At 62.1% G+C, this 456180-nt stretch carries 412 protein-coding genes, 5 tRNA genes and 6 pseudogenes (2 of these 423 only partly in view); 222 read left to right on the top strand and 201 right to left on the bottom strand.

Annotated features, from left to right (window positions below; genetic code table 11):
* Together NIBR502773_RS04835 and NIBR502773_RS04830 are read left to right on the top strand one after the other, a co-directional pair.
* Positions 1-1143, top strand: the 3' portion of a protein-coding gene (locus tag NIBR502773_RS04835; protein WP_065940263.1) for a TonB-dependent siderophore receptor. The gene continues 1083 nt to the left of window position 1, outside the view; the window shows 1143 of its 2226 coding nt (coding positions 1084-2226); the start codon falls outside the window, past its left edge; its stop codon occupies positions 1141-1143.
* Entirely contained in the window at positions 1143-2006 is an 864-nt protein-coding gene (locus tag NIBR502773_RS04830; RefSeq protein WP_065940262.1) for an alpha/beta hydrolase, read from the top strand. The genes NIBR502773_RS04835 and NIBR502773_RS04830 overlap by 1 nt, the downstream gene beginning before the upstream one ends.
* A gap of 6 nt (positions 2007-2012) precedes the next feature.
* On the opposite strand, the gene NIBR502773_RS04825 is transcribed toward NIBR502773_RS04830, so the two are convergent.
* The 9 genes from NIBR502773_RS04825 to NIBR502773_RS04785 form a co-directional block, all read right to left on the bottom strand.
* The gene (locus NIBR502773_RS04825) at positions 2013-4526 is read right to left on the bottom strand and encodes a fimbria/pilus outer membrane usher protein (protein WP_141155517.1); all 2514 of its coding nucleotides are present in this window, start codon (positions 4524-4526) and stop codon (positions 2013-2015) included.
* Between the two features lie 85 nt (positions 4527-4611).
* On the bottom strand, positions 4612-5352 hold the full coding sequence (locus NIBR502773_RS04820; protein WP_141155516.1) for a molecular chaperone: 741 nt from the start codon (positions 5350-5352) through the stop codon (positions 4612-4614).
* 77 nt (positions 5353-5429) lie between these two features.
* Entirely contained in the window at positions 5430-6035 is a 606-nt protein-coding gene (locus NIBR502773_RS04815) for a fimbrial protein (protein WP_065940259.1), read from the bottom strand.
* A 196-nt stretch (positions 6036-6231) separates the two neighbouring features.
* Complete coding sequence (locus tag NIBR502773_RS04810) at positions 6232-6879, bottom strand: response regulator (protein ID WP_065940258.1); 648 nt, start codon at positions 6877-6879, stop codon at positions 6232-6234.
* Positions 6880-6902: 23 nt separating this feature from the next.
* On the bottom strand, positions 6903-10076 hold the full coding sequence (locus NIBR502773_RS04805; protein WP_141155515.1) for a hybrid sensor histidine kinase/response regulator: 3174 nt from the start codon (positions 10074-10076) through the stop codon (positions 6903-6905).
* A gap of 83 nt (positions 10077-10159) precedes the next feature.
* Entirely contained in the window at positions 10160-11353 is a 1194-nt protein-coding gene (locus tag NIBR502773_RS04800) for an EAL domain-containing protein (RefSeq protein ID WP_027607483.1), read from the bottom strand.
* Positions 11340-14138, bottom strand: coding sequence for an ATP-binding protein (locus NIBR502773_RS04795; RefSeq protein ID WP_115487003.1), 2799 nt, complete (start codon positions 14136-14138; stop codon positions 11340-11342). Before NIBR502773_RS04795 ends, NIBR502773_RS04800 begins: the two co-directional genes overlap by 14 nt.
* A 57-nt stretch (positions 14139-14195) precedes the next feature.
* Complete coding sequence (locus NIBR502773_RS04790) at positions 14196-15179, bottom strand: fimbrial protein (protein WP_027607485.1); 984 nt, start codon at positions 15177-15179, stop codon at positions 14196-14198.
* A 23-nt stretch (positions 15180-15202) separates the two neighbouring features.
* On the bottom strand, positions 15203-15889 hold the full coding sequence (locus NIBR502773_RS04785) for a molecular chaperone (RefSeq protein ID WP_227451420.1): 687 nt from the start codon (positions 15887-15889) through the stop codon (positions 15203-15205).
* A gap of 203 nt (positions 15890-16092) precedes the next feature.
* Here NIBR502773_RS04785 and NIBR502773_RS04780 point away from each other — a divergent pair, with 203 nt between their 5' ends.
* The gene (locus NIBR502773_RS04780; protein WP_115487005.1) at positions 16093-16629 is read left to right on the top strand and encodes a chemotaxis protein CheY; all 537 of its coding nucleotides are present in this window, start codon (positions 16093-16095) and stop codon (positions 16627-16629) included.
* A gap of 10 nt (positions 16630-16639) precedes the next feature.
* Here NIBR502773_RS04780 and NIBR502773_RS04775 read toward each other — a convergent pair whose 3' ends face one another.
* The 3 genes from NIBR502773_RS04775 to NIBR502773_RS04765 form a co-directional block, all read right to left on the bottom strand.
* Complete coding sequence (locus NIBR502773_RS04775) at positions 16640-17971, bottom strand: OprD family porin (protein ID WP_115487006.1); 1332 nt, start codon at positions 17969-17971, stop codon at positions 16640-16642.
* 63 nt (positions 17972-18034) lie between these two features.
* On the bottom strand, positions 18035-19585 hold the full coding sequence (locus NIBR502773_RS04770) for an MFS transporter (RefSeq protein WP_141155514.1): 1551 nt from the start codon (positions 19583-19585) through the stop codon (positions 18035-18037).
* 9 nt (positions 19586-19594) lie between these two features.
* Complete coding sequence (locus NIBR502773_RS04765; protein ID WP_141155513.1) at positions 19595-20803, bottom strand: aspartate transaminase; 1209 nt, start codon at positions 20801-20803, stop codon at positions 19595-19597.
* Between the two features lie 379 nt (positions 20804-21182).
* Here NIBR502773_RS04765 and nac point away from each other — a divergent pair, with 379 nt between their 5' ends.
* From nac to NIBR502773_RS04705, 12 genes are all read left to right on the top strand, one after another.
* Entirely contained in the window at positions 21183-22088 is a 906-nt protein-coding gene (gene nac, locus NIBR502773_RS04760; RefSeq protein ID WP_027608096.1) for a nitrogen assimilation transcriptional regulator NAC, read from the top strand.
* 114 nt (positions 22089-22202) lie between these two features.
* Positions 22203-22616: an acetyl-CoA carboxylase biotin carboxyl carrier protein subunit gene (locus NIBR502773_RS04755; protein WP_115487009.1), complete on the top strand. Its 414-nt coding sequence runs from the start codon at positions 22203-22205 to the stop codon at positions 22614-22616.
* A gap of 33 nt (positions 22617-22649) precedes the next feature.
* Positions 22650-24002 (top strand): acetyl-CoA carboxylase biotin carboxylase subunit, encoded by a 1353-nt coding sequence (accC, locus tag NIBR502773_RS04750; protein WP_141155512.1) that lies wholly within the window; start codon positions 22650-22652, stop codon positions 24000-24002.
* Positions 23999-24655 carry a 5-oxoprolinase subunit PxpB gene (gene pxpB / locus NIBR502773_RS04745; protein WP_027608099.1) on the top strand — a complete coding sequence of 219 codons (657 nt, stop codon included), beginning with the start codon at positions 23999-24001 and terminating at the stop codon, positions 24653-24655. Before accC ends, pxpB begins: the two co-directional genes overlap by 4 nt.
* The gene (locus NIBR502773_RS04740) at positions 24652-25626 is read left to right on the top strand and encodes a biotin-dependent carboxyltransferase family protein (protein ID WP_141155511.1); all 975 of its coding nucleotides are present in this window, start codon (positions 24652-24654) and stop codon (positions 25624-25626) included. The genes pxpB and NIBR502773_RS04740 overlap by 4 nt, the downstream gene beginning before the upstream one ends.
* Positions 25623-26015, top strand: a complete 393-nt coding sequence (locus NIBR502773_RS04735; protein ID WP_141155510.1) for a hypothetical protein — start codon at positions 25623-25625, stop codon at positions 26013-26015. The genes NIBR502773_RS04740 and NIBR502773_RS04735 overlap by 4 nt, the downstream gene beginning before the upstream one ends.
* Positions 26012-26785 carry a LamB/YcsF family protein gene (locus NIBR502773_RS04730; RefSeq protein WP_141155509.1) on the top strand — a complete coding sequence of 258 codons (774 nt, stop codon included), beginning with the start codon at positions 26012-26014 and terminating at the stop codon, positions 26783-26785. Before NIBR502773_RS04735 ends, NIBR502773_RS04730 begins: the two co-directional genes overlap by 4 nt.
* Positions 26786-26878: 93 nt before the next feature.
* Positions 26879-27631 (top strand): SDR family oxidoreductase, encoded by a 753-nt coding sequence (locus tag NIBR502773_RS04725; protein WP_141155508.1) that lies wholly within the window; start codon positions 26879-26881, stop codon positions 27629-27631.
* A gap of 109 nt (positions 27632-27740) precedes the next feature.
* Positions 27741-28442 carry an amino acid ABC transporter permease gene (locus NIBR502773_RS04720; RefSeq protein WP_027608104.1) on the top strand — a complete coding sequence of 234 codons (702 nt, stop codon included), beginning with the start codon at positions 27741-27743 and terminating at the stop codon, positions 28440-28442.
* Positions 28443-28448: 6 nt separating this feature from the next.
* Positions 28449-29192 carry an amino acid ABC transporter permease gene (locus NIBR502773_RS04715; protein WP_141155507.1) on the top strand — a complete coding sequence of 248 codons (744 nt, stop codon included), beginning with the start codon at positions 28449-28451 and terminating at the stop codon, positions 29190-29192.
* Positions 29193-29215: 23 nt separating this feature from the next.
* Complete coding sequence (locus NIBR502773_RS04710; protein ID WP_177414165.1) at positions 29216-29944, top strand: amino acid ABC transporter ATP-binding protein; 729 nt, start codon at positions 29216-29218, stop codon at positions 29942-29944.
* A gap of 59 nt (positions 29945-30003) precedes the next feature.
* A complete protein-coding gene (locus NIBR502773_RS04705) occupies positions 30004-30837 on the top strand; it encodes an ABC transporter substrate-binding protein (protein WP_115487017.1) in 834 nt (277 codons plus the stop codon).
* A 54-nt stretch (positions 30838-30891) separates the two neighbouring features.
* Here NIBR502773_RS04705 and NIBR502773_RS04700 read toward each other — a convergent pair whose 3' ends face one another.
* Together NIBR502773_RS04700 and NIBR502773_RS04695 are read right to left on the bottom strand one after the other, a co-directional pair.
* Positions 30892-32100, bottom strand: a complete 1209-nt coding sequence (locus NIBR502773_RS04700) for a DUF1835 domain-containing protein (RefSeq protein ID WP_115487018.1) — start codon at positions 32098-32100, stop codon at positions 30892-30894.
* Between the two features lie 309 nt (positions 32101-32409).
* A complete protein-coding gene (locus NIBR502773_RS04695) occupies positions 32410-33486 on the bottom strand; it encodes an aldo/keto reductase (protein ID WP_027606138.1) in 1077 nt (358 codons plus the stop codon).
* A gap of 131 nt (positions 33487-33617) precedes the next feature.
* On the opposite strand from NIBR502773_RS04695, the gene NIBR502773_RS04690 reads away from it, so the two are divergent.
* Positions 33618-34295: an ATP-binding cassette domain-containing protein gene (locus NIBR502773_RS04690; RefSeq protein ID WP_141155506.1), complete on the top strand. Its 678-nt coding sequence runs from the start codon at positions 33618-33620 to the stop codon at positions 34293-34295.
* Entirely contained in the window at positions 34292-35083 is a 792-nt protein-coding gene (gene fetB / locus NIBR502773_RS04685) for an iron export ABC transporter permease subunit FetB (protein ID WP_141155505.1), read from the top strand. The genes NIBR502773_RS04690 and fetB overlap by 4 nt, the downstream gene beginning before the upstream one ends.
* A gap of 414 nt (positions 35084-35497) precedes the next feature.
* Here fetB and NIBR502773_RS04675 read toward each other — a convergent pair whose 3' ends face one another.
* Together NIBR502773_RS04675 and NIBR502773_RS04670 are read right to left on the bottom strand one after the other, a co-directional pair.
* Positions 35498-36550, bottom strand: a complete 1053-nt coding sequence (locus tag NIBR502773_RS04675) for an L-idonate 5-dehydrogenase (protein ID WP_141155504.1) — start codon at positions 36548-36550, stop codon at positions 35498-35500.
* A 14-nt stretch (positions 36551-36564) separates the two neighbouring features.
* Positions 36565-37337 (bottom strand): annotated as a pseudogene (locus tag NIBR502773_RS04670) (SDR family oxidoreductase).
* A 135-nt stretch (positions 37338-37472) separates the two neighbouring features.
* Between NIBR502773_RS04670 and NIBR502773_RS04665 the strand changes: the two are divergent.
* The 6 genes from NIBR502773_RS04665 (at position 37473) to NIBR502773_RS04640 (ending at position 42635) form a co-directional block, all read left to right on the top strand.
* On the top strand, positions 37473-38345 hold the full coding sequence (locus NIBR502773_RS04665) for a LysR family transcriptional regulator (protein WP_141157821.1): 873 nt from the start codon (positions 37473-37475) through the stop codon (positions 38343-38345).
* A gap of 104 nt (positions 38346-38449) precedes the next feature.
* Positions 38450-39082, top strand: coding sequence for a glutathione S-transferase family protein (locus NIBR502773_RS04660; protein WP_065926978.1), 633 nt, complete (start codon positions 38450-38452; stop codon positions 39080-39082).
* Between the two features lie 18 nt (positions 39083-39100).
* A complete protein-coding gene (locus tag NIBR502773_RS04655) occupies positions 39101-40021 on the top strand; it encodes a LysR family transcriptional regulator (protein ID WP_141155503.1) in 921 nt (306 codons plus the stop codon).
* Positions 40021-40905 (top strand): LysR family transcriptional regulator, encoded by an 885-nt coding sequence (locus NIBR502773_RS04650; protein ID WP_141155502.1) that lies wholly within the window; start codon positions 40021-40023, stop codon positions 40903-40905. Before NIBR502773_RS04655 ends, NIBR502773_RS04650 begins: the two co-directional genes overlap by 1 nt.
* Positions 40906-40984: 79 nt before the next feature.
* Positions 40985-41917 carry a pyridoxamine 5'-phosphate oxidase family protein gene (locus NIBR502773_RS04645; RefSeq protein ID WP_141155501.1) on the top strand — a complete coding sequence of 311 codons (933 nt, stop codon included), beginning with the start codon at positions 40985-40987 and terminating at the stop codon, positions 41915-41917.
* Positions 41918-42230: 313 nt separating this feature from the next.
* Positions 42231-42635 (top strand): RidA family protein, encoded by a 405-nt coding sequence (locus NIBR502773_RS04640; RefSeq protein WP_141155500.1) that lies wholly within the window; start codon positions 42231-42233, stop codon positions 42633-42635.
* Between the two features lie 57 nt (positions 42636-42692).
* Here the strand turns inward: NIBR502773_RS04640 and NIBR502773_RS04635 are convergent, their stop codons facing one another.
* On the bottom strand, positions 42693-44114 hold the full coding sequence (locus tag NIBR502773_RS04635; RefSeq protein ID WP_141155499.1) for an efflux transporter outer membrane subunit: 1422 nt from the start codon (positions 44112-44114) through the stop codon (positions 42693-42695).
* Positions 44114-44908 carry a helix-turn-helix transcriptional regulator gene (locus NIBR502773_RS04630; RefSeq protein ID WP_141155498.1) on the bottom strand — a complete coding sequence of 265 codons (795 nt, stop codon included), beginning with the start codon at positions 44906-44908 and terminating at the stop codon, positions 44114-44116. The genes NIBR502773_RS04635 and NIBR502773_RS04630 overlap by 1 nt, the downstream gene beginning before the upstream one ends.
* Positions 44909-45397: 489 nt before the next feature.
* Between NIBR502773_RS04630 and NIBR502773_RS04625 the strand changes: the two genes are divergently transcribed.
* From NIBR502773_RS04625 to NIBR502773_RS04595, 7 genes are all read left to right on the top strand, one after another.
* The gene (locus tag NIBR502773_RS04625) at positions 45398-51661 is read left to right on the top strand and encodes a non-ribosomal peptide synthetase (protein WP_141155497.1); all 6264 of its coding nucleotides are present in this window, start codon (positions 45398-45400) and stop codon (positions 51659-51661) included.
* A 604-nt stretch (positions 51662-52265) separates the two neighbouring features.
* Positions 52266-52466, top strand: coding sequence for a hypothetical protein (locus NIBR502773_RS04620; protein ID WP_141155496.1), 201 nt, complete (start codon positions 52266-52268; stop codon positions 52464-52466).
* 67 nt (positions 52467-52533) lie between these two features.
* Complete coding sequence (locus tag NIBR502773_RS04615) at positions 52534-53391, top strand: McbB family protein (protein WP_141155495.1); 858 nt, start codon at positions 52534-52536, stop codon at positions 53389-53391.
* A complete protein-coding gene (locus NIBR502773_RS04610) occupies positions 53388-54194 on the top strand; it encodes a SagB/ThcOx family dehydrogenase (protein WP_141155494.1) in 807 nt (268 codons plus the stop codon). Before NIBR502773_RS04615 ends, NIBR502773_RS04610 begins: the two co-directional genes overlap by 4 nt.
* On the top strand, positions 54181-55383 hold the full coding sequence (locus NIBR502773_RS04605) for a YcaO-like family protein (protein WP_141155493.1): 1203 nt from the start codon (positions 54181-54183) through the stop codon (positions 55381-55383). Before NIBR502773_RS04610 ends, NIBR502773_RS04605 begins: the two co-directional genes overlap by 14 nt.
* 8 nt (positions 55384-55391) lie before the next feature.
* A complete protein-coding gene (locus NIBR502773_RS04600; RefSeq protein ID WP_141155492.1) occupies positions 55392-56135 on the top strand; it encodes an ABC transporter permease in 744 nt (247 codons plus the stop codon).
* The gene (locus NIBR502773_RS04595) at positions 56135-56848 is read left to right on the top strand and encodes an AAA family ATPase (protein ID WP_141155491.1); all 714 of its coding nucleotides are present in this window, start codon (positions 56135-56137) and stop codon (positions 56846-56848) included. Before NIBR502773_RS04600 ends, NIBR502773_RS04595 begins: the two co-directional genes overlap by 1 nt.
* Before the next feature lie 18 nt (positions 56849-56866).
* Here NIBR502773_RS04595 and NIBR502773_RS04590 read toward each other — a convergent pair whose 3' ends face one another.
* From NIBR502773_RS04590 to NIBR502773_RS04580, 3 genes are all read right to left on the bottom strand, one after another.
* Positions 56867-58387 carry a glycosyltransferase family 39 protein gene (locus NIBR502773_RS04590; protein ID WP_141155490.1) on the bottom strand — a complete coding sequence of 507 codons (1521 nt, stop codon included), beginning with the start codon at positions 58385-58387 and terminating at the stop codon, positions 56867-56869.
* Positions 58387-60042: a lipid IV(A) 4-amino-4-deoxy-L-arabinosyltransferase gene (arnT, locus tag NIBR502773_RS04585; RefSeq protein ID WP_141155489.1), complete on the bottom strand. Its 1656-nt coding sequence runs from the start codon at positions 60040-60042 to the stop codon at positions 58387-58389. The genes NIBR502773_RS04590 and arnT overlap by 1 nt, the downstream gene beginning before the upstream one ends.
* A 187-nt stretch (positions 60043-60229) precedes the next feature.
* On the bottom strand, positions 60230-60904 hold the full coding sequence (locus NIBR502773_RS04580; protein WP_141155488.1) for a histidine phosphatase family protein: 675 nt from the start codon (positions 60902-60904) through the stop codon (positions 60230-60232).
* Between the two features lie 274 nt (positions 60905-61178).
* Here NIBR502773_RS04580 and NIBR502773_RS04575 point away from each other — a divergent pair, with 274 nt between their 5' ends.
* The 6 genes from NIBR502773_RS04575 to NIBR502773_RS04550 all read left to right on the top strand — a co-directional run bounded on the left by NIBR502773_RS04575 (position 61179) and on the right by NIBR502773_RS04550 (position 68500).
* Entirely contained in the window at positions 61179-61838 is a 660-nt protein-coding gene (locus NIBR502773_RS04575; RefSeq protein ID WP_065940224.1) for an ABC transporter ATP-binding protein, read from the top strand.
* Entirely contained in the window at positions 61835-64297 is a 2463-nt protein-coding gene (locus tag NIBR502773_RS04570; RefSeq protein ID WP_141155487.1) for an FtsX-like permease family protein, read from the top strand. The genes NIBR502773_RS04575 and NIBR502773_RS04570 overlap by 4 nt, the downstream gene beginning before the upstream one ends.
* A complete protein-coding gene (locus NIBR502773_RS04565) occupies positions 64287-65348 on the top strand; it encodes a lipocalin-like domain-containing protein (protein ID WP_141155486.1) in 1062 nt (353 codons plus the stop codon). The genes NIBR502773_RS04570 and NIBR502773_RS04565 overlap by 11 nt, the downstream gene beginning before the upstream one ends.
* 137 nt (positions 65349-65485) lie before the next feature.
* Positions 65486-66481 (top strand): hypothetical protein, encoded by a 996-nt coding sequence (locus NIBR502773_RS04560; protein WP_141155485.1) that lies wholly within the window; start codon positions 65486-65488, stop codon positions 66479-66481.
* Positions 66482-66483: 2 nt separating this feature from the next.
* On the top strand, positions 66484-66840 hold the full coding sequence (locus NIBR502773_RS04555; protein ID WP_141155484.1) for a hypothetical protein: 357 nt from the start codon (positions 66484-66486) through the stop codon (positions 66838-66840).
* A 148-nt stretch (positions 66841-66988) separates the two neighbouring features.
* Complete coding sequence (locus NIBR502773_RS04550) at positions 66989-68500, top strand: hypothetical protein (RefSeq protein ID WP_141155483.1); 1512 nt, start codon at positions 66989-66991, stop codon at positions 68498-68500.
* A 60-nt stretch (positions 68501-68560) separates the two neighbouring features.
* On the opposite strand, the gene NIBR502773_RS04545 is transcribed toward NIBR502773_RS04550, so the two are convergent.
* The 15 genes from NIBR502773_RS04545 to NIBR502773_RS04475 all read right to left on the bottom strand — a co-directional run bounded on the left by NIBR502773_RS04545 (position 68561) and on the right by NIBR502773_RS04475 (position 85059).
* The gene (locus NIBR502773_RS04545) at positions 68561-69658 is read right to left on the bottom strand and encodes an SMP-30/gluconolactonase/LRE family protein (RefSeq protein WP_065948440.1); all 1098 of its coding nucleotides are present in this window, start codon (positions 69656-69658) and stop codon (positions 68561-68563) included.
* On the bottom strand, positions 69655-70332 hold the full coding sequence (locus tag NIBR502773_RS04540; protein ID WP_027606158.1) for a sterol desaturase family protein: 678 nt from the start codon (positions 70330-70332) through the stop codon (positions 69655-69657). The genes NIBR502773_RS04545 and NIBR502773_RS04540 overlap by 4 nt, the downstream gene beginning before the upstream one ends.
* Before the next feature lie 89 nt (positions 70333-70421).
* On the bottom strand, positions 70422-71285 hold the full coding sequence (locus NIBR502773_RS04535) for a LysR family transcriptional regulator (RefSeq protein WP_027606159.1): 864 nt from the start codon (positions 71283-71285) through the stop codon (positions 70422-70424).
* A 100-nt stretch (positions 71286-71385) separates the two neighbouring features.
* Complete coding sequence (locus NIBR502773_RS04530) at positions 71386-72792, bottom strand: amidase (RefSeq protein WP_141155482.1); 1407 nt, start codon at positions 72790-72792, stop codon at positions 71386-71388.
* Positions 72789-74057 (bottom strand): Zn-dependent hydrolase, encoded by a 1269-nt coding sequence (locus NIBR502773_RS04525; RefSeq protein WP_141155481.1) that lies wholly within the window; start codon positions 74055-74057, stop codon positions 72789-72791. The genes NIBR502773_RS04530 and NIBR502773_RS04525 overlap by 4 nt, the downstream gene beginning before the upstream one ends.
* A gap of 13 nt (positions 74058-74070) precedes the next feature.
* Positions 74071-74766, bottom strand: coding sequence for an ABC transporter ATP-binding protein (locus tag NIBR502773_RS04520; protein WP_065940214.1), 696 nt, complete (start codon positions 74764-74766; stop codon positions 74071-74073).
* Positions 74766-75515: an ABC transporter ATP-binding protein gene (locus NIBR502773_RS04515; protein WP_027606164.1), complete on the bottom strand. Its 750-nt coding sequence runs from the start codon at positions 75513-75515 to the stop codon at positions 74766-74768. Before NIBR502773_RS04515 ends, NIBR502773_RS04520 begins: the two co-directional genes overlap by 1 nt.
* Positions 75512-76522, bottom strand: a complete 1011-nt coding sequence (locus tag NIBR502773_RS04510) for a branched-chain amino acid ABC transporter permease (RefSeq protein WP_141155480.1) — start codon at positions 76520-76522, stop codon at positions 75512-75514. The genes NIBR502773_RS04515 and NIBR502773_RS04510 overlap by 4 nt, the downstream gene beginning before the upstream one ends.
* Position 76523: 1 nt before the next feature.
* Entirely contained in the window at positions 76524-77384 is an 861-nt protein-coding gene (locus NIBR502773_RS04505; protein WP_065923782.1) for a branched-chain amino acid ABC transporter permease, read from the bottom strand.
* Positions 77385-77451: 67 nt separating this feature from the next.
* Positions 77452-78654 (bottom strand): ABC transporter substrate-binding protein, encoded by a 1203-nt coding sequence (locus tag NIBR502773_RS04500; RefSeq protein WP_141155479.1) that lies wholly within the window; start codon positions 78652-78654, stop codon positions 77452-77454.
* A gap of 123 nt (positions 78655-78777) precedes the next feature.
* On the bottom strand, positions 78778-79548 hold the full coding sequence (locus tag NIBR502773_RS04495; protein ID WP_115487043.1) for a FadR/GntR family transcriptional regulator: 771 nt from the start codon (positions 79546-79548) through the stop codon (positions 78778-78780).
* 107 nt (positions 79549-79655) lie between these two features.
* Positions 79656-80405, bottom strand: coding sequence for an alpha/beta fold hydrolase (locus NIBR502773_RS04490; RefSeq protein ID WP_141155478.1), 750 nt, complete (start codon positions 80403-80405; stop codon positions 79656-79658).
* Between the two features lie 107 nt (positions 80406-80512).
* On the bottom strand, positions 80513-81925 hold the full coding sequence (locus tag NIBR502773_RS04485) for an efflux transporter outer membrane subunit (RefSeq protein ID WP_115487045.1): 1413 nt from the start codon (positions 81923-81925) through the stop codon (positions 80513-80515).
* Positions 81918-83888 carry a MacB family efflux pump subunit gene (locus NIBR502773_RS04480; RefSeq protein WP_141155477.1) on the bottom strand — a complete coding sequence of 657 codons (1971 nt, stop codon included), beginning with the start codon at positions 83886-83888 and terminating at the stop codon, positions 81918-81920. The genes NIBR502773_RS04485 and NIBR502773_RS04480 overlap by 8 nt, the downstream gene beginning before the upstream one ends.
* A gap of 1 nt (position 83889) precedes the next feature.
* Complete coding sequence (locus tag NIBR502773_RS04475; RefSeq protein WP_115487047.1) at positions 83890-85059, bottom strand: efflux RND transporter periplasmic adaptor subunit; 1170 nt, start codon at positions 85057-85059, stop codon at positions 83890-83892.
* A gap of 346 nt (positions 85060-85405) precedes the next feature.
* Between NIBR502773_RS04475 and NIBR502773_RS04470 the strand changes: the two genes are divergently transcribed.
* From NIBR502773_RS04470 to NIBR502773_RS04455, 4 genes are all read left to right on the top strand, one after another.
* Positions 85406-85888, top strand: coding sequence for a sigma-70 family RNA polymerase sigma factor (locus NIBR502773_RS04470; RefSeq protein ID WP_065923789.1), 483 nt, complete (start codon positions 85406-85408; stop codon positions 85886-85888).
* Between the two features lie 119 nt (positions 85889-86007).
* Positions 86008-87345 carry a lysine N(6)-hydroxylase/L-ornithine N(5)-oxygenase family protein gene (locus tag NIBR502773_RS04465; protein ID WP_115487049.1) on the top strand — a complete coding sequence of 446 codons (1338 nt, stop codon included), beginning with the start codon at positions 86008-86010 and terminating at the stop codon, positions 87343-87345.
* 66 nt (positions 87346-87411) lie between these two features.
* Positions 87412-88632, top strand: coding sequence for a putative DNA modification/repair radical SAM protein (locus tag NIBR502773_RS04460; RefSeq protein WP_027606175.1), 1221 nt, complete (start codon positions 87412-87414; stop codon positions 88630-88632).
* Positions 88629-89462, top strand: coding sequence for a TIGR03915 family putative DNA repair protein (locus NIBR502773_RS04455; RefSeq protein WP_141155476.1), 834 nt, complete (start codon positions 88629-88631; stop codon positions 89460-89462). The genes NIBR502773_RS04460 and NIBR502773_RS04455 overlap by 4 nt, the downstream gene beginning before the upstream one ends.
* A gap of 52 nt (positions 89463-89514) precedes the next feature.
* Here the strand turns inward: NIBR502773_RS04455 and NIBR502773_RS04450 are convergent, their stop codons facing one another.
* From NIBR502773_RS04450 to ctlX, 7 genes are all read right to left on the bottom strand, one after another.
* Entirely contained in the window at positions 89515-90012 is a 498-nt protein-coding gene (locus NIBR502773_RS04450; RefSeq protein ID WP_092485644.1) for an Lrp/AsnC family transcriptional regulator, read from the bottom strand.
* Between the two features lie 5 nt (positions 90013-90017).
* A complete protein-coding gene (locus NIBR502773_RS04445; protein WP_065940203.1) occupies positions 90018-90848 on the bottom strand; it encodes an ABC transporter ATP-binding protein in 831 nt (276 codons plus the stop codon).
* 3 nt (positions 90849-90851) lie between these two features.
* Entirely contained in the window at positions 90852-91565 is a 714-nt protein-coding gene (locus tag NIBR502773_RS04440; protein ID WP_141155475.1) for an ABC transporter permease, read from the bottom strand.
* Positions 91562-92263 carry an ABC transporter permease gene (locus tag NIBR502773_RS04435; RefSeq protein WP_141155474.1) on the bottom strand — a complete coding sequence of 234 codons (702 nt, stop codon included), beginning with the start codon at positions 92261-92263 and terminating at the stop codon, positions 91562-91564. Before NIBR502773_RS04435 ends, NIBR502773_RS04440 begins: the two co-directional genes overlap by 4 nt.
* Before the next feature lie 138 nt (positions 92264-92401).
* Positions 92402-93181: an ABC transporter substrate-binding protein gene (locus tag NIBR502773_RS04430; protein ID WP_141155473.1), complete on the bottom strand. Its 780-nt coding sequence runs from the start codon at positions 93179-93181 to the stop codon at positions 92402-92404.
* 257 nt (positions 93182-93438) lie between these two features.
* Complete coding sequence (locus NIBR502773_RS04425) at positions 93439-94485, bottom strand: ornithine cyclodeaminase (RefSeq protein ID WP_065923795.1); 1047 nt, start codon at positions 94483-94485, stop codon at positions 93439-93441.
* 11 nt (positions 94486-94496) lie between these two features.
* Positions 94497-95423 carry a citrulline utilization hydrolase CtlX gene (ctlX, locus tag NIBR502773_RS04420; RefSeq protein WP_141155472.1) on the bottom strand — a complete coding sequence of 309 codons (927 nt, stop codon included), beginning with the start codon at positions 95421-95423 and terminating at the stop codon, positions 94497-94499.
* 287 nt (positions 95424-95710) lie between these two features.
* On the opposite strand from ctlX, the gene NIBR502773_RS04415 reads away from it, so the two are divergent.
* Complete coding sequence (locus tag NIBR502773_RS04415; protein WP_141155471.1) at positions 95711-96604, top strand: GNAT family acetyltransferase; 894 nt, start codon at positions 95711-95713, stop codon at positions 96602-96604.
* Positions 96605-96670: 66 nt separating this feature from the next.
* On the opposite strand, the gene NIBR502773_RS04410 is transcribed toward NIBR502773_RS04415, so the two are convergent.
* From NIBR502773_RS04410 to NIBR502773_RS04390, 5 genes are all read right to left on the bottom strand, one after another.
* Positions 96671-97690, bottom strand: a complete 1020-nt coding sequence (locus NIBR502773_RS04410) for a branched-chain amino acid aminotransferase (RefSeq protein WP_027606184.1) — start codon at positions 97688-97690, stop codon at positions 96671-96673.
* Positions 97691-97793: 103 nt separating this feature from the next.
* Complete coding sequence (gene lpdA / locus NIBR502773_RS04405; protein WP_141155470.1) at positions 97794-99173, bottom strand: dihydrolipoyl dehydrogenase; 1380 nt, start codon at positions 99171-99173, stop codon at positions 97794-97796.
* Between the two features lie 4 nt (positions 99174-99177).
* The gene (locus NIBR502773_RS04400; protein ID WP_115487055.1) at positions 99178-100434 is read right to left on the bottom strand and encodes a dihydrolipoamide acetyltransferase family protein; all 1257 of its coding nucleotides are present in this window, start codon (positions 100432-100434) and stop codon (positions 99178-99180) included.
* Entirely contained in the window at positions 100435-101493 is a 1059-nt protein-coding gene (locus NIBR502773_RS04395; RefSeq protein ID WP_065884833.1) for an alpha-ketoacid dehydrogenase subunit beta, read from the bottom strand.
* Between the two features lies 1 nt (position 101494).
* Positions 101495-102730, bottom strand: a complete 1236-nt coding sequence (locus NIBR502773_RS04390) for a 3-methyl-2-oxobutanoate dehydrogenase (2-methylpropanoyl-transferring) subunit alpha (RefSeq protein WP_141155469.1) — start codon at positions 102728-102730, stop codon at positions 101495-101497.
* 195 nt (positions 102731-102925) lie between these two features.
* On the opposite strand from NIBR502773_RS04390, the gene NIBR502773_RS04385 reads away from it, so the two are divergent.
* Both NIBR502773_RS04385 and NIBR502773_RS04380 read left to right on the top strand, forming a co-directional pair.
* Positions 102926-103408 carry an Lrp/AsnC family transcriptional regulator gene (locus NIBR502773_RS04385; RefSeq protein ID WP_027606189.1) on the top strand — a complete coding sequence of 161 codons (483 nt, stop codon included), beginning with the start codon at positions 102926-102928 and terminating at the stop codon, positions 103406-103408.
* Positions 103409-103585: 177 nt separating this feature from the next.
* The gene (locus NIBR502773_RS04380; protein ID WP_141155468.1) at positions 103586-105211 is read left to right on the top strand and encodes a methyl-accepting chemotaxis protein; all 1626 of its coding nucleotides are present in this window, start codon (positions 103586-103588) and stop codon (positions 105209-105211) included.
* 58 nt (positions 105212-105269) lie between these two features.
* On the opposite strand, the gene NIBR502773_RS04375 is transcribed toward NIBR502773_RS04380, so the two are convergent.
* Positions 105270-106133, bottom strand: a complete 864-nt coding sequence (locus NIBR502773_RS04375; RefSeq protein WP_141155467.1) for an MBL fold metallo-hydrolase — start codon at positions 106131-106133, stop codon at positions 105270-105272.
* A 94-nt stretch (positions 106134-106227) separates the two neighbouring features.
* On the opposite strand from NIBR502773_RS04375, the gene NIBR502773_RS04370 reads away from it, so the two are divergent.
* The 5 genes from NIBR502773_RS04370 to NIBR502773_RS04350 all read left to right on the top strand — a co-directional run bounded on the left by NIBR502773_RS04370 (position 106228) and on the right by NIBR502773_RS04350 (position 111832).
* Complete coding sequence (locus tag NIBR502773_RS04370; protein ID WP_017527038.1) at positions 106228-106563, top strand: helix-turn-helix transcriptional regulator; 336 nt, start codon at positions 106228-106230, stop codon at positions 106561-106563.
* Between the two features lie 51 nt (positions 106564-106614).
* Complete coding sequence (locus NIBR502773_RS04365) at positions 106615-107859, top strand: FAD/NAD(P)-binding oxidoreductase (RefSeq protein ID WP_141155466.1); 1245 nt, start codon at positions 106615-106617, stop codon at positions 107857-107859.
* Positions 107860-108666, top strand: a complete 807-nt coding sequence (locus NIBR502773_RS04360; protein WP_141155465.1) for a sulfite exporter TauE/SafE family protein — start codon at positions 107860-107862, stop codon at positions 108664-108666.
* Between the two features lie 138 nt (positions 108667-108804).
* Positions 108805-109950 (top strand): nitric oxide-sensing protein NosP, encoded by a 1146-nt coding sequence (gene nosP, locus NIBR502773_RS04355; protein ID WP_115487060.1) that lies wholly within the window; start codon positions 108805-108807, stop codon positions 109948-109950.
* Positions 109892-111832 (top strand): NahK/ErcS family hybrid sensor histidine kinase/response regulator, encoded by a 1941-nt coding sequence (locus NIBR502773_RS04350; RefSeq protein WP_141155464.1) that lies wholly within the window; start codon positions 109892-109894, stop codon positions 111830-111832. The genes nosP and NIBR502773_RS04350 overlap by 59 nt, the downstream gene beginning before the upstream one ends.
* 83 nt (positions 111833-111915) lie before the next feature.
* Here the strand turns inward: NIBR502773_RS04350 and NIBR502773_RS04345 are convergent, their stop codons facing one another.
* From NIBR502773_RS04345 to NIBR502773_RS04320, 6 genes are all read right to left on the bottom strand, one after another.
* Complete coding sequence (locus NIBR502773_RS04345) at positions 111916-112581, bottom strand: response regulator transcription factor (RefSeq protein WP_010209341.1); 666 nt, start codon at positions 112579-112581, stop codon at positions 111916-111918.
* A 15-nt stretch (positions 112582-112596) separates the two neighbouring features.
* Positions 112597-113145, bottom strand: coding sequence for a PQQ-dependent catabolism-associated CXXCW motif protein (locus NIBR502773_RS04340; protein ID WP_141155463.1), 549 nt, complete (start codon positions 113143-113145; stop codon positions 112597-112599).
* A gap of 107 nt (positions 113146-113252) precedes the next feature.
* Positions 113253-114044, bottom strand: coding sequence for an ABC transporter permease (locus NIBR502773_RS04335; RefSeq protein WP_141155462.1), 792 nt, complete (start codon positions 114042-114044; stop codon positions 113253-113255).
* The gene (locus NIBR502773_RS04330; protein WP_141155461.1) at positions 114041-114781 is read right to left on the bottom strand and encodes an ABC transporter ATP-binding protein; all 741 of its coding nucleotides are present in this window, start codon (positions 114779-114781) and stop codon (positions 114041-114043) included. The genes NIBR502773_RS04335 and NIBR502773_RS04330 overlap by 4 nt, the downstream gene beginning before the upstream one ends.
* Positions 114778-115737, bottom strand: coding sequence for a YVTN family beta-propeller repeat protein (locus NIBR502773_RS04325; protein ID WP_141155460.1), 960 nt, complete (start codon positions 115735-115737; stop codon positions 114778-114780). Before NIBR502773_RS04325 ends, NIBR502773_RS04330 begins: the two co-directional genes overlap by 4 nt.
* A gap of 30 nt (positions 115738-115767) precedes the next feature.
* Positions 115768-116940, bottom strand: coding sequence for an ABC transporter substrate-binding protein (locus tag NIBR502773_RS04320; RefSeq protein WP_141155459.1), 1173 nt, complete (start codon positions 116938-116940; stop codon positions 115768-115770).
* 168 nt (positions 116941-117108) lie between these two features.
* Here NIBR502773_RS04320 and NIBR502773_RS04315 point away from each other — a divergent pair, with 168 nt between their 5' ends.
* Both NIBR502773_RS04315 and NIBR502773_RS04310 read left to right on the top strand, forming a co-directional pair.
* Entirely contained in the window at positions 117109-118371 is a 1263-nt protein-coding gene (locus NIBR502773_RS04315) for a sensor histidine kinase (RefSeq protein ID WP_141157820.1), read from the top strand.
* The gene (locus NIBR502773_RS04310) at positions 118368-118994 is read left to right on the top strand and encodes a response regulator transcription factor (protein WP_141155458.1); all 627 of its coding nucleotides are present in this window, start codon (positions 118368-118370) and stop codon (positions 118992-118994) included. The genes NIBR502773_RS04315 and NIBR502773_RS04310 overlap by 4 nt, the downstream gene beginning before the upstream one ends.
* A gap of 18 nt (positions 118995-119012) precedes the next feature.
* Here the strand turns inward: NIBR502773_RS04310 and NIBR502773_RS04305 are convergent, their stop codons facing one another.
* Both NIBR502773_RS04305 and exaA read right to left on the bottom strand, forming a co-directional pair.
* Entirely contained in the window at positions 119013-119660 is a 648-nt protein-coding gene (locus NIBR502773_RS04305) for a pentapeptide repeat-containing protein (protein ID WP_141155457.1), read from the bottom strand.
* Positions 119661-119795: 135 nt separating this feature from the next.
* Positions 119796-121688, bottom strand: coding sequence for a quinoprotein ethanol dehydrogenase (gene exaA / locus NIBR502773_RS04300; protein WP_141155456.1), 1893 nt, complete (start codon positions 121686-121688; stop codon positions 119796-119798).
* A gap of 255 nt (positions 121689-121943) precedes the next feature.
* Here exaA and pedF point away from each other — a divergent pair, with 255 nt between their 5' ends.
* From pedF to NIBR502773_RS04220, 16 genes and pseudogenes are all read left to right on the top strand, one after another.
* A complete protein-coding gene (gene pedF, locus NIBR502773_RS04295) occupies positions 121944-122405 on the top strand; it encodes a cytochrome c-550 PedF (RefSeq protein WP_027606205.1) in 462 nt (153 codons plus the stop codon).
* Between the two features lie 3 nt (positions 122406-122408).
* Positions 122409-123284, top strand: coding sequence for an ABC transporter substrate-binding protein (locus NIBR502773_RS04290; protein WP_141155455.1), 876 nt, complete (start codon positions 122409-122411; stop codon positions 123282-123284).
* A gap of 9 nt (positions 123285-123293) precedes the next feature.
* A complete protein-coding gene (locus NIBR502773_RS04285) occupies positions 123294-124043 on the top strand; it encodes a quinoprotein dehydrogenase-associated SoxYZ-like carrier (protein ID WP_141155454.1) in 750 nt (249 codons plus the stop codon).
* A gap of 16 nt (positions 124044-124059) precedes the next feature.
* Positions 124060-124992 (top strand): quinoprotein relay system zinc metallohydrolase 1, encoded by a 933-nt coding sequence (locus NIBR502773_RS04280; protein ID WP_141155453.1) that lies wholly within the window; start codon positions 124060-124062, stop codon positions 124990-124992.
* 126 nt (positions 124993-125118) lie between these two features.
* Positions 125119-126894, top strand: a complete 1776-nt coding sequence (locus tag NIBR502773_RS04275) for a PQQ-dependent methanol/ethanol family dehydrogenase (RefSeq protein WP_141155452.1) — start codon at positions 125119-125121, stop codon at positions 126892-126894.
* Positions 126895-127015: 121 nt separating this feature from the next.
* Positions 127016-128536 (top strand): aldehyde dehydrogenase family protein, encoded by a 1521-nt coding sequence (locus NIBR502773_RS04270; RefSeq protein ID WP_141155451.1) that lies wholly within the window; start codon positions 127016-127018, stop codon positions 128534-128536.
* Between the two features lie 307 nt (positions 128537-128843).
* On the top strand, positions 128844-129806 hold the full coding sequence (locus tag NIBR502773_RS04260) for a transposase (protein WP_141155450.1): 963 nt from the start codon (positions 128844-128846) through the stop codon (positions 129804-129806).
* Between the two features lie 138 nt (positions 129807-129944).
* Positions 129945-130016, top strand: a complete 72-nt coding sequence (gene pqqA / locus NIBR502773_RS04255; protein ID WP_010209364.1) for a pyrroloquinoline quinone precursor peptide PqqA — start codon at positions 129945-129947, stop codon at positions 130014-130016.
* Between the two features lie 141 nt (positions 130017-130157).
* Positions 130158-134308: pseudogene (locus NIBR502773_RS04250) on the top strand (RHS repeat-associated core domain-containing protein); the annotation flags it as partial.
* A gap of 43 nt (positions 134309-134351) precedes the next feature.
* On the top strand, positions 134352-134795 hold the full coding sequence (locus NIBR502773_RS04245; RefSeq protein ID WP_141155449.1) for a hypothetical protein: 444 nt from the start codon (positions 134352-134354) through the stop codon (positions 134793-134795).
* Between the two features lie 126 nt (positions 134796-134921).
* The gene (locus NIBR502773_RS04240; protein ID WP_141155448.1) at positions 134922-135362 is read left to right on the top strand and encodes a hypothetical protein; all 441 of its coding nucleotides are present in this window, start codon (positions 134922-134924) and stop codon (positions 135360-135362) included.
* A gap of 429 nt (positions 135363-135791) precedes the next feature.
* The gene (locus NIBR502773_RS04235) at positions 135792-136232 is read left to right on the top strand and encodes a hypothetical protein (protein WP_177414143.1); all 441 of its coding nucleotides are present in this window, start codon (positions 135792-135794) and stop codon (positions 136230-136232) included.
* Positions 136233-136341: 109 nt separating this feature from the next.
* Positions 136342-136486: pseudogene (locus NIBR502773_RS31225) on the top strand (RHS repeat-associated core domain-containing protein); the annotation flags it as partial.
* A 134-nt stretch (positions 136487-136620) separates the two neighbouring features.
* A complete protein-coding gene (ercA, locus tag NIBR502773_RS04230; protein WP_065926995.1) occupies positions 136621-137784 on the top strand; it encodes an alcohol dehydrogenase-like regulatory protein ErcA in 1164 nt (387 codons plus the stop codon).
* Positions 137768-139138, top strand: a complete 1371-nt coding sequence (locus NIBR502773_RS04225) for a hybrid sensor histidine kinase/response regulator (protein WP_141155447.1) — start codon at positions 137768-137770, stop codon at positions 139136-139138. The genes ercA and NIBR502773_RS04225 overlap by 17 nt, the downstream gene beginning before the upstream one ends.
* Before the next feature lie 78 nt (positions 139139-139216).
* Positions 139217-140695 carry a DASS family sodium-coupled anion symporter gene (locus NIBR502773_RS04220; RefSeq protein WP_115487075.1) on the top strand — a complete coding sequence of 493 codons (1479 nt, stop codon included), beginning with the start codon at positions 139217-139219 and terminating at the stop codon, positions 140693-140695.
* A gap of 146 nt (positions 140696-140841) precedes the next feature.
* Here the strand turns inward: NIBR502773_RS04220 and NIBR502773_RS04215 are convergent, their stop codons facing one another.
* The gene (locus NIBR502773_RS04215) at positions 140842-141840 is read right to left on the bottom strand and encodes an NADP-dependent oxidoreductase (protein ID WP_141155446.1); all 999 of its coding nucleotides are present in this window, start codon (positions 141838-141840) and stop codon (positions 140842-140844) included.
* A 29-nt stretch (positions 141841-141869) separates the two neighbouring features.
* Positions 141870-142658: an SDR family oxidoreductase gene (locus NIBR502773_RS04210; protein ID WP_115487077.1), complete on the bottom strand. Its 789-nt coding sequence runs from the start codon at positions 142656-142658 to the stop codon at positions 141870-141872.
* 178 nt (positions 142659-142836) lie between these two features.
* Between NIBR502773_RS04210 and NIBR502773_RS04205 the strand changes: the two genes are divergently transcribed.
* The 3 genes from NIBR502773_RS04205 (at position 142837) to NIBR502773_RS04195 (ending at position 146338) form a co-directional block, all read left to right on the top strand.
* Positions 142837-143424, top strand: coding sequence for a TetR/AcrR family transcriptional regulator (locus NIBR502773_RS04205; protein WP_065926999.1), 588 nt, complete (start codon positions 142837-142839; stop codon positions 143422-143424).
* Between the two features lie 116 nt (positions 143425-143540).
* Positions 143541-145196 (top strand): MFS transporter, encoded by a 1656-nt coding sequence (locus NIBR502773_RS04200; RefSeq protein ID WP_141155445.1) that lies wholly within the window; start codon positions 143541-143543, stop codon positions 145194-145196.
* Entirely contained in the window at positions 145193-146338 is a 1146-nt protein-coding gene (locus tag NIBR502773_RS04195; RefSeq protein ID WP_141155444.1) for an HlyD family secretion protein, read from the top strand. The genes NIBR502773_RS04200 and NIBR502773_RS04195 overlap by 4 nt, the downstream gene beginning before the upstream one ends.
* A gap of 111 nt (positions 146339-146449) precedes the next feature.
* Here the strand turns inward: NIBR502773_RS04195 and NIBR502773_RS04190 are convergent, their stop codons facing one another.
* From NIBR502773_RS04190 to copC, 9 genes are all read right to left on the bottom strand, one after another.
* Positions 146450-147307, bottom strand: coding sequence for an aldose 1-epimerase (locus tag NIBR502773_RS04190; protein WP_141155443.1), 858 nt, complete (start codon positions 147305-147307; stop codon positions 146450-146452).
* On the bottom strand, positions 147307-148587 hold the full coding sequence (locus NIBR502773_RS04185; RefSeq protein WP_027606219.1) for a TRAP transporter large permease: 1281 nt from the start codon (positions 148585-148587) through the stop codon (positions 147307-147309). Before NIBR502773_RS04185 ends, NIBR502773_RS04190 begins: the two co-directional genes overlap by 1 nt.
* A 1-nt stretch (position 148588) precedes the next feature.
* Positions 148589-149116 carry a TRAP transporter small permease gene (locus NIBR502773_RS04180; protein WP_115487080.1) on the bottom strand — a complete coding sequence of 176 codons (528 nt, stop codon included), beginning with the start codon at positions 149114-149116 and terminating at the stop codon, positions 148589-148591.
* Positions 149117-149182: 66 nt separating this feature from the next.
* Positions 149183-150145, bottom strand: coding sequence for a TRAP transporter substrate-binding protein (locus NIBR502773_RS04175; RefSeq protein WP_053138521.1), 963 nt, complete (start codon positions 150143-150145; stop codon positions 149183-149185).
* Between the two features lie 51 nt (positions 150146-150196).
* Positions 150197-151072, bottom strand: coding sequence for an SMP-30/gluconolactonase/LRE family protein (locus tag NIBR502773_RS04170; protein WP_141155442.1), 876 nt, complete (start codon positions 151070-151072; stop codon positions 150197-150199).
* Positions 151073-151102: 30 nt separating this feature from the next.
* Positions 151103-151921: an NAD(P)-dependent oxidoreductase gene (locus NIBR502773_RS04165; protein ID WP_141155441.1), complete on the bottom strand. Its 819-nt coding sequence runs from the start codon at positions 151919-151921 to the stop codon at positions 151103-151105.
* Between the two features lie 223 nt (positions 151922-152144).
* On the bottom strand, positions 152145-153395 hold the full coding sequence (locus NIBR502773_RS04160; protein ID WP_141155440.1) for an OprD family porin: 1251 nt from the start codon (positions 153393-153395) through the stop codon (positions 152145-152147).
* 191 nt (positions 153396-153586) lie between these two features.
* Positions 153587-154444, bottom strand: coding sequence for a copper homeostasis membrane protein CopD (copD, locus tag NIBR502773_RS04155; RefSeq protein ID WP_141155439.1), 858 nt, complete (start codon positions 154442-154444; stop codon positions 153587-153589).
* Positions 154445-154447: 3 nt separating this feature from the next.
* Entirely contained in the window at positions 154448-154813 is a 366-nt protein-coding gene (gene copC, locus NIBR502773_RS04150; protein WP_141155438.1) for a copper homeostasis periplasmic binding protein CopC, read from the bottom strand.
* A gap of 115 nt (positions 154814-154928) precedes the next feature.
* Here copC and NIBR502773_RS04145 point away from each other — a divergent pair, with 115 nt between their 5' ends.
* Positions 154929-155549, top strand: a complete 621-nt coding sequence (locus NIBR502773_RS04145) for a TetR/AcrR family transcriptional regulator (RefSeq protein ID WP_141155437.1) — start codon at positions 154929-154931, stop codon at positions 155547-155549.
* A 95-nt stretch (positions 155550-155644) separates the two neighbouring features.
* Here NIBR502773_RS04145 and preA read toward each other — a convergent pair whose 3' ends face one another.
* The 3 genes from preA to hydA form a co-directional block, all read right to left on the bottom strand.
* Positions 155645-156919 carry an NAD-dependent dihydropyrimidine dehydrogenase subunit PreA gene (gene preA, locus NIBR502773_RS04140; protein ID WP_065927011.1) on the bottom strand — a complete coding sequence of 425 codons (1275 nt, stop codon included), beginning with the start codon at positions 156917-156919 and terminating at the stop codon, positions 155645-155647.
* Positions 156919-158286 (bottom strand): NAD(P)-dependent oxidoreductase, encoded by a 1368-nt coding sequence (locus NIBR502773_RS04135; protein ID WP_141155436.1) that lies wholly within the window; start codon positions 158284-158286, stop codon positions 156919-156921. The genes preA and NIBR502773_RS04135 overlap by 1 nt, the downstream gene beginning before the upstream one ends.
* A gap of 161 nt (positions 158287-158447) precedes the next feature.
* Positions 158448-159887 carry a dihydropyrimidinase gene (hydA, locus tag NIBR502773_RS04130; RefSeq protein WP_141155435.1) on the bottom strand — a complete coding sequence of 480 codons (1440 nt, stop codon included), beginning with the start codon at positions 159885-159887 and terminating at the stop codon, positions 158448-158450.
* Positions 159888-160478: 591 nt separating this feature from the next.
* Here hydA and NIBR502773_RS04125 point away from each other — a divergent pair.
* Together NIBR502773_RS04125 and NIBR502773_RS04120 are read left to right on the top strand one after the other, a co-directional pair.
* Entirely contained in the window at positions 160479-161960 is a 1482-nt protein-coding gene (locus NIBR502773_RS04125; protein ID WP_141155434.1) for an NCS1 family nucleobase:cation symporter-1, read from the top strand.
* 25 nt (positions 161961-161985) lie between these two features.
* Entirely contained in the window at positions 161986-163269 is a 1284-nt protein-coding gene (locus tag NIBR502773_RS04120) for a Zn-dependent hydrolase (protein WP_141155433.1), read from the top strand.
* A gap of 120 nt (positions 163270-163389) precedes the next feature.
* On the opposite strand, the gene NIBR502773_RS04115 is transcribed toward NIBR502773_RS04120, so the two are convergent.
* The 4 genes from NIBR502773_RS04115 to NIBR502773_RS04100 form a co-directional block, all read right to left on the bottom strand.
* Positions 163390-163848 carry a transposase gene (locus NIBR502773_RS04115; protein WP_141155432.1) on the bottom strand — a complete coding sequence of 153 codons (459 nt, stop codon included), beginning with the start codon at positions 163846-163848 and terminating at the stop codon, positions 163390-163392.
* Between the two features lie 249 nt (positions 163849-164097).
* Positions 164098-165516 carry an efflux transporter outer membrane subunit gene (locus NIBR502773_RS04110; protein WP_141155431.1) on the bottom strand — a complete coding sequence of 473 codons (1419 nt, stop codon included), beginning with the start codon at positions 165514-165516 and terminating at the stop codon, positions 164098-164100.
* Positions 165500-166669 (bottom strand): efflux RND transporter periplasmic adaptor subunit, encoded by a 1170-nt coding sequence (locus NIBR502773_RS04105; RefSeq protein ID WP_141155430.1) that lies wholly within the window; start codon positions 166667-166669, stop codon positions 165500-165502. Before NIBR502773_RS04105 ends, NIBR502773_RS04110 begins: the two co-directional genes overlap by 17 nt.
* On the bottom strand, positions 166659-169880 hold the full coding sequence (locus NIBR502773_RS04100) for an efflux RND transporter permease subunit (RefSeq protein WP_141155429.1): 3222 nt from the start codon (positions 169878-169880) through the stop codon (positions 166659-166661). The genes NIBR502773_RS04105 and NIBR502773_RS04100 overlap by 11 nt, the downstream gene beginning before the upstream one ends.
* A gap of 207 nt (positions 169881-170087) precedes the next feature.
* On the opposite strand from NIBR502773_RS04100, the gene NIBR502773_RS04095 reads away from it, so the two are divergent.
* Entirely contained in the window at positions 170088-170498 is a 411-nt protein-coding gene (locus NIBR502773_RS04095) for a hypothetical protein (protein ID WP_141155428.1), read from the top strand.
* On the opposite strand, the gene NIBR502773_RS30610 is transcribed toward NIBR502773_RS04095, so the two are convergent.
* On the bottom strand, positions 170495-170656 hold the full coding sequence (locus NIBR502773_RS30610; protein ID WP_166655314.1) for a hypothetical protein: 162 nt from the start codon (positions 170654-170656) through the stop codon (positions 170495-170497). The two genes, NIBR502773_RS04095 and NIBR502773_RS30610, sit on opposite strands and share 4 nt — an antisense overlap.
* 212 nt (positions 170657-170868) lie before the next feature.
* Here NIBR502773_RS30610 and NIBR502773_RS04090 point away from each other — a divergent pair, with 212 nt between their 5' ends.
* The gene (locus tag NIBR502773_RS04090) at positions 170869-171531 is read left to right on the top strand and encodes a peptidase C39 family protein (protein WP_141155427.1); all 663 of its coding nucleotides are present in this window, start codon (positions 170869-170871) and stop codon (positions 171529-171531) included.
* Positions 171532-171574: 43 nt separating this feature from the next.
* Here NIBR502773_RS04090 and pbpG read toward each other — a convergent pair whose 3' ends face one another.
* A complete protein-coding gene (pbpG, locus tag NIBR502773_RS04085) occupies positions 171575-172498 on the bottom strand; it encodes a D-alanyl-D-alanine endopeptidase (RefSeq protein ID WP_092354602.1) in 924 nt (307 codons plus the stop codon).
* Between the two features lie 207 nt (positions 172499-172705).
* Positions 172706-173560, bottom strand: coding sequence for a bifunctional methylenetetrahydrofolate dehydrogenase/methenyltetrahydrofolate cyclohydrolase FolD (folD, locus tag NIBR502773_RS04080; protein ID WP_027606241.1), 855 nt, complete (start codon positions 173558-173560; stop codon positions 172706-172708).
* A gap of 275 nt (positions 173561-173835) precedes the next feature.
* On the opposite strand from folD, the gene NIBR502773_RS04075 reads away from it, so the two are divergent.
* The 10 genes from NIBR502773_RS04075 to NIBR502773_RS04030 all read left to right on the top strand — a co-directional run bounded on the left by NIBR502773_RS04075 (position 173836) and on the right by NIBR502773_RS04030 (position 183230).
* Positions 173836-173912 (top strand) — tRNA-Arg (locus NIBR502773_RS04075).
* A gap of 32 nt (positions 173913-173944) precedes the next feature.
* A tRNA-His gene (locus NIBR502773_RS04070) sits at positions 173945-174020 on the top strand.
* A 56-nt stretch (positions 174021-174076) separates the two neighbouring features.
* Positions 174077-174161: transfer RNA gene (locus NIBR502773_RS04065), tRNA-Leu, on the top strand.
* A gap of 77 nt (positions 174162-174238) precedes the next feature.
* Positions 174239-174314: transfer RNA gene (locus NIBR502773_RS04060), tRNA-His, on the top strand.
* A gap of 397 nt (positions 174315-174711) precedes the next feature.
* Entirely contained in the window at positions 174712-176022 is a 1311-nt protein-coding gene (gene tig, locus NIBR502773_RS04055; RefSeq protein WP_027606242.1) for a trigger factor, read from the top strand.
* Positions 176023-176113: 91 nt separating this feature from the next.
* Entirely contained in the window at positions 176114-176749 is a 636-nt protein-coding gene (gene clpP / locus NIBR502773_RS04050) for an ATP-dependent Clp endopeptidase proteolytic subunit ClpP (protein WP_003174822.1), read from the top strand.
* 112 nt (positions 176750-176861) lie between these two features.
* Positions 176862-178145 (top strand): ATP-dependent Clp protease ATP-binding subunit ClpX, encoded by a 1284-nt coding sequence (clpX, locus tag NIBR502773_RS04045; RefSeq protein WP_003238279.1) that lies wholly within the window; start codon positions 176862-176864, stop codon positions 178143-178145.
* 162 nt (positions 178146-178307) lie between these two features.
* Positions 178308-180704, top strand: coding sequence for an endopeptidase La (lon, locus tag NIBR502773_RS04040; protein WP_065940151.1), 2397 nt, complete (start codon positions 178308-178310; stop codon positions 180702-180704).
* A gap of 149 nt (positions 180705-180853) precedes the next feature.
* A complete protein-coding gene (locus NIBR502773_RS04035; RefSeq protein ID WP_003174819.1) occupies positions 180854-181126 on the top strand; it encodes an HU family DNA-binding protein in 273 nt (90 codons plus the stop codon).
* Between the two features lie 229 nt (positions 181127-181355).
* Positions 181356-183230: a SurA N-terminal domain-containing protein gene (locus tag NIBR502773_RS04030; RefSeq protein WP_092488865.1), complete on the top strand. Its 1875-nt coding sequence runs from the start codon at positions 181356-181358 to the stop codon at positions 183228-183230.
* A gap of 157 nt (positions 183231-183387) precedes the next feature.
* Here NIBR502773_RS04030 and NIBR502773_RS30605 read toward each other — a convergent pair whose 3' ends face one another.
* Together NIBR502773_RS30605 and NIBR502773_RS04015 are read right to left on the bottom strand one after the other, a co-directional pair.
* Complete coding sequence (locus tag NIBR502773_RS30605; RefSeq protein ID WP_168208995.1) at positions 183388-188787, bottom strand: hypothetical protein; 5400 nt, start codon at positions 188785-188787, stop codon at positions 183388-183390.
* A gap of 248 nt (positions 188788-189035) precedes the next feature.
* Positions 189036-190265 (bottom strand): MFS transporter, encoded by a 1230-nt coding sequence (locus tag NIBR502773_RS04015; RefSeq protein ID WP_141155426.1) that lies wholly within the window; start codon positions 190263-190265, stop codon positions 189036-189038.
* A 118-nt stretch (positions 190266-190383) separates the two neighbouring features.
* Between NIBR502773_RS04015 and NIBR502773_RS04010 the strand changes: the two genes are divergently transcribed.
* Together NIBR502773_RS04010 and NIBR502773_RS04005 are read left to right on the top strand one after the other, a co-directional pair.
* The gene (locus NIBR502773_RS04010; protein WP_141155425.1) at positions 190384-191280 is read left to right on the top strand and encodes a LysR family transcriptional regulator; all 897 of its coding nucleotides are present in this window, start codon (positions 190384-190386) and stop codon (positions 191278-191280) included.
* 89 nt (positions 191281-191369) lie between these two features.
* Positions 191370-192152: a DUF2242 domain-containing protein gene (locus tag NIBR502773_RS04005; RefSeq protein ID WP_141155424.1), complete on the top strand. Its 783-nt coding sequence runs from the start codon at positions 191370-191372 to the stop codon at positions 192150-192152.
* A 1-nt stretch (position 192153) separates the two neighbouring features.
* Here NIBR502773_RS04005 and aceE read toward each other — a convergent pair whose 3' ends face one another.
* Positions 192154-194814 (bottom strand): pyruvate dehydrogenase (acetyl-transferring), homodimeric type, encoded by a 2661-nt coding sequence (aceE, locus tag NIBR502773_RS04000; protein ID WP_141155423.1) that lies wholly within the window; start codon positions 194812-194814, stop codon positions 192154-192156.
* Positions 194815-194959: 145 nt separating this feature from the next.
* Between aceE and NIBR502773_RS03995 the strand changes: the two genes are divergently transcribed.
* Both NIBR502773_RS03995 and NIBR502773_RS30815 read left to right on the top strand, forming a co-directional pair.
* A complete protein-coding gene (locus NIBR502773_RS03995) occupies positions 194960-195436 on the top strand; it encodes a MarR family winged helix-turn-helix transcriptional regulator (protein WP_115488528.1) in 477 nt (158 codons plus the stop codon).
* A 341-nt stretch (positions 195437-195777) separates the two neighbouring features.
* Complete coding sequence (locus tag NIBR502773_RS30815) at positions 195778-195900, top strand: hypothetical protein (RefSeq protein WP_257228138.1); 123 nt, start codon at positions 195778-195780, stop codon at positions 195898-195900.
* A gap of 8 nt (positions 195901-195908) precedes the next feature.
* Here NIBR502773_RS30815 and NIBR502773_RS03990 read toward each other — a convergent pair whose 3' ends face one another.
* Together NIBR502773_RS03990 and NIBR502773_RS03985 are read right to left on the bottom strand one after the other, a co-directional pair.
* Positions 195909-196943: an AraC family transcriptional regulator gene (locus tag NIBR502773_RS03990; protein WP_141155422.1), complete on the bottom strand. Its 1035-nt coding sequence runs from the start codon at positions 196941-196943 to the stop codon at positions 195909-195911.
* A gap of 4 nt (positions 196944-196947) precedes the next feature.
* A complete protein-coding gene (locus NIBR502773_RS03985) occupies positions 196948-198078 on the bottom strand; it encodes a carbon-nitrogen hydrolase family protein (protein WP_141155421.1) in 1131 nt (376 codons plus the stop codon).
* A 211-nt stretch (positions 198079-198289) separates the two neighbouring features.
* On the opposite strand from NIBR502773_RS03985, the gene NIBR502773_RS03980 reads away from it, so the two are divergent.
* Together NIBR502773_RS03980 and NIBR502773_RS03975 are read left to right on the top strand one after the other, a co-directional pair.
* The gene (locus NIBR502773_RS03980) at positions 198290-200329 is read left to right on the top strand and encodes an NADPH-dependent 2,4-dienoyl-CoA reductase (RefSeq protein WP_141155420.1); all 2040 of its coding nucleotides are present in this window, start codon (positions 198290-198292) and stop codon (positions 200327-200329) included.
* 57 nt (positions 200330-200386) lie between these two features.
* The gene (locus tag NIBR502773_RS03975; RefSeq protein WP_141155419.1) at positions 200387-201277 is read left to right on the top strand and encodes a 1-aminocyclopropane-1-carboxylate deaminase/D-cysteine desulfhydrase; all 891 of its coding nucleotides are present in this window, start codon (positions 200387-200389) and stop codon (positions 201275-201277) included.
* Here NIBR502773_RS03975 and NIBR502773_RS03970 read toward each other — a convergent pair.
* The 3 genes from NIBR502773_RS03970 to NIBR502773_RS03960 all read right to left on the bottom strand — a co-directional run bounded on the left by NIBR502773_RS03970 (position 201267) and on the right by NIBR502773_RS03960 (position 203902).
* Positions 201267-201824, bottom strand: a complete 558-nt coding sequence (locus tag NIBR502773_RS03970) for a cytochrome b (protein WP_092357678.1) — start codon at positions 201822-201824, stop codon at positions 201267-201269. The two genes, NIBR502773_RS03975 and NIBR502773_RS03970, sit on opposite strands and share 11 nt — an antisense overlap.
* Before the next feature lie 113 nt (positions 201825-201937).
* Positions 201938-202765 (bottom strand): phosphonoacetaldehyde hydrolase, encoded by an 828-nt coding sequence (phnX, locus tag NIBR502773_RS03965; protein WP_065940133.1) that lies wholly within the window; start codon positions 202763-202765, stop codon positions 201938-201940.
* A 27-nt stretch (positions 202766-202792) separates the two neighbouring features.
* Positions 202793-203902 carry a 2-aminoethylphosphonate--pyruvate transaminase gene (locus NIBR502773_RS03960; protein WP_141155418.1) on the bottom strand — a complete coding sequence of 370 codons (1110 nt, stop codon included), beginning with the start codon at positions 203900-203902 and terminating at the stop codon, positions 202793-202795.
* 113 nt (positions 203903-204015) lie between these two features.
* On the opposite strand from NIBR502773_RS03960, the gene NIBR502773_RS03955 reads away from it, so the two are divergent.
* Positions 204016-204876 carry a LysR substrate-binding domain-containing protein gene (locus NIBR502773_RS03955; RefSeq protein ID WP_141155417.1) on the top strand — a complete coding sequence of 287 codons (861 nt, stop codon included), beginning with the start codon at positions 204016-204018 and terminating at the stop codon, positions 204874-204876.
* Here the strand turns inward: NIBR502773_RS03955 and NIBR502773_RS03950 are convergent.
* Positions 204846-205742, bottom strand: a complete 897-nt coding sequence (locus tag NIBR502773_RS03950) for a LysR substrate-binding domain-containing protein (RefSeq protein WP_141155416.1) — start codon at positions 205740-205742, stop codon at positions 204846-204848. The genes NIBR502773_RS03955 and NIBR502773_RS03950 overlap by 31 nt on opposite strands.
* 257 nt (positions 205743-205999) lie before the next feature.
* Here NIBR502773_RS03950 and NIBR502773_RS03945 point away from each other — a divergent pair, with 257 nt between their 5' ends.
* On the top strand, positions 206000-207325 hold the full coding sequence (locus NIBR502773_RS03945) for an MFS transporter (protein ID WP_141155415.1): 1326 nt from the start codon (positions 206000-206002) through the stop codon (positions 207323-207325).
* A 109-nt stretch (positions 207326-207434) separates the two neighbouring features.
* The gene (locus NIBR502773_RS03940) at positions 207435-208142 is read left to right on the top strand and encodes a YebC/PmpR family DNA-binding transcriptional regulator (protein ID WP_115488513.1); all 708 of its coding nucleotides are present in this window, start codon (positions 207435-207437) and stop codon (positions 208140-208142) included.
* Between the two features lie 76 nt (positions 208143-208218).
* On the opposite strand, the pseudogene NIBR502773_RS03935 reads toward NIBR502773_RS03940, so the two are convergent.
* From NIBR502773_RS03935 to NIBR502773_RS03920, 4 genes and pseudogenes are all read right to left on the bottom strand, one after another.
* A pseudogene (locus NIBR502773_RS03935) lies at positions 208219-209522 on the bottom strand (protein kinase).
* Between the two features lie 39 nt (positions 209523-209561).
* A complete protein-coding gene (gene zapE, locus NIBR502773_RS03930; RefSeq protein ID WP_141155414.1) occupies positions 209562-210656 on the bottom strand; it encodes a cell division protein ZapE in 1095 nt (364 codons plus the stop codon).
* A 62-nt stretch (positions 210657-210718) separates the two neighbouring features.
* Complete coding sequence (locus tag NIBR502773_RS03925; RefSeq protein WP_141155413.1) at positions 210719-211456, bottom strand: anti-sigma factor; 738 nt, start codon at positions 211454-211456, stop codon at positions 210719-210721.
* The gene (locus tag NIBR502773_RS03920) at positions 211453-211959 is read right to left on the bottom strand and encodes an RNA polymerase sigma factor (protein WP_027606262.1); all 507 of its coding nucleotides are present in this window, start codon (positions 211957-211959) and stop codon (positions 211453-211455) included. Before NIBR502773_RS03920 ends, NIBR502773_RS03925 begins: the two co-directional genes overlap by 4 nt.
* A gap of 169 nt (positions 211960-212128) precedes the next feature.
* Between NIBR502773_RS03920 and NIBR502773_RS03915 the strand changes: the two genes are divergently transcribed.
* Positions 212129-213211 carry a catalase family peroxidase gene (locus NIBR502773_RS03915; protein ID WP_141155412.1) on the top strand — a complete coding sequence of 361 codons (1083 nt, stop codon included), beginning with the start codon at positions 212129-212131 and terminating at the stop codon, positions 213209-213211.
* On the top strand, positions 213208-213747 hold the full coding sequence (locus tag NIBR502773_RS03910; protein WP_065940125.1) for a cytochrome b: 540 nt from the start codon (positions 213208-213210) through the stop codon (positions 213745-213747). The genes NIBR502773_RS03915 and NIBR502773_RS03910 overlap by 4 nt, the downstream gene beginning before the upstream one ends.
* Positions 213748-213765: 18 nt before the next feature.
* Here the strand turns inward: NIBR502773_RS03910 and NIBR502773_RS03905 are convergent, their stop codons facing one another.
* Positions 213766-214917, bottom strand: a complete 1152-nt coding sequence (locus NIBR502773_RS03905; RefSeq protein WP_065940124.1) for a M14-type cytosolic carboxypeptidase — start codon at positions 214915-214917, stop codon at positions 213766-213768.
* A 463-nt stretch (positions 214918-215380) separates the two neighbouring features.
* Positions 215381-215731 (bottom strand): DUF6124 family protein, encoded by a 351-nt coding sequence (locus NIBR502773_RS03900; RefSeq protein WP_141155411.1) that lies wholly within the window; start codon positions 215729-215731, stop codon positions 215381-215383.
* A gap of 131 nt (positions 215732-215862) precedes the next feature.
* Here NIBR502773_RS03900 and NIBR502773_RS03895 point away from each other — a divergent pair, with 131 nt between their 5' ends.
* Positions 215863-216498: a LexA family transcriptional regulator gene (locus NIBR502773_RS03895; protein ID WP_141155410.1), complete on the top strand. Its 636-nt coding sequence runs from the start codon at positions 215863-215865 to the stop codon at positions 216496-216498.
* Here the strand turns inward: NIBR502773_RS03895 and NIBR502773_RS03890 are convergent.
* The 4 genes from NIBR502773_RS03890 to NIBR502773_RS03875 all read right to left on the bottom strand — a co-directional run bounded on the left by NIBR502773_RS03890 (position 216495) and on the right by NIBR502773_RS03875 (position 222139).
* Positions 216495-218420 carry an acetyl/propionyl/methylcrotonyl-CoA carboxylase subunit alpha gene (locus NIBR502773_RS03890; RefSeq protein WP_141155409.1) on the bottom strand — a complete coding sequence of 642 codons (1926 nt, stop codon included), beginning with the start codon at positions 218418-218420 and terminating at the stop codon, positions 216495-216497. The genes NIBR502773_RS03895 and NIBR502773_RS03890 overlap by 4 nt on opposite strands.
* A complete protein-coding gene (locus NIBR502773_RS03885) occupies positions 218417-219223 on the bottom strand; it encodes a gamma-carboxygeranoyl-CoA hydratase (RefSeq protein ID WP_115488505.1) in 807 nt (268 codons plus the stop codon). Before NIBR502773_RS03885 ends, NIBR502773_RS03890 begins: the two co-directional genes overlap by 4 nt.
* A 133-nt stretch (positions 219224-219356) precedes the next feature.
* Complete coding sequence (locus NIBR502773_RS03880; protein ID WP_141155408.1) at positions 219357-220964, bottom strand: carboxyl transferase domain-containing protein; 1608 nt, start codon at positions 220962-220964, stop codon at positions 219357-219359.
* A gap of 11 nt (positions 220965-220975) precedes the next feature.
* Positions 220976-222139 carry an isovaleryl-CoA dehydrogenase gene (locus NIBR502773_RS03875; RefSeq protein ID WP_065924121.1) on the bottom strand — a complete coding sequence of 388 codons (1164 nt, stop codon included), beginning with the start codon at positions 222137-222139 and terminating at the stop codon, positions 220976-220978.
* A gap of 151 nt (positions 222140-222290) precedes the next feature.
* Between NIBR502773_RS03875 and NIBR502773_RS03870 the strand changes: the two genes are divergently transcribed.
* Entirely contained in the window at positions 222291-223928 is a 1638-nt protein-coding gene (locus NIBR502773_RS03870) for an AMP-binding protein (protein ID WP_141155407.1), read from the top strand.
* A 542-nt stretch (positions 223929-224470) separates the two neighbouring features.
* On the opposite strand, the gene NIBR502773_RS03865 is transcribed toward NIBR502773_RS03870, so the two are convergent.
* From NIBR502773_RS03865 to NIBR502773_RS03855, 3 genes are all read right to left on the bottom strand, one after another.
* Positions 224471-225370, bottom strand: a complete 900-nt coding sequence (locus NIBR502773_RS03865; RefSeq protein WP_098479155.1) for a hydroxymethylglutaryl-CoA lyase — start codon at positions 225368-225370, stop codon at positions 224471-224473.
* 16 nt (positions 225371-225386) lie between these two features.
* Positions 225387-225779 carry a MerR family DNA-binding transcriptional regulator gene (locus tag NIBR502773_RS03860; protein ID WP_027606274.1) on the bottom strand — a complete coding sequence of 131 codons (393 nt, stop codon included), beginning with the start codon at positions 225777-225779 and terminating at the stop codon, positions 225387-225389.
* A 115-nt stretch (positions 225780-225894) separates the two neighbouring features.
* Entirely contained in the window at positions 225895-226830 is a 936-nt protein-coding gene (locus tag NIBR502773_RS03855) for a LysR family transcriptional regulator (RefSeq protein WP_027606275.1), read from the bottom strand.
* 166 nt (positions 226831-226996) lie between these two features.
* On the opposite strand from NIBR502773_RS03855, the gene NIBR502773_RS03850 reads away from it, so the two are divergent.
* Positions 226997-228226, top strand: coding sequence for an acyl-CoA dehydrogenase (locus NIBR502773_RS03850; RefSeq protein WP_141155406.1), 1230 nt, complete (start codon positions 226997-226999; stop codon positions 228224-228226).
* A 69-nt stretch (positions 228227-228295) separates the two neighbouring features.
* Here NIBR502773_RS03850 and NIBR502773_RS03845 read toward each other — a convergent pair whose 3' ends face one another.
* Both NIBR502773_RS03845 and xthA read right to left on the bottom strand, forming a co-directional pair.
* Positions 228296-229630, bottom strand: a complete 1335-nt coding sequence (locus NIBR502773_RS03845) for a substrate-binding domain-containing protein (RefSeq protein ID WP_141155405.1) — start codon at positions 229628-229630, stop codon at positions 228296-228298.
* A gap of 149 nt (positions 229631-229779) precedes the next feature.
* Positions 229780-230592, bottom strand: a complete 813-nt coding sequence (gene xthA, locus NIBR502773_RS03840) for an exodeoxyribonuclease III (RefSeq protein WP_027606278.1) — start codon at positions 230590-230592, stop codon at positions 229780-229782.
* A gap of 168 nt (positions 230593-230760) precedes the next feature.
* Here xthA and NIBR502773_RS03835 point away from each other — a divergent pair, with 168 nt between their 5' ends.
* From NIBR502773_RS03835 to NIBR502773_RS03805, 7 genes are all read left to right on the top strand, one after another.
* Entirely contained in the window at positions 230761-231405 is a 645-nt protein-coding gene (locus NIBR502773_RS03835; protein WP_027606279.1) for an N-acetyltransferase, read from the top strand.
* Between the two features lie 64 nt (positions 231406-231469).
* Entirely contained in the window at positions 231470-233197 is a 1728-nt protein-coding gene (locus NIBR502773_RS03830; RefSeq protein ID WP_141155404.1) for an autotransporter assembly complex family protein, read from the top strand.
* Positions 233197-236868 carry a translocation/assembly module TamB domain-containing protein gene (locus NIBR502773_RS03825; RefSeq protein WP_141155403.1) on the top strand — a complete coding sequence of 1224 codons (3672 nt, stop codon included), beginning with the start codon at positions 233197-233199 and terminating at the stop codon, positions 236866-236868. Before NIBR502773_RS03830 ends, NIBR502773_RS03825 begins: the two co-directional genes overlap by 1 nt.
* Positions 236869-237073: 205 nt before the next feature.
* A complete protein-coding gene (locus NIBR502773_RS03820) occupies positions 237074-237547 on the top strand; it encodes a MarR family winged helix-turn-helix transcriptional regulator (RefSeq protein ID WP_141155402.1) in 474 nt (157 codons plus the stop codon).
* The gene (locus NIBR502773_RS03815) at positions 237544-238995 is read left to right on the top strand and encodes an efflux transporter outer membrane subunit (RefSeq protein WP_141155401.1); all 1452 of its coding nucleotides are present in this window, start codon (positions 237544-237546) and stop codon (positions 238993-238995) included. The genes NIBR502773_RS03820 and NIBR502773_RS03815 overlap by 4 nt, the downstream gene beginning before the upstream one ends.
* A gap of 15 nt (positions 238996-239010) precedes the next feature.
* Complete coding sequence (locus NIBR502773_RS03810; protein ID WP_065927031.1) at positions 239011-240210, top strand: efflux RND transporter periplasmic adaptor subunit; 1200 nt, start codon at positions 239011-239013, stop codon at positions 240208-240210.
* Positions 240210-241739, top strand: a complete 1530-nt coding sequence (locus NIBR502773_RS03805) for a DHA2 family efflux MFS transporter permease subunit (RefSeq protein ID WP_092357648.1) — start codon at positions 240210-240212, stop codon at positions 241737-241739. Before NIBR502773_RS03810 ends, NIBR502773_RS03805 begins: the two co-directional genes overlap by 1 nt.
* A 94-nt stretch (positions 241740-241833) precedes the next feature.
* Here NIBR502773_RS03805 and lpxH read toward each other — a convergent pair whose 3' ends face one another.
* Both lpxH and NIBR502773_RS03795 read right to left on the bottom strand, forming a co-directional pair.
* Positions 241834-242583: a UDP-2,3-diacylglucosamine diphosphatase gene (gene lpxH / locus NIBR502773_RS03800; protein WP_115488495.1), complete on the bottom strand. Its 750-nt coding sequence runs from the start codon at positions 242581-242583 to the stop codon at positions 241834-241836.
* Complete coding sequence (locus tag NIBR502773_RS03795; RefSeq protein ID WP_027606287.1) at positions 242580-243083, bottom strand: peptidylprolyl isomerase; 504 nt, start codon at positions 243081-243083, stop codon at positions 242580-242582. The genes lpxH and NIBR502773_RS03795 overlap by 4 nt, the downstream gene beginning before the upstream one ends.
* Positions 243084-243332: 249 nt before the next feature.
* On the opposite strand from NIBR502773_RS03795, the gene NIBR502773_RS03790 reads away from it, so the two are divergent.
* Together NIBR502773_RS03790 and cysS are read left to right on the top strand one after the other, a co-directional pair.
* Positions 243333-245033: a glutamine--tRNA ligase/YqeY domain fusion protein gene (locus NIBR502773_RS03790; RefSeq protein ID WP_115488494.1), complete on the top strand. Its 1701-nt coding sequence runs from the start codon at positions 243333-243335 to the stop codon at positions 245031-245033.
* Between the two features lie 19 nt (positions 245034-245052).
* Positions 245053-246441 carry a cysteine--tRNA ligase gene (cysS, locus tag NIBR502773_RS03785; protein ID WP_141155400.1) on the top strand — a complete coding sequence of 463 codons (1389 nt, stop codon included), beginning with the start codon at positions 245053-245055 and terminating at the stop codon, positions 246439-246441.
* Positions 246442-246830: 389 nt separating this feature from the next.
* Here the strand turns inward: cysS and NIBR502773_RS03780 are convergent, their stop codons facing one another.
* The 7 genes from NIBR502773_RS03780 to NIBR502773_RS03750 all read right to left on the bottom strand — a co-directional run bounded on the left by NIBR502773_RS03780 (position 246831) and on the right by NIBR502773_RS03750 (position 253924).
* Positions 246831-247169 carry a Na+/H+ antiporter subunit G gene (locus NIBR502773_RS03780; RefSeq protein WP_141155399.1) on the bottom strand — a complete coding sequence of 113 codons (339 nt, stop codon included), beginning with the start codon at positions 247167-247169 and terminating at the stop codon, positions 246831-246833.
* Positions 247166-247444, bottom strand: coding sequence for a K+/H+ antiporter subunit F (locus tag NIBR502773_RS03775; RefSeq protein WP_005789171.1), 279 nt, complete (start codon positions 247442-247444; stop codon positions 247166-247168). Before NIBR502773_RS03775 ends, NIBR502773_RS03780 begins: the two co-directional genes overlap by 4 nt.
* The gene (locus NIBR502773_RS03770; RefSeq protein ID WP_141155398.1) at positions 247441-247929 is read right to left on the bottom strand and encodes a Na+/H+ antiporter subunit E; all 489 of its coding nucleotides are present in this window, start codon (positions 247927-247929) and stop codon (positions 247441-247443) included. The genes NIBR502773_RS03775 and NIBR502773_RS03770 overlap by 4 nt, the downstream gene beginning before the upstream one ends.
* Positions 247926-249608 carry a monovalent cation/H+ antiporter subunit D gene (locus tag NIBR502773_RS03765; RefSeq protein WP_141155397.1) on the bottom strand — a complete coding sequence of 561 codons (1683 nt, stop codon included), beginning with the start codon at positions 249606-249608 and terminating at the stop codon, positions 247926-247928. The genes NIBR502773_RS03770 and NIBR502773_RS03765 overlap by 4 nt, the downstream gene beginning before the upstream one ends.
* Entirely contained in the window at positions 249605-249949 is a 345-nt protein-coding gene (locus NIBR502773_RS03760; RefSeq protein WP_003192163.1) for a Na+/H+ antiporter subunit C, read from the bottom strand. Before NIBR502773_RS03760 ends, NIBR502773_RS03765 begins: the two co-directional genes overlap by 4 nt.
* Complete coding sequence (locus tag NIBR502773_RS03755; protein ID WP_141155396.1) at positions 249949-252870, bottom strand: monovalent cation/H+ antiporter subunit A; 2922 nt, start codon at positions 252868-252870, stop codon at positions 249949-249951. Before NIBR502773_RS03755 ends, NIBR502773_RS03760 begins: the two co-directional genes overlap by 1 nt.
* 124 nt (positions 252871-252994) lie before the next feature.
* The gene (locus tag NIBR502773_RS03750) at positions 252995-253924 is read right to left on the bottom strand and encodes a DMT family transporter (protein ID WP_027606294.1); all 930 of its coding nucleotides are present in this window, start codon (positions 253922-253924) and stop codon (positions 252995-252997) included.
* Between the two features lie 92 nt (positions 253925-254016).
* Here NIBR502773_RS03750 and NIBR502773_RS03745 point away from each other — a divergent pair, with 92 nt between their 5' ends.
* From NIBR502773_RS03745 to NIBR502773_RS03695, 11 genes are all read left to right on the top strand, one after another.
* Entirely contained in the window at positions 254017-254580 is a 564-nt protein-coding gene (locus NIBR502773_RS03745; protein WP_108572662.1) for a helix-turn-helix domain-containing protein, read from the top strand.
* Between the two features lie 154 nt (positions 254581-254734).
* Positions 254735-255931: an SfnB family sulfur acquisition oxidoreductase gene (locus NIBR502773_RS03740; RefSeq protein ID WP_141155395.1), complete on the top strand. Its 1197-nt coding sequence runs from the start codon at positions 254735-254737 to the stop codon at positions 255929-255931.
* A gap of 11 nt (positions 255932-255942) precedes the next feature.
* Entirely contained in the window at positions 255943-256269 is a 327-nt protein-coding gene (locus NIBR502773_RS03735) for an acyl-CoA dehydrogenase (RefSeq protein ID WP_027606297.1), read from the top strand.
* Positions 256269-257702: an LLM class flavin-dependent oxidoreductase gene (locus NIBR502773_RS03730; RefSeq protein WP_141155394.1), complete on the top strand. Its 1434-nt coding sequence runs from the start codon at positions 256269-256271 to the stop codon at positions 257700-257702. The genes NIBR502773_RS03735 and NIBR502773_RS03730 overlap by 1 nt, the downstream gene beginning before the upstream one ends.
* Before the next feature lie 111 nt (positions 257703-257813).
* Positions 257814-258662 carry an AMP-binding protein gene (locus NIBR502773_RS03725; protein ID WP_141155393.1) on the top strand — a complete coding sequence of 283 codons (849 nt, stop codon included), beginning with the start codon at positions 257814-257816 and terminating at the stop codon, positions 258660-258662.
* Positions 258659-259429 carry an ABC transporter ATP-binding protein gene (locus NIBR502773_RS03720; RefSeq protein ID WP_141155392.1) on the top strand — a complete coding sequence of 257 codons (771 nt, stop codon included), beginning with the start codon at positions 258659-258661 and terminating at the stop codon, positions 259427-259429. Before NIBR502773_RS03725 ends, NIBR502773_RS03720 begins: the two co-directional genes overlap by 4 nt.
* Complete coding sequence (locus NIBR502773_RS03715; RefSeq protein WP_027606301.1) at positions 259429-260310, top strand: branched-chain amino acid ABC transporter permease; 882 nt, start codon at positions 259429-259431, stop codon at positions 260308-260310. The genes NIBR502773_RS03720 and NIBR502773_RS03715 overlap by 1 nt, the downstream gene beginning before the upstream one ends.
* Before the next feature lie 4 nt (positions 260311-260314).
* Complete coding sequence (locus NIBR502773_RS03710) at positions 260315-261364, top strand: branched-chain amino acid ABC transporter permease (RefSeq protein WP_141155391.1); 1050 nt, start codon at positions 260315-260317, stop codon at positions 261362-261364.
* Between the two features lie 17 nt (positions 261365-261381).
* The gene (locus tag NIBR502773_RS03705; protein ID WP_065940088.1) at positions 261382-262722 is read left to right on the top strand and encodes an ABC transporter substrate-binding protein; all 1341 of its coding nucleotides are present in this window, start codon (positions 261382-261384) and stop codon (positions 262720-262722) included.
* Between the two features lie 3 nt (positions 262723-262725).
* Positions 262726-263493: an ABC transporter ATP-binding protein gene (locus tag NIBR502773_RS03700; protein ID WP_027606304.1), complete on the top strand. Its 768-nt coding sequence runs from the start codon at positions 262726-262728 to the stop codon at positions 263491-263493.
* Positions 263494-263505: 12 nt separating this feature from the next.
* The gene (locus NIBR502773_RS03695; protein WP_141155390.1) at positions 263506-264900 is read left to right on the top strand and encodes an FAD/NAD(P)-binding protein; all 1395 of its coding nucleotides are present in this window, start codon (positions 263506-263508) and stop codon (positions 264898-264900) included.
* Positions 264901-264976: 76 nt separating this feature from the next.
* On the opposite strand, the gene NIBR502773_RS03690 is transcribed toward NIBR502773_RS03695, so the two are convergent.
* From NIBR502773_RS03690 to NIBR502773_RS03675, 4 genes are read right to left on the bottom strand one after another with little or no spacing between them, the layout of a single operon-like run.
* Positions 264977-266221, bottom strand: coding sequence for an efflux RND transporter periplasmic adaptor subunit (locus NIBR502773_RS03690; protein WP_141155389.1), 1245 nt, complete (start codon positions 266219-266221; stop codon positions 264977-264979).
* On the bottom strand, positions 266211-267689 hold the full coding sequence (locus NIBR502773_RS03685) for a TolC family protein (protein ID WP_115488478.1): 1479 nt from the start codon (positions 267687-267689) through the stop codon (positions 266211-266213). The genes NIBR502773_RS03690 and NIBR502773_RS03685 overlap by 11 nt, the downstream gene beginning before the upstream one ends.
* Positions 267682-268881: an ABC transporter permease gene (locus tag NIBR502773_RS03680; RefSeq protein ID WP_115488477.1), complete on the bottom strand. Its 1200-nt coding sequence runs from the start codon at positions 268879-268881 to the stop codon at positions 267682-267684. The genes NIBR502773_RS03685 and NIBR502773_RS03680 overlap by 8 nt, the downstream gene beginning before the upstream one ends.
* A complete protein-coding gene (locus NIBR502773_RS03675; protein ID WP_141155388.1) occupies positions 268878-269582 on the bottom strand; it encodes an ABC transporter ATP-binding protein in 705 nt (234 codons plus the stop codon). The genes NIBR502773_RS03680 and NIBR502773_RS03675 overlap by 4 nt, the downstream gene beginning before the upstream one ends.
* Before the next feature lie 362 nt (positions 269583-269944).
* On the opposite strand from NIBR502773_RS03675, the gene NIBR502773_RS03670 reads away from it, so the two are divergent.
* Both NIBR502773_RS03670 and NIBR502773_RS03665 read left to right on the top strand, forming a co-directional pair.
* Positions 269945-270697 (top strand): TetR/AcrR family transcriptional regulator, encoded by a 753-nt coding sequence (locus NIBR502773_RS03670; protein WP_115488476.1) that lies wholly within the window; start codon positions 269945-269947, stop codon positions 270695-270697.
* Positions 270698-270997: 300 nt separating this feature from the next.
* The gene (locus tag NIBR502773_RS03665) at positions 270998-275458 is read left to right on the top strand and encodes a YncE family protein (RefSeq protein WP_141155387.1); all 4461 of its coding nucleotides are present in this window, start codon (positions 270998-271000) and stop codon (positions 275456-275458) included.
* A gap of 65 nt (positions 275459-275523) precedes the next feature.
* Here the strand turns inward: NIBR502773_RS03665 and NIBR502773_RS03660 are convergent, their stop codons facing one another.
* Together NIBR502773_RS03660 and NIBR502773_RS03655 are read right to left on the bottom strand one after the other, a co-directional pair.
* On the bottom strand, positions 275524-276585 hold the full coding sequence (locus NIBR502773_RS03660) for an FUSC family protein (protein WP_141155386.1): 1062 nt from the start codon (positions 276583-276585) through the stop codon (positions 275524-275526).
* A 91-nt stretch (positions 276586-276676) separates the two neighbouring features.
* A complete protein-coding gene (locus tag NIBR502773_RS03655; RefSeq protein WP_141155385.1) occupies positions 276677-278293 on the bottom strand; it encodes an NADP-dependent glyceraldehyde-3-phosphate dehydrogenase in 1617 nt (538 codons plus the stop codon).
* A gap of 151 nt (positions 278294-278444) precedes the next feature.
* Between NIBR502773_RS03655 and NIBR502773_RS03650 the strand changes: the two genes are divergently transcribed.
* The 3 genes from NIBR502773_RS03650 (at position 278445) to NIBR502773_RS03640 (ending at position 281985) form a co-directional block, all read left to right on the top strand.
* Positions 278445-279308, top strand: a complete 864-nt coding sequence (locus tag NIBR502773_RS03650; RefSeq protein ID WP_141155384.1) for a Dyp-type peroxidase — start codon at positions 278445-278447, stop codon at positions 279306-279308.
* A gap of 118 nt (positions 279309-279426) precedes the next feature.
* Complete coding sequence (locus NIBR502773_RS03645; RefSeq protein WP_141155383.1) at positions 279427-280794, top strand: MFS transporter; 1368 nt, start codon at positions 279427-279429, stop codon at positions 280792-280794.
* A gap of 57 nt (positions 280795-280851) precedes the next feature.
* Complete coding sequence (locus NIBR502773_RS03640) at positions 280852-281985, top strand: MFS transporter (RefSeq protein ID WP_065940077.1); 1134 nt, start codon at positions 280852-280854, stop codon at positions 281983-281985.
* 1 nt (position 281986) lies between these two features.
* Here the strand turns inward: NIBR502773_RS03640 and NIBR502773_RS03635 are convergent, their stop codons facing one another.
* A complete protein-coding gene (locus NIBR502773_RS03635; protein ID WP_141155382.1) occupies positions 281987-282508 on the bottom strand; it encodes a DUF3087 domain-containing protein in 522 nt (173 codons plus the stop codon).
* 134 nt (positions 282509-282642) lie between these two features.
* On the opposite strand from NIBR502773_RS03635, the gene NIBR502773_RS03630 reads away from it, so the two are divergent.
* Both NIBR502773_RS03630 and NIBR502773_RS03625 read left to right on the top strand, forming a co-directional pair.
* Positions 282643-282822 (top strand): hypothetical protein, encoded by a 180-nt coding sequence (locus tag NIBR502773_RS03630; protein WP_141155381.1) that lies wholly within the window; start codon positions 282643-282645, stop codon positions 282820-282822.
* A 12-nt stretch (positions 282823-282834) separates the two neighbouring features.
* Positions 282835-283035: a DUF6021 family protein gene (locus NIBR502773_RS03625; RefSeq protein WP_065940074.1), complete on the top strand. Its 201-nt coding sequence runs from the start codon at positions 282835-282837 to the stop codon at positions 283033-283035.
* Between the two features lie 32 nt (positions 283036-283067).
* Here the strand turns inward: NIBR502773_RS03625 and NIBR502773_RS03620 are convergent, their stop codons facing one another.
* Positions 283068-283304: a DUF6555 family protein gene (locus NIBR502773_RS03620; RefSeq protein WP_027606320.1), complete on the bottom strand. Its 237-nt coding sequence runs from the start codon at positions 283302-283304 to the stop codon at positions 283068-283070.
* A 120-nt stretch (positions 283305-283424) separates the two neighbouring features.
* Here NIBR502773_RS03620 and NIBR502773_RS03615 point away from each other — a divergent pair, with 120 nt between their 5' ends.
* Both NIBR502773_RS03615 and NIBR502773_RS03610 read left to right on the top strand, forming a co-directional pair.
* Entirely contained in the window at positions 283425-284264 is an 840-nt protein-coding gene (locus tag NIBR502773_RS03615) for an arylamine N-acetyltransferase (protein WP_141155380.1), read from the top strand.
* Positions 284265-284386: 122 nt separating this feature from the next.
* Positions 284387-285139: an outer membrane beta-barrel protein gene (locus NIBR502773_RS03610; protein WP_141155379.1), complete on the top strand. Its 753-nt coding sequence runs from the start codon at positions 284387-284389 to the stop codon at positions 285137-285139.
* Positions 285140-285265: 126 nt separating this feature from the next.
* On the opposite strand, the gene nuoN is transcribed toward NIBR502773_RS03610, so the two are convergent.
* The 22 genes from nuoN to NIBR502773_RS03500 all read right to left on the bottom strand — a co-directional run bounded on the left by nuoN (position 285266) and on the right by NIBR502773_RS03500 (position 311280).
* The gene (gene nuoN, locus NIBR502773_RS03605; RefSeq protein WP_115488810.1) at positions 285266-286729 is read right to left on the bottom strand and encodes an NADH-quinone oxidoreductase subunit NuoN; all 1464 of its coding nucleotides are present in this window, start codon (positions 286727-286729) and stop codon (positions 285266-285268) included.
* A gap of 7 nt (positions 286730-286736) precedes the next feature.
* On the bottom strand, positions 286737-288269 hold the full coding sequence (gene nuoM, locus NIBR502773_RS03600) for an NADH-quinone oxidoreductase subunit M (protein ID WP_017527174.1): 1533 nt from the start codon (positions 288267-288269) through the stop codon (positions 286737-286739).
* A 39-nt stretch (positions 288270-288308) separates the two neighbouring features.
* The gene (gene nuoL / locus NIBR502773_RS03595) at positions 288309-290162 is read right to left on the bottom strand and encodes an NADH-quinone oxidoreductase subunit L (protein WP_065927062.1); all 1854 of its coding nucleotides are present in this window, start codon (positions 290160-290162) and stop codon (positions 288309-288311) included.
* Positions 290159-290467: an NADH-quinone oxidoreductase subunit NuoK gene (gene nuoK / locus NIBR502773_RS03590; RefSeq protein ID WP_003174727.1), complete on the bottom strand. Its 309-nt coding sequence runs from the start codon at positions 290465-290467 to the stop codon at positions 290159-290161. The genes nuoL and nuoK overlap by 4 nt, the downstream gene beginning before the upstream one ends.
* A 2-nt stretch (positions 290468-290469) precedes the next feature.
* A complete protein-coding gene (gene nuoJ, locus NIBR502773_RS03585) occupies positions 290470-290973 on the bottom strand; it encodes an NADH-quinone oxidoreductase subunit J (RefSeq protein WP_003174726.1) in 504 nt (167 codons plus the stop codon).
* Positions 290974-290982: 9 nt separating this feature from the next.
* Complete coding sequence (gene nuoI / locus NIBR502773_RS03580; protein WP_003174725.1) at positions 290983-291531, bottom strand: NADH-quinone oxidoreductase subunit NuoI; 549 nt, start codon at positions 291529-291531, stop codon at positions 290983-290985.
* An 11-nt stretch (positions 291532-291542) separates the two neighbouring features.
* On the bottom strand, positions 291543-292550 hold the full coding sequence (gene nuoH, locus NIBR502773_RS03575; protein WP_017137518.1) for an NADH-quinone oxidoreductase subunit NuoH: 1008 nt from the start codon (positions 292548-292550) through the stop codon (positions 291543-291545).
* Positions 292547-295261 carry an NADH-quinone oxidoreductase subunit NuoG gene (gene nuoG / locus NIBR502773_RS03570; protein WP_141155378.1) on the bottom strand — a complete coding sequence of 905 codons (2715 nt, stop codon included), beginning with the start codon at positions 295259-295261 and terminating at the stop codon, positions 292547-292549. The genes nuoH and nuoG overlap by 4 nt, the downstream gene beginning before the upstream one ends.
* A 135-nt stretch (positions 295262-295396) precedes the next feature.
* On the bottom strand, positions 295397-296752 hold the full coding sequence (gene nuoF, locus NIBR502773_RS03565; protein WP_115488812.1) for an NADH-quinone oxidoreductase subunit NuoF: 1356 nt from the start codon (positions 296750-296752) through the stop codon (positions 295397-295399).
* Positions 296749-297246: an NADH-quinone oxidoreductase subunit NuoE gene (gene nuoE, locus NIBR502773_RS03560; protein ID WP_010566874.1), complete on the bottom strand. Its 498-nt coding sequence runs from the start codon at positions 297244-297246 to the stop codon at positions 296749-296751. Before nuoE ends, nuoF begins: the two co-directional genes overlap by 4 nt.
* A gap of 2 nt (positions 297247-297248) precedes the next feature.
* A complete protein-coding gene (gene nuoC, locus NIBR502773_RS03555; RefSeq protein WP_092488806.1) occupies positions 297249-299033 on the bottom strand; it encodes an NADH-quinone oxidoreductase subunit C/D in 1785 nt (594 codons plus the stop codon).
* Positions 299034-299105: 72 nt separating this feature from the next.
* Complete coding sequence (locus NIBR502773_RS03550; RefSeq protein ID WP_003174719.1) at positions 299106-299780, bottom strand: NADH-quinone oxidoreductase subunit B family protein; 675 nt, start codon at positions 299778-299780, stop codon at positions 299106-299108.
* A gap of 10 nt (positions 299781-299790) precedes the next feature.
* On the bottom strand, positions 299791-300204 hold the full coding sequence (locus NIBR502773_RS03545) for an NADH-quinone oxidoreductase subunit A (protein WP_003219575.1): 414 nt from the start codon (positions 300202-300204) through the stop codon (positions 299791-299793).
* Between the two features lie 595 nt (positions 300205-300799).
* Positions 300800-302125 carry an isocitrate lyase gene (gene aceA, locus NIBR502773_RS03540; RefSeq protein WP_003219577.1) on the bottom strand — a complete coding sequence of 442 codons (1326 nt, stop codon included), beginning with the start codon at positions 302123-302125 and terminating at the stop codon, positions 300800-300802.
* 493 nt (positions 302126-302618) lie between these two features.
* The gene (locus NIBR502773_RS03535; protein ID WP_141155377.1) at positions 302619-303356 is read right to left on the bottom strand and encodes a secretin N-terminal domain-containing protein; all 738 of its coding nucleotides are present in this window, start codon (positions 303354-303356) and stop codon (positions 302619-302621) included.
* Between the two features lie 126 nt (positions 303357-303482).
* Positions 303483-303905: a GNAT family N-acetyltransferase gene (locus NIBR502773_RS03530; RefSeq protein WP_065927066.1), complete on the bottom strand. Its 423-nt coding sequence runs from the start codon at positions 303903-303905 to the stop codon at positions 303483-303485.
* Entirely contained in the window at positions 303898-305064 is a 1167-nt protein-coding gene (locus NIBR502773_RS03525) for a cupin domain-containing protein (protein ID WP_141155376.1), read from the bottom strand. The genes NIBR502773_RS03530 and NIBR502773_RS03525 overlap by 8 nt, the downstream gene beginning before the upstream one ends.
* Positions 305065-305147: 83 nt before the next feature.
* Positions 305148-306518, bottom strand: coding sequence for an adenylosuccinate lyase (gene purB / locus NIBR502773_RS03520; RefSeq protein WP_027606330.1), 1371 nt, complete (start codon positions 306516-306518; stop codon positions 305148-305150).
* Positions 306519-306643: 125 nt separating this feature from the next.
* Positions 306644-307267 carry a high frequency lysogenization protein HflD gene (gene hflD / locus NIBR502773_RS03515; protein ID WP_027606331.1) on the bottom strand — a complete coding sequence of 208 codons (624 nt, stop codon included), beginning with the start codon at positions 307265-307267 and terminating at the stop codon, positions 306644-306646.
* Positions 307264-308388: a tRNA 2-thiouridine(34) synthase MnmA gene (gene mnmA, locus NIBR502773_RS03510; RefSeq protein WP_141155375.1), complete on the bottom strand. Its 1125-nt coding sequence runs from the start codon at positions 308386-308388 to the stop codon at positions 307264-307266. The genes hflD and mnmA overlap by 4 nt, the downstream gene beginning before the upstream one ends.
* A 59-nt stretch (positions 308389-308447) precedes the next feature.
* Entirely contained in the window at positions 308448-308894 is a 447-nt protein-coding gene (locus NIBR502773_RS03505; RefSeq protein ID WP_065927069.1) for an NUDIX hydrolase, read from the bottom strand.
* 160 nt (positions 308895-309054) lie between these two features.
* Positions 309055-311280 (bottom strand): NADP-dependent isocitrate dehydrogenase, encoded by a 2226-nt coding sequence (locus NIBR502773_RS03500; RefSeq protein ID WP_141155374.1) that lies wholly within the window; start codon positions 311278-311280, stop codon positions 309055-309057.
* A 493-nt stretch (positions 311281-311773) separates the two neighbouring features.
* Between NIBR502773_RS03500 and icd the strand changes: the two genes are divergently transcribed.
* Positions 311774-313030, top strand: coding sequence for an NADP-dependent isocitrate dehydrogenase (gene icd, locus NIBR502773_RS03495; RefSeq protein ID WP_027606337.1), 1257 nt, complete (start codon positions 311774-311776; stop codon positions 313028-313030).
* 68 nt (positions 313031-313098) lie between these two features.
* On the opposite strand, the gene cspD is transcribed toward icd, so the two are convergent.
* Complete coding sequence (gene cspD, locus NIBR502773_RS03490; protein ID WP_065940421.1) at positions 313099-313407, bottom strand: cold shock domain-containing protein CspD; 309 nt, start codon at positions 313405-313407, stop codon at positions 313099-313101.
* A gap of 224 nt (positions 313408-313631) precedes the next feature.
* Between cspD and clpS the strand changes: the two genes are divergently transcribed.
* Positions 313632-314000: an ATP-dependent Clp protease adapter ClpS gene (clpS, locus tag NIBR502773_RS03485; protein WP_010567912.1), complete on the top strand. Its 369-nt coding sequence runs from the start codon at positions 313632-313634 to the stop codon at positions 313998-314000.
* 29 nt (positions 314001-314029) lie between these two features.
* A complete protein-coding gene (gene clpA / locus NIBR502773_RS03480) occupies positions 314030-316300 on the top strand; it encodes an ATP-dependent Clp protease ATP-binding subunit ClpA (RefSeq protein ID WP_027606339.1) in 2271 nt (756 codons plus the stop codon).
* A 163-nt stretch (positions 316301-316463) separates the two neighbouring features.
* Here clpA and infA read toward each other — a convergent pair whose 3' ends face one another.
* From infA to aat, 3 genes are all read right to left on the bottom strand, one after another.
* Complete coding sequence (gene infA, locus NIBR502773_RS03475; protein WP_002553999.1) at positions 316464-316682, bottom strand: translation initiation factor IF-1; 219 nt, start codon at positions 316680-316682, stop codon at positions 316464-316466.
* 100 nt (positions 316683-316782) lie between these two features.
* The gene (locus NIBR502773_RS03470; RefSeq protein WP_053128509.1) at positions 316783-317490 is read right to left on the bottom strand and encodes an arginyltransferase; all 708 of its coding nucleotides are present in this window, start codon (positions 317488-317490) and stop codon (positions 316783-316785) included.
* A 55-nt stretch (positions 317491-317545) separates the two neighbouring features.
* Positions 317546-318226 (bottom strand): leucyl/phenylalanyl-tRNA--protein transferase, encoded by a 681-nt coding sequence (aat, locus tag NIBR502773_RS03465; RefSeq protein WP_065940066.1) that lies wholly within the window; start codon positions 318224-318226, stop codon positions 317546-317548.
* 498 nt (positions 318227-318724) lie between these two features.
* Here aat and NIBR502773_RS03455 point away from each other — a divergent pair, with 498 nt between their 5' ends.
* Genes NIBR502773_RS03455 through cysG form a run of 6 tightly spaced genes read left to right on the top strand, consistent with a single transcriptional unit; the run spans position 318725 to position 326227 of the window.
* The gene (locus NIBR502773_RS03455) at positions 318725-321133 is read left to right on the top strand and encodes a DNA translocase FtsK (protein ID WP_141155373.1); all 2409 of its coding nucleotides are present in this window, start codon (positions 318725-318727) and stop codon (positions 321131-321133) included.
* A 54-nt stretch (positions 321134-321187) separates the two neighbouring features.
* Complete coding sequence (lolA, locus tag NIBR502773_RS03450) at positions 321188-321811, top strand: outer membrane lipoprotein chaperone LolA (RefSeq protein ID WP_016975527.1); 624 nt, start codon at positions 321188-321190, stop codon at positions 321809-321811.
* 27 nt (positions 321812-321838) lie between these two features.
* The gene (locus NIBR502773_RS03445) at positions 321839-323161 is read left to right on the top strand and encodes a replication-associated recombination protein A (RefSeq protein ID WP_141155372.1); all 1323 of its coding nucleotides are present in this window, start codon (positions 321839-321841) and stop codon (positions 323159-323161) included.
* Positions 323161-323535, top strand: a complete 375-nt coding sequence (crcB, locus tag NIBR502773_RS03440) for a fluoride efflux transporter CrcB (protein ID WP_065948349.1) — start codon at positions 323161-323163, stop codon at positions 323533-323535. The genes NIBR502773_RS03445 and crcB overlap by 1 nt, the downstream gene beginning before the upstream one ends.
* A 16-nt stretch (positions 323536-323551) precedes the next feature.
* Complete coding sequence (gene serS, locus NIBR502773_RS03435) at positions 323552-324832, top strand: serine--tRNA ligase (protein ID WP_115488819.1); 1281 nt, start codon at positions 323552-323554, stop codon at positions 324830-324832.
* Entirely contained in the window at positions 324833-326227 is a 1395-nt protein-coding gene (cysG, locus tag NIBR502773_RS03430; protein WP_074847172.1) for a siroheme synthase CysG, read from the top strand. It begins immediately after the preceding gene.
* 50 nt (positions 326228-326277) lie between these two features.
* Here cysG and NIBR502773_RS03425 read toward each other — a convergent pair whose 3' ends face one another.
* The 6 genes from NIBR502773_RS03425 to tusD form a co-directional block, all read right to left on the bottom strand.
* A complete protein-coding gene (locus tag NIBR502773_RS03425; RefSeq protein WP_141155371.1) occupies positions 326278-327273 on the bottom strand; it encodes a glutathione S-transferase family protein in 996 nt (331 codons plus the stop codon).
* 88 nt (positions 327274-327361) lie between these two features.
* Positions 327362-328363 (bottom strand): glycosyl transferase family protein, encoded by a 1002-nt coding sequence (locus tag NIBR502773_RS03420; RefSeq protein ID WP_141155370.1) that lies wholly within the window; start codon positions 328361-328363, stop codon positions 327362-327364.
* Entirely contained in the window at positions 328360-328695 is a 336-nt protein-coding gene (locus NIBR502773_RS03415; protein ID WP_115488822.1) for a TusE/DsrC/DsvC family sulfur relay protein, read from the bottom strand. The genes NIBR502773_RS03420 and NIBR502773_RS03415 overlap by 4 nt, the downstream gene beginning before the upstream one ends.
* A complete protein-coding gene (tusB, locus tag NIBR502773_RS03410; RefSeq protein ID WP_141155369.1) occupies positions 328692-328970 on the bottom strand; it encodes a sulfurtransferase complex subunit TusB in 279 nt (92 codons plus the stop codon). The genes NIBR502773_RS03415 and tusB overlap by 4 nt, the downstream gene beginning before the upstream one ends.
* Positions 328970-329320, bottom strand: coding sequence for a sulfurtransferase complex subunit TusC (gene tusC / locus NIBR502773_RS03405; protein ID WP_027606352.1), 351 nt, complete (start codon positions 329318-329320; stop codon positions 328970-328972). Before tusC ends, tusB begins: the two co-directional genes overlap by 1 nt.
* A 1-nt stretch (position 329321) precedes the next feature.
* A complete protein-coding gene (gene tusD / locus NIBR502773_RS03400; RefSeq protein ID WP_141155368.1) occupies positions 329322-329714 on the bottom strand; it encodes a sulfurtransferase complex subunit TusD in 393 nt (130 codons plus the stop codon).
* 157 nt (positions 329715-329871) lie between these two features.
* On the opposite strand from tusD, the gene NIBR502773_RS03395 reads away from it, so the two are divergent.
* Positions 329872-331047, top strand: coding sequence for a CaiB/BaiF CoA-transferase family protein (locus NIBR502773_RS03395; protein ID WP_115488824.1), 1176 nt, complete (start codon positions 329872-329874; stop codon positions 331045-331047).
* Positions 331048-331143: 96 nt separating this feature from the next.
* Here NIBR502773_RS03395 and NIBR502773_RS03390 read toward each other — a convergent pair whose 3' ends face one another.
* Together NIBR502773_RS03390 and NIBR502773_RS03385 are read right to left on the bottom strand one after the other, a co-directional pair.
* Positions 331144-331638 (bottom strand): SprT family zinc-dependent metalloprotease, encoded by a 495-nt coding sequence (locus NIBR502773_RS03390; RefSeq protein WP_027606355.1) that lies wholly within the window; start codon positions 331636-331638, stop codon positions 331144-331146.
* Between the two features lie 129 nt (positions 331639-331767).
* Positions 331768-332370 carry a Yip1 family protein gene (locus tag NIBR502773_RS03385; RefSeq protein WP_027606356.1) on the bottom strand — a complete coding sequence of 201 codons (603 nt, stop codon included), beginning with the start codon at positions 332368-332370 and terminating at the stop codon, positions 331768-331770.
* A 264-nt stretch (positions 332371-332634) separates the two neighbouring features.
* On the opposite strand from NIBR502773_RS03385, the gene ttcA reads away from it, so the two are divergent.
* Positions 332635-333459 (top strand): tRNA 2-thiocytidine(32) synthetase TtcA, encoded by an 825-nt coding sequence (ttcA, locus tag NIBR502773_RS03380; RefSeq protein WP_115488825.1) that lies wholly within the window; start codon positions 332635-332637, stop codon positions 333457-333459.
* 80 nt (positions 333460-333539) lie between these two features.
* Complete coding sequence (locus tag NIBR502773_RS03375; RefSeq protein ID WP_027606358.1) at positions 333540-334211, top strand: DNA-3-methyladenine glycosylase I; 672 nt, start codon at positions 333540-333542, stop codon at positions 334209-334211.
* A gap of 7 nt (positions 334212-334218) precedes the next feature.
* Here the strand turns inward: NIBR502773_RS03375 and NIBR502773_RS03370 are convergent, their stop codons facing one another.
* From NIBR502773_RS03370 to arsC, 3 genes are read right to left on the bottom strand one after another with little or no spacing between them, the layout of a single operon-like run.
* Positions 334219-334626 (bottom strand): DUF2069 domain-containing protein, encoded by a 408-nt coding sequence (locus NIBR502773_RS03370; RefSeq protein WP_065940056.1) that lies wholly within the window; start codon positions 334624-334626, stop codon positions 334219-334221.
* Positions 334610-335224 (bottom strand): NAD(P)H:quinone oxidoreductase, encoded by a 615-nt coding sequence (gene wrbA / locus NIBR502773_RS03365; RefSeq protein ID WP_027606360.1) that lies wholly within the window; start codon positions 335222-335224, stop codon positions 334610-334612. Before wrbA ends, NIBR502773_RS03370 begins: the two co-directional genes overlap by 17 nt.
* The gene (gene arsC / locus NIBR502773_RS03360; RefSeq protein WP_141155367.1) at positions 335221-335574 is read right to left on the bottom strand and encodes an arsenate reductase (glutaredoxin); all 354 of its coding nucleotides are present in this window, start codon (positions 335572-335574) and stop codon (positions 335221-335223) included. The genes wrbA and arsC overlap by 4 nt, the downstream gene beginning before the upstream one ends.
* A gap of 115 nt (positions 335575-335689) precedes the next feature.
* Between arsC and NIBR502773_RS03355 the strand changes: the two genes are divergently transcribed.
* Positions 335690-336151, top strand: coding sequence for a TlpA disulfide reductase family protein (locus tag NIBR502773_RS03355; RefSeq protein WP_032889653.1), 462 nt, complete (start codon positions 335690-335692; stop codon positions 336149-336151).
* A 140-nt stretch (positions 336152-336291) separates the two neighbouring features.
* Here the strand turns inward: NIBR502773_RS03355 and NIBR502773_RS03350 are convergent, their stop codons facing one another.
* The 4 genes from NIBR502773_RS03350 to NIBR502773_RS03335 form a co-directional block, all read right to left on the bottom strand.
* Positions 336292-336696: an META domain-containing protein gene (locus NIBR502773_RS03350; RefSeq protein ID WP_141155366.1), complete on the bottom strand. Its 405-nt coding sequence runs from the start codon at positions 336694-336696 to the stop codon at positions 336292-336294.
* Positions 336693-337133 (bottom strand): hypothetical protein, encoded by a 441-nt coding sequence (locus NIBR502773_RS03345; RefSeq protein ID WP_027607327.1) that lies wholly within the window; start codon positions 337131-337133, stop codon positions 336693-336695. Before NIBR502773_RS03345 ends, NIBR502773_RS03350 begins: the two co-directional genes overlap by 4 nt.
* A 71-nt stretch (positions 337134-337204) precedes the next feature.
* Positions 337205-338194, bottom strand: coding sequence for a 2-hydroxyacid dehydrogenase (locus tag NIBR502773_RS03340; RefSeq protein WP_141155365.1), 990 nt, complete (start codon positions 338192-338194; stop codon positions 337205-337207).
* 23 nt (positions 338195-338217) lie between these two features.
* On the bottom strand, positions 338218-340971 hold the full coding sequence (locus NIBR502773_RS03335; RefSeq protein WP_065940051.1) for a response regulator: 2754 nt from the start codon (positions 340969-340971) through the stop codon (positions 338218-338220).
* Positions 340972-341176: 205 nt separating this feature from the next.
* Here NIBR502773_RS03335 and NIBR502773_RS03330 point away from each other — a divergent pair, with 205 nt between their 5' ends.
* Complete coding sequence (locus tag NIBR502773_RS03330; RefSeq protein ID WP_141155364.1) at positions 341177-341905, top strand: response regulator transcription factor; 729 nt, start codon at positions 341177-341179, stop codon at positions 341903-341905.
* The gene (locus NIBR502773_RS03325) at positions 341895-343262 is read left to right on the top strand and encodes a sensor histidine kinase (RefSeq protein WP_141155363.1); all 1368 of its coding nucleotides are present in this window, start codon (positions 341895-341897) and stop codon (positions 343260-343262) included. The genes NIBR502773_RS03330 and NIBR502773_RS03325 overlap by 11 nt, the downstream gene beginning before the upstream one ends.
* 3 nt (positions 343263-343265) lie before the next feature.
* Here the strand turns inward: NIBR502773_RS03325 and NIBR502773_RS03320 are convergent, their stop codons facing one another.
* Entirely contained in the window at positions 343266-343781 is a 516-nt protein-coding gene (locus NIBR502773_RS03320) for a DUF2062 domain-containing protein (protein WP_065940048.1), read from the bottom strand.
* 135 nt (positions 343782-343916) lie between these two features.
* Here NIBR502773_RS03320 and NIBR502773_RS03315 point away from each other — a divergent pair, with 135 nt between their 5' ends.
* From NIBR502773_RS03315 to murB, 8 genes are all read left to right on the top strand, one after another.
* A complete protein-coding gene (locus NIBR502773_RS03315) occupies positions 343917-346142 on the top strand; it encodes a ComEC/Rec2 family competence protein (protein ID WP_227451608.1) in 2226 nt (741 codons plus the stop codon).
* A gap of 109 nt (positions 346143-346251) precedes the next feature.
* The gene (locus NIBR502773_RS03310; protein ID WP_065940046.1) at positions 346252-346887 is read left to right on the top strand and encodes a MotA/TolQ/ExbB proton channel family protein; all 636 of its coding nucleotides are present in this window, start codon (positions 346252-346254) and stop codon (positions 346885-346887) included.
* On the top strand, positions 346884-347312 hold the full coding sequence (locus NIBR502773_RS03305; RefSeq protein ID WP_027607319.1) for a biopolymer transporter ExbD: 429 nt from the start codon (positions 346884-346886) through the stop codon (positions 347310-347312). Before NIBR502773_RS03310 ends, NIBR502773_RS03305 begins: the two co-directional genes overlap by 4 nt.
* The gene (lpxK, locus tag NIBR502773_RS03300) at positions 347312-348322 is read left to right on the top strand and encodes a tetraacyldisaccharide 4'-kinase (RefSeq protein WP_027607318.1); all 1011 of its coding nucleotides are present in this window, start codon (positions 347312-347314) and stop codon (positions 348320-348322) included. The genes NIBR502773_RS03305 and lpxK overlap by 1 nt, the downstream gene beginning before the upstream one ends.
* A gap of 23 nt (positions 348323-348345) precedes the next feature.
* The gene (locus tag NIBR502773_RS03295; RefSeq protein WP_003174668.1) at positions 348346-348531 is read left to right on the top strand and encodes a Trm112 family protein; all 186 of its coding nucleotides are present in this window, start codon (positions 348346-348348) and stop codon (positions 348529-348531) included.
* Entirely contained in the window at positions 348528-349292 is a 765-nt protein-coding gene (gene kdsB / locus NIBR502773_RS03290; RefSeq protein WP_065927093.1) for a 3-deoxy-manno-octulosonate cytidylyltransferase, read from the top strand. The genes NIBR502773_RS03295 and kdsB overlap by 4 nt, the downstream gene beginning before the upstream one ends.
* Entirely contained in the window at positions 349292-349756 is a 465-nt protein-coding gene (locus tag NIBR502773_RS03285; protein WP_115488830.1) for a low molecular weight protein-tyrosine-phosphatase, read from the top strand. Before kdsB ends, NIBR502773_RS03285 begins: the two co-directional genes overlap by 1 nt.
* Positions 349753-350772 carry a UDP-N-acetylmuramate dehydrogenase gene (murB, locus tag NIBR502773_RS03280; RefSeq protein ID WP_115488831.1) on the top strand — a complete coding sequence of 340 codons (1020 nt, stop codon included), beginning with the start codon at positions 349753-349755 and terminating at the stop codon, positions 350770-350772. The genes NIBR502773_RS03285 and murB overlap by 4 nt, the downstream gene beginning before the upstream one ends.
* A gap of 63 nt (positions 350773-350835) precedes the next feature.
* On the opposite strand, the gene NIBR502773_RS03275 is transcribed toward murB, so the two are convergent.
* The gene (locus NIBR502773_RS03275) at positions 350836-351507 is read right to left on the bottom strand and encodes a Bax inhibitor-1/YccA family protein (RefSeq protein ID WP_115488832.1); all 672 of its coding nucleotides are present in this window, start codon (positions 351505-351507) and stop codon (positions 350836-350838) included.
* A 152-nt stretch (positions 351508-351659) separates the two neighbouring features.
* Between NIBR502773_RS03275 and NIBR502773_RS03270 the strand changes: the two genes are divergently transcribed.
* The 8 genes from NIBR502773_RS03270 (at position 351660) to NIBR502773_RS03230 (ending at position 357141) form a co-directional block, all read left to right on the top strand.
* Positions 351660-351750: transfer RNA gene (locus NIBR502773_RS03270), tRNA-Ser, on the top strand.
* A gap of 296 nt (positions 351751-352046) precedes the next feature.
* Positions 352047-352610 carry a hypothetical protein gene (locus tag NIBR502773_RS30810; protein WP_257228137.1) on the top strand — a complete coding sequence of 188 codons (564 nt, stop codon included), beginning with the start codon at positions 352047-352049 and terminating at the stop codon, positions 352608-352610.
* Between the two features lie 342 nt (positions 352611-352952).
* On the top strand, positions 352953-353849 hold the full coding sequence (locus tag NIBR502773_RS03260) for a hypothetical protein (protein ID WP_141155362.1): 897 nt from the start codon (positions 352953-352955) through the stop codon (positions 353847-353849).
* A 30-nt stretch (positions 353850-353879) separates the two neighbouring features.
* Positions 353880-354164 (top strand): hypothetical protein, encoded by a 285-nt coding sequence (locus NIBR502773_RS03255; RefSeq protein WP_027607310.1) that lies wholly within the window; start codon positions 353880-353882, stop codon positions 354162-354164.
* Between the two features lie 101 nt (positions 354165-354265).
* Positions 354266-354898: a hypothetical protein gene (locus NIBR502773_RS03250; protein WP_141155361.1), complete on the top strand. Its 633-nt coding sequence runs from the start codon at positions 354266-354268 to the stop codon at positions 354896-354898.
* 501 nt (positions 354899-355399) lie between these two features.
* Complete coding sequence (locus NIBR502773_RS03240; protein WP_115488836.1) at positions 355400-356149, top strand: hypothetical protein; 750 nt, start codon at positions 355400-355402, stop codon at positions 356147-356149.
* A gap of 169 nt (positions 356150-356318) precedes the next feature.
* Entirely contained in the window at positions 356319-356705 is a 387-nt protein-coding gene (locus NIBR502773_RS03235; protein ID WP_083236513.1) for a GAF domain-containing protein, read from the top strand.
* Between the two features lie 166 nt (positions 356706-356871).
* Positions 356872-357141 carry a hypothetical protein gene (locus NIBR502773_RS03230; RefSeq protein WP_065941792.1) on the top strand — a complete coding sequence of 90 codons (270 nt, stop codon included), beginning with the start codon at positions 356872-356874 and terminating at the stop codon, positions 357139-357141.
* Between the two features lie 253 nt (positions 357142-357394).
* Here NIBR502773_RS03230 and NIBR502773_RS30705 read toward each other — a convergent pair whose 3' ends face one another.
* The 3 genes from NIBR502773_RS30705 to NIBR502773_RS30600 all read right to left on the bottom strand — a co-directional run bounded on the left by NIBR502773_RS30705 (position 357395) and on the right by NIBR502773_RS30600 (position 358756).
* Positions 357395-357901: a hypothetical protein gene (locus NIBR502773_RS30705; protein ID WP_174562737.1), complete on the bottom strand. Its 507-nt coding sequence runs from the start codon at positions 357899-357901 to the stop codon at positions 357395-357397.
* Positions 357902-357966: 65 nt separating this feature from the next.
* Positions 357967-358593, bottom strand: coding sequence for a helix-turn-helix domain-containing protein (locus NIBR502773_RS03220; protein WP_065941794.1), 627 nt, complete (start codon positions 358591-358593; stop codon positions 357967-357969).
* A gap of 4 nt (positions 358594-358597) precedes the next feature.
* Positions 358598-358756: a hypothetical protein gene (locus NIBR502773_RS30600; RefSeq protein ID WP_162844266.1), complete on the bottom strand. Its 159-nt coding sequence runs from the start codon at positions 358754-358756 to the stop codon at positions 358598-358600.
* Between the two features lie 240 nt (positions 358757-358996).
* On the opposite strand from NIBR502773_RS30600, the gene NIBR502773_RS03215 reads away from it, so the two are divergent.
* The 3 genes from NIBR502773_RS03215 to NIBR502773_RS03205 all read left to right on the top strand — a co-directional run bounded on the left by NIBR502773_RS03215 (position 358997) and on the right by NIBR502773_RS03205 (position 362707).
* The gene (locus NIBR502773_RS03215; protein ID WP_141155359.1) at positions 358997-361114 is read left to right on the top strand and encodes a TonB-dependent receptor domain-containing protein; all 2118 of its coding nucleotides are present in this window, start codon (positions 358997-358999) and stop codon (positions 361112-361114) included.
* Between the two features lie 121 nt (positions 361115-361235).
* On the top strand, positions 361236-361778 hold the full coding sequence (locus NIBR502773_RS03210; protein ID WP_141155358.1) for a sigma-70 family RNA polymerase sigma factor: 543 nt from the start codon (positions 361236-361238) through the stop codon (positions 361776-361778).
* A complete protein-coding gene (locus NIBR502773_RS03205; RefSeq protein WP_141155357.1) occupies positions 361775-362707 on the top strand; it encodes a FecR family protein in 933 nt (310 codons plus the stop codon). The genes NIBR502773_RS03210 and NIBR502773_RS03205 overlap by 4 nt, the downstream gene beginning before the upstream one ends.
* Here NIBR502773_RS03205 and NIBR502773_RS03200 read toward each other — a convergent pair.
* The gene (locus tag NIBR502773_RS03200; protein ID WP_141155356.1) at positions 362704-364521 is read right to left on the bottom strand and encodes a sigma-54-dependent Fis family transcriptional regulator; all 1818 of its coding nucleotides are present in this window, start codon (positions 364519-364521) and stop codon (positions 362704-362706) included. The two genes, NIBR502773_RS03205 and NIBR502773_RS03200, sit on opposite strands and share 4 nt — an antisense overlap.
* 263 nt (positions 364522-364784) lie before the next feature.
* Here NIBR502773_RS03200 and NIBR502773_RS03195 point away from each other — a divergent pair, with 263 nt between their 5' ends.
* The 17 genes from NIBR502773_RS03195 (at position 364785) to NIBR502773_RS03115 (ending at position 382531) form a co-directional block, all read left to right on the top strand.
* Positions 364785-365879 (top strand): ABC transporter ATP-binding protein, encoded by a 1095-nt coding sequence (locus tag NIBR502773_RS03195; RefSeq protein ID WP_027607299.1) that lies wholly within the window; start codon positions 364785-364787, stop codon positions 365877-365879.
* Positions 365879-366976 carry an ABC transporter ATP-binding protein gene (locus NIBR502773_RS03190; protein ID WP_141155355.1) on the top strand — a complete coding sequence of 366 codons (1098 nt, stop codon included), beginning with the start codon at positions 365879-365881 and terminating at the stop codon, positions 366974-366976. Before NIBR502773_RS03195 ends, NIBR502773_RS03190 begins: the two co-directional genes overlap by 1 nt.
* Positions 366973-367839 (top strand): carbohydrate ABC transporter permease, encoded by an 867-nt coding sequence (locus tag NIBR502773_RS03185; RefSeq protein WP_025858174.1) that lies wholly within the window; start codon positions 366973-366975, stop codon positions 367837-367839. The genes NIBR502773_RS03190 and NIBR502773_RS03185 overlap by 4 nt, the downstream gene beginning before the upstream one ends.
* A gap of 10 nt (positions 367840-367849) precedes the next feature.
* Positions 367850-368650, top strand: a complete 801-nt coding sequence (locus tag NIBR502773_RS03180; protein ID WP_003174634.1) for a carbohydrate ABC transporter permease — start codon at positions 367850-367852, stop codon at positions 368648-368650.
* Positions 368651-368660: 10 nt separating this feature from the next.
* A complete protein-coding gene (locus NIBR502773_RS03175) occupies positions 368661-368933 on the top strand; it encodes a DUF2160 domain-containing protein (RefSeq protein ID WP_027607297.1) in 273 nt (90 codons plus the stop codon).
* 32 nt (positions 368934-368965) lie between these two features.
* Positions 368966-370708: an ABC transporter substrate-binding protein gene (locus NIBR502773_RS03170; protein WP_027607296.1), complete on the top strand. Its 1743-nt coding sequence runs from the start codon at positions 368966-368968 to the stop codon at positions 370706-370708.
* Positions 370709-371371: 663 nt separating this feature from the next.
* The gene (locus NIBR502773_RS03165) at positions 371372-372580 is read left to right on the top strand and encodes a methyl-accepting chemotaxis protein (RefSeq protein ID WP_141155354.1); all 1209 of its coding nucleotides are present in this window, start codon (positions 371372-371374) and stop codon (positions 372578-372580) included.
* A 9-nt stretch (positions 372581-372589) separates the two neighbouring features.
* Entirely contained in the window at positions 372590-372958 is a 369-nt protein-coding gene (locus NIBR502773_RS03160; protein ID WP_065873103.1) for a response regulator, read from the top strand.
* 22 nt (positions 372959-372980) lie between these two features.
* A complete protein-coding gene (locus NIBR502773_RS03155) occupies positions 372981-373268 on the top strand; it encodes a lipid asymmetry maintenance protein MlaB (RefSeq protein ID WP_141155353.1) in 288 nt (95 codons plus the stop codon).
* A 41-nt stretch (positions 373269-373309) separates the two neighbouring features.
* Positions 373310-375346, top strand: coding sequence for a chemotaxis protein CheA (locus NIBR502773_RS03150; protein WP_141155352.1), 2037 nt, complete (start codon positions 373310-373312; stop codon positions 375344-375346).
* Between the two features lie 29 nt (positions 375347-375375).
* A complete protein-coding gene (locus NIBR502773_RS03145; RefSeq protein WP_141155351.1) occupies positions 375376-377034 on the top strand; it encodes a methyl-accepting chemotaxis protein in 1659 nt (552 codons plus the stop codon).
* Between the two features lie 36 nt (positions 377035-377070).
* Positions 377071-377610: a chemotaxis protein CheW gene (locus tag NIBR502773_RS03140; protein WP_027607290.1), complete on the top strand. Its 540-nt coding sequence runs from the start codon at positions 377071-377073 to the stop codon at positions 377608-377610.
* Between the two features lie 9 nt (positions 377611-377619).
* Complete coding sequence (locus NIBR502773_RS03135; RefSeq protein ID WP_115489146.1) at positions 377620-378429, top strand: protein-glutamate O-methyltransferase CheR; 810 nt, start codon at positions 377620-377622, stop codon at positions 378427-378429.
* On the top strand, positions 378426-378956 hold the full coding sequence (gene cheD / locus NIBR502773_RS03130; RefSeq protein WP_098479190.1) for a chemoreceptor glutamine deamidase CheD: 531 nt from the start codon (positions 378426-378428) through the stop codon (positions 378954-378956). The genes NIBR502773_RS03135 and cheD overlap by 4 nt, the downstream gene beginning before the upstream one ends.
* Positions 378919-380001 carry a chemotaxis response regulator protein-glutamate methylesterase gene (locus NIBR502773_RS03125; protein WP_065948072.1) on the top strand — a complete coding sequence of 361 codons (1083 nt, stop codon included), beginning with the start codon at positions 378919-378921 and terminating at the stop codon, positions 379999-380001. The genes cheD and NIBR502773_RS03125 overlap by 38 nt, the downstream gene beginning before the upstream one ends.
* 200 nt (positions 380002-380201) lie before the next feature.
* Entirely contained in the window at positions 380202-381575 is a 1374-nt protein-coding gene (locus NIBR502773_RS03120; RefSeq protein WP_141155350.1) for an iron-containing redox enzyme family protein, read from the top strand.
* 11 nt (positions 381576-381586) lie between these two features.
* Complete coding sequence (locus tag NIBR502773_RS03115) at positions 381587-382531, top strand: class I SAM-dependent methyltransferase (protein WP_141155349.1); 945 nt, start codon at positions 381587-381589, stop codon at positions 382529-382531.
* Positions 382532-382540: 9 nt separating this feature from the next.
* Here NIBR502773_RS03115 and NIBR502773_RS03110 read toward each other — a convergent pair whose 3' ends face one another.
* Positions 382541-382972, bottom strand: a complete 432-nt coding sequence (locus NIBR502773_RS03110) for a hypothetical protein (RefSeq protein ID WP_141155348.1) — start codon at positions 382970-382972, stop codon at positions 382541-382543.
* Between the two features lie 165 nt (positions 382973-383137).
* Here NIBR502773_RS03110 and NIBR502773_RS03105 point away from each other — a divergent pair, with 165 nt between their 5' ends.
* Complete coding sequence (locus NIBR502773_RS03105; RefSeq protein WP_141155347.1) at positions 383138-384151, top strand: ABC transporter substrate-binding protein; 1014 nt, start codon at positions 383138-383140, stop codon at positions 384149-384151.
* A gap of 39 nt (positions 384152-384190) precedes the next feature.
* Here the strand turns inward: NIBR502773_RS03105 and NIBR502773_RS03100 are convergent, their stop codons facing one another.
* Entirely contained in the window at positions 384191-385087 is an 897-nt protein-coding gene (locus tag NIBR502773_RS03100; protein ID WP_065948075.1) for a LysR substrate-binding domain-containing protein, read from the bottom strand.
* Between the two features lie 172 nt (positions 385088-385259).
* Between NIBR502773_RS03100 and NIBR502773_RS03095 the strand changes: the two genes are divergently transcribed.
* The 7 genes from NIBR502773_RS03095 to NIBR502773_RS03065 all read left to right on the top strand — a co-directional run bounded on the left by NIBR502773_RS03095 (position 385260) and on the right by NIBR502773_RS03065 (position 391759).
* Positions 385260-386207 carry a branched-chain amino acid ABC transporter permease gene (locus NIBR502773_RS03095; protein WP_141155346.1) on the top strand — a complete coding sequence of 316 codons (948 nt, stop codon included), beginning with the start codon at positions 385260-385262 and terminating at the stop codon, positions 386205-386207.
* Positions 386204-387289: an ABC transporter ATP-binding protein gene (locus NIBR502773_RS03090; RefSeq protein ID WP_141155345.1), complete on the top strand. Its 1086-nt coding sequence runs from the start codon at positions 386204-386206 to the stop codon at positions 387287-387289. The genes NIBR502773_RS03095 and NIBR502773_RS03090 overlap by 4 nt, the downstream gene beginning before the upstream one ends.
* On the top strand, positions 387286-388059 hold the full coding sequence (locus NIBR502773_RS03085; RefSeq protein WP_141155344.1) for an ABC transporter ATP-binding protein: 774 nt from the start codon (positions 387286-387288) through the stop codon (positions 388057-388059). The genes NIBR502773_RS03090 and NIBR502773_RS03085 overlap by 4 nt, the downstream gene beginning before the upstream one ends.
* Positions 388052-388768 carry an ABC transporter ATP-binding protein gene (locus NIBR502773_RS03080; RefSeq protein ID WP_027607278.1) on the top strand — a complete coding sequence of 239 codons (717 nt, stop codon included), beginning with the start codon at positions 388052-388054 and terminating at the stop codon, positions 388766-388768. Before NIBR502773_RS03085 ends, NIBR502773_RS03080 begins: the two co-directional genes overlap by 8 nt.
* A gap of 80 nt (positions 388769-388848) precedes the next feature.
* Positions 388849-389988: a branched-chain amino acid ABC transporter substrate-binding protein gene (locus NIBR502773_RS03075; RefSeq protein WP_115488599.1), complete on the top strand. Its 1140-nt coding sequence runs from the start codon at positions 388849-388851 to the stop codon at positions 389986-389988.
* A gap of 60 nt (positions 389989-390048) precedes the next feature.
* Positions 390049-390531 (top strand): L-2-amino-thiazoline-4-carboxylic acid hydrolase, encoded by a 483-nt coding sequence (locus NIBR502773_RS03070; RefSeq protein ID WP_027607276.1) that lies wholly within the window; start codon positions 390049-390051, stop codon positions 390529-390531.
* Entirely contained in the window at positions 390524-391759 is a 1236-nt protein-coding gene (locus NIBR502773_RS03065) for a Zn-dependent hydrolase (RefSeq protein ID WP_027607275.1), read from the top strand. The genes NIBR502773_RS03070 and NIBR502773_RS03065 overlap by 8 nt, the downstream gene beginning before the upstream one ends.
* Positions 391760-391861: 102 nt before the next feature.
* On the opposite strand, the gene NIBR502773_RS03060 is transcribed toward NIBR502773_RS03065, so the two are convergent.
* Positions 391862-392650: a helix-turn-helix domain-containing protein gene (locus NIBR502773_RS03060; protein ID WP_065948083.1), complete on the bottom strand. Its 789-nt coding sequence runs from the start codon at positions 392648-392650 to the stop codon at positions 391862-391864.
* Between the two features lie 85 nt (positions 392651-392735).
* Here NIBR502773_RS03060 and NIBR502773_RS03055 point away from each other — a divergent pair, with 85 nt between their 5' ends.
* From NIBR502773_RS03055 to aqpZ, 4 genes and pseudogenes are all read left to right on the top strand, one after another.
* The gene (locus tag NIBR502773_RS03055) at positions 392736-393734 is read left to right on the top strand and encodes a bile acid:sodium symporter family protein (RefSeq protein ID WP_027607273.1); all 999 of its coding nucleotides are present in this window, start codon (positions 392736-392738) and stop codon (positions 393732-393734) included.
* 85 nt (positions 393735-393819) lie between these two features.
* Positions 393820-394182, top strand: a complete 363-nt coding sequence (locus NIBR502773_RS03050) for a hypothetical protein (RefSeq protein WP_065948084.1) — start codon at positions 393820-393822, stop codon at positions 394180-394182.
* A 123-nt stretch (positions 394183-394305) separates the two neighbouring features.
* The gene (locus NIBR502773_RS03045; RefSeq protein WP_092488744.1) at positions 394306-395490 is read left to right on the top strand and encodes a sugar transporter; all 1185 of its coding nucleotides are present in this window, start codon (positions 394306-394308) and stop codon (positions 395488-395490) included.
* 116 nt (positions 395491-395606) lie between these two features.
* Positions 395607-396313, top strand: a pseudogene (gene aqpZ / locus NIBR502773_RS03040) (aquaporin Z).
* Between the two features lie 8 nt (positions 396314-396321).
* On the opposite strand, the gene NIBR502773_RS03035 reads toward aqpZ, so the two are convergent.
* The 9 genes and pseudogenes from NIBR502773_RS03035 to NIBR502773_RS02995 all read right to left on the bottom strand — a co-directional run bounded on the left by NIBR502773_RS03035 (position 396322) and on the right by NIBR502773_RS02995 (position 405834).
* Complete coding sequence (locus NIBR502773_RS03035; RefSeq protein WP_141155343.1) at positions 396322-397521, bottom strand: NAD(P)/FAD-dependent oxidoreductase; 1200 nt, start codon at positions 397519-397521, stop codon at positions 396322-396324.
* Positions 397522-397647: 126 nt separating this feature from the next.
* Positions 397648-398643, bottom strand: coding sequence for a GlxA family transcriptional regulator (locus tag NIBR502773_RS03030; RefSeq protein WP_074847094.1), 996 nt, complete (start codon positions 398641-398643; stop codon positions 397648-397650).
* Entirely contained in the window at positions 398640-399563 is a 924-nt protein-coding gene (tal, locus tag NIBR502773_RS03025) for a transaldolase (protein ID WP_065941825.1), read from the bottom strand. Before tal ends, NIBR502773_RS03030 begins: the two co-directional genes overlap by 4 nt.
* A gap of 22 nt (positions 399564-399585) precedes the next feature.
* The gene (locus NIBR502773_RS03020; protein ID WP_027607267.1) at positions 399586-400539 is read right to left on the bottom strand and encodes a sugar-binding transcriptional regulator; all 954 of its coding nucleotides are present in this window, start codon (positions 400537-400539) and stop codon (positions 399586-399588) included.
* Positions 400540-400584: 45 nt separating this feature from the next.
* On the bottom strand, positions 400585-401385 hold the full coding sequence (locus NIBR502773_RS03015) for an SDR family oxidoreductase (protein WP_027607266.1): 801 nt from the start codon (positions 401383-401385) through the stop codon (positions 400585-400587).
* A gap of 11 nt (positions 401386-401396) precedes the next feature.
* Complete coding sequence (locus NIBR502773_RS03010; protein WP_141155342.1) at positions 401397-402161, bottom strand: SDR family oxidoreductase; 765 nt, start codon at positions 402159-402161, stop codon at positions 401397-401399.
* Between the two features lie 156 nt (positions 402162-402317).
* On the bottom strand, positions 402318-403829 hold the full coding sequence (locus tag NIBR502773_RS03005; protein WP_141155341.1) for a sugar ABC transporter ATP-binding protein: 1512 nt from the start codon (positions 403827-403829) through the stop codon (positions 402318-402320).
* A 15-nt stretch (positions 403830-403844) separates the two neighbouring features.
* Positions 403845-404776: pseudogene (locus NIBR502773_RS03000) on the bottom strand (sugar ABC transporter substrate-binding protein).
* Between the two features lie 50 nt (positions 404777-404826).
* Entirely contained in the window at positions 404827-405834 is a 1008-nt protein-coding gene (locus NIBR502773_RS02995; protein ID WP_027607262.1) for an ABC transporter permease, read from the bottom strand.
* 361 nt (positions 405835-406195) lie between these two features.
* On the opposite strand from NIBR502773_RS02995, the gene NIBR502773_RS02990 reads away from it, so the two are divergent.
* From NIBR502773_RS02990 to NIBR502773_RS02980, 3 genes are read left to right on the top strand one after another with little or no spacing between them, the layout of a single operon-like run.
* The gene (locus tag NIBR502773_RS02990; RefSeq protein ID WP_065941830.1) at positions 406196-407032 is read left to right on the top strand and encodes a transketolase; all 837 of its coding nucleotides are present in this window, start codon (positions 406196-406198) and stop codon (positions 407030-407032) included.
* Positions 407022-407954, top strand: coding sequence for a transketolase family protein (locus NIBR502773_RS02985; protein ID WP_141155340.1), 933 nt, complete (start codon positions 407022-407024; stop codon positions 407952-407954). The genes NIBR502773_RS02990 and NIBR502773_RS02985 overlap by 11 nt, the downstream gene beginning before the upstream one ends.
* A gap of 5 nt (positions 407955-407959) precedes the next feature.
* Positions 407960-409435, top strand: a complete 1476-nt coding sequence (locus NIBR502773_RS02980; protein WP_141155339.1) for an FGGY family carbohydrate kinase — start codon at positions 407960-407962, stop codon at positions 409433-409435.
* Positions 409436-409786: 351 nt separating this feature from the next.
* Here NIBR502773_RS02980 and NIBR502773_RS02975 read toward each other — a convergent pair whose 3' ends face one another.
* A complete protein-coding gene (locus NIBR502773_RS02975) occupies positions 409787-410731 on the bottom strand; it encodes an aliphatic sulfonate ABC transporter substrate-binding protein (RefSeq protein ID WP_065941833.1) in 945 nt (314 codons plus the stop codon).
* A 235-nt stretch (positions 410732-410966) separates the two neighbouring features.
* Here NIBR502773_RS02975 and NIBR502773_RS02970 point away from each other — a divergent pair, with 235 nt between their 5' ends.
* From NIBR502773_RS02970 to NIBR502773_RS02960, 3 genes are read left to right on the top strand one after another with little or no spacing between them, the layout of a single operon-like run.
* A complete protein-coding gene (locus NIBR502773_RS02970; protein ID WP_115488612.1) occupies positions 410967-412025 on the top strand; it encodes an ABC transporter substrate-binding protein in 1059 nt (352 codons plus the stop codon).
* Complete coding sequence (locus tag NIBR502773_RS02965) at positions 412012-413001, top strand: ABC transporter permease (RefSeq protein ID WP_141155338.1); 990 nt, start codon at positions 412012-412014, stop codon at positions 412999-413001. Before NIBR502773_RS02970 ends, NIBR502773_RS02965 begins: the two co-directional genes overlap by 14 nt.
* The gene (locus NIBR502773_RS02960) at positions 412995-413783 is read left to right on the top strand and encodes an ABC transporter ATP-binding protein (protein WP_065941835.1); all 789 of its coding nucleotides are present in this window, start codon (positions 412995-412997) and stop codon (positions 413781-413783) included. Before NIBR502773_RS02965 ends, NIBR502773_RS02960 begins: the two co-directional genes overlap by 7 nt.
* Here NIBR502773_RS02960 and NIBR502773_RS02955 read toward each other — a convergent pair whose 3' ends face one another.
* Positions 413784-414632, bottom strand: coding sequence for a helix-turn-helix domain-containing protein (locus NIBR502773_RS02955; RefSeq protein WP_115488616.1), 849 nt, complete (start codon positions 414630-414632; stop codon positions 413784-413786).
* 110 nt (positions 414633-414742) lie between these two features.
* Here NIBR502773_RS02955 and NIBR502773_RS02950 point away from each other — a divergent pair, with 110 nt between their 5' ends.
* Positions 414743-415153: a hypothetical protein gene (locus tag NIBR502773_RS02950; RefSeq protein ID WP_098479205.1), complete on the top strand. Its 411-nt coding sequence runs from the start codon at positions 414743-414745 to the stop codon at positions 415151-415153.
* Between the two features lie 75 nt (positions 415154-415228).
* Here the strand turns inward: NIBR502773_RS02950 and NIBR502773_RS02945 are convergent, their stop codons facing one another.
* Positions 415229-415564: a hypothetical protein gene (locus tag NIBR502773_RS02945; protein WP_032889532.1), complete on the bottom strand. Its 336-nt coding sequence runs from the start codon at positions 415562-415564 to the stop codon at positions 415229-415231.
* 90 nt (positions 415565-415654) lie between these two features.
* Here NIBR502773_RS02945 and NIBR502773_RS02940 point away from each other — a divergent pair, with 90 nt between their 5' ends.
* The 4 genes from NIBR502773_RS02940 (at position 415655) to glsB (ending at position 417819) form a co-directional block, all read left to right on the top strand.
* On the top strand, positions 415655-415999 hold the full coding sequence (locus tag NIBR502773_RS02940; RefSeq protein WP_141155337.1) for a hypothetical protein: 345 nt from the start codon (positions 415655-415657) through the stop codon (positions 415997-415999).
* A gap of 59 nt (positions 416000-416058) precedes the next feature.
* Positions 416059-416454 carry a hypothetical protein gene (locus NIBR502773_RS02935; RefSeq protein ID WP_141155336.1) on the top strand — a complete coding sequence of 132 codons (396 nt, stop codon included), beginning with the start codon at positions 416059-416061 and terminating at the stop codon, positions 416452-416454.
* Positions 416444-416830, top strand: a complete 387-nt coding sequence (locus NIBR502773_RS02930) for a hypothetical protein (protein ID WP_141155335.1) — start codon at positions 416444-416446, stop codon at positions 416828-416830. The genes NIBR502773_RS02935 and NIBR502773_RS02930 overlap by 11 nt, the downstream gene beginning before the upstream one ends.
* Positions 416831-416910: 80 nt before the next feature.
* Positions 416911-417819 (top strand): glutaminase B, encoded by a 909-nt coding sequence (gene glsB / locus NIBR502773_RS02925; RefSeq protein ID WP_027607252.1) that lies wholly within the window; start codon positions 416911-416913, stop codon positions 417817-417819.
* Between the two features lie 37 nt (positions 417820-417856).
* On the opposite strand, the gene NIBR502773_RS02920 is transcribed toward glsB, so the two are convergent.
* The 6 genes from NIBR502773_RS02920 to NIBR502773_RS02895 all read right to left on the bottom strand — a co-directional run bounded on the left by NIBR502773_RS02920 (position 417857) and on the right by NIBR502773_RS02895 (position 422990).
* On the bottom strand, positions 417857-418096 hold the full coding sequence (locus tag NIBR502773_RS02920) for a DUF6124 family protein (protein WP_065948099.1): 240 nt from the start codon (positions 418094-418096) through the stop codon (positions 417857-417859).
* 535 nt (positions 418097-418631) lie between these two features.
* Positions 418632-419396 carry a methanethiol S-methyltransferase gene (mddA, locus tag NIBR502773_RS02915; RefSeq protein ID WP_373682378.1) on the bottom strand — a complete coding sequence of 255 codons (765 nt, stop codon included), beginning with the start codon at positions 419394-419396 and terminating at the stop codon, positions 418632-418634.
* Between the two features lie 132 nt (positions 419397-419528).
* Positions 419529-420797 (bottom strand): FAD-binding oxidoreductase, encoded by a 1269-nt coding sequence (locus tag NIBR502773_RS02910; protein ID WP_141155333.1) that lies wholly within the window; start codon positions 420795-420797, stop codon positions 419529-419531.
* The gene (locus NIBR502773_RS02905; RefSeq protein ID WP_027607248.1) at positions 420794-421546 is read right to left on the bottom strand and encodes an amino acid ABC transporter ATP-binding protein; all 753 of its coding nucleotides are present in this window, start codon (positions 421544-421546) and stop codon (positions 420794-420796) included. The genes NIBR502773_RS02910 and NIBR502773_RS02905 overlap by 4 nt, the downstream gene beginning before the upstream one ends.
* Positions 421543-422211, bottom strand: a complete 669-nt coding sequence (gene ehuD, locus NIBR502773_RS02900; RefSeq protein WP_027607247.1) for an ectoine/hydroxyectoine ABC transporter permease subunit EhuD — start codon at positions 422209-422211, stop codon at positions 421543-421545. The genes NIBR502773_RS02905 and ehuD overlap by 4 nt, the downstream gene beginning before the upstream one ends.
* The gene (locus tag NIBR502773_RS02895) at positions 422208-422990 is read right to left on the bottom strand and encodes an ABC transporter substrate-binding protein (RefSeq protein WP_027607246.1); all 783 of its coding nucleotides are present in this window, start codon (positions 422988-422990) and stop codon (positions 422208-422210) included. Before NIBR502773_RS02895 ends, ehuD begins: the two co-directional genes overlap by 4 nt.
* Before the next feature lie 215 nt (positions 422991-423205).
* On the opposite strand from NIBR502773_RS02895, the gene NIBR502773_RS02890 reads away from it, so the two are divergent.
* Positions 423206-423985, top strand: coding sequence for an IclR family transcriptional regulator (locus NIBR502773_RS02890; RefSeq protein WP_141155332.1), 780 nt, complete (start codon positions 423206-423208; stop codon positions 423983-423985).
* 131 nt (positions 423986-424116) lie between these two features.
* On the opposite strand, the gene NIBR502773_RS02885 is transcribed toward NIBR502773_RS02890, so the two are convergent.
* Together NIBR502773_RS02885 and NIBR502773_RS02880 are read right to left on the bottom strand one after the other, a co-directional pair.
* Positions 424117-425361 (bottom strand): saccharopine dehydrogenase family protein, encoded by a 1245-nt coding sequence (locus tag NIBR502773_RS02885; protein WP_141155331.1) that lies wholly within the window; start codon positions 425359-425361, stop codon positions 424117-424119.
* Between the two features lie 28 nt (positions 425362-425389).
* Positions 425390-426487 carry a carboxynorspermidine decarboxylase gene (locus NIBR502773_RS02880; RefSeq protein ID WP_141155330.1) on the bottom strand — a complete coding sequence of 366 codons (1098 nt, stop codon included), beginning with the start codon at positions 426485-426487 and terminating at the stop codon, positions 425390-425392.
* A gap of 267 nt (positions 426488-426754) precedes the next feature.
* Between NIBR502773_RS02880 and NIBR502773_RS02875 the strand changes: the two genes are divergently transcribed.
* The 7 genes from NIBR502773_RS02875 to NIBR502773_RS02845 all read left to right on the top strand — a co-directional run bounded on the left by NIBR502773_RS02875 (position 426755) and on the right by NIBR502773_RS02845 (position 433714).
* Positions 426755-427774, top strand: a complete 1020-nt coding sequence (locus NIBR502773_RS02875; protein ID WP_141155329.1) for a LacI family DNA-binding transcriptional regulator — start codon at positions 426755-426757, stop codon at positions 427772-427774.
* Positions 427758-428762, top strand: a complete 1005-nt coding sequence (locus tag NIBR502773_RS02870) for an ABC transporter substrate-binding protein (protein WP_065941842.1) — start codon at positions 427758-427760, stop codon at positions 428760-428762. The genes NIBR502773_RS02875 and NIBR502773_RS02870 overlap by 17 nt, the downstream gene beginning before the upstream one ends.
* A complete protein-coding gene (locus NIBR502773_RS02865) occupies positions 428763-429581 on the top strand; it encodes an iron ABC transporter permease (protein ID WP_141155328.1) in 819 nt (272 codons plus the stop codon).
* Positions 429578-430372 carry an ABC transporter permease gene (locus NIBR502773_RS02860; RefSeq protein ID WP_065924597.1) on the top strand — a complete coding sequence of 265 codons (795 nt, stop codon included), beginning with the start codon at positions 429578-429580 and terminating at the stop codon, positions 430370-430372. Before NIBR502773_RS02865 ends, NIBR502773_RS02860 begins: the two co-directional genes overlap by 4 nt.
* Positions 430369-431400, top strand: a complete 1032-nt coding sequence (locus NIBR502773_RS02855) for an ABC transporter ATP-binding protein (RefSeq protein ID WP_141155327.1) — start codon at positions 430369-430371, stop codon at positions 431398-431400. Before NIBR502773_RS02860 ends, NIBR502773_RS02855 begins: the two co-directional genes overlap by 4 nt.
* A gap of 10 nt (positions 431401-431410) precedes the next feature.
* Entirely contained in the window at positions 431411-432244 is an 834-nt protein-coding gene (locus tag NIBR502773_RS02850; RefSeq protein ID WP_115486313.1) for a phosphodiesterase, read from the top strand.
* A gap of 150 nt (positions 432245-432394) precedes the next feature.
* Positions 432395-433714, top strand: a complete 1320-nt coding sequence (locus NIBR502773_RS02845) for an OprD family porin (protein ID WP_141155326.1) — start codon at positions 432395-432397, stop codon at positions 433712-433714.
* Between the two features lie 86 nt (positions 433715-433800).
* On the opposite strand, the gene NIBR502773_RS02840 is transcribed toward NIBR502773_RS02845, so the two are convergent.
* A complete protein-coding gene (locus NIBR502773_RS02840) occupies positions 433801-435444 on the bottom strand; it encodes a sensor domain-containing diguanylate cyclase (RefSeq protein WP_141155325.1) in 1644 nt (547 codons plus the stop codon).
* Between the two features lie 193 nt (positions 435445-435637).
* Here NIBR502773_RS02840 and metE point away from each other — a divergent pair, with 193 nt between their 5' ends.
* Complete coding sequence (metE, locus tag NIBR502773_RS02835) at positions 435638-437926, top strand: 5-methyltetrahydropteroyltriglutamate--homocysteine S-methyltransferase (RefSeq protein WP_141155324.1); 2289 nt, start codon at positions 435638-435640, stop codon at positions 437924-437926.
* Positions 437927-437997: 71 nt separating this feature from the next.
* Here metE and NIBR502773_RS02830 read toward each other — a convergent pair whose 3' ends face one another.
* The gene (locus NIBR502773_RS02830) at positions 437998-439152 is read right to left on the bottom strand and encodes a DUF1624 domain-containing protein (protein WP_141155323.1); all 1155 of its coding nucleotides are present in this window, start codon (positions 439150-439152) and stop codon (positions 437998-438000) included.
* Between the two features lie 120 nt (positions 439153-439272).
* Between NIBR502773_RS02830 and NIBR502773_RS02825 the strand changes: the two genes are divergently transcribed.
* From NIBR502773_RS02825 to NIBR502773_RS02805, 5 genes are all read left to right on the top strand, one after another.
* Positions 439273-439809: a DUF924 family protein gene (locus NIBR502773_RS02825; protein ID WP_115488940.1), complete on the top strand. Its 537-nt coding sequence runs from the start codon at positions 439273-439275 to the stop codon at positions 439807-439809.
* Positions 439810-439905: 96 nt separating this feature from the next.
* Positions 439906-440538, top strand: a complete 633-nt coding sequence (gene yfcF / locus NIBR502773_RS02820; protein WP_141155322.1) for a glutathione transferase — start codon at positions 439906-439908, stop codon at positions 440536-440538.
* A gap of 111 nt (positions 440539-440649) precedes the next feature.
* On the top strand, positions 440650-441381 hold the full coding sequence (locus NIBR502773_RS02815) for a GntR family transcriptional regulator (RefSeq protein ID WP_141155321.1): 732 nt from the start codon (positions 440650-440652) through the stop codon (positions 441379-441381).
* A gap of 97 nt (positions 441382-441478) precedes the next feature.
* A complete protein-coding gene (locus tag NIBR502773_RS02810) occupies positions 441479-442759 on the top strand; it encodes an MFS transporter (protein WP_141155320.1) in 1281 nt (426 codons plus the stop codon).
* Between the two features lie 28 nt (positions 442760-442787).
* Positions 442788-443627, top strand: coding sequence for an amidohydrolase (locus NIBR502773_RS02805; protein WP_141155319.1), 840 nt, complete (start codon positions 442788-442790; stop codon positions 443625-443627).
* Here NIBR502773_RS02805 and NIBR502773_RS02800 read toward each other — a convergent pair.
* Positions 443604-443867, bottom strand: a complete 264-nt coding sequence (locus tag NIBR502773_RS02800; RefSeq protein WP_141155318.1) for a hypothetical protein — start codon at positions 443865-443867, stop codon at positions 443604-443606. The genes NIBR502773_RS02805 and NIBR502773_RS02800 overlap by 24 nt on opposite strands.
* A 132-nt stretch (positions 443868-443999) precedes the next feature.
* On the opposite strand from NIBR502773_RS02800, the gene NIBR502773_RS02795 reads away from it, so the two are divergent.
* Together NIBR502773_RS02795 and NIBR502773_RS02790 are read left to right on the top strand one after the other, a co-directional pair.
* Complete coding sequence (locus NIBR502773_RS02795; RefSeq protein ID WP_141155317.1) at positions 444000-444644, top strand: ATPase; 645 nt, start codon at positions 444000-444002, stop codon at positions 444642-444644.
* 34 nt (positions 444645-444678) lie between these two features.
* Positions 444679-445011 (top strand): hypothetical protein, encoded by a 333-nt coding sequence (locus NIBR502773_RS02790; protein ID WP_141155316.1) that lies wholly within the window; start codon positions 444679-444681, stop codon positions 445009-445011.
* A gap of 50 nt (positions 445012-445061) precedes the next feature.
* Here the strand turns inward: NIBR502773_RS02790 and NIBR502773_RS02785 are convergent, their stop codons facing one another.
* The gene (locus tag NIBR502773_RS02785) at positions 445062-445808 is read right to left on the bottom strand and encodes a creatininase family protein (protein ID WP_141155315.1); all 747 of its coding nucleotides are present in this window, start codon (positions 445806-445808) and stop codon (positions 445062-445064) included.
* 30 nt (positions 445809-445838) lie between these two features.
* Positions 445839-446552 (bottom strand): murein L,D-transpeptidase catalytic domain family protein, encoded by a 714-nt coding sequence (locus NIBR502773_RS02780; protein ID WP_065941854.1) that lies wholly within the window; start codon positions 446550-446552, stop codon positions 445839-445841.
* Positions 446553-446591: 39 nt separating this feature from the next.
* Here NIBR502773_RS02780 and NIBR502773_RS02775 point away from each other — a divergent pair, with 39 nt between their 5' ends.
* Positions 446592-448193: a murein L,D-transpeptidase gene (locus NIBR502773_RS02775; RefSeq protein ID WP_141155314.1), complete on the top strand. Its 1602-nt coding sequence runs from the start codon at positions 446592-446594 to the stop codon at positions 448191-448193.
* Here the strand turns inward: NIBR502773_RS02775 and NIBR502773_RS02770 are convergent.
* On the bottom strand, positions 448190-448693 hold the full coding sequence (locus NIBR502773_RS02770) for an AAA family ATPase (RefSeq protein ID WP_141155313.1): 504 nt from the start codon (positions 448691-448693) through the stop codon (positions 448190-448192). The genes NIBR502773_RS02775 and NIBR502773_RS02770 overlap by 4 nt on opposite strands.
* 74 nt (positions 448694-448767) lie before the next feature.
* On the opposite strand from NIBR502773_RS02770, the gene dapF reads away from it, so the two are divergent.
* Entirely contained in the window at positions 448768-449571 is an 804-nt protein-coding gene (gene dapF, locus NIBR502773_RS02765) for a diaminopimelate epimerase (protein WP_141155312.1), read from the top strand.
* On the opposite strand, the gene NIBR502773_RS02760 is transcribed toward dapF, so the two are convergent.
* Entirely contained in the window at positions 449559-450701 is a 1143-nt protein-coding gene (locus NIBR502773_RS02760; RefSeq protein ID WP_141155311.1) for a PAS domain-containing sensor histidine kinase, read from the bottom strand. The two genes, dapF and NIBR502773_RS02760, sit on opposite strands and share 13 nt — an antisense overlap.
* Positions 450691-451506 carry an alpha/beta fold hydrolase gene (locus NIBR502773_RS02755; protein ID WP_065941858.1) on the bottom strand — a complete coding sequence of 272 codons (816 nt, stop codon included), beginning with the start codon at positions 451504-451506 and terminating at the stop codon, positions 450691-450693. Before NIBR502773_RS02755 ends, NIBR502773_RS02760 begins: the two co-directional genes overlap by 11 nt.
* 128 nt (positions 451507-451634) lie before the next feature.
* Between NIBR502773_RS02755 and NIBR502773_RS02750 the strand changes: the two genes are divergently transcribed.
* The gene (locus NIBR502773_RS02750; RefSeq protein ID WP_141155310.1) at positions 451635-452840 is read left to right on the top strand and encodes a YgcG family protein; all 1206 of its coding nucleotides are present in this window, start codon (positions 451635-451637) and stop codon (positions 452838-452840) included.
* A gap of 59 nt (positions 452841-452899) precedes the next feature.
* Here NIBR502773_RS02750 and NIBR502773_RS02745 read toward each other — a convergent pair whose 3' ends face one another.
* Both NIBR502773_RS02745 and NIBR502773_RS02740 read right to left on the bottom strand, forming a co-directional pair.
* On the bottom strand, positions 452900-453325 hold the full coding sequence (locus NIBR502773_RS02745) for a GNAT family N-acetyltransferase (RefSeq protein ID WP_141155309.1): 426 nt from the start codon (positions 453323-453325) through the stop codon (positions 452900-452902).
* An 18-nt stretch (positions 453326-453343) separates the two neighbouring features.
* Positions 453344-453835, bottom strand: a complete 492-nt coding sequence (locus NIBR502773_RS02740; protein ID WP_141155308.1) for a GNAT family N-acetyltransferase — start codon at positions 453833-453835, stop codon at positions 453344-453346.
* Between the two features lie 483 nt (positions 453836-454318).
* Between NIBR502773_RS02740 and NIBR502773_RS02735 the strand changes: the two genes are divergently transcribed.
* Complete coding sequence (locus tag NIBR502773_RS02735; RefSeq protein WP_141155307.1) at positions 454319-454789, top strand: GNAT family N-acetyltransferase; 471 nt, start codon at positions 454319-454321, stop codon at positions 454787-454789.
* Here the strand turns inward: NIBR502773_RS02735 and NIBR502773_RS02730 are convergent.
* On the bottom strand, positions 454783-455268 hold the full coding sequence (locus NIBR502773_RS02730; protein ID WP_141155306.1) for an HIT family protein: 486 nt from the start codon (positions 455266-455268) through the stop codon (positions 454783-454785). The two genes, NIBR502773_RS02735 and NIBR502773_RS02730, sit on opposite strands and share 7 nt — an antisense overlap.
* A 140-nt stretch (positions 455269-455408) precedes the next feature.
* On the opposite strand from NIBR502773_RS02730, the gene NIBR502773_RS02725 reads away from it, so the two are divergent.
* Positions 455409-455738 carry a DHCW motif cupin fold protein gene (locus tag NIBR502773_RS02725; RefSeq protein WP_092357344.1) on the top strand — a complete coding sequence of 110 codons (330 nt, stop codon included), beginning with the start codon at positions 455409-455411 and terminating at the stop codon, positions 455736-455738.
* A 70-nt stretch (positions 455739-455808) separates the two neighbouring features.
* On the opposite strand, the gene NIBR502773_RS02720 is transcribed toward NIBR502773_RS02725, so the two are convergent.
* Positions 455809-456180, bottom strand: the 3' portion of a protein-coding gene (locus NIBR502773_RS02720; RefSeq protein WP_141155305.1) for a copper chaperone PCu(A)C. Its footprint extends 96 nt past the window's final position; 372 of the gene's 468 nt are visible here — the last part of the coding sequence; the start codon falls outside the window, past its right edge; it ends in the stop codon at positions 455809-455811.

The following is a 456180-nucleotide window of genomic DNA, read 5'->3' as shown; positions in this document are numbered from 1 at the left end:
CGCGACCTGACCGCCCACGGCGAGGTCAACCTGCCGCTGCACGCCGGTTTCGAACAGGTGCTGACCCTGGGCACCGAGTGGGTCGAGTCGCGGCTCGACGACCCGAGCGCCAACACCCAGACCACCACTGCCGGCGGCAGTGTCGCAGGGCTGACCAGCACCAACCGCAGCAGTACCTCGTCGTCACGCATCTTCTCGGTGTTCGCCGAAGACAATATCGAGCTGCGCCCCGGTACGCGCCTGACGCCGGGCCTGCGCCTGGACCACCACGACATTGTCGGCGACAACTGGAGCCCCTCGCTGAACCTGTCCCAGGTGCTCACCGACACGCTGACCTTGAAGGCCGGCATTGCCCGTTCGTACAAGGCGCCGAACCTCTACCAGCTCAACCCCAACTACCTGCTGTACAGCAATGGCCAGGGTTGCTATGGCTCGACCAAGAGCTGCTACCTGCAAGGCAATGCCGATCTCGAGGCCGAAACCAGCGTCAACAAGGAGCTGGGGATCGAGTACCGCAATACTGCCGGGGTGGTCGCCGGCCTGACGTATTTTCGCAACGACTACAAGAACAAGATCGAGTCCGGCCTGACGCCGGTGGGCACCGCTTCGGGCGGTTCGGGCACCACGGCCAACGCCAATATCTTCCAATGGGAAAACGTCCCCAAGGCACTGGTTGAAGGGCTCGAAGGCAACCTCACGTTGCCGTTGGCCGAGTCGCTGACCTGGACCAACAACTTCACCTACATGCTGCAATCGAAAAACAAACAGACCGGCGATGTGCTCTCGGTCACGCCCAAGTACACCCTCAACTCCATGCTCGATTGGCAAGCCACCGAGGCTCTGTCCCTGCAGGCCAGCGTGGCCTGGTACGGCAAGCAGACCCCAAAAAAGTACGATTACCACGGCAACCGTGTTACCGGCACCGGCAACAATCAACTGTCGCCCTATGCCATTGCCGGTGTGAGCGGCACCTACGCCATCAGCCAGCATCTGAGCGTTACCGCTGGCGTCGATAACGTTTTCGACAAACGCCTGTGGCGCGAGGGCAACGCCCAGGGGGTGAACAACATCGAAGGCGCGGGGGCGGCGACCTATAACCAGTCCGGCCGCACCCTGTACACCAGTCTGACGGCGTCGTTCTGATGGGGCGCGCGATCTTCCTTGCCTTGCTTGTCGCCCAGGGCGCCCATGCCAGGCCGGCACCGGACCAGTTGATGGACGCGCCGGTATTGCGCGAAGCCAGCGCCTACCGTTTCAGCACCCTGGAACTGGACTCCGCCGATGGTGCGCGGCACTACCGCATCTGGCTGGGGCAACCGCCCAAGGTCAGTGCCGCCAACCCTGTGGCGTACCTGTTGGATGGCAACGCGGCGATGGCGGCATTGGATACCGAGCTGTTGAATCGCCTGTCCCACCACCCCACGCCACCGGTGCTGGTGGCGGTGGGGTACGCCACGCCACTGCGTATCGAACGCAATGCCCGCACCTTCGATTACACACCGCAGGTGGGCGAAGGCATGCAACGCGACCCACTGACGAATGTGCCCAGCGGTGGGGCCGATCAGTTCCTCGACCTGCTCACCCGGCAGATCCGGCCCTTGATCAACCAGCGCCTCGCCGTGCAGCCTGCGCGCCAAGTGCTGTGGGGGCATTCCTATGGTGGGCTGCTGGTGCTGCACACCCTGCTGACACGCCCGCAGGCCTTTGATGAGTATGCCGCCGCCAGCCCCTCGCTGTGGTGGAACAGTGGGGTGATCGAGGCCGAAGGGCTGGGCTTGCAACAACGGCTGCAGGGCCGGCGGCCGAGGCTGTTGCTGATGCGTGGCGACGCAGAACCCGCCGGTCCGACGAGGTCGGCCACGCCGCAGGATGATGCCGCGGCCAAGCGATTGCTGGTCAGGCTGCAAAGTGTCGAGGGGCTGACTACCCGCTACCAGACCTTTCCCGGCCTTGGCCATGGCCCGATGTTACCCGCGTCGTTGCGCTATACCCTCGAACACCTGTAGGCGTCATCAATCGGGTTGGCACACCAACGGCTGTCGCTCGTAGTTCAACGCCTTGTTCTGTGGCGCCAGCACATAGCTCGCACGGCAACGCTGTTCGCCCCACTTGATGGTCAGGGTGCCCCGGTCCTGCTCAACCAGCGCCAGGGCATTGCCGTTCGGGTCGGCAATTGCCAGTTGCTTGCCGTTGGCATCTTCCAATGAGGCACCAAACGACAGCGGCTTTCGTTGCGCATCAAACAACTCGAACAACACTCGCCGTCCGGTGGTGCCACTGTAATGCGCGACGACCACGGCCCCCCGGCGCGGTACCAGTTGCTGGGTGGCGTTGGTGATCTCCACGTTGCCCCCCAGGTCGCGGGTGTCGAGGCTGATCCAGTTCACCCGATAAGGTTGCGCCGTCGGGATCACCGCATAGCCGTTGGATCCGGTTTCCACACCGCTGTAACTGCTGATCTTCGCCCCGGAGATGCCCGGCACTTGAGCCAGCGCGAAGGTCTCGCTGACCGTTTGCCCCAGGTTGATACCGCCGGCATGGGCCACCACCGAACCTGCGAGGTTGACGTTCTGCGAGGTGTAGCCCTGGCCCTGGCTGTAGCCGAGGCTGACGTCGGCCACGGCGGTACGGCTGTTGATATTCACCGAGCCGGAATCGCCGCTGGTATCGCTGTGGCCCGCCTGCACCGAATAGAACGTGTCGCTGGTGTCGGCGACATAGCCGTTGATCCCCGCCTGGGTGGTGGTGTCGCCGTGTTGCCGGCTGGTGGTGACAAAGGCGCGTGGCGCGCGCGCCTGGCTGCCCAGCGGGAATGAGACGGACAGGTTCAACTGCGTGTCGCTGCTGGGTTCGCCCCAGGTGACAATCTGCTTGGTGCGCGTCACGCCCAGGTTGTAGCTCAGGTCGCCCCAGTGGCTGGTGTAGCCGGCGGAAAAACTCTGCGAGCCGCCGCGATTCCAGTAGCGCTGGTCGCTGGCATTCACGTACAGGCTGCCGAACGCACTGTTGCGTCCCAGGCTCTGGTTGATGGTCAGGTCGGTGCGGGTTTTTGAATGCCCGGTGCGAACGCGCACGTCTTCGCTGAGGTCCTCCACGTGGTCGGTGAGGGTGCGGTAGCCCTCGGTGGAGTAGCGGTAGGCGGCCAGGGTGAAGTTGGTGTCGGTGCCGGCGAAGGTCTTGGCATATAGCGCACGCACGCTGCTGCCCTGGGTGGTTTGCCCGCGTGCCTTGCTGGACGAGTGGGTGGCGTCCAGGGAGAACGCGCCCAGCGAGGTGTTCTTGCCGGCGCCGACCGACACGGCGTTGTAGTCCTCGCTGGCCTGCAAACCGACGATGCCGCTGAGGTTGCTGGTCAAGCCGTACGCCAGCGTGCCACTGAGAAAACGCGGGGTCGCCAGGCCGTCGGCGTTGCTCTTGAAGGTACCCGCCGAAACGCTGTATTTGACTTGGCCTTCACGCACCATGATCGGCAGGCTGGAGAACGCCTGCATCGTCACGCGGCGGCTGCCGTCAGCTTCGATCACGGTGATTTGCAGGTCGCCGTTGGAGCCGCTGGGGTAGATGTCGTTGATCTCGAACGGCCCTGGCGCGACGTTGGCGGTGTAGAGGATGTAGTCGTTCTGGCGAATTTCCACGGTCGCGTTGGTTTGCGCCACACCCCGGATCACGGGCGCATAGCCGCGTTCGCTGTCGGCGCGCATGCCTTCATCGGAGGCCAGTTTCAGGCCGCGATAGCGCACGCTGTCAAACAGGTCGGTGTCGGAGAAAATTTCACCGGCGCTGAACTGACCCTTGATCGCCGTCACATCATGCTGCAGGTAGGTGCGGTTGCTGGTGTAGGTGTTCGAGCGCCCGGTACCGCCACTCAGGTTCGATTCGTTGCGCAGACGCCAGGAGCCGAGGTTGATGCCGTTGCGCAGGCCGAGGTTATTGGCGATGCGGGTGTCGTAGTCGCCCGCAGTACGACTGCTGTTGAGCTGGTAGTTGATGAAGGCGGCGGGGACGCCTTCGTCCCACAGCTGCGGGTCGACATAGCCGCGCAAGCCACGTTGCATGGCCACTTGCGGAATGCTCGCCAGCAGGCGCAGGCGGCTGCTGTCATAGCGCACGTTGGCCTCTTCGATTATCTCGGCCAGGGAGTAGCAGTCCTGCGGGTGCTGCGGGTCGAGTTTGCCCTCGGCCTGCAAGCGGGCCAGGTCGATGCCCAATTGCTTGAGCAGGTCGAGGTTCAGGCAGGCTTCGACCCGACCGTTGTGGGGGGTGCGCTTGAAGTCGATATCGCGCCGGCCCACCAGCACCTCGTTGCTGTACAGGTCGACGCGGTAATTGCCCGGCAACACGCTGTTCGCGGAGAGCAACTGCTGCAGGTCTACGGTGGACTGTGCACCTTGCAGGAACGTGGTGTTGAAGCGCTCCGCAGGCTCATCGGCCATTGCCCAGGCCGGCAGGCTGGCGGCCATCGCGAGCGACAGTGTCTTCAACGTCAGTGCGCCGTGCGCGGGCCTGTTGCTGGAAAAAAAAGACATGCGAAGACCTGTGACATCCCGGGTTGGCGAACAGGCGGGCACGCAAACACGCACGCGAGGTGAGCCTGTGGATTAGAAAAGGGGCTTAGGGTTTGCGGCGTGATTCCGTGGCGTGCGCGGGGGCGGCAGCACCGACGGCCAGGTGCGCGGTGTACGCGTTCTGGGCACCGTAGTCATTGATGCTGGAAAACGACAACTGCACCGGCCCGCTGGCGGGCGTGGCGCCGAGGGGAAACTGTTTCTCCTCGCCGGGCGCGATCATGGTGGAGTCGCTGGCCAGTTGCGCCTGCACTTTGATGTCGGCCATGGACACGTGGTAGAGCGTCGGGTTTTTCACCCGCAGCAGGGTCTGCGCGCCATGTCTGGCCAGGCGCCACTCGAGCTGCGCTGGGGCCTGCAACGCACTGCCTGCGAGGCCGGCAGGGCGGTAGAAAATCTTGATGCGTTGGCGGATCGCCAGTTGCAGGGTGTTCTCGGCCTCGCTGGCCTTGGGGATCTCCTGCACGTTGAGCCACACCACCGACTCGCGGTCCGTGGGCATGCCGGCGCCCTCATACAGGATGCGCAGCAGTTGCTGTTCCTTGGCGAACACCCGCGCCAATGGCGGGGTGACGGCAAACGGTGCGCGGCTGCCGCTGGCATCGTTCATGTCGACCCAGGATTGCACCAACACGTCCTGGTTACCGTTGCGCACGGTGATATTGGCTTCCCTGTGGTCGCCATCGAATACGATACGGGTGGCATTCAGTGAAATGCTGGCGGCGGCCTGGGTAGCCATAAGCATGCCCAGCAGCACCAGGCTCATGGCGATAGAACGAGGCGGCATGAGGGGTATCCGGTGTCATCAAAAAGGGAATGGCGAGGCCGCATGGCCTCGCGCGTTCGGTGCACGGGGCGCCGGGGTTATTCGTATTGCAGGATGAACGGCAGGGTTGCATCACCGCGACCGGCGGTGGACGCACCGGCGGCACCGGTGGTGACGTAGGCCGCCGCGAAGCTCAGGGTGGCGTCGCCGCCTTCAGTGCCTTGACCGTGCATGGTGCTTTCGATGCGTGCGGTGGCTGGCGAGCTCAGATCGATCAGCGTGCCTTTGCTGTCCAGGAGGGCGATACCGACGTTTTGCGCGGTGGCCGAACCCGGGTTCAGGGCCAGTACGTTCTTGCCGGTCACCAGGCCCGAACCGCCGTTGTTGGCGTCAAAGATCATCGCCACCTTGGTGCCCTGGTTGCAGTTGACGTTCAGGTTGAAGTCTTTGGCGGTAACGCGACCTGCGGTTGGGTTTTCCGCGGTGCCCATGTCCTTGATCGAGACGTTGCCCATGTCGACCGAGATGGTGCGGTCGGAGTTGGCGCCGTCCACCGAGCAGGCGTCGTTGTTGATCACGCCGGTGAAGGTGATTTTGCCGCTGCCGCCCAGGGTAGGAGTAGGCGCTGCCGTATCGTCGGCGAACGCACTGCCGGATGCGGCGATAATGGCCGAGGCGATAACAGCCAGGGAAAACTTCTTCATGATGATGTCCGTTAGTGTTAGTTGGAGAATGTAAGTACTGAATTGCCAGGAAAGAGTAAAAGGCGAGATCGTTAACCAGAATAAGACGATTCTTATAAGTCGAAACTCAGGCGCGCTGCTTACGCGTCAAGAACAGGCGGGGAGTCTGAAAATAAAGGGCGAAGCCATTGTCGACGAATGGCTTGCGAGTGGTTCTTTAGTTGAAAATGTTACGCGCCAGGCAATAAGCGAGCAGGTCTTGGTCGCTGTTAACTTCAAGTTTGCGCATGGCCGATATCTTTTGTGCGCTGATGGTTTTTGAACTTCGGTTCTGGCTGCGTGCAATATCACTGACACTCATGCCGGAGATAAACAAGCGCAGGATCTCGAACTCTTTGGGCGACAAGCTGGTAAAGCGCTCGTCGAAGTCGGTGAGGGTTTCGATCACTGATGTCTTGGGCGGTTCCAGGCTGCGATAGGCGCTCTGTTGGGCAATGGCCTGGAGTGCCAGTTGAATCTCGGTGTGCAACTGGCTTTTCTGGATGATGCCGACCACACCCAGCTCTTGCAGGCGGGTGAGAATCAGGTGGTTGGAAATCATCGTGAGGATCAGGACCTGCACCTGTGGGAAATGCCGTTTCAGGTATTCCACCAACTTCAGGCCATCGCCGTAGGGCGAGTCGCCCGGCATGTTGTAGTCGGTGATCACGATGTCGGCGCCCTGGCACTGCAGCAAATCGATCAGCCCGGCCGAACACACGGCCTCGCCGACCACTCGAAAGCGCGTGTCGCGTTCCACCAGCTCGCGAACGCCCAGCAACACGATCGGGTGATCGTCCGCGATTACCACGTTGAATTTTTTCATAAGGGGCCGTCCGTAGTGCCGGTTCAAGTGAGTGAAGAGTGCCCGGGCTGGAGAGTTTCCAGGACGGCCGACAGTCGCTGCATGACCGCTTTCACCTTGAGCGTAAGGGCAGTGTCGAGGCTGCCACGGTTAAGTGCGCTTTCCAGTTCGATGCAGGCGTGGGCCAGGTCGAGCGCCTGGACGGCACCCAGGGCGCCGGCCAGCGAATGCAGGCGTTGGCCAAGACCGTGGGCGTCGCGCTGGGCCAGGGCGGCGTCGATACCTTGCAAGTCCTGCTCCACGCTGCTGATGAACAGCGGGCGCATCTTCTCCGATAACTGCACGCTGTCATTGAATGACGCGGTGGCTGGCGCAACCGGCGGCTTGACCTTGCACAGCTTGATCAACTGGCCACGCAAGGTTTGCAGGCTCAAGGGCTTGACGATCCAGGCGTTCATGCCCACCGCCAGGCAGCGCACGCCTTCCTCGCGCATCGCATTGGCGGTCACGCCGATGATCGGCAACTGCGGGTCGTGCTCGCGCAGGGCCCTGGCCAGGTCATAGCCATTCATCAACGGCATATTCACGTCGGTCAGCACCAGGTCAAAGGCGTGCGGTTGCCACAAGTGCAGGGCCTGCTCGCCATTGGCGGCCAAGGACACCGAGCAACCGAGTGCTTCCAGCTGTTCCTTGATAATCGCCTGGTTGACCGGGTTGTCCTCGGCCACCAGGATATGCAACCCCAACTGCCCGGCACTTTGCAGGCGCGTCGCAGGCGGTTGCTCATGCTTGCCGTGTTGTGCCAGCGAGACCGTGGCGGCGATGGCACGTACATCGTACATATCCACCCTCCAACCCTGGGCCGTGTGCAGCGGCGGGCTGTGCGCACCTGGCAGGCACAGCACGCGCTGGCCGACCCAGGGCCGCGCGGGGTCGCTGGCGAACAGGTCCACCAGCACCGCGTGGCGGTTGTCCTGTTCCTGGGTGGGCGCCGCCAGCGCCGCCGCAATGCCCAGGCGGTTGAGCCAGTCACTCATTGACTGTGCCAGCTCGCGCACCGGTGCCTGCACATACACCGGCGTCGGGCTGGGCTCGATCAGCGGCAGGTTGGTCAAGGCACCGCCACACAGCGGCAGGCGCATTTTCAATGTGAAGCTGCTGCCCAGGCCCGGCTCGCTGACCACCCTGATCTCGCCGTCCATCATCTGCGCCAGCCACCGGCAGATCGGTAATCCCAGCCCGGCGCCGCCTTCGCTGGCGGTGTCCGGTGCCTGGTAAAACAGATCGAACAGCTTGGCCTGCTGCGCCTCGGGGATGCCCACGCCGGAGTCGGTGACTTGCCATTCCAGGTCAACGTGGTTGGCGTCCTGTGCCGTGACCCGGGCGCGGATCACCACGCGGCCGATGTCGGTGAACTTGATGGCGTTGCTCACCAGGTTATTGAGAATCTGGCGAATCCGCATCGGATCGCCCATGACGCAGTCCGGCAGTTGCGGGTCTATGCAGCTGTAGAGCTGCAAACCCTTGCGCTGGGCGAAGGCGGCGTAGGTGTGCAGGGTGTCTTCGAGCATGTCCAGCGGGCAGAAATCCACGGCTTCTATCGCCATTTGCCCGGATTCGATTTTCGACACATCGAGCACATCGCTGATCAGTTGGAACAGCGTGCCGGATGAGCGCTGGATGGTCTGCAGGTAGGTTTTCTGGTGCGGGTCCAGGTCTGTCAGCCCGAGCAGTTCAAGGGTACCGAGCACGCCATACAGCGGTGTGCGGATTTCATGGCTCATGGTTGCCAGGAACAGGGTCTTGGCCTCGTTGGCCGCATCGGCGGCGCGGCGGGCGTCTTCCAGGGCCTGGGCGTCATCGATATGACGGGTGATGTCGTTGAACGCATACAGGCGCACGTCTTCGGCCTGGTAGCGGGTCGACACGAAGCCGATCTGCAGGTGCCGGCCTTCGATCTCCAGGTGCGTCTCGCCGCTCTCGGCGCCCTCAGGTGTACCGGCCATGGCCGCTACCAGGCGTGCGGTGCCCGGCCATTGCTGGGCGCGCTGGTTTTCGATAAGCACCTTGCCGTCGCTGCGGCGCACCACGCATAGGCCGGTGGGTGCGGTGTCGATGATCACGCGGCTGAACGCCACGCTTTCGGCAATGCGCTCGTGGGCCAGGCGCGCCGGGTTGATTACCTGGCGCCGATACCAGCGGCTGCCGCCCCAGCCGAGGGTGATCAGGCCGCCGAGAAACAACGCCAGGCTGCTCAGCGGCCACAGCGCAGAGTGGAAGAAGTGCGCGTAGTTCAGGCCATAGACCGCGCTCCAGGGCCGGTCACCGGCCTGGGTCATCTTGAATTCGAAGCCATCGGCGTTGAAGTGCACGCCATCGCTGAGCGATGCGTCGATGTCGGGCCCGGCCAGCCGCTGGCCGTCGGGGCCCATCAACGTGAGGCGATCGAATGCCGAGTGATCCAGGGCGCGCTGTACATCGTCGACCCGCGACAGGTCGAGCAAGGTGCCGACTACCGCCTGTTCCTGACCGCCAAGTGGCAGGCCGATATACGCCAGCAAATGTTCGGCGGCGGGACCGGCTTGCCAATACACACGGTTTTGTTCCAGGGGCTGGGGCGTCTGCTCCAGGCGTTGTTGCACTGCGTTGACCAGCGCCACCAGGTTGCCCGTGTCCTCTGTGCTTTCGCGGCGTTGGTAGCCCACGGACGGCACGGTAATGGTGTAGTTCGCCTGACGATTGAACAGGAAGGTTTGTGGTGCCTCGTAGGGCGAGGAGGACCAGAAGGCGCTGTAGTAGCTGGTCAGGTGGGCGCCCAGCGCGAAAATCTGCGGCCGGGCAGCGACATTGACCTGTTGCTCATCGAACTTGGCGCTGAAGGGCACCGAAAACGAATACTTCTGGCCTTCGTACAGCGTGCGGTGGTTGTCGACCATGCGGCTTTTCAGGCTGACCTGCACATGGGTGGCACGCAACAGTTCGGCCTGGATGCCCGGGTGGGTCAGGCTCTTGAGATAGGACTCCTGCTCCTGCAGGTTTTCCATCAGCCGCGCGAAGTGAAAGCGCGTGGCGCCGTAGCGGGTTTCGATCCCGCGTTGCAGTGACCAGTAGTTGGTCAGGACCAGCAGCAACGCGATGCCAATCAGCACCATCAGGCCTTTGTTCAGGCGCAATGAGCTGCGGGTGAAAGCTTCGAGGATCGCGTTGTTGTGCTTCATCAAGGGTTTCCGCGGGCGCAGGATAAATCGGCACTGGATGGAGCTTACTCCTTAATACGGGGTAAATAATCCGGGGCCGGCTGCTAGTGAGATGTCGCAGGGCCATCATTGTTCAGTAGTTGTTGAAATTGGTCCGGCGACACCGCGTGGGAGATCAGAAAACCTTGCACCTGGTTGCAGTCGATCTTGCGCAGGAGCGCCAGTTGCTGGGGCGTCTCCACCCCTTCGGCGACCACGGTCAGGCCGAGTTTGCGGCCCAGCGCGATGATACTCGCCAACGCCTGGGCAATGCCTTCGTTGTCATGGCTGCCCTGGACCAGCGCCTGGTCGATCTTGAGTTCGGTAAACGGCGTGGACACCAGGTTCAGGTACGAGCTGTAGCCCTTGCCGAAATCATCCTGGGACAGCCCGAACCCCTTGATGCGCAGGCGGCAGGCACCGGCATAGAAGTTACTGATGTCCTGCGGCACCGAGCACTCCATCAACTCGAAGCAGATCATCCCCGGGATGCCATCGTGGTGCAGCACGAACTCCAGCAAACGGTCCGCCAGGTCGTGGCTGTTGAGCAGGTGGGTGGGCAGGTTGATCGACACCGGGATTTCATAGCCACGCTGGCGCCAGTGTTCCTGGGCGTGGATCGCCTGCTTGAGCACCAGCCACAGTAGTCGTTCCTCCAGTTCGAAGGCCTTGATCGCCGGCAGGAAGGCACCCGGCAGCATCACGCCTTGCTCGGGGTGCATCCAGCGCACCAACGCTTCGGCGGCGACGATACGGCCGTTGGCCAGGGATTTTTTCGGTTGGAACCAGGCCTGGAACTGGCCGGCGCTCATGGCCTGGATCAGGCTGTGACGGTCGATGTCCACGTGCTCGGGCATTGCGGGGGAGGGCTTGCACACCCTGTTCCTGAGTTGTTCCACCAGGCTGCGCAATGCATCGGCGGCAACCGGTTTCGAGATCAGCCCGATCACCTCCACATCGAGGTTTTTTGCCACCAGGCTGGCCGCCATCAACATGCGTCGCGACGCAGCGCTCATGATCGCCAGCGCCGGCTTGCAGCGCAGGCTGGCCAGGCACTGGATAAACTGCACGCCGTCCATGCCGGGCATCAGCAGGTCGGTCAGTACCAGGTCGAAATCCCGCTGGCGCAGCTGCTCCAGCGCTTCTTTGCCATCCGCGGCGGTTTCGAGCATGAACTCCCCCAACTCACTGAGCAGGTGCTGCAGGTAGATGTGCTGCAGGGGATGATCCTCAACAATCAAAATACTAAGGGGCTTCATGGGTGATCCGTGCATAAGGCGCCAGGGAGTTGAATAGAGCCCGCAACGCAAAGGGTTTGACCAGGCAGTGGTTCATGCCGGCGGCCAGGCACAGGTCGGCCTCGCCGCGCATGGCGTTGGCGGTGGCCCCGATAATCGGCAACGGGCAGCCCTGGCGGCGCAGTTCGCGCGCCAATTCATAGCCGTTGATATGGGGCATGTTCACGTCCGTCAACACCACGTCGAAGTTGCCGGCGGTGTACAGCTGCAACGCTTCCTGACCATCGGCCGCCAGCTCCACGGTACAGCCGAGCTCTTCGAGTTGGTCACGCAGTATCAGCTGGTTGATGATGTTGTCCTCGGCCACCAGCAGGTGCAGGTTGAGTTTATTCAGGTCACGCTGGCGCGTGTGCTCATCGGCGCGGGCCACCCACAGCCCTTGCGCCTGGCTGACGGCCTGATGAATAGCGCCCAGGTGGTTGAGGTTGACGTGCCAGGCACCGGCGTCGGCCTCCAGGGTCGTGCAGGCGTTGCTGCTGACGTGAATCACCGGGCCCGGCCACTCGGGCACCAGCAACGGGTCGATGCTGCCGGGGTGCACTTGCAGCAGCAGATGATTGTCCGCCAGGGTCGGCAGGCCGGTCTGGGCCCTGGCGCCCCAGCGACGCAGCCAGCCACTGACCGAGTTGGCCAACTCCGGAATCGGCGAGGCCACGTAGATTGTCTCGGCCAATAGGGGGGGCATGGGCGGGGTGGGAGCCTCTTCCAGCGGCAGGATCAGACTGAAACTGCTACCCAGGCCGAGTTCGCTGACCATGCGGATATTGCCGTTCATCAACTCCGTCAGGCGTTGGCAGATCGGCAGGCCCAGGCCGGTGCCGGCGACCACATTGGTGTTGCCTTCACTCTGGTAGAACGGTTCGAAAATCATCGCCTGGTCTTCCTGAGCGATGCCTTTGCCGGTGTCCGAGACTTGCCACAACAGGCTGGAACGCTCGCCGTCGCGGCCCAGTACTTTGACCCGCAGCACCACGCGCCCGTAGTCGGTGAACTTCACCGCGTTGTTGAGCAGGTTGTTGAGTATCTGACGGATGCGCGTCACGTCGCCGATCAAGCGTTCCGGCAGCGTGGGATCAAAGCAGGCGTACAGTTGCAGGCCCTTGCCCTGGGCGGCTGCGGCGTAGCCCTGGATGATTTCGTGGACCAGGTCCAGGGGCGAGAATTCGCTCAACTCCAGGGCCAGTTGCCCGGCCTCGATCTTCGACACATCCAGCACGTCGCAGATCAACTGCAGCAGCGTCGAGGAGGAGCCTTCGATGGCATGCAGGTAGTCCTTCTGCTGGGCGTCCAGTTGCGTGCGCGCCAGCAATTCCAGGGTGCCGAGCACGCCATACAACGGTGTGCGGATTTCATGGCTCATGGTTGCCAGGAACAGGGTTTTGGCGGCGTTGGCGGCATCCGCCGATTGACGTGCTTCTTCCAGCGCCGCCTCGACTTGCTTGCGTGCGCTGATATCGCTGAACGCGCAAAACAGCACGTCCTCGCCGCGATAGCGGGTGGGGGCGCTGCTCAGGTACAGGTGGCGGCCGTCGATGGTTTCGAAGTAGTCACTGTGTTCGCTCGGTTCGCAGGCAAAGGCCTGCTCGATCCAGCCGGCGCGCAACGCCTCACGCTCCGGGCCGTGGCCCAGCCACTGTTGGGCCAGGGTGTTTTCCAGCACCACCTGGCCATCGGTGCGGCGCAGCACGCAGAGGGCAACGGGCGCGGTCTGGATCACGTCGCGGCCGAACGCCTCGCTTTCGATCAAGGCCTGGATGCGATGGATCGAAGGGATGATGAAGCGCTGGTCGACGCGGCGCATCACCAGCCAGATCAACGTCAGGCTGAACAGGCAGAACAGCAGCGAGCCGAGCAACTGTTTCCACAGGCCGGTGACCACCGCGCGCAGGTCGATGGAGTACATCAGTTGCCAGTCTGAGGACTTCAGATGCTTGCGGATCACCAGGTGGTCGGGCAGGAAACCACTGCCGACAAACCCGAAAAAATTGTCTTCCCTGGGCTTGAGGCGTTGCTGGCTCAGCTGTGAGTCGTGACTGTTGGTGAAGACCAGCATGCCCTGGGAGTTGAGCATCATGAATTCGCCGGCGCTCTGGTCGCTGAGGGTCTGGGACACTTCGCGGCTTTCCATTTCCAGGCCCAGCCAGCCGGAGCGAGGGTCGCGCTCATCCAGGCGAATGAAGATGTAGAGGTGCGAGTGCTGCTCGGTCTTGTCGCTGAGCCACAGCTCCTTGAGTGTGCCCGGGTCGCTGTTTTGCAGGGCCTTGAGGCGGTTGAGCATGCATTTGGAAATCGGCAGCACCTGCGCAGTGGAGTCGTACAGCCGCGTCACCTGTGGGGTCGGGCCGGTGTTCACGTAGAGCAGGTTGACCTGCTTGGCCTTGAGGTAATCGCGCATGCGCGTGGTCAGCCAGATGCTCCACTGGTTGCCTGGCGTGTCACCCAGTTGCAGGTGTTGTTCCTCCTCCGAGGGTGGATAGATCCTTGCCTGCTTGCGCACCGCGGACAGGCTGAGGCTTTCGAGCAGGGCCTCGCGGTTGGTGAAAAAAGTGTGGGCTTCGGCGATGGCGCTGCTCATGTAGCCGCGGCGCTGGGAGATGTCGTTGTTGAACGTCGACAGTAGAAAGGTATAGACCCCGCTCAGGATGCCGATCAGCAGTACGGTCGCAAAAATACGAAGCAGCCTTCTGGCTGCTTCGGGTCGGGAGAGGACGGGGTTGATCTGGAGCAGATAACTTTTCAATCGCATCGACGCACTTTAAACAGCACGGTGCACCGGGGGTATAAGACGATCCTTAAAACAGGCCTACTTGTAGTACATATCCACCACCACGGCGGCGTCGAAGGCACCCGGGATCGGTAAGGTGCGCCATTTCAGGTCGGCGCGGAATTCATCGTGGCTCTGGCCCAGCCCCATCAACTCTTGCAGCGTGAACCAGTTATTGAACGGCAATTGCTGTTGGCTCTCGGCGCGGGACAGCGCGATGCCCACCGAGCTGTTGTTATCCGGCACCAGCAAGCCATTGATCACACTGCCGCCCCCCGCCGTGCTGGCGAAGCGTGCGCTGATGGTGTAGGGCGTGTCGCAGCCCTTGCGCAGGTTCAGGCTGAAGTTGGCGCTGCTGGCCACTTCACCGATGGCAGCCTTGCGCGACGGTGTTGGGAAGTTGACCACGCTGGGGGTGATGGTCAACTCGGGGGTACAGGGCACGAAGCGGATATCGTTCATGCCGGTGACCACGTAGTTGAAATTGCTGTTGGGCCGCGAGTTGAGCCCGCGCACGCCGTCGAGCTGGAATACCCGGTAGGAGGTCAACGTACTGGCTTGCCCGCTGGGTGGCGTGGGGTCGTATTTCTCGATGAACACGCTGAAGTTGAGGGTAAAGCGCGCCTTGTCCCAGCCGACGCAATTGGCCAAGTTGCAGCCTCGATCGGAATAGAAGCCGGTACCGACCTTGCCGGTGCTTTGGGTAATCGGCTGGTTGTTGTAGCGAATGCCCACGCGAATACCCGTGCCGATACTCACGCCGGCCGGGTTGACGTAGAAATACACTTCTTCGCGGCCATGGCCGTAGTCGTCCTTGCAGATTACATCGGTCGAGCGCGGGCCCGACTCCCAGATGATGGTGCCGTTGGGCGCATCGGCGGCCACCGCCAGTGCAGTACCCAGTGCCTCCTGGGTGATGATCGAGTTGGTGCCGTCCTCACGGCAGGCCAGCGCGTGGCTGGTAGCCGGCAGGACCGCACAGGCCCACAGCAGCATCGGTAAGCAGTGTTTGGTGAGTGACATGGGGGCAGATACTCCGCGATCTATCACTTGAGCGCCGCGCTATGGCGGGCCTGCAAGCCGATATCGGTGATTTCGGTGAAGTGAAGGGAAGTGCCTTTGGCCAGACGTCTCGGTGCGGTGAGGGTTTTGCTCTCATGGGGTTTGAGCAGCAGGTAATCGCTGAGCGCCAGGCTGTCGGTCTGTACATTGACCAGCGACAGGTGAAACGCGCTGGGGTTACTGACGGTGATGGTCGGCCCGTCGTCGCTGCGCCATGACAATTGCCGCACCGCCTCGGCCGAGCCACCCTTGAGCGCGGGCGGCCGATAGAACAGCTTGAGCCGTTGGCGTATTGCGAACTGCACGCTGTTGGCGTCTTGCGCCTTGAGCGGAATTTCCATGACGTTGAGCCAGAACAACGACTCGCGATCGGCGGGCAAGCCTTCCCCGGCATACAGGATGCGCAGCCGGTGATGTTCCCCGGCGCCCAGTCGCACCAGCGGTTCAGGGGTGGCAAACGGCACGGGGCCTGCGGCTGAATCGTCCTCGCCGGTGACCCAGGTTTGCACCACGACGTCACGCGGTGCCTGATTGACCACGCTGATACTGGCGGCCTTGTCCTGGCCGAAGTAGATCAGGCGCGTGCCTTCGATCTTCAACGCAGCACGGGCGGGTGGCGGTGCGAGAGCCAGCAGCGCACAGGCCAGCATCGCCATTCTGAGTAGAAACATGAGCACAATTGAAATCCATGGGAGCGTGGGGACGCAGTCCATGGTAGGGAGAGGTGCGCACGGGGGCTTTCAGGCGATTCTTAAAAGTGTGCCGGTGTACCGGCTTAGCGTTTCAGAATCGCCTTAAAGTCAGGTTTGCCGCCCGACGGTTAACGTAGCGGCGTTGAATGATCGACGCTGATGCCCAACTGTCAGGTTTACCTATGTCCAATAAAGCGTTACGCCTTCTGATTGCCGATGCAGACCTTCTGCAACGGATCAAGATCGAGAAAATGCTCAACCAGATGGGCTATCACCGTATCGCCCCGATTGGTTCGTTCGACGAACTGCTGGCGTTGACGCGTTCCCCCGGCGTGGCATTCGACCTGTTGATCATCAACATGGCGCTGGTGCATACACGGGAGGTGAACCTGTTGAAGTACTGCCATGACAACCCGCTGATCCGCCACACACTGGCGTATGACGGCCAATGTGCGCAGAGTTCAATGGTGTCGGTGTCGGTAAGCCAGACCTTGCATTTGTCGCTGTCGCAATCGCCGGACTTCAACTCGCTGCGCCGTTGCATGGAGATGGTCGATCCCTTGCACACGCCACAGTCACTGGAGCGCCCGACGCTGCGCGCAGTAGACACGGAGCGCATGGCGCCCCGGGGCAGTAAGGGTTCAATAGGCACGCGTGCGTTTTGCCCCGGCGACCCGGCGGTGGTCGCGTGTGCGATCGGGTTGTCGCCCAAGCGCTAGGGGGCTGGCGTTACAAAATGCTCAACGGGTAACTGATGATCACCCTATGCTCATCGCTGTCACGCTGGGTGGTGACTTCGGTGCGCAATGAGGCATGGCGCAAGGCGATGCTCAGGTTCTTCAGCGGGCCTTGCTGGAACACATAGCTCACCGTCAGGTTGCGTTCCCACTCGCTTTTGTCGCCCGTGGGAGTGCGGATGTTCGAGCCGCTTTCGTACATGCCCACAAAGCTCAGGCCTGGCACGCCGACCGTGGCGAAGTCATAGCCGTAACGCACCTGCCAGGTGGTTTCCCCGGCGCGCTGGAATTTGCCGATCATCGACTCGGTCATGAAGTAGGCCGTGGAACCGTCCCCCTGGTTCAGCCACACCGCATCGCTGTCGCCGCTGACCTGTTGCAGGCCGGCGGCAATCGTATGGCCGTCGACCAGGTAAGTGAACAGGGCGCTGCTCAGGCGGCTGTCGACCTTGCCCTTGGTCACGCCGTCGCCGTAGTAGCCGAAGGTGTAGAACGCCGGGTCGTTGCCGTTGGCACCGTCGGAGCGGTTATCGAAGTGGCGCAGGTCGGTGCGCAGGGTGCCCGGGCCGATCTGCCAGTCGTACTTGAGGCCCAGGAAGTTCTGCTTGTAGAAGTCCTGCAGGTTGCCGTAGTAGTACTGCAACGTCAGGTCTTTGGTGGGTTTGTAGTCGACGCCACCGTAGTAGAACTTGTTGACGAACTCACCGCTGACCGCGTTGTTGGCGCCCGGGATCGACATGCCCATCTGGTTGCTCGAACCACGGCCTTTCACGTGTTCCAGCTGGCCGAGGGTGAAGGTGAAATGGTCCAGGTCCTTGGACTGCACCTGTCCGCCGTTGAAGGTCTGTTGCAGCATGCGGTCGGTGGACATCACCACCGGCAGCATCGGCACCAGGGTCCCGTATTTCAGCTCGGTCCGGGCAAAGCGCGCCTTGGCGGTCAGGCCCAGGCTGCCGAACTCGTCCACCGCGCGACCATCGTGATCGGTGGGGAACACGTTGCCGTTGAATGCGGTGCTTTGCGGGTTGTAGTGACGGCCCTTGCCGGAGTCCAGGCGCACACCGAACATACCGATGGCGTCGAGTCCGAAGCCCACCGTGCCCTGGGTGAAACCCGACTCGAAGTTGGCGATAAAGCCCTGGCCCCATTCCTGGGTGTAGTTGGGGTCGGCGGCGCCGCTGCGGTTGTCGGCGTTACTGAAGAAGTTGCGGGCCAGCACGTTGAGCTTGCTGTCTTCCACCAGGCCGGCGGCGTAGCCCTGTTGGGCGATCAGCAGGCCACAAAGACCGGCGAGTACTGTTGGTGCGCGATTGAAAAGCTCCATCGGTGTCATCCCCATGTGTGTTTGGTTTTTTTGAGGGCAGTCAAAAGCGGCAGTGAAGGTTTTCTATTTGTTTTCAGGAGCAGGTTTTTCAGGAGCAACGGTGACCGGCACGACATGCAGTCGCACCGGCGGCAAGCGGTACAGGATGAACAGCGCCAACACGCCGATCCCGGCGCACAGCAACAGGCCTACGCCCACGGACTGCGCCAGGGCATCCCGGGCCAGGTTCAGCCACGGCGAAGCGTCGAGGTTGGCATGCAACAGCGTTTGCGGATCGGCGTACGCGGCAATGCCCTCGGCGTGATTCGCGGCGAGAAACACCCGCTGCACATTGGCGCTGTACAGCAGGTTGACCAGCACCCCCATGCCCGCAGTGCCGAGCAGCCCGCCGACCAGGCGCAGGGACTGGGTCAGCGCTGTGGCAATCCCCAGGAACTGCCGTTCGGCCAGGGTCTGGGTGAAGACCGTGAGGTTGAGCAGGATAAATCCCAGCCCCAGGCCGGCCAGCAGGATCAAACCGAGCAGCAGGTTGAACGCGGCCCCGCGCCCGACCACCGCCAGGCCCAGGCACGCCAGCAGCAGTGCGACAAAGCCTGCCAGCGGCAAATGGTTGGGGTTGCGCAAACGGGTCACGATGCGGCTGTTGACGATGGCCCCCAGGGTGATGCTCAACGCCAGCGGCGTGATCAACAGGCCGGCGTCCTGGGGCGAGTAGCCGTAGGCGCCTTGCAGCAACAGCGGCAGGTAGAACAACAGCGAAAACATGATCGCGCCGGCCGCCACCGACAGTACGAACAACCATCGCAGGCTCGGCAAACTGAACAGCGCCGCCGGCAACAGCGCATGGGGGCAACGCCGCTCCCAATGCCACAGCGCGCTGATCGCGGCCATGCAGCCCAGGCCCAGGGCGGCGCTCAACGCCAGGCTCGAATGCCCCAGCCACTCCACAAATAGCTGCAGGCTGCCCAGGGCCAGAGCGATCAATAGCGCGCCGGGCCAGTCCAGGCGAATGCCGCTGCGCTGCTGCGGGCGGTACCAGGGCAGAAAGCGCCAGGCGATCAACAGCGCCAGGCACCCCAGGGGCAGGTTGAGGTAGAACACCGAGCGCCAGCCAAAGGCGCCGGTCAGGTAACCCCCCAGGCCCGGGCCGATGGCATTGACCACGCTGAACAGCGCACTCAAGAGCATTTGCCAGCGCAGGCGTTGACGGGTATCGGGAAACAGTTCGGGAATGCAGGCGAACGTGGTGCCGATCAGCATGCCGCCGCCCACGCCTTGCAAGGCGCGCCCGATCACCAGTACCCGCATGTCATCGGCCACGGCACAGGCCAGGGAGGCCAGGGTGAAAATCAACGTGGCGGCGAGCACGAACGGCTTGCGCCCGTAGTAATCCCCCAGCCGCCCGAAAATCGGAATGGTGACGATGGACGCCAACAGGTAGCCGGTGGCCACCCACGCGTAGAGTTCAAAGCCATCGAGCTCGGCGACGATGCTCGGCAAGGCGTTGCCGATCACCGTCTGGTCGAGTGCCGAGAGCATCAGCACCAGGGAGATGCCGAGCATGGCCAGCAAGGCTTGCTGGAAACTCAAGGGCGGGTGGGCTGCCACGGTCATGGTCGGCCCTCAGCGCAACGCGGTGACGGCGGTGGCGATGCGTGCACAGCCCTGGTCGAGAGTAGCGATCGCGGTGGCGATCGACATACGGAAAAACGGCGCCAGGCCATACGCCGTGCCCGCCACCACCGCCACGCCCTGGCTTTCCAGCAGGTACATCACGACGTCGCTGTCGGTGTGCAGCACCTTGCCCTCGGGCGTGGTTTTACCCAGCAGGCCAGCGCAATTCACATACAGGTAGAACGCACCATCGGGCTTGCGGCAACTGAGGCCGGGAATGGCATTGAGCAGCTCCAGGCAGCGGTCGCGGCGTTGCTGGTAGACCAACACGCTTTGCTTGACGAAGCTCTGGTCGCCGTTGAGCGCTTCCACCGCCGCTGCCTGGCTGATCGAGCAGGCGTTGCTGGTGGACTGCGATTGCAGGGTGGCCATGGCGCCGATCAGGTCGGCGGGGCCGGCGGCGTAACCGATGCGCCAGCCGGTCATGGCGTAGGTCTTGGACACGCCGTTGACCACCAGACTGCGCCCGCTCAAGGCCGGCTCGATGGCGAGGATATGCGGGTTGTCCAGGCCGTCGAAACGGATGTGCTCGTAGATGTCATCGGTCATCAGCAGCACATGGGGATAGTCCAGCAGCACATCGGCCAGGGCGCGCAATTCGCTGTGGCTGTAGCTGGCGCCGGTGGGGTTGCTGGGGGAGTTGAGCAGCAGCCAGCGGGTACGCGGGGTGATCGCCGCGCGCAGCTGGCCTGGGGTCAGCTTGAAGCCGTTGTGTTCCGGGCAGGCGAGGGTTACGGGCTCGCCTTCGCAGGCCAGCACCATGTCCGGGTACGACACCCAGTACGGCGCCGGGATCAGCACCTCATCGCCGGCGCCGAGGGTGGCGGCGAAGGCGTTGAAGATCGCGCTTTTGGCGCCGCTGGTCACCAGCACCTGCTGGGCGGTGTAGATCAGGGCGTTTTCCCGTGCCAGCTTGTCGACGATAGCCTGGCGCAGCTCCGGGGTCCCGGCGTTCTGGGTGTAGCGGGTTTCACCGCGCTCGATGGCGGCACTGGCGGCCTGGCGAATGTTGGGTGGCGTATCGAAATCCGGCTCGCCCACCACCAGGTTGATGATGGACTGGCCCTGGCGACGCAGCTCGTTGGCGCGGTCGGACGCGGCGCTGCTGGGCGATGGTTTGATGCGTTGCACACGGGCGGCGATGCGGGAGGCAGTCACGGGCGTTCCTCGTTGATGGCGTTGACAGGGGCCACAGTACGAGGCGCGGGGAAGGGCGCCATAAGATGAGTTCGTTCTGGTTTGATAGGCAGTGCTTATGGCTGGGGTTGCACTGTTGCGGTGCGTCCAGTCCTGGCTGCTCCGGGCGGGTGCCTTGGATGGAGGATCAGGGGCACCCATAGCAAAGCCTTATGGCTGGTTATACGGATGGCCTGTCTTTTGCAAACCTGCCAGGTGTACGCAAAACCAAATGTGGGAGGGGGCTTGCTCCCGATAGCAGTGTGTCAGTCACAGATGCGTCAACTGACACTGCCCCATCGGGAGCAAGCCCCCTCCCACATTTAAGGCATCACTTGTCCATTACATGAGCATCGCCATTTTGAACCTGCGCCGCCTGAAGTATTTCGTGAAACTGGTCGACATCGGCAGCATGACCCAGGCCGCCGATGTACTGCATGTGGCGCAACCGGCGTTGAGCCAACAACTGGCAACCCTGGAAGCCGAGCTGCAACAGCAGCTGTTGATTCGCACCAAGCGCGGCGTCACGCCGACCGAGGCGGGCAAGGTGTTGTATGGGCATGCGCAGATTATTTTGCGTCAGTGCGAGCAGGCCCAGAGCGATATCAATGCCACCGGCCAGGCGTTGTCCGGGCAGGTATCGGTGGGGCTGGCGCCGGGTACTGCGGCGTCGGCGCTGTCGTTGCCGTTGCTGCGCACCGTGCGTGAGCGCCACCCTGGCATCCTGCTGTACCTCAATGAAAACTTCGGTACCACCTTGAGCGAGCTGATCATGAACGGCCGCATGGACATGGCTGTGCTGTATGGCGGGCGCGAGGTGCATGGCCTGAGTTTTGTCTCGCTGTTGCGCGAGCCGCTGTACCTGGTGAGTGCCGACCCGGCGATTGCCACGCGTGAAGAAGTGCCCCTGGCCGAACTGGCCGACATGGACATGCTGCTGCCGCGTCCCTACAACGTGATGCGTCGGCTGGTGGACGAAGCCTTCCTGCGCATCGGCCTGAGTGCGCGGGTGGTGGCCGAAATTGAATCCTCGACCACGCTGACCGCCGCCGTGGCCGACCATTTCGGCTCGACCATCCTGCCGGAGTCGTCGGCGCGGGTGATGGTGGCGGCCACTTCGGTGCACATGTGCCGCATCGTCGAACCCGAGGTGGAGGCGCCGCTGGCGCTGTGCCTGTCGGGGCATTTGCCGTTGTCGGTGCCGGCCCAGGCGGTCAAGGCGATCCTGCTGGAGCTGGTGGCGAAGATGCGTGGCAGCCTGATTTGAGCGGTCATAAGGTCGGCTTATCACCCCAAAGCCAAAGCGTCTTGGCCGCTTTTCGAGGGGCTCGGTAGATTGGGCCCATCCACTCAAGACACGCTCGACAGGCAGGGACCATACATGGATTCAGCACGTATCAAGGGGTTGATGGATTTGCTGGCCGAATCCGATCTGCTGGAACTGAGCCTGACCGAAGGCGACAGCACGCTGCGGCTGTTCAAGCAGGCAGGTCAGGTGATCACCAGCGCGGCACCGACCGTGACTTCAGCGCCAACACCCGCCGCCGCCGTGGCCAGCGCCGCCGTGGAGATCAAGGCCAGCCTCTATGGCGTCCTGCACCTGACGCCCGCCGTCGGTGAGGCGCCGTTCGTCAGCGTGGGCCAAGCGATCGAAGCCGGTCAGACCGTGGCGGTGATCGAGGCGATGAAGATGTTCCACCCGGTCAAGGCCAAGGTTGCCGGCAAGTTGGTTGAGATTCTTGCCCAGGCCGGCGTCGAAGTCGAAGCGGGCCAGGCCCTGTTCCGTCTCGGTTGACCCCCACGCGTATTCGTTATTCAGGTGAATTCAATGTTCGACAAAGTGCTGATCGCCAACCGTGGCGAAATCGCCCTGCGCATTCAGCGTGCCTGCCACGGCCTGGGTATCAAGACCGTGGCGGTGCACTCCGAAGCGGACCGTCATGCGCAGTATGTGCAAAACGCCGATGAGTCGCTGTGCATCGGCCCGGCCGCACCGGGCCTGAGCTACTTGAACCAGACGGCGCTGCTGTTTGCTGCCAGGGTCAGTGGTGCCCAGGCGATCCACCCCGGTTACGGGTTCCTGTCGGAAAACGCCGGGTTTGCCGAGCGCATCGAAGCGGCCGGGTTGACCTTTATCGGGCCGAGCGCCGCATGCATTCGCACCATGGGCGACAAGGTGGCAGCCAAGCGCGCCATGCGTGAAGCCGGTGTGCCGTGCGTGCCGGGGCCGGATTCGAGCATGCCGAGCGACGACGCGAGCATCCTCGCCATCGCCGCCGACATCGGTTACCCGGTGATCGTCAAGGCGGCCGGTGGTGGCGGTGGCCGCGGCATGCGCGTGGTGCAGGCAGAGGCCGAGTTGTTGGCGGCCATCGGTCTCACTCGCGAAGAAGCGCGGTTGGCGTTCGGCAACCCTGAACTGTACATCGAGAAATTCCTCGGCCACCCCCGGCACGTGGAAATCCAGGTGCTGTGTGATGCCCATGGCCATGCGATCTGGCTTGGCTGCCGCGACTGCTCCCTGCAACGCCGCCACCAGAAAGTCCTGGAAGAAGCGCCGGCGCCGGGCATCGATCCCGCGCTGATCGCCACGGTCGGCGAACGCTGCGCCGAGGCCTGCCGCCGCATCGGCTATCGCGGCGTGGGCACTTTCGAGTTTCTGTATGAGGACGGCGAGTTCTTCTTCATCGAGATGAACACGCGCCTGCAAGTGGAGCATCCGGTCACCGAGATGACCACCGGCATCGACATCGTCCAGCAGCAACTGCGCATGGCCCGCGGTGAAGTGCTCAGCGTGCGCCAGGAGGACGTTCAACTGAACGGCCACTCCCTGGAGTGCCGCATCAACGCCGAGGACCCGCTGACGTTTATGCCGACCCCCGGCCTGATCCAGCGTTGGGAAGTGCCCGGCGGCTTTGGTGTGCGGGTCGATTCCCATGTCACCACCGGCTACCGCGTGCCGCCGTACTACGACTCGATGGTGGCCAAGGTCATCACCCACGGCGCCACGCGCGAAGACGCCATGGCGCGCATGCGCCTGGCCCTGAGCGAGATGGTCGTGGAGGGCATCAGCACCAACATTCCGTTGCACCGCGAGATTCTGGATGACCCGGCGTTCTGCGCCGGCGGCGTCGATATTCATCACCTGGAGCGCTGGTTGCAGCAAAGGAGTCCGATATGAACACCGCCCCTGTCATCAGCCTGCTGGGCTCCAGCGCCTTGCTCTTCGAGGCGCCGGGCGAACTGGACCTGGCCCCGCAGCAGCGCATCTGGCGCCTGGCCCTGCAAGCCGGCGAATGGCCCGAGATCCACGAAGCCGTGCCCGGCATGAACAACCTGATGCTCACCTTCCTCACGCCGCCCCGTGAACTGAACGGCCTGTGCCAGCGCCTGCTGGAAGCCTGGGAACAGAGCCAGCCGCTGCCCCTGGAGGGGCGCATCGTCGAATTGCCGGTGGTGTACGGCGGCGAATTCGGCCCGCATATGGCGGACGTGATCGCCCACACCGGGTTGGATATCGAGACCATCGCCAACCTGCACTGCGAACCGCTGTACCCGGTGTACGCCCTGGGCAGCCATCCCGGTTATTGCTACCTCGGCGGCATGGACCCGCGCCTGGCCACACCACGGCGCCAGGTGCCGGTGCTGACTATCGGGGCGGGCTCGGTGTCCATCGGCGGGGTGCAGACCGGGGTGTCCGCCTCGGCCGGCCCCAGCGGCTGGAACACCATCGGCCGCACTGAAATGGCGTTTTTCGACCCCGCCCAAACCCCGCCCGCGATCTTGCGGCCGGGTGATTTCCTGCGCTTGCGCATCGAGAGGATCATTCGATGATCGAGATTTTATCGGCCACCGCCCTGGCCACCGTGCAGGACTTCGGCCGCTTCGGCAGCCTGGGTTATGGCGTGGGCACATCGGGCGCCATGGACCACCTGGCCCTGGCCTTGGGCAACCTGTTGCTGGGCAATCCCGAAGACGCCGCCGCGATTGAAATACCGCTGTTCCCGTTCGAGGTACGGCTGCTGCAGGACTGTGCCTTCGCGGTGACCGGCGCCGCTTGCGACGCCACCCTGGACGGCCAGCCCTTGCCACCGAACTGGGTGTGCCAGGGCCGCGAAGGCCAGGTCTTGAGCCTGGGCTATCCGACGTCTGGCAGCCGTGCCTATCTGTGTTTGGCGGGCGGGGTGGATGTGCCGTCGGTGCTGGGTTCGCGCAGCACTCAATTGCGCGGCGAGTTCGGTGGCCTCGACGGCCGCGCCCTGCAACAGGGTGATCGGCTGGGGGCAATGCGCCCCGGTATCAGCCCGTTGCCGCTGGATGTTGGGGTGTTGGCGCCAGGCCTGGCGCTGCCGTTGCAGGTTGATGGGGTGCCTGCGATGCGCGTGTTGCCCGCCGCCGAATACGAGCGCTTCCAGGAGGCTTCCCGCGCGGCGTTCTGGGCCGGTGAATGGAAGATCACCACCCAGAGCAATCGCTACGGCTACCGAATGGAAGGCCAGCCCCTGCTGCCCATTGCACCGATGGAAATTCGCTCCCACGGCATCGTGCCGGGGGTGATCCAGGTGCCCCACGGCGGCCAGCCCATCATCCAGATGCGCGACGCCCAGCCCAGCGGCGGCTACCCCAAGTTCGGCAGTGTGATCGAGGCCGACCTGTGGCGCCTGGGCCAGGCGCCCATCGGCGGCAAGGTGCGCTTTATCGAGTGCAGCTACCTGGAGGCCGTCGAGGCCCTGGAAACCAATCGCGCGTATCTGCGTGAAGTCAGCCGCCTGCTGGAACTGCACCGTGAAGGAGTGAAAGCATGACCCTTGAGGAAATTCGCCAATTGGCGCTGTGGCTCAAGGAGCACCACCTGGCCGGTGCCGAAATGAGCCGCCCCGGTGTGCACCTGACGCTTAAGCGCGACGCCTCTGCCGCTGCTGTTGCGGCGCCTGCCGTTGCCGTGGTTGAAGACCAGGTGCTGCGCACCACCGGCCTGGGGCGCTTGCTGCTGACCCATCCCCAACTGGATCAAGCGTTCGTGGCGGTGGGCGATCAGCTCAGCGCCGGGCAACTGGTCGCGCTGCTGCAAGTGGGTGAGTTGCTGTTGCCCTTGCGCGCGCCCCGCGCCGCACGGGTCGTCGATGTGCGCGTGCCGTGCGGCACCACCGTCGGCTACGGCGAAGCCTTCCTTGGTGTGGAGTACCCCGCATGAAGATTGATTTGAACGCCGACCTCGGCGAAGGCTTCGGCCCGTGGCGCATGGGCGAGGATGAGGCGCTGATGCACCTGATTTCATCGGCCAATGTCGCCTGCGGTTTCCATGCCGGCGACCCGCTGATCATGGACAACACGGTGCGCCTGGCCAAGGCCGGTGGCATCGACCTGGGGGCGCATGTGGGCTTCCCGGACCTGATGGGCTTTGGCCGTCGGCAGATGAACATCGAGATCAAGGAACTCGCCACCCATGTGATCTACCAGCTCGGCGCGCTCGCCGGGATCGCGGCGGTCAACGGCCATCCCATGACCCACATGAGCTTCCACGGCGCCTTGGGCAATATGGCCGCCGCCGATGCGGCGCTGGCGGAGCCGTTGGTGCGGGCGGTGGCGGCGTTTGACCCGACGCTGATCATCAGCTCTTCGAGCAGCCGCGCCATCGAGGGCGCGGCCGAGAAGTGCGGCCTGCGCGTCGCCACCACGTTTCTCGCCGACCGCGCCTATGACGACGATTGCCTGCTGGTGCCGCGCAAGGTCGACGGTTCGGTGATCAAGGCGCCGGCAGCGGTGCTGCGCCGGGTGCGGCAGTTGCTGGAGGAGGGCACCGTGACCGCCCTCAGCGGCAAGGTGCTGAGGGTGCCGGCCCATTCGATCCTGTTGCATGGCGACACCCCCGGCGCGGTCGAACTGGCGCGCACCATTCGCGCCGAAATCGAGCAACTGGGCGGCCGCATCACGCCGATTTCCCAGCTGCTGGCCGTGTCATAAGCAGGCCTTATCGCCACACAACCATTGCGTCTTGGTCCAGCGCCCGAAGGCTGGATAGAGTCGAACCATAACCCGTAGCACAAGGACCACCCCATGCCATTTTCCGACTACAAAACCGCGCTGGTCACCGGAGCTTCCTCCGGCATCGGCGCCGCCGTTGTCGAGCGCCTGTGCCAGGAAGGCGTGCAGGTGCATGCCCTGGCTCGCAGTGCCGACAAGTTGCAGGAACTGGCGGCCAGGACCGGCTGCATCGCCCACGCCATCGATGTCACCGACCTTGCCGGGCTGACCAGACTGTTCGCCGAAAACACCTTCGACATCCTGGTCAACAACGCCGGCGTCGACAAGCCCGGCTCCCTGCTCAAGGCCGACGCCGACGGCATCGACCTGCTGATCGACGTCAACCTGCGCGCCGTGCTGCACCTTGCACGGCTGGCGCTGCCGGGCATGGTCGAGCGCGACTGCGGGCACATCATCAACATCAGTTCGATCGCGGCGGCCTACAACTTTGGCGGCAACTCCACCTACCACGCGACCAAGGCCGCCGTGAGCATGCTTTCGCGCCAGTTGCGCATCGATGCGTTCGGCAAACGCGTGCGTGTCACCGAGATCTGCCCTGGCCGGGTCGCCACGGATATTTTTGCCCACGTGCACGGCGATTCCGAAGCCACCTACAAGCGCTTCGTCGAGGGCTTTGAATTGCCCCAGGCCGAGGACATCGCCAATGCCATCGCCTTCGCGATTGCCGCGCCGATTGCGGTCAACATCGGGCACATGGAAATCACCCCGACCTTGCAGGTACCGGGCGGGCTTTCCACCGCGCGGCCCCAGGACTACCAGGGCTGAATCCGAGCCCCGGCAAAAGAACGGATCGATCCGTCAGCGCTGCATTCCGCCACGGCCACGCCGGGTGATTTTGATTTCTGCCCTAGCCCAATGCCGATAGGGATTGACCATGAAGCAAGACTTCGATTTGGCCGCGATTCTGCAAGGCGAGTACGCCGAGCTGATCGTCAAGGGCATCGAAATGACCTTGCAGCTGGCGCTGTTCGCCTGGCTGCTGGCGATGCTGCTGGCGCTGACACTGGTCACGGTGCGCCTGACCGGTAACACGCTGGCCGACCGCCTGGTGGCGGGGTATGTGTCGTACCACCGCAATGTGCCGACCCTGGTGCAACTGATGCTGTGGTACTTCGGCGTGCCGACGCTGCTTGGCGAGTCCACGCAACTGTGGCTGGCCAACCACAACACCGAATACCTGTTCTCGGTGATCGCCCTGGGCCTGTGCCAGGCCGCGTATTTCTGTGAAGACATGCGCAGCGGCCTGCGCGCCATTCCCGCCGGGCAGACCGAAGCGTCCAGGGCCCTGGGCCTGGGCTACGTGCGTTCGATGCGCTACGTGATCCTGCCCCAGGGCGTGCGCAACTGCCTGCCGTCGCTGATCAACCACACCGTGCTGCTGTTCAAGAACACCAGCCTGGCGATGGCGATCGGCGTGATGGAGCTGACCTACGCCAGCCGCGAAGTGGAGAACTACACGTTCCGCACCTTTGAGTCGTACCTGGTGGCCACGGTTTTCTACCTGGTGTTTTCACTGCTGCTGATGGGCGCCGGGGCGTTGCTCGCCCGCCACTTCAGCAAAGCCCTGGCGAGGTAGACCGCGATGTTCGATATGTTTTCAATCGTGCAGCAGAACTGGACGCTGTTCCTGATCGGCCAATACCCCCACGGTCCTCTGGGCGGCCTGGCGAGTACCCTGATCCTGGCGGCGCTGGCGTTGCTGCTGGCGTTCCCGTTCGGCCTGCTGCTGGCCTTGGCGCGGGTGTCGCCGTGGAAGGGGTTGTACTGGGTCGCGACAGGGTGGGTCTACGTGCTGCGTGGCATCCCGTTGCTGATGGTGATCTTCTGGACCTACTTCCTGGTGCCGTTGCTGATCGGCCATAACATCACCGGCTTCATGACCATGCTCTGCACCCTGGTGATCTACCAGAGCGCCTACCTGTGCGAAATCATTCGCGGCGGCATCCAGGCGCTGCCGGCCGGGCAGTACGAGGCGTCCCGCGCCCTGGGCCTGGGCTATGTGCGCACCACGGTCTGGGTGGTCCTGCCCCAGGCGCTGTACAACGCGCTGCCGAGCCTGATCAGCCAGTTCATCTCGATCATCAAGGAAACCTCCCTGGGCTACGTGATCAACGTGCAGGAAGTGACCTTCGCCGCCAACCAGGTCAACAACCAGCTGCTGACCAAGCCGTTCCAGGTGTTTTTCATCCTGGCGATCATCTACTACCTGCTGTGTTTCGGCCTGACCCGCCTGGCCGGTTGGGTGGAGCAACGCATTGCCCGCAAGCGCCTGGGCGATGGCGGGCAAACCGTGGCGGGCGGTCCGTTGCTGACCACCGATAATTGAAGAGGGCTGCGCTCATGCATCCAATGATCATGTTTTCGAAAATCAATAAATGGTACGGCGAGTACCAGGCGCTCACCGACATCACCGCCGAGGTGCAACCCGGTGAAGTGGTGGTGTTGTGCGGCCCGTCGGGCTCGGGCAAGTCGACCCTGATCCGCACGGTCAACCGCCTGGAAGACATCCAGGCCGGCCAGATCCTGTTCGACGGGCAGGACGTGCACGGCACCGACGCGCAGATCAACCGCCTGCGCAGCCGCGTGGGGTTTGTGTTCCAGAGCTTCAACCTGTTCCCGCACCTGTCGGTGCTGGAAAACATCACGCTGGCGCCGAACAAGCTGCGCAACCTCAAGGGCGCCGCTGCCAAACAGAAGGCCATGGAATTGCTCGACCGCGTCGGCCTGGCCCATAAGGCCGGTGCTTACCCGGCGCAGTTGTCCGGCGGCCAACAGCAGCGCGTGGCGATTGCCCGGGCATTGGCGATGGAACCGCCGGTGATGCTGTTCGACGAGCCCACCAGCGCCCTCGACCCGGAAATGGTCGGTGAAGTGCTGAGCGTGATGAAGAGCCTGGCCAAGGACGGCATGACCATGATGTGCGTGACCCACGAGATGAACTTCGCCCGTGAAGTGGCCGACACCATCTGGTTTATGGACGCGGGGCAGATTCTGGAAAAGAGCAGTCCCGATGCGTTCTTCACCCAGCCTTCGCACCCGCGAGCGCAACGTTTTATCGCCGACCTGCGGGCCCATTGAGCTGCGGCGGCTTTGCTCCCTCTGCCATTTTTGCTGGTCCAACTTTCTGGAGATTTCCCATGGGTATGAAGCATCTGTTTACCGCACTGGCATTGGGGCCACTGGCGATTGCCGTCGCACAGGCCGACCAGTTGAGCGACATCCTGGCCAAGCAGTCCCTGAGTTGCGGCGTCTACGCCGACGTGCCGCCATTCTCCGCGCCGGACCCGAAAACCCGCGAGCTGGTGGGCATGGACGTGGACCTGTGCAAAGCCCTGGCCAAGACCATGGGCGTGGCCCTGGAACTCAAGCCGCTGTCGGTTGAAGCGCGGATTCCCGAAGTGAAAATGGGCCGCGTCGACGTGATCTTCGCCAACCTGGCCTACACCAAGACCCGCGCCGAACAGATCCAGTTCAGCGACCCGTACTACATCGCCAAGGAAACCCTGGTGGTGCGCGCGGCGAATGCCGACCAGCCGAAAAGCTTCTTCAAGGAAAAGCGCATCAGCTCCACCAAGGGCTCCACCTCCGAGCAGTCGATACGCCTTGCCGGGGCCACCCCGGTGACTTTCCAGGACACCGGCTCGGCCTACATGGCGTTGCAACAGAACAAGGTGGTGGGCCTGGTGACCAACACCATGACCGCGCTGAAACTGGTCAACCAGGCCAAGGCCAGTGGTGTCGAACTGGCCCTGGCCAAGGAGCCGATGGCCCTGGAACCCATTGGCGCCGGCATGCGCCGCGATGAGCCGGCGTTTCTGGCCAAGGTCAACGAGTCGTTGATGGCGATGGAGAAGGCCGGGGAGATCGATGCGATCTGGGATCGCTGGATAGGCCCGAACACCGAATACAAGATGGTCCGCGAGGACAAGGTGCAGAGCTTGAGCGCCTTGAAGTTCGAGCCGTTGCCGTAAGCGCCGGCGGTTGTAAAAAAGCCCGCCGTGGGTGATGCACGGCGGGCTGTTTTTTTACTGTGTTCTGTACTGGGGGCGCAGGGCCTCATCAATCATCCAGTGCGGTTGGCCGGGCCTGATGCATGTACCGCCCACCCAGCGTTCGTGGCTGGCATGGTCGAGCCAGTACGCCTGTCCGTTGAGCATGCTATGGCCCAATGGGGTCAGCGACAACGTTCGGCGGGGCCAGTCCAGATGCGTCTCGGTTTCCATCAGCAACGGCTGCTCGCCATCGATCAACGGCCGCAACAGCGCATGAAACATCATGTCCCCCAGGAACGGCAACGGGTCGCGCCTGGCCATCAGCTCGGCGAACACACGGCCAAACGGCAGCGGCCCGGCTTCGGCGAGGTAGGTCAGGGCCAGGCGTTCGGTCAGCGACAGGCCGTCCTGGGTGCCCGGCAATTCCTGCAACTGACGCAACAGCGCCGGCGCCAGCAAGGGCAGGGCGGGGTGTTGGCCATGGGCAAGCTCGGCCAGCCGGGTCGGTGAGCTGTCGCAATAGGCCGACCAGGCCTGTTTGGCCAGGTACACGGCATCGTCACCGATGAGGCGCCGCTGTGGCCATAGCCACGCCAATACATCCGGCGCCAGTTGGCCGATGCCGATAAAACGCTCGACACCGGGAATACGATCCACCTCGATCAGCTCCAGCTTGGGCGGTGCCTGCTCCAGGCCGGCCAGGGCACGGATCAGGAACAACTGGTCATAGGCATCCGCCTCGCACCACAGCACGCTGTGCGCGGCACTGGCCAAGGTTTCCAGCTGATCGTATTCATCGTCGACGCGGCGCGTGATGTCCGCTAAGGGCAGCGCAAAGGCCTGGCTGATGAACGCGCTGCGCAGGGCGCGGAATTCTGCGGCGGGGACGTCGCGCACCGGGCCCATGCACAGCGGGTCGGTGAGCATCTGGAAGCGGCCCTTGAACCCGGCCACCTGAAGGCTGTGGGCAATGTCATTGCCGCAGCGCCAGTGGGTGGTGCGCGCTTCGTCGCTGGCGGCAAAGTCGGGATGGCGGGCGGCGAAGTCAATGGCGTCGACATGGGCCTTGAGTTTGGGCCAACTGCTGAAGCCCAGTTGCCTGGCGATCTGCCATTGGGCTTGGGACAGGGTGGCGCCGGGGTCCTGGGCTTTCAGCTGGCGCAACAGTTCCTTGGCGCGCTTGCGCTGCTGCTCAAGGTTGAGACGGCCATCGGTGTTGGAGGATACAGGGCGTTGCGACATACGATCTCCTTGCACAAACCTTTTCCGCTTTAAGGTTGGGAGTCGTAGAAATGAGGTAGAGCTTCATTGTCCTGGGCGCAGCCCTTTCCGCGGAAGGTGGCGTAGAGAGCGCCAGGCGGAAAATATAGGCATTGCGGCGTTTGATTGCAAATCGGACTTGGGATCGAGGCCGTACTCCTTTTTTGGGGGGACGGGATTAAATGTGGGAGGGGGATTTGCCCTCATGCCAGTCAGTGAAGACGTAGAAAGGGGCAAAAGTAACCTGTGGCGAGGGAACAAGCTCCCTCGCCACAGGTACGCTGTCCTGGATTATTTGTCCTTGCGTGCATCCATGGTTTTCTGGTGCTCGGCCAGGAACGGCTGTTCTGCCGGATCGAAGCGATCAATCCCGGCAGTAAAACGATGCCAGTACGGATACAACGGTTGGCGCCGTGTCACCGCTTCAATACGCGAGAACTGTTCATCGGTGAGTTTCAATTCTGTGGCCGCCAGGTTGTCACGCAGATGCGCTTCCGTGCGGGCGCCGACGATCAGCGAGGTAATTCCCGGACGGTCCTTGAGCCAGGCCAGGCAGGTGCGCGCCACCGACACGCCCTGTTCATCGCCCACGGCGGCGAGGGTCTCGATGATGTCCAGCGCACGTTCCTGGTCATGCACGTAGGGTTCGGGCCAGCCGCTGCCCTGGCGGGTATTGGCCGGTGGCTGCTGCCCGCGCCGGGTGGAACCGGTCAGCAGGCCTTCGCCCATCGGCCCCCACACCAGCGTCCCCACGTGCTGGTCCAGGGCCAGGGGCAGTAACTCGTACTCGGCCTCGCGGGATTCCGGGGTGTAGTAGATCTGCTGGGTGATGGGCTTGAGCATGCCGTGCAATTCGGCCTTGCCGAGGGTTTTCATCATCTGCCAGGCGGTGAAGTTGCTGGTGCCAAAGTAGCGGATCTTGCCTGAGCCAACCAACAGCCGCAGGGCTTCGAGGGTTTCCTCGATGGGGGTCATGCCGTCCCAATTGTGCAATTGGTAGAGGTCGATATGGTCGGTGCCCAGGCGCTTCAAGCTCGCTTCGCACGCACGAATCAGGTGGTAGCGCGACGAGCCTGAGTTGTTCGGGTTGTTGTCCACGGGGCTACGGCCCTTGGTGGCCAGCAGGATATCGTTGCGCTTGTCGCCCAAGGCTTTGCCGACCACTTCTTCGGCCAGTCCGTGGGAGTAGAGGTCGGCGGTGTCGACCATATTCACCCCGGCGTCGAACGCGATATCGAACATGCGCCTGGCCTGGGGCACGTCTACCGATCCGCATTTTTCAAACTCGGCGCGACCGCCAAAGGGCACGGTGCCGAGGATGATTTCGGATACCAGCAGGCCCGAATGGCCCAGTTGTCGGTATTGCATGTCGTCTCCTACTTAACGTTGAACCTGAAGTTCTGAACGACGTGGGTGGCGATAGTTTGAATTTTTTCATGAAAACTTCCCGCGCCTGCCGCACCATTGTGCCCAACAGGTTTAAGAGGAACACCGCGTCCATGAGCGCACTGATCGAAACCCGCGCCCTCACGCGCATGGACGAACACCGGCAGGTGCCGTTGCTGCAGCCCACGGATTTCACCTTGCACCGCGCCGACCGCGTGTCGATCACCGGCGCTTCCGGTTCCGGCAAAAGCGTATTGCTGCGGGCATTGGCGCTGCTGGATGCACCCACCAGCGGGCAGGTCCTGTGGAACGGCCAGCCGATTGCCAATGCCGAGATTCCCCATTACCGCAGCCATATCAGCTACCTCTCCCAACGCCCCGCGCTGCTCGAAGGCACGGTGGAGGACAACCTGCGCTTTCCCTTCAGCCTCAAGACCCTGCGCCAGCGCCGCTTCGACCCGCAAGCGGTGACCGCGTTGCTGGGGCATGCCGGCAAGGCAGCGACTTTTTTGACCAAGAGCGCATTGGACCTCTCGGGCGGCGAGGCCCAGGTGGTCTCGCTGATCCGCACCCTGCAACTCAACCCCGAGGTGCTGCTGCTGGACGAACCCACCTCCGCCCTCGACCCCACCTCATCCCGCGATGTGGAAGCGTTGATCAGCGCCTGGTTTGCCGGTGATAACGCCCGCGCTTATATCTGGGTGTCCCACGACCTCGATCAGGCGCGGCGCATGAGCGACATCCACTGGCAGATGAGTGCCGGCGTGTTGAGCGAGGCGACCCAGCCATGAACTATCAAAACCTCACCGCCCTGGACCTGGGCATCGCCGCTTCGCTGATCCTGGTCAACGGTGCGCTCTCCCTGCTGCTGCGCCTGGGCCTGGGCCGCCAGTTGCTGTGGGCGGCGGTACGTACCGTGGTGCAATTGTTGGCCATCGGTTACCTGCTGGGCTGGGTGTTCGCGTTCGCCTACTGGTATGTGGTGCTGCCGTTGATGGGCGCAATGACCCTGATCGCCGGGCTGTCGGCGGCGGGGCGTGGGCGCAGGACGTACCGTGGGCAAAGGGTCGACAGCATCCTGTCGGTGTGGGGCAGTTCGTGGCTGGTGACGGCAGTGGGTTTATTTGCGGTGATCCGCATCCACCCGTGGTACGAGCCGCAGTACGCGATCCCGATCCTCGGCATGATCCTCGGTAATACCCTGACCGGCGTGTCCCTGGGGATCGAACGCATGACCCAGGAACTGACCTCGGGGCGCAACACCATCGAGATGATCCTGGCCCTCGGCGGCTCACGCTGGGAGGCGGCGCAGGAAGCGATCCGCCAGGCGGTACGCGCGGGGATGATCCCGACCCTGAACCAGATGACCGTGGTCGGCATTGTCAGCCTGCCCGGCATGATGACCGGCCAGGTGCTGGCGGGGGAAAGCCCGCTGGACGCGGTGCGCTATCAGATCGTGATCATGTTCCTGATTGCCGCGTCGTCGGCGTTGGGCACGGTGGTGGCGGTGTTGCTGACCTATCGGCGGTTGTTTTCCAGGAGCCACCGGTTTTTGCGTGAGCGCTTGCAAGAGCGCTAAGCGTTCATTTGGCGAAGGGGTTTTCTGTGGTGAGGGAGGCCCCACCCCGTCTTCGGCGCCGCGCTGTCGCGCAGCAAACTGGGACCTCTGTGGCGAGCGGGCTTGTCGAATCGTCGCACCGCCCGCGTTGGGGGGCGAAGCGCCCCTGATGAAGACAAATGTGGTGTATCAGACACTCCTCTGCGCCTGGTTTTGGGGCTGCTGCGCAGCCCAACGCGGGACAAGCCCGCTCACCACAAGAATGCGCTCGCCTGAAATTATTTATGCAGGGCTCAAGACTTCAGTGTGAAACTTTCACCCTTTAAAATCAGTGAGTTATTTTAAGTTTGATAAGAGCTGGGGCCGCTTCGCGTCCCAACGGGAGCAAGCGCCCTCACCACAAGAATTTTGCTGACCGGAGGGCTCGTCACAGGTTCAAGGCTGATCCACCACGCCAAAATCCAGCACCACCTTCATCGCCTGGGTCTTGTCCGCCGCCAATTCAAACGCCTGCACCGCCTGTTCGAACGGCACCGTGTGGGAGATCACCGGGCGCACGTCGATGACCTGGCGATTGAGCAGGTCCACCGCCTGGGCAAACTCGCTGTGGAAGCGGAAGGTGCCGCGCAGGTCGATCTCGCGGCTGACCAGCAGGTTCAGCGGCAGCGACACCTCACCGCCCAAGCCGACCGTGACCAGCACGCCGCGTGGGGCGATGCAGTCCAGGCCGTTACGCAGGGCCTGGGCGCTGCCAGAGACTTCGAACATCACCTCGAAGTAACCCTTCTCGGCGGTGTAGCGTTTGAGCGCGTCGATGCCGTCGGCAATGTTGTGGGTGCGCGTGGCGCCCATTTTTTCCGCGCAGGCCAGGGCGCTGGCGGACAGGTCCACCGCGACGATTTCAGCCGCACCGGCGGCGCGCAGGCCGGCGATCAGCAGGTTGCCGATGGGGCCGCAACCGGTCACCAGCACGCGCTTGCCGAATACTGCGCCGGCCCGCTGAATTGCATGCAACCCCACCGACAGCGGTTCGGCCAGTGCACCTTCGGCGAGGCTGACATGATCGGCCAAAAGATGTGCCTGATGCGTCTCGATCACCAGGCTCTGGCGGAACGCGCCCTGGATATGCGGGAAGGGCATCGCGCTGCCGTAGAAGCGCATGTCCAGGCAGTGGTTGGGCAGGCCTTGATGGCAATAACGGCAAGTACCGCACGGGCGCGACGGCGATACGGCAATGCGTTGGCCGACCTTGAACCGGCCGGCGTCGGAGCCCACGGCGTCGATCACTGCCGAGACTTCGTGGCCGAGCACCATCGGCTCGCGCAGGCGCACGGTGCCGAAGCCGCCGTGCTGGTAGTAGTGCAAGTCCGAGCCGCAGATGCCGCCACGGGCGATGCGCACGCGCAGTTGCTCGGGGCCCAGGCTATGGGGTTCGTCCTGGGGGCTGACCCGCAGGTCTTTTGAGGCGTGGCAGACAATGGCGTGCATAAGGTTCTCCAGGGTTACAGCGATGCGGTGATGCCACCGTCGACATAGAGGATATGACCGTTGACGAAACTCGCGGCATCGCTGGCCAGGAACACCGCCGCACCGGCCAGTTCGGCGACGTCGCCCCAGCGTCGGCTGGGCGTGCGCTGCACCAGCCAGTCGCTGAATTCGGGGTTGGCCACCAGGTTGGCGTTCAACTCGGTCTTGAAGTAGCCGGGGCCGATACCGTTGACTGTCAGCCCGTGGGGCCCCAGTCGATGGCCATGCCCTTGGTGAGCATCTTCAACGCACCTTTGCTCGCTGCATACGGCGCGATGCCCGGGCGGCCCAATTCACTTTGCACCGAACAGATATTGATGATGCGCCCACGCTTGCGCGGGATCATCGCCCGTGCCACGGCCTGGCCCACCAGGAAGGCGCTGTCGAGGTTGGTGCTGATCAGTTCGCGCCAATGCTGCTCGCTGTAGTCTTCCAACGGCCCACGGCGCTGCATGCCGGCGTTGTTGACCAGGATATCCAAGGGCCCGAGGCGTTCCTCGATAGCGGCCACACCGGCCTGGATCGCCGCGCTGTCGGTGACGTCGAAGGCCTCGGTGTGCACCTCCAGGCCCTCGAGGGTCAGCAGCGCGGCGGCGTCGCGCAGGGTGCTGCGGTTACGCCCGTTGAGCACCACCCGCGCACCGGCCTGGGCCAGGCCTCGGGCGATGGCCAGGCCGATACCGGCACTGGAACCGGTGACCAGCGCCAGTCGGCCATCGAGGCGAAAGGTGTCTAGAACGCTTTGCATGGGCAGGTTTCTCCGGGCGCGCTTGTGATAATCAAAACAATGGCTGATGGGCTTAACTTCACTCCGGTATAGGGCGCAGGTCCAATGTTCATTTATGATCGGCTGATCAATATCCGTGATAACCGGGGAGGCTCGATGGAACTCAAGCACTTGCGCGCCTTTGTGGTACTGGCACAGGAGCTGCATTTCGGCCGGGCGGCGGCGCAGTTGTCGATTGTGCAACCGGCCCTGAGCATGCAGATCAAGCTGCTCGAAACTGGCCTGGGCGTACGCCTGCTGGACCGCAATCGCCACTCGGTGACCTTGACCGATGCCGGTCGGGTGTTCCTGCCCGAAGCCCAGGCGACCCTGCACCAGGCCGCGCGGGCGGCGGAGGCGGCGCGGGCGTCCAACCGGGGGGAAATCGGCCGGGTGCGCCTGGGCTTTGTGTCGTCGGTATTGCCGCACCTGTTACCCGCGTTGATCCGCACGGTGCATCAGCGCTACCCGCGGATCGAGCTGGAACTCAAGGACATGCCCGGCCCCGATCAAGCCGCCGCGCTGAAGAATGATCGCTTGGATTTCGGCCTGATGCGCCTGCCCGCCGCCTACCCCGGGGTGCAAACCCGCGTGGTGCTGCGCGAGCCGTTCTGCGTGGCCCTGCCGATGGATCATCCGCTGGCCGCCCAGGCGTCGATCCAGCCCGGCGACCTGCTCGACGTGCCGGTGTACATCCTCGCGCGGCGCTATGCGCCGGGGTTCTACGACGAATTTATCCAGGTCGTGGGCGTCCCTTTGCAGATCGCGTCCGAACTGGGCGAGTTCACCACCATGCTCGCGCTGGTCTGCGCCGGCTTGGGCGTCGGCGTACTGCCGCAGCAGGCCGCGCGGGCGTTGCCGGCCAATTGCGTGTCGCGGCCACTGGCGTTGGGGGCGTTCCAGGCGCGTACGGGGTTGGCCTGGACCACGTTGGACAGTGCGGTGAAGACCACGCTGTTTGCGTTGATCGTCGAACTGTTTGGCGAGTGATTGTTTCACCCGCTGAAATGCTGGATTGTAAAAGCTGGTGATTCCAGTGGTCGGCGCAGCGGTGGAACATGCCGGTGTCAAAACTCCACCCTTTGGAGCCTTACATGTCCCAGCCTGCGATCAAACTCTATGGTTTCCCTCTGTCCGGCCATTCCCATCGGGCCGAGCTGATGCTGTCCCTGCTGGGGTTGCCCAGCGAGTTCATCCTGGTGGACCTCAAGCAAGGCGCGCATAAAAGCGCTGACTTCACTGCGACCATCAACCGTTTCGGCCAGGTCCCGGCGATTGACGACAACGGCACCGTACTGGCGGACTCCAACGCGATCCTGGTCTACCTCGCCACGAAATACGGCAAGGGCCAATGGTTGCCAAGCGACCCGGTGGGGCAGGCGCGCGTACAGCGCTGGCTGTCGGCGGCCGCCGGCCAGTTGCACGCCGGGCCCGCCACCGCACGGCTGGCCGTGGTGTTCGGTGCCGATGTGGATGCGGCGGCGGCGATCAGCCGTGCCCATGGCTTGTTGGCACTGGTGGAGCAGCAACTGAGCGAAACCCGCTTCCTGGCGGGGGAGCAGGCGAGCATCGCCGATATTGCGTTCTACACCTACGTGGCCCATGCGCCGGAAGGCAATGTGTCGCTGGCCGACTACCCTAAGGTGCGCGCCTGGCTTGCCAGCATCGAGGCCTTGCCGGGATTTGTGGGCATGCCGCGTACGGCGGTAGGGTTGCAATCACATTAACGTTGCTGAGGCGCATCGATGGACCGATTTCACGAAATGCAGGTGTTCCTGGCGGTGGTCGAGGAGGAGGGCTTTGCCGCCGCAGCGCGCCGCCTGAACACCTCGCCCCCCAGCGTGACCCGGGCCATCGCCGCCATGGAAGCGCGCATCGGCACCCAGCTGCTGGCGCGCACCACCCGCAGCCTGCACCTGACCGAGGCCGGCCAGCGTTACCTCGAAGATTGCCGGCGCATCCTCGCCGAGCTGGACGAAGCCGAAGAAGCGGCGGCGGGCAGTTATTCGATCCCCTGCGGCCACCTCACGGTGACCGCACCGGTACTGTTTGGCGAGCTGTATGTGGCGCCGGTGCTGGGCGAGTACCTCGACCGTTTTCCGCTGGTGAATATCAATGCCTTGCTGGTGGATCGGGTGGTCAACCTGACCGACGAGGGTATCGATGTGGCTGTGCGCATCGGCCATCTGCATGAGCCGGGGCAACAGGCGATCAAGGTGGGCGAGGTACGCCGGGTGGTCTGCGCCTCGCCCGGCTATCTCGACCAGCACGGCCGCCCCCTGCACCCCGGGCAGTTGGGTGCGGCGCAGGTCGTCGGCCTGTCCTCCAGCCGATTGGTGAGTGAGTGGGCGTTTGTCGACGCCGGCCAGCCGTTGACGGTGCCCATCGAACCGCGCCTGGTGGTCTCGGCGAACAACGCAGCGATCAACCTGGCGCGCCTGGGCTGGGGGTTGACGCGGGTGCTGTCCTATCAGGTCGCGGCGGCGGTGGCGGCCGGTGAGCTGGAAATTGTCCTCGAGGACTTCGAGCCGGCCCCGTTGCCGATCCAGGTGGTGTTCCAGAAAAGCGCGCGCGTGCCGGCCAAGATCCACACCTTTGTGGATTTCCTCAGCCATCGCCTGGGCCAGGACACGGCCTTGAATCCGGCGATGAAGCGGCGCGGTTGATGGAGCGTTATCGCGATATGCAGCTGTTTGCCGCGCTGGCCGAGCAACCGAGCCTGGCCTCGGCCGCACGTGCAGCCCAGGTCTCGGCGCCTACATTGATGCGTGCGATCGCCCGCTTGGAAGCACGCCTGCGCGTACCGTTGCTGCAACGCAGCACGCGGGGTGTCAGCCTTACCGACACGGGCATTGTCTACATGGCCGACTGCGTGCGGCTGCTGGCCGCCGTGGACGCCGCCGAAGCCTCGGCCAAGGGCTTGCATGTACAGGTCCAGGGCAATCTACGGGTGTTCATGCCGTTGCTGTTCAGCCGCTATGTGATGGCGCCGCTGTTGGCCAGCTACATGGATCGTTACCCTGCGGTGCAGCTCACCGCCCACTACCACGACTATTACCCCAATCTGCACGAAGAGGGGCTGGACGTGGCGATCCTGGTCGGCGAGTTGCCCAGTTCCTCACTGATCGCGCGGCCGGTCGGGTACGTGCGGCAGATCCTCTGCGCCAGTCCCGCTTACCTCGCGGCGCACGGCGAACCCCGACACCCGGACGACCTCAAGCGGCATCGCCTGATCGCCACTGCCGACCCGGTGCATTGGGCGTTCCAGGGTTGCCAGCTCAAGGCCCGCGCGCGGCTGAGTTGCGCCACGGTGCAAGGCACGATCAATGCGGCGGTGCAGGGCGCGGGGCTGGTGCGTTGCTTGAGCTATCCGCTGCATGAGCATCTGCTCAACGGCCAGTTATGCCGTGTCCTGCAGGGCTATGAGCCAGCGCCCCTGCCGGTGCATGTGGTGTACGGCGAGGGGCGCCATGGGCCGATGCGTGTGCGCAGTTTTGTCGATCATTGCGTGGCGGCGTTGCGTGAGCATCCGGCATTTCAGTTGGCGTAACAGTGGATTGCCTGGGCTGGGTATTCTGCGTTTGGCTGGCGGGGCGCAGCATGGAGGCAACCCACTGGAGGTGATCACCATGAACCCTATTGAACAATCCCCCTGGCATGCCGGCGAACGGCAGTTACAAGCAGCGGTCGGCGTGGCCGAGCGCATGGCGGTGGTCGGGCCCAAGGTGATACGCGATCACCTGCCGGAGCAGCATCGGGATTTCTATCCGCTGTTGCCCTACCTGGTGCTTGGCGTGGTGGATGAGCAGGGGATTCCCTGGGCGACCCTGATTGAAGGCGCGCCGGGGTTCGTCCACTCTCCCAACCCTTATACGTTGCAGATTGACAGCCTGCCCTCTGCCAGCGACCCGGCCCGCGCCGCCTTGCACAAGGGCGCTGCCGTGGGCCTGCTGGGTATCGACCTCAACACCCGGCGCCGCAACCGCATGAATGGGCATATCGGCACGTTCGATCACGAGGGCCTGTCGGTCGACGTGGTGCAGACCTACGGCAATTGCCCCAAATACATCCAGCTGCGGCCGGTCGATGGGATTGCGCGTAAACCCGGCACCCGGGTCGAGCGTCTTGGCGGCCTGGACGCCGCAGCCGAAAGCATGATCCGCAACGCTGACACCTTCTTCGTCGCCAGCTACGTGGAGGTCGACGGCGAACGCTCGGTGGACGTCTCCCATCGCGGCGGCAATACCGGCTTCGTGCGCGTGGAGGACGACGTGCTGACCATCCCGGACTTTGCCGGCAACCTGTTCTTCAACACCCTGGGCAACCTGGCGGCCAACCCGGTGGCGGGGCTGCTGTTTATCGACTTTGAAACGGGGGATGTGCTGCAGATCGCCGGGCATACCTCGTTGATCCTCGACGGCCCTGAAGTCGCCCGCTTCGAGGGCGCGCAGCGGCTCTGGACGGTGACCGTGGACCACGTGGTCCGCCGCCCGGCGGCGTTGGCGTTGCGCTGGCAGTTCGCGGAGTTTTCGCCGTTCAGCCTGGCGATGGGCGGTTGGTAGCGTCAGCGTATTTATCACGGCCTGTTGAAGAGCAAATGGGGGAACTCCCTCTGTGGTGAGGGGGCTTGTCCCGCGTTGGGCTGCGCAGCGGCCCTAATCACTTCCACATGATGGGAGTTCGGGCTTCCACACCCGTTCTCTGAATGTGCAGCGACTCGCGAAGGGGGGCGGCGAGGTTGATCAGACGCAACCCGAAAGCTGCGTAAGAGCGGTCCGATGGACCTGCTCATCTTCATCACCCAAAGTCCTCTCCTGGAGACGTAAGACTTTTAACGTTAGCCTTGCACTCCTACCGACAACAAGGACTCGTCACATGCAACCCAAGGTCATCAATCCCAAGAGCGTATTCAACTCCTTGCAATACGGCTTCAGCCAAGCCATCGAAGTGCCTGATGGCCGGCGTATTCTGCTTTCCGGCCAGGTAGGTGTGGATGCCCAGGAGCGTACGGTCGGTCCAGGCATTGCCGAGCAAACCGATACGGCGTTGGACAATATCGAAAAAATCCTGGCGGAGGTCGAGGGGGGCTTGTCCCACGTGGTAATGCTGCGGCTGTATATCGTCGAGTCCGCACGTGATCAGCAGGAACTCATCGCCCAGGCGCTGCGTGAGCGCTTCCCCCACAACCCGCCGCCGTCGTCCTGGATTATTGTCAGTGGGCTTTCGTTGCCGGAGTGGTTGATCGAAATCGAGGCAGAGGCGGTGATTGCGCTGAAATAAGCGCCTCACCTCACGGGGCCGTGGCGAGCGAGCTCGCCACGGAACGAGCAAACCGGCTTACCACGATGCCAGCGCGGGCATTTGTGCCCAGGCACCACCCAGTGCGGTATACAAATTCACCTCCGCCACCAGTTGCGCCAGCCGGTCCACGATCAGCGCCTGTTGCGCACTGAACAGCGAGCGCTGGGCATCGAGGAAGGTGAGGTTGCTGTCCACCCCGCTGCGGTAGCGGTGCTGGGCCAGGTCGTAATACGCCTGGTTGGCGGCGACGAAGTCGCGTTGGGCGTTGAGCTGGTCGGTAAACGTCTGGCGTGCGGCCAGGCCGTCGGCGACTTCCTGGAAGGCCGTCTGGATGGACTTTTCATACTGGGCGACGCTGATGTCTTTTTGCAGTTTCGCGTAGTCCAGGCTGGCGCGCAGGCTGCCGGCGTTGAAGATCGGCAGGCTGATCTGCGGCTGGAAGGTCCAGGTGCCGGTGCCGCCCTTGAACAGGTCCGACAGTTCGGTGCTGGTGCTGCCGGCATTGGCGGTAAGGCTGACTGACGGGAAAAACGCCGCGCGCGCCGCGCCGATGTTGGCGTTGGCGGCGCGCAGTTGGTACTCGGCCTGGAGGATATCCGGGCGGCGTTGCAGCAGGGCCGATGGCAAGCCGGCCGGTAGCCGCGCCACCAGGTCGTCAGCCAACGGGCGCGCTGGCAGGCTTTGATCCACCGGGCCGCCCACCAGCAGGGTGAGATTGTTGAGGTCCTGGGCCACCTGGCGTGCATAGCGGGCCACGCTGGCGCGGGTACTTTCGACGCTGGTGCGCGCCTGCACCACGTCCAGGGCCGAGGCTTTGCCGGCGGTTTTGCTGCGGCGGGTCAGGTGCAGGCTGTGGTCGTTGGCGGCCAGGGTCTGTTGGGCCAGGGCCAGCAGTTCCTGGTCGGCGCGCCAGGTCAGGTAGGCGTTGGCGACGTTGGCCACCAGGCTCAGTTGCGCGCTGCGCCGGGCCTCTTCCGTGCCGAGGTAGGTGAGCATCGCCTGTTCACTGAGGCTGCGCACGCGGCCAAACAGGTCCAGCTCATACGCGCTGAGCCCCAGGGTGGCGGAGTAACTGGAGGTGATCGCGGACTTGCCCGTGCCGGTGACATCCCCCGGCAGCTTCTGGCGTTTGCCGGCGCCCGTGGCGGACACCGCCGGGAACAGGTCGGCCCGCTGGATGCGGTACTGCGCCTGGAACGCTTCGACATTCAGCGCAGCCACCCGCAGGTCGCGGTTATTGACCAGGGCATCGCGAATCATCTGTTGCAGCGCCGGGTCGTGGAACTGCTGCTGCCAGTCCGACGCCGGATCGCTGTTGCCGGCCTGGGCGAGGCGGTAGACCCCACTCTGGGGATACTGCGCGGGCATTGGCGCCTCGGGCCGCTGGTACTCGGGGATCAGCGAGCAGCCCCCGAGCATGCAGGCCATACCGATGCTGGCGACGGTGCGTGTGTCCATCAGGCCCCCACCATCCATTTAGCCAAGCCATGCCGGCCACTCACGCCCAGCTTGGCGGCGGCGCGCTTGAGGTAGGTTTCGATGGAGCTGTTTTTCACGCTGAGTTTTTCCGCGATCTGCGGCACAGTGCCGCCGGTCAACAGGCCGAGGCACACTTCCTGTTCGCGGGCCGAAAGGCTGATCTCGCCGAGGGACAGGCGCTTGTGGAACTCGCGCTGCAAGCGTGATTGCTCAAGCAGCGTATGGGCCGGCTCCGCCTGGGCATGTGGCGCATGGCGCAGGACGTGCGCGTGGCGCTCGATCAGCGGCAACAGGGTGTCCGACAGGCACTTGAGAAACGATAACTCGGCCAGGGAAAAACCGCGCTGGGTCGGCGGTCGGTAGCATGAAATCACGCAGCGCCGGTTGCCCTGGCGTGACACCAGATTGCACTGGTGCGAGGTACCCCGAGGATGGGCGCTGTCGGGTTTGGCATTCATCTGGATCAGCAGCGGGTCTTGCATGCCGAGCATTTCCCGCAGCAGCGGGTGGTCATCCGGCGGGCGCAGGGCCAGGGGCGGCGGCAGGTCCTGTTTTTGGCCAGCACTGCCCAGGAGTTTGATATCGAGTACGCGGTCGCGCGGCTCGTCGAGGGTCCATTCACTGAGGTCCACCAGGTGGATCGGCACCCATTTGCAGACCAGGTGCAACATGTGGGCGGCGAATTCCTCATGGCCGCTGTGTGCAATCAGCTCGCCCATTTCGGCGTAGAAATTCGGGCTCTGCGTGTTACCCGTGCTGCGTTTCAAACTCATAGCCATCTCATCCTTGATGTCGAAAACCGTCAACGAACTCCCTGGGCCTGTGGGGGGCGATTCGTTCCTCATGAACGAGAGTCGGCACTCTAGATTTCATTTGGCCAGGGGATCTGTCCTACGTATGTAGCGGAAACGAGGGACACAACCTGCCATAAAAACAACGTCATTAATTCGACGTTTCTGAGAGGTGATTCCGCCTACGAAAAGCGATGTAAAATATTTATTAGTTTGTAAGCTATTGATATTTAAAATAAATATTCATTAATGAGGGGGCGTCTGAAAAGCTGGTAGCGAGTAGATGTAGCCAATTTCCTACAGGGCTTTAATCGTTTCAGCAATGAACCTTCAGCCAACCCGGATCCATCCGTTTGGGTGTCCGGGTTTAGGGTGACAGACAGCTCGCGACCTCCAATGCTCAAATCCGGCAATTTCGCCGTAAAGGGGCTCCCCGCGCGGCCAGTGCCTGATACCCATGAGAAGGATCTTATGCAGCATTTTCCCAGCCTGCCGGCCAGCTTTCCCCTCACCGCGGCCCAACAGGACATCTGGCTCGACCAACTGCGGGCGGGCGATTCGCCGCTGTATAACATCGGCGGTTACGTCGACTTCGAAGGCCCGGTGGACCGTGAATTGATTCAGCGTGCTGTCGAGCAGTTGGTGGTCAGGCACGATGCGCTGCGCACCCAGTTGCACAGTGACGCCGACGGCTTGCCTCGACAAACCTTTGCCCCTGGGTTGTCGACGCAAGTGGCACTGCACGATTTCAGCGCGCTGCCCGACCCCGAGGCCGCGAGCCAGGCCTTGATGCACGCGCAGATGGCCCGGCCTTATCAGATGGAGGGCGCGCCGCTGTTCCGTTTCTTCCTGGTCAAACTCGACGACAACCACTACCGCCTCGGCACCCAGGCCCATCATGTGATCCTCGACGGCTGGGGCTTTGGCCAGATGCTGCAATCCCTGGCGCACCTGTACACCGCGCTGGAGCAAGGCCGGCCACCGGAGCCGCCGGCACCGTCCTATGTCGAATTCATCGACGCCGACCAGCGCTATCACGCCTCGGCACGCTTCGCCCGCGACCGCGCCTATTGGTTGGACAGATACCCGGTTTTACCGGAGCCGCTGCTCACGCCCCGGCACAACGCCAAGGCCGGCAGCAACACCCTGGTGCAAGGCTTTCCGATGGCCTTGCTCACCCGCATGGAACAGGTGGGCAATCGTTACCAGGCCTCGGCGTTTCATGTGCTGCTGGCGGCGCTGTATGTGTATTTCACCCGCACCGCCCAGCGTCAGGATTGGGTGCTGGGCCTGCCGATACTCAACCGCTCCAACGCGCGGTTTCGGGCGACTGTGGGGCTGTTTGCCCAGGTCAGTGCCGTGCAGTTGCAGTTCGATGAACAGTTGCCGTTCGGTGCCTTGGTGCGCGGGGTGCGCGACCGGCTCAAGGAGGATATGCGCCACCAGCGTTTCCCCTTGAGCGAGATGAACCGTGAACTGGGCTTGCACCGTTCGCAGCGCGGCCAACTCTTTGACGTGTCGGTGTCCTTCGAGCAGGACGACCATGAGCTGCGCTACGGCGCCACCCAGGCCCGTGCGATCAAAGTCTCCAACCTCCACGAACCGCTGCCATTGGCCATCCACCTGCGCAGTAACCGTCACCAGGGCACCGCGTGCCTGCATTGCGTGTACAACGAGGCATACTTCCAGCACGACGAAGTGCGCGCATTGGCGCAGCGGCTGAGCGGATTGCTGGAGCAGGGGCTGGAGAATAGCGCGTTGCAGATTGGCGCGTTCTCCCTGGTCACGCCTGCCGAACAGGCCCAGTTGCAACGGTGGAACGCTACCGTCCAGCCCAGCGCGCAGCCACACACCCTGCACGGGCGGATCGAAGCCCAGGCACTACGCACGCCGGATGCGGTCGCTGCGATTTACCAGAATCGCCAGCTGACTTACGCCCAGCTCAACCAGCAGGCCAATGCCCTGGCCCATCAACTGATCGCGCACGGTGTTCGCCCGGATGATCGCGTGGCTGTACTGGCCCGGCGCGGGTTGGAGACCCTGGCAGGGCTGCTGGGGATTCTCAAGTCCGGCGCCTGCTATGTGCCGATCGACCCGGCCCATCCCGCCGAACGCTTGAACTACCTGCTGCAGGACAGCGCGCCGGTGGCGGTGTTGACCCAGCAGGCGCTGTTGCCACGCCTGCCGGCGTTGGCGATACCGGTGATTGCGCTGGATCGGCCGGTTGTTCGCCCTGGCAGCAACCCTGGCGTGAGGGTCGAACCGTCGAACCTCGCCTACGTGATTTACACCTCCGGCTCCACCGGCTTGCCTAAAGGTGTGATGGTCGAGCACCACAGCGTCGTCAACCTGGTGGATTGGCACTGCCAGGCCTTTAACCTGCACGCGGGCAGCCATACCGCCAGCGTTGCCGGATTTGGCTTTGACGCGATGGCCTGGGAGGTCTGGCCGGCGTTATGCGTGGGCGCGACCTTGCATCTGCCACCGGCTCACGACGGCGCGGAAGACATTGATGCGCTGCTCGGTTGGTGGCGCGAGCAGCCGTTGGATGTGTGCTTCCTGCCGACGCCCGTGGCCGAATACGCCTTCAGCCAGGACCTGGTCCACCCCACCCTGCATACCTTGCTGATCGGCGGTGACCGTCTGCGCAGCTTCACCCGTGCGCAACCCTTTGCGGTGATCAACAACTACGGCCCCACCGAAGCCACGGTAGTCGCCACCTCCGGCCGCGTCGACGTGGGCCGGCCGTTGCACATCGGCGCGCCCGTCGCAAATACCACGGTGTACCTGTTGGATGCGCAGCAACGGCCGGTGCCCATCGGCGTGGTGGGGGAGGTGTACGTCGGCGGCAAAGGCGTGGCACGGGGTTACCTGAACCGTCCGGACCTGAGCGCCGAACGCTTTCTCGACAACCCCTTCGCGCCGGGGCGCATGTACCGCACCGGCGACCTGGCGCGCTGGTTGCCCGAGGGCCAGCTTGAGTACCTGGGCCGCAATGATGACCAGGTCAAAATCCGTGGCGTGCGCATCGAATTGGGTGAAATCGAAGCCGCCCTGGCCACCCACCCGGATGTTCAGGAGGCCGTGGTGCTGTCTCGCCAGGGGCAATTGTTCGCCTGGTTCATTCCACGCCAGGCCGTGGCCATCGAGACCCTGCGCACCCATCTGCAAGCCTCGTTGCCCGACTACATGTTGCCAGCGGCGTACATGCCACTGCAGGCGTGGCCCCTGACTGCCAACGGCAAGCTCGACCGCAAGGCCCTGCCGGCGCCGACCCAGGCGGCGTTCGTGACGCGCGTGTTCGAAGCGCCGCGAGAGGGGGCGGAAACGCTGCTGGCGCAGATCTGGGCCGAGCTGTTGCAGGTGGAGCAGGTGGGGCGCCACGATCATTTCTTCGAACTGGGCGGGCATTCCTTATTGGCGGTGCACCTGGTGCAGCGCATGCGCCAGGCCGGCTTGCACGCAGATGTGCAGGTGCTGTTCGGCCAGCCGACACTGGCGGCCCTGGCCGCGGTGAGTACCGGCAGCGACATAGATGTGCCGGCCAATCGCATACCGGCGCAGTGCAGCCATATCACCCCGGACCTGCTGGCCCTGGCCGAGCTGGATCAGGCCGGTATTGATCGCATCGTTGCCGACATTCCCGGCGGTGCGGCCAATGTGCAGGAGATCTACCCCCTGGCGCCGTTGCAGGAAGGCTTGCTCTACCACCATCTCACCGACGACCACGACCCGTACCAGCAACAGGCGCTGTTCAGCTTCGAACAGCGCGAGCAACTGGACGCCTTTGCCCATGCCCTGCAACAGGTGATCGACCGCCACGACATCCTGCGCACCAGCCTGGCCTGGGAGGCACTGGAGCAGCCGATGCAGGTGGTGTGGCGCGAGGCGCGCCTGCCCGTGCTTCCCTGGAACGAAGGCGCTGCGCCGCTGGATCTGCGCCAGGCACCGTTGATGGCGCTGGAGTATGCCGAAGAACCCACGCGATGGGTCGCCCGGCTGCGCTTTCATCACCTGGTGAACGACGCGACGTCGACCACGATTCTGATGCAGGAAATCCGCGCTCATCTGCTCGGCCAACAGGGGCAATTACCGGTGCCGGTGCCTTACCGCAATGCGCTGGCGCAGTCTCGTTCAACGACGCGTCAGGCCGCCCACGAGGCGTTCTTTCGCGAGCAGTTGGGGGATGTCGACGAGCCGACCCTGGCCTTCGGCGTGCAAGCGCGCCAGGCCAACCGGGCGGACACCGAAGAAGCGGTCCGCACCCTGGACGCCGCCCTCACGCTGCGCCTGCGTGCCCAGGCGCGTGGCGCGGGCGTCAGCGCCGCCAGCCTGTTTCACCTGGCCTGGGCCCAGGTCCTCAGTCGCGTGGCGGGCCGCGATGACGGGGTGTTCGGCACCGTCCTGCTCGGCCGTTTGCAGGCCGGCGAGGGCGCCGACCGCGCCTTGGGCATGTTCATCAACACCCTGCCACTGCGCCTGCACCTGGCCGGACGCAACGTGACCGATGCGCTGCGCGACACCCATGCCCGTCTCAGCGCGTTGCTCGCCCATGAGCAGGCGTCGCTGGCTTTGGCGCAGCGCTGCTGCAGCGTGGCGCCGCTGTTCAACAGCCTGTTGAATTACCGGCACACCGACGCCGAGCGTGACTTCACCCTGGTGCCGGGCATTGCTCTGGTCAGCGCCGAAGACGTCCTCAGTTATCCGTTGATGCTCACCGTGGACGACAGCCCCGGTGCTTTTCAGCTCAAGGCCAAGGCCCCGCGCAAGGTAGGCGCCGAGCGCGTGCTGGACTACCTGGAAACCACCCTGGTCAACCTGGCGGATGCGTTGGAAAACGCCCCGCACATGCCGTTGCGTGAGGTGCAGGTGCTGCCCGCCAGCGAACTGCACACCTTGCTGCAGGCTTTCAACGCCACTGCAATTGATTACCCCGCAAGCCTCACCGTCCAGGCGCTCTTTGAGGCCCAGGCGCGGCGCGTTCCCAATGGCGTGGCCGTGCAGGCCGGGGCGTTGCAGCTGACTTACCGGGAACTGAACGAGCGCGCCAACCGGCTGGCCTACCACCTGCGCGAACGCGGTGTGCAGCCGGACGCTCGCGTGGCGCTGTGCGTCGAACGCGGCCTGGACCTGGTGGTGGGATTGTTGGCCATCCTCAAGGCGGGCGGCGCCTATGTGCCGTTGGACCCCGGCTACCCCCGCGAACGCCTCGCGTACATGCTTCAGGACAGCCAACCTGTCGCGCTGCTGGTTCACGCGGCCACCCGCGACTTGCCGGGGGAGGTGGCAATTCCGGTGATCGACTTCGACCACTGCGCCTGGCATCACGCGCCGGATGGCAACCCGTCGGTGCCGGGGCTGACCGTCGCCAACCTGGCCTACGTGATGTACACCTCCGGCTCCACCGGCAGGCCCAAAGGCGTGATGATTGAGCATCGTGGCCTGGGCAACCTCATGCACTGGGGCTCTCGGCTATTCTCCAACGCCGAGGGCGGTGCGTTGTTGCAACGGGCGCCGTTCAGCTTCGACGGCTCGGTCTGGGAGCTGTTCTGGCCGCTCGCCAGCGGCATGCGCCTGGTTCTTGCACGGCCTGATGGGCATCGCGAGCCGGCTTACCTGGCGCAAGTGATTCGCGAGCAGCAGATCAGCGTGATCAAATTCGTACCGGCGATGTTGCAGCAGTTCCTCGAACTGCCAGAGTCCGCCCTGTGCACCTGCCTCACCGACGTGCTGTGCGGCGGCGGCGAACTCACCGAGGCCCTGGCCCGTGGCGTGCAGGCGCGCTTGCCCAAGGTGCGCCTGCATAACGTCTACGGCCCCACTGAAGCCACGGTGGACAGCAGCGCCTGGACCCTGGAACCGGGCGCACCGGTGCCCGCGTTGCAACTGCCGATCGGCCGGGCGATCAACAACACGCGCCTGTATGTGTTGGACGAACACGATGCGCCGGTGCCCATGGGCGTCAGCGGCCAGCTGCATATCGGCGGTGTCGGCGTGGCCCGGGGCTATCTGGGATTGCCGCAGATGACGGCCGAGCGCTTTATCGACAGCCCGTTCGTGGCCGGTGACCGGCTGTATCGCACGGGGGATCTGGTGCGCTATCTGCCGGACGGCAACCTGGAGTTCCTCGGGCGCAACGACTTCCAGGTCAAATTGCGCGGCGTGCGCCTGGAACTGGGAGAAATTGAATCGCGCCTGCTCGCGCATCCGGCCTTGCGTGAAGTGGCGGTGCTGATTCGCGATGAGCGTCTGCTCGCGTACTTCACCCTTCGCGGCCCGGCGCCGAGCCTGGAAGACCTGCGTGCTCACGTGCTGGAGCAGTTGCCGGAATACATGGTGCCGGCAGCCTTCGTGCAGTTGGAGGTGTTGCCCCTCAACCCCGCCGGCAAACTCGACCGCAAGGCATTGCCGGAGCCGGGGCTGGCAGCAGTGCTGAGCCGTGGCTACGAAGCGCCGGTCGGCGAAGTGGAAGCATTGATGGCCGGTATTTGGGCTGAGGTCTTGAGGCTGGAACGGGTAGGGCGCCACGACCACTTCTTCGAATTGGGCGGGCATTCCCTGCTGGCGGTGAACCTGGTGGCGCGAATGCGCAAGGCCGGGCTGGAGGTGGACGCGCGAAGCGTGTTCAGCCACCCGACGTTGGCCCAACTGGCCGTGCGCACGGTGGCGCAGGTGCAGCGGGTGGACGTGCTGCAGACGGTGATTCCGCAACTTGGTCGTCGGCGTCGGATTTAACGTCCGGCCCTTTGCCTGCTAACTCAAAAGCGCTTCGCTATGCGATTTAGCTGTGTGATTAGTTATTAACCAATACTATTCATTGGGTAGCTACTTCATTACTGGCCGGGATTAATCAACGCCCTTGCGCACTGTAATGAGCGACCATGCGCATCCGCTGGCCACCCCAGATGAAGCCTGCACGTCTCGCTTCTGGAGCGTCTCATCGTATGAAGTTCAAAGAAAAGTCGACACCAAGCGCAATTTGCAGAGTTAGCTTGACCAGTGGGTAAAACTGACACCATTGGTCGGATTTTTTTCTGCAGTTTTGGGATGTGCATTTCATATCTAAAGTTGCTAATTAGTTAGGCGTTGTTTAAATGTGTAGGGTAGCAGTAGGTAATGTGTTGATTTTAATATAGTTGGTTATGTTGCTGATTTGATGGGTAGCGTTTAGTTTTTAATTCGGTTCTGATAGTTGTGAGTGAAATTTCCTAATTTGAATGGTTAATATTCCTACATCGACATTTTGAAAAAGTTGAAATTTTTTTTGAGCCGACTAAGTTTTACTTGTCACTTGTGTGAGTGGCTCAATTCAATCAATGATGTGATTTAGGAGTCAAAAATGAAAAATGACGAGTTTGGAGAGTTGGTTTTAAGTTTTGAGAATGAGCATGGATTCAATCCCTATGCAGGTAATGCTGGTGCGTCTGGAAGCCAAGGTGGATGTGGTGGCAGTGGAGGTTGTGGAGGAGGTGGCGGATGTAATGGAGGTAGTGGCGGCTGCGCTAATGGGATAGTGGAACTGCCAATCGCCGATGAATAGTTTCAATAATTACCCACATGACGAGGCTTTCTGGTCTTAGCCGGAAAGCCTTCCGGGGGACAGCACTATGAATATAATAGTACCTGATTATCAGATCTTGAATTTCGAAACGGAAAGTCTAGTTATATCTGATCTGGGGATGTCAAAAGTGCACTCACAACCTCTGCTGAGCGCAATTCGGCAGATTAAGTTATCGAATTTAATTACTAGGGAGGAGTTGGAAGAGGTGCTTTCGGAAAATGGCTTGAATGTAAAAGATGCATTTGAGTTCTTGGAAAGAATCATTCCTCTTAAGGTGGTTGACGAAATATATTTTGAAAAGACGATAATTGTACATGACTGGGAGGGCAAATCTTATATTGAGTCGATTTTTAGGAACGAACTGTCTGGAGCAGTGGAGTTTCAAAGGTTTTCAGATGATGTGGTGGAACTAGCAAGAGATAGCAGGTGTTTTATAGTGCTTTTGTGCGATTTCTATGATTACGAAAATATAAAGAAACTGTATTTTGATTTGGTGAAAATCTCTCCAAAAAGTGCTGTTAGCGTTTGCTGGCGAATAGGCGCTCTATTTTGCATAGGACAACCATATATTGCAGAGATAGGAAACCCCTGTCATTTTTGTATGGTTGATAGACTTATTAATAATGAGTCTGTAATGCCCGCAAAAAGCAGATGGACAAGTATTTTAGCATTTTGTAAAAATAAGCATGTCAGTGTTCCCTCTAAACCTCTAAGTCTATATCAGGAGATGATCGTAATTGGCGCTATCGTTAGACAAGTCAAATTTTTTGTCGAGGCTGATGGTGGGCATAAATTCCAAGATGACGTTCTCCATACCTCGTACGTTCAGCTAAGCGACGGAAAAATTTTTGAGGAGGCTAATTCACACTGGTATATGTGTGATTGCTTAGGGGCAGACTCATGAAAAATATTCCGCACGATTATTATCTAAGGTTTGTAGATACTTCGGTATATGAGGATGTGCTTGATTTTCATAGTAAGGGGAATTTTGTATTTCATAAGGCGTTTGAGACACGCACGGGTTTGCATTGTTTGAGTGAAGAGTACTTAAAGCAGTTAACTGGAAATGAACTGACTCTATATCCAGATATGGACTTGACAACCGATTTGGAGTTGTCTGATGAGGAGAGGGGTAGGTGGCTGTATCGAAATGAGTCATGTGAACGATTTTTACCTTCATCTTTAGATTTTTCAGATGTTAAAAAATTAATGTTTCCATTACTTTCGAGGTGTAGAGGGACTTATAAAAGAGGATATCCAAGCGGTGGAGCACTTTACCCGGCTGAAATTTTCCTTTGCTCGCTTACCAAGGAAAACTCTACTTGGCCAGGTGTCGGAACGATTCTGCATTTGCTTCCTGTATCTAGGAAATTTGAAATAATGCAGTTGGAGGTTGATGTCGAAAAGCTGAAGGCTGCTTTGCTATCCTCGCCTAACGATATTGGTGATCCTAGTCTGGCAATTATATACGTCGCGTATATGCCTAAGAACTTATTCAAATATCGATATCGTGGGTACCGAATGGCACTCATGGAAATTGGCTCAATCTATATGCTCGTGGAGCTCCAAGCCAAATCTCTTGGGCTGGCCTGCCGGCTCTGGTCTGCGTATACGGACTCGATGCTTTGTAAAGTTCTAGGTGTTAACCCGGCTTTGTTCTTTCCTATGTGCGTTCATTTTATAGGTAAGCAACATGAAAATGATTAACTCGATGCAGAAGCCTGATCTCCCGGAAACATTGCTGTTTCAGCCCGCAGGCTTACTCGCTTTGCCTAACGCTGCAGAAGTATCAGACGTTTTATCGGTAAACGGGTCAGGTGTGGGAGGGGGGGCGAACTCAATCAAGACTGCCTTGGGGGAGTATTTTGAGCGTCGCCATTTTTACAGAGAGATTCTTTCAAAAAAAACAGGGGTGCTTGGTGAGTTTCTAACAGACACGGAAGTCGCTAGTTTTATTGGCGCATTTCGTCAAACGGCATCCAGTCGTATTTCTATCGAGGCTTTGGAAACGCATAGATTTACCCTCACTCAAGTAGTGAGAACTTTAGATCTTTCCACCTGTTTCATTCCGACGATCTGTATTTCACTTTCGTCGCACGGTCTTCAAAATGATAATTTTATTTACCCCCGAAGAGATACTTGCGGGTGCAGCTTTCACTGGCGTGCAGATTTCGCATTCTTAGGCGCTGTGAAGGAGTATCTTGAGCGTCAGTTTCTTTTAAAATTTTGGTTGACAAAGAGATGCCGTTCACGTCTTTGCCTTATACGAATAGCAGAGCTCTTGGTGCATGGAAATGTAAAACATCTATATGATTTACTTGCCGCTTCAGGTGAGGTCGCCGTTTTCGATATTTCAGATTCTACGTTCCCAGGAGTTTGTATATTAGTCGTGTATGGACGAAGCAAGGATCGCCATCATGTAAAATATTGCGCGGGGATGTCCTATGCGCCGAGCATGGCGGAAGCTTTGGTGAAATCAATACTTGAGCTTTGGCAAACTTATCGATTTATTAACTTATTCGAATCGACTGATGCTGATCCGAACAAAGTTGAGGATGATTATCTTAGGTATTTTTTAGATTGCAATTCATATGAGACATATCAGGAGGTCAGCGATGTTCTCGTTTCTGGTGGCGATAAAGAAGAGAGAGGGGCGGTGGATTTTACATTGCTCACGTTACTGTCTCTATTGAATGATCAAGGTGTTGCAGGTTATTTGTATTCAAGGCAGTCAAAGGTCAATGGCGTCGCCGGTGTTTTCTGTAAATATGTTTCGCCTGATCTTTTTTTACATATGGATAGCTCGCAAAATATAAATGGAGTTAATAAGTACTCTAAGCGTTTTGCTGCTGAAATACTCCCATCTCGAATGGGTAAAATGGTTCCGTTTCCATGAGGTGATTGATGAGTTATTATCTAGTGCTCAAACCATTCAAGCTCGCGGTACTTTTCATCAAGGAACAATTGAAGGAGCCTGTTGCCCTTTTTTGGATTGTGATTTCTCCAGTGGTGACTTTCTACTTAATACTCTATGCAAGGGCGCCGAGCACTGCAGAGTCCGTCAGTTACGTCGCTAGTACCTCATGGTTTTATGCGTTTGTGTCCTCAAGTGTAGCTTTGTTTGGTCTGGCGTTTTACATCGTCGGGCGCAGGGAAAGTGGATTTTTGCGTTCATTTGTCTATACGCGCCGTACAAAATCTATCTTTCTTCTCGGGCAGTTTTTGGCGTATTCTGTAATAGCTATAGTTTACTCTTCAGTTTTTTATACTTTTACTCGACTCTATTTTGGCGGGATGGAGTGGTTTGAATTAGCGACGGTCATTGGTAGGTTCTATGTGTGTTTTCTTCTGTTTTCCACGTTGTCGCTTTTGCTGACACTCATTCCCATGGGATTTCAGAATACGAATACTGTCTTTTCGATCCTGTCCTTCCTGATGTTGGCATTAGGAATAGTTAGCGTAAACTCGCCTCACTCTTTGCCAGGGGGGGTGACGCTCTTTAACCCGATGTGGTGGGCGAACCAGATTATGTTAGAGGGGGTGATAGCGTCCTCGCGAGTCGTTAGGGTGGTGGTGGCTTCATTCTGCTTATCGTTGTGGGTGACTTATCGATTTTTATTGATTAATCCAGTCTGGAGTCGTTACTGATGAAGCAGCTTTTGGTGAAGTCTCTTGATGTCAGATATGCGAATCACATCTTGTTCGACAAGGCATCCATCAAGGTTGAAGCGGGTTTTATTTCAGGGCTATTGGGGCCTAATGGTTCTGGGAAAACGACGTTTTTTGATGTGATTTGTTTGCTGAAGAAAATGCATGGCGGTGAAATATATAATTCATTTTCCAAGCTGCTTTATCTTTCGCAAATAATCGCGACGCCACCTGTACTTCGCATGTTCGATATCTTTAATATGATGATGCTTTTTTGTGCAGATTCCTTAGTAACTCAACGGGATGCGTTACGAAAAATCGAACGGTGGAGCCCTGGCGTGGCCGAACGTTATTGCGACATCTGGCAGAAAAAATCTTCCTTATGCAGTTATGGAGAAAAACGTTGGTTTTTCACGTTGTCGCTACTCTCCGTTAACGCTGATCTGGTGATATTGGATGAGCCTACTGCGGGTGTAGATCCCGAGTTTCGTTACCATATTTGGAGGTGCCTAGAGGGGGCTGCAGCCGAGGGGGTTGCTGTACTTGTTTCTTCGCATAATGTCGATGAAATCGTCAGTCACTGCGACGATTTTTATATGCTAAGTCAGCGGCGCTTCAATCATTTCACTGACGCCAAAGGCTTCATGCGTGCGTATGGCGCTAACAGTTTGGATGAGGCCTTCATTCATGCGGCCGGGTTGCCAACGGGCTAAGCAGTCATTTTCGTATCGCTATTTACCCATTGGGATAAACGCCACACTGCCCTCTTCACGCGGGTGAAACAGCCGTTCGCCATTGTCCGGCTGGGTGGTGATCCGCTGATGGTCGGCACCCAGATAGGCCAGCGGCGTCGGATCATCCTTGGAAAACTGCGCGACGATGATCGTACGGTGCGGGTCGAAGGCCTGGCCGCTGGTTTTTTCCAGCCAGGCCATCAGCGCGGCGCTGTCGCCCTGGCGGGGGAAGTCCTGGGTTTCGGCGATGTAGTAGAACGGCTTGCCGCCATTTTGCAGGTACATCGGCAGTTTGTTATCGACCTCTACCAGCACCATTTGCCATTGATTCCAGGGCGCGGTTTTGCGCGCTTGGGCTTGCACATCGTCGGCGAAGCGGGTCACGCCGCCATTGCTGTTGGACCAGGGATAGGCCACGCCCAGGATCAACAGCATGAGTGCGGCCGCGATACCCAAACCCTTCTGCCAGCGCGGCCAGCTGGCGGGCTGTTTCAACACGCGCTCACTCACCCACCACGCCGCCAGCAACTGGGCAAATGGCACCAGCGGCAGCACGTAGTAGCTGCGCCGGCTACCGCTGGCGGTAAAGAACACAAACAGCAGGCCCAGGCCCCACACCAGCCAGCGCACGTTCGGTGGGGTGTGACGCCAGTGCCGCATGGCCAGCCACAGGCCCAGCAGCCAGCACGGGGCCCAGGGCAGGGTGTAGGCGGGCAGGTAGATCAGGTAGGTGTAGATCGGCCCCATATGGTCGAACGGGTCGAAGAACCGCACCACGTTTTCCCGGAACACCAACGCCAGGCCGCTCGCGCCATAGGTCGGTGCGCCGTAGCAGTGCGACAGCACAAATGGCACGGCATACATCGCTGCGGCGATCAGCACGGCCAGCACCAGGCGCAGGTTGAGGTGGCGCTTGTAGCGCTGTTCGCCGAGCAGGTGCGGCAGCAGCACCAGGCCGGGCAGCACGAAGCCGATCAGGCCTTTGAACAAGGACGTCAGGGCCAGCAACAGGAAAAATACCGTGTAGCGCCACAGCCGTGTGTCGTCGGGGCCGCGCCAATACCAGGCGACGGCCGCCAGCACGCCGCACACGGTGAGCACATCCGCCGTGGCCACGCGGGCCCAGAACAGGAAGTAGAACGTGGTGGCGAGCATCCAGCCGGCGATCAGCCCGGTGCCCTTGCGGAACAGGCGTTCGCCGATCAGGTACACCAGCCACACACTCAACCACGCGCCGATCACCGATGGCAGGCGCAACGACCAGGGGCCGAGGCCCCCCATCAGGTGGGCCGCGCCGGTGATCAGCCAGTAGGAGGGCAGGGGTTTGTCGTAATAGGGCACGCCCTTGAGGTACGGGTCGAAATAATCGCCGCTTTGCAGCATCTGCAAGGCGATATTCGCCCAGCGGGTTTCCGGGCCCCACAGGTCACGCGCGCCCAGGCCGGTGAGCAGCAGCAGGGCCGAGACGCCGAGCAACAGCAGCAGGGCGCCGCGTTCGGTCTTGAAATAACCGGGCATCATGGCGCCTGCGGGTAGAGGATAAGTTCCAGGTAACCCTTGTAATAGCGTTTGCCTCCGGGCGGCAATTGCCCGGCCTCGCGCATTTCACTGGTGCTGTTGACCCGCAGCAGCACGCCGACCGAGCCGTGCTGGCGCGCCTCTTTGAGCCAGCCCTGAACCTGTTCCAGCTCCACTTTGCGTGTGACCGCACCGGCGTACCGCAAGCCGTAGCGCAACTCGCCTTCGGTGTCATACAGCGCCACGTCGGGTCTTTGCAGACGCCAGGCCAGGGCGCTGGCGCTCCCCAGTTCGTTGCTCAGCAGCGCGTGGGTGTGCTGCAGCTCATCCAGGTGTTCCAGCACAAATTGGTCGGGCATTTCGTTATCGGCGATGTAGGCCGGCATGCTCGACGGCAACAGCACCACCAGCAGGCCGATGCCCAGGGCCGGCATCGCCCACAGCGTCAGCGGCCGCACGCTTTGCAGCAGGTTGGTGAGGATCCAGCCCAGTAGCACGATAAACGCCAGGGACAGGCTGAACATCTCGGCATGGCTGTTGCTGTACAGCGGCCGGGCGATTTGCAGGTAGATCAGCCCGACCATGGCGGCCATGCCGATCACGAAGTTGAGCAGGCCATTGAGGCGCAGGGTGCGGGTTTTGCCCTGGCTGACCAGCTCGCTCAGGGTATGCCCCGTCAGCAACGCCAGGGGCAGCAGGCACGGCATGATGTAGGTCGGCAGCTTGCCGTTGCTCAGGCTGAACAAGCCCAGGGGCAGCAGCAACCACAGGGCCAGGAAGGCGATTGCCGGTTGGCGCTTTTCTTTCCAGGCCTGGTACAGGGTGTTGGGCAGCAGCCCGGCCCACGGCAGGCAAGCCACCGCCATGATCGGCAGGAAGAACCACCAGGGCCGCACGTGCTGCGCGTTATCGGCGCTGAAGCGGCGGATGTGTTCATTCCAGAAAAAGAAGCGCCAGAAATCCGGTTCCTGAGTGTGGATCGCCAGCACCCAGGGCAAACACACCAGCACAGCCACGCCGATGGCCAGCGGGCCATACCGCAGCAACTCGCCCAGGCGGCGCTGCCAGAGCATATAGGGCACGGCAATCAGCACCGGCAGCGCCCACGCCAGGAAACCCTTGGTCATGAACCCCATGGCACAGGCAAATCCCAACACGGCCCAGGCGCCCAGACGGCTGCGCAGGGTGCTGCTGTCGAGGGCAAACCACAGCGCCACCAGGCTCAGGTTGACCCACAAGGTGAATTGCGGATCGAGATTGGAATACCCCGCTTGCCCGGCCACCAGGCCAAAGCTCAGGTAGAGCAGGGCGCAGGCGAAACTTTTGCGCGGGTCGTTCCACAGGCGACGGGCGATCAGGTAAGCGAGCAGCACACTCAAGCCGGTGGTCAGGGCCGAGGCGATGCGCACGCCGAACAGGTTCTGGCCAAACACGGCCTGGCCCAGGGCGATCAGCCAGTAGCCGGCGGACGGTTTTTCGAAATAGCGGATGCCCATGAAGTGCGGCGCCACCCAGTTGCCGCTCAGGAGCATCTCCTGGCTGATCTGGGCGTAGCGGGTTTCATCCGGTATCCACAAACCGTGCAGGCCCAGTGGCAACAGATAAAACGCGACGAAGGCCAGCAAGAGTACCGGCAGGGGTTTCAGGCGAGTCATGAAAACGTCGCTCCTTGACGTCTGATGGTGGTTTTTTCAACTAATGAAGTAATGGCGAAAGTCGTCACAGCGGTCACTAAATAACAGGAAATAGTCATAACGACCTTAATTAAGGACGCAACTAAACATGCCAGAACAGGGCTGTCTTTTTGCTGAACATAAGCCGTAGCGGCGGGAAGGGAATGACTTAGATTTGTTTAAGCGCGGCAGGCCAGTCCTGGTTTTTCATGATGCCCAGGGCCTTGAACTTGCCGTTGGCCAGCACCTGCACGAACAGCGCGCTGCCGTACTCGGAAAACGTGGCGTGGGGGAAGCCCAGGGCGGTTTCAAAGTCGGCGATGCAACCGCTGTGGGTGACGAATACGAGGTTGCGTCCAGCCTGTTTGTGGCTGAGCAGTTCTTCGCCCATGGCCTTGCCGCAGACGGCTTGTTCGCTGGAGGTCATGTCGGTTTTGCCGAACATGAAACGCGAGGTCTGGGCCGTGCGAATGGCGGGGCTTGAGAGTACGTCGGTGCCGTCCATGCCCAGAGATTTAAAGGCTTTTCCCAGGTTTTCGGCGTGGTGGCTGCCGTTGATCGTCACGCCTTCCACCGGGCCCAGGCATGGGTTGCTCGAACGGTCGCAGCGCTCTTCATGACGCACCAGTACGATCAAGTCGCCGTCGCGCCACAGCGGCAGCACCTGGGAGGTCAGCAGGCGGTTGCCGACGCCAAGGTCCCGCGGGGAAGTCGGCCAGAACAGCGCGCAAGTGAGCAGCACGGCGAGCACGGCAAGTCCGAGCCAAAGCGGTTTGAGGCGCTTGAAAAAGGCTCGGCGCGAGCGTGGTTTAATCAGGGTAAGGTCAACCACTACATTCACCATGGTCACTATCGGCTGTGTTGTATTAATTAGGCGCAACTTGTCGGCAAGTGCCCGAAGTGAAGCGCGAGGCTGTCACAGGGTGGCTGTCTTTTCGCTGAACATGCTGCGGTTAGAAGTTGCCAGGCGTGACAACTAAAAAGTTGCCGACGAGTGACGCATGGCCGGCAATTTAAAGTGTGGTGGGTGGGCGGCCGGTGAAAAGCATGTGAAAAATTTGCGTGGCCTTGATCCTCAGCCGTTATTCTCGATTGCCAGCCATCCGATGAGTGCTCCCATGTTGCAGGTGCAAGGTGTCTTCAAAAGCTACGCCACCCCCCAAGGCCCGTTGGCGGTGTTGGCGGGGGTCGACTTGCACCTGGGCGCGCGCAGCAGCCTGGCGTTGATGGGTGAGTCCGGCAGCGGCAAGAGCACGCTGCTGCACTTGGTTGCCGGGCTTGATCGGGTGGACGGCGGCAGCATCCTGGTAGGTGAGCAGCGCCTTGACCGCATGAGCGAGGCGCAACTGGCCCACTGGCGGCGTACCGAAATCGGCCTGGTGTTCCAGCAGTTCAACCTGATCGGCAGCTTGCGCGTCGACGACAACCTGGCGTTCCAGGCCCGCCTGGCGGGGCGTTTTGATCCGCAGTGGCAGGCGCAATTGGTCGAACGCCTGGGCCTGGGGGACTTGCTCAAGCGTTACCCGGAACAACTCTCGGGCGGCCAGCAGCAACGGGTGGCGGTGGGGCGGGCGTTGGCCTCGCGCCCGGGTTTGCTGTTGGCCGACGAGCCCACCGGCAACCTCGACGAAGCCACCAGCGATGAGGTCCTGCAACTGCTGTTGGACCTGCTGCGCGACAGTCCCACCAGCCTGTTGATGGTCACCCACAGCCCACGCATCGCCGCCCGCCTGGACCGGCAAGTGGTGCTGCATCATGGACAGGTCATGCCGACGTGAGGGTGTTTTACTGGACCTTGCGTGCCTTGCTCAGCCATTGGCGACGGCATCCGGTGCAGTTCTTCAGCGTGCTCACCGGCCTGTGGCTGGCCACCGCGCTGCTGACCGGGGTGCAGGCCCTCAACAGCCAGGCCCGCGACAGTTACGCGCGCGCCAGCCAATTGATCGGCGGCGAACCCCAGGCCAGCCTCAGTGCGCCGGACGCTGCCAGTTTCCCGCAAACGCTGTTTGCCCAACTGCGTCGCGCCGGGTGGCCGGTGTCGCCGGTGGTGCAGGGGCGGCTGCAACTCAAGGGGCATGAGGACGTGCGCCTGCAGTTGATGGGCATTGAACCGCTGTCGTTGCCCGGCAGCGGCGCAGTGGCGGGGCAGCGCCTGAGCCAGGCGCAGATGCTGGCCTTCTTTGAACCGCCGGGGCGTACCTGGATTGCACCGCACACCTTGCAGGCCCTGGGACTGCGCGAGGGCCAGCAACCGCTCACGCTGAATGGGCAGCGCCTGCCGCCATTGCAAGTCCAGGCGGATATGGCGCCCGGCCTGTTGCTCACCGATATCGGGTTTGCCCAGGCGCTGCTGGAGATGCCCGGCCAGCTCTCACGCCTGCTGGTGGACAAGGCCTTCGCCGCTCGCCATCCCACACCGCCCGCCGGGCTGCAGCTCAAGCAGGGCGAGGAGAATAACCTCGCGCGGCTGACCGAGAGCTTTCACCTGAACCTTGATGCGCTGGGCTTCCTGTCGTTTGTGGTGGGGCTGTTTATCGTGCATGCGGCCATCGGCCTGGCCCTGGAGCAGCGGCGCGGGTTGTTGCGCACATTGCGCGCCTGTGGGGTGAGTGCGCGGATGTTGATCCTCGGCCTGGGGGTGGAGCTGGGGGCCTTGTCGCTGCTGGGGGGTGTGCTCGGCGTCGCCAGCGGTTACCTGCTGGCCAGCCTGTTGCTGCCGGATGTGGCCGCCAGCCTGCGCGGCCTGTATGGCGCCGAGGTACCGGGCCAATTGAGCTTGAGTCCCTGGTGGTGGGCGGCAGGGTTGGGCTTGAGCCTGCTCGGCGCCTTGCTTGCCGGCGCCAGCAGCCTGTGGCGCGCGGCGCGTTTGCCGTTGCTGGCGCTGGCCAACGCCCAGGCCTGGCACGAGGCCCATGGACGCTGGTTGCGGCGTCAGGGCTGGGTCGCGGCTACGGCCTTGCTGATCGCGTTGTTGGCGTTATGGCTGGGCGACAGCCTGGCGGCGGGCTTTGTGTTGATGGCGGCCTTGCTGCTCGGCGCCGCCCTGGGGTTGCCGGTCGTGCTCAATGAGCTGTTGAAGGCCGTATTGGGGCGCAGCCGTTCGGTCCTCGGCCAATGGTTCCTGGCTGACTGTCGCCAACAATTGCCGGCCCTGAGCCTGGCGTTGATGGCGCTGCTGTTGGCCCTGGCCGCGAATATCGGCGCGGGCTCCATGACCTCGGGCTTTCGCCACACCTTCAATAACTGGCTGGAGCAACGCCTTACCGCCGAGCTGTACCTCAACCCGCAAAACCCGGCCCAGGCAGAGCAACTCAGCGCCTGGCTGGCGCAGCAACCGTTGGTGCACACCGTGTTGCCCACCTGGCAGGTCGCGGTGCAATTGCAGGGCTGGCCGGCGGATCTGTTTGGCGTGGTCGACGACCCGACCTATCGCCAGCACTGGCCGTTGCTGGAAGCGGCGAGGGCGCCGTGGGACCAGTTGCAGCAAGGCGATACCCTGATGCTCAGCGAACAGCTGGCGCGGCTGCTGGGGGTTACGCTGGGTGATACGGTGAGCATTCCCACGCCCCAGGGGGTGTGGTCGCCCACCGTAGTGGGGGTGTACGCCGATTACGGCAACCCCAAGGGCCACGTGCTGGTCAATTCCCGGCACCTGCTGGCCCACTGGCCGACACTGACGCCGGCGCGATTCAACCTGCGGGTGTTGCCAGAAAACGTGGCGCCGCTGGTGGGTGAAGTGCAGCGCGCCTTTGCCCTGGAAGACAGCCGTATCGTCGATCAACAGCAACTCAAGGGCTGGTCGAGCCAGGTGTTCGAGCGCACCTTCGCCGCCACCGCCGCGCTCAACAGCCTGACCCTGGGCGTGGCCGGAGTGGCGCTGTTTATCAGCCTGCTGACCCAGAGCCAGAGCCGCCTCGGTCAACTCGCCCCGCTGTGGGCATTGGGGGTGATGCGCAGGCAATTGATGCTGCTGAACCTGGGGCAAACCTGGCTGCTGGCGGTGCTCACGCTGCTGCTGGCCTTGCCCCTGGGGCTGTTGCTGGCGTGGTGCCTGGATGCGGTGATCAATGTGCAGGCCTTTGGCTGGCGCCTGCCGTTGCAAGTGTTCCCGTGGCAGCTCGCACAATTGCTGGGGCTGGCGATGTTGGCCACGTTGTTGGCGTCGGCTTGGCCCCTATGGCAGCTGTACCGCAGCCGTCCGGCGGATTTGTTGAGGACGTTTGCCCATGAAGATTAGGGCGTTGATGTGTGCGTTATTACTGCTGGCGGCCTGCGACAAAGTCCCCGCGCCCCAGGAAAGCTTCGCCGGCCTGGGCAGTGATGCGGCCGACTTTGCCCAGGTGCTGCCCGGCAAAGTCTTCAGCTTTCCCGAGGACCATGGCCCCCACGATGGCTTTCGGATCGAGTGGTGGTACGTCACCGCCAACCTCAAGGACGCCCAGGGCAATGTGTTCGGCGTGCAATGGACGCTGTTTCGCAACGCCCTCAAGGCCGGGCCGACGCAAGCGGGCTGGCACGACTCGACCGTATGGCTCGGCCACGCCGCCGTCACCTCCGCCACCCGCCACTACGCCGCCGAACGCTTCGCCCGCGGCGGCGTCGGCCAGGCCGGGGCGCAGGCAGCGCCGTTCAACGCCTGGATCGACGATTGGAATTTCGCCAGCCAGCCCGGCGCCGCGAGCGCGTTGGCGGACATGCAACTCAAGGCCAGCGGGGCGCAATTTGCCTACGACCTGCGCCTGACTTCCAGCCGGCCATTGGTGCTGCAAGGCGACCATGGCTACAGCCGCAAATCCGATCAGGGCCAGGCGTCGTACTACTACAGCCAGCCCTTTTTTACCGCCGAGGGCAGCGTCAGCATCGACGGCCAGACGTATCAGGTCAGCGGCCCTGCGTGGCTCGACCGCGAATGGAGCAGCCAACCGCTGACCGCCAGCCAGACCGGCTGGGACTGGTTCTCCCTGCACCTGGACCGTGGCGAGCAACTGATGCTGTTTCGGGTGCGGCAAACCGACGGCGCGTCCTACCTGACCGGCACCTGGATCGACCGCGAAGGCCACACCCAGACCCTGCACAACGCCGACATCCAACTGGCACCGCTGGACACCACGGCGATCGACGGTCGCCAGATTCCCACACGCTGGTCGCTGAAGATTCCCGGCAAGCAGCTGGATATCACCACCCAGGCTGTCAACCCCAAGGCCTGGATGAACCTGAGTATTCCGTACTGGGAAGGGCCGGTACGGTTTGAGGGTGGGGTGGGGTACCTGGAGATGACCGGATATTAGGGTTGTTTCTGTAGGTGCTGTTTCTTCTTTAAGTAGGCAACTTCCCAAATGCAATTCAGACCACCTGCGCTTGTTTTCGGGGCGTAGGTGCTTGCTTATATTTCGACGCCATCTTCTTTGCATCTCGGATGTAGGGCATGGCGCAGAGCTATATCAACGACCGCGCAACGGACTACACCAGTTTGAAATCCCGCCTGATGGGGGGCGCCCCGAGCCGACAACGCTCCGATCATTTTGATGTGTTGAATCGGCACCTGCGGCCCGGCCTGGTCGCGCCGGGGCAACTGGTGATTATTCCCGATCCCTACAGCGTGAGCTGTTCGAGCGAGGAAGCCTGGTTGATGCGTCATGCTGAAGAGGTTCGGCGCAACCTGGAAATGAATACTTCGGCGGGCAGGGAGTTGCTCGGCAACTATGACTTGCTGCAGAGCTTCATGGCCTACGGTTCTATTGGGATCGGCAGCGCGACATCGGCCTGGTCACGGCATCTGGAGGAGGTGGCGCAGACCCTGGAGGACATCGAGCGGTTGCATCAGCGCTTGAAGGACGGTGCGTTGGACCGGGATGGCTTTATCAAACAGCGCCAGGCGTTGTTCCGGCGCCTGGATCTGCAACTGCAAGGCGCGGCACGGTTCGGCACGGGGTTGCAGGGCAATGAGTCGTTGAAGAAGGTGCTGGGGATTTCGACCAAAAGCTATCTGCATAAAGGCGAGATTGCGGGGTATGCACAGCGCATGCGCGAGATTGCGCAGATGTCCAAGTGGCTGGGTAACGGGACTTTCATTGGGATCGCGCTGGACGTGGGCGTGACGGGGATGGAGATCAAGGAGGCGTGTGTGACGGGACGGGAGGCGCAGTGCAGGAGGGCGAAGTATGTGGAGACGGGGAGGTTGGTGGGGGGAGTGGCTGGGGCTGCTGGAGCTGGGGGATTAGGCGCTGAACTGACTCGTCGCGCATGCACCATTTTTTTAGGTGTGGCGACTAGGGGAAGTGGCGCACTCACCTGTGGAGTTATCGGTGGGGCTGCGGGAGGGTATATAGGCGGCAGTAAAGGCGGCGATGCTGGGGCGTTCCTGGGCGGAAGGATCATAGAGATTGATGGTGATTTGATATTTCATCCAGAAGGCGCTTAACGATGTCGTTTTTTCTCGTCTACACCCTTGTGATGATCATTGGAACGTTCGTTGTTTTGGGCCTGATTCTATATGCCGGGCATACAAAGCTCGACGAGCTGGAAAGTTATTTCAGTGAAAACGCGGAGGTTCGTAAATATTGGCAACGCTGGGAACGAAACCAGCAGCTCAATCGGGGTAATCGCATGGCGCTGTTGATTGACATCCTTCGCACACCAAAACGCTCCGTGAAAGACGGTCTTGTGACCGAGGTAGAGCTAGCCGCCATCCCCCTTGCCCTCAAGCGTTGGGCCGTATGGCCTTATCGGCTTGTGATGTTTTGGGCTGTCAGTTGGGGCTTTTGGGGTACTTGGCTCTAAAGGAAGCCAGCTTTTTCCTAAACGTATTTTTCCTTAAAGCCACATTTTCCTGAAAAATACTGTACATCCATCCAGTCTTATCCTACATTCCATCCCAGGTGACCGGATGTCACCTGACCTTCAGTTTTTAACTATGGATGGATAAAAAATGAAATCGAAAAAAGCCTTTATGCTCGGTGCGGCCATGGCGGCCACCTGCTTTGTCTCGGCCTTTGCCCTCGCTGAACAATACCCTCACCTGGCTGCGCAAGCGGCGCCTCCTGCGGTCAAGCAAGGGTTGAAAAACGCTGCGAAGATCAAGGCCAACAAGGCGACGGCTGCCCTCAAGCAGCAATTGCTGGCGGGTGCCCAGCAGAAGAAAACCCTGTTTGCCCCCAAGGCGAAGGCTGACTCGGTGGTGGAAGACAACACTGCGCCGGCCAGGGTGACCAAGCTGCAGAAAACCACGGCCCAGTCGGCGCCTGCCGTACAGGCTGCGCTGGTCCAGGGCTGTGAGCAGACGCTGGACATCAACTCGCTCTACACGATCGATGGGGTGCAAACCGGCGACCTGCTGTGCTACCACTTCAACCTGCCGCAGAAGGCGCGGATCAATGTTCTGCTGGTCAACCAGACCGCAGGCACCGACATGTCGTTGTCGCTGTTCCAGGACGATGGCCAGGGCAATCCGCTGCCCCTGGGCACCTCCAATAACCCCGGCACGGGCGATGAAAGCCTTGGCGGCGTGGTGCCGGCCGGTGATTACTACTGGTTCATGGAAGCCAACGCTGCGGTCCAGGGCTCGAGCTTTCAGTTCGGTGTGGCGGTCGATACCAACCTTGATGCGTTCGAACCCAATGACACCCCGGACACGGCTTTCCAACTGCCGGACACCCTCAACTACATCAACGGCAACGCCGACAGCCTGGATGATGTCGATTACTTCGATTTCACCGCCGTCCGTGGCCAGAGTGTGGGTATTGCGCTGACGGCCGATGCGACCAGTGGCAGCACGCGCAACAAGTGGATCCTCGAGCGTTTCGATGGCGCCCAGTGGGTCACCGTGGGGGCCAACGTCGTGTCGACCTCGATCCCGAGCCCGGGTGTCGGTGGCGTGGTCAAGGTGCGTGTGCGGCCGAACCAGCACCCGAACGAGCCGTGGAGCGCGACCGGCAAGTACAACTTGTCGTTCGGTTCCAACCCGCGGGTCAACAGCCCGGATGTGAAGGGCGAGGCGAACGTGTTGCGCATTCCGTATTCGGCTTCCGGCGTGGGCTACGGCTACATGACCACCCAAGCCTATCGCGACCTGACCTGGACCATGGGCCTGTCGGACAGCACCGGTGCACCGTTGGTGGGCCTGCACCCGATCGTCTATCTCGACCAGCGGATCGACCCGGCCAACGGCGATATCGTCTACAAGGCGTATTCGGCGGCGACCGACAGTGCGGGCCAAGCGGCGGGCACGATCAACGTGGGCACCTGCTTCGGTGATTTCCAGACCACCTTTGTCGATTACGCCCAGGGCTACAACAACACCTGGCGTACCGACTTCAACTACGGCGTGTGGCGCATGGAAGTACTGGAATACCCGGGTATCGGCGTCGGTGGTGACAACACCGAGTTCGTCAGCTTCGGCCACCTGTGCAAACAGACCTTGCTGAGCAGCACCAAGAGCTGAACATGAGTGACCCGTAGTACCCAGGGCATACAGGCCAGGCGCCTGTATGCCCTGTTTGCGTTATTGCGCCAACGCCAGCTTCAACGGCAAGCGCGCCATGCTCGTATTCTTCAATGAGCCCAGGTACAGCCAGTCGCCATATTCCCGGGCCGTGGTGATGGGCGAGTAATTGCCGGCGCTGCCATCCTGCAAATTGGCGATGACCTTGCCATCGGTATCCAGCCCCAGCACGAAGGCTTTGCGCTCAATGGGCTTGGGCACCACCATCAGCGCACGCACCATCACCTTGCGCAGCAAGGGGTAGCCGGCAAAGCTGTCCAGCAGCGGGTTGCGTGGTGAGTACAGTGCCACCCAGAAACGGTCCTGGCCGTTGAAACTGAGGTTGTCCGGCAGGCCGGGCAGGTTGTCGATAAACAAGTCGTGGTTGCCCGCACGTTCGCCCTTGAGCCAGTAGCGGCTGATGCGATACGCCCCGGTTTCATTGACCAGCAGGTAATTTTCATCGGGGCCGAGGGCCACGCCGTTGGCGAATTGCAGTTGGTCCAGCAACACCTCGGTGGTGCCGTTGCGAAAGTCATAGCGCAGCAGGCGACCATCGCCGCCATGCTCGATCACCGCCTCGCCATCCTGGCCATAACCCCAGCGGCTCGAAGCATCGCTGAAGTACGCATAGCGCCCGCCGGCATCGATGGTCACGTCATTGGTAAAGCCAAAGGGGACGCCATTGGCGCTGGCGCTCAGGACGGTCAGTTGGCGCTGGGGATCCAGCGCGAGCAAGCCCTTGACCCCGTCTGCAATGATCAAGCGCCCGTCCGGGTGCAGCGCCATGCCCAGCGGCCGACCACCGGTGTTGGCCAGCACTTCCAGAGTGGGGCTGTCGGGCGACGTGCGGATGATGCGGCCGTCATGCAGCCCGCTGATCAGAAGCCCCTGGGCATCGAGCAGCAAGGCCTCGGGGCCGGCGATGCCCTGGGCGCCGATTTTCTGCACAGCCTTGAGGCGTTGGTTGTCGGCATAGGCGCCTTCCTTCATCGATGGCGCCTTGGGTGGAGCCCAGTTCACCGGTTGCACTTTGGTCGGCATCAACAGCAGGAAAGCGATCACCGCCAGCAGCAGCACAAACAGCAGATGACGCATTTTCTTTCGACGGGTACTCATGACGATTCCTGGTTGTCGTTGGGGTTCGGTTCCCAGTACAGGGTGCCGAACAGGTAATCCATCAGCGGGAGGACGATATTGAAATTGCGCCCCTGCATCAGCTCGCGGCGGTGATGCAGGGCGTGCAGTCGGTGCATCTGGCGAATCCACGGCAGGCGCGCCAGCGGGTGGTCGGCGGGCAAGTGCTCGCAGGCGTGGAACACTTCGTAGAGCAGGTAACCGAGGATCATGCTTCCGGCGAACAGCCCGGCGACATTGGCGTTCAGGTGCTGGAGCAACCACCAGGCGGGGAGGGTGATGACCAGGCTGTGCAGCACGATCAGCCACGCCGGAAAGAGAATGACGCGCCAGTCTCGCGGGCTGTCGTAGGTCATGTGGCCGGGGGTAAAGAAGCTGTGGTGATCACCGGTGTGGCGCGCATAGAACAGGCGGGCCAAGGCGTGCTTGTGGTGGCCGAGGTGGCGATGCACCAAGTAGATACAGAGGTTGAAGAACACCAGGGTCAGCGGCACGGTCAGCCACTCGAACGGCGTAACTCGGTGGGTGGAGGCCCCGGCCAGGCCGATGCAGCACACGCCATAGCCGAGCACAAAGCCGGCGTGCAGCCAGGGGTTGTAATGGGGGCTGACCTCGGCGCGGTAGCGGCTGCGAAACGTCTCGGTGGGGTGGACCATGGCGGGCTGCTCAGGTTTTTTTGTTGGAGACTGAGCTTAGTTGGTACACGGGAATCTGCGAGTTTTGCGTGCTGCGCCGGGGAAGGGATTCAGATCAACGGGTCCCAGCGCTGCGACCAGTCACTCTCGGCCTTGACCACTTCACGCAGCAGCCCCAGGGCCTGTTGCAACACCGCCGAATCCCGTGCCCGCGAGTACACCAGGAACGTCGGGAAGCTGAATTCAGGGGCCTTGGGCACGCGCTGCATCACGCCGCTGTCCAGGTAGCTCTGTACCACCCGCGTGCGGAAATACCCGGCGCCGCCATTCTCGAGGATGTACTGCAACGCCAGCGGCCCGAGGTTGAAACTCACCGCCGCGCGAGCCCTGTCGGGCAGGGCCGCGTCGTGCTGCTGGCGGAAACCCGGGCCCCAATCGATGTAGACGTACGGGGCCGGTTTGCTCGTCAATTGCACCAGGATCAGTTTTTCTTCCAGCACCTGCTCCACCTGCAACCCCGGCCAGTATTGCGGCTGGAACACCAGCGCCGCATCGAGTACGCCGAGCTCCAGCTGCCGCAGCAGGTATTCACCTTCACGCACTTCGGTGCGCAGGGCATGCCCGGGGATCTGTTCGCGCAGGGCCCGGGCCCAACCGAGCATCAGCGGGTTGCACAGGCTGACTTCACCGCCGATATGCAGCACATTGCGATAGCCATCGGGCAGAGGCAGGTCGCGCCGCGCGGCTTCCCAGGTTTGCAGCAACTGGTTGGCGTACACCACAAACGCCTCGCCGTCGGCGGTCAGGCGAGCACCGGCACGGTTGCGCACGAACAGCGTACTGCCCAGTTGGCTTTCCAGGTTTTTAACGCGTGCGGTGATGGCGGTCTGGGTGACGTGCAGTTTCTCGGCGGCGGCGGCCAGGCTGCCGCAGCGGGTGATTTCCAGGAAAGTGCGTGCCAGTTCGATGTCCATGAAGCCCCCAGGGATGAATGGGGGACATTGTAGAGGCAGGGGATTGGAGTGCGCTCAGAAAATGTGGGAGAGGCTCGCACCGCCCCTCCCACATTTGGATCTACGGTGTTGGGGTGATCGGTGTCTGTAAGTGCCGGGTCGGAAACGCTTTGGCATACACCCGGCACACTCGCAACACCTGCTCATCGGCAAACCGCGCGCCCACCACATGCAACCCCACCGGCAAGCCATTCGCCGCCAAGCCGCACGGCACCGACGCCGCCGGCTGCTGGGTGAGGTTGAAGGGGTAGGTGAACGGCGTCCACTCGGTCCATTCCTGCATGCCGGAACCGGGCGGTACGTTGTGCCCGGCCTCGAACGCGGTGATCGGCATCATCGGCGAGACCAGCACGTCGTAATGCTCGTGGAACGCCGCCATACGGGCCACCAGCGCGGCGCGGGCTTCGAGGGCTGCGTTGAAGTCATCCAGGCTCAGTTGCTCGCCACGCTGGGCAATGCGCAGCAGGCCAGGGTCCAGCAGTTGTTTCTGTGCGTCGCTCATGGACCCGGTCAGGCGTGCCGCGCCCGCCGCCCACAAGGTGCTGAACACCTCCAGCGGGTCGCTGAAACCGGGGTCGATCTGCTCGACATGGGCGCCCAACTGCACCAAGCCCTCGACCGCCTGGGCAACCACCTTGGCCACCTGCGGGTCGACATCCACGTAGCCAAACGTGGGGCTGTAGGCCACGCGCAGGCCGTTCAAATCCGTCTGCGGCGTGAGCCATGGAGTGGTCCTTGGCGCGCCGATCAGGCCATCCCGCGCATCCGGCTGTGCCACGGCCTGCAGCATCAGCACGCTGTCTTCCACGGTGCGGGTCATCGGCCCCAGGTGCGAAAGGATGGTCATCGAACTGGCCGGCCACTGCGGCACATAGCCGAACGTCGGCTTGATCCCGAAGGTGCCGGTAAACGCGCAGGGGATGCGGATCGAGCCGCCGGCATCGCTGCCCTGGTGCAGCACGCCCAGGTTCAGCGCCGCTGCCGCCCCCGCGCCACCGGACGAACCGCCCGCCGTGGTGCGGGTGTCCCACGGGTTGCGCGTGATGCCGTACAGCGGGTTATCGGTGACGCCTTTCCAGCCGAACTCCGGGGTGGTGGTCTTGCCCAGCAGCACCGCGCCGGCCTTGCGCATAAAGGCCGGGAAGGGCGCGTCGACGTCCCACGGTCCCTCGGCCGACGAGGTGCGCGAGCCCTTGCGGGTGGGCATGCCGAGCGTCAGCGTGAGGTCCTTGATCGAGGCGGGCACGCCATCCAGGGCACCGCAGGGCTCCCCCTTCAACCAGCGTTGCTCCGACGCCCGCGCGGCGTGCAGTGCGCCCTCGGGGTCCACATGGCAGTAGGCGTTGATCACCGGGTTGTGGCGTTCGATGCGCAGCAGCGCATCTTCGGCGACGTCCACCGGCGATAAGGTCTTGTTACGGAAATGCTCCAGCAGTTGCACCGCTGTCAGTTGGCCCATCTCACTCATGCCCTGTCTCCCTGTGCCGCGCTGACCATGGCGCGCAACAACACGGCGCAACCGGCCGCCAGGTCATCCGGCGCGGCGTTTTCGATTTCGTTATGGCTGATGCCGCCTTCGCACGGCACAAAGATCATCCCGGCCGGGCCCAGTTCTGCGACGAAAATCGCGTCATGCCCGGCGCCGCTGACGATGTCCATATGGCTCAAGCCCAAGGCGCCCGCCGCATCGCGCACGGCGTTGACGCAGGCCGGGTGGAAGTCCAGCGGCGGGAAATCGGCGGTGGGCGTCAGTTCGAAGATCAACCCGTGCCGGGCTGCTGTGGCTTCGATCACGCCGCGCACTTCATCGACCATGGCCTGCAGCTTGTCGGCATGCAGGTGGCGCAGGTCGAGGGTCATGTGCACCTGGCCGGGAATCACATTGCGCGAACCCGGATGCAGGCTCAGGCAGCCGACCGTGCCGCAGGCGTGAGGTTGCTGCTGATGGGCGATACGGTTGACCGCGCTGACCACCTCGGCGGCGCCGACCAGGGCGTCCTTGCGCAGGTGCATGGGCGTCGGGCCGGCGTGGGCTTCGACGCCGGTGAGGGTCAGGTCGAACCACTTCTGGCCCAGGCAGCCCATGACCACGCCAATGGTGGTGGCCTGGTCTTCCAGCACCGGGCCTTGCTCGATATGCGCTTCGAAATACGCGCCGACCGAGTGGCCCAACACCGCACGCGAACCGGCATAGCCGATGCGCTGCAATTCAGCGCCCACCGACAGGCCCTGGTCGTCGCGTTTGTCGAGGGTATCCTGCAAGTCGAACTTACCGGCAAACACTCCGGAACCCATCATGCACGGCGGGAAGCGCGAGCCTTCTTCGTTGGTCCATACCACCACTTCGAGCGGCGCCTGGGTCTCGATGTTCAAATCGTTGAGGGTGCGGATCACTTCCAGCCCGGCCATCACCCCGTAGCAGCCGTCGAACTTGCCGCCGGTGGGTTGGGTGTCGATGTGGCTGCCGGTCATCACCGGGGGCAGGGCGGGATTACGCCCAGGGCGACGGGCGAAGATATTGCCGATGGCATCGACACTGACGCTGCACCCGGCGGCCTCGCACCACTGCACAAACAGGTCACGGGCCTGGCGGTCCAGGTCGGTGAGGGCCAGGCGGCACACGCCGCCCTTGACCGTGGCGCCCAGTTGCGCCAGGTCCATCAGCGATTGCCACAGGCGGTCGCGGTTGATCAGCGGGGCGTTGCCCTGGAGTGGTTGCGCAAAACTGTTCATCTGCAATCTCCCGTCAGGCGCTCAGCGCCAGGTAGCGGTTCTTGATGGTCGGGTCGGCGCGGAAGGCGGCGGCGCTGCCCTCGTAGACCACGCGGCCCTGTTCGAGGACGTAATGGCGGTCGGCGAGCTTGTCGCAGACCATCAGGTTCTGTTCCACCAGCAGCACCGGCAGGCCGTCGTCCTTGACCTTGCGCAGGATTTTCACCAGTTCGTCGACGATCACCGGAGCGAGGCCTTCGGTGGGTTCGTCGAGGATCAGCAGCTGCGGATCGTTGAGCAGGGCGCGGGCGATGGCGAGCATCTGTTGCTCGCCGCCGGAGAGCGCATGGCCGGCGTTCCTGCGCCGCTCCTTGAGGCGCGGGAACATGCCGTACACGTCTTCCAGCTGCCAGCGGCTGGTCTTGCGCACGGCGATGCGCAGGTTTTCCTCGACGGTCAGCAGGCGGAAGATCCCGCGATTTTCCGGCACCAGCGCCAGGCCCTGGCGCGCGATTTCAAAGATTTTCTGCCCCACCAGCGCCTGGCCGTTGAAGTGGATCTGGCCCTGGCGCGGGCAGATGATGCCGAGGATGCTGCGCAGGGTGGTGGTCTTGCCGGCACCGTTGCGCCCGAGCAGGGTCACCAGTTCGCCGGGGTTGACCCTCAGCGACACGCCTTCGAGCACGTGGCTCTTGTCGTAGTAGGAATGGATGTTGTCAACGATCAGCATCAGGCAGCCTCCCCAAGATAAGCACTGCGCACGCGTTCATCGGCACGCACGAACTCCGGCGTGCCTTCCACCAGGATCTGCCCGTGGCTCATCACCGTGATGCGTTGGCTGATGGACATGACGATGCTCATGTTGTGTTCGATCAACAGCACCGTGTGGTCGCGGCCGAGGTCGCTGATCAACTGGGTCATGATCGGGATGTCATCGATGCCCATGCCCGAGGTGGGTTCGTCGAGCATCAACAGTTTGGGCTTGGAGCAGATCGACATGCCCACCTCCAGCACCCGTTGCTGGCCGTGGGACAACTCGCCGGCCAGGGTCTCGGCGCGGGCGCTGAGTTGCAGGCGTTCGAGCACCTGGTCGGCCATCTCCAGGTGTTCGCGCTTGCTGTCCACACGGCGCCAGAAGTTCAACGCACGTGCACCGTCGCGGCCCTGGGCGGCGAGGCGCAGGTTTTCGCGCACGCTGAGGTTCTGGAACAGGCTGGTGAGCTGGAACGAGCGCGCCATGCCCAGGCCGACGCGGCCGTGGGCCGGCTTGCGCATCAGGTTCCTGCCGTCGAAATGAATCGCCCCGGCTGTGGCCTGGCGTTCACCGGTCAGGCAGTGGAACAGGCTGGTCTTGCCCGCGCCGTTGGGGCCGATGATGGTGTGGATGGTGCCGGCTTCGACCTTGAGGTTCACGCCGTTCACTGCACGGAACGCGCCATAGGCCAGTTCCAGGTCCTGGGTTTCCAACAGGATGCTCATAGCCCTTCCTCCTTGGCGACGACGGCGGCCTTGCGACGGCCGCGCACGCGCTCGAACAACGCGGCCAGGCCGCCCCACAAACCGCCGCGCATGAAGATCACCACCAGGATCAGGATCACCCCCAGCAGCATCAGCCAACGGGGCCACAGGTCGGAGAGAAAATCCCCCAGCAGCACGATGGACCCGGCGCCCAGCAACGAACCGAACAGCGAGCCGGTGCCGCCGATAATGGTCATGATCAGGATGTTCTCGGACATCGCCAGGTCGATATTCGACAGCGGCACAAAGTGCAGCAGCATGGCGTACAGCGCCCCGGCAATCCCGGTGACTGCGCCGGACAGCACGAACACCAGGATCTTGAAGTGCCGCGTGTCGTAGCCGATGGCCGAGGCGCGGGTTTCGTTTTCGCGGATCGCCATCAACGTGCTGCCGAACGGCGAGGCGATCACCCGGCGTGCGCCGATAAAGATCAGCAAAAACAGCACCGCGACAAAGCCATAGAACGCACGGGCGTCGGCCAGGGACAACAGCACGGTGTCACCCAGGCGAATCTCGGGGCGCGGTACGCTGAGCAAGCCGTTGTCGCCGCCGGTCCAGTCGCTCAAGGTGTAGGCGACGAAGTAGGCCATCTGGCTGAAGGCCAATGTGAGCATCACGAAGTAAATGCCGGTGCGCCGGATCGCCAGGGCGCCGACCAGCAAGGCCAGGAAGCCACCGGCGATGGCTGCACCCAGCAGCGCGGCGAACAACCCCAGTTGCAGGTGGATCATCAGCAGCGCCGCGCAGTAGGCGCCGGCACCAAAGAAGATGCCTTGGCCGAACGACAGCAGCCCGGTGTAGCCCAGCAACAGGTTGCAGGCCAGGGCTGCCATGGCAAAGATCAGGATCTCGCTGGCCAGGGTCGCCGAGGGCAATAGCACGGGCAGGCCGATCAGCACCGCCACGACCCACAGCAACATGGTGCGCGATTGGGTTTTGGCAAACGGCAGGGGATTTTTCTCGCTCATGTCAGGCTCTCCCAAACAGGCCGTAAGGACGCACCAGAATCACCACGGCCATGGCGCCGTAGATCATCAGGCTCGCGCCTTGGGGCCAGAGTGTGGTCATCAGGCTTTGCACCACGCCCACCAGCAAACCGCCGACCAGCGCACCGCTGAACGAGCCCATGCCGCCGATCACCACCACCACGAAGGCGATGCCGAGAATCTCCGGGCCAACGAACGGCTGCGCACCACGCAACGGCGCGAACAGCACGCCGGCCATGCCGGCCAGGCCCACGCCGAGGGCGAAGGTCATGGAGAACAGACGGAAGATATTCGTGCCGAGCAGCGACACGGTCTCGGTGCTTTCACTGCCGGCGCGCACCAGGGCACCGAAGCGCGTGCGTTCCAGCAGCAGCCACAGGCCCAGGCCCACCAGCCCGGAAAACACGATGAGGAACAGGCGGTAGTAGGGGTAGACGAAATCACCCACCACCAGCACGCCGCGCAGCAGTTCCGGCACGGCGACGCTTTTGCCCACCGGGCCCCAGATCATCACGCTGGCTTCCTGGATGATCAGTGCGATGCCCAGGGTGACCAGGATCTGGAACATGTGCGGCAAGTGATAGATCCGCTGGATCAACAGCCGCTCGATCACCCAGGCCAACGCGGCCACCACGAGCGGCGCAATCAACAGCGCCAGCCAGAAGTTGCCGGTGAGGCTCACGGCGGTGTAGCAGATGTAGGCGCCCAGCAGGAAGAACGCGCCGTGGGCGAAGTTGACGAAGTTGAGCAGGCCGAAAATGATCGTCAGCCCGACCGCGATCAGGAAGTAGATCATTCCCAACCCAAGGCCGTTGAGTATCTGGAACAGGTAAAGATTAAGCATGCAGAAACCCTCGAACAGGTGGCCGCCCGGGCGGCCCTGCCGTGTACAACGGTGGTGTTTTAGCGGATCAGGCGAGCGTGCAGCCCGTGGCTTCCACCGGCGGGAAGGACTGGCCGGCGCTGAGCACCTTGGCCAGGTCATCCTTGTCGGCCATCTCGCTGGCGGCCTTGCCGACCAGCAGGTAGTAGTCCTTGATCACCTGGTGGTCGCCTGCGCGGATCGACTCCTTGCCGGTGGGGCCTTCGAAACTCAGGCCCTGCATGGCCTTGGCCACGGTCGGCCCGTCGAAGCTGCCGGTGGCGATGATGGTGTCGAGCATGACTTTGGTGCTGATGTAGTCGGCGGCCAACGGGTAGGTGGGGTTGATGCCGTACTTGGCCTGGGTCAGCTTGACCAGTTCGCGGTTGAGCGGGGTGTCGACCTGATGCCAGTACTGCGCGCCGAGGTACACACCGTCGAGGATATCGCTGCCCAGTTCCTGGAACTGGTCGAGGCCGGCGGACCACACCAGCAGCACTTTCATGCGCTCCTTGATGCCGAAGTTCACCGCCTGGCGCAGGGTGTTGGACGACTGGCTGCCAAAGTTGAGCAATACCAGCACATCCGGCTTGGTGGAAATGGCATTGGTCAGGTAGCCGGAAAATTCCTGCTCCTGCAGCGAGTGGTAGCTGTTGCCGACATGCTCCAGGCCATGTTCCTTGAGCACGTTTCTGGCGCCTTCGAGCAGCGCTTCGCCGAACACATATTGCGGCGTGATGGTGTACCAGCGCTTGGCATCCGGCAGCAGCTTGATCAGCGGCACCATGGTTTCGCGGATGGCACCGTAGGTGGGCACCGACCAGCGGAACGTGGCGTGGTTGCAGTCTTTGCCGGTGACTTCATCGGCACCCACCGGGGTCATGAACACGCCGCCGACCTTGTCGACTTCCTTGGCCACCGCGAGTGCCGACGACGACAGCGTGCAGCCCTGGAAGAACCGCGCGCCGTCCTGCTGGATCGCTTCCTGCACCTTGCGCACGGCCTTGCCGGCATTGCCCTCGGTGTCGATGACCTTGTAGTTCAAGGGGCGCCCAAGTAGCTCGGTGTGTTGTGCCACCGCCAGGCGCGAACCCATGTCGGCAAACTTGCCATAGCTGGCAAAGGCGCCGGACATGGACTTGAGGCCGTAAAAGGTAAAGGGCTCGGCGGCGAATGCCGAACGCACGCTCAGCGGAAGGCTGAGGGCGGCGGCCGCGGTAAGACTGGCTTTCAATAACGTACGACGCTGCATGGGGTGACTCCCTGGTTTAGTTATTGGCAGGAGTAGCAAGGGCGATACGGTGGAGCAGGGCCTGTGGGCAGGCCTGTTATTGGGATAACGCAGTGAATGCAGTCAACTGTGGGCGGGGTGTTTTCAGTGGTTGTGGTCGAACTCCAGTAGAAAGTGCGGGCTGACCTGGCCTTCCAGCGCGGTCATATGGTGTTCGGCATCGCACATATGTTCGTGCATCAGGCTGCGTACCGCGCCTTCATCCCCGGCGCGAAAGGCGCTCAGCAGTTGCTTGTGATAGTCGAGATTGGCGGCGTCGAACTGCTTGCGCTTGGGCTTGTAGGCTTTTTTCAACACCACCAGGTCGCGCAGCAGGTCGTTGAGAAATTGCGCCATAAAGCTCAGCAACGGGTTGGGGCAGGCCTTGGCCAGCAGGTTGTGGAACTCCAGTTCCGCCAGGCGTTGCTCGCGCTGGCCGGCTTCGCTGTCTTCGGGGGCGCTGCAAAAATCCACGTTGTCCTGCAATGCCCGGTAGTCGTCCTCACTCAGGCGCCCGAGCACCGACACCGCCAGTTCCACTTCGATGACCTTGCGCAACTGGTACACCTGCTCGCCGTCCAGGTGCTGGAAGTGCAGGTAGTTACGCAGCGCGCGGCTGGCGGGTTCGGTGCCGGCCTGGTTCAGGTAGGCACCGCCGCTGGGGCCGGTGCGCGTACTCACCAGCCCCTCGACCTCCAGGGCCTTGAGCGCTTCACGGGCCGAGCCCTTGGAGCACTGGAAGCTTTCCATCAGCTCACGCTCGGTGGGCAGGCGGTCGCCGGGCTTCAAGGCGTCGGTGACGATGGAGCGCTTGACCGACTCGACAATCACGTCGGACAGCTTCTGGCGTTTACGGCGTAGCGGGCGAGTCAGCATGGGTTCGATTTATCGTATTAATGCGGATAAATAGCACTTAATAACGATTGCGACGGAGCGTCAACGCAGGGTGTCGTTTTCGGCGGTAAGAGGTCGTAAACGACGCGCTACTCCCAATTGCCCGAATCCAGGCAGCGTGTGGACGGGGGCGGTTGCCTGCCATAGGCCAGGAAGTCGCCGACCCATCGGTTGATGCAGCCGCTGGCTGCCGTCTGAGCGGGCTCCTTGAGGCGTAGCTGCTCGACCAGGGGCGCAGCCTTTTCTCCGTATGGAGCATTGACCAGCACCATGCGCGCGACGCGTTCCGGATACAGCACCCCGTAGTGGTTGCCCAGCCGCGTGGCGTCAGCATTGCCCAGGTAAAGCAGCTGTGCATCGCCCAGCTGGGCACGTACGAACTCCATGTCCCGTGCGGCGTGTTCGACGCTTTTGTCGTGCTTGAGGTCGCGGTGGCTGAGTTCGATGACGTCATAGTAATTGAGCAGCCTGCGGTAAGCCTGAGTGGAGTAGTCGCCCCAGCGGCTGGCCAACTGAATGGCGAAGGTGCCGCCGGTGTTGCTTCTCGAGGCGTTGCCGGCCTGGGCAAAGACCAGGCCGGCGCGGTTCAGCGGCTCGCGGGCGCCAACACGGGTGAGGTAGAGACGGATGCTGCCTTGACGCGGCGCAGCGTAATTGCGCGGTACGGTCACAATGCCGCACTGGGTGCGCGAGAGTACCTCGGGGTCCAGGCCCTCAACGTGGGGCAGCGGGCAGTCCAGCAACCAGTCGATGGCGGTGGGCTTGATCAGGGGCTCGGCATGGCCAAGGCTCGCCAGCAGCCAGAGACAGGCGCACGCCAATGAGTTTGCAGCAGTCATCGAGAGGTCCTGGTCAGCCGTGGGATGGCGGCTGTTTTACCAAGGACCTGGGGTCGAAGAATGTAGGTTGAGAAAACGGATTGCGTACGAAATCAGAGTTTTGTTTATCAGATATCAGTCTTCCAGCCGCCACCCAATGCTTTGTACAAGGCGATGCTGGCCTGCAGGCGTGACAGTCGCAATTGCACGTTCAAGTCCTGGGCGGCATACAGGGTGCGCTGGGTTTCCAGTACCGTCAGCAAGTCTTCGGCACCCGCCTGGTAGCGGCTTTCGGCGATCTGGAAGGCGGTTTGGGCCTGTTGCAGTTCTTGGGTTTGCCAGTGGCGTTGCTGGTCCAGGCGCGTGATGCTGCTGAGGGCTTTTTCCACATCGGCAAAGCCGTTGATGATCGCGCCGCGGTAGGTTTGTAACAGCTCATCCTGGCGCGCGCGGGCCTTGTCGCGCTCGGCGCTTAAACGGCCGTTGTTGAAGATCGGCCCGACCAGGCCGGCCGTCAGCGTGTAGTAGGGGCTGCGCAGGACGTCCACGGCCTTGTAGGCATCGGAGCCGAGCGTGGCGCCGAGGGTCAGGGCCGGCAGCATGGCGGCGCGGGCCACGGTGACGTCCGCCTGGGCGGCTGCCAGTTCGGCCTCGGCCTTGGCAATGTCCGGCCGGCGGCTGAGCAACTGGCTGGGCAGGCCGGCGCCGATGGTTGGCCAGGTCAGGTCCTGGAAGGGTTCGGCGCCCAGGTCCAGGGCCTGGACCGGCTGGCCGAGGAGGGCGGCCAGGGTGATCTGGGATTCTTCGGCCAGTTGTTGAATCAACGGCAGCTGGCGTTGCTGGCTGGCCACCAGGCTGTTCTGCTGGGCCAGTTCCAGGGCCGTGGCGGAGCCTGCGTCGTAACGGGTCTGCACCAGGTCGAGGACGTTGCGCGCATTGGCCAGGTTCAACTCGGCGATCTGCTGGCGTTGGCGGGCCGCGAGGGTTTGCGCATAACGGTCGGCGACGCTGCTGAGCAAGGTCAGCTCCACGGTGGCCTGGTCGAACTCGCTGGCGCGCAGGCTGTGCAGGGCACTGTCACGGGCGGCGGCGCGGCCGCCCCAGAAATCCACTTCGTAGCTGGCGGTGAGGTTGGCGCCGAAATTGTTCACGGCGTCATCGCTTTGTGAGGCGTCAAGGTCCGGCCCGCCCGTGCCGTGCAACAACTTCTGGTGGCTGGCGGCAAGGTTGAATTTCACCTCGGGCAGCAGTGGCGCCCCGGCAATCACCGCCGCGGCCTGGGCCTGGCGCACGCGGGCCATGGCAGCGGCCACGTCGAAGCTGTCACGGCGGGCCTGGTCGACCAGGCGGTCCAACTGCGGGCTGCCGAACTGCGTCCACCAGCGCTGGTTGGTGGCCTGGGCGGCGTCGCGTTCGGCGAACTGCCAGGCGGCCGGCGGCGCAATAGCGCTGTCCACGGCGGGCGGGTCACCGGCGCAGGCCGTGAGCAGCAGGCACAGGCCAAGTGCGGGCAGGTACGGGGGGATGGATCGTTTATTCACTGGTCAACGCCTTAACCGGATCGAGCCGGGCAGCTTTACGGGCCGGCATGAAGCCGAATACGACGCCGGTGACCAGTGCGCAACCGAATGCGCCAAGCACCGCCACCAGGGAAAACTGCACCGCCACCTTGGCCAGCACCAGCACGCCACCCACCAGCAGGGCCAGGGCAATGCCGCACAGGCCACCGACCACTGACAGCATCACCGCCTCGGTCAGGAACTGGCGCAGGATGTCGCGCTGGCGCGCGCCGGTGGCCATGCGGATGCCGATCTCGCGGGTGCGTTCGCGCACGGTCATCAGCATGATGTTCATCACGCCAATGCCGCCCACCAGCAGGGAAATCGCGGCAATCGAGCCGAGCATCAGCGACAGGGTGTTCTGGGTGCGCGCCTCGGCCTGGATCATCGCCGCGTTGTTGGTCAGCTCGTAGTCGCGCTTGCCGTTGTGCAGCTTTTGCATCAACTGATCGATGGCCACTTCGGCCTCGTGGACCTTGCGCGCATCGGCGGCGGCAATCACCACGTATTCGGGGTTGTAGCTGCCGAACAGGCGCACGCTGGCGGCGGTGTAGGGGATGGCGATACGGTCATCACTGTCTTTGTTGCCGGAGCTGGCGCCTTTCTCCGCCAGCACGCCGATCACCTGGAACGGTACGTTTTCGATCAGGATGTACTGGCCGATCGGGTCGACCTCACCCTTGAACAGCTTTTCCCGCACGCGATGGCCGATCACGGCCACGGTGGCGGCCGCACGCTCGTCGGCCGCCGTGAAGTAACTGCCCTCGACCACCGGCCAATTGAAAATATCCGGAAAATTGGTGTCATTGCCGCCCACATAGGCCATGTAGTCGACGTTGCCATAGCGCACGCCGGCTTCGGTGCCGTTGACCGGCATGATGCGCTTTATCTGGGGCAGCGCCGCCAGCGCCGCGACGTCGTTGAGGGTGACGATACCCAGCGGCGTGCGCGGGTTGGGCGATGAGCCGCTGAGGTAGAGGATGTTGGAGCCGAACGCGCCCATCTGCGCCATGACCTGGCGTTTGCTGCCTTCGCCCACGGCCAGCATCACCACCACCGAGGCCACGCCGATGATGATCCCCAGCAGGGTCAGCGCGGTGCGAAAACGGTTGATCCACATCACCCGCCAGGCGGCCTGGACCGCGTCCAGCAGTTCGGCCTTCCAGGCGCCATTGTGTTCGGCGCCGTCGGCCAGGCGCTGGCGCAGGTCCACGGCTTGCAACGCGCCGCTGTTGGCCGGTAGGGGAGCGGCGCCGTCATCGGCCGAGTCACTGATGATCAGGCCATCGCGAATCTCGATGATGCGGTTGGCCCGCGCCGCGACTTCACGGTCGTGGGTGATCAGGATCACCACATGGCCCTGGCTGGCCAGTTCGTCCAGCAGGGTCATTACCTCGGCACCGCTGTGGCTGTCGAGGGCACCGGTGGGTTCATCGGCAAGGATGATGTGCCCGCCGTTCATCAGCGCCCGAGCGATCGAGACGCGCTGTTGCTGGCCGCCGGACAGCTGGTGCGGACGATTGCCGGTGCGCTCGGCCAGACCCAGGCGCGTGAGCAGGGCGTGGGCGCGGGCATGGCGTTCGGCGGCGCTGATGCCGGCGTAGATCGCCGGCATCTCGACGTTCTCCTGGGCCGAACCCGAGGGGATCAAATGGTAGCCCTGGAACACAAAGCCGAACGCCTCGCGGCGCAGCCAGGCCAATTCGTCGCTGTCCAGGTGGGCGACGTTTTCCCCCGCGAACAGGTACTCGCCTGTGCTTGGGCGGTCGAGGCAACCGAGGATATTCATCAACGTGGACTTGCCGGAACCGGAAGCCCCTACGATGGCGACGAATTCCCCGGCATGGATCGACAGGTCGATGCCGCGCAACACGTCGACCTGCGGGCTGTCGCCACCGCCGTAGGATTTGCGGATGTTCTTGAGTTCGATCAGGGGCGTGGTCACCTCAACCCCCGTTGCCGTCGGCCGGGCCGATCAGCAGGTGATCGCCTTCGTGCAGGCCATCGAGCACTTCGACCCGCAAGCGATCGCTGATGCCCAGGCGCACTTCACGTTCTTCGATGCGGCCGTTGGTGGCGACCACGCGGGCGATTTGCTTATCGGCACTTGAGGTGCCCAGCAGAGCGGCCACCGGTGCGGTGAGGACATCCTTGACCTGGCTGGCGACGAAAAATACCTGGGCGGTCATTTCGGCCATCAACGCGTTGTCGCTGTTGTCCACGTCCAGCAGCACGGTGTACAGCACCACGCGCCCGCTGCCGCTTTTGCTGGAACTGTTGGGGCTGCCGCTGCCCTGGGTTTCATTCAGCGGCTTGGGCGGGATCGGCAGGATCTGCCGCACGGTACTGGTCCAGCGCCGGCTGCCGCCGCTGAGGGTGGTGAAGTAGGCGGTCATGCCCGGTTTGACGTGGCCGATGTCGGCTTCCGAGACTTCCGCCCACACGGTCATCGGCGACAACTTGGCGATCCGCAGGATCAGCGGCGTCTGCTGCTGGGCATTGAGGGTCTGGCCGACGCGCGCGTCCACCGCGACCACGGTGCCGGTCATCGGTGCGTAGATGCGCGTATAGCCCAGCTCCGCTTCATCGCTGCGCAGGCTGGCCTGGGCCTGGAGAATCTGCGCCTGGAACATGTCCATCCGGGCCTGGGTGGCGCTCAGTTCGGCCTTGGCGGTTTGCACGTCTTCCTCGCGGGTGGCGTTGCCGGCGGCCAGGCGTTGCTGGCGCTGGTATTTCTGGCGGGCGAGGGCGTGCTGGGCCTTTTGCTCCTGCAACTGGGCCTTGAGGTTTTCGATGGCGTAGCGGCTGGCATCGAGCTTGGCTTTTTGCGTCGAGGGGTCGATCTCCACCAGCAATTGGCCCTCCTGCACCTGGTCGCCCGCTTCAACGTGGATCTTGCGAATCTGCCCGGACGCCTGGGCGCCCACGTCGACATACCGGCGCGGTTGCAGGGTGCCCAGGGCGGTGACGCTGTTTTCGATAGTGCCGCGGGTGACGGTGACGGTGGTCAGGTTGTCACGCCCCGGCGGCAACACCTGCCAGGCGGCGACGGCGATGATGGGAATCAGGCACGCGATAGCGAGCAAGGCGCGTCGGGCGGGTCGAGGGCGTTTCATGCTTAGGTTCCAGCCGGGAAAGTTCGGAGCGCAGTTGCGCAGAGCTGACAGTTAAACGAGAGAATTGGCCGAGGATTTAGGCTGTTACATAAGTGGTTACAGGTCTTGTGGAGAAAAAAAACGGCCTGTAGGTGCAAGTCTTGTTTAAAAGTAGATGAGAATTACTATAAATTGCACCTATCCAAACTGCCATTACTGAATGGCCTGTATTTGTGTAGGAGCGAGCTTGCTCGCGAAGAGCTCAAGGACGCCGCGTTCACTCTGGTTTTCCGCGTTATCGTTGACGTACTTCGCGAGCAAGCTCGCTCCTACAGGACCTAATGCCGCCACCCGGCGGCCGGGAGTCATGTTGGAAAACTACTATCGCGAGCTGGTGTGTTTCCTCAACGCCAAGCTGGGCAACCGTCAGGTGGCCGAGGATGTGGTGCATGACGCTTATGTCCGGGTGCTGGAACGTTCCAGCGAGACGCCCATCGAACAGCCGCGTGCCTTTTTGTATCGCACCGCGCTGAACCTGGTGATCGACGGCCACCGGCGCAACGCCCTGCGCCAGGTCGAACCCCTGGAGGTACTCGACAGCGAGGAGCGCTTTGCCGCGTGTTCGCCCCATGCCACTCATGACTACGGCCAACGCCTGGCCTTGCTCGAGCGCGCCCTGGCCGAGCTGCCGGCGGCCTGTCGCGACAGCTTCCTGCTGCGCAAACTCGAGGGCCTGAGCCACCTGCAAATCGCCGAGCGCCTGGGTATTTCCCGCACCCTGGTGGAAAAACACATCGTTAACGCCATGAAGCACTGCCGGGTGCGGATGCGCGAGTGGGACGCGCACTGATCACCGATCGGTTAAATTTTTTTTCACTGTCCTCGTTTCCTATCAACACATGACCTGTTGTGCAGGTCTCGAAGGTATTCCCGCCCCACCGCCAAGGGGCTTATCCAGAGGACACTGGAATGACACAGGCAATTGCTTCGCCCGCGGTTCACGACCTGATCGGTATCGGTTTTGGCCCTTCGAACCTGGCGCTGGCCATCGCCCTGCAGGAGCGCGAAAAGGCCCAGGGCAAACTGGACGTACTGTTTCTCGACAAACAGGCCGATTACCGCTGGCACGGCAATACCCTGGTGACCCAGAGCGAATTGCAGATTTCGTTCCTCAAGGACCTGGTGACCCTGCGCAACCCCACCAGCCCGTACTCCTTCGTCAATTACCTGAAAACCCACGGCCGGCTGGTGGACTTCATCAACCTGGGCACCTTCTACCCGTGCCGCATGGAGTTCAACGATTACCTGCGCTGGGTCGCGGGGCAGTTCCAGGCCCAGGCCCGCTACGGCGAGGAAGTACTGGCCATCGAGCCGATCCTGCACCAGCAACAGGTCGAGGCATTGCGCGTGATCTCCCGCGATACCCTGGGCGAGCAGCATGTGCGCACCACCCGTTCGGTGGTGGTCAGCGCCGGCGGCACACCGCGCATTCCCGAAACCTTCAAGGCCTTCAAGGGCGACAGCCGGGTGTTCCACCATTCCCAGTACCTGGAGCGCATGGCCGCCCAGCCTTGCGTGGACGGCAAGGCGATGCGCATCGCCATCATCGGCGGTGGCCAGAGCGCGGCCGAAGCCTTTATCGACCTGAACGACAGCTTCCCATCGGTACAGGTCGACATGATCCTGCGCGGTTCGGCGCTCAAGCCTGCCGATGACAGCCCGTTCGTCAACGAAGTGTTCTCGCCGGCTTTCACCGACCTGGTGTTCCAGCAAGTCGGTGCCGAGCGCGAGCGCCTGGTCGCCGAGTACCAGAACACCAACTATTCGGTGGTCGACCTCGACCTGATCGAGCGCATCTACGGGATTTTCTACCGCCAGAAAGTTTCCGGCATCGCCCGCCAGGCCTTCCGCACCATGACCGTGGTCGAGAAGGCCACCCCCGGCCCCCTGGGCATCGAACTGGCTCTGCGCAACAACGCCAGCGGCGAAACCAGCGTCAACCATTACGACGCGGTGATCCTCGCCACCGGCTACGAGCGCGAGACCCACCGCGCATTGCTGGCGCCGCTGGAGGAGTACCTGGGTGATTTTGAAGTGGCGCGCGACTACCGCATCGTCACCGACGAGCGCTGCAAGGCCGGCATCTACATCCAGGGCTTCAGCCAGGCCAGCCATGGCTTGAGCGATACGTTGCTGTCGGTACTGCCGATTCGCGCGGATGAGATTGCGGCGTCGCTGTTTGAAAATGACCGTAGCCGTGGCAAGGGGCGTTCGGTACAGGATCTGCTCCTCGCCACCGCCAGCTGACAGGCTGCACTTGTGACACGGGGGGCTGGCTGATACTGTACAAAAAACCAGTATCGGTAAGCCCCCATGCAGTTGATCGAAAAACTCAGCATCCTCGCCGATGCCGCCAAGTACGACGCCTCCTGCGCCAGCAGCGGCGCGCCCAAGCGCAGCTCGGAAGGCAAGGCGGGGCTGGGCTCCACCGATGGCATGGGCATCTGCCACAGCTACACGCCGGACGGTCGCTGCGTATCCTTGCTCAAGGTGTTGCTCACCAACTTCTGTCTCTACGACTGCCAATACTGCGTCAACCGCCGCTCCAGCGACGTGCCCCGTGCACGCTTCAGCCCGGAGGAGGTGGTCACCCTGACCCTGGATTTCTACAAGCGCAACTGCGTCAGCGGGCTGTTCCTCAGTTCCGGCATCATTCGTTCGGCCGACTACACCATGGAGCAATTGGTGCGGGTGGCCAAGCTGCTGCGCGAAGAGCATGACTTTCGCGGTTACATCCACCTCAAGACCATCCCCGAAGCCGACCCGGCGCTGATTGCCGAGGCCGGGCGCTACGCCGATCGCCTCAGCGTGAATATCGAACTGCCCACCGATGCCAGCCTGCAAACCCTGGCGCCGGAAAAGCAGATCGTCTCGATCAAGCAGGCCATGCAGACCATCTACACCGGCGAGCAGACGGTCCTGAACGAACCCCGCGCACCGCGTTTCGCCCCGGCCGGGCAGAGCACCCAGATGATCGTCGGCGCCGACGAGACCGACGACAGCACCATCCTCCACAGTGCCGAGGCGCTGTATGGCAACTTCAAGCTGCGCCGCGTGTATTACTCGGCCTTCAGCCCCATCCCCAACAGCCCGAAAAGCGTGCCCCTGGCCGCGCCGCCATTGATGCGCGAGCATCGCTTGTACCAGGCGGATTTCCTGCTGCGCAGCTACGGCTTCAGTGCCAACGAATTGTTCGAAGGCCCCGGCCACCTGGCCCTGGATATCGACCCCAAGCTGGCCTGGGCCCTGGAGCACCGCGAGGTATTCCCCCTGGACCTGAATCGTGCCGAGCCGACCTTGATCGCCCGCATCCCGGGCATCGGCCTGCGCACCACCCAGCGCCTGGTGGACCTGCGCCGCGAACGCAAGATCCGCTTTGAAGACCTGGCACGCATGCGCTGTGTACTGGCCAAGGCCAAGCCGTTTTTCATCACCAGTGACTACCACCCGCAACAGGCGGACAGCACCAGCGTGCTGCTGCGCGAACAACTGCGTGACCGCCCGCAGCCGCAGCAGATGGGGTTGTGGGGATGATCAGCCTGGAATGCGACAACCTTTTCAGCACCTGGCGCGAACAGGCGCGCTGGCTGCTCAGTCATCAGGTCGACCCCAGCCAGGTCAGTTGGGGCGAGGTACAGGCGGCGGACCTGTTTGCCACCGATGAGCCGATCCCCGAAGGCTTGGGTCCGTTCCAGGCGCGAATTCCCAAGGCGCTGCTGGAGCTGTTGGCGTCAGCCGCCTGTTACCACGGCGACCAGCGTTGGAGCCTGTTGTACGAAGTGCTCTGGCGCGTCAGCCATGGCGACCGCACCGCGATGCTGGCGGGGGATAAACTCGGCACTGAGCTGCAGCGGCGCATCAAGCAGGTGAGTCGCGAGGCCCATCACCTGCATGCGTTTGTGCGCTTTATCGCCTTGCCGGCAGAAGCAGGGCCCGAGTTGCCGGAGTACGTGGCCTGGCATGAACCGGCCCATGACATCCTCAAATCGGCCAGCCAGCATTTTGTCGGGCGCATGGGGCGCCATCGCTGGATGATCGCCACGCCGTTGGATGGGGTTTATTACGATGGCGAACAGCTGATTCATCAACGCCAATGCCCTGAGGCCTGGCAGCAGCTGGCGCAGAACGTCGAGGATCCCCACAGTGCGATGTGGCTGACGTACTACAGCCATATCTTCAACCCGGCGCGGTTGAACCCCAAGGTGATGGAAGGGCACTTGCCGAGTCGGTTCTGGAAGAATCTGCCGGAGGGCAGGTTGATCCCGGGGTTGATCAGCGAGGCGCGTACGGGGAAGCAGAAGGATGGGCAGGCGAAGATGATTGGCACCAAGCTCGGCAAGCGTATTTCAAGCGGGCGCGGTTAAAAATCTGGGAGGGGCAAACCCCTCCCAGATTGAATTTCCAGTGTTTGAGGATCTAGGCCAGTTCGATGGCGGTATTTTTCACCACCGCCAACTCCGGATGCGCCACCAACTTATCGATGTGCAGCTCATCATTGTTCAGCCAGATCTCCGATACCACCCGGTAGTGCTCCATATCCCGGCAGCGCATGCGCAGGCTGTAGTCGAACGGCCCGCTGATCAACTGGCATTCGAACACCTGGGGGCACGCCTTCATACAGGCTTCGAAAGCCTTTTGCGCCGAGCGCCCGCTCTGGTTGGACAAGGCCACCAGCACCAGCAGCGACAGCCCGGGCGAGACCATCTGCACATCGATGATCGCGCCGTACCCGCGAATCACCCCGCGTCGCTCCAGCTTGCGCACCCGCTCCAGGCAGGGCCTGGGGGTGAGGTGCACCAATGACGAGAGCTTTTCATAGGTGATACGCCCCTGGTGGCGCAGCACGTCGATGATCGCCTCATCGATGCGATCCAGCGCAGGGGAGGTATGGGGTCCGTTGGCCTTGGTATCCATGGGTTTCACTTCAAACGGTTGGAAAGAAATTGCTGCAAGCGCTCGCTGTTGGGGTGGTCGAGGATCTCGGCGCCGCCTTGTTCCTCGACTCGGCCTTGATGCAGGAACAGCACTTGGCTGGACACCTGGCGGGCAAAGCCCATTTCGTGGGTGACCATCAGCATGGTACGACCTTCCTCAGCTAACGTCTGTATGACTTTGAGGACTTCTCCTACAAGTTCGGGGTCGAGGGCGGAGGTGGGCTCATCGAACAGAATGATTTCCGGCTCCATCGCCAGGGCCCGCGCGATGGCCACGCGCTGTTGCTGGCCGCCGGACAGGAACGCGGGGTACTGATCGGCCACGCGGCCCGGCAGGCCGACCTTGTCGAGGTACATGCGCGCGCGTTTTTCCGCTTCGGCGGCACTTACCCCCAGCACCCGGCGCGGGGCCATGGTGATGTTTTCCAGCACGGTCATGTGGCTCCACAGGTTGAAGTGCTGGAACACCATGGCCAGGCGCGTGCGCAGGTTCTGCAATTGTTCCTGGTGCGGCGCACGGGCGCCGGCGCGGCCCTGGCGCATTTCGATGCTGATGCCGTCCAGGGTGATGACGCCGGCGTCCGGCTGTTCGAGAAAGTTGATGCAGCGCAGCATGGTGCTTTTGCCCGAGCCGCTGGCGCCGATCAGGCTGATTACGTCGCCATTGCGGGCGTTGAGGGACACGCCCTTGAGCACTTCGTGTTCGCCGTAGCGTTTATGGATGCCTTCGACCTGCAGCTTGACGGCAGCAGTTGCCGCCTGGGTAACGGGTACATCGACAGGATAAGTGGCCAGGGCCTGCGCGGACTGATTCATGGGTTAGCCTCGGGTAGGAACAAGAAAACGCATCCAGCGACGTTCGGCCAGTCGGAACAGGCCCACCAGTGCAAAGGACAGCAGCATGTAGAGCAGGGCGGCGATGCCGAAGGCCTGGAACGTCAGGAACGTCTCGGCATTGGCATCGCGCGCCACCTTGAGGATGTCGGCGACGGTGGCGGTAAACGCCAGCGACGTGGCGTGCAGCATCAGGATCATTTCATTGCTGTAGGCCGGCAGCGCGCGGCGCAGTGCGGCAGGCACCACCACAAACAGGTTGAGGCGCCAGCCGTGCAGGCCATAGGCGCGGGCCGCTTCGAGTTCGCCGTGGGGAATGTTGCGGATCGCCCCGGCGAAGATTTCTACGGTGTAGGCGCAGGTATTGAGCACAAAGGCCAGCAGGGTGCAGTTGAGGGCATTGCGGAAAAACTGGTTGAGCAGGGCGTTGTCCTGCACCACCTCCAGGCTGTACAGCCCGGTGTAGCAGATCAACAGTTGGATATACAACGGCGTGCCGCGGAACAGGTAGGTGTAGACCTCCACCGGCCAGCGCAGCCAGAAGTGTTCCGACACGCGGGCCAGCGCCAGGGGGATCGAGAGGAAAAACCCCAGCACCACCGAGATAATGAACAGCCACAAGGTCATGGCAACGCCGGACAACCCGGTGTCATCGCTGAACAGGTAGGCCAGGCCGTATTGCTGGAACAGTTCGATCATCGCGCCATCCCCTTGATGCCGAGGTTATAGCGCCGTTCGAGGCGCTTGAAGATGCGGTTGGAGAGGGTGGTGATCACCAGGTACACCAGGCCTGCGAGGATCAGGAAGTACAACGGCTCGTTGGTGGTCTTGCCGGCGTTCTGCGCAGCCTTGACCAGGTCCGACAGGCCGATGATCGACACCAGCGCCGTAGACTTGAGCAGCACCAGCCAATTATTGCCCAGGCCCGGCAGGGCAAAGCGCATCAACTGCGGGAACAGCACCAGGTGAAAACGCTGCCAGCGGCTCAGGCCGTAGGCGGTGGCGGCTTCGAGTTGGCCGACCGGCACACTGAGGATCGCACCGCGAAAGTTCTCGGTGAAATACGCGCCGTAGATAAACCCCAGGGTGATGACCCCGGCGGTAAACGGGTCGATTTCAAAGTAGTCCCAGCCGAACACTTCGCTCAGGTCGTTGAGCCACAGTTGCAGGCTGTAGAAAATCAGCAGGATCAGCACCAGGTCCGGCACGCTGCGGATCAGCGTGGTGTACAGCGTGGCCGGCACCCGCAGCCATTGGGCGCTGGACAGTTTGGCGCCGGCGGCGATCAGGCCCAGGGCGAGGCTCAGGGCCAGCGCCAGGAACGCCAGCTTGACCGTCATCCAGGCACCCTGGGCGAGCATCGGGCCGTAGCCTTGCAGGTTGAGGAGTTCGTTCATGGGGAAATCTCTAAAGGGCGCAGACATACCCCTGTGGGAGGGGGCTTGCTCCCGATGAGGGGCGTGCCAGTCGACACCTGTATTGACTGACCCATCGCTATCGGGAGCAAGCCCCTTCCCACAAGGGATTGTGTTGGCTTATTCGTTGTAGATGTCTTGATCGCCGAAGTATTTCTTCTGGATCTGTGCGTAGGTGCCATCGGCCTGGACGGCGGCGATGCCTTTGTTGATCAGCGCACGCAAGTCCTGGTCGTTCTTGCGCAGGCCCATGGCGATGTCCAGGGGCAGGGTCGGGTCCTTGAAGGCCGGGCCGGTCTTGAAGTCGGCGCCTTCAGGCTTGGACAGGAAGTTGAGCTGGGCTTCGAGCTTGTCGGTCAGGGTAGCGTCGAGACGGCCGTTCTGCAGGTCGGCGTAGTTCTGCTCCTGGGACTGGTACGCCTTGATCTGCGCGCCCAGTTTGGCCAGGTGCGCGCGGGCATAGGCTTCCTGCAACGAACCTTGCAGCACGCCGACCTGTTTGCCTTTCAACGATTCCGGGGTGTCGCCGAAGTCGGCATTTTTGCGCGTGATCACCGACGTGGGGCTGAGGAACAGGCGGTCGGTGAAGTCGATGACTCTCGCGCGCGCCGGGGTCACGGCCATGGACGACATGATCGCGTCGAACTTGCGCGCGCGCAGGGCCGGGATCATGCCGTCGAATTCGTTGTGCACCCAAGTGCATTTGACCTCGAGCTTGGCGCAGATGGCATTGCCCAACTCGATATCGAAGCCTTGCAGGCTACCGTCGGCGGCCACGGATTCAAACGGGGGGTACTCGGGGAATACGCCGAAGCGGATTTCTTTCCAATCCTGGGCGTGGGCGGCGCCGGCGCACAGTGGCAACAGCAACGCAGCGAAGAGTGATCGCAATGGAGTCATATGTCGGTCCCTATATTTTGTAATTGATGTCAGGGCAGTAGAAAGGGTGCAGCGTGCATGCATTCGGTGACTCTTTGGTCGGGCTCAGAATGCTTCATGGTGGTGCGTTTTTTGTGTCGTTTACCCGGTGCTCAAAGCGCAAATTGCGCTGTTAAAACACGCAATGCAGCGGAATCGGCTGTGGCACCCGCTGAATCGGCTTTTCAGCCCTGGAAATCCGACCTGCCCATGGCGCAAAGGGGCAGGCCAGAGCGGTCTCAGGCGCGCTTTTTATGCTGTGCTCGAGGCTGTTGGGCCAGGCGCGCGAACAAGTCCTTGGGGTCGGCCAGGTCCGGCACCAGTTCCAGTTCGCTGCCGACATCCAGGGCCTTGGCCACGTCCAGCACATAGCGCAGGGCCGAGTAGTCTTCGATGGCAAAGCCCACCGAGTCGAACAGGGTGACCTGGCGCTCATGCTCGCGGCCGGCGACCTGGCCGTTGATGACCTGCCACAACTCGGTCACCGGCGAGTCTTCCGGCATGTGCTGGATTTCACCTTCGATGCGGCTTTGCGGTTCGTACTCGACGATTACACGGGCGCGCTCGACGATGCGGCGGTCCAGCTCGGTCTTGCCCGGGCAGTCGCCGCCCACGGCGTTGAGGTGCATGCCGGGCTCGATCATGTCGTCGGTGAGGATGGTCGCGTAGGCCTTGTCGGCGGTGACGGTGGTGACGATGTCCGCGCCCTTGACCGCTTCGGCCACGCTGCCGGCCAGGATCACCTTGATTGCCGGGAACGCCTTGAGGTTGGCTGCCAGCTTGGCGGTGGCCTTGGCGTCGATGTCGAACAGGCGGATCTCGTTGATGCCGAGCATGGCGTGGAAGGCCAGGGCCTGGAATTCGCTCTGGGAGCCGTTGCCGATCAACGCCATGCTGCGGCTGTTGGCGCGGGCCAGGTAGCGGGCCACCAGGGCCGACGTGGCGGCGGTACGAATGGCAGTGGTCAGGGTCATTTCCGCCAGCAGCACCGGTTTGCCGGTGTCGACGTCGCCCAGTGCACCAAAGGCCATTACGGTGAGCATGCCGGCCAAGGTGTTCTTCGGGTGGCCGTTGACGTACTTGAAGGCGTACAGCGAGGCGTCGGACACCGGCATCAACTCGATCACGCCATCCGGCGAGTGGTTGGCCAGGCGTGCGCATTTTTCAAAATCCTGCCAGCGCAGGTAGTCGGCGCGGATGTACTCGGCCATCTCAGTGATGCAGGTGTGCAGGCCCTTTTGCGAAACCAGATAGCTGAGGTCGTTGACGTCGATATAGCGGGTCATGGCAAGACTCCTTATTGAAATGAGGGACGGGCTGGCAGGTGCACTTCTGCCAGCATGCAGCGGGCACTGCCGCCGCCGATGCGTTCGATGTTGTCGATGTTCACCACCACCGGCCGGGTGTGGCGCTCCACATGCCGGCGCTGCGCCGGTTGCAGCGCGCCCCAGGCACTGGCAGACATCACCAGCAGCGGCTGGCCGTCGCGGTCGTGGACTTCGAGCATGTTGCCGGCGAAGGCTTCGAGCTGGTCGAAGTCGAGGCCGAGGATGTCTTTGCCGGTGTCGCGCAGCGAGCGTTCCAGGGCCTGGCGTTCGTCGGCGTCGGGCAACGCTTGCAGGCACACCACCGAAAGGTCGCGGCCGACGCTCATCATCACGTTGCTGTGGTAGATCGGTGCGTGGTGGCGGTCGACGGCGTGGAAGACGCAGAGCCGGTAGTCGAGGCGTTCGGCAAACTGGCGCAGCGCGTCGTGGTGGGTGCGCCCGGAGTGACAGGCGTAGCTGATGCGGTGCTGACGGTCGAGGACCATGCTGCCGGTGCCTTCGAGGAAGATGTTCTGTTGTTCGAGGTGGCTGAGGTCGATGGTGTCCTTGATCGCAAAGCGCTGCTCCAGCACTTGCAGCACGCCTTTGTTGCGCTCCAGTCGGCGGTTCTGGCCTTCCATCGGGTACAGCACCAGGCTGCCGTCGGCGTGGCTGCTCCACCAGTTGTTGGGGAAGATCGAGTCGGGTGTGTGGGGCGCCGGAGTGTCTTGCACCACCAGCACTTCCACGCCGTGCCAGCGCAGGGTGTCGACATAGCCGTCGAACTCTTCCAGCGCTTTCTGCTGTGCACTGAGCGGGTCGAGGGGCGGGCGTTGGAAACGGTTGTTGATCGCGGTATCCGGGTTGAAGGCAAAGCGCGCCGGGCGAATCATCAGGACGGTGTTGGTGGTTTGCATGGGGGCACGAATCCATGGGGTTGAGCAGTGGGGCTATTTTGTTCGCTGTGGCAGGGGAATCCCGGCTGAAACCAAGGGGCGGCCCAGCCGGGAAAGCTGAAAAGGGGGGTGAGGCAGCCGAATCGGCTGTTGGAGCTGGAGCGCGGTCAAAATGTGAGAGGGGGCTTGCCCCCGATTGCGGTATATCAGTCACTCAATCCATCAACTGGCACACCGCCATCGGGAGCAAGCCCCCTCCCACATTGGTACAGTGGCGACTGTAATAACGCCGTCAGCCAGGAGGAGTCATGTCTACCGTCGTACGTCTTGCCCAATCCGAGGATGCCGAAGGGATCAGCCAGGTCATCCTGGCGGCCTTGCACAGCAGCAATGCGCGGGACTATCCGGCGGATGTGATTGCCCGGGTGGCCAGCAACTTCACCCCGGACGCGGTGCTCGACCTGCTCAAGCGCCGTGTGGTGCTGGTGGCGGTCCAGGACCGGGTGATCGTCGCCACGGCGGCCCTGGATGCCAATGTGGTGCGCTCGGTGTTCGTCAATCCGGCGCTGCAAGGGCAGGGCATTGGCCGGTTGCTGATGATTGAAATCGAACTGCGCGCGCGGGAAGCGGGGGTGACGACGCTGAGTGTGCCGTCCTCGCTGACCGCCGAGCCGTTCTACACCAGGCTGGGTTTTCACACGGTACGTGACGTCTACCACGGCAATGAGCGCACGTTGGTAATGGAAAAGGCGCTGTTGTCGCGCCATCCCATCGGTCCATATCGCGACCGCCAGCACCGTGGGCAAGTGGTGGCGTTATGGCAGGAGGCGTTTGGGTATGACACGGCGCATAACCTGCCGACCCTGGCGATCGATAAGAAACTGGCGGTCAATGACGGGCTGTTTTTTGTGGCGACGGACAAAAAGACTGTCATCGGAACGGTGCTTGCCGGCTACGACGGTCATCGCGGCTGGCTGTACTCGGTGGCCGTGCACCCTGGCTATCGGCGTCATGGCCTCGGTTCCTCGCTGGTGCGGCATGCGGAACAGGCCCTGACGGCCCTGGGCTGCATGAAGATCAACCTGCAGATCACCGGTGGCAATGAGGCGGTGGTGGGGTTCTATGAGGCGCTGGGGTATGGGGTGGAGCCGAGGATCAGCATGGGCAAGAAGATTGCCGAGAATATCCCGAAGGATTCTTGAATACACTGGAGAGCAAATGTGGGAGGGGGCTTGCCACCTCCCACAGGGTTTTGCGGCGTTACTGGCTTAGACTTTTACGATCCAACCCGCTGGCGCTTCGACGTCGCCGGTCTGCACGCCGGTCAGCTCTTTGTAGAGCTTCTGGGTGATCGGGCCGACTTCGGTCTCGCTGTGGAACACATGCAACTGGCCGTTGTACTGGATACCGCCGATCGGCGAGATCACTGCCGCAGTCCCGCAGGCACCGGCTTCCTTGAACTGATCCAGCTTGTCGATAAATACCTCGCCTTCGACCACTTCCAGGCCCAGGCGGGTCTGGGCCAGTTCGATCAGCGACAGGCGGGTGATGCCTGGCAGCACCGAAGGTGACTTCGGTGTGATGAACTTGTTGTCGTGGGTGATCCCGAAGAAGTTGGCCGAGCCGACTTCTTCGATTTTCGAGTGGGTCATCGGGTCCAGGTAGATCGCGTCGGCGAAACCGGATTTCTTCGCTTCCGAGCCCGGCATCAGGCTGGCGGCGTAGTTGCCACCGACCTTGGCGGCACCGGTGCCCTGTGGGGCGGCGCGGTCGAAGGTGGAGATCTGGAAGTTGTGGGGCACCAGGCCGCCCTTGAAGTAGGCGCCGACCGGGATGCAGAACACCGAGAAGATGAACTCCGGCGCGGTGCGCACGCCGATGTTGTCACCGGTGCCGATCACGAACGGGCGCAGGTACAGCGCGCCGCCGCTGCCGTAGGGCGGGATGAACCGCTCGTTGGCCTTGACCACTTGCTTGCACGCGTCGATGAACGCGTCGGTCGGGACGTGGGGCATCAGCAGGCGGGCGCAGCTGCGCTGCATGCGCGCGGCGTTCTGGTCCGGGCGGAACAGGTTGATCGAGCCGTCCTTGCAGCGGTAGGCCTTGAGGCCTTCGAAGCACTGCTGGCCGTAGTGCAGGGCGGTAGAGCCCTCGCTGATGTGCAGCACGTTGTCGTCGGTCAGGGTGCCGGTTTGCCATTCGCCGTTTTTCCAGACCTGGAGAAACCGCTTGTCGGTCTTGATGTAGTCAAAACCCAGCTTGTCCCAATTGATGCTTTCGTTACCCATGACACCCTCTATCTTTGGTCAAGTCGGTTTTTTTCTGAATGGGCGCAACAATACTTCATTCCCGGGCCCGTTCGCATCCCCTGTAGCGCCCTCGCCACAAACGCTATAGGTGCAAGGCGTGGCCCAGGGCCCGCAGCGCAGCTTCCTGCACCGCCTCGCCAAGCGTCGGATGGGCGTGGATAGTGCCGGCCACGTCTTCCAGGCGTGCGCCCATTTCCAGGCTCAGGCCGAAGGCGGTGGACAGCTCGGACACGCCGGCGCCGACCGCTTGCCAGCCGACAATCAGGTGATTGTCGCGGCGTGCCACCACCCGTACGAAGCCGGTTTTCGACTCCAGGGTCATTGCACGGCCGTTGGCGGCGAACGGGAAACTCGACACGATGCAGTCCAGGCCGGCGGCCTTGGCTTCATCGGGCGTCTTGCCGACCACCACCAGTTCCGGGTCGGTAAAGCACACCGCCGGGATCGCCGCCGGGTTGAATTCGCGGGATTGACCGCTGATCAGTTCGGCGACCATTTCGCCCTGGGCCATGGCGCGGTGCGCCAGCATCGGCTCGCCGCTAAGGTCGCCGATGGCATACACGTTGCGCATGCTGGTCTGGCAGCGGCTGTCGATCTTGATCGCCGCGCCGTTCATCTCCAGGTTCAGCGCCTCAAGGTTCCAACCCTGGGTGTTGGGTTTGCGACCAACGGCAACCAGCACCTGATCGGTTGTCAGCGCCAGGATGTCGCCATTCGGGTCGCATACTTGCAGGCTGCCATCGGCAAAACCCGTGACGCTGTGCTTGAGGTACAGCTTCACGCCCAATTGCTTGAGGGATTCGTTCACCGGTTGCGTCAGCTCGGCGTCGTAGGCTGGCAGGATGCGGTCCTGGGCCTCGACCACACTCACGTCGGCGCCGAGCTTGCGATACGCAATCCCCAGCTCCAGGCCGATGTAGCCGCCGCCCACCACAATCAGGCGCTTGGGCACGCGGGTCGGCGCCAGGGCTTCGGTGGACGAGATGATCGGCCCGCCGATCGGCAGCATCGGCAGGTTGACGCTTGTCGAACCGGTGGCCAGCAGCAGGTGTTCGCACTGGATGCGCTGGTCGCCGACGTCGACGGTCTTGCCGTCCACCACCTTGGCCCAGCCGTGGATCACCTGCACTTTGTGCTTTTTAAGCAGTGCGGCGACACCGGTGGTCAAGCGGTCGACAATGCCGTCTTTCCATTCCACGCTTTTGCGGATGTCCAGGGTCGGCACGTCCACCTCGATTCCCAACCGGGAACCCTGGCTGTGGTGCACGGTTTGCTGGAACTGCTCGGCCACGTGAATCAAGGCCTTGGACGGAATGCAGCCGATGTTCAGGCAGGTGCCGCCCAACGCCTGGCCTTCCACCAGGATGGTCGGGATGCCCAGCTGGCCGGCACGAATGGCGGCCACATAACCGCCAGGGCCGCCGCCGATAATCAGCAGCGTGGTATGCAATGTCTGGGTCATGCCCTTACTCCAGGAACAGGCTGGCGGGTTGTTCGAGCAGGCCGCGAATGGCCTGGATGAATTGCGCCGCGTCCATGCCATCGACCACGCGGTGATCGAAGGAGCTGGAGAGGTTCATCATCTTGCGGATCACGATCTGGCCCTTGATCACCATTGGCCGCTCGACGATGCGGTTGACGCCGACGATGGCCACCTCCGGCAGGTTCAGCACCGGGGTGCTGACGATGCCGCCCAGGGCGCCCAGGCTGGTCAGGGTAATGCTCGAACCGGACAGCTCATCGCGGCTGGCCTTGCCATTGCGTGCAGCAGTGGCCAAGCGCGCGATTTCCTCGGCGTTGCCCCACAGGCTGCGGGCTTCGGCGTGACGCACCACCGGCACCATCAGGCCCACGTCGCTCTGGGTGGCGACGCCCACATGCACTGCGCCGAGGCGGGTGATGACCTGGGCTTCGTCGTCGTAGCGCGCGTTGATCTGCGGGAAATCCCGCAGCGCCACGACCATGGCGCGCACGATAAACGGCAGCAACGTCAGCTTGCCGCGCGTGGCGCCGTGCTTGTCGTTGAGGTGCACGCGCAGCTCGTCGAGGGCGGTGACGTCGATCTCTTCCACATAGCTGAAATGCGCGGCACGCCGGGTGGCGTCCTGCATGCGCTGGGCGATCTTGCGGCGCATGCCGATCACCGGGATCTGTTCTTCGTCGTTGCGTTCGGCGTAAGGGTTGGCGGCCATCGAAGTTTTTGACGCCCCTTGTTGCAGGTAGGCCTCGAGGTCTTCGTGCAGGATCCGCCCGGCCGGGCCGGAGCCCTGTACCAGACGCAGTTGAATCCCGGCATCCAGCGCGTGCTTGCGCACGGCGGGGGAAGCCAGGGGGCGTTCGTCGGCATCGCGGGCCACGGGGGACTGTGCGGCTGCCACCGGTGCAGGCTTGCTTTCGACCACCGGTGCCGGCTTGGCCTCGACAACGGCAGCCGCTTTCACCGGCTCCGCCGCCACCGGCACGTCTTTGGCGTTACCCGCACCTTCCACTTCAATGCTGATCAGAATACTGCCCACCGCCATCACTTCACCCGGCTCGCCGCCGAGGGCAATCACCTTGCCATGGACCGGCGAGGGAATGTCCACCATCGCCTTGTCGGTCATCACATCCGCCAGCACCTGGTCTTCGACGACCATGTCGCCGACCTTCACATGCCACTGCGACAATTCAACTTCCGCGATGCCTTCGCCAATGTCCGGCATCTTGATAACGTGCGTGCCCATTCAGACCTCCATGACCCGTTTCAACGCCGCGCCCACTCGGGACGGGCCTGGGAAATACGCCCACTCCTGCGCGTGCGGGTAGGGGGTGTCCCAACCGGTGACGCGTTCGATCGGCGCTTCCAGGTGGTGGAAGCAATGCTCCTGCACCAGCGCCACCAACTCGGCACCAAAGCCGCAGGTACGGGTGGCTTCGTGCACCACCACGCAACGGCCGGTCTTTTTCACGGACTTGACGATGGTGTCCAGGTCCAGCGGCCACAGGCTGCGCAGGTCGATGACTTCGGCGTCGATGCCGGTTTCTTCGGCGGCGACCTGCGACACATACACCGTGGTGCCGTAGGTCAGCACAGTGACGGCCGAGCCCGGACGCACGATGGCGGCCACGTCCAGCGGCACCGTGTAGTAACCGTCCGGCACCTGGGCTTGCGGGTGTTTCGACCACGGCGTTACGGGGCGGTCGTGGTGGCCGTCGAACGGGCCGTTGTACAGGCGTTTGGGCTCAAGGAAGATCACCGGGTCATCGTTTTCGATGGAGGCAATCAGCAGGCCCTTGGCGTCATAGGGGTTGGACGGCATCACCGTACGCAGGCCGCAGACCTGGGTGAACACCGCTTCGATGCTCTGGCTGTGGGTCTGGCCGCCGTAGATGCCGCCGCCGCAGGGCATGCGCATGGTCAGCGGTGCGGTGAACTGGCCGGCCGAGCGATAACGCAGGCGCGCCGCTTCGGAGATGATCTGGTCGGTGGCGGGGTAGACGTAGTCGGCGAACTGGATCTCGGCCACCGGGCGCAGGCCGTAGGCACCCATGCCCACGGCCACGCCGATAATGCCGCTTTCGGAGATCGGTGCGTCGAACACCCGCGAGCTGCCGTACTTGGTCTGCAAGCCTTCGGTGCAGCGGAATACACCGCCGAAGTAACCGACGTCCTGGCCGAACACCACCACGTTGTCATCACGTTCAAGCATCACATCCATGGCCGAGCGCAGGGCCTGGATCATGGTCATGGTGGTGGTGGTCATGGCGGTTTCCAATTCGATGCTGTTGTTGTGATCGTTCATGTCAGATCCCCAACTCCTGACGCTGGCGCTTCAAGTGCTCCGGCATCTCTTTATAGACGTCTTCGAACATGGTCGCGGCGCTTGGGATCTGGCCACCGGCCAGGGTGCCGTACTGTTCGGCCTGTTTCTGCGCGGCGATCACCTCGACTTCCAGTTCGGCACTGACCGCCGCGTGCTCCTCTTCGGACCACTGGCCAATCCTGATCAGGTGCTGCTTGAGGCGGGCAATCGGGTCGCCCAGCGGGAAGTGGCTCCAGTCGTCGGCGGGGCGGTATTTGGACGGATCGTCCGAGGTGGAGTGCGGGCCGGCGCGGTAGGTGACCCATTCGATCAGGCTCGGTCCGAGGTTGCGGCGCGCACGCTCGGCGGCCCAGGCGGAGGCGGCGTACACCGCGATAAAGTCGTTGCCGTCCACGCGCAGGGAGGCGATGCCGCAGCCGACGCCGCGTCCGGCGAAGGTGGTGGCTTCACCACCGGCGATGGCCTGGAAGGTGGAGATGGCCCACTGGTTGTTGACCACGTTGAGAATCACCGGCGCGCGGTACACGTGGGCAAAGGTGAGGGCGGTGTGGAAGTCGGATTCGGCGGTGGCGCCGTCACCGATCCAGGCCGAGGCGATCTTGGTATCGCCCTTGATCGCCGAGGCCATGCCCCAGCCCACACCCTGTACGAATTGGGTGGCGAGGTTGCCGGAAATGGTGAAGAAGCCTGCGTCCTTGACCGAATACATGATCGGCAACTGGCGGCCTTTGAGCGGGTCGCGCTCGTTGGACAGCAGTTGGCAGATCAGGTCCACCAGCGGCACGTCGCGGGCCATCAGGATGCTTTGCTGGCGGTAGGTGGGGAAGCACATGTCGTCGATGTTCAAGGCCAGGGCCTGGGCGCTGCCGATGGCTTCTTCGCCAAGGCTCTGCATGTAGAACGACATTTTTTTCTGACGCTGGGCGACCACCATGCGGTTGTCGAAGATCCGCGTCTTGAGCATGGCACGCATGCCTTTGCGCAGGACTTCAACGGGAACCCCTTCGGCCCATGGCCCCAAGGCCTGGCCCTGGTCGTCGAGCACGCGGATCAGGCCCTTGGCCAGGTCGGCGGTGTCGGCGGGTTCTACGTCGATGGCGGGTTTGCGCACCAGGCCGGCGTCGGTCAGGCGCAGGTAGGTAAAGTCGGTCTTGCAGCCTGGACGGCCCGAGGGTTCGGGCACGTGCAGGCGAAGGGGTTCGTACTGCTGGGTCATGGCTTTCTACGCTCTATCTTGTGAATTTCTTGTAGTGGGCGCGCTAGCTGACAGTCCGTCTTCGGGTAGAAGAAATCTTGTCCTACAACAATCATAGGCGTGGCGTAGAAGAATATTTATCTGTGTTTCATTGCGCCCGCGATCATTTGCGGATAAAAAACCTGCATAAACATAATAAACAGGTGATTTTGTCTCATGCGCAAACTGGACCGTACCGATATCGGCATTCTCAACGCCCTGCAGGAGAATGCGCGGATCACCAACGCCGACCTGGCCCGCTCGGTCAACCTGTCGCCCACACCCTGTTTCAACCGGGTCAAGGCCATGGAAGAACTGGGCTTGATTCGCGAACAGGTCACCCTGCTCGACGCCGATCTGCTGGGGTTGCACGTGAATGTGTTCATTCATGTGAGCCTGGAAAAACAGAACGAGTTGGCGTTGCAGCAGTTCGAAGGCGCGATTTCCGACCGGCCCGAGGTGATGGAGTGCTACTTGATGGCCGGCGACCCGGACTATTTGATCCGGGTCTTGGTGCCGACGATCCAGTCGCTGGAGCGTTTCATGATGGACTTCCTGACCAAGGTGCCGGGGGTGGCGAATATTCGCTCCAGCTTTGCCCTCAAACAAGTGCGCTACAAGACGGCGCTGCCATTGCCGCCGGGTGGATTAATGGTTTGATCCCAATAGGAGGCTGCACCGCTGATCCTGATAGTTAGCCAAGTAATAATCAGGGCGGGCTTTTTATTTTTAGTTAATGAAAAATTGCATCAGCGGTCACGTATTTTTCACACGCATTTCAACACATTGGCCCCATCAGGCCGTGAAGTTCGCGGCCCAGGAAAGGGGTAAGCCGCGATGTCCATGAGAGCCTTGAAGTTGAACTTCCGTACCACACTGTGTTTTGGCCTGGTGTGCCTTTTGCTGCTGATACAAGGCGCAATGACCCTGATAAAAGTCGATAAGGTCTATTCGTCGACGGTTGAAATCGAAACTAACTGGCTCCCCAGTATTCGGTTGGCCGGTGAAATAGATTCGGCGTTTTATAAACTTCGTCTCGATCTACGTCGTTATGCCATGGATATCAGCCGCCAGGATCCGGCCTCCCTGGAAAAACTCAAGGCGACCCGTACCGAAGCCCTCGATATTGCCGAACGCTATGGGCCGTTAGTCTCAGGCCCCGAAGAGCAAGCCAAGTACAACGAAGCATTAGCCAGCATCAAGAACTACAGCCAGAAGATGGATGAGTTCCTCGCACAAGCCTCCACCTTGTCCGCTGAACAGATGTCGACCTACCTGCGCGAAGTCAACGGGCCGATTGCCCTGGATGTGCAGCGTTCCATCAGCGAGTTGATCGCATTGAATGAACGGGGCTCCAAGGCGGCGGTGCAGGTGGCTTCCAGCGAATATGACGCGGCGCGTCTGTTCACCTGGATATTGATGGCCGCCTCCTTGCTGATCACCGTCGTGGTAGCAAGCCTGTTTACCCGCAGCATCATTACTCCTGTGCGTGAATTGCTGGTATCGACCGGCAAGATTGCCGACGGCGATCTGCGCGTGGCGATTGCCATCAATGGCAATGACGAGTTGACCGCGTTGCAACGGTCTACCGCGTCCATGCAAATGAACCTGAAAAGTACCTTGCAGCACATCTCCGAGGCGTCCGGGCAATTGGCTTCGGCGGCGGAGGAGATGAGCGCCATCACCCGCGAGTCCAGTGCCGGTATTGAACGCCAAAGCATGGAAACCGATCAGGCCGCCACGGCGGTTAACCAAATGACGGCAGCAGTTGAAGAAGTGGCGCGCAATGCGGTGTCGGCGTCCCAGTCCACCCAGGACTCCCAACGCTCGGCCAAAGTGGGGCAGGAGCGTGTGACGCAAACCATCGCCTCCATCGAGAAACTCAGCGCCACGGTGCAGCAGACCGGCGTCGAAGTCGAAGGGCTCGCCAAGCAGGCCCAGGATATTGCCCGGGTGGTTGAAGTGATCCGCTCGATTGCCGAGCAAACCAACCTGCTGGCCTTGAACGCGGCCATTGAAGCTGCCAGGGCAGGGGAGCAGGGCCGGGGCTTTGCGGTGGTGGCCGACGAAGTGCGGGCACTGGCCCACAGAACGCAGACCTCGACCCAGGAAATCGAGCAGATGATCGCGAAAATCCAGACGTGCTCCAGTGAAGCGGTGTCGTCCATGGCCCTCAACCGCAACGAAGCGGTGGACTCCTTGAAGATCGCCCATGAAGCGGGCCTGGCAATTACTCAGATCACCGAAGCCATTACCGATATCAATGACCGTAATCTGTTGATCGCCACGGCCTCCGAGGAACAGGCCCACGTGGCCCGTTCGGTGGACCAGAACCTGATCAGCATCCGTGATCTTTCCATCCAGAGTTCTTCGGCGGCCGGCCAGACCTCGATTGCCAGCCAGGAACTGTCGAGGCTGGCGGTGGACCTCAAGCAGATCGTGTCGAAATTTGCCGTAGCCTGATCACACCTGTGCAGCACCCCCGGAGCATGGAATGGCATGGACGCCAGGCAGGACGGCTTTAGAGCTGGTTCAACGGAATCTTCAAGTACACCACCCCGTTCTCCTCCGCTGGCGGCATATGACCGGCCCGCACATTCACCTGGATCGCCGGCAACAACAGCGTGGGCATCCCCAGCCCGGCATCGCGTTGGGTGCGCATGGCCACGAACGCCGCTTCATCCACCCCGTCATGCACATGGATATTGCCCGCGCGCTGCTCCGCCACGCTGGTCAGGCATTTGGCCTCGCGGCCTTCGGGCGGGTAGTCATGGCACACGTACAGTTGGGTATCGGGGGCAAAGGCCAAGAGCTTGCGCATCGACGCATACAACTGGCGTGCATCGCCGCCGGGGAAGTCGCAGCGGGCGGTGCCGACATCGGGCATGAACAGGGTGTCGCCCACCAGGATCAAGCGGTCGTCGATCAGGTAGGCCATGTCCGCCGGGGTATGCCCGGGCACGTGCAGGGCCTGGGCCTTGATGTTGCCGATGCGGAAGATTTCATCCGGCGCGAACAGGTGGTCGAACTGCGAGCCGTCGACGCGAAATTCCGGCTCCAGGTTGAAAAGATGCTTGAACACGTCCTGCACCTTGCTGATGCTCTGGCCGATGGCGATCTTGCCGCCCAGGGTCCGGCGCAGGTACGGCGCGGCCGACAGGTGGTCGGCATGGGCGTGGGTTTCCAGCAGCCATTGCACCTGCAAGTCGTGCTCACGCACAAAGGCGATGACCTTGTCGGCCTGGGCGGTGTCGGTGCGCCCGGAGGCCGGGTCATAGTTGAGCACCGAATCAACGATGGCACACGGGCCGCCGTCCGCTTCATAGACGACATAGGTGTAGGTCGACGACGCCTCGTCCAGAAAGGAATGAATCAACGCTGACATGACGGCTGCCCCTGATGTTGAAAAAAGTGATTACAATCACTTTACATTTACACATAATGTTTTGAGCTTAAGTGACGCAAAGGACCCGAGGCAAATGGAATCTACTCTGAGTGAAGGCGAAGTCGCCCAGTTGCGCGCGTCGGCATCCAAGGCCTGTGCCTTGCTCAAGGCCCTGGCCAATGAGGATCGCCTGTTGATCCTGTGCCAGCTGACCCAGGGCGAACGCAACGTCGGCGAGCTGGAAACCATGACCGGCGTACGCCAGCCCACGCTGTCGCAGCAGTTGGGCATCCTGCGTGACGAAGGGCTGGTCGCCACCCGTCGCGAAGGCAAGTACATCTTCTACGGGCTGGCCAGCCATGAAGTGATCCAAGTGATGAAGACACTGTCCGGCCTTTACTGCGGCGCGGTGATAAAAAGCTGGGCGTGACGCCATACGGCAGCGACCCTTGTGTGCATTGACGATAAAAGGCAATAGACCATGACCGACCAACACTGGGAGCCAACCATCAGTGGCGATATCGTCGTCATCGGCGGCGGTTCGGCAGGCATCGGCCTGCTGGCCAGCCTGCTCAAGCGCGACCCCGACCTCAACATCACCCTGATCGAACCCAGCGACCATCACTGCTACCAGCCGGCCTGGACCCTGGTCGGCGGCGGCGCCTATGACCTGGAAAAGACCCGACGCCCCCTGGCCGACGTGCTGCCCAATGGCGTCACCTGGGTGCAGGCCGCCGTTACCGAGCTGCTGCCGGACGAGCACACCCTGGTGCTCGACAGCGGCCAGAGGGTGACCTGGAACCACCTGATCGTCTGCCCCGGCCTGCGCCTGGCCTGGGAGAAGGTCGAAGGCCTGAAAGAGACCCTGGGCCAGCACGGCGTCACCTCCAATTACAGCTACGAAAGCGCCGCCTACACCTGGCAACTGGTGCAGCAACTCAAGGGCGGCAAGGCGATCTTTACCCAGCCGGCCATGCCGATCAAATGCGCGGGCGCGCCGCAAAAGGCCATGTACCTGTCCTGCGATCACTGGCTCAGGCAGGGCGACCTCAAGCACATCGACGTCGAATTCAACCTGGCCGGCGCGGCGCTGTTCGGCGTGGCGACCTTTGTGCCGCCGTTGATGAAGTACGTGGAGAAGTACCACGCGCGCCTGGCGTTCAACGCCAACCTGGTCAAGGTCGACGGCCCGGCGCGCAAGGCCTGGTTCGAGGTGAAGGACGCCGAGGGCAACGTCACCGTCGAGGAAAAATCCTTCGACCTGTTGCACGTGGTGCCGCCGCAAGTTGCGCCGGATTTCATTCGCCACAGCCCGTTGGCCGACGCCGCCGGCTGGTGCGAGGTGAACCCCCACAGCCTGCAACACCTGCGCTACCCGCACATCTTCGGCCTGGGCGATGTGTGCGGCACCACCAATGCCAAGACCGCCGCCGCCGTGCGCAAGCAAATCGTGGTGGTCGCCGAAAACCTGCTGGCCCTGCGCAAACAGGCACCGCTGCCGCTCAAGTACGACGGCTATGGCTCGTGCCCACTGACGGTGGAGAAGGGCAAGGTGGTACTGGCCGAGTTCGGCTACGGCGGCAAGCTGCTGCCGACCTTTCCCCTCGATCCGACCCGGGCACGCCGTTCGATGTGGTTCCTCAAGGCGACCTGGCTGCCGTGGTTCTACTGGAACGGCATGCTCAAGGGCCGCGAGTGGCTGACCCGTCTGAGCAAGGTGGACTGAATGCTGCTGGCGAGCGTTTTAGGCGTGTTGATGGGCCTGGTCATGGGCCTGACCGGCGCGGGCGGCGGCATCCTCGGGGTGCCGGCGCTGGTGCTGGGGTTGGGCTTGACGATGACCCAGGCTGCGCCGGTGTCGTTGCTTGCGGTGGGGGCGGCAGCAGCCGTCGGGGCGATTGACGGCTTGCGCCACGGCCTGGTGCGTTACCGCGCCGCGCTGTTGATCGCCTTGCTCGGCGCGCTGTTTTCGCCGCTGGGGGTGTTTCTCGCCCACCAGTTGCCGGAGCCGGTGCTGATGGGCCTGTTCAGCGCCTTGATGGTGCTGGTGGCCTGGCGCATGTTGCAGCGCGAAAAGATTGAGGCCGGGCCGAGTGACCATGGCGCGGCGTCCTGGGGCCAGAAGAACTGCATGCTCAACCAGCAGACCGGGCGCCTGGCCTGGACCGCCAAATGCAGCGCCACCCTGGCCGCACTGGGCGCGGTGACGGGGGCAGTCTCGGGGTTGCTCGGGGTGGGCGGCGGCTTTTTGATCGTGCCGGCGTTCAAGCAACTCACCGACGTGCAGATGCGCGGCATCGTCGCCACGTCGCTGATGGTGATCAGCCTGATTTCGCTGATCGGCGTGGCTGGCGCGTTCCATGCCGGCGTGCGCATCGAACCCGTGGGCTGGGTGTTCATCGCGGCGAGCATCGTCGGCATGCTGATCGGCCGGCGCCTGTGCTCGATGATCCCCGCCCGCACCTTGCAGGTGGGGTTTGCCAGCCTGTGTGTGGTGGTTGCAGCTGGAATGCTTGGGAACGCTTTGCTGTGAATTTGAAATGCAGTCCAACAGTTGAATCTCCCTTGTTTTTGAGCGATTCATCCCATCGCATCCCCCCACCCAGTACCCAAGTAGCATAGGTCCCGCCCCCGCCCTTCGTACACTCATGCTTCAGAGGGGGAGGCAACGATGCACAACAGTGAAGGCGTAGTCAGTGCCATGTCCCAGGCCACCGATGCCGGGCAGGCCGCCGAGGAGTTGGCGCGGCAACTGTTGCATCCGTACCTGGGCTTCGTGCTGTTTTTCTGCTCGGCGTCCTACGACCTGCAGGCCCTGGGCCGCGCCCTGCAGGAGTGTTTCGGCAACGTGCGCGTGGTGGGCTGCACCAGCGCCGGCGAGATAACGCCCCAGGGCTATGGCCGCAATTGCATTACGGCGATGGGCTTCAACCACGCGCACTTTTCCATCGCCACGGAGCTGATCGACCAGGTGGAACACTTCAGCCTGATCGACGCCCAGCAGATGGTCGAACGTCTGGTCGGCGGTTGCCGCAGCAATACCCTGGCACCGATCAAGGGCAACACCTTCGCCCTGACCCTGCTCGATGGCCTGTCCAGCCGCGAGGAAGTGGTGCTCGCCGCCCTCAGCGCGGCGCTCGGCGACATTCCGCATTTCGGCGGTTCGGCCGGCGACGACAACTTCCTCACCCACACCCACGTGTACTTCAACGGCGCCTTCCACAGCGGCGCGGCGGTGGTGGTGCTGGTCAATACCTGGCTGGATTTCGAGGTGTTCACCACCCACCACATCCTGCCGCGCAGTGAAAAGCTGGTGGTGACCGGCGCCGACAGCCCGTCGCGCCGGGTCTTCGAGCTTAACGCCGAACCCGCCGCCGAAGAGTACGCGCGGCATATCGGCGTGGCTGTGGCCGACCTCGACCACCGCGTCTTCGCGGCGCACCCGTTGGCGGTGCGCATCCACGACCAGTACTACGTGCGCGCGATCCAGCAAGTGCACGACGACCTCAGCCTGAGTTTCTACTGCGCGGTGGAAAACGGCATCGTCCTTACCGTGATGAAGCCCGGACCGATCCTGCCAAACCTGCAAACCCTGTTCGACGGCCTGCAAGCGCGCCTTGGCGACCTGCTGTTGACCATCGGCTGCGACTGCTTCCTGCGCCGCCTGGAGTTGGAAGACTCAGGCAATCTGGAACAGATCGGCGGTTTCCTGCGCGACCAGCGGGTGATGGGTTTCAACACCTACGGAGAACAGTTCAATGGCATGCATATCAACCAGACCTTCACCGGGGTCGCCATTGCCCGAGGCCGGCGCTGAACTGCTCGCCCAGGTTGCCCAGCTGCAGCAGGACAACCACAAGCTGGCACGGATCAACGCGGCGCTGATCGAGCGCATCGAGTCCGGCATGGCCCAGGGCAATAACCCTTACACCACCTTCCAGCATTCGGTGGTGCTGGCCGAGCAAGTGCGCGAACGCACCGACGCGCTGAACCAGGCGATGGCCGAACTCAAGGCCAGCAACCACTTGCTGATCAACGCCCGGCTGCGCGCCGAAACCCTGCGCGGCGAACAGGCGGCGGCGCAAAAGGCCCAGGAAAGCGAACGCTGGATTCGCCTGATCACCGATAACGTCCCGGCCCTGATCGGCTACCTGAATGCCGACCTGGTCTATGAGTTCACCAACAAAGTCTATGAAGAATGGTATTGCTGGCCGCGCGGCATGATGCTCGGCCAGAGCCTGCGCGAAGTCCACAGCGAACAACATTGCCAGCGCCTGGACGCCTACGTCGCCCGTGCCCTGGCCGGGGAGAGTGTGACCTTCGAGTTCGCCGAGACCAATATCAATAACCAGGAGCGCTACATGCTGCGCTCCTATGTGCCGAATATGCTGGCCAGCGGCGAAGTGGTGGGGATCTTCGTGCTGATCCGCGACATCACCGAACGCCGCCGCACCGCCGAAGCCCTGCACCAGGCCTATCAGCACCTGGAGCAGCGCGTGGCCCAGCGCACCTCGGAACTCACCGCGCTTAACGACCAGTTGTTGCAGGAGATCGACGAGCGCCGGCGCATGGAGGCGCGCCTGCGCGAAGCCAAGCTCGAGGCCGAGCAGGCCAACCTGTCTAAAACCAAATTCCTCGCCGCCGTCAGCCATGACCTGCTGCAACCTTTGAATGCGGCGCGCCTGTTCACCAGCGCACTGCTGGAGCGGCCCAGCGAAACCCTGGTGCGCAACGTGAGCAATTCCTTGGAAGACGTGGAAAACCTGCTGGGCACCCTGGTGGATATTTCCAAGCTGGATGCCGGGGTGATCAAGGCCGACATCGCGCCGTTTGCCCTGAGCGAATTGCTGGATAACCTGGCCGCCGAGTACACCGAATTGGCCCGCAGCGAGGGCCTGGAATTGCATTTTGTCGGTTGTTCGGCGCTGGTGCGCAGCGATATCCAGTTGCTGGCGCGGATTCTGCGCAACCTGCTGAGTAACGCGCTTCGCTACACCTACAAGGGGCGTGTGGTGCTGGGCTGTCGCCGCCAGCATCAGCGTTTGTCGATCCAAGTGTGGGACAGCGGCATGGGCATCGCCGAGGAGCGGTTGGAGGAGATTTTCCAGGAATTCAAGCGCGGCGATGTGCAGCGGCCCGACCAGGACCGTGGGCTGGGCCTGGGGCTGGCGATCGTGGAAAAGATCGCCGGGATCCTGGGGCATCGCATCAGCGTCAGGTCCTGGCCGGGCAAGGGCTCGATGTTCTCGGTGGAGGTGCCGTTGAGCGCCACGGCGCCCAAGTCGCTGCCAATGCTGGCCATGAGCGAACCGATGCTCGAACGCCTGCAAGGCGCACGGGTGTGGGTGCTGGATAACGACGCGGCGATCTGCGCGGGCATGCGCACCTTACTGGAAGGCTGGGGCTGCCAGGTGATCACCGCGTTGTCCGAGCAGGACCTGGCACGGCAGGTGGACAACTACCATGCCGAAGCCGACTTGCTGATCGCCGACTACCACCTCGACGACGACCAGAACGGCGTCGACGCCGTCGCCCGCATCAATGGACGCCGCGGCCGCGCGATCCCGGCGCTGATGATCACCGCCAACTACAGCAATGAGCTGAAACAGCAGATCCGCGAGTTGGGACACACCTTGATGCACAAGCCGGTACGGCCGATGAAACTCAAGACCGCCATGAGCCACCTGCTCGGCAAATGAACGGCGAAATACCCACAAGTGGAGATCAAAATGTGGGAGGGGCAAGCCCCCTCCCACCTTTGATTTGTGTTGTGTCAGATGGGTCAGCGGCGCAGGTACGAGCCGAAATCGATATCCCCGGCACTGAGGATCGCCTGCACCCGGTTATGCACATTCAACTTGCGCAGGATCGCCGACACATGGGCCTTCACCGTGGTCTCGGCAATCTCCAGGGTGTAGGCGATCTGCTTGTTCGACTCGCCCTTGGTCATGCGCTCCAGCACCAGCAACTGCTTGCGCGTCAGGGCTTGCAGCAGTTCGGGGGCGAAGCCGGGGTTTTCGTTGAGGCGCCGGTGGGTGCCGGGCTTCTGGGTGCGGATGATGTCCGGCGGCAGGTACACGTTGCCGTTGAGAATCTGCTGGATCGCCTCGGTCATTTGCAGGCGCGGCGAGGATTTGGTGATAAAGCCCACGGCGCCGTAGGTGATGGCTTGCAGCACGACCTGCTTGTCCTGCTCGGCCGAGACGATCACCACCGGAATGGTCGGCGCCTCGTTGCGCAGGTTGATCAGGCCATTGAGGCCATGCATGCCGGGCATGTTCAGGTCGAGCAAGATCAGGTCGAGGTCGTCGTGTTCCTGGGTCAATGCCAGGGCGCTGTCGAGGTCGGCGGTTTCCATCACTTCGCTGCCGGGGAAGCCGTCGCTGATGACGTTATGGATCGCTTCGCGAAACAGTGGGTGATCGTCGGCAATCAGGATTTTGTACATGGCCGTTCACCTTTCTTATTGTGAGGTTTGAAATGGCTCGGGTTGGGCGACCGTTACCGGCAGCTTCGCCGCTTCCCAGGCATCCAGGCCGTCGCGATACCAGTACACAGAGGTATAGCCGAGGTTGGCGGCACGTTTTACCGCGTTCCAACTCAGCCAGCAATCGGAGCGGCAATAGAAGACCAGCGGTCGCTTGAGGTCGCCGCCGCTGTAGGCATACAAGTGGCGCACGAAATAGCTTTGCCACTCCGGCGTCAGGTCGCCGTCGCCGGTATTGGCCAGCCAGTGGCTGCCGGGCAGGTTGGCGTGGGGCTGGTCTTCGATGAAGCGGCCTTGCAGCCATTGGCGGCGGTACACGTCGATCAGCACTGGTGCCGGGCTTTGATCGAGCAGGGTTTGCAGGGCCGCGGTGTCGACAATCGTGGCGCCTGGCAGGTGGTCGGGCGTGGGGCTGCGGTACAGGCTGATGCGGTAGCCCTCGGCGGAAAACAGCGGGGTGTCGGCCTGGACGTTGGCGACGAACAGGCACAGCAGCGCCAATAGAGGCAGTCGGGCAGGCAGCATGGCAGGACAATCCTTATCGTTATGCGCGCATTACACGTGAGTCCCGAGCCCTTGGGAATGCGACGATAGACAGGAAAACCAGTACCAAAGTAGTAGTTTTGCCGCCTTCAGCCCTTTTTGCGCAACGCCGCATGCTGGGGATTGAAGGTCAGCACCGCCAACACTGCGAACAGCACGGTCAAACCCAGGCACACCGCCAGGGCCAGGCCGGCGAAGCGTTGGTACAGGGCAAAGCGCACCAGCTCCACGGCGTGGGTAAACGGGTTGACCGCGCACAGCCAGTACAGCCATTCACTGGAGTCGCGCATCTTCCACAACGGGTACAGCGCCGACGACAGGAAAAACAGCGGGAAGATCACGAAGTTCATCACCCCGGCAAAGTTCTCCAGCTGGCGAATCGCATTCGACAGCAGCAAGCCCAGGGCACTCAACATCAAGGCCACCAGCAGCAACGCCGGCAGGGCGACGACCAGCCCTATGGCCGGCGGTTGCACGCCGTACACCCAGGCGATCGCCAGGAACCCATACACCTGCAACAGCGAAATCAGCGCGGTGGCCAACAGCTTGCTGCACAGCAAAAACGTGCGCGGCAACGGGCTGGTCAGCAGCACGCGCATGCTGCCCATCTCGCGGTCGTAGACCATCGACAGCGAGCCCTGCATGCCGTTGAACAGCAGGATCATGCAGGCCAGCCCCGGGACGATGTAGACCTCGTAGGGGATATAGGTGTCGTAGGGTTCGATCACCGAGATGCCCAACGCCGCACGGAACCCGGCGGCGAATACCAGCAGCCACAGTAACGGGCGCACCAGCGCACTGAGAAACCGCGTGCGCTGCAACACAAAGCGCAGCCACTCGCGCAGCACGATGCCGCGCAGGCATTGCCAGTAAGCGTTCATGCCGCCGCTCCCGTCGTGGTGGGGCGGGTCAAGCGCGCGAACACGCTGCCCAGGTCGCCGCCTTGTTGCTCGATCAAGGCAGCGACTTGCCCACTGGCCACCAGGCGGCCCTGGTGCAGGATCATCAAGGCATCGTCGGCCTGTACTTCGTCGAGCAGGTGGGTGGTCCACAGCACGCTGATGCCGTGTTCGCGGCACAGGCTGCGCACGTGCTGGTTCAGGGCCAGGCGGCTGGCCGGGTCGAGGCCGACGCTGGCTTCATCCAACAGCAGCAGGCGCGGCTCATGCAGCAATGCGCGGGCGATTTCCACGCGGCGGCGGTGCCCGCCGTTGAGTTCGCGGACTTTTTCCCGGCGCCGTTCGGTGAGGGCCTGGCGGGCCAGTTCGGCGGCGACGCGCAGGTCGGTCTGGCGCCGCGACAAACCATGCAACGCAGCGTGGTAACGCAGGTTTTGTTCCACGCTCAAATCCAGGTCCAGGGTGCTTTGCTGGAACACCACACCCAGTTGTGTAAGGGCCGCGCGCGGCGCATCGCGTAGGGAATGACCGCCCACGCGAATGTCGCCGGCTTGCAGGTCATAGAGCCGAGTGAGCAGGGCGATCAAGGTGGATTTGCCGGCGCCATTGGGCCCCAGCAGCGCCGCAAAGCGCCCTGGCGCCAGGCTGAAACTTACCTCGCACAAAGCCTGCCGTGCGCCGTAGGCGAAGCTCAGGTCGCGCACCTCCAGGGCGTTCATGGCGTGACCACCACGCCCCACGGATAACGCCCGACCTTCACCGACTTGATCACCTTGAGGTTGTCCACATCGATTACCGACACATCGCCGCTCACGCCATTGGTGGCCAGCAACTGTTTCTCGTCCGGGGTAAATGCCATCTGCCACACGCGGCGGCCCACCAACAAGTAGTCGAGGACCTCGAAGGTCTTGGCGTCGATCACGGCCACATGGTTGGCCGGGCCGAGGGCGACAAAGCCGTACTTGCCGTCGGCGCTGAGCTTGATGCCGACCGGCTGGACTTTGTCCGGGTGCACGCCCTTGATCTTGAAGGTCAGGGTCTTGAGGATCGCGCGGCTGGCCACGTCGAGGATGGTCACGGTGCCGCCGATTTCCGCCGAGGCCCACAGCTGCGAGCCATCGTGGTTGAACTCGACGAAGCGCGGGCGCTGGTCCACCAGGGTGCTGCCGGCCAGGGTCTGGGTGCTGGTGTCGATCCAGTGCAGCATGTTGGTGGTTTCGCTGGTGTTCACCGCCCACTTGCCATCCGGGCTCACGGCCATGCCTTCGGGCTCGACGCCGACGTTGATCTGGCCGAGCACCTTGGAGGTCTCGGTGTCGATCACGGTGACCAGCGCATCGTCTTCGTTGGATACGTACAGCCAGCGGTTATTGGGGTGCAGGGCGAACTGCTCGGGGTCTTTGCCGGAGGGCAGTTCCTTGATGATCCTGCGCGTGGCCACGTCCATCACCTGGACGCGGTCCGAGTCGCTGGCGCAGATGTACAGCAGCTTGTTGTCATGGGACAGCAGCAAGCCTCGCGGGCGCTGGCCGACCTTGAGGGTGTCGGTGACTTGCAGGGTCTGCATGTCGATCAGGCTCAGGCTGTTGTCTTTCTCGTTGGAGACCCAGGCGGTACTGGCCACGGCGTGCCCGGCGGCAAGCAGCAGGGCGCATGGGAGCAGGGTGCGGCGCATGGCGGATTCCTTATTATTGTGGGTAGGCGATCAAGGGAAGCGGCAGGTCACCTCGGGTTTGTCATAGCCCAGGCTGTCCATTTCGTTGGTGGGGTGCAGGAAACCGTCCTGGGGCGAGGTGCTGACCAGCGCGCGGGGCTGCACGAGGGGAATCGGCTGGCGCAGTTGGCCGTTCCAGGGGCGGTAACTGAGCTTGCGGCCCTTGAACCCGTCCAGGGGCAGTTGCTCGCTGATTTCCACTTGGCGGATCGCCATGGGCTCGACCTGGCGCAACTTGCTCACTGCACTGGCGACGCTGCGCACGGCCATCCAGGCGGCGAAGTCGCGGTCGTTCATCCAACGCCCGGCCAGGGCCTCGAAGCGTTTCTGCAATTGGGCGGCGCCGTAGGTCTCGACGGTTTTGTGCCAGCCGGTGGGCGTCAGGCCCTGGGTGCCGGCGACGGGGCGCGGGTACCAGGTCTGGTAGGGCACGTACTCGCCGAAGTCGCCGCGCTCGTCGGCCACCAGCACCACGTCGTATTCGGCGGTCTGGGTGAACAGCGGCATATCCGCCTGGGCGCTGCGGCGCTGGTCGTTATCGAAACGCCAGGCCTTTTCCGCCACCAGCTGCACGCCGAAGCGTTTGGCGGCGCGACGCAGGGCGGCGGCGTAGGCCTGGTCATCCTCGGTGGGGCCGACGATCAACAGCGCTTTTTGCCATTTGCGCACTACCAGGAACTGCGCCAGGGCATCGGCGAGCATCGCGCGGCTGGGCAGCGTATGCAGCACGTTGCCCAGGCAGTCGCTGCTGCGCAGGCTGTCATCCGGGCTGCCAGCATTGAACAGCAGGCTGTCGGGCAACGCCGCGCTGAGTTGGCGCAGGCTGGCAACGGGCGTGTTCACCACGAACAGGCGCAAGCCCTGGGCATGCTGGGCCTGGGCGGCGGCGAGCAGGGCGTCTGGGGTGTCTACCGTGGCGCTGGTCAGGCTGTAGCGCTGGTTGAGAAAGGCGCCAGTGCTGTTGCTGTCGATGATCGCCAGTTCAGCGCCACGCTGCCCGGCATCGGCGGGCTCGGGAATCACATTCGACAGCAGCGGGCCCGGATCGGGCCGATAACCCAGGTAGCCGATCTGCACCTGCAAGGGTGCTTCGGCGGCCTGGCCGGTGGCGGCCCAGGCGATCGCCAGCAGGCAGATCACGGCGTAGGGGGCGAGCTGGCGCATAGGGCACTCCATGACAGGTAGCGCCAGCATAGGAACCCTGAACGTCGCTGCAAATATGCAGAAAGTAGCGCTGGGGCAGTACCAAGGTAGTAGCCCCGGGCGTGCCGTGGGGTTTTAGCATGGAGCACCACGGGCTCTATCCACAGGAGTGACACCAGCATGCGCGTCTTGTCGGCCTTGTGGCGCATCAACCTATGGGTGTGCGGCTTTTTCGCCCTGGTGACCTGCGCCTGCACCGCGCTGTTGCTGCACCAGGCCCTGGCCGATGTGGGGCGCGAGCTGCAATCGGCCGAAGCGGTGGTGCACTACCTGAGCGAAACCGCCGCGCGCGATCCGGCCAGCCTGCAACCCCACCTCACCGCGAGTTTGCGCCATGTTCGCGTGCACTGGGTGGCGAGCGGCGACACCGTGCAAGCGCCGGACGCGGACGGGCTGGACGCCTGGCTCGGGCGCCTGTTGTTTGCCGAGGCGCGGCGCAGTGCCCAGGTGCTGGACTTGCCGGACGGCCGGCGTGTGTCCATCGCTGTCGACCCACGGGATGAAATCGACGAGGTCTGGGACTCCCTGCAACAATTGTTGGGCCTGTGCGCACTGGCTCTGGCCCTGAGCCTGTTGACCATCCGCTGGGCGGTGCGCCGGGGCATGGGCGTGCTGGATGAATTGCTGCGCGCACTGCAACAGGTGTGCGCCGGCCAGCTCAATGTGCGCCTGCGCAGCCAAGGCGCGCCGGAAGCACGCCAACTGGCGCTGCACTTCAACCGCATGACCGACGCCCTGGAGCAGGCGCGCACCGATAACACCCGGCTTACCCAGACCCTGCTGGCGGTGCAGGAGCAGGAGCGCACCCACCTGGCCCAGACCCTGCACGATGACCTCGGCCAATACCTGGCCGGTATTCGCGCCCAGGCCTGCCTGTTGCGCCTGGCCACCGACCAGCCGCACCTGCTGGCGCCCACGGTGGCGCAACTCGAGGATCACTGCGAGCACTTGCAGCAAGGCTTCCGGGCACTGGTCCACGATCTTTATCCGGTGGCCCTGCAACACCTGCCGATGGCCGAGGCGTTTGCGCTGCTGGTCACCCAGTGGCAGGCCAGCCACGGCATTCCCTGCCACCTGCAGGTCAGCACCGACCTGCCGCTGTTGCCCGGCGCCAGCAAGACTCATCTGTACCGCCTGCTCCAGGAAGCCCTGACCAACATCCTGCGGCATGCCGACGCCAGCCAGGTGCACGTGCGCCTGCAACATCGCGGTTCGCGCCTGCGCCTGTGGGTGCGTGATAACGGTCGCGGTGCAGACACGCCCCAGCGGCCCGGCGTGGGCCTGTATTCAATGGCCGAACGCGCCCGTTGCCTGGGCGGCGAATTGAAGATCATCAGCCACCCCGGCGCCGGTTGGGCGTTGGCGTTGAACATGCCGTTGGAGGCCTCATGAATATTCTATTGGTGGATGACCACGCGGTGGTGCGCCAGGGCTATGCCAGCCTGTTGCGCGCGCTGCTGCCGGCCGTTGGAGTGCGCGAGGCGGCCAGTGGCGAAGAGGCGTTGAGCCGGGTCCAGGAAGCGCTGCCGCACCTAGTGATCATGGACTTCGGCCTGCCGGGCATCAGCGGCCTGGAAACCACCCGGCGCCTGCGCCAGCGCCTGCCGCACCTGCGCGTGCTGTTTTTCAGCATGCACGACGAGTTGCCCCTGGTGCGCCAGGCCCTGGAGGCGGGCGCCTCGGGCTACCTGACCAAAACCTCGGCACCCGAGGTGTTGATCGAAGCGGTGCGGCGCATCCTCGACGGCCACGCCTATATCGAACAGGCCCTGGCCACCGAACTGGCCTATACGCCCGGTGATCAACGTTTGCAGGGCATGACCCCGCGCGAGCTGGAAATCTTCCTGATGCTGGCCAAGGGCACGCCGACCCGAGCGATTGCCGACCAGCTGAATATCAGCAGCAAGACCGTGTCCAATCACCTGACCTTGCTCAAGAGCAAATTGCAGGTGAGTTCCCATGCCGAGCTGGTGCACCTGGGGATCGACATGGGGGTCGTGCGGGTGGTTGGATAACAGCGTATGCGCGGGGGGCTAGCGATCCCAGGTGGTGGGGCAGTCGATGCAGCCTTCCATATTGGCATCCTGGAAGTTCGCGTAGTGCTGGCGGCTGCCGGTGAGGGTGGCCTGTTCCAGGTTGCTCTCGCCGAACTTGGCTTCCTGCAGGTTGGCATCGCTGAGGTCGGCCCCTTGCAGGTCGGCCTTGCTCAACCAGGTCATTTCCAGGTCGGCCGCACGCAGGTTGGCCTTGTGCATTTTCGCCCCGGACAACCGCGCAAATTGCAGGTAGGCCGCGCTGAGGTTGGCGTTTTCGAACTGCGCACCCTGGGCGAACAGGCCCCAACCCTGGATCGCCATCAACGTGGCGCCGCTGAAGTCGGCCAGGCGCAGGTTGGCCTGTTGCAGGCTGGCGCGGGTCAGGTTGGCGCCTTGCAGTCGGGCTTTTTCCAGATTGGCCAGGTCGAGGTTGGCATGGCGCAGATCCGCCTCGCGCAGGTCGGCGCCGGCCAGGTTCATCTTGCTCAAGTCCTGGTTGCGCAGGTTGGCGCCCTTGAGGTTGGCGCCGGGGCATTGGCTGTGTGCGGCGATGGTGCAGCCGTTGATGATCAGCGGCGCATCGTCGCCGTCGTCGGCGTGGGCCACGGGCAGGCAGAGCAGGAGTAACAAGGGCAGGTAGTTCATCGTGCGACCTCTGGGGATCCTGTGGTGAGCGGGCTTGTTGTGGTGAGGGCCTTGCTGTGGTGAGCGGGGCAAGCCCGCTCACCACAAGGGAAGAAGCCGCTTGCTGCAAAAAGCGGCCCGGCATTCTCGCGGGGGTTATTTTTGCGCGGTCTTCTGATCCCAGCTCGGGATCTTGAACACCCAGAACGACCCGCCTTGTGCCACCGGCTTGGTCAGCTCGGCCATGTCGCCGCCCCACAACGGCACCGCGCCGCCGTAGCCGACGGTGACGCCGACATACTGCTCGCCATCCTGCTCCCAGGTGATCGGCGGCGAGACGATGCCGCTGCCGGTCTGGAACTTCCACAGCTCCTTGCCGGTTTTCGCGTCGAAGGCCTTGAAGAAACCGTCGCCTGTACCGGTAAACACCAGGTTGCCCTTGGTCGCCAATACGCCGGCCCACAGTGGCAAGGCTTCCTTGTGCTCCCACACCACCTTGCCGGTAGTCGGGTTCATTGCCCGCAGGGTGCCGACGTGGTCGTCATACATGCGCTTGATGCGAAAACCCATGCCCAGGTACGCCGAGCCTTTCTTGTAGTTGACCTCTTCGGTCCAGTATTCCTCTTTCCACTGGTTGCCTGGGATGTAGAACAGGCCGGTGTCCTGGCTGTAGGCCATGGGGTTCCAGTTCTTGCCCCCCAGGAACGGCGGCGAGACCTCCACCGGCTTGCCTTTGGTTTCACCCGGCAAGGGCTTGGCCGGACGCTGGCCTTCGTTCTCCACCGGACGCCCGGTCTTCAGGTCGATATGGCTCGCCCAGGTGATGTTGTCGACGAACGGGAAGGCGTTCTGCAGCTTGCCGCTGTTGCGGTCCACCACATAGAAAAAGCCGTTGCGGTCAGCGTGGCCGGTGGCCTTGACCACCTTGCCGTCCTTGTCCTTGTAGTCGAACAGCACCAGCTCGTTGTTGCCGGAGAAGTCCCAGGCGTCGTTGGGGGTGTGCTGGTAGAACCACTTCACTTCGCCGGTGCTCGGGTCGACGCCGACCTGGCCCGAGGTGTAGAGGCTGTCGAAATCGTGGGGGTTGCCGTCCTTGGCGGTGCGCGCCCAGGTGTTCCACGGGCCGGGGTTACCGGCGCCGACGATGATCGTGTTGGTCTCGGCATCGAAGCTCGCGCTCTGCCAAGGGGCGCCGCCGCCGTGGCTCCAGGCCTCGACCTTGCCGGTTGCGGTGGTCGGGTCATCCGGCCATGAAGGTGCCTTGACGTCGCCGGTGGTGGTGCTGTCCTTGCCGTTGAGGCGGCCCATATGGCCTTCCACGAACGGGCGCATCCACACTTCTTCCCCGGTGTCCGGGTCGCGGGCAAACAACTGGCCGACCACGCCGAATTCATCGCCGGAGCTGCCGTGGATCAGTAGCACCTTGCCGCTGACCTTGTCTTTGATCAGCACCGGGGCGCCGGTCATGGTGTAGCCGGCGGCGTGGTCGCCGAACTTCTTGTTCCACACCACTTTGCCGGTGTGCTTGTCGAGGGCGATCAGGCGCGCGTCGAGGGTGCCGAAGTAGATCTTGTCGCCGAAGATCGCCGCACCGCGGTTGACCACATCGCAGCATGGGCGAATGTTGTCGGGCAGGCGGTGGTTGTAGGTCCACAGGCGCTTGCCGGTCTTGGCGTCGAGGGCGAACACCCGGGAATAGGAGCCGGTGACGTAGACCACGCCGTCGCTGACGATGGCCTGGGATTCCTGGCCGCGTTGCTTCTCATCGCCAAAGGAATAGGACCAGGCCGGGGTGAGCTTGAACACGTTCTTGTCGTTGACCTGGGCCAGCGGGCTCCAGCGCTGGGCGTTGGTGCCCATGCCGTATTGCAGCACGTCCTGGGTGGTCAGGTGGTCGTTGGCGATGTCTTCCCAGGTGACATTGTGCGTCGGCTTGGCGGGTTCGGCGGCCGCGAACGTTACGGCACTGAGGGACAGGCTGCCCACCAGCACGAAGGCTTGCACGGCAAGGCTTAAAGGTGAGCGGGCGGGTAGCGATCTTATTGTCATGGTTGCAGTTCCCAGTGGAGGTTTTGGCCTGCACAGGGTGGAACGCCGGGGCGCCGGGCGGATACGGAAAAACTCCCGCTGTGGCCGGGAAGACTTCCCGAGGCGCCGCTGTTTTAGGCGTGCCCCACAAGCCCTACTACCAAGGGAGGAGAGGGCGGCCACCAAAGCAGCATACGGCCCATGCCCCGGGGTTTCTAAGATGGTTGCCATAGCCTCTGCAATGAGGTTTTGCGTGCAATCCTGAGGGCAAAAATAATGACAACAAAACACAATGCCTTGCTCGTCGCCGGGCTGTTGGTCGGTGTGATCGCCGGGGGCTCCGCCTGGGCCCATGGCAACGTGGTCCCGCAAGCGGTGGAAACCAAGGGCCTGACCTCGATCAAGGACGCCGGCGTGCCGGTCAACGAAGACGGCTGGGCGGCGGTCAACCCATACCGCACCTCGCCTGAACACGACCGCGCCGTGGAAATCGGCTCGTCCGCCTACAACCAGAACTGCGCCGCCTGCCACGGCCTGGAAGCCAAGTCCGGCGGCATCGCCCCCGACCTGCGCATGCTCGATGTGGGCGAAGCCGGTGATGAGTGGTTCGTCGAGCGCGTGCGCCATGGCGCGGTGCGTGACGGCCGCGTGTACATGCCGAAAATGGCCGACTACCTGAGCCAGGAAGCCTTGTGGGCCGTGCGCACCTACTTGGACAGCGTGCACGTCGAGGAGTAAGCCATGCGCCTGTTCGCTTATGTGCTTGGCCTGGCCCTGCTGTGTTGCCAGCCGGCACAGGCGCAGGTGCGCAGCTATGACCAGATGATCGCCGCCGGCGAAATCAACGTGGCGGTGTACAAGGACTTTGCCCCCTACAGTTTCGAAGACGGCGCCACCGCGCGCGGGGTCGACGTGGAACTGGCCCAGGCCCTGGCCACGGCCCTGGGGGTACGGCTCACGTTGATCTGGACGCCGGCCGGCGAGAAGCTCGACGATGACCTGCGCGACTACATCTGGCGCGGCAGCCCGTTGCACAACCAGCAACTGGCCGACCTGATGATGCGCGCGCCCTACGACCGCGATTACGCACAAAAGCGCAACGACCAGGGCGAACTGGAAAACGGCCATGTGGTGATGTTCGGGCCGTACCAGAACGAACAATGGCAGGTGGCCTACGATCGTCGGCGCCTGGACACGGTCGCCAGCGTGGCGGTGTTCGAGCAGCACCCGATTGGCGTCGAAGTCGACAGTGTGCCGTCGTTCTACCTCACCTCGGTGTTCAACGGCATGCTCGCCGCCAAGACCCATCACTACCCCGACGTACCCCAGGCCTTTGCGGCGATGAAAGCCGGTGAGGTCGATGCGGTGATGGCGATGCGCGGCGAAGTCGATTGGCAGGTGCATGAAGCCCACGACCCGCAACTGGCCCTGGCCGAAAACGCCTACCCGAACATGGGCAAGCAACGCTGGGAGATCGGCATGGCGGTGCACGAGAGCAATCGCCAGTTGGCCTACGCGGTGGAAGAGGCGCTGGAAGGCCTGATCCGCGACGGCGCGGTGCAAGCCATCTATGCCCGTTACGGCCTGCAGTACGAAGTCCCCGAGATGTATCAATAGGAGCAGGCGATGAACTGGCGACTGAGCTGCATCCTGGCCTGCTGGCTGCCGCTGGCGGCGCACGCCGTGGAGGTCGATCCGGTGCCGTCGGTGATGTGGGCCTTCTATCACAAGCAGTTCCTGGCGCAGGCGCCGTTTGTGTTCGACGACCGAGTCAAGCTGCTCGCGCCGCCGTTCGCCGAAGATGCGCGCCAGGTGCCGCTGGAAATCGATGCTCGAGCCTTCAGCGGCCATGTGGTGAAGATCCTCGCCTGGGCCGAGCTCAACCCGTTGCCGAAAATCGTCGACTTCCAGCCCAAGGCCGGCGTGCTGCCGTGGCTGTCGCTGCGGATTCGTATCGAGCAGGCCACGCCGTTGCGGGCGGCGGTGCTCACCGATGACGGCCTGTGGCATGTGGGTTCGACCCTGATCGACGCGGCCGGTGGCGGCTGCACCGCGCCCAGCGTGGTACGCACCCAGCCGGGCTGGGAAGAGCACATCGGCGAAGTGCTCGGCGGCCGTTATCCGCGTGGCGAGTTCAGCCGCGTACGTGTGCAGGTGGCGCACCCGATGGACAACGGCATGGTCAGCGGCATCCCCGAGTTTTTTATCAACCATGCGCAACTGCGCGGCCAGGACGGCCAGGTGCTGGCTGATCTTGAGCTGTTCCCGGCGGTCAGCGAAAACCCCAACCTGGCCTTTGATATCGCCGCGCCGGGGCCCACCCGCCTGGTGCTGCGCGACAACAGCGGCAATGAGTTCGACGCGGCCATCCCCTGACCAGAAGGAGCGCGGCATGCGCTGGATTCTATTGTTATGCCTGGGCCTGAGCCTGCCCGCCCTGGCGGACCTCGACTACGCCCTCAAGCCCCGGCTGATCGCCGACGACACCTGGCTGCTCGAAGGCAGCACCGACAATTTTGCCAAGGCCAACGGCGGCAATATCGTCAACACCGCCTTCATCGTCACCGAGGCCGGCGTGGTGGTGATCGACACCGGACCGTCGCGGCGCTACGGCGAAGCCATGCGCGAGGCCATCGCCCGTGTCACCCCCAAGCCGGTGATCCAGGTGCTGATTACCCACCATCACCCCGACCATGCGCTGGGCAACCAGGCCTTCAAGGACGTGCCCATCGGCGCCCTGGCCGAGACCACGCGCCTGCTGCATGAGCAAGGCGACGGCATGGCGGAAAACCTCTACCGCATGGTCGGCGACTGGATGCGCGGCACCGAGGTGGTGTTGCCCACCCAGGTGCTGCAGCCCGGTGTGCTGAGCGTCGGCCGCCATGACCTGCGCCTGCTCGCGCTCAGCGGTCACACCGGCGCCGACCTGGCGATCTTCGACCAGAGCACCGGCGTGCTGTTTGCCGGCGACCTGGTGTTTTACCAGCGCGCGCTCACCACCCCCAACAGCCCGGGGCTGGCGGTGTGGCTGGCTGACCTCGGCACCCTGCAAGCCTTGCCCTGGACCCTGATCGTGCCCGGCCATGGCCCGGTGGCCAGCGACGCGCAACCCTTTACGCAGATGCGCGACTACCTGACCTGGCTCGATCAACTTTTGCATGACGGCGCCGCCCAGGGCAGCGACATGGCCGAGATGATCCGCAGCCCAATCCCCGCACGCTTCGCGGCGATCAGCCTGAGCCGCTATGAACTGATCCGCAGCGTCAGCCACCTGTACCCGCGGTACGAGCGCGAACAGATGCAACGCGTGGATTCGCCGCGCTGACCCGCTACTAAGGAACTAGCAAACTCGATACTGCGGTCAATTGTGACAACGGCCCCTGCGCCCAAGAATCTGCACCAGACCGGGAAAATTTCCCGGGTATAACAAAAAACCGCAGAGGTAGCCGTCATGACCCAACCCGCACGTCGCCAACCCTTCGCCTTGAGTGTGTTGCTCGGTGCCATCCTGTTATCCGGCCAGGCCATGGCCTCGGTCAGCGATGAGGACATCCTCCAGGACCCGAAAAACCCCGGGCAGATCGTCACCAACGGCCTGGGCGTGCAGGGCCAGCGCTACAGCCCCCTCGATACCCTGAACGTCGACAACGTCAAGGACCTGCGCCCGGTCTGGGCGTTTTCCTTTGGCGGCGAGAAGCAGCGTGGGCAACAGGCGCAGCCGATGATCAAGGACGGGGTGATGTACCTCACCGGTTCCTACTCGCGGGTGTTCGCGGTGGATGCGCGCACCGGCAAGAAGCTCTGGCAGTACGATGCGCGTCTGCCCGATGACATCCGCCCGTGCTGTGACGTGATCAACCGTGGCGTGGCGCTGTACGGCGACCTGGTGTTCTTCGGCACCCTCGACGCCAAGCTGGTGGCGCTGAACAAAGACACCGGCAAAGTGGTGTGGAGCAAGCAGGTCGCCGACCACAAGGAAGGCTACTCGATCAGCGCCGCGCCCCTGGTGGTCAACGGTAAGCTGATCACCGGCGTGGCCGGTGGCGAATTCGGCGTGGTCGGCAAGATCCAGGCCTATGACCCGAAAAACGGCGAGCTGCTGTGGAGCCGCCCGACGGTCGAAGGTCATATGGGTTATGTCTACAAGGACGGCAAAGCCGTGGAAAACGGCATCTCCGGCGGCGAAGCGGGCAAGACCTGGCCGGGGGACCTGTGGAAAACCGGCGGCGCCGCACCGTGGCTGGGCGGCTACTACGACCCGGAAACCAACCTGCTGCTGTTCGGCACCGGCAACCCGGCGCCATGGAACTCGCACCTGCGTCCCGGCGACAACCTCTACTCGTCCTCGCGCCTGGCGCTGAACCCGGACGACGGCACCATCAAGTGGCACTTCCAGAGCACGCCCCACGACGGCTGGGACTATGACGGCGTCAACGAGCTGATCTCCTTCAACTACACCGAAGGCGGCAAGGAAATCAAAGCGGCAGCCACCGCCGACCGCAACGGCTTCTTCTATGTACTCGACCGCACCAACGGCAAGTTCATCCGTGGCTTCCCGTTTGTCGACAAGATCACCTGGGCCAGCGGCCTGGATAAGGACGGTCGACCGATCTACAACGAAGCCAGCCGCCCAGGCGCGCCGGGCAGCGAAACCAAGGGCACCTCGGTGTTTGTCGCGCCGGCGTTCCTCGGTGCGAAGAACTGGATGCCGATGGCCTATAACCGCGACACCGGGCTGTTCTATGTGCCGTCCAACGAGTGGGGCATGGACATCTGGAACGAAGGCATCGCCTACAAGAAGGGCGCGGCGTTCCTTGGCGCCGGCTTCACCATCAAGCCGCTGAACGAAGACTACATCGGCGTACTGCGCGCCATCGACCCGAAGACCGGCAAGGAAGTCTGGCGCCACAAGAACTTCGCGCCGCTGTGGGGCGGGGTGCTGACCACCAAGGGCAACCTGGTGTTCACCGGCACGCCGGAAGGCTTCCTGCAGGCGTTCAACGCCAAGACCGGCGAGAAGGTCTGGGAATTCCAGACCGGCTCCGGCGTGCTCGGCTCGCCTGTGACCTGGGAAATGGACGGCGAACAGTACGTCTCGGTGCTCTCCGGCTGGGGCGGCGCCGTGCCGTTGTGGGGCGGTGAAGTGGCCAAGCGCATCAAGGACTTCAACCAGGGCGGCATGCTCTGGACCTTCAAGCTGCCCAAAGAGCTGGTCGCCAAGCACTGAAACTACGACCAAATGACAAGTGCCCCCCTGCCAACGGCGCATTCGCCCGCCAGCGGGGGCTCTTTACTATCGGGTCATCGCCTGTTGACCGACAGGCCCGGACCCAGACAGAGGCTTTAACATGATCTACGCACAACCTGGCACCCCTGGCGCCATCGTCAGCTTCAAGCAGCGCTACGGCAATTACATCGGCGGCGAGTTCGTCGCCCCGCTCAGTGGTGAGTACTTCACCAACACCTCGCCGGTGACCGGTGAAGTGATCGCCGAATTCCCGCGCTCCAACGCCGCCGATATCGACAAGGCCCTTGACGCTGCCCATGCCGCCGCCGACGCCTGGGGCAAGACTTCGCCCCAGGATCGCTCCCTGGTGCTGCTGAAAATCGCCGACCGTATCGAGCAGCACCTCGAAGTGCTGGCCGTGACCGAAAGCTGGGACAACGGCAAGGCCGTGCGCGAAACCCTCAACGCCGACGTGCCCCTGGCCGCCGACCACTTCCGCTACTTCGCCGGCTGCATCCGCGCCCAGGAAGGCGGCGCCGCCGAGATCAACGAACACACCGCGGCCTATCACTTCCATGAGCCATTGGGCGTGGTCGGGCAGATCATTCCGTGGAACTTCCCGCTGCTGATGGCCGCCTGGAAGCTCGCCCCGGCCCTGGCCGCCGGTAACTGCATCGTGCTCAAGCCGGCCGAGCAGACGCCGCTGTCGATCATGGTGTTTGCCGAGTTGATCAATGACCTGCTGCCACCGGGCGTGCTGAATATCGTCCAGGGCTTTGGCCGCGAAGCCGGGGAGGCGCTGGCCACCAGCAAGCGCATCGCCAAGATCGCCTTTACCGGCTCGACCCCAATCGGTGCGCACATCATGCATGCGGCCGCCGAGAACCTCATTCCCTCCACCGTGGAACTGGGCGGCAAGTCGCCGAACATCTTCTTCGAAGACATCATGCAGGCTGAGCCGCAGTTCATCGAAAAAGCCGCCGAAGGCTTGGTGCTGGCGTTCTTCAACCAGGGCGAAGTGTGCACCTGCCCGTCGCGGGCGCTGGTGCAGGCGTCGATCTACGACGACTTCATGAAAGTGGTGATGAAGAAAATCGTCAAGATCAAGCGCGGCAACCCGCTGGACACCGAGACCATGGTCGGCGCCCAGGCGTCCGAGCAGCAATACGACAAGATCCTCTCCTACCTCAAGATCGCCCAGGAAGAGGGCGCCGAACTGCTCACCGGCGGCGCGGCCGAGCGCCTGGAGGGCGACCTGTCCAGCGGTTACTACATCCAGCCGACCCTGCTCAAGGGCCACAACAAGATGCGCGTGTTCCAGGAAGAAATCTTCGGCCCGGTGGTGGGTATCACCACCTTCAAGGACGAAGCCGAAGCCCTGGCGATTGCCAACGACAGCGAATTCGGCCTCGGCGCCGGGCTGTGGACCCGCGACATCAACCGCGCCTACCGCATGGGCCGGGCGATCAAGGCCGGCCGCGTGTGGACCAACTGTTATCACCTGTACCCGGCGCATGCGGCGTTTGGCGGCTACAAGAAATCGGGCGTGGGGCGTGAGAACCACAAGATGATGCTCGATCACTACCAGCAGACCAAGAATTTGCTGGTGAGCTACGACATCAATCCATTGGGTTTCTTCTAACCCTCTGACTGCAATGCGGTCCCCTGTGGGAGGGGGCTTGCTCCCGATGGCGGTGGGTCAGTCAATATTTATGGCACTGACATGCCGCTATCGGGAGCAAGCCCCCTTGTATGTTTAGACTTGAAGGGGTGGGTGGGACTAAAAGCCCGATTCTGACTCTAACCAGTACAGACCGTGGGAGACTTCGTCCCACCCCTTCTACCCAAAAGCGCCAATAAGGAATTCATCGGCAAGGCCGACGATAGAGACAAGTCAGCGCAACGGTAGACCCCAACAAGCTCTTAAACCCTAGCTCCGAGGATTCGTCATGACAATCCTTACTTCGCAAACGGTCGTGGGTGTTGATGTGGCCAAGGCTGAGGTGCTCGTCTATCGTGCCGATCTGCAAACCACACAAGCCATCCCCAATAATCGAACAGCACTCAAACGCTGGCTCAAGACGCTGCCCGCCCAAAGTGGCATTGCCGTCGAGGCCACCAATATTTACCACTTGGACACGGTTGAGTTGGCCCATGAGTTGGGTCATCAGGTCTACGTCGTGGACGGTTATCGCTTGAGTCATTACCGTCGCGGTGTCGGCCAACGAGCTAAAAATGATCCGTGCGATGCTCGTCTTCTAGCTCGGTACCTGGCGCATGAACAGGGTGGATTACGCGCTTGGAGCCCGCCACCCAAGGCTTACAAGGCCCTGCAAAGTCTGCTTCATCGACGGGCAGCACTGATCAAGGCGCGCGTCAGTCTGGCTCAGAGCTGGGCCGATGAGCCGCGCCTGGAAGAGGAGCTGAAATGTCTGATGGAGACGTTTAAGCACTCGGATTTGGCCATTCAAAAAAAGCTGCGCGACCTGAGCAAAGAGGCTGGAGTCGCCGAAAATATTGAGCGTTGCAAGGCCATTGAAGGCGTCGGAGTACTGACGGCAACCGGATTTGCGACGGCTTTTTTGCGTGGCGAGTTTAAGGATAGCAATGCCTTCATCGCTTTTTTGGGCATGGACTTGAGGGTCGATGACTCGGGAAAAAAGACGGGGAGTCGCAGTCTGACCAAGAAAGGGGATCCGGAAATACGGCGTCTGGCCCACAACTCGGCCATGGCTGCCTGTCGTTCAGCGACCTGGAAACCATTTTATGAAGGGTACCTGGCCAGAGGATTCAAGAAGACTCAGGCCTTGGTAATTCTTGCCCGAAAACTCGCACGGGTGGCGTTCGCCCTGATGAAAAACCAGAGCGAATACCAACCGAATCGGCCGTTGCAGGGTTGTCCTGCAACATAGAATCTCCCACATTTTGCTCCCTGTACATTCGCGACTAATGCAGTGCGGCATTTACTTCGAAAGTAGCATTCGCACCCCCATCCCCCATGCATTAATGCCCTTACCGGAATCTTCCGGCACAACAAGAGGACTCTCCCCATGTGGACCAAACCCGCCTTCACCGACCTGCGTATCGGCTTCGAAGTGACCATGTACTTCGCCAGCCGCTGATCCATCTCCGGCCAGCCTCGCGCTGGCCGGTGCTCAACTGGTCTTTGGGATCAGTCCTACAATTCCCTCGGAAAGTCTCACCTGAGCAAGGACACAATCGCGTGATTTGATCCTGGTCTTTTCAGACACGGATCGTTACGCATGACTGACACGCTGTGGGCCGCCCGCGAGGGTGACGCGCTTCTGCACAGTTCAATGCTCGCCGACGTGTTAGGCGGCGTCCTGGAGATTGCCGCCAACGTGGCCGTGACGGCCTTGGCGACAGCCGCTGTTGTTGCCGCAGCCGGCTTCACCGTGGCAACGGGCGGCATCGGCTGCGTTGTATTGGGCGCCGTCGTGGGGGTGGTGGTCGGCGTCGGCATGAGCCAGACCGGTGCGGATAAAGGCCTCTCACGATTATGTGAGTCTTTTGCCAATGCGCTGTTCCCTCCGGTCATCGACGCCTTCATCAGCAGCGGTTCGCCCAACGTCTTCATCAGCGGGAAACCTGCCGCGCGGGCGGCCGGCAAACTCTCGGATGTCATCGCGGCGCCAAGTGGTGAGCCGTCTTATCTGGATATCGCCGAAGGCTTTTTCTCTCAGCTATGGTGCCCTACGGTGGCCGCCCCGGTGGCCGCCGCTGTGCCTTGTCCTGCCGATAAGGTCGACTGCAATAAACACCCGCCAATGCCGGAGCAATACCTGGCGGAGGGCTCCAGCCGGGTCTTTATCAATGGTCAGCCCGCCGTGCGCAGTGGGGATCGGAGCACCTGCGAAGCCAAGGTCGGGAACGTACAGATTTCGCCGAATGTGATCATCGGTGGCGCGCCCTTGGTGGTGCGTGAGATTCGCAGCGGCAAGACACCGGGCGTGGGGTTGGCGGTGACGGCGTTGCTGACGTTGCGCGGCGGTGGCGCGAAGTTCTTCAGCAAGTTGCCGTGCATGGCGGTGGGCGGGATGGTGTCGTGGGGCAGCAGCCAGGTAAGTAATGCGGTGACTGCGGCGGTCGCGGGTTCGCCCAACCCGGTGCACAGCGCCACGGGCGCGAAGATCCTCGACGGTGAAGACGACCTGGACTTTGCTTTGCCAGGACTGCTGCCGATCGAGTGGCAGCGCTATTACTGCAGTAGAGATGAACGTCGTGACGGTCTGTTCGGCGCCAGTTGGAGCGTGGTTTATGAAGCCCGCGTCGACATTGGCGTGCATCCCGAAGGTGGTGAACGATTGGTCTACACCGATGAGCAGGCTCGCCAGATCGACATGGGCGTGATCCCGCTGGGTGGTGCGGTGTTCAGCGCCGGAGAGGGGTTGAGCGTGCGGCGCCATAGCAACGGCCAGTTGCTGATTGAAAGTGTCGACGGGCGCTATCGGTTGTTCAAACCAACGCCAGGCAATCCGTCGCACCTGCGTCTGAGCCAGTTGGGGGATCGCAATGACAACCGTATCCTCCTCGATTATGACGCCCAAGGCCGCCTGAGCCAGTTACGCGATCCCTTCACCGATGTGCGAATCGAACTGGGCTACAGCCAGCAATGGTCCGGTCGGGTCGAGCAGATTGAACGCCTGTTCCCTGATCACAGCCGCGAAATCCTTGCCAGCTATGGCTATGACGATGATGGCAACCTGGCTGAAGTTCGCGACGCTGCCGGGCATGTACAGCGCCGTTTCGCCTACGACAACGGCCAGCGCATAGTCGAGCACCAACGGCCCACCGGGCTACGTTGTTTTTACCAATGGGCGTGTGTGGAGGGCGCGGAATGGCGTGTAGTCCGACACTGGACCGACGAGGGCGACGACTACCAGTTCGACTATGACCTACACGCCGGAACCACGCGGATTACCGATGGCTTGCAGCGGGTCAGCATCCGCAGATGGAACCCGCAGTACCAGATCACCGCGTATACCGACAGCCTCGGTCAAACCTGGCAGTTTGAATGGAATGACGAGCGCCAGTTGCTCGGTGCCACCGATCCTCAGGGCGGTCGGTGGACGTTGGGTTACGACGCCTCCGGCAACCTGTGCGAGACGCAAGATCCGTTGGGGCGCGCTGAATCCACGGTGTGGCTGGCGCATTGGTCGCTGCCGCTGGTGGAGACCGATGCCGCCGGCCAAGCCTGGCAGTATCAATACGACCCGCGTGGCAACTGTGTCAGCGAAACCGATCCGCTGGGGCAGGTCACCCGCTATCGCTATGACGGGTTTGGCCAAGTGGTAGAAATCATCGACGCCGCAGAAAAGCGCAAAACCCTGCGTTGGAACGAAACCGGGCAGTTGATTGAGTACGTCGATTGTTCGGGCTATCCCACGCGCTTCGAGTACGACCGTCGGGGCCACTTGCATGTCGTGATCGATGCGGGGGTGAGCGGCAGCGCTATCAACACGACAGCCAGGGCCGCCTGCTGCAAACCGAAAGGCCCTATGGGCATATCGAGCATTATCTGCGCGACACCAGCGGCCAGTTGATCGCCTACACCGATGCAGCCGGCCAGATCACCCGCTACCAATACGACCGCCGTGGGCAGGTCCGCCAGCGCGTCGATGCCCAAGGCCGACAGATCGAATTGCGCCACGACGCCTACGGTCGCCTGCAAACCCTGACCAATGAAAACGGTGAGCGCTACCGCTTTGCCTGGGACCACGGTGACCGCCTTGCGCAGCAGCAAGACCTCGATGGTAGTGGCCGACGTTATGCCTACGATGCGCTGGATAACCTGGCTGCTGTCGAATATGTGCCTTCGAATGATGCGCCTTCTATCGTGCATCGCCTGGAGCGCGATGCAGCCGGGCGCTTGCGGGCGAAAGTGACCGATGATGGTCGCACCGACTACACCTACGATTTAGTCGACCAACTCACCGCCGTCAGCTTCACCGGCAACGACCAGACCACCCAGACCTTGGCCTTCGTCTACGATCCACTTGGCCAACTGCTCACCGAACACAGCGCTGCCGGCAGCCTGAACCACCACTACGACGAACTCGGCAACCTGATCCAGACGCAACTGCCCGACGGTCGCTGGCTCAATCGCCTGTACTACGGCAGCGGCCACCTGCACCAGCTCAACCTCGACGGCCACGTCATCAGCGACTTCGAACGCGACCGCCTGCACCGCGAAGTGCTGCGCACTCAAGGGCAGATCACCACCCGCAGCGAGTTCGACCGCTGCGGCCGATTACGCTCGCGTAAACGTAGCCCAACAGGCCAACCCCGGCAGCTGCCGCCCTCCCAACAAAAAACCTTCGAATACGACCCGGCCGACAACCTGATCGGCCGCCTGGAAGAGAGCCGACGCCAACTGCTGCACTACGATGCGACCGGTCGGATTATCGCTACTCAGGACAACACGCAAGGTCAGCAGGAAACCTTCGCCTACGATGCGGCCGCCAACTTGCTGGATGGGCCCCAGCCTGGCGCCGGATTAGTGAGGCACAACCAGTTGTTGACCTATCAGGACAAGCGCTACCGCTACGACGGCTTTGGTCGGCTGATCGAAAAACGTAGCACCCTCAGAGGCTTGCAACGCTTCGCCTACGACGCTGAACACCGCCTGATCGAAGTGCATAGCCAGAAAAGCGGGCGAGAAACGCGGGTAAAAATGCGCTATGACCCACTCGGCCGACGTATCAGTAAAACCGAATACGACAGCCACGGTTATCGGCAGGGCGAAACCCGCTTCGACTGGGACGGCCTGCGCCTGTTGCAGGAACATCGGTATAGCCAGACCAGCCTCTACCTCTATGAAGACGACGGCTACGCGCCGCTTGCCCGAGTCGACGGAAAGGGCGAACACCAGCGCGTGCGCTATTACCACAACGATCTGAATGGGCTGCCGGAACAGCTGACGGAAGCCGACGGAAACAACGTGTGGCACGCGACTTATCGGGTGTGGGGCAACACGCTGGAGGAGGTGCGCGAGCCTTACTACATTGAAGAACAGAACCTGCGGTTTCAGGGGCAGTATCTGGATCGAGAGACGGGGCTGCACTACAACACGTTTCGGTTTTATGACCCGGATGCGGGGCGGTTTACGACGCCGGATCCGATTGGGTTGGCTGGGGGGCTGAATCTCTATCAATATGGGCCTAACCCGATAGGGTGGGTGGACCCAAAGGGCCTGAGTTGCATACACGCCGAGAGGGCAAGGCGGCTTAGATATAAAAAAACCAATGAGCGGTCGCACGGCCAGCCGGTATATTTGAACAGCAAGGCCCCGATCAAGCTTAAGTACATTACTCCAGACGTAGATAAACATAACGGCGGCTTTTGGAAAGCAGCCGACAGCGTCAAAAATTTGGGTTCTAAGAGGACTCGGTCGGGCACCTTTGACGAAAATCTCAATCGGGTAGGTGATTAGAACGATGAAATATTCTTACCGGATAACGAAGTACGATCCCCTGGGTAACGAGTGCTTAAATAGCGAGTGGACGAGCTTCTTTGACATTGGAAAAAGCGTGTCGGAAGAAGAGTACCTACTCACCGAAACTAACTATGTAGAAACGGTCATTGCAATTTGCCAATGCTTGGGTGTTTCAGTGTTGATAATTAGCAATCTTGAAATTAATTCAGAGGGTGAACCTTACACGGAAGGGCAGAGCATTGAGGTCGATCGACTAGCTCCAGTCCTCAAAGCTATTTTGAGAGAAAAAATCTGGTGCAAGCTGAAATCTGCCAGCTGTGAATTTCACTTTGGCTATGACTATTACATGTATCTAATCTCGGAAACTGACGCAGCTCTCTGCTTTCCAAAGGAAAAAAGCAAGCTTTTCTTTGAGACGTTTCTATCACCTTATCTTAATAGTTAGACCTGACGTGAATGTCATTGCGCCCAATGAACTACTGAATACCGATTGACCAACGCTACGTCGTCGGGTCGTCGTGGCGCTTGTCGATATCCTCCTCGTAGTAAATAGATACTGAGGACGTTACCTATGAAAGACCTATCTGAAGAAATTCCAGATCTAGATGCGCAAATTTCTTCCATCGTAGAAGGTGGAAACAAGCTGGACGAAGAGGGCAAAAAAACTCAGGCGCTTGCTGCTTATATTCAAGCGTGGGAGCTACTCCCAGAGCCAAAATTGGGCTGGAAGCTATTGGCCGGATGGATTGCGGGCTCGCTTTACAACTTCTACTTTGATAACGGTGATTTCAAAAAATCTAAGTATTGGGCTCAAGCTGCACTCGCTGGCAGAAGTTCCCAACGGAATACCGGGCCATTGATGGATTTGGGTATGGTTTGTCTCGAACTTTACGAGGAGGACGAGGCTTTTCAACATTTTGATGTGGCTTATTCCATCGGGAAAGAAAGAGCTTTCAAAGAAAGGCCAAAAAAATACCTGAATTTTTATTTGATTAAGAAAAATAAGAAATGAATAGACGATTCAAATGTTTTCAACTCTGTTGCGACTGCTTTTCAAAAAACAGTGAGTTTATTACAGCTAACGTGAGTCATTTGGAGCGCGGATGGCTTTAAAGCCTTGAATGGCCGATGGTGTTCATTGGGCAGCTCGACATCAGTGATGTTGAGTCATGACTACGCTCAGGCATACCTGTTTTTTGATGAAGAGAAAAAGACCTTTCATGCCATTACTCAAGTATGTTGATCTTTCGTTCTGGCGCCATTCTACAACCCGATCACGCAACTTAGCTGGATAATTCGATGACCCCGACAAAGACTAAGCTTTACCGCTACCACCGTCTCCGCCGAATGATCGACAGCCAGAACAGAGAGTGAGAAACGCTCATGACCCGCTCAACGATATGTTCCAAGCCACCCGAAACTAATACTCAGAGGAGGGAACATGAGTGAGTTGACTGATTTTCACGTTTTCTGGGGCGCGGCTATGGCTGTTGCTGAAAAAAAATCCGCCTCGATGGAGGCCGATGGGGCCGAGGATTTCGCCCAACGGCTTTACGATGAATACGTTGAGCAGGGCGCGCCAAAGAATAAAAGGAAATGGCTAGCTGAACGGTTGGAAAATGAATTTCTCTGTTTAAAAGAGAGCCCCGTATGGGTGGGGGAGCCGGCATGGTTGTACCATCAGGGTCAACCTATGGTTTTTTACATCAATTTTCAGTTTTACTTTCAGCACAGCACATCAAAGAAAAAATCTCTCTTGGCGATACCGTCTACGTGTTTGGCGCAAAACATCGTCTCAAAAGGCCGGCAGAGGATACTTGGACTGATATATATCGCACCGTCGTTCAAACGTTTGAGGGCGAAACTACAGTGGAAATTCTAGCGTAGGCTGTATTGAAAAGCGCTAGCCAAAGAAGACCAAGGGGAAGAATAACGGGGACAGCTTTTATTAAAATATTTTTAATTCAAATAGATCTGTCTCCTCTATGCCATGGGGCAACACGCTGGAGGAGGTGCGCGAGCCGTACTACATTGAAGAACAGAACCTGTGGTTTCAGGGGCAGTATCTGGATCGGAAGACGGGGCTGCACTACAACACGTTTCGGTTTTTATGTTCCGGATGTGGGGCGGTTTACGAAGACGACGTCTATGTTGGCGTTCGCACAAGCGCGATGGTCGTATTGGGAATGACCCTTTGGTCTGATTGCATTCGCTCCCGAATGGGTTAGTGTGAAGCGCATCTCCCAAAAATAATAACAACAGGCTTTCCAATGAGCCCCAATCTGAGCCTCCTGCGTAAATTCGTCTCGCCTGAAATCATCTTCGGTGCCGGCTGCCGGCACAACGTCGGTAACTACGCCAAGACCTTTGGTGCGCGCAAGGTCCTGGTGGTCAGCGACCCCGGTGTGATCGCCGCCGGATGGGTCGCCGATGTGGAAGCCAGCCTGCAGGCCATCGGCATCGACTACTGCCTGTACAGCGCCGTGTCGCCCAACCCGCGCGTCGAGGAAGTGATGCTCGGTGCCGAGGTATACCGGGAAAACCATTGCGACGTGATCGTGGCGATCGGCGGCGGCAGCCCCATGGACTGCGGCAAGGCCATCGGCATTGTGGTCGCCCATGGGCGCTGCATCCTCGAGTTCGAAGGCGTGGACACCATCCGTGTGCCGAGCCCGCCGCTGATCCTGATCCCCACCACCGCCGGCACCTCGGCGGATGTCTCGCAGTTCGTGATCATTTCCAACCAGCAGGAACGCATGAAGTTCTCCATCGTCAGCAAGGCGGTGGTGCCGGATGTGTCGCTGATCGACCCGGAAACCACGGCGAGCATGGACCCGTTCCTGTCCGCCTGTACCGGTATCGACGCGCTGGTGCATGCGATCGAGGCGTTCGTGTCCACCGGCCACGGCCCGCTGACCGACCCCCATGCGCTGGAAGCCATGCGCCTGATCAACGGCAACCTGGTGCAGATGATCGCCAACCCCGGTGACATTGCCCTGCGCGAGAAGATCATGCTCGGCAGCATGCAGGCGGGGTTGGCGTTCTCCAATGCGATCCTCGGCGCGGTGCATGCCATGTCCCACAGCCTCGGCGGGTTTCTCGACCTGCCCCATGGCTTGTGCAACGCGGTCCTGGTGGAACACGTGGTGGCGTTCAACTACAACTCGGCGCCGGAGCGTTTCAAGGTGATTGCCGAGACCTTCGGCATCGATTGCCGTGGCCTCAACCACCGACAGATCTGTGGGCGCCTGGTGGAACACCTGATTGCCCTGAAACACGCCATCGGCTTCCATGAAACCCTCGGCCTGCATGGCGTGCGCGTGGCGGACATTCCGTTCCTGTCCCAGCATGCGATGCACGACCCGTGCATCCTCACCAACCCGCGCGAGTCCAGCCAGCGTGATGTCGAGGTGGTGTATGGCGAAGCGCTCTGACGACCAGCAACAGGCCCTCGCCGGTCTGTTGGGCCTGGGCAATCACTCGGCGCGCAAGAGCCACTACCCGGAACTCACCGCGCGTCTCGACGAGCTGGAGGCCGAGCGCAACCGCTATATCCGTCTCAACGATGAGCTGGAGCAGCGCGTGGCGGCGCGCACCGATGAACTGCTGGAAGCCAACCGCAACCTGCAACAGCAGATCGCCCAGCGCGAGCAGGTCGAGCAAGAGCTGCGTGACGCCCGCGATGCCGCCGAGGCCGCCAACCGCAGCAAGGACAAATACCTCGCCGCCGCCAGCCATGACCTGTTGCAGCCACTCAACGCCGCGCGACTGCTGGTCTCCACCCTGCGCGAGCGCAACCTGCCCAGCGTCGAACAGGTGCTGGTGGAACGTACGCACCAGGCCCTGGAAGGCGCCGAGGATTTGCTCACCGACCTGCTGGATATCTCGCGGCTCGACCAGGCGGCGGTCAAGCCCGATGTGGCGCTGTATCGCCTGGATGAGCTGTTTGCGCCGCTGGTCTCGGAGTTCCAGTCGGTGGCGCTGGCGGCCGGGCTGAACCTGCGCGCGCGTACCGGCCATTATGCGATTCGCACCGACCTGCGCCTGGTGACGCGGATCCTGCGTAACTTCCTCAGCAACGCCTGCCGCTACACCGACGAGGGCTGCATCTTGCTCGGCGCGCGCCGCCGTGGCGATCGCCTGCGCCTGGAAGTGTGGGACACCGGGCGCGGCATCGCGGCCGACCGCCTCGACGCGATCTTCCTCGAGTTCAACCAGCTCGACGTCGGCCGTGCCTCGGACCGCAAAGGCGTAGGGCTGGGCCTGGCGATTGTCGAGCGCATCGCCGAGATCCTCGGCTACCCGGTGGCAGTCCGTTCGTGGCCCGGGCGCGGTTCGATGTTCAGTATCGAGGTGCCCATCAGCGAAGAGATGCCCCTGGCGATCAGCCAACTGCCGGCGCAACCGAGCACGGGCAACCCGCTGCCGGGAAGGCGCCTGCTGGTAATCGACAACGAGGTGAGCATCCTCGACAGCATGCGTGCGCTGCTGGCGCAGTGGGGCTGCGAGGTGATCACCGCCACCGACCAGGCCGGGGCGTTGCTGGCGTTGCAGGGCAGGGCGCCGGAGCTGATCCTCGCCGACTACCACCTTGACCATGGGGTGGTGGGTTGTGCGGTGGTCAAGCACCTGCGCGAGCATTTCGCGCAGAACATCCCCGCCGTGATCATCACCGCCGACCGCACCGACCAGTGCCGCCGCGCGCTGCGCCGCCTGGACGCGCCGTTGCTGAACAAACCGCTCAAGCCCGGCAAGTTGCGGGCGGTGTTGAGCCAGTTATTGACCTAGGGTTGATACCCGTCAACACCTGTTGCGGCGCTTTGCCCCATGCTGCGGGCTCTGATTCAGCGCCCGACGGAGCCCGCCATGAACGCCCCCGCAACAACCGCAGCCTCATTCAAGTTGCCCCCGGGCCTGGTGATTGGCGTACTGGTGATGGTCGGCGTGCTGCTGTTGCCGCTGCCCGCCGACCTGCCGGTGGCCGGGCAGCGCATGCTGGCGATCCTCGCGTTTGCCGTGGTGGTGTGGATCACCGAGGCGGTGTCCTATGAAGCCAGCGCGATCATGATCACCTCGCTCATGGCGTTTTTGCTCGGCACCGCGCCGTCGCTGCAAGACCCCACGCACCTGATCGGCTCCAGCCCGGCCATCAGCATGGCGCTTACCGGCTTTTCCAACCCGGCACTGGCCCTGGTGGCGGGCGCATTGTTCATCGCGGCGGCCATGACCCACACCGGCCTGGACCGGCGTATCGCCCTGGTGACCCTGACCCGCGTCGGCACCAGCACGCGGGGCATTCTGCTGGGGGCAATTGCGGTGACCATCCTGCTCAGCCTCGTGGTGCCCAGCGCCACGGCGCGCAGTGCCTGTGTGGTGCCGATCATGATGGGCGTGGTTGCTGCGTTCGGCGTGGACAAACGCTCCAACATCGCCGCCGGCCTGATGATCGTGGTGGCCCAGGGCACCAGCATCTGGAACGTCGGCATCCAGACCGCCGCCGCGCAAAACCTGCTGACCGTGGGCTTTATGGACAAGATGCTCGGCCAGCGCGTGTCGTGGATCGACTGGCTGATCGCCGGCGCGCCGTGGGCGGTGATCATGTCGGCGGTGTTGCTGTTCCTGGTGATCAAGCTGCTGCCGCCGGAAACCGACAGCATCCCCGGTGGCAAGGAGGCCGTGGCCCAGTCCCTGGTGGACATCGGCCCGATGACCGGCCCGCAGAAACGCTTGCTGACGGTGTCGGTGCTGCTGCTGTTGGCGTGGGCCACGGAAGGGCGCCTGCACCCGTTCGACACCACCTCGACCACCTACGCCGGGTTGGTGTTCCTGCTGCTGCCGGGCATCGGGGTGATGACCTGGAAGGATGTGCAATCGCGCATCCCGTGGGGCACGGTGATCGTGTTTGGCGTGGGCATCAGCCTCGGTACCGCATTGCTGACTACCCAGGCCGGGCAATGGCTGGGGTCCCAGGTGGTGGCGCACACTGGCCTGGATCAGGTCGGGCCGTTGGGGGTGTTTGCGATCCTGGGGGCGTTTCTGATTGTGATCCACCTGGGCTTTGCCAGCGCCACGGCACTGACTTCGGCGTTGTTGCCGATATTGATTGCGGTGCTGCAGACCTTGCCGGGGGAGTTCAACCGCTTGGGCATGACCATGCTGTTGGGGTTTGTGATGAGCTACGGGTTTATCCTGCCGATCAATGCGCCGCAGAACATGGTGTGCCTGGGGACCGGGACGTTTACGGCGCGGCAGTTTGCCAAGGTGGGGATTTTGGTGACGTTGTTCGGGTATGGGTTGATGTTGGTGTTTGCGGCGACTTATTGGAGCTGGCTCGGTTGGATCTGATTTGAAATGCGTTTCTGGATGCCCATGAGATCCACTGTGGCAGGCCGCTGATGTGGTGAGCGGGCTTGTCCCGCGCTGGGGGCGCTTCGCACCCCAACGCGGGACAAGTCTGCATCGCCATCAGCTTGAGCGTTGGGTGGGCTTAGTCATAGGACCTTGATCACCACCTTGCCCTTGGCTCTGCCCCGTTCGACGTAGCTCAAGGCCTCAGCCGTTGCCTCGAGAGGGAAGGTTCGGTCGATCACCGGTGTGATGGCGCCGGACTCGACGAGCGCGGTGATTTTCTGCAATTGCGCACCGCTCGCACGCATGAACACGAACCTGTAGTCGACGCCCTGCCTGCGGGCTTTTCTGCGTATGCCGCTGCTTAACAGGCGCATGACCCAGCCCAGTCCCCAGGACAGCTTTTGCTCGCGTGCGAACTCGGCGGTCGGTGGTCCCGAGATGGAGATGAGCTGCCCAACCGGCTTGAGAATGCGCAGGGATTTTTCCAGTTCGGCGGGGCCGAGGCTGTTCAAGACGACGTCGTAGTCACGCAACACGTTTTCGACGTTTTGCTGCGTGTAGTCGATGACCACGTCTGCTCCCAACGCCTTGACCCACTCCACGTTGGCGGTGCTGGTCGTGGTGGCAACGAAAGCCCCCAGGTGTTTTGCCAGCTGGATGGCAATGCTGCCGACACCACCGGAGCCCGCCTGGATAAAGACTTTTTGCCCCTTCTTCACGCGGGCTGTTTCAACCAGCACCTGCCAGGCGGTCAGTGCCACCAGGGGCAGGGCGGCGGCTTGTTCCATGCTGGTGTTGTTGGGTTTCAGTGCGAGGGCACTTTCCTTAATTGCGATCAGTTCGGCAAAGCCACCGATGCGCGCGTCGGGCGGGCGCGCGTAGACCTCGTCACCGGGTTTGAAGGTGCGCACGCCTGACCCTACGCGAACGACGACGCCGGCCAGGTCGTTGCCCATGATCAGCGGGAATGTGTAGGGCAGGATCAGTTTGAATTCACCCTTGCTGATCTTCGAATCCAGCTGGTTGACGCTGCTGGCATGTACCTTGACCAATACGTCGTGGATGCCCGGTTCCGGATCCGGTACCTCGGCAAGGCGTCCTTGATGCTTGCCGTAACGGTCAATCAGGAAGGCTTTCATCGTTCGGTTCCCATGGCTATACGTGACAATCACGCCTTGGCTTGATAGCGCTCGGCGACGACCGACTGGCGAATCTCTGACAGCAAACCCTGGCGGGCGGCTTGCAGGGCATCCCAGCGGGCGGCGTCTTGCAATGGCGGAATGGTCACCGGTTCGCGACGATCAAAACCGACCAGCGCAGCATCGACCAACTCGTCCACGCTCATGATTTCGCTCAGGGTATTGATGTCGATGCCTGCGCGATCCCAGATTTCCGTGCGGGTGGCGGCTGGAAGAACGGCTTGCACGTAGACGCCCTTGGGCGAGAGTTCGAGGCTCAGCCCCTGGGATAGAAACAGCACGAACGCCTTGGTTGCACCGTAGACGCTCATGCCGAATTCCGGTGCCAGCCCCACCACCGAGCCAATGTTGATGATCGCGCCGTTACCGGCGTGTACCAGGCGTGGCGCGATGGCGCTGGCGAGTCGTACCAGGGCGGTGGTGTTGAGCGCGACCAGGTTGGTAACGCTGTCGATGGATTGCTCGATGAAGCTGCCGGAGAGGGCGGCGCCCGCATTGTTCACCAGGATGCCGATACTGGCGTCGTCACGCAGGCGTGCTTCGACGCGGGCCAGGTCACCGGTTTGAGTCAGGTCGGCCTGGATCACGTCAATGGACACCGCGTGTTTCTCACGCAGCTGCGAGGCCAGTGCGTCCAGCCGGCCTTTATCGCGGGCTACCAGCACGAGATTGTGCCCACGTTGGGCAAAACGCTCGGCGTAGGTCGCGCCAATGCCTGTGGAGGCGCCAGTGATCAGTGCGGTTTCGGGAGTGCTCATAAATGGATGCTCTTGAGTGTTCAGGATGATCAGGTACGGCGATCGGCGCCACACAGCCGCAGGGATAGGTGCGGGTGGTTTTATGATGTCTATCATAATCAAAGCTGTCAATGGTTTTGATTATGACCGACATCAGAGTATGATCAGGTCATTGTTCAGGAGTCGTAAGGGCCGCGAAATGAAGATCACCAAGACACAATCACTCGCCAACCGAGCTCATATTGTGGAGACGGCGTCAGAGCTGTTTCGTGAGCGTGGCTATGACGGTGTGGGTGTGGCAGAACTCATGGCTACCGCGGGTTTTACCCAGGGAGGCTTCTACAAACACTTTGGCTCCAAGGCCGACTTGATGGCCGAAGCAGCGGAAAATAGCCTGGCAAAGTCCCTGTCGAATAGCTCCGATCTGGACATTCCGGGCTTTGTGAACCTGTACGTGTCCAGGGATCACAGAGACGGCAGGGGAGAGGGGTGCACCATGGCAGCCCTGTGTGGTGACGCGGCCCGTCAGTCAGATGATCTGAAGGCAACCTTTGCCAGTGGCGTTGAAAACACGCTTGCAGCACTCGAGGACAAGTACACGGCGGGTGTGGATGTGCCCAGGCAAGAGGTCCGCGCGAAAATGATCGACCTGCTGGCCCATGCAATCGGTGCGGTCATGCTGTCGCGGGCGTGTCCGGATGACTCGGCCCTGGCGGATGAAATATTGGAAACGTGCCGCGCTGAGATAATGGCATCCCTGCCATCGAGTAAAGAAAGCAGCGCATGAGTGGCAAGATGGGCGCTGACCGACGCGCCCAAGATGGCAAGATGAACCCCGCTCAGGTTTACTACTCTGAGTAGTGGTTTTACCGACGTCACCCGTCGGCTCATCTAGGTCATCGAATGGACAAATACACCCCCCGCCCCTGGGAACCCCACGAGCGCCCGAGCCTGCCGGGCTCGCCGTCGACGCCGTTGCATCCGACGCACAAGCGCTGGCTGTTTGCGATGGTCGGCGTGCTGGTGGCAATCACCGGTGGCCTGGGCAACGCGCTGGTCATCGCCAACCTGCAATACCTGCAAGGCGCCCTCGGTGCGACCACCGCGGAAATGGCCTGGCTGCCCGCCGCCTATGTGATGACCAACGTATGCATGAACCTGCTGCTGGTGAAGTTCCGCCAGCAATTCGGCCTGCGCGCGTTTACCGAGGTGTTCCTGGTGCTCTACGCGCTGGTGACCTTCGGCCACTTGTTCGTCAACGACCTCAACTCGGCCATCGCCGTACGGGCGGCCCATGGCATGGTGGGTGCGGCGCTGAGTTCGTTGGGCTTGTACTACATGATCCAGGCGTTCCCGGCCAAGTGGCGGTTGAAATCCCTGGTGCTGGGGCTGGGCACGGCGCAGTTGGCCTTGCCCCTGGCGCGGCTGTTCTCCGAGGACCTGCTGCAGATCGCCGAATGGCGCGGGCTTTACCTGTTCGAACTGGGCCTGGCGCTGATCTGCCTGGGTTGTGTATTCCTGCTCAAACTGCCCCCCGGCGACCGCTTCAAGACCTTTGAAAAACTCGACTTCGTCACCTTCGCCATTCTCGCCAGCGGTGTCGCGCTGCTGTGTGCGGTGCTGTCCCTGGGGCGTATCGACTGGTGGCTGGAAGCGCCGTGGATCGGCGTGGCCTCGGCCTGTTCTCTGGTGCTGATCATGGCCGGCCTGGCCATCGAGCATAACCGCGCCAACCCGATGCTGATGACCCGCTGGCTGGGCAGCGGCACCATGATCCGCCTGGCGTTGGCGGTGATCCTGATTCGCATGGTGCTGTCGGAGCAGTCCACCGGTGCGGTGGGGTTCATGCAGATGCTGAACATGAGCTACCAGCAGATGCATACGCTGTACGTGGTGATGCTGGCCGGCGCGATCAGCGGGCTGGCGGTCAGTGCGCTGACGATCAACCCGGCGCACCTGCTGATGCCGCTGGTGATTTCCCTGGCGCTGATGGCCACCGGCTCGGTGATGGACAGTTTCTCCAGCAACCTCACGCGTCCGCAGAACCTGTACATCAGCCAGTTCCTGCTAGGCTTCGGTGGCACCTTCTTCCTGGGGCCGACCATGGTGCTGGGGACCAAAAACGTGCTGGCCAACCCGCGTAACCTGGTGAGCTTTTCGGTGATGTTCGGGATCTGCCAGAACCTCGGCGGCCTGATCGGCGCGGCCTTGCTCGGCACCTTCCAGATCGTGCGCGAGAAGTATCATTCCAGCATGATCGTCGAGCACCTGACGCTGCTCGACCCGCGTGTGGCCGCGCGTGTGGCCGCGCGGGTGCAGAGCGGCGGCTCGGCCTATGGCGGTATCGTCGCCGACCCGGAACTGCGGAACCTCATGGGCATCCGCAGCCTGGCCACGGCGGCGACCCGCGAGGCCAATGTCATGGCCTACAACGATGTGTTCATGCTGATCGCGATTGTCGCGATCCTGACCATGATCTGGATCTTTATCCGCAGTCTGTGGCTGATGAGCACCACTAAAACAGCCACTCCTGTTCAACCCAGCGGCGCTACTTCATGACCGAACCGACCACCACGACCACCAACGCCATCGCCGCCACCCCGGAAGGCACCACGCCGCCCGGCGCCACGGTCACCGAGCCGCGCTCATTGCGCGTGCGCATTCTCTCGTCCCTGGGCTTTGCCGCGATTGCCATCGTCGGCGTGCTGATCGTGCTGTATGCCTGGCAATTGCCGCCGTTCAGCAGCGCGGTGGAAACCACCGAGAACGCCCTGGTGCGCGGCCAGGTGACCATTATCGGCCCGCAGCTCAGCGGCTATGTGTTCGAGGTGCCGGTGCAGGACTTCCAGTACGTCAAGGCCGGCGACCTGCTGGTGCGCCTGGATGACCGCATCTACAAGCAGCGCCTCGACCAGGCGCTGGCGCAACTGGCGGTGCAGAAGGCCGCGCTGGCCAATGTGGTGCAGCAACGCAACAGTGCCGAAGCCACCATCAAGCTGCGCCAGGCCGCCCTGGTGGACAGCCAGGCCCAGGCGCGCAAAAGCACCGCCGACCTGCGCCGCAACGAAGCGCTGATCAGCGACGGTTCGGTGTCCAAGCGCGAGCTGGACGTGACCCGCGCCGCCAATGCCCAGACCATCGCGGCGGTGGCCCAGGCCCAGGCCAGCCTGGAAATCGCGCGGCAGGATTTGCAGACGGTGATCGTCAATCGCGGCTCCCTGGAAGCGGCGGTGGCCAGTGCCGAGGCGGCGGTGGAACTGGCGCGGATCGACCTGTCCAACACCCGCATTACGGCGCCGCGTGACGGGCAGCTGGGGCAGATTGGCGTGCGCCTGGGGGCCTACGTCAACTCCGGCGCGCAGTTGATGGCGCTGGTGCCGAAGCAGCTGTGGGTGATCGCCAACATGAAGGAAACCCAGATGGACAATGTGCAGGTCGGCCAGCCGGTGACCTTCACCGTGGATGCGCTGAACCACCGCAGGTTTCACGGCACGGTGCAGCATATTTCCCCAGCCACGGGCTCGGAGTTCAGCCTGTTGCAGGCGGACAACGCGACGGGCAACTTTGTGAAGATTGCCCAGCGCGTGCCGGTCAGGATTACCGTGGACCCGGATCAGGCTGAGAGCGAGCGGTTGCGGCCGGGGTTGTCGGTGGTGGTGAGTATCGATACCGCCGGCCGCCTCAAAAACTCCCCACCTTGAGCATGGCGCTGATCCCCGTAGGAGCGAGCTTGCTCGCGAAGATCGTCAACGATAACGCGGGGCGCCTGATGCCCCGCGTTGTCCTGAGGTTCTTCGCGAGCAAGCTCGCTCCTACAGGGGGGTGTATTTCAGGTTGAAATTGAGTTGGACCGACTGATTGTGTTCCAGCAGTTTCAGGCCCGGCCGTCCCGCCAGGTGATGAGCATTCACCGGATGGCTCACCGGCTCGATGCAAAAGAACCCCAGCCCCGGCGGGCAGTACAGCAGGAAGTAATCGGCCCCGCTGGCCTGGCATTCCAGCGCATAGCCCAGGTCCGGCTGTTCGATCCGGCAATAGCCATCCCACTGGCAAAAACCGTTGTCCACCAAGCCTTCGGGCAGGGGCTTCAATGCCTGGAAGTCCCACTCGCCCGGCACCGGCGCCAACCCGGTCGGCAGCTTGGACGCGTCACTCATCCACACCTGTGCGGCCCTGGCCTGCAACCGGGTACCCGGCCGGCGCGGAAAGTACGGATGCAAGCCCAGGCCATGCCATGCGGCTGTTTCGGCCAGATGGGTCACCCGCAGTTCAATACTCAACGCTCCTTCGCTCAAGCGAATCCGCTGCTCGGCGCGATAGGCAAACGGCGTCTCGCACAGCACCTCCAGCACCACTTCATCCGCCGTGTGGCTGACCACCTGCCACGCCTGTTGCCAGGCCGAGCCATGGATCGGCAGCGGATCGGTGAGGCTGTTGGGCGTGAGCGGGAGCCAGCCGTCGGGGTTGTCGAAACCGCCGTGGGCAATGCGGTTGGACCAGGGCACCAATGGATAGCACCCCAGCTTGCCCGGCAAACCGGTATGGATCGCCTGCTGGTCGTTATGGCGCAACAACGGCTGGCCGGTGGCGCGCACTGTCCAGTTGACGAGGCTGCCGCCCACGGCCGGGTTCAGGGTGAGGTGGGTCAGGTTATCTTCGAGTTCAATCATCACAGCACCACGCTCGGCAGCCACAACGACAGCGCCGGAATGTACGTCACCGCCATCAGCACCAGGAACAGCACGGCATAAAACGGCAGCAGCGCCTTCACGGTCTTCTCGATACTGACCTTGCCCACCGCCGCCCCCACGAACAGCACCGCACCCACCGGCGGGGTGATCAGGCCGATGCCGAGGTTGACCAGCATGATCATGCCGAAGTGCACCGGGTCGACGCCGATACCGAGCACCACCGGCAGCAGGATGGGCGTGAGGATCAGGATCAGCGGCGCCATGTCCATCACCGTGCCGAGCAACAGCAGCATGGCGTTGATGCACATCAGGATCACGTAGCGGTTGTCCGACAGGGTCAGGAACAGCGTGGTGATCTTCGCCGGGATCTGCATCAGGGTCATGATGTAGCCGAAGCTGGCCGCGAAGGCGATCAGGATCATCACGATGGAAATGGTGCGCACCGTGCGGTGCATCAGCTTGGGCAGCTCGCTCCATTTGTAGTCGCGGTAGATGAACATGGTCACGAAGAACGCCCACAGCACGGCAATCGCGGCGGACTCGGTGGCGGTGAAGATGCCCGAGAGGATGCCGCCGAGGATGATCACCATGGCCATCAGGCCCCAGAGCGCGTCGGCGCAAATTTTCAGCGCCTGCTTGAGCGGGATCACTTCGCCCTTGGGGTAGTTGCGTTTTTTCGCGAAGATCAGGCACAGCACCATCAGGCACGCGCTCATCAGCAAGCCGGGCACCACGCCGGCCATGAACAGCGAGGCGATGGACACCGTGCCGCCCGCCGCCAGGGAGTAGAGCACCGAGTTATGGCTGGGCGGGGTCAGCAGCGCCTGCACCGAACCGCTGACGGTGACGGCGGTGGCAAATTCCCGTGGGTAGCCACGGCGCTCCATTTCCGGGATCAGCACCGAGCCCACCGAGGCGGTGTCGGCCACCGACGAGCCGGAGATGGCGCCAAAGAACGTCGAGGCCATGATGTTCACCAGCGACAGGCCTCCGCGCACAAACCCCACCAGCACCCCGGCAAACGCCACCAGCCGGCGCGACATGCCGCCCTCGGCCATGATCGCCCCCGCCAGCACGAAGAACGGAATCGCCATCAGCGAGAATTTGTTCACCCCGCCTGCGACCTGAATCATCAGGGCCTGGAACGGGATGTCGATCCACCATGCGCCAATCAGCGCCGACAGCCCCAGGGCGTAGGCCACCGGCATGCCGATCAGGATCAAGGCGATAAAGCTGCCCAGCAGAATCAATGCGTCCATATCAGGCAGCCCCTTCGCTTTCTTCCACCAGGTCGAAGCGCACCACGCGTCGGTTGCTCTGGTCTCCGAGCAGGAGTTTTTCCACCACGAAGATCAGGGTCAGCAGCCCGCCAATCGGGATCGGCATATAGGTGATGCCCACGCGCAGGGTCGGGATGGCGCTCATGAACTGGTTCCAGGTGGACAGGCACAGCTTGGTGCCCCAGATCGCCATGAACAGGCAGATGGTGCCCATCAACAGTTGCGAAAGGATGCCGACGAGGCGGCGCTGGGCGGGCGGCAGGCGGTCCGTGACCATGGCCACCGACATATGCGCACCGGCGCGGTAGCTGGCGGCGGCACCGATAAAGGTAAACACCAGCATCAGCAGGATGGCGGTGGGCTCCGGCCAGCTGGAGCCGGTGCCGAGGACGTAGCGGGCGAAGATGCCCCAGGGAATGATCAGCGCGACGCCGAGAACCGAAAGGCCGGCGACCCAGATGCAGGTCATGTAGATGCGGTCGTTGATGCGCAGCAGTAGATTCTTCATGGCGTTCACCGTAACCGGGCGCGTCGGTGCAGACCGCGCCGGGCCTTTTGCGAGAGGCAGGGGAGGTTATTGAACGGCGTCGATGCGCGCGATGATGTCGGCGTAAGGCGCGCCGTACTTGGCGCGAACCGCTGCGGTGGCGTCATAGAAGGGCTTTTTGTCGACGGTGATGAACTCGACGCCGGCCTTTTTGAGTTTTTCCTCACTGCTGGCGGACTTGGCATCCCACAGCGCGCGCTCATCAGCCTGGGCGGCCTTGGCGGCGTTTTTGACCATGACCTGTTGCGCTGGGGTGAGCTTGTTCCAGGTGATTTTCGACATCACGATGGGCTCGGGCAGGATCAGGTGCTCGGTGAGGGTGTAGTACTTGGCGTTCTGGAAATGATTGTGTTCCAGCAGGGTCGGCGGGTTGTTCTCCGCGCCGTCGATCACCCCCGTCTGCAAGGCGCTGAAGATCTCGCCGGTGTCCATGGCAATGCCGTTGGCGCCCATCGCGTTGAATGCATCGATGAACAGCGGGTTGCCTTGCACGCGGATCTTCATGCCCTTGAGGTCTTCGATCTTGCGCACCGGCTTCTTGGTGTAGAGGTTGCGTGTGCCGCCGTCCATCCAGGCCAGGGCCACCAGGCCGAACTCGGAGTCGGTGATCTTGGCGAGGATTTCATCGCCGATCTCGCCATCGATGACCTTGCGCATGTGTGCCTGGTCGCGGAACACGAACGGCAGGTTGAACACGTTCACGTCCGGCACCACCGGCCCGACGATGCCGAGGCTGACGCGGGTCATTTGCACGGCGCCGACCTGGGCCTGTTCGACCACTTCCTTCTCGGAGCCCAGCACGCCGCCGGGGAAATACTTGAAGGTCAGTTCGCCGTTGCTTTCCTTGGTCAGGGCCTTGCCCATGTTTTCTTCGGCGACGACGGTAGGGTAGCCGGCGGGGTGGATGTCGGCGAATTTGATTTCCAGCGCATGGGCGGCGCTGCTGAGGGTAAAGACTGCGGCGGCGAGCAAGGTGCGTTTGAAGTCCATGGGAGGTCACTCCTGTGTTGTTATTGTTGTATTCAAGGCACAGCGATGCAGCTAGAGGATGAAACGGGGCTCCGGCAATCCGGTGACGCCGGGGTTGAGGGCGAACACGCCACCGGACACTGACTGGGCACTCTGGTCGTCACGGATCGAGGTGACGAACAGGGTGTCCAGGCGGCTGCCGCCGAAGGCGCACATAGTGGGTTTTTTCACCGGCACGCTCAGGGAGCGGTCCAGGCGTCCGTCGGGGGTGAAGCGGTGGATCAGGCCGGCGTCGTTGGCGCAGATCCAGTAGCAGCCATCGGCGTCCACGGCGGCGCCGTCGGGGCGGCCGAGGAAGTTGTGCATGTCGACGAACACGCGACGGTTGGACGGCGTGCCGGTGTCGATGTCGTAGTCGAAGGCCCAGATCTGCTGGACCAGCGGGTGCGAATCCGAGGCATACATCGTGCGACCATCGGGGCTGAAGGCCAGGCCGTTGAGGGTGATAAAACCGTCCAGCTGGGCGTGGGGGGCCGAACCCGATGCATAGCGATAGAGGATGCCTTCGGCCGCATTCGCGCCCATGTTCAGCACCATGCTGCCGGCCCAGAAACGCCCCTGGCGATCGCAACGGCCGTCGTTCAGGCGCATGTCCGGACGTGGGTGCTCGACGCCGGCCAACGGCGCGGTATCGAGGCTGCCGTCGTTGTGCGGCGTGAGTTGGAAGAAGCCGGTTTCCATCCCGGCGACCCAGTTGCCCGCCGTGGTGCGGGCAATGCAGGCGAGCATCTGCGGGGCTTTCCAGGCGGCAACGTGGCCGCTGGCGGCGCTCCATTTTTGCAGGCCGCCGTTGGGGATATCCACCCAGTACAGGGCGTTTTCCTCGGGCACCCACACCGGGCATTCGCCCACGGCATTGCGGGCGTCGACAATCAATTCAGCAGTCATGGCCACTCATTCCCTTGGGTTGGTGTGAACTCAGTCACCGAACGGCCCGGCGGCGCAGAACGCCCCACCCTGATAGACCTTGGCCGGGTCATCGGCGGCCACCGGTGGCTGGGCTTCGACCTGGGCACGGAAGACTTCGGAGCTGTCTTTCGGGGCGTAGCCCAGGTGCGCGGCGTAGCGGTTGTCCCACCAGGTGTCGAGGTTATCCGACATGCCGTAGACCACCGTGTGGCCGACGTTCGGCGTATACAGCGCGCGTTCGAGCAGTTGGGTCAGGTCGTCGAAGCTCAGCCAGGTGTGCATCATCCGGCGGTTCTGCGGCTCGGGGAACGAGGAGCCGATACGGATGCTCACGGTCTCGATGCCGTAGCGGTCGAAGTAGAAACTCGCCATGTCTTCACCGTAGGACTTGGACAGGCCGTAGTAGCTGTCGGGACGGCGTGGGGAGCGGGCGTCGAGTTGTTCGCCCTGCTTGTGGAAGCCGATCACATGGTTGGAGCTGGCGAAGACCACGCGCTTGACCCCATGGCGGCGCGCGGCTTCGTAGATATGGAAGGTACCGCTGATATTGGCGCCGAGGATTTCTTCAAACGGACGCTCCACCGATACACCGCCGAAGTGCAGGATGGCGTCGACGCCTTCCACCAGGTGGTGCACGGCTTGTTTGTCGGCGAGGTCGCAGGCTTGGACTTCTTCCGAGGCATCCACCGGCGGGGCCATGCTGGCGATGTCCGATAGGCGCAGCACCTGGGTGTAGGGACGCAGGCGTTCGCGCAGGACTTTGCCGAGGCCGCCGGCGGCACCGGTGAGCAGCAGGCGGTTGAAGGGAGTGGGGGTGGTCGTGGTCATGGGGGTTCCAAATTTTTGTTGTAGGTTGTCGTATGACTATGCCGAAGTATTGTTAGGGATCCCCCAGGTTGTCAACGTTCTTGCGGACAGAGTGCGGAGCAAAATGTGGGAGAGGGCTTGCCCTCGATGAGGGCATGCCAGTGAATGCATCTGTTACTGACCCACCGCCATCGGGAGTAAGCCCCCTCCCACAGGGGATTTTCTGGGGCTGGGAGACTAGGTTCTACAGCAGGGAGAGTGGATAGCTGATAAAGATCCGGTTTTCGTCGAACTCGTTGTTGCTGAAATCCCGACGCATGGTGGAATTCCGCCACTTAACGTTGAGGTTCTTCAACGCACCGCTCTGCACGGTGTAGGCCAGTTCCGATTCGCGCCCCCATTCCTTGCCATCGGTGATCGCCCCGGTGTGCACGTTGCTGCCGCTGATATAGCGGTTCATCAGGGTCAGCCCCGGCACGCCGAGTACCACGAAGTTGAAGTCATGCCGCACCTGCCAGGATTTTTCCTTGGCGTTGTCGTAGCTGGCGTTGTAGCTGTCGTTGGCCAGGGTGCCGCCACTGGTGCCGTTGACGCGCATCCACACGCTGTCGCCGGTGAGTTTTTGCAGGCCCACGTAGAAGGTGTTGCCGTTGTACTTGGCCGAGAGCAGGGCGAACACGGTCTTGTTGTCGAGGTCGCCGGCCAGGGCGCTGCCGTCTTCCTTGCCGTTGAAGAAACCGAGGTTTGCCCCCAGGGTCCAGTCGCCCACGGGCTGGCTGTGGGTCAGGTTGAAGTACTGCTGCTGGTAGATATCGGCCAGCTCGGCGTACCACACGCCGACCTGGGTACGCTTGTCGTTGAAGGTGTATTCGCCGCCGCCGAAGTTGAAACGATCGGAGGTGAACGCGGCTTTGCCGTTCATGAACATGTCTTCCATGCTCGCGTCGTTGCGCGGGCTGTTGCCGCGAAACTGGCCGCCGTAGAGGGTCAGGCCGGCGATTTCGCTGGACGTCACCTGGCCGCCGCGAAAGGTCTGGGGCAGCGAGCGGCCATCGTCGGAGCGCAGGATCGGCAGCACCGGCATCCATTCGCCGACCTTCAATTCGGTCTTCGACAGCCTGGTTTTCAGCGCCACGCCCAGGCGCCCGAAGTTGTCGGCGGGGCGTCCGTCATCGTGGATCGGCAACAGTTGGGTACCGCCGGTGCCCTTGCCGCCATCGAGCTTCTGGGAATACAGCCCCAGCACATCAATGCCGAACCCCACGGTGCCCTGGGTGAAGCCGGACTTGGCGTCGAGAATAAAACTCTGCGTCCACTCTTCAGCCTTGCCCTGGGGATTGCTCGGGTTGGTGAAGTTGCGGTTGAAGTAGGCGTTGCGCAGGTTGAGCGTGGCCTTGGCGTCGTCGACGAAACCGTCGGCGTGGGCGAGGAGGGGCAGGGTAAACAGGCCGATAACACTGAGACGCGCGGACGAATTGCGGGCGAATGGACTCACAGTGACGCTCCCTTTCATTTGTTGTTTTTATTATTTGTTATACGTCGTCGTACAACATTGGAGCGGATATTTGCGGGGTTTTCGTGGGGTGTCAAGCAGAAGTTATACGATGACTAGGTGGGGGTTGATCCAGAGCGCACAGGGTCAATGTGGGAGGGGCGGTGCGACGATTCGACTTGCCCCTTCCACATTCAGCCCGCCAGGACCATCGGCGGCAAAGTGCCAAGGAGTGAAACGGCCGCGACTGCACAAACACCGAGCAGCCATTCCAGCATCACGCTGGCCTTCAAGCTGCCCAACCGCTGTTCGCCGCTATCCAGGCGCAACCGGTTCAACAATGCCAGCGCCAGCATGCCCAGCACCAGCATTACCTTGATCAACAGAATCAGGGCAAAACCACTGAACAACGGCGTGGGCCACAGCTGCCCGGTAAGTACGCGCACATTGATCAGGCCGGTTACCAGCAAGCCGCTGACCAGGCCATAACCCACGCCGCTGAAACGACGCAGGACAGGCGCCAGTTCAACACGGTGTGACTGCCTGAAGATCAATACCAGCAGCAGTAACCCACCCAGCCATGCGCCGACGCATACCAGGTGCACCACTTGGTTGAGGATCAACAACTGCCCGCTCAGCCCGTCGAGCATGGCGCCATGGCCGACCGGGGCGAGAGTCATCAGCAACAGTGTGAGCAATGGCAGGCGCGGGGCTTTCCACGGGGTCATCAGGGCGATGACCAGCAAGCCATTGACGATCAGGTGCCAGGTCCACACCTGGCCAAAAAAGGTCTTGCCCAGCACCAACTGCACGGTCGACAGTTCCAATGCCGCTGGCCATGAACCGGCCATGCTGGCGGTAATCAACCCCAGCCAGATCAGCCCCGACGCGAGGGCCGTCCATGCCAGCCCACGGGTGATGCGCAGCAATTGCCGGTCGAGCATGGGCTGCGCTGCGGCGCCGAGGAGCCAGGGCCTGAATACACAGGCCCCGAACATCAACAGCACGACGATGAAATGCACGAACCGGCACAGCACCAGCAGCGTTGCCATGGGTTATTGGCCGACCTTGAAGCTGTATTCACCGTTGCTTTTGTGGGTGTCGACCGACACCGCATTCCACACCACCTTGTAGGTGCCCGCCGCAAGTGGGGCGGCCGGTGTCACCACCAGGGTTTTCTTGTCGGCGTCCGGGGTTTCCAGGCCTTTGATGGCGATTTCGGTGCCGTCCTTGCTCAGGGACACCTTGGTGAAGGTGGCTTCGACGCCTTCGCTGAAGGTCAGGCGCAGGTCTTTGGGCGCGGTGACGCTGCTGTCCGCCGCAGGCGTGGAGCTTTTGAGATGAGCATGGGCAAATGCTGCGGAGGCACCCAGCAGGGAGGCGAGCAGGGCGACAGTGGTCAGGGTTTTCTTGATCGACATGGTGCAATACCCATCAATGGTAAGGAGCGGGCAGTGTACGAAGTTTCGACTGCGCCTGTCGCCCCGATCTAGAGCGGTGGTAGTCTTTGGGGCATGTCTTTGTCAGGGAGCCCTTATGGGCAATCACAAGAGCGGAATTCGTCGGGTCAACGTCGAGAAAATCCTGCTGGCGGCGGAGAAAATCTTCGCCGAAAAGGGCTACGGCAGCACCGCCATGGCCGATATCGCCGAAGAAGTGCGACTGCCGCGCTCCAACCTGCATTACTACTTCACCACCAAGAGCGAGCTGTACAGCGCGGTGCTGTTCGACCTGCTGGAAGTGTGGAAGCAGGACGCCCTCAGCTTCGAAACCTTCGATGACCCCCGGGTGGTGCTCAGCAGCTATATCCGCGCCAAGATGCAGCGCTCGCGCACGCGGCCCTATGGTTCAAAGGTCTGGGCCAACGAGATCATCCACGGCGCGCCGACACTCGGTGAGGCGTTGGATGAAAGCCTGTACGACTGGGCCAAGATGAAGGAAGCGAAAATTCGCCAGTGGGTGGAAGACAAACGCATCCTGCCGGTGGAGCCGTCGAGCCTGCTGTACATGATCTGGGCGTCGACCCAGCACTACGCCGATTTTGATCACCAGGTGAAGATTCTGAATGATCACCAGCCGTTGTCGGATATGCAGTTCGAGAAGGCGATCCAGACGGTGACCAGTGTGATTTTGCGCGGGATTGGGTTGGAGCCTTGAGTACTGTGGTGTGGCTTAGGGCCTCATCGGGGGCAAGCCCCCTCCCACATTTGATGTGTGGTGTGGGAGGGGGCCCCCGATAGCGGCCTGCAGGCCTACACCGCCTCCCGGTACGGATTCCTTGGATCCTGCGTCCAATTCAAAAACGGCTTGCCCGTGTCGATCGGCACCATCTCGATGCAATCCGCCACCGGGCAGGTGATCTGGCACAGGTTGCAGCCCACGCATTCATCATCGATCACTTCGTATTTATGCGTGCCGTCCGCCTGTTTCAGACTGGCGATGGCCTGGTGCGAGGTATCCTCACAGGCAATGTGGCAACGCCCACAGCCAATGCACGCCGCCTGGTCGATCCTGGCGATCACCTGGTAATTGATGTCCAGGTACTTCCAGTCCGTGGTGTTGCCCACCGCGCGCCCGGAAAATTCTTGCAGGCTGGTGTAGCCCTGGCTGTCCATCCACCGCGACAGCCCATCCTTCATCTCTTCCACGATGCGAAAACCATGCAGCATCGCCGCCGTGCACACCTGCACCGCGCCGCAACCGAGGGCGACGAATTCCGCGGCGTCGCGCCAGTTGCCGATGCCGCCGATCCCGCAGATCGGCAGGCCCTGGGTCTGCGGGTCACGGGCGATTTCGGCAACCATGTTCAGGGCAATCGGCTTGACCGCCGAACCGCAGTAACCGCCGTGGGTGCTCTGGGTGCCAACCATCGGCAGGGCGACCATGCGTTCCAGGTCCACGCTGGTGATGGAGTTGATGGTGTTGATCAGCGACACCGCGTCCGCACCGCCGCGATACGCCGCCCGCGCGGCTACGCGGATGTCGGTGATATTCGGCGTGAGCTTGACGATCACCGGCAGCGAGCAATAGGTCTTGCACCAGCGCGTCACCTGTTCCACGTACTCCGGCACCTGGCCCACCGCCGCGCCCATGCCGCGTTCGGGCATGCCGTGGGGGCAGCCGAAGTTCAGCTCGATACCGTCGCAGCCGGTGGCTTCCACCAGGGGCAGGATGTTTTTCCAGGACTCCTCCACGCAGGGCACCATCAGCGACACGATCAGCGCGCGGTCGGGCCAATCCTTTTTCACCTGGGTGATTTCCCGCAGGTTGATCTCCAGGGAACGGTCGGTGATCAGTTCGATATTGTTGATGCCCAGCACTTCACGGTTGGCGCCGTAGTGCGCCGAGTAGCGCGATGACACATTTACCGCTGCCGGGTCTTCACCCAGGGTCTTCCACACCACGCCGCCCCAGCCCGCTTCAAATGCGCGGACCACGTTGTAGGCCTTGTCGGTGGGCGGCGCGGAGGCCAGCCAGAATGGGTTGGGGGCCTTGATACCGGCGAACACAATCGAGAGATCGGCCATTACGCAGCCTCCACATTCAGCATGAGTTGGGCGTGCATGGCTTCGGCGGCCAGCTTGCCGTGTTGCACCGCCTGCACGGTGAGGTCCTGGCCGAGGCTGACGCAGTCGCCGCCGGCATAGACCCCGGGGATGCTGGTGCGCAGCTGTTCGTCGACGAAGATACGCTCGCCGACGCGATGCAGTTGTTGCGCCAGGGGATCGTGCAAGGCGTCGTTGTCGAAGCCCTGGCCGATGGCCTTGAAGATGGCATCGGCGGCCAGTTCGAAGGTTTCTCCGGTGGATTGCAGGCGGCCGTTTTCCAGGCGGGTGCGGGCGAAGCGCATGCCGCGTACGTGGCCCTGGTCGTCGAGCAGGACTGCTTCGGGTTGGGCCCAGGTCAGCAGGCGCACCTGATTGGCCTTGGCGATGTCCTGCTCATGGTGGGTGGCGCCCATATCGGCCAGGCCACGGCGGTAGACGAGGTTCACATCACGGGCACCGAGCCGGGCCATTTGCACGGCCATGTCGATGGCGGTATTGCCGGCGCCAAGCACAATGCAGCGGTCGGCCAGGGGCAGTTGAGTCAGGTCATCGGCCTGGCGCAGTTCGCGGATATAGTCGGTGGCGGCGAGCAGGCCGGGGGCGTCCTCATGGGGTAAGCCAAGTTGCTTGCTGGCCGCCAGGCCCAGGCCGAGGAACACCGAATCGAATTGCTGGTGCAGTTCGCTCAGGGTGAGGTTGTCGCCCAGGCGCTGGCCATGGCGGATTTCAATGCCGCCGATCTGCAGGAGAAAATCCAGTTCCTTCTGGGCGAAGTCGTCGACCAGCTTGTACTTGGCGATCCCGTATTCATTCAGGCCACCGGCCTTTTCCCGCGCTTCGAAGATCACCACGTCGTGCCCGTGCACAGCGGCGCGATGGGCGCAGGCCAGCCCTGCGGGACCTGCGCCGACCACGGCGATGCGTTTGCCGGTGGGGGCGGCACGCTGGAACGGGTGTTCGCTGAAGTGGGCGTTATCGATGGCGTAGCGTTGCAACAGACCGATCAGCACCGGCGCGCATTCTTCGGCGTTGTTACGCACGCAGGCTTGCTGGCAGAGGATCTCCGTCGGGCAGACCCGCGCGCAGCTGCCGCCGAGGATGTTGGCCGAGAGGATTTTCTGCGCGGCGCCCTGGACGTTGTCGGTGTGGATATTGCGGATGAACGACGGGATGTCGATTTCGCTGGGGCATGCGTTCACGCACGGGGCGTCGTAGCAGTACAGGCAGCGCGAGGCTTCCAGTTGGGCCTGGCGCGCATTGAGGGGCGGCGCCAGGTCGGTGAAATGGCTGGCGAGGGTGGCGCCGTCTTCATGGGGATGGGGGAGGTGGGTCAGGGTCTGGATCACGGTGTGGGCCTCACGGTTTTTTTTGGATTGCCTCTAAGTGGGCATTTTTGTTGCTTGTTCGGGCCTCATCGGGGGCAAGCCCCCTCCCACACTTGAATGTATTCACACATCAACATGTGGGAGGGGCGGTGCGACGATTCGACTTGCCCCCGATGGCGGTCTCAGCGCTTCACAGCAACCGGCCTGGAATGCTCCGCCCGTTTGCTCAACTGCTCGAACACCGACGGATACGCCGGCCGTTCCACATAGCGCCCGGCGCCACGTTCGGCGCGCAGGTCGCCATCGGCCCAGACCAGCCTGCCCTGGCTGATGGTGTGGCTCGGCACGCCGCGCACGGTCTTGCCTTCGAAGATGTTGAAGTCCACCTTCTGATGGTGAGTCTTGGCGGAAATGGTCCGCGTGCCTTCGGGATCCCACAGCACCAGGTCGGCATCCGCACCCACGCGGATCGCGCCTTTGCGCGGGTAGAGGTTGAAGATCTTCGCGGTGTTGGTGGAGGTCAGCGCGACGAATTCCTGCATCGACAGGCGCCCGGTGTTGACCCCTTCGTGCCACAGCAGCGCCATGCGGTCTTCTATACCGGCGGTGCCGTTGGGGATCTTGCTGAAGTCGTCACGCCCGGCGGCTTTTTGCTCGGCGCAGAAGCAGCAGTGGTCGGTGGCGGTGGTGTGCAGGTTGCCGGATTGCAGGCCATGCCACAGTGCTTCCTGATGCCCGCGCGGGCGGAACGGCGGGCTCATCACATAGCCGGCGGCGGTTTGCCAGTCGGGGTGCTGGTAGACGCTGTCGTCCAGCAGCAGGTGGCCGGCGAGCACTTCGCCGTAGACTGCCTGGCCCTTGCCCCGGGCGTAGGTGATTTCATCCAGTGCTTCCCGGGTGGACACGTGCACCAGGTACAGCGGCGTGCCGATGGTCTCGGCGATACGGATCGCGCGGCTGGCCGCTTCGCCTTCCACCTGGGACGGGCGCGACAGCGGGTGCGCTTCCGGCCCGGTGATGCCCTGGGCCATCAGCTTGCGTTGCAGGTGGTACACCAGCTCGCCGTTTTCCGCATGCACGGTGGGCACGGCGCCGAGTTCCAGACAGCGTTCGAAGCTGGCCACCAGGGTATCGTCGGCCGCCATGATCGCGTTCTTGTAGGCCATGAAATGCTTGAAGCTGTTGATGCCGTGGTGGCTGACCAGCTCGGCCATTTCCTCGCGCACCTGCTCGCTCCACCAGGTGATTGCTACATGAAAGCCATAGTCGGACGCGGATTTTTCCGCCCAGCCCCGCCACTGATGGAACGCTTCCATCAGCGATTGCTGCGGGTTGGGAATCACGAAGTCGATAATCGACGTAGTGCCCCCGGCAAGACCCGCCGCCGTGCCGCTGAAGAAATCTTCACTGGCCACCGTGCCCATGAAGGGCAGTTGCATATGGGTATGGGGGTCGATGCCGCCGGGCATCAAATATTGGCCGCTGCCGTCGAGTTGTTCAGTGCCGGCGGGAATATCCAGGTCCGTGCCAATGGCGCGAATCAGACCGCCTGCGCATAAAACATCGGCGCGGTAACTTTCATCATGGGTAATAACGGTAGCGCCACGGATCAACAGCGACATGTCGAGTTCCTCACAGGCTTGACCGGCTTGTGCCAGTTCTAAGTGTTGTATGGCTACGCGCCGATGGTCGGTTAATTCCTGTCATCGGTGACAGGAATAGAAACTAGCCCGAGTTTTTCGATTGGGCAAGAAGATTTTTTATAAGCTTATATTGAATTTAAGTTATTGATTTATAAGGTTAAAAATAAAAAATCACCAAAATGCAGCGGCCTCTCACCATTTTGACGCACTTGACAGGTTCACAATATGAGCAACATTTCTTATTGCAAATCAGACGCTTGAGAGATGCCTCTTGACGGGGTCGGTAAATAAAAATAATTGTGGTGCACCAGATTGAGTCCTGACAGTTCGGATAACTTGCGCGTTAGTTAGCCTGAGTCACGCGGCAAGTACCGTAGGCACAATCGGAAAGCTGATTAACATCAGCCAGTTATATAAGCGGTGCGGGTTCAAGGGCAGTTGTCGGCACGGTTATTGAGTGCAGTGGTGGCTGGCCGGGCCCGTGATGTCATGTTGTTTACGAGGTACTCCGGCCACCCTGTGTTCAGCGCGGGGTGAGCAACAATAATTCGAAAAAACCGTGGAGCGGCCATGCAACAGAACAGATCGCAAGTCATTGAGCGCAACGGCCTGTACGAACTCGACGCCGGCCCCGACGTCCTCGACAGCCCTCGCTACAACCACGACATGGCACCGACCAAGGTGCACGAACGCACCTGGAACAAGTGGCACATCACCGCGCTGTGGGTCGGCATGTCGATCTGCGTGCCCACCTACACCCTGGGCGGTGTGCTCACCGCGTATTTCGGGTTGTCGGTGGGTGAGGCACTGATGGCGATCTTGCTGGCCAATATCGTGGTGCTGATCCCGCTGACCCTCAACGCCTTCCCCGGCACCAAGTACGGCATTCCGTTTCCGGTGTTGCTGCGTTCGTCCTTCGGCATCCTCGGTTCCAACGTGCCGTGTTTGATTCGGGCATTGGTGGCCTGCGGCTGGTTCGGGATCCAGACCATGTTCGGCGGGCTGGCGATCCATCTGTTCCTGGGCTCGATTTTAGAGGGATGGAAGTCCCTCGGCGGCACCGGCGAAGTGATCGGCTTCATGATCTTCTGGTGCCTGAATCTGTGGGTGGTGCTGCGCGGTGCCGAGTCGATCAAGCGCCTGGAAACCCTGTCGGCGCCGTTGCTGGTGGCGGTGGGCATCGGCCTGCTGGTATGGGCGATGCCCAACGTGTCGATCAGCGAGTTGATGGCAATCCCGCCCAAGCGTCCCGAAGGCGCGAGCCTGACCGGTTACTTCATGGCCGGCCTTACCGCGATGGTGGGCTTCTGGGCCACCTTGTCGCTGAATATTCCCGATTTCAGCCGTTATGCCAAAAGCCAGAAGGACCAGATCCTCGGGCAGATTTTCGGCCTGCCGCTGACCATGTTCCTGTTCGCCGCCCTCGGCGTGATCATGACCGCCGCCTCGGTGAAACTGGTGGGCGTCAGCGTATCCGACCCGGTGACCCTGATCGGCCATATCCAGAGCCCGGTGTGGGTGGCCGTGGCCATGGCGCTGATCATCGTCGCCACGTTGTCCACCAACACCGCTGCAAACATCGTCTCGCCCACCAACGACTTCCAGAACATCGCGCCCAAGCTGATCAACCGCACCACGGCGGTGATCCTCACCGGGTTGGTGGGCTTGGCGTTGATGGGCCACGAACTGCTGAAAAAACTCGGCCTGATCGTCTCGGATGTGAGCCTGGAAACCGTGTATTCCAACTGGCTGCTGGGCTATTCGAGCCTGTTGGGGCCGATTGCCGGGATCATGGTGGTGGACTACTTCATCACCCGCAAACAACAACTGGACCTGGCCGGCCTCTACCGCGACGACGTGTACCCGGCGTGGAACTGGAGCGGTTTTATCGCCTTCGGTGTGCCGGTGGTGCTGACCTTGCTGTCCCTGGGCAGTGATGCGTTCAGCTGGTTCTACAGCTACGGCTGGTTTACCGGTTCGGCGTTGGGCGGGTTGTTGTATTACGGCCTGAATGCCAGGCGTGGAGCCAGCCCGGTGGTTGTCAATTCATAAGAAATACAAGCCTGAGGAGATCCCCATGAACGCTGCCCTCGACGTTCTGCAATCGACCCACCAGCATATCAACCGCGACCGCTTGTGGCAGTCGCTGATGGACCTGGCCAAACTCGGCGCTACCCCCAAGGGCGGCGTGTGCCGCCTGGCCCTCACCGACCTCGACCGCAAGGCTCGCGACCTGTTTGTGCAATGGTGCGAAGACGCCGGTTGCACCGTGACCGTCGACGGCATCGGCAATATCTTCGCGCGCCGCCCTGGGCGTAATCCCGACCTGCCGCCGGTGATGACCGGCAGCCATATCGACACCCAGCCCACAGGTGGCAAGTTCGATGGCTGCTTTGGCGTGCTGGCGGGAGTGGAAGTGCTGCGTACGCTCAATGACCTCAAGATCGAAACCGAAGCGCCCTTGGAAGTGGTGGTGTGGACCAACGAGGAAGGCTCGCGCTTCCCGCCGTGCATGATGGGCTCGGGTGTGTTTGCCAGGAAATTCACCCTGGCGGATACCCTGGCCAAGGTCGATGCGGACGGGGTCAGCGTGGGTGATGCGCTGAATGCGATTGGCTACGCGGGAACCCGTCCTGAGAGTGGGCACAAGGTCGGTGCGTATTTCGAGGCGCATATCGAACAAGGGCCGATTCTGGAGGATGAGAAAAAGACCATTGGCGTGGTGCTCGGCGCCCTCGGGCAGAAGTGGTTCGACCTGAAACTGCGCGGTGTCGAGGCCCATGCGGGGCCGACGCCGATGCACCTGCGCAAGGACGCCCTGGTAGGCGCGGCGGCGGTGGTGGCGGCGGTCAATGCGGCGGCCTTGGGGCACCAGCCCCATGCGTGTGGGACCGTCGGTTGCCTGCAGGCGTATCCCGGTTCACGCAACGTGATTCCGGGCGAAGTGCGCATGACCCTGGACTTCCGGCACTTGGAACCGGCACGGTTGGACTCGATGATTGCCCAGGTGCGCCAGGTGATTGACGAGACTTGTGCCAGGCATGGGCTGAGTTTTGAAATGGAACCCACGGCTGACTTCCCGCCGCTGTACTTCGACAAAGGCTGTGTGGACGCCGTGCGCGATGCGGCCAATGGGCTGGGCTTGTCGAACATGGACATCGTCAGCGGTGCAGGGCACGACGCGATTTTCGTCGCCGAGTTGGGGCCGGCGGGGATGATCTTTGTGCCGTGTGAAGGGGGCATCAGCCACAACGAAATCGAGAACGCCGCCCCGGATGACCTGGCGGCGGGGTGTGCGGTGTTGTTGCGGGCCATGGTGGCTGCATCGGTAGCCATCGCCAGCGGCAAACTCGCCGCCTGAAATGCGGAAAAAATGTAGGAGGGGGCTTGCTCCCGATTGCGGTGCATCAGTTACAGATAAGCTGACTGACCTACCGCAATCGGGAGCAAGCCCCCTCCCACATTTGGACTGTGCATGACGTCAAACCCAGATGGCATCCCACAGTGGGTAGTCGCCAATCCGCTCGACCAGACCCGCTCGCAATGGATTAGCCACCACATACCGGGCCATTTTCACCAAGTCATCTTCCTTGCGCAGTGCGCGGTCTTGAAAGCTCTCTTGCCAGAGTCGGCCCTTGCGACCACTCACGCCATTGACGGTCCTGGTGCTTTTTGACTTCACCTGGCACATCAAGTCCGCCAGCGAGCCTTTTTTCAGTTCAAGCAACCAATGGAAATGGTCCGGCATGATGACCCATGCCAGGGAATTGGCCAGCCCTTGGTACTGGGCTAACCGAAATTGCCAGACCACCAGGCGAGCGAGATGGAAATTGTTGAATATCGGTATGCGTTCGTGGGTGTTGGTGGTGACGAGGTAGATGCGGTCGGGTTCGCTGAAGCGGCCGATGCGCAGGCGGTGTGAAGCGGGTAAATCTGCCATTCCCTGGCCCTCTCTAGATGTGCTTAGAGAGGCTAGATTGGCGAGCAGGAGGTGGATGGGCAGGCTTTTGGCAGGATGTGTCTGGACGGCCGCCATCGGGGGCAAGCCCCCTCCCACATTGGCTCAGCGGCGCTTATACATTATGTGTCTGACGCAGGATCAGTGTGGGAGGGGGCTTGCCCCCGATTGCGGTGGCTCAGCTACGGATAAACTGGCTGTTCCACCGCTATCACTGTGCCTGGGGTGATGTCAGGCGCCAGGTTGCCAGCCGCCGCCGAGTGCGGTCACGAGTCCTACACTGGCCTGCAACTGCCGCGTCTGCACCGCCTGCAATGTCCGCTGCGCCTGCAACGCCGCTGTCTGCGCGGTCACCACATCCAGGTAACTGACCGCCCCCGCCTGATAGCTGTTCATCGCCAATGATTGCGTATGCTGCGCCGCATCCGCTGCCGCCTGTTCATCCTGCGCCTCCTGCTGCAAATCCCGTAGTTGCGCCAGGTTATCTTCCACCTCGCGCACGGCCTTCAGCACTTGGCTGCGGTACTGCGCCGACGCCTCTTCAAACTCGGCCTTGGCCTGGCGTTCATTGGCGCTCAAGCGGCCACCGTCGAAGATCGGCAGGTTCACCAACGGGCCCAGTGCCCAATACCGATTGCCCGCCGACAGCAGATTGCCGACGCCCTGTGTCTGCCCGCCAATCAACCCGGTCAAGCTGAAGTCCGGGTACCACGCCGCCTTGGCCACGCCGATATTTGCGTTGGCCGCAAACACCCGTCGCTCTGCCGCTGCAATATCCGGGCGACGTTGCAACAGGTGGCTTGGCAACTGCGACGGAACCTCCGGCAGGGCGATCAGTTGCTGGCCGGGCGGCAAGGTAAAGTCGCTGGCTGCCACACCCACCAACTCGCCGATGGCGTGCTCGGTGAGGTTGCGTTGCCCCCGCACTTCATCCAATTGCGCCCTGGCCTGCGCCAGTTGATTTTGCGCACGGGTCAGGTCCAGCTCCGAGGCTATCTGGCCCTCGTAGCGGCTGCGGGTCAATTGCAATGCCTGGCTGAAATCATCCAGCGAGCGAGTGAGAATCCGGCTCTGTGCATCCAGCCCATTGAGCTGCACGTACAAGGTCGCCAACTGACGCTGCAAACTCAGGCGCGCCACCGCCAGGTCATCCCCGGACGCTTGCGCCTGGGCATCGCCGGCCGCGACCTGGTTGCGGATTTTGCCCCACAGGTCCAGGTCATAGCTCAAGGAAAACCCCGCGATGTTGCTGTTGTACACCGACGGTTGCGTATCCCCCCGCAACGGTCGCGAATCCGATTGCCGCTGGCGCAGCGGTTGCGCGCTGGCGCTGATCTGCGGGAACAGGCCTGCGTGCAGTTGGCTGGCATACGCCTGGGAAGCATCGAAGTGCGCCAGCGCCGCCGCCAGGTCCGGGTTGGCCTTGAGCAGCTGCTGTTGCAGGTCATTCAGGCGCGAATCGTTGTAGAGCTTCCACCATTCGGGCGCGAGTTGGTCGGACGGCTGCGCGCTGTGCCAGGGTCCATCGCTGGTCTGTTCGCGGTAGTGGGCCGGCAGGTCGATCGCTGGCACCTTGTAGGTCGGCGCCATCGAGCAACCCTGCAAGACCAGCAGCGTCAATGCGGCGAGCGGTTTAAGCCTTATGCGCATGCGCACCTCCGGAGGCATCGGCGAGTTGCACGGGATCACCTTCGCGCAGGGCATCGGGCGGGTTGTCGACGATGCGGTCGGCGGGTTTCAAGCCCTGGTCGATCACCAGGCGTTCGCCCAGGTCGAGGCCGATATGGATGGGCTGCAGGTGCACATGGTTCTGCCCGTCCAACACCGCCACCTGGGTGCCCTGGGCGCGGAAGATCAGGGCGCTGGCCGGGATGCTCACGCCATGGGTATCGGCCGGAATCGGCAGGGTGGCCTCGGCATAATCACCGGGCAGCAGTTCGCCGTCGGGGTTGTCGGCGACGAACTGGGCGAGCAGGGTGCCGGAACGGCGGTCGATGGCGGTCGAATCGCCGATCAGGCGCGCCTTGAAATGCTTGCCGGGGTGCTCGGGCACGGTCAGCTCGGCTTCAAGGCCCGGATGGATGACCGCTGCGTAGTTCTGCGGCACCGGTACGTAGAGGCGCAATTGATGGGTGTCGGCAATGTTGAACAGTTCCGGATCGCTGTCGGTGTCGGCCTTGATTAGCTGGCCGATATCGGTGTTGCGCGCGGTGATGGTGCCGGCGAACGGGGCGCGAAGGGTCTTGTAGTTTTCCAGCGCCGACAGCCGGGCGTAGTCGGCAGCGGCGGCCTCGGCGTTGGCCTTGGCGGCAGCGGCATTGGAGGTTTTTTCATCGGCCTCCTGGCGCGATACCGAATGGCTGGCCAGCAGGTTTTGCCAGCGCGTGGCGGTGGTTTCGGCCAGGCGTGCGTTGGCCTGTTCCTGCACCAGGCGTGCATGGGTCTGCGCCAGCTGTTGATCCAGGTCGGGGCTGTCGATTTCCGCGAGGACTTGCCCGGCCTTGACCCGGATGCCGATATCGACTTTCCAATCCTTCAGGTAACCGCTGACCCGGGCGTGGATCGGCGCCTTGCTCCAGGCTTCCAGGTGCGCCGGCAGGCGCAAGGTATCGCCGGCCACATTCTGCCGGGGCTGGAACACCATCACGTGCGGGATGGCGGCGGTCTCGGTCCAGGCCGTGACCGATTGTTCGTACAGCGTACGGGCATGCAGGCCGTTGGCGACCAACAGCGCGGCCAGGGTCAGGCCGCCGACACCCATGAGCATCAGACGCTTGCGCGAGGGTTTGTGATCAGACGACATGTGGGGTTTCTCCTGCAACTGCGCGAGTAGGGTGACGACCGTGGACCAGGCTGAAGACCACGGGAACAAACAACAATGTGGCGAGGGTCGCGAAGATCAAACCGCCGATGACGGCGCGCCCGAGCGGGGCGTTCTGCTCCTCGGAAATTGCCAGGGGCAACATGCCGATGATCATCGCCAGGGCGGTCATGCACACCGGGCGGAAGCGCGTGTAACCGGCCTCCATGGCGGCTTTCAACGCATCACCATGTTCGGCCAGGCGCTCACGGCAGAAGCTCACCACCAGGATCGAGTTGGCCGTGGCCACGCCCATGCACAGGATGGCGCCGGTGAGTGCCGGCACCGACAAGGAGGTGCCGCTGAGGAACAGCATCCACACGATCCCCGCGAGTGCCGCAGGCAAGGCCGTAATGATCACAAACGGGTCGGCCCACGACTGGAAGTTGACCACGATCAGCAGGTAGATCAGCACCACCGCACCCAGCAGGCCAAAGCTCAGGCCGCTGAAGGCTTCATGCAGCGCATCGATCTGCCCGTGCAGGCTGATCGTCGCGCCTTTGGGGCGCAGATGCGCGGTGTCATCCAGCACCTTTTGCACGTCGCGGGCTACGCCGCCGAGGTCGCGGCCCTGCACGTTGGCGTACAGGTCCAGGGTCGGTTCGATGTTGTAGTGGGTCACCACCGCCGGGCTTTGCACGCGGGAGATAGTTGCTACGCCGCCGAGGATCTGCGACTGCCCATCGGCGCCGGTGACCGGCAGCGCTTCCAGCGACGGCAGGCTGTCGAGTCGGTATTGCGGGGTGGCGGCGACAATGGAATAGGACACGCCGTTGGCCGGGTTGAGCCAGAAGGTCGGCGCGGTCTGCGAACTGCCGGCCAGCGACGCCACCATGCTGTTGGTCACGTCCCGCTCGGTGATGCCCAGGCCGTTGGCGCGCATGCGGTCGACATTCACCTGCAGCGACGGGTAGCCGGTGGACTGCTGGATGCGCAGGTCGGCGATGCCGGGCACATGTTGCAGGCGACGTTCCAACTCGACGGCATAGGCGCGGTTTTCTGCATCGCTGCGCCCGGAGATTTTCACGTCCAGCGGCGCCGGCGCGCCGAAGTTGAGGATCTGGCTGCTGATGTCCGCCGGCAGGAACGCAAAGTGGCTGCCGGGGAAACTTTGCGGCAGCGCTTCACGCAGTTTCTTCACGTAGTCGGCGGTGGGCGCATGGCCCTTTTTCAGGCTGACCTGGATGTCGCCATCCTGCGGGCCGATGGTGCCGCTGCTGCTGTAGGCCATGTCGATGCCGCTGAGCGGAATGCCGATGTTATCGACGATGGTGTCCAGTTCTTCGGCGGGGATCACTTCACGGATCCGCGCTTCGATGCGGTCGAAGGCGGCGGCGCTTTCTTCGATGCGCGTGCCCAGCGGCAGGCGCACATGCAGGGCCAGCGCACCGGCATCCGTCGCCGGGAAAAAGTCCTGGCCCAGGCTTGGCAACAGCAGGAATGAGGCGAGCACGCAGGCCAGGAAACTGACGATAAAACCCTTGCGATTGCCCAGGGCCAAGGTCAGCAGGCCGTGGTAGGTGTCGCGGATATTCGAGAAGTGACGCTCGAAACCCTGCTGGAAATTCAGCACCGCTTGCAGTGCGGCATTGCGCGGTTTCGGGTGCTGCTCGCCCTCATGGTGGTTGATGAATGCATCTTCGGGATGGTGCCCCACGCCTGGCTCCGGCGTGTGCGGCTTGAGCAGGAACATCGCCAGCGTCGGCACCAGGGTGCGCGAAAGAATGAATGAGCTGGCCATGGCGAAGATCACCGCCAGCGCCATCGGCCGGAACAGATAACCGGCGATGCCTTGCAGCAGGAACATCGGCACGAACACGATGCAGATGCACAGCAGCGAGACGAGCGCCGGGCCGACAATTTGCGCGGCGCCGTCGAGGATCGCGGTCTTCACCGCCTTGCCTTGCTCCAGGTGCCAGTTGATGTTTTCGATGGTCACCGTGGCGTCGTCCACCAGAATCCCTACGGCCAACGCCAGCCCGCCGAGGGTCATGACGTTGAGGGTTTGCCCGCTGACCGCCAGCAGCGCAATGGCCGACAGTACCGCCAGGGGAATTGACGCCGCGATAATGATCGTGGAGCGCCAGCTGCCGAGGAACAGCAGGATCATCGCACTGGTCAGCAGCGCGGCGATGATGCCTTCCTGGGCCACGCTGCCCACCGATTGCTTGACGAATACCGAGGCGTCGCCCAGCAACGAGGTCTTCAGTGACGGCGGCAGGGTTTCGTTGATGCGCGGCAGCATCTGGCGGATACCGTCGATGATCGACAGGGTGGAAATACTGCCGTTTTTCAACGCCGGCATCAGCACCGCGCGATGGCCGTCGACGCGCACGATGTTGGTCTGCGGCGGCGAACCGTCGCGCACGTGGGCAACCTGGCCGATGGTGATCAGCGCGCCGTCGACGGTCTTGATCGGCAGGTCGTTGAGCTCATCGATGGCCTTGGGGCTGTTGTTGAGCAGGATCGTGTATTCATTGGGGCCGAGTTTGGCGGTGCCCACCGGGATGATCTGGTTCTGCAGTGCCAGGGCATTGCCCACATCCTGGGCCGACAAGCCTTTGGCCGCCAGCGCCTGAGGGTCGAGGTCGAGGGTGATCTGCCGCTGCTTGCCACCCATCGGCGTGGGCATGGCCAGGCCGGGCAGGGCGCTGAGGGGTAGACGGATATTGTTCTGCACCAGGTCGCGAATTTTGGCTTCCGACAGCGTCGGGCTGGAGAACGCCATTTGCAGGATCGGCACCGTGGAGGCGCTGTAGTTGAGGATCAGCGGTGGCGTGATGCCCGGTGGCATCTGCTTGAGCACGGTTTGTGACACGGCGGTCACTTGGGCGTTGGCGGTGCGGATGTCGACGCCGGGCTGGAAGAAAATCTTCACGATGCCCATGCCGGGCAGGGATTGCGATTCGATATGTTCGATGTCGTTGACGGTGGTACTCAGGGAGCGTTCGTAGGTGTAGATCACCCGGCCGGCCATGGCGTCCGGCGACAGGCCGTTGTACTGCCAGACCACGGCGACCACAGGGATACCGATATCGGGAAACACGTCGGTGGGGGTTCGCAGGGCCGCCATCGGCCCGATGATGCAGATGAATATGGCCAACACGATAAACGTGTACGGCTTTTGCAGTGCGGTCTTTACCAGCCCGAGCATGCGTGAACCTCCGAGGGAGCAGGATTGCAAACCCCGGCAGTCTTGCCCGACCCACCTAACACGCGCCTTTCAGCCAGGTGAAGGAACATTTAGGTAAGGGCTGAAGATCGTTTCATATGGATTCATTTGTTCTACAGGGCGTGGCTGCCCAAGCTTGCATCCCATCGGACGACTTGTCTTTTTACTGATGTTCTTTGGAGCCCTGCCATGTCACTCAAACCTTTATTGTTGATCCCCGCCCTGGGGGCTGTTTTGTTGTTGTCGGCCTGTGCCGGCCCGATTCCCAAGGCGGACCCCAGCGAAGCCTGGATCGGCTTGAAAGAAGACGCGCCGAACGATCTGATGGCTGAACGTGTGGACGGCAAGCGTGTCGACGACGGGCGCTTTTTCGAAGTGCCCCCCGGGGATCATCGCCTGGACGTGACGTTGTTCGAGGAAGAAGCCGGCGACGACAACCAGCAGGACTGCGAGGGTCGGGTCGAGTACAAGGATTTCAAGGCGGGTGAGCATTACACCCTGGTGGAGTCGAGCCTGGGCACCACCGTGCGCGCATCCCTGATGGACGGGCACGGTAAGGAAGTCGCGGCGACTCAGGATTTCAATTGCATGCCTGGCTAGGCGTGGTGCACCGCCGCTCTATGGGGCTTGGCGGGTGCCTCAGGTTTGACGTGGGGGTGATGGTGCCGGCGAGTAATGCGCAACACCCCCCACAACATGGCGCCGGCTACCGCCAGCCAACCGCAGATCAACAGGAAAATCGTTGTTGCAAGGCTCATTTTGGCCTCCTTTCGCCCCGCAGGGGGCACACACAGTCTTCTCAATGGACAGTCTAGCTACCCGGCGGTTGCCTGCTATTGACCAATGGTCGTGTTCGTCCAACTCGTTTGCTCTAACCGCGACGCTTTACTGAGCCTATGGGCTATACCCGCGTGGCAGAGCGTCCTATGATCAGGGCCCTCACCGGCAGTTGATCAAGAGAGTAAAAAAATTGCGGTTACGGTCGAACCTTAAAACATCCTTGTTGCTGGCCTGTGCCCTGGGGCTTGCGGCCTGTTCCGGGCAGCCGTCGAAACTTCCGGGCCTGCCGGAACGTGTCGAACTCAATGGTGTGCCGACATTTCGCAGCGAGGCTTATCAGAGTGGTCCTACAGCGTTAGCCAGCATGCTGTCGCAACAAGGCATTGTGATGACACCGGGCTTGTTGGATAAGCCGTTGCATTTGCCGGGCGGTGAAGCAGACCTGGAGCGCAATATGCAGGTGCTGGCCCGTGAGTACGGGCTGATGGTGTACCCGCTGGATGCCAAGCTGACCGCGGTACTGGCGCAGGTGGCGGCGGGTTATCCGGTGATGGCGCGGATTGGCGGCGGCCTGTTGTCTGACGCGCGCTACGTGGTGGTGGTGGGTTTCAACCAGCAGAAAAGCACGGTGCTGTTGCGTTCAGGCATGGACCGACGCCTGCTGATGAGCTTCAGCGACTTTGAGTCGAAGTGGAGCAGTGCCGGGCACTGGGCAATCGTCACCCAGCGCCCGAGCCAATTGCCGGCCAATGTGGATTCGCAGCGCTGGCGGGATTCGGCGAACGCAACGGCCCAGGCCGGGCAGGAGCGGGCGGCGGCGCAGGCGCTCAAGGTGTTGGCGGAACACAAATAAAATGGGAGGGGCTAGCCCCTCCTAACTGCGTTCTCGGTGTTCCTTAACGGCGGACTTCGGCGGCATTCGCGCGGTTCTTCAGGTTCTTGTCAGCCTTGTAGCGCAGCGCGACGTCCGGCACCGAGCCTCCCTTGCCGGTCTCGACCCAGCTACGGATACGGCTGGCATCGGCAAAGTGGGTGAATTTGCCGAAAGCATCCAGGATCACCAGCGACACCGGACGATTACCCATGCGGGTGACCAGCACCAGGCAATGACCGGCCTGGTTGGTGAAACCGGTCTTGGTCAGCTTGATATCCCAGTTGGCGCGGTTGATCAGGTGGTCGGTGTTGGAGAAACCCAGGGTGTAGTTGGGCTTGCGGAACGCTACGGTCTTTTCCTTGGTGGTGCTCAACTGGCTCAGCATCGGAAATTTTTGCGCATAGGCCAGCAGCTTGCTCAAGTCGCGGGCGGTGGACACGTTGTGGATCGACAGGCCGGTGGGCTCGACATAATGGGTGCTGGTCATGCCCAGGGCCTTGGCCTTGGCGTTCATCGCGGCAATAAAGGCCGCGTAGCCGCCCGGATAGTGGTGCGCCAGGCTCGCGGCGGCGCGGTTTTCCGAGGACATCAGGGCAATCAGCAACATCTCCTTGCGCGGCATCTGGCTGCCGATCTTCACGCGGGAGAACACGCCTTTCATCTCCGGCGTGTCGGTGATGTTGATGTCGATGTACTCGTCCATGTTCTGCTTGGCTTCAAGCACGATCAGGCCCGTCATCAGCTTGCTCACCGAAGCGATAGGCACCACCACGTCGGGATTGCTGGCGTAGATGACCTTGTTGGTCTGCAGGTCCACCAGCATGGCGCTGCCGGAAGCGATCTGCAGTTTGGAGGGATCCCGCGGCGCCAGGGCGGAGTCGGCAGCGTGCGCAAAGGTGCCGGTGAACGCAAAAAACAGGCTGACAATGGAAAGACGAATTTTCACGCGGATGAACTCGCTAAAAAGTAAGAAATACCGTTGGGAAACGGGTTTTGTGACAAATGGCGTTACATTTTAGGAGTATGGACGAGAGACTGTCGAATGTTCTTCTAAAACCGGACGAAAGTGCTTAAAAACTAAGAAAAAACAGGTTTTCTTCCGGGCAATAAAAAGCCCTGCGATAAGGCAGGGCTTTTTCAGTACGACTGGTTATTAACCGTGCAGGGTTTCTGCGGCGTACAGGGTATTTTCCAGCAGGCAGGCACGGGTCATCGGGCCAACGCCACCCGGCACCGGGGTGATCCAGCCGGCGCGGGGCAGGGCGGTTTCATACACCACGTCGCCGACCAGCTTGCCGTCTTCCTGGCGGTTGATGCCCACGTCGATGACGATGGCGCCTTCCTTGATCCATTCGCCCTTGACCAGGCCCGGCTTGCCAGCGGCCACGACGACCAGGTCGGCGCGGCCAACGTGGCCGGCCAGGTCCTTGGTGAAGCGGTGGGTCACGGTGACGGTGCAACCGGCCAGCAGCAACTCCATGGCCATGGGGCGGCCCACGATGTTGGACGCGCCGACGACGACGGCATCGAGGCCGTACAGGTCGACACCGGTGCTTTCCAGCAGGGTCATGATGCCTTTGGGCGTGCATGGGCGCAGCAGCGGGATACGCTGGGCCAGGCGGCCGACGTTATAAGGATGGAAACCGTCGACGTCTTTGTCAGGGCGGATGCGCTCGAGCAACTTGGACGCATCCAGGTGCGCGGGCAATGGCAATTGCAGGAGGATGCCGTCCATCGCCGGGTCGTCGTTGAGGCTGTCGATCAGGTCGGTCAGGGCCTGCTGGGTGGTGTCGGCAGGCAGGTCGTAGGCCTTGGAAAGAAAGCCGACCTCTTCACAGTCTTTACGCTTGTGCGAGACATAAACCTGAGAGGCAGGATCGCTGCCGACCAGGATCACCGCGAGGCCAGGCGTGCGCAAGCCTTGCTGGCTGCGCTCGGTGACTCGTTTGGCGATCTGCTGGCGCAGGCTGGCGGCGATTGATTTGCCGTCGATAAGTTGTGCAGTCATTACGCGTGATTAACCATCGAGAGGGGGAGGAAAAGTGCGCGCATTCTCGCACGCCACGGCGTGAGGGCAAAGGCGCTTGGTCCGCAAATTGGCCTAACCCCTTAAATAAAATGAATTTTTTTCAAAAAAGATTTGACGGGTTTCCAGGCCCTCTATACTATTCGTCGCACTTGTCGGGCACAGCCTAGCACTGGTTAAGAAGGTCGAGCAGAATCGTTGTTCTGCAAGGCTGGAAGCACTTAGTTTGTAATCCTCCAAGAGTACAGATTAATAAGGCGCCCGTAGCTCAGCTGGATAGAGCATCCGCCTTCTAAGCGGATGGTCGCAGGTTCGAGTCCTGCCGGGTGCGCCATTAGGCAGCTTTGGCACAAGTAGCGCTATATGGTGGGCGTAGCTCAGTTGGTAGAGCACGGGATTGTGACTCCCGTTGTCGAGGGTTCGATCCCCTTCGTCCACCCCATATTTTGAAAGGCGCCAGATTAACCGTCTGGCGCCTTTGCTTTAAGAGCTTCAAGCGCGGATGTGGTGGAATTGGTAGACACACTGGATTTAGGTTCCAGCGCCGCGAGGCGTAAGAGTTCGAGTCTCTTCATCCGCACCAAATAAGGCCTTACTCAGTTTGCATTCAGGGTGGGGTTCGACAAAGAAGTAGTTTGGTTTCTTTGTTAACGCAATATGGTGGGCGTAGCTCAGTTGGTAGAGCACGGGATTGTGACTCCCGTTGTCGAGGGTTCGATCCCCTTCGTCCACCCCATATTCGAAAGGCGCCAGATTTAACAGTCTGGCGCCTTTTTTGGTTTTTGCGGTTCGGTTTTTCGTGGCTGCGGGTTGTGGGTCGCGATGGCGATGCGTTTCATCGTATTTATGTGTCTCGATGATACTGCATTGTGATCTGCCTTCATTGCGAGGTAGGCCGTCGGGGAGGTGGGCGACGATCCCTTCTATATATAGAGGGGCGGCGCAGAGCCCTGGCGTGATTGGCTTTATTTGTCACCGGGGCGGGGCGCGACAGTGCCTTCGTACCGATAAATTGCCGGCTGTTTACGGGCGTATTTCCAGTAGGGTGACTTCTTGAGTTTGACCCACTAGAATGCATGCCCTTGATTGGGGTCGGAAATGGCCGGCTAACGTCTGTGCAACGAGGAATATCCATGCAAGTTTCTGTTGAAAATACTACTGCTCTCGAGCGCCGCATGAGCATCACCGTGCCGGCTGAGCGCATCGAGACTGCGGTCAACAAGCGTCTGCAGCAGACTGCCCAAAAGGCCAAGATCGCTGGTTTCCGTCCAGGCAAAGTGCCAATGAGCGAAATCAAGCGCCGTTTTGGTGCTGATGCACGCAATGAAGCCGTCGGTGACGTGATCCAGGCTTCTTTCTACGAAGCAGTGGTTGAGCAAAAGCTGAACCCGGCTGGTTCGCCTTCGATCGAGCCCAAGTCCCTGGAAGCGGGCAAGGACCTGGAATACGTTGCCGTATTCGAAGTGTTCCCTGAGTTCGAAGTGGCCGGTTTCGACGGTATCGCTATCGAGCGCCTGAGCGCCGAAGTGGCTGATTCGGACCTGGACAACATGCTGGAAATCCTGCGCAAGCAGAACACCCGTTTCGAAGTGGTCGACCGTGCTGCCCAGAACGAAGACCAGCTGAACATCGATTTCGTTGGCAAGGTTGATGGCGAAGCATTCGCTGGCGGCTCCGCCAAGGGCACTCAGCTGGTGCTGGGTTCCAACCGCATGATTCCTGGTTTCGAAGACGGCCTGGTTGGCGCCAAGGCCGGCGAAGAGCGTGTCCTGAACCTGGAATTCCCTGCTGACTACCAGAACCTGGACCTGGCTGGCAAAGCTGCCGAGTTCACCGTGACCGTCAACAGCGTTTCCGAGCCTAAGCTGCCAGAACTGAACGAAGAATTCTTCAATCAATTCGGCATCAAGGAAACCGGTATCGAAGGCTTCCGCACCGAAGTTCGCAAGAACATGGAGCGCGAGCTGCGCCAGGCTATCAAGTCCAAGGTCAAGAACCAGGTCATGGACGGTCTGCTGGCCTCCAACCCGATCGAAGTGCCTAAGGCCCTGCTGTCCAACGAAGTGGATCGCCTGCGCGTACAGGCTGTCCAGCAGTTCGGCGGCAACATCAAGCCAGACCAACTGCCGGCCGAGCTGTTCGAAGAGCAAGCCAAGCGCCGTGTGGTGCTGGGCCTGATCGTGGCTGAAGTGGTCAAGCAGTTCGACCTCAAGCCTGACGAAGATCGCGTCCGCGAAATGATCCAGGAAATGGCTTCGGCCTACCAGGAGCCTGAGCAGGTCGTGGCTTGGTACTACAAGAACGACCAGCAGCTGAACGAAGTACGTTCGGTTGTGCTGGAAGAACAAGTTGTGGATACTGTTCTGCAGAAGGCTAAGGTGACCGATAAAGCGGTCTCTTACGAAGAAGCAGTCAAGCCGGCGGAAGCAGCACAAGCCGACTGATTGTCCAACTCGTTGGAAATTCAACCATAAGCCAGCCTCGCGCTGGCTTATGCGTTTTCAAGACATGACTATTTGGGAGTAACTGCAGAGCATGTTCCGTAATTCCTATATTCAGCAGAACTCTGATATCCAGGCCGCAGGCGGCCTGGTCCCGATGGTTGTCGAGCAGTCCGCTCGTGGCGAACGCGCCTACGACATCTACTCGCGCCTGCTCAAGGAGCGAGTGATCTTTCTGGTGGGCCCGGTAGAGGACTACATGGCCAACCTGATCTGTGCGCAGCTGCTGTTCCTTGAAGCGGAAAACCCGGACAAGGACATCCATCTCTACATCAACTCACCGGGCGGTTCGGTGACTGCGGGCATGTCGATCTACGACACCATGCAGTTCATCAAGCCGAACGTATCCACTACCTGCATTGGCCAAGCCTGCAGCATGGGCGCGTTCCTGCTGACCGCAGGTGCCGAGGGCAAGCGTTACTGCCTGCCGAACTCGCGTGTGATGATTCACCAGCCACTGGGCGGTTTCCAGGGCCAGGCGTCGGACATCGAAATTCACGCCAAGGAAATCCTCTTCATCCGCGAACGTCTCAACACGCTGATGGCCAAGCACAGCGGGCACACCCTGGAAGAAATCGAGCGCGACACCAACCGTGACAACTTCATGAGCGCCGAAGCCGCACGTGAATATGGGTTGATCGACGCAGTGATCGAAAAGCGCCCCGCTTAATATAAGCCGCTCAAAATAGGGCTGGTTGGGTTTCCCGATCACCTGCGGGCTTGAAAAAGCCCGCATAAGCCTTCATCTTGTGTTGCAAGCCTATCGGATTTGGATCGAACGAATGACTGACACCCGCAACGGCGAGGACAACGGCAAGCTGCTCTATTGCTCCTTCTGTGGCAAAAGCCAGCATGAAGTGCGCAAATTGATTGCCGGCCCCTCGGTCTTTATCTGCGACGAGTGCGTCGACCTGTGCAATGACATCATCCGTGAGGAGGTGCAGGAAGCCCAGGCCGAAAGCAGCGCGCATAAATTGCCTTCGCCTAAAGAAATCAGCGGCATCCTTGATCAGTATGTGATTGGTCAAGAGCGTGCAAAGAAGGTTCTGGCCGTAGCGGTATACAACCACTACAAGCGCTTGAACCAGCGTGACAAGAAAGGCGACGAAGTCGAACTCGGCAAGAGCAACATCTTGCTGATCGGTCCTACAGGCTCGGGTAAGACCCTGCTTGCAGAGACCCTCGCTCGCTTGCTGAACGTTCCGTTCACCATCGCCGACGCCACCACCCTCACCGAGGCTGGCTACGTGGGCGAAGATGTCGAGAACATCATTCAGAAATTGCTGCAGAAGTGCGACTACGACGTAGAGAAGGCCCAGATGGGTATTGTCTACATCGACGAAATCGACAAGATCTCGCGCAAGTCCGACAACCCGTCGATCACCCGGGACGTTTCCGGTGAAGGCGTGCAGCAGGCCCTGTTGAAACTGATCGAAGGCACGGTCGCTTCCGTACCGCCACAAGGCGGCCGCAAGCACCCGCAGCAGGAATTCCTTCAGGTTGATACGCGCAACATCCTGTTTATCTGTGGCGGTGCATTCTCCGGCCTGGAGAAGGTTATTCAGCAACGGTCTACCCGTGGCGGCATCGGTTTCAGTGCAGAAGTGCGCAGCAAGGAAGAAGGCAAGAAGGTGGGCGAGTCCCTGCGTGAAGTCGAGCCTGACGATCTGGTCAAGTTCGGTCTGATCCCGGAATTCGTTGGCCGTTTGCCGGTCCTGGCCACGTTGGACGAGTTGGATGAGGCGGCTCTGATTCAGATCCTCACCGAACCGAAAAACGCCCTGACCAAGCAATACGCCAAGCTGTTCGAGATGGAAGGTGTGGACCTCGAGTTCCGTACTGACGCGCTCAAATCGGTGGCCAAGCGGGCACTGGAGCGCAAGACCGGTGCACGTGGCCTGCGTTCGATCCTCGAAGGTGTATTGCTCGACACCATGTACGAAATCCCCTCGCAGTCCGAGGTGAGTAAAGTGGTGATCGACGAAAGCGTTATAGAAGGTAAGTCCAAGCCACTGTATATCTACGAAAACAGTGAGCCGACTGCCAAGGCTGCGCCAGACGCGTAAGCGTTTCGCAGTTTTGGTACAAACGAAGGGGCCTCTAGGGGCTCCTTTGTTTTTCATAAGGATTTTTACTGCGTGTAACTGCCAGCATTGAGCTTGTTTTTTTTACACGCAGCCCCCATCTTGGTTTCAAGCTTATTTTTCAACTGTCATAGAGGCGAAATCATGAAGACAACCATCGAATTGCCTCTCCTGCCGTTGCGTGATGTCGTCGTCTATCCGCACATGGTTATCCCGCTGTTCGTGGGGCGCGAGAAGTCTATCGAAGCCCTCGAGGCCGCGATGACGGGCGACAAGCAGATCCTGCTGTTGGCCCAGAAAAATCCTGCCGATGATGATCCGGGCGAAGATGCCTTGTATCGCGTCGGCACCATTGCCACTGTCCTGCAACTGCTCAAGCTGCCCGATGGCACCGTCAAGGTGCTCGTGGAAGGCGAGCAGCGCGGTGCGGTAGAGCGTTTCATGGAGGTGGACGGCCACCTGCGCGCTGAAGTGGTGCTGATCGACGAAGTCGAGGCCCCTGAGCGCGAGTCCGAAGTGTTTGTGCGCAGCCTGCTCTCGCAGTTTGAGCAGTACGTGCAGTTGGGCAAGAAAGTCCCGGCTGAAGTGTTGTCTTCCCTCAATAGCATCGATGAGCCAAGCCGCCTGGTCGACACCATGGCCGCGCACATGGCGCTGAAGATCGAGCAGAAGCAGGACATCCTCGAAATCATCGACCTGTCGGCCCGTGTCGAACACGTGCTGGCATTGCTGGACGCTGAAATCGATCTGCTCCAGGTCGAGAAGCGCATTCGTGGTCGGGTCAAAAAACAAATGGAGCGCAGCCAGCGCGAGTACTACCTGAATGAGCAGATGAAGGCCATTCAGAAGGAACTCGGCGACAGCGAGGAAGGCCACAACGAAATCGAAGAGCTGAAAAAGCGCATCGATGCTGCCGGCCTGCCGAAAGACGCCCTGACCAAAGCCACCGCCGAGTTGAACAAGCTCAAGCAGATGTCGCCGATGTCGGCTGAAGCCACCGTGGTGCGCTCGTACATCGACTGGCTGGTGCAGGTGCCGTGGAAGGCTCAGACCAAGGTACGCCTGGATCTGGCGCGCGCTGAAGACATTCTCGATGCCGACCATTATGGCCTTGAAGAAGTCAAAGAACGCATCCTCGAATACCTCGCCGTGCAAAAACGCGTGAAGAAGATTCGTGGCCCGGTGTTGTGCCTGGTTGGCCCGCCTGGGGTAGGTAAAACCTCCCTGGCCGAGTCCATCGCCAATGCCACCAACCGTAAATTCGTGCGCATGGCCCTCGGTGGCGTGCGTGATGAGGCGGAAATTCGTGGTCATCGTCGGACTTACATCGGTTCGATGCCAGGAAGATTGATTCAAAAAATGACAAAGGTGGGTGTGCGCAACCCGCTGTTCCTGCTCGATGAAATCGACAAAATGGGCAGCGACATGCGTGGCGATCCGGCATCGGCCTTGCTGGAAGTGCTCGACCCTGAGCAGAACCACAATTTCAATGACCATTACCTTGAGGTCGACTACGACCTGTCCGACGTAATGTTCCTGTGCACCTCCAACTCCATGAATATTCCGCCGGCATTGCTGGACCGGATGGAGGTGATTCGTCTGCCGGGTTACACCGAAGACGAGAAGATCAACATCGCCGTCAAATACCTCGCGCCCAAGCAGATCTCGGCCAATGGCCTGAAGAAGGGCGAGATCGAATTCGACGTCGAGTCGATCCGCGACATCGTGCGCTACTACACCCGCGAGGCCGGTGTACGGGGACTTGAGCGCCAGATCGCGAAGATTTGCCGCAAGGCGGTCAAGGAGCACGCGCTGGAAAAACGCTTCTCGGTGAAGGTCACGGCCGACGCTCTTGAGCACTTCCTGGGGGTGCGTAAATTCCGTTACGGCCTGGCAGAACAGCAGGATCAGGTAGGGCAGGTCACTGGCCTGGCGTGGACCCAGGTGGGCGGCGAGTTGCTGACCATCGAAGCTGCGGTGATCCCCGGCAAGGGCCAGTTGATCAAGACCGGCTCCCTCGGTGACGTGATGGTCGAATCCATTACCGCCGCGCAGACCGTGGTGCGCAGCCGCGCCAGGAGCCTGGGGATCCCCCTGGACTTCCACGAGAAGCACGACACCCACATCCACATGCCGGAAGGGGCTACACCGAAGGATGGCCCCAGCGCTGGCGTAGGCATGTGCACGGCGCTGGTTTCGGCATTGACCGGCATACCGGTGCGCGCCGATGTCGCGATGACCGGGGAAATCACCCTGCGTGGCCAGGTATTGGCCATTGGCGGCCTTAAAGAGAAATTGCTGGCGGCACACCGCGGTGGCATCAAGACCGTGATCATTCCTGAAGAGAATGTTCGCGACTTGAAGGAAATTCCTGACAATATCAAGCAGGATCTTCAGATTAAACCGGTTAAATGGATTGACGAGGTCCTGCAAATTGCGCTGCAATACGCGCCGGAGCCCTTGCCGGATGTGGCTCCGGAGATAGTCGCAAAGGACGAAAAGCGAGAGTCTGATTCCAAGGAAAGAATTAGCACGCATTAATGTGAATAAGCCTGGGGGCTTCCTTGACAGCTTTTTAGAGCCCTTGTTATAAAGCGGCTCTTAAGTGTCTGTAGGCCATTCAGCACTGGTTTTTGCTGTTTACCAAAAAACTTAGAATCATACTCAATAGATATATAAGGGGACTTAGAGTGAACAAGTCGGAACTGATTGATGCTATCGCTGCATCCGCTGATATCCCGAAAGCTGCTGCCGGCCGTGCGCTGGATGCAGTAATCGAATCCGTCACTGGCGCTCTGAAGGCCGGCGACTCCGTGGTACTGGTAGGCTTCGGTACTTTCTCTGTGACTGACCGCCCAGCTCGCACTGGCCGTAACCCACAGACTGGCAAAGCACTGCAAATCGCTGCTGCCAAGAAACCAGGTTTCAAAGCCGGTAAAGCCCTGAAAGAAGCGGTTAACTAAGCTTCGATCAAGCCTTTGCTACCCGGGTCGGACGCAGGTCTGGCCTGGCAGCGGAGCGACAGCTGACCCAAGTATCCATCGGGTCGCCAAGCCGGGGTGTAGATTCAACCCCCCGTCCGCTCCGCCAGTTACGAGAAGGCGCATCCTCGGATGCGCCTTTCTTCTATCCGGACTCTACCCACGCTCCACGGTTGCCAATTTTTGAAGTTCAACCGTTTCTGGGGGACGCATGCTGCAAAATATCAGGGACAATTCACAAGGCTGGATTGCCAAGACCATTATCGGGATCATCGTCGCATTGATGGCGTTCACCGGTATCGAGGCCATTTTCCAGGCTTCGACCAACACCAAGCAGGACGTGGCCAAGGTCAACGGTGAAGAAATCACCCAGACTGAACTGAGCCAGGCCGTCGATATGCAACGTCGCCAGCTGATGCAACAGCTGGGTAAGGATTTCGATGCTTCACTGCTGGACGAAAAATTGCTGCGCGAAGCAGCCCTCAAGGGCCTGATCGATCGCAAACTGCTGCTGCAAGGCGCCGCGGACTCCAAGTTTGGCTTCTCTGAGGCTGCGCTGGACCAGGTGATCCTGCAGACGCCGGAATTCCAGGTGGACGGCAAGTTCAACGCCGAACGCTTTGACCAGGTGATCCGTCAGTTGGGCTACAGCCGTCTGCAGTTCCGTCAGATGCTGACCCAGGAAATGTTGATCGGCCAGGTTCGCGCAGGCATCGCCGGCAGCGGTTTCGTGACCGACGCCGAAGTGCTGGCATTTGCCCGTCTGGAAAAGCAGACCCGCGATTTCGCCACCGTCAATATCAAGGCCAACCCTGCGGCGGTGAAACTCACCGACGACGAGGTCAAGGCCTACTACGACCAGCACGCCAAGGAGTTCATGACCCCGGACCAGGTGGTCATCGACTATCTGGAACTGAAGAAGTCTTCCTTCTTCGACCAGGTCAGCGTCAAGGACGATGAACTGCAGGCTGCCTATCAGAAAGAAACCGCTAACCTCGCTGAACAGCGTCGTGCAGCGCACATCCTGATTGAAGTCAACGACAAGGTCACCGACGCGCAAGCCAAGGCCAAGATCGAAGAAATCCAGGCGCGCCTGGCCAAGGGTGAGAAGTTCGAGGCCCTGGCCAAGGAGTTCTCCCAGGATCCAGGTTCGGCCAACAATGGCGGTGACCTCGGCTTTGCCGGCCCTGGCGTCTACGACCCGGACTTCGAAACCGCCTTGTACGCCTTGAACAAGGACCAGGTATCTGCACCGGTGCGCAGTACCTTCGGTTGGCACTTGATCAAGCTGTTGGGCGTTGAAGCACCGCAAGTGCCGACGTTCGCCAGCCTGAAAGACAAGCTGACCCGCGAGCTCAAGACCCAGCAGGTCGAGCAGCGTTTTGTCGAAGCAACCAAGCAATTGGAAGATGCGGCATTCGAAGCCTCCGATCTGGCTCAACCGGCGTCTGACCTGAAACTGACCGTACACACCTCCGCGCCGTTTGGCCGTGAGGGCGGTGACGGTGTTGCGGCCAACCGCGCCGTGGTCACCGCTGCGTTCAGCCCGGAAGTGCTGGATGAGGGGGCCAACAGCAGCGCCATCGAGCTGGACCCGGAAACCATCATCGTGCTGCGTGCCAAAGAGCACCGCAAACCGGCGCAATTGCCGCTGGAAAGCGTTGCAGCGGCGATCCGCACACAGATGGCCAAGGAGCGCGCCAGCGCGGCTGCCAAGACTCACGCTGACGAGCTGATCGCCAGCCTGCGTGATGGCAAGACCCCGCTGAACCAGCCGGTCGACGGCCAGGCCTGGAAAGTCACTGAAGCGGCTACCCGTAGCCAGGAAGCGATTGACCCGGCCGTGCTGCAAGCCCTGTTCCGCATGCCCAAGCCTGCGGCCAAGGACAAGCCGACCTTCACCACCGTGACACTGGCTGATGGCAGCCTGGTGATCGTGCGCTTGAACGGCGTCAACGAGGCGGCTGCCCCAACGGACGAAGAAAAGGCGCAGTACCGCCGCTTCCTCGCTTCCCGTGTCGGCCAGCAGGACTTCGCCGCGTACCGCAAGCAGTTGGAAACCAAGGCCGACATCAAGAAGTACTGATGACGGTTTGAACAAGAAGCCCCCGGCCTGAAAAGACCGGGGGCTTTTTTATGGTTCCAGAGGAAGCCTGAGCAGAGTGCGCCGTTGATGGAGCGGACTGTAATAAGTCCCTATGCTCACTGGATTTCCATGAGTTGCAGATGGTTTCATACAGGGCCTAGGTAAAATCTTCGTAATCACTCAAATCGGCATTGTTGTGGGTGGCATCATCTTGGGCACGTTGGGCATCCGCGACCCGTTTGTTGTGTTGTTCAATTTCAGCCTGTGTCATTGGTCGCGGAGTTTTTGGGGTAGAGGGTTGAGCAACCCCTTGGGCAGAAAATTTCACGGGTTTGTAGCTTGGGTCCGGGTAGTACTTCATGACGCCGTTATCCAACTGGCCTATCTCAACATACTTGTTTTCTACTTGTCGTTTAACGCCCAGAAACCGGTCATCCAGATAATCCCTGCGAGCAGCCCTGTGGGGAAAGTTATTCAGATGCATGGATTCCACATTAGGCTGCACATACATTGTTCCTTCATAGCCTTTCACCGGTTTTTTCGTGAGTTTTGCAAACTGCGCAGCGAATGAATTGGCACCGCCGTTAGCAGAATTGCATACAGTCAGGCGAATTTCGTCATAGTCTTCAATCTTTACCCTAGTACGTTTTAAATGGTCGAGGAACTCTCTGGGCGCCAGGTGCTCACCGTTCACTAATATACTGGTGGAACCATCCATTGGATTCACGACGCCATGAGCATCCAGAGTGAGCCGTTTGGCTCCGCCATGAATGTCCTCAAATAAAACAAGTCCTTCATCCAACACCCTGACGTTTTTAATCTCGCCGCCCATCGCTATGCTATTTGGATTAAAAAAAGCCAGCGGTTTTCCATAGGGAGCGTTGTTCGTCAGGCTATAGGGGTACCATTTGCCCTTGAAGAAAACTGCAGTCCCTTCGAAGACCTCGTCCATGATCTTGAACGTACCGGTGGCGGCAGCATCGAAGCACTTGCTGGCTGCCACCAGATCAAAACTATTCATTGACCCAAGCAATCGTCTGGTACCTGCCAGGTCGCCGATGGCTCCCCCCAGTTTCGAGGCCAAATGGCCTCCTGCATGGATCAGCCTTTGACCACCGTTTACAATCAGTCGACCCAGATCATCAATACCGCTCGCCGGGTTGAGGGCACTGAGTGTCAGTCGACCGATGACCCTTGCCCCCTGGAGCACGCGAGCGGCTGTCGAGGCGCCGGAAGCTGCGGCTTTTAGACCGGCAGAAGCACCTCCAGTCGCAAACGCCATCACAACGCCCAGGATATCTAAGCCCAAGTCGACGAGACCTGCGCCAATCTTGCCTTGTTGGAAATTGACAATCGCTGACCTGAGGGGAATGAGGTTCATCACTACTTCATGTAAGAACTTATCGGTGTTGAATTCGGTCTCGAAGGTTGTCACACCTTTTGCCTGGGCTTGCAGTCTGTCGATGGCAGCGTCCTGGATCGCAGCACCGGCAATAAGGGTCGTTCTGTCGCTGAAGTAACTTTTGGGCGTGGTGTCGGTGTCGGCTTGCTCCTGGAGCAGGTGCTGCTTTGTATTCGAGGGAGTAAGGGGTTGCATGTACTCAGTGTCGATCTGGGACTCGCTGACAATCCCGGCCTTGACATTATCAAGATCACTCCGACGGCGAACGCTGGCCTCTTTCAAGTCAAACTCAAAGGTCTTGGGATTTCCCCCAAGCGTGGTTTTTATGATGAGACGGTCCGGGTTTGGCGTATAGGCATAGGTCGGCGCGGATGAGATGCCAAGAGCCCCTTTTTTTTTGGCATCTATTACTTTAAATAGCTCCAGCTTCCCTAACTCCAAGTGCTTGCGGTCCTCCAGGGGCATTTTTGAAATCAGGTGTTTGACGACAGTCGGCAAGTGTTGTTTTAGCTTGGGCCTGTAAGCAGAAAAGGCTTGCTCGAATTTACTGGTTATATCGGGAAGTTCCCCTTGCCTGGCGAGCAGGCTGCGGAGGTCGACCTTGCTGTTGGAAGATACCCAGTAGTTCAGCTTCAATCGATTGCTCGTGCCGGACCCTGTGCCAAGCGTCCCGTTTACAACAGGTTCCGTAGGTTTGAGAATACCGGCGGGCGTCCCCAGGTTGTCCGCCATATACAGATCCAGAAACGAGTAAGGCCCCTTATAGTCCCGATGAGGTGAGGCCACATTGATGCATTTTTCTTCGAAAGGGATCTGTTCACCGAAGACCCTTTTCAGTTCGGCCAATGCCATTGCCTTTCGGTTCGGCATGTCGACATGCAAGGCTGTAGATGCGGCTTTCAATTCGGTGATTTGGTTGTTAAACGCTTCGAGAACGGTGTTCAGTTGCTCATCGCTATACGCGTCCCGAGCGTTAACCTTAAGAAGTCCTTGGGCAATTCCCCAATCTTTCAATGCCGATTTTCTGGCAGCTTGCTCGATACCTTGTGCCGACTGGGTAATTGGGGCCAGGTCTGCGTAGGCCATGATTTGGGCAAACGTCATTTTCGCCGAGGCCCCCGGCGCTTGTGCCTCGACACGGGCGACGGCTGTTGTAAAGGTGACCCAGGTATGTGAGCCCATGGTCACGGTTTCGGGAATATCTTTGACCAGTAGAGCCGGGGCCTTGTGTGACAATAACAAGAGCGCCGCTGCGCAGGCCATGTTCCGAGGGACTCTAGCGTTTTTGACCAAGTGATCGGTCAAGTCCTTGACCACGACAGAAGGAGGCGTGTGCCAGTACTGACTCTTGGTCAGGTCAAAACCCGCAATGGTTGTTCTCGCCGGGGAGGCGGGGTTAAGCGGGCTGGCCTGATGCTCAAGCTCGGCACTGAGCGCCGCCAGGACCAAGTCATTGGCAGTCGACGCGGAGGCGATGCCTTGATATTCATTTTGAAGTGTTACTCCCAGCGCCTTGGCGCGAGGTGTGTTGAGCACTTTACCGAGCCACTGTCGGACATTGTCCAGTGTTATCTCGGGACCGCCCTCATAGGCGGAGAGGCTGACAGTTGAGCCCAGGCTGCCCAGCAATCCTTTCGAGGCGTCGTAATCCTTGGATAATCTCAGGGAGGTTACCAGACTTGCGCGAGCCTTATCGTCTAGAGGGATGGGCCAGGACAGGGCACCGCCTAAATTGCCATGCCGCGCAGAGGTCAACGGTTGGCGCTTGAGATGACCGATCAGATTGATCAGTTCTTCAGTATTTTTCGGTTGAAGCCAACCGTTCATACGGATGAATTCTTCCAGGGTGACGGATTTCTCAGCCAAATCCTCCTCTGATGCCAGGAACGAACCGGGTGCAAGTGTGATCCTGGTGGTTTTCAGTGCATTGGCCAGCTCAGTCTGAGCATCGCCGATGGCACTCAGCTGAGTGGCCAGGGAGTGTTCATTCAGAATGGCACCCAAGCGCCTCTGTGCCACTTCAATGGTTGCTAGCGACTTTGATGGGGAGGCTGCACGCGTAGAGAGGTTTTGCTGAGCGGGGAAGGCATTGGTCTTGCGAAGTATCGCAACCCGCTGCTCCAAGGTGGTCTTTGACCACACAGATGGCTCATCGTAAAACGCCGCGATGTCTTCGAGAGTGGCGTCTTCGGGGCTGTCGGACAGCAAGGCGTCCGGAGTCGGTACTTGGGCGGCGGCGGCGAGGATCAGCGGCCAGGTCAGAGGCAACGACTCTAAGTCTTGCCCGCTAAACACTTTAGAATTGCCGTTGACGTAGCATTTCAGCCCGCCGTCATCGGTGATCTCGAATGGCTTCGACAGGTCCACCCCGTTGAGGCCTGCCCAGCTTTTAAGCTCGGCATTGTTGAGCAGCGAGTGAAGGTGAGCCTTCCATTGCCCGAGCGTCGAGTGCCGTGGAATGTTTTTGATAACGAGTTTACGAAGATCAGCAGGGGGGGTACTCGCTGCGTATTCGTCCAGCTCATTTGCGTAAAGCTGTGCCAACTCGCTGTCACCGATTTCCTGCGCAGTGCCGTCAACCATCTTGATGGAGCCTAACCGCTCGGACAACGCGACAACGGCTTCTCTGTCGACTGGAAGGGGCCACCCGTGAGCTTTGATGAAATCTCCGACACTTGCGGTCTCGCCAGCATTCGCCGTCCATTGGCTATACGTGCTGTCTGGATCGATAGGAATACGTTGTGCCGTCGGCCCGATCAACTGCGATTCGAGAGAATGAGTTGATCCAGCGTCAGGGCTCAGAAGGGAGGTAATGGAGTCGAGTGCTTTGATTAATTCTCGTCGATTGGCTACGTTGCCAAGAGTGGTCTTGGCCGTCGCCAGGGTTTCCTCGCTACGTGGATCGGTAGGGCTCAGTGTCAATGCGCCGTTGGTACTACTCAAGTGAGTATCCAAAGCTTCAAAGGCGCCCGATTTTTCGATGTCGTGACGATAAAACCTAGCTACGTCATGCAGGGGGGCTGTGCTTTCCCAGTCATCATCCATCTGATAATAATGGGCTCCCAGTGCTTTAGCTGCGCTTATTAACAAAGACCACCACTGTGGAGGATTTTTATGGTAGGTAATCTGCTCCGTATCGCCATTTTTTGGGTACGAGATCGCACCTAGGCCGCCGGATGGTATGACGTGGACCCGAAACTGCTTGAGGTCGATCCCCTCCTTGGAGGCCCACTCTTTGACGTCCGTGCTATCGAGGATCTTTCTGAAGTGCGCTCGCCATTGTCCGAGTAATGAATCTTTCGGGATGTTTTCAAGTGGTTGAAAGCCAGGATAATGGCGATAACTTAACAGTTTCTGGTGAAAGAGCACGGCCAGTGCGGCGTCCCCGGCGCTACGGGGGCTAATCGCAGGGGGGGATAAGTCGGGGCTTTGAGTTTCGTCGAGAGTGATAGCTTTGCGCTTGATGAACGTTTCCAACGCTTGCTTCTGGGTGTTGAGTTGATCCTCACTTCGTGGGTCGGAAAGGTCAAGATTGAGCGCGCCCTGATTGTTGTCCAGTTCAAGGGCACGCTGTTCGAACGCCGCTTTGGTTGATGCTAATGTCCCGTGATCACGAAAAAACCGGGATATTTCAAGCACTCCGACTGTCGTGTGCCCAGCGCTGATAGCTCCACTGTCGCTCGCCAGTACTTGGGCCGCATTCATCAACAGACGCCACTCATCCGGAACCGTTTTCATCGCTTCAAAGGCCGAGAGGCTCTTGATTGTTCCGTCCGCCTTAACCTGCCCTATGGCGTTTTTCGATGGATCAATGCTGATACTTTTTGTCAGATCGATACCATTGGCAAGCGCCCACACCTTTAACGCCGGAAGTTGCAATAGCTTATTCAGATGAGCGCGCCATTGGCCGTACAGCGAGTCGGTGGAAATATTGTCGATAGAGTCACTGCTGGAGATCGCGACGGGCAGTTCGTTTGCGTATTTGCGCAGTGCTGTGGCGTAAGTGATGGCGAGGTCTCTGTCGGCTTGGGCGCGGGGCGTCAGATCGTTCGCCTCCGAGGCATGCCGAGAGCCTGTTTCCTCCTGCCGCATCTCTCGTAATGTGGCAGCAGCAGTTTGTGGAGCAATATTGCGTAGGGTGTCGATGCTTCTCATGGCCTAGACTTCTCGTGTTGCCTAAGGGGGTGTTTTCAGCAGAGGTCTAGTTGGGTGGCTACTGAGGTGAGGAGGTTCCGGAGTTGGGGGGGTAGTTATATGAATGGATGTGATCCCGCCCTCACATGAGCCACGGGACATTTTTCCAGGCGCTACCGGATGACTTTTGCCAGTGTGGCGGATGTTCCTGCCGTGCTGCAGGTGTTCGACGAGGTAATCACTTGGTTAGTCGGCACGGGCAATAACCATCAATGGGGCACTGAGCCCTGGTCGGCGTCGCTCCGGCGAGTGGCGCAAATGACTGAAGCCTGCGCGGCCGTCTGCAATGCGCCGGCCCACGCCAATAGCATCAGAAGCACAACCGCCCATGGAAAGGCCGCAACGCCCCAACCTTGAAGCAATACACCACCCGCCAGGCCGCCGCCGGCTATCCCCAGGTTCCACACGGTCACCAGCATGGATTGTGCGGCATCCGCCGACTCGCCCGCCGATTGGGCCAGTGCGGTTTGCAGCAATGCCGGCAAACCGCCGAACGCCAGGCCCCATAACGCCACGGCGATATAGATGACTGCCGGCACATTGATCCACAACGCCAGCGCCAGGGCGATCAGGCCAAACAGCGCACAGCTGATCAGCAGCAAGGCGCGCAGCCACCGGTCAATCAATACACCTGCCAGCCAGATGCTCAGCACCGCCGAGAGGCCGAACACCAGCAGCACTCGGTCAACGTCCACCTCAATCCCGGCGGGCACCAGCAACGGGGCGATATAGGTGTACAGAATGTTGTGGGCCAGCACGTAGGTAAACGTCACCCATAGCACCGGACGAATGCCCGGCAAGTTCAGCACCTGGCGCAGCCCCAGGCGTTTATCCGCCCGTTCGCCGGCAAAGTCCGGCAGTTGCCAGCGTGCCCAGGCGAGCAGTATCAGGGTCAGCCCGGTCATGATCGCAAAGCTCAAGCGCCAGCCAACCGCGGTGCCGAGGAAGGTTCCCGCGGGTACACCCAGCGACAGCGCCAGCGGTGCACCCAGCATCGCCACGGCAATGGCGCGACCTTGCAGGTGTGGCGCCACCATTCGGCTCGCGTACCCCGCCAGCAACGCCCACAGCAACCCGGCGAAGACCCCGGCAAAAAAGCGCGCCACCAGGGTCAGCCCGTAATGGCTGGACAGCGCGGTTACGCTGTTGACCAGGGCAAAGCCGCCAATGGCCAGCAGCAGCAAGGGCCGCCTGCGCCAGCCGCGGGTCAGCAGCGTCAGGGGAATGGCGGCCAGCAACGAGCCCAGGGCGTAGAGGGTGACCAATTGGCCGACCAGGGCGGGCGACACGCCCAGGCCCTCGCCCATCTGCGGCAGAAGCCCGGCGGGCATGGCTTCAGTGAGGATGGTGATAAAGCCGGCGCTGGCCAGGGCCAGTAAACCGCCCAGGGGTAAAGAATCCCGCTGGCCTGATGCGGTGAGTGAAGGGCTGCTGCTCATGACGTTTTATCCAGGTAAAAGGGCAAGCAGGCAGAGTAGGGGGCTGTGATTGGCGGAAAAACAGGCTAAGGTTCCGAACTTATCGGACGCCGGTGTCCGTAATTGCTGGAGGCAGATCATGGACAGCTTGGGCAGCCTGTCGGTATTTGTGCAGGTGGCGCAGACGCTCAGCTTCACCGCCGCCGGCCGCGTGCTGGGGGTGTCGTCGTCGGCCGTGGGCAAAAGCATTGCGCGGATGGAAGAGCGCCTGGGCGTGCGGCTGTTTCACCGCAGCACGCGCAGTATCACCTTGACCAGTGAAGGTGCGCTTTTCCTTGAGCGCTCGCGGCGGATTCTCGCTGAGGTGGAAGCGGCCGAGCAGGAACTGACAGACGCCGCTGCAACACCACGGGGCAAGTTGCGCATCAGTGTGCCGCAGGTGCGCGGCTTGTTGATGCCGGTGCTCAGTGACTTTATGCGCGCCTACCCGGAGATCGAGTTGGATGTGGATTTCTCCGACCGCATGGTTGACGTGATCGAGGAAGGTTTCGATGCGGTGATTCGCACCGGCAAGCCGGAAGATTCGCGTTTGATGGCGCGTCATCTGGGCCACTACCAGTTGGTACTCGTCGCCACACCGGGCTACTTCGCCCAACACGGCACGCCGCAGCAACCGCAGGACCTCAATGGCCACGCCTGCCTGCGCCACAAGTTCTGCGCCACGGGCAAGCTTGAGCCCTGGCCGTTGCGCCTTGCCCCGGGGGCTGCGGAACCGCTGTTGCGTACGCCGTTGGTCAGCACCACCATCGAGTCCCTCAAGCATGTGGTGCTCGAGGGGTTGGGCATTGCCTGCCTGCCGGACTACATGGTCAACCAGGCCGTGGACGAAGGGCGCTTGCAACGGGTGCTGGATGAATACCTGGAGCATCGGGGCAGTTTCTGGATGTTGTGGCCCGGTCGCCATACATCGGCCAAGCTCCGCGTATTTATTGACCATATGTGTGCCGGGCTTTTCCCGGCAGGCCCGGGTGCGTAGCCCTGTGACGTTTTACCGACAGGAATGCGCGCGCCAAGGCCTCGTTCTGTTGCACAATACCGCCCAGACCGTTTTCCTCAGGATTATCAATGTCGACATCATTCCACTTGCGTAGCCTCGGGCTGGCGCTGGTGCTGGCGGGCGCCGCGGGCTGCTCGTCACCCAAGACCGCTATTTATGAACATGAGAACTTCGACGACTCCGGTACATTTTCCCGGGATTACCCGGTTACCGATGTAGCGGCGTGCGAGGCCGCGCGGCGCGCCTTGCTGAGCCAGGGCTACATCATCACCAGCAGCGATCCGAAACTGGTCGTGGGTAACAAGAGCTTCCAGCAGACCGGCGAAACGCACCTGCAGATCAGCTTCAACGTGGTGTGCGCCGATGATGGCAAAGGCAAGAACCACTCGACGATGTTTGCCAATGCCCTGCAGGATCGCTATGCGCTGAAGAAGGTCAACAACTCCGCGAGCCTGGGTGTGGGCGTGCTGGGGTCGGTGTCGATGCCGATCGGCTCCACCGATGATTCGATGGTGAAGGTGGCCAGTGAGACGGTGTCCGCGCCGAAGTTCTACGACCGTTACTTTGCGTTGGTGGATGTGTTCCTGCCACAGGAAGTAAAGAAGGCCGAGCATATCCCCGAGCAGCCCAAGGCCGATCTGGGTGTGCCGGAGCCGAAGGCCGCACCGGCTGCAGAGAAAGTCGAGGCGCCGAAGGAAGAGCCTGCCGCACCGGCTGCCTCGGAGCCGGTTGTGCCCGCGCCTGAGGCTGCACCGATTGCGCCGCAGGCCGAACCCGCACCCGCTGCCACCATGCCGGACCTGCCGCCGCCGACAGAAGCGATTCCGCCGCTGCCGACGCCTGCGCAGTAAATCAAACCGCTACGGGGTCGGCCTTGTCGACGTTGATCCCGTAGCGCTTGATCGCTTCACTGACCTTGTCGCGACCGATCACGCCGTCATCCGCCAGTGCCTTCAGGGCAGCCAGGGCGATGAAGTGGCGATCCACCTCAAAGAACGCGCGCAAGGCTTCCCGGGTGTCTGATTGCCCGAAGCCATCAGTGCCCAGTGCGACAAAGCGTCGGCCCGGCACGAACGGACGGATCTGATCGGCGAACAGTTTCACGTAATCCGTCGCCACCACCACCGGTCCCGTTTGCCCGGCCAGGCATCGCTCGACGTAGCTCGCGCGCGGCTCACGCTCGGGGTGCAACAGGTTCCAGCGCTCCACCGCGTGTCCGTCACGGCGCAACTCGGTCAGGCTCGTCACGCTCCAAACGTCGCATTGCACGGCAAAGTCGTTGGCGAGCAGGTCGGCGGCTGCGATCACTTCGCGCAGGATCGACCCGCTGCCCATCAGTTGCACCTTGGCGTGCTGGCTGCCGCTCAGGCGGTAGATGCCTTTAACAATGCCATCCTCCACACCTTCGGGCATCGCCGGGTGCGGGTAGTTTTCGTTGAGCAGGGTGATGTAGTAGTAAATATCCTCCTGTTCGACATACATACGCCGCATGCCTTCGCGAATAATCACCGCCAGTTCGTAGGCAAAGGTCGGGTCATAGGACACGCAGCACGGAATCACCGATGACAGGATATGGCTATGGCCATCGTCATGCTGCAGGCCTTCGCCCATCAGCGTGGTGCGCCCGGCCGTGGCACCCAGCAGGAAACCACGCGCCCGTGCATCGCCCGCCGCCCAGGCCAGGTCGCCGACGCGCTGGAAGCCGAACATCGAATAGAAGATATAGAACGGCACGGTCATCAGGCCGTGGTTGCTGTAGGACGTACTTGCTGCGATCCACGAGGAAATGGCGCCGGACTCATTCAAGCCTTCCTGCATGATCTGTCCGTCCTTGCTCTCCTTGTAATAGCTCAGTTGCCCGGAGTCCTGTGGGGTATAGAGCTGGCCGACGGCGGAGTGGATGCCGATCTGTCGGAACAGGCTTTCCATGCCGAAGGTGCGTGATTCGTCCGGCACGATGGGCACGATCAGCTTGCCCAGGTGCGGGTCTTTCAGCAGCGTACCGAGGATGCGCACGAAGGCCATGGTGGTTGATATCGCGCGCTCGCCGGTGTCCTTGAGCTGAGTGGCGAAGGCGCTCAGTTCGGGGATCTGCAACGGTTCGACCGCCGTGTGGCGCGCGGGCACATAGCCGCCCAGGGCCTGGCGACGCGCGGCGAAGTAACGGGCTTCTTCGCTGTCGGCGGTGGGCTTGAGGTACGGAATTTCAGCGAGTTGCTCATCGGGCACTTCCAGGCCGAAGCGGTCGCGGAAGGCTTTGACGGCGTCGGCGCCCATCTTCTTCAATTGGTGGTTGATGTTCTGGCCTTCGCCGGCTTCGCCCATGCCAAAGCCCTTGACGGTTTTTGCCAGGATCACCGTCGGTTGGCCGCTGTGGCGCACGGCGGCGGCATAGGCGTTGTAGACCTTGTCCGGGTCATGGCCGCCCCGTGAGAGTTTCCAGATATCGTCGTCGGACAGGTCTGCAACCAGTGCCAGCAACTCCGGGTATTTGCCGAAGAAATGTTCGCGCACGTAGGCGCCGTTCTGGGATTTGTAGTTCTGGTAGTCACCGTCCACGCACTCCATCATGCGTTGGCGCAGCAGGCCGCTGGTGTCTTTTTCCAGCAGTGCATCCCAGCCACCGCCCCAGATCACTTTGATCACATTCCAGCCGGCGGCGCGGTACAGGCTTTCGAACTCCTGGATCACCTTGGCATTGCCGCGTACCGGGCCGTCCAGGCGTTGCAGGTTGCAATTGACCACGAAGATCAGGTTGTCGAGTTTCTCGCGTCCGGCCAGGGAAATGGCGGCCAGGGATTCCGGTTGGTCCATTTCGCCATCACCGAGGAATGCCCAGACCTTGCGGCCCTGGTGTTGCTTGAGGTCACGAAACTCCAGGTAGCGCATAAAGCGCGCCTGGTAGGCCGCCGTGATCGGCCCGAGGCCCATGGACACGGTGGGGAATTGCCAGAAGTCCGGCATCAGCCGTGGGTGGGGGTAGGACGAAATGCCCTCGCCACCGGCTTCGCGGCGGAAGTTATCCAGGTGTGCTTCGCTGATGCGGCCTTCGAGGTAGGCACGGCCGTAGATGCCTGGCGAGGAATGGCCCTGGATGTACACCAGGTCGCCGTCGAAACTGTCGGTGCGGCCACGGAAGAAGTGGTCGAAACCTACGTCGTACAGCACAGCGGCTGACGCATAAGTGGCGATATGCCCACCCACACCGGAGTGTTTGCCTGCACGCAATACCATGGCCATGGCGTTCCAGCGGATAAACGCGTTGATACGGCGTTCGATGGCCAGGTTGCCGGGGTAGGGCAACTGGCGTTCCACCGGGATGGTGTTGACGTAAGGCGTGGTCACCCGCCCGTAGAAGTCGCCATGCCGCGCCACGTCGAAATCCAGCAACTGATCGATCAGGTAATGGGCGCGCGGGCGGCCTTCAGTGGACAGCACCGATTCGATGGACTCCAGCCACTCGCGGGTTTCCTGTGGATCGACGTCGCGTCTGACTTCGTTATTCGGGGTCATGTGAGGCTCCAGGGTCGGCGGATTTCAAGTGGCGGGCTCCTTGTGGGAGCGTCGTAAAAGTTGTTGCAATTGCAACTACATGGCCGAATCTAGCGCGGGATGAGCTACTATTGCAACCTTCTTGAAATCCGCCGGATGGTGTTGCATGTCGTCATCAGAGCCTGATGTATGGTTCCGTTTTGTCAGGGCCCACAGAACCGTCATCCGCGAAATCGAGCGCCGCCTGGCGGCCGCCGACTTGCCGCCTTACGCCTGGTACGACGCTTTATGGGGCCTGGAAAGCGGCCCTGAAGGCACCCGTCGCATGCACGAATTGGCCGATGTGCTGGCCATCGAGCGCTATAACCTCACGCGCCTGGTAGACCGCCTGGAAAAGGACGGCCTGGTGCTGCGTTCACGCTCCGACGGCGATGGCCGCGCGGCCTTTGCATCTATCACCGATGCCGGCCGGGCGTTGCGTAAAAAAATGTGGAAGATCTACGAAAGTACGGTGGACGAGTTGTTCCTGTCGCAGATCGAACCGCAGCAGCGCCAGGCGTTTGCCGAGGCGTTGGAGCGTACCGCCGGGATGGCGGTGGAGGCGGGTGTTCAAACCCGTGGCCGACGCAAGTCTGAAACTTGATGCAGATCGAATGTGGGAGGGGGCTTGCTCCCGATAGCGGTGGGTCAGTGACAGATGTGTTGACTGACACCCAGCTATCGGGGTGTAGAACCGTAGACATCGTTTACATCTGAAACCGGGGACATCGTTTACACATTTCGGTTTGTACCGGGGCAAGCCCCCTCCCACAATGGAATGCATTCCCGCCCATTTCAGTGCATCCCTGATTGCAATCGCGCCTCAAAACCCCGGTGCTAAATCCGCATTACGCTGCTACGTTTAATCCTGGAGTGCAGGAACGTCATGACGTCGACATTTTTTCGTCATCACGGCACTTTAGGCTGGCTGTGCAGGTCATTTATGTGCAGCCGCTTTTAATTCAAAACAAGGAGCCCACCATGGACGAATATCAGGAAGAACTGCTGGAGTACCAGGCCTTTGAACTGGATCCTCTGGATCCGGCCGATGACGCCACCGAGCTGTAAGACCGACTTCAGGCGGAATGCCGCTGACTGCGGCGAAATTCCCCTGGGGTCTGGTTGTTCCATCGCCTGAACGCCCGTTGAAACGCCTGGGCCGAGGCAAAACCGAGCAAGTAGGCGATTTCGCCGAATGCCAGTTCCGTATCGCGAATGTAGGTCATGGCCAGGTCGCGGCGGGTATCGTTGAGAATCGCGCGAAACTGTGTGCCTTCTTCGGCCAGTTTGCGGCGCAGTGTCCAGGTCGGCAGCTTCAAGCGCGCCGCCACTTCTTCCAGGTCGGGTTCCCGGCCGCCATTGAGCATCGGCCCGAGCAAGCGGGTAATGCGCTCGCGCAGGCTGCGGGTGCGGGTCAACTGCTCCAGTTCCCGTTCACATAGTTGCAGCAACAGCTGCCAGGTACTCGGACAATGCTGCGGGTTGCGCAGGGCCAGAGTTTGCTGGCTCAGACGCAGTTGATTGGCGTCGGCGCCGAACTGGATCGGGCCATCGCCCAGCAGCGCGTACTGTTCGCTGTACTCCGGCGCTGCAAATTCGATTTCAATCCGTTGCGCCTGTACCGTTTGCTGGGCCAGGCTCGACAGTTGCTGCAGCCAGCCGGCGATGATCGAGTCCACCACGAAGCGGTTGTAGGCGTTATAGGGGCTGATGGAATAGAAACGCAGCCAGGCGCCTTCGGCGTCCTCGTGGAAACTCGATTGCCCGCGATAGTTGGAGCCGTACAGCGCTTCGAAGCGGGTCAGGGTGCGCGCCGCCTCGCGCACATTGGGCGCCTGGGCGGCGGTGACCCCGGCCAGCCCGGCCTGGCTCAGGCGGCTGAGCTGGCCCATGCGCAGGCCCAGGCCGGGGTCGCCGGTGAGTTGGATGGCTGCATGGCCCAGGCGCATATAACGGGGGATCGACAAGCGTGCACCCGCTTCGGCGAGGCGCGCGGGGTCGAGGCCGTATTGCAGCAGCAGCGGTTGCGGGTCGAGGCCGTGGCTGTGGATCGCGTCGGCCAGGGTGTGCACGAAGCCCACCGACAGATCCCCCAGGCGCACCGGCTTCACGGGGTTACAGCCAGATATTCAGCAGGCGCGCACCACGGGCGTCGCCGTCGGCGCTGATCTGCCCGTTGCTGCTGAGAAAACTGTGCCCGGCCGTGCCCAGGTCCCAGAACTGCCCACGCAAGAATACGCTCATGCCCGCGGTTGCCTGGCTGACGGGTTGCTGGCTGATCAGCGTGAGGCGTCGCCAGGCCTCACCTTCGCTGAGCTCTTCAGGCTTGAGGCTGATTTCCGGCGGCGTGGACACGCTCTTGAAGCCGCGCCATGGTCGATCCCAGGTATCGCGACCGAGCACAAAGGCCGGCACCGCAATCAATTGCGCACCTTGCTCGTTGAGCTTGCGATAGTTGTCCGGGTACCAGCTGTCACTGCCGACCAACACGCCGAGGCGCCCGGCCGGGGTGTCGACCACGCTGACGATATTTTCGTCACCGGGTTCGATAAAACCGCGTTCATCGTAGATCGGATAAAGCTGGCGCTGGGGATCGCCGAGGGGTAAGCCGTCCGCCGCGAACACCACGCTGGCGTTGTACAAGGCGCCATGGCCGACCTGCAATTGGCCCTGGCTGACACTGGGGTTCGGCAGCGTGATGGAGCCGGCCACCAGCGTGACGCCAAACTCTTTGGCCAGGCCGCCGAACAGCACCTGATAGTCCCGCGCCATGCCGGAGGCTTTCATGCGCAGGTAGGCGTCATCGGTGCGGTTATCGCCGGTTGCGCTGATCCAGGCACGGGCAAACAGCAGCGGGTTGCTGACCGACAGCCAGTTCATCGCATCCTTCACGTGCAGCGCCTGGTACACCTCATTTTTTTCACCGGTCAACATCAGCCAGGTGCCGATATGTTCAGGCAGCACCACGATGGTTTTTTCGTTGATCAACCCCTGGTCCCGGGCTTTTTGCAGGTAGGCCGCGAGCTTCAGGTGCAGGCGTTCCAGGCTCTGGTAATCGGCGGGAAACAGCTCCGGCTGGATACCCAGCAGGTTGCCGCGATCCGCGGGCAGGCCTTCGTTGACGGCGAGGGTGATGCGCAGGTCCGACAGGTAATGCCCCACGGGGCGCTCCTGGGTCCAGACCAGATACGCGGCGACGGCGGCAACCAGGGCCATGGAGACGGTAAAAGCGAGAAGTTTACGCATGGGGCAACAGACAACAGACCGGGTGCAGGGTTCGCGACTAGGGTAGGGCCCCTGCAACGGCTTGCCAAGGGGCGCTGTGCATTTGGATCAATAACTTGTCAGTTTCAGTCATTGAGCCGTCGTCCACCGCCTCTTAGTCTGTGGGACATAAACCGATGAGGTGCCATTCGAGCCCCTCACGTCCCGTGATGATCCGTTGTGGAGCTGTACCATGACCGCTGCTGCCTACCCGCACCTGCTGGCCCCGTTGGACCTGGGTTTTACCACCTTGCGCAACCGCACCCTGATGGGCTCGATGCACACGGGCCTGGAAGAAAAGCCCGGTGGTTTCGAACGCATGGCGGCGTACTTTGCCGAGCGCGCCCGTGGCGGCGTGGGCCTGATGGTCACCGGCGGCATTGGCCCGAATGATGAAGGCGGGGTGTATTCCGGCGCGGCCAAGCTCACCACCGAAGAAGAAGCGCAGAAGCACAGGATCGTCACGCAGGCCGTGCATGAGGCGGGCGGCAAGATCTGCATGCAGATCCTCCACGCCGGCCGTTATGCGTACAGCCCAAAACAGGTGGCGCCGAGTGCGATCCAGGCACCGATCAACCCGTTCAAGCCCAAGGAGCTGGACGAGGAGGGCATCGAGAAGCAGATCCAGGATTTCGTCACCTGCTCGCTGCTGGCCCAGGTCGCCGAGTACGACGGCGTGGAAATCATGGGGTCCGAAGGCTACTTCATCAACCAGTTCCTCGCCGCCCACACCAACCACCGCACCGACCGTTGGGGCGGCAGCTACGAAAACCGCATGCGCCTGGCGGTGGAAATCGTGCGCCGCGTGCGTGAAGCGGTGGGCCCGAACTTCATCATTATCTTCCGCCTGTCGATGCTCGACCTGGTGGAAGGCGGCAGCACCTGGGAAGAAATCGTGCAGTTGGCCAAGGCCATCGAGCAGGCCGGCGCGACCCTTATCAACACCGGCATCGGTTGGCACGAAGCGCGTATCCCGACCATCGCCACCAAAGTACCCCGTGGCGCGTTCAGCAAAGTCACGGCCAAATTGCGCGGTGCGGTGCGGATCCCGTTGATCACCACCAACCGCATCAACACCCCGGAAATCGCCGAGCAGATCCTCGCCGAAGGCGATGCCGACATGGTCTCGATGGCGCGGCCGTTCCTCGCCGACCCGGAGTTCGTCAACAAGGCCGCCGCCGGCCGCGCCGATGAAATCAACACCTGCATCGGCTGCAACCAGGCCTGCCTGGACCACACCTTTGGCGGCAAGTTGACCACCTGCCTGGTCAACCCACGCGCGTGCTACGAGACCGAACTCAACTACCTGCCGGTCAAGCAGATCAAGAAAATCGCCGTGGTCGGTGCCGGCCCCGCAGGCCTGGCCGCCGCCACCGTGGCGGCTGAGCGCGGCCACCAGGTGACACTGTTCGATTCGGCCAGTGAGATCGGCGGCCAATTCAATATCGCCAAGCGCGTACCGGGCAAGGAAGAGTTTTTCGAGACCCTGCGCTACTTCAATCGCAAGTTGCAGACCACCCACGTCGAGCTGTGCCTCAACATCCGGGTCGACACCGCGCAGCTGGTGGCGGGCGGTTACGACGAGATCATCCTGGCCACGGGCATTGCGCCACGCACGCCGGCGATTGCGGGGATTGAAAACCCCAAGGTGCTGAGCTACCTGGACGTGATCCTCGAGCGCAAGCCGGTGGGCAAGCGCGTCGCGGTGATCGGCGCCGGCGGCATTGGTTTTGACGTGTCGGAATTCCTTGTGCACCAGGGCGTGTCCACCAGCCTCGACCGCGAAGCGTTCTGGAAGGAGTGGGGCATCGACACCCAGTTGCAAGCCCGTGGCGGCGTGGCCGGGATCAAGCCGCAACCCCATGCCCCGGCCCGTGAGGTGTTCCTGCTGCAACGCAAGACCTCCAAGGTCGGCGACGGCCTGGGCAAGACCACCGGCTGGATCCACCGTACCGGCTTGAAGAACAAGCGCGTGCAGATGCTTAACAGCGTCGAGTACCTGAAGATCAACGATGACGGCCTGCATATCCGCATCGGCGCCGAGGGTGAGCCGCAGCTGCTGGCCGTGGACAACATCGTCATCTGCGCCGGGCAAGACCCGCTGCGCGAGTTGCAGGACGGCCTGGTCGCCGCAGGGCAGAACGTGCACCTGATCGGCGGCGCCGATGTGGCAGCCGAGCTGGATGCCAAGCGCGCCATCAACCAAGGCTCGCGCCTCGCCGCCGAGCTGTAAGACGACGCAAGGGGCGGTGTTAGACTACCGCTCCTTTTTCCATGCAGATGCCGCCCGATGGGTCCCTTTGACTGGCTTCCCCACGCGCCCCTTGAAGCCATGCGGCTCGATTGGCTCAATGGCGTCGAGCTGGCCGTGCTGCGCCTGGACCGTATCGACCCGCTGATCAGCGGCAACAAGTGGTTCAAGCTCACCGAACACCTGGCCCAGGCACGACAGGCCGGTGCCAGCGGCATCATCAGCCTTGGCGGGGCGTACTCCAACCATCTTCACGCACTGGCAGCGGCGGGCAAGCGTTTTGGTTTCCCCACTGTCGGCCTGTTGCGTGGTCATCCCCACGACACACCCACCGTCCTCGACCTGAAAGCCTTTGGCATGCACCTGCATTGGCTGGGCTATGCCGGCTACCGCGCGCGCCACGCGGAGGATTTCTGGTTGCCGTGGCGCGAGCACTATCCCGATTTTTACCCCGTGCCCGAAGGCGGAGGCGGGATGGCCGGGGCATTGGGTTGCGGGGTCTTGGTCGAGCAGGCACGCCGGCAATTGAGCACCGTGGGCTGGGCCGATTACGACGCCTGGTGGTTGGCGGCAGGCACCGGTACGACGTTGGCGGGGTTGGCGCTGGCGGAGGCGGGCGCGCATCCGGTGTATGGCGCCATGGCGGTACCGGATGATCATGGCGTGGCGCAGAACGTGAGTGCCCTGGTGCAGGGCGGTTATGAATTGCTGGACGCCAGCCGGGGTGGCTTTGGGAAGGTTGATCCGCTATTGCTCGAGTTTATCGAGAGCACTGAACAGGCCTGCGGTGTACCGCTGGAGCCGCTCTATACCGGCAAGGCGTTGCTGGCGTTGAAGCAGCAGATCGAGGCCGGGCGTTTCGTGCCCGGCACTCGCCTGATCTTTGTGCATACCGGCGGCTTGCAGGGCCGCCGAGGGTTTACAGCCTAGCGCGCTTACCCGGCATCATCCGCAACGCCGTGTTATCACGCATCACATAGTGATGAAAGATCCCCGCCAACGCATGCAGGCCGATCAGCCAGTAACCGATCTTGCCGAACAGCACATGCCAGCCCTCGATCTGCTTGGCCAGCGCCTTGTTTTCAGCAATCAGCGGCGGCAACTCGATCCCATAGAACATCACCGAATGCCCCTCGGCACTGACGATCAGCCAACCGGCAATCGGCATGCCGATCATCAACGCATACAGCGCGAAGTGCATCAGCGTGGCCAGCAGGCTTTGCCATTGTGGCGGGGCGGGGACGATCTTGGGTGCAACCCCCAGGCTGCGCGCGAACAGGCGCAGCCACACCAGCACAAACACGGTGAGGCCGAACATAAAATGCATCTCGACGATCAACGTCCGTGCACCGCTGCCTTTGGGAAACTGTCCGCGTAACTCAATGCAGGCGTAGACCACCGCCAGTAGCACCACCATCAACCAGTGCAGCGCAATCGACATGGTGCTGTAGCGCGTATCGGAATTTTTCCACGGCATCGCTGGGTTCCTCACTCATCAGGGCGAACCTTCGTTCTTTGGCGACGAAGTCCTTTTACTGTAAGCCTGTTTTGCGCGGTTTGCCCGGTGCGATGTCGTTGTCTTGACCTCTATCAGTTGGTTTGCGGCATTTCGCCACGGGCCAGGCGCTGGTTGATGTCGGCGATGACGGCCGGCAGGTCGGTAATGGTGTCGATCAGGTAATGGGGGCGCGAGCCTGCGAACATCGCTTCGATACGAGTGCGTTCGCTGGCCAGCGTCGCGGCGTCGAGGGCGCGAAACTGCGCGTAGGTCAGGCCCAGGGCGTTGCCGGAGCAGGTCAGGGCCACGGTCCACATCCCGGCGCGACGGCCTTCGAGGATACCCGGCACGGTGTCGTCGACCTTGACGCACGCCGCCACATCGTCGATGCCCAGGGCGATCACGTTGGCGAGTGCCTGGGCTGGCCATGGGCGGCCGTTGGGCACTTCGTCGGTGGCGACCACGTGGTCGGCGACGTAGCCGTTGGTGGCGGCCAGGGCGACCACTTTATCCATGACTTGCTTGGGATAGCCCGAGCAGGAGCCGATCTTGATGCCTTGCCCGCGCAGCTGGCCGATGGTCTCGAGGGCACCGGGGATCAGCGCCGAGTGCTCGGCGATTTTCTCGATCTGCAACGGCATGAAGCGCTGGTAGATGGCGGTCACGTCGTCATCGGTGGGCGTGCGGCCGAACGCCTGGCGGTAGCGCTCGGCGACTTGCGGCTGGTCGCACAGGGTGCGGATATGGTCCCACTTGCCCATGCCCATCGGGCCACGGGCTTCTTCGATGGAAACCTGCACATCGAATTCGGCGAAGGCCTCGACGAAAATCTGCGTGGGGGCGAAAGAGCCGAAGTCGACCACGGTGCCGGCCCAGTCGAGGATGACGGCCTGGAGGGTGTTGGGGTTTTGATAGTTCATGGTTCAGATCCTGTGGGTAAGGGGCAATCAGATGTCCGACACTTCCATTTCTTCCAGCACCTCGGCGATCGCCTTGACCGCTGCGCGCATCCCTTGCGCATCGACATGGCCGATGCAGCCCACGCGGAACGTCTCCACCTGGGTCAATTTGCCGGGGTACAGAATGAAACCCTTGGCCTTGACCCGTTCGTAGAAGTCCTTGAACTGGTAGCGCGGGTCTGTCGGGGCATGAAAGGTCACGATGATCGGTGCCTGGATCGCCGCCGGCAGGAAGCTGCGCAGGCCCAGTGCGGCCATGCCGTCGAGCAAGGCCTGGCAGTTGTCGGCGTAGCGTCGGTGGCGCGCAGGCAGGCCGCCTTCTTCCTGGTATTGCAGCAGCGCTTCGTGCAGGGCGGCGACCACATGGGTCGGCGGGGTAAAGCGCCATTGGCCGGTCTTGGTCATGTAGCTGTGCTGGTCGAACAGGTCCATCGCCAGGGAATGGCAGTTGCCCTGGGCGGCGGCCAGCGCCTGTTTGTTCGCGAAAACGAAGCCCATGCCCGGCACGCCTTCCAGGCACTTGCCGGAGGCGGCGATCAGCGCGTCGAACGGCACTTCGCGGGCATCGATCGGCAGGGCGCCGAAGGAGCTCATGGCGTCGATGATCAGGCGCTTGCCGTGGTGTTTGACGACCTCGGCGATCTGCGGCAGCGGGTTGAGGATGCCGGTGCTGGTTTCGCAATGGATCAACGCAACGTGGGTAATGGCGCTGTCTGCCGCCAGCAGGCGGTCCACATCGGCCGCGGTGGTGGGCTGGTCCTCGGCGGTTTCAAAGGTGCTGACATCCCGGCCGAGCACTTCGCAGATCCTGGCCAGGCGCTTGCCGTAGGCGCCGTTGATCAGCACCAGTACCTTGCCGTCACGCGGTACCAGGGTGCCGATGGCGGCCTCGACCGCAAAGGTGCCGCTGCCTTGCAACGGCACGCAATGGTGGCTGCCTTCGCCGTGGAGGATCGCCAGCAATTGCGCGCAGACGCTGGCGGTGAGTTGGTTGAAACGGTCATCCCATGAACCCCAGTCCACCATCATCGCCTGACGGGTGCGGTTGGAAGTGGTCAGGGGGCCAGGGGTCAGCAGGATCGGCGCGGCAGTGGTCATCTCAAGTCCTCGCAAGGCATCGGGGGTTGAAGCTACGGCGCCTAAATTGCAGTTTGGCTTGCCATCAATCAAATTGTTTGTTGTTATGCGAGCTATCAGTGAGGCCGATAGATATGAACCTGTTCCAACTGCGCGCGTTCGACGCCGTGGCCCGTGAGGGCAGTTTTACCCGTGCTGCCGCGCGGCTGTTCATCAGCCAACCGGCGGTGACCGGGCATATCAAGGCCTTGGAGGAGCACTACCAGATCCCGTTGCTGCGCCGCACCGCGCGGCGGGTGGAGTTGACCGAAGAGGGCGCGCGGCTGGCGGCGATCACACGGGCGATCTTTGGCCTGGTGGACGAAGCCCAGACCATGCTGGAGGCCAACCGCCAACTGCTGAGCGGGCGCCTGGAAGTCGCGGCGGACGGCCCGCACCTGGTGATGCCGATGATTGCCAGCCTGCGCGCGCGCTACCCCGGGATTACCGTCAACCTGCGCCTGGGCAATGCCCAGGAAACCCTCGCCGCACTCTTGTCTGAACATGCGGATGTGGCGGTACTCACCGAAGTGGAACCGCGCAACGGTCTGCACCTGCAACCGTTGAGCGAGTCGCGGATGTGCGCATTGGTGCCGGCCAGCCATGCGTGGGCGCAGCAACCCGAGGGTATTCGCCTTGAGCAACTCAACAACGTGATCATGGTGCTGCGCGAGCCCAGCTCCATCACCCGGCGTACCTTCGATGAGGCCTGCATGGCCGCGAATGTGCAGCCCAAGGTGCTGCTGGAGCTGGACAGCCGCGAGGCGGTGACCGAAGCCGTCGCCGCTGAGCTGGGAGTGGGCGTGGTCTCGTCCATGGAAGTCAGCCCCGACCCACGGGTGCAGGCGGTGCCGATTCAGGGCGAGGGGCTGGTCAACCGGCACCTGCTCGGTTGCATGGAGCGGCGGCGCTCGTTGCGCCTGATTCAGGCGTTCTTCGAGTTGGCGCCGGGCTGAAGGCTGTCGCGCACGATCTCCAGGAATGTCGCCACCACCCGGCGTGAACTCTGTTCCTTGAGGCACACCAGGGTTTCTTTCATGCGCTGGCTGCAATCGCGGATCGGCATGGCGTATACCCGCGAGTCGGCGCCGAACTCCGCCGCCGAGACCACGCCCACGCCGATGCCCACCACCACCGCTTCACGGGCGGCCTCGCGGCCCTCCACCTGGATCGCCGGGCGAATGCGCAAGCCTGCCTGGCTCATTTCCTGCTCCAGGGTCTGGCGGGTGACCGAGCCGATTTCGCGCAATACCAGCGGCGTGTCGTCCAGGTCGGCCAGGCAGATGGACGCGCGTCCGGCCCACGGGTGGTTGCGCGCGACAAAGGCGAGCAATTGGTCGTCGGGCAACGGCAGCGACAGTAGGCGCTCATCGTCGACGTCGCGGCCCAGCAAGGCCAGGTCGGCCTGGTAGTTGTACAGGCGAGACAGCGATTCGTCGGTGTTGCCGGTTTCGATCTTCACGCTGATCCCCGGGTACAGCTGGCAAAAGCGCGCGATCTGCGGCAGCACATGCACCGGGGCATCCACGGCGAGGGTGAGGGTGCCGGTGAGCAGCGCGCGGGAGTCCTGCAACAGTTCCTCGGCTTCGGCTTCGATCACAAACAGGCGCTGGGTGATGCTCAGCAGGCGTTCGCCCAGGTCGGTCAGGCGCACCGAGCGCTTGTTGCGATGAAACAACAGCACGCCGAAGCGCTCTTCGAGTTTGCGCACCTGGTCGGAAATCGCCGGTTGCGTCAGGAACAACCGTTCGGCGGCCTGGGTGAAACTGCCGTGGACGGCGACGGCGTGGAACGCTTTGAGCTGTGTGTGGGACACCGACATCGCGAATCCTCTTACAAGCTGAACTTATATTTGAAATACGATAAATCGATTTTACCTATTAGTCAGCCATTGCTTTGATACGCCTCAACCCCCGTAGGTTGAGTCCTACAACCTACGGGGCCATGGGCTCCTGGATACCGGACCCATCTGACCAATGCCGCGCCATCCACGGCTCGGCATTGCAGTGCTCAAGCATAAAAACAACAGGCATTCGCTTCTCGATTCTGCCGGCACACTCACCTGAGGTCAGAACCACCATGAATATCCCTATGGGTAGCATCAAGCGTTGGCGCGTGCAGATTTTCGCCATCACCTGGCTGGCGTACGCCGCGTTCTATTTCACTCGCAAAGCGTTTTCCGTGGCCAAGCTGGGGATCGTCGACGACCCGAGTTTCCCCCTCGACAAAATGATGATGGCCAACCTGGATGGCATTTACCTGGCGGCCTATGCCGTCGGGCAGTTTACCTGGGGCATGCTGGCTGATCGCTTCGGGCCGCGTGTCGTGGTGCTCGGCGGGTTACTGATTTCTGCCGCTGCGGCGCTGGTGATGGGCACGTTCGCCACCTTGCCGATCTTTATCAGCTGCATGTTGATCCAGGGGTTGGCGCAGTCCACCGGCTGGTCGGGATTGTGCAAGAACCTCGGCAGTTTCTTCCCGGCGCAGCAGCGCGGGCGAGTGTTGGGGCTATGGAGTTCGTGCTACGCCTTCGGCGGCCTGGTGGCGTCGCCCTTTGCCGGGTGGTGGGCCTACACCCTGATCGGCAGCTGGCATGCGGCGTTTATCTCCAGTGCGGCGGTGGTGGCGTGTGTGGCGCTGCTGTTCTTTCTCTTCCAGCGCAACACGCCCCAGGACGTGGGCTTGCCGGCCGTGGAACCAGAGCCGCTGTTGAGCGCCGAGGAGGCCGCCGCCGAGAAACGCATCAGCGTGCTGGAACCGCTGCGGGCGATTTTGCGTAACCGCACTGTCTTGACCCTGGGGCTGGCGTACTTCCTGCTGAAACCGGCGCGCTACGCAATCCTGTTGTGGGGGCCGGTGATCGTGTATGAGCAGATGCCGTCGGTGGGCAAGGTCGGCGCGGCCATCGTGCCGACGGCGTTCGAACTGGCCGGTTTGCTGGGGCCAGTGCTGATCGGGCTGGCGTCCGACAAACTGTTCGGCGCCCGCCGCATGCCGGCCTGCGTGCTCAGCCTGCTGGCCCTGACCGTGGCCCTGGCGCTGTTCATGGGCGCACTGCACACCGGCAGCGTGGTGCTGGTGATGGCGTTGCTGTTTGTCATGGGCCTGACCCTCTACGGGCCGGACTCGATGATCAGCAGCACCGCCGCCATCGACTTCGGCACCGCCAAGGCGGGGGCGACGGCCGCAGGCTTTGTGAACGGTTGCGGTTCGGTGGGGGCGATCCTCGGCGGGTTGCTGCCGGGTTACTTCGATACGGTGACGGTGTTTATCGTGTTTGCCGGTGCCGCGCTGTTTTCCTCGCTGGTGCTGATGCCCTACTGGAACGCCAGGCCGGCCGTGCTGGCCCAGGTCGGGGATTTCGTGCCGGACTGCCGTGGGGCGATCAAACCCTTGCGAACCTGAGGGGTATGGCCGGTTTTTTGGTGGATCAGAGCGTTTTTGCCCTATAAACTCTGCCCCCAAAGCGCCGGCCAGTAGACGTTTCGGCGCGATGTATAGAAGAGAGTGAGTCATGGGCGCACAGTGGAAAGTCAAACATAAAGAAGCGGCATCCAATGCCAAGGGCAAGATCTTCGGCAAGCTGGTGAAAGAAATCACCATCGCCGCCCGCAACGGTGCCGACACCGCGACCAACGCCCACCTGCGTCTGGTGGTGGAACAGGCCAAAAAGGCCTCGATGCCCAAGGAAACCCTGGAACGCGCGATCAAGAAGGGCGCCGGTCTGCTCGGTGAAACCGTGCAATACCACCGCGTGACCTACGAAGGGTTCGCCCCGCACCAGGTACCGCTGATCGTCGAGTGCGTGACCGACAACATCAACCGCACCGTGGCGGAAATCCGCGTGGCGTTCCGCAAGGGGCAGCTGGGTGCTTCCGGCTCCGTGGCCTGGGATTTCAACCATGTCGGCCTGATCGAAGCCTCGCCGGACACCCCGGATGCCGATGCGGAAATGGCCGCGATCGAAGCCGGTGCGCAGGACTTTGAAGACGGCGAAGAAGAAGGCACCACCCTGTTCATCACCGAGACCACCGACCTGGACGCCGTGCAAAAGGCCCTGCCGGAACAGGGTTTCACCGTGCTGTCGGCCAAGTTGGGCTACATCTCGAAGAACCCGGTAAGCGGCCTGACCGATGAGCAGATGGCTGAAGTCGAAGCCTTCCTCGAAGGCTTGGACAACCACGACGACGTGCAGGACATGTTCGTCGGCCTGGCCGTCTGATTTATCAACTGAAGAAACGCGATCCAAATGTGGGAGGGGGCAAGTCGAGTCGTCGCACCGCCCCTCCCACATTTGTTTAGCGGTGTTGGATGGATTGCAGCAGGGCGTTGATTTCTTCGAAGCTCGGCCGTGCCAACACGTCGGGCTGGCAACAGCTTTTCTGCAAATCCAACAGCGCCTCGTCAATCAACCCCGCCTCAACCCGCTCCAGCAATTCCCCCAGCAGCACCCCGAACGCGCGCACTTCAATGCGTTGCAAGGCTCGTGTTTCCAAGGTGTCTGCCTTGGTATGAAACGACGCCGCGCCAAAGTCCCCGAGCAAACAATCGCCCGCTTCATTCCACAGGATATTGTGCCCGTATAGGTCGCCATGGGTGATGCCGTGCCGGTGCAGATGCGCCGCCACGGAGGCGATGCCCCGTGCCATGCGCAAGGCTACGTCGAGGCTGAAGCGGGTGGCGGGGGCGTAGACGTCGCGGGTGCAGGAGGCCAGGCTCGGCAGGGCGGCGAGGTTGCGGTAGCTCGGGTCGATCAGGTCCATGACCAATGCGGCCTGGTCCTCGGGGCACCCACCGCGCGGCCTTGCACCTTGATCAGGTTAGGGTGCAACCCGGCGGCGATGCAGGCCTGCATTTCGTGCAGCGGCGAGCCGTCGCTGGTGATCGTGCCTTTGTACAGCTTGACGGCGACGGGCTTGGCGGTGGGTGTCCACAGGGCCTTGCGGATAACCCCCGAGGCACCTTCGCCCAGCACCTCGGCCAGTTCCAGTTCCGTCCAGGGAATAGCCGCTGTCGTGTCGTCTACCGTCACATCCACGGCCATTTCCACCGGGTTGCCCGCATAGGCCAGCCACGTCAGGCTCGGCAGCGTCAACAGCCACTCGGGCAGGCGCGTGAGGCGGTTGGAGGCAATGCGGATCAGCTCCAGGTTGCTGCAGTTGGCCAGGCTCTGCGGCAACTGCGTCAGTTGGTTCCCGGCGAGCATCAGTTTCTGCAGCAGCGGCCGCTCGCCCAACTCGCGGGGTAACTGGCTGATGCGGTTGTCTGTGAGGATCAGCCAGCGCAGCAACGGTGGCAGCGCGGCGGCGGGCACGTGGCTGATCTGGTTGGCCTTGAAGCCGATCATGCTCAGTTTGGCGCATTGGCCCAGGCATTCCGGCAGTTCGGTAAAGGCGTTGTCCGAGCAGAACAGCACGCGCAGGTGCGGCAGGCGGTGCAGGTCGTCGGGCAGGCGGCTCAGCGCATTGCCGCTGAGGTTGAGGATTTCCAGGGAGTCGGCCAGCCCGAAGATTTCCTCAGGAAATTCGGTGAGCCCGCAGGACAGGTCCAGGCGCGTAATGCCGGCCAAGTGGCCGGCCTTGAGTTGGGCGAGGGTATTCATGAACGGCGCGGTCACTCGGCAAGGGGGCGTAAATGGCGCTCATGATACCGGGTCGCGCACCCGTTGCGGGTCGGCCTGTTGCAATTGGTTCAGGCGGCTGGCGGTGCGCGCCAGGTCGATGGCCTGGCCGCTCATGGCCTGTGCCAGCGGTTGTTCGCCGATCAGGATCAGGTGCTTGTCCTTGTCGTAAAGCACGTCCACCAAGTTGATAAACCGCTGCTGCACGGCGATCGGGCAGTCTGCCAGGCGGGGCAGGCCGTCGATGACCCAGTGATCGAACGCCTCGCACAGCAACAGGTAGTCCATCACCGCCGTCAGCTGTTCGCACAGGTCGTTGAAGGTGAATACGATGGTGCGGGCCTGATGCCGGCGGCAGATCAATGTGCGGTGGCCCACCGTCAGCGTCTGCGGCGGGCCGCCGCTGACCGGCAGGCCGAGCGCTGCACGCTGGGCCTGCGTGCCCGGCCACAGGTAACAACCGGTGGTGAAGCGCTGCACGGCATGGGCCTGGGGCAGGCTGCGAAAGTCCTCGGGCGAACTGACTTCCAGCACGTCCATACGCGCGGCAATCAAGTCGATCACCGGCTTGAAACGCTCGTGGTACAGCGGGTTGGGCAACAGCCCTTCGGGTGGATAATTGGAGGTGACCAGCACCCACACGCCACGCTGGAACAGGGCCTTGAACAACCGGGTAATCAGCATGGCATCGCCGATGTCGTGCACGTGGAACTCGTCGAAACACAGCACGCGGCAGCCGTCGAGCAGTTCGTCCAGGGTCATGGCCAAGGCATCGTCCGTCGCCTGGTGCGTAAACATACCGCGGTGCAGTCGGGCGAAAAACTCATGGAAATGCACGCGTTGCTTTTCGGCGATGGGCAGCGCCTGGAAGAAACCGTCCAGCAGCCAGCTTTTGCCGCGCCCCACCGGGCCGTGCAGGTACAGGCTGCGGGTAGGCTGGCTGGCGAGCAGGTGGTGGGTCTGGCGCGCCATCGCGGCGATGGCCTGGGCTTGGCCAGCACTGAGGGTGTAACCCAGTTGCCGAGCTTTGTCCTGAAAGAACGTCTGGATGGGCGTGTCGTCCAGTGTGTCGGTTTTTTTACCGAGCAAACGACGGATAAGGGGGAGCACGGCCAATGCGAGTCACTCTGTAGTGCGGTGGTCGCTTACTTTAGGGCGCCGGTGGCGATTTGACCAATCTAGAACGGCTGCAGGGGTGGCGTCGCCTGGCCGGCCGGGCTGACCACCGCATAGTTGTAGCCGCTGCCGGACCAGTATTGCGCTTGCAATCCATCCGCCGTGCGCTCGCCACGGGGCAGGAAACCGTTGTCCGGGCCCGGTGGGCGGATGTAGAAGCTGATGCGTCGACCTTGTGCGTCCTGGTACAGCACCATGGCGGCGGCGCCTTGATCGGTAGTGAGCAGTCGCCCGCTGACGGGCGTGAAGCCCGCTTGGCTCAAATCCGGCAGGCGATGGGCCTGATTGAAGTAGCGGTCGAGCCACGCCTGCATCGTGCCGCGGTCCTCGCCGTTGTAGTCGGCAGGCATGATGCCCTCCTGGGCAAACAGGCGGAACGCTTGCATCGCATCGGCCATCGGCAGCAGCGGCGGTTGCGTGGCTTCACGGGCCTGCCAGCCGCCGAGGCCACCGAGGCTGACGGCCATCAGCAGCACCGCGGCGGTGGCAAAGTGGCGGCGCGTCTGGTGCTTGAGGCGCTGGCGAATCAGCGCCGGGTCCAGCGCCGGGTTGGCTGGCTGTTGCAGGGCGCCGCTCAAGGACGCGCGCAGCAATTGCGCGTCCTGCTGCCACGCCTGCACTTGGGCCGCGACCTCGGGGTGGGCGGCCAGGTAGGTTTCGAGCACACGGCGATCACTGTCCAGGAGTTGGTGATCGACGTAGGCATGCAGGTCGCGTTCGCTGGGGGGCAGGCTGATCATTTGAGTATCCGCAGGGAAGGGCTGGCGATGTCGCCATCGCTGAGTTGACGCAACGCTTGGCGCGCCCGGGACAGGCGCGACATCACGGTGCCGATCGGCACCTCGAGTATTTGCGCGACTTCCTTGTAGCTCAAGCCCTCCACCGACACCCACAACAGCAGTGCGCGTTGTTCGGTGTTGAGTTGGTCGAAGGCTTGCAGGGTCGCCTGGGCGATGACGGTGCGCTCCACCGACGGCTGCGCATCATCGCGGCCGGTAAAGAATTCCAGCATGCGTGCATAGCGCCGGGTGCGGCGGTGGGCATCGAGGAACTGCCGGTAGAGGATCGAGAACAGCCACGCGCGCAGATCGCCCTCGATGCGTTTGTCGGCCCAACGGGTGATCGCCCGCTCCAGGGTCGCCTGCACCAGGTCGTCGGCACTGCTGGCGTTACGGGTCAGGGACACAGCGAAACGCCGCAGCCTGGGGATGAGTTCACGTAACGGTTCGTCGAGTTCATGCATGGGTGTCTGGCTGGTCACTACGCTGGGACTAGAGAGACGTCCGGCGTGAACGGTTATTCCCGGCCGTGGAAAATAAATCCAGGGCCTGGGAATAGAGCGGATCGGCGTTCGTCTTAATTCTCCGACCTTATGGTTACCCCCAAAGGCCTTCAGGCCCTGGAGTCTGTTCATGGTAGATCACTCATCACCGCCACGTCCCCCGTTAAGCACGGCGAGCCTGATCGCACGACTTGCGGGTATTGGCGCCGTGGTTGCGGTTATGGCCGGGGCATTTGCCTACGTCAACGGCAGCCTCGACCCACAACGCCTGCGTCCGAAAACCCTGGTCAATGCCCTGGAAACCAACAACGGCGTGCACCCTGGATTCCGGCGTAACCATGCCAAGGGCGTGTGCGTGGCCGGGTATTTCGAAAGCAGTGCCGAGGCGCGTGCCTACTCCAGCGCCCAGGTGTTCAGCGCGGCCAGGACGCCGTTGATCGGCCGCTTCGCCTTGCCCAGCGGCAACCCCTATGCGCCGGACAGCAGTGTGCCGATCCGCAGCTTTGCCGTGCAGTTCAGCCTGGCCAACGGCCAGCAATGGCGTACCGGCATGAACAGTATGCCGGTATTTCCGGTGGGCACGCCCGAGGCGTTCTACCAGATGCTCAAGGCCGGCGCGCCGGACCCGGCCACCGGCAAGCCGAACCCGGCGAATATGCCGGCGTTTTTTGCCGCACACCCTGAGGCGGCGCCATTCCTGGCGTGGGTCAAGACGGCCAGGCCATCGGCCAGTTATGCGACCGAAACCTATAACGGTATCAACGCGTTTTACCTGGTGAGTGCCGAGGGCAAGCGCCAGGCCGTGCGCTGGGGCGTAGTGCCCCAGATTCAGGATGCAGCGGGGGAGACCGCACCAGCGGGCGCCGACTTTCTGGAGAAAGACCTGGTGCAACGCCTGGCCTCAGGGCCGTTGCGTTGGCAATTGAACATGACCCTGGCCAACCCCGGCGACCCGCTGGATGATGCGAGCAAACCCTGGAGCGGTGAGCACAAGGTGCTGAATGCCGGCACCCTGGTGCTGCAAAGCAGCCAGCCCCAGGCCGACGGCGATTGTCGCGACATTAATTTCGATCCGTTGATTTTGCCCAGCGGCATCGAAGCCTCCAATGATCCGCTGCTGGCTGCACGCTCGGCGGCGTATGCCAGTTCGTACCTGCGCCGTGCCGGTGAAGTCAGCCCCTTGCACAGTGCCCCAGCGGAGTCGAAGCCATGAATGCCCAACCACGGTTTTTTGCGCCCCTGGCGCGCCTGCTGCACTGGTTGATGGCGCTGATGGTCATCGCCATGTTGTTTATCGGCGCAGGCCTGGCGGCGTCAGTGTCGGAGCGGCATGAGTGGTTGATCCACCTGCACAAGCCGCTGGGGATCGCGATCCTGGTGCTGGTGATCGTGCGCCTGGCGGTGCGCTTCTCCACCCGCCAGCCGCCGTTGCCGTCTGACTTGCCGCTGTGGCAGGTGCTGGCAGCCAAGGCGTCCCATCTGGTCTTGTATGGGTTGATGCTGGTATTGCCGCTGCTGGGCTGGGCGATGATTTCGGCGGCGGGCGATCCGGTGATGCTCAGCAGTTCGGTGCAGTTGCCGGCGCTGGTGGCGGCGGATGCACCGCTGTTTGCGCTATTGCGCAAGGCCCATGGGTATCTGGCGTACCTGCTGTTCCTGACGGTACTGCTGCACCTGGCGGCGGCGCTGTTCCATGGGTTGATTCGGCGCGATGGTGTGCTGCAGAGCATGACCGGCACCAAGGACTGATGCCGGGGGCCAGGGGCGTTAGCGCAGGACCGTGACGATATCGGCCACGGTGCTCAAGACGTCCTTGGCTAGCTGTTTGGAGCGTTCGCCTGACCAACCGGTTTTCGGATTGGGGGCGTCGTCGTTGTCCTTGAACGGCATTTCCAGGGTCAGGGACAGGCAGTCGTACTGCTCGCCGACGGCATTGCAGGCCAGGGTCATATTGGCTTCGCCCGGCAAGTCGCGGGTGTAGCCGTGGGTGGTTTGGAAGTCACGGGTCAGCGAACTCAAATGGCTGCGGAAGCGTTTTTCCAGCGCTTCGATACGCGGGGTGTATCCGGGGTTGCCTTCGCAGGCAGCGGTGAACACGTAGGGGATTTCTTCGTCGCCGTGAATATCGAGGAACAGGTCGACACCGTACTGCTGCATTTGTTGTTGCACGAACAGCACTTCCGGGCTGATCTCCTGGCTGGCGCTTTGCCAGGCGCGATTGAGGTCCTGGCCCATGGCGTTGGTGCGCAGGTGACCGTGGAAGGCGCCGTCGGGGTTCATGTTCGGCACCAGGTACAGGTCGGCAACGGCCAGGAGCTTTTTCATCTCGGCATCGCCATCCTGTTGCAGGCGTTCGATGATGCCCTCCATGAACCATTCGGCCATGTGTTCGCCGGGGTGCTGCTGGGCAATGATCCAGACATTGCGTCGGCCTTCGCCGCCTTTGCCACGTCGCAACAGTTGAATATCGCGGCCCTCGACACTTTTGCCGGTGGCCAGCACTTGGGTGCCGGCGTACTTCAGGGCCTGGTCGATCAGCCAGTCGTGGCGTTCGCGGCTGTAGGGCTCGAAGTAGGCCAACCAGGCATGTTTCTCACGGGTTTCGAGGCTGATATGCAGGATCTCGCCGTCGAAGCGCGTAGGGACTCGGAACCAGTTGACGTGATCATAAGACGCGACAGCGTTGTAGCCGCTCCAGGCGTGCTTATACGAAGAACCACCGGCGTTGCTCAGGCGAAAGTTATGGGTGTGGCCCACGTGCATGCCTTCGGCTTTGAAGTGGAACCATTGGTAATGGTGGCTGCGGGTATCGGGCTGGATGGCCAGCAGCAACTGGTAGGCGTCGCTGGCGTCGAGCACCTGGATATTGCCACTGTCGAAGTCGGTGCTGATCTTGATGGAGGTCAAGGCCACGGTCATAGTCTGGTTGCCTGAATATGAGTGTTGTGGCGGCTATATTACACAGGAGTCTGGTAAAGCCTGGATGCAAAATTGTTGCGGGGAGGGGGGCGTCGTCCGTGACGCCGCCGCAGCTTAGAATCTATGAGATTGATTCTCAAGCGCTATTTCGCAGAGATGTGCGCTGCAGCACTGGACTGGCTTTCTTTTGGCGATGGTCTTTTGCTACCATGCGCGCCATCAAGCAACACACAGTCTTCATTAGCCTGAAGCCATGCCAGGGAAACTGGCAAAAAAAAGACCCGGCCAAAGAGCCGGGTCAAAAACCGTGATTAGCCTGATGAGGAGATATTCCAAGAGTCCGACCTAAGGTCCCTTGGTCTATCGACTGATCTCGCGATCAGCTGAGCCCAATAATAATCATTATCATTTGCAAGTCAAATGTTTTTATCCATGGGATAGAAATATTTTTCTTTCGCGGCTGTTATCCGTTCGCCCGAACCTCCGGTACCTGCAACGACCGCTCGACCATCGCCTTCGCCATATCAATCAAATACACCACTGAAAACGCCAGGTCGCGCTGGTTGCCGTGATGGCTGCTCGCTGATTCGTAGGCCGTGGCGGCGGCACTGCGCAACAGGTCCGAGGCGTGCACCAGGGCTTCCTCCTGGCTGATGCCGGGCTTGATGGCGAAAAAGCTGTCATCCGGGACGGGTGCTGACATATTTTCTTTCAAGTAGAAGTCCAAGGCACGCTGTGCAGCACCGCTGCTGCGCAGGTTTTGCATGTCATCGTTTTCGGGTGTTTCAGGCAGGAGATACGGGCTCGTCGTCATAAGGGGCGGTACTCTGGGTGGGTGTCGAAAACCTTATGCTCGATGATAGTACGTATCGTATTTATGTCGTTTTATGGATTACTACAAACTGTTTATTGCCCTGGAAACTGGCTGACGTATTGTCCGCGGCCATGGATAAATGGATAGCGTTGGTCAAGGCCAACATGAAAGACCGCAAGGTCACCCAGGGTGAGCTGGCTGAACGCTTGGGCATGTCCCAGGGGGGCGTTGGCCACTGGCTCAACAAGCGTCGCGTGCCGAGCCTGGCGGATATGAACCGGGTGCTGGCAGAGTTGGGGCTGGGCGACCTGGAAGTGGTGCAGGAGCTGCGTGAGAAGGCCGACGAGGTCGTAGATCCGGCAAGACAGTACACGGCGTATTTTCGCTACCCGGTCAGCGAGTGGAAAGGCCTGGGCGAAACGCGCGAAGAGCGCCCGGCCTATGGTGCCGCGCGCTTCGAACCGACGGATTACCACGCCCGGGGCGACGCCTTCTGGCTGCCGGTGACGGGCGACGCCATGACCGCGCTCAGCGGCCCGAGCATCGCAGCGGGGATGATGATCCTGGTAGATCCGGCCATCGCCGCCGAACCCGGCAAACTGGTAGTCGCCCAACGGGCCGGCAGTAGCCAGGCGACCTTCCGGCAGTTGCTGGAAGAGAGCGGCCAGCTCTATCTGGTGCCGCTCAACCCTACCTACCCGAAACTGCTGTTCACCGTTGATTGCCGCATCCTCGGCGTCGTCGTGCAAGCCACGGTGAAGTTCTAGTCCGCCGTTTCGAGCTCCACCAACGTGCACCCTTCGGCAACCATTTCGCCCTCCTGGCAGAACAGCGCCTTGACTACCCCGGCCTGGGGCGCGCGGATGCTGTGCTCCATCTTCATCGCTTCGAGCACCACCAGTTGCGTGCCGGCTTCGACCGTTTGGCCCACGTCCACCAGTACCCGCACGATGCTACCGTTCATCGGTGCCGTGAGGCCGCCCTGGTGCGACTGGCTGGCCTCGACAGCGGCAATCGGATCGAACAGGCTCACGCCCTGCATCTCGCCGTCCCAACGCAGGAAAACCGTATGCTCGTTGCGCACCGCCAAATGTGAACGACGGACGCCCTGGTGTTCGATCACTAACTGTTCGCCCTGCAATGTCGCGGCGCCGGCGGCCAGTGTCACCAGGCGGTCCTGGCCATTGCAGCTCAAGTGCAGCGAGACCTCGGCGGGCAATCCTGCACGGAATCCACCGGTGTCCGCCCATGGCCCGTCACCTGGGGGCAAGCTCTGCATGAAGGCAGAACCCGCAGCTTGCCAGAACGCATCGCTCAACGTCCCGGCCACCGGCAGAAGTTCGTCCTGGTAGCGCGGAATAAATCCGGTATCCAACTCAGCTGCCGCAAATGCCGGATGACCAATAATGCGCCGCAGGAAGCCCAGATTGGTCTTCAACCCACCCACGGCAAACTCATCGAGCATGCTCAGCAAGCGCAGGCGCGCCTGTTCACGGTCTTCACCCCAGGCAATCAGCTTGCCGAGCATCGGGTCGTAAAACGGCGACACGTCGTCTCCTTGCTCGACACCACTGTCCACGCGACGCCCCGGGCCCGGCGCGGACTCGCGATACAGCGCCAGGTGCCCGGTGGCGGGCAGGAAGTCGTTGGCCGGGTCTTCGGCGTACAAACGCACTTCAATCGCATGGCCGATCAATGGCACCTGCTCCTGGGTGATCGGCAGCGCCTCGCCCTGGGCGACGCGAATCTGCCAGGCCACCAGGTCCAGGCCGGTAATCGCTTCGGTGACCGGGTGTTCCACCTGCAGCCGGGTGTTCATCTCCATGAAGAAAAACTCGCCGCGCGCATCCAGCAAGAACTCCACCGTGCCCGCGCCGACATAACCGATGGCCTGGGCCGCACGCACCGCCGCTTCACCCATGGCCTTGCGCTGTGCAACGCTCAGCCCCGGTGCCGGGGCTTCCTCGACGACCTTTTGGTGGCGGCGTTGGATCGAGCAATCCCGCTCATTGAGGTACAGGCAATGCCCGTGCTGATCGGCAAACACCTGGATCTCTACATGGCGTGGCTTGAGCAGGTATTTCTCCACCAGCATCTGCCCATTGCCGAAGGACGACAGCGCCTCACGCTGGGCCGAGGCCAGGGCTTCGGCGAGTTGGCTGACATCCTCCACCACCTTCATGCCCTTGCCGCCGCCCCCGGCCGTGGCCTTGAGCAGTACCGGATAGCCGATGCGCTCGCAGGCGGCGCGGAAGGTTTCCAGGTCCTGTTCTGTGCCGTGATACCCCGGCACCAGGGGCACGCCGGCGGTTTCCATCAGGGCCTTGGCGGCGGACTTACTGCCCATGGCGTCGATGGCCGAGGCGGGCGGTCCGAGGAAGATCAGGCCCGCCGCCTCGATCGCACGGGCAAACCCGGCGTTTTCCGACAGGAAGCCGTAGCCTGGGTGAATGGCCTGGGCACCGCTGGCCTGGGCGGCGGCGATCAGTTTGTCGATTTGCAGGTAGCTCTCGGTCGCTTTGCTACCCCCCAGGTCGACACGAATATCCGCCTCGCGGCTGTGTCGCGCATCACGGTCGACGGCGCTGTGCACCGCCACGGTGGTCAGGCCCATGGCCTTGGCGGTGCGCATCACCCGGCAGGCAATCTCGCCGCGGTTGGCCACCAGTACGGTGGTCAGCGTGCTCATGAACGCGGCTCCTGGGGCTGCCAGCTGGGTGGGCGTTTTTGCAGGAACGCGCGCAAGCCCTCCTGGCCTTCGGCGCTGACACGGATGCGCGCAATGGCATTTTCGCAATAGCGGCGCAGGGCAGGGGTGAGCGCGCCGTTACCGACTTCGCGCAGCAGGTCCTTGCTGGCGCGCATCGCCGCCGGGCTGTTTTGCAGCAGGTGGGTGATCCACTGTTCCACCTGTTGGTCCAGTTCGCCAATCGGGTAGCTTTCCGCCAGCAGGCCGATTTCCCGTGCACGCTGGCCGCCAAACCGCTCGGCGGTCAGGGCATAGCGCCGCGCCGCACGTTCGCCGATGGCCTGCACCACGAACGGGCTGATCACGGCCGGGGCCAGGCCGATGCGCACTTCCGACAGGCAGAACTGCGCATCATCGGCGCCGATGGCCATGTCGCAGCAACTGATCAGACCCAGCGCGCCACCGTAGGCCGCGCCTTGCACCACTGCCAGGGTGGGGATTTTCAGCTTGGCCAGGTTGTACATCAGCTCCGCCAGTTCGCGGGCGTCGTCCAGGTTGGTGTGGTAATCCAGTTCGGCCGACTGCTGCATCCAGGCCAGGTCGGCACCGGCGCTGAAGTGCCTGCCGCGCCCCCGCAGGACCAGGAAACGCAGGGACGCATCACCTTGCACATGGTCGAGGGCGATGATCAGTTCGCGGATCATCTCGGCGTTGAACGCGTTGTTCTTGGCTTCTCGGCTGAGCCACAGGGTGGCAAAGCCACGGCTGTCGGTGATCAGTTCGAGGGTATTGAAATCGCTCATGCAAGGAGCTCCATGATGATGAGAGGTCTCCTGTAGGAGCGAGCTTGCTCGCGAAAAACGTCCAGGCAACGCGTTCATCCAGAATGCTCGCGTTATCGTTAACGACCTTCGCGAGCAAGCTCGCTCCTACAGGTTACATGCGGAACACGCCGAAGCGGCTCGGCTCGATGGGGGCATTCAGCGCGGCGGACAAGGCCAGGGCCAGAACATCGCGGGTCTGCATCGGGTCGATGACGCCGTCGTCCCACAGGCGTGCGCTGGAGTAATAGGGGTGACCCTGGGTTTCGTACTGGTCGAGGATCGGCTGCTTGATCGCCGCTTCCTCTTCAACGCTGAAGCTGACGCCTGCCCGTTCAGCCTGCTCACGCTTGACCTGCACCAGCACGCCTGCGGCCTGCTCGGCGCCCATCACACCAATCCGCGCGTTGGGCCACATCCACAAAAAACGCGGGTCATAGGCGCGGCCGCACATGCCGTAGTTGCCGGCGCCGAAGCTGCCGCCGATGATCACCGTGAATTTCGGCACCTTGGCGCACGCCACTGCAGTCACCAGCTTGGCGCCGTGCTTGGCGATGCCACCGGCTTCGTATTTCTGGCCGACCATAAACCCGGTGATGTTCTGCAGGAACAGCAGTGGAATCCCGCGTTGGCAGGCCAACTCGATAAAGTGCGCGCCTTTTTGCGCGGCTTCGGCGAACAGAATCCCGTTGTTCGCCAGGATCGCAATCGGGTAACCGTGCAAATGCGCGAAGCCGCACACCAGGGTGGTGCCGAACAGCGCCTTGAACTCATCGAACACCGAGCCATCCACCAGCCGTGCGATCACTTCGCGCACATCGAACGGCTGCTTGGCATCGGCCGGGATCACGCCGTAGAGCTCTTCGCTGCTGTACAACGGCGCCACGGGCGTGCGTTGCAGCAATTGGCCTTGCTTGCGCCAATTGAGGTTGGCCACGCTGCGGCGGGCCAGGGCCAGGGCGTGTTCATCACTGTCGGCATAGTGGTCGGCCACGCCAGAGATCCTGCAGTGCACATCGGCACCGCCGAGGTCTTCGGCGCTGACCACTTCACCGGTAGCGGCTTTCACCAGCGGCGGGCCGGCCAGGAAGATCGTCGCTTGGTTGCGCACCATGATCGCTTCGTCGGCCATGGCCGGCACGTAGGCGCCACCGGCGGTGCACGAGCCCATCACCACGGCGATCTGCGGGATGCCCTGGGCACTCATGTTGGCCTGGTTGAAGAAGATCCGCCCGAAGTGCTCGCGGTCGGGAAACACTTCATCCTGGCGCGGCAGATTGGCGCCGCCGGAGTCCACCAGGTAAATGCACGGCAGGCGGTTCTGCTCGGCGATGGTCTGGGCGCGCAGGTGTTTTTTCACCGTGAGCGGGTAGTAGGAGCCGCCTTTGACCGTGGCGTCGTTGGCGACGATCATGCATTCGACGCCCTCCACGCGGCCGATGCCGGCGATCACGCCGGCGGCGGGCACGTCTTCGCCATACACCTGATGGGCGGCCAGTTGGCTGAGTTCAAGGAACGGCGAGCCCGGGTCCAGCAGGCGATTGATGCGCTCGCGCGGCAGCAGTTTGCCGCGTGAGGTGTGACGCTCCTGGGCCTTGGCGCCGCCGCCTTGCTGCACATGGGCGAGCAGGGTGTGCAGGGCGTCGACCTGTTGGCGCATCGCCGCGCTGTTGCTGGCGAACTCCGCCGAGCGTGGGTTGAGCTGGGTGTGCAAGGTGGCCATGGGACGCTCCTTCAGCGGGTTTCGTTGAAGAGTTCGCGACCGATCAGCATCCGCCGAATCTCACTGGTGCCGGCGCCGATTTCATACAGCTTGGCGTCCCGCAGCAGGCGCCCGGCGGGGAATTCATTGATATAGCCATTGCCGCCGAGGATCTGGATCGCGTCGAGGGCCATTTGCGTGGCGCGTTCGGCGCTGTACAGGATCACCCCGGCCGCATCCTTGCGCGTGGTTTCGCCGCGCTCGCAGGCCTGGGCCACCGCGTAGAGGTAGGCGCGGCTGGCGTTGAGCTGGGTGTACATGTCGGCGACCTTGCCCTGGATCAGCTGGAACTCGCCGATGCTTTGGCCGAACTGCTTGCGATCGTGGATGTAGGGCACGATCAGGTCCATGCACGCCTGCATGATCCCGGTGGGGCCGCCGGACAGCACCACGCGCTCGTAATCGAGGCCGCTCATCAGCACTTTCACGCCGCCGTTGAGCACGCCGAGGATGTTTTCTTCCGGCACTTCGACGTCATCGAAAAACAGCTCGCAGGTGTTGGAGCCACGCATGCCGAGCTTGTCGAACTTGTTGCTGCGGCTGAAGCCTTTCCAGTCGCGCTCGACGATAAACGCGGTGATGCCGTGGGGGCCCTTTTCCAGGTCGGTCTTGGCGTAGATCACATAGGTGCTGGCGTCGGGGCCGTTGGTGATCCAGGTCTTGCTGCCGTTGAGCACATAGTGGTCGCCGTGTTTGTCGGCGCGCAGTTTCATCGAGACCACGTCGGAACCGGCGTTGGGTTCGCTCATGGCCAGGGCGCCGACGTGCTCGCCGCTGATCAGTTTGGGCAGGTACTTGAGTTTCTGTTCGTGAGTACCGTTGCGGTTGATCTGGTTCACGCACAGGTTGGAGTGGGCGCCGTAGGACAACGCCACCGAGGCCGAGCCACGGCTGATTTCTTCCATGCTCACCACGTGGGCCAGGTAACCCAGGCCGGCGCCGCCGTATTCTTCCGGTACGGTGATGCCCAGCAGGCCCATGTCCCCGAACTTGCGCCACAGGTCGGCGGGGAACAGGTTGTCGATGTCGATCTGTGCCGCACGGGGCGCGATTTCCTTGGCCACGAAGGACTGCACCTGGTCGCGCAGCATGTCGATGGTTTCACCGAGGGCGAAGTTCAGGGACGGGTAACTCATGGACAGGCACCTTAATGTAAGCGTTGTTGTTGTGTGGAGGGCGCGTCAGGGAAAGGGCGCTCACCTTTACGTTAACGTAAGCTTGCGTTACGGCGCTGTCAATCGTAGTTTACGTATACGTCAACCTACAAAAAAGACAACAGGGGTCGTTATGGATCAACCGCATCCGAGCTACAGCCGTGGCTCCCAGGACAAGGCCTTGCTGGCCATGACCATTGGCCAGGCCTTCGATCACACCGTGGCGCAATACCCCGATGGCGAAGCCCTTGTGGTGCGCCATCAGCAGCGTCGCTACACCTGGCGGCAACTGGCCGAGACCGTCGAGGTGCACGCCCGCGCGTTCCTGGCCTTGGGTATGCAGACCGGCGACCGCCTGGGCATCTGGGCGCCCAATTGCGCCGAGTGGTGCATCAGCCAGATCGCCAGCGCCAAGATTGGCGTGATCCTGGTCAATATCAACCCGGCGTACCGCAGCAGTGAACTGGACTACGTGCTCAAGCAGTCCGGCTGCGAGTGGCTGGTGTGCGCCGGCGCGTTCAAGACCTCCGACTACCACGCGATGTTGCAGGCATTGCAGCCTGAGCTGCGCGGCATGATCAGCCTCGACCCCAGCCCGCCCCCGGGCTTCCTGCCCTGGTCGGAACTGGCGGCCCTCGGTGCGGGCCTGCCGCCCGAGCAGTTGCACAGCCGCCAGGCCAGCCTGCACTTCGATCAAGCCGTCAATATCCAGTACACCTCCGGCACCACCGGGTTCCCCAAGGGCGCCACCCTCAGTCATCACAACATCCTCAATAACGGCTATATGGTCGGCGAAAGCCTGGGCCTCACCGCGCAGGACCGCCTGGTGATCCCGGTGCCGCTGTACCACTGCTTCGGCATGGTGATGGGCAACCTGGGCTGCATCACCCATGGCACCACCATGATCTACCCGAATGACGGCTTCGATCCGCTGCTGACCCTCACCGCCGTGGCCGAAGAGCGCGCCACTGGCCTGTACGGCGTGCCCACCATGTTTATTGCCCTGCTCGATCACCCACGCCGGGGCGAGTTCGAGCTGTCCACCCTGCGCACCGGCATCATGGCCGGCGCCACGTGCCCCATCGAGGTGATGCGCCGGGTCATCGGCGAATTGCACATGGGCGAGGTGCAGATTGCCTACGGCATGACCGAGACCAGCCCCGTATCCCTGCAAACCGGCGCGGATGACGATCTGGAGCGCCGCGTGACCACCGTCGGCCGCACCCAGCCGCAACTGGAAAGCAAGATCATCGATGAAGCCGGTAACACGCTGCCCCGTGGCCAGGTCGGCGAACTCTGCACCCGTGGCTACAGCGTGATGCTCGGCTACTGGAACAACCCCGACGGCACCCGCGAGGCCATCGACGCTGCGGGCTGGATGCACACCGGCGACCTGGCCACCATGGATGCCCACGGCTATGTGTGCATCGCCGGGCGCAACAAGGACATGATCATTCGCGGTGGCGAAAACGTGTACCCGCGCGAGGTGGAAGAGTTTTTCTTCACCCACCCGGCGGTGGCCGATGTGCAGGTCATCGGCATTCCGGACGAGCGTTACGGCGAAGAGATCGTGGCCTGGGTCAAGTTGCATCCGGGCCATGTGGCCGACGAGCTGGAACTGCAGGCCTGGTGCAAGGGCCGCATCGCGCACTTCAAGACGCCCCGGTACTTCAAGTTCGTGGAGGAGTTTCCAATGACGGTGACGGGCAAGATCCAGAAATTCCGCATGCGCGAGATCTCGATCGAAGAGCTGGGGGCAGGGCAGGGTTAAAGGCCAGAAAGCACAAAGGGGACCCGAAGGTCCCCTTTAATTTGTCGTTGCGTGCTCTTTTTTTATTATTGAGGGGCGGTCTATTGTTGTTTTTGGCAACCGTTACCCTTTACCGCTGTTTTTGGCGACCCCCATCCGGGGTCAAGAGCAAACGTATTTTTTTGAGCGCTGATCTGCTTCTTCGTTAACGATCCAACCAGTGGGTAGCTACCTGAGGTAGTTTTATTTTTCTCTAACCGGTTGCGGGTTTCGGCATGCCGTACCCTGCGAAGCACATCTTCTCCAAAAAAATCTGTTAGCTGCGTCTCTGCCGTGTTGTTTTTGTTATGTCAGAGTCGTTTCGTCTTATTTTTATTAGGTTTGGCGCTTTTTATTCTTGTTATGCCATAGAGATAGCAGAAGGCGTGCCAACTTTTAAAATCCCTTTAAAATCAATAAGTTGATTTTTTAGTAGGGCTCAGCCTACAGAAAATACGACAAAATATGTTCCCGTGTTACTCGATGTGTAGCCGTGCGGTAACACATTGTCACGGCTACGCTACTCAACCGGCTGTCCGCGCCTTGGCTACGCGCGAGCCCGTGGGGCGGCCGAGGACATGGCTGATGTGCAGGCCCGCGCGAATCAATGCGTCCAGGTCGATGCCGGTGTCGATCCCGAGGCCATTGAGCAGGTACAGCACATCTTCGGTGGCGACGTTACCGCTGGCGCCCTTGGCATAGGGGCAGCCGCCGAGGCCTGCAATAGAGCTGTCGAATACCGTGATGCCTTCCAGCAGGCCGGCATAGATATTGGCGATGGCCTGGCCATAGGTGTCATGGAAGTGGCCCGCCAGTTTGTCCCGTGGCACCTGCGCGCCGACCACCTCGAACAGCCGCCGCGTGGTGCCCGCCGTGCCGGTGCCGATGGTGTCGCCCAGGGAGACCTCGTAGCAGCCCATGGCATACAGCTCCCGCGCGACCGCCGCCACCTGTTCCGGCGCAATCTCACCTTCGTAAGGGCAACCCAGCACACAGGACACATAGCCGCGCACGCTGATGCCGTGCTGCCTGGCCGCCGCCATGATCGGCGCAAAACGCTCCAGGCTTTCGCTGATGGAACAGTTGATATTGCGCTGGGAAAACGCCTCGGAGGCTGCGGCAAACACCGCCACTTCCTTCACGCCCGCCGCCAACGCGTCCTCGAAACCACGCAGGTTTGGCGCCAGCGCACCGTAGGTTACGCCGGGCTTGCGCTGGATCTGCGCGAACACGTCGGCGGAACCGGCCATTTGCGGCACCCACTTGGGCGAGACAAAACTGCCGACTTCGATATAGCTCAGGCCCGCCGCGCTGAGGGCGTCCACCAATTGGACCTTGTCGGCCACGCTGATGGGCTGGGCTTCGTTCTGCAAGCCGTCGCGCGGGCCGACTTCCACCAGGCGCACATGGGAGGGGAGGGACATGGCAGCTACCTTCTGATCAATGGCCAACCTGGCCCATGGTTTGCGCCAGGGCCTGGGTGCAACGCTCTTCGGCGGTGTCCAGCTCCAGCTTCATTTGTTCGATATCCAGCAGTTGCTGTTCCAACTGCTCACGGCGCTCGGCGATCTTGGCCAGCATGCTGTTGAGTTGGATCTGGTTGCCGCCGGTGGGGTCGTAGAGTTCGATCAGCTCACGGCACTCGGCCAGGGAAAAACCGATGCGTTTGCCCCGCAGGATCAGCTTGAGGCTGACCTTGTCCCGCGCCGAATAAATGCGCTCCTGGCCCCGGCGTTCCGGGGCCAGCAGGCCTTGTTCTTCATAGAAACGAATGGCGCGGGTGGTGATGTCGAGCTCGCGGGCGAGGTCGGAGATGCTGTAGGTCGTGCTCATGGGGGCGCTCAAGAAGGTCTTGGCGCTAAGCTAATGGCAGGTTGACGTAAACGTCAAGGACCGCTGCGAAGCCCATCGGGGGCAAGCCCCCTGCCACAGGGGGCGTTCTTCAGCCTCAGGCCTGTTGTTTGTCCAGCTTCTTCTCGTGGGCGGTGACTTGCTGGCACAACTCGATCATCTGCTCGCGCATCCAGCGGTTGGCCGGGTCCTGGTCGGTGCTTTCATGCCAGTACAGGTGGGTTTCCACCGGTGGCACGTCGTTGACCGGCAGGTTGAACCAATGCAGCTCATGGCGGCGGGCGAAGCGTTCGGGCACGGTCATGACCATGTCGGTCTGCTGCAACACTTGCGAGGCCATCAGGTAATGCTGGGAGCGCAGGGCGATCTTGCGCTGGATGCCCATCTTGCCCAGGGCCAGGTCGACGTGGCCCAAGCCGTTGCGGCGGCTGGAGATATGGATATGGGTCAGCGACAGGTAGTCATCCAGGGTGAACTTGTCCTTGCCCGCCATGGGATGGCCCTTGCGCATGGCGCACACGTAGCGGTCTTCCATCAGCTTGACGTGGCGTACCTGCGGGTCGGTGTTGAGCGGCGCGTCCACGGCAAAATCCAGGCGCCCGGCTGCCAGTTCCTTGGTGGTCTCGCGGCGTTTGGACAGGAAACTCTCGATCACCACGGTGGGCGCCAGGCGGCGCAGGCGTTGGAACAGCAGCGGCAGAATCACCGCTTCGGTGAGGTCGGTCATGCTGATGCGGTAGGTCTTGGCCGCCTGCTGCGGGTTGAAGATGCGGCTTTCCTGCACCGACACCCGCAGCAACGACAGCGCATTGCGCACCGGGCCGATGATGTTCTGCGCCATCGGCGTGGGCACCATACCTTGGGCGGTGCGCACGAACAGCGGGTCGTTGAACGTCTCGCGCAGGCGCGCCAGGGCGTTGGACACCGCCGGCTGGGTGATGCCGACAATCTGCCCGGCGCGGGTCAGGTTGGCTTCGGTGTAGATCGCGTCGAAGACGATAAAGAGGTTGAGGTCGACCTTGCTCAGATTCATTGGGTTGCGCTCTTATTATTAGGTGGCGATTTGTTACGTGCTCATATGTCGATCATATATCGGTGATGAATGTTAATACACGCCGAGAATAGGCTAGGTAAATTATCAACGCTGTTCTAGCATCGATTGCATGACCTAAACAACCTCTCAAAGAAGGGAGCTGCTCATGGATTTCGCCTATTCGCCCAAGGTTCAGGAACTGCGTGAACGTGTTACAGCGTTCATGGACGCTTACGTTTACCCGGCCGAGCCGGTGTTCGAACGCCAGGTCAACGAAGGCGACCGCTGGCAGCCCACCGCCATCATGGAAGAGCTGAAGGCCCGGGCGAAAGCCGAAGGCCTGTGGAACCTGTTCCTGCCCGAGTCCGAACTGGGCGCCGGCCTGACCAACCTTGAATACGCCCCCCTGGCCGAAATCATGGGCCGCTCGCTGCTGGGTCCGGAACCGTTCAACTGCTCCGCCCCCGACACCGGCAACATGGAAGTGCTGGTGCGCTACGCCAACGAAGAGCAGAAACAACGCTGGCTCGAACCGCTGCTGCGCGGTGAGATCCGTTCGGCCTTCGCCATGACCGAGCCCGATGTCGCCTCTTCGGACGCCACCAACATGGCCGCCCGTGCCGAGCGCCAGGGCGACGAGTGGGTGATCAACGGCAAGAAGTGGTGGACCTCCGGCGCCTGCGACCCGCGCTGCAAGATCCTGATCTTCATGGGCCTGAGCAACCCGGATGCACCGCGCCACCAGCAGCACTCGATGATCCTGGTGCCGGTGGATGCCCCCGGGGTAAAAATCGTACGCCCGCTGCCGGTGTTCGGCTACGATGATGCGCCCCACGGCCACGCCGAGGTGCTGTTCGACAATGTCCGCGTGCCGTACGAAAACGTACTACTGGGTGAAGGCCGAGGCTTCGAGATTGCCCAAGGCCGCCTTGGCCCCGGCCGTATCCACCACTGCATGCGCTCCATCGGCATGGCCGAGCGCGCGCTGGAACTGATGTGCAAACGCTCCGTCAGCCGCACCGCGTTCGGCAAACCTTTGGCGCGCCTGGGCGGCAATATCGACAAGATCGCCGACTCACGCATGGAAATCGACATGGCGCGCCTGCTGACCTTGAAAGCGGCGTACATGATGGACACCGTGGGCAATAAAGTGGCGAAAAGTGAAATCGCCCAGATCAAGGTGGTGGCGCCGAACGTGGCGTTGAAGGTGATCGACCGCGCGATCCAGATCCACGGCGGCGCCGGCGTCTCCAACGACTTCCCGCTGGCCTACATGTACGCCATGCAACGCACCCTGCGCCTGGCCGACGGCCCGGACGAAGTGCACCGCGCGGCCATCGGCAAGTTCGAGATCGGCAAGTATGTGCCTAAAGAGTTGATGCGCAGCGGGCAGTAACACCGCGTCGCCTGAATCGGGGGCTTGCCCCCGATGAGGTCGGATCAGGCACTGAAGATCCAGCAGTCCTCAGTAAACCCAAACCTCCACCCGCCGATTCTTGATCCGTCCCTCATCCGCCGTATTCGCCGCCACCGGCATCTGTGCGCCAAACCCACGAATATCGCGCAATACCACGCCGTTCTTGACCAACTCCCGGCGCACCGCCATCGCCCGCAGCTTCGAGAGCAGCGCGGCCCGTTGCGGGTCATTCTTGGCATCGCCGAATCCCACCAGCGTTACTTGCTTGTCGAGTTGGTTGTGGCGCTTTATATAGGCCACGACGCGCTGCACGTCCTGGCGCGCCTTGTTGTCCAGGCTGGCGCTGCCTTCCTCGAAGCGAAAATTCACGCTCAAACGCTGGGCGTCGCGGGCAATCGCCTGGTAGTCGTCGGGCATCGAAGGGCGTGGTTCCACCGTCATCGCCTGCACCTGCTGCGCAATAAACCCATTGGCCGCCACAATCGCCTGGCCTTTGCTGCTCTGGGCAAAATCCACCAGCGCCTTCGCCCACGGGTTGCCGGAGGAGGGCGGCAGGTAGAAGAACAGCCGGCGTGACAGCGGGTAATCCTCGGTGGCAATCAGACTGTTCAACGGCAACATCGGTTGCGAGTCGCCATCGACAATCGCCACCGCCTTGGCCTGGCGCACGTAAGGCAAGCCGATAAAACCGATGCCCTGGGGATCCCGGCTCACTGCATCGGACAACGCTTCGCTGGACTCGAAGCGCTTGGCGGACGCGGCCAGGGGCTTGCCGCGCAGGCGCAGCACCAGGTCCTTGAAGGTGTCATAGGTGCCGGATTGATCATCCCGCGCGTACAGGTGAATGGCGCCGCCGATACCGCCCAATGCTTCCCAAGTGTTGATTTCGCCGTTGAAAATCTGCGCCAGTTGCTCGGTGTTCAACGTATTCAGCGGGTTGCGCGGGTTGAGGATAATGGCCAGGCCGTCGATGGCGATCACCTGCTCGGCCTCGGGGCTTTTCAGGTCGCCGAGCGGTTCGAGGTCCACCAGTTCGCTGTCTTTTATCGGCCGGGACGAGGCGGCCAGGTCGGCGCTGGCGTTTTTCAGCGCGGCAAACCCCGTGCTGGAACCATGGGCCGCCACCTCGACGGTCACCGTCCTGCCCTGGCGCGTCTTGCCGATCACGCGCTGTTCATTGGCGCCCTCGGCCGGTTCGCTGTGCACCGCCTGCAGGCCCTGATGCTCCATCAACCCCTTGACCAACGCCGGCCCCAGCGCCGCGCCAATGGTGTTGGAACCCTGGATGCGCAAAGCCGGGCCTTGGTCGGGAACGGGGAGGGGGGCAGCCACGACGCAGAGGGACAACGCGCTACACAACAGGAACAGAACGCGCAGCATCATGCCGGCACCTTCTCAAGCCAAAGGGAGTGCGGCGAGATTAAGTCAGTTGGATTTCAATAATGTGACTGACAGTCAGCTTATCTGTTGCTGATACACCGCGATCGGGGGCAAGCCCCCTCCCACATTTGGCCCGAGTACAGTCAGGGGTATCAGCTCAGTTCAAGCCAGATCGGCGCATGGTCAGACGGTTTCTCCAAGCCCCGCAGGTCGTAATCCACCCCGGCATCCTTGACCCGTGGCAACAAGCCATTGGAGGCCATGATCACGTCAATGCGCAGCCCACGCTTGGGCTCATCCTCGAACCCACGGCTGCGGTAGTCGAACCAACTGAAACGGTCGGCCACCTCGGGGTTGAGGTGGCGGAAACTGTCCACCAGGCCCCAGTTTTTCAGGCGCGCCATCCACTCGCGCTCTTCGGGCAGGAAACTGCACTTGCCGGTTTTCAGCCAGCGCTTGGCGTTGTCGGCGCCGATGCCGATGTCGCAGTCCTCCGGGGAAATGTTCACATCGCCCATCACCACCAGGGCCTGGTCGTTGCTGAACTGGCTTTCCAGCAGGTGCTGCAAGTCTGCGTAGAAACGCTGCTTGGCCGGGAACTTCGTCGGATGGTCGCGGCTTTCACCTTGTGGGAAATAGCCGTTCATGATGGTCACCGGCTGGCCGTTTTCATCGGCGAAGGTGCCCCAGATAAAGCGGCGCTGGGCGTCTTCTTCATCGCTGGCAAAGCCCTTGTGCACGCTCAAGGCTTCTTTTCGCGAGAGCAGCGCTACACCGTAGTGGCCTTTTTGCCCGTGGTAGTACACGTGATAGCCCAGGGCCTGCACTTCGGCCAGGGGGAACTGGTCGTCGTGGACCTTGGTTTCCTGCAGGCCGATGACGTCGGGTTGGTGTTTTTCAATCAGTGCCGCCAGCTGATGAGGGCGGGCGCGCAGCCCGTTGATATTGAAGGAGACGATTTTCATGGTCGGCGGTCCAGTCTGGCAAAAGGGCGATGCTAGCGGACAAGTCGGACGGGGGCCAGCGTGGCGGTAGGACAGATGCACTGCTAATGTCTGGGAACGACTGGTGCTGCGTAGGTTCGTACCCATAAGAACGCCATCTATTGAGTGGCGCCCAGGGAGATTGACTGTATGACTGACACTGCCATTGGCGAAGTTCGCCTGCTCAACAGCGGCTACTCCCGCGAAGCACGCTCGCTCCTGTACCAGGCCTATCGGCATGAGCCGACGTTTGCCTACATCTTTGAAGCTGAACGCGCAGGCTATGAACAGCGGGTACGTGCCACGGTGCGCGAACTGGTCAAGCAGCATTTCTTCCAGAAACTTCCCGCCATCGGCCTGTTCGTCAACGACCGCCTGATAGGTATCGCGCTGATCGCGCCACCGCAGCGGCGCCTGGGGATTACCGAAAGCTGGGCCTGGCAATTGCGCATGTGGCTGAGCACCGGCGTGCGCGGCACCCGGCGCTACCTGGACTACCACTATGCGGTGATGGCCTGCCTGCCCAACGAATCGGTGCATGTGTTGCCGCTGCTGGGCATTCATCCGCAATTCCAGGGCAAGCACTACGGTGAACAGCTGCTGGAGGCGGTACACAATTGGTGCGCTGAAGACCCGCACTCGTCCGGTGTGGTGTTGGACACGGGGAATTCGCGCTATCTGGAGTTCTACAAACGCCAGGGCTATGAGGAGATCGGCGAAGTGGCGGTAGGACCGATTCTGGAGCACGTATTTTTCCACCCCAATCCACAGGTGTTACATGCTGCAACGGCTTAGCGCAGAATTTTTCAGAATCCTCTGAGTTCTAAGTTTCTCCCCAGCTCGTGTAGCATCCGCGCCTATGAAGTTTCCAGGAAGATTTACCAGCGGCTTGGTTCTGCTGTTCACAAGCTGCGGCGCATTCGCGCAAAGCGAATTGGACGTGCGGATCAAGCCAAAAAACGACGCGTTGAAAGCCAACATCGAAGGCTATATCGGCGGGGTGGGCGAGCGTGACGAAGACGCCTTGCTGCGGTTCAGCCGTGGGGCCGAAGAGCAGGCGCGCAAAGCCGCCCAGGCTTTAGGTTTCTATCAGCCCCGGATCGAAAGTGATGTGAAGGGCGGCAAGAACCCGCGCCTGATCCTCACCATCGACCCCGGCGAACCGGTGCATCTGCGCAACGTGACCATTCGGGTCGACGGCCCGGCCGCGGACCTCAAGGCCTTTCGCGTGCCCGCCAGCGACGACCTCAAATCCGGCGCCGTGCTCAACCACGGCCACTACGAAGACGCCAAGCGTCTGATCCAGAACCAGGCCTCGCGCTACGGCTTTTTCAGCGGGCGCTTCACTCACCAGAAACTCTCGGTAGACCCCCAGGCCGGTGTCGCCGATATCGAACTCATCTATGACAGCGGCCCGCGCTACACCTTGGGCAAGGTCAGCTTTGCCGGCGATACGCCGTTTGACGAAGAGCTGCTGCAACGCATGGTGCCGTTTAAAAGTGGCGCCCCCTACGATTCCGAGCTGATCGCCGAACTCAACCAGAACCTGCAAGCCAGCGGCTTTTTCGAAGGCGTGCGCGTCGACGCCGCACCCGCGGCTTCGGCCAACGAGGTGATCCCGGTGGCCGTCAATCTGGAGACCCGCAAGCCACGCACCATGGGCCTGGGCCTGGGTTTCTCCACCGACGTCGGCCCGCGCGGCAAGGCCAACTGGACGCGCCACTGGGTCAATCCCCAGGGCCACAGCTATGGCTGGGAAGCTGAACTGTCGGCGCCTCGGCAGAACGTCGGGTTGTGGTACGACATCCCGCTGGACCCGCCGCTCACCGACAAACTGCGTTTCGCCGGCGGTTACCAGAATGAAGAAATCGCCAACACCGACACGTTGAGTAAATTGCTCACCCTCGGGCCCGAATGGCACAGCAAGTTGCCCAGTGGCTGGACCCGGGTGATCTCGCTCAAATACCAGCGCGAAGAATACCGCCTGGGCAATGACTCGGGCCTCAGTAACCTGGTGATGCCGGGTGTGAGTTATTCCTACCTGCGCAGCGATAACCGCATCGACCCCCACAACGGCTACCGCCTGCAATTCGACAGCAAGGTGGCCAAGGAAGGGTTGGGCTCCGACACCAACCTGCTGTACGGCACGGCCATGGTCAAGGGCCTGACCACCCTGTGGGACAACCACCGCTTCCTGGCGCGGGCCCAGGTCGGCGGCAGTGCCACCAACGGCTACAAGTCGGTGCCACCATCGCTGCGGTTCTTCGCCGGTGGCGACCAGAGCGTGCGCGGCTACGAGTACCAGACCCTGTCGCCGGAGAATGACCGGGGTGACCGTATCGGCGGCCGCTACATGGTGGCCCTGAGCGCCGAGTATCAATATTCCATCGCCGAAAAATGGCGGATTGCGACCTTTATCGACCAGGGCAACTCGTTCAACTCCCTGGAGTTGCCCAGCTTGAAGACCGGTGTGGGTGTCGGCATCCGCTGGGTCTCGCCGGTCGGCCCGATCCGCCTGGACCTGGCCCATGCCCTGGAAGACCCGGGCGGCGTTCGATTGCACTTTTCCATGGGGCCTGAGCTGTGATGCGTGGTGTGAAAATAGCGGGGCTGGCCGTGCTGGCCATCCTTGCCGTGTTGTTGCTGGCCCTGTGGGCGGTCCTCGGCACCCAGGCGGGCAGTCGCTGGGCGCTGGGGCGTGTACCGGGTTTGAGCGTAGAGAATTTCCACGGCCGTCTGGGCGGCCAGTGGCGCGCCGATCATCTGCTGTGGGCGCAGGACGGCAGTCGCGTCGAACTCGATGCGCCGACGTTTGACTGGTCGCCGGCGTGCTTGTTGCGCATGACCCTGTGCATCAATCGCCTGGATGTGGAGCAAGTCCGCCTGGACGTTGCGCCGAGCACCGAAGAAAGCAGCGAGCCGATTCAATTGCCCGACCTGAAGCTGCCCGTTTCCATTCAGTTGGGCGACGTTCGTGTCGGCAGCCTGCTGCTTAACGGCAGCGAACAACTCAAGGGCCTGCAACTGGCCGCGCACTGGACCGCCGCCGGCATGCAGATTGACGCGGTGCACCTGCAACGGGACGGCCTGGTGCTGGACCTGAACGGCCTGTTGCAACCCAGCGGCGACTGGCCGCTGACCGCCAGCGGCAATCTGAGCCTGCCCTACGCCCCCGGCGGCGCGCCGTGGACGGTGGCGCTCAAGGTCGAGGGCGACCTGCTCAAGACCCTCAGGCTCGACGCCGACAGCAGCGGCTACCTGCCGGCCAAACTCAAGGGCGAGCTGCAACCCTTGGTGGACAACCTCCCGGCCCAGTTGCACCTCACTGGCGATGGCTTCAAACCCAGCGCCGATCTGCCCGACACCCTGCAACTCAATCAACTGGACCTCACCGCCAAGGGCGACCTGGGCAGCGGCTACCAACTGCTGGGCAAGGCTGTGCTGCCGGCGGAAAAAGGCCCGGTGGACCTGCTGCTGCAAGGCAAGGTCGACGCCAAGGGCGCGCAGATCGCCGGCCTGGACCTGAATGCCGGCGACAAACAAAGCCTCAAGCTCACGGCGCAGTTGGACTGGCAACAAGGCTTCAGCGCCGAGGCCAAGATCGACTGGCTGGACTTTCCCTGGCATCGCCTCTACCCGCTGATCGACGAGCCACAGGTGGTGTTGCGCACCTTCAACGGTGAGGTTTCCTACAAAGACGGCAACTACCTCGGCAACCTCAAGGCCGACCTGGACGGCCCGGCGGGCAAATTCAATCTGGTCACGCCGTTCAGTGGCGACCTCACGCAAATCTTCCTGCCTGAGCTGAAGCTGACCGCCGGCCAAGGCAAGGCCGAAGGGCATTTGAACCTGCAATTTGCCGATGGTATTGCGTGGGATACCGCGTTGGACCTGTCGGCGCTGAACCCGGCGTACTGGGTGGCGGAATTGCCGGGCACGCTGGCTGGCCCCTTGCGCAGCCAAGGTGAATTCAAAAACGAGCAGCTCAAGCTCAACGCCGACCTCGACCTCAAGGGCCGCCTGCGTGGGCAAACCGCGGTGCTGGCGGCCAAGGCCGAGGGCGCGGGCGAGCAATGGACCCTGGCCAATCTGGATGTCCGCCTGGGCGACAACCGCATCAACGGCAGCGGCAGCCTGCAGCAACGCCTGGCCGGGCAGATCGATATCAAGCTGGCGCGCCTGGCCCAGCTGTGGCCGCAATTACGTGGGCAGGTCAATGGCCGACTCGACGTGGCCGGCAGCCTCAAGGCGCCCCAAGGCCAACTCGACCTCAAGGGCCAGCAACTGGCGTTCGCCGATAATCGCCTGCAAAGCCTGAGCCTGGGTGCGACCCTGGACAGTGCCCAGCGCGGGAAAATCGACCTCAAGGGCAGCGGGATTCAAAGCGGTGACACCCAGGTGGGCACGCTCACCGCCAGCGCCCAGGGCGATATCAGGAACCAGAAGGTCCAACTCGACCTGGCCGGCCCCTTGGTCAAGCTGGCTCTGGCCTTGGACGGCAGCCTCGACAAAGGCAACTGGCGCGGTCGCCTGGCCAGTGGCGATGTGCAGGCGGGTGGCCAGGACTGGAAGCTGCAGGCGCCGGCAAAAATCGAGCGCATGGCCGACGGCAAGCTGACTTTTGCGGCTCACTGCTGGGTCTCCGGTGCGACCAGCCTGTGCGGTGAAGACCAGCGCCTGATGCCCGAACCCAAATTGCGCTACCACCTCAAGCAATTCCCCATCGACAGCCTGGCGGCGTTTCTGCCCAAGGACTTCGCCTGGCAGGGCAAGCTCAACGCCGACGTCCAACTGGACCTTCCCGACAGCGGCCCCAAAGGCGTGGTCGCGGTGGATGCCAGCGGCGGTACCCTGCGGGTCAAGGACAAGGACCAGTGGCTGGATTTCCCCTACGACACCCTCACGCTGGAAACCACCCTCAACCCCAAGCGCATCGACACCCAGCTGAACTTCCGAGGCGGCAAGCTCGGCGAGTTGCTGTTGCAGGCGCAGATCAACCCATTGCCGAAAAACAAGCCGATCAGCGGCAATTTCAGCCTGACCGGTCTGGATCTCGCCGTGGCGCGGCCGTTTGTGCCGATGGTCGAGAAACTCAGCGGCAAGCTCAACGGCAGCGGTCGGATCGCCGGTGGCCTGCTGGCGCCGCAGGTCAACGGCAACGTCAACCTGGTGGGCGGTGAAGTCTCCGGGCCGGAATTGCCCATCAGCCTTGAAGGCTTGAACGTGCAGGCGCTGATTGCCGGTGAAAGCGTGCAATTGAATGGCGCATGGCGCAGTGGCAAGGCCGGGCAGGGCAGCCTCAAGGGCCAGGTCGACTGGGGCCAGGCCCTGGTGGTGGACCTCAGCCTGCAAGGCTCGCAATTGCCGGTCACGGTGGAGCCCTATGCGGTGCTGGAAGTGGCCCCGGACCTGAAGATCAGCCTGAAGAACGACAAACTGGCGATTGCCGGCAAGGTGCGAATCCCCCGTGGGGACATCACCGTGCGTGAGCTGCCGCCTTCGACGGTCAAGGTCTCGGATGACACCGTGATCGTCGGCAGCCAGACCGAAGAGGGCACGCCACCGATGGCCATGGCCATGGATATCGACGTGGCGGTGGGCGAAGACCAGCTCAACTTCTCGGGCTTCGGCCTCACCGCCAAGGTGCAGGGCCATGTGCACATCGGCGACAACATGGACACCCGTGGCGAGTTGTGGCTCAACGACGGTCGCTACCGCGCCTATGGCCAGCGCCTGGATGTGCGCCGCGCACGTCTGCTGTTCGCCGGGCCGCTCGACCAGCCATACCTGGATATCGAAGCGATCCGCAAGACCGACGATGTCGTCGCCGGTATCCGCCTCAGCGGCAGCGCCGAGCAGCCCACCACGCAGATCTTCTCGGAACCGGCCATGAGCCAGGAACAGGCGCTGTCCTACCTGGTGCTGGGCCGTCCGCTGAGCTCCACCGGCGAAGACAACAACATGCTCGCCCAGGCCGCCCTCGGCCTTGGCCTGATGGGCAGCGCCGGGGTCACCTCGGATCTTGCCAACAAACTGGGGATTCGCGACTTCGACCTCGACACCCAGGGCAGCGGCAATAATACGGCCGTGGTGGCCAGCGGCAAGATCACCGAGAAACTCAGCCTGCGTTACGGGGTAGGGGTGTTCGAACCGGCCAGCACCATTGCCTTGCGCTACCTGCTGAGCAAGAAGGTGTACCTGGAAGTGGCGAGTGGCGTGGCCAGTTCCCTCGACATCTTCTATAAGCGCGATTTCTAGATCCTTTCGCGGTACAAAATGTGGGAGGGGGCTTGCCCCCGATAGCAGTCGTTCAGTCAACACATCAGTGACTGACCCAACGCTATCGGGGGCAAGCCCCCTCCCACATTAGCAAGCAAGCTAATTATTCCATTTGACTTTCTCTGCCTAGGCAGTAACATCTCGTCATACATTCACTGCCTAGGCAGTAATAAGGTGACTTCCGATGCCCCACTTCACCCCTGAAAACTTCCACAACTGCCACCTCGGGCTGTTGCTGGGCCGTGCGGCGCTCCTCAAGGACCGCATCATCGACACCCACATGGAACCCCACGGCATCACAGCCGCGCAGTTCAAGGTGCTGATCATCATGGCCCAGTTCGGCGTCGACACCCCGGCCGAACTGTGCCGCAACCTGTCCCTGGACAGCGGTTCGATGACCCGCATGCTCGACCGCCTCGAGCAGAAAGGCCTGCTGGACCGCAAACGCTCCGAGCAGGACCGCCGCCAGGTGCAGTTGGTGCTGACTACCGACGGCCAGCGCCTGGCAGACATGCTGCCGCATATAGGCGCCCAGGCGTTGAACCAGTTGGCGGGCGTGCTTGAACCCGGCGAGCTGGAAACCCTGGAACGGATCCTCAAGAAAATTCTGATAGCTGCCGGTGATCCCATCACCCTGCAGCGGGTAGGTAAAGCATGAACACACGTGCCCTATGCCTGGTGCTCGTGGCCATGAGCATGGCCGGTTGCGCCAACTACAGCGGCCTCGACACCCAGGGCCGGCGCCTCGACGCCAACACCTTGCAGACCGGTAAATCCCTGAGCGGGGTGACCCTGTCGAGTGCCGCCTGGCCCAGCGCCGACTGGTGGAAAAAACTCGGCGACCCGCAGCTCGACGGCCTGATCCAGGAAGCCCTGCAAAACAGCCCCGACATGCAAGTCGCCAGCGCCCGTGCCCATCAGGCCGAAGCCGCCGCCTATGCCGCGAATGCCGCACGCATGCCGACCCTGGATGCCAGCGCCGGCGTGAGCCGTTCACGCCTGGCCAAGGACCAGGACCCGCGCGGCGAGGGCGATGCCTACTCGACCGTGCGTAATATCGGCGCCAGCTTCAATTACAATTTCGACCTCTGGGGTGGCCAACGCGCCGCCTGGGAAGCCGCGCTGGGCCAGGCCCGTGCCGCCGAAGTCGACCAGCAGGCCGCGCGCCTGACCCTCGCTGCCGATGTGGCCAAGGCCTACAGCGACCTGGGCCAGGCGCACATCGTGCGCGACCTGGCCGGCGATGACCTCAAGCGCACCCGGCAAATGCTCGACCTGAGCAAGCGCCGCCTGGCTGCGGGCATCGACAGCCAGTACCAGTACCAGCAGACCGAAAGCCTGGAAGCCAGCTCCCAGTCGCAATTGATCGATGCCGACAAACAACTGCAGAGCGCCAAAATCGCACTTGCCGTATTGCTCGGCAAAGGCCCCGACCGAGGCGGCGAACTGGCCCGTCCGAATGTACTCAAGCCCGCCGCTGTCGCCGTGCCTTCGGTGTTGCCCGCCGAGCTGCTGGGCCGCCGCCCGGACCTGATCGCCGCGCGCTGGCGAGTCGAGGCCGCGAGCAAGGACATCGCCGCCAGCAAGACGCGCTTCTACCCCAACCTCAACCTCAGCGCGAGCGCCGGGGCCGAGTCGTTGCTGGGGGATGCGATGTTCGGCTCGGCCAGCCGCTTCTTCAACATTGCGCCGACGATCTCGTTGCCGATCTTCGATGGCGGCCGCCTGCGCGCCGACCTCGATGCGCGCGATGCCGACTACGACCTGGCCGTGGCCCAGTACAACAAGACCCTGGTGCAGGCCTTGGGCGATATCGGCAACACCCTTTCGCAACTGCGCGAAACCGGTCGGCAGATCCAGGCCCAGCAACACGCCACGGACATTGCCCAGCAGTCCTACGACACCGTGGTCCAGCGCTACGGCTCAGGGGTCGGTAACTACCTGGACGTGCTCAGCATCGAGCAGCAATTGCTGCAAGCCCAGCGTCAGCTGGCGACCCTGAATGCCGGGCAAATCGATCTGTCGATTCAATTGATGCAGGCCCTGGGTGGCGGATACAGCGCCGACAACGTGGCGTCGACCACCCCAGCCACCCGCACGGAATAATTTGAGGTATTTGTCATGGCCACTGCCGAAAACACCAACGCTACAGAACAACCCAAAGACAACAACCCACGCAAACGCAAGGTCATGCTGATCGGCCTCGCGCTGATCGTCATCCTCGGCGTCGTGGGCGTATGGGGCTGGTATGAATTCTACGGGCGCTTCAACGAGAGCACCGACGACGCCTATGTGAACGGCAACGTGGTGGAAATCACCCCGCTGGTCACCGGCACCGTGGTCAGCATCGGCGCGGACGATGGCGACCTGGTCCACGAAGGCCAGGTGCTGATCAACTTCGACCCCAACGACGCCGCCGTCGGCCTGCAAAGTGCCCAGGCCAACCTGGCCCGTACCGTGCGCCAGGTGCGGGGCTTGTACAGCAACGTCGATGGCATGAAAGCCCAGGTCAACGCACAGAAAGCCGATGTGCAAACTGCCCAGGACAACTTCAATCGTCGCAAGACCCTGGCCCAGGGCGGCGCGATTTCCCAGGAAGAACTGTCCCACGCCCGTGACAGCCTGACCGCCGCGAAAAACGCGCTGACCAACCTTGAGCAGCAACTCAAGACCAGCAATGCGCTGGTGGATGACACCGTGATCTCGTCCCACCCGGACGTGCAGGCCGCCGCCGCGCAACTGCGCCAGGCCTACCTGGCCAATGCGCGCAGCACCTTGATCGCGCCGGTCACCGGCTACGTGGCCAAGCGCACCGTGCAACTGGGCCAGCGCGTGCAGCCGGGTACGGCGTTGATGGCGGTGATCCCGCTGAACCAGCTGTGGATCGACGCCAACTTCAAGGAAACCCAATTGCGCGACATGCGCATTGGCCAGCCGGTGGACATCGAGTCGGACATCTACGGCAGCGACGTGAAATTCAGCGGCACCGTGGATAGCCTTGGCGCCGGCACCGGCAGTGCGTTTGCCCTGCTGCCGGCGCAGAACGCCACCGGTAACTGGATCAAGATCGTGCAACGGGTGCCGGTACGCATCCACATCAATGCCGAAGAACTGGCCAAGCACCCGCTGCGGGTCGGCCTGAGCACCGTCGTCAATGTCGACCTGCATGACCAGAGCGGCCCGGTGCTGGCGCAACAGGCGCCGCAGAAGGCGACCTTCACCACCAACGTGTACGACCGTCAATTGGCCGAGGCTGACGCCATGATCACCGAGTTGATCCATGCCAACAGCATCGCCGCGCCCAAGGCTGTGCAACGCTGATGAGCAATAACGCCTCCTTCACGCCGCCCAGCCTGTTGATGGCCACCATTGGCCTGTCGCTGGCGACCTTTATGCAGGTGCTCGACACCACCATCGCCAACGTGGCCTTGCCGACCATTTCCGGCAACCTCGGCGTGAGTTCGGAGCAGGGCACCTGGGTGATCACCTCGTTTGCGGTGAGCAACGCCATCGCCTTGCCGCTGACCGGTTGGTTGAGCCGGCGGTTTGGCGAAGTGAAGCTGTTCCTGTGGGCCACCATGCTGTTTGTGCTGGCCTCGTTCCTCTGCGGTATTTCCACTTCGATGCCCGAATTGATCGGCTTCCGGGTGCTGCAAGGCCTGGTGGCCGGGCCGTTGTACCCGATGACCCAGACGCTGCTGATCGCGGTCTACCCGCCGGCCAGGCGTGGCATGGCCCTGGCGTTGCTGGCAATGGTCACGGTGGTGGCGCCGATTGCAGGGCCGATCCTCGGTGGCTGGATCACTGACAGCTACAGCTGGCCGTGGATCTTCTTTATCAACGTCCCCATCGGCATCTTTGCGGTGATGGTGGTGCGTGCGCAATTGAAGAAGCGCCCGGTGACCACCAGCTACCAGCCGATGGATTACGTCGGGCTGTTGAGCCTGATCGTGGGCGTCGGCGCGCTGCAGATTATCCTCGACAAGGGCAACGACCTGGACTGGTTCGAATCCAACTTCATCATTGTGGGCGCGGCGATTTCGGTGATTGCCCTGGCGGTGTTCATCATCTGGGAAATGACCGACAAGCACCCGGTGGTCAACCTGCGGCTGTTTGCCTACCGCAACTTTCGCATCGGCACGATTGTGTTGATCCTCGGCTACGCGGGCTTCTTCGGCATCAACCTGATCCTGCCGCAGTGGCTGCAAACCCAGATGGGCTACACCGCCACCTGGGCCGGCCTGGCGGTGGCGCCGATCGGCATCCTGCCGGTGCTGATGTCACCGTTCGTGGGCAAGTACGCGCACAAGTTCGACCTGCGCCTGCTGGCGGGCCTGGCGTTCCTGGCGATCGGCCTGAGCTGCTTTATGCGCGCGGGTTTCACCAATGAGGTGGACTTCACCCACATCGCCCTGGTGCAGTTGTTCATGGGCATCGGCGTGGCGCTGTTCTTCATGCCGACCTTGAGCATCCTGATGTCCGACCTGCCACCGCACCAGATCGCCGACGGCGCCGGTCTTGCGACCTTTCTGCGGACCCTGGGCGGCAGCTTTGCGGCCTCGCTGACCACCTGGATCTGGATCCGCCGGGCGGACCAGCACCATGCGTACATGAGCGAGAACATGACCACCTATGACTCGGCCACCCGCGACGCGCTGCAGGCGCTCGGTGGGGCAGGGCACAAGGCCTACGCGCAACTGGACCAGATCCTCACCAGCCAGGCGTACATGATGTCCACCGTGGATTACTTCACGTTGCTGGGGTGGATGTTCATGGGGTTGATGCTGCTGGTATGGCTGGCGAAGCCGCCGTTTACCGCAAAAGCGGGGCCGGCTGCTTCGGGTCACTGATTGGCAAAGACTGAAATGCAATCAAGTGTGGGAGGGGACAAGCCCCCTCCCACATTTTGATCTCTGTTCACATTGGATCAGTGGGATTCGAGGATCAGGCGCCAGGCAACGCCAGTTGCGGATTGACGAAGTCAAACGCCGCCAACTGAAAGCCTTGCTCATCCGCCTGCAACGCCCAGCCCTGCTTGTCCCAATCCCCCAGCACAATGCGCTTGGCCGCCTGGTCGCCAATCTGCAGCTTATGGATCGCCGGGCGGTGCGTGTGGCCGTGGACCAGGGTGCGCACGCCGAACTGCTGCATCACCCGCGGCACTTCCTCGGGCGTGACATCGACAATGTCGTTGGCCTTCATGCGGGTTTGCGCGCGGCTTTCACTGCGCAGCTTGCGCGCCAGCCGGTGGCGGGTGCGCAACGGCAAGTGACGCAGGATAAACAGCACCATCGGGTTACGCAGGATGCGCCGCAGCTTCATATAGCCAAGGTCGCGGGTGCAGAGGCTGTCGCCGTGCATCAACAGCACGGGTTCGCCTGCGAGCTGCACGACACTCGGGTCCTTGAGCAAGGTGGCGCCTGCCGCTTTGCAGAACGCCTTGCCGAGCAGGAAGTCGCGGTTGCCATGCATGATAAAAATCGGGGTACCGCTGTCGCTCAGCTCGCGCAGAGCCTCGCAGATCGAACGCTGGAAGGGCGTCATCCCATCGTCGCCAATCCAGGCTTCAAAGAAGTCCCCCAGAATGTACAACGCCTGGGCGCCACGGGCGCGGTTGTGAAGCAGATCCAGAAACGCCCGGGTAATGTCCGGGCGCTCCTCTTCCAGATGCAAATCTGAAATCAGTAATATCACTCAACGATCTCGGCTTTCTCGACGATCACGTCTTCGACCGGTACGTCCTGGTGACCGGCCTTGGAGGTGGTCGACACGCCTTTGATCTTGTCGACAACGTCCTGGCCTTCGGTGACTTTACCGAACACGGCGTAGCCCCAGCCCTGTACGTTCTTGCCGCTGTGGTTGAGGAAGGTATTGTCGGCCACGTTGATGAAGAACTGCGCGGAGGCCGAATGCGGCTCCATGGTACGGGCCATGGCGACGGTGTACTTGTCGTTGGAAAGGCCGTTGTCCGCTTCGTTCTGGATGCTTGGGCGCTTGTCTTTCTTTTCTTTCATGCCAGGCTCGAAACCGCCGCCCTGGACCATGAAGTTACCGATGACACGGTGGAAAACCGTGTTTTCGTAGTGGCCGGCCTTAACGTACTCGATGAAGTTGGCGACGGTGATCGGCGCTTTCTCGGCGTTCAGCTCGATGACGATGTCACCGTGGTTGGTGGTCAGTTTGACTTGAGTCATGTTCACTACTCTTTTCAGGGAATTCGTGGGTTTGGACGCCTGGGGCGCCTTACCTGTCTGGCTAAACGGCGGCCAAGGCGCGCAGTTTAGCGTGCCCGGCAGGAATTTCGAGGTGGTTTTTTACCGCCCGGTTAATTAAAGCAGCAGTTTTTGGTCGTGACCTGTCAGTGTCTTGACAGCATCAGCTATGATATCGCCTTTGTTTTATCTGGCCCCAACCGGCCACGAACCTGTCTGTTCAAGGATCCTATGAGCAAGCCCACTGTCGACCCTACCTCGAATTCCAAGGCCGGACCTGCCGTCCCGGTCAATTTCCTGCGCCCGATCATCCAGGCGGACCTGGATTCGGGCAAGCACACGCAGATCGTCACCCGCTTCCCGCCAGAGCCCAACGGCTACCTGCACATCGGTCACGCCAAGTCGATCTGTGTGAACTTCGGCCTGGCCCAGGAGTTCGGTGGCGTCACGCACCTGCGTTTCGACGACACCAACCCGGCCAAGGAAGACCAGGAATACATCGACGCCATCGAAAGCGACATCAAGTGGCTGGGCTTCGAATGGTCCGGTGAAGTGCGCTATGCCTCCAAATACTTCGACCAGTTGTTCGACTGGGCCGTCGAGCTGATCAAGGCCGGCAAGGCCTACGTCGACGACCTGACCCCGGAGCAGGCCAAGGAATACCGTGGCACCCTGACCGAACCGGGCAAGAACAGCCCGTTCCGCGATCGCTCCGTAGAAGAGAACCTCGACTGGTTCGCCCGCATGCGCGCCGGTGAGTTCCCGGACGGCGCCCGCGTGCTGCGCGCCAAGATCGACATGGCCTCGCCGAACATGAACCTGCGCGACCCGATCATGTACCGCATCCGCCACGCCCACCACCACCAGACCGGCGACAAGTGGTGCATCTACCCGAACTACGACTTCACCCACGGTCAGTCGGACGCCATCGAAGGCATCACCCACTCCATCTGCACCCTGGAGTTCGAGAGCCATCGCCCGCTGTACGAATGGTTCCTGGACAGCCTGCCGGTCCCGGCGCACCCGCGTCAGTACGAATTCAGCCGCCTGAACCTCAACTACACCATCACCAGCAAGCGCAAGCTCAAGCAACTGGTGGATGAAAAGCACGTCAATGGCTGGGACGACCCACGCATGTCGACCCTGTCGGGCTTCCGCCGTCGCGGCTACACCCCGGCGTCGATCCGCAACTTCTGCGAGATGGTCGGCACCAACCGCTCCGACGGTGTGGTCGACTACGGCATGCTCGAGTTCAGCATCCGCCAGGACCTCGACGCGAACGCGCCACGGGCCATGTGCGTGCTGCGTCCGTTGAAAGTCGTGATCACCAACTACCCGCAAGACAAGGTCGACCATCTCGAACTGCCGCGTCATCCGCAGAACGAAGCACTCGGCGTGCGCAAGCTGCCGTTCGCCCGTGAAATCTACATCGACCGCGATGACTTCATGGAAGAGCCGCCAAAAGGCTACAAGCGCCTGGAGCCGAACGGCGAAGTGCGCCTGCGCGGCAGCTACGTGATCCGCGCCGACGAAGCGATCAAGGACGCCGATGGCAACATCGTCGAACTGCGTTGCTCCTACGACCCGGAAACCCTGGGCAAGAACCCGGAAGGCCGTAAGGTCAAGGGCGTGATCCACTGGGTGCCGGCCGCTGCCAGCATCGAGTGCGAAGTGCGCCTGTACGATCGCCTGTTCCGTTCGCCGAATCCTGAAAAGGCCGAAGACAGCGCCAGTTTCCTCGACAACATCAACCCTGACTCCCTGCAAGTGCTCACCGGTTGTCGTGCCGAACCCTCTTTGGGCGACGCACAGCCGGAAGACCGTTTCCAGTTCGAGCGCGAAGGCTACTTCTGCGCGGATATCAAGGACTCGAAACCTGGTCAGCCGGTATTCAACCGTACCGTGACCTTGCGTGATTCGTGGGGCCAGTGATTCTGTTTAAGGAACTGTCGTGCTAACGATCTACAACACACTCAGCAAGACCAAAGAAGTCTTCAAGCCGCTGGATGGCAACAAGGTGCGCATGTACGTGTGCGGCATGACCGTGTACGACTACTGCCACATCGGCCACGGCCGCAGCATGGTTGCCTTCGACCTGGTGACCCGCTGGTTGCGTTTCAGCGGCTATGACTTGACCTATGTGCGCAACATCACCGACATCGACGACAAGATCATCAACCGCGCCAATGAAAACGGCGAGTCGTTCGACGCGTTGACCGAGCGCATGATCGCCGCCATGCACGAGGACGAGGCGCGCCTCAACATCCTCAAGCCGGACATGGAACCGCGTGCCACGGACCACATCCCCGGCATGCACGCCATGATCCAGACCCTGATCGACAAGGGTTACGCCTACGCCCCAGGCAACGGCGACGTGTACTACCGCGTCGCCAAGTTCATGGGCTACGGCAAGCTGTCGCGCAAGAAAATCGAAGACCTGCGCATCGGCGCACGCATCGAAGTCGACGAAGCCAAGCAGGATCCGCTCGACTTCGTGCTGTGGAAAGGCACCAAGCCCGGCGAGCCGAGCTGGGAGTCGCCATGGGGCGCCGGGCGTCCGGGCTGGCACATCGAATGCTCGGTGATGTCCACCTGCTGCCTGGGCGAGACCTTCGACATTCATGGCGGCGGCAGCGACCTCGAGTTCCCGCACCACGAAAACGAAATCGCCCAGAGCGAAGCCGCCACCGGCAAGACCTACGCCAACGCCTGGATGCACTGCGGCATGATCCGCATCAATGGCGAGAAGATGTCCAAGTCCTTGAACAACTTCTTCACCATCCGCGACGTGCTGGAAAAGTACCACCCGGAAGTGGTGCGTTACCTGCTGGTGTCCAGCCACTACCGCAGCGCCATCAACTACTCGGAAGACAACCTCAAGGACGCCAAGGGCGCCCTGGAGCGGTTCTACCACGCGTTGAAAGGCCTGCCATCCGTGGCGCCGGCCGGCGGCGAAGCCTTCGTGGCACGCTTCACCGAAGTCATGAACGACGACTTCGGCACACCGGAAGCCTGCGCCGTACTGTTCGAAATGGTGCGCGAGATCAACCGTTTGCGTGAGAGTGATCTCGACGCAGCGGCGGGTCTGGCGGCGCGCTTGAAAGAGCTGGCCAGCGTCCTGGGCGTATTGCAGATGGAAGCCGATGACTTCCTGCAGGCCGGCGCTGAAGAGCGTGTGGATGCGGCTGAAGTGGATGCGTTGATCCAGGCGCGTTTGGCTGCGCGCACCAACAAGGACTGGGCGGAGTCCGACCGTATCCGTGACCAACTGACCGCGATGGGTGTGGTGTTGGAGGACGGGAAAGGTGGGACGACGTGGCGGTTGGCTGATCAGGCCTGATTGGCAAACGCTGGATGAAAAAAGCCCCGACTGGTTCGGGGCGTTTTTTTGCACACTGTTTTAGTGAGCGGCTCACCCGATCCCGTGTGGGAGGGGCGGCGCGACGATTCGACTTGCCCCCGATGGCGGTGGGTCAGCCAACATACCTGCCAACAGTGCCGCCGCCTTCGAAGCCTCGCTAAAGCTCGACATCTCCCACAGGGGATTGGCGGTATCCTTGAGATCTACAGCCGGGCTGCTTTCTACCTGCCAACCGCAATCAAATGTGGGAGGGGGCTTGCTCCCGATAGCGGTGTTTCAGCCAACACCTCTACCAACTGTGCCGCCGCCATCGAAGCCTCGCTAAAGCTCGACATCTCCCACATTTTTGACCGTGCTCGTTTCAGCGCTCAGCGGCGGCTGCTGACCTCGGCCGGTACATCATCACCGGCCATGCGCTTGCGAAACAGCGCCGTACGCGCCAGCAGCAACGTCGTCACCGGCACGGTGATCGCCAACAAAATCGGAATCAGCCACCCGTGCAGCACCGGCCCGGACTTGAGCACCGAAAAGTAGATAATCGATGCCAGCGCCACACACCAGGCGCCCAACGTCGAGGCCAGCGCCGGCGGGTGCATGCGCTGGAAGAAGTCTTTCATGCGCAGCAAGCCAATCGCGCCGATCAACGCAAACGCGCTGCTCAATACCAGCAGCACTGCGACGACGATTTCCATCCATAACGGCATCATTCAATCACCTCTCCACGCAGCAGGAATTTGGCCAGGGCAAACGAGCCCACGAAGCCGAACAGCGCAATCAGCAGCGCCGCTTCAAAGTAGGTGTCGCTGGCATATCGAATACCGAGCACCAGCATCATCAGCATCGCCAGGATGTACAGGTAGTCCAGCGCCAGGACCCGGTCCTGGGCCGACGGGCCTTTGAACAGGCGGATCAGGGTCAGCACCATGGCCAGGGAGAACAGGAACAGGCTGAACAGGATCGCATTGGAGAGCAGGGCGCTCATTCGAAGATCTCCATCAGGGGCCGCTCGTAAGTAGTCTTGAAGTGCTCGATAAACGGCGCTTCATCCTCCAGGTCGAATACGTGCAGCAGCAGGATGCTGCGGTCCAGCGCCAGTTCCGACCAGATGGTGCCGGGGACCACGGTGGTGATCATCGACAGGGCGGCGAGGCCATTGGCGTCGCGCAGCTCCAGGGGGATTTTGACGAAGCGCGAACGCGGTGGGCGTGAGCCGCACATCAGCACGCCCCAGGCCACTTGCAGGTTGGAGACGATCACATCGCGGCCGACCAGGAAAAACAGGCGGATGATCACGCCAGGGCGGCGGATGCGGATCGGCAGCGGGCGCAGCGGTGCCATCAGCAGCGGTGCAAGCAGGCCCAGCAGCGCGCCAAGCAGCAGGTTGCCGGGGCTGACGGACAGGTTCAGCACCAGCCACAGCAACCACAAGGCCAGGGACAACCACGGGGCAGGCAACAGGCGCTTCATGGCTGCACCTCCAGCGCGGCGGTCTTGGCTTCGGGGCTGGGGATCGGACGCGTGGCCATCACCGCCATCACGTAGTGTTCCGGGTTGTTCAGGCTCTGGGCAGTGGCCTGGGTGTAGCGCATCAGCGGCTCGGCCTTGAAGGTCAGCAGGATGCTCAGGCCCAGCAGGAAGAAGATCGGCACGCACTCATAGCGGCGCAGCAACGGCGACGGACGCTCTTCCGGGGTCCAGAAGCGCTGGATACCCAGGCGGGCGAAGGCGATCAGCGAGGCCAGGCCCGAGAGGATCAACAGCGCCACCAAACCCCAGGCCGCGGGACGAATGGGTTCATCCACACTGACGCCCAGGCCCAAGGGGTTAACCAGCGCACTCAACAAACTGAGCTTGCCGATAAACCCGGACAGCGGCGGCATGCCGATGATCAGCAGGGCGCAGGCGACAAAGCTCAAGCCGAGGAAGGCCATGGTCCAGGGAATCACCTGGCCGACCACGGCTTTCTGCTCGTCATCCAGGTTCACGCCAGGACGCGGATGCAGGGATTCCATGGCCTTGGGCAGTGCGTCGATTTCTTCATCCAGCGGCAGGTCGTTGGCCGAGCGCGAACGCTCGATCAATTCGGCCAGCAGGAACAGCGCACTCAACGCCAGGGTGGAGCTGACCAGATAAAACAGCGCCCCAGCGGTCAGGCTTGGCTGGGCGAAACCAACGGCCGACAGCAGGATGCCGGCCGAGACCAGGATGCTCAAGCTGGCCATGCGCTCCAGCCGCTGCGCCGCCACCATCGCCAGCGCCGCGCAGATGATCGTGGCCATGCCGCCGTACACCAGCCAGTCGCCGCCAAACAACGCCGACGCGCCGGCCTGGCCGGAGAACAGCAGGGTCCACAGGCGCAGCACGGTGTACACGCCGACCTTGGTCATGATCGCGAACATCGCCGCCACCGGCGCACTGGCCGAGGAATAGGCGGGGGCCAGCCAGAAGTTCAGCGGCCACATGCCGGCCTTGGCCAGGAATGCGGTGGCGAGGATCGCCGCACCGGCATGCAGCAGGCCGCGATCCGCCTCGGGTACCAGCGGGATTTTCAGCGCCAGGTCGGCGAAATTCAGCGTACCGGTCACGCCGTAGATCATCGCCGCGCCAATCAGGAACAGCGACGACGCCAGCAGGTTGATCGCGATGTAATGCAGCCCCGACGACACCCGCGCCCGGCCCGAGCCGTGCAGCATCAAGCCGTAGGACGCCGCTAGCAACACCTCGAAGAACACGAACAGGTTGAACAGGTCCGCCGTGAGGAACGCGCCGTACAGGCCCATCATCTGGATCTGGAACAGCGCATGGAAACTGGTACCGGCACGGTCCCAACGGGCCATGGCGAACAGCAGCGCGCTCACGCCGATGATCCCGGTGAGCACCAGCATCAGCGCCGACAGTTGGTCGACCACCAGCACGATGCCGAACGGCACCTGCCAGTTGCCCGGCAGGTACACGCCAATCGAGCCGGGGCCGCCTTTTTGCGTCCAGTACAACAGCAGGATCGCGATGCCCAGGCCAATGACGCTGGAGAACAGATTGATCCTGGCCTTCAGCGGGCGGCGTTTTTCGCCGAGCATCAGCATCAGCGCGGCGGTGAGCAACGGCAGCAGGATCGGGGCGACGATCAGTTGGTTGACCCAATTCATTCCTTGGGCTCCCGGCCGTCCACATGGTCAGTGCCGGTCAGGCCCCGTGACGCCAGCAGCACCACCAGGAACAACGCGGTCATGGCGAAGCTGATCACGATCGCCGTAAGCACCAGGGCCTGGGGCAGGGGATCGGTGTAATTGAGCAAGTCCTGGGGCACGCCGTCCTTGATGATCGGCTCCTTGCCGATAAACAGGCTGCCCATGCTGAAAATGAACAGGTTGACCCCGTAGGACAACAGGCACAGGCCCATCACCACCTGGAACGTCCGTGGCCGCAGGATCAACCAGACGCCGGAGGCCGCCAGGACCCCAATGGCAATTGCGATGACTTCTTCCATCAGGCGGCTCCTTCGGTGGCGGCGACTACTTTGGCCTGGTTGCTCGGTTTATGCGCACGCACCGACTGGTGGCCGAGGGCGGTGAGCATCAGCAGCGTCGAGCCGACGACCATGGCGTACACGCCCACATCGAAGAACAACGCGCTGGCAACATGAATATCGCCCAGCAGCGGCAGGCTGAAATGCCAGGTATGGGTCGTGAGGAACGGGTAGCCGACAAACAACGCGCCGATCCCGGTCAGCGTCGCCGAGAACAGGCCGAAGCCCATCCAGCGCATCGGCCGCAGGCTCATCTGCGCCTCGACCCACTGGGTACCGGCAACCATGTACTGCAGGATAAACGCCACCGACATCACCAGGCCGGCGACAAACCCGCCGCCCGGTTGGTTGTGGCCGCGCATGAACAGGTAGAACGACACCACCAGCGCAATCGGCAGCAGCAGGCGCACCAGCACCGCCGGCACCATCATGAAGCCCAGGGCGGTGTCGCTGGCCTGGCGCGGGTTGACCAGGTCGGTGGCCACGTCCGGCGCCAGTTGACGCTGCTGTGGCGGCAGCTCCATGCTTTCCTTGGACGGGCGGAAACGACGCAGCAGGGCATACACCGTCAGCGCCACGGCGCCGAGCACGGTGATTTCGCCGAGGGTATCGAAGCCCCGGAAGTCCACGAGCATCACGTTCACCACATTGCTGCCACCGCCCTCGGGCAGGGCGCGGCTCAAGTAGAACGAGGAAATATCGTTGGGCGTCTGGCGCGTCAGCATTGCATAGGACAGCAACGCCATGCCGCCGCCTACCACGGTGGAGAGCAGGAAGTCGCGCAGACGACGGATGCGCGCCTTGCGCAGCGAACTGGGCAGCGGCGAGACCTCTTCGATCCGCCGTGGCAGCCAGCGCAGGCCGAGCAGGATCAGTACGGTGGTGACCACTTCCACCACCAACTGGGTCAGCGCCAGGTCCGGCGCCGAGAACCACACGAAGGTAACGCAGGTCATCAGGCCGCACACGCTGACCATGGTCAGGGCCGCGAGCCGGTGATACTTGGCTTGCCAGGCGGCGCCCAGGGCACAGGCAATCGCCAGCAGCCACAGGGTGACGAACACGATGGAGCCCGGGATCTTCGGGCGGTCGCCCCAGCTGAGGCCGCTGTTGAGCATCGGGATCATGGCGCCGATCACCGCGACGATCACCAACAGGAACAATTGGGTCTGCAGGCGCTTGGTGCTGATGCGTTTCTCGATCCTGCGCACGCCGCGCATCATCAGCACCAGGCTGCGCTCGAAGCCGCGCTTGCCGTTGAAGTAGCTGATGATCGGCGGGTATTTGAAGCGGCCGCGTTTCAGTTGTTTGCGTAGCAGCAGGTAGAGCACCACGCCACCGGACATGGCCACCAGGCTCATGATCATCGGTGCATTCCAGCCGTGCCAGATCGCCAGGCTGTACTCCGGCAGCACCCCGCCGACCACCGGCAGCGCCGCGGCAGCGAGGATCGAACCGACCACCTGGGCCGGGAAGATGCCCACCAGCAGGCAGGTGAATACCAGCAGCTCAACCGGGGCACGCATCCAGCGCGGGGGTTCGTGAGGCGTGTGGGGCAGGTCGGTGGCGGGCGGGCCGAAGAACACATCCACGGTAAAGCGCAGGGCGTAGGCCACGCTGAACGTACCGGCGATGGTCGCGATCAGGGGCAGGGCGATTTCCACCCATTGGGTCGACGAGATAAACACGGTTTCAGCGAAGAACATCTCTTTGGACAGGAAACCGTTGAGCAACGGTACGCCGGCCATGGATGCGCTGGCCACCATCGCCAGGGTCGCGGTAAACGGGATCAGGCGCACCAGGCCACTGAGCTTGCGGATGTCCCGCGTGCCGCTTTCGTGGTCGATGATGCCCGCCGCCATGAACAGCGAGGCCTTGAACGTGGCGTGGTTGAGGATATGGAATACCGCGGCGACGGCGGCCAGCGGGCTGTTGAGGCCCAGCAGCAGGGTGATCAGCCCGAGGTGGCTGATGGTGGAATAGGCTAAAAGGCCTTTGAGATCATTCTGGAACATGGCGCAGTAAGCGCCGAGGAGGAGGGTCAGGGCGCCGGCACCGCCGACGATCCAGAACCATTCTTCACTGCCGGACAGCGACGGCCACAGGCGGGCCAGCAGGAACACGCCGGCCTTCACCATCGTCGCCGAGTGCAGATAGGCAGACACCGGGGTCGGTGCAGCCATGGCGTGGGGCAGCCAGAAATGGAACGGAAACTGCGCGCTTTTGCTCAGGGCGCCGATCAGCACCAGGGCGAGCATCACCGGGTACAGCGAATGCGCGCGGATCTGCTCGCCGGCGGCCAGCACCTGGTCCAGGTCATAGCTGCCGACGATATGCCCCAGCAGCATCACCCCGGCCAGCAGGCACAAGCCGCCCGCGCCGGTGACCATCAAGGCCATGTACGCACCACGACGCGCATCGGCGCGGTGGTGCCAGTAGCCGATCAACAGGAACGAGAACAGGCTGGTCAGTTCCCAGAAGAACACGATCTGGATCAGGTTGCCGGAAATCACCAGCCCGAGCATGGCGCCCATGAAGGCCAGGAAAAACGCGAAGAAACGCGGCACCGGATCGTCCGGCGACATGTAGTAGCGCGCATACAGCGACACCAGCGCGCCGATGCCGAGCACCAGCATCGAGAACAACCAGGCGAACCCATCCATGCGCAGCACGAAGTTCAGCCCAAGGCTGGGCAACCACATGAATTCTTCGCGGATCACGCCACCGTGGGCGATCTGGGGGTAGAGCAGGGCGACTTGAACGGTTCCGACCAGGGCCACAAGGCCAGCCAGCAGGGATTCGGTGTTACGTGCATTGTGCGGCAGCAAGGCCGCCAGACAGCTGCCGATAAAAGGCAGAAGCAGTAGAACTATCAGGGACATAGGCTTCTAATCTGCGGGAGTTTGGGATGCATCATACGTGCCGCTTTGTCGATCACCAAACGGCAACATGTGGCAGGATCCTACAAAGTAGGTCGAAAACTCCCGTTTGGCATTGTTTCGGACCCTAGCCCTGTTGCTCCTGTTCCCGCTCATCCTGCAACTCGATGGCCTTTTGCCCTTTTGTCTTGATCTCACTCACAATCACCGCCACCACAATCAACGCTGCCCCCAGCATGGCAATCGGCGGGAAGCGCTCGCCGGCGATCCGCCCGACTACCCCGGCCCACACCGGCTCACCGGCGTAGATCAACGTGGCCCGTGTCGGCGAAACGCTTTGCTGCGCCCAATTCATGGCGACCTGGATCACCGCACTGGTCAGGCCCAGGCCCACGGCGCTGAACAGCAGCAGCCAGGAGAACCCCGGCAGTGCCTCGCCCATTGGCACCACCATCAAAAACGACAGCAGCGACGCCGTCGCCAGTTGCACCACCGTCACCCGGCGTACGTCCACTTGCCCGGCGAACGCACTGATCAAAATGATTTCCGCCGCTATCGCCACGGCACCGATCAGGGTGGCGATTTCCCCGGGGCTGAAATTCAGCGAAGCCCCGGCGGGACCGGTCAACAACATCAACCCGGCAAACGCCAGCATGATGCCGATGCTTGGCATCAACCCCGGGCGCCGGCCCAGCACCAGCCATTGCAGCAGCGGCACGAACGGCACATACAGCGCGGTAATGAACGCCGACTGGCTGCTCAGGATCGTCTGCAGGCCAATGGTCTGCAGGCCGTAGCCGAACATGATCGCTACGCCGATGAACACGCCCGCCTTCAATTCGAACAACGTCAGGTCGCGCAAGGTACGCAAGGAAAAGAACCCGACCACAATCGCCGCCGCCGCAAAGCGCAGGCCCACGAAAAACATCGGCCCGCTGACAGTCATGGCATGCTGCACGAGCAAAAACGTGCCGCCCCAGATCATGGTGATAAACACCAGGATGCACTCGGCTTTGCTGAAACGGTGGAAACGCGACGGGGAGTTCGGGGTGGTCATGGCGGCTCGGTCTTGCAAGGGAAAGGCACGGACCGCACAATGCGCCGCACGCTGGGCAGTATACTGCGCACACCCACCCATTGAGCAATATAGTGCACAAAGAAAATCCACAACGGGCCTCGGTCCTGCAGCACGTCAGCCAGAACGTTCGTCGCCTGCGCCACGCCGCCGACCTGAGCCAGACTGCGCTCTCGGAAAAGTCCGGGGTCAGCCGGCGCATGCTGGTGGCCATCGAGGCCGGGGAAAAGAACGTCAGCCTGTCCACCCTCGACCGTGTGGCCGAAGCGTTGGATGTGGCGTTCAGCGACCTGATCCAGGCGCCGGATGTGCGCGATCACAGCCGCATCAACGAACTCGCCTGGGCGGGGGAAATCGACGGCAGCAAGGCGGTGTTGCTGGCCAAGGCCACGGCGCGGCGCGAGGTCGAGTTATGGGAGTGGCGTCTTGAACCCGGTGATCGCTATTGCCCGGACCCCGACCTGGAGGGGTGGAGCGAGCAACTGTTCGTCTTCGAGGGCAGCCTGACGTTGGTGATCGGCGAGCAGGAAAACACCATCGGCGCCGGCGAGTTCTTCATGTTCGCCAGCCACCAGCCCCATGCCTATCGCAATGACGGCGACGTCGCCGTGCGCTTTGTGCGCAATGTGGTGATCTAACTGTTTGCCAGCCAACAGTGGATGCACACTTTGCTGGTTTGAAACTGCGGTTGTACGCCTGTTTACGCGGCAACCGGCTGATTTTACTGACGATTAAAATCAGGCACGACTCCTGCAAACACTCCAGTATCCCCTCGGAGCCTGGAGTCGGCCCATGTCTGCCCACCCTCAACAACCTGCCCATATCATCCGCTCGGACGCGGAGGCCATCGAGGTCGCCAAGCGCCTGGCCGAACGCTTTGCCGTCGACGCCAGTGCGCGCGATCGTGAGCGGCGCCTGCCGGTGGCCGAACTTGACGAGTTTTCCGCCAGCGGCCTGTGGGGCATCACCGTTCCCAAGGCCTATGGCGGCGCCGGGGTGTCCTATGTGACGGTGGCCGAGGTGATCAAGTTGATCTCCGCCGCCGACCCGTCATTGGGGCAAATCCCGCAGAACCACCTGGGTGTGGTGGACATCCTCCTGCAAACCGCCACCGAGGAACAAAAGCGCCACTACTTTGGCAAAGTCCTGGCGGGTTATCGCTTTGGTAACGCCTTCTCCGAGGCCAAGAGCAAAAACGCCGGCACCTTCGACACGCAGATTCGCTTCCACGGCGACACCGCGCAGATCAACGGCGAGAAGTTCTACTGCACCGGCGCGCTGTTCGCCCATATCGTGCCCACCGTGGGTAATAACGAAAAGGGCCAGGCGTTCATCGGCCTCGTCGAGCGCGATGCGCCAGGCCTGACCGTGATCGACAACTGGGACGGCTTCGGCCAGCGCACCACCGCCAGCGGCGGCGTGACCCTCGACGGCGTGAGCGTGCCCTTGAGCGCGGTGATTCCTGCCCACCTGGCGTTTGACCAGCCCACCGCCGACGGGCCGATTTCGCAAATCATCCAGGCCGCGGTCGACACCGGTATTGCCGTCGGCGCCCTTGAGCAGGCAAAAATCTTCGCGCGCCAGGCCCGTCCGTGGATCGACAGCCAGCAGGATCACGGTTGGCAGGACCCGTTCACCATCGCCGCCATCGGCGATCTGCAATGGCGTGTGCACGGCACCGACGCGATCCTCGCCAAGGCCGGCCTCGCCGTCGACCGGGCCCTCGCCGAACCGAACGAAGACACCGTCGCCCAGGCTTCATTGGTGGTTGCCCAGGCCAAGGTGCTGTCGGCCGAAACCGCCTTGCTCGCCAGCAGCAAACTCTTCGAACTGGCCGGCACCCGCTCGGTCACCGCCAAGCACAACCTCGACCGCTTCTGGCGCAATGCGCGGACCCACACCCTGCACGACCCGGCCCGCTGGAAATACCACCTGATTGGCAATTTCGTGCTCAACGGCGTCAAGCCTGCGCGCCACGCCTGGAACTGAGGACCTGACCCATGACCGCACTGACCCTCGCACGCCAACTCCTGGACAGCACCCGTCGCCACGTCGCAAAAAGCGACGACCCCTACGTGATCAGCCGCTTCGGCGATTGGCAGATTCGCGTGGATGTAGCGGCCGCCTTGCTTGAACGCGCCGAAACCGATCCAAGCCCGGTCGCCGTCACCGAAGCGCAGATCGCCGCCGCCGAAGCCTTGCTCTTTGCCAGCAACACCGAATTCGAACTGACCGGCCAACGCACCGCGCTGCCACCGACCCTGGATGATCCGTTGCGCTGGAAGTACCAGGTCGTCGGCAACTACCACCTCAACGGAGTGCTGTGATGTCCCGTGAAATCCGCTTGAACGCCTTCGACATGAACTGCGTCGGCCACCAATCGCCGGGCCTGTGGGCGCATCCGCGCGATCGCTCGTGGCAGTACAAGGACCTTGAATACTGGACCGACCTGGCGAAGATCCTTGAGCGCGGCAAGTTCGACGGCCTGTTTATCGCCGACGTGCTGGGCATCTACGACGTGTACAACGGCAACGGCGACGCGGCGATTCGCCAGGCGACCCAGGTGCCGGTCAACGATCCGTTGTCGCTGATCGCACCCATGGCGCTGGTCACCGAGCACCTGGGTTTTGGCCTGACCGCGTCGCTGTCGTTCGAGCACCCGTATCCGTTTGCACGCAGGCTGTCGACCCTCGACCACCTGACCAAGGGCCGCATCGGCTGGAACATCGTCACCTCCTATCTGGAAAGCGGCGCCAAGAACCTTGGCCAGAAAGCCCAGACCGAACACGACGCCCGCTACGACTATGCCGAGGAATACCTGGAGGTCTGCTACAAGCTCTGGGAGGGCAGTTGGGAAGAGGGCGCGGTACTGCGCGACCGCGAACGTCGAATCTTCAGCGACCCGAGCAAGATCCACGAGATCCGCCACGTCGGCAAACACTTCCAGGTGCCCGGCATCCACCTGTGCGAACCCTCGCCGCAGCGCACCCCGGTGCTGTACCAGGCCGGTGCCTCCAGCCGTGGCAAGCAGTTCGCCGCCGAGCAGGCCGAATGCGTGTTCGTTGCCGCGCCGTCCAAGGTGCTGCTGAAAAAGACCGTCGCCGACATCCGCCGCCGTGCGGCCGAAGCCGGGCGCGACCCGAAGAAAATCCTGATTTTCAACTTGCAGACCGTGATCGTCGACGAGACCGACGCCAAGGCCAAGGCCAAATTCGACGAATACAAATCCTACGCCAGTTATGAAGGCGCGATGGCGCTGATCTCCGGCTGGACCGGGATCGATTTCAGCCAGTTCAAGCCGGATGAACCGCTCAAGCACGTGCACACCAATGCGATTCAATCGGCGGTGGAAGCCTTCTCCACGGCGGACCCGAACAAGGTCTGGACCCCCAGCGAACTGGCCGATTGGGTCGGTATCGGCGGCTTTGGCCCGCTGTTCGTCGGCGGCCCGGAAACCGTGGCGGACCTGTTGCAGGAGTGGGTCGAAGAGACCGACGTGGACGGATTCAACCTCGCCTATGCGCTGACCCATGAAACCTTTGTCGACGCCGTCGAATGGCTGGTGCCGGAGTTGCAGAAGCGCGGCGTGTACAAGACCGAATACGCCCAGGGCACATTGCGCGAGAAGTTGTTCGGCGATGGTGCAAGGTTGGGCGCGAACCACCCTGGCGCCAGCTATCGCGATCTATCGAATGCACGTAAGTCCAATGTGGGAGGGGGCTTGCCCCCGATAGCGGTGGGTCAATCAAAGGTGTTCTAACTGACACACAGCCATCGGGGGCAAGCCCCCTCCCACATTGGAGCTGTGTCGATCCAAATAATCAAGCCAGCGGACCACCGCACGCACACCCCCCAATAGGAGCAACCCCCTATGAGCGTGCACGAACCAACGGCCCTCCTGGAACACCTGAGCCACTGGGCGCAACTCACACCGTTGCACATCGCCCTGCGCCACAAGCGCCAGGGCCAGTGGTACGCCTGGCGCTGGATCGACACCTTGCGCGATGTCGAACGCCTGGCCGATGGTTTGCGCCAGCAAGGTTTCAATCAACAGTCACGCTTGGTGCTCAGCGGCGCCTTTGAGCCGAACCTGCTGTTGCTGGCGTTGGCGGCCCATTCCGTTGGCGCACAGGTGCTGACGTTGGCCGATAACCTCGAGCCGCAGGCCTTGGAGCAACAGCTGTGGCGTATTCATCCCAGCCACGCCTACGTTCAAGGTCGCCAGCGCGATTGGACCTTCACCCAGCGGTTGGATTTCGCCCAACTGCTCGGCCCCGTGGACCCGGCGCAACACCTGCAGCGCTGGTGGCAGCCAGCCGGTGAAACCGCGTTGTGGAGCGAGGAGGGCACCCACTGGCAAGGCGGCCTGGCGGTGGTGCTGGAGCAGTGGCTGAGCAGCGGCCACGGCCTGGCCTTCCCGGAAAGCCTGGCCTCGGCGCGACGTGATCGCAGCGAAGTCGCGCCCACCGGCCTGCTGCTGTCGCCCGCCCGTTTGCTGCACCTGGCCGACGAGATCGAAAGCCGCCTGCCACCCCACGGCACCTGGCGTCGACGCCTGTGCGACTGGGCCATTGCCCACCCGCACAGCGGCCTGCGCCGCCTGCTGAAAAACCGCGTGCGCACACTGTTGGGCTTCCAGCGCCTGGCCTATATCTGGCAGCCCCTCAAATCCAATGCCGAGCCGACGTGGCTTGCCGAATTCAAACGGGAACGTGCATGAGCCAAGCCATTCTCCAGGTGCGGGACATCTCGCTGTCGTTCAAGGGCGTCAAGGCTATCAATGGGTTGTCGTTCGAGGTGGCGCGCGGGGAAATCTGCGCGTTGATCGGGCCCAACGGTGCCGGCAAGAGTTCATTGCTCAACGTGCTCAACGGCGTGTATCGCTTCGATGCCGGCGAGATCGTGTTCGAGGCGCAGCATTTCCAGCGTATCGACCCGCTGGGCGCCGCGCGCCGAGGCATTGGCCGTACCTTCCAGAACAACGCCCTGTTCAAGAAAATGAGCGTGCTCGACAACATCCTCACCGGCCTGTCGCGGCATATGCGCACCAGCTTTATCGAACAGGCCCTCGGCTTGCCCCGCGCACGCCGTGAAGCCGAAGCCTTCCGCCTGCGCGCCCAGAGCATCCTCGAGCTCCTGGAGCTGCAAGCCTACCGCGATGTGCTGGTGGGCAACCTGTCCTATGGCCTGCAAAAGCGCGTGGAGCTGGGCCGTGCATTGATCGCCGGGCCCAGCCTGTTGCTGCTGGACGAACCCATGGCCGGCATGAACGCCGAGGAAAAACAGGAAATGGCGCGCTTTGTCGCCGACGTGAACCGCGACCTCGGCACCACCGTGGTGTTGATCGAACACGACATGGGCGTGGTCATGGGGCTGTCCGACCATGTGGTGGTGCTCGACTACGGGCGCAAGGTCGGCGACGGCACCCCTGCCGAGGTGCAGGCCAATCCCGAGGTGATCGCGGCCTACCTGGGAGTGACGCACTGATGACGTTCTTCTTCGAAACCCTGCTCGGCGGCCTGCTCGCCGGCACCATGTATTCCCTGGTCGCGATCGGCTTCGTGCTGATCTACAAGGCCAGCGGCGTGTTCAATTTTGCCCAGGGCTCGATGCTGCTGTTTGCCGCGCTGACCTTCGTCAGCCTGCACGACCAGGGCGTGCCGTTTGCCCTGGCGTTGCTGTTGACGGTGATCGTGATGATTGTCGGCGCCTTGCTCATCGAGCGCCTGGTGCTGCGGCCGCTGGTGAACCGCTCGCAGATCACGCTGTTCATGGCGACGCTGGGCCTGTCGTTCATTATCGAAGGCCTGGCCCAGGGCGTGATGGGCTCGCAGGTGCGCGCCCTGGACCTGGGCATCGACGATGTACCGCTGTTCGTCGGGCCGCTGATGCTCAGCCAGTTCGACCTGATCGCCGCGGCCGTGGCCGTGGTGCTGGTGACGGTGCTGGCGCTGCTGTTCAACAAGACCCGTATCGGCGTGTCGCTGCGCGCGGTGGCGGATGACACCACGGCGGCGCTGTCCATCGGCATCAACCTCAACCGCATCTGGCAGATCGTCTGGGCGGTGGCCGGCATCGTCGGGCTGGTGGCGGGGTTGTTGTGGGGCGCGCGCCAGGGCGTGCAGTTTTCGCTGTCGCTGGTGGTGCTCAAGGCCTTGCCGGTGTTGATCATCGGCGGCTTCACCTCGATTGGCGGGGCCATTGTCGGCGGCCTGATTGTCGGTGCGGCGGAGAACCTCGCCGAGGTGTATATCGGCCCGCTGATCGGTGGCGGCATCACGCCGTGGTTCGCCTATGTCCTGGCGTTGTCCTTCCTGTATATCCGTCCCGCCGGCCTGTTCGGCGAGCGCGCCATCGAGCGAGTCTGAAAGCATGTCGATCCCTGTTGCTGAACACACCGCCCCCTTGCTGCTGGTCCAGCGGCGCGTGCCCTGGAGCCTGCTCGGCCTGTTGGCGCTGGCGTTTATCGTGGTGCCGCTGTGGGGCAATGACTATTGGCTCAACGCGATCCTCATCCCGTTCCTGGTGCTGTCCCTGGCCGGGCTGGGCCTGAATTTACTCACCGGCTATACCGGGCAAACCTCGGTGGGCGCAGCCGGCTTCATGGCGGTTGGGGCGTTCGCCACCTACGGGTTCCTGTTGCGCCTGCCGGAGTTGGGGCTGCCGGTGGCATTGCTCGGCGGTGGGATCATCAGCGCCGTGGTCGGGTTGCTGTTTGGCTTGCCCAGCTCGCGGATCAAGGGCTTCTACCTGATGGTCACCACGCTGGCCGCACAGTTTTTCCTGGAGTGGCTGTTCGTCAAATTTCCCTGGTTCTACAACTACGGTTCGTCCGGGACCATCTCGGCGCCGAAGCTGGCGTTGTTCGGCCATGACCTCAACACGCCGCTGGGCCGCTACTGGCTGACCCTGGTCACGGTGCTGTTGTTGACCTGGTCCGCGGTCAACCTGGTGCGCAGCCAGGTGGGTCGCAACTGGATGGCGATCCGCGACATGGACACCGCCGCCGCCGTGGTCGGCATCCCGGTGGTGCGCTACAAGCGCCTGGCGTTTGCGGTCAGTTCGTTCTACCTCGGCATCGCCGGCGCGTTGTGGGCGTTTGCCTACCTGGGCACGGCCAGCGCCAGCAGCTTCGACATCAACCGCTCATTCCAGATCCTGTTCATCATCATTATCGGCGGCATGGGCAGCATTGCCGGCAACTTCGTCGGCGCGGCATTCATCAGTTTGCTGCCGATCTTCCTCAGCCATGCCGGGCAGGCGTTGTTCGGTGGCTCGGTGGACGCGGGGCAGTTGCAGAACCTGCAGAAAATCATTTTTGGCGTGTTGATCATCGTGTTCCTGATCAAGGAACCCGAGGGCTTGATTCGCCTGTTGTACAACCTCCGTGACCGGCTGCGTCAGTGGCCCCTACGTTTCTGACCGATAAGAGAATCCCTATGCGTGCATCCTTGAAACGCTCCCTGGCCGGCGCCGCCTTCGCGCTGGCAGCCCTGGCCGGTGCCGTGCCCCAGGCGGTAGCCTCGGCCGACCAGCAGTTCTTTCCCCTGGCCACCTACCGCGTCGGCGCCTACGCGTCCAGCGGCGTGCAGGTGTGGGCCGGGATGATCGACTACCTGCGCTATATCAACGAGGTCGAAGGCGGCATCAATGGCGTGAAGCTGGTGTGGCAGGAATGCGAGACCGAGTGGACGGCGGAGAAGGGCATCGAGTGCTACGAGCGCTTCAAGAACGGCCTGGATGGCGCGCCGGTCGCGGTGTACCAGCCCAACGGCGCACCGGCGGCCTATGCGCTCAGCGAAAGGGCAGAGGTGGACAAGATCCCGCTGATCACCCTCGGCTATGGTCGCACCGAAGCCACCGACGGCACGGTGTTCCCGTACAACTTCCCGGTGATGCTGACGTTCTACAGCGAGGCGTCGACCCTGGTGAACTACATCGCCCAGCGCGAAGGCGGCTTCGACAAACTCAAGGGCAAGAAGATCGCCACGGTCTACCACGACTCGGCCTACGGTCGCGAAACCCTCGGCCCGCTGAAATTGCTGGCGGAAAAATACGGCTTTGAAAACATCCAGATTCCGGTGGCCGACCCGGGCAATGAGCAGTCTGCGCAATGGCGCCAGGTGCGCCAGGCCAATCCGGATTGGGTGTTCCTGCGCACCTGGGGCGTGTCCACCCCGGTGGCGGTGAAAACCGCCGCCCGCTTCGGCTTCCCGGTGGACCATATCATCGGCGACATCTGGGCCAGCTCCAGCGAAGACGTATTGCCCGCAGGCGCTGCCGCCAAGGGCTACCTGGCGCTCACGCCTTACCCGGCAGGTGCGGATTTCGAGATCCACAAGCGTCTCAAGCAATACATCCTCGACAAGGGCCACAGCGACCTCAAGGACCTGAAGAATTTCGGCAGCGTCTACTACAACTCCGGCCTGGTGAACGCCGCCGTGGCCGTGGAAGCGATCCGCACCGGCCAGGCCAGGTTCGGCAAGCGCCCGCTCAATGGCGAAGAAGGCCGCTGGGGCTTGGAACACCTGAATATCGATGACGCGCGCTTGAAGGACATGGGCTACCTGGGCCTGATGCAGAACCTCAAGCTGTCGTGCCGCGACCACGAAGGCGGCGGCTCGGCGCGCGTGCAGCAATGGGACGGCGCCCACTGGACGCTGATCAGCGACTGGATCGCCGCCGACCGCGCCCTGTTGCGCCCGCTGATCGATGAAAAATCCGCGGCGTTCGCCAAGGAAAAAGGCCTGACGCCACGCACCTGCACCGGGGATGAATAAATCATGAGCCAGCTCGCCAGCGAAGCCACGCGCCCGTCGTTGTTGACGGTCAACGATATTGAAGTGATCTACGACGGCGCGATCCTCGCCGTGGCCGGGGTGTCGCTGAGCGTGCCCAAGGGCGCCATCGTCGCCCTGCTCGGGGCCAATGGTGCCGGCAAGAGCACCACCCTCAAGGCGATCTCCGGGCTGGTGCGGGCCGAGCGCGCCGAAGTCAGCCGGGGCGTGATCGAATACGCGGGCGTCGACCTGGCCGGCGTCGACCCCAGCCAGCGTGTGCGCCAGGGCATGGTGCATGTGCTGGAGGGCCGCCATGTCTTCGGCCAGCTCAGCGTCGAAGACAACCTGCGCAGCGGCGGCTTTGTCCGGCGCCTGAGCCGCAAGGCCATGGAGCAGGACCTGGAGCGCATCTATGCGTGGTTCCCGCGGCTCAAGACCAAGCGCCACACCCGTGCCGGCCTGACGTCCGGCGGCGAGCAGCAGATGGTCGCCATCGGCCGCGCGTTGATGACCCGTCCTACTTTGGTACTGCTCGACGAGCCGTCCATGGGTTTGGCGCCTATGATCGTGCAGGAGATCTTCGAAATCATCGCGCAGCTCAACCGCGAGCAGCAGGTGAGCTTCCTGATCGCCGAGCAGAACATCAACGTCGCGCTCAACTATGCGTCCCAGGGCTACGTGCTGGATACTGGGCGCGTGGCCTTGAGTGGCAGCGCCGCCGAGCTGTTGGCGCGGGGCGATTTGCACGACATTTATCTGGGTAAACAGTAAAGGCGAATGTGCATGACTGAATCCCTCCGCAACGCTGATGTGCTGATCATCGGCGGCGGCCTGAGCGGCACGATGTTGGCGGTGCAACTGCTGCGCCGGCCTGGGCAGCGCCGGATCCTGGTGATCGAACCGCGCGCCGAACTCGGCCGTGGCGAGGCCTACAGCGCCGTCGAACTGGGCCACACCTTGAACGGCAACGCGGCGCGCATGAGCGTCGACCCGGACAACGCCGATGACCTGACCCAATGGCTCACCGCCTACATCGGCGCCGGCGGTTGGCCCGAGTCGGACCAGCAGCACGTGCCCATCAGCGAACTGTTCCCGCCGCGCGGGATTTTTGGCCTGTATGCGCAGCAACGGCTGGCTGAAGCCAAGGCGTTGTCGGCGTCCACCGTCGAGCATATCCGCGCCGAAGTCGTCGACCTGCAAGTCGGCGACGATTCAGTGTTGCTCACCCTCGACAACGGCCAGCAATTGCACGGTGCCCAGGCGGTGTTGGCCACCGGCATGTTCCCGGCGGCACGCACGCCGCAGACCCAGTCCAGCGGCTTGAACGCCGCCGCTGTGGATCCCTGGGACGTGCAGGCCATGACCCGGATCGACCCGCAGGCGCCGGTGCTGATCATCGGCTCCGGGTTGACCATGGTCGACGCCGTGGTGTCCCTGGAACAGGCCGGGCACCGTGGGCCCATCGAGGTGTTTTCACGCCACGGGTTGTTGCCCCATGTGCGCCGGCAGCCGCCGGGCTGGGACGATTTCCTCGCCGCCGACCACGCCTTGCGCAGCCCGCGACAACTGCTGCGCGAGGTGCGGCGTCAATGCCGCCTGGCATTGGCGCAGGGCATCGATTGGCAGGCGCCATTGGACACGGTGCGCGCCCATATCGGCCGGCTGTGGAGCCAGGCCAGCGAGGGCGAGAAACGCCAGTTCGTGCGGCATGTGCGGCCCTGGTGGGAAAGCCATCACCACCGCTCGCCGCCGTTGAGTGCCCAGTTGGTGGCCCGGCTGCATGAGCAAGGGCGGTTGCGCATTCGCGCGGCGTCGTTCAAGGGGCTGGAGCCTTCGGGCGAGGGCGTGACCATTCGCTTGCGTTACCGTGGCGAACAGGTGATCAGCCTGGTATCGGGAGCGGCGCTGATCAACTCCAGCGGCATCGAATACGACTGGCGCCGCGTGGCCCGGCCGTTGCCGCAGCAGTTGCTCAAGCGCGGGCTGATCAGACCCGGGCCGTTGGCGTTGGGGATTGCGGCGGACACGTGCGGCGCCGTGCTGGATGCCCAGGGCCGGGTCAGCACGCGATTGTTCGCCATGGGCCCGCCGTTGCGCGGGATGTGGTGGGAGAGCACGGCGGTGACGGATGTGGCGCTTCAGGCCAAGGCATTGGCATTGAAGTTGGCGCATTTCTAAATGTGGGAGGGGGCAAGCCCCAATGCCGGTCAGTTAAGGGACAGAACGGGCAACCCCTCCCACAGGGGATCTCCATTTATCTTGAGGTCTTTACGAAACCGGGTTTTAGGCCGAACACTTCCACCCCCTGCGGCGTCGATTGCCCGGTAGTCACCTTCACCCGCTCCACCGGCTTGTCCATCGCTTCTCGATACTCCACCGTCCTGTCCGCCTGGATCGCCTCGCTCGGAATCACCATCGCCTGCGCATTGTTGTAGGTGACGATGGTCAACCGCGCACTCATCCCCAGGCGCACCCGCTGCAACTGTTGCGGGGTCAGCCTGGGGATCGACAACGTCACCGGAAACTGCGCGCTGCCCTGGCTGTCGCTGGCAATCGCCAGGCCGCTGACCACGCTCACCGAGCCGCTCAACCGTTCCCCGTCAAAACCATCGCCCAGCACTTCCACCGCCTGGCCTTGGTGCAGCTGGTTGATGTCCAGCTCAGACACCTTGGCGACGATTTTCAGCCGCTCGATATTGGCCAGGCCGAACAGCACCTGGCCCTGGCTGACCTTGCTGCCGGCCTGAATCGGCGCGTTGGTGTTGCCGCCGCCTTGGGGCGTGTTGTTGCCGGGGGCGGGCACCACGATGCCGGAGAACGGCGCCTTCACCTCCTTGCCTGCGAGCAGGGTGCGCAAGGCCTCGTATTTCACCGTGGCGTTGGTCAGTTCCATGTCGGCGATCTGGCGGTATTCGCCCTTGCCCTGGTCGAGGGCCTGTTGCAGTTCACTGCGGGCGGAGGCGAGGTCCAGTTGCTGTTGCTGGGTCTGCTGCTTGAGGTCGTCCAGCTCATTGCGCGGGATGATGCCGCGCTTGAACAGGTTTTCGCTTTCGGTGAGTTTGCGTTGGGTATTGCCGGCGGTCATCTCGGCGGTGCGCAGGCTACGGCGCGCACGGCTGACGGTGGGGCCGCTGTCCCAGTCCTGCAGCTCTTGCACGGCGCGGCGGGCCTTGAGCTGGGCGGAGAGGGCGTCGCGCAACTGCACCTCAAGGGTGGCGGGGTCCATGCGCAACAGGACCTGGCCAGCCTCGACCCGCTGGCCTTGCTCCACCAGATTGGCCTGCACGTTACCGTCGAACGGCGCCGTGAGGGTGAGGGTGGTGTCGGGTTCGATCTTGCCCACCAGGCCGATCTGGTGCAGCAGCGGGTCGGGCTTGACGGCCAGCCATTGTTCGGTGGCGCCGGCCGGGCCTTCTGCGGGGCTGCGCAGGGCCAGCCCCGCGCCGGCCAGCAGCAGGATCAATGCGACGCCCAGCAGGCGTTTTCGATTAGTAGTCATTGAGGGCGATTTCCCAACTTTCCAGCGTCATGCCCAGGGTCAAGTCGAGCTGGGTCTGGGCGTTCAAATAAGCGATCAGGGCGTTGAGCTGCGCGTTTTCGGCATTGCGCAGGTCGGTCTCGAAGCTCAGCACCTGGAAGTTGGTGGAGCGCCCGGCGCTGAGTTTCTCGCGTTCGATCTCGATCTTGCGCCGCGACAACTCCACCGCGCGCTGGGAGATTTCATACTGGCGCCAGCGGGTGCCGAGGTCGCGTACCACGTCGTTGACGTTGCGTTCCAGTTCCTGGCGGGCGTCGGTGATGCGGATCTCCTGGTCCTCCACATTGACCCGCGCGCGCACTTCGGCCTGGCGCGTACTGATGTCGCCGATGGGGATCTGCACCTGCACCCCGGCGTAGCTGTCCCAAGTGCGGTTGTTGGTGCTGCCGGCATCGTTATTGTAGGCGTCGCGTATCTGGTTTGCGCCGGCCACCAGGTCCACCTGCCAGCGCCCGGAGTCCTTGGCGATCACCAGGTTGAGGTCGGCCTGCTGGCTGCCGAGCAGGGCGGCGAGGTATTCCGGTTGCTGGGTCTGCGCCAGGTTGAAGGCCTGGCGTTTGTCGATCTGCATGGGCTTGGCCTCCAGGGCTTCGGTGGCGCGAATCGGCGTGGACAGGTCCAGGGCCAGCAGGCGCAGCAAGGCCAGGCGGTTGGTGTCCAGTTGGTTCTGCGCTTCTTCGACGCCCAGTTGCTGGGTGGCGATATCGGCTTCGGTCTGCACGATCTCGAATTCGGCCATGCGCCCGGCGCTGATCAAGGCCTTGTTCACCTCCAGCAAGGTGCCGGAGCGCTTGAGGGCGTCCTGTACGATGCTCAGTTGCTCCTGGGCCCGCAGCAGTTCGCGGTAGGTGGCGATGATCTGGCTGATGGTCTGCGCCACGGTCGCCTTGAGGTTCAGGCGGTTGGCCTGCTCCGACAGGCGCGACAGGCGCAGCGGTGCAGTGGTGGCGTCCCAGCCGGCGCCGCGCATCAACGGCTGGATGATCGCCAGGTCGAGGCCGTCGCTGCGGTAGCGGCCGGCGCGGTCGGCGTTGTTCAGCTGCTGGGTCCAGGCCATGCTCAGGCGGGTGCCGTACTCACTGAGCAAGCTGGTGGCCGGCGCCACGTTGGCATTGCGCGTACTGTCCTGGGATCCACGGGTGCTGCGGTAATAGCTGTTAAGGGTGAGCTTGGGGTTGAACACGTCTTCGGCGACGCGCAGGTCGAACTTCTGCGCCACCCGTTGCAGGTAGGCGCTGCGGATTGCCGGGTTGTTGCGCAGGCCCAGGTACACGGCGTCACCCAGGGTCATGCTGGTGACCTGGGCATTCAAGGACACGCCCCGGTCGTAACCGCTGCGGGTGCTGCTGGGGGCCGACGGCTTGATGACCACCTCGGCGGCCATGCCGTGCAGGCTGATCAACACGAGCAACCCGAGCCATTTACTCATCGCGCAAGGCCTCCACCGGCTGCAACCGCGAGGCCGACACCGCCGGGTAGATGCCAAAGAACAAGCCCACCAGCAACGTACTGCCCACCCCCAGGGGCAGGGCGGCAACGGCCAGGTCGAATAGCCAGCCCGACAGCCAGGCGTAGAGCCATGCGGCGGTCATCCCGAGTACCGCCCCGCACAGCGCGCCGACGGCGGTGAGGGTGACGGCTTCGAGCAGGAACAGGTTGCGGATGTCGCGCTGTCGAGCGCCCAGGGCCATGCGAATGCCGATCTCGCGACGGCGTTCCGATACGTTCATCAGCATCACATTCATCACGCCTACGCCGCCGCCGACCAGGGAAATGGCGCCGAGGGCCAGCAGCAGGTAGGCGAAGGTGCGGCTTTGCCGGGTCATGCCGTCGATCATTTGCTGGGGCACCTGGATGTCGACCGTGTGGTCGGTGAGTTGGGGCTGCAAGGCGCCGGCGGCTTCCCTGGCAATGCGTTCCATGTCCTGGCCGGGCGCGGCGCGGATAACCACATTGCCGATCTGCGGCATGGCATAGATGCGGCGCATGCCTTCGGCGGGAATGAACAACGACTCGTTGGCCTGTACCGGCATCAGCATCGCCCTGGGCTGGTTCTGCAGAATGCCCACCACCAGAAACAGGTAGTCGTTGATGCGCACGCGGTCGCCCAGTTGCAGCGGATCGCCCGGCGCTCCGAGTGCCTGGGCCAGCTGGTCACCGATCACGCCATAGGTTTCGTTGGCGTCGAAGCTCGACAGGAAGCGCCCCTGCCGTACCACCAGGCGCATCGCCGCCTGGATGTCCGGTGTGCTGCCGACGAGGTTGGCGTTGGTGGTGCGGCCATGGAACACGATGGGCCCGCTGAACAAGGTCAGCGCGCCGATATGGGCAATGCCCGGCACGGCCTGGCGCACGGCATCCAGGTCGAGCCTCGCGGGCGCGGGGACCGTGCTGCTGCCCTTGGGCGGGAACTGGGCGACCAGGGTGTCGGTGCCCATGTCCTTGAAAATCATCGCGGCATCCACCGCCGCGTTATGGCCGATATTGATCAGCGCCACCACCGACGAACTGCCGATGACGATGCCCAGCAGGGCCAGCACCGAGCGCTTGCCCAGGGTGCGCAGGCTGACGAAGGCTTCATGCAGCAGTTGGCTGAAGCTCTGTTCGACCCGCAGGCTCATAAGCGCCCGGCCTCGTGCACTACGCCGTTGCGCACCAGGATCTTGCGCTCCAGGCGTTCGGCGATATGCGGGTCGTGGGTGACGATGATCAGCGTGACCTGTTGCTCGCGGTTCAATGCCAGCAGCAGGTCCATGATGTCCTGGGCGGTGCTGCTGTCGAGGTTGCCGGTGGGCTCGTCGGCCAGGATCACCGAAGGCTTGCCCACCAATGCCCGGGCAATCGCCACACGTTGGCGCTGGCCGCCGGAGAGGTCGGCGGGGCGATGGTGGGCGCGCTCGGCCAGCCCGACCTGTTCGAGCATGCGCAGGGCCTGCGCCACCGATTCATGCCGCGACACACCGCGATAGCTCAGGGGCAGGGCGACGTTGTCCAGGGCGCTGAGGCGCGGCAGCAGGTTGAAGCTCTGGAACACAAAGCCGATCTGCTGGTTGCGGATCGCCGCCAGTTCGTCCGGGGATGCACTGAAAATATCGTGGCCGGCAAAGTGGTACTGGCCGCAATTGGGCAGGTCCAGCAGGCCGAGGATATTGAGCAGGGTGCTTTTGCCGGAGCCCGAGGCGCCGAGGATGCCGCAGCTGTCACCGCGCTCGATGGACAGGCACACCTCATTGAGAATGATCAGTTCCTGCCCGGCGAGCTGATAACGCTTGCCGATGCCTTGCAGGGAAATCAAGCCTGGGTGCGCGGGGGTATCTGTCATCGTGACTACGCCTGCAGTCTCGACGCTGCCGTCATGCGCCCTTTGTAAATCTTTGTAACAAGTTCGGGAGCTATCTGGTTCGCGTCACGGACTGGTTTTATTTCTTGTTTTTAAAATATTGTTTGAATACTAACCGTGTTCCCGGTGCTCCGCCAGCCGTGGATGTAGAGCGGTTTTACGCTTTGAAAAAATTTCCCTCACCGGTACGGGAGTCTACCGAAAGGCGCCTGACCCGCCTGAAAATCCCCGTGGGCAAAGGCTTTGGATAGTATGGCGGTGTGTCACTACTTGCTTTCGACCGGCCGCACCGGTATAAAAAATCAAATTATTTTTTAAAACAATATTTCCGCCGTGGAACCCTTATGGTCGCGAAGAAACTCAGCGCTCCAAACGTTACCAAGACTCGATTGCTGGATGCGACAGAGGCTCTCTTCATCAAATACGGCTATGACGCCGTGCTGCTGCGGCAGATTACCGAGCGCGCCCAGGTGAACCTGGCTGCCGTGAACTACCACTTCGGGGACAAGGACTCCCTGATGAAGACCCTGCTGATGCAACGCCTGGAGCCGCTCAACGAGCAGCGCCTGGAATTGCTGGCGCGCTGTGAGGCCGAATCCGACGGTCCCCTCGACTGCGACACCTTGCTCGGTGTGCTCTTCGCCCCGGCCATGGGCCTGGAACGCAGCGACCCGGGGAGTGGGGAAGGGCGTTCGTTCATCCGTTTCCTCGGACGGGTGTACAGCGACACCTCGCCGTTTATCCAGGAATACCTCAAGGTGCATTACCAGCCGGTGTTCCAGCGCTTCTTCGAAGCCTTTGCCCTGGCCTTGCCGGACTTGCCGCGCAATGAACTGGGGGTACGCCTGCAATTTGCCCTCAAGGCGATTTCCGGGGTCATGGCCGGTACCGAACTGCGCCTGCTGATGAACTCCATGAGCCTGGGCCGCCCGGCGACGGATGCCGAGGTGATGGCCAAGCTGATCACCCTGGTCTCGGCGGCGATTCGTGTGCCGCAGCAAAGCCCCGAAGCCGAAAACGCGCTGGCCAAGGTGCTGGACACCCAGCGCGCCATTCGTGAACAGGCGGCAGCGCCGGCTGCCAAGGCCTCGCGCTGACCCAAATCCCAGGCAAAAAAAAGCCCGCTGGGGCGGCGGGCTTGATATACAACGTTTGTAACGGATGAGGCTTCACCCTACGTCTCGGGATGTAAATAAAACGTGAAAAATATGTAAGAAGAAATGTGAACGTGTGAAGTTTTGTCCAGGCGTCCGTCTCCGATTTTTCCCTGTGTGATTCGCCACTCGTCGCCACTGTCAATTCTGACAGCTAGACGCCCCTCCCCACCGGGTGTCTGATTTTCCTTGCCTGAACGCGCCCTTTTACTCGCGCACACCCTCCAGCAAGGAGTCTCTTTCATGTCCGACCGACCCGTTGATCCAGCCTGCGAGTGTCATTCGATGGATGACACCCCAACCCCGGCGCCCTCCCAAGAGCTTGTTCCCTTTACGCCTGCCGCGGTGCAGACGACAGGCCCCCAGCGGGTCGAAAACCTCGACGAGCCGTATTCCGCCTACCCGTCAATTTCACTGCACGCCTCCCTGTACCCTGAAAACGCCCCCATCGGCCTGGGTATTCGTCATGTGCGTCCTTATGCGCATTTCATCTTTGAAAAGTGGCGCCTCTGGTCGGAGTACGACTATTACGCGCTCTACCTCGATGACCTGCTCAATGCCGTGGCCGCAGACATCGTCCTCGACGATCTGCCCCGTTACGATCTATTTGTGCCAGAGGAGCATGTGCCTGAAGGCGAAGTGCCGATGTACGGCCGGGTATTGCGGGCAGGTACCTTCCAGGAGAGCACCTCGCCGCTGCAAACCCTCCTGATCAAGACCACTCGCCCCGGCGGCACCGACGTCGACCCGGGCAGCGCCTGGCACACCGGCCTGGTCATGACGGTCGAGGGCCTGCCCGAAGGTTCGACGATCGACCGATTGATTGCCGGTGCTGGCGTGTGGTGCCTGATTGAGCGGTATGAACATATCCGCCAGAACGACCGCATCGAGTTGTCTTGGGATGGCGTCATCGTCACGCATATCGTCAGCCCGGCCGAGGCGGCGGGCAGCGGGCCGATCCGGATTTTCGTCAGTGAGGCGATCATCCTCCAGGGCGGGCTGTTGGGCACCCTGACCCTGCGCTTTCGGGTACAGGACGTGGTGGAGAACTTCTCCGGGGAAAAGTACCAGTATTCCAAGTCTTACTTCCTGGTCAGCGAGCTGGACCCCAGCCTGATTGAAGCCCCGGTGTTCCTGGTGGACGATGTCGACCTCAAGCAGGTCGACATCGATACCCAGGGCGATGCGGTATTTAAAGTCTCGTGTTTCACGGGCCGCCAGTTGCCCGCACCCAATCCGCCCCACCAGGTGTTCGTCACGCTGTATGCCACGCTGGCGGATGGCTCGACCCGGGAGTTTGCCGTTCCCTTCAGGAACGCGACCAACGTATACGTGACCGAGGTTCCCGTTGATGGCGACATCATCAAGCAAATAGTCGGCGGTTCCTTCCGGGTTTCGTTCGTGATCAAAACCGCCGGCGGCGACTTCGTCGGCCAGTCCGGCAGCATCACCGTCACCGTGATCGGCACGCCGGTGTCGATGCCTGGGGTGACGATCAACCCGATCGAGTTGGGCCTGATTGACCCCGACCACGATATCGACGTCACCCTGCCGTTCTATGAGCCTCATAACCCGGACTGGCTCGAGACCCTGTACATCGAACACCGGGTCCCCGGCGGCGGTGGCGAAACCTACTTCGAGTCCCAACTGGCGGGGCCCCAGGGTGGCAGTCGCCATGTGAGCAAGGCGGATCTGCAACGGTTCAACGGCCGGGGCATCATCTATTTTTACTACGTGGTCACCGACGGTAAAAACACGCGCAAATCGGTGGAGGTGGGGGCCCAGGTGGGCGAACGTGTGGCTGAACTGCCGCCGCCACAACTGCAGGGCACCGAAGGCAACAACATCAACCCCGCCCACATCGTCGGCCCCACCGTACTGCTGACCTTGCCCTATCTCGGTGCCCGAGAGGGCGACGTATACCATTGGAGCTGCATCGGCTCGGCCCTGGGCGGCTCGGCCAATGGCACCATCCTGGTCAATGCGGCGACCGAAGGCGTGCCACTGACGTTCCCGGTGACCCGCACCATCCTGGACTTCAACCTCAACGGCAGCCTGCGCATCAGTTACAGCCTGGAACGCAAGGGGCCGCCACGGCAGATCCTGCGCTCGGAGGTGCTGAACCTCAGTGTTGGCGTGGGGGTGGTCCTGGACCGTCCGGAAGTCGCCGAAGCTCAACGCTTTCCGGATCGCCTCGACCCGTTGGCGGCCTTGTCGGGGGCCACCGTGGTGGTGAAATTCCGGCCGATGCACGCCACCGATCGGATCTTTATCGACTGGCTCAGCCCGGACGGCCATGGCAGCTACGCCACGGAAGTGCAGGGCAACCCCGCCACCCACGAGGTGAGCGTGCCCATTCCAAGGGAGGTTATCGCCAAAGGTATTCGTGAAGACGGCAACCGCATCAGCGTGCAGTACCATTTTTTCCGCGGTGCCATTCCCTATGAGTCAGATGTCCTGAGCCTGGAATTGCTGCCGCTGACCGGGTTGCCCACACCGACCCTGGACGGGATCGGCGACAGCATGGTGCTGCAACTGTCCCTGCTCACCGACGCGACGCGTACGCGTATTTCAGTGTGGAATTTCATCGCGGCCAACCAGCGCATGTGGATGCGCTACGAGGGCACGTTTGACGATGGCACGCCGTTTATCGAGAACACCTACACGGCCAATCTGGTGACCGAGACCGGTGTCGTCAACGGCATCTCCCCCCCTGCGCCGGTGGATAAACTGCGCCGGCTCAGGGACGGCTCGCGGCTGACCATCCGCTTCTGGGTCACCCTGTCTGAAAGTTTCAGCCTGGATCAGGCGGTGCTGTTTGGCGTACGCGAGCACATCGTGCAGGCCATTCCCTCGACGTTACCGGCCCCGGCGTTCGCCAACCGGGTTGCCCCGACCCTGAGTATTTACCCGCTGGATTACGAGAACACCGCTTCGGTGACGGTGGCTTACGACGGGATGAATGGCACGCACCGGATTCATTTGCAGTGGATCTACCCCGACGGCAGCATGGCCACTATTGCCGCCAAGGATGGCCTGGATGGCGGTCGCGTCGACTTCGCCATCAGCCAGAAGATCCTGGCCGACAGCGTGGGTAAAACAATCACCTTGCGCTATATCGCCGTTATTAACGGTGACGAGGTAGATTCCTTTGTCCAGACCCTGACCGTTCAAACCCTGCGCGAGTCGGACTTGCCCAGACCGCTGATCAACGGCATCGCCCATAACGGCACACTCGACCTCAATACCTTTACTGGCAACGCGACGGCGTCGTTGGCCAAGTGGCGGTTGAGTGCTCAGGGACAACGGGTGTGGTTGAGGTGCAGCAGCGTCGGCGTAGATGATTTGCCGGTGCTTGACGGGGTGGCGATCACTTCGTCGGAAGCGGCGAACGGCCTGGTGAACAAGGCGGTACTGCGCAGTTGGCTGGCGGCATTGCCGGATAACCGGCAGATCACTGTCACGTGCAACGTGAGTTTTGACGGCAGCGCTGTCGAGGCCACTGCCCAGGAATTCCCCACGTCCACCTACATCGTGCGCTCGGCACTCGGAGACCTGCGCCTGCCCGTGCTGCTCCAGGCTTCAAGCAGTGGAGCCTCGGTAACCCTGGCCCCATTGAGCGCCTTGAATGGGGGCACGGTCCGGGTGAGCTACACCGGTATGCTCACCACCGATAACATCCGAGTCATCATGCTCGGCAACGGCGCCGCAGGTTCTCCCGTCCTCCCAGCCAAGGGCGGCAGCACGAGCGGCAGCGTTGATTTCCCGATTCCGGCGAGCGCCATCGCTGCCAATATCGGTAACGGCAACCGAATATTTACGCTCAGGTATGAAGTGACCCGTGGCAGTGAGACCAAGCCTTCCGGAACGGTAACGGTGACGGTGACGCCGATCCCCGCGGCGAACCTGCCTCGGGCGGTCATTCATAACATACCTAACGGCGGGACGCTGGACCTGAACACGTTTGCCGGCAATGCATGGGCAGCCCTGGGGAGATGGCCTTTTATTGCTGGCAGGCAACGGGTGTGGATTATCTGCAGCAGTGCGGGAGTCGCCGACCTGTATGTGCTCAATGGCGTGGAGATCACGGATACCGAAGCGGCGTACGGGTTGACGAATAAAACGGTGGTGCGCAGTTGGCTGGAGTCCGTGCCCAATAACCAGCAGATCCAGGTGAGGAGCCAGGTGACGCTCAATGGCAGCGTGAGCCCTGGCGATGTGATTACTTTCCCGACGACGACTTACACTGTTGTTGACTCATGGCAAAACTCCATTACTGACTTCCAGAATGGGACGACAGGAGCCTGGGCGATCGGTGCTGCTGGTGTTAGCGGGAGAGTATTCAATGGAAGTATATTTTTTGATACTCCATATCCTTCAAACGCAGGTGTGGTGCTCAGTCAAGCGTTTAACTTTAACAGTGCTCATACTTATCGCTTTTCCTATGATGTCGCGAACTCCAGCCCACAAGCAAATAACGTTGCTCCATCGATAGAGATACGTACTGCGGGTGGTCAGGTTATTTTGCCAGCGTATATAGTGCCGAGAGATTTCACATGGAAGACGCAAAGTGCAAACTTCAGAGTGCCGCAAAGTGGGTTGACCACGGTAGTAATTTACAATTATCAAAATTCAGGTGGAGGTACTGGGGCATCAGGCGGTAACGACTTTTATCTAGATAACATAGTGGTGACTAGAGTTTAAAAAGTACGAGAGAACCATGGCAGACTGATTTACTGAGTCTGCCATGTTTTATACCGCTACTTTACTCAAATCCTCCAGCGCTTTGCACTCTTCGCCAACCGCCCCCGCATCGCATCCACATTCGCCGCCAGTTGCACCGTCAACAACCGATACCCATCCAATGCGCTGTACACCGGTGCATCCAGTGAAGGCTCGCCGCCGCTGACAGTGCTGGGCCGCTCCAGCCGTTCCGTAACCCCCGACTTCAATGCCCGCGCCATCCCCACCAACTGCACGCGAATCTGTCGATGCTCGGCTTTCAACATTACTTGCATGCGCGCCATCGCCTGTTCGTCCCGCGGGTCCGGGCGGGTGTTGCCGAGAATCTCCAAGGTGCTGATGCACATGCGCAGGTGGCGTTGGATCGCGTCCAGTTCGGTCATGGAGATGCGCACTTCCTTGGACACCGACGGCATCAGCGAGCGCAATTGCAGCATTGCCGCATTCAGGCGGTTGAGCAGTTTCAGGTGTTCGTCGTCGGTGACCGACTGGCCATTGATGATCCGGCTGTAGATCTGGGCGCAGTCACGCAGGGCGCTGGCCAGGTTGTAGCGCCAGGAATATACGGCATACAGCGGCAGTGCGAATGAAAACGCCAACGCCAAGGCAATGCCGATCAGGATATCCACGGTGCGCCACAGCCCGTCCGACAACGGGTTGTCACCGTGCCCCGCGACGATAAACACTGTGATCGCGGACAACAGCGCCGTGTACCCGCCCTTGCCGATGGCGTGATAGGAAAAGAACCCGCACACCACCGACATCAGCAGGTAGGTGAGCAACGGCTGGCCGACATACGCCTCCTGCACCACCAGCAGCAGACCGACGCTGGCACCGATCAGCGTGCCATAGGCACGCTCAACGGCTTTCTTGCCGATATTGCCGTGGTGTTGCAAACCGCCGATCACCACCAGCATGGTCACCGATGCCCATTCACCATGGGGCAGGTTGATACCGGTGGTCAGCAGGATCGTCGCCAGCAAGCCGATGGACACGCGCACGGCGTGGATCAGCTTGGCGTGGCGATAGCGGCGGTAGGGGTCGAGCAATGGGCGCAGCAGGCGCCGGGCGAAGAGTGGCAGGTTCATCGGTAATTAAAGTGGCCTCGGTTTTGGATATGTACACAATCCAAATGTGGGAGGGGGGCGGTCCCCTCCCACCTTGAGATCGGCATTGTGCTTAGAAGATATAGTCGGTGGTCAGGAAGCTTGAGTCACGGTTGCGCAGGATGTCGCTGACCAGCGCCTTGTTGCTCTCCTGGAATTTGGTCGCCACCAGGGTGCGGATCGAAAATACGCGCAGCGCGTCATGTACCGACAGCGTGCCCTCGGCCGAGTTCTTGCGCCCGTTGAACGGGAAGGTGTCCGGGCCGCGCTGGCACTGGGCGTTGATATTGATGCGGCCGACCTGGTTGGCGAAGGTGTCCACCAGGCGTCCGACTGCCACGGCGTTGGTGCCGAAAATACTCAATTGCTGGCCGAAGTCCGAGTCGAGTACGTACTCGATCACCGTTTCCAGATCACGGTAGGGCACGATGGGCACCACCGGGCCGAATTGTTCCTCGTGGTACACGCGCATCTGCGGGGTCACCGGGTACAGCACCGCCGGGTAGAAGAACGAACCACGGCTGACGCCGCCATTGGCATTCACCACCTGGGCGCCGTGTTGTTGGGCATCGGCCACCAGGTCGTTGAGGTAATCCACCTTGCCGACTTCCGGCAGCGGTGTCAGTGAAACCCCGTCTTCCCACGGCATGCCGGGCTTGAGGGTCTCCAGCTTGCGGTTGAATTTCTCGATGAAGCTGTCGACCACGTCTTCATGCACAAACAGGATTTTCAGCGCGGTGCAACGCTGGCCGTTGAAGGACAGCGAACCGGTGACGGCCTCGCTGACGGCGTTGTCCAGGTCCACCTCCGGCAGCACGATGCCGGGGTTTTTCGCATCCAGGCCCAGGGCCGCACGCAAGCGGTGCGGCTTGGGGTGCAGTTTTTTCAAGTCACTGGCGGCCTTGTTGGTGCCGATAAAGGCAAAGATGTCGATCTTGCCGCTGGCCATCAACGCACTGACGGTTTCGCGGCCGCTGCCGTAGATCACGTTGATCACCCCGGCCGGGAAGCTGTCGCGGAAGGCTTCCAGCAACGGACGGATCAGCAGCACACCGAGTTTGGCCGGCTTGAACACCACGGTATTGCCCATGATCAGCGCCGGGATCAGCGTGGTAAACGTCTCGTTGAGCGGGTAGTTGTAGGGGCCCATGCACAGCGCCACGCCCAGGGGCACGCGGCGGATCTGCCCGAGGGTGTCCTGTTCCAGCTCGAAGCGGCTGCTGCGGCGGTCGAGTTCCTTGAGGGCATTGATGGTGTCGGTGATGTAGTCGCAGGTGCGGTCGAATTCTTTCTGCGAGTCCTTGAGGTTCTTGCCGATCTCCCACATCAGCAGCGTGACCACTGCGTCGCGCTGTTCGCGCATACGTCGCAAAAACGCCTCGACGTGCTGGATACGCTCCACCACGCGCATCGTCGGCCATTCACCCTGGCCGCGGTCATAAGCGCGCACGGCGGCATCGAGGGCGGTAAGGGCGGTGTCGGCGTCCAGCAACGGCGTGCTGCCGATCACCACGCGGCGGTCGCCCAATTGCACCGGGCTCTGTACCTGGGCCAAGGGGCCGTTCCACACCTGCAACTGGCCATCCACCAGGTAGTCACGCTGTTCGATGGGCGCCGCCAGGCGGTATTGCTCGGGAATATCGGCGACGCTGGTGGGAAACAGCTGGGCGAGCAGGTTGCTGGTGGTCATGGCACTACCCCTGAAATAGTTGCAAAACATGACTAGAGAGTCACCCAACACAGGGCTTCATGGCAAGGCTTGTGCGCGTTGCACTGCACACCGGGACGTGTCGCCTGCTCTTCGAGATAGTAGACTGCGCGCCTTTCTTGAAGGAGTTCACATGAGTCAGTACCAGCCGGGCATTCTTGCCGCACCGGTGCCTTTGCAGGCACGCCATCTGTTTTTTGCCGTGGACACCCTGGCAGCCGTGCCCGCTGCGCTGGACGCGCTGGTGCAGTTGACCGATTCGGCTGCAGTGGTCGGATTTGGCGAGCCGCTGGTCAACGCGCTGGGTGCAACAGTTGATGGCTTGCGCAGCTTTCCTGCCGTGAGCGCGCCGGGCGCGCACAACCCGTCCACCCAGCAGGCACTGTGGGTGTGGCTGCATGGCGTCGATCGCGGTGAGTTGCTGCTGCGCAGTCGCGCTTTCGAGAAGGCCCTGGCCCCGGCGTTTCGCCTGGTGCAGTCGACCGAAGGCTTCCGCTACAAGACCGGCTTCGACCTCACCGACTACGAAGACGGCACCGAAAACCCCCACGATGACGCTGCCGTTGAGACCGCCCTGACCGACAGCGGCGCCAGCTTCGCCGCGATCCAGCAATGGCAGCACGACCTCGATGGCTTCGCCGCGTTGCCCGCCCAGGAGCGCGACCACATCATCGGCCGCCGCCATGGCGACAACGAAGAGTTGGAAGACGCCCCCGAATCCGCCCACACCAAACGTACCGCCCAGGAAAGCTTCACCCCGGAAGCCTTCGTGGTGCGCCGCTCCATGCCCTGGGCCGAAAATGGCCAGGCCGGGTTGATGTTCCTCGCATTCGGCCATTCCTTCGATGCGTTCGAAGCCCAACTGCGCCGCATGAGCGGGTTGGAGGACGGGATTGTCGATGGCCTGTATCGCATCAGCACGCCGTTGACCGGTGGTTACTACTGGTGTCCGCCGACCCTCGGTGGGCGCCTGGACCTGAGTGCACTGGCAGGCTGATCGCCTTTACCTGTGGCGCGTGGCTGAACATGAAAATTCGGACAGCCACGCAATCCCCCACTGAAAAAATCCCCGGCTGCCCGTAATCTAGACACCTTTGCCACTGTGCGGATTGTTCATGTCTTCTGTTGCCGATGGGCTGCCCCTCAATAAACGCCTGCCGGCCGTGATCGCGATCTCCCTGGGGATCGGCATGGCGACCCTCGACACGGCCATCGTCAATACGGCCTTGCCGACCCTGGCCGAAGGGATTGGCACCGATTCCGCCTCGGTGATCTGGGTAGTCAATGCCTACCAGTTGGCGATTATCGCCACGGTGCTGCCGTTTGCGTCCCTCAGTGATGTGCTCGGTCACCGCCGTGTGTATCTCGGCGGGTTGCTGCTGTTTATCGTCTCGTCGCTGTTTTGTGGGCTGGCCGGCTCGCTGGTGACCCTGACCGCCGCCCGTGTGGTGCAGGGGCTGGGGGCGGCGGCGATCATGAGCGTTAACACGGCGTTGCTGCGGCATATCTACCCGTCAAAAATGCTCGGGCGTGGCCTGGGCTATAACTCGCTGGTGGTGGGGCTGGCGTTTACCCTGGGGCCCACGGCGGCGTCGGCGATTCTGTCGGTGGCGACCTGGCACTGGCTGTACCTGATCAATGTGCCGTTGGGGCTGTTGGCCCTGGGACTGGGCCTGCGTTCATTGCCGACCCTGCCGATGGCCGGGCATGCCTTCGACCGCCTCGCGGCTGCACTGTGTGCCGGGTTGTTCGCCTTGCTGGTGCTGGGGCTGGGCACGGCGGTGCATGGTGCGCAGGGGGCGTTGACCCTGGGCTTGATTGCGGTGGCGCTGCTGTGTGGCGCGTTGCTGCTGCGTCGGCAGGCCGGTCACCCGGCGCCGATGCTGGCGTTGGATCTGTTCAAGCGGCCGGTGTTTGCCTTGTCTTCTCTGACGGCGATCTGCGCCTTCAGCGCCCAGGGCCTGGCCTTTGTGTCGCTGCCCTTTCTGTTGCAGGCGGTGCTGGGGCATAGCCAGGTGGAAACCGGGTTCCTGATGACGCCGTGGCCGGCGGTCGTGGCGGTGATGGCCCTGGTCGCCGGGCGCCTGGCTGACCGTGTGTCCCTGGGCCTGCTGTGCGGTATCGGGCTGTTGATGTTGAGCGTGGGAATGGCCGCGTTGGCGACCTTGGGCCACGGCGCGTCGGCCTTTGATATTGGCTGGCGCATGGCGTTGTGCGGTGCCGGTTTCGGCTTCTTCCAGTCGCCCAACCTCAAGGCCTTGATGACCAGTGCGCCGTTGGCGCGCAGCGGCGGGGCCAGCGGCATCGTGGCGATTTCGCGGTTGCTGGGGCAGACGCTGGGGGCGTCGTTGGTGGCGCTGTGTTTCCACCTGTCCCTGGGCAATGGCCCGCTGTATGCGCTGTGGCTGGGTTGCGTGTTTGCGCTGGTGGGCGCCGTGGCCAGTGGCCTGCGTTTGCTGCCCTACGGGAAAAAGCCGTTGTAAAACCAGCGGCGGGAGGGCTACCGTGGCGACCTGAATATTTCGGGATGTTTCAGATTTATGTCCAGCCTGGCCCTCCGCACTGCCGATACCCATTCCCGCCGCGCTGCGTTGACCCTGGCCTTATGCCTGCCCAGTGATGTGTTGCTCTATCTGCTGCTGCCCATGGAGTCCCAGGCCTTTGGCATCACGCTCGCCCAGGCCGGTGTATTGCTGGCGGCCAACCGGCTGGTGCGGATTTTCGGTTACCGCCATGTGCTGAATTTCTACGCGCGCAACGGTGATCGCCTGACCTGCATGATCGCCGCCGGGGCCGCAACGCTGTGCGCCCTGGGTAATTCGGTGCTGTCGGGATTTGCCGCGTTGTTGGGGCTGCGGCTGGTGTGGGGCCTGTGTTTCGCGGCGTTGAACCTGTCGACCCAGGTATTGGCCACCTCCGAGCCGGAGGGCGCCGCGCGCCGGGCCGGGCGTTCGCGGGCCCTGATCGCCTGGGGGCCGATGCTGGCGTTACCGTTCGGTGGGTGGCTGACGCTGTGGGTCGGGCCGCGTCCGATCTTTGTGATCCTCGCCGGCTGTTGCCTGGTGGGGCTGTGGATGGCGCGCGGCCTGCCCAGCGCCGGGCATGATTTGCACAGCACCCCGGGGCGCCGCTTCAAGTGGCCCGACAGCGTGGCGCTGTGGTCGTTTATCGAAGGCGTGGCGCTGGACGGACTGTTTATTTTCGGCCTGTCGATCCAGGCGCAGAAGCTGCTCGGCGGTAATGCGGTGCTGATCGCCGGTGGCTTGATGGCCCTGCGTTATGTCTCGGAAATGCTCCTGAGCCCCCTGGGAGGCCACGCCGCCCAGCGCTTTGGCGCCACCTCGATGTTGTTGCTGTTTTCGTTCCTGAGTGCCTTGGCCCTGACGGCGTTCGGCAGCTATTGGGTGATTGTCGGCGCGGCGGCGGTGTTGGTGCTGCGCGCGTTGCAACTGCCCTTGGTGACCACCCTGGTCGCCGAGCGCAACCCCGGTTCGCTGCGGGTGTCGGCCCTGGCGTCGAATGCGGTATGGCGTGACATCGGTGCGGGCCTCGGGCCACTGCTGGCAGGCCTGCTGTTGCCGGTGGCCTCGGCCCCCCTGGTGTTTGGCGTGGCGGGTGCGGCGATTGCGGTGAGTGCGTTGTTCTGCTGGCGCACCCGTGTGGCAGCAGACTGACTTACGTGCGTTTCAATCCTTCCAGCCAAGCGGGATCAAAGCGGGTTTGTTCGGTGTCGATCCCCAGTGCCTGCATCGTGTTCTTATGCGCGTCCATTTCACCGACCAACTGCGCCTGGGCACTGGAATTGGCGTCCAGGGCGTGCATCTGCGTCAGCCCCAGGTGATAGAAGCGCAGGATCTTCATGGCCGTCGGATCATTCGCCTGCACACGCTCGGTGACGATGTGCATCACGTTGGTCACGCGCATCAGGGTGCGCTTGAGCTGCCAGCCATACACGGCCGGTGCCAGCCACGGTTGGGTGCGGAATGGGCCGCGCAGCAGGGCGACCGTTATCAACACCCCGGCGAATACGCCGCCGACATTGAAGCGGAAGTTGTCACCGCCGGGTTCGCCGAACAGCATCACCGCCAGGCTCGACAGCAGCATGGCCAGGGCCACGAACAGCACGGCCACGATCAGCGTGCTGCGGCGCGTCTGCTGGCGGTAGGTGACGGGGTCGCAGGGTTTGAGCTCGAACATCCGGGCCAGGTCTCCAGGGCGGGTAGGGGGAAGGCATCTTCTCATGGTCGGCGGTCAGTGGTGGGGCAATCAAGTTGAACCATGATCTGGGGCAGTTTCTCTAAAGCGGTGTAGTCCCTTTGAGGTCAACCACCATGCCCGAATACAAGCAGCCACCGCCCGGTACCCCGGACCCCGATCGCACGCCCGGCGAAGAGGAGCGCGACAACGATGCCTTGCGCCCCAATTACCCGAAAGAGCGTGACGCCCAGGATGATGTGGAGCGCGTCGAAGAAGACCTGGAAAACCTCCACGACAAAGCTCGCCCGCTATAACAGGAGACCATGATGAACAAGCGCTCGGATGGACCGCCCTCCAACGAACACGCCAGCGGCAAGGATGAGCTGGGATTTGACCCGGACTCGCCCGATGTGGCTGATCCGCAGGTTGATCCCATCGGTCCGGCCATCGCCCCGCTGGATAAAAAGGCCAAGGACGACGCGAAAAAAAAGCCGCCCTACGATCCGTTGGGCGACTTGAAGAAATGAACTGAGCCCCGCCAATGAGCGGGGCTTTTTATTTATCTGGGCGGCATCCAGGTGACGTCGGTAATGCCGTACTTCTCGGCCCACGGGCGCGTGGTTTTTTTCACTTGCTCATGGCCGACCCGGCCGATACGACTGACATGCGCAATGTCAGCGTCAACGGCTGCCCAGTGCCAGGCCTCGGCGTTGTTCATCACTTCGGCACGCACCACAAAGGACTTCGGTTGACCGTGCAGTTGGTAGTGGATGGTGTAGATTTTTGCGGTACTCATGTTGCCTCCCTGTCTTGTTATAGATGGAGAGGGAACGGTTTAAAAAGGTTCATTCAAAATGACAATCTGCATGCTTGCGCGGCATAGTGACGCATTGCTCCCGCGCCCAAGGATCGCGCCATGACCCTCCTGAACCACAGCCGCCTGTACCTGCAACGCCTGGGTTACGATGCGCCGCCACCGCCCACCCTGCAGACCCTGCGGGATTTGCAACTGCGTCATGTGTGCACCTTCGCCTTCGAAAGCCTGTCGACCCTGCTGCGCCTGCCGGTGCCGATCGACTTGCCCAGCGTCGAGCAGAAAGTCCTGTTCGATGGGCGGGGTGGGTATTGCTATGAGTTGAACCAGATGTTCCTGGCGCTGTTGCAGGAGCTGGGCTTCGAGGCCCGCGGCATTACCGGGCGGGTGGTGATGGGTGGTCCGCCGGACGCACGTACGGCGCGCACCCACCGCCTGAGCCTGGTGACCCTGGACAGCGTGCGCTACATCACCGACGTCGGCTTTGGTGGCATGGTGCCCAGCAGTCCGCTGCAGTTGGACACGCAAGCCGTGCAGGCCACGGCCCATGAGCCGTATCGCCTGACTCTCAATGAACAGGAGAGCAGCTACACCTTGTGGGCCGAGGTCGCGGGGGAGTGGCGTGGCTTGTATGTCTTCGACCTGCAAGTGCAGGCCGACATCGACTATGAAATCGGTAACTGGTACGTCTCGACCCATCCGGGATCGCCGTTCCTGGGTCAATTGAAAGTCGCACGCCTGGCAGCGGGCGAACGCCACACCTTGAACAACGCCCATTATGGGATTCACTATCTGGATCGGCCGAGTGACAAGCGTGTGATCCAGAGCGCCGACGAGCTGCTGGGCGTGCTGGGCACTGCCTTTGGGATTCGTGTGCCGGGTCACCCTCAGCTTGATTCAACCCTTGATGGCTTGGTAATGGCTGTGCGCCAGGAGTATTGACCTAGAGCCATCGCTGAACCGTTTTACCTCCAGGTGGGGGCAAATTTTTCGAACCTTTGGTGCCAATCTGGGTTCGAAGCGTTTCCTGGATAATTTGCCCACCAGACAAGGAGATGTAAACGATGTCCAAACTATTCGGAAGCTTCCTCAAAAATTCCTCACTGCTGGCGCTGGTCGCCGCGCCAGCAGTGGTGTTCGCCGCACCGTCCACTGACCCGATTTCTACCTTTGGGATCCTGGGCAGCTACAACGACTTCAAGCTCGAAGGCGGTAGTGAAAGTGATAAGGACCACATGCCCGAAGCCGGCCTTTTCTACAATTTCGGCAACAAGCTCACCGCCGAATCGGGCTTTATCTACCAGGCAGGTGTGGAAGCCAAGTACGGTAAAAAGAGTGATAACAAACTCAAGGAAGGCCAGGCCGACCTGGATCTCGGCTGGCGTGCCGCGCTGGATGCGCGCAACTTCGTCGATGTGATCGTGGGCGGCGGTTACAGCTGGACCCGCTATGAGCTGGACTCGAACGACTACGACATGGAACTCACCAACAAGTCGCCGTTCGCCAAGGCAGCCCTGGGCTATAACCATCAGTTCGATGACATGACGCTGCGTTTCGAAGCCGGTGCGCGTCGCACCATTGATGGTCGTACCAAGCTCAAGGTGGACGGCGTGGGCAGCGACACCGTAGACCTCAAGGACCGCACTAACCCGTATGCGGAAGTCAGCCTGCTGATGAACCAGAAGGGCGACCTGCCGTTGATGGCGGGCCTTTACTACACCCGCACCGAATACAAGCTCGACGGTGATTCCGAAGTGGCCGATAACACTCGTCTCAAGCGGGATGAGTACGGGGTCAAGGTCGGTATCGCGTTCTGACGCGGTTGCAATGTAAAACGCCCCGAACATTCGGGGCGTTTTTTTGGGGGCTGTTGCAGATCAGCCCAGAACGCAAAAACGGCGCCCTGGGGCGCCGTTTCTGTTGGTTCACATACCGCTAATGGATCAAACCCCCAGCACCGCGTGCTGCACCAGGGTGAGCAACGGTTGTGGGTACACGCCGAGGAAGAAGGCGAGCAGGGCGATGGCCAGCAGCATCACGCCACCGGCTTTCTGTTCCCAGTGCAACTCGGCATCCACACGGCGCAGGTTTGGCTCGATCAGGTACAGGGTGACCATCACGCGCAGGTAGTAGAACACGCCGATGGCACTGCCCAGCACCAGGGACGCAACCAGCCACCACTCGTGGGCTTCGACACCGGTCGCGACGATGTAGAACTTGCCGATAAAGCCCGCGGTCAGCGGGATACCGGCCAGGGACAGCATCATCACGGTGAGTACGGCGGTCAGGTACGGACGGCGCCAGAACAGGCCGCGGTATTCGTACAGGGCGTCGGCGTCACGGCCCTTGTAAGGCGAGGACATCAGGGTGATCACGCCGAACGCGCCGAGGCTGGTGATCACGTAGGTGACCAGGTACACGCCGATGGCTTCCACGGCCAGGCCTTTGCTCGCCACCAGGGCGATCAGCAGGTAGCCGAAGTGGGCGATGGACGAGTAACCCAGCAGACGCTTGAGGTTGTTCTGGGTCAGGGCCAGCAGGTTACCGAACAGGATCGACGCGATGGCGATCACGGTCAGCACGTGGCTCAGCACGCCGGTGTTGGCGGCAGGCGAGATCTGGAACAGACGCACCATCACCGCAAACACAGCGACCTTGGACGCGGTCGCCAGGAACGCCGCCACCGGCGCCGGGGCGCCTTCGTACACGTCCGGGGTCCACAGGTGGAAAGGCACCAGGGAGAGCTTGAACGCCAGGCCGATCAGCATCATCGCCAGGCCCAGTTGAGCAATCGGCGCGGGGCTGTTGGTGGCGGCCAAGGCGTGACCGATACCGGTGAAGCTCAGGCTGCCGGCTTCGGCGTAGAGCAGGGCCATGCCGAACAACAGGAACGCGGAACCGGCGGCCGACAGCACCATGTACTTGATGCCGGCTTCCAGGGAGCGCTTGTTGAAGAAGGCGTAGGCCACCAGGCCGTAGGTCGGGATCGACAGCAGTTCCAGGCCGATGAACAAGCCGGCCAGGTGCTGCGCGCTGACCAGCACGATACCGCCGGCCGCAGCCAGCAGGATCAGCAGGTACAGCTCTTCGCGGTTGCCCGGGTAGCCGGTGCCGCCTTCGCCGAGGTAGGCGTGGGCGAGGGTGACGCAGGCGAGGGTGGCGACGAGGATCAGCGCGATATACAGCAGCGCGAAGTCATCGACCATCATCAGCGGGGTCACCGCCAGTGGCGCGACCTTGAGTGCCGGGATAATCGACAGCAAGGCCAGGTTCAAACCGGCGCAGGACAGCAGGAACGTTTGTGAGTGATTGCGGCGCCAGGCGATCGCCAGCATCACCACCACGATGGTGAGGCTGGTGATCAGCAGCGGCGCAAGCGCGATAAAGTGTTGGATCGTGAATTCCATAGCGCTCTTACCGGGCCGAAGCGAGTTGAGAGAAGGCGGTGCCGAACCACTGCTGCACGCCATGCATCGTCGCGGCAGAAGTGTCCAGGAACGGTTGCGGGTACACGCCGATGTAGATCAGCAATACCGCAAGGCCGAGCACCATGATCAGTTCGCGAGCATCCATCCCCTTGAGGACGGTGTCGGACTTGGCCGGGCCGAAGTAGGCGCGGTGGATCATGATCAGCGAGTAGACCGAACCGAATACCAGGCCGGACGTAGCAATGGCGCTGATCCACGGCGTTTGCACGAAGGCACCCATCAGGATCAGGAACTCGCCGATGAAGTTACCGGTACCCGGCAAGCCCAGGGACGCGGCGGCGAAGAACAGGCTGATCGCTGGCAAGTACGCAATGCGCGACCACACGCCGCCCATCTCGCGCATGTCACGGGTATGCAGGCGCTCGTACAACTGGCCGCTCAGGATAAACAGTGCCGCGGCCGAAACACCGTGGGCCAGCATCTGGATCACGGCGCCTTGCAACGCCAGCTGGCTGCCGGAGTAGATGCCGATCAGTACGAAGCCCATGTGGGAAACGGACGAGAAGGCAATCAGACGCTTGATGTCGGTTTGCGCGAACGCCAGGAACGCACCGTAGAAGATCCCGATCAGACCGAGGGTCATGGCGATCGGCGCGAACTCGGCCGAGGCATTCGGGAACAGCGGCAGGGCGAAACGCAGCAGGCCGTAGGCCGCCGTCTTCAGCAGGATACCGGCCAGGTCCACGGAGCCGGCGGTCGGCGCCTGGGCGTGAGCGTCAGGCAGCCAGGAGTGGAACGGCACCACCGGCAGCTTCACCGCGAAGGCGATGAAGAAGCCCAGCATGAGGATGTACTCGGTGGTCAGGGACATCTTGGTTTTCAACAGGTCGGCGTAGTTGAAGGTAATCACGCCAGTCGAGTTGAAGTTGACCAGTACCAGGCCCAGGATCGCCACCAACATGATCAGGCCGGAAGCCTGGGTGAAGATGAAGAACTTGGTCGCCGCGTAGATCCGGGTTTTCTTGCCGTCCGAAGAACTGTGACCCCAGAGCGCGATGAGGAAGTACATCGGCACCAGCATCATTTCCCAGAAGAAGAAGAACATGAACAGGTCGAGGGCGAGGAACACGCCGACGACACCGCCCAGGATCCACATCAGGTTCAGGTGGAAGAAGCCCACATGACGCTGGATCTCTTTCCAGGAGCAGAGTACCGAGAGGATACCCAGCAGGCCGGTCAGCAGGATCATCAACAGCGACAGGCCGTCGAGGGCCAGGTGCACGTTGATGCCGAAGCGCTGGATCCACACGTGCTTGAATTCAAGCGCGAACGTCGGATCGACACCCGGTGCCGGAGCGAATGAATAGTCGCCATGGGCCCACAGCCAGAGGCCGAGTGCGAGTTCCAGGGACATGGTCAGCAACGCAATCCAGCGGGGGAGGGTGGCGCCGAAGCGTTCACCCATCCAGCAGAGCAGGCCGCCGATAAAGGGGATCAGGATTAGCCAGGGCAGAATCATGACGGGCTCGTTTCCTTTCGCAAGTTCGCAAAGTTCATATCAGACCGCTACCACAACGATGGCGCCGATCACCAGCACGGCACCGGCCGCCATGGAAGCCGCATACCAACGCAACTGGCCGGTCTCGGTACGGCTCAGGGCGGTGTGACCGCCTTTGGCCGCGCGCGGGATCAAACCGATGGTCTGGTCGAGCGGGTCTTTACGCAGTACATGACTGATGGCCAGGTAGGGCTTGACGAACAGTTTGTCGTAGAGCCAGTCGAAGCCCCAGGCGGCGAACCACCAGGCCGAGAGGAAACGGCCGATGCCACTGTTGGCCACGGCGGTCACGAAGCGACGCTTGCCGAGGAACAGCAGGGCTGCCAGCAGGATACCGGCGATGGCAATGGCGCCCGAGGCGATTTCCAGGCTGTGCTTGGCGGCGCCGCCGGCATGGCCGGCGCTTTCCGGCAGTACACCGGCCAGTGGCGGGGTGATCAGCGCGCCGATGAAGGTCGACAGGATGATCAGCACCGACAGTGGCAACCAGTGGGAGATGCCATGGCCTGCGTGGGCTTCGGTCTTGGCTTCACCGTGGAAGGTGATGAAGATCAGGCGGAAGGTGTACAGCGAGGTCATGAACGCACCCACCAGGCCTGCGTACAGCAGGTTCTGGTTACCGCTGGCAAAGGCTTCCCAGAGGATTTCGTCCTTGGAGTAGAAACCGGCAGTCACCAGCGGCAGGGCGGCCAGGGCGGCACCACCGACGATGAAGCTGGCGTAGGCCAGTGGCAGTTTCTTCCACAGGCCGCCCATCTTGAAGATGTTCTGCTCGTGGTGGCAGGCCACGATCACCGCACCGGAGGCCAGGAACAGCAGGGCCTTGAAGAAGGCGTGGGTCATCAGGTGGAAGATCGCCGCGTCCCAGGCGCCGACGCCCAGGGCCAGGAACATGTAGCCGATCTGGCTCATGGTCGAGTAGGCGAGGATCCGCTTGATGTCGGTCTGCACCAGCGCGGCGAAGCCGGCCAGTACCAGGGTCACGCCGCCGACGATGCCCACCAGGTGCAGGATGTCCGGCGCCAGGGTGAACAGGCCGTGGGTACGGGCGATCAGGTAGACACCGGCGGTCACCATGGTTGCGGCGTGGATCAGTGCCGACACCGGGGTAGGACCGGCCATCGCATCCGCCAGCCAGGTCTGCAGCGGCAGTTGCGCGGATTTACCCACGGCGCCGCCCAGCAGCATCAGGGTCGCCAGGGTGATCCAGAAGTCGCCGACCTGGAATTTCTGCGGTGCCAGCACCAGCAGTTCCTGGATGTTCAGCGTGCCCACCTGTTGGAACAGGATGAACAGGCCGATGGCCATGAACACGTCGCCGATGCGGGTGACGATAAATGCCTTGAGTGCCGCGTTACCGTTGTTGCGGTTGCTGTAGTAGAAACCGATCAACAGGTACGAGCAAAGGCCCACGCCCTCCCAGCCGAAGTACAGGAACAACAGGTTATCGCCGAGCACCAGGAACAGCATGCTGGCGATAAACAGGTTGGTGTACGAGAAGAAGCGCGAGTAGCCCGCTTCACCGCGCATGTACCAGGACGCGAACAGGTGGATCAGGAAGCCCACGCCCACCACCACGCCAAGCATGGTGATCGACAGGCCGTCGACGTAGAGGGCGAAGTTGGGCTTGAAGCCCTCCACCGACATCCACTGCCACAGCACCAGGGTGTAGTGACCACCTTCCGGCGGCGCCACGTTGAATTGCCAGATGACGTAGGCGGCAACGATGGCCGACAGGCCAATGGAGCCCACACCGATCAGGGCCGAAAGGTTTTCCGACCAGCGTCCGCGAGAGAACGACAGCAGCAGGAAACCGATCAGGGGAAATACGAAAGTCAGAAAGATCATGTTCATCCGCGCATCTCACTGGCAGCGTCGATATCAAGCGTGTGGAAGCGACGATACAGTTGCAGCAGGATCGCCAGGCCGATACTGGCCTCGGCGGCTGCCAGGCTGATCACCAGGATGAACATGACTTGTCCATCCGGCTGGCCCCAACGTGCACCTGCAACGATGAACGCCAGTGCCGCAGCGTTCATCATGATTTCCAGGCTCATCAACACGAACAGAATGTTACGGCGAACCATCAGGCCGACCAGGCCAAGGCAGAACAGGATGCCGGCGACCGCCAGACCATGCTCCAAAGGGATAGCAGGCATCGTCATTGCTCCTTGGCTTCGTTGCGGCCCAAGTGGAAGGCGGTGATGGCTGCGGCGAGCAGCAGCATCGAAGCCAGTTCGACCACCAGCAGGTACGGGCCGAACAGGCTGATGCCCACGGCTTTCGCGTCCACGGTGGTATGGCCGATGGCCTGGCCGCTCTGGTGAGCGAACAGCACATACAGCAGTTCACCCAGCAGCAGCGCTGCGAGGACAACCGGGCCGAGCCAGATGCCGGGCTTGAGCCAGACGCGTTCCTGGGCGACCGAGGCCGGCCCGAGGTTGAGCATCATCACCACAAACACGAACAGCACCATGATGGCGCCGGCGTAGGCGATCACTTCCAGCACACCGGCGAACGGCGCGCCGAGGCTGAAGAAGGTCATGGCCACGGCGATCAGCGAAATGATCAGGTAGAGCAGGGCGTGCACGGGGTTGGTGTTGGTGATCACGCGAAGCGTGGACACAACCGCGATACCCGATGCGAAATAGAAAGCGAATTCCATCTTTCTTCCTTAAGGCAGCAAGCTCTTCACGTTGATCGGCTCGGCTTCGTTTTGTGCGGCGCCTTTCGGCTTACCGGCAACGGCCATACCTGCAACACGATAGAAGTTGTAATCAGGGTTTTTACCGGGACCAGAGATCAAAAGATCTTCTTTCTCGTACACCAGGTCCTGACGTTTGAACTCGGCCATCTCGAAATCCGGTGTGAGCTGGATCGCGGTGGTCGGGCAAGCTTCCTCGCAGAGGCCGCAGAAAATGCAGCGCGAGAAGTTGATGCGGAAGAAGTCCGGGTACCAGCGACCGTCTTCGGTTTCAGCTTTCTGCAGGGAGATGCAACCCACCGGGCACGCCACGGCGCACAGGTTGCAGGCCACGCAACGCTCTTCGCCATCGGGGTCGCGGGTCAGCACGATGCGGCCGCGATAGCGCGGCGGCAGGTACACCGCTTCTTCTGGGTATTGCAGGGTGTCGCGTTTGCGGAAGCCGTGACCGAACACCATCACCAGGCTTCGCAACTGGGTACCGGTACCCTTAACGATGTCGCCAATATATTTGAACATGGGTCAAATCCTCACTGAACCGCGCCCGCTGGCGTGTTCAACAACACAACGGCAGCAGTCACCAGCAAATTGATCAGGGTCAGCGGCAGGCAGAAGCGCCAGCTGAAATCCATCACCTGGTCGTATCGTGGACGCGGAATGGAAGCGCGCAGCAGGATAAACAGCATGATGAAGAACGCGGTCTTCAGGAAGAACCAGAAGAACGCCAGCTGCGGCAGGATGCCGAACGGACCGTGCCAGCCGCCGAAGAACAGCGTGACCAGCAGGGCCGAGATCAAGATGATGCCGATGTATTCACCGACGAAGAACATGCCCCATTTCATGCCGGCGTATTCAATGTGGTAGCCGTCGGCCAGTTCCTGTTCCGCTTCCGGTTGGTCGAACGGGTGACGGTGAGTCACGGCGACGCCGGCGATGAAGAAGGTACAGAAGCCGAAGAACTGCGGAATGATGAACCACAGGTTCTGCGCCTGGTACTCGACGATGTCGCGCATGTTGAACGAGCCGACCTGCACCACGATGCCCATCAGCGCGAGGCCCATGAACACTTCGTAGGACACGGTCTGGGCCGAGGCCCGCAAGCTGCCCAGCAGGGCGAACTTGTTGTTGCTCGACCAGCCGGCGAACAGCACCGCGTAGACCGACAGGCCGGCCATGGCGAAGAAGAACAGCAGGCCGATGTTCAGGTCCGCCACGCCCCAGGTCGGGGTGATCGGGATGATCGCGAAGGCGATCAGCAAGGCGCTCATGGCCACGACCGGTGCCAGGGTGAAGATCACCTTGTCGGCAAACGGCGGGGTCCAGTCTTCCTTGAAGAACATCTTCAGCATGTCGGCGGCGATCTGGAACATACCGAACGGGCCAACGCGGTTCGGACCGTAACGGTCCTGCCACCAGCCCAGCAGGCGACGTTCGACGAAGCTGAGCAGGGCGCCCGCGACGACCACGGCCAACAGGATCACGATGGCCTTGACGACCGAGATGATCACGTCGATCACTTCAGGGGTGAACCAGGTCATTGCGCTGCCTCCTGCAGACCGTCAACGGTTTTGCCGAAGATCGCCGGCGGGATGCCGGCGAGGCCTTTAGGCAGGGCAACCAGGCCGGCACCCAGCTCTTCGTTGATACGCAGCGGCAGACGCAGGGTCTGGCCGGCCACGGTCACGCTGAGCAGTGCGCCGTCGTTGACGCCCAGGCGGTCGGCTTCGGACTTGGCCACGGATACATAGGCCTCGGGAATGCGCTCTTGTACCGGTGCGGCCTTGGAAGAGGTTTCTTCGCTGCCGAACAGGTGGAAGAACGGCACAACCTGCCAGGTGCCCTGGGCCGGGTTGAACGGACGCGGCACCGCAGCGAACCAGTTCAGCGCGTCGCCCTGGGGTTCGATCAGGCGGGTGCCCGGGTCGCCGGCGCGGATGTGACCACCGACTTCGTCCTGGAACTTGTTCCAGGCCTGTGGCGAGTTCCAGCCCGGCGACCAGGCAAACGGCACCTGCTGACGTGGCTCGACCGAACCCGAGTAACCTTCCATGGAGAAGGCGAATGCGGTGTCGTTGTCTTGCGGGGTACGCGGTTCGTGCACGCTGATGTCGGCGCGCATGGCGGTACGACCGGAATAACGCAGCGGCTCACGGGCAAGCTTCATACCCTTGATGCGGAACGCGGCGGACGGTGCGGCGTCGACGATACGCGCCAGCTGCGGTGCGCTCGCGGCGGCTGCGGCGGTGACGTGGTCGAGCTGGGTCCAGTCGATCGGCTGGTTCAGCAGGGTCGCGCGCAGGGCATGCAGCCAGCGCCAGCCTTCGTGAACCAGGATGCTGGCGTCCATGTACTTCGGATCGAACACCTGGAAGAAGCGCTGGGCACGGCCTTCCTGGCTGACCAGGGTGCCGTCGCCTTCGGCGAAGGTGGCGGCTGGCAGTACCAGGTCGGCGCGATCGCTGGTGGCGGTCTTCTGGTGGTCGGCGACGATCAGGACCTTGGCGGCGTTCAGCGCAGCGTCAACCTTGGCGGCGTCGGTGCGGGTGTACAGGTCGTTTTCCAGCACTACGATCGCATCGGCAGTGCCGTCGATCACGGTTTGCAGGGCGGCATCCAGGGACTCGCCGCCGAGGATGGCCAGGCCAAGGCTGTTGGCTTCCGGCACCACCAGGCTGATGGAACCGTTCTTGTCGCGCAGCTTCAAGGCCTTGGCGATGTTGGCGGCGGCTTCGATCAAGGCCTTGGAACCCAACGAGGTACCGGCAATGATCAATGGACGCTTGGCTGCCAGCAGGGCGTCGGCAATACGCTGGGCCAGTTCGACGGCTTCAGTGTCCAGGCCTTCGACCGCTGGTGCGCTGGCGTCGAGGGCGTGGGCCACGGCGAAACCGATGCGGGCCAGGTCGTCCGGTGCGGCGTGGACGCATTCTTCGGCGATGTCGTCGAGCTTGGTTTCCGCCAGGCTGGCGATAAACAGCGGGTTCAGCGCGTGCTGGCCGATGTTTTTCACCGCAGCGTCGAGCCAAGGCTGGACGCGCATGGCGTCGGCCATGTCTTCGGCCTTGCCTTTGACCGACTGACGCAGGGACAGCGCGATACGCGCGGCGGTCTGGGTCAGGTCTTCACCGAGCACGAAGATGGCATCGTGGTCTTCGATGTCGCGCATGTTCGGCACCGGCAGCGGGCTGTCGTTCAGCACCTGCAGGACCAGGCGGATGCGCTCAAGCTCACCGGCTTCGATACCGGAGTAGAAGTGCTCGGCACCCACCAGCTCGCGCAACGCGTAGTTGCTTTCGAGGCTGGCGCGGGGCGAGCCGATACCGACGATGTTGCGGCCGCGCAGCAGGTCGGCGGCTTTGTCCAGCGCCGCGTCCAGGCTCAGCTTGGCACCATCGGCCAGGAGTGGCTGGCGTGGGCGGTCTTCGCGGTTGACGTAGCCATAGCCGAAACGGCCACGGTCGCACAGGAAGTACTGGTTGACCGAACCGTTGAAGCGGTTTTCGATGCGACGCAGTTCGCCGTAGCGTTCGCCCGGGGAGATGTTGCAACCGCTCGAGCAGCCGTGGCAGATGCTCGGCGAGAACTGCATGTCCCACTTGCGGTTGTAGCGCTCGGAGTGGGTCTTGTCGGTGAACACACCGGTCGGGCAGACCTCGGTGAGGTTGCCGGAGAACTCGCTTTCGAGCACGCCGTCTTCAACGCGACCGAAGTACACGTTGTCGTGGGCGCCGAATACGCCGAGGTCGGTGCCGCCGGCGTAGTCTTTATAGAAGCGTACGCAGCGGTAGCAGGCGATGCAGCGGTTCATTTCGTGGGAAATGAACGGGCCCAGTTGCTGGTTCTGGTGGGTACGCTTGGTGAAGCGATAGCGGCGCTCGTTGTGGCCGGTCATCACCGTCATGTCTTGCAGGTGGCAGTGACCGCCTTCCTCACAGACCGGGCAGTCGTGGGGGTGGTTGGTCATCAGCCATTCGACAACGCTGGCGCGGAACGCCTTGGATTCTTCATCGTCGATGGAGATCCAGGTGTTGTCGGTGGCTGGGGTCATGCAGGACATGACGATACGACCACGGGTGTCGTTTTCGTCGGTGTACTGCTTGACCGCACACTGGCGACAGGCACCGACGCTACCAAGCGCGGGGTGCCAGCAGAAATACGGGATATCGAGGCCGAGTGACAGACACGCCTGTAACAGGTTGTCCGCCCCATCGACTTCGAGCGCTTTGCCGTCTACGTGGATAGTGGCCATGGTTCAAAGTTCTTCGTTGGCCCGTTGTCAGCGGGCGTGGCTAATGGAATCTTGTTATTCATGTGCATCTACACAGCCTTCACGGCGTCAGCACATGAGCAGGCGAAGGGCACGGACCCTTCGCCTGTTTAAGCGTTACGCGCCGACTACGATCGGCCTTGCCAGAGGCGGGACGGCGGCGCTGACAGGCGCGATGCCGGCTTCGAACTCCGAGCGGAAGTATTTGATTGCGCTGCCCAATGGCTCCACGGCGCCCGGTGCGTGAGCACAGAAGGTCTTGCCTGGGCCGAGGAAACCGACCAGGCCCAGCAGGGTTTCGATATCACCCTCGCGGCCTTCGCCGTTTTCCAGGGCCATCAGCAGCTTCACGCTCCACGGCAGGCCGTCGCGGCATGGGGTGCAGAAGCCGCAGGATTCACGGGCAAAGAACTGCTCCATGTTGCGCAGCAGCGAGACCATGTTCACGGTGTTGTCCACCGCCATCGCCAGGCCGGTACCCATCCGGGTGCCCACCTTGCCGATGCCGCCGGCATACATCTGTGCGTCGAGGTGCTCGGGGAGCAGGAAGCCGGTGCCGGCGCCGCCTGGCTGCCAGGCCTTGAGGGTGTAGCCGTCGCGCATGCCGCCGGCGTAGTCCTCGAACAGCTCGCGTGCGGTCACGCCGAACGGCAGCTCCCACAGGCCTGGGTTCTTGACCTTGCCGGAGAAGCCCATGAGCTTGGTGCCCATGTCTTCACTGCCTTCGCGGGCCAACGATTTGTACCAGTCCACGCCGTCGGCGATGATCGCCGGCACGTTGCACAGGGTCTCGACGTTGTTCACGCAGGTCGGCTTGCCCCACACGCCCACGGCGGCAGGGAAGGGCGGCTTGGAGCGCGGGTTGGCGCGGCGGCCTTCGAGGGAGTTGATCAGTGCGGTTTCTTCACCGCAGATGTAACGCCCGGCGCCGGTGTGCACGAACAGTTCGAAGTCAAAGCCCGAACCGAGGATGTTCTTGCCCAGCAGGCCTGCGGCCTTGGCTTCTGCCACGGCACGGTTGAGGTGCTTGGCGGCGGTGGTGTATTCGCCGCGCAGGAAGATGTAGCCACGGTAGGTTTTCAGCGCGCGGGCGCTGATCAGCATGCCTTCGATCAGCAGATGGGGCAGTTGCTCCATCAGCATGCGGTCTTTCCAGGTGTTGGGTTCCATTTCATCCGCGTTGCACAGCAGGTAGCGGATGTTGATGGATTCGTCTTTGGGCATCAGGCCCCACTTCACGCCTGTGGGGAAGCCTGCACCGCCGCGACCCTTGAGGCCGGCGTCCTTCACGGTCTGGACGATGTCGTCCTGGGCCATGTCGGCGAAGGCCTTGCGCGCAGCGGCGTAGCCGTTCTTGGCCTGGTACTCGTCGAGCCATACCGGCTCGCCGTCGTCACGCAGGCGCCAGGTCAGCGGGTGGGTCTCGGCCGAACGCTTGATCAGGTTGGCCGGGCCGAAGGAAGTCAGGGTCATGGGTAGCCCTCGAGCAATTGGGTCACGCCAGCAGGCTGCACGTCACCGAATGTGTCGTCGTCGATCATCAACGCCGGCGCCTTGTCGCAGTTGCCCAGGCAGCACACCGGCAGCAGCGTGAAGCGGCCGTCCGGGGTGGTCTGGCCGAGGCCGATGCCCAGCTTGGCCTGGATCTCGCTGACCACCGACTCGTGGCCACCGATGTAGCAGACCATGCTGTCGCACACGCGAATGATGTGGCGGCCGACCGGCTGGCGGAAGATCTGGCTGTAGAACGTCGCCACGCCTTCAACGTCGCTGGCGGGGATGCCGAGGATCTCGCCGATGGCGTAGAGGGCGCCGTCCGGCACCCAGCCACGTTCCTTCTGGACGATCTTCAAGGCTTCGATCGACGCCGCGCGCGGGTCTTCGTAGTGATGCAGCTCGTGCTCGATGGCCGAGCGCTCGGTTTCACTCAAGGTGAAACGGTCTGTCTGGATAAGCGTGCTGTTCATGCTTAGCGGTCCACGTCGGCCATAACGAAATCGATACTACCCAGGTACGCAATCAAGTCCGCGACCATCTCGCCTTTGATCACCGAAGGGATCTGCTGCAAGTGGGCGAAGCTTGGGGTACGAATCCGGGTGCGGTAGCTCATGGTGCCGCCATCGCTCGTCAGGTAATAACTGTTGATACCCTTGGTCGCTTCGATCATCTGGAAGGATTCGTTGGCCGGCATTACCGGGCCCCACGAAACCTGCAGGAAGTGCGTGATCAGGGTTTCGATGTGCTGCAGCGTGCGCTCTTTCGGCGGCGGCGTGGTCAGCGGGTGATCCGCCTTATACGGGCCGGCCGGCATGTTGCGCATGCACTGCTCGATGATCTTCAGGCTCTGGCGCATTTCTTCGACGCGCACGATGCAACGGTCGTAGGCATCGCCATTGGCCGCCAGGGGGACTTCGAACTCGAAGTTCTCGTAGCCGGAATAGGGGCGCGCTTTACGCAGGTCGAAGTCGCAACCGGTCGAACGCAGGCCGGCACCGGTGACACCCCATTCCAGGGCCTCTTTGGTGTTGTACTGGGCGACACCGATGGTACGGCCCTTGAGGATGCTGTTGTCCAACGCAGCCTTCTGGTACTCGTCCAGGCGCTTGGGCATCCAGTCGATGAATTCCTTGACCAGGCGTTCCCAGCCATTCGGCAGGTCGTGGGCGACGCCGCCGATGCGGTACCAGGCCGGGTGCAGGCGGAAACCGGTGATGGCTTCGATGACCTTGTAGGCGCGCTGACGGTCGGTGAAGGTGAAGAACACCGGGGTCATGGCGCCGACGTCCTGGATATAGGTACCCAGGAACAGCAGGTGGCTGGTGATCCGGAAGAACTCGGCCATCATGATGCGGATGGTGTCGACGCGGTCCGGGACCTTGATGCCGGCCAGCTTCTCGACAGAGAGCACGTACGGCAGGTTGTTCATCACGCCGCCGAGGTAGTCGATACGGTCGGTGTACGGGATGAAGCTGTGCCACGACTGACGCTCGGCCATCTTCTCGGCACCACGGTGGTGGTAGCCGATGTCCGGTACGCAGTCGACGATTTCTTCGCCGTCCAGTTGCAGGATGATGCGGAAGGCACCGTGGGCCGAAGGGTGGTTCGGGCCCAGGTTGAGGAACATGTAGTCCTCGTTGGTGCCGGAGCGCTTCATGCCCCAGTCTTCCGGACGGAAGCGCGCAGCCTCTTCTTCAAGCTGCTGCTTGGCGAGGTTGAGGCTGAACGGGTCGAATTCGGTGGCGCGGGCAGGGAAGTCCTTGCGCAGCGGGTGACCTTCCCACGTTGGCGGCATCATGATGCGCGTCAGGTGCGGGTGGCCCGGGAAGTCGATACCGAACATGTCCCAGACTTCGCGCTCGTACCAACTGGCGTTCGGCCAGATACCGGTCACGGTCGGCACGCTCAGGTCGCTCTCGGACAGTGCGACCTTGATCATCACGTCGCTGTTACGTTCGATCGACAGCAGGTGATAGAACACGGTGAAATCGGCGCCGCTCGGCAGGCCCTGGCGCTTGGTGCGCAGGCGCTCGTCCACGCCATGCAGGTCATAGAGCATGACGTACGGCTTGGGCAGGTTGCGCAGGAAGGTCAGGACTTCGACGAGCCTGGCGCGCGCGACCCACAGCACCGGCATGCCGGTGCGTGTGGCCTGGGCGGTGAAGGCGTCAGGGCCAAAACGGTTATTGAGTTCGACGACCACATCCTGGTCGTCTGCCTTATAAGGCGGGATGTACAGAGCACTGCCTGTAGTCATGGTTTTTTATCGCTTTCGGTCAACGTAAAGAATGAAGCCAGGTTTTCGTTCTATAAAAGAAGCGGTGCTGGATCAGACTTCGTCGGGGCTGCGCAGGTTGGTGACTGCGATTCGCTGTTCGCGGCGCTGTTCCTTTTGCGACGGCATCTCGGCGCGGTACACGCCTTGATCGCCGACGACCCAGGAAAGCGGGCGACGCTCCTTGCCAATCGATTCCTGCAACAGCATCAAGCCTTGCAGGAATGCTTCGGGGCGGGGCGGGCAGCCAGGCACGTAGACGTCCACGGGCAGGAACTTGTCCACCCCCTGAACCACGGAGTAGATGTCGTACATGCCACCGGAGTTGGCGCACGAACCCATGGAGATAACCCACTTTGGCTCGAGCATTTGCTCGTAGAGACGCTGAATGATCGGCGCCATCTTGATAAAGCAGGTACCGGCGATAACCATGAAATCCGCCTGGCGCGGTGATGCCCGGATAACTTCGGCGCCAAAGCGCGCGATGTCGTGGGGCGCCGTGAAGGCGGTGGTCATTTCCACGTAGCAGCACGAAAGGCCGAAGTTGTACGGCCACAGGGAGTTCTTACGTCCCCAGTTGACCGCGCCACTCAGCACGTCTTCGAGCTTGCCCATGTAGATGTTCTTGTGGACTTGGTCTTCTAACGGATCGGAAACGGTTTCCCGTTCGCCGATGGGGTACTGCTCGTTAGGAGCATCCGGGTCGATCCTGGTGAGATTGTATTGCATCGCCAAAGCCTCATTGTTTCAGCTTCGCTTGCCGCTTACGACGAGCTTCCGGAGCCCAGTCAAGGGCGCCCACTCGAAATAGGTAGACAAGGCCTGCCAACAGAATTGCTATGAAAACGAGGGCTTCGACGAATCCGGTCCAGCCGCTTTCGCGGACGGACACAGACCAGGCAAAGAGAAAGAGGGCTTCGATGTCGAAGATCACGAAGAGCATCGCGACCAGATAGAATTTGGCTGAGAGCCGCAAGCGGGCGCCACCTGTAGGCAGCATGCCGGATTCGAACGGTTCATTCTTGCTGCGGCCCCAGGCTTTTGACCCGAGGAGGCTGGACACACCGAGCATGAAGGCGCAAAGGCCGACAACACCGAGGAGGAAAATGGCAAAGCCCCAGTTGTGGGCCATGAGTCCTGTCGCTTCGGTCATGCTGGAAATCCTTAACAGAGAGCAAAGGTCTCTGAGCTCGAAAAAGTAACGATGCAGTGACGATATGTCGCACTGCAATCAATCGCGGTGATTTTATGGCTAAACACCGGGCAAGTAAAATTCCTAGGGCGAAATTATTCGATGGAATAAGCACATAGTGCACCTTCTTGGGGCTGTAGCCCTTGCGGGGCGGGCATTAGCGGGCATTTGATCAAATGTGTTTTGTTTAACCTGTAACGAAGTTTTTAGGTTCTAAATGATAATGAATATTGTTTGCGTGGGGTTTAAGCGATTGTTTCTCATACAGCGGAGTAAGTTGCCGTTACTTGCCTGATTAGCGCGAGTTGTTGGAGCGCATCTTTTAACTGATTTATCTGCTGCGAATACCGCTCTGGATCAAGGTTTTGTACAAAATCTTCAGGTTGCTGGGGTTCCTCATGTGGGAGGGGGTTGCCTCCTCCCACATTTGGCTTTGGTGAATCAGCGTGATGTGTACCGGCAAAAAAAAACGCCCCGAACCAGTCGGGGCGTGATTGTCGTGCGGCACGGCGGTTAGCTCTTTAACGGGTCCGCCGTGGCCGTGTACTCACATCGATCAGTGGAACTGCTCTTCTTCGGTCGAACCGGTCAGCGCGGTCACGGACGAGGTGCCGCCCTGGATCACGGTGGTCATGTCGTCGAAGTAGCCGGTGCCCACTTCCTGCTGGTGGGCCACAAAGGTGTAGCCCTTGGCGGCGTCAGCGAATTCCTGTTCCTGCAGCTTCACGTAGGCGGTCATGTCGTTGCGGGCGTAGTCGTGCGCCAGGTTGAACATGCTGTGCCACATGTTGTGAATGCCGGCCAGGGTGATGAACTGGTGCTTGTAGCCCATGGCGGACAGTTCGCGCTGGAACTTGGCGATGGTCGCGTCGTCCAGGTTCTTTTTCCAGTTGAAGGAAGGCGAGCAGTTGTAGGACAGCAGCTGGTCCGGGTATTCCTTCTTGATTGCTTCGGCAAAGCGACGCGCTTCGTCCAGGTCCGGCTTGGCGGTTTCGCACCAGATCAGGTCGGCGTACGGCGCGTAGGCCAGGCCGCGGGCGATGGCCTGGTCGAGACCGGCGCGCACTTTGTAGAAACCTTCCTGGGTACGTTCGCCGGTTACGAACGGCTGGTCGTACGGGTCGCAGTCCGAGGTCAGCAGGTCTGCAGCGTTGGCGTCGGTACGGGCCAGGATGATGGTCGGCGTGCCGGCAACGTCAGCCGCCAGGCGGGCAGCGGTCAGCTTTTGTACGGCTTCCTGGGTCGGTACCAGTACCTTGCCGCCCATGTGGCCGCATTTCTTCACCGAAGCCAGTTGGTCTTCGAAGTGCACGCCGGCCGCGCCAGCCTCGATCATGCTCTTCATCAGCTCATAGGCGTTCAGTACGCCGCCGAAACCGGCTTCGGCGTCGGCCACGATGGGCGCGAAGTAGTCGATGTAGCCTTCATCACCCGGGCCTTTACCGGCTTTCCACTGGATCTGGTCGGCACGACGGAATGAGTTGTTGATGCGCTTGACCACGGTCGGTACGGAGTCCACCGGGTACAGCGATTGGTCGGGGTACATGGATTCAGCGGAGTTGTTGTCCGCTGCCACTTGCCAGCCGGACAGGTAGATCGCCTGGATACCGGCTTTCACCTGTTGGACTGCCTGGCCGCCAGTGAGGGCGCCCATGCAGTTGACGAAATCTTTCTCGGGGCGGAAGGACGGCTTGGCACCTTGGGTGACCAGCTTCCACAGCTTCTCGGCGCCGAGTTTTGCAAAGGTGTGCTCAGGTTGAACCGAGCCACGCAGGCGGACGACGTCAGCAGCGGAATAAGCGCGGGTTACGCCTTTCCAGCGTGGGTTTTCAGCCCAGTCTTTCTCGAGGGCTGCAATTTGCTGTTCGCGTGTCAGTGCCATGGGGGAAAACCTCGTCGCATAGGTCTAGGTGGAAAATTCCATTTGCCAGCCACGTAGTGAATGCGTGGTTATGGCTGCTCGCTGACCAGAAGCTCAGGTGTTCAAGTCAAGTTCGGCGGGGCAGGCGACGGGATGAACGATGGCTCAAGGGGGAGTTGAGCAGGTAAGGGCGAACTGCGAACGGTCTTCGGGCATCGTGGGCCTTTGTACGATCCATCAGTGTGTAGCCGGGTTACCTGGTTAGCTTCCGTCCCTCGGGACAACTTCGTTCCAGTCGCAACCTCGTCAAACACACCTTGTGGGCGGTACAGACACGAATCGGCTCGGGTGGGTAGCTTGGAGCGGCGATCCGAAGGCCCTTGCCAGGGCCCCTGATTAGCGGGAGCGAGGCCATCATGCCCATGCTTTTTTGGATCGTCAAATGTTTTGTAGTGCTTTTTTTCAGGCACTACATCTTTAGTCTAATACGACTCATCAGTCAGTTTTTGGTGCTTCAGTTCAGGGTGTCGACCTTGACCCGCAACGTCAGGTCATCGCGGCCCTGGGTAGAGTAGCTGCGTGTTGTGGAGGATTTGTCGGCCTGGGTCTCGCGGTTGATGCCGGCCAGGGGGATCCATTCGCCAAGGCGCCCGCTGACGGTTGTGTCGGTACTTTGCACATTCACTACATCGGGACGTTCCTGGCTCATGCGGTCACGGTTGGTACTGATTGCCAGGTGCACGGTCTCGCCGGTGACGCTGGCGGTGACGTAGAAGCCCTGGGTGACGTTGCGGTACTGGGTCTGGTTCTGCGGACGGCCGTAGGCGTCGGGTTGGGTTGTGGTCAGTGGCACGCTCTGGCCGACCTGGATCAGCGCGGGCACGCCTTCGCTGGCCTGGATCTGCTGGACGCCGCCGTCGCGGCTGGCCGTGCCGTAGCTGATGATGCGGGTCTGGCTGTCGCCGCTGTTCTGCTGGTTGTTTTCGTTGGTATCGACGGTGATCAGCAGGCGCTTGGCTGGTGTATCCAGCTGGGCGAGCAGCGTGCGCAGGTCCTGGATCTTGCCGGGGGCGGCGTTAACGATAAGCTGGTTGCCGTAGGCGCTGACGGTGCCGTCCTTGCCGATGAAGTTCTGCGCCACGGGGAGCAGGTCGGTGCTGGTGCGGTTGCTCAGGTTGACGACTTCGGTGTCGGCCATTGCCGAGCAACTGGCGGTGAGGAGGAGGGCGGTGAGCAGGGTGCGTAGGGACATGTCCGTTATCTCTGCGAGTCAGTTAGGCTTGATAGTGCCAGTTTGTCGGCCTGGGGTGTAGTGAGCGGGCAAGCCCGCTCACCACAGGCAAGCTGGCTCACCACGGGCAAGCCCTTACAGCAGGGATCAGGCCCCGCGCACCATATCGACATGGGGAATCCCGACTTCCAGGAATTCCTCGCTGACGATCTTGAAGCCCAGTCGCTCATAGAACGGCGCTGCATACACCTGCGCACTCAGGAACTGCTTGGTCTGGCCACGTTGCTCGGCCACGCCAATCACCGCTTCCATCAGCTTGTCGCCGACCTTCAGCCCGCGCCAGTCCTTGAGCACCGACACCCGGCCGATCTCGCCGCTGGGCAGCAGGCGCGCGGTGCCAATCGGAAAGTCGCCTTCGAATGCAAGGAAATGCACTGCGTCTGCGTCGTCCGCATCCCACTCAAGCTCAGGTGGAACCGATTGTTCAGCGATAAATACCGCTTCACGAATGCGCCGAATCTCGGCGATATCCTTATGCCAGTCCGCGACACCTACGTGAATCCTATTCATCGGCAAACCCCAGGCTTCCTTGCTTGACCAGCTCGCACAGCAGGTCACGGGCGTCTTCGTCCAACAGCCATTCGCCAAGGTTTTCGGCGTGCAGGGCATCGGCGGCGCAGACCAGTTTCAGCAGTTCGCGCAGTTTGCCCGGCAAGTAACGGCTCTGGCCGCTGGCGAACAGCAGGACGTCATCGTCGACTTCCGACCAGGCCATGCGCGCGCTTGGGTTGCGCACCAGGATCGCGCCGTCCTGCAGGCTGTTGATGAAGTCGTCTTCGCCCAGTTCTTCGCCTGCTACCAGTTCCGGGTAGCGCGGCTCGGTCATGAACTGGCCGAACCAGGTCAGCAGCATGCGCTCGTCGCTCATGTGCTCGGCCAGCAGGCTCTTGAGGCGGTCGAGGGCGTCGCTCTGGATCTGGTGCGGGTCGCTGACCGGCTGCGCGTCGGCGTCGGTGTAGCGCTCTTCGTCGGTCAGGTACTGGGCGAGGAAGTCGGTGAAGTGGGTCAGTACTTCTGCGGCGCTTGGGGCGCGAAAGCCCACCGAGTACGTCATGCAGTCATCTTCGGCGATGCCGAAATGCGCCAGGCGTGGCGGCAGGTAGAGCATGTCGCCCGGTTCCAGCACCCATTCGGCGCTTTCTTCGAATTCGGCGAGGATGCGCAGGTCGGCGTGTTGCAGCAGTGGGCTTTCGGAGCTGCACATCTGGCCGATCTTCCAGTTGCGCTTGCCCTGGGCTTGCAGCAGGAATACGTCGTAGTTGTCGAAGTGCGGGCCTACGCTGCCACCGGGTGCGGCAAAGCTGATCATCACGTCGTCGATGCGCCAGCTTGGCAGGAAGCGGAACTGCTCCAGCAACTCGGCCACTTCCGGCACGAACTGGTCGACCGCCTGTACCAGCAGGGTCCACTCACGTTCAGGCAGGGTGCTGAAGGCGTCTTCGGCGAACGGGCCGCGGCGCAGTTCCCACGGGCGTTCGCCGTGTTCGATCACCAGGCGCGATTCGACTTCTTCTTCCAGGGCCAGGCCGGCGAGTTCGTCGGCGTCGATCGGGCTTTCGAAGTCAGGGATCGCCTGGCGGATCAGCAGCGGTTTTTTCTGCCAGTAGTCGCGCAGGAATTCCCGTGCCGTGATGCCGCCCAGAAGTTGAATAGGGATATCAGGATTCATGTGTAACCTATTGAAAAAAAGCACTTTTCAGACTGAAATAAAAACGCCCGGCGCGGCCGGGCGTCTCAAGGGGCTTGCGCGAATCAGATGCGCTTGGCTTGCTCTACAGCGTTACCGATGTAGTTGGCCGGGGTGAGCAGTTTCAGCTCGGCCTTGGCCGCAGCTGGCATGTCCAGGCCGTCGATGAAAGTTTGCAGTGCTTCAGGGCTGATGCCCTTGCCACGGGTCAACTCTTTCAGCTTCTCGTAAGGGTTTTCGATGTTGTAGCGGCGCATCACGGTCTGGATCGGCTCGGCCAGTACTTCCCAGCACGCGTCCAGGTCAGCGGCGATTTTCTGCGCGTTGAGCTCCAGTTTGCTGATGCCTTTGAGGCTGGCTTCGTACGCGATCACGCTGTGGGCAAAGCCCACGCCGAGGTTGCGCAGTACGGTGGAGTCGGTCAGGTCGCGCTGCCAGCGGGAGATCGGCAACTTGCTGGCCAGGTGCTGGAACAGGGCGTTGGCGATGCCGAGGTTGCCTTCGGAGTTTTCGAAGTCGATCGGGTTGACCTTGTGCGGCATGGTCGACGAACCGATTTCACCGGCAATGGTGCGCTGCTTGAAGTAGCCCAGGGAGATGTAGCCCCAGATATCGCGATCGAAGTCGATCAGGATGGTGTTGAAGCGCGCAATGGCGTCGAACAGCTCGGCAATATAGTCGTGCGGTTCGATCTGCGTGGTGTACGGGTTGAAGCCCAGGCCCAGTTCGTCTTCGATGAAGGCGCGGGCGTTGGCTTCCCAGTCGATCTCAGGGTAGGCCGACAGGTGCGCGTTGTAGTTGCCGACAGCGCCGTTGATCTTGCCCAGCAGTGGGACTGCTGCGACTTGAGCGATCTGACGCTCCAGGCGGTACACCACGTTGGCGAGTTCCTTGCCCAGGGTAGTCGGCGACGCCGGCTGGCCGTGGGTACGCGACAGCATCGGCACGTCGGCGAAACGGATGGCCAGCTCACGGATGGCTTCGGCGGTCTGGCGCATCAGCGGCAGCATCACGTCATCACGGCCTTCGCGCAACATCAGGGCGTGGGACAGGTTGTTGATGTCCTCGCTGGTGCAGGCAAAGTGGATGAATTCGCTGACCTGGGCCAGTTCCGGCAGCTTGGCCGCCTGCTCCTTGAGCAGGTATTCGATGGCCTTGACGTCGTGGTTGGTGGTGCGCTCGATCTCTTTCACACGCTCGGCGTGCTCCAGGGAGAAGTTGTCCGCCAGGGCGTCGAGTACAGCGTTGGCTTCGGCGGAGAACGCCGGCACTTCGCTGATGGCGGGGTGAGCGGCCAGGCGCTGGAGCCAGCGCACTTCAACCAGTACACGAGCACGGATCAGGCCGTATTCGCTGAAAATAGGGCGCAGGGCCTGGGTTTTGCCGGCGTAGCGGCCGTCAACAGGGGAAACCGCAGTGAGCGAAGAGAGCTGCATGGGGTGTTCTCGGACAGTCGGGCAACGAAATGGGGCGCGTATCATACATGAAAAAATCCGCCGGTCCGTTGCCAACTGACCGGCGTATTACGCGTAATGGCTTGAAAATAGCCTGTCGGTGCGACTTATTCGTTGCGCATCAACGGGTAAAGCTCTTTGAGCAATTTGCGTCGGCTGATCACCAGCTGCCAACGATGACCGCCCAATTGCCGCCACAGCCGTGCCGAACGGATACCTGCCAGCAGCAGTGCGCGGATTTTCGAGGCGTTGTTCGGTTGCTGCAGGTTGCGCATGTCGCCGTGCACCTGGATGCGTTGGCGCAAGGTGCTCAAGGTGTCCTGGTACAGCGCACCGCAGGCGGCGATCACGTTTTCGTGGGCCGGGCCGAAGTGTTCTACCTGGGACTGGATCTGCGGCAGGCGTTTGCCGATGGTTTCCAGCATGTCCTCGCGCTTGGCCAGCTGACGCTCCAGGCCGAGCATCGACAGGGCGTAGCGCAGCGGCTCGCGCTGCAAGGTGCTGGGGTCGCGCTCCAGGGCGCCGATCAGGGCGCGATAACCTTCACGCAGTGCGAGGTCGTCGCCGCCGTAGACTTCCAGGGTGTCCTTGGGGTCGCGGATCAGCAGGCTGCCGAGCATGCAGGTCAGGCCGGCTTCGGTGACCTGGCCGGTCTTGGCGATCTTGTCCACCAGCACGGCGGAAAGAAATACCCCGCCGAGTGCCGTCAATTGCTCCTGGGTCGGGCTCATGCCGGGTTGCTCCAGGCTTCGGCGACTTCAATCACGCCGCCGCCCAGGCAGATTTCGCCGTCATAGAACACCACGGACTGTCCAGGAGTGACCGCGCGTTGCGGGTCATCAAAGGTGGCGCGGTAGCCCGTCGCGGTTTTTTCCAGGGTGCAGGGCTGGTCGCCCTGGCGATAGCGTACCTTGGCCGTCAGGCGGCGCGGGGCGCTCAGGTCGATCGGGTTGACCCAATAGATCTCCGAGGCCAGCAGTGCGCCCGAGAACAGCAGCGGGTGTTCATTGCCCTGGCCAACGATCAGCACGTTGTGCTCCAGGTCCTTGACCAGCACGTACCACGGCTCTTCGCCGGCATCCTTCAAGCCGCCGATGCCCAGGCCCTGGCGCTGGCCGATGGTGTGGTACATCAAGCCATGGTGACGGCCGATCACTTCGCCGTCGGTGGTCTTGATCTCGCCCGGCTGCGCCGGCAGGTACTGCTTGAGGAAGTCGCTGAAGCGGCGCTCGCCGATAAAGCAGATCCCGGTGGAGTCCTTCTTCTTGGCGGTCGCCAGGCCGTGTTGCTCGGCGATCCTGCGCACTTCTGGCTTTTCCAGCTCGCCCACCGGGAACAGGGTCTTGGCGATCTGTTCACCGCCGACGGCGTGCAGGAAGTAGCTCTGGTCCTTGTTCGGGTCCAGGCCCTTGAGCAGTTCGGTACGGCCATCGATATCGCGGCGACGCACGTAGTGGCCAGTGGCAATCAGGTCGGCGCCAAGGATCATGGCGTAGTCGAGGAACGCCTTGAACTTGATTTCGCGGTTGCACAGGATGTCCGGGTTCGGCGTGCGACCGGCCTTGTATTCGGCCAGGAAGTGCTCGAACACGTTGTCCCAGTACTCGGCGGCGAAGTTGGCGGTGTGCAGCTTGATACCGATCTTGTCGCACACGGCCTGGGCGTCCGCCAGGTCGTCCATGGCGGTGCAATATTCCGTTCCATCGTCTTCTTCCCAGTTCTTCATGAACAGGCCTTCCACCTCATAACCCTGCTCCATGAGCAGAACGGCGGAAACGGAAGAATCCACGCCGCCGGACATGCCGACGATGACGCGCTTCTTTTGTGTGTCAGAAGGGGCTGGATCACGCATAGGGTTTCAACGGGTGTCTTGAAAAAGGACGCGATTCTAACAGGCCTGGGCCCGCAAGGCTAAAGAGAAGGGCGGATCAATTCCAGGCTGTGACGCTGGCCGGCCAGATAATCATCGATACAGCGGATGATCAGCTCGCTGCGCCAGTCGTCGCGCACGGCCATCAGCTCGTCACGGCTCAACCAGCGGGCACGCAGGATGCCTTCGTCCAGTTGATAGTCCGGGTGGTGTTTCAGTGCCTTGGCAATAAAGCAGACGCGTTGATAGGTAACCCCATTGCTGGGTGCGGTGTACAGGTAGATGCCGACGATGCCGGTGGCTTCCACGTCCCAGCCGGTTTCCTCGAGGGTTTCGCGCACGGCGGCCTCGGTCAGGGTCTCGTCTGGGTCGAGGTGGCCGGCGGGCTGGTTGAGCACGGCGCGGCCGCCCTTGAGTTCTTCGACCATCAGGAATTTGCCGTTATCTTCGACGATGGTGGCGACGGTGATGTGGGGTTGCCAGGTCATGGGGGGCTCGATATCAAGATATGACGCGGTGTTTGGGCAGAGTTGCGGCCAGTGTGGGAGGGGGGCAAGCACCCTTCCACATTGAATCCGGTTTTTTCTGTTGAACGGTAGAAACAGAAACCCCGGCACAGGGCCGGGGCTTCTTTGCATCCCTACAACCTTACTTCAACTTGGCAATCGCCGCGTTGAGGGTGTTGCTTGGGCGCATGGCCTTGCTGGTCAGCTCCGGGTTCGGCGCGTAGTAGCCGCCGATGTCCACTGGCTTGCCCTGTACGGCATTGAGCTCGGCAACGATGGTTGCTTCGTTCGCGGCCAGGGTCTTGGCCAGTTCGCTGAATTGACCTTGCAGTGCAGTGTCTTCGGTCTGGGCGGCCAGGGCCTGGGCCCAGTACAGCGCCAGGTAGAAGTGGCTGCCGCGGTTGTCGATGTTGCCGACTTTGCGCGATGGCGACTTGTTGTTGTCGAGGAACTGGCCGGTGGCCTGGTCCAGGGTCTTGGACAGTACCAGGGCTTTCGGGTTGTTGTACGTCACACCCAAATGCTCGAGGGAGGCGGCCAGGGCCAGGAACTCGCCCAGGGAGTCCCAGCGCAGGAAGTTCTCTTCCAGCAGCTGTTGCACGTGCTTCGGTGCCGAACCGCCGGCGCCGGTTTCGAACAGGCCGCCGCCATTCATCAGCGGCACGATGGACAGCATCTTGGCGCTGGTGCCCAGCTCCATGATCGGGAACAGGTCGGTCAGGTAGTCACGCAGCACGTTGCCGGTCACCGAGATGGTGTCCAGGCCCTTGCGGGTACGTTCCAGGGTGAACTTCATCGCGTCGACCGGCGACATGATGCGGATGTCCAGGCCTTCGGTGTTGTGGTCTTTCAGGTGGGCCTGGACTTTCTCGACCACGACGCCGTCGTGTGCACGCTTGGGGTCCAGCCAGAAGATGGCCGGGGTGTTGCTGGCGCGGGCACGGTTGACGGCCAGCTTGACCCAATCCTGGATCGGCGCGTCTTGGGTCTGGCACATGCGGAAGATGTCGCCGGCTTCGACTTTCTGTTCCATCAGCAGGTTGCCCTTGCTGTCGGTCACGCGGACGACGCCGTCAGCCTTGACCTGGAAGGTCTTGTCGTGGGAGCCGTACTCTTCGGCTTTTTTCGCCATCAGGCCAACGTTCGGCACGCTGCCCATGGTGGTAGGGTCGAAGGCGCCGTTGGCCTTGCACTCTTCGATCACCGCCTGGTAGATGGTGGCGTAGCAGCGATCCGGGATCACGGCCTTGGTGTCGTGCAGCTGGCCGTCGGTGCCCCACATCTTGCCGGAGTCACGGATCATGGCCGGCATCGAGGCGTCGACGATGACGTCGCTCGGCACGTGCAGGTTGGTGATGCCTTTGTCGGAGTTGACCATCGCCAGGGAAGGGCGAGCGGCGTAGACCGCCTGGATGTCAGCTTCGATCTGCGCCTGCTGCTCGGCCGGCAGGGCCTTGATGCGGGCGTACAGGTCGCCGATGCCGTTGTTCAGGTTGAAGCCGATCTGTGCCAGCACGTCTGCGTGCTTGGCCAGGGCGTCTTTATAGAACTCGGCAACGATCTGGCCGAACATGATCGGGTCGGAGACCTTCATCATGGTGGCTTTCAGGTGGACCGACAGCAGCACGCCTTGTTTCTTGGCGTCTTCGATTTCAGCGGCGATGAAGCTGCGCAGGGCTTTCTTGCTCAGTACCGCGCTGTCGATGATTTCGCCGGCCTTGACGGTGGTCTTTTCTTTCAGGACGGTGGTGGTGCCGTCTTGAGCGACCAGCTCGATTTTGACAGCGTCAGCTGCTTCGATCTGTACGGATTTTTCGCTGCCGTAGAAGTCGCCGTTGCTCATGTGGGCAACGTGGGACTTGGAGTCCGCAGCCCAGGCGCCCATCTTGTGCGGGTGCTTGCGAGCGTAGTTCTTGACCGACAGCGGCGCGCGGCGGTCGGAGTTGCCTTCGCGCAGGACCGGGTTCACGGCGCTGCCCTTGACCTTGTCGTAACGTGCACGGGTTTCTTTTTCCGCGTCGGTGGTTACGGTTTCCGGGTAGTCCGGCAAGGCGTAGCCCTGGGCCTGCAGTTCCTTGATCGCCGCCTGCAGTTGCGGGGTCGAGGCACTGATGTTAGGCAGCTTGATGATGTTGGCTTCAGGGGTAACGGCCAGGTCGCCCAGTTCGGCGAGGTGGTCCGGTACGGCCTTGGTGCCCAGTTGCTCGGGGAAGCTTGCGAGGATGCGCCCTGCGAGGGAGATGTCGCGGGTTTCCACGGCAATATCAGCGGAAGCGGTGAAGGCCTCTACGATAGGCAGCAGTGAATAGGTGGCGAGGGCTGGGGCTTCGTCGGTGAAGGTGTAGATGATCTTCGAGCGGGTGGGCATATTCGGATTAACTCTCTTCTTTGCTGAAAGCGTGCGCAGAAACTCGAGATGCGCCGGGTGGAGCGCGTTCGTTCAAAGTCATCCATGAGCGAAAGGTCGAGGTTTCTTCGCGGTGATGTTGGGTTGCATCAGTCGAGCGTCAAGCGGGTGGACTATTGTATTAGTCCTGCTTTGTAGCGGAGGGCCCTGTTCCAGAGCGGTCTGCCATCGTGACTCTTTGGTCAGCGGCGGCATTATACATAGGTCGCTATGCTTACGCCGAGCCTTCATACAAAAGGTGTGTCGTCCATTGGTCTAAAGGTCGCAGGTACCGGGTTACGCCTAAAGTCGCACGAAGTGCTCAAGATTGGCGCTTTTCCCTTTGCTTTCAGGCTTGTAGGCGACAATTTATGCTGTTTTCGATGCAAATGAGCATGGCGCGAGGTTTCAGTCGCCATTTATCTGGAGTAGGCTCGAACGCAGCCAGATGTTCAATCCATAGATGGAGTTCAGCATGGGATACAAGAAGATTCAGGTTCCGGCAGTCGGCGACAAAATCACCGTCAATGCAGACCATTCTCTCAATGTTCCTGACCAACCGATCATCCCGTATATCGAAGGTGACGGTATTGGCGTCGACATCAGCCCGGTGATGATCAAGGTGGTCGACGCAGCTGTTGAAAAGGCCTACGGCGGCAAGCGCAAGATCTCCTGGATGGAGGTGTACGCCGGCGAGAAAGCGACCCAAGTCTACGACCAGGACACCTGGCTGCCCCAGGAAACCCTGGATGCGGTCAAGGATTACGTGGTGTCCATCAAGGGGCCGCTGACCACTCCGGTAGGGGGCGGCATTCGTTCGCTGAACGTGGCCCTGCGCCAGCAACTCGACCTCTACGTCTGCCTGCGCCCGGTGCGCTGGTTCGAAGGTGTGCCCAGCCCGGTCAAGAAACCAGGCGACGTGGACATGACCATTTTCCGCGAAAACTCCGAAGACATTTACGCCGGGATCGAGTGGAAGGCCGGCTCGCCGGAAGCGACCAAGGTCATCAAGTTCCTCAAGGAGGAAATGGGCGTCACCAAGATTCGTTTCGACCAAGATTGCGGCATTGGGATCAAGCCGGTATCGCTGGAAGGCACCAAGCGCCTGGCGCGCAAGGCCCTGCAATATGTAGTGGATAACGATCGCGACTCGCTGACCATCGTGCACAAGGGCAACATCATGAAGTTCACCGAAGGTGCCTTCAAGGAATGGGCCTACGAAGTGGCGGCTGAAGAGTTCGGTGCGACCCTGCTGGACGGCGGCCCGTGGATGCAGTTCAAGAACCCGAAGACCGGCAAGAATGTGGTGGTCAAGGATGCCATCGCCGATGCCATGCTCCAGCAGATCCTGTTGCGTCCGGCCGAGTATGACGTGATCGCGACCCTCAACCTGAACGGCGACTACCTGTCCGACGCCCTGGCGGCAGAGGTGGGCGGTATCGGGATTGCGCCGGGTGCCAACCTGTCCGACACCGTGGCCATGTTCGAGGCCACCCACGGCACTGCGCCCAAGTATGCGGGCAAGGACCAGGTCAACCCGGGCTCATTGATCCTGTCGGCGGAAATGATGCTGCGTCATATGGGCTGGACCGAAGCGGCCGACCTGATCATCAAGGGCACCAACGGCGCTATCTCGGCCAAGACTGTGACCTATGACTTCGAGCGCCTGATGGACGGTGCGAAGCTGGTGTCGTCGTCGGGCTTTGGGGATGCGCTGATTTCGCATATGTAAGTCAGCGTTATAAAAAACCGGCCATTCAGGATGGCCGGTTTTTTTACAGGCTGTTACTCAAAAGCAGATCAGGCCGTTTGTTTCTTTTTTGGTTGAGTGGGCTGTTCTGCTTTGCGCTTCGTTTCATGTGTTTCGTCGTGGGCTTTTTCGGGTGTAGCTGCGCAGGCTGCACAAATTTCGACGGCGTGCAGCCCTTTCGGTCCTTGAATGATTTCAAACTCCACAGGTTGGCCCGCCTTCAGCGTCTTGTATCCTTCCATGTTGATCGCTGAATAATGCGCAAAGAGATCTTCGGACTTCCCGTCCTCTACAACAAAACCATACCCTTTGGCATTGTTGAACCACTTGACCTTGCCACTGATCTTGACGCCAGACATACCCATATCCCTCTGCACCAGACTCCATCACTGGAGTATCATCCAGTTTATCCGTCCTAACCCGAATAAATAAGGTTGACTGCGCGGACCTTTTTTACCCACTGTGGGTTCTATTGGTTGTAACACCGATTTGCCGATAGTCAAGGCGACTGAACGGTCAGAGTTGAAATTCTGACAGGTCGCCCCCACCACTGTATTTGAACCACTGACGAACCTTTCTTTCCATGCATGCAATCAGCCAGATTCGACTAACATTCAATCAGGATCGACCGGATCACGAACACGATGACGACGGTTCTGCAGGCATTGCTGTTCAGGAGGCCAAGCCTGCTTTACAGGCGCCGCCGATGTACAAGGTGGTTTTGTTCAACGATGACTACACACCGATGGATTTCGTGGTCGAAGTGCTCGAGGTGTTTTTTAACCTGAACCGCGAGTTGGCGACCAAGGTAATGCTGGCCGTTCACACAGAAGGACGGGCAGTATGTGGAGTGTTTACCCGTGACATCGCCGAGACAAAGGCCATGCAGGTCAACCAGTACGCCAGGGAAAGCCAGCATCCGCTACTCTGTGAAATCGAGAAGGACGGTTAACGCCGACCACTTGGGTATGAGGTGAAGCTATGTTAAACCGCGAGCTCGAAGTCACCCTCAATCTTGCCTTCAAGGAGGCTCGTTCGAAGCGTCATGAATTCATGACCGTCGAACACCTGCTGCTGGCACTTTTGGATAATGAAGCTGCCGCCACGGTTCTGCGTGCGTGCGGCGCCAACCTCGACAAGCTCAAGCATGACCTGCAGGAGTTTATCGACTCCACCACGCCACTGATCCCCGTGCATGACGAGGACCGTGAGACCCAGCCAACCCTGGGCTTCCAGCGGGTATTGCAGCGTGCTGTTTTCCACGTACAGAGCTCCGGTAAGCGTGAAGTCACAGGCGCCAATGTGCTTGTGGCGATCTTCAGCGAACAGGAAAGCCAGGCAGTGTTCCTGCTCAAGCAGCAGAGCGTTGCCCGTATCGATGTCGTCAACTACATCGCCCACGGTATCTCCAAGGTGCCTGGGCACGGCGATCATTCCGAGGGTGAGCAGGATATGCAGGACGACGAGGGCGGTGAGTCTTCTTCTTCAAGCAACCCGCTGGATGCCTATGCCAGCAACCTCAACGAGCTGGCGCGCCAGGGGCGGATCGATCCGCTGGTGGGGCGTGAGCTTGAGGTCGAGCGCGTAGCGCAGATCCTGGCGCGCCGTCGCAAGAACAACCCGTTGCTGGTGGGTGAGGCGGGCGTGGGCAAGACCGCGATTGCCGAAGGCCTGGCCAAGCGCATCGTCGACAACCAGGTGCCGGACCTGCTGGCCAACAGTGTCGTCTACTCCCTTGACCTGGGCGCGTTGCTCGCCGGGACCAAGTACCGTGGCGATTTCGAGAAGCGCTTCAAGGCGCTGCTCGGCGAGCTGAAAAAACGCCCGCAGGCGATCCTGTTCATCGACGAGATCCACACCATCATTGGTGCGGGTGCGGCCTCCGGTGGGGTCATGGACGCTTCCAACCTGCTCAAGCCGTTGCTGTCGTCGGGTGATATCCGCTGCATCGGTTCGACCACCTTCCAGGAATTCCGCGGCATCTTCGAGAAAGACCGTGCCCTGGCGCGTCGCTTCCAGAAAGTCGACGTGTCCGAGCCGTCGGTCGAAGACACCATCGGCATCCTGCGCGGGCTCAAGGGGCGGTTTGAAGCGCACCACGGCATCGAGTACACCGATGAGGCGCTGCGTGCGGCGGCCGAGTTGGCGTCGCGCTACATCAATGACCGGCACATGCCGGACAAGGCCATCGATGTGATCGACGAGGCCGGGGCCTACCAACGCCTGCAGCCGGTCGAGAAGCGTGTTAAGCGCATCGACGTGCCTCAGGTCGAGGACATTGTCGCGAAGATCGCGCGGATTCCACCAAAACACGTCAACAGTTCCGACAAGGAGCTGCTGCGTAACCTGGAGCGCGACCTCAAGCTCACCGTGTTCGGCCAGGACGCGGCAATCGATGCGCTGTCCACCGCGATCAAGCTGTCGCGTGCGGGCCTCAAGTCGCCGGACAAGCCTGTCGGTTCGTTCCTGTTCGCCGGTCCTACCGGTGTCGGCAAGACCGAAGCGGCGCGGCAATTGGCCAAGGCCATGGGGATCGAGCTGGTGCGCTTCGACATGTCCGAATACATGGAGCGTCACACCGTGTCGCGCCTGATCGGTGCGCCTCCGGGCTATGTCGGTTTCGACCAGGGCGGCCTGTTGACCGAGGCGATTACCAAGCAGCCCCATTGCGTACTGCTGCTCGATGAAATCGAGAAGGCCCACCCGGAAGTCTTCAATCTGCTGCTGCAGGTGATGGACCACGGGACCCTGACCGACAACAACGGGCGCAAGGCGGACTTCCGCAATGTCATCCTGATCATGACCACCAACGCCGGTGCCGAGACGGCCGCGCGGGCTTCGATCGGCTTTACCCACCAGGATCACTCGTCCGATGCGATGGAAGTGATCAAGAAGAGCTTCACGCCGGAGTTCCGCAACCGCCTGGACACCATTATCCAGTTTGGTCGCCTCAGCCATGAGGTCATCAAGAGTGTGGTGGACAAGTTCCTCACCGAGCTTCAGGCGCAGTTGGAAGACAAGCGCGTGCAGCTGGATGTCACGGAAGCGGCACGCAGCTGGATCGCCGAAGGTGGCTACGATGCGGCAATGGGCGCTCGCCCGATGGCGCGCCTGATCCAGGACAAGATCAAGCGGCCTCTGGCTGAAGAGATCCTGTTTGGCGAGCTTTCCGACCATGGTGGCGTGGTGCATATCGACCTGAAGGATGGCGAGCTGACCTTCGAGTTCGAAACCACGGCTGAAATGGCCTGATCGTTCTGTAACAACGCAAAAGGCGCCGAAAGGCGCCTTTTTGCTGTCTTGAAATGCAATTCTCAGAATGGGGCTTGCCCCCTCCCGCAGGATCCCTCGGTGTTTGAGAAATCCCATGCACACAAAAACGCCCGGCATAACCGGGCGTCTTGTATTGACTTGCTTAGCGAGCGCGGTAAGTGATACGCCCTTTGCTCAAGTCATAGGGCGTCAGCTCGACGCGCACTTTGTCACCGGTAAGAATACGAATGTAGTTCTTGCGCATCTTGCCGGAGATATGCGCGGTTACGACGTGCCCATTTTCCAACTCCACACGAAACATGGTGTTGGGCAGGGTGTCGACGACAGTGCCTTCCATTTCGAAGCTGTCTTCTTTCGACATGCAGTAAAGCCCTCGGTATCCAGTGAATGGCCCGGTGCAACTGCGCCAGGCAAAAGCGGCGTGCATTGTGCCCGAAAAAGGGTGTTTAAGCCAAGGGGTTCTAGTTAAGCGTGACCCATCTTTGATTAATCAGCAGTTCTATGGGGCGATATTGGGTCTTGTAGTTCATCTTTTTGCAGTTCTTGATCCAGTATCCGAGGTACACCGCCTCGAGTTCCAGGCGCAGTGCTTCACCGATTTGCCAGAGAATCGCGAAACGCCCGAGGCTGCGTCGCTCTTCGGCCGGCTCGTAGAAGGTGTAGACCGCTGACAGGCCGTTAGGCAGCAAATCGGTCACGGCGACGGCCACCAGGCGGCCGTCCGCGCGAAATTCGTAAAAGCGCGAGAACGGCAGGTCACGCACCAGGAAGGTGGAAAACTGGTCGCGGCTGGGTGGGAACATATCGCCGTCGGCGTGGCGCTGCTCGATATAGCGCTGGTACAGGTCGAAGTATTCTTCGGTAAATCGCGGCTTGGCAGCTGTCACCGTCAGGTCGGCGTTGCGCTTGAGGATGCGCTTCTGATTACGGTCCGGCAGAAACTGCGCCACGGGGATGCGTGCCGGCACGCAGGCATTGCAGTTCTGGCAGTGGGGCCGGTACAGATGATCGCCGCTGCGCCGAAAACCCATTTCCGAGAGATCGGCATACACGTGCACATCCATCGGCTGGCTGGGGTCGAGGAACAGCGTGGTGGCCTGCTCGTCGGGCAGATAGCTGCAAGAGTGGGGTTGAGTGGCATAAAACTTCAAACGCGCCAACTCGGTCATGATCAACCCTCGGATAAGCTTTGAAATAAGTGTAAGCCAGGAGCGCGCAAGTCGCCTAAGAAACCCACGGTCCTGCGTTGGGTTGGTCCAGATGGTCACGCAGGAAACCTGCAAAGTCGCTGCGGGATATGGCGCGGGCACCCAGGCTGTGCAGGTGGTCGTTGGGCATCTGGCAGTCGATCAGTACAAAGCCCCAGGCCTGCAATTGCCGGGTCAATGTGGCAAAGCCGAATTTCGAGGCGTTATCGGCGCGGCTGAACATCGACTCGCCGAAGAACAGCTGGCCCATCGCCAGGCCATACAGGCCGCCGACCAGCTCGCCGTTGTCCCATACCTCTACCGAATGGGCGTAACCGCGCTGGTGCAGCGTCAGGTAGGCGCTCTGTATGCCTTCGGTGATCCAGGTGCCATCGGCATACGCGCGCGGCGCGGCGCACGCCTGGATGACGGCGGCAAAGTCCTGGTCGAAGGTCACGGTATAGCGCTGCTGGCGCAATAGTTTGCCCAGGCTGCGGGAGACATGCAGTTCGTCGGGGAATATCACGGTGCGCGGGTCCGGCGACCACCAGAGGATCGGCTGGCCCTCCGAGAACCAGGGAAAGCAACCGTGGCGGTAGGCTTGCACCAGTCGCTCGGCCGACAGGTCGCCGCCGGCGGCGAGCAGGCCATTGGGTTCGCGCATGGCCTTGGCCAGCGGGGGGAATGTCAGTGAGTCGCGTTGTAACCAGGTCAGCATGGCATCCAGGCTTGCGGAAGGGGAGGGGAGTGGCAGGCGGATCGCGTGCCCCAAGGGGTGTGATTATTGTCGACGCAGCGCTGTGGGGCCAGCCCGAATCGGCTGTTGGCGTGCATAAGCGTGAGCGGGTGTTTCTGCAACTCTCTGCGTGAGGCGTGGTCGTAATCGGGTCTGGCCCATGCAGGCCATTTGCCAAGCTTGCCTGGATTGGTAAAAACAGCTCATAAGCCTTTGTCAGCAAAGACAATGCATGCTCAAATTGAACATGTTGTGACACACAATTGGCTATGCTGCCTGAAGAAAGCCAAGTGGCGTGGCAACCGCAACACAAACCCGTACAATGCGGCCATTGTGGCGTTATCGCCATTTCATCCAGCAATCGCCCAGTGTTAAAAGTAGATTCCACGACGTTCGTTCATTTTTCAGCTGCTCGGATTGGGCAGTATTTGCAGTTATTCAACAGATGGACGCGCTAACAGGCGCAGGAAAAGACCCGTTTTGAAGAAATCCGCCGCAACACCTAAAGCAGCCGTCGTGCCGGCCTGGCGCCAGCACCTGCACTATCGACTCAAGGAAGGCGCGCTGATCGCTATCGGCGCGCTGTGCCTGTTCCTGATGATGGCCTTGCTCACCTATGGCAAGGACGATCCGGGCTGGAGCCATAACAGCAAGATCGAAGACGTGCAGAACTTCGGTGGGCCTGCCGGTTCCTACAGCGCCGATATCCTGTTCATGGTGCTGGGTTACTTCGCTTACATTTTCCCTTTGCTGCTGGCGATCAAGACCTGGCAGATCTTCCGCCAGCGTCATGAGCCGTGGCAGTGGAGCGGCTGGCTATTTTCGTGGCGCCTGATCGGCCTGGTATTCCTGGTGCTGTCCGGTGCCGCCCTGGCGCATATTCATTTCCACGCACCCACCGGCCTGCCGGCGGGCGCGGGTGGGGCGCTGGGCGAGAGCCTCGGCGACCTGGCGCGCAAGACCCTGAATATCCAGGGCAGCACCCTGATGTTTATCGCGCTGTTCCTGTTCGGTCTCACGGTGTTCACCGACCTGTCGTGGTTCAAGGTGATGGACGTGACGGGCAAGATCACCCTCGACCTGCTGGAGCTGTTCCAGGGCGCTGCCAACCGCTGGTGGGCCGCCCGGGTCGAACGCAAGCGCATGGTGGCCCAGTTGCGCGAGGTGGATACCCGCGTCAACGAAGTGGTGGCCCCAAGCACACCGGACCGCCGTGAGCAGGCCAAGGTCAAGGAACGCCTGATCGAACGCGAGCAGGCCCTGAGCAAGCACATGTCGGACCGCGAGAAGCAGGTACCGCCGGTGATCGCCCCGGCGCCGCCCAAGCCGGCCGAGCCCAGCCACCGCGTGCAGAAAGAGAAACAGGCGCCGTTGTTTGTCGACAGCGCCGTGGAAGGCACCTTGCCGCCGATCTCGATCCTCGACCCGGCCGAAAAGAAACAGCTCAACTATTCTCCTGAGTCCCTGGCGGCCGTCGGCCATCTGCTGGAAATCAAGCTCAAGGAGTTCGGCGTCGAGGTGTCGGTGGACTCGATCCACCCCGGCCCGGTGATTACCCGTTACGAAATCCAGCCGGCTGCCGGCGTCAAGGTCAGTCGCATTTCCAACCTGGCCAAAGACCTGGCGCGCTCCCTGGCCGTGACCAGCGTGCGCGTGGTGGAAGTGATCCCCGGCAAGACCACCGTGGGTATCGAGATTCCCAACGAAGATCGCCAGATAGTGCGCTTCTCCGAAGTGCTGTCGACGCCCGAATACGACAACTTCAAGTCGCCGGTCACCCTGGCCCTGGGCCACGACATCGGCGGCAAGCCGGTGATCACCGACCTCGCCAAAATGCCTCACCTGCTGGTGGCCGGTACCACCGGTTCGGGTAAATCGGTGGGCGTGAACGCGATGATCCTGTCGATCCTGTTCAAGTCCGGCCCGGAAGACGCCAAGCTGATCATGATCGACCCGAAGATGCTCGAGCTGTCGATCTACGAAGGCATTCCGCACCTGCTCTGCCCGGTGGTCACCGACATGAAGGACGCCGCCAACGCCCTGCGCTGGAGCGTGGCCGAGATGGAGCGCCGCTACAAACTGATGGCGAAGATGGGCGTGCGTAACCTGTCGGGCTTCAACGCCAAGGTCAAGGAAGCCCAGGACGTCGGCACGCCGCTGACCGACCCGCTGTACAAGCGCGAAAGTATCCACGACGAGGCTCCGCTGCTGGGCAAGCTGCCGACCATCGTGGTGGTGGTCGACGAGTTCGCCGACATGATGATGATCGTCGGCAAGAAGGTCGAAGAACTGATCGCCCGTATCGCCCAGAAGGCCCGTGCCGCCGGTATCCACTTGATCCTTGCCACCCAGCGTCCGTCGGTGGACGTGATCACCGGCCTGATCAAGGCCAACATCCCGACCCGCATGGCGTTCCAGGTGTCGAGCAAGATCGACTCACGGACCATCATCGACCAGGGCGGTGCCGAGCAACTGCTGGGCCACGGTGACATGCTCTATATGCCGCCGGGTACCAGCCTGCCGATACGGGTCCACGGCGCCTTCGTCTCCGACGATGAAGTGCACCGCGTGGTGGAAGCCTGGAAGCTGCGTGGCGCCCCCGAATACAACGACGACATCCTTGCCGGTGTCGAAGAGGCCGGCAGCGGCTTCGACGGCGGCAGCAGCGGTGGCGACGACGATGCCGAAACCGACGCGCTGTATGACGAAGCCGTGGCCTTCGTGCTGGAAAGCCGCCGCGCCTCGATTTCTGCGGTGCAGCGCAAGCTGAAGATCGGCTATAACCGCGCTGCGCGCATGATCGAAGCCATGGAAAACGCTGGCGTCGTCACTGCAATGAACACCAACGGCTCGCGCGAAGTCATCGCCCCCGGGCAGATGCGCGACTGATTCCGTGCCGCGTGGCACCACGCGGCGCGCCCTTACGACTCAATGAGGACTCCCATGCGTCTTATCCGCATGCTGTTGTTGCCGGCACTGGCCCTGACCGCTGTTTCGGCCCACGCTGACCCGGCCTCCGTCGCCAGCCTGAAAAACCTGTTGGACAAATCCCAGACCCTGACCGCGCGCTTCTCCCAGCTCACCCTGGATGCCGGCGGCACCCAGTTGCAGGAAACCGCCGGCGAGATGGCCGTGCAGCGCCCTGGGCTGTTCTACTGGCACACCGAAGGCAAGGCCGAGCAGACCATCGTCTCGGACGGCCAGAAAGTCACCTTGTGGGACCCGGACCTGGAGCAGGCCACCATCAAGAAGCTCGACCCGCGCCTGAACCAGACGCCGGCGCTGCTGCTGTCGGGCGATGTGTCGAAAATCAACGACAGCTTCGACATCACCTCCAAGCAGACCAGCAACGTGATCGAGTTCACCCTCAAGCCGAAATCCAAGGACACGTTGTTTGACACGCTGTCCCTGTCGTTCGGCAACGGCGTGATCAACAACATGCGCCTGGTCGACAGCGTCGGCCAGCGCACCGACATCCTGTTCTCCGGGGTCAAGGCCAACCAGCCGGTACCGGCGTCCAAGTTCAAGTTCGACATCCCCAAGGGTGCCGACGTGATCCAGGAATAAACTGCCCAGAGGTTTCAAACGCTGCCCATGGATCTGTTTCGAAGTGACCCGATTGCCCAGCCTTTGGCCGCGCGCCTGCGCTCGACCAACCTGGATGAGTACGTCGGTCAGGAACACCTGCTCGCTCGTGGCAAGCCTTTGCGCGAAGCCCTGGAGCAGGGTGCGCTGCACTCGATGATTTTCTGGGGGCCGCCGGGCGTGGGTAAGACCACCCTGGCGCGGCTGCTGGCAAAAGTCTCGGATGCTCACTTCGAAACGGTCTCGGCCGTTCTGGCCGGGGTCAAGGAGATCCGCCAGGCCGTCGAGGTGGCCAAGCAGCAGGCCGGGCAGTACGGCAAGCGCACCATCCTGTTTGTCGACGAAGTGCATCGCTTCAACAAGTCTCAGCAGGATGCGTTTTTGCCCTACGTCGAGGATGGCACGCTGATTTTTATCGGTGCCACCACCGAAAACCCTTCGTTTGAATTGAACAATGCGTTGCTCTCGCGGGCGCGGGTCTATGTGCTCAAGAGCCTCGACGAAGGCGCGATGCAAAAGCTGTTGCACCGTGCCCTGAGCGAAGACAAGGGCTTGGGCAAGCGTCAGCTGAGCCTCAGCGATGAAGGCTTCAAGATCCTGCTAAGCGCCGCCGATGGTGATGGCCGGCGCTTTCTCAACCTGCTGGAGAACGCCTCCGACCTGGCCGAAGACGGCAGCGAGATTGGCGTCGACCTGCTGCAAAGCCTGCTCGGCGATACGCGTCGGCGTTTCGACAAGGGCGGCGAAGCCTTCTACGACCAGATTTCGGCGCTGCACAAGTCCGTGCGTGGCTCCAATCCGGACGGCGCGCTGTATTGGTTTGCGCGCATGATCGATGGCGGCTGCGACCCGCTGTACCTGGCGCGCCGCGTGGTGCGCATGGCCAGTGAAGACATCGGTAACGCCGACCCGCGCGCCTTGAGCCTGTGCCTGGCCGCCTGGGAAGTGCAGGAGCGCCTCGGCAGCCCGGAAGGCGAGCTGGCGGTGGCCCAGGCCATCACGTACCTGGCCTGCGCGCCGAAAAGCAACGCGGTGTACATGGGCTTTAAGTCCGCCCTGCGTGCGGCCGCCGAACACGGCTCCCTCGAAGTGCCGCTGCACCTGCGCAATGCGCCGACCAAGTTGATGAAACAACTGGGCTACGGTGATGAATACCGCTATGCCCATGATGAGCCGGACGCCTATGCCGCCGGCGAAGACTATTTCCCCGATGAGCTTGAGCCGCAGCCGTTCTACCAGCCGGTGCCCCGCGGCCTGGAGCTGAAGATCGGTGAAAAGCTCAATCACCTTGCCCAGCTCGACCGCCTCAGCCCCAAACAGCGGAGAAAGTAGTGTTCAAGACGATTCTTGCCGTGTCCGCAGCCGGCATCGCTGGTACATTATTGCGTTTCGCCACCGGTACGTGGGTGAGCGCCCATTGGCCGAAGCATTTTTATGCGGCGACCCTGGCGGTCAACTTGGTGGGTTGCCTGATCATCGGGTTGTTGTACGGCTGGTTCCTGTTGCGCCCGGAAGTACCGATTGAAATTCGCGCCGGCTTGATTGTCGGCTTTGTAGGCGGTCTGACGACCTTTTCATCCTTTTCACTGGATACGCTGCGCCTGCTGGAAAGCGGGCAGGCCCTGGTCGCCTTCGGGTACCTGGGCATCAGCGTGTTCGGCGGGCTGCTCGCCACCTGGGCCGGCCTGTCCTTGACCAAACTTTGATAAACGAGAGACCGACATGCTCGATTCCAAACTGTTACGTAGCAACCTTCAGGACGTAGCGGACCGCCTGGCATCCCGTGGCTTTGCCTTGGATGTTGCGCGCATCGAAGCGCTGGAAGAACAGCGCAAGACCGTCCAGACCCGCACCGAAGCACTGCAGGCTGAGCGGAATGCGCGTTCCAAATCCATCGGTCAGGCCAAGCAACGTGGCGAAGACATCGCGCCGTTGATGGCGGACGTCGAGCGCATGGGCACCGAGCTGTCCGACGGCAAGATCGAGCTGGAAGGCATTCAGTCCGAGCTGGATTCGATCCTGCTGGGCATCCCCAACCTGCCGCACGAGTCCGTGCCGATTGGCGACGACGAAGACGGCAACGTCGAAGTGCGCCGCTGGGGCACGCCAACGGCCTTTGATTTCGAGATCAAGGACCACGTCGCCCTGGGCGAATTGACCGGTGGCCTGGATTTCGAAACCGCCGCCAAAATGTCCGGTGCGCGCTTTGCCTTGCTGCGCGGCCCGATCGCACGCATGCACCGTGCCCTGGCGCAGTTCATGATCAACCTGCACACCGGCGAGCACGGTTACGAAGAGGCTTACACTCCGTACCTGGTGCAGGCGCCGGCGCTGATGGGCACCAGCCAGCTGCCGAAGTTCGAGGAAGACCTGTTCAAGATCAGCCGCGATGGCGAAGCCGATCTGTACCTGATCCCGACCGCCGAAGTGTCGCTGACCAATATCGTTGCGGGCGAGATCCTCGATGCCAAGCAACTGCCGCTCAAGTTCGTTGCCCACAGCCCGTGCTTCCGCAGTGAAGCCGGTGCGTCGGGGCGTGACACCCGCGGCATGATCCGCCAGCACCAGTTCGACAAGGTCGAGATGGTGCAAGTGGTCGAGCCGTCGACCTCCATGGACGCCCTGGAAGGCCTGACCGCCAACGCCGAACGCGTCCTGCAGCTGCTGGAGCTGCCGTACCGCGTCCTGGCGCTGTGCACCGGCGACATGGGCTTCAGCGCCGTGAAGACCTACGACCTCGAAGTGTGGGTACCCAGCCAGGACAAATACCGCGAGATTTCATCGTGCTCCAACTGCGGTGATTTCCAGGCCCGGCGCATGCAGGCGCGTTTCCGTAACCCGGAAACCGGCAAGCCGGAGCTGGTGCACACCCTCAACGGTTCGGGCCTGGCTGTAGGTCGTACCCTGGTGGCCGTGCTGGAAAACTACCAGCAGGCTGACGGTTCGATCCGCGTACCTGAAGTGCTCAAGCCATACATGGCGGGCGTCGAGGTCATCCGCTAAATGGAATTCCTGCCGCTGTTTCATAACCTGCGCGGCAGTCGTGTGCTGGTCGTCGGTGGGGGGGAGATTGCCTTGCGCAAATCCCGCCTGCTGGCTGACGCCGGCGCCGTGCTGCGGGTGGTTGCTCCCCAGATCGAAGACCAGTTGCGCGAGTTGGTGCAGGGCAGTGGCGGGGAAATGATTCTGCGCGGTTATCAGGAGGCCGACCTGGAAGGCTGCACCCTGATCATCGCGGCGACCGACGACGAGCCACTGAACGCGCAAGTGTCCAGTGACGCCAAGCGTCGTTGCGTACCGGTCAATGTGGTGGACGCGCCGGCCTTGTGCAGCGTGATCTTCCCGGCGATTGTCGACCGTTCGCCCTTGGTGATCGCGGTGTCCAGCGGCGGCGATGCGCCGGTGCTGGCGCGCTTGATCCGGGCCAAGCTGGAAACCTGGATTCCGTCCACCTACGGCCAGTTGGCCGGGCTGGCGGCGCGCTTTCGTGCCCAGGTCAAAGGCTTGTACCCGGATGTGCAGCAGCGTCGGGCGTTCTGGGAAGAAGTGTTCCAAGGGCCGATTGCCGACCGTCAGTTGGCCGGGCAGGGCGATGAGGCTGAGCGTCTGTTGATCGAAAAGGTCAACGGCGCACCGCCTTATGCGCCGGGCGAGGTGTACCTGGTCGGTGCCGGCCCGGGCGACCCGGACCTGCTGACCTTCCGTGCCCTGCGCCTGATGCAGCAAGCCGACGTGGTGCTGTACGACCGTTTGGTGGCGCCGGCGATTCTGGAGCTGTGCCGTCGTGATGCCGAGCGCATCTACGTCGGCAAGCGCCGCGCCGACCACGCCGTGCCGCAAGACCAGATCAACCAGCAACTGGTGGACTTGGCCAGGCAAGGCAAGCGTGTGCTGCGCCTCAAGGGGGGCGATCCGTTCATCTTTGGTCGTGGCGGTGAAGAAATCGAGGAACTGGCGGCTCATGGCATCCCGTTCCAGGTGGTGCCGGGGATCACCGCAGCCAGTGGTTGCGCGGCGTACGCCGGGATTCCGCTGACCCATCGCGACTACGCACAGTCGGTACGCTTTATCACCGGGCACTTGAAGAACGGGACGTCGGACCTGCCCTGGAGTGACCTGGTAGGGCCGTCGCAGACCCTGGTGTTCTACATGGGCTTGATTGGCTTGCCGATCATCTGTGAGCAACTGATCAAGCATGGGCGTGCCGCGGATACCCCGGCGGCGTTGATCCAACAGGGCACCACGTCCAACCAGCGCGTGTTTACCGGCACCCTGGCAGACTTGCCGCGCATGGTGGCGGAGCATGAAGTGCATGCGCCGACACTGGTGATTGTCGGTGAGGTGGTGGTGCTGCGCGAGAAGCTGAAGTGGTTTGAAGGCGCCCAGTCTCAGGTTTGACAACACTCTTGCGACAAGCCCGTTCACCAAGACGGGCTTGCCAGCCGTACTCAGCTCAAGACACCCTGACCTGTCAGCCGCGCTCGATCATGCCCGGTATCAAACGCCTGCAACGGCCCCTTCGGCACAATCGCCGTCGGGTTGATCGTGCGGTGGCTACCATAGTAATGCCCCTTGATGTGCTCGAAATCCACCGTCTCGGCCACGCCTGGCCACTGATACATCTCCCTCAGCCAATTCGACAGGTTCGAATAATCGGCAATCCGCCGCAGATTGCATTTGAAGTGGCTGTAATACACCGCATCAAAACGAATCAGCGTGGTGAACAAGCGCACATCCGCTTCGGTCAGGTATTCGCCGGCCAGGTAGCGGTGGTCCCCCAGATGCTGCTCCAGGTGATCCAGTTCGGCAAATACATCGTCAAACGCGCTTTCATACGCGCGTTGTGAGGTGGCAAAGCCTGCGCGATACACGCCATTATTCACGGCCGGGTAGATCTGCTCGTTGAGCCCATCGATGGTCGCCCGCAGCGGCTCGGGGTAGAAGTCCAGGGTGTTGCCGGTCAGGCCGTTGAACGCGCTGTTGAACATGCGGATGATCTCCGCCGATTCATTGCTGACGATGCGGTTGAGCTGCTTGTCCCACAGCACCGGCACGGTGACGCGGCCGGTGTAGTCGGCGGTGTCGGCGGTATAGCGCTGGTGCATGAATTCGAAACCATCGAGCTTATCGCCGGTGGAGCCGTGGGCCTTGTCGAAGGTCCAGCCGTTTTCCAGCATCAGCCAGCTGACCACGGACACGTCGATCACGCTTTCCAGGCCCTTGAGCTTGCGCAGGATCAGGGTGCGGTGGGCCCAGGGGCAGGCCAGGGACACATAGAGGTGATAACGACCGGCCTCGGCCTTGAAGCCGCCTTCGCCGCTGGGCCCCGGCTGGCCATCGGCGGTCACCCAGTGGCGGCGCTGGGCCTGTTCGCGCTGGAAAGCGCCATCTGCGCTACTTTCGTACCACTGGTCTTTCCAGTGTCCTTCGATCAGCAAACCCATGACTGGCTCCTTGGCTAATAAGCGTTGGAGCCCAGTCTAAAGGGATGAGTTCGAACTAAAAGCGCAAAGACCGGGCGTGAATGATCGATTAAATCGATTTGTCCCGTGTATCCCAGTATTGCCGGGCCAATGCGAACGCCTGTTCCCGTGGGTGGCCGAGGCCGCGCAAGGCCAGGGCCATGGTGGCGATCAGCGCCAGTTGCGGGTAGCTGTCTTCTACGTCGCCGCGCCACACGGCCTTCAAGTGTTCAGGCTCCAGGGTTGCCGGCTTGACGTGGCGCTGGTCGGAGAGGGCAGGCCATTCTTCATCCCAGCTTTCGCCACCGGTGGTGCCATAGAGGTGGCTGATCGTGTCGGGGTTGATCTCGACTTCGCCGCCGTCGCCCTTGACCACGATCACATGATCGCCAAGCAGGCCGCTGGCATCGCGGTGCACGCCCTGGTAACCGGGGTGGAAAATGCTTTGCAGGCCGCAGCGCGCATTCAGCGGGTTGAGCAGGCGCGCCAGGGAGTGGATCGGCGAGCGCAGGCCCAGGGTGTTGCGCAGGTCGATCATGCGTTGCAGTTGCGGCGCCCAGTCGCCCAGCGGGATAAACGCCAGGTTGCCTTGTTCAAACGCCGTCCCGACCTGCTGCCAATTGCGGCACAGCGGGATGTGCAGGGTTTCGAGCAATTGTTCGGTGTACAGCCGGCCCGCCGTGTGTGCGCCGCCGCCGTGCATGAGGATGCGCACGCCATGTTGCGCCAGGCACTTGGCCGCCAGCAGGAACCACGGCAGGTGGCGCTTCTTGCCGGCGTAGGTCGGCCAGTCGACGTCCACATTCAGTGCGGGGGCGTCCAGGCGTTCACGCACGGCTTGGGTAAAACCGGCGAGTTCTTCCGGGCTTTCTTCCTTGTGGCGCAGCAGCATCAGGAAGGCGCCGAGCTGGGTGTCTTCGACTTTTTCGTCGAGCAGCATGCCCATGGCTTCGCGGGCTTCTTCGCGGGTGAGGTTGCGCGCGCCGCGCTTGCCTTTGCCCAGGATGCGCACGAACTGCGCAAACGGATGCTCGGCAGGGGTTTCAAGGGTCAGTGGGGCAAAGTCGGTCATAAGCAATTCGTCGGCCGGGGCAGGCCCGCCAGCTTGGCGGCGAGTTTGGCGGGAGTGCCGTTGAACAGTGTGTTGAGGTGCAGGCTGTTGCCCTTTTCAGGGCCGAGCTTCAAGGCGGTGTACTTGATCAGCGGGCGCGTGGCGGGGGACAGCTGGAATTCGGCATAGAACTGGCGCAGCAGCTCGAGGACCTGCCAATGGTCCGGGGTCAGCTCCAGGGCCTCGGCGGCAGCCAGGGCCTCGGCCACCTCAGGGGACCATTCGTTAAGGTCGACGAGGTAGCCGTCCTTGTCCAGCTCGAGGGTGCGCGCGCCTACGGTCAGGGTGTTCATAGCCAGGTGTTGACCTTGCTGTAGTCGAGCGACAGCTGCACGAAACCCGGGTAGTCCACGCTGTCGGCCCAGTCCGGCAGCGGCAGGTTGCGCGCCTGCATGTCTTCCGCCAGCACGAACACCTTCACGCCCTTGGTGCGCAGGGCCGGGTTGTGCAACCCGTAGGCGCCATCGCCGCAGAGCAGGATCGCATCCTCGGCGCCGCAGATACGCAGGCAACTGGCGAGACGGCTATCGGTAAAAGGAGAGTGAGATACCACATGTAAAATCGACATCAGAGGGTTATCACCTGGTCGTAACGGTCAATCAGCCTGGAGATCGCTTCGCTGTCCAGCGACTGGGCATTGGCCGGCTGCGTCAGCCCGCGCTCACCCAGGCTATGGCGGCAGGCGAATACCTCATCGATGCCGAACAGGCCCAAGGCCTGCAGGTTGGCGCTGAGGTCTTTTTGCTGCACGGCCTTGGCGTCCTGGTGCGGCGCCAGTTGGAACACGCCGTCATCCATGAACAGCACGCCGATCGGCAGATCAAACGCGCCCCCGGCCAGCACGATATCCAGCGCTTCGCGCGCGCTCGGCCCGGACCAGGGCGCCTGGCGGCTGATCACTAACAAGGATTTGGACATGTCACGGCCCTCCAAAACAGATCAGGCGGTCGGCGGCCTGGGTGGCGTCGTGCAATTGCCCCAGGCCTGACAATGTCCAGGGTGCATCCAGGTTGGCCGCGCTGCGTTGATAGCGCGTGGCTTCCTCGGCATTCAGCACGCCACGACGCAAGGCGGCAGCGATGCACACCACACCGTCGAGTTGATGCGCATTGACCAACTCGCGCCATTGGCGGGCGATGTCCTGCTCATCCTGGGGCGCAACGATGTTATTGGAGGCGCCGTAGACGCCGTCCTGATAGAAAAACAGCCGCACAATCTCATGCCCGCCGGCCAACGCCGCCTGTGCAAACAGCAGGGCGCGGCGCGAGGAGGGCGCATGGGCGGCGGAGAACACTGCAATCGCAAACTTCATGGAACACTCTGCAAGCAAACGTGGGGCAATGATAAAGCCGCCGCCACGAAAAAGCCCGCCATGATCAAAACGGTCACCCTCGATGATCGTTCTGACGATTGCCGGTAGGCGCCAGGCTGCCTAGTCTGTGGCAATCCGAAACCCAAATGGAGTCTCCATGTCAGGTCCCTTGGCGTCCCTCAAAGTGCTGGATTTTTCCACCTTGCTGCCCGGCCCGTTTGCTTCCTTGATGCTGGCGGACATGGGCGCCGAGGTACTACGCATCGAGTCCCCCACGCGCATGGACCTGCTGCGGGTGCTGCCGCCCCATGACCGGGGGACTTCGGCCAGTCATGCCTATCTCAACCGCAACAAACGCAGCCTGGCGCTGGATTTGAAGCAGGCCCAGGCGCTGGAGATCGTGCGCGAACTGGTCAAGGACTACGACATTGTCCTCGAACAATTCCGCCCCGGCGTGATGGAGCGCCTGGGTCTGGGGTACGAGGCGCTGAAGGCGATCAACCCGCGGCTGATTTATGTGTCGATCACCGGGTACGGCCAGACCGGCCCTTACAAGGACCGCGCCGGGCATGACATCAACTACCTGGCGCTGGCCGGGGTGGCCAGTTACACCGGACGCCGGGACAGCGGGCCACTGCCCTTGGGCGTGCAGTTGGCGGACGTGGGCGGCGGTTCGCTGCATGCGGTAGTGGGGCTGCTGGCGGCCGTTATCGCCCGTCAGCAAAGTGGGGTCGGGCAATACCTGGATGTGAGCATGACCGATTGCTCGTTCAGCCTGAATGCTATGGCCGGCGCGGGTTATCTGGCGTGTGGGGTGGAGCCTGAGCGAGAGGCCCATGTGCTCAATGGCGGCAGTTTCTATGACTATTACCGCTCGCGGGATGGGCGCTGGATGGCGGTGGGCAGCCTGGAACCGGCTTTCATGCAGCAATTGTGTGAAGCGTTGGGGCGCCCGGAGTTGGCCGCGCAGGGCTTGAAGCCTGAGCAGCAGCTGGCGCTTAAGCAGGCCTTGCAGGTGGAGTTCGAGAAGCGCAGTTTCGAGCAATTGTGCGAGCTGTTTGCCGGGGTGGATGCCTGCGTGGAGCCGGTGCTGACGCTCAGCGAAGCCGTGGCCCATCCGCAACTGAAGGCGCGGGCGCTGGTCAGCCAGGTGCCAAGGGGCGACGGCTCGAGCCAGGCGCAGATGGCCTGCCCGTTGAAGTTTTCGGAAGGGTTGCCAGCGCCCCGGCACATTGGCGTCGCCGTGGGCGCGCACAGTGATGAAGTGTTGGCGGAGCTGGGCTTGAGCCCGCAGCGCATCAGCGAGCTGCGCAGCTCCAAGGTGATTATGTAGCGGCTGGGCGGACGCTATCGGGAGCAAGCCCCCTCCCACAGGTTGATCGTATTCACAGGCCTGAATGTGGGAGGGGGCTTGCTCCCGATGAGGCCTTTATTCCACCCTGGTTTCGCCGGTAAACACCAACGTCTGCCGACATCGCCTGCACAAATACCGCCGCCCCTGAGCCACCATGCCATGGCGCTGCGATGAAAACGGGAAGTCGCTGTCGGCACACGGGCACCGGTAGATATAACGGGTCACCTGGCGACGCTTCACGGCATAGGTATGGCAACGGTCGGGCGGCAGTTCGTAGACCCCACGCATGATTAGTTGCCATTCCTCTCCATGGGGCTGGATGCGCTCGCCAAACAATTGGTGGGCAATCAGGTGCGCCACCTCATGGGCCACGGTCTGTTTCAGGAAGTGTTGGCTGTTTTCTCGGTACAACTGTGGGTTGAAGCGCAGCAGGTTCTCGTGCAAATGCGCGACACCGGCCTTCTGGCCCCGCAGCTTGAGGCTGACCTGGGGGCGTTTGAAGCTTCGTTTGAAAAAGGATTCGGCTTGCAGGAAACAATCTTCGACGCGGGTATTGAGTTGCTCGGGCATGCTGTACATATCTCCAGAGACGTCCAGTATGCCGCAAAACCGAGTGTTTCCGAATCTGTCAGGCGCCGAATGGTCATCCATCACGTACAAAGCCACCTTGCGGTGGCCTTGCCTTTGCCATTGAACGGGTCAGTTCGTGTAGATCGGCCCCACGCCCAGGCCCCAGACAATCACGGTAAACGCCATGATCGCCACCAGCACCACCAGCCCTACGGCCAGTATCGAACTGGAAAACAGGAAGCCTTCATCCGGGTCGATGCTCATGAAGGTCGGTACGCCGACATACAGCAGGTACACCGTGTAGCAGATCGCCGCAGTGCCCACCACCATGCCCAGCCACATATGCGGGTAGAGCGCCGCCAGCCCGCCGATGAACAGAGGTGTCGCGGTATAGGTGGCAAACGCCACGCACCGCGCCATGCTGGGGTTGGCGTCGTAGGTGCGAGCCATCCAGTGGATGAACGCGCCCATGACCGCGACGCCGCCGAGCATGGCCGCGTAGGACATGAGAGTCATCCACAGCGCACTTTCCTGGGTCAGCATGACCGGGGAGCGGTTGCCGATGACCCAGCCGACCTGGGTGGTGCCGATAAAAGCCGATACGGCGGGGATCGCCGCGAGAATCAAGGTGTGAGTGAGGTACATGTGGCCGATGCTTTCTTCTTTATCGCCACGAATTTCCCGCCATTCCTGGTCGGGATGGGTAAACAGCCCCACGACGTGATGGATCATGCCAGTCACTCCTGTCGTTATTACCATCGCCCCCCATCGGAGCGCCCACGGGCCAAATGGCCACAAAGGTCTGGATATATGTGTGCGACCTCAAGTCGCAGTATAGGAAGGGATGACCGGAATAACCGTAAGGCCTTTAGAGCAAATTGCGCTGTAAACAGGGGGCATAATCGCGGCGGGGTCTTTTACTGTTAGCCCTTTAGCTGTTTTTTTTGCGTAAAATACCCGGCTTTTCGTCACACACCTCCAGCGGATCCAAGCGCCATGGGCACTCTTACGGTCAACCAGAACAAACTGCAAAAACGCCTGCGCCGCCTGGCCGGTGAGGCAGTCGCCGATTTCAACATGATCGAGGACGGCGACAAGGTCATGGTCTGCCTCTCCGGCGGCAAAGACAGCTACACCATGCTCGACGTGCTGCTGCACCTGCAAAAGGTCGCGCCGATCAAGTTCGAGATCGTTGCCGTCAACATGGACCAGAAACAACCGGGCTTCCCCGAGCACGTGCTGCCGGCCTACCTCAAGGCGCTGGGCGTCGAGTACCACATCGTTGAAAAAGACACCTATTCGGTGGTCAAGGAACTGATCCCTGAAGGCAAGACCACCTGCTCGCTATGCTCGCGCCTGCGCCGTGGCACGCTCTACACCTTTGCCGATGAGATCGGGGCGACCAAGATGGCCCTGGGTCATCACCGCGACGATATCGTCGAGACCTTCTTCCTCAATATGTTCTTCAACGGCTCGCTCAAGGCCATGCCGCCCAAGCTGCGTGCCGATGACGGGCGCAACGTGGTGATCCGCCCGCTGGCGTATTGCAACGAGAAGGACATCCAGGCCTACTCCGACTTCAAGCAATTCCCGATCATCCCGTGCAACCTGTGCGGCTCCCAGGAAAACCTGCAGCGCCAGGTGGTCAAGGACATGCTGGTGGATTGGGAGCGTAAGACCCCGGGGCGTACCGAAAGTATTTTCCGCAGCCTGCAGAACGTGCAGCCGTCGCAATTGGCCGACCGCAACCTGTTCGACTTCACCAGCCTGAAAATCGATGAGAGCGCCGCGCCGCGTTTCGTCAATGTTGTGAACCTCTGAGCTCATTCAGCGCTCTGACACACGGCGCTCGCGGGCGCCGTTTTCAATTCTATTGCCAGCATTCAACAGCAGGAGAGGGCATGCGCGATTACAAGTGGCTGCACGAATATTGTCTGAATCGCTTCGGTTCAGCGGCCGAGCTGGACGCCCACCTGCCGGTGCCCAAGACCCCGGCGCAGTTACGCAAGATCAGTGATGATCGCTACCTGTCGACCTTGGCGTTGCGCGTGTTTCGCGCCGGCTTGAAGCACAGCGTGGTGGATGCCAAGTGGCCGGCGTTCGAGCAGGTGTTCTTCGGCTTCGACCCGGAAAAAGTCGTGCTGATGGGGGCCGAGCACCTGGAGCGGCTGATGCAGGACACGCGCATCATCCGTCACCTGGGCAAGCTCAAGAGCGTGCCGCGCAATGCGCAGATGATCCTGGACATCGAGCAGGAAAAAGGCAGCTTCGGCGCATTTATCGCTGACTGGCCGGTGACCGATATCGTTGGGTTATGGAAATACCTGAGCAAGCACGGTCATCAGCTGGGCGGGCTGTCGGCCCCGCGCTTTTTGCGGATGGTGGGCAAGGATACTTTTGTGCCGAGCGATGACGTGGTCGCGGCATTGAATGCGCAGAAGATTGTCGACAAGGCACCCACCAGCCTGCGCGACCTGGCCACGGTGCAGGCTGCGTTCAACCAGTGGCATGCCGAGAGTGGGCGGCCGATGTGCCAGCTGTCGATGATGCTGGCCTATACGGTGAATCACTGACGGGGTTTTACGGTGTGGCCAACCGGCGGTTCAGCTGGTGCCGCCAGCGCACATACAGCAGCGCCGTGCAAAACACCGCCAGGCTGGCCAGCATCTCCAGCACCCCGAACCACTGCCGGTTCGGGTCATACGCCGCCAGCGCGCCCTTGATGAAATACAGGTTCACCGCAAAGCACATCCACGAATGCCCGCGCGCGCTGCCGATGATCATCCCCGGCGCCAGCACCAGCAGCGGCACCAGTTCGATCAGCAGGATCACCCACGGGCGTGCCCCGTGCAGGTCGGCGACGAACAGGTAGTACCCGCACAACAAACCCACCAGGGCGAAAAACGCCAGCAGGCTTAACGCGCGTGCCGCCTTGACCCGTGGCTCCAGCCACGCTTGCGGCGGTAGAACCTTAGGCTTCCTGGCCACGGCCGTTCTCCAGCAGCGTGGCGGTCTTGGCCAGGCGCAGGCCCAGGGCCCGGCACAGGGTGATTTCATGCGGGTCGAGCAGGCGCTTGCCATCCGGCCCGGCATGGTGGCTGGCGCCGTACGGTGTGCCGCCGCCCTGGGTGTCGAGCAGTGCCTGTTCGCTGTAGGGCAGGCCAGTGATCAGCATGCCGTGATGCAGCAGCGGCAACAGCATCGACATCAGCGTGGTTTCCTGGCCGCCATGCAGGCTGGCGGTGGAGGTGAACACCCCGGCCGGCTTGCCGACCAGCGCACCGGTGAGCCACAGGTTGCTGGTGCCATCGAGGAAGTACTTGAGCGGCGCGGCCATGTTGCCGAAGCGCGTCGGGCTGCCCAGGGCCAGGCCCGAGCAGTTTTTCAAGTCATCGAGGCTGGCGTACAGCGCGCCTTCGTCCGGGATGCTCGGCGCCACGGCTTCGCATTCGGTGGAGATCGCCGGTACGGTGCGCAGCCGCGCTTCCATGCCGCCTTGCTCGATGCCCCGGGCAATCTGCCGAGCCATTTCGCTCACCGAGCCATTGCGGCTGTAATACAACACCAGCACATACGGTGCAGTCACGGCAGGATCTCCAGCACGTTCTCTGGCGGACGGCCAATGATGGCTTTATCGGCGGTTTCCAGGATCGGGCGTTCCATCAGCTTGGGGTGTTCGGCGATCGCGGCGATCAACTGCGCTTCGCTGAGGCTGGCGTCGGCCAGGTTGAGGGCCTTGTATTCGTCTTCGCCGGTGCGCAGCAGTTGGCGGGCGCTGATGCCCAGCTTGCCCAGCAGTGTCTTCAATTGCGCGGCATTCAGCGGGGTTTCCAGGTAACGCACCACGGTGGGGGCGAGGCCTCGGGCTTCCAGCAGTTCGAGCGCACCGCGGGATTTCGAGCAGCGCGGGTTGTGATAAAGCGTCAGATCGGTCATGTGCGGGTCGCATCTTGCGTAAGGTGGCGGGTATTCTACCTGCGCGGCGTCCTGTCCTTAAACCGTAAGAGGCGATAGGTCGCAGCCAACGTTCATTTTTGCGAAGGATTACCCCATGACAAGGCGACTGATCGGTGCATTGGCGATCATCACAACCCTGCTGCTCAGCGGCTGCGGCAATGACTACGGCGTTGACCAGTACGGCCAGAAGGTCGCGGCCGAGCGCCTGGACAAGCAGTGGCTGGTGGTCAACTACTGGGCGGAATGGTGTGGCCCGTGCCGTACGGAAATCCCTGAGCTCAACGCCCTGGCGGAACAGTTGAAGGGGCAGGGCGTGGGGGTGTTCGGGGTCAACTTCGACAATGTGCAGGGTGCAGAGCTGAAGGAAGCCAGCGACAAACTGGGGATCAAGTTCACCGTGCTGGCACAGAACCCGGATGGGATCTTCGAGATTCCGCGCAGCGAAGCGTTGCCGGTGACCTATATCATTGATGACAAGGGCAAGGTGCGCGAGCAGTTGATGGGTGAGCAGACGGCGGAAGGGGTGTTGGCCAAGCTCAAGGCCTTGCGCGGCTAGAGTATTGTCCTCGATCAAATGTGGGAGGGGGCTTGCCCCCGATAGCAGTGTGTCAGTCAATACATTTGTGACTGTTACACCGTCATCGGGGGCAAGCCCCCTCCCACATTTAAATCTCACCAACCTGTAGATCGGTGGAGTCAGCCCTCTTCGAGCCACAGGCGAATCGGCTTGCCTTCGGCCGGCCAGAAGCGGGTCTGCTCGATCGGCGAGATGTCCCAGCGCTGTACGCCTTGCAGGGCCTGGAAGAAGCGCTGTTCCTGCTCCATCAGGGCCTCGGCGCAGAGCTTGCGGGTGCTGCCGAGCTTGCCGAAGCTGAGTTTGTCGCCCTCAAGGGTGTACGGCGCGAACCAGTGGTTGCAACCGCCGTTGCCGTAGGCACGCCCATCGGCGCCGAGGGTGACGGTCAGGTGTGCGTAATCCATCAACGGCCGCTCACCAATCCACTCCACCACGTAGCTGTGATCCTGCTTGAGCTTGGCCGCGTCACCGGCGCAGCCACTCAGGGCCGCACCGACGACGGCGAGCAGAAGCAGGCCTTTCATTGCCCGGCCTTCTGGCATTTCGGGCAACGGTGCTTGTCGCCTTCGCTGGCCCAGCCCAACTCGGCAATGCGCGCGTTGGCGGCCGGTTGCAGCGGCTCCTTGGTCAGCTTGGTTTCCACCGCGAATTCAAACTCCAGCACGGTGTCGCAGCTGTCGCAGTTGACCTTCCAGGTGTGAATCTCCAGCTCGCCGAACTTCGGCCCGCGGGCCATGGCGACCCACTGGCCGGCAGGGCGGATGGAGTAGCGCGCGTCACCTTCGACGGTAAGGCGCATGGACAAGGTTTTACTGCCGCGCAGAGTGACGATCAGCACGTCATCATGCTTGATCGAGCCACCGTTGCCGGTGACCTGGTAACGGCCCGGCACCAGGGCACGGCATTCGATCAGGGTGTGTTGCGGGCTCAGCAAGCTGAAGCGGAAATCGTGTTCGGCCATGGATCCTCCAAATAGGCGCGGCATCCTATCACGGGTGCCTGCTGATCATGAGCCTGGTATGTGACCGCTGATCATCCTTCGACGAGGTTCTGCGCCCGGCCATCGGCCCATGCCGCAATATTGGCCAAGGTGGTGCCGGCAATCGCCGCCAGGGCTTCGCGGGTGAGGAACGCCTGGTGTGCGGTGACGATCACGTTGGGGAAGGTCAGCAGGCGCGCGAGCACATCGTCCTGCAAGGGCAGGTCGGAGCGGTCCTCGAAAAACAGCTGGGCTTCCTCCTCGTACACATCCAGCCCCAGGTAGCCGAGCTGGCCGTCCTTGAGTGCTTCGATCAGCGCCGGCGTGTCGACCAGGCCACCGCGACCGGTGTTGATCAGCATGGCGCCGGGTTGCATCCGCGCCAGGGAGCGTGCATTGATCAGGTGCTTGCTGTCGGCGGTCAGCGGGCAGTGCAGGCTGATGATCTGGGCCTGGGCCAAGAGCTCCGGCAGGCTCACATAGTCAGCGCCGAGGGCCTGGACCTGGGGGTTGGGGAACGGGTCGTAGGCGAGCAGCCGGCAACCGAAGCCCGTCATGATCCTGGCGAACGTGGCGCCGATCTGGCCGGTGCCGACCACGCCGACGGTCTTGTCCACCAGGTCGAAACCGGTGAGGCCATGCAGGCTGAAATCGCCGTCGCGGGTGCGGTTGTAGGCGCGATGCAGGCGGCGGTTGAGGGCGAGAATCAGGGCCACCGCGTGTTCGGCGATCGCATGGGGCGAATAGGCCGGGACACGCACGATGGTCAGGCCCAGGCGTTTGGCGGCAGGCAGGTCCACATGGTTGTAGCCGGCCGAACGCAACGCGATCAACCGCGTGCCGCCCTTGGCCAGGTGTTCCAGCACCGGGGCGCTGAGGTCATCGTTGATAAAGGCGCAGACCACCTCGTGGTGCTCGGCCAGGGCAACGGTGTCGAGGTTGAGCCGGGCGGGTTGGAATTGCAGTTCCAGGCCGCGCGGCAAGGGTTCGCCGAGGAAACTGTCGCGGTCGTAGGTCTGGCTGCTGAAAAGAATCACGCGCATCAAAGGCTTCCTTTTTGATGAATTCAGGCGCTGACCCGTGCTTCACTGGCCAGCCGTGCAATGGCCATGTCCAGTTCATCCAGCGCGGTCATGGCCTTGGCGTCGTCCTGCTTGAGCAGGGTTTCGGCGCGCTGGCAGGCGGCGCGCAGTTGCGGCACGCCACAGTAGCGGGTGGCGCCGTGCAGGCGGTGGACGCGTTCGATCAGGGCCAGGTTGTCCTTGGCCTCGCGGGCGACGTGAATGGCCTGGCGGTCGGCTTCCAGGGAGGCCAGCAGCATGGCCAGCATGTCGGCCGCCAGATCGGTCTTGCCGGCGGCCAGGCGCAGGCCTTCCTCGTGGTCCAGCACCGGCAATTGCACCCCGGGGCCCAAGCCTTCGACGGCGCGCTCCGGCACCTGGTTGCGCAGGGCCAGGCCGGTCCATTTCAGCACCACCTGGGCCAGTTGCCGTTCGCTGATGGGTTTGGTCAGGTAGTCGTCCATACCGCTTTGCAGCAGGGCGCGCTTTTCGTTGGCCATGGCGTGGGCGGTGAGGGCGACCACCGGCAAGGGCGTGCCATGGCGCTCGCTTTCCCACTGGCGGATCGCCTCGGTGCTCTGGCGTCCGTCCATGCCCGGCATCTGCACGTCCATCAGCACCAGGTCGAAGGTGTCCTGTTTCACCGCGTCGACCGCTGCGTAGCCGCTTTCCACTGCACGGACCTGCGCGCCCATGTCTTCCAGCAGGGTTTGCACCAACAGCAGGTTTGCCGGGTTGTCGTCGACACACAGCACACGCGGCGCACGGCTGGACAACGGCTCGCCCGGTTCACTGCGTGACGGCCGCGGGCTGATCAGGTCGGACAGCGCACGGCGCAGCTTGCGGGTACACGCCGGCTTGGCCTGCAACTGGCTGTTGGGGTTGGGTACCGACTCGTTGAACAGCATCTGTTCGGTGGTGGGGCACAGCACCAGCACTTTGCAACCCAGGTGTTCGAGGTCCCACAGGTGCTGGTTGAGGCGCTCGGGCGGAATATCGTTGGCGGTCACGCCGAGTACCGCGAGGTCGATAGCCTGCTCGGTCTGGTGAGCGCTGGTGATACCGTTGGTCAGGCTTTCCAGGGTATTGAACGGCGTGACTTCCAGGCCACAGTCTTCCAATTGGTGCTGCAGGGCCTGGCGCGCCAGGTCGTGGTTTTCCAGCACCGCCACGCGATGGCCCAGCAACGGCGCGCAGGGCAGGTCTTCGACGTCGTCGCGGGTCTTGGGCAGGTTCAGGCTGATCCAGAACTCAGAGCCTTCGCCCGGCGTGCTGTCGACGCCGATTTCACCGCCCATTTGTTCGATCAGGCGCTTGGAAATCACCAGGCCCAGCCCCGTACCGCCGGGCTGGCGCGACAGTGAATTGTCGGCCTGGCTGAACGCCTGGAACAACGCCCGCACGTCCTGGCTGGACAGGCCGATGCCGGTGTCCTGCACGCTGATGCGCAGTTGCACGCTGTCTTCCTGCTCGTCCTCGATCATCGCCCGGGCCACGATGGTGCCTTCGCGGGTGAACTTGATCGCATTGCTGATCAGGTTGGTGAGGATCTGCTTGAGCCGCAGCGGGTCGCCCACCAGCGCCAGCGGCGTGTCGCGGTACACCAGGCTGACCAGTTCCAGCTGCTTGGCATGGGCGGCGGGGGCGAGGATGGTGAGGGTGTCTTGCAGCAAATCCCGCAGGTTGAAGGGGATGCTGTCTAGCACCAGCTTGCCGGCCTCGATCTTCGAGAAATCGAGGATCTCGTTGATGATGCCCAGCAGGTTGTCGGCGGATTTTTCGATGGTGCCCAGGTAGTCCAGCTGGCGCGGGGTCAGCTCGCTTTTTTGCAGCAGGTGAGTAAAACCGAGTATGCCGTTGAGCGGCGTGCGGATTTCATGGCTCATGTTCGCCAGGAACTCGGACTTGATGCGGCTGGCCTCCAGGGCCTCCTTGCGCGCCAGGTCCAGCTCGATGTTCTGGATCTCGATGGTTTCCAGGTTCTGGCGCACGTCTTCGGTGGCCTGGTCGATGCTGTGCTGCAGTTCTTCCCGGGCATTTTGCAGGGTTTCGGCCATGCGGTTGATGCCCGATGCGAGCTGATCCAGCTCCTGGCTGCCCAAGGGTGGCAAGCGGGTTTCCAGGTTGCCGTCCTTGAGCTGGGCCACCGCTTGCTTGATCAGGCCAATCGGCGCGTTGATCGTACGGCTGATGCGCAAGGCCAGGGCCGCGGTGCAGATCAGGCCGATGGCAATCAGCAGCAGGCTGGCGAACAGGCTGCGATAGCCGCGCAGCAACATGCCGTTGTGGGACAGCTCCACCTCGACCCAACCAAGCAGGCGATCGGCTTCATCGGGGATCAAATCGCCCGCCAGGTTGCGATGGCGACCAAACACCGGCAGCAGGTAGCGCGTGGCGTCGTTGCCGGTGCGTTGCAGCAGGTGGGAGCTGTTGCCCACCGGCGGCTGGTTGAGCATGGTCGGGCCGGCGTGGGCCAGGGGCGTGCGGTCCGGCGCGAGGAACGCCACGGTGCGCACGTCCGTCTGTTCCAGGGATTGGGTGGCGATACGCTCCAGCAGGTCGGTATTCCTGCTGCCCATGGCCGGAGCCACCAGGGGCGCCAGCTGCTCGGCGATCATTTCGCCGCGTTGCAGCAACTGGGCCTGCAACTCCGAGAGCTGCATCCAGGTGAAGTACCCTCCCAACAACAAGGCCATCAGGCTGGTCGGTAATAAGGTCAGCAACAGTACGCGGCCTTTTATCCCCATTCTTTTAAGCACGCCACTCTCCTGCTACCACACTGATATCAATCTTCCGCGCCGGCATCCGGCCCGCGCCACCTGCGCAGTGTAGCCATTTGCGCGGCCTGGAATCTTGCAAATTAATGACAGAGGGCAATCTTCGGGCCGTTGGACGCCGTGTGGCGATTGCCTGCGGCGGGGTTATCTTGAATAATCAGTGATTGAGAATGACTTGCAGACGCTAATGAATCCCGCGGCAGTTGGCCTACCCCGTATCCTCACAATTGAAGATGACCCCGTGCTGGGTGCCTATGTGCATGAGCATTTGGGGCGCTGTGGCTTCCAGGTCACTTGGTGTCAGAACGGTCAGCAGGGCCTGGAGATGGCGCGCGACCAGGCATTCGACGTGGTGTTGATGGATATTCTGCTGCCGGGCCTGGATGGCTTGTCGATCCTCACCCATCTGCGCCGGAGCCATTCGATTCCGGTGATCCTGATGTCGGCCCTGGGCGCTGAAACCGATCGCGTCAGCGGTTTTCGCCTGGGTGCCGATGATTACCTGCCCAAACCCTTCAGCATGGTTGAGCTGCGCGTGCGTATCGAAGCCATCCTGCGGCGGGTGGCCCTGGATCGGCGCCCGTTGCCGACGCTTGCACCCGTGCGCGAGGATACCCCCACGCTGCGTTTCGATGACGAGCTGTGCGATGTTTTTCATCAAGGCCACTGGGCGGGCCTGACCCGCAGCGAATATCGCCTGCTGGAAACCCTGCACCGCAACGCTGAAGAAGTCCTCAGCAAAGCCTTCCTCTACCAGCACGTGTTGCAACGGGGTTATGCGCCCCATGATCGCAGCCTCGACATGCATATCAGCCAGATCCGCCGCAAGCTCAAGGCCATCGGCTACAGCGAGCGTGAGGTGCGCACGGTGTGGGGCAAGGGCTATGTGTTGAGCGGTCACGACGATGGGCTTTGAGGCATCGCTGAAACGGCTGCCGGGCAGGCACTCGTTATTCTGGAAACTTGCCTGCCTGCTGATCGCCTTCTGTTTGCTGATGATCTGGCTCAGTTGGTCCTGGGGCCGGTACATGGAGCAAAAGAACGCTTACCTGTCCGATGAGGCCAGGAGCACCTTGAGTGGTTATGCGGTCGGCGCCGAGCAGGCCTGGAACCAGGGCGGCAATGCCGGCGTTGATGCGTGGCTGCAGGCAATGGGCAAGCGCGAAAGCACGTGGATCGGGGTGATCGGTAATGACTTGCAGTCGTTGAGCAGCTACCCGCTGACCGACACGGAAAGCCAGCGCCTGACCTTCCTGCGGGGCCTGGACTGGCCGGTCAGCCGCCACGTCAAGGGGTTGCCGTGGTTGAAGATCCCGTTTGCGGTGGATCCGGGCGCCGGTTCGCTGGTGATTGAACTGCCGCAGCGCTTTATGCCGGGGCGCTACCAACTGTTCTGGCGGGTGCTGACCAACGGCGTGATTCCCGGCCTCTTTACCTTGTTGCTATGCATCGGTCTCTATCGGCTGCTGATCATGCCCCTCAATCAACTGCGCGAGCAGGCCAACGCATGGCGTGCCGATCAATTGAATACGCGGATGTCCCACGACGCCACCAGCCGCCAAGACGAATTGGGCGAGCTGGGGCGCGCGTTTGATCATATGTCCGAGCGCTTGCAGGGTACCGTGATGCTGCAACAGCAGCTGTTAAGGGACATGTCCCATGAACTGCGCACGCCCTTGAGCCGTTTGCGGGTGGCCTGTGACAGTGAGCAGGATCTTGCGCGCCTGCGTGAGCGGCTGGGTCGGGAGATCGACGCCATGCAGCGCCTGGTGGAAGACAGCCTGCAACTGGCCTGGCTGGATACCGAGCGGGCGCCGCTGCCCAAAGAAGATATTCAGGTGCAGGCGCTGTGGGACATGCTGCGCGAGAACGCGTGCTTTGAAAGCGGTTGGCCGGCATCGCGGCTGCCCTGCCTTCTAGGCGCCGACAGTTGGGTGAGGGGCAACCTGAATGCTCTGGCCCAGGCCCTGGAGAATATCCTGCGCAACGCCATACGCCATTCCCCGGCGGAGGGGGTCGTGTGCCTGGATGGCTGCCGCGAGGGGGAGTATTGGCACCTTTGGTTGGAAGACCAGGGCGGGGGAATCGATGAGCAGGATCTGGAGCGAATCTTTGCGCCGTTTACGCGGTTGGACGGTTCGAGGCCCGGCGATGGTGGCTTCGGGCTGGGCCTGAGCATCGCGCGTAATGCCGTGCAACGCCAGGACGGCAGCCTGTGGGCGGAAAATACCGGCCAGGGCTTGCGTGTGCACCTGCGGTTGCCGGCGCGATAGGTCTCAGCCTCGGCGCTGCCTGCGCTTTTTCCATTGGTGCGCGACCCACCAGCGCCAGTACCCCATGGTCAGGCAGTAGGCCAGTGCGCCCAGCACCAGCCCCAACACCACCGAACCCAGCAGGAAGGGCTGCCACAGCGTGCTCAACTGGCCGCTGATCCATTCCCAGGTCAGGTCGTCGGGCAGGCTGCGCGGTGGCACATTCATCAGCCAGGCGCCGGTCATGTAGGTGCAGATGAACACCACCGGCATGGTGATCGGGTTGGTCAGCCATACCAGGCTGATGGCGATGGGCATATTGCCGCGCACGGTGATCGCCAGCACTGCCGCCAGCAGCATCTGCAACGGGATCGGGATAAACGCCGCGAACAAACCCACGGCCATGGCGCGTGCCACGGAATGCCGATTCAGGTGCCAGAGGTTCGGGTCGTGCAGCAACGTGCCAAGAAACTGTAATGACTTGTGTTCCCTGATACTGGTGGGGTCGGGCATGTACCGTTTGAATAAGCGCCGAGGCATAGGGGGTCCAGGTCAGTTCGAGGGGCAAGTATGCCCGCATTCTATAAACAGAAAATTCAGACTTTGTGACAAAACATCATAGGACACGCTGGGCCCTCGTCTAAGACTGAGTGGATCACTTGAAAAGGAGTGTTCATGAAGACAGGGATGTTCGCGCTCGCGCTGGGGTTGCTTGCCTTGCGCTTTCTACCGGCGCTGCCGCCGACGGGATGGCTGATAGCCATGCTGGTGCTTGCATTGATGCTATTGCCCTTTCGTACGTCGCCACTGGCATTTTTCCTGTTGGGCTTGAGCTGGGCCTGCATCAGTGCGCAGTGGGCGCTGGATGATCGACTACGGCCGGTGCTGGATGGCCAGACGCGATGGCTGGAAGGCCGTGTAACCGGGTTACCGCAGCAGACAGAGACGGGCGTGCGTTTTGAGCTGGCCGACAGCCAGGCGCGCAACGCCCGGTTGCCCAAGCGCATCCGGGTGTTTTGGCACGGCGGGCCGCCGGTACGCAGTGGCGAGCGCTGGCGTCTGGCCGTGACGCTGAAACGGCCTGCCGGGCTGCTCAATTTTCATGGTTTCGATCAGGAGGCCTGGCTGCTGGCCCAGCGCATTGGCGCCACCGGCTCGGTGAAGGATGGTGAGCGCCTGGCGCCGGCGCGTCATGCCTGGCGTGACACTGTTCGCCAACGCCTGATGGCGGTGGACGCCCACGGCCGCGAGGCGGGCCTGGCGGCTTTGGTGCTGGGGGATGGCTCCGGGCTGGCGGCCGAAGACTGGCAGGTGTTGCAGGACACTGGCACGGTGCACCTGCTGGTGATTTCCGGCCAGCACATTGGCTTGCTGGCGGGGTTGATCTACGGGTTGGTCGCGCTACTTGCACGCTACGGCTGCTGGCCCCGTACCTGGCCGTGGCTGCCGTGGGCGTGCGGCCTGGCGTTTGCCGCTGCGCTGGGGTACGGCCTGCTGGCAGGGTTTGGCGTGCCGGTGCAACGGGCCTGCGTCATGGTGGGGCTGGTGTTGTTGTGGCGCCTGCGCTTTCGTCATCTGGGCTTCTGGTGGCCGTTGTTGCTGGCACTCAATGGCGTGCTGATCCTGGAGCCACTGGCCAGCCTGCAACCGGGATTCTGGCTGTCCTTCATGGCTGTCGCGGTGCTGGTCCTGGGATTTGGGGGGCGGTTGGGGCCGTGGAGCGTCTGGCAGGCGTGGACACGTCCCCAGTGCTTGATTGCCGTTGGTCTGTTTCCTGTGTTGCTGGTGCTCGGCTTGCCCGTCAGCGTCAGTGCGCCGCTGGCCAACCTGGTTGCCGTGCCGTGGATCAGCCTGGTGGTGTTGCCCCTGGCCTTGCTGGGGAGCGCATTGTTGCCGCTGCCGTATGCCGGGGAGGGTTTGTTGTGGCTGGCGGGCGGGGCGCTTGACGGGTTGTTCCGGGGCTTGGCATGGCTCGCTGGGCAAATGCCTGCCTGGATACCGGCCGAGGTGCCCCTGGGTTACTGGCTGATCAGCCTGGTCGGCGCGGTGCTGTTACTGCTGCCCAGCGGCGTGCCGTTTCGGCCCCTGGGCTTGCCGCTGCTGTTGTTGGCCGTGTTTCCACCCCGCGAGCTCGTGCCCCATGGGCGGGTGGAGGTGGTGCAGCTGGATGTCGGTCAAGGTCAGGCCTTGATCCTGCGTACCCGCCATCACACGTTGCTCTACGATGCCGGCCCGCGTTCGGGGACGGTTGACCTCGGTGCCCGTGTGGTAGTGCCTGCGTTGAAAAAGCTCGGCGTCGGGACGCTGGATATGATGCTGCTGAGCCACGCCGACGCCGATCATGCCGGTGGGGCGTCGGCTGTTGCCCGAGGGTTGCCGATCCGGCGTGTCGTGGGCGGTGAAACCGAGGGGTTGCCCGCGTTTCTCGCCACCCAGCCCTGTGTCAGCGGCGAACGGTGGGAGTGGGACGGTGTGGCATTCGAGCTGTGGCAGTGGCCTGATGCGATTGATGGCAATCCCAAGTCCTGTGTTCTGCAGGTCCAGGCCAATGGTGAGCGGCTGCTGCTCACGGGGGATATTGATCGGGCTGCCGAACGAGCATTTCTCGCGTCTTCGTTGGCCGTGCGCACCGATTGGCTGCAATCCCCTCACCATGGCAGCCGCAGTTCGTCGTCCTGGCCTTTTCTACAGCGGCTGGCGCCCACGTCGGTGCTGATTTCCCGTGGGCGTGGCAATGCGTTCGGCCATCCTCACCCGCAGGTGGTGGAGCGCTACCAGCGACTGGGCAGCCAGATATACGACAGTGCCGAGCTGGGCGCGGTGCGTGTGCAATTAGGGGCTTTCCAGCCACCGACTGTTGCGCGTAGTCAACGCCGTTTTTGGCGCGAAACGTTACCCTGAGCCGGCCATGCCAAAGACCGGCGCCTGGGACAGACGGGTCCATGGCCGACGAACCCCGCCGCCGAACCTATATGGTAAAGTGGCGCACTTTTTCGAGGGGACATTCACTGTGTGGGAATTGGTCAAATCTGGCGGCTGGATGATGTTGCCCATCATCCTGAGCTCCATCGCCGCACTCGGCATCGTTGCCGAACGTTTGTGGACCCTGCGCGCCAGTCGCGTCACCCCCGAGCATCTGCTGGGGCAGGTCTGGGGCTGGATCAAGAACAAGCAGCTGGACAAGGACAAACTCAAGGAACTGCGCGCCAACTCACCCCTGGGTGAAATCCTCGCCGCCGGCCTGGCCAACTCCAAGCATGGTCGCGAGATCATGAAAGAGTGCATCGAAGAGGCCGCCGCCCGGGTCATCCATGAGCTGGAACGCTATATCAACGCCCTCGGCACCATCGCCGCCATGGCGCCGTTGCTCGGTTTGCTGGGGACGGTACTGGGCATGATCGATATTTTCAGCTCGTTCATGGGCTCGGGCATGACCACCAACGCGGCCGTGCTGGCCGGCGGCATCTCCAAGGCCCTGATTACCACGGCGGCGGGCCTGATGGTCGGTATTCCTTCGGTGTTCTTCCACCGTTTCCTGCAGCGGCGCATCGATGAACTGGTGGTCGGTATGGAGCAGGAAGCCATCAAGCTGGTGGAAGTGGTGCAGGGCGACCGTGATGTGGACCTGGTTGGGGGCAAAGCGTGAAATTTCGCCGCAAGCAACGGGAAAATGTCGACATCAACCTCGCGTCGTTGATCGACGTGGTGTTTATCCTGCTGCTGTTTTTTGTCGTCACCACCACCTTCACCCGGCAGACCGAACTGCGCGTCGACCTGCCGGAAGCCGTGAGTGGCTCGCCGGCCGAAGACCAGGAAGTCAAGCAACTGGACATCGCCATCAGCGCCGACGGGGCGTTTTCGGTGAATAACCAGGTGCTGGAGAAAAACGACCTCGCCAGCCTCATGGCGGCCCTGGAGAAAGAGTCCGGCGGCGATACCAAGATGCCGTTGTCCATCAGTGCCGATGGCAAGACCCAGCACCAGGCCGTGATCACGGCGATGGACGCCGCCGGCAAGCTCGGTTTCAGTCATCTGCGCATGAGCACTGTCGAGGCGGCGAGCCAACCCTGATGGCCATGTCCGATCGTTTGCTCAAGGCCTGGTACGAGGGCCATCCGGCGCTGGCGTTGTTGCGGCCACTGGAGTCTTTGTATCGCCGGGTGGTGCAGCGCAAGCGCGCGCGGTTCCTGGCGGGAGAGGGCGAGATCTATCAATCGCCGGTGCCGGTGGTAGTGGTCGGTAATATCACTGTGGGCGGCACCGGCAAGACGCCGTTGATCCTGTGGTTGATCGAACACTGCCGACGCAGTGGCCTGCGGGTGGGTGTGGTCAGTCGCGGCTATGGCGCCAAGCCACCGCAGTTGCCCTGGCGCGTCGAGGCCAGCCACAGCGCCACGGTGGCGGGTGACGAGCCTTTGCTGATCGTGCAGCGCTGCGGCGTGCCGCTGATGATCGATCCCGACCGCAGTCGTGCAGTGCAGGCCTTGCTTGCCAGCGAGACCCTCGACCTGATCCTCTCCGACGACGGCCTGCAACACTACCGCCTGGCCCGTGACCTGGAACTGGTGCTGATCGACGCCGCCCGGGGCCTGGGCAATCGCCGTTGCCTGCCGGCCGGGCCATTGCGCGAGCCGGTTGAGCGCTTGCACAGTGTGGATGCGCTGCTCTACAACGGTGCCGGCTCGGATCGCGACGATGGCTTTGGGTTTCGCCTGCAACCTACCGCACTGGTCAACCTGCACAGCGGCGAGCGCCAGTCGCTGGCGTACTTTCCTGAGGGGCAGCAGGTACATGCGGTCGCCGGTATCGGTAATCCACAACGTTTCTTCAACACCCTTGAAACGCTACACTGGCAGCCGATTCCCCATGTTTTTGCCGACCACGCGCCCTACAGCGCCGAGGTCTTGAATTTTACCCCGTCATTGCCACTGGTCATGACCGAGAAGGACGCGGTGAAGTGCCGCGCCTTTGCCCAGCCCGACTGGTGGTACCTTGCGGTGGATGCGGTGCCGTCGCCGGCGTTCGTCGCCTGGTTCGACACGCAGCTGATGCGCCTGCTGCCCGCCCGTCTTTTGCCTTAAACGCTGCTATCCAGGAAACACTCATGGACACCAAACTGCTCGACATCCTCGCTTGCCCGATCTGCAAAGGCCCGCTCAAGCTCAGCGCCGATAAAACCGAGCTGATCAGCAAGGGCGCCGGCCTGGCGTACCCGATCCGTGATGGCATCCCGGTGATGCTGGAAAGCGAAGCCCGCACCCTGACCACCGACGAGCGCCTGGATAAATGACCACTGCCTTTACCGTTGTCATTCCTTCCCGCTACGCCTCGACACGCCTGCCGGGCAAGCCGCTGCAACTGATCGGCAGCAAGCCGATGATCCAGCTGGTGTGGGAACAGGCCTGCAAAAGCAGTGCTGAGCGCGTCGTGGTGGCCACTGATGACCCGCGCATCATCGAGGCCTGCAAAGGGTTCGGCGCCGAAGCGGTGCTGACCCGTGAAGATCACAACTCCGGCACTGACCGCCTGGCCGAAGTGGCCACGCAGTTGGGCCTGGCGCCAGACGCCATCGTGGTCAATGTACAAGGCGACGAACCGTTGATCCCGCCGGGCGTGATCGACCAGGTGGCCGCCAACCTGGCTGCCCATGGTGAAGCGCGTATGGCGACCCTGGCCGAGCCGATTGAAGACATCGACACCCTGTTCAATCCGAACGTGGTCAAGGTGGTCAGTGATGTCAACGGCCTGGCGCTGACTTTCAGCCGTTCGACCTTGCCCTGGGCGCGTGATGCCTTCGCCAGGAACCCTGACCTGTTGCCCGAAGGCGTGCCGTACCGTCGCCATATCGGCATCTACGCCTACCGTGCCGGTTTTTTGCATGACTTCGTGAGTTGGGGCCCGTGCTGGCTGGAAAACACCGAATCCCTGGAGCAGCTTCGAGCCCTCTGGCACGGCGTACGTATCCACGTGGGGGACGCCCTGGAAGCACCGCCTGCGGGTGTTGATACCCCGGAAGACCTTGAGCGCGTCCGTCGCCTGCTGGGGGCCTGATGGAGGTTCTGTTTGTCTGCTTGGGCAATATCTGCCGCTCGCCCACCGCTGAGGGCGTACTGCGCCATAAATTGCGCGAAGCCGGGTTGGCGGGGCAGGTCGACGTAGCGTCCGCCGGCACCGGCGAATGGCATATCGGCAACCCGCCGGACCAGCGCAGCCAACGTGCGGCACTGGTGCGCGGCTACGATTTGTCGGCCCAGCGGGCCCGGCAGGTCTCCCGCGCCGACTTTGCACGCTACGACCTGATCCTGGCCATGGATCACAGCAACCTGCGCAACCTCAAGGCCATGCAGCCCGGCCAGGGCAAGGCGGAGCTGGACCTGTTCCTGCGGCGCTATGAGGCTGAAGTGGACGAGGTGCCGGATCCCTACTACGAAGGCGAACAAGGCTTCGAACGGGTCCTGGACTTGATCGAGCAGGCGTGTGATTTACTGGTGATCGAATTGAAGGGGCGGTTATGACCTTGCAAGTGCGGGCGCAGGTGTCGCTCAAGCCATTCAACAGCTTTGGCATTGATGTGCGTGCCCAACTCTTCGCCGAGGCCCGCAGTGACGCCGATGTGCGCGAGGCACTGGCCTATGCGTCGACCCAGGCGTTGCCCTTGCTGGTGATTGGCGGTGGCAGCAACTTGCTGCTCACCCAGGACATTCCTGCCCTGGTGTTGCGCATGGCCACCCAGGGCATTCGTGTGCTGCAGGATGATGGCGTGCAGGTGGTGGTCGAAGCCGAAGCAGGCGAGGCCTGGCACCCGTTTGTACTGTGGACCCTGGAACAGGGCTTCTGCGGCCTGGAAAACCTCAGCCTGATCCCCGGCACCGTCGGTGCTGCCCCCATGCAGAACATCGGCGCCTACGGCGTGGAGATCAAGGACGTCTTTGCCGGCTTGACCGCCCTCGATCGCCAGACCGGCGAGTTGCGCGATTTCAGCCTGGAAGAATGCAACTTTGCCTACCGTGACAGCCTGTTCAAGCATGAAATCGGGCGCTGGTTGATCCTGCGGGTACGCTTTGCCCTGAGTCGCGCCAGCCACCTCAAGCTCGACTACGGCCCAGTGCAGCAGCGCCTGGCAGGGCAGGGGATCACCGAGGCGACACCGAGCGATGTCAGTCGCGCGATTTGCAGTATCCGTAGCGAAAAATTGCCCGACCCGGCAGTGCTTGGCAATGCCGGCAGCTTCTTCAAGAACCCGCTGGTGTCCAAGGTCCTGGCTGAAGAGTTACAGGCGCAGTATCCGGACCTGGTGGCTTACCCGCAGGCGGATGGGCAGATGAAGCTGGCCGCTGGCTGGCTGATCGACAAGGCCGGCTGGAAGGGCTTTCGTGACGGCGATGCCGGCGTGCACACGCTGCAAGCGCTGGTGTTGGTCAACTATGGCGGCGCCACAGGCCACGATATTGCCAACCTGGCCCAACGTATCCAGCGGGATATCGCCCAGCGTTTCAAGGTCGAGCTGGAAATGGAACCTAACCAGTACTAATGCCGTGAAAACAAAAATGCCCCGCATCTTTCGATACGGGGCATTTTTTATGCAGCGAGTAAATCAGTCGTCGCGGCTCATGATGCCGAAGATCTGCAACAGGCTGATAAACAGGTTGTAGATCGACACATACAGGCTGACGGTCGCCATGATGTAGTTGCGCTCACCGCCGTGGATGATGGCGCTGGTCTGGAACAGGATGCACACGGAGGAGAACAGCACAAAACCCGCGCTGATAGCCAGTTGCAGGCCGCTGATCTGGAAGAACATGCCCGCCACCACCGCCGCCAGCAACACGAAGAAGCCTGCGGTGATGAAACCACCCAGGAAGCTCATGTCCTTGCGGGTGATCAGCACGTAGGCCGACAGACCACCAAACACCAGGGCGGTCATGGCAAACGCCGAGCTGACCACTTCCGCACCGCCGGCCATACCGAGGTAACGGTTGAGGATCGGGCCGAGGATAAAGCCCATGAAGCCGGTCAAGGCAAACGCCGACACCAGGCCCCAGGCCGAGTCACGCAGCTTGTTGGTCAGGAAGAACAGGCCATAGAAACCGATCAGTACGACAAAGATATTCGGGTAGCCGACGTGCATCTGCTGGGCCACGAACGCCATTAAGCCGCTGAATGCGAGGGTAAGGGCGAGCAGTCCATAGGTGTTGCGCAACACGCGGCTGACTTCAAGCTGCTCAGCCTGCGCGTTACCATTCACTGCGTAATTCTGTTCGCGCATGGCGACACTCCTTCGGTTTTGAAACGTTCAGTCGCAAAGATCATAACAGACGCTCTGTAACAAGCGATGGCGAGAGTTTGACAGTGTGTTTCATTCGGGTATTATGGCGCCCGCTGAGACAGGATGGGCTATCCTAATCCTGTGATGCACAAGGGAAATTGGCAGAGTGGTTGAATGCACCGGTCTTGAAAACCGGCGAACGTTAATAGCGTTCCCAGGGTTCGAATCCCTGGTTTCCCGCCAAGATTCAAACGAAAGCCCCGCGATTGCGGGGCTTTTGTGTTTCTGGGGTTTGGCGATCTTCTGCTTACTGTGCCCTGTAGCAGACTCGCGCAACCAATATTGATGATTGCCGATGCAGCCCGGGATCTGAATCACGCAACTGAAACCACTTCAACGGGCACATTGAATTTGTGGTTTTTCCAGTCAGCTTTTGCTCGTCATCTTTTTGTTTTTTTACTACTATCGTTCATCTGCGCACTCAAGGAAGAGAGGCTGAGCGCCTTGAGGCTGGTAGAAAAATTACACTCGATCATTGAATGAGTTATTACTTTTACCCAGAACCTAACGACTCAGCCATCCGTAATTACCTCTTGGTGGAACCGATGGATAAAATGTGTGGCATCGTTGTAGTGGTAGGGCTTGCCCTCTCTGGATGCGCTACGAAAACTCCAGAAAAACCTGATGTGACTCCACCTCCTGCCGTCGTCCAGGAAGCACCGCCTGAAGTCGCACCTTCGACACCAGAAAAATGGACTGTGCGATATGAGGCTGCACCCACGAACGCCAGTGCTGACGCGCCGAAAGCAGCTTCTCCGGAGGCGGCTCAGTCAGAATCAGAAACAAACTTGAACCAAAATCGCGCTGAGCAATGCCGTAAAGAATTGGATGTTTTAAAGGTCTACAACAAAGCGTCTTACGATAAATACGAGGCGCAATACCAGGCCATTGCTGCCAAGACTGCCAAATACATGGAAATTAAAGACTCATTGGGTCCCGATTTAAACTACATGGTTATGCCGGCTTATCAATTTCAAATTCGTGAGTTCTGCTTCCGAGTTAAGACCCGTCTGTCGGAGCTTGTGCTTCGCCAAGCCCGATAATGATTCCGCGTCCGGGGACGTCTTTTGCCCGCTAGGGAAACGCTGAAAAAGACTTCCATCTCTGGTGAAGCAAGCGCTGCATTGTCCGAAAGATGACGAGGGTCCCAGGCGTGGTTTCCCGCCAGGACTTAAACGAAAGCCCCGCCTTAGCGGGGCTTTCGTGTTTCCGGCCCCAATGTCGCGAACGTTGTGAACCCGTTGGCATTAACCCATATGCACAGGGAACGATGTTAATGGGCCATGTTCCAACCTGCCGTGCCAAGCCCGCCCAATGACGGCAGGGTTCAATCGGCCCCGCATAAACAGCGGTGCGCGCAACCCCATTACAAGGACGCAAGCGTTATGCAGTCATCCCCCTCCCAAGCGCCTTCCGCCACCGGCGAACTGATCGCCAGTTTCCGTCACGGCAAGGGTTTTCTGATTTTCAGTTTGATATTTGGCGTTGTGTTGTTAGGTCTCGCCGGGTTTGTGTTGTATCTGGGCACGATCCTGCCACCGGGCAATGAGGGGCCGGTCAGCCTCCAGACGTCCCGTGGCATGGCCTTCAACTTCAGCAGCCCCCATACCTTGATTTACGCCACCAGCGCTTTGCTGGCGGTTCTCGGGCTGGGTGTATTTGCCGCTTACGCCTGGCACAGGAAACTGCGTGCGCCGCTTTACGACGTGTATGAACATGGTATCGAGCGCATCATCAACGATCAGCGCGAATACACCGCCTTTGCCGAGATTGATGACCTGTATCTGTTCGGCTCCGGGCAAACCGTGCTGACCGGCATGATCACCAATGTGGCTTACCGTCGTAATGCCTCCGAGCCGTTTCATCGAGTGATCGAGAGCCTCAAGGGTTTTCACGATTTCCAGCAGTTGGTCCGTGAGCTGCACGTACGTGCACGTCTGCCGGGGGTGCTGGCGACGCTGGAGTCGGGTGGGGCAGTCAGGTTTAATTGCATCAGCTCCGGGCAGGTCTGGGGCAAGCGCGTCAGCGGCAACTTCCTCAAAATCACCACGACGCCGATTGTGGTGAGCCGGGATTTCCTCGAATACCAGGGGCGCAAGGTGCCGATGTCGTCGCTGCGTACCGTCGACCTCAACGCCTGGACCGAAAAGGTGGTGATCAAGGACGAGAGCGGCAAACCCGTGTTGTCGACCATCGCCACCGGCATTCTGAGCCACGACCTGTTCCTCAACACACTCGATTCCGTGTTTGCGGTTGAAGAGCAAGCACGCGAGCCGGCTTGAGCCAATCGTGTCATTCATGAGGATTAAACGATGATCTATCGCGGCGCAGGCTGGCTGACACTGTTCACGCCGGTGGCCATGGTGTTGTTGCTGATGGGGGTGTGGCCCGACCCCAGCGTCAAACCCGGCAATACCTCACTGATGCAACTGTTGATGGGTGTGGGGATTGGCTCGGCCATCAACACCGTGCTGGGCTTTGTCCTGAATCGGCAGGTGCATGAAGATGGCGTGCGCCATCACTTCTTTTTCATGCCCATGCAGTGGCCGGCGCTGGCGATCATGATTGTCTGCGCGGTGATTGCCCTGCTCAAGTAAGGCTGCCCGTAGGCGGGCGTCCAACTAACGGTTTGAGGGGTACGCGAAGACTCCTGGTTTTTCGCCCATTATTGAACGCTGCAATCCCTGGAGCCTGCTGGATGAACCGTCAAGACCCGCCTCACCTCGTCGCCACCCTTCCCGGAGCGCCAAGCACTGGAAGCCCTGTCGCGCACCCACCCACCTGGTATTACGGCCCGGATCTACCGAGCGTTGGCGGCAGTGGTCGGGGGATCCTGGGGTTCTACATTGCGCTACTGATGCTGTTGCCGGGCTACGGGCTGGTGATGTTGCTCCTGGCCGGGCTCGGAGCGCTGCAGGGCGCGCCGCCCAGCGCTGAATCGAGTTTTACGACGTCGACGCTCATCCTGTTCATGCTCGGTACCGCAGTGCTCATCGGTGCGATGTTTGCCTGGATGGCCTCTACGCCTCACGTGGAGGCCTTTACGTTCGATGAAAACCAGCAACTGCTTAGCCTCACGGTTATCCGTCGTGGCCGCGGGCCCTACGAAGTGCGGGTGCCATTCAGCAACATCATTTACGTCTGCCCCTACGTCCTCGCCCGGTTTGATCGCTATGGGCATTTCCACCTCGTGGGTCAGGGGCCCAAGGACAAGGTTTTCGAATATCAGTTGGGTGAGGGTATCTCTCTGGACGAAATGGCGTTCCACGCTGAATGGTTGCGGGGAATGATAGGGGCGCGGATGCACGAGCTGGTGAATCTGGATAAATGAAACATTCGCGTTAATACCAGACGCGTAGTGTCGGGCCGTCCGCGCTTGAAACCCGCGCGAACGCTACTGCGGCAGCAATGGCATTTAAGTTGATGGCCCCAAATACAGGGCGAAAACTGCCCCAGCCACACTCGCAGCTGATCTTAAAGGCAGTGACCCATGGCTCAGCAGAAAAGCTGAGCCACCGATAGCAGGCAAATCACTTGGACAAAAATCTGAGCTCGAATGGGATGTTTCATCTGTGCGACCCTCCTGTACAGCTGCGGGGGAGAAGTGCCGTACGCGATGTAGATCCTCCCTGGATCGCCAACAACACTCGCAACTGTTCCATTGAGTATAGGCCCTGAAACGAATCTTTCACGATTGGGCCGATTCAGCGCCCGGCATGCTCTGCTTACAACTATCTGCCCAGCCCATCGCACTTTTTTTCATTTCTCCAATCTATCTTTGTCCCAGCCCTGCCGATTTCCCGCGCGGGCAAAAGAACCAGATCGGGTGCCGATGGCTCGCACGTTACTTTTATTCAAGACTCGACAAGTGCGTCGGCCACTGTGGCTGGCCGTGGTGTTAATGCTCTGCGCCAGTGGCTGTACCCAGCAGCAGGGACGCGACATCGCCAAGCAGTTCAGTAACGGCAAACCCGATGAATTCTTCCAGACCAGTGTCGATCGCATGGCAACCCTGGGCATGCGCGACAACTTGCAAAGCCTGTATTTGCTCATGAACAAGCTCTACCTGCGCAACCCCAACCAGTGGCGCCAGTCGGGTTATCCGGATGCGGTGAGCGCTGCGCGGGAGATCCGCCTGGCCATTGAGCAGCGCCGCTCATTGCCTGCCCTCGGGGAGCGTCGCGACCTGGCGGCGCTGAGCTACTCCTTGAGCCCTGAGTTTCAGGGCGACCGGGTCGGGGCGTTTATCTATGCCATCGGCAGTATGATCGTGACCGCCCACGGTGGGCGTACCGAGTTCTACATTACCGACTCGATCAACCCGCAGTTCGTCAGCAACGCCGCGCGCAATATCGAGAAGGCCACCTGGTTGCTCAGCAAGCGCCAGGATGCAAATGGCGTCCTGCTCCTGTTTTCCAACGAGATCTCGGAGGAGGGCAGCAACCTGAGTTTCGCCGTCGAGTTCGGCAAGATTGTTGCGCGCCTTGACCTGTTGACCCAGATGCTCGACGAGCGCTACCGCCGTATTGGGCTTAACTATGCACAAAGCCTGTTGCTGATGAATTTCCTGCCCGTGCAGTAATGCATTTCGTCGGCAGTGAGTTAAGCCGTACCACCGATGGCCGATGCAGTGATGACGCCTGTGACTGGAGGAGAGCGTTATCAAACATCTAACGGTTGAAGAGTTGGACGCCATTACGGAAATTGAAACCACGTCCAACATTTTGCGACTCACCACGCGTTTGACTGGAATGCGGTTTTCCGCCATTTCCAAGATGACCGAAAGTCACTGGGTGGCCTGTGCCGTGCACGATGAGTTGCATTTCGGGCTGGAGGTGGGCGACGAGTTGCGGGTCGAAGCCACCCTATGCAACCAGGCACGCGCCAATCGCAAGTCGATCATCATCGAGCACGCCAGCAAGGATCCGGTGTTCTGGGAGCATCCGTTGCCCAAGGCCCATGGGTTTGAGAGTTATATCTCGTTGCCCATTGTGTTTTCGGATGGCACCGTCTTCGGCACTTTGTGCGCCCTGGATGTGTTGCCCAAGCAGCTTGAGAACCCACAGATGTTCGAAATCCTGAGTATATTTACGCGGCTTATCGGCACCACCTTGGAGTTGCAACGCAGCCGGGCATGAGCCGAGCTTATTTTGCCGGCGGCAAGCCTTTTAAGCGTTGAATGTGGCCTTGGGGAGTGCTGTTTCTCTTTCTGCTGTAGGAATTTGCCTGTCTTGCATCCCGATGCTTGAAACAGCTGTCTGTGCACAATAGCCTCGGATTTTTCTGAAAAAACGAGGCCCTACCTTGGGTAAGCGAAAAACGGCTTGGCCGACGGACCGCGAAATACGCCTGCGCTTTATCCTCTTCGCTGTGATCGACGCTGCCAGCGTTCAGGGCGTTCCCTCCGAGTTGTTGCTCCCCGCGCATAAACTGCTGCGGGACTCGCCGACAGAAGCGCAGTTGCTCGCCGCCCTGGATGAAATTCTTGCTGCTGATGAAATGCATGGGTTCAGGTTGCCACCGGGCTCGGAGGCCGATGAATTGATGCAGTCGCTGGAGAAGCCCGACGGCTAGGGTCATCCGTTAGATCGTTTATTTCCTTAAGGTTGGACGAGATTCCTCAATCGAATATCCATGACGTCCATTCACGCCAGGTAACGGATGCAAGTAACGCAATAGCGTCCGATTCATTGTCATCGCACCCGATGCAGCTGTCTTGTTCGACAAAGCGTCCCCGGGAACATCCATTCCTGCTGCTCTGCCGGCGTCTTGTGCAGCCCTCCGGCCTCTCTAGAATCGGCACCAGAACCTAGCCATTTCCTGTCGATTACGGAGTTTCGAACATGATGAATGCAATGCAGATGCCGATGAACACCTCCATGCCAATGATGCCGATGATGGGCATGCCGATGATGATGGCCACCATGAAATGCGAAATGGCCGCTGACGCCATGATGTGCACCATGAAGCCGGCAGCCGGCATGGACATGGCCCAGTTCAAGACCAATGCCGAAATGATGGCGATGATGATGAACTGCGGCATGCCGATGATGATGCAGTGCGCCAACCTGTCGATGATGTGCATGTCGGCCGACGCCATGGCCATGATGACCGGCATGAACATGATGCCGATGATGGGCATGCCGATGCCGATGATGAAGTGCGTCATGGAATGCACCATGATGGCCGACGGCATGATGTGCAAAATGATGCCGATGCCGGGCATGAGCATGGACATGATGAACAACTGCTGCATGCTCATGAACAAAATGATGAACGACTGCGCCATGCCCATGATGATGAGCTGCAACGGCATGCCGATGATGTGCTGCACCTGCTGACAGGTCCCGCGCGATGAAAAAACGCCCCGATAAGTCGGGGCGTTTTTTTTTGCCGTGATTAATCCAGCCGCTCGGGGTAGGTGATCACCAGGAACGCCACGGCTTCGCTGTCCGCCGGGTTGCGGTAGCGGTGGGGCTGGTCGGCGTAGAACAGGATTGAATCGCCGGTGGACAGCAGGTAGCGCTCGTCATTGACGCTGACTTCCAGCACGCCTTGGGCCACCACCAGGTTTTCCTGGATGCCCGGGCCGTGGCCTTTGGACACTTCCTCCCCAAGCGCACGCAGGCGAATCTCGTAGAATTCGGACTGGCGTGCCGTATCGTAGGGAAACAATGCGCGGCTGATAAACGCGCCATCGGCACTCACCAGGCGCTTGCTCTGCTGCGCCGGCAACACTTCCACCCCTTCGAACGCGCGATCTTCCAGGAACGCCGCCACCGACACCTTCAGGCCCTTGGCAATTTTGCACAACACCTTGATCGACGGCACGCTGCGCCCGGATTCGATCTGCGCCAGCATTGCCCGGCTCACGCCGCAGGCGCGTGCAAGTGCGTCCAGTGACAAGTGCCGTTTGCTGCGCAGGCGTTGCAGGTTATGCGCCACGCACAAGCTGATCACATCGTCATCGGTGCTGGGCTTGGGCAGCGGTTCGGGCGGTTCGGGAATCACATGCAGGAAATTCATAGGCCTACGCCCGGCGTGTATCGCTGGGCGTTGCGGCGTGGGTGGTAAACACCGCCAACCCTGCGCGCGCCGCGTACATCGCCCACATCAACTCGGCCGCAGCACGTGCCTGGCGGCGTTTGCGGTGGAGGGTAAAGTCGATGACGGTGGCGGATGCAGGCATGGGAGGCGATCTCGTAGGTGACTCAATGGCTCCACAGTAATGCGTACTGGTTATTTCTTTAAATACTGAGTTTGCATGTATTAATTCGATTTTGGACTTAAAAAATAAATCCGGTCCGACGCTGTTGTGGGAAGGGTCTGGTCCGTTATTAAGGCGTGACTTGGCGGGCATCGTTGTCTTCCCATCACTGTTCGCGTGACGGCCCAGCCTTTCACGCCCCCGAATTCCAAGGATCCGCCCATGCTGCTGCGCCCACCTCCGTTCCTGTTCGCCGCCCTGACCTTTAGCTCCCTGGTGCACGCCGAAGACCTGCAATTGGCACCGGTCGAAGTCACCACGCCCGAGGCCGGCGTCGGCGAAGTGGCCCAGGCGCAGCTCAAGAGCGTGCCCGGCGCCACCAATTACATCGACATGAGCAGCGTGCAGCAGGGGCGGGTGAGCACCAACGAAGACGTGTTCAAGTACCAGCCGGGTGTGTATGCCAAGGCGGCGAATAACGAAGGGGTGAAGCTGTCCATTCGCGGTTCGGGCCTGAACCGCAGCCCAGGTGCCCACGCCTCCGGGCTCTATGAGATGTTCGATGGCTTGCCGCTGACCGGCCCCGGCGGCACCCCATATGAACTCAAGGACCCATTGTGGCAAAGCCGCGTCGAGGTATTGCGCGGCGCCAACGGTTTTGATCAAGGCGCGTTGGCCCTGGGCGGCGCGGTCAACTACGTGACCCATACCGGCTACGATGCGCCCAAACTGCAAGTGCGTTACGAAGCCGGCAGCCGTGGCTATGCCCAGCGCGAGATCAGTTCGGGCCAGGTGCTGGGGGATGCCGACTATTACATCAGCCTCACCGACTCGGAATCCGACGGCTATCAGCGCCAGAGCGCCGCCACCGGCAAGGGCATGGCCGCCAACTTCGGCTACCGCTTCAACCCGGACCTGGAAACCCGCTTCTATTTCCGCTACCGCGAAACCACCAACGACACCCCCGGCAAACTCACCCGCGCCCAGATCAGCCACGACCCGCGCGCCGCCAACAGTCTCAACGCTGCCCGCGATTCCAAGCGCCTGCAACCGGGTTCCACCTGGATCGCCAACAAGACCACCTTGCAGTTGGACGACAATTCGCGCCTGGAAGTCGGGCTGGCCTATCACGATTACCCGATGGACCTGCGCGAAGGCACCAACCGTCTCAAGGTGGCCTACACCGATATCAGCAACACCTTGAATTACATCCGCCAGGACACGCTGTTCGGCCACGACAGCAAAACTACCCTCGGCCTGCGCACCACCCAGGCGATGCCCAACAACGGCGCATCGGAATACGTGCGCACGCCAGCCGGCAACACCGCAACCTACGCCCCCGGCACCAAGACCCGCGACTACAGCTACCTGGGCTCCGACACCGTGCTGCATATCGGCAACGACCTGGAACTGGCCCAGGACCTGTGGCTGACCACCGGCCTGGCCGCGATCTACACCCGCCGCGAGACCCAGGTCACCTATCCCGAAGGCCAGGCACCGCTCAGCCAGCATGACTGGGACTACGCACCGCGCATCGGCCTGCGCTATGACTTCACCCCGCAATTGCAGGTGTACGGCAACTTGAGCCGCTCGGTCGAGCCGCCGCATGCGTGGTCGATGATATGGGGTTCCAACAAATACTTTCCAGCGGGCAGCGGCCCGGCCACTGGATTACAGCGCGAAGGCGTCAGCCTGAAAAACCAGACTGCCACCACCCTGGAAATCGGTGGCCGTGGCGAAGCATGGCTCGGCCAGTGGGACCTGGCGCTGTACCGCTCCGAAGTGCGCCACGAACTGCTTACCGTGGAAACCCAGGCCCAGACCTCAACCAGCAATGCCATCGTCGCCGAATCCAACGCCAGCCCCACGGTGCACCAGGGCGTGGAACTGGGCCTGCTCAGCCCGCTGTGGGACGGTGGCCGCAGCGGTAAGCTCGACCTGCGCCAGGCCTATACCTTCAGCGACTTCCACTACCGCGACGACGACCGTTTCGGCGGCAACCGCTTGCCGGGCATCCCCCAGCACTACTATCAGGCGCAACTGCGCTACAGCCACCCGACGGGCTTCTACACCAGCCTCAATACCGAGCATTCCTCGCGGGTGGCGGTGGATTACGCCAATTCCTATTACGCCGCGTCCTACACCCTCCTGGGCGCCACCTTCGGCTACGACGCACCCAAGCAGGACTGGCAAGCCTGGGTCGACCTGCGCAACCTCACCAACCGTCGCTACGCCAACACCGTCACGCCGGGCTACGACGACAAGGGCCTGGATGTCGCACGCTCAACCCCGGCCGACGGCCGCGGAATCTACACCGGTGTCTCATGGAGCTGGCGCTAAGCCGCAGCTATCCAGCCCCCTGTGGCGAGCAGGCTGCGACGGGGAGGGCCTTGCTCCTACACCGTTTTACTGGCATTGTTTGCGCAATTGGTAACTCTTCCCATTTGAGACTCTTTTGCGCATGCATGACATTCCGGCCGCGCTGGGCGATTCAGTGCGTCAGCAGACCCTTACGGCGATGTACAGCGAGCACCACGGCTGGTTGCAGGGCTGGCTGCGCAGAAAACTGGGGTGTTCCCAGCACGCCGCCGACCTGGCCCACGATGCCTTCATCCGTGTGCTGATGCTGGCCGAGCCGCAAAATATCCAGGAACCCCGGGCCTTCCTGGCCACCACGGCGGGGCGCCTGCTGATCGATGGCGCCCGGCGTCGACGCATTGAAAAAGCCTACATGGAAGCTCTGGTGATCCAGAGCGAGGATGCCGGCATGCCCGACCCGGCCGCGATCCATGTGGCCCTGCAAGCCCTGGAACGCATCGCCGAAATGCTTGCCGGCTTACCCGCCAAGGCCCGCGAAGCCTTCCTGCTGAGTCGCCTCGACGGGCTGACCTACAGTGAAATCGCCACACGCCTGGACGTGTCCGCCAGCACCGTCAAAAACTACATCTCCAGCGCCCTGGTGCACTGCTACCACAGCCTGCATGCGGCAGACCCGCTGGCATGAGTTCCGAACAGATCATCCAGCAAGCGGCGAATTGGCTGACCCGCCTGCACGACGAAGAGGTCAGCGACGCCGAGCGTCAGGCCTTCAACGCCTGGTGCCAGGCCGACCCTCGTCACGCGGTCGCCATCGAGCGCATGCGCTCACTGTGGGGCAGCCTCGATACCTTGCCTGCACAACCTGCACGCCTGGCCCTGAACCGCGCGTTTGCCCCGCGTCGCGCGCGCGGTGCCCAGGCGATGGGCGTGCTCGGCGTATTACTCTGCGGCTGGCTGGGCCTTACGCACCTGCCGGTGTGGATGGCCGACCAGCGCACCGGCGTGGGTGAGCGGCGCCAGATCGCCCTTGAAGACGGCAGCCAGTTGCAACTCAACAGCAACTCGGCGGTGGACGTGAAATTCGACGGCCACCAACGGGTGATCGAACTGCTGCAAGGCGAACTCTGGGTCGACGTGGCCAAGGATGCGCAACGGCCCTTCGTGGTGCGCACCGACCAAGGCACGGCGACGGCACTGGGCACGCGTTATTTGGTCAAGCGCGCGCCAGACGGCACGACGGTGGTGACGGTGATCGAGTCCACCGTGGCGGTCAAAGGGGACAGCAGCGAAGGGGTCAAGGTCACTGCCGGCCAGCGTTCGATCCTCGACCATGGTCGCGCCCAACCGCCCCGGGCCACCGACGACACCGACCCGGACGCCTGGACCCGTGGCCTGCTCAAGGTCAACGACCAACCCTTGAGCGAAGTGCTGCAAACCCTGGCCAGCTACCGCCACGGCCTGCTGCGCTTCGACCCCCAGGCCCTGCAGAACCTGCGGGTGACGGGGGTGTTCAAGCTGGATGACACGGCGGCGGCGCTGTCGACGTTGGCGGATAACCTGCCGATCCAGGTGGAGTACTTCACCGACTTGCTGGTGGTGGTCAAGCCGCGCTAGCGTTCGTTCTGGCGCAGGCGCTTGTACAGGGTGTTGCGGCTCACGCCCAGCTCCCGCGCCAGGTGGGAAATATTCCCGCCGGCGGCCTTCAAGCGCTGGGTCAGGTCGATGCTGGCATCCAGGTGTTCACTGGCGGGCAGTGGCGCCGTCAGGTTCAAATCGACAAAAAAATCGTCCGGCAGATGCTCCGGACGGATCGGCTGTTCCTCGGCCATCGCCAGCGCCACCTGCAACACGCTGCTCACCTGACGCAGGTTGCCGGGCCACGGGTGCTGTTCGAACAGCGCCAGCACCTCGGCGCTGAGCCCGGCCCACTGGCTTGGCTCCCGGTATTGCTGCCACAGTTGCTGGAACAGCGCCCGTTTGTCGCTGCGCTCGCGTAACGGCGGCAATTCAAGGGTCAGGCCGCCGATGCGGTAGTACAAGTCCTCGCGAAAGCGCCCGGCCTGGACCTGCTCGCGCAAGGCTCGGTTAGTGGCCGAGATGATGCGCAAATCCACCGGGAACAACTCGCTGCTGCCCACCGGTTGCACGCAACGCTCCTGCAATACCCGCAACAGGCGCGCTTGCGTCGGCAGCGGCATATCGCCGATTTCATCGAGGAACAGCGTGCCCTTGTCGGCCTTGCGGATCAGGCCGATGCTGCCTTTCTGGTTGGCGCCGGTGAACGCGCCTTTTTCGTAGCCGAACAGTTCCGATTCCACCAGCTCGGCGGGAATCGCCGCACAGTTCACCGCGATAAACGCCTGCTGGCTGCGGGAACTGGCCTGGTGCAGGGCCTTGACGAAGACTTCCTTGCCCACCCCGGTTTCCCCGTGGATCAGCAGCGGGATGTCCTTCTCCAGCAGGCGCTCGGCCTGGCGCACGGCTTTTTCCACGCGCACATCACCAAAGTGCAAGGTCTTCAGGCCAATCGCGGCGGGCTTTGGCGCAACGGGTTCGCTGAACACACGGGCCTGCACCGGCATCTGCTTCGGTCGCTTCAGCAGGCACTGGAAGCGATTGCGTCCCGCCGCCTGCAGCGAAAAGGGCAGGCCCTCCGGCTGATTGAGCAACTCCAGCAGCGACACCTTGAACAAACTGTCGATCATCACCCGCGACAGACTGATGCCCAGCAGGTTGTCTGCCCGGCGGTTGGCCGAAAGCACCTGGCCGCTCTCATCAAAGATCAGCAGGCCCGCCCATTGGCTGTCGAGGTTGCTCAGGCCGGTGTTGAAGGTCAGCTGGAAATGTTCGCCGCGAAACAGGTTGAGGATCAGCCGGTTTTCCACGGTCTGGCTCATCATCTTGACCATGCCCAGGGTGTGGGAGGGCGGCAGGTAGCTGTCACTGGAGACATCCAGCACCGCGATGATTTCGCGCTGGGCATCGAAGATCGGTGCTGCCGAGCCGGTCATGAAGCGGTTGGCCTTGAGGAAGTGTTCGTCATGTTCGATATGCACCGCCTGGGCACAGGCCAGTGCGGTGCCGATGGCATTGGTGCCGCTGGAGCGCTCCATCCAGCTGGCCCCGGCGCTGAACCCTCGGGCCAGCTTGGGCTCGATAAAGCGCTGGGTGCCCCAACTGGTCAATACCTGGCCCTGGTTGTCGGCCAGCATGATCAGGCAGTTGGAATTGCTCAGGATGTTTTCGTAGTAGGGCAGGACTTCCTGGTGCGTGGTCTGCACCAGGGAATGCTGGCTTTCCAGCAATTGGCTGATGCCCTCGGCGGGCAGTTGATCGAAGCTGGGCGTGCTCTGGTGGTCCAGGCCGAAGGCGCGGCAACGGCGCCAGGATTCCTGGATAAGGGTGTCGTGAGCCAGGGGTTCGGCCATGGAGCGACCTTCTTTTTATTGTTTTGGGGTCTTGCACAATCAACGGATGCAACGAAGTCAATCGGGTTCAAAGAGTGTTGTTCATAACTGTTCATTGTCAACCCCCGGATTGTTCAGTTGTTCAGCCAGACCTGTTCATTTCTGTTCGCTCCTGAACATCACGTTCAACCCATTTCCTTGCGGATCAAGCACCTGCCGTTTTTGGCATGAAACTCGCTCTGACGACTGGCCAGATTCATTCCAATAATAAAAAAGGTCGTGTCATGTCATTGACCCTGGAACATGTCTCCCGCGTCGTCGAAGGCCAAACCTGGATCGACGACGCCAACCTGCGCTTCGAAGCCGGCTCCTTCAACGTCCTGCTGGGCCGCACCCTGTCCGGCAAGACCAGCCTGATGCGCCTGATGGCGGGCCTGGACAAGCCCGACAGCGGGCGCATCCTGATGAACGGCGTGGATGTCACCCACAAACCGGTGCGCCTGCGCAACGTGTCGATGGTGTATCAGCAGTTCATCAACTACCCGACCATGACCGTGTTCGAAAACATCGCCTCGCCGTTGCGCCAGGCCGGTGTGTCTAACGAGCTGATCCAGAGCAAGGTGCTGGAAACCGCGCGGATGCTGCGCATCGAGAAATTCCTGCAACGTCACCCGCTGGAGTTGTCCGGTGGCCAGCAGCAACGCACGGCCATGGCCCGCGCGTTGGTGAAAGATGCCGAACTGATCCTGTTCGACGAGCCGCTGGTGAACCTGGACTACAAACTGCGCGAAGAGCTGCGTCAGGAAATGCGCGAGCTGTTCAAGGCGCGGCACACCATTGCCATCTACGCCACCACCGAGCCCAACGAGGCCCTGGCCCTGGGTGGCACTACCACCATTCTTCACGAAGGCCGGGTGATCCAGAGCGGCAAGGCCGCCGAGGTGTATCACCAGCCACAGACCGTGTTGGCCGCCGAGCTGTTTTCCGAGCCGCCGATCAACCTGATGCCGGGGCGTATCAGCGGTAACGAGGTGAGCTTCGCCAATTTCGTGCACTTCCCGCTGAACGTCGACCTGCGTCCCATCGGCGAAGGCGAATTCCGCTTTGGTGTGCGCCCCAGCCATATCAGCCTGGTGCCGAGCAACGACGACGACCTCGAGCTGGCGGTGACCGTGGAAGTCGCCGAAATCAGCGGTTCGGAAACCTTCCTGCATGTGCGCAGCGAGCACTTCCTGCTGGTGCTGCACCTGCCGGGGGTGCATGAGTACGACGTCGACGCGCCGATCCGCGTGTACATCCCCACCCATAAACTGTTTGTGTTCGATGGCCAGGGCCGTTTGGTCCAGGCCCCCGGGCGCCGCGTCGCGAGGGTTGCCTGATGGCCGAGATCCATTTGCAGAACCTGGCGCACAGCTACAGTCCCACGCCTAGCGGCCCTGAGGACTACGCCATCCGGGCAATGAATCACGTGTGGGAGCAGGGCGGTGCCTACGCCTTGCTCGGGCCGTCGGGCTGCGGCAAGTCGACGTTGCTCAACATCATCTCCGGCCTGCTCAGCCCGTCCGAAGGGCAGGTGCTGTTCGATACCCGAGTGGTCAATGACCTCACCCCGGAAAAACGCAACATCGCCCAGGTGTTCCAGTTCCCGGTGGTGTACGACACCATGACCGTGTTCGATAACCTGGCCTTTCCCCTGCGAAACCAGGGCATGGCCGAGGCGAAAATTCACAGCAAAGTGCAGGAAATTGCCGAAGTCCTCGACCTGCAAAACCTGCTGAGCAAAAAAGCCCGCAACCTCACCGCCGATGAAAAACAGAAAGTCTCCATGGGCCGTGGCCTGGTGCGGGATGACGTGTCGGCCATCCTCTTTGACGAACCGCTGACGGTGATCGACCCGCACCTCAAGTGGAAGCTGCGGCGCAAGCTCAAGCAGATCCATGAGCAGTTCAATATCACCATGGTCTACGTCACCCATGACCAGCTTGAGGCCTCGACCTTCGCCGACAAGATCGCGGTGATGTACGGCGGGCAGATCGTGCAGTTCGGCACGCCCCGTGAGTTGTTCGAGCGGCCCAGCCACACCTTTGTCGGCTATTTCATCGGTAGCCCTGGGATGAATCTGATCGAAGTGCAGGCCGAGGCCGGCGGTGTGCGCTTTGCCAGCACGGTTCTGCCGTTGTCCGAGGCTTTGCAGCAACGCATTGCCGGCAGCGACTACAAGACGCTGCAGGTGGGGATCCGCCCGGAATTCATTCACGTGTGGGACGAGTACAACCCTGACGCCCTGCAAGCCGATGTCACTCACCTCGAAGACCTCGGCACCTACAAGATCATGACCCTCAACCTTGACGGCGCCACCCTCAAGGTGCGCCTGGCCGAAGACAAACCGGTGCCCGAGGGCAGGGCGTCCATCAGCTTTCCCGCGCAGTGGCTGATGGTGTATGCCGACGACTACCTGCTGGAGGTGCAGCCATGAACAAGGTGCAGAACAACAAGGCCTGGTGGCTGGTGTTACCGGTGTTCCTGCTGGTGGCATTCAGTGCGGTGATCCCGATGATGACGGTGGTCAACTATTCGGTGCAGGACATCTTCGACCAGTCCAGCCGCTACTTTGTCGGCGCCGACTGGTACAAGCAGGTGCTGCTCGACCCGCGCCTGCATGACTCGCTGCTGCGCCAGTTCATCTATTCGGCCTGCGTGCTGCTGATCGAAATTCCCCTGGGCATCGCCATCGCCCTGACCATGCCGACCAAGGGCCGCTGGTCGTCGCTGGTGCTGATCATCCTCGCCATTCCGCTGCTGATTCCGTGGAACGTGGTGGGCACCATCTGGCAGATCTTCGGCCGCGCCGATATCGGCCTGCTGGGCTACAGCCTCAACGCCCTGGGCATCAGCTACAACTACGCTGCCAACACCATGGACGCCTGGGTCACCGTGCTGGTGATGGACGTGTGGCACTGGACCTCACTGGTGGCGCTGCTGTGTTATTCCGGGCTGCGAGCGATCCCGGATGTGTACTACCAGGCCGCACGTATCGATCGGGCTTCGGCGTGGGCGGTGTTCCGGCATATCCAGCTGCCGAAGATGAAAAGCGTGCTGCTGATCGCGGTGATGCTGCGCTTCATGGACAGCTTCATGATCTACACCGAGCCCTTCGTCCTCACGGGCGGTGGGCCGGGGAATGCCACGACGTTCCTCAGTCAGACGCTGACCCAGATGGCCGTAGGCCAATTCGACCTGGGCCCGGCGGCGGCGTTTTCCCTGGTGTACTTCCTGATCATCCTGTTGGTGTCCTGGCTGTTCTACACCGCCATGACCCACTCCGACGCCAACCGCTGAGGCCGCCAACATGAGCAAGCGCAAGGTTATTCCGCTGCTGATCTACATCCTGTTCCTGCTGGTACCGATCTACTGGCTGCTGAACATGTCCTTCAAGAGCAACACCGAAATCCTCGGCGGGCTGACCCTGTTTCCGCAGGATTTCACCCTGGCCAACTACAAGGTGATCTTCACCGACCCGAGCTGGTACACCGGTTACCTCAACTCGCTGTACTACGTGAGCCTGAACACGGTGATTTCCCTGAGCGTGGCGTTGCCGGCAGCCTATGCCTTCTCGCGCTACCGCTTCCTGGGTGACAAGCACCTGTTCTTCTGGTTGCTGACCAACCGCATGGCGCCACCGGCGGTGTTCCTGCTGCCGTTTTTCCAGCTGTATTCGTCCATCGGCCTGTTCGACACGCACATCGCCGTGGCCTTGGCCCACTGCCTATTCAACGTACCGCTGGCGGTGTGGATCCTGGAGGGCTTCATGTCCGGGGTGCCCAAGGAAATCGACGAAACCGCCTACATCGACGGCTATAGTTTTCCCAAGTTCTTCGTGAAGATTTTTATCCCGCTGATCGGCTCTGGCATCGGTGTGACCGCGTTTTTCTGCTTCATGTTTTCCTGGGTCGAGCTGCTGCTGGCGCGCACCCTGACCTCGGTCAACGCCAAGCCCATCGCCGCGGTGATGACCCGTACGGTGTCGGCCTCGGGTATCGATTGGGGCGTGCTGGCAGCGGCGGGGGTGTTGACCATCCTGCCCGGCATGCTGGTGATCTGGTTTGTTCGCAACCACGTGGCCAAGGGCTTTGCCCTGGGCCGGGTCTGAGGAGTCGATGATGGAATGGATGGCCTGGACCACCCCCACTGCACTGTTCTTTGGCGGCATTGCCCTGATTCTGGCGGGCATGACCACCTGGGAGCTGCGCTCGCCGAGCATCCCGCGGCGCGGCGTCCTGCCGATCAGCACCACCCGTGGTGATCGCTTGTTTATCGGTCTTCTCGGCAGCGCCTACCTGCATTTGCTGGTGATCGGCGTTACCGACTGGAGCATCTGGGTAGCGTCCGCGCTCTCCCTGGTATGGCTGTTGAGTGTGATGCGTTGGGGCTAGTGCCCTTATGAATAAACAACCAGGAGGTCTCTATGTTGAATAAGAACAATAAGCTGCGACATAGCATTTCATTGGCCGCCGTACTGGCCCTCAGCGGTTTGAGCGCTTCGGCCTGGGCTGATGCGTATGAAGATGCGGCGAAGAAATGGATCGGCAGCGAGTTCAAGCCGTCGACCCTTACGGCCGACCAGCAGCTTGAGGAGTTGAAGTGGTTTATCAAGGCCGCCGAACCGTTCCGAGGGATGAAAATCAACGTGGTGTCGGAAACGCTCACCACCCACGAGTACGAATCCAAGGTGCTGGCCAAGGCCTTCAGCGAAATCACCGGCATCAAGCTGACCCACGACCTGCTGCAGGAAGGCGACGTGGTGGAGAAACTGCAAACCCAGATGCAGTCCGACAAGAATATCTATGACGGCTGGGTCAACGATTCCGACTTGATCGGTACGCACTTTCGCTATGGCAAGACCGAATCCATCACCGACCTGATGGCCAACGAAGGCAAGGCCTTCACCTCGCCCACCCTGGATATCAAGGACTTTATCGGCATCTCCTTCACCACCGCGCCGGACGGCAAGATCTACCAGCTGCCCGACCAGCAATTCGCCAACCTCTACTGGTTCCGCGCCGACTGGTTCGAGCGGCCGGAGCTGAAAGCCAAGTTCAAGGAAAAATACGGCTATGACCTCGGCGTGCCGGTGAACTGGTCGGCCTATGAAGACATCGCCAAATTCTTCAGCGAAGACGTCAAGGAAATCGACGGCAAGCGTATCTATGGGCACATGGACTACGGCAAGAAAGACCCGTCCCTGGGCTGGCGCTTCACCGATGCCTGGTTCTCCATGGCCGGTGGCGGCGACAAGGGCCTGCCCAACGGTTTGCCGGTGGACGAGTGGGGCATCCGCGTAGAGGACTGCCACCCGGTAGGCTCCAGCGTCACCCGTGGCGGCGACACCAACGGCCCGGCGGCGGTATTCGCCACGCAGAAATACGTAGACTGGATGAAAGCCTACGCCCCCCCGGAAGCGGCGGGCATGACCTTCTCCGAATCCGGCCCGGTGCCGTCCCAGGGCAACATCGCCCAGCAGATCTTCTGGTACACCGCGTTTACCGCCGACATGACCAAGCCGGGCCTGCCGGTGGTGAATGCCGACGGCACGCCGAAATGGCGCATGGCGCCGTCGCCGGTCGGGCCGTATTGGGAAAAGGGCATGAAGAAGGGGTACCAGGACGTAGGTTCCTGGACCTTCCTCAAGTCGACGCCGGAGAAGCAGAAACTCGCGGCCTGGCTCTACGCGCAGTTCGTGACCTCGAAAACCGTGTCCCTGAAGAAAACCATCGTCGGCCTGACGCCGATTCGTGAGTCCGACATCAACTCCCAGGCCATGACCGACATGGCGCCGAAACTCGGTGGCCTGGTGGAGTTCTACCGCAGCCCGGCACGGGTCGAGTGGACCCCGACCGGCACCAACGTGCCGGACTACCCACGCCTGGCGCAACTGTGGTGGAGCAACATCGCCGCCGCCGCCAGCGGCGAGAAAACCCCGCAACAGGCCCTCGACAACCTGGCCAAGGAGCAGGACGCGATCATGACGCGCCTGGAACGCTCCAAGGTGCAGCCGGTGTGCGGCCCGAAAATGAACCCTGAGCGTGACGCGCAATACTGGTTCGACCAGCCGGGCGCGCCGAAACCGAAACTGGCCAACGAGAAACCGAAAGGCGAGACCGTGGCCTATGGCGACCTGCTCAAGCAGTGGGAGGCAGCGCGTAAGTAAACGCGCCGGGGCGTGGAACACAAAACGGCACCCAGGTGCCGTTTTGTTTTGGTGCAAACATGAAGGCGCAGCTCTGTGACGCGCGGTGGTCAGGCAATCCTGAGTATGGGCAGCTTACTTTCGTGGCGGCCTTCGGGCCGACCATGTCGTTGGAGTTGACCGAGTACATATCCGTTGCTGCGGTAACGGCCGCTATGGGTTCCGCCCTTACGGCGGCCCACGGATTCAAGCCGGAGTGAGGGCATACCGAGCCTAGGCGAGGTACCGAGTGGTGGGGCGAGAGCCTTTTGGTTACTTTTGGGCTCTTTCCAAAAGTGACCCGCTGTAAGAGCGGAACCATAGGCGGCCGTGACCGCAGCAACGGATATGTACTCGGTCAAACCCAACGACATGGTCGGCCCGAAGGCCGCCACGGAACCAACCGCCCTCACCACAAAGAGATTTTTCAGCCTGAAAGACAGACTCGCTAGCCAGCGCTTGCGACAAACCCCTGTTCGGTAAACCACCGCTGATCCTTCAGGAACAAGGACCCAGAATTGCCCGATATGTCACCCTGCGGTCATAAACCAGACGGAAGGCACTCAAGTCACCTCAAGTTGCAAGTTACAGCGCAGATAACAACTATGTCACTTACATCCGCAACAACGTTCAAGGATCGAACTCATGCCCCAGCGCCAATCCAGCCGCCTGCCTCTTCCCGTTTATCCACGTTTTCGCTGGTTCGCTTTGATCCCGGTCGTGCCCGCCGTGTTGTGGATACTTGTGCAATCAACCTCGCCGGCCAATCTGCTGGCTTGCACGGTACTGGTGCTGATCGGCCTCGGTGCCTGTGCGTGGAGCGCGGGTTCGCAGCGCAACGCAATGCAGCAAGCGCTTGCACAGGCGGATCAGTCAGATGCGCACGCGGCGCACGACGGCATGGCCTCTCGTGCCCAGCTCGACGAGGTATTGCTGGGCGCCATGCCCATCTGGGCCAAGCAGGTGGAAAGCTCGCGCCATCAGACCGAAGAAGCGATCGTGAGCCTGGCCAACCGTTTCACCGGGATCGCCGCACGCTTGCAGGAGACGGTACAAGCCTCGCAGCACGCGGCCGGCGAACTGGACGGGCAGGCCGCCGACGGCGCGCTTGAGGTGCTGGCACGCAGTGACAGCGAGCTGAGCCAGGTGATCAATTCGCTCAAGGCCACCCAAACCAGCCGTGACCAGACCCTGGCCCAGGTCCGCAGCCTGACCGCCTACACCGGCGAGCTGCGGACCATGGCCGCCGATGTGGCGGCGATTGCCGCGCAAACCAACCTGCTGGCCCTCAACGCAGCCATCGAGGCGGCGCGTGCCGGTGAGGCCGGGCGCGGTTTTGCGGTGGTGGCCGACGCGGTGCGCAGCCTGTCGAGCAAATCCAGTGAAACCGGCCAGCAGATGTCGGCCAAGGTCGACATCATCAACAACGCCATTACGCAATTGGTCCAGGCCGCGTCCAGCAGTGCCGACCAGGACAGCCATTCGGTGGCCGAGTCCGAAAACAGTATTCAAGTGGTGCTCGAACGCTTCCAGAACATCACCGGACGCCTGGCCGAATCCGCCGATCTGCTCAAGCAGGAAAGCTACGGCATCCGGGATGAGATGACCGAAGTGCTGGTCAACCTGCAATTCCAGGACCGGGTCAGCCAGATCCTCAGCCACGTGCGCGACAACATGCAGGCCCTGCATGAGCACCTCCTGCAGGCCAGCCAGGCCCCGGACCAGCCGGTGGCCGTCGACGCCCGCCAATGGCTGGCGCGCATGGAAGCCACCTATGCCACCGACGAGCAACGGCGCCTGCACCATGGAGAGGCGGCCGTGCAGCAGAATTCTCAAGACATCACTTTCTTTTAGGAGCACATCATGGCGAAGAATGTATTAGTGGTCGACGACTCCAGCAGCGTGCGGCAAGTGGTCGGCATAGCCTTGAAAAGCGCCGGTTACGACGTCATCGAGGCCAGCGACGGCAAGGATGCCCTGGGCAAGCTGACCGGGCAGAAAGTGCACCTGATCATCAGCGACGTGAACATGCCCAACATGGACGGCATCACCTTCGTCAAGGAGGTCAAGAAGCTGGCCAACTACAAGTTCACCCCGATCATCATGCTCACCACCGAGTCTCAGGAGTCGAAAAAGGCCGAGGGCCAGGCTGCCGGCGCCAAGGCCTGGGTGGTCAAGCCGTTCCAGCCTGCGCAGATGTTGGCAGCTGTGTCTAAACTGATTCTGCCTTGACCCCGGCGCCAGGGAGGCTCCCATGCCGATTACCACTGAAACACTCGACGACACGGCCCACGTGCGCATTGACGGCGAGCTTACGATCTACACCGTAGCGGAACTGGCGGCGGCGCTGCTGCCGCAGATGGGCGCGGCACCCCGCCTGGAGCTGGACCTGTCTGAGGTCACGGAAATGGATGGCGCCGGCTTGCAGTTGCTCGCGGTCATCCGGCGTGAGGCCGGTAATGCCGGCATAGCCTTGAGCGTGACCGGCCAGAGCCAGGCGGTCACGCAGGCGGTCCAACTGTGTCGCAGCGCGGCCTCATAGCCAGCGCTTCCCAGGTTTTTTGATCGACAAGGAAAGTCACGGTGAGCATCAATCTCGATCAGGCACAACAGACATTCATCGTTGAGGCGCGCGAGCTGTTGCAGGCCATGGAGCAATCCCTGCTGCAACTGGAAAGCGAGCCCGGCGACCAGGATGCCATCGGCGCGATTTTCCGCGCCGCACATACCATCAAGGGTTCGGCGGGCCTTTTCGGCCTGGCGTCGATCGTGGGGTTCACGCATATCGTCGAAGACGTGCTTGACCGCCTGCGCGAAGGCAGTGTGGCGGTGGACGCCGCCTTGATCGCGCTGCTGCTCAAGTGCGGCGACCATATACTCGAACTGGTCGAAGTGGTCGCCAACCGCGGTGAGACGCCGACCCCTGCCGCTCTGGAGCGCGGTGAGGCATTGCGCGAGGCGCTGAGTGCCTATCAGCCGATACGAACCGCCGTTGCCAGCGTCGAAACCGCTGAGGTGGCCGACGACGCGGCGGTCGAAGTGCTTTGGCATATTTCCCTGCGCTTCGGCACGGATGTGTTCCGTAATGGCATGGACCCGCTGTCATTTCTGCGCTACCTCGAGACCTTGGGGCAGTTGATACAGGTCGCCACCCTGACCGACAGCATCCCGCCCATGGACAGCTGGGACCCGGAAAGCTGCTACCTGGGTTTCGAGATCGATCTGCGCTCGACGGCCAGCCACGCCAGCCTCAACGAGGTGTTCGATTTCGTGCGTGACGACTGTGAGGTGCACATCAGTGCCGTCGATGAAGCGCCCGACAGCACCCAGGCCCCGGCGGGCGAGCCGGGCACGCAGGCCGAGCCAGCCCTTGTGACGGCTGCACCGCAGCGTCTGGCGAGCGGCGAAGCGAAAAGCCGCGACGGCAATTACGTGCGCGTCAACGCCGACAAACTCGACGAATTGATCAACTTGGTCGGCGAGCTGGTCATCGCCAGCGCCGGCGCGAACCTGCTGGCCCGGTCCTGTAACAACGACCCGTTGCACGAGGCCTCCTCGACAGTCTCGGGGCTGGTGGAAGAGATCCTCGATGGCGCCCTGCATTTGCGCATGATCCCCATCGGCGACACGTTCAACCGCTTTCGCCGCGTGGTGCGCGATATCAGCCAGGAGCTGGGCAAGGACATCGAACTGAGCATCAGCGGCGCGGAAACCGAACTGGACAAGACCGTGGTCGAGAAGATCGGCGACCCGCTGATGCACCTGTTGCGCAACGCCATGGACCACGGCATCGAAAGCGCCGATGCGCGGCGTGCGGCCGGCAAGTCGGGCAAGGGCCATCTGAGCCTCAATGCCTATCACGACTCGGGGAGCATCGTCATCGAGATCGCCGACGACGGTGCCGGCCTCAATCGCGATCGCATCCTGCAAAAGGCCCAGGAGCGCGGGCTGGTGGCCAGCGGTGCGGTGCTCACCGACCAGGAGATCTACAACCTGATCTTCGAGGCCGGGTTCTCCACCGCCGAGGCGGTGACCAACCTGTCCGGTCGCGGTGTCGGCATGGACGTGGTCAAGCGCAATATCACCTTGCTGCGCGGCACCGTCGACCTCGACAGCCGCCCCGGCCAGGGCACCGTGGTGCGCATTCGCTTGCCGCTGACCCTGGCGATCATCAATGGGTTCCTGGTCGGCATCGACCAATCCACCTACGTGATTCCCCTGGACATGGTCCAGGAGTGTATCGAGCTGGATGAGCACCAGCGCCAGTCCAGTCGCGACACGGGCTATCTGGATCTGCGTGGCGAGGTGTTGCCGTTGGTGCACCTGCGCGACCACTTCAGCCACGAAGGCCCCGCAACCCGGCGCCAGAATGTGGTGGTGGTGCGTTACGCCGAGCATAAGGCCGGGCTGGTGGTGGATGACCTGCTCGGCGAGTTCCAGACCGTGATCAAACCCCTGGGCAAGCTGTTCGGCGCACTGCGTGGCATCAGCGGCTCGACCATATTGGGCAGCGGCGCGGTGGCCCTGATCCTGGACGTACCGGTACTGCTCAACCAAATCGTACAACTGGAAGCCCGCACGGCCCAGGCATCTCAGTCGCCACCGGCCGTCGCTCGCTGACGCATTTGCAATTCCATGGAGGTTCCCCGATGAAATGGTTCTACGATCTTAAAATTTCCACCAAGCTGATCAGCTCGTTCCTGGTGGTCCTGGCGCTTACCGCGGCCATGGGCGGCTTCGCCATCCACCAGCTTGGTGCGGTCAACCAGGCGGCCCAGGACATCAAGGGCAACTGGATGCCCTCCATGCGCGCAGCGGCAGGCATGCGTTTTTTTGCCGCCAACTACCGCTTGAAAGAAAACCGCCAGGTCGGTACCGAGATCGCCGAGGAAAAGGCCCAGGCCGAACGCGAAGCCGCCGATTCGCGTCAACAGTTCGAAACCCGCATGGGCACCTACGAGCAATTGCTGTCGAACGATGAAGATCGTCAGCTCCTGGCCGGCGTGAAAAGCGCCTGGACCGCCTACTTGGCGACCAGCAGCCAATTGCTCGAACTGTCCCGGCAGAGCCAGGAAGTTCAGGCGCGCGTCTTGCTCCGAGGCGAGTCCAGGGTGCAATTCGATCAGGTGACCGACCGCCTGCAGAAAATGATCGAGTTCAACGACGCCGGCGCGAGTGCCGCCGGCGACAAGGGCTCGGCGCTGTACGAAAGCGCACGGGTGTCGATCATCGTGGTACTGGTCGCGGCCCTGTTGATCGGCCTGGGCCTGGCGATGTTCATCGCGCGGATCATTTCCCGCCCGTTGCGCCAGGCCGCGAGCGCCGCCGAGCAATTGGCCGAAGGCAACCTCAACGCGCACATCGAGCCGGGCGGGAAGGATGAAACCGGCATGGTGCTCAACGCCATGCGCAACATGGTCGGCAAGCTCGCCCATATCATCGGTGAAGTGCGTAACGCCGCCGACAACCTGGCCAGCGCCTCCGAGGAGGTCAGCGCCACCGCGCAATCGATGAGCCAGGCCACCAGTGAGCAGGCCGCCAGCGTCGAGGAAACCAGTGCATCGGTCGAGCAGATGAGCGCCAGCATCAACCAGAACACTGAAAACGCCAAGGTCACCGATGGCATGGCCAGCAAGGCCGCCAAGGAAGCCACCGAGGGCGGCGAATCGGTGCAGCAGACCGTGGTGGCGATGAAGAAAATCGCCCAGCGCATCAGCATCATCGATGACATTGCCTACCAGACCAATCTGCTCGCGCTCAACGCCGCCATCGAGGCCGCTCGGGCCGGCGAGCACGGCAAGGGATTCGCCGTGGTGGCCGCCGAAGTGCGCAAGTTGGCCGAACGCAGCCAGGTTGCCGCCCAGGAAATCGGTGAACTGTCCTCCAGCAGCGTGGACATGGCCGAGAAGGCCGGCAAGTTGCTCGACGAAATGGTGCCCTCCATCAACAAGACGTCCGACCTTGTGCAGGAAATCAGCGCCGCGTCCGAGGAACAGGCGGCCGGTGTCGCGCAGATCAATACCGCGATGACCCAGCTTAACCAGGTGACCCAGCAAAATGCCTCGAGCAGCGAGGAACTGGCGGCCACGGCGGAAGAAATGAGCAGCCAGGCCGAGCAACTGCAACAGGCCATGAGCTTTTTCGTGCTGGATTCAGCGCCCAAGGTTGCGGTTCAAAGCAACAGCCTGGACAGCCCGGGCAGCAAGCCCAACCGTCAGGCGCCACAGCCGAAACCACCGGCGCAGCGCAAGGCGTTCGCCTACACCATGGCCAGTGCCCCGGACGAAGCGGATTTCACCCGCTTCTGATCCCACGATCAATACGGGCCTACTAGGGAGAGTGACATGGGTGCAGCAATGACGACTCGGCAGACCGCAGCAGCGGTCGATGAGGATGCGCAGTATCTGACCTTCATGCTCGGCGGCGAAATGTTCGCCATCGGCATCCTGGGGATCAAGGAAATTATCGAATACGGCAGCCTGACCGTGGTGCCGATGATGCCCGCTTTCGTACGCGGGGTGATCAACCTGCGCGGCGCGGTGGTGCCGGTGGTCGACCTGTCGGCGCGCTTTGGCCGGGCCAACTCGGCGATCACCCGGCGCTCCTGCGTGATCATCATCGAGGCGAGTACCGAAGATGGCCAGGCCCAGGACATCGGGCTGCTGGTCGATACGGTGTCTGCGGTGCGGGAGATCCCGGCGACGCAGATCGAGCCGCCACCCAACTTCGGCGCACGAATTCGCGCCGACTTCATCAGCGGCATGGCCAAGGTCGACGGCAAGTTCGTGATCGTGCTGGAGGTGGACAAGGTGCTGTCCATCGATGAGATGTCCAGCCTCGCCGAGGCCGGCCAGGCGCCGGCCCTCGACCTCGACCCACGTTGAGACCCGACCATGGCAGACACCGTGTCCATCGACGACCATGAATTCGGTCAGTTCCAGACCTGGCTGTACCGCGCGGCCGGCATCAACCTGTCGCCGACCAAGAAAGCCCTGGTGGCCGGGCGCCTGTTCAAGCGCCTCAAGCACTATGAGCTGCACAGCTATGGTGAGTATTTCAAGCTGATCATGAATGACCAGCGCAAGGGCGAACTGCAGGTTGCGCTGGATTTGCTGACCACCAACGAAACCTATTTTTTTCGCGAGCCCAAGCACTTCGACTTCCTGCGTCAGCACGTGCTGCCCCGGGCCGCGCCGGGCAAGGTGTTTCGCGTGTGGAGCGCGGCCAGCTCCTCCGGTGAGGAGCCCTACAGCCTGGCGATGACCCTGGCCGAAAGCCTCGGCAGCACGCCCTGGGAAGTGGTCGGCTCGGACATCAGCTCCCAAGTGCTGGCCAAGGCGCGCACCGGCCATTACTCCATGGAACGCACAGAAACATTGCCCCAACCGCTGCTGGCCAAGTACTGCCTCAAGGGCATTGGTCGCCAGGAGGGCACCTTGCTGATCGACAAGGCCTTGCGTAGCCGCGTCAATTTTGTCCAGGTCAACCTTAACGAAGCGCTGCCGGCCCTGGGTGAGTTCGAGGTGATCTTCCTGCGCAACGTGATGATTTATTTCGACCAGCAGACCAAGAGCCAGGTGGTCGCGCGCCTGTTGCCGCTGCTCAAGCCGGGCGGTTACCTGATCATCAGTCACTCGGAAAGCCTCCACGGTGTCAATGACACCTTGAAGCTGGTGGCGCCGTCGATTTACCGCAAGCCATGAAAAAGCCCGTCGGTACGGCCGAAGTGGTATTGGCGCCTGGCCAGGTCAGCTTTGCGACGCGGCCGACGCGCCTGCGCACCTTGCTCGGCTCTTGCGTGGCGATCACCTTTTGGCACCCGCAACGGCTGATCGGCGGCATGTGTCACTTCATGCTGCCGGGGCGCGTGCGCGACCATCAGCCCCTGGACGGCCGATATGCCGACGAAGCCCTGGAACTGCTGCTGCGCCACGCCGAGATCAATGGCACCCATGCACAGGATTACCAGGTCAAGTTGTTCGGCGGCGGCAAGATGTTTCCCCAGCTGCGCCGCCTGCCGACGCAGGACGTGGCCAGCCTGAATATTCGCGCGGCGCTGGCCCTGGCCGAGCGCTATCACCTGCACCTGACGGCCCAGGACATGGGCAGTACCGGTTACCGCACGATCATGTTCGACCTGTGGAACGGCAACGTCTGGGTCCGGCACCAACCAATGGGAACAATTCAACAAGATGCCTACCAAAAAAATCAGTGTGCTGCTGGTCGATGATTCGGCCGTGGTGCGCCAGGTACTGCTCGCGATTCTCAGCGATACGCCGGATATCCACGTCATGGGCGCCGCCTCCGACCCGATTTTCGCCATGGATAAACTCGCCCGGGAATGGCCGGATGTGATCGTGCTGGACGTGGAAATGCCGCGCATGGACGGCATCACCTTTCTCAAGAAAATCATGAGCGAACGGCCGACGCCGGTGGTGATCTGTTCCTCGCTGACCCAGAAAGGCGCGGAAACCTCCCTGCAGGCGCTGTCGGCGGGCGCGGTGGAAATCATCACCAAGCCCACTACCGGGTTGAAGAATTTCCTGATCGAGTCGGCGGCCGAGCTGGTGGCCGCGATCCGCGCCGCAGCGAACTCCAACGTCAGGAACCTGGGCAAGCGCAGCGCCAGCCCGGCGCCAGCACTGGCCCCGGCCAGCAAGCTCACCGCGGATGCGATCCTGCCTGCCGCCAATGGCCATGCCATGGCACAGACCACCGAGCGTATCGTCGCCATCGGCACGTCCACCGGCGGTACCCAAGCGTTGGAGGCGGTTCTGACGGCACTGCCGAGGGTGTGCCCCGGCATGGTGATCGTGCAGCACATGCCGGAAAAATTCACCGCCTCGTTTGCCGAGCGACTCAACAGCGTATGCGAGATCGAGGTGCGCGAAGCGCGCAACAACGACCGCATTCTGCCGGGTCTGGCTCTGATCGCGCCGGGTGGCAAGCACCTGATGGTGACCCGCAGCGGCGCCTATTATCACGCCCAGGTCATTGATGGGCCCTTGGTCAACCGGCACCGGCCATCCGTGGATGTGCTGTTTCGCTCGGTGGCCAAGTTCGCCGGCAGGAACGCCACCGGCATCATCATGACCGGCATGGGCGACGACGGCGCGCGCGGGCTCAAGGAGATGCTCGAGGCCGGAGCCGCCACGGTGGCCCAGGACGAGGCAAGCTGCGTGGTGTTTGGCATGCCCAAGGAGGCCATCAAGCTGAATGCCGCCCAGCGCATCATGGCGCTGGAGGATATCCATCAGGCGATCTTGTATAAGTGACGTCGCGCGCCGGCTTTTGCGCTGCGCCAGAACCCGCGGCGGAGGCTACCGATGACCACTGATCCGCACCCGCACAACCCCGATTGAATTTTCCCCATGCCCGCAGGCTCTGCACTTTAGACGCGTGTGCTGTTGAGCGCGCTTGCGGGGCCTCCTTGTCGGGAGGCCTGGTTGGATCGGACTTTGCGGAAACTGCCATCATGACGCTTCTCACAGCGCTGTCGGGCCAGCCGGCCTCCATCACCCAACCGGGTCAGTACCAGTGGTTGTACCAACACCTGTATGGCGAAACCCCTGGCGCTGAAGAGGTTGCGCGGGAGTTTCTACGCACGCACTTGGCGCAGGTGCGCGACGCGCCCAGTGAGTTGCCGCAGATGCCTGAACAACTGCCGGCCTGGATCGAACAGCGCTGTGCCGACGTGGCCCAGGCCTATGCCGATTACCTGGAGCAACGCCAGCAAGGCCGGCAACGTCGTTATTTTCAGAACAAGGCCCATGCGCTGTATTTCCTTCAGCGCGTGGCGCCGACCAAACAGGTCGACGGTGCCTGGCTCAACGGGTTGCTGCGCTACTGGCAGGACCCGCGCTTCGACGGCCTGCTCACCACTTACCTGGAAGAGTTGGGTGACGGCGAAGCGGCGCAGAACCATGTGGTGATCTACCGCAAATTACTCAGCGAGCATGATGCCGACAGCGACGCCGGCCTGGACGACGATCATTACTTGCAAGGCGCCCTGCAACTGGCGCTGGGCCTGTGCGCCGACGACTTCCTGCCGGAGATCATCGGTTTCAACCTCGGCTATGAGCAGTTGCCGTTGCACCTGCTGATCACCGCGTATGAGTTGAGCGAACTGGGCATCGACCCGTATTACTTCACGCTTCACGTCACTATCGACAATGCCAGCAGCGGCCACGCCTGCAAGGCGGCGCAGTCGGTGTTGAACCTGTTGCCGCTGGGGGAGGGCAGGGAGGAGTTCTATCGTCGGGTGGCCGAGGGGTATCGCCTGAATGACCTCGGCCCGGGGACCAGCGCCGTTATCCACGACTTCAACCTGAATGACGAAGTGGTCGCCATGCTTGAACGCAAGCGCACGTTCGGCCAGCACATGCATTCGGATTACTGCCGCTTCGAAGGCAAGACCGTCAACCAATGGCTGGCGCGGCCGGGGCAGATCGGCGCCTTTCTGCAGGCCCTGGAAGACAAGGGATGGATCAAGCGCAACCAGGATCCGGCCGAGAGTCGCTTCTGGCAATTGATCGAAGGTGCGGGCGCGGCGATGTTCGGCGTGTTCAGCGGCTATGAGAAACAGCTGCTGCACGACTGGATCGCGGGTGACTGGATCAGCGCTCAACGTGTGGTGCCCGTGCGGCCCGGACGCGGCAGCCGCTTCTCCCGCGAGCAGCATCGCCCGTCCGACCCGGACACCCAGGCGCTGGTGGATTCGCTGTGGAACCTGCCTGATGAGCAGCAGCTCAATGCGCTGATCCCGTGGCTGTCGGCGCGGCGTCACTGCACACCTGCCGGGTTGTATGCCACTCGCCGCTTCATCCAACTGCGTGCGCGCCTGCGCTAAGGAAATCACCCATGTCTGCACAACAACTCGCCGACCGCGCCCTGCTGAACCTGGGCCGGGGGTTGAAGGAAAATGGCTACCGCTTCATCACGCCAACGCCCTTGACCCATGAACGGTTTTTCCAGCGCCAGGGGGCGCCGCTGGCGAAGGACCTGCGGGATGTCTTCGGTTGGTCGCTGCCGTTTGACCGCGAGCTGTTGCCCGAGGCGTTTCGTGAGGAGCTGCAGCAGGCCGATGTGGTCGAAAAACACGAGGCGCTGTGGCGCAGTGCGGTGCGTTGGTCGAGCCTGGGCGATTTGCTGTTTGCCCACTCGGCGTACCCCACCACGCAAGCGGACGCGGTGTTTTTCGGGCCTGACAGCTATCGGTTTGCCCAACTGATCGAAGCCCATATGCAACAGCGCTTCGAGCCGATCAAGCGCGCCGTGGACATCGGCTGCGGCGCCGGTGTCGGCGCATTGGTGGTCGCCCGGACGCGGCCTGACGCCGAGGTGCTGGCGGTGGACATCAACCCGCGCGCCCTGCGCCTCACGGCGGTAAATGCCGAATTGGCCGGGCTGGCGAACGTCACGGCGTACCACAGCGATGTGCTGGGCGGCGTCGAAGGAACATTCGACCTGATCGTCGCCAACCCGCCCTACATGAATGACGACCGCCAGCGGGCCTACCGGCATGGCGGCGGGGCACTGGGCGAGCAACTGTCGGTGCGCATCGCCGGCGAGGCCGTTGGGCGCCTGGCCCTGGGCGGCAGCCTGGTGCTCTACACCGGCGTGGCGATTGTCGCCGGGGAAGACCCGTTCCTGGCCGCCGTCAAGCCGTTGCTGGGCAGCGATGCCTTTGGGTGGACCTACCGCGAACTTGACCCCGATGTGTTCGGCGAAGAGCTGGAAAAGCCCGGCTATGAGCGTGTGGAGCGGATCGCCGTGGTGGCGCTCACTGTCACCCGTTTGCGCTGACGATTAGGTTCAGGCCGCAGCTTGTGGCTGCAGGTGCAACTCGCCGTCCACCTCCTTGACCAACCCACTGGCGAGGAACAGCGGCGCCAGGCGCTTGTGCAGCTGCGGCTCGACAAATTCCTTCACCGTCTGCAGCGCCAGCGCGCCACTCGAAGGCAGCTCAGCCTTGGTGAAGGACAACCAGGCCTTTTTCAGCGCCATCAACACATCACTGCCCGCCGTGGAGGCAAAGCGGCGCTGGGTCGGTTTGCCGTCGAAGCTGAAGGTGTGCTGGAACGCGTAACCGGTTTCGTCACCGCCGCTGGCGGTGCAACGAATGCAGGTGCACGGACCGTCGCCGAAAGCGCTGCGCAGGTAGCTGTTGAAGTCCACCACGGGTTTGAGTGACAGGCGCTTATCCACCTCGAACAGGTCCCCGGTCATTTTTTCGTCAGTGTTCAACGTGCAGTTCCTCACAGTGTGCGGCAGTTTTTTCAAAGCGCGGCACGATACCAGCCGCGCGCCGTTTTAGGGGTATTTGCATAACAATAGACCCAGATATTCTTTTGCTGTCTAAAAAACCGCGGCTACGCTCCATCACCTTCTCGAAAACGCGGCAGATTCCCCATGACGTTCAAACGTTCCTCCCTGACCCTCCTGGCCGCGTCCCTCGCCGCCGCCAGCGCCTTGCTCAGCCCCGGTGCCCAGGCCGAAGGCAAGATCAGCATCGCCCAGCAATTCGGCATCGGCTACCTGATCCTCGATGTGGTGCGCGACCAGCACCTGATCGAAAAACACGGCAAGGCCCAGGGCCTGGACATCGAGGTGGAATGGAACAGCATTTCCGGCGCCACCGCCATGAACGAGTCGCTGCTGGCCGGCGCCCTGGATGTGGTGTCCGCCGGTGTGCCGCCGATGCTAACCCTGTGGGACCGTACCAAGGGCAAACAGAACGTCAAGGCCATCGCCTCCTTGGGCTCGATGCCCAACTACCTGCTGACCAACAACCCCAACGTGAAGACCCTCAAGGACTTCAGCGAGAAGGACCGCATCGCCGTGCCTGCCGCCGGGGTGGGTTTCCAGTCGCGCACCTTGCAGATTGAAACCGCCAGGCAGTTCGGCGATGCCCACTACAAGAAGTTCGATGACATCTCCATCAGCCTGGCCCACCCCGACGCCACCGCCGCGTTGATTGCCGGTGGTTCGGAGATCAACGCGCACTTCTCCAGCCCGCCGTTCCAGTACCAGGAACTGTTGAACCCCAACGTGCACAAGGTGCTCAGTTCCTACGACATCCTCGGCGGTCCGGCGACGTTCAACGTGCTGTACACCACGCAGAAATTCCACGACGAAAACCCCAAGACCTACCAGGCGTTCTACGCCGCGCTGGCCGAAGCCGAGCAGATCATCAAGGCCGACAAGCCGGCAGCGGCCAAGGCGTATATCCGTGTAGAACAGTCCAAGCTGCCGTTGGACCTGGTGGAAAAAATCGTCCAGGACCCGGAAATCGACTTCACCATCGTGCCGCAGCGTACCTTCATCTACGCCGAGAAACTGCAGGAACTGGGCGTACTGAAAAACAAGGCGGCGAGCTGGAAGGACTACTTCTTTGAAGAGGCCCATGGCGGTAACGGCAGCTGACCTGTAAACCGCCCCTCCACATTTGGATCTCCACAATGCCTATACCGCATTCAAGCTGCGCTTGATCCAGTCATACAAGTCATTCCCCTCGCTCGACAACTCACTGTTGGCTCGCCGGCACAGGTAGTACTGGCGGCCATCATTGACCTCCAGATCAAACAGCTTCACCAGCTCGCCACTGGCCACATGGGGCGCTACCAGCGGCGCGCGCAGCAACGCGCAGCCCAGGCCGGTGAGGGTGGCGGTGAGTGCCAGTTGGCCGTCTTCCAGCAGCAAGCCATTCAGCGCCGTGGTATCGACCTCGGCGGCCTCGAACCATTGGCCCCAGGTGCCGCGTTCTTCATCATGCAGCAACGGCAGTTCGCTCAAGGCCTGGGGCGTGTCGATGGGGCCGTGTTGGGCGAGAAAGCTGCGGCTGCAATAGGGGGTCACCGCGCCGGAGATCAGGGGTTCGCTGTGATAGCCCGGCCAGTGCCCGGTGCCGAAGCGAATCGACAGGTCGGCGGCATCGCTGGGGTAGCTGCGGTGGTTGGCGTAGGTCACGTTGATGTCCAGCGCCGGGTGGTCTTTGAGGAAGTTCTCCAGGCGCGGGATAAACAGGTTGATGCCAAACAGCGGGATCAGGCTGATGGTCACCTGGCGGGTGGCGCTTTTCTCGCGCACATGTTCGGTGGCGCTGCGCAGCACGGCAAAGGCCGAGCGGATGGCACGGTAATACTCGCGCCCTTCATCGGTGAGCACCAGGTTGCGGCCCTGGCGCAGGGTCAGTGGCTGCTGCAGGAAGTCTTCCAGCAGGTGCAGTTGATGGCTGATGGCAGAGGCGGAAACGTCCAGCTCGCGCGCGGCGGCATTCACCCCGCCATGGCGCGCAAACGCTTCGAACGTCCGCACGGCACGCAGGGGAGGGTCATTGGCTAACTGTTCTGATTTATTCATGTATTGAATTAAATACCAAGTTTTAGCCCAAATAAAGAGCCATAAGTGCCGTATTTGCGGCACAAATACCCTGTAATTGCTTTGGCATAACCCTATAACTTTCTGATATTTGATAAAAACAGAATAGATGCTTAGTGTGCCGCCCTTGTACGCACTGAGGTCGACGGTCTTCATGGATGGTTTTATCCAACAACTGCTCAACGGCTTGATGACGGGCAGTCTCTACGCGCTGGTGGCCCTGGGGTACACCATGGTCTACGGCATCCTGCGCATCATCAACTTCGCCCACGGCGATGTGCTGATGATCGGTGCGCTCGTGGGCTTGTCGATGATTCGCCTGTTGCAGGCGACCTGGCCGGCGTTGCCACCGCTGCTGGTGTTGCTGACGGCCACCTTGGTCGCCATGGCATTTTGTGCGGTGCTGGCGGTGGTGATCGAGCGCGTCGCTTATCGCCGGCTGCGTCACGCGCCGCGCCTGGCGCCGTTGATCAGCGGCATCGGGGTGTCGCTGCTTTTGCAAACCATCGCAATGCTGTTCTGGACCCGTAACCCGCAAATGTTCCCGCAACTGCTGCCGCTGGAACCCATCGAAGTACTGCCCGGCGTCTCCGCGCACCCCGCTGTCACCAACGCCACGGCCCTCACCACCATCGCCATTGCGCTGTCAGTGATGGTCGCGCTGCTGGTGCTGGTCGAGCGCACGCGCTTTGGCCGGGCCATGCGTGCCGTGGCGGAAAACCCCCAGGTCGCGAGCCTGATGGGCATCAACCCGAATCGGGTCATCGTGCTCACCTTCGCCATCGGCGGCGCCCTGGCGGCATTGGCCGGGGTAATGATGGCCAGCAATTACGGCAGCGCGCATTTCTACATGGGCTTTCTGCCGGGGATCAAAGCCTTCACCGCCGCGGTGCTGGGCGGTATCGGCAACCTCAAGGGCGCCATGCTCGGCGGCCTGTTGCTGGGGCTTATCGAAGCCCTGGGCACCGGCTACCTGGGCGCCGCCACCAACGGGGTGTTCGGCAGCAATTATCAGGATGTGTTTGCCTTTATCGTGCTGATCGCGGTGCTGGTGTTCCGTCCTTCCGGGCTGTTGGGCGAACGTCTGGCGACCCGCGCATGATCAACCCACTCACTGCCAATCAACGCGCCAGCCTGGGCCTGCTGCTGTTTGCCGTGGCCCTGGTGCTGGCACCGTGGATCGTCGGCCACGCCGGTGGCAACACCTGGGTGCGGACCCTGGATTTTGCCCTGCTGTACATCATGCTCGCCCTTGGCCTGAACATCGTGGTCGGTTATGCGGGGCTGTTGGACATGGGTTTCATCGCGTTCTACGCGGTGGGCGCCTACCTGGCCGCGTTGCTGTCGTCGCCCCATTTGCTGCAACAGTTTCCAGCCCTGGCGGCGTTGCTGCCGGCGGGCATGCACACCTCGATCTGGTTGATCCTGCCCCTGGGCGCCTTGCTCGCGGCGGGGTGCGGCGTGGTGTTGGGTGCGCCGACCTTGCGCCTGCGCGGCGACTACCTGGCCATCGTCACCCTGGGCTTTGGCGAGATCATCCGTATCCTGCTGCGCAACCTCGACCGTCCGGTGAATATCACCAATGGCCCCAAAGGCATCGCCCAGGTCGATCCGGTGAACCTGCTCGGCGTGAACCTGGGCCGTACCCAGGAACTGTTCGGCCTGCGCCTGCCGTCGGTGTACCTCTATTACTACCTGTTCGCCGCGCTGGTGGTGCTGATTCTGTTTGCCTGCATTCGCCTGGAGCGCTCGCGCATCGGCCGTGCCTGGGTGGCGATCCGCGAGGACGAAGAAGCGGCCCAGGCCATGGGCGTGAACACCGTGCGCCTCAAGTTGCTGGCGTTTGCGATTGGCGCCGCGTTCGGCGGGGTGAGCGGCGCGCTGTTCGCCTCGTTCCAGGGTTTTGTCTCGCCGGAATCGTTCACCCTCAACGAGTCCATTGCGGTGCTGGCGATGGTGGTGCTCGGCGGCATGGGCCATATCCCGGGGGTGATCCTCGGCTGCGTACTGCTGGCGGCGTTGCCTGAAGCGTTGCGCGCGAGCATGGGCCCGTTGCAGCAGGCGTTGTTCGGCCAAGTGCTGGTGGACCCGGAAATCATCCGCCAACTGTTCTACGGCCTCGCGTTGATCCTGGCGATGCTCTATCGACCCGCCGGGCTGTGGCCCAAAGGAGTGGCACGATGAACGCACCTCTGTTGCAGATTGACCGGGTCAACAAACACTTCGGGGGCGTGGCGGCGTTGACCGATGTGAGCCTGAGTATCCAGGCCGGCGAAATCTACGGGCTGATCGGCCCCAACGGCGCGGGCAAGACCACCTTCTTCAATGTCATGACCGGCCTCTATACCCCGGATTCCGGGCGCTTCCAGCTCGATGGCCGGGAGTACCAGCCGACCAGCGTGCATCAGGTGGCCGAAGCCGGCATTGCCCGCACGTTTCAGAATATCCGCTTGTTCAATGCCATGAGCGCCCTGGAAAACGTCATGGTCGGCCGCCACGTGCGCACCCGCAATGGCCTGTGGGCCGCCTTGAGCCGGCATCGTCGGGCTCGCGACGAGGAGGCTCAAACCCGTGCCCATGCTCATCGCCTGCTGGCGTATGTAGGGCTGGCGGGGTTCGCCCATTATCGCGCCGACAGCTTGAGCTACGGCCATCAGCGTCGCCTGGAAATCGCCCGCGCATTGGCCACCGAACCGCGCCTGCTGGCCCTGGATGAGCCGGCGGCGGGTATGAATGCCAGTGAAAAAGTGCAGTTGCGCGGCCTGCTGGAAAAGATCCGCGACGACGGCCATACCCTGCTGTTGATCGAGCACGACGTGAAGCTGGTGATGGGCGTATGCGACCGCATCAGCGTGCTCGATTACGGCCAAGTCATCGCCGTAGGGGCACCCGTCGAAGTGCGCCAGCACCCGGCAGTGATCCAGGCCTACCTGGGAGCCAGTGCCCATGTCTGAAGCCTTGTTGAACGTCGAGGGTTTGCAGGTGCGCTACGGCGCCATCGAGGCGGTCAAATCCCTGGATTTGCACATTGCCGAGGGTGAGCGCGTCACGCTGATCGGTGCCAACGGTGCGGGCAAGACCTCCAGCCTCAAGGCTCTGACGGGTCTGCTGCCGGCCAGTCAGGGTGCAATCCGCTTTGCCGGGCGCTCGATCCTCGGCCAGGCGCCGGACCAGTTGCTGCGCCAGGGCATCGCCATGGTCCCGGAAGGGCGCGGGATTTTTGCGCGCATGAGCGTGCTGGAGAACCTTCAGTCCGGTGCGTTTTTGCGCCGTGACAACGAGCAGGTGCAGCGCGAAATGCGCCAGCTGTTCGAACACTTTCCGCGCCTGGAAGAGCGCCTGCAGCAGTCCGCCGGCCTGCTCTCGGGCGGTGAGCAACAGATGCTCGCCCTGGCCCGTGCGCTGCTGTCACGCCCGCGTTTGCTGATCCTCGATGAGCCGTCCATGGGCCTGGCGCCGATCATGGTGGAAAAAATCTTCCAGGTGATCGACGACGTGTGTCGCCAGGGCATGACCCTGCTGTTGGTGGAACAGAACGCACGGCTGGCCCTGCAAGTGACCGACCGCGCCTATGTGATGGACACCGGCCGCATCAGCCTCAGCGGGCCCTCCGCAGATTTGCTTGAACACCCCGAGGTGCGCAGCGCCTACCTCGGTGAATAACGGCTCGATGAAAAAACACCCATGACGCTACCGGACGCCCGGCGTGTTCCGACCCGCCCGAAAAGAAACAGGAACGACTGATGAAGACTTTCAACAAAACCGCACTGATTGGCCTGGCCCTGAGCAGCCTGGCGAGCGCCATGGCCCAGGCCGACCAGACCGTGCTGATCGGCCTGGCCGGTCCCTTGACCGGGCCCTCGGCCCGGATTGGTAAAGACCTGGAAAATGGCGCGCAACTGGCCATCGACCAGGCTAACGCCAAGCACCCGACAATCAATGGTGAGGCGGTGACCTTCAAGCTGGTGTCCGAAGACGACCAGTCCGACCCTCGCACCGCCGTGACCGTTGCCCAACGCCTGGTGGATGAGGGCGTGGTCGGCGTGGTCGGCCACTGGAACACCGGCACCAGCATCCCGGCGGCGCGGGTCTACCACGATGCCGGCATCGCCCAGGTTGCGCCGGTCGCTACCGGGCATGCCTACACCCAGCAGGGCTTCGACACCAGCTTTCGCATCATGGGCCACGACGACGATGGCGGCCAGGTGGCCGGCCGCTATGCGTTGAACACCTTGAAAGCCCAGCGTATTGCCGTGATCGACGACCGCACCGCATTCGGCCAGGGGCTGGCGGACCAGTTCGTCAAATCCATCGAGGCCGGTGGTGCCAAGGTGGTTGCCCGCGAATACGTGGACGACAAGACCATCGACTTCAGTGCCGTGCTGACCAATATCCGTAGCCAGAACCCTGACCTGATCTTCTTCGGCGGCGTCGACGCCCAGGCTGCACCGCTGGCCCGGCGTATCAAGCAGTTGGGGATCAAGGCACCGCTGATGGGCGCCGGTGGGTTTGTCAGCCAGACTTTCCTGCAGCTGGCGCAGAACGAAGGCGAGGGCGTGATTGCCTTGGAGCCGGGCCTGGCGATTGCGCAGATGCCGGGTGGCAAGGCGTTCGAACAGGCCTATAAAGAACGCTACAAAACCGCGATCGAACTGCATGCACCGTTTGCCTATGACGGCGTTGGTGTGTTGGTGGCGGCCATCGAGAAGGCCGGATCCACCGACCCACAGAAGTACCTGCCGGTGCTGCGCGCCATCAGCTATCCGGGCGTGACTGGCACGATTGCGTTCGATGCCGAGGGCAACTTGAAGCAACCGTCGTTCACCGTTTACCAGGTCAAGGCCAATCAATGGCTGCCGGTGAGTGTGGCGGGCGGCCAATAAACCCACCCCCTCTGCAGGTGCGAGCTGGCTCGCTCCTGCAAGGGTCAATGGAGAGATGCAATGAGCAAACTGGAAGGTGAACTGGGCATCCTTGCCCGGCGCCGGATCGAGGCGGAAATCATCAAGCCCATCTACGAGATCCTCAAGCGCGAGCAGGGCAAAGACTTTGCCGCCGCCGTGATCGGCGAAGCCGTGGGCAATGCGGCGATCCAGGCCGGCAAGCATTTTGCCGCACTGGAAGAGCAGGGCGCCGACCTCAAGAGCTTTGTGGAGTTGCAAGTGCTGTGGGAGAAGGATGACGCGCTCAAGGTCGAGATCATCGCCAGCGATGCCGAGCACTATGACTACGACGTCAAGCGCTGCCGCTACGCCGAGATGTACCACGAGATGGGCCTGGGCGAGATCGGCCACTTGCTGTCGTGCAACCGCGACGAGCTGTTTATCGTCGGCTACAACCCGAACATCGAACTGACCCGCACCCAGACCATCATGGGCGGCGCGCACCACTGCGACTTCCGTTATCGGGCCAAACCCCATGAGTAACCTGGCGCGGGTCAACGGCGAACGCCTGTGGGCTTCGTTGATGGAGATGGCGCAGATCGGTGCCACCGAAAAGGGCGGCGTGTCGCGCCTGGCATTGACCGACGAGGACCGGCGTGGCCGCGACCTGTTCGTGCACTGGTGCACTGCGGCCGGTTGCACGGTACGGGTGGACGCCATGGGCAATATCTTTGCGCGTCGCGCCGGGCGCCATGACCACCTGGCGCCGGTGATGACCGGCTCCCACGGCGATTCCCAACCCTTCGGCGGCAAGTACGACGGCATCTATGGCGTACTCGCCGGAGTGGAAGTGCTGCGCACCCTGAACGATCTGGGGATTGAAACCGACCGGCCCATCGAAGTGGTCAACTGGACCAACGAAGAGGGCTCGCGCTTTGCCCCGGCGATGATTTCCTCCGGCGTCTACGCTGGCGTGTTTGACCTGGAATACGGGTTGTCCCGTGTGGACAAGGCCGGCGTGACCATCGGCCAGGCCTTGCAGCAGATCGGCTATGCCGGCCCCCACCCGGTGGGTGGCCAGGCGGTGCATGCCGCCTTTGAACTGCATATCGAACAAGGCCCGATCCTCGAAGCCCAGGGCATCACCATTGGCGTGGTCACCGGTGCCCAGGGCCAGCGTTGGTACGAAGTCGAATTGAGCGGGCGCAGCGCCCATGCCGGCACCACCCCGATGGACCATCGCCTGGATGCGCTGCTCGGTTTTGCCCGTGTGGTCGAGGCCGTGAATGGGCTGGGCCTGGAGCAGGGCGCGGAAGGACGGGCCACGGTGGGCATGGCGAATATCTTTCCCAACTCGCGCAACGTGGTGCCGGGACGGGTGTTTTTCAGCGTGGAATTCCGGCACCCGGACGAGGCCGTGCTGGCACGCCAGGACCAGCAATTGCGCGACGCCGTGGCGCACATCGCCGAAGGCATCGGCTTGCAGCACAGCGTTAAGCAGATCTTCCAGTACGCACCGATTGCCTTCGACAGCGATTGTGTAGAGGTGGTACGCGCGTCCGCCGAGGCGTTGGGCTACAGCCATCGGCCGATGATCTCCGGCGCCGGGCACGACGCCTGCTACCTGAACCAGGTGGCGCCGACCGCGATGATCTTCGTACCGTGCGTGGACGGGCTGAGCCATAACGAAGCGGAGGAGATCTCCCCCGAGTGGTCGACGGCAGGGGCGGATGTGTTGCTCCAGGCCATCCTGGCCAAGGCTGGGATCTGAAGGTACATACAAGTCTAATGTGGGGGGAGCAAACTCCCTCTAGACGCGCTACGTCGAAGAGGTAGGGGGCCTCCCCACAGTGATTCTTCATCGTCGGTGAGGTCAGCGGAAGAACTCACCGGGCGTGGCATCGAACTGCTGTCGAAACGCGTTGATGAACGCAGACGTGGACTCATAGCCACAGTTCAACGCCACATCGGTGACCCGCTCGCCTTGCTCCAGGGCGGGCAGGGCGCTCAATAACCTTAAACGCTGGCGCCAGGCTCGAAATGTCAGGCCGGTGTCCTTCAAAAACAGGCGGCTCAGCGTCTTTTCGCTGACCCCCAGTTTCTCGCTCCAGTGTCCCAGGGTAGTTTGCTGTTCCGGGCGCAGGCTCAAGCTGCGGTAGATCTGTCGCAACCTTGGGTCATGGGGCAATGGCAGCATCAAGTCGACCTTGGGCGCTGCGGCGAGTTGGTCGAGCACTACCTGGACCAGGCGCCCATCCGGCCCGTCCTCGGCATATTCCACCGGCAACTCGCTGAAGCTGCGGATCAACTCGCGCAGCAGGCTGCTCACCTCCAGCACCTGGCAGCGTTCGGCGGCCCAACTGGTGACGCTGCAATCGAGGTACAGGCTGCGCATCTCGGTGTGGGGCGAGCTGTACACCCGATGCGGCATGCCCGCCGGGATCCACACCGCCCGCTGGGGCGGTGCGACGAAGCGGCCGGCGCTGGTCTGGATCTCCAGCACCCCGGAAATGGCGTAGGACAATTGCACCCACGGGTGGCTGTGCCGGCGGGTCAGGGCGCGGTTGGGCAGCGATTCGGTGCGCCCATACACCGGCCGTGGCAGGCTGGAAAGCCCAGGCACACTGCGGCGTACGGTATTGGCATGTCCTTTAGGCGGCATTTACTGGCTCATTGGCGTTAGTCGGTAACAAAGCGTTACGTTAGAGTTGCCATGACGCTCTTGGCAACCCCCGGAAGATTCGCTTATGACTCGCCCCCGTTTTCTGCCCGACAACTTCACCCTGACCTTGATCGCTACGGTGATCCTCGCCTCCCTGCTGCCCGCGAGCGGCCAGACCGCCGTGGCCTTCGGCTGGGTCACCAACCTGGCCATCGCGCTGCTGTTTTTCCTGCACGGCGCCAAGCTGTCGCGCCAGGCCATCGTCGCCGGTGCGGGCCACTGGCGTCTGCACCTGCTGGTGTTCAGCCTGACTTTTGTACTGTTCCCGCTGCTGGGCCTTGCGCTCAAGCCGGTGTTGTCGCCGCTGATCGGCAAGGACCTGTACATGGGCATGCTCTACCTCTGCGCCTTGCCGGCCACGGTGCAGTCGGCGATTGCCTTTACTTCGCTGGCGCGGGGCAATATCCCGGCGGCGATCTGCAGCGCGGCGGCCTCCAGCCTGTTCGGCATCTTCCTCACGCCATTGCTGGTGACGTTGTTGCTCAATGTGCATGGCGAAGGCAGCTCCACCGTCGATGCGATCCTGAAAATCAGCGTGCAACTGCTGCTGCCGTTTATCGCCGGGCAGATCGCCCGCCGCTGGATCGGCGCATGGGTGGGGCGCAATAAAGCCTGGCTGAAGTTCGTCGACCAGGGTTCGATCCTGCTGGTGGTGTACGGCGCGTTCAGCGAAGCGGTCAACGAAGGCATCTGGCACCAGATCCCGCTGTGGGAACTGGGCGGCCTGGTGGTGGCCTGCTGCGTGTTGCTGGCCTTGGTGCTGGTGGCGTCCACCCTGTTGGGCAAGGCCTTTGGCTTTAATCAGGAAGATCGCATCACCATCCTGTTCTGCGGCTCGAAGAAAAGCCTGGCCACAGGCGTGCCGATGGCCCAGGTGCTGTTCGCCGGGGCGAGCATGGGCGTGCTGATTTTGCCGTTGATGCTGTTTCACCAGATCCAGTTGATGGTCTGTGCGGCGTTGGCGCAGCGTTATGCCAAGCGGCCGGAGAGCATTCCGGAGTTGATGGCGCAGGTGGATCCTTAACCGTTTGTTGCGCTAGGACGAATAACCTCAAGTTAGTGCCTTTGCTGACGACTTACTTCCTAATAGCCCAGGAAGGAGTATCAGCATGCGTATCAACGGTTTTTCGGCAGCTACCTGTCTCCTTTGCCTTTGGGCAAGCACCTGCGGCGCGGCGCAGCCGGCGGGTCAAGGCACCATCAGGTTCACGGGCAGCATTGTCGAACCCTTGTGTGCGACAAATGCGCACAGCGGTGCCCGGATGGACGTGACAGGTTGCCCGAGCGCCAGCCGTGGCAATCGGTTTGATGTCCGCAGTATGGCGCCGGTCGCCAGCGTCAACGGGGCCAGTCTGCGGCTGGTGGCGGACAGCGGCAGCGGGCGTTATTACGACCAGACGTACCTGTTGGTGGACAGCCTCGGACAGCCGATCCAATCAGGGAACTACGTGGTCACCATGACGGCACCGTGACAAAACTGAGGGTATTTTGAGGGGGATGAGCGTCAACAGACGGCCGATAAACCTATAGAATGCCAGGCGGCGGCGCTTGTCCTGGGTGGCCGCTTGATCATCGCCAGAGTACCTCGCCCTTCAATGAGCATTTCAGCCGCAACCCCCCAAGCCAACTGGCAACCGGTCATCGCCCTGGCGCTGGCCGCGTTTGTGTTCAATACCACTGAATTCGTCCCAGTCGGGCTGCTCAGCGCCATTGGCGCCAGCTTCGACATGCCCGTGTCCAGCGTCGGCCTGATGCTCACCATCTATGCCTGGATCGTGTCCCTGACCTCGCTGCCGGTGATGCTGCTGACCCGCAACGTCGAGCGACGCAAGCTGCTGATCGTGCTGTTCTGCCTGTTTATCGCCAGCCATATCCTTTCCAGCGTGGCCACCAGTTTCGGCCTGTTGATGGTCAGTCGCGTCGGCATTGCCTTGTCCCATGCGCTGTTCTGGTCGATCACCGCGTCCCTGGCGGTACGCCTGGCGCCGGAAGGCAAGCAGGTGCAAGCCCTCGGCCTGCTCGCCACCGGTACGTCCCTGGCGATGGTGCTGGGTATTCCCCTGGGGCGTCTGCTCGGCGAAGCCATGGGTTGGCGCACCACGTTCCTGGTGATCGGCGCGTTCGCCGCCGCCCTGGTGTTCTGGCTGGCGCGCACCTTGCCGTTGCTGCCGAGCCAGAACTCCGGCTCCCTGCGCAGCCTGCCACTGCTGTTCAAGCGTCCGGCGCTGGTGGCGTTGTATGTGCTCACCGCCATGACCGTGACCGCGCAATTCACCGCCTACAGCTACATCGAACCTTTCGTCGAAGGCGTGGCCGGCATGAGCGGCAGCGCGGTGACCCTGATCCTGCTGGTGTTCGGCGGCGCGGGCATCATCGGCTCGCTGCTGTTCAGCCTGGTGCACCGCTTCAACCCCCACCTGTTCGTGGTAGGCGCGGTGTTTATCCTGGCCGCGTGCCTGGCGCTGATGCTGCCCTTGAGCGGTGCCGAGTCGTACCTGGTGATCCTCAGCGTGTTCTGGGGCATGGCGATCATGGGCTTCGGCCTCGCCATGCAATCCAAGGTGCTGGTGCTGGCCCCGGACGCCACCGACGTGGCCATGGCGATGTTCTCCGGTATCTACAACATCGGCATTGGCGGCGGCGCCCTGATGGGCAGCTGGGTCGGCAGCCACTTCGGCTTCGCCTGGGTCGGCGTGGCGGGCGGGTTGCTGGCGGCGCTGGCGTTGATCGGGTATTGCCTGGCGATTCGCAAGTTTGGGACCGGAGTTGTGCAGGACTGACGTGCGAAGCGCCGCAGATTAAATAGAACCAGACAAGTCTTACAGGGCCCCTCAATGCCCATTGCTACCGTCGCCCAGGACCGCCCACAGCCTGTGGTGACGGCGCTTGAACAGCAATGGAGTCGACTGTGCAAAAACGTTTGACCGCAGAGTTTCTGGGTACCTTCTGGCTGACCTTCGGGGATGTGGCAGTGCCATTCTAGCGGCCGCATTTCCTGGGTTGGGCATCGGTTTCGCAGGGGTTTCCCTGGCATTCGGGCTCACCGTGCTGACCATGGCCTATGCCGTGGGTGGCATCTCCGGGGGGCATTTCAATCCGGCCGTCACCATCGGCCTGTGGGTGGGGCGCCGCCTGTGCGGTGGTGATGTGCTGCCCTACATCGCGGCGCAGGTCATTGGCGCGCTGGCTGCGGCTGCGGCGCTGTACGTGATTGCCAACGGCCAGCCCGGTTTCGACATGGGTGGCTTTGCCGCCAACGGCTACGGCGCACTGAGTCCGGGCCTGTTCGATATGAAGGCGGCGTTGCTGGCCGAAGTCATCGCCACGTTCTTCTTTGTGCTGATCATCATGCGCGTCACCGCACCAGGCGCGGCCGCCGGCTTTGCGCCGATTGCCATCGGCCTGGCACTGACCCTGATTCACCTGATCCTGATCCCGGTGACCAACACCTCGGTCAACCCTGCGCGCAGTACCGGGCCGGCGTTGTTTGCCGGCGGTGAGTACATTGCGCAGCTGTGGTTGTTCTGGCTGGCGCCGATAGTGGGCGGGGTGCTGGGGGCCTGTGTGGCGCGTGGCCTGACGGTGAATGCGCCACAGGGCTGACGTCGGGATCAGGCCACCGGAATCAGCGGGTCAGCCGCCGCCAGGGCGGTGGCCCGTTCGGCGGCTGGCGGGTAGATCCACACCGTGTTGATCTGCTGCTTGAGCTCCTTGGCTTCCCGGCCCACCAGCTTGAGTTGACGATCCCAGCCCTCGGTGTACACCGCGCCCCAGGCCCCGAGGTCGAGGCAGGTGACGTATTTGGGCTGGCTGTAGGTCATCGGGGCCACGCCGATCAGGTCGGCGGCGACGTTGTTGCCGGCGTAGCGGCCCAGGGCGATGGCGTGCTGGCAGGACATGCCGGCGAAGTGACCGAGGTCGTCGGTGGCGGCGTAGGCCACATCACCGGCGGCAAAGACATCGGCCTGGCCCTTCACCTTGAGGTTGCCGTCCACATGCAGGCGGCCCTGGGGGTCATGGCTGCCGCTGAACTGTTCGGTCAGCGGGTTGGCGCGAAAGCCGATGGTCCAGATCACGGTGCTGGACTCGATGCGCTGCCCATCGGCCAGGGTCACGCCGCCGGCATCCACCGCGGCCACGGAGGTGTTCAATCGCCATTCGAGGCCCAGGTGTTGGCTGGCTTCGACGATGGACGGGCGAATGCCATCGCCCATGGATGCCCCGATCTGCGGGCCACGGTCCACCACGATCACACGGATAGTGGCGTCGTCACCCAGTGCTGCGCGCAGGCGTGCCGGCATTTCGGTGGCGGTCTCGATCCCGGTAAACCCGCCGCCGGCCACCACCACGGTGTTGCGTGCCGGGCTGTCGGGCAGGTTTTTCAAACCCTTGATATGGGCTTCGAGGCGCGTGGCGTCTTCGATCTGGTCCACATCGAACACGTGCTGGAGGCCTTCCATCTGCGGGCGATTGAGACGACTGCCGGCGGCCAGCACCAGGCGGTCGTACTTGAGGGTGGTGGGGATGCCTGCTGCGTTGCGGTAGGTCACCTGCTTGCCGTGTTCATCGATGCGGTCGGCGGCGCCCTCGATGAAGTCCACGCCGACTGCCGCAAACAAGGGGCCCAGCGGTGCCTGCATGGCATGCACGTCGGCCTCGTAGAAACGTGGGCGAATACGTAGCGCCGGCTGTGGGGCCAGGACGCTGATCTGCACGTCATGGCGATCATGTTTATCCAGCAGGCGCGCGGCGCTCAAGGCGCTCCAGACACCGCCGAACCCGGCGCCGATGATAAGGATGTGCTGCTTCATGGGGATGCTCCAGGGACCAGGTCGATACGATTGCTCAAGGCGCAATGCGTTACCGGCCTACTCTAAGAGCGCCGCGGTTTGGCGGGTAGGACAGAAAACCCTGAATAACTGCCAAGCGGCCTGCCGTCAGCGGGAAAAGCGCGCGCGGTAGTCGCGAGGGGAAATCGCAAGGTGGCGATGGAAGGTGTAGCGCATGCGTTCTTCATCGCCAAAGCCACACAGGTGCGCCACCTGGTCGATGTTGCGCTGGGAGTCTTCCAGCAGGCGCCGCGCCGCCTCCACGCGAAACAACTCGATGGCCTTGGCCGGAGTGCGCCCGGTTTTTTGCTTGTAGACCCGGGCGAAGTTGCGCGGGCTCATGCGGCTTTGTTCCGCCAGGCGCTCCACCGTAAGCTCGCGGTCACTGAGGTTGTCGGCGATCCACAGGTGCAACGCATCGAAACCGGCAGTGTCGTCGGTCTGGGCTTGCAGCAGTTGGCTGAACTGGGCCTGGCCGCCGGGCCTTTTGAGAAACACCACCAGTTCCCGCGCCACTTGCAGGGCGACGTGACGCCCGCAATCGGCCTCTACCAACGCCAGCGCAAGGTCGATGCCGGCACTCACGCCTGCCGACGTCCACACATTGCCTTGCTGGACAAAGATCGCGTCCATGTCCACATCGATGCTGGGGAACCCGCGCTTGAGCATGTCGCACATCGCCCAGTGCGTGGCAGCACGTCGGCCCTGGAGCAAGCCGGCCTGGGCCAGCAGGAAGGTGCCGCTGCACACCGAGGCCGTGCGCCGGGCCCGAGTGGAGGCGTGACGCAGCCAGTCCACCAGGTCGGTGTTGGCGGCCAGCGCCTGTTGAATGGCGGGGGCGCCGGGTACGATCAAGGTGTCCAGGGCGGCGGGGTCAAATTGCGCCAATGGCAGGGTGTCGACGCTCAATCCTTCGGCCGTTGGCATCAAGCCGCCCGCCAGGCTGGCGGTGTGCACCACATAGCCCGGCAGGCCACGCTCGACCATGGCCTTGGTGGCAGCCCAGAACACGGTCTGGGCACCGGTCAGGTCGAGCAGGCCCATTTGCGGGTAGGCCAGGAACACCAAGGTGCGCGACTGGCCGAGCGGCTGGACGGGGGTCATAGCGCCGACAACACCGCCTCGAGTTTTTCCTGGTCCCTCGCAAACTGTCGAATCCCTTCCGCGAGTTTCTCAGTCGCCATCGCATCCTCGTTCGACGCCCAGCGGAACTGTGCTTCGTTCATTGGCTGGCGTGCTTCACCTTCGGTCACCGGCACCAATTTGCGCGCCAGCGTGCCCTGGTCTTCGTCGAGCTTCTGCAGCAGCTCCGGGCTGATGGTCAGGCGATCGCACCCGGCCAGCTGTTCGATCTGGCTGAGGGTGCGGAAGCTTGCGCCCATCACCACGGTGTTGATCTGGTTGGCCTTGTAGTAGTTGTAGATGCGCGTCACCGATTGCACGCCCGGGTCATCAGCGCCGGTGTAGTCCAGGCCGGTGTTCTTGCGGTACCAGTCGTAGATGCGGCCCACGAACGGTGAGATCAGGAACACCCCGGCATCGGCGCAGGCCTGGGCCTGGGCGAACGAGAACAGGAGGGTGAGGTTGGTCTGGATGCCGGCTTTTTCCAGGCGTTCGGCCGTGCGGATGCCTTCCCAGGTGGAGGCGAGCTTGATCAGCACGCGGTCGCGGCTGATACCGGCCTTGTCGTACAGGGCGATCAACTGGTTGGCCTTGGCCCACAGCGCGTCTTCATCGAAGGACAGGCGCGCGTCGACTTCGGTGGAAATACGCCCGGGAATGACCTTCAAAATGCCGGCACCCACTGACACCGCGAAGTGGTCGCAGGCCAGGCCGACGTCGCCCTTGGCCAGGTTGACGGCATTGCGCAGCAGCTCGGCGTATTCCGGGATCGCGGCGGCCTTGAGCAGCAGCGACGGGTTGGTGGTGGCGTCCACCGGACGCAGGCGGCTGATGGCTTCCAGGTCGCCGGTGTCGCAGACCACGGTGGTGAATTGCTTGAGTTGTTCGAGCTTGGACGTCATGAGCGGCAATCTCCAAAAAAGGTTATTGGTTGAGGGCCTGTGCGGTGTCCAGGTCGGTGATCAGGATGTCCAGGTAGCCGCCCTTGAGCGCGCCACGAATGGCCTGGACCTTGTTCAGCCCGCCGGCCAGGCCGAGCACGCGGTGGATACTGCGCAGCTTGGGCAGCGCCACCGAGACCACGAATTCTTCATCCTCCTCCAGCACCGGCTTGCCCTGGGCATCGAAGTAACGCAGGCAGATATCGCCGACGGCACCGCGCTCGGCCAGCAGGCGCAGCATGTCCTCGGTGTAGTAGTTGCCACTGTTGCGCAGCAACTGCGAGGGTTCCAGGTCGCCGATGCCGACGATCGCCAGGGTGATGCTGTCAAAGCGTTGCAGCACTTCCTTGACCTCTTCCATCTGCACGATGCGCTGCTTACTCTCCACCGATTGCTCGATGCTTTGCGACGGCAGCAGGAACGCCGGGCAGTTGAGCAGGGTGGCCAGGCGTTGGGTGAGCAGGGTGGCTTCAAACGCGCCTTTGTTGCCGACGCCGCCCAACAGTTGTACCACTTCCTGGGCGCCTTGTTTGCCCGGCTGGGCATGCAGGTGGCCGACCATGGCGCGAATGGTGCTGCTCCACGACGAAATGCCGATATGGTCCTGGGGCGACAGGCTGGTCTCCAGGTAGTGGGCAGCCGCCGAGCCGATGGCTTGCTTGATGCTTTCATCGTTGCCGGGCTCGGTGGCTTCCACCACAATCACCTGGCGCACGTCGTAGCGGCGTTGCAATTGGTTTTCCAGCTCCAGGTGCAGGCCTTGCAGGCGCATCACGCTGATCTTCACCACGCCTTCCTGCAGCGCCCGGCGCAGGGCGCGGCTGATAAAGGATTGGGACAGGTCCAGCTGTGCGGAAATCTCGGACTGCTTGAGCCCGTCTTCGTAATAGAGGCTCGCGATCTTGGTGATCAGGCGCTGTTCTTCGATCTGGCTCATGAAGGCCTCGGTGATGACATCAATGCGGGTGAGGATACCAAACCCTTACGACATGATCAGGCCGCCGTCGATATTGATCGCCTGGCCGGTCAGGTAGGCCGCGTCATCCGAGGCCAGGAACGCCACCAGGCCGGCGACATCCGAGGGCTTGCCGGCCCGGCGCAGGGGGATGTTCCTCACCCATTCGGCCATCAGTTCACCCTTGCCGTAGCGTTTTTCGTCGGTGCTGAGGATCTCGCCCCACACGCGGTCGTTGTAGTCCCACATCTCGCTTTCGATGATGCCGGGGCAGAACGCGTTCACGGTGATGTTATGCCGCGCCAGTTCCAGCGCCAGGCTCTGGGTAATGCCGATCACGCCCATTTTGCTCGCAGCATAGTGCGGCGTGTAGATAAACCCCTGGCGGCCCTGGCCGGACGAGGTGTTGATCAAGCGCCCGCTGCCTTGCTTGACCATGTACTTGGCCGCCTCGCGGCAACCCAGCCACACGCCGGTGGTGTTGACCTGCAGCACCTTGTCGAAATCGGCGCGGGGCATCTTGTCGTAGTGGTCGATGGTGATGATGCCGGCGTTCTGCACCGACACGTCGATGCTGCCGAAGCGTGCGTGACCCTCGCGGTAGAGGGTTTCGATGTCTTCTTCGCGGGTCACGTCGATGCCCAGGGCCAGGGTATCGACCTTGTATTCCCGGGCCAGTTGGTCGGCGGTGAATGTCACGCGCTCCAGGTCGTTGGAGGCCAGCACCAGGTTGGCACCTTCCTGGGCGAAGCGCTCGGCAATGCCGGCACCGATGCCACGGCAGGCGCCGGTGATCACGATGGTTTTACCGCTGAAACGTTGCGACATGACAAAACTCCTTACCAGCAGACAAAACCACCATCGACCAGCAGGTCGACACCGGTGCAGAAAGACGAGGCCTGGCTGACCAGGAAAATCGCCGGGCCGACCATTTCGTCCACGCTGGCCATGCGGCCCATGGGCGTGGTCTGTTCAAAGATCTTCACCTGGTCGGCGACTTCCGGGCGAGAGTTCATCGGCGTGGCGGTGTAGCCGGGGCTGATGCAGTTGACGCGCAGGCCTTTGTCGGCCCATTCCATCGCCAGGCTTTTGCTCAGGTGGATTACCCCGGCCTTGGAGGTGTTGTAGTGCGCCTGCAACAGGCCGCGGTTGACGATGCTGCCGGACATGGAGGCGATATTGACGATGGCGCCTTTGCCACGCGGCAACATCACCGCGGCCTGGGCCTGGCAACTGAGGAAGATGCCGGTGAGGTTGATGTCCAGGGTGGTTTGCCAGCGTTGCAGCTCCAGGTCTTCGGCGGCCTGGGCATTGGCGATGCCGGCGCAGTTGACGGCGACGCTGAGTGGGCCGAGTTCTTGTTCGGTTTGCGCGACGGCTGCATCCAGGGCGGCTCGCTCGGTGACCGTGCCGCTGAGGGCCAGGGCGCGCCGGCCCAGGGCCTGGATGCGTTCTACGGTGCTGGCGATGCCGGGGCTGCCCGGAAGATCAAAGCAGGCTACATCGGCACCGGCTTCGGCGAGCCCGACGGCGATAGCTTGGCCAATGCCGCTGCCTGCACCGGTGACAAAGGCCACTTGGCCTTGAAGACTAAAAAGCTGCATGACTAACTCCGTTATTTGAAATTACAGTGAACCCCTGTGGGAGGGGGCTTGCTCCCGATAGCAGTGGTTCAGTGACAGATGCATCTACTGACACTCCCTCATCGGGGGCAAGCCCCCTCCCACAGTTGATCTCCATTGTCTGTGAGGACCGGTTGCCTAGGCGGTGGCCATTTCCATCACCGCCACCGGCGTGGCCTCACCGCGCTGCAGAATCCCCATCTGCCGTCCCCGGCTCATCACCATCACTCGGTGGGACAAACCCAGCACTTCATCCAGGTCGGAACTGACCACAATCACCGCCATGCCCTTGGCCGCCAGGTCCGCGATCACTTCATAAATCGCCGCCCGCGCACCCACGTCGATGCCGCGTGTGGGTTCATCGAGGATGAACACCTTGGGGTTGCGCGCCAGCCACTTGGCAATGATCACCTTCTGCTGGTTACCGCCGGACAAGCTGGAAATCCGCGACTGCGGCGCACCTTTCACCCCCAGTCGCGCCACCGCCGTGCGCGCGAATTCGCGCAGTGGGGCAGGGAATACCCAACCGCGTTTATCCAGCAGGTCGGTGTTGCCATAAATCAGGTTGTCTTCGATGCGATGCTCCACCACCACGCCTTGCTGCTTGCGGTCTTCGGGCACCAGCACCACGCCGGCCTGGATCGCCTCGAAGGGCGAGCGTAACTGGCGGACCTCGCCATCCAGCACCATATGGCCCCGGATATCCTGGGCCGCGCCGGCAATGGTACGCACCAGCTCGGTTCGCCCGGCGCCGACCACCCCGGCAATGCCGAATACCTCGCCGGCACGCACGCTGAAGTCGATGCCGTGCAAGGCAAACTCACGGCAGGTCAAATCCTTGACCTGCAACATCACCTGCTCCTGGGGCGCCTGCAACGCAGGGAAGATCCGCTCCAGGCTGCGCCCGACCATCTGCTCCACCAACTCCCGCACCGGCACCTGGGCCGTAGCATGCAGGGCGATCTGGCGACCGTCGCGCAGCACCAGCACGCGGTCGGCGATGCGTGCGATTTCTTCCAGGCGGTGGCTGATATAGATAAACGACACACCCTCGGCCTTCAGCCGTTCCACCTGCTTGAACAGCAGCTCGGTTTCTTCGCCACCCAATGCAGCGGTGGGTTCATCGAGGATCAACAGGCTGGCCTTCAGCGTCAGCGCCTTGGCGATTTCCACCAGTTGCTGGGCCGCCACGCTCAGGCCTTCGACCTTGCGCGAGGCCGGCACCTTGAGGCCCAGGCGTTCGAGTTGGATCTGCGCCTGGGCCTCCATGTACTCGCGGTCCACCCGCCCACGGCGCATGGGCAGGCGGCCGACGAAGATGTTCTCGGCGATCGACAGTTGCGGCAGCAGGCGGATTTCCTGGTGGATCAGGCCGATCCCGGCGCCCAGCGCGGCCCCCGGTGAAGCGGGTGCGTAGGGCGCGCCGAGCCAGGTCATGCTGCCCCCGGCCTCCGGTTGCACCAGCCCGGCGATGATCGACGACAAGGTCGACTTGCCCGCGCCGTTCTCGCCGAGCAGGGCCAATACCTCGCCGGGGCGAACGTCCACGTTGACCTGCGACAACACCTGCACCGGCCCGTAGGCCTTGCTGATATTGCGCAGGCACAGCACCGCGTCGGATCGAGCGGTGTCAACGGCTGCTGCTTGCATGACGACCTCCAAGGCTTACGGGTGCTGTTGCAGGAACGGCGCGACGTTTTCTTTAGTGGTCAGCACGGTGGGCAACAGTTGCTCCTTGGGCAAGGTCTTGCCGGCTTTGAGGTCGATGGCCGAGGCCACGGCCAGGCGCCCCATTTTCTGCGTCTGCTGGGTCATGGTCGCGTTCAGCACACCGCTTTGCACGGCCTTGAGCCCGGCGACGTCGCCGTCGAAACCGACCACGACCACCTTGTGATCGAGGTTGCCGACTTTCACCGCCTGGGCAGCGCCCAAGGCCATGGCATCGGCACGGCCGAAGAACACGGTGATGTTCGGGTCACGCTGGAGCAGGTCCTGGGCCACGGCGAAGCCTTTGTCCTGGGCCCATTCGGCCGGTTGCTGGGCGACGACTTTGAGGTCCGGGAAGGCTTTCAGGCCCTCCTCAAAACCCTTGGCGCGATCATTCTCGGGGTGGTACCGATCTGGCCTTGCAGGATCGCGATGCGGCCCTTGCCCTCGGTGATCTTGCCCACGTACTCGGCCAGGGTCTTGGCGCCGGCCACGCTGTCGCTGGCGATAAAGGTGTCGCCCGGTGCGTCGGGGGCGTTGCGGTCCACGGCGATCACCGGGATGCCCGCAGCCTTGGCGGCTTTCACCGGCACACCGGCGGCGGTGGCACCGGCCGGGATGTAGATCAGCACGTCGATCTGGCGGGTGATCAGGTCTTCGATCTGGCTCACCTGGGTGGAGGAGTTGCCCTGGGCGTCCACGGTGATCACCTTGACCCCCTTGGCTTTGCCCTCGGCTTCCACCGATTGCTTGATCTGGTTGAAGAAGTCGGCCTGCAGGTTGGCCACGGCCAGGCCGATGGTCAAATCCTTGGCCCAGGTGGTGCCGGCAGCGGTGAGGGTGGCGGCGGCGAGAGCGGTGGCCAACAGCAATTTCTTGGGGCTGAACATGTCGGTGACTCCTGGTTTTATTGTTGGAGGGTGTCAACTGTCGAACAGGTTTAACGGGCAGTGCTGGAGCGGCGTCGCAGGGTGTCGATGGTGACGGCGAGGGCGATGACCACGCCGATCACCACTTGTTGAATAAAGGGCGAAACCCCCAGCAGGTTGAGGCCATTGCGCAATACGCCAATGATCAGTACGCCCACCAGGGTGCCGCCGATGCTGCCGACGCCGCCACTGAGGCTGGCGCCGCCAATCACCACGGCGGCGATGGCGTCCAGCTCCAGGCTCAGCCCGGCGCTTGGTTGCGAGGAGTCCAGGCGCGCGGCCAGGGTCACGGCGGCGATGCCGGCCAGCGCACCGCTGATGGCGTACACCCATAAGGTAATCGCACGCACCTTGATGCCCGACAGGCGCGCCACTTCCGGGCTGCCGCCCATGGCGTAGAGGTTGCGGCCGCCGGCACGAAAACGCAGGAACACCCAGGCCACCACCAGCATCACCAGGAACAGGCCCACGGTGGCCGAGAGGAAACCAAAGTGGCGCACCGTCGCCAGGCTGGTGAACCAGTCCGGGTAGCCGACGATCTGCCGGCCTTCGGTGAGGATATTCGCCAGGCCACGGGCCACCGACATCATGGTCAGCGTGGCAATAAAGGGTGGCAGCTTGGCGTAGGTGATCAACGCGCCGGACACCAGCCCGGCGAGCATGCCGCTGGCAATCGAGATCGGAATCGCAAAGCCCAACGGCACCGCCTGATCCTGATACAGCCAGCCGAGCATCATCATCGAGAAGGCCAGCACCGAGCCGACCGACAGGTCGATGCCGCCGATCACGATCACCGCCGTCATGCCGATCGCCAGGATGCCCAGCACCGTGACCTGATCGAGGATGTTCAGGCCATTGCGCAACGAAAAGAAGAATTCGGAACTGAAGGAGAAGACCAGCACCAGCAACACCAGCCCGATCAACGGGCCGCCGATGTTACTGGGCAGCAGTTTCACAATACGTGGGCGGGGTGGCGGCTTGAGTTCGGCCGGGTGCTGGACAATAGCTTTGGCGTCCACAGTGTTCTCCTGATTTATTTTTTTTGGAGTGCTTCAGGCGTCGTGAATATTTATGCGTGCCTGACTGTTAATTCAGATTCCAGTGACACCGTGTCAAAGTCAAGCGCTTAATTTTTCTTGCATGCCTCTGATCCGGTGTTTTTGCCCGGCGCAAAGCCACGGGCTAGATGAGCCGGTGTGGGATTTTGGCCGTTTGTCCGAGGGCTGTTTCCGAGTTTTATTTGATTTTTCGGCGGTTCGCTCACTTGACCTGCCGGAGGATCGGCGTCTAAATAGAAATATATTGTCACTGCTGAATAAATATTCAAAGACAGCCTTGGACACTTTCACCCCGCGTGGTCAGCCTCAAAGGAGCCGCTGCATGAATGCCTTCCAGTACGACGCCCACCAGATCAAGGAACAGGCCCGCCTGATCCGTCGCCATGTGATCCGCTTGAATGCCGACTCCCCGGCGGGCGGGCACACCGGGGCGGATCTTTCCGAGACCGACATCCTCGCCACCCTGTATTTCCGCATCCTCAACACCGGCCCGGAACGCACCGAAGACCCCGAGCGCGATATTTATATCCAGAGCAAGGGCCACGGCGTCGGCGGTTTGTACTGCTGCCTGGCGCAGGCGGGGTACATCCCCACCGAGTGGCTGCCCACCTACCAGCACTTCAACTCGCACCTGCCCGGCCACCCGGTACGCCAGAAAACCCCCGGCATCGAACTGAACACCGGCGCCCTCGGCCACGGTTTGCCGGTGGCGGTCGGGCTGGCCCTGGCGGCGAAGATGTCCGGCAGCAACAAGCGCATCTACGTGCTCACCGGTGACGGCGAACTGGCCGAAGGCTCCAACTGGGAAGCGGCGATGGCAGCGGCCAAGTACGGCCTGGATAACCTGTTTGTGATCGTCGACAAGAACAAGCTGCAGCTTGCCGGTTTGACCGCCGAGATCATGCCGCTGGACCCACTGGACGTGAAATGGGCGGCCTTTGGCTTCCGCGTCAGCGAGTGCGACGGTAACGACGTCGGCCAATTGATCGAAGCCCTGGAAAGCATGCAGACCAAGACCGGCGCGCCCCAGGTGCTGATCGCCCACACCATCAAAGGCAAGGGCGTGTCGTTTATCGAAGCCCGCCCCGAATGGCACCACCGCGTGCCCAAGGGTGATGAAATCAACGCAGCACTGGAGGAGTTGAACCATGGCGAGTGAACATTTGGCGAGCGTCATGGTGGAAGCGTTTATCGCTGCCGTGGATGCCGGGCTGGACGTAGTGCCGGTGGTCAGCGACTCCACCTCCACGGCCAAGATCGGCCCGTTTGCCCAGCGCTTTCCCGAGCGGCTGATCAATGTGGGCATTGCCGAGCAATCCCTGGTCAGCGTCGCGGCGGGCCTGGCCCTGGGCGGCAAGATCGCCGCCACCTGCAACGCGGCGCCGTTCCTGATCTCGCGGGCCAATGAGCAGATCAAGGTGGACGTTTGCTACAACCAGGCCAACGTGAAGATGTTCGGCCTGAATGCCGGCACCAGTTATGGCCCGCTCGCCAGCACCCACCACAGCCTCGACGATATTTCGGTGATGCGCGGGTTTGGCAATGTGCAGATCTTCGCCCCGGCCGATGCCGTCGAGTGCCGCCAGATCGTCGATTACGCGCTGCGCTACCACGGCCCGGTGTATATCCGCCTCGACGGCAAAGCCTTGCCCGACGTGCACGGCGCCGACTATCAGTTTGCCCCCGGTCAGGTGGATATCCTGCGCCAGGGCGCGGATGTGAGCATCGTGGCCCTGGGCTCGGTGGTGCATGAAGCGGTGGAAGCGGCGGCATTGCTGGCGGAGCAGGGCATCCAGGCGCAGGTAATCAACCTGTCGTCGATCCGGCCCTTGCAGCGTGATGTATTGCTCAGCGCCTTGAGCGGCACCCGCTCGGTCATCAGTGTGGAAGAACACAATATCAATGGCGGCGTCGGCAGCCTGGTCGCCGAAGTGCTGGCCGAAGCCGGGCTGGGCATTGCCCTGGTCCGCCTGGGTATCGGCGATGGCGAGTACGCCGCCGCCGGTGCCCGCGAACCGACCCGCGCCTTGCATAACATCGACGCGGCTGGGATCGTGGCGGCTGCCACTCGGTTGCGGTGAACCCAATGAATAACAACACCCCGCTGATCCTGGCGATAGATGAAGGCACCAGCAACGCCAAGGCGGTGCTGGTCAACGAACTTGGCCAAGTGATTGCGCGCGGTTCGCGGCCCTTGAGCATCCGCCATCCCCAGGCTGGGTTTTCCGAGCAGGACCCGCTGCTGATCTGGCAAAACACGTTGGCGGCGATTGAAGAGTGCCTGGCCCAGGTGGATCGTCCGATCACTGCGTTGGCCATCAGCAACCAGCGTGAATCGGTGGTGGCTTGGGATAGGCATACCGGTGAGCCATTGTCGCCGTGCATCAGTTGGCAGTGCCGACGCTCTACGGCGTTGTGCACGCACCTGCATGAGCAGGGCCATGAAGCGCTGATCCTGGAAAGGACCGGGCTGGCGTTGGACCCGATGTTCTCGGCGGGCAAATTTCGCTGGATTCTCGATCACCTTGAGGATGGCCACGCCCGCGCCGCTGCCGGGGAGATCTGCCTGGGCACGGTCGACAGCTGGTTGTTGTGGCAACTCAGCGGCGGCCGGGTGTTCGCCACCGATTATTCCAACGCCGCGCGCACCCAACTGTTCAACCTGCACACCTGCGCCTGGGATCCTGAGCTGTTGGCGTTGTTCGGCATTCCGGCTGCGGCCCTGGCGCCGATCCGGCCGAGCGCCGGGTTCTTCGCCGAAACGGTCGCGGTGGGCGGCTTGCCCGCCGGTATCCCGGTGATGTCGATGATCGGCGATTCCCATGCGGCGCTGTACGGGCAGGGCGGCTTTGCGCCGGGGCTGGTCAAGGCCACCCTCGGCACCGGTTCGTCCTTGATGACGCCCATGAGCGGGCCGATTGCCTCCACCCATGGCCTGTCGACTACCTTGGCCTGGCATGACGGCAGCCAACCCACCTTCGGCATGGAAGGCAATATCGTCCATACCGGCGCTGCCGTGCAGTGGGCGTCGAAGCTGGTGGCGGGAGAATCCCTGGATGCGCTGACCGAACAGGCCGCGCAATTGCCGGATAACGGCGGCGTGTATTTTGTCCCGGCGCTGTCCGGCCTCGGCGCACCGCACTGGAAGGCCGACGCCCGTGGACTCATCTGCGGGTTGAGCGAAGCCACGTCCGGCGCGCATATCCTGCGCGCGGCGCTGGAATCCATCGGCTATCAGATTCGCGATGTGTTCGAGGCCATGCAGCAAGACATCGGCAGCCCGCTCAAGGAACTGTGGGTGGATGGTGGTGCCACGCGCAACCGCTGGCTGATGCAGTTCCTCGCCAACCTGCTGCAACGCCCGGTGGTGCGCAGCCTGTCACCGGAAGTCTCGGCATTGGGCGCAGCGCACCTGGCGGGACGGGCGTTGGGCGTATGGGCGAGTGATGCGGCGCTGGGGCAGTTGGAACGCCAGCGCGAGCGCTTTGAGCCGCAGGAGGATCCGGCGATGGCGGAGCGTTACTCAGAGTGGAAAAAAGCTCTAGCCCGCACACTCCTCTAACCGCATATGCAAACCAAATGTGGGAGGGCTTGCCGCCGATGAGCATAGGGATCTACATAACGTTGACTCAACACTGAACGTCCGGCAGATAGGGCTGTTGTGGTGAGCGGGCTTGTCGAATCGTCGCACCGCCCGCGTTGGGCTGCGTAGCAGCCCCAAAACACAGCCTCTACAGAGTGTCTGTTACACCGCATTCTTCTTTACTGGGGCTGCTACGCAGCCCAGCGCGGGACAAGCCCGCTCACCACAGGGATATTTGTCAGAGTCTGAAAAGTTGTGTAGATACCCGTGGCCATCGAGGGCAAGTCGAATCGTCGCACCGCCCCTCCCACATTGAGATCACACCCGCTTTCAAGGCCGCCAGGTCTGCACGTCCTTGGCATCCACCGCCTTGGGCAACAACCCCGCCTTGAAGAACGCATCGGCAATCTTCTGCTGCTCACCCAACTGCTCAATCGTCACCGGCTGCACCTGATAACTGCGGTGCGCATTCGCCGCTTCCACCGTGGCTGCATCCAGGTTGCCCCACAGCGGGCCGAGCACTTTTGCCGCGTCCTGCGGGTTGGTTTTTACCCAGTGGCCGGCGTTTTCCAGCTGCGCATACACCACCTTCAATACCTCCGGGTGCGCCTTGGCGTACGGCGTGCCGGTCAGGTAATAGCGCTTGTAGCTGGCCAGCCCGGCACCGTCCGCCAGGGTGCGCGTCGGCAGTTGGCGCTGCACGCTGGTGAGGAAGGGTTCCCAGGTGACCCAGGCGTCCACCTTGTTGTTCTCGAACGCCGCGCGGCCATCGGCCGGCGACAGGTAAGCCGGCTCGATATCCGAGAACGCCAGGCCGGCCTTGGCCAGCGCGGCAATCAACAGATAGTGAGTGCCGGCGGCCTTGGTTACCGCGATCTTCTTGCCCTTCAAGTCCGCCAACTGTTGGATCGGCGAGTCCTTGCGTACCACGATGGCCTGGGCCGAAGGCGAGGGCGCTTCCTGGGCGAAGTAGGTGAGTTTGGCCTGGGCGGCCTGGGCGAAGATCGGCACGGTGTCGGCCACGTCGGCGCTGATGTCCACATTGCCGACGTTCAGCGCTTCCAGCAGCGGCAGGCCGCTGGGGAACTCATGCCAGCTCACCTCGATGTTGTCGGCCTTGAGGGCTTTCTCCAGGGTGCCCTGGGTTTTCAGCAGGGTGATCAGCGTGGAGGATTTCTGGTAACCGATGCGCACGGTTTCCTGGGCGTGCGCACTGACGGCAACGGAAAAGGCCAGCAATCCTAATACAGCGGCGAGGGGACGACGAAGGGACATGGTGGGCTCTATCTTCAGCGAAATAGATCCAAGCTTAATGATCTGAAAACCATTCGCTAAATACTCTTTCGATCTGAGCTTAGGGCGCTTTCAGCCGCTTCCTGCCCATCAGGCATAACCATAGAATTATATGGTTCTTTCATAAAAGTCAGTCATTAATATAATCAAAATGGAATTTTTGTCGCTTTCGGCCTTTCTCTGGAGCGGGCTGACCCATTCAATAGGGATACTTCGCATGGCTGCTTTTGATCACCTGACCCGTCGCCGCCTCCTGGGCCTGGCCGGCCTGACCCTGGCCAGCCTGTCGCTGCCGCGCCTGGGCTTTGCCGCTGACGCACATGCCGGCCACAACATCGCCCAGGAGCCGGCCGGCACGGGCGATTTCATCCGCCTCGACGCGCCGCGCAAACTCAAGCTGGCGGTGAACCTCAACGCGGTGTGCCTGGCGCCTGTGGTGATCGCCCATGGGCAAGGCTTCTTCAGCAAGCACAACCTGGACGTGGAGTTGGTCAACTTCGGCAACTCCACTGAGGTCTTGCTGGAAGCCATCGCCACCGGCAAGGCCGACGCAGGCGTGGGCATGGCGCTGCGCTGGCTCAAGGCCCTGGAGCAGGGCTTTGACGTGAAGCTCACCGCCGGCACCCATGGCGGTTGCCTGCGGTTGCTCAGTGCCGCCAACGGCGGTGTGAGCAAGCTGGAAGACCTCAAGGGCAAGGCCATTGGCGTGACCGACATGGCCAGCCCGGACCGCAACTTCTTTTCGATCCTGCTGAAAAAACACGGCGTCGACCCGGTGCGCGATGTGGAGTGGCGCCTGTACCCGGCCGACCTGCTCGGCACGGCGCTGGAGCGTGGCGAAGTGCAGGCAGTGAGCGGCAGTGACCCATTCATGTACCGCCTGATCAAGTCCGGCGTGGCGCGGGAGTTGTCCACTAACCTGGTGGAGGAATACGCCAACCTCAGTTGCTGCGTGGTCGGTGTCACCGGCAAATTGGTGCGTGAAGACAAGCGCGTAGTCGCGGCGCTGACCCAGGCGATCCTCGAAGCCCATGACTATTCCGTGCAGCACCCGGAGGACGTCGCCAAAGGCTTCCAGGCCTACGCTCTGAACACCTCCACCGAAGAAGTCCAGGCGATCCTCCACGACCACACCCACGGCCACCACGCGGTCGGCGCGGCGCTGACCCAGGAGATCACCACCTACGTCACCGACCTGAAAACCGTGGAAGTGATCAGCAAAGGCACCGACCCGATCGCGTTTGCCCAGGAGATCACCGCCGATGTCTTCAACTGACGCAACCGTCCTCAACCCGCCTGTGGCGCTCAAGCTCGGGTGGCAAGGCGCGGCGGTGGTGACGGCCTGGGTGGCCGTCGCGCTGCTGATCAGTTACTGGCCCAACGCGGTGCGCAATTGGCCGTTGACTCAGGGCCTGGCCAACCTCTGTGTGGGCGTGGCGGCGTTGTTTATTGTGCTAAGCCTGCTGGGGCGCAGGCTGTCGACACTCGCGCTGCGCTTGCGCACGGCCGCGCCCTGGCTGATCGCCTTGCCGGTGCTGCTGGGCCTCTGGGAATTGCTCACCGCCAAGCTTGCGCTGTTGCCGGTGCCATTCTTCGCGCCGCCCCAAGCCTTGCTCGCGGTGTACATCGAAGACTACGCACGCCTGGCCGACAGCCTGCTGCATTCGGCGCTGCTGCTGGGCTCGGGGGTGGCGCTGGGCGCCGCCACCGGGTTTGTCGCCGGTGTTGCCATTGGCTGGTCCACGCGTATCGGATACTGGCTGCACCCGGTGCTGCGCATCCTCGGCCCGGTGCCGTCGACGGCGTTGTTGCCGCTGTGTTTTTTCCTGTTTCCGAGCAGTTGGAGTGCAAGTGTGTTTTTGATTGCCCTGGCCACCTGGTTTCCGGTCACGGTGCTCACCTGGTCCGGCGTGGCCAGCGTCGATAAAGCCTATTACGACGTGGCGCGCACCCTCGGCGCCCAGCCGGGTTTTCTGATTTTCAAGGTGGCGATTCCCGCCGCGTTGCCCCACGTCTTCGTCGGCCTGTTCATGGGCCTGGGCGCCTCATTCTCAACCTTGGTGGTGGCGGAAATGATGGGGGTCAAGTCCGGCATCGGCTGGTACCTGCAATGGGCCCAGGGCTGGGCGGCCTACGCGAACATGTACGCCGCACTGCTGATCATGGCGCTGGCCTGTTCGGGGTTGATCACCGGGTTGTTCCTGGTGCGTGATCGGTTGCTGGCCTGGCAGAAAGGAGCGATGAAATGGTAGCACCGGCACACGCGGTATCGGCTTCGGAAGGATTGGCGCTGCGCATAGAAAACCTCAGCCATGGTTTTGCGCTGGACGGCCGGCATTTGCCGGTGTTGGAGCGGGTGTCCCTGGACGTGGCGCCGGGAGAGTTTGTGGCATTGCTCGGGCCTTCGGGTTGCGGCAAGTCCACCTTGCTGCGCCTGGTGGCGGGGCTGGAGCCGGCGGACTCCGGACGGCTGTTGGCCGATGGAGAACCCATCGCCGGCCCGGACCCGAGCCGTGTGGTGGTGTTCCAGGACCCGACCCTGTACCCATGGCGCCGCGTGTGGGACAACGTCGCCCTCGGCCTCGAAGCCCAAGGCCTGCTCAAGACCCATTCGGCCAAGGTCGATGAGGCCCTGCACAAGGTCGGCCTTGGTCCGTTCGCCCGTGCCTATCCCCGGCAGTTGTCCGGCGGCATGGCCCAGCGGGTGGCGTTGGCCCGTGCCCTGGTCAACCAGCCGCGTTTGCTGATCCTCGACGAACCTTTGGGCAAACTCGATTCCCTGACCCGCATCACCATGCAAAAAGAGCTGATCGACCTGTGGCAGCGCCAGGGCTACACGGCCCTGCTGGTGACCCACGATGTGGAAGAAGCCTTGCTGCTGGCCAACCGGGTGATTGTGTTCAGCGACCGCCCGGCGAAGATCCAGGCACAGTTGAGCATCGATAGGCCGTATCCACGGCACCGGGACGATCCTTACCTGGTGGACCTGCGGCGGCAGATACTGGGCCTGCTGGGGTTGGGCGAAAACTGGTAGTCAGTGGGCGTCTTTCAGCGCAATGGCCTGGGTGGTCGCACTTGAGACCCCGGCACGGTCCGCCAGGTAACGCGCGGGCGGTTGGCCCACCGCCTTGCGGAACATGGTGATGAAGCCGCTGGCGTTTTCATAACCCAGGTCCAGGGCCACCCGTTGCACGCTTTCACCTTTGGCCAGCCGTTGCAGGGACAGGATCACATGCAACTGCCGGCGCCAGCGGCCGAAACTCAGGCCCAATTCCTCCAGCAACAGGCGCGTCATGCTGCGCTCGCTCATGCCGATGCGCACCGCCCACTGGCCGAGGGTGGCTTTGTCGGTCGGGTCGGCCAGCAGGCTGTTGGCCAGGCGGCGCAAGCGTGCGTCCTGGGGCATGGGCAGGTGCAGGGCTTCGACCGGGGCGGCGGCCAGTTCATCCAGCAAGGTGTTGATCAAGCGGCCTTGGGCGCCGGCCTCGTCATAGAATTGCGGGAAGCTGACGGCCTTGCTGATCAGCTCATGCAGCAACCCGGACACGGCCAGGGTGCAGCATTGCGGCGGCAGGGCGTGGGCGGCGTCGGGGTCGATCAACAGGCAATACACCTCGGCCTCGCCAGAGCCACGCGCCGCATGGGGCGTACCGCCGGGAATCCACAGTGCACACTGGGGCGGCACGATCCAGATCCCCGCTTCGATTTCACAGTGGATGACCCCGCGCAGGGTGTACATCAACTGGCCCTTGCGGTGGGCGTGCTGGGCATGTTCCCAGGTGTCCGACGTGCTGGTGGCGCCCACGGCCACCACGGCGCGGGGGAACAGGTCGGCGTCCTTGGCCATCAACGGGTCGAGCAGATCAAGACGGTGGTGCTTCATGGCGGAGATCGCAGGTTGGCTGGATTGCGAAACAGTCTGGCTATTCTGTGCAATGCCGTCCAGGGGTTCGAGCTTTATATTGAGATCCACTCTCATTAAGGAGCTTTGCCATGCGACTCGACAGCACAACATTCCCCGTGGTGAAAATCGTCTTCGATGCGCCTAGCGAGGATGGGCCGGAGGATGCTTTCCTGGCTTTTGAAGGGCTATTGGCGAGGGAGCAGGCCTTTATGTTGCTGCACGAAAAATCCGTGGATGAAAACAACCATGAGCACTCCCACGAAGAGCGTAAGCAGGCGTCGATCTGGATGAAGAAAAACAAACAGGCGCTGCGCATGTTCGTCAAAGGCATGATCCAAGTTGAGCCCAGCGCCGCCAAACGCCTGGCACTCAAGCCGTTCGCGGTGATGTTCAGTAAGGCCTGGGGCTACCCGTTGCTGGTGGTGGAATCCAAGGACCAGGCCTGGGCACTGGCGCGGGATGTGCTGGATGAGCGGGTGTCGGATGTGGCGCATTTTTGAAGGGTAGAGTGGAGCAAAAAATGTGCGAGCGGGTCTGGCCGCGGGCCCGCTCCCACATGGGTTTGGTGGTATGGCTCAGTCCACGCAGATCGCTCGGCCCAGCTTGCCTTTTTCCACTGTCGCCGAGCAGCCGAAGTGGCCGTTATCCACCTGGCACGCGCCGGTCACCGGACCGTTGCCGGACTGGGTGGTGACACTGGTCTGGCACTCGCCTTCACACTGGCTCGAATCGGTACATGCCTTGCCCGCATCCTTGTACGGGGTGATGCATTTCCAGCTCTGCAACTTGCCGACTTGCTTCATGGTACCGCCGCCTGCCAGGCAGGTGGACGCCGCAGCGTCCTGGGCGGGTGGGGTCGTGGTACAGGCCGATACCAGCAGTAAAGCGGCCAGGCCAATCATCAATTTCATGCAAAGTCCTCGTGGAGTAAGCGCAACGGTGCAGTGTACGGGCATATGGACTACTTTGATTGACGAGCGATCCCTAACCGGTAATGACTCATGCGCACGTTATGGAAGCGGTATGTGGCCCTGCTGGAAAACGACCTGAGCACGCAAGTTTTCGACAACGTCAAAAACCTGCTGGTGTGCGCGCTGCTGTTTGCGGCGGGTACCAATACTCTCGTGGGGCAGCAGGACCTTTTTATCGGGGTGTTCGCCTCCAGCGTGGCGGGGTGGGGGCTGATCCTTCTGTCGACAGCGCTGATGCTGTTGAACGTCAGCGATGGCATTCGCCGGTTGGCCAAGCTGCGTTATCACCTGGCATTGCAACTGTTGCTGATCCTGGTTTATCTGGTGGTGGCCGAGCGGGTGGTAGAGATTGTGTGGGGCTTCAGGGCGCATTGAATCGAGGTGTTCACCGCGTTCGCGCTAGAATTGCCCGCCCGCGGACCAGGATGCGCACCATGCACACGCTTTATTGTTACGTCGATGGATCTGACAACCAAGCAATCGAACCGGTATTGGCCGACGCCTTTCGCGCATTGGTCAGCGATTGGGCGCAATATTGTGCCGTGTTTGTGAATCACCAGCACGAGCGTACACCCGACCTGGCGCCTGATGATCTGAATGACTGGTTTATCGGGCTCAACCTTCCTTTACCTCACGTTAGCCAATCTCAAATTGACCAATTGGTTGTGTTTGCCAAAGCCCTGGCTGGCGCAACAGGGCGTGATTTTGTGGTGGGTATTTCGTTGCCGTCGGGGCTTTGCGAGGATCTGGTGTTTCTCGACGCGAACGCTGACGAGACTGAGGGATTACGCTTGTACACACGGTTGGAGGCTGCGCTCCATGGGGCTTGATATTCATCTTGAGGCTGATAAGCGAATGTCCCTGGTCCATCTGGCTGACGCCGTGAACGCGGTGGGCGTTGCTGAACTGGAACAGAATGAACACTCGGTGGTGGCGCACTTTCATTCAGGTCTTTTTCTGAGCGGCTGCTTTGAAGTGGATGATCCTGATATTCGGGCGCAAGGCCTGAGCGATCTGGCATTTCCGGTGGCCGTTCGTGGTTATCTGCGCATCAAGGGGCCTGCGCCACAGGACGCTGATCCATTGGCTGACGTCAGGCACCTGGTTGAGCAACTGACTGCGAGGTGTGAGGCCTGTTTCTTGATGTCGTTTCAGTACGAGTCCCTTATGTATTGCCGGGACGAGGAGGGCCTTCACGTTATGTAGTACGCCACCTGGTCTACGTGTTTCAGGTATCCTCCGCACCCCGCTTTCCACCGATTCAAAGACAGATGACAGGACAAGACATGCAGGCGCTGCTGGAGTCGATCCTCGACGAAGTGCGCCCCCTGATCGGCCTCGGCAAAGTCGCCGACTACATTCCCGCGCTGGCCGATGTACCGGCAAACCAACTGGGTATTGCGGTATACGGCAATGACGGCTCGGCCTACCGCGCCGGTGACGCCGATACGCTGTTCTCGGTGCAGAGCATTTCCAAGGTGTTCAGCCTGGTGCAGGCCATCGACCATGGCGGTGAAACCATCTGGGAACGCCTGGGGCACGAGCCTTCGGGGCAGCCGTTCAACTCGTTGGTGCAACTGGAGTTCGAACGCGGCCGCCCGCGTAACCCCTTCATCAATGCCGGCGCGCTGGTGATCTGCGACATCAACCAATCACGCTTTGCCGTGCCGATCCTGTCGATGCGCGACTTCGTGCGGCGCCTGTCGGGCAACCCGCAGATCCTGGTCAACAGCGTCGTCGCCGACTCCGAAGCCCAGCACGGCGCACGTAACGCCGCCATGGCCTACCTGATGAAGTCCTTCGGCAACTTCCACAACGATGTGGATGCGGTGCTGCACAGCTACTTCAACTACTGCGCCCTGCAGATGAGCTGCCTGGACCTGGCCAAGGCGTTCAGCTTCCTCGCCAACGAGGGCACCAGTGCCCACAGCGGCGAACAGATCCTTACCGCGCGGCAGACCAAGCAAGTCAACTCGATCATGGCCACCAGCGGGCTGTATGACGAGGCGGGCAACTTTGCCTACCGCGTGGGCTTGCCGGGCAAGAGCGGTGTGGGCGGCGGCATTGTCGCGGTGGTGCCGGGGCAGTTTACGGTGTGCGTGTGGTCGCCGGAATTGAACGCGGCGGGCAACTCGCTGGCGGGGATCAAGGCGTTGGAGTTGTTGAGTGAGCGGATTGGGTGGTCGGTGTTTTGAGATCGTTCCCACGCGCGTGGGAACGATCATCTGAGTGTCATGCCGCTGGATGGGCGTCATCCAATGCTTTGTCCACCAACAATTGCACACCTTCCAGCATTCGGCAGATGCCCAACGCCACATTGCGTTGTGCGCCGTCGATTTCAAAGGCCAGGTGCGTGGCGATGTCGGTGATGGAGGATAGATCCTGGGAGGCGTTGACCAGCAGGGTTTCCGTGCCCAGGTCGGGGCGCACGGTGAAGAGTTTATCTGGAGGATTTGGGGTGTCTTTAATCATGGTGGAACTCCGTCGACAAGTGGAGCCGCCAGCGTTCGCGGTCAAACGAAGAGGGTGGCAGCTGTACGCGGGTTGACCGACCGGTTGTCAACGAACCCGGCATACCCGAAAGTATCCCGCGCACAACTGCCGCGACACGATACCTCAGGCACAAAAAAAACGCCTGGGATAGGTGCAGGGCGTAGCAGTTCGTTAACAAGGTCGGACGGTCAAATCCGGCCGCTGAATGGGCAGCGACGGCACAGAGGTTAGTCAGCGAAGTTCCGAGCGACAACCTGAAACAGTCGTGGGATAAGTCCTAGGGACCTCATGGTCAGACGCTACATCCTGTGGCGAGGGAGGTTCCACTACCTCTTCGACGTAGCGCTGTCGTGAAGCAAACTGGGACCTCTGTGGTGAGCGGGCTTGTCCCGCGTTGGGGTGCGAAGCGCCCCTGATGAAGACGAATGCGGTGAATCAGGCACTCCTCTGAGCCTGGTTTTGGGGCTGCTGCGCAGCCCAGCGCGGGACAAGCCCGCTCGCCACAAACGCCTATTCAGCGCCCTTTTTTTCGCGTCTTCGACCCCGGCAAAATCATGCCCACCTCTTGCTGGTAGCGCCGATACCGCTCACCAAACAACGCCAACAGGTCCTTTTCTTCAAAGCAGGCGCCAATGAAGAGGTAAACCGTCATCCCTGTCGCAAACAACAGGTGCCCGGCCGTCATGTGCGGCGTTGCCCAAAAAGCGATCAGGAAACCCAGGTACAGCGGGTGACGCACGATCCTGTAAAACAGCGGCGTCCTGAATACTGGCGCCTGTGGTGTGGTTTTGCGCCAACGGTCGATAGCCTGCTTGAGCCCGAACAGTTCGAAGTGGTCGATCAAAAAGGTTGCCAGTAAAGCGATGCACCAGCCCAGCCAGAACAGGCCCATCAACACGGCCTTGGCCCACGTCGTTTCAACCTTCCAGACGGTGAGCGGCATCGGTTGCCACAGCCAGAACATCAGCATCAGCACCAGGCTGCTGAGCAGCACATACGTGGAGCGTTCCACGGAGGTCGGAATGACTGCCGCCAGCCACTGCTTGAAGCCTTTGCGCGCCATGGCCGTGTGCTGGACGCCGAACAGCAGGATCAGCGCGCCGTTGATCAGCACGGCGGCTGGCCAAGCGAGGAGGGGCCCATCGTTGATGTTCTTGGGCACCGCCACGCTGCCGACGAACCCGATCAAATACAAACACGTGAACAGGAACGCCAAATAGCAGCAGGTGCTGTACATCAGCCCGATGACACGGGCGGTGCGAGTGTTGTCGAGTTGCATGAGCATGCCTTTCCCACAGGATGAATAGACCGCAAACCCGCAGGTCAGCCAGTCCATGGCTAAGCCTAGCGGGTTTTGCGTACCAAAGGACCTGTGAGGGATAACGGTTTTCAGCGTGCCTGCAATTAGGACTCAGCTGATATTGAGCCGATCCAACAAGCTGTACCAAGCCACCCCCGCACCAATGTAAAACCGCTGCAATCCGTGCATCGGCAAGCGCTGCAGCGGTGTGACCGGGTAGGCAAATTCAGCCTGGCTGTCGCACAACCGCCCGGCCAGTTGCTGCCCCAGGCTGGTACACAATGCGATGCCGCGGCCATTGCAGCCCAGCGCCAAGGTCAGCCCCGGTGCCGGTTCGTGGACATGGGGCATGAAGTCCCGCGTGATTGCGATACGCCCGGCCCAGCGGTACTCAAATTCCAGCGGGCCCAATTGCGGAAAGAGCAGCGCCAGGGAGCGCTCCAGGTGGGCAAAATCGGCCGGTGACGTGGGGTCGTTGAACAACCCGCGTCCGCCCATCAGTAAGCGCCCATGACTGTCTTTGCGAAAGTACAGCAGCAGCCGTTGTGCGGTGGACACGGTTTCCTGTCCCGGCAAGATGCTCTCTGCCGCACGCCCGCGCAGCGGTTTGGTGGCGACGATAAAACTGTTCGCCCCGAGGATGCTCTGCGCCATGCCCGGCCACAGGCTGCCGCTGTAGCCATTGGTGGCCAGCACCACTTGATCGGCCATCACCTGCGCACCGCCAGCGGTCTGCAGTTGCCATCCCGGGCCCTGGCGCTGTAACCCTGTCACTGCGCTGTGACCATGAATCCGAACACCCGCCGCCAACGCCGCGCCGACCAGCCCACGGGCATACGCCAGCGGCTGAATCGCCCCGGCGCGGCCATCCAGCCAGCCGCCGGCGAATGCCTCACTGCCCATGCGCGATGCCACCGCCGCCGCATCCAGGCGCTGCACCGGCACGCCGCGCCGCGCCCATTGCTCGGCTCGCGCATGCAGGCCGGCCACGCCCTTTTGCGTGTACGACACCTGCATCCAGCCTTTGCGCACCGGCGCGCAATCAATGCCGTGCCTGTCGATCAACGTGAACACCAGGTCCGCCGAGTTCGACACTGTCGAGATCAACGGCTCGGCCTGCTCCGGCCCATACATCTGCACCAGTTGCTCCGGGTCGTACTTGAGCGTCGGGTTGACCTGCCCGCCATTGCGTCCCGATGCGCCCCAGCCGGGCTCATTGGCTTCCAGCACGCACACGCTGACCCCGCGCTCGGCCAGATGCAGGGCTGTCGACAGGCCGGTATACCCCGCGCCGACAATCGCCACATCCACTTTCACCGACTCACCCAGCGCAGGCGTCGGCACCACGGAGGGCGCCGTCGCCGACCACAATGATTTCATGACAGGCTCCGCGTGTTGCCGGTGGGGTGCAGCACGCGCCGCAGGAAGTCCTGGGTACGTGCATGCTGTGGATCGCCCAGCACCTGCTCGGCCGGGCCGCTCTCGACGATGTAGCCGCCATGCAGGAAGCACACGCGGTCGGCGACTTCGCGGGCAAAGCCCATTTCGTGGGTGACCACGATCATGGTCATGCCTTCGTCGGCCAGGGTGCGCATTACCGCCAGGACATCGCCCACCAGTTCAGGGTCGAGGGCCGAGGTGGGTTCGTCGAACAGCATGGCTTCAGGTTTCATCGCCAGGGCGCGGGCGATGGCCACGCGTTGCTGCTGGCCGCCGGAGAGCTGTTCGGGGTAGGCGTCGGCCTTGGCGCTCAGGCCCACCTTGTCCAGCAACACCAGGGCCTCTTCGCGGGCCTGCTTGAGCGGTTCGCCTTTGACATACACCGGACCTTCCATCACGTTTTCCAGCACGGTGCGGTGGGGGAACAGGTTGAAGCGCTGAAACACCATGCCCATGCGGCTGCGCAACGCGTGCACGGTTTTGCTGCCGCGTTGCACGGTTTCGCCGAACACGTTGATGTGGCCGCCATCGTAGGCTTCCAGCGCGTTGATGCAGCGCAGCAGGGTGGATTTGCCCGAGCCCGAGGGGCCGATCAGGCACACCACTTCGCCCTTGGCCACGTCGAGGTCAACGCCGTGCAGTACGCGGTGGCTGCCGTAATGTTTTTGCAACTGACGAATCTCGATCATGCTTTTTTCCTCCGCCCCAGGTGCTGCTCCATACGACGCAGGCCATACACCAGCGGCAGGCTCATCAGCAGGTAGAGCAGGGCGACCAGGGTGTAGACGGTCATGTTCTGGAAGGTCGACGAGGCGATCAGTTGGCCTTGGCGGGTCATCTCGGCGACGGTGATGGTGGATACCAGGGACGAATCCTTGAGCATCATCACCAGGGTGTTGCCGTAGGGCGGCAGGGCGATGCGAAACGCCTGGGGCAGGATCACCCGGCGCATCATCAGCGCCGAGCGCATGCCCAGGGCTTCGGCGGCTTCACGCTGGCCCTGTTCCACGGCAATGATGCCGGTGCGGAAGTTCTCGGCCTGGTATGCCGAGTAGGCGATGCCCATGCCGATCACCCCGGCGTAGAACGCCGTGAGGTGCACGCCCATGTCCGGCAGCACGAAGTAGATGTAGAACAGCTGCACGATGATCGGCAGGCCACGGATCACGTTGATGATGGTGCTGGCCACCCATGACAGCGTGCGAATCGGCGACAGCTTGAGCAGCGCCAGCACCAGGCCGATCGCACTGCTGAGCAGGAACGACAGCACGGTGATCTGGATCGTCACCCAGGCGCCTTGCAGCAGAATCGGCAGGAAGTCCCGGGCGTTTTGCAGGAACTCGGCCGGGTTCATGGACGCACCTGGGTATCAAGTCCCCACTTCTTGAGGATGCTGTCCAGGGTGCCGTCGGCCTTGATGCTGGCGATGGCGGTGTTCAGGCGCCCGAGGGTTTGCGCATCGCCTTTGCGTACCACCAGGCAGACTTCGCCGACGTTGGTGGGCTGGTAGTCGGGGGCGAGCTTCACGCCTTTGAACAGCTTCTGGCGAATCTGGTAGGCCACCACCGGCTGGTCGCCGACCGCCGCCTTGATGCGCCCCAGGGACAGGTCGCGGACCATCTCGCCGATGGAGTCGTAGGTGCGAATCTCCTTGAAAATCCCCAGCTTGTTCAGTTGGTCGTAGAACACCGTGCCGGCCTGTACGCCGACCACCTGATCCTTGAGCGGCGTGAGGTCGGGGTAGGCGGCGCTGTCGTCGGCATTGATGATCAGGCCCTCACCGTAGGCGTACACCGGGGCGCTGAAGTCGACGACCTTGGTGCGCTCTTCGGTCTTGAGCATGCCGGCGGAAATGAAGTCGAGCTTGCCGGAGGTGAGGGAGGGGATCAGCGCGGCGAAGTTGGTCTGTTCGATCTGGCTGGTGAAGCCGCCGGCCTTGCCCACTGCCTCGGCGACGTCGACCATCACGCCCTGGATGCTGTTGGTCTTGATATCGAGGAAGGTGAACGGCGACCCACTGGCGGTTGCACCGACTTTGTACGTGGACGCACTTTCTGCGTGCGCGGCGCTGACGCAGAGTGTGGCGCACACACCGAAGGCAAGGCGGCGAAACAAGGGCGAAAGACTGTTCATCGGGCTACTCCAGAAGGAAAACGGAAAGTCAGTACCGCGAGCGGTTACCGATGAAATCGCAAGCTCTGTGCCATTTCGATTCAAGTAAATCGAATTAAGCTATATAAAATCGACAAAATGAACTATTCGTATCGCTATGCGATATTTAATGGTCTATTTTTGTGATTTGGGGTAGTAATATCGCCACGCCTGATCCACCTGACCGCGAGTTCGCCATGTCCGAAGAACGCAACAGTCTGCACAATCAATCCCTTGAAAAAGGCCTGTCGGTGCTCAAGGCATTCAGCGCCCAGCGCCGCAGCATGAGCCTTGCAGAGGTGGCCGAGGCCGCTGGCATGACCAAAAGCTCGGCCCAGCGCATGGTGTTTACCCTTGAAAGCCTGGGTTACCTTCGGAAACACTCCCGCACACGGCATTACCAACTCACCCCCCGGGTGCTGGAGTTGGGGTTCAGCTACCTGGATGCGCATTCATTGATCGAGGTGGCCAACCCGTTTCTGTCGGAACTGACCCGGCTCACAGGCGAGACCTCGTGCCTGACCGAGCCGGCGGGCTACGACATGACCTATATCGCGCGCTTTGTCAGCGCGGGTTTTGTACCGGTGCATATGCCGATCGGCTCGCGGGTGCCGATGTACTGTACGGCGTCGGGGAGGGCGTTTCTGAGTGCATTGCCGCAGGAGGAGGCGTTGGCGCTGATCGAGCACAGCCAGCGGGTGGCACACACCAGCCAGACGTTGACGGACGTGGCGGGCATTCTGGAATCGTTGCAGCAGGTGCGCGAGCAGGGTTATGCGGTGAATGCCCAGGAGCTGTTCCTCGGCGACATGACCATCGGCGCGCCGGTGCTGGGCGCCAATGGCCGCCCGGTGGCGGCGGTGCATGTGGTGGCGCCGACCAGTCGGTGGAGCAGGGCGGATGCGGAGAAGCAGCTGGCGCCGGCGCTGTTGCAATGCTCCAGGGCATTGAGCAACTCGGCGCGGAACCTGGAATAACCGGCAATGCAGATGCAAATGTGGGAGGGGGCCGGCCCCCGATGGCAGTGTGTCAGCGAGCAGCTGCTTGCTGATCCACCGCTATCGGGGGCAAGCCCCCTCCCACATTCTGTTCGGTTCGCTATGGCCTGTCAGGCCACCGCATCCCAGGCCCTATCACCGTTCTCGTCCTTGATGCGGGTCGGCAGGCCCATTACGTCCAGCGCCTTGAGAAACGGCTCAGCCGGCAGTTCCTCGACGTTGGCCATGTGTTTCACATCCCACTCGCCCCGGGCGACCAGCAGCGCGGCGGCTACCGGTGGAACGCCTGCGGTGTAGGAGATGCCCTGGCTGTCGGTCTCGGCGAAGGCTTCTTCGTGATCCGCCACGTTGTAGATGAACATCTCACGCGGCTGGCCATCCTTGGTGCCTTTGACCAGGTCGCCGATGCAGGTCTTGCCGGTGTAGCCCGGGGCCAGGGAAGACGGGTCGGGCAGCACGGCCTTGACCACTTTCAACGGCACCACTTCCAGGCCTTCGGCGGTGGTGACCGGCTTCTCGGAGAGCAGGCCGAGGTTTTTCAGTACGGTGAACACGTTGATGTAGTGTTCGCCGAAGCTCATCCAGAAACGCACGTTGGGCACGTCGAGGTTTTTCGACAGCGAGTGCACTTCATCGTGGCCGGTGAGGTAGAGGTTCTGCGAACCCACGACCGGCAGGTCGTCGGTGCGTTTGACTTCGAACATGGTGTTGCTGGTCCACTGGCTGTTCTGCCAGCTCCACACCTGCCCGGTGAATTCGCGGAAGTTGATTTCCGGATCGAAATTGGTGGCGAAGTATTTGCCATGGGAGCCGGCATTGACGTCGAGGATGTCGATCGAATCAATGCGGTCGAAATGCTGTTGCTGCGCCAGCGCGGCATACGCGTTGACGACACCCGGGTCGAAGCCCACGCCAAGGATGGCGGTGATGTTCTTCTGTTTGCACTCTTCCAGGTGGTTCCATTCGTAGTTGCCGTACCACGGCGGGGTCTCGCAGACCTTGCCCGGCTCTTCGTGGATGGCGGTGTCGAGGTACGCAACGCCCGTGTCGATGCAGGCACGCAGCACCGACATGTTGAGGAACGCGGAACCCACGTTGATGACGATCTGCGATTCGGTCTCGCGGATCAGGGCCTTGGTCGCTTCCACGTCCAGGGCGTTCAGCGCGAAGGCCTGGATGTCGGCGGGAACCTTGAGGCTACCCTTGGCCTTGACGCTGTCGATGATGGCCTGGCATTTGGAGATGTTGCGCGACGCGATAGCAATACGACCGAGTTCGTCGTTGTGCTGCGCGCACTTGTGGGCCACCACCTTGGCGACACCTCCTGCACCAATGATAAGAACGTTCTTTTTCAATTGCTTTATCTCTCCTTTATCCGCCAGCTTACGAAAGGCTGGACAGGTAGTCGTCGTAACCAAATTCACGAACCACCTCGACTGTACCGTCGAGTTGTTTCACTACGATGGACGGCATTTTCAGGCCGTTGAACCAATTTTTCTTGACCATGGTGTAGCCCGCGGTGTCGATGAACGACAGCCGATCGCCGATGGCCAGCGGACGATCAAATTGATACTCGCCGAAGATGTCCCCGGCCAGGCAGGATTTGCCGCACACCATGTAGGTGTGTTCGCCCTCGCTCGGCGCCAGCTTGGCGTTGAGGCGATAGATCAGCAGGTCCAGCAGGTGGGCTTCGATGGAGCTGTCGACGACGGCGAGATGTTTGCCGTTGTAGAGGGTGTCGAGCACGGTGACTTCCAGGGAGGCGCTGTTGGTGATCGCCGCTTCGCCGGGTTCCAGGTAGACCTGCACGTCGTACTTCTGCGAGAACGCCTTGAGGCGCTGGCAGAAGGCGTCGATGGCATAGCCTTCACCGGTGAAGTGGATGCCGCCGCCGAGGCTGACCCAGTTGACCTTGTGCAGCAGCGCGCCGAAGCGTTCTTCGATGGTGTTCAGCATCTGGTCGAACAGGTTGAAGTCGCCGTTCTCGCAGTTGTTGTGGAACATGAAGCCAGAGATCTGTTCGATCACGCCTTCGATCTTCACCGGGTCCCATTCGCCCAGGCGGCTGAACGGACGCGCCGGGTCGGCCAGCAGGTAGTCGGAGCTGCTTACCTGCGGGTTGACGCGCAGGCCGCGGGTCTTGCCTTCGCTGCGTTCGGCAAAACGCTGCAGCTGGCTGATGGAGTTGAAGATGATCTTGTCGCAGTTATCGAGCATCTCTTCGATTTCATCGTCGGCCCAGGCCACGCTGTAGGCGTGCGCCTCGCCTTCGAACTTCTGGCGGCCGAGCTTCAACTCGTACAGCGACGACGAGGTGGTGCCGTCCATGTATTCCTGCATCAGGTCGAACACCGACCAGGTGGCAAAGCACTTGAGCGCCAGCAGGGCCTTGGCGCCGGACTGCTCGCGCACGTAAGCAATCTTCTGCATGTTGACCAGAAGCTTCTGTTTATCGATGAGGTAGTACGGCGTTTTGATCATTTTTGAGAGCCTGCGGCGGTGCCTGCCAAAAAAGGACACGCATTGTGCCCGCACTTGGATCGAATCGAAAGGTTAGTGGGCGGATTTTGCTGCGCCGGTTTTTCAAGCATAGGCCCGGAGTATGACTATCTAAGGATATGCCCCCTCCCACATTTGGCCCCAGGTACCTTTGCTGCACTGCCATCAAACCGTCATCTGCCCACCACCTTCCTGCCACATTCCGCCGTTACTGTCCTCGCCAATGAGATCGATCTCAAGCGAGTGACCATGACTGATTTGAAAGACGTCGCGCGACTGGCCGGCGTTTCCCGCGCGACCGCCGCTCGTACCTTTGCCTCCCCCGACCAGGTGCGCCCGGCGACCCGTGAGCAGGTGTTCGCCGCCGCCCGTGAGTTGGGCTTTCGGCCCAACCTGCTCGGCCGCCAATTGCGCCTGCAAACCACCCAGTTGATCGGCGTGGTGGTGCCCAACCTGCTCAACCCGGTGTTCGCCGAACAGTTCCAGGCCATGGAGCGTGCCGCGCGGTTGCGTGGCTACAGCCTGGTGCTGGCGACCACCGACTACAGCAGCGAGCGCGAGTGCATCGTAGTGGAAGAACTGCTGCGCCAGCGCGTCGATGGCCTGGTGCTGACGGTCACCGATGCCGAAAGCAACAGCGTGCTCAGCAGCCTGAATACCGAACGGACGCCGTTCGTGCTGGCCTATCACCAACCGAGCAATCCCAACTACAGCGCCGTGTCGGTGGACAACCGCGCCGGCATGGCCTTGGCCACGCGCTACCTGCTGGAGGCCGGTCATCGACGCATCAGCATGGTCGCCGGCCCCGCCTTGCAGTCCGACCGCGCACGCCTGCGCTATGCCGGTTACTGCGACGCGATGAAGGCATACGGTCTCAAAAGCCGCGCGGTGATCGAAATGCCCGCCCATACCCAGGCTGAGTTCGCTGCCATCCAGCCGTACCTCAACGGCCCCGACGCCCCCAGCGCGCTGGTGTGCTCCAACGATTTCCTCGCGATCAGCCTGATCGCCGAGCTGCGCCGCAACGCCTGGAATGTACCTGGGCAACTGTCGGTGATGGGCTTCGACGGCATTGCCCTCGGCACCCAGATGCACCCAACCCTGTGCAGCGTGGTGCAGCCCATCGCGCTGCTGGCCAGCACGGTGATTGACCAACTGCTGGCGCAGATCGCCGGCAACGATCCCATTTCCCATTGCCTGCCTTGCCATATCCGGCCGGGCGAAAGTACCCAACCCTTTGAGGAGTTCCTTGATGCGCGCATTCAGTAAAACCCTGGCCGCCGTGCTGCTCTGCGGCGTGGCCAGCCTGGCCCAGGCCGCCGACACCGCGATTTGCTACAACTGCCCGCCGGACTGGGCCGACTGGGGCACCCAGCTCAAGGCCATCGCCGCCAGCACCGGTGTGCAGGTGCCGCTGGACAACAAGAACTCCGGCCAGTCCCTGGCGCAACTGGTGGCCGAAAAGGCCGCGCCCGTCGCCGACGTGGTGTATTACGGCGTGACCTTCGGCTTGCAGGCGCAAAAGGCCGGCGTGGTCGAGGGTTACAAGCCCAAGGGCTGGGAACAGATCCCCGCCGGGTTGAAAGACCCCGCCGGCCAGTGGTTTGCGATCCACTCCGGCACCCTGGGCATCATGGTCAACGTCGATGCATTGGGTGGCCTGCCGGTGCCGCAAAGCTGGGCCGACCTGCTCAAGCCGCAATACAAAGGCATGGTCGGCTACCTGGACCCGTCCAGCGCCTTCGTCGGTTACGTCTCTGCCGTGGCGATCAACCGCGCAATGGGCGGCGACCTGGACAACTTCGCCCCGGCCATCGATTACTTCCAGAAGCTGGCGAAAAACGCCCCCATCGTGCCCAAGCAGACCGCCTATGCGCGGGTGCTGTCCGGCGAGTTGCCGATCCTGGTGGACTACGACTTCAACGCCTACCGCGCCCGCTACAAAGACAACGCCAACGTCGCCTTCGTGATCCCCAAGGAAGGCAGCATCAGCGTGCCCTATGTGATGAGCCTGGTGGCCAACGCGCCGCACCGCGCCAATGGCGAGAAGGTGCTGGACTTCGTATTGTCGGACCAAGGCCAGGCCCTCTGGGCCAAGGCTTACTTGCGCCCGGTGCGCCCGGTGACCATGCCGGCCGACGTCGCCGCGCAGTTCCTGCCCGACAGCGATTACGCCCGCGCCGGTGTGGTGGACTATCAGAAAATGGCCGCTGTGCAGGAAGCCTTCGCCGCCCGTTACCTGAACGAGGTCAAGTAAGTGGCTGCATCGGCAAAACAGACGGCCTGGGCGCTGGCCCCGGCCTTTGCAGTGCTGTTCGCGTTCTGGCTGCTGCCGCTGGCGCACTTGATGGTGCTCGGCGCCGACAGCCGCGACAGCCACGGCAGCGGCTATTGGCAGGTGCTCAGTAGCGCGCAGTACCTGGGTAGCCTGGCGCAGACCTGCGTGCTGGCGATCGTGGTGACGTTCACCGCGTTGTTGATCGGTGGCATCAGTGGGGTGTTCCTCGCGCGCCAGCAGTTTTTCGGGCGTTCGGCGTTGGTGGCGTTGCTCACGTTTCCCCTGGCGTTTCCCGGGGTGGTGGTGGGCTTCCTGGTGATCCTGCTGGCCGGGCGCCAGGGGTTGCTGGCGTCCCTGGGCCTGCAATTGGCCGGTGAGCGCTGGATCTTTGCCTACTCGCTGGCCGGGCTGTTTGTCGGCTACCTGTACTTCTCGATTCCGCGGGTGATCCTCACGGTGATGGCCGCGTGCGAAAGCCTCGACCGCAGCCTGGAAGAAGCCGCGCATTCGCTGGGAGCAGGGCACTGGCGGGTGGTGTGCGACGTGATCGTGCCGGGCCTGGCGCCGGCGTTGGCGTCCTGCGGCGCGATCTGCTTCGCCACGTCCATGGGCGCCTTCGGCACCGCGTTCACCTTGGGCACGCGCCTGAATGTAACGCCGGTGGCGATCTACAATGTGTTTACCAACTACGCCAATTTTGCCGTCGCCGCCGCGTTGTCGGTGGTGCTCGGCGCGGTGACCTGGGCGGTGCTGTTGCTCACGCGACGCCTGGTGAAAAATGCGGGGACAGTCTTGTGAAACGCTCATCGCTGTTTGTGATGCAACTGCTGTTCACTTTGCTGGTGTGTGCCTTCATGTTGGTGCCGGTGCTGATGTCGTTGCTGGCCGGGTTGACGCGCAATTTTTTCGTCGGCCTGTCCAGTGGCCTGACCTTCGACTGGTTGATCCAGGTCTGGCAGGCCTATTCGCCCACCGTATGGCTGTCGTTGCAATTGGCCCTGGCGTGCGCGGTGTGTGTCTGCGTGATCGGCGTGCCGGCGGCGTATGCGCTGGTGCGCATGAACAACCGCTTCAGCCGTGCCTTCGAAGAGCTGATGGTGCTGCCGGTGGCGATGCCGGGGCTGGCCAGTGCGCTGGCGTTGCTGCTCACCTACGGCCAGTTCGGCACGTTTCGCAGCAGTTGGCTGTTCATCCTGGTCGGCCATGTGTTGTTCACCTTGCCGTTCCTGGTACGTCCAGTGATGGCGGTGATGCAACGCCAGCAACTGCCTGTGCTGGAAGAGGCGGCGGCCAGCCTGGGCGCCGGGCCGATCAAGCGCTTTTTCAGCGTGGTGGTGCCCAACTGCCGGGCGGGGATTCTGGCGGGCGTGCTGATGGTGGTGACCTTGTCGTTGGGCGAATTCAACCTGACCTGGATGCTCCACACACCGATGACCAAGACATTGCCCGTGGGCCTGGCCGACAGCTACGCCTCGGCGCGCCTGGAAATCGCCAGCGCCTACACCCTTATCTTTTTGCTGATGATCGTGCCGCTGCTGATTGCGTTGCAGGCCATCAGTGCTCGTTTGTCCCGTGGAGAGCGTCGATGACCGCTATCACTATCCGCCTGCAAGGCTGTCGCAAGGCGTTCGCCGACGGCACCGTGGCCGTGCATGACCTGAACCTGACCGTCGAAGGCGGTGAAACCCTGGCGATCCTCGGCCCGTCCGGCTGCGGCAAGACCACCACCTTGCGCCTGATTGCCGGCCTGGAACGCCCGGATGTGGGCCAGGTTTTTTTCGGCAGCGACGACGTCACCCGCCTGCCCATCGAGCGCCGCGACGTGGGCATGGTGTTCCAGAACTATGCGCTGTTTCCCAACCTCGATGTGGCCGGCAATATCGTCTACGGCTTGAAGATTCGCGGCATGTCGGTGGTGGAGCGCAATAAGCGCTGCGACGAATTGCTGGAGCTGGTGGGCCTGCAACAGCATGGCAAGCGCAGCATCCACGAATTGTCCGGTGGCCAGCGTCAACGCGTGGCCCTGGCCCGTGCCCTGGCGCCGCGCCCTAAAGTGCTGTTGCTGGACGAACCGCTGGCGGCCCTGGATGCGCAATTGCGCGAGCGCCTGCGCAGCGAGCTGAATGAACTGCTGTGCGGCCTCGGTATCACTTCGGTATTTGTCACCCACGACCAGGGCGAAGCCATGGCCCTGGGCGATCGTATCCTGGTGATGGAGCACGGCCGCGTCGCGCAACTGGCCAGCCCACGGGAGATCTACCAAAAGCCGGCGAATGCCTTCGTCGCCGGTTTTGTCGGCAACCTCAATGCCTTTGCCGTCACCTCGCGAACGGCCCATGGCCTGAAAGTCTGCGGCGGCGAGTTGCCGTGGCAGGCCGCCAACGTGCCCAACACGGTGTACTGCCGCCCCGAACACCTGCGGGTGATGGAGAGCGAAGGGCACTTGCACGGCCATCTATTGGCGCAGTTTTTCCAGGGCGCCCAAAGCCGCCTGCTGGTGGACGTGGGCGGCCCGCAACCGTTGCTGGTGGACAGCAGCGACAACCACCTGTACGCCGTCGGCGCGCCGATTGCCCTGGCGATTGCGCCGCACATGTTGTTCACCCTGAATGCGTGAGAGTTTGCTTGTGAATCGTCCGTTTCTTGTTGCGCAAATCAGCGACCTGCACCTTAAAGCCGGCCAGCGCCTGACGTATGGGGTGGTCGATACCCTGGGCGCGCTGCGCCGTGCCGTCGACCATTTGAACGCCAGCCAGCCCCGGCCCGATATCGTGGTGGTCAGCGGTGACCTGGTGGACTTCGGCCGCGCCGATGAATACGCCGTGCTGCACCCCGAACTCGCGCGCCTGCACATGCCGTGCTACCTGGTGCCGGGCAACCACGACACACGCGGTCCGTTGCTCGAGGCATTCCGTGATCACGCCTACTTGCCTTTGTCGGCAGAGGGGCCGTTGGACTGGGTGGTGGACGAGCATCCGCTGCGTTTGATCGGCCTGGACTCGACTATCCCGGGTGGGCACGGCGGCCAGCTACTGGACAGCCAATTGCACTGGTTGGACGCGCAACTGGCACGACGCCCGGACGCGCCGACGTTGCTGATCCTGCACCATCCACCGTTTATCAGCGGCATCGGCCATATGGACCGTGAACCCTTTATCAATGCCGCCGCATTGGAAAAAGTCGTGTCTCGCCACCCGCAAGTGGAACGCCTGCTGTGCGGGCACCTGCACCGACCGATGCAACGACGCTTTGGCGGCAGCCTGAGTTGTGTGTGCCCCGGTACTTCCCATCAGATTGTGCTGGACCTGCAGGACGCCGCGCCCGCGCATTTCAACCTGGAACCGGCGGGGTATCTGTTGCATCGCTGGGATGCGCAACAGGGCCTGATCAGCCACAACGGCGTGTTCGGGGATTACCCGGGGCCGTACCCGTTTTATGACGCTCATGGATTGATTGACTGAGGTTTACGGAGGTTTCACTTCACTCAACTCGCTAACAACTAAGCAACTGAATCACCGTTAACGCCCCGGCCAACGTCACGTTTGGCCGACGGCATCCTGCTGCCCATTTTTTGCGCCCGGAACCTGGATTCCGCGCCGGAGTTCGTCCTGATGAAAGCCACGTTGAATGTATTAAGTGTATTGACCGGCGGCCTGGGCATTGCCCTGAGCCCCTTGGCGTCTGCTGACTTTCTGAGCGACAGCAAAGCCAACTTGAGCATGCGTAACTTCTACTTCAATAACGACAACCGCGACGGCACGGCGGCACCGTCGAAGACCGAAGAGTGGGGCCAGGCCTTTATCCTCAACTACCAGTCGGGCTTCACCGACGGCACCGTCGGTTTTGGCCTGGACGCCATCGGCATGCTCAGCGTGACCCTTGACAGCAGCGCCGCGCGCCATGTCGGCAGCTCGATGATCCCCACCGAAGACGGCAAGGCCACGGATAACTGGGCCCGTGGTGGCGCGACGGCCAAGGCACGCTTTGCCAAGACCGAAGCGCGCTACGGCTACCTGCGCCCGAACCTGCCGATCCTGGTGAGCAACGACGGCCGCCTGTTGCCGCAGTCGTTCGAAGGCGGGCAGGTCACCAGCAAGGACATCGACAACCTGACCCTGGTCGGCGGCCAGCTTGAGCACGCCACCGGTCGCGGCTCCAGCGACCGCAGTGGCCTGGCAGCGGCGGGCGGTACCCGGGAGAGCAATAAATTTACCTACGCCGGCGCGGACTACCAACTGACCAAGGACCTGATGGTCCAGTACTACTACGCCAACCTCGAAGACTATTACCAACAGCATTTCGCCGGGTTGATCCACGTACTGCCGCTGGGCGAATACGGCTCATTGAAAACCGACCTGCGCTACTTCAATACCCGCTCCGACGGCAAAAACAGCAGCGTCGCCGGCCGTGCTGAAGGCTACAAGTTGGGCGGCTATACCAAGAACGGCAACGGTGAAATCGACAACAACACCTGGAGCGCCGCGTTCATCTACTCCCTCGGCCCGCACGCGATCACCGCCGGCTACCAGCAAGTCTCGGACGACAGCAACTTCGCCCAACTCAACCAGGGCGGCCTGGTGAACAAAGGCGAGGGCGGTGCCAGCCTGTACCTCTACACCGACCGTACCGTGCAGACCTTCATCCAGGCCGGCGAGCGCACCGCCTTTGCCCAGTACGCCTACGACTTCGCGTCGCTGGGTGTACCCGGCCTGAAGGCCTCGGTGATGTACCTCAAGGGCGAGCACATCCTCACCACCAGCGGCAACGACGCCAGCGAGTGGGAGCGGGACATCTCGTTGGATTACGTGGTGCAGAGCGGCACGTTCAAGAACGTCGGGTTCGGCTGGCGGAACGGCGTGTCACGCAGTGAAGTGGCGCGGGACCAGGACCAGAATCGGGTGTTTGTGAGTTACTCGATTCCGTTGATGTAAGAGCCAGGCAGTAACCGCCCCCGCCACCTGTGGCGAGGGCGCTTGCTCCCGTTGGGCTGCGAAGCGGCCCCAAAAGACCGTGGTGCTCACGCCACCCGATTCCTCCCCGCGCCCTTGGCCTCATACAAGCGCATGTCCGCGCGCTTGAGCAATGCCAGGGAGTCGCGGTCAGAAGGCTCGGCCACGCCCACGCCGATACTCACGGTCAGGCGACCCACGCTTGGAAAGACTGCCGCCTCGACAGCCACACGGATCTTTTCGGCGACCACGTCAGGGCTGTCCGGCTCTTCGACTTCCGGCAGAAGCACGGCGAACTCTTCTCCGCCATAACGGGCAACGAAGTCGGTGGCGCGCGTAGTGCTTTCTATCAGCACCGCAAGTTGGCACAGCACATCATCGCCAACGGCATGGCCGTAGGTATCGTTGACGCGCTTGAAATAGTCGGCGTCGATCAGCAGTAGGGCGAAGGTGCGGCCGGTACGTTGGAACAGCAGGCTGTTCTCGGCGAGTTTTTCATCGAAGCGGCGCCGGTTGAACACGCCGGTGAGGGCGTCGTGGGTGGCCAGCTTGAGCAGGTCGGCGTTGGCCTGGGTGAGGTCGGCGGTGCGTTGCGCCACGGTGGCTTCCAGGGAGGCGTTGGCGTCTTGCAGTTCACGTTCCTTGGCGAGCAGCGATTGCGTCATGCCGGTGAGCGATTGCCCCAGTTGGGCAATCTCCAGCACCGGGTGTTCCTGGGGGAAGACCGCGCCGGGCTGATGGTCCTGCACCTGTTTGGCGGACTTGGCCAGTCGCTCGATGGGACGGCTGAGGGAGGAGGCGAGGTAATACGCGGCCACTACAAAGCTGATGGCTGTGAGCAGGCCGAGCACGAGCAATTTGTACAGCAGGCTGTGCGCCGGTTGCAGGGCTACGTCCAACGGCTGGCGCACCATGATGTACCAGTTCATCCTGGCATTGGATGGGCTTGGGACGGCGACGGAGGCGGTGACGTAGCCGTTGTCTGTGAACCAGCCGGTTGACGGGACCAGCTTGTCTTTAGGCATCTGCTCACCGGCGAGGGCTTCGGGGTAAAGCACCTTGCCATCGAAGTCGACAATCAAGGCCTCGATATCGGGGAGGGCGTCTTTTTGCGTCACGGCGGACGCGACAATCTGCGTCACCCAGCGCCAGTGGGCATGGGCGCCCAGCACGCCAATCGTGTCGCCGCTGGCATTGCGAATCGGCGCGGCAAAGTCAATAAAGCGCAGCGGCTCGCCATTCGCCGCACCCGGCAGCAGTTTGGCCAGCAGCACTGCCTCGTGGGGATCGCCGGTGTACTCACCGCGCAGGCCGGCCTGGAACCAGGGGCGTTGCTGCACCGATTGATTGACCAGCAGCCCATTGACCGCCTGGCGCACACGCCCGTCGGCGTCGGCAACCCCCATCCACGCGTACTCGGCGCGCGATTGGGTGCGCAGTTCCATCAAGGACAGGATGTCCGGCGCATCCAGGTCGCCACGGCGAAACAGCGGGGCCTTGCTGAGCAAGGACACTTCCAACTGCCGTTCGCGCAATTGCACCGCCAGCAGCGCCGCCGTCGAGCGCGCAGTGCTCAACAGCGTATTGGCGCTGGCCTGTTTCATCTGCTCGGTGGCGATATGCCCCACATAGAAACCCACGCTCAACAAAATGAGCAGCGACAACCCGGCAAACCATAGGGTGAGGTGACTACGCAGGCTGGCTTTGATCATGGGGGCTCATTTGAATGGTTGTTTGGGGCCATGGTATGCGTAACAGATGGGGCGCGACCAGCAATGGGTTGATTGAATCAGTGCAGGTAACATGAGTGGATCTTGTGATCATCTGGAATAAAATGAGTTTGTCTCACTATGCTCGTGTGTCGACAATGGCTGCCATTGAATACCTACAGTGGAGTTGTAAGTCATGGCAGTCGCTCATTCCCTCGGATTTCCGCGCATTGGACGCGATCGTGAACTGAAAAAAGCGCAGGAAGCGTTCTGGAAGGGCGAGTTGGACGAAGCCGGCCTGCGGGCCGTCGGCCGCGAACTGCGCAAGGCCCATTGGGACCTGCAAAAACAGGCCGGTATCGAGTTGCTGCCCGTCGGTGATTTCGCTTGGTACGACCAGGTGCTGACCCACTCGCTGATGTTCGGCGTGATCCCGGAGCGTTTTCGCCCGGCCGATGGCCAGGCCACCCTCGACACCCTGTTCGGCATGGCCCGTGGCGTCAGCGACAGTTGCTGCGGCGGAACCCACGCCCAGGAAATGACCAAATGGTTCGATACCAACTACCACTACCTGGTGCCTGAATTCAGCGCCGACCAGCAATTCCACCTGGGTTGGGAGCAGCTGTTCGAAGAAGTCCAGGAGGCCCGCGACCTGGGCTACACCGTCAAGCCGGTGGTGATCGGCCCGCTGACCTACCTGTGGCTGGGCAAGGCCAAGGGGGCTGATTTCGACAAGCTCGACCTGCTTGAGCGCCTGCTGCCGTTGTACGGCCAGATCTTCCAGCGCCTGGCCGACCTCGGCGTGGAATGGGTGCAGATCGACGAGCCGATCCTGGTCCTCGACCTGCCGCAGGCATGGAAAAACGCCTTCGAGCGTGCCTATAACCTGATCCAGCGCGACCCGCTGAAAAAGCTGGTGGCGACCTACTTCGGCGGCCTGGAAGAGAATCTTGGCCTGGCCGCGAACCTGCCGGTGGATGGCCTGCACATCGACCTGGTGCGCGCGCCGGAGCAGTACCCGATCATTCTCGACCGCCTACCGGCGTACAAGGTGCTGTCCCTGGGCGTGGTCAACGGCCGTAACGTCTGGCGTTGTGACCTGGAAAACGCCCTGGCCACCTTGCAGCACGCCCATGAAAAACTCGGTGATCGTCTGTGGGTGGCGCCATCCTGCTCGCTGCTGCACAGCCCGGTGGACCTGGGCCGTGAAGACCAGTTGGATGCCGAGCTGAAAAGCTGGCTGGCATTCGCCGTGCAAAAATGCGCTGAAGTTGCGGTGCTGGCGCAAGCCGTCAACCAGCCTGAAGCGCCCAATGTCCTCACTGCCCTGGCCGAAAGCCGCGCCGTGCAGGCGGCCCGCGCGGCCTCGCCGCGTATCCACAAGCCTGCGGTACAAGCGCGTGTAGCGGCGATTACCCGTCAGGACAGCCAGCGTAAGTCGCCGTTTACCCAGCGTATCGAGAAACAACGTGCGGGCCTGAACCTGCCGCTGTTCCCGACCACCACCATCGGTTCGTTCCCGCAGACCGCGTCGATCCGCCTGGCGCGGCAGTCCTACAAGCAGGGCAAGTTGAGCCAGGCCGAATACGTCGAAGCCATGCACAGCGAGATTCGTCACGCCGTCGAGGTGCAGGAAAACCTCGGCCTGGATGTGCTGGTGCACGGTGAAGCTGAGCGTAACGACATGGTCGAGTACTTCGCCGAGCAACTGGATGGCTACGTATTTACCCGCTTCGGCTGGGTGCAGAGCTACGGTTCGCGTTGCGTGAAACCGGCGGTGATCTTCGGCGACCTGAGCCGCCCGAAGGCGATGACGGTGGAGTGGATCCGCTACGCCCAAGGCCTGACCCGCAAGGTGATGAAGGGCATGCTGACGGGACCTGTGACCATGCTGATGTGGTCGTTCCCCCGCGAAGACGTGAGCCGCGAAGTGCAGGCGCGGCAACTGGCCCTGGCGATTCGCGACGAAGTGGTCGACCTGGAAGCTGCTGGCATCCAGATCGTGCAGATCGACGAAGCCGCGTTCCGTGAAGGCTTGCCGTTGCGCCAGGCGCACTGGCAGCACTACCTGGACTGGGCCACCGAAGTGTTCCGCCTGTGCGCCTCGGGTGTGCGCGATGAAACCCAGATCCACACGCACATGTGCTACAGCGAATTCAACGATGTGATCGAGTCCATCGCCGCCATGGATGCCGACGTGATCACCATCGAGACCTCGCGCTCGGACATGGAGTTGCTGGACGCGTTCGAAGCCTTCGCGTACCCCAATGACATTGGCCCAGGCGTCTACGACATCCACTCACCACGGGTGCCGGATGCCTCGGAAATGGCCAACCTGTTGCGCAAGGCGGCGAAACGGATTCCTGCCCAGCGCCTGTGGGTGAACCCGGATTGCGGGTTGAAGACACGCGGTTGGCCGGAGACGGAGGCGGCGTTGATTCACATGGTCACCGCGGCTCGCCAGCTACGGGCCGAGTTGGCTTAACCCCGTAAAAAATGTGGAAGGGGCGGTGCGACGATTCGACTTGCCCCCTCCCACATTTAGTCCATGCCGGGTCAGAGGTATTTGAGCCAGGCCAGGTCGCGGCGGCGGGCCTTGAGCCCGGCGAACCAGCGCACCGGCGGGTAGAGCGCCAGGGGCAACACCAGCGCCACCAGCCACACCGCACCGATACTCTCGAAGCCAAAGTAGTTGCCCTGGTTCAGGCCAAGCAGCGCGACACAGGCGACATACAGCACTTTCAGCACATAAAGGTGCAACAGGTAAAAGAACATCGGCACGGATCCAAACACCGCCAACACGCCGATCCAGCGTCGATGCCCCGCGCGTTCAAACGCCAGCAACAGCAACAGTCCAATGCCCAGGGTCAACGCCAGGAACAGCAGCGAAGGCGGGTACTTGGTGACATTGAAAAAGCTCATCAGCGTCTGCACGCCGTTGTCATATGCCTGCCAGGGTTTCTCGCCGTAGCCATTGAGCCCACGCAACAGCACAAACCCCAGCAACGCACCCAAGCCGCCGAGCAGCAAATACCGCTGGCGCACGGCGGGCAGTGTGGCATTGGCAAACCACGGTCCCAGGCCGTAACCCAGGGCAATCACGCCGATCCACGGCAGTACCGGGTAGGTCGTGCGCAGGCGCAGGCTGTCGGACACGTCAATCCAACTGCGTTCATGCAGGATCGTCCACGGAATATGCAGCGCCGAGCCTGGGTCGAAGTGCAGGCCATCCAGCAGGTTGTGCCCGCCGATGATCACCAGCGCCAGCACGATCAACAGCGGGCGCGGCAACCACACCAGGGCGGCGAGGGCGAGCATGCTGATGCCAATCGCCCAGATCACCTGCAGATAGATCACGCTGGGCGGCAACTGGAAGGTCCAGGCGAAGTTGACCAGGGTGAACTCCAGCACCACCAGGAACAACCCGCGCTTGAACAGGAACGCCGACACATCGCGGCGGCCCTGGTATTTCTGGCTGTATAAAAATGCTGATAACCCCGTGAGCAGCACAAACACCGGCGCGCACAGGTGGGCGAGGGTGCGGCTGATAAACAGCGCGGGCTCGGTGCTGTCGATGCTCATCGGGTCGCTGACTTGCCGATGCAGCAGGAAGGTTTCGCGCACGTGGTCGAGCAGCATGAACAGGATCACCAGGCCGCGCAGGGCGTCGATGGAGAGCAGGCGTTGGCGCAGGGGAACGGCATCGGTCATGGGCGGAATCACAGGGCAGGGCGGAAAATTGGCGTTATCCTATAACATTAATCAACGTGTTGCCCTCCGTTGATCCCGCTTCTGATACCGTCAGTGAACTCACATCCGGAGACCCTGAGCATGAGCACCCCTCAAACCGTCATCGACTTCTGGCGGCACGCCGGCCCCAAACGCTGGTTCGCCAAGGACGATGGGTTCGACGCCACCTTCCGCGACACCTTCCACGCCACCCACCTGCAAGCCGCCCGGCGCGAGCTGGAAAGCTGGCTGGATTCGGCCGAAGGCGCCTTGGCCTTATTGATCCTGCTCGACCAATACCCACGCAACGCCTTTCGCGGCACCGCGCACATGTTCGCCACCGACCCGCTGGCGCGCCTGTACGCCCAGCGCATGGTGGACGCCGGGCTCGACCAGCAGGTGGAGCCGGCATTGCGCGCGTTCTGTTATTTGCCGTTCGAACACTCGGAAGACCCAAAGGACCAGCAACGCTCCCTGACCCTCAATCAGCAACTGGATGCCAACACTTACCGCTGGGCCAAGGAACACGCGCAGATCATCGAGCGCTTCGGGCGTTTTCCCCATCGCAATGCGGTGCTGGCCAGGGTCACCACGGATGAAGAGCGCGCCTTTCTGGACAAGGGCGGGTTTGCCGGTTAACCCGCTATTCCGCCCGGGAATGCCCCCATAAAAACCGCGCATTGTCTTTCTCGGCGCGCATCTCGTAGCGTAGGGCTTCACCCAAGGAGCCCCGTTATGAACCAGCCTCCGTTGCGCCTCTACGTTGATTCGCTCTACACCAGCCCGTACGCGATGTCGGTGTTCGTCACCCTGCGGGAAAAAGGCCTGGCCTTCGACCTGGTCACCCTGGATCTGCATGCCGGGCAAAACCAGACGGCTGATTTTGCCCGGCTGTCCGTGACCCAGCGGGTGCCGACCCTGGTGGAAGGCGATTTTGCCTTGTCGGAATCCTCCGCGATTACCGAATACCTGGACCAGGCCTACCCCGAGATCAGCGTGTACCCGGCCGATCCAAAACAGCGGGCGAGGGCGCGACAGGTACAGGCGTGGCTGCGCAGTGACTTGCTGCCGATCCGCCAGGAACGCTCGACGATGGTGGTGTTCTACGGGCAGAAGATGCCCCCACTGACCGCCGTGGCTGAAGCGGCTGCTGCCAAGTTGATCAGTGCGTCGCAAGCGTTGCTGGCGGGTAATCCGCCGTACTTGTTCGGTGAGTGGTGCATTGCTGACGTGGACTTGGCGGTGATGCTCAATCGTCTGATTCTTAACGGTGACAGCGTGCCCGCCGAGCTGGTGGCCTACGCGCAACGCCAGTGGAGCCGGCCGTCGGTCCAGGCGTGGGTCAACCTGCAACGTCCTGCGCTGTAACCCGACCACTCATCATCCCTGTGCGGTGGCGCCCTTGACAGGCGTCACCCGCAGGGCAAATACTCTCGCCATATTCATATATATGACTAAATAACAAAGTGAATGTGGCCCATGAATACGCTCTCCAGTGATGCCCGCCTGCCGCTTTATCAACGCCTGCGCGACCATCTGGTCGAACAGATCGCCAATAATCGCTGGCGCCCCGGCGAAGCCATTCCCACCGAAGCGGTGCTGTCCGCCGAATACGAGCTGTCTACCGGCACCGTGCGCAAGGCGGTGGATGCGTTGGTGAGCGAGGGCATTCTTGAACGCCAGCAGGGCCGTGGCACCTTTGTGCGCCGCCCGCAATTCCAATCCTCGCTGTTTCGATTCTTTCGTTTTCAAGGCCCCTCGGGCGAGCGCCAGGTGCCGGAAAGCCGCATCCTGACGGTCGAGTCCGTGGCCGCGCCGTCGGCGGTCAGCGAGGCATTGGGCCTGGCGCCCGAGGCCGAGGTGATTCGTATCATGCGTACCCGTCTGCTGGACGTGCAGCCGTTGCTGGCCGAAGAGATCTGGCTACCGCGCACACGCTTCCAGGCGTTGCTCGACCTCGATTGGTCCCAGCAGGGCCCGTTGCTCTACCCGGTGTATGAGAGTGTCTGCGGGCAAATGGTGGCCTCGGCCGAGGAAACCCTCACCGCCGAATCCGTCAACGCGGTGTACGCGCGCTTGCTGCAGGTTCCGGTCAACAGCCCGGTGGTGGTGATCGAGCGTCTAGCGCGTGATTACGCCGGCCAGCCGCTGGAGTGGCGACGTTCCCGTGGGCACGCCGAGCACTTCCGCTACCGCGTGGATATTCGCTGACGGCGCACCCGCACCTTTAACTGTTTGCCCACACTGGCCCTGCAACGGCGCGGTTCGCGCGCGGCTGCCCGGCGTTTGACCTATAAGGATAAAAATCATGTTCAGCTGGTATCGCCAAGTCACTCCTCGGGAGCGCAAGACATTCTGGGCCTGCTTCGGCGGGTGGTCCCTCGACGCACTGGAAGTGCAAATGTTCGGCCTGGCGATTCCGGCCTTGATTGCCGCGTTCGCCTTGAGCAAGGGCGATGCGGGGCTGATCAGCGCCGTTACGCTGATCACCTCGGCCATCGGCGGTTGGGTCGGCGGCACGTTGTCCGACCGCTACGGCCGGGTGCGCACCTTGCAGTGGATGATCCTGTGGTTTTCGTTTTTCACCTTTCTGTCGGCGTTTGTCACCGGTTTCCACCAGTTGTTGATCGTCAAGGCGCTGCAAGGCTTCGGCATCGGTGGTGAATGGGCGGCGGGCGCAGTGTTGATGGCCGAGACCATCAATCCCAAGTATCGTGGCAAAGTCATGGGCACCGTGCAGAGCGCGTGGGCCGTGGGTTGGGGCGCGGCGGTCGGCATCTTTGCGCTGATCTATTCGTTTGTGCCGCAGGACATGGCGTGGCGCGTGATGTTTGTGGTGGGCTTGCTGCCGTCGTTCCTGATCATCTGGGTACGCCGCAACGTTGAAGAGCCCGACAGTTTTCAGCGTCTGCAAAAGGAACAGGCGATCCCGCAGAGTTTCTTCAAGTCCCTGGCGGGGATCTTCCGCCCCGAGTTGATCCGCGTCACGCTGTTCGGCGGCCTGCTAGGCCTGGGTGCGCACGGTGGTTACCACGCGGTGATGACCTGGCTGCCGACCTTCCTCAAGACCGAGCGCAACCTGTCGGTGCTCAACTCCGGCGGGTACCTAGCGGTGATCATCTTTGCCTTCTGGTGTGGCTGTGTGGTCAGTGGGCTGCTGATCGATCGCATCGGCCGGCGCAAGAATATCGTGTTGTTCGCCCTGTGCTGCGTGATCACCGTGCAGGCCTACGTGTTCCTGCCGCTGAGCAACACCCAGATGCTGTTCCTCGGCTTTCCGCTGGGCTTCTTTGCCGCCGGTATCCCGGCCAGCCTGGGCGCGCTGTTCAACGAGCTGTACCCGGCAGACGTGCGCGGCGCCGGTGTGGGTTTTTGCTATAACTTCGGGCGCGTGCTGTCGGCGGTGTTCCCGTTCCTGGTGGGGCATATGAGTGATTCGATGTCCCTGGGCTCGGCCATCGGCATTGATGCGGGGATCGCCTATGGTGTCGCCGTGATCGCCGCGCTGTGCCTGCCGGAAACCCGTGGCCGGGTGTTGGAAGCAGCGCCGGTCAACAGCGTCACGACCGGCCAGCGCGCCCAGGCCTGATACCCCTTACGGATGAAAGATGACCTCCATGCTTGATCACCGCTCCACGCCCATCACGGGCATCGACGCCCACGCCCACGTGTTCAGCCAGGCGCTGACCCTGGCCGGCGAGCGCCGCTACACCCCCGGGTACGACGCCACGCTGGCCGACTACCTCACGCACTTGCACGCCAATGGCCTGAGCCACGGCGTGCTGGTGCAGCCCAGTTTCCTCGGCACCGACAACCGCTACCTGCTGGCGGCCTTGCAACAGGCGCCTGCCCAGTTGCGCGGAGTGGTGGTCGTGGCGCCGGACATCGGCCGCGACGCCTTGCAGGCCATGGCCCGCCAGGGCGTGGTAGGCGTGCGCTTGAACCTGGTCGGCAGGGCGCTGCCGGATTTTGCCGCGCACGGCTGGAAGGTGTTCTTTGCGCAGATCGCCGAGCTGGGCTGGCATGTGGAACTGCACCGCGAGGTGGATGACTTGCCACACCTGGTGCGGCAATTGATCCCATTCGGAATCAAGCTGGTGATCGACCATTTCGGACGGCCTGATGCACGGCTGGGCGTCGATCAGCCTGCCTTTGTCGAGTTGCTCGAGTTGGGCCTCAGCGGCCATCTATGGCTGAAAGTCTCGGGCATCTATCGCCTGGCCGGCACCCCGGTGCAGAACCTGGCGTTTGCCCGCCAGGCCATGCCCTTGCTGCAACAGAGCTTCGGCCTGCGCCGGCTGGTGTGGGGCAGTGACTGGCCGCATACCCAGCACGAAACGTCCATCCATTACGCCAGTGTGGTGGAGCAACGTCAGACCCTGGGCTGTTCGCAGCAGGTTGAGCAGGCGTTGCTGATCGACACCCCAAGCCGGTTATTCGGCTTCCACCGTCCGTAGCCACGCCTGTTCCACGCGCCGGTCCAGGTCTTCCCAATCGGCCATGCCCAGCACTCGCGTGGTGTTCAAACCACGCAGGTAGCCGCGCAACTGCTGGGCACTGGCGTGCACCTGGTCGGCCTCCGACGCCTCATCCAGCAGTACCTGTTCATAGTCGAGCAGGTAATCGGCGACCCGTTCGCGAAACTCCGGCAAGACGGCTTCGCGGATGCGGTCGAAGGTTTTCTGGTGGGGCTTCATGGCGTGGTCCTTATAGGTTTTATGTGAGCACTATCGGTTCAGATAATAGTCACCATCATGCAACGCAAGTTCTGTTTTTTCAGGAAAAGCGCAAAATCGCCTGCATCGAGACGCTGTTCAAGGAAATGCGCGATGAGGACGTTGATTCAGCTGGGTTTAATGATGCTGATGCTGGGCACTGTGATCGTCAACAACGCAGCGATCGCTGATGAGTTGCGTGCAGGCCATTTGCTACCTATCGTCGGTAGCGTAGACTCCCTGCAGCATGCGCAATCGGTGGGTGTGTTGTTAAGCGATAACACCCGCGACAACCTCAGCTACCTCGAACGCTACCACGACATGGCCTTGAACGGCGCCAGGGATGCCCTTGACGCACGTATCCGCGAGGCGTTCGTCAACAGCTCCGACCCGGAACTGGCCATTGATTGGTTGATGGGCTCGCTGCAGGGAACCTTTTTGTCGGTGACGGTCTACGACAACCTGGATGCCCTGGTGCAGGCTCGCCCCGATGTGGTGGTGATGCTCGATACCCATAACCAATTGCTGACCCAGCGCAACGATCAGGTCGAAGCGCGTTTTATCGCACGGTTTTATGACGCGAACCTGCAATACATCGCCAAGGCCGAAGGCTTGGTGCGCAGGCAGGTGCCCTCGGTGTGGGTGCACGACAAGGCCGCACCGGAGATTGCCGCGCGGATCGAGCAGCAGCGGGATGTGCAGCTCGATGCGCTGAAGCAGTTCGATGCCTCGCTCAAGGCGCTGGTTCGCGCGGGTTGATGTGAACCTTTATTTTTAGACTCAGGATTTTTTCATGCGCTCTTTTTTCGTACCGGTCGCGACCCTGTTGCTGGCTGGTTGTGTTTCCGCCCCCAATAATCCGACCTTGACCCTGCAAACCGGCAAGAGCCCGGAAGCCTATGTGCAATGCCTGCTTCCCAAGCTGGAAAAGCACGGGATCACGTCGACGGTGACCCAGAACTCGCGCCACGCCAAGCTGGTGTTGACCAGCAAGATTGCCGCCGATGACGTGCTGGAGGTCTACAAGGCGGGGGACGGCGGCAAGGTGTTTTTGTACGAGCGCAAGCCGCTGGCGTCGACCATTACGCCGTCGCGGCTTGAACAGGTGGCGCAGGACTGCAGATAACCAATGTGGGAGGGGGCAAGCCCCCTCCCACATTTGAATCTGCATAAGGCCTAAGGTCTGGCTTCGTTGCTGAAGCTGTTGACTGTCTTGACCAGCCCTTGAGCCGCCAGCGCCACCAACTCCCCACCTTTCTCCACCGTCGCCAGCGCCGGGTCCGAGCCCATGCGCCCGTCGGGGAAGCGGGCGCGGAAGTCCAGGGCCTCACGGATCGGCCCGGTGTTGGCGATCTGCGGGGAGTAGTCGGCCGATTTGATCGCGTGCGGGTACGCCCACTGCGTCACCGCGATTTCCGAAGGCGTCGCATGGCTGCCATGGCCCACCGGGAATTGGCGGTGCGCCAGGTCAGTGACGCCTTCCAGGTCCCACCAGTTCACCAGCTTCAACGCAAACCCGGCAGGGCGGCGGCCGAAGCTCGCCTCGGCGTACAGCTCGGAAAACGCCGCTTCAATCGTGGCGATATTGCCGCCGTGACCGTTCAGAAACAGGATCTTGTCGAAGCCATGCCCGGCCAGCGAGCGCACCCAGTCGCCAATCGCAGCGATAAAGGTGGAAGGGCGCAGGGAAATGGTGCCGGGGAAACCCAGGTGGTGCTGGGCCATGCCGATATTGAAGGTCGGGCCGATGAGGATGTCGGCGTTCTTTTGCGCCTCATGGGCGATGATTTCCGGGCACATCCAGTCGGTGCCCAGCAGGCCGGTGGGGCCGTGTTGTTCGTTGGAGCCGATGGGGATCACCACCGTGCGGCTGCGTTCCAGGAACTGCCCGATCTCGATCCAGGTCGATTGATGTAGAAGCATGCGAAGCTCTCTTTTATCTGTGGGGACAGGCTAACCGCCACGGATTGTACGACTACTCGCCACCTGCTGGGGTTTGCAATTGAGGTACGTCGAGGACTTCAACCAGCGTTGGTCGGGGTACCACGAAAACATGAACTGCCCATCCTTGAGCTTGTCCACCACCTGGCGTGCCACCTGCGGGCGCACGGCCGGGCAACCCTGGCTGCGGCCGATGCGGCCTTCGCGCTTGCTCCACAAGGGGCTGACGTAGTCGGCGGCGTGAATCACGATGGCGCGGTCGCGGGCCTGGTCGTTGAACCCCGGCTCCAGGCCGTCCATGCGCAGCGAGTAGCCATGGGTGCCGAGGTAGCTTTCCTGGGTGCGGAACAGGCCCAGGCTGGATTGGTGGCTGCCTTCAAGGTTGGAGAATTGGGTGGCGAAGTTTTCCCCGGACTTTGCGCCGTGGGCCACCAGGTCGCGCAGCACCAGGGTTTTCTTGCGCAGGTCGAAGATCCACAGCCGACGGGCGGTTGAAGGTTGGGAATAGTCAATCACGGCCAGGCGCTCGGAGCGTTCTTCGCCATTATTGACGGCGCATTGCACGGCGTTCAGGGCGCTTTTCAGTACCGTGGGATTGAGTTCTGGAGCCGAGCGCGCCAGGCTGCTATACAAGGAAGGAGGGTTGCCATTGGCAGCGAGCGTAATATTGCTCAGTAAAGCCAGGCCCACGGTGACCAAACCGAGGCGGCATATAAAAGTCAGCATCTACAGTACATCCCCCCACTGTGGATTGGAGCAAAGCTATTGTTCAAAAAACACGCATGTTACTTGAGCATTTGCCTGCTCGTTGCACCATTGGTCGCCACAGCCGACGTGCTGCCGGTCGAGCCATTGCCGGTCACCACGCCGGCGCCGGTCGAACTGGCCCCGCTGCAACAGGCGCTGGCGCAACTGTCCAGTGTCTGTCCCGGCCTTGCGGCGCAGATAGACGGCGCCGCGCAATTGCGTCTGCAAGCGTTCTACCAGCAGCAGGGGAATGGGCCGCAGTGGTCCGCCAACGATCGCCGCGAGGCACTGCACGCCCAATTGCAGCTGCTCGCCGATGACGGGCTGGACCCCACCCACTATAGTCTGCCTGCGGCGGATGCCACGGCCAATGTGCTGTGCAGCGACATCGACATCAGCCAGCACTACCTGCAAGCCCTGCAGGAACTGCATTACGGGCGCCTGCAGCAATCGCGCTTCGAACCGCTGTGGCATTCGCAGCCGCCCACCCGCGACCCCGACACCGAAGTGCTGGCCCTCGCGGCCCTCGGCCTGCAAAACATGGCGCAAGCCTTTGACCAGGCGCGCCCCAGCGCCGATCTGTACCGCAGTCTGCGCAACGCCTATTCCACGGTGCGCCTGCAACCCTTGCCCCATTGGGATCCGGTCGGCAGCGGCCCGTTATTGCGTCCCGGCATGGACGACCCACGCGTCCCGGAACTGGCCCGTCGGCTCCACAGCGGTGGCTACCTGCCCGTGGAGCCCAGGGGCGCGGGCAAACAATACGGTCCGGAACTGGTCGCGGCGGTGAAGGCCTTCCAGCTCAGCCACTCCCTGCAATCGGACGGCGTGATCGGCGCCGGCACCGTGGCCGAACTCAATATCAGCCCGGCCATGCGCCGCGAACAACTGCGTATCAACCTCGAGCGTTTCCGCTGGCTGGCCCAGGACCTGGAGCCCGAAGGTGTACTGGTCAATGTGGCCGCCGCGCAACTGAGCGTGTACCAGAGCGGCATCCCGGTGTGGCAGACCCGCCTGCAAGTGGGCCGCGCCGAACGCCAGACGCCGCTGCTCAAGTCACGCATCACCCGGCTGACCCTCAACCCCACCTGGACCATCCCGCCCACCATCATGCGCGAGGACAAACTCCCGGCCATCCGCCTCAACCCCGAATACCTGCGCCAGCAGAACCTGCAAGTGCTCGACGCCGAAGGCCACCCGCTGGCGCCGGAAAATATCGACTGGGCGCGCCCCGGCAATATCCTCCTGCGCCAGGAAGCCGGCCCGCGCAACCCGCTGGGCAAGATCGTGATGCGCTTTCCCAACCCGTACTCGGTGTACCTGCACGACACCCCCAGCCAACCGCTGTTCACCAAAGGCCCACGGGCGTTCAGCTCCGGTTGCGTGAGGGTTGAACAACCGCTGCTGCTGCGCGACCTGCTGGTCAGCCCGGCCGAACGCGCGCGCACCGATGAACTGCTGGCCACCGGCGTGACCCATGAATTCCGGCTGGCCACCCCGGTGCCGGTGCTGCTGGGCTACTGGACAGTGCAGGTCGACGGCCAGGGTGACCTGGTGTATGCGCCGGATATTTATGGGCGCGACCTGGTGTTGATGAAGGCGATGGGGAGTGTGCTCTAGGGCATTGCCGTGTGGGCAACGATTGACGCGACGGCCTCGGTAGCTGTCACGGAGGCCGTGTCCAGGGTCAACACGGGTTGGCCCCAGCGCTCGTATTCGTGCGTCGATACCGACTGCCAAGTCGGCGGCGTCAACCCAGGAATGTCGCCCGTACGGGCTTCCACCCGGCGCCGGTGTTCCTGTGCGTCTGTACACACCACCTGAATATTGACCAGCGCCACGTCTGCCGTCGCGGCCGTCGCTGCCCAGGCTGCCCGACTTTCCTGGACCGGATTCACGCAATCGGCGACGACCCTATGGCCCAACTGCAAGTTACTCAGCGCCAGCGCATTCGCCACGCCGTAGCCGCTGGCACCCACATCACCCGCCAATACGCCAGCGTTGCGAATCGCCTGTTCGATCACATCGATGCGCAGGTAAACCGCACCGGTCTGGCGCGCCAACTCGCGGGCAATCGTGGTTTTGCCGGTGCCGGGCAGGCCGCTGAAGACGATAAGCATGCTTGACTCTCGATAAGGTTGGGTCGGTTCAGGGTATCCTCCAGTTCCCCCACCGGTCGACCCCAGGACAGCCCATGACCTTGCCGTTCACAAAAATGCACGCCCACGGCGACGATTTCATCATCATCGACCGCCGTGGCCTGGACGACCCTGTCACCCCCGAGGTCGCCCGCCGCCTGGGCAATCGCCACACCGGCATCGGCTTCAATCAGCTGGCCGTGATGCTCGACTGCGAAGACGCCGCCGCGCGCATCAAGTTCTGGAATCCCAACGGCACGCCGCTGCAAACCTGTGGCAGCGCCACGCGTGGGGTGGCCGACCGCTTGATGCATGAAACCCGCAGCGATTCGGTTGTGCTGCGCACCGACCGGGGCCTGCTGACCTGCGTGCGGGTAGCGGATCGTCAAGTGTCGGTCAACATGGGTGAGCCGTCGCTGGACTGGTCGGCCGTGCCGCTGGCCGAGGCCATGGATACGTGCACGTTACCGATAGCGGGCAACCCGGCGGCGTGCAGCATGGGCAACCCCCATTGCACGTTTTTTGTGGCCGACATCAACGCCATCGATCCGGCCGCCGTCGGCCCGGCGCTGGAAATTCACCCGCTGTTCCCGGCCAGGACCAATGTGCATTTCGTGCAGGTGCTCGACCGTGGGCATATCCGCCTGCGTATCTGGGAGCGTGGCGGCGGCGTGCCGTTGGGTTCCGGTTCGTGCTGCTGCGGCGCGGTGGTCAATGGCATTCGCCGTGGCTTGCTGGATGCCACGGTGCAGGTGCAGTGCGACGGCGGCACGGTCACGGTGCACTGGGACGGGCAGGGTGGTGTGGTGTTGACGGGCAGTGTGGAGCCGATCATGCAGGGCAGTGCCTACCTGTTCTGAAACGTCACCGTGAAGGTGGTGCCGGCTGTGGCACAGGAACTCACCGCCACATCGCCGCCATGGACCTTGGCCAACTCCCGCACGATATACAGGCCCAGGCCCACGCTGCGCACGTCGCTGCCCTGGTCGGTGCCACGGGTCATGGGCTCGAACAGCCCGGCCAGCAAACCTGCCGGAATCGCCGTGCCGTGGTTGTGCACCGCCACTTCGCAAGCGCCGGCATCCAGGCGCGAGGTGATGGTGATCGGCCGTCGCGGGTCACCATAGGCCACGCTGTTGGCCACCAGGTTGCCGATGATCTGCTGCACGCGATCGCCATCCAGGCAGGCGTCGCCACGGCCCTGTGCGTGATGCTCCAGCGTTGCCTTGGGGAACGCCACGCGCAGTTCGTCCACCGCGCGATGGATCACCTCGTGCAGGTCCAGCGGCGCCGCCTTGATGGTGATGCCCTGGCCGACCCGTGCCTGGGTAAAGTCCAGCAGGTCGGCGATCATGCGTTGCGCGCGCTCGGAGGACTGGCCGATATGCCCCAGCAGTTGGCGCTCCTTGGGTGTGCGTTCGCCACGGCAGAGAAAGTCCGAGGCCATGCGGATCGCCGTGAGCGGGTTTTTCAGGTCATGGCTGACAATCGCGACCATCTGCTCGGCAAACAGGGCGCGACGCTGGGCGATGGCGTAGGCCTCGTTCAGTTCGGCCTGGGCTTGTTGCAGCGCGATTTCGGTGGCGGTTTTTTCCTGCAACAGCGCTTCGGCCAGGTGGCGCGCGTTGAGCAGCTCGCGCTCGTACTTGTCGCGGTCGGTGGTGCCGAACAGCGCCAGGTCGTACACCACAGAGCCGGCCTGTTCGCGTTTGTTGCCGTTGAGCAGCACGGTCAGCTTGTGGCCATCGCGGTGCAGCAGGTCCAGCTTCACCTCGGTGACGCTGCCGTGCATGCGCAGCATGGGCGCCAGGTGAGTCTGGTGGAAGATCCTCCCGCCCATGCTCAGCAGGTCCTGGAAGCGCCGGCCCTGCAGCGCGGCGATGCTGAACCCCAGCCAGTCGCTGAAGCGTGCGTTGGCCTGCAGGATCGTGCCATCTTCCGTGGTGACGGCGAGGGCGCAGGCGGCGCTGTCGAACAGATCAGCCGGCACGTGCTGCCATCCACGGCGCGAGGAAGGCGTCCATGGCCGCCGCGCAGGCCTGCGGTGCGCTCATGTGCGGGCAATGGCCGACGTTGTCCACCAGGCAATAGGTGCTGTTGGGTAGCACGCTGTGCAGGTATTCACCCACGGCCACCGGGGCGATCAGGTCGTCACTCGATTGCAGGATCAGCACCGGGGTGGGCAGGCCGATCACGTCCTGGCGGTTGTCCGACATAAAGGTCACGCGCGCGAACTGCCTGGCGATCTCCGGCTCGGTGCGGCAGAAACTTTCGGTCAACTCGTCGCTCAGCGCCGGTTGGCCGGGGGCTCCCATGATCACCGGGGCCATGGCGCTGGACCAGCCGAGGTAGTTGCTGTCGAGGGTGTCGAGCAGGTCGTCGATGTCGGCGCGCTTGAAACCGCCCACGTAGCCATCGTCATCGATATAGCGTGGCGACGGGCCGATCATCACATGGGCGGCGACACGCCCGGGGGCCAAGCGGTCGGCGAGGGTGCCGATCATGGCACTGACCGAGTGCCCCACCAGGATGACCGGGCCCTCGGCAAAGGCCTCGATGATCTCGTTCAAGTCGCGGGCATAGCCGTCCAGCGCGCTGTACTTGGCCTTGTCAAAGGCGTTGAGGTCGGACAGGCCGGCGCCCGTCAGGTCATACATCACCACGCGAAAACGCTCTTTGAACTGCGGCGCGAGGTAGTTCCACATGGCCTGGTTGCAGCCAAAACCATGGGAAAACACCAGGGTCGAGGGCCCGTCACCCATCACGTTGACGTTGTTGCGCTGGAGTAGGCCCATGGGGATCTCGAAGTTATGGCGTATTGCTAGGTGTGCTGCAGTTTAGATAGTCGATGGCTTTGGGTCACGCGTTATAGCGCCGATAGGGTAAAGTCGGCGCCTTCAGGAAGAAACTTCAGGTAACAAACATGATGCGGTGGTTGCGGCAATCCGTCTTGAGTCTGCTGGTATTGATGTCCGCCGGCCTGTTTATCACCGCCCAGGCCGAGACGTCGCCCATCGGCGTGGCCCTCGACCAGCGGGTGATCGACCTCACCAACACCCTCGACGCCGGTACCACCACCCGTCTGCAAGACCAACTCGCCGCCCTTGAACAACGCAAAGGCGCGCAGGTGGCGGTGTTGCTGGTGCCCACCACCCGTGGCGCGAGCATCGAGGACTACGCCAACCAACTGTTCCGTGCCTGGAAACTGGGGCGCAAGGATGTCAACGACGGCATCCTGCTGGTAGTGGCCAAGGATGATCGCAAGGTGCGCATCGAAGTTGGCTACGGCCTGGAGGGCACGGTCACCGACCTGCTGGCCCACCGGATTATTGAAGAACACATCACCCCGGCCTTTCGCCAGGGCGACTATGCTGGCGGTGTCGAGCAGGGCGTGAACGACCTGGTTGTCCTGGTGGATGGCGGTGACTTGCCGCAAGTGGCCGGGCAGGGCGGCAGTCTTGAGGCGCTTGCGGTGTTGCTGGCGTTCGTGTTCGGTGCCATCGGCGGCGTGCTGGTCGCGGCGCGCAAGCTGGGCTGGCGTGGGGCGTTGATCGCCACGGCAGCCGTTACCGTGGCGCTGGTGGCATTCGCCGGCGGCCGGGAATGGCCGATGTACCTGCTGGTACTGCCCCTGACCCTCCTGATCGGCGGCGCCACCTTCGGCGCCTTATGGCTGGCGCGCACGGCGTTCTACTGCGTGATAGGGCTGTTGGCCTACATCGCCGGGGTGGTGATCGCCAACCGGTTCGTGGAGGTCAGTTATATCCATTGGCTGGTGTGGCCGTTTGGCGCGGCGTTGGTGCTGGGCTTGTACCTCGGGTTGTTCTTCGTCATCAGGGCATCCTGGAAAAAGCGTCCGCGCTTTTTCCTCCTGCGTGCCCTGGCGGTCATGGCCATCTACGTCGCAGCGGGTACACTGCTGGGGCACGGGTATCAGGGCTGGATCGTGGCGATTCCAGTGGCCTCCTTTGTGGCGTTTATCGTGTTTGTGCAGAGCATCGCCAGTTCCGGCTCGGGGTCCGGCTCGGGCGGTGGCTCCGGTTCGGGTTCCAGCGGCTCCAGCTCCAGCAGCAGTTCCTCGGGGGGCGGTGGTTCCAGTGGCGGTGGCGGGGCGTCGGGGAGTTGGTAACCGGCGGTTGTTCGGCCTGACGCCAGGCTGCAAACGGCTGCCTGGCAAAGCCCTGAACGTTACAGCCGCTTGGACAGAAACACGCGACTGCTGCCTGCCGGTTCACACGGGACCTCCCCGAACCGCACCCACCCATGCTTTTCATAAAAGCCCGGTGCCTGAAAACTGAGGGTATAGAGCACCGCGTTCGCGCAGCCGCGACGCCGGGCTTCGTGCTCAAAGGCGTGCAGCAACCGGCTGCCCAGGCCTGTGCCGCGCAGGGCCTCGGGCAGGTGGAACAGGTCGAGGAAGGCCATGCCCAAGGTGGTTTTGCCGGTGATGCCGCCGACGGTCTGCCGGGTCTCGGGATCCTTGAGCAATACCGTCAGTGGCAGGCGGTCGTTGTAGCCGGCGATACCTTCGTTGAACGCAGCCAGGCCGTTGCCGAGAATACGCTCGGCGTCGGGATTGGCCTGGTCGCTGACTTCAATAAGCGCTGCGGTCATTGCAAAACCCTCCGTGGGTTAAAGCGTCATCAGCATTTCATGCCAGGCCATGCCGCCATGATCCGAGGGCGACGGCTGGACATAGGTGTAGCCCATGCGGGTGTACAACGGCACATGCTGTTCCTTGCACATCAGGTGAATCGTGCGCTTGCCCATGGCGTGCATGCGCTGCACGAACTCGGTCATCAGCACCTTGGAATAACCCTTGCCCTGATGCGCCGGGTCGACCACCACCGACATGATCACCACATTCGGCGCCTCGGCCGAATGCCCCACCAGTTCCTTGAACGCCTCGTCCGACATCACCACTTCATGGGCGCAGCCGCCGTTGATAAAACCCACCACCTCGCCATCGGCTTCCAGGATCAGGAAGCCTTGCGGGTATAGGGCAATGCGCGTGGCGATCTTTTCCAGGGTCGCGGCTTCGTCGCCCTCGTAGGCGGTGATTTCAATCTCGTAGCAACGGGCGGCGTCGGCGGGGAGGGCGTTGCGTAAGGTGAGGGCGGGCATAGGCGTTTCCTGGGGCGTTGAGCGAAAGTCCACATCATAACGGCCTCGCTGGGACTCTGGGCAGAACACCGATCGAAATTGTGGGAGGGGGCTTGCCCCCGATGGCGGCGTGTCAATCAGCCCATCTATAACTGATCCACCGCTATCGGGGGCAAGCCCTCTCCCACAGTTTTGTCTGCGCCAGGCTTGGTGGGGGGTGCTGTTTTCGATGCATGTTGGTCAGGGCCATGGCGTTCAAGAGGCAGTGTGGAACCCGCCAAAGCGGTTTCCTCACTGCTTAAGTCACATCAACTCACCGTAAACACATCCGCCACGTCCTGGACCAGGATCCGGGCGGTATTGGCGACGGTGCAACCGATTGGCAGAACGACTGCATCGGCCTGAATGCTTGATAAGATTAAACTGCCAAAGCGGGAGCAAGCTCCCTCACCTCCGTTATTCATTCACCCGGGCGGGCAACGGAAATCCATGAAGGAAGGACCCATGCTGGAAATAAAACGCGCCACCCCCACCGACGCCAACGCCGCTTTTGACATCCGTCGCGCAGCCATCCGCAGCCAATGCATCGGCGCCTACACCGCCGAACAAATGGCGCTCTGGACCCGTGGCAAGGCCGAGGACGGCTACAGCGCGCTGATGGAAAAACCGTTCTACCTGGGCTGGCTGAACGGTGAGCCGATCGCCACCGGCATGCTCGACCTGGCCAACAACGAGGTCGGCGCGCTGTTCGTGCTGCCCGCATTCACCGGGCGCGGGTATGGCAAGGCGATGCTGGATCACCTTGAGCAGGTCGCACGGGAACTGGCGATTGAAGAGGTGGTGCTGGACGCGACGTTGAATGCCGCGAGTTTTTATCGCGCGTGCGGCTACGTGGGCGATGAACAGGCGATTTATCACTCGCCGTCGGGGTTGCGGTTGGCGTGTATTCCGATGAAAAAACAGCTGCATCAGTGACGCAAATGCACGCGCAAGTTGCCGATAACCTGCGCGACTGAAGGCCCGTGGGTCACCGGTGGGATCAGGCGCTCACCAAACTCCCGCCACACAAACAGCGTCAGCTCCGCACCATCGGTGAGGGTTTTTGCCAGGTCCTGGGAACCCAAATCCTGCAACCGCCGATAACGCTCATCACGCCAGAACGCATCTTCCACCCAGTCATACACCGGTATGAAATGAAAGTGCAGCGGGAACCCCGGCAGATGCCCATAGCGGCTGATATACAACCACTTGGGCTTGAGTTGCGCCTCCATGACCCGCTGGGTTTTCGCCAGCAGTCCACCCAGTTCGGCCAACGCTGCCTCCGGCATATCGGCGAGGGAATCAATTGGCGCCTTGGCACCCAACATCAGGTAACCCGGCAGCTTCGAAGCCAGGTGATGGTTGAGCAGCCAGTGCTCGGTCTCAAGCAGGATGTAGGCGGGGTCGATCTGCATCAGCACGTGTCCTTGGGAGCAGGGTGGGCAGGATAACAAGCACGCTCGCCTGTATCCCACAAAACCACGGGATCTGTGTCTATCGCGCACGTTGTCAGGTGGATAGCCTCAGGCCACGTTAACTGACGACCGAGCAAACCATGGAACTCACCGCTGTCCCGTTTGGCATCACCGACTGGTCCACCCTCGAACCCGAGCTTCACCCCGGCGTCAGCGGCAGTGCCTCATGGCGCACCTGCCACTTCGGCACCACCCGCGTGCGCAGGGTGGATTACAGCCCCGGCTACCTGGCCGATCACTGGTGCCGGCGCGGGCATGTGCTGCTGTGCCTGGAAGGCGAGTTGCACACCGAGCTGGAAGACGGCCGCCGGTTCACGCTGACGGCCGGGATGAGTTACCAGGTGGGCAATGACATGGAGGCGCATCGTTCCTCGACGAGTGTCGGGGCGAAGCTATTTATCGTGGATTGAAGGGGGACCTTTGTGGTGAGGGAACAAGCTCACTCACCACAGGAACAGGCACCCCCTTAAATCCGCTGCTTTAATGCATCTTGCTATGGTCCATGCCATCCAGCCCACGCGCCGTGGCCTGGACCTCAACGGTCTGCTTCTCGCCCTTGGCGTCCTGCACCGTCAGGGTCAGCGGCACCTGGTCGCCTTCCTTGATCTGGCCGGTCAGGCCCATCAGCATCACGTGGTAGCCGTCCGGGTCGAGCTTGACCGCCTTGCCCGCCGGCAGGGCCACCGCGTCCACGGGGCCCATGCGCATCACGTCGTCCTTCATGCTCATCTCATGGATCTGCACGTCCTTGGCCACCGACGAGGCCACGCTGAGCAGCTTGCTGTCGCTGTCGGCGGTCACGGTCATGAACGCGCCGCTGGACGGTTGGCCCGGCACCGAGGCGCGCACCCA

The sequence above is a fragment of the Pseudomonas sp. NIBRBAC000502773 genome (genome assembly GCF_006517195.1).
Classification (GTDB): Bacteria; Pseudomonadota; Gammaproteobacteria; order Pseudomonadales; family Pseudomonadaceae; genus Aquipseudomonas; species Aquipseudomonas marginalis.
The sequence above is the reverse complement of the archived record's forward strand: the minus strand, read 5'-3'. Positions and strand labels throughout refer to the sequence as shown.

Bases quoted from the DNA above. Each gene is read 5' to 3' on its own strand.
- NIBR502773_RS04830 (WP_065940262.1), top strand. From the start codon at position 1,143: ATGGGGCGCGCGATCTTCCTTGCCTTGCTTGTCGCCCAGGGCGCCCAT.
- NIBR502773_RS04825 (WP_141155517.1), bottom strand. From the start codon at position 4,526: ATGTCTTTTTTTTCCAGCAACAGGCCCGCGCACGGCGCACTGACGTTG.
- NIBR502773_RS04820 (WP_141155516.1), bottom strand. From the start codon at position 5,352: ATGCCGCCTCGTTCTATCGCCATGAGCCTGGTGCTGCTGGGCATGCTT.
- NIBR502773_RS04815 (WP_065940259.1), bottom strand. From the start codon at position 6,035: ATGAAGAAGTTTTCCCTGGCTGTTATCGCCTCGGCCATTATCGCCGCA.
- NIBR502773_RS04810 (WP_065940258.1), bottom strand. From the start codon at position 6,879: ATGAAAAAATTCAACGTGGTAATCGCGGACGATCACCCGATCGTGTTG.
- NIBR502773_RS04805 (WP_141155515.1), bottom strand. From the start codon at position 10,076: ATGAAGCACAACAACGCGATCCTCGAAGCTTTCACCCGCAGCTCATTG.
- NIBR502773_RS04800 (WP_027607483.1), bottom strand. From the start codon at position 11,353: ATGAAGCCCCTTAGTATTTTGATTGTTGAGGATCATCCCCTGCAGCAC.
- NIBR502773_RS04795 (WP_115487003.1), bottom strand. From the start codon at position 14,138: ATGCGATTGAAAAGTTATCTGCTCCAGATCAACCCCGTCCTCTCCCGA.
- NIBR502773_RS04790 (WP_027607485.1), bottom strand. From the start codon at position 15,179: ATGTCACTCACCAAACACTGCTTACCGATGCTGCTGTGGGCCTGTGCG.
- NIBR502773_RS04785 (WP_227451420.1), bottom strand. From the start codon at position 15,889: ATGTTTCTACTCAGAATGGCGATGCTGGCCTGTGCGCTGCTGGCTCTC.
- NIBR502773_RS04780 (WP_115487005.1), top strand. From the start codon at position 16,093: ATGTCCAATAAAGCGTTACGCCTTCTGATTGCCGATGCAGACCTTCTG.
- NIBR502773_RS04775 (WP_115487006.1), bottom strand. From the start codon at position 17,971: ATGGAGCTTTTCAATCGCGCACCAACAGTACTCGCCGGTCTTTGTGGC.
- NIBR502773_RS04770 (WP_141155514.1), bottom strand. From the start codon at position 19,585: ATGACCGTGGCAGCCCACCCGCCCTTGAGTTTCCAGCAAGCCTTGCTG.
- NIBR502773_RS04755 (WP_115487009.1), top strand. From the start codon at position 22,203: ATGGATTCAGCACGTATCAAGGGGTTGATGGATTTGCTGGCCGAATCC.
- accC (WP_141155512.1), top strand. From the start codon at position 22,650: ATGTTCGACAAAGTGCTGATCGCCAACCGTGGCGAAATCGCCCTGCGC.
- pxpB (WP_027608099.1), top strand. From the start codon at position 23,999: ATGAACACCGCCCCTGTCATCAGCCTGCTGGGCTCCAGCGCCTTGCTC.
- NIBR502773_RS04740 (WP_141155511.1), top strand. From the start codon at position 24,652: ATGATCGAGATTTTATCGGCCACCGCCCTGGCCACCGTGCAGGACTTC.
- NIBR502773_RS04735 (WP_141155510.1), top strand. From the start codon at position 25,623: ATGACCCTTGAGGAAATTCGCCAATTGGCGCTGTGGCTCAAGGAGCAC.
- NIBR502773_RS04730 (WP_141155509.1), top strand. From the start codon at position 26,012: ATGAAGATTGATTTGAACGCCGACCTCGGCGAAGGCTTCGGCCCGTGG.
- NIBR502773_RS04725 (WP_141155508.1), top strand. From the start codon at position 26,879: ATGCCATTTTCCGACTACAAAACCGCGCTGGTCACCGGAGCTTCCTCC.
- NIBR502773_RS04720 (WP_027608104.1), top strand. From the start codon at position 27,741: ATGAAGCAAGACTTCGATTTGGCCGCGATTCTGCAAGGCGAGTACGCC.
- NIBR502773_RS04715 (WP_141155507.1), top strand. From the start codon at position 28,449: ATGTTCGATATGTTTTCAATCGTGCAGCAGAACTGGACGCTGTTCCTG.
- NIBR502773_RS04710 (WP_177414165.1), top strand. From the start codon at position 29,216: ATGATCATGTTTTCGAAAATCAATAAATGGTACGGCGAGTACCAGGCG.
- NIBR502773_RS04705 (WP_115487017.1), top strand. From the start codon at position 30,004: ATGGGTATGAAGCATCTGTTTACCGCACTGGCATTGGGGCCACTGGCG.
- NIBR502773_RS04700 (WP_115487018.1), bottom strand. From the start codon at position 32,100: ATGTCGCAACGCCCTGTATCCTCCAACACCGATGGCCGTCTCAACCTT.
- NIBR502773_RS04695 (WP_027606138.1), bottom strand. From the start codon at position 33,486: ATGCAATACCGACAACTGGGCCATTCGGGCCTGCTGGTATCCGAAATC.
- NIBR502773_RS04690 (WP_141155506.1), top strand. From the start codon at position 33,618: ATGAGCGCACTGATCGAAACCCGCGCCCTCACGCGCATGGACGAACAC.
- fetB (WP_141155505.1), top strand. From the start codon at position 34,292: ATGAACTATCAAAACCTCACCGCCCTGGACCTGGGCATCGCCGCTTCG.
- NIBR502773_RS04675 (WP_141155504.1), bottom strand. From the start codon at position 36,550: ATGCACGCCATTGTCTGCCACGCCTCAAAAGACCTGCGGGTCAGCCCC.
- NIBR502773_RS04665 (WP_141157821.1), top strand. From the start codon at position 37,473: ATGGAACTCAAGCACTTGCGCGCCTTTGTGGTACTGGCACAGGAGCTG.
- NIBR502773_RS04660 (WP_065926978.1), top strand. From the start codon at position 38,450: ATGTCCCAGCCTGCGATCAAACTCTATGGTTTCCCTCTGTCCGGCCAT.
- NIBR502773_RS04655 (WP_141155503.1), top strand. From the start codon at position 39,101: ATGGACCGATTTCACGAAATGCAGGTGTTCCTGGCGGTGGTCGAGGAG.
- NIBR502773_RS04650 (WP_141155502.1), top strand. From the start codon at position 40,021: ATGGAGCGTTATCGCGATATGCAGCTGTTTGCCGCGCTGGCCGAGCAA.
- NIBR502773_RS04645 (WP_141155501.1), top strand. From the start codon at position 40,985: ATGAACCCTATTGAACAATCCCCCTGGCATGCCGGCGAACGGCAGTTA.
- NIBR502773_RS04640 (WP_141155500.1), top strand. From the start codon at position 42,231: ATGCAACCCAAGGTCATCAATCCCAAGAGCGTATTCAACTCCTTGCAA.
- NIBR502773_RS04635 (WP_141155499.1), bottom strand. From the start codon at position 44,114: ATGGACACACGCACCGTCGCCAGCATCGGTATGGCCTGCATGCTCGGG.
- NIBR502773_RS04630 (WP_141155498.1), bottom strand. From the start codon at position 44,908: ATGAGTTTGAAACGCAGCACGGGTAACACGCAGAGCCCGAATTTCTAC.
- NIBR502773_RS04625 (WP_141155497.1), top strand. From the start codon at position 45,398: ATGCAGCATTTTCCCAGCCTGCCGGCCAGCTTTCCCCTCACCGCGGCC.
- NIBR502773_RS04620 (WP_141155496.1), top strand. From the start codon at position 52,266: ATGAAAAATGACGAGTTTGGAGAGTTGGTTTTAAGTTTTGAGAATGAG.
- NIBR502773_RS04615 (WP_141155495.1), top strand. From the start codon at position 52,534: ATGAATATAATAGTACCTGATTATCAGATCTTGAATTTCGAAACGGAA.
- NIBR502773_RS04610 (WP_141155494.1), top strand. From the start codon at position 53,388: ATGAAAAATATTCCGCACGATTATTATCTAAGGTTTGTAGATACTTCG.
- NIBR502773_RS04605 (WP_141155493.1), top strand. From the start codon at position 54,181: ATGAAAATGATTAACTCGATGCAGAAGCCTGATCTCCCGGAAACATTG.
- NIBR502773_RS04600 (WP_141155492.1), top strand. From the start codon at position 55,392: ATGAGTTATTATCTAGTGCTCAAACCATTCAAGCTCGCGGTACTTTTC.
- NIBR502773_RS04595 (WP_141155491.1), top strand. From the start codon at position 56,135: ATGAAGCAGCTTTTGGTGAAGTCTCTTGATGTCAGATATGCGAATCAC.
- NIBR502773_RS04590 (WP_141155490.1), bottom strand. From the start codon at position 58,387: ATGCCCGGTTATTTCAAGACCGAACGCGGCGCCCTGCTGCTGTTGCTC.
- arnT (WP_141155489.1), bottom strand. From the start codon at position 60,042: ATGACTCGCCTGAAACCCCTGCCGGTACTCTTGCTGGCCTTCGTCGCG.
- NIBR502773_RS04580 (WP_141155488.1), bottom strand. From the start codon at position 60,904: ATGGTGAATGTAGTGGTTGACCTTACCCTGATTAAACCACGCTCGCGC.
- NIBR502773_RS04575 (WP_065940224.1), top strand. From the start codon at position 61,179: ATGTTGCAGGTGCAAGGTGTCTTCAAAAGCTACGCCACCCCCCAAGGC.
- NIBR502773_RS04565 (WP_141155486.1), top strand. From the start codon at position 64,287: ATGAAGATTAGGGCGTTGATGTGTGCGTTATTACTGCTGGCGGCCTGC.
- NIBR502773_RS04560 (WP_141155485.1), top strand. From the start codon at position 65,486: ATGGCGCAGAGCTATATCAACGACCGCGCAACGGACTACACCAGTTTG.
- NIBR502773_RS04555 (WP_141155484.1), top strand. From the start codon at position 66,484: ATGTCGTTTTTTCTCGTCTACACCCTTGTGATGATCATTGGAACGTTC.
- NIBR502773_RS04550 (WP_141155483.1), top strand. From the start codon at position 66,989: ATGAAATCGAAAAAAGCCTTTATGCTCGGTGCGGCCATGGCGGCCACC.
- NIBR502773_RS04545 (WP_065948440.1), bottom strand. From the start codon at position 69,658: ATGAGTACCCGTCGAAAGAAAATGCGTCATCTGCTGTTTGTGCTGCTG.
- NIBR502773_RS04540 (WP_027606158.1), bottom strand. From the start codon at position 70,332: ATGGTCCACCCCACCGAGACGTTTCGCAGCCGCTACCGCGCCGAGGTC.
- NIBR502773_RS04535 (WP_027606159.1), bottom strand. From the start codon at position 71,285: ATGGACATCGAACTGGCACGCACTTTCCTGGAAATCACCCGCTGCGGC.
- NIBR502773_RS04530 (WP_141155482.1), bottom strand. From the start codon at position 72,792: ATGAGTGAGATGGGCCAACTGACAGCGGTGCAACTGCTGGAGCATTTC.
- NIBR502773_RS04525 (WP_141155481.1), bottom strand. From the start codon at position 74,057: ATGAACAGTTTTGCGCAACCACTCCAGGGCAACGCCCCGCTGATCAAC.
- NIBR502773_RS04520 (WP_065940214.1), bottom strand. From the start codon at position 74,766: ATGCTGATCGTTGACAACATCCATTCCTACTACGACAAGAGCCACGTG.
- NIBR502773_RS04515 (WP_027606164.1), bottom strand. From the start codon at position 75,515: ATGAGCATCCTGTTGGAAACCCAGGACCTGGAACTGGCCTATGGCGCG.
- NIBR502773_RS04510 (WP_141155480.1), bottom strand. From the start codon at position 76,522: ATGAGCGAGAAAAATCCCCTGCCGTTTGCCAAAACCCAATCGCGCACC.
- NIBR502773_RS04505 (WP_065923782.1), bottom strand. From the start codon at position 77,384: ATGCTTAATCTTTACCTGTTCCAGATACTCAACGGCCTTGGGTTGGGA.
- NIBR502773_RS04500 (WP_141155479.1), bottom strand. From the start codon at position 78,654: ATGCAGCGTCGTACGTTATTGAAAGCCAGTCTTACCGCGGCCGCCGCC.
- NIBR502773_RS04495 (WP_115487043.1), bottom strand. From the start codon at position 79,548: ATGCTGACTCGCCCGCTACGCCGTAAACGCCAGAAGCTGTCCGACGTG.
- NIBR502773_RS04490 (WP_141155478.1), bottom strand. From the start codon at position 80,405: ATGACTGCTGCAAACTCATTGGCGTGCGCCTGTCTCTGGCTGCTGGCG.
- NIBR502773_RS04475 (WP_115487047.1), bottom strand. From the start codon at position 85,059: ATGAAACGCCCTCGACCCGCCCGACGCGCCTTGCTCGCTATCGCGTGC.
- NIBR502773_RS04470 (WP_065923789.1), top strand. From the start codon at position 85,406: ATGTTGGAAAACTACTATCGCGAGCTGGTGTGTTTCCTCAACGCCAAG.
- NIBR502773_RS04465 (WP_115487049.1), top strand. From the start codon at position 86,008: ATGACACAGGCAATTGCTTCGCCCGCGGTTCACGACCTGATCGGTATC.
- NIBR502773_RS04460 (WP_027606175.1), top strand. From the start codon at position 87,412: ATGCAGTTGATCGAAAAACTCAGCATCCTCGCCGATGCCGCCAAGTAC.
- NIBR502773_RS04455 (WP_141155476.1), top strand. From the start codon at position 88,629: ATGATCAGCCTGGAATGCGACAACCTTTTCAGCACCTGGCGCGAACAG.
- NIBR502773_RS04450 (WP_092485644.1), bottom strand. From the start codon at position 90,012: ATGGATACCAAGGCCAACGGACCCCATACCTCCCCTGCGCTGGATCGC.
- NIBR502773_RS04445 (WP_065940203.1), bottom strand. From the start codon at position 90,848: ATGAATCAGTCCGCGCAGGCCCTGGCCACTTATCCTGTCGATGTACCC.
- NIBR502773_RS04440 (WP_141155475.1), bottom strand. From the start codon at position 91,565: ATGATCGAACTGTTCCAGCAATACGGCCTGGCCTACCTGTTCAGCGAT.
- NIBR502773_RS04435 (WP_141155474.1), bottom strand. From the start codon at position 92,263: ATGAACGAACTCCTCAACCTGCAAGGCTACGGCCCGATGCTCGCCCAG.
- NIBR502773_RS04430 (WP_141155473.1), bottom strand. From the start codon at position 93,181: ATGACTCCATTGCGATCACTCTTCGCTGCGTTGCTGTTGCCACTGTGC.
- NIBR502773_RS04425 (WP_065923795.1), bottom strand. From the start codon at position 94,485: ATGACCCGCTATATCGACGTCAACGACCTCAGCTATCTGGTTTCGCAA.
- ctlX (WP_141155472.1), bottom strand. From the start codon at position 95,423: ATGCAAACCACCAACACCGTCCTGATGATTCGCCCGGCGCGCTTTGCC.
- NIBR502773_RS04415 (WP_141155471.1), top strand. From the start codon at position 95,711: ATGTCTACCGTCGTACGTCTTGCCCAATCCGAGGATGCCGAAGGGATC.
- NIBR502773_RS04410 (WP_027606184.1), bottom strand. From the start codon at position 97,690: ATGGGTAACGAAAGCATCAATTGGGACAAGCTGGGTTTTGACTACATC.
- lpdA (WP_141155470.1), bottom strand. From the start codon at position 99,173: ATGACCCAGACATTGCATACCACGCTGCTGATTATCGGCGGCGGCCCT.
- NIBR502773_RS04400 (WP_115487055.1), bottom strand. From the start codon at position 100,434: ATGGGCACGCACGTTATCAAGATGCCGGACATTGGCGAAGGCATCGCG.
- NIBR502773_RS04395 (WP_065884833.1), bottom strand. From the start codon at position 101,493: ATGAACGATCACAACAACAGCATCGAATTGGAAACCGCCATGACCACC.
- NIBR502773_RS04390 (WP_141155469.1), bottom strand. From the start codon at position 102,730: ATGACCCAGCAGTACGAACCCCTTCGCCTGCACGTGCCCGAACCCTCG.
- NIBR502773_RS04385 (WP_027606189.1), top strand. From the start codon at position 102,926: ATGCGCAAACTGGACCGTACCGATATCGGCATTCTCAACGCCCTGCAG.
- NIBR502773_RS04380 (WP_141155468.1), top strand. From the start codon at position 103,586: ATGTCCATGAGAGCCTTGAAGTTGAACTTCCGTACCACACTGTGTTTT.
- NIBR502773_RS04375 (WP_141155467.1), bottom strand. From the start codon at position 106,133: ATGTCAGCGTTGATTCATTCCTTTCTGGACGAGGCGTCGTCGACCTAC.
- NIBR502773_RS04370 (WP_017527038.1), top strand. From the start codon at position 106,228: ATGGAATCTACTCTGAGTGAAGGCGAAGTCGCCCAGTTGCGCGCGTCG.
- NIBR502773_RS04365 (WP_141155466.1), top strand. From the start codon at position 106,615: ATGACCGACCAACACTGGGAGCCAACCATCAGTGGCGATATCGTCGTC.
- NIBR502773_RS04360 (WP_141155465.1), top strand. From the start codon at position 107,860: ATGCTGCTGGCGAGCGTTTTAGGCGTGTTGATGGGCCTGGTCATGGGC.
- nosP (WP_115487060.1), top strand. From the start codon at position 108,805: ATGCACAACAGTGAAGGCGTAGTCAGTGCCATGTCCCAGGCCACCGAT.
- NIBR502773_RS04350 (WP_141155464.1), top strand. From the start codon at position 109,892: ATGGCATGCATATCAACCAGACCTTCACCGGGGTCGCCATTGCCCGAG.
- NIBR502773_RS04345 (WP_010209341.1), bottom strand. From the start codon at position 112,581: ATGTACAAAATCCTGATTGCCGACGATCACCCACTGTTTCGCGAAGCG.
- NIBR502773_RS04340 (WP_141155463.1), bottom strand. From the start codon at position 113,145: ATGCTGCCTGCCCGACTGCCTCTATTGGCGCTGCTGTGCCTGTTCGTC.
- NIBR502773_RS04335 (WP_141155462.1), bottom strand. From the start codon at position 114,044: ATGAACGCTTACTGGCAATGCCTGCGCGGCATCGTGCTGCGCGAGTGG.
- NIBR502773_RS04330 (WP_141155461.1), bottom strand. From the start codon at position 114,781: ATGAACGCCCTGGAGGTGCGCGACCTGAGCTTCGCCTACGGCGCACGG.
- NIBR502773_RS04325 (WP_141155460.1), bottom strand. From the start codon at position 115,737: ATGCGCCGCACCCTGCTCCCATGCGCCCTGCTGCTTGCCGCCGGGCAC.
- NIBR502773_RS04320 (WP_141155459.1), bottom strand. From the start codon at position 116,940: ATGCGCCAGCTCGCCCCCTACGCCGTGATCTGCCTGCTGGCGATCGCC.
- NIBR502773_RS04310 (WP_141155458.1), top strand. From the start codon at position 118,368: ATGAATATTCTATTGGTGGATGACCACGCGGTGGTGCGCCAGGGCTAT.
- NIBR502773_RS04305 (WP_141155457.1), bottom strand. From the start codon at position 119,660: ATGAACTACCTGCCCTTGTTACTCCTGCTCTGCCTGCCCGTGGCCCAC.
- exaA (WP_141155456.1), bottom strand. From the start codon at position 121,688: ATGACAATAAGATCGCTACCCGCCCGCTCACCTTTAAGCCTTGCCGTG.
- pedF (WP_027606205.1), top strand. From the start codon at position 121,944: ATGACAACAAAACACAATGCCTTGCTCGTCGCCGGGCTGTTGGTCGGT.
- NIBR502773_RS04290 (WP_141155455.1), top strand. From the start codon at position 122,409: ATGCGCCTGTTCGCTTATGTGCTTGGCCTGGCCCTGCTGTGTTGCCAG.
- NIBR502773_RS04285 (WP_141155454.1), top strand. From the start codon at position 123,294: ATGAACTGGCGACTGAGCTGCATCCTGGCCTGCTGGCTGCCGCTGGCG.
- NIBR502773_RS04280 (WP_141155453.1), top strand. From the start codon at position 124,060: ATGCGCTGGATTCTATTGTTATGCCTGGGCCTGAGCCTGCCCGCCCTG.
- NIBR502773_RS04275 (WP_141155452.1), top strand. From the start codon at position 125,119: ATGACCCAACCCGCACGTCGCCAACCCTTCGCCTTGAGTGTGTTGCTC.
- NIBR502773_RS04270 (WP_141155451.1), top strand. From the start codon at position 127,016: ATGATCTACGCACAACCTGGCACCCCTGGCGCCATCGTCAGCTTCAAG.
- NIBR502773_RS04260 (WP_141155450.1), top strand. From the start codon at position 128,844: ATGACAATCCTTACTTCGCAAACGGTCGTGGGTGTTGATGTGGCCAAG.
- NIBR502773_RS04245 (WP_141155449.1), top strand. From the start codon at position 134,352: ATGAAATATTCTTACCGGATAACGAAGTACGATCCCCTGGGTAACGAG.
- NIBR502773_RS04240 (WP_141155448.1), top strand. From the start codon at position 134,922: ATGAAAGACCTATCTGAAGAAATTCCAGATCTAGATGCGCAAATTTCT.
- NIBR502773_RS04235 (WP_177414143.1), top strand. From the start codon at position 135,792: ATGAGTGAGTTGACTGATTTTCACGTTTTCTGGGGCGCGGCTATGGCT.
- ercA (WP_065926995.1), top strand. From the start codon at position 136,621: ATGAGCCCCAATCTGAGCCTCCTGCGTAAATTCGTCTCGCCTGAAATC.
- NIBR502773_RS04225 (WP_141155447.1), top strand. From the start codon at position 137,768: ATGGCGAAGCGCTCTGACGACCAGCAACAGGCCCTCGCCGGTCTGTTG.
- NIBR502773_RS04220 (WP_115487075.1), top strand. From the start codon at position 139,217: ATGAACGCCCCCGCAACAACCGCAGCCTCATTCAAGTTGCCCCCGGGC.
- NIBR502773_RS04215 (WP_141155446.1), bottom strand. From the start codon at position 141,840: ATGAAAGCCTTCCTGATTGACCGTTACGGCAAGCATCAAGGACGCCTT.
- NIBR502773_RS04210 (WP_115487077.1), bottom strand. From the start codon at position 142,658: ATGAGCACTCCCGAAACCGCACTGATCACTGGCGCCTCCACAGGCATT.
- NIBR502773_RS04205 (WP_065926999.1), top strand. From the start codon at position 142,837: ATGAAGATCACCAAGACACAATCACTCGCCAACCGAGCTCATATTGTG.
- NIBR502773_RS04200 (WP_141155445.1), top strand. From the start codon at position 143,541: ATGGACAAATACACCCCCCGCCCCTGGGAACCCCACGAGCGCCCGAGC.
- NIBR502773_RS04195 (WP_141155444.1), top strand. From the start codon at position 145,193: ATGACCGAACCGACCACCACGACCACCAACGCCATCGCCGCCACCCCG.
- NIBR502773_RS04190 (WP_141155443.1), bottom strand. From the start codon at position 147,307: ATGATTGAACTCGAAGATAACCTGACCCACCTCACCCTGAACCCGGCC.
- NIBR502773_RS04185 (WP_027606219.1), bottom strand. From the start codon at position 148,587: ATGGACGCATTGATTCTGCTGGGCAGCTTTATCGCCTTGATCCTGATC.
- NIBR502773_RS04180 (WP_115487080.1), bottom strand. From the start codon at position 149,116: ATGAAGAATCTACTGCTGCGCATCAACGACCGCATCTACATGACCTGC.
- NIBR502773_RS04175 (WP_053138521.1), bottom strand. From the start codon at position 150,145: ATGGACTTCAAACGCACCTTGCTCGCCGCCGCAGTCTTTACCCTCAGC.
- NIBR502773_RS04170 (WP_141155442.1), bottom strand. From the start codon at position 151,072: ATGACTGCTGAATTGATTGTCGACGCCCGCAATGCCGTGGGCGAATGC.
- NIBR502773_RS04165 (WP_141155441.1), bottom strand. From the start codon at position 151,921: ATGACCACGACCACCCCCACTCCCTTCAACCGCCTGCTGCTCACCGGT.
- copD (WP_141155439.1), bottom strand. From the start codon at position 154,444: ATGGCAACGCTGCTGGTGCTGTGCCGGTTCGTGCATTTCATCGTCGTG.
- copC (WP_141155438.1), bottom strand. From the start codon at position 154,813: ATGTCGATCAAGAAAACCCTGACCACTGTCGCCCTGCTCGCCTCCCTG.
- NIBR502773_RS04145 (WP_141155437.1), top strand. From the start codon at position 154,929: ATGGGCAATCACAAGAGCGGAATTCGTCGGGTCAACGTCGAGAAAATC.
- preA (WP_065927011.1), bottom strand. From the start codon at position 156,919: ATGGCCGATCTCTCGATTGTGTTCGCCGGTATCAAGGCCCCCAACCCA.
- hydA (WP_141155435.1), bottom strand. From the start codon at position 159,887: ATGTCGCTGTTGATCCGTGGCGCTACCGTTATTACCCATGATGAAAGT.
- NIBR502773_RS04125 (WP_141155434.1), top strand. From the start codon at position 160,479: ATGCAACAGAACAGATCGCAAGTCATTGAGCGCAACGGCCTGTACGAA.
- NIBR502773_RS04120 (WP_141155433.1), top strand. From the start codon at position 161,986: ATGAACGCTGCCCTCGACGTTCTGCAATCGACCCACCAGCATATCAAC.
- NIBR502773_RS04115 (WP_141155432.1), bottom strand. From the start codon at position 163,848: ATGGCAGATTTACCCGCTTCACACCGCCTGCGCATCGGCCGCTTCAGC.
- NIBR502773_RS04110 (WP_141155431.1), bottom strand. From the start codon at position 165,516: ATGCGCATAAGGCTTAAACCGCTCGCCGCATTGACGCTGCTGGTCTTG.
- NIBR502773_RS04105 (WP_141155430.1), bottom strand. From the start codon at position 166,669: ATGTCGTCTGATCACAAACCCTCGCGCAAGCGTCTGATGCTCATGGGT.
- NIBR502773_RS04100 (WP_141155429.1), bottom strand. From the start codon at position 169,880: ATGCTCGGGCTGGTAAAGACCGCACTGCAAAAGCCGTACACGTTTATC.
- NIBR502773_RS04095 (WP_141155428.1), top strand. From the start codon at position 170,088: ATGTCACTCAAACCTTTATTGTTGATCCCCGCCCTGGGGGCTGTTTTG.
- NIBR502773_RS30610 (WP_166655314.1), bottom strand. From the start codon at position 170,656: ATGAGCCTTGCAACAACGATTTTCCTGTTGATCTGCGGTTGGCTGGCG.
- folD (WP_027606241.1), bottom strand. From the start codon at position 173,560: ATGACTGCACAACTTATCGACGGCAAATCAATCGCCGCCAGCCTGCGC.
- tig (WP_027606242.1), top strand. From the start codon at position 174,712: ATGCAAGTTTCTGTTGAAAATACTACTGCTCTCGAGCGCCGCATGAGC.
- clpP (WP_003174822.1), top strand. From the start codon at position 176,114: ATGTTCCGTAATTCCTATATTCAGCAGAACTCTGATATCCAGGCCGCA.
- clpX (WP_003238279.1), top strand. From the start codon at position 176,862: ATGACTGACACCCGCAACGGCGAGGACAACGGCAAGCTGCTCTATTGC.
- lon (WP_065940151.1), top strand. From the start codon at position 178,308: ATGAAGACAACCATCGAATTGCCTCTCCTGCCGTTGCGTGATGTCGTC.
- NIBR502773_RS04030 (WP_092488865.1), top strand. From the start codon at position 181,356: ATGCTGCAAAATATCAGGGACAATTCACAAGGCTGGATTGCCAAGACC.
- NIBR502773_RS30605 (WP_168208995.1), bottom strand. From the start codon at position 188,787: ATGAGAAGCATCGACACCCTACGCAATATTGCTCCACAAACTGCTGCT.
- NIBR502773_RS04015 (WP_141155426.1), bottom strand. From the start codon at position 190,265: ATGAGCAGCAGCCCTTCACTCACCGCATCAGGCCAGCGGGATTCTTTA.
- NIBR502773_RS04010 (WP_141155425.1), top strand. From the start codon at position 190,384: ATGGACAGCTTGGGCAGCCTGTCGGTATTTGTGCAGGTGGCGCAGACG.
- NIBR502773_RS04005 (WP_141155424.1), top strand. From the start codon at position 191,370: ATGTCGACATCATTCCACTTGCGTAGCCTCGGGCTGGCGCTGGTGCTG.
- aceE (WP_141155423.1), bottom strand. From the start codon at position 194,814: ATGACCCCGAATAACGAAGTCAGACGCGACGTCGATCCACAGGAAACC.
- NIBR502773_RS03995 (WP_115488528.1), top strand. From the start codon at position 194,960: ATGTCGTCATCAGAGCCTGATGTATGGTTCCGTTTTGTCAGGGCCCAC.
- NIBR502773_RS03985 (WP_141155421.1), bottom strand. From the start codon at position 198,078: ATGCGTAAACTTCTCGCTTTTACCGTCTCCATGGCCCTGGTTGCCGCC.
- NIBR502773_RS03980 (WP_141155420.1), top strand. From the start codon at position 198,290: ATGACCGCTGCTGCCTACCCGCACCTGCTGGCCCCGTTGGACCTGGGT.
- NIBR502773_RS03975 (WP_141155419.1), top strand. From the start codon at position 200,387: ATGGGTCCCTTTGACTGGCTTCCCCACGCGCCCCTTGAAGCCATGCGG.
- NIBR502773_RS03970 (WP_092357678.1), bottom strand. From the start codon at position 201,824: ATGCCGTGGAAAAATTCCGATACGCGCTACAGCACCATGTCGATTGCG.
- phnX (WP_065940133.1), bottom strand. From the start codon at position 202,765: ATGAACTATCAAAACCCCAACACCCTCCAGGCCGTCATCCTCGACTGG.
- NIBR502773_RS03960 (WP_141155418.1), bottom strand. From the start codon at position 203,902: ATGACCACTGCCGCGCCGATCCTGCTGACCCCTGGCCCCCTGACCACT.
- NIBR502773_RS03955 (WP_141155417.1), top strand. From the start codon at position 204,016: ATGAACCTGTTCCAACTGCGCGCGTTCGACGCCGTGGCCCGTGAGGGC.
- NIBR502773_RS03950 (WP_141155416.1), bottom strand. From the start codon at position 205,742: ATGTCGGTGTCCCACACACAGCTCAAAGCGTTCCACGCCGTCGCCGTC.
- NIBR502773_RS03945 (WP_141155415.1), top strand. From the start codon at position 206,000: ATGAATATCCCTATGGGTAGCATCAAGCGTTGGCGCGTGCAGATTTTC.
- NIBR502773_RS03940 (WP_115488513.1), top strand. From the start codon at position 207,435: ATGGGCGCACAGTGGAAAGTCAAACATAAAGAAGCGGCATCCAATGCC.
- NIBR502773_RS03925 (WP_141155413.1), bottom strand. From the start codon at position 211,456: ATGATCAGCCTGCCCCCCAGCGAACGCGACCTGCATGCCTACGTCGAT.
- NIBR502773_RS03920 (WP_027606262.1), bottom strand. From the start codon at position 211,959: ATGCATGAACTCGACGAACCGTTACGTGAACTCATCCCCAGGCTGCGG.
- NIBR502773_RS03915 (WP_141155412.1), top strand. From the start codon at position 212,129: ATGGTAGATCACTCATCACCGCCACGTCCCCCGTTAAGCACGGCGAGC.
- NIBR502773_RS03910 (WP_065940125.1), top strand. From the start codon at position 213,208: ATGAATGCCCAACCACGGTTTTTTGCGCCCCTGGCGCGCCTGCTGCAC.
- NIBR502773_RS03905 (WP_065940124.1), bottom strand. From the start codon at position 214,917: ATGACCGTGGCCTTGACCTCCATCAAGATCAGCACCGACTTCGACAGT.
- NIBR502773_RS03900 (WP_141155411.1), bottom strand. From the start codon at position 215,731: ATGACGACGAGCCCGTATCTCCTGCCTGAAACACCCGAAAACGATGAC.
- NIBR502773_RS03895 (WP_141155410.1), top strand. From the start codon at position 215,863: ATGGATAAATGGATAGCGTTGGTCAAGGCCAACATGAAAGACCGCAAG.
- NIBR502773_RS03890 (WP_141155409.1), bottom strand. From the start codon at position 218,420: ATGAGCACGCTGACCACCGTACTGGTGGCCAACCGCGGCGAGATTGCC.
- NIBR502773_RS03885 (WP_115488505.1), bottom strand. From the start codon at position 219,223: ATGAGCGATTTCAATACCCTCGAACTGATCACCGACAGCCGTGGCTTT.
- NIBR502773_RS03880 (WP_141155408.1), bottom strand. From the start codon at position 220,964: ATGGCCACCTTGCACACCCAGCTCAACCCACGCTCGGCGGAGTTCGCC.
- NIBR502773_RS03875 (WP_065924121.1), bottom strand. From the start codon at position 222,139: ATGAGTTACCCGTCCCTGAACTTCGCCCTCGGTGAAACCATCGACATG.
- NIBR502773_RS03870 (WP_141155407.1), top strand. From the start codon at position 222,291: ATGGATCAACCGCATCCGAGCTACAGCCGTGGCTCCCAGGACAAGGCC.
- NIBR502773_RS03865 (WP_098479155.1), bottom strand. From the start codon at position 225,370: ATGTCCCTCCCCTCCCATGTGCGCCTGGTGGAAGTCGGCCCGCGCGAC.
- NIBR502773_RS03860 (WP_027606274.1), bottom strand. From the start codon at position 225,779: ATGAGCACGACCTACAGCATCTCCGACCTCGCCCGCGAGCTCGACATC.
- NIBR502773_RS03855 (WP_027606275.1), bottom strand. From the start codon at position 226,830: ATGAATCTGAGCAAGGTCGACCTCAACCTCTTTATCGTCTTCGACGCG.
- NIBR502773_RS03850 (WP_141155406.1), top strand. From the start codon at position 226,997: ATGGATTTCGCCTATTCGCCCAAGGTTCAGGAACTGCGTGAACGTGTT.
- NIBR502773_RS03845 (WP_141155405.1), bottom strand. From the start codon at position 229,630: ATGATGCTGCGCGTTCTGTTCCTGTTGTGTAGCGCGTTGTCCCTCTGC.
- xthA (WP_027606278.1), bottom strand. From the start codon at position 230,592: ATGAAAATCGTCTCCTTCAATATCAACGGGCTGCGCGCCCGCCCTCAT.
- NIBR502773_RS03835 (WP_027606279.1), top strand. From the start codon at position 230,761: ATGACTGACACTGCCATTGGCGAAGTTCGCCTGCTCAACAGCGGCTAC.
- NIBR502773_RS03830 (WP_141155404.1), top strand. From the start codon at position 231,470: ATGAAGTTTCCAGGAAGATTTACCAGCGGCTTGGTTCTGCTGTTCACA.
- NIBR502773_RS03825 (WP_141155403.1), top strand. From the start codon at position 233,197: ATGCGTGGTGTGAAAATAGCGGGGCTGGCCGTGCTGGCCATCCTTGCC.
- NIBR502773_RS03820 (WP_141155402.1), top strand. From the start codon at position 237,074: ATGCCCCACTTCACCCCTGAAAACTTCCACAACTGCCACCTCGGGCTG.
- NIBR502773_RS03815 (WP_141155401.1), top strand. From the start codon at position 237,544: ATGAACACACGTGCCCTATGCCTGGTGCTCGTGGCCATGAGCATGGCC.
- NIBR502773_RS03810 (WP_065927031.1), top strand. From the start codon at position 239,011: ATGGCCACTGCCGAAAACACCAACGCTACAGAACAACCCAAAGACAAC.
- NIBR502773_RS03805 (WP_092357648.1), top strand. From the start codon at position 240,210: ATGAGCAATAACGCCTCCTTCACGCCGCCCAGCCTGTTGATGGCCACC.
- NIBR502773_RS03795 (WP_027606287.1), bottom strand. From the start codon at position 243,083: ATGACTCAAGTCAAACTGACCACCAACCACGGTGACATCGTCATCGAG.
- NIBR502773_RS03790 (WP_115488494.1), top strand. From the start codon at position 243,333: ATGAGCAAGCCCACTGTCGACCCTACCTCGAATTCCAAGGCCGGACCT.
- NIBR502773_RS03780 (WP_141155399.1), bottom strand. From the start codon at position 247,169: ATGATGCCGTTATGGATGGAAATCGTCGTCGCAGTGCTGCTGGTATTG.
- NIBR502773_RS03775 (WP_005789171.1), bottom strand. From the start codon at position 247,444: ATGAGCGCCCTGCTCTCCAATGCGATCCTGTTCAGCCTGTTCCTGTTC.
- NIBR502773_RS03770 (WP_141155398.1), bottom strand. From the start codon at position 247,929: ATGAAGCGCCTGTTGCCTGCCCCGTGGTTGTCCCTGGCCTTGTGGTTG.
- NIBR502773_RS03765 (WP_141155397.1), bottom strand. From the start codon at position 249,608: ATGAATTGGGTCAACCAACTGATCGTCGCCCCGATCCTGCTGCCGTTG.
- NIBR502773_RS03760 (WP_003192163.1), bottom strand. From the start codon at position 249,949: ATGGAAGAAGTCATCGCAATTGCCATTGGGGTCCTGGCGGCCTCCGGC.
- NIBR502773_RS03755 (WP_141155396.1), bottom strand. From the start codon at position 252,870: ATGTCCCTGATAGTTCTACTGCTTCTGCCTTTTATCGGCAGCTGTCTG.
- NIBR502773_RS03750 (WP_027606294.1), bottom strand. From the start codon at position 253,924: ATGACCACCCCGAACTCCCCGTCGCGTTTCCACCGTTTCAGCAAAGCC.
- NIBR502773_RS03740 (WP_141155395.1), top strand. From the start codon at position 254,735: ATGTCTGCCCACCCTCAACAACCTGCCCATATCATCCGCTCGGACGCG.
- NIBR502773_RS03735 (WP_027606297.1), top strand. From the start codon at position 255,943: ATGACCGCACTGACCCTCGCACGCCAACTCCTGGACAGCACCCGTCGC.
- NIBR502773_RS03730 (WP_141155394.1), top strand. From the start codon at position 256,269: ATGTCCCGTGAAATCCGCTTGAACGCCTTCGACATGAACTGCGTCGGC.
- NIBR502773_RS03725 (WP_141155393.1), top strand. From the start codon at position 257,814: ATGAGCGTGCACGAACCAACGGCCCTCCTGGAACACCTGAGCCACTGG.
- NIBR502773_RS03720 (WP_141155392.1), top strand. From the start codon at position 258,659: ATGAGCCAAGCCATTCTCCAGGTGCGGGACATCTCGCTGTCGTTCAAG.
- NIBR502773_RS03715 (WP_027606301.1), top strand. From the start codon at position 259,429: ATGACGTTCTTCTTCGAAACCCTGCTCGGCGGCCTGCTCGCCGGCACC.
- NIBR502773_RS03710 (WP_141155391.1), top strand. From the start codon at position 260,315: ATGTCGATCCCTGTTGCTGAACACACCGCCCCCTTGCTGCTGGTCCAG.
- NIBR502773_RS03705 (WP_065940088.1), top strand. From the start codon at position 261,382: ATGCGTGCATCCTTGAAACGCTCCCTGGCCGGCGCCGCCTTCGCGCTG.
- NIBR502773_RS03700 (WP_027606304.1), top strand. From the start codon at position 262,726: ATGAGCCAGCTCGCCAGCGAAGCCACGCGCCCGTCGTTGTTGACGGTC.
- NIBR502773_RS03695 (WP_141155390.1), top strand. From the start codon at position 263,506: ATGACTGAATCCCTCCGCAACGCTGATGTGCTGATCATCGGCGGCGGC.
- NIBR502773_RS03690 (WP_141155389.1), bottom strand. From the start codon at position 266,221: ATGACTACTAATCGAAAACGCCTGCTGGGCGTCGCATTGATCCTGCTG.
- NIBR502773_RS03685 (WP_115488478.1), bottom strand. From the start codon at position 267,689: ATGAGTAAATGGCTCGGGTTGCTCGTGTTGATCAGCCTGCACGGCATG.
- NIBR502773_RS03680 (WP_115488477.1), bottom strand. From the start codon at position 268,881: ATGAGCCTGCGGGTCGAACAGAGCTTCAGCCAACTGCTGCATGAAGCC.
- NIBR502773_RS03675 (WP_141155388.1), bottom strand. From the start codon at position 269,582: ATGACAGATACCCCCGCGCACCCAGGCTTGATTTCCCTGCAAGGCATC.
- NIBR502773_RS03670 (WP_115488476.1), top strand. From the start codon at position 269,945: ATGGTCGCGAAGAAACTCAGCGCTCCAAACGTTACCAAGACTCGATTG.
- NIBR502773_RS03665 (WP_141155387.1), top strand. From the start codon at position 270,998: ATGTCCGACCGACCCGTTGATCCAGCCTGCGAGTGTCATTCGATGGAT.
- NIBR502773_RS03660 (WP_141155386.1), bottom strand. From the start codon at position 276,585: ATGAACCTGCCACTCTTCGCCCGGCGCCTGCTGCGCCCATTGCTCGAC.
- NIBR502773_RS03655 (WP_141155385.1), bottom strand. From the start codon at position 278,293: ATGACCACCAGCAACCTGCTCGCCCAGCTGTTTCCCACCAGCGTCGCC.
- NIBR502773_RS03650 (WP_141155384.1), top strand. From the start codon at position 278,445: ATGAGTCAGTACCAGCCGGGCATTCTTGCCGCACCGGTGCCTTTGCAG.
- NIBR502773_RS03645 (WP_141155383.1), top strand. From the start codon at position 279,427: ATGTCTTCTGTTGCCGATGGGCTGCCCCTCAATAAACGCCTGCCGGCC.
- NIBR502773_RS03640 (WP_065940077.1), top strand. From the start codon at position 280,852: ATGTCCAGCCTGGCCCTCCGCACTGCCGATACCCATTCCCGCCGCGCT.
- NIBR502773_RS03635 (WP_141155382.1), bottom strand. From the start codon at position 282,508: ATGTTCGAGCTCAAACCCTGCGACCCCGTCACCTACCGCCAGCAGACG.
- NIBR502773_RS03630 (WP_141155381.1), top strand. From the start codon at position 282,643: ATGCCCGAATACAAGCAGCCACCGCCCGGTACCCCGGACCCCGATCGC.
- NIBR502773_RS03625 (WP_065940074.1), top strand. From the start codon at position 282,835: ATGAACAAGCGCTCGGATGGACCGCCCTCCAACGAACACGCCAGCGGC.
- NIBR502773_RS03620 (WP_027606320.1), bottom strand. From the start codon at position 283,304: ATGAGTACCGCAAAAATCTACACCATCCACTACCAACTGCACGGTCAA.
- NIBR502773_RS03615 (WP_141155380.1), top strand. From the start codon at position 283,425: ATGACCCTCCTGAACCACAGCCGCCTGTACCTGCAACGCCTGGGTTAC.
- NIBR502773_RS03610 (WP_141155379.1), top strand. From the start codon at position 284,387: ATGTCCAAACTATTCGGAAGCTTCCTCAAAAATTCCTCACTGCTGGCG.
- nuoN (WP_115488810.1), bottom strand. From the start codon at position 286,729: ATGGAATTCACGATCCAACACTTTATCGCGCTTGCGCCGCTGCTGATC.
- nuoM (WP_017527174.1), bottom strand. From the start codon at position 288,269: ATGATTCTGCCCTGGCTAATCCTGATCCCCTTTATCGGCGGCCTGCTC.
- nuoL (WP_065927062.1), bottom strand. From the start codon at position 290,162: ATGAACATGATCTTTCTGACTTTCGTATTTCCCCTGATCGGTTTCCTG.
- nuoK (WP_003174727.1), bottom strand. From the start codon at position 290,467: ATGCCTGCTATCCCTTTGGAGCATGGTCTGGCGGTCGCCGGCATCCTG.
- nuoJ (WP_003174726.1), bottom strand. From the start codon at position 290,973: ATGGAATTCGCTTTCTATTTCGCATCGGGTATCGCGGTTGTGTCCACG.
- nuoI (WP_003174725.1), bottom strand. From the start codon at position 291,531: ATGTTCAAATATATTGGCGACATCGTTAAGGGTACCGGTACCCAGTTG.
- nuoH (WP_017137518.1), bottom strand. From the start codon at position 292,550: ATGACCTGGTTCACCCCTGAAGTGATCGACGTGATCATCTCGGTCGTC.
- nuoG (WP_141155378.1), bottom strand. From the start codon at position 295,261: ATGGCCACTATCCACGTAGACGGCAAAGCGCTCGAAGTCGATGGGGCG.
- nuoF (WP_115488812.1), bottom strand. From the start codon at position 296,752: ATGACCCTGACTTCCTTCGGCCCGGCCAACCTGATCAAGCGTTCGGCC.
- nuoE (WP_010566874.1), bottom strand. From the start codon at position 297,246: ATGAACAGCACGCTTATCCAGACAGACCGTTTCACCTTGAGTGAAACC.
- nuoC (WP_092488806.1), bottom strand. From the start codon at position 299,033: ATGACTACAGGCAGTGCTCTGTACATCCCGCCTTATAAGGCAGACGAC.
- NIBR502773_RS03550 (WP_003174719.1), bottom strand. From the start codon at position 299,780: ATGCAATACAATCTCACCAGGATCGACCCGGATGCTCCTAACGAGCAG.
- NIBR502773_RS03545 (WP_003219575.1), bottom strand. From the start codon at position 300,204: ATGACCGAAGCGACAGGACTCATGGCCCACAACTGGGGCTTTGCCATT.
- aceA (WP_003219577.1), bottom strand. From the start codon at position 302,125: ATGGCACTGACACGCGAACAGCAAATTGCAGCCCTCGAGAAAGACTGG.
- NIBR502773_RS03535 (WP_141155377.1), bottom strand. From the start codon at position 303,356: ATGTCCCTACGCACCCTGCTCACCGCCCTCCTCCTCACCGCCAGTTGC.
- NIBR502773_RS03530 (WP_065927066.1), bottom strand. From the start codon at position 303,905: ATGAATAGGATTCACGTAGGTGTCGCGGACTGGCATAAGGATATCGCC.
- NIBR502773_RS03525 (WP_141155376.1), bottom strand. From the start codon at position 305,064: ATGAATCCTGATATCCCTATTCAACTTCTGGGCGGCATCACGGCACGG.
- purB (WP_027606330.1), bottom strand. From the start codon at position 306,518: ATGCAGCTCTCTTCGCTCACTGCGGTTTCCCCTGTTGACGGCCGCTAC.
- hflD (WP_027606331.1), bottom strand. From the start codon at position 307,267: ATGAGCCCGACCCAGGAGCAATTGACGGCACTCGGCGGGGTATTTCTT.
- mnmA (WP_141155375.1), bottom strand. From the start codon at position 308,388: ATGCGTGATCCAGCCCCTTCTGACACACAAAAGAAGCGCGTCATCGTC.
- NIBR502773_RS03505 (WP_065927069.1), bottom strand. From the start codon at position 308,894: ATGACCTGGCAACCCCACATCACCGTCGCCACCATCGTCGAAGATAAC.
- NIBR502773_RS03500 (WP_141155374.1), bottom strand. From the start codon at position 311,280: ATGCCCACCCGCTCGAAGATCATCTACACCTTCACCGACGAAGCCCCA.
- icd (WP_027606337.1), top strand. From the start codon at position 311,774: ATGGGATACAAGAAGATTCAGGTTCCGGCAGTCGGCGACAAAATCACC.
- cspD (WP_065940421.1), bottom strand. From the start codon at position 313,407: ATGTCTGGCGTCAAGATCAGTGGCAAGGTCAAGTGGTTCAACAATGCC.
- clpS (WP_010567912.1), top strand. From the start codon at position 313,632: ATGCATGCAATCAGCCAGATTCGACTAACATTCAATCAGGATCGACCG.
- clpA (WP_027606339.1), top strand. From the start codon at position 314,030: ATGTTAAACCGCGAGCTCGAAGTCACCCTCAATCTTGCCTTCAAGGAG.
- infA (WP_002553999.1), bottom strand. From the start codon at position 316,682: ATGTCGAAAGAAGACAGCTTCGAAATGGAAGGCACTGTCGTCGACACC.
- NIBR502773_RS03470 (WP_053128509.1), bottom strand. From the start codon at position 317,490: ATGACCGAGTTGGCGCGTTTGAAGTTTTATGCCACTCAACCCCACTCT.
- aat (WP_065940066.1), bottom strand. From the start codon at position 318,226: ATGCTGACCTGGTTACAACGCGACTCACTGACATTCCCCCCGCTGGCC.
- lolA (WP_016975527.1), top strand. From the start codon at position 321,188: ATGCGTCTTATCCGCATGCTGTTGTTGCCGGCACTGGCCCTGACCGCT.
- NIBR502773_RS03445 (WP_141155372.1), top strand. From the start codon at position 321,839: ATGGATCTGTTTCGAAGTGACCCGATTGCCCAGCCTTTGGCCGCGCGC.
- serS (WP_115488819.1), top strand. From the start codon at position 323,552: ATGCTCGATTCCAAACTGTTACGTAGCAACCTTCAGGACGTAGCGGAC.
- cysG (WP_074847172.1), top strand. From the start codon at position 324,833: ATGGAATTCCTGCCGCTGTTTCATAACCTGCGCGGCAGTCGTGTGCTG.
- NIBR502773_RS03425 (WP_141155371.1), bottom strand. From the start codon at position 327,273: ATGGGTTTGCTGATCGAAGGACACTGGAAAGACCAGTGGTACGAAAGT.
- NIBR502773_RS03420 (WP_141155370.1), bottom strand. From the start codon at position 328,363: ATGACCGACTTTGCCCCACTGACCCTTGAAACCCCTGCCGAGCATCCG.
- NIBR502773_RS03415 (WP_115488822.1), bottom strand. From the start codon at position 328,695: ATGAACACCCTGACCGTAGGCGCGCGCACCCTCGAGCTGGACAAGGAC.
- tusB (WP_141155369.1), bottom strand. From the start codon at position 328,970: ATGTCGATTTTACATGTGGTATCTCACTCTCCTTTTACCGATAGCCGT.
- tusC (WP_027606352.1), bottom strand. From the start codon at position 329,320: ATGTCCAAATCCTTGTTAGTGATCAGCCGCCAGGCGCCCTGGTCCGGG.
- tusD (WP_141155368.1), bottom strand. From the start codon at position 329,714: ATGAAGTTTGCGATTGCAGTGTTCTCCGCCGCCCATGCGCCCTCCTCG.
- NIBR502773_RS03395 (WP_115488824.1), top strand. From the start codon at position 329,872: ATGTCAGGTCCCTTGGCGTCCCTCAAAGTGCTGGATTTTTCCACCTTG.
- NIBR502773_RS03390 (WP_027606355.1), bottom strand. From the start codon at position 331,638: ATGCCCGAGCAACTCAATACCCGCGTCGAAGATTGTTTCCTGCAAGCC.
- NIBR502773_RS03385 (WP_027606356.1), bottom strand. From the start codon at position 332,370: ATGATCCATCACGTCGTGGGGCTGTTTACCCATCCCGACCAGGAATGG.
- ttcA (WP_115488825.1), top strand. From the start codon at position 332,635: ATGGGCACTCTTACGGTCAACCAGAACAAACTGCAAAAACGCCTGCGC.
- NIBR502773_RS03375 (WP_027606358.1), top strand. From the start codon at position 333,540: ATGCGCGATTACAAGTGGCTGCACGAATATTGTCTGAATCGCTTCGGT.
- arsC (WP_141155367.1), bottom strand. From the start codon at position 335,574: ATGACCGATCTGACGCTTTATCACAACCCGCGCTGCTCGAAATCCCGC.
- NIBR502773_RS03355 (WP_032889653.1), top strand. From the start codon at position 335,690: ATGACAAGGCGACTGATCGGTGCATTGGCGATCATCACAACCCTGCTG.
- NIBR502773_RS03350 (WP_141155366.1), bottom strand. From the start codon at position 336,696: ATGAAAGGCCTGCTTCTGCTCGCCGTCGTCGGTGCGGCCCTGAGTGGC.
- NIBR502773_RS03345 (WP_027607327.1), bottom strand. From the start codon at position 337,133: ATGGCCGAACACGATTTCCGCTTCAGCTTGCTGAGCCCGCAACACACC.
- NIBR502773_RS03340 (WP_141155365.1), bottom strand. From the start codon at position 338,194: ATGCGCGTGATTCTTTTCAGCAGCCAGACCTACGACCGCGACAGTTTC.
- NIBR502773_RS03330 (WP_141155364.1), top strand. From the start codon at position 341,177: ATGAATCCCGCGGCAGTTGGCCTACCCCGTATCCTCACAATTGAAGAT.
- NIBR502773_RS03325 (WP_141155363.1), top strand. From the start codon at position 341,895: ATGGGCTTTGAGGCATCGCTGAAACGGCTGCCGGGCAGGCACTCGTTA.
- NIBR502773_RS03320 (WP_065940048.1), bottom strand. From the start codon at position 343,781: ATGCCTCGGCGCTTATTCAAACGGTACATGCCCGACCCCACCAGTATC.
- NIBR502773_RS03315 (WP_227451608.1), top strand. From the start codon at position 343,917: ATGAAGACAGGGATGTTCGCGCTCGCGCTGGGGTTGCTTGCCTTGCGC.
- lpxK (WP_027607318.1), top strand. From the start codon at position 347,312: ATGGCCATGTCCGATCGTTTGCTCAAGGCCTGGTACGAGGGCCATCCG.
- NIBR502773_RS03295 (WP_003174668.1), top strand. From the start codon at position 348,346: ATGGACACCAAACTGCTCGACATCCTCGCTTGCCCGATCTGCAAAGGC.
- kdsB (WP_065927093.1), top strand. From the start codon at position 348,528: ATGACCACTGCCTTTACCGTTGTCATTCCTTCCCGCTACGCCTCGACA.
- NIBR502773_RS03285 (WP_115488830.1), top strand. From the start codon at position 349,292: ATGGAGGTTCTGTTTGTCTGCTTGGGCAATATCTGCCGCTCGCCCACC.
- murB (WP_115488831.1), top strand. From the start codon at position 349,753: ATGACCTTGCAAGTGCGGGCGCAGGTGTCGCTCAAGCCATTCAACAGC.
- NIBR502773_RS03275 (WP_115488832.1), bottom strand. From the start codon at position 351,507: ATGCGCGAACAGAATTACGCAGTGAATGGTAACGCGCAGGCTGAGCAG.
- NIBR502773_RS30810 (WP_257228137.1), top strand. From the start codon at position 352,047: ATGAGTTATTACTTTTACCCAGAACCTAACGACTCAGCCATCCGTAAT.
- NIBR502773_RS03260 (WP_141155362.1), top strand. From the start codon at position 352,953: ATGCAGTCATCCCCCTCCCAAGCGCCTTCCGCCACCGGCGAACTGATC.
- NIBR502773_RS03255 (WP_027607310.1), top strand. From the start codon at position 353,880: ATGATCTATCGCGGCGCAGGCTGGCTGACACTGTTCACGCCGGTGGCC.
- NIBR502773_RS03250 (WP_141155361.1), top strand. From the start codon at position 354,266: ATGAACCGTCAAGACCCGCCTCACCTCGTCGCCACCCTTCCCGGAGCG.
- NIBR502773_RS03240 (WP_115488836.1), top strand. From the start codon at position 355,400: ATGGCTCGCACGTTACTTTTATTCAAGACTCGACAAGTGCGTCGGCCA.
- NIBR502773_RS03235 (WP_083236513.1), top strand. From the start codon at position 356,319: ATGCGGTTTTCCGCCATTTCCAAGATGACCGAAAGTCACTGGGTGGCC.
- NIBR502773_RS03220 (WP_065941794.1), bottom strand. From the start codon at position 358,593: ATGAATTTCCTGCATGTGATTCCCGAACCGCCCGAACCGCTGCCCAAG.
- NIBR502773_RS30600 (WP_162844266.1), bottom strand. From the start codon at position 358,756: ATGCCTGCATCCGCCACCGTCATCGACTTTACCCTCCACCGCAAACGC.
- NIBR502773_RS03215 (WP_141155359.1), top strand. From the start codon at position 358,997: ATGCTGCTGCGCCCACCTCCGTTCCTGTTCGCCGCCCTGACCTTTAGC.
- NIBR502773_RS03210 (WP_141155358.1), top strand. From the start codon at position 361,236: ATGCATGACATTCCGGCCGCGCTGGGCGATTCAGTGCGTCAGCAGACC.
- NIBR502773_RS03205 (WP_141155357.1), top strand. From the start codon at position 361,775: ATGAGTTCCGAACAGATCATCCAGCAAGCGGCGAATTGGCTGACCCGC.
- NIBR502773_RS03200 (WP_141155356.1), bottom strand. From the start codon at position 364,521: ATGGCCGAACCCCTGGCTCACGACACCCTTATCCAGGAATCCTGGCGC.
- NIBR502773_RS03195 (WP_027607299.1), top strand. From the start codon at position 364,785: ATGTCATTGACCCTGGAACATGTCTCCCGCGTCGTCGAAGGCCAAACC.
- NIBR502773_RS03190 (WP_141155355.1), top strand. From the start codon at position 365,879: ATGGCCGAGATCCATTTGCAGAACCTGGCGCACAGCTACAGTCCCACG.
- NIBR502773_RS03185 (WP_025858174.1), top strand. From the start codon at position 366,973: ATGAACAAGGTGCAGAACAACAAGGCCTGGTGGCTGGTGTTACCGGTG.
- NIBR502773_RS03180 (WP_003174634.1), top strand. From the start codon at position 367,850: ATGAGCAAGCGCAAGGTTATTCCGCTGCTGATCTACATCCTGTTCCTG.
- NIBR502773_RS03175 (WP_027607297.1), top strand. From the start codon at position 368,661: ATGGAATGGATGGCCTGGACCACCCCCACTGCACTGTTCTTTGGCGGC.
- NIBR502773_RS03170 (WP_027607296.1), top strand. From the start codon at position 368,966: ATGTTGAATAAGAACAATAAGCTGCGACATAGCATTTCATTGGCCGCC.
- NIBR502773_RS03165 (WP_141155354.1), top strand. From the start codon at position 371,372: ATGCCCCAGCGCCAATCCAGCCGCCTGCCTCTTCCCGTTTATCCACGT.
- NIBR502773_RS03160 (WP_065873103.1), top strand. From the start codon at position 372,590: ATGGCGAAGAATGTATTAGTGGTCGACGACTCCAGCAGCGTGCGGCAA.
- NIBR502773_RS03155 (WP_141155353.1), top strand. From the start codon at position 372,981: ATGCCGATTACCACTGAAACACTCGACGACACGGCCCACGTGCGCATT.
- NIBR502773_RS03145 (WP_141155351.1), top strand. From the start codon at position 375,376: ATGAAATGGTTCTACGATCTTAAAATTTCCACCAAGCTGATCAGCTCG.
- NIBR502773_RS03140 (WP_027607290.1), top strand. From the start codon at position 377,071: ATGGGTGCAGCAATGACGACTCGGCAGACCGCAGCAGCGGTCGATGAG.
- NIBR502773_RS03135 (WP_115489146.1), top strand. From the start codon at position 377,620: ATGGCAGACACCGTGTCCATCGACGACCATGAATTCGGTCAGTTCCAG.
- cheD (WP_098479190.1), top strand. From the start codon at position 378,426: ATGAAAAAGCCCGTCGGTACGGCCGAAGTGGTATTGGCGCCTGGCCAG.
- NIBR502773_RS03125 (WP_065948072.1), top strand. From the start codon at position 378,919: ATGCCTACCAAAAAAATCAGTGTGCTGCTGGTCGATGATTCGGCCGTG.
- NIBR502773_RS03120 (WP_141155350.1), top strand. From the start codon at position 380,202: ATGACGCTTCTCACAGCGCTGTCGGGCCAGCCGGCCTCCATCACCCAA.
- NIBR502773_RS03115 (WP_141155349.1), top strand. From the start codon at position 381,587: ATGTCTGCACAACAACTCGCCGACCGCGCCCTGCTGAACCTGGGCCGG.
- NIBR502773_RS03105 (WP_141155347.1), top strand. From the start codon at position 383,138: ATGACGTTCAAACGTTCCTCCCTGACCCTCCTGGCCGCGTCCCTCGCC.
- NIBR502773_RS03100 (WP_065948075.1), bottom strand. From the start codon at position 385,087: ATGAATAAATCAGAACAGTTAGCCAATGACCCTCCCCTGCGTGCCGTG.
- NIBR502773_RS03095 (WP_141155346.1), top strand. From the start codon at position 385,260: ATGGATGGTTTTATCCAACAACTGCTCAACGGCTTGATGACGGGCAGT.
- NIBR502773_RS03090 (WP_141155345.1), top strand. From the start codon at position 386,204: ATGATCAACCCACTCACTGCCAATCAACGCGCCAGCCTGGGCCTGCTG.
- NIBR502773_RS03085 (WP_141155344.1), top strand. From the start codon at position 387,286: ATGAACGCACCTCTGTTGCAGATTGACCGGGTCAACAAACACTTCGGG.
- NIBR502773_RS03080 (WP_027607278.1), top strand. From the start codon at position 388,052: ATGTCTGAAGCCTTGTTGAACGTCGAGGGTTTGCAGGTGCGCTACGGC.
- NIBR502773_RS03075 (WP_115488599.1), top strand. From the start codon at position 388,849: ATGAAGACTTTCAACAAAACCGCACTGATTGGCCTGGCCCTGAGCAGC.
- NIBR502773_RS03070 (WP_027607276.1), top strand. From the start codon at position 390,049: ATGAGCAAACTGGAAGGTGAACTGGGCATCCTTGCCCGGCGCCGGATC.
- NIBR502773_RS03065 (WP_027607275.1), top strand. From the start codon at position 390,524: ATGAGTAACCTGGCGCGGGTCAACGGCGAACGCCTGTGGGCTTCGTTG.
- NIBR502773_RS03060 (WP_065948083.1), bottom strand. From the start codon at position 392,650: ATGCCGCCTAAAGGACATGCCAATACCGTACGCCGCAGTGTGCCTGGG.
- NIBR502773_RS03055 (WP_027607273.1), top strand. From the start codon at position 392,736: ATGACTCGCCCCCGTTTTCTGCCCGACAACTTCACCCTGACCTTGATC.
- NIBR502773_RS03050 (WP_065948084.1), top strand. From the start codon at position 393,820: ATGCGTATCAACGGTTTTTCGGCAGCTACCTGTCTCCTTTGCCTTTGG.
- NIBR502773_RS03045 (WP_092488744.1), top strand. From the start codon at position 394,306: ATGAGCATTTCAGCCGCAACCCCCCAAGCCAACTGGCAACCGGTCATC.
- NIBR502773_RS03035 (WP_141155343.1), bottom strand. From the start codon at position 397,521: ATGAAGCAGCACATCCTTATCATCGGCGCCGGGTTCGGCGGTGTCTGG.
- NIBR502773_RS03030 (WP_074847094.1), bottom strand. From the start codon at position 398,643: ATGACCCCCGTCCAGCCGCTCGGCCAGTCGCGCACCTTGGTGTTCCTG.
- tal (WP_065941825.1), bottom strand. From the start codon at position 399,563: ATGACGTCCAAGCTCGAACAACTCAAGCAATTCACCACCGTGGTCTGC.
- NIBR502773_RS03020 (WP_027607267.1), bottom strand. From the start codon at position 400,539: ATGAGCCAGATCGAAGAACAGCGCCTGATCACCAAGATCGCGAGCCTC.
- NIBR502773_RS03015 (WP_027607266.1), bottom strand. From the start codon at position 401,385: ATGTCGCAACGTTTCAGCGGTAAAACCATCGTGATCACCGGCGCCTGC.
- NIBR502773_RS03010 (WP_141155342.1), bottom strand. From the start codon at position 402,161: ATGCAGCTTTTTAGTCTTCAAGGCCAAGTGGCCTTTGTCACCGGTGCA.
- NIBR502773_RS03005 (WP_141155341.1), bottom strand. From the start codon at position 403,829: ATGCAAGCAGCAGCCGTTGACACCGCTCGATCCGACGCGGTGCTGTGC.
- NIBR502773_RS02990 (WP_065941830.1), top strand. From the start codon at position 406,196: ATGAATGCCTTCCAGTACGACGCCCACCAGATCAAGGAACAGGCCCGC.
- NIBR502773_RS02985 (WP_141155340.1), top strand. From the start codon at position 407,022: ATGGCGAGTGAACATTTGGCGAGCGTCATGGTGGAAGCGTTTATCGCT.
- NIBR502773_RS02980 (WP_141155339.1), top strand. From the start codon at position 407,960: ATGAATAACAACACCCCGCTGATCCTGGCGATAGATGAAGGCACCAGC.
- NIBR502773_RS02975 (WP_065941833.1), bottom strand. From the start codon at position 410,731: ATGTCCCTTCGTCGTCCCCTCGCCGCTGTATTAGGATTGCTGGCCTTT.
- NIBR502773_RS02970 (WP_115488612.1), top strand. From the start codon at position 410,967: ATGGCTGCTTTTGATCACCTGACCCGTCGCCGCCTCCTGGGCCTGGCC.
- NIBR502773_RS02965 (WP_141155338.1), top strand. From the start codon at position 412,012: ATGTCTTCAACTGACGCAACCGTCCTCAACCCGCCTGTGGCGCTCAAG.
- NIBR502773_RS02960 (WP_065941835.1), top strand. From the start codon at position 412,995: ATGGTAGCACCGGCACACGCGGTATCGGCTTCGGAAGGATTGGCGCTG.
- NIBR502773_RS02955 (WP_115488616.1), bottom strand. From the start codon at position 414,632: ATGAAGCACCACCGTCTTGATCTGCTCGACCCGTTGATGGCCAAGGAC.
- NIBR502773_RS02950 (WP_098479205.1), top strand. From the start codon at position 414,743: ATGCGACTCGACAGCACAACATTCCCCGTGGTGAAAATCGTCTTCGAT.
- NIBR502773_RS02945 (WP_032889532.1), bottom strand. From the start codon at position 415,564: ATGAAATTGATGATTGGCCTGGCCGCTTTACTGCTGGTATCGGCCTGT.
- NIBR502773_RS02940 (WP_141155337.1), top strand. From the start codon at position 415,655: ATGCGCACGTTATGGAAGCGGTATGTGGCCCTGCTGGAAAACGACCTG.
- NIBR502773_RS02935 (WP_141155336.1), top strand. From the start codon at position 416,059: ATGCACACGCTTTATTGTTACGTCGATGGATCTGACAACCAAGCAATC.
- NIBR502773_RS02930 (WP_141155335.1), top strand. From the start codon at position 416,444: ATGGGGCTTGATATTCATCTTGAGGCTGATAAGCGAATGTCCCTGGTC.
- glsB (WP_027607252.1), top strand. From the start codon at position 416,911: ATGCAGGCGCTGCTGGAGTCGATCCTCGACGAAGTGCGCCCCCTGATC.
- NIBR502773_RS02920 (WP_065948099.1), bottom strand. From the start codon at position 418,096: ATGATTAAAGACACCCCAAATCCTCCAGATAAACTCTTCACCGTGCGC.
- mddA (WP_373682378.1), bottom strand. From the start codon at position 419,396: ATGCAACTCGACAACACTCGCACCGCCCGTGTCATCGGGCTGATGTAC.
- NIBR502773_RS02910 (WP_141155333.1), bottom strand. From the start codon at position 420,797: ATGAAATCATTGTGGTCGGCGACGGCGCCCTCCGTGGTGCCGACGCCT.
- NIBR502773_RS02905 (WP_027607248.1), bottom strand. From the start codon at position 421,546: ATGATCGAGATTCGTCAGTTGCAAAAACATTACGGCAGCCACCGCGTA.
- ehuD (WP_027607247.1), bottom strand. From the start codon at position 422,211: ATGAACCCGGCCGAGTTCCTGCAAAACGCCCGGGACTTCCTGCCGATT.
- NIBR502773_RS02895 (WP_027607246.1), bottom strand. From the start codon at position 422,990: ATGAACAGTCTTTCGCCCTTGTTTCGCCGCCTTGCCTTCGGTGTGTGC.
- NIBR502773_RS02890 (WP_141155332.1), top strand. From the start codon at position 423,206: ATGTCCGAAGAACGCAACAGTCTGCACAATCAATCCCTTGAAAAAGGC.
- NIBR502773_RS02880 (WP_141155330.1), bottom strand. From the start codon at position 426,487: ATGATCAAAACGCCGTACTACCTCATCGATAAACAGAAGCTTCTGGTC.
- NIBR502773_RS02875 (WP_141155329.1), top strand. From the start codon at position 426,755: ATGACTGATTTGAAAGACGTCGCGCGACTGGCCGGCGTTTCCCGCGCG.
- NIBR502773_RS02870 (WP_065941842.1), top strand. From the start codon at position 427,758: ATGCGCGCATTCAGTAAAACCCTGGCCGCCGTGCTGCTCTGCGGCGTG.
- NIBR502773_RS02855 (WP_141155327.1), top strand. From the start codon at position 430,369: ATGACCGCTATCACTATCCGCCTGCAAGGCTGTCGCAAGGCGTTCGCC.
- NIBR502773_RS02845 (WP_141155326.1), top strand. From the start codon at position 432,395: ATGAAAGCCACGTTGAATGTATTAAGTGTATTGACCGGCGGCCTGGGC.
- NIBR502773_RS02840 (WP_141155325.1), bottom strand. From the start codon at position 435,444: ATGATCAAAGCCAGCCTGCGTAGTCACCTCACCCTATGGTTTGCCGGG.
- metE (WP_141155324.1), top strand. From the start codon at position 435,638: ATGGCAGTCGCTCATTCCCTCGGATTTCCGCGCATTGGACGCGATCGT.
- NIBR502773_RS02830 (WP_141155323.1), bottom strand. From the start codon at position 439,152: ATGACCGATGCCGTTCCCCTGCGCCAACGCCTGCTCTCCATCGACGCC.
- NIBR502773_RS02825 (WP_115488940.1), top strand. From the start codon at position 439,273: ATGAGCACCCCTCAAACCGTCATCGACTTCTGGCGGCACGCCGGCCCC.
- yfcF (WP_141155322.1), top strand. From the start codon at position 439,906: ATGAACCAGCCTCCGTTGCGCCTCTACGTTGATTCGCTCTACACCAGC.
- NIBR502773_RS02815 (WP_141155321.1), top strand. From the start codon at position 440,650: ATGAATACGCTCTCCAGTGATGCCCGCCTGCCGCTTTATCAACGCCTG.
- NIBR502773_RS02810 (WP_141155320.1), top strand. From the start codon at position 441,479: ATGTTCAGCTGGTATCGCCAAGTCACTCCTCGGGAGCGCAAGACATTC.
- NIBR502773_RS02805 (WP_141155319.1), top strand. From the start codon at position 442,788: ATGCTTGATCACCGCTCCACGCCCATCACGGGCATCGACGCCCACGCC.
- NIBR502773_RS02800 (WP_141155318.1), bottom strand. From the start codon at position 443,867: ATGAAGCCCCACCAGAAAACCTTCGACCGCATCCGCGAAGCCGTCTTG.
- NIBR502773_RS02795 (WP_141155317.1), top strand. From the start codon at position 444,000: ATGAGGACGTTGATTCAGCTGGGTTTAATGATGCTGATGCTGGGCACT.
- NIBR502773_RS02790 (WP_141155316.1), top strand. From the start codon at position 444,679: ATGCGCTCTTTTTTCGTACCGGTCGCGACCCTGTTGCTGGCTGGTTGT.
- NIBR502773_RS02785 (WP_141155315.1), bottom strand. From the start codon at position 445,808: ATGCTTCTACATCAATCGACCTGGATCGAGATCGGGCAGTTCCTGGAA.
- NIBR502773_RS02780 (WP_065941854.1), bottom strand. From the start codon at position 446,552: ATGCTGACTTTTATATGCCGCCTCGGTTTGGTCACCGTGGGCCTGGCT.
- NIBR502773_RS02770 (WP_141155313.1), bottom strand. From the start codon at position 448,693: ATGCTTATCGTCTTCAGCGGCCTGCCCGGCACCGGCAAAACCACGATT.
- dapF (WP_141155312.1), top strand. From the start codon at position 448,768: ATGACCTTGCCGTTCACAAAAATGCACGCCCACGGCGACGATTTCATC.
- NIBR502773_RS02755 (WP_065941858.1), bottom strand. From the start codon at position 451,506: ATGGGCCTACTCCAGCGCAACAACGTCAACGTGATGGGTGACGGGCCC.
- NIBR502773_RS02750 (WP_141155310.1), top strand. From the start codon at position 451,635: ATGATGCGGTGGTTGCGGCAATCCGTCTTGAGTCTGCTGGTATTGATG.
- NIBR502773_RS02745 (WP_141155309.1), bottom strand. From the start codon at position 453,325: ATGACCGCAGCGCTTATTGAAGTCAGCGACCAGGCCAATCCCGACGCC.
- NIBR502773_RS02740 (WP_141155308.1), bottom strand. From the start codon at position 453,835: ATGCCCGCCCTCACCTTACGCAACGCCCTCCCCGCCGACGCCGCCCGT.
- NIBR502773_RS02735 (WP_141155307.1), top strand. From the start codon at position 454,319: ATGCTGGAAATAAAACGCGCCACCCCCACCGACGCCAACGCCGCTTTT.
- NIBR502773_RS02730 (WP_141155306.1), bottom strand. From the start codon at position 455,268: ATGCAGATCGACCCCGCCTACATCCTGCTTGAGACCGAGCACTGGCTG.
- NIBR502773_RS02725 (WP_092357344.1), top strand. From the start codon at position 455,409: ATGGAACTCACCGCTGTCCCGTTTGGCATCACCGACTGGTCCACCCTC.